The sequence below is a fragment of the Acidihalobacter prosperus genome (assembly GCF_000754095.2).
Taxonomy (GTDB): domain Bacteria; phylum Pseudomonadota; class Gammaproteobacteria; order DSM-5130; family Acidihalobacteraceae; genus Acidihalobacter; species Acidihalobacter prosperus.
In genome coordinates this window covers 1-457,492 of record NZ_JQSG02000001.1, presented here as the reverse complement: position 1 = coordinate 457,492, position 457,492 = coordinate 1, and the positions used below count along the sequence as shown (strand labels likewise).

The window sequence follows — 457,492 nt, the reverse complement described above, 5'->3', positions numbered from 1 at the left end:
GGGCATCCAGACGCCCCCGCAGGTCACGGATCCGCTGATAAACCGGGTTGAGTTCCATTCGGCATTCCCTTGAGCGAAAAACGCCCGATTCTACAGCATTGCGTGGCGCCGGTGGACCTGGCGCCGGCTGAACCGCGGACAGCCGCGGCGGTCTGAGTCGACGGGACAACCCTGACCGGACATGACGATGCCCAAACCGCGCCAAGACCCGACCGAGCCGGCAATCATGCACGCGCCCCGCCCCGGGCGGCGACGTCTGCTGCGCCCCGCCCGCATACGCGACAGCCTGCTGGGCGGCCTGGTGCTCGGCAACTGGATCGTCCTGTTCGATCTGCACCAGCATCTGCTGGAAAAATTTCCGCCAGCTTGGGTATGGATGGTGCTGACGCTCGATTATGCCGTCCCCGCCCTATTGTCCTATTTCGCTCTGCTGGCCCTGCCGGATTGATGTCGGGCACGGCGCCTGCGTATCAAATATGGGCACTGTCGCCGCCGGCCTCGTCCACGATGAGATCGTAGCCGGTCACTAGCAGCTGAGGACGTCGCTCGCCACGGTATTCGTTGACATCGAGCCGGAAGGCATATCGAGCCTCGTCACGCCCGCCATCGGGCGACATGCCGAGTTCAGCGTAGTGGAAGGCGATCGCCTCATGCAGCCTGCCATCCCTGGGGTCGCGCAACTGCAGCTTCAGATGCCCCTGACCAACCTCGCGTGCGGCGTGCACGGCGAACACGCCGTCGAACAAGGGTTCGGGAAACCCCTGCCCCCATGGGCCGCCAGCACGCAGGGCCTCGGCCGTCTGCAAGTCGAATTCGCCGGGCGCAAGCTCGCCGTCGCTCCACAACACGGGTTGCAAGGCCTCGTCGTCCGCATGGCGCGAGACGGCCTGCGCAAACAAGGCGGAAAAAGCATCGAGTCTCGTCGCCTCTAGCGAAAGTCCGGCGGCCATCGCATGGCCCCCGAAACGCGGCAACAGATCCGGATCGCGGGCGGCCATATCCGCCAGCACGTCGCGGATATGGATGCCGGGCACCGATCTGAGCGAACCCTTGAGCATGCCGTCGGCGCCCGGTGCGAATACCGCAACCGGGCGATGAAATCGTTCCTTGACACGTCCGGCCACCAGCCCCACCACGCCTTCGTGCCAGTCTGGATCGAACAGGCATAGCCCGTCAGGCAATGCGTCGCCGTCGAGGCGCGCGAACGCGGCCTCGACGGCCGACATCGCCTGTTCCCGCATATCCTGCTCCAACTCCCGCCGTTCACGGTTGAGCGCATCGAGGCGTTGCGCCAATGTCGCGGCGCGCGTTTCGTCCGTCGCGAGCAGGCATTCGATCCCCAGTGCCATATCGTCCAGGCGTCCGGTGGCATTCAGTCGCGGTCCAATGGCGAAACCCAGGTCGCTCGCCGCCACGCGCGCCGGATCCCGTCCGGCCACTCGCAACAGCGCGCGCACCCCGGCACGGGCCCTGCCGGCACGAATACGGCGCAATCCCTGCTCCACCAGAATGCGATTATTCGCGTCCAGAGCGACCACATCGGCAACCGTACCCACGGCAACCAGATCCAGTAGCTCGGCAAAATTGGGCGTGGGCCGCCCGTGGGCTTCGAACCAGCTCTGGGTCCGGAGGCGCGCCCGCAGCGCGAGCATGACGTAGAAAATCACGCCAACGCCCGCCAGCGATTTGCTGGGGAAGATGTCGCCCGGCAGGTTCGGGTTGACGATCGCATCGGCCTCAGGCAGAACTTCGCCCGGCAGATGATGATCTGTAATGAGTACCGCCATACCTGCCGCGCGTGCCGCGCGCACGCCGCTATGCGCGGCGATGCCATTGTCCACCGTGATGAGCAGACGTGCGCCGCGTGCAGCGGCCTCTTCGGCCAGTGCTGGCGACAGCCCGTAGCCCTGGGTAAAGCGGTTCGGGACTAGGTAGCCGACGTGCTGGGCGCCCAAGGAACGCAGTGCCTCGATCGCCAGCGCCGTGCTGGTGGCGCCATCCGCATCGTAGTCACCGACGATCATGACCGGCCACTGCTCGCGCAACGCCTGCTCCAAGCAGTCAACCGCGGCCTCCATGCCGCCCAAGGGGCGATAATCCGCCAGGCCATTCAGATCCCTGACCAGGCCTTCGGCCGCGGTGGCTCCGCGCGCGGCATAGATCCTGCGCAGCAGCGGCGGCACGCTGTCCGGCAAGGCGTGCGCCGCCACCGACCGGCGGCGCAATAGCGGGCGCGGATGTCTCATGACGACAGGCCCGCCCGCAGCGAATGCGTGGAACGACCCATGCGGGACGATGACGCAGTATGTGGTTGCTCGGTGATGGCGAATACGGTCATGCGTACAGACGATGGTCTTGCCGATATCCCGGCGACGAGCCGATGGGAAACAGTTCCGCAGGCGATGGGACGATTGTCTCGGCAGGTTTTCATCGCGGTCAACCCCGCCCCTGCTGGCGGCCCGGTTTTGCACACCGGGGCGGAGTGAACCCGAAGGCAATCGCTCGCATCCTCATGAGTCCGCCAATTGTGCTGCGAGCGCTCGTGGGCGTCTCCAGCGCGCCAACCGGCTGCGCCGTCGGATATGCCAACGGTTGCCGTCGGCATGCAGTTCGATATCCGCCACCTCTCCCGTATCCAGCGCGCGCACGAGACGCGCGAACCAGGTTGAATTCAGTCTGCCCAGCGTCCGCTCCCAGGCCTGAATGTCGTCGTAGGCCGCCGCCTCGGCCAAGTCGTCGAGCACCAACAATATCGCACCGCCACGAAGGGGGGGCGCAAATTCGTCGAGCTCGGATTTTGTGTGCGTCAATCCAGCGGCAGCAGCCATCCCAGCGAGCACGCTGCCGCCACCGATTACCCGTGCAAGCGCATCGGGTTCCCATGTCGCCGGATGTCCGCCACCCCAACACCAGAGACTGTTCACCGCGGGTTCGCCGCGCGCCTCGCGCGCCAGATTCACCGGGTGGCCGTGCAAGATCATCTGGATTTCGGTCAGACGCGTGCGCCACTTGGAGGATCCCGCGTTTGGTGCGGCTACGTGACGGAGATCGCGCCCCGCCACCTCGTGCAACATCGCCGCATTCGGAACGTCGTCGGCCGGCACGCTCAGATACCACTCCCCGGCCGTTTCGACGCGAAAGTGCCAGTCACCGTCACCCAATGCCCGGTTCAGGGCCGCCGCCAGTTCCTGCGCTTCGTCTAATCGCAGATCGAACCGCCTGGAATCCCAGACCACGGCGGAGTTGGCGTCGGCACTCAAATGCACCGGATCCGCGCAAACCCAGTCGCATCCCGCCTTTGCCGGCGGCAGGCGCCCCTGCGCCCGGAACGCGGCAATCGGTAGGTTGTCACCCTGCCATCCCAGTACCTCTGCTGCCATGGCAATATGGTTGTGCGCGCCGCGACCCCGGTGTCGCGCGCCGGCAAGCAGCACCTCCAGATGGTCGGCATGCGGCTGCCAGGCGTAATCCTGTTGCCAACGACGCAGCGGCCGGGCCAAGCCCGGAACGATCAAGTGCAAATGCATGATAGCCTGTCGTGTCTCGATGGGAGGCATAGTCTAGCGCCTGTCGGCGCTACGCCGGCGTAGCGCCTCTTATCGGGAGCTGCCGACAAAATTGGTGGCGCTCGGAGAACGATTGGCCTATAGTCGACGCCAGCGGCAGATATTGAAATTGGCAGTTTCAGCAGTTCCTTTCCGGTTACCTCCTGGACCACCTCTCTCCTATACCTGTTCGCGAACCTAACCATTTGTTTCATTTTCCAAAGGTACATCAAGCATGGCGACAGGCACTGTGAAGTGGTTCAACGAGTCCAAGGGCTTCGGTTTCATCTCCCAGGACAATGGCGGCGCGGACGTGTTCGTGCATTTCAGCGCCATTCAGGGCTCGGGCTTCAAGACCCTGGCCGAAGGCCAGCCGGTCACCTTCGACGTCGAGAACGGCCCCAAGGGACCTCAGGCGAGCAACGTTTCCGCACAGTAAACGCCTCGTGAAGCCACGCCCTCCGCGAGGAGAGCGTGGTTGCGCATCGGGCCGGTGCTGCCCTCTTCCGGCAAGGAAGGGTTAGGCATCCGGCCCGATTCGCATTCCCGTCGCCAAAGGCGCCCATCCAGCGGCGCGCTCCGGCGACACCGAACCAATCATCATACGGGGGCTCACCGATGAAAACGCTCTTCGTCGGCAATCTGGCGCCGCAGACAACCGAAAACGACGTCAAGGAACTCTTTTCCGAATATGGCACCGTGCGCAAGCTCGAACTGCCACGCGATGTGTTCACGGGCAAATGCAAGGGCTTCGCGTTTGTCGACATGGAAGGACACGAGGCGCGTGCCGCGATGGCCACCCTCGACGGCAAGACCTTCCTCGGCAACAACCTCAAGGTTCGTGACGAAAAACCCAAGGCCAAGGGGCGTCGCCGCTAGCGCGGGAAACGCCCGCCTCATACGGCCCGTTTTGGTGGAACCAAGCCCCGAGTCGGGTGCAAGCGCCTAACCTTCAAGCCCACGGCATGCCCTACATGCCGGCGGGTTGAGGCCCTGGAATATCCCATTGCACGCGATTCCGGCCTGATTGTTTGGCCAGATAGAGCGCCCGGTCGGCCCGCTCCAATAGTGCTTCGATACGTGCGTCAGCCTGCCCGCTGAGGGTGGCGCCTATGCTTACCGTCATCAGCAAGCTCACCCCTTCCCCCATATCAAGGCTCAGGGATGCGACCCGCGCGCGAATCCGCTCCCCCACCGCCCGCGCCTCGCCCAGTGGGCAGTCTTCCAGCACCACGCCGAACTCCTCGCCGCCGAGGCGTCCGAACAAATCGATATCGCGCAGCTCCAGTCCTGCCGTCTGCGCAAACGCGCGCAATGCCCGATCTCCTCCAAGATGACCGAATCGGTCATTGATGCGTTTGAACCAATCAATATCCAGAATCATCAGCACCATCGGCCGACGGTGTCGCCGTGCGCGCTGCAGCGCCGAAGCCGCATGCTCGAAAAACACCCGACGATTACGGATGCCCGTCAACTCGTCCGCGGTCGCAAGCACCCGCAAGCGGCGCTCAAGCTGCTTGCGCTCGGTCAGGTCGCGAATCACGCCTTCGACCGCAATGTAATTCCCTTCTTCATCGAACAAGGCATGGGAGCTGACCGAAACATCGACCAGTTGCCCCTGTTTGCCTCTCAGCCGCACCTCGTAGTCGGCAATGGCCTTGTCGCGCATCAACACCTCGATCAAGGCGTTCCGGTCGTTCGGATCGGCGTAGAATAGACTGGAATCCTGACCCAGTAATTCGTCGGCACGGTAACCGAGAATTCTCTCCACCGCGGGGCTGGCCATCAGCAGCTTGCCTTCTGCATCGATACGGTAATAGATGTCCGTCGTGTTCTCGAACAGCCGCACGATATTACGTTCGGTTTCGCGCAGATAGGTTTTCATGCGGTGGCGCGTGACATCCATCGCCACCACGATGATGCCCTGGGCGGGCGGGCTTGCGGCGACAGCGGAAACCGTCACGCCACGCAATTCGCCGTGGCACGTTCGGATCAGCATTTCGATGCCGAAGTACCGTCTGGCCTTGTTTTCCAAGCGCTTCAAGCGGGTGACGATCCGCACGCGATCGATCGGGTGTACGAAATCGAATATCGATCGTCCAACGACATCGTCGGAGGCATCCGCCTCCAGCATCTCAAGGGCTGCCGGATTCGCGTAAAGCAAACGCTCGTTATGGACATGGAAGACCGGCGTCGGGAGCGCATCGTAGGCCTCGTCCGCAACTCCAGTGCTGCCGGCACGCCCCATCCTGCTGCATCCTTCATTTGCCGCACATGACGTGCGTATGATCGTTTGCGCCATTGGCGCCCATGATTGGGCAGTTTAGCCCCATCTGCGCGACGGGTGGACCCTGGCCGCGCATGCCCCTATTGCGCAATCATCAAGACGCTTGGTCTCCCTGTTCGAGCGCTCGGTTCGGGTTGCGCACCCACAACGCCGCTGGCGACCGCGCAGTTGGAACAGACCTGACACGATCGACAGTGCCTCGACATGATATCCCCGGATGCCGGACATGAATGCGCAATCGGCGTCTGCAAAGGCGTGTGCGAAGTACGCAAACAAAGGTACGGCTGGCCGTGGCCGTCGGCATGTGTCGTTGACGAATGCCGACAGGGCATGTTCAACCGAAGGGAATGGGCATTGTGCGGATCTTGGTCATCATCCGCAAAGCACTTGCACCCGCAATGGCGGTACGCACAAGGCGCCCGAGTCGCCGCCTTCAAGCCGGCAGAGGATACTGAGGGAAATTTGGTCGGGGCGAGAGGATTTGAACCTCCGACCACCTGAACCCCATTCAGGTGCGCTACCAGGCTGCGCTACGCCCCGCAAAGAGGCGAAAGATTACCCGAACACGCCGACCATGGCAAACTCTGCCGAACCCCGCAGCGCCCCATGCGGCGCGCAGCCTGCCAAGGCTGTCGTGAACTGCTATACATACTCCGTCGAGGCATCGCCTATCAAAGCGAAAAGAACACGAGGATTCCGATGCATAACAGGCAGTTGCTGGCATCGGGCATTGTTGCGGCGATCATCCTGCTGAGCACTGCGCTCGCGCCGATCGCGTTAAGGACTACGGTGCACCAGGGCCTTGAAAATGCCGTCCGCCTGATCAACGCACAGGGCGACTGGCGCGCACGGCTCACCGATGTCGCACCTGGCTGGTTTTCCGGCCATGCCACCCTGATACTCCAGCCTCGCAACCCGGAGCTGAGCGCTTCGCTCGCCCGGCTGATGGGGGCCCCCGCTATCCGTCTGGCGCTCGATATCGCCTACGGCCCCCTGCCGTTTGCCGCATGGCGAAGACAAGACCTTCAGCTAAAGCCAGTGGCAGCGTTGATCGATGGCCGAATCCCCGGCCTATCCAAGCTCCTCCGTCCGACTGACAGCCGCTATCAATTTTTTGTCGTCATTCATTTCGACGGATCAGCCAGCATAAACGTTCATCTTTCTCCCGGCAGGCTGAAGCTGGCCAAAGATGGCCGTCTGGCATGGCAGGCGGCCATCGCACGTCTTCGTATCCCCGCAGGTGCCGCCGGCTGGAGCAGCGACGCGCATGTCGGGCGGTTGCATCTCGACATGACGACCCGGCAAGGGCAAACGGCCGTGGTCGCCGTATCGCCGATCAACTGGCAATCAAAACACGAAATCGTCCGGGGAAGACTGAAATCGTATGGCGCCCTGGATACAGGTGAAATCGTGCTGACCATGGACTCGCGTCGGATCGCATTGCTTAATGGTTCGCGCATCAGCGGAATGGTGCAAAGCGAAGGCGCGGACTATCTTGCCGGCGATTTCTCGTTCGCCCTGGGCCTGTCTGCAATCGGCCAAAATGCGGTTGGGCCGATTTCGCTGGACGTGGAACTGGCGCACCTGTATAGACCGGCCCTGGTCGAATTTGGTCACCGCGGTTGGTTCATGGCCTTGCATCCGGAGCGTCTGACCGACCCGGCCTCGCTCGCCAACGAGGCCCTGTACGGATTCGCCCGATTGCTCCGCCATCAGCCGCAGCTCAAGCACGCGCAATTCAGGTTCGCGGCGGATGGGAGCGGCCTCGAACTCAGTGGGCACGCGCATGTTGCCGCGGCGCCCACGACCAAGAATCCGGACATCGGCGCGCTGCTGGACTTGATTCACGCCAACATGCGACTGCGCATCGCACGGCCGCTTCTGATCAGGCTGCTGAACGAGCGGGGTGGCGCAAGAGACGCATCACGTTCCCCCGTCGAACGGCGCGCGCAGTCCCAGCGGCGCATCATTGCGTATGAGGAGCAAGGTCTGATCACCCCTCAAGGCGATGGCTATGATACCGACATACGCTTCGAAGCCGGCCAGATACGCCTCAATGGCAGCCCGTTCGACCTGGCGATGCCTTGATTCACCAGCCGAATAGGCGGCGCCCTGTCGCCTGGAAGCGTAATGCCTTAGAATCGCACGCAGATTCCAGCGTGCACTCATCCATGGTTGCGGAAGCCAGCGCCCTTACCGAACAGCTCAATCGCAGCAGCAATCCTTACCGGGATCCGCTGGCCCGTATCGATTGGCAGGATCTCGATCTCGAGGGCTGGTGGCTGCCGCAGGCCGCTGTCAGTCTACATGGCATTCCTGCCTACGAACGTCTCCCCGAAGCCCGGCGCATACGGCTTTCCCAGTACGAGTTCATCAACTTCATCGAGAAGGCCCTATGGCTTGAGGGCATCTTCATGGAACGGATCAGCCGTGCCTTGGGCAATTCCCTGGGCCAGCCATCCGAAACACTCTACCGTCTGCACGAGCTGCGCGAGGAAGCCGGCCACAGCCTCATGTTCGTGGAGTTGATCCGGCGCAGCGGCTTGCCCATCGAGCCCAGCGCATTCACACGGCCTCGACTTGCGACCTGGGTGGGACGTCATGCGCCCTACCGTTCTGCTGCCTTCTGGATAGCCGTGCTGATCGGTGAGCAGGTGCCCGACCGCATGAATCGTACGATACGCAAGCATCGCGGCGAGATCGCGGACACCATCTATGACATCATCACGCTGCATGCCATCGACGAAGCGCGCCACATCGTACACGCGCGAGAGACGCTCGATCTGCATCTGCCCAGTGCCGGGCGCCTTGCCCCTCTCTATCGTCCCCTGCTCAACAGGGTTTTCCGCCAGTTCGTGGAAGCCTTCTATTTCCCGTCGCCGGCGCTATATCGGCTGGCGGGTCTCGAACAGCCAGAAGCCTGGGCCCGGCGCGCTCATGCCAATCCCGTTCGCATCGATTTCGTCGACGAATGCGTTGCCAGCACCCTGCGCCAGCTTGCGGACAAGGGTTTACCGGTCAACTGGCGCTGACGCAGCGTCACCCAATCGACGCTCGCCAGCGACCGACGTCCTGGCCGCCATGACTTCCGTCAATGATATGACGCCTTGAGACTGGGAATTCAGCGCATATACTTGTTAGCCTGACAGTACAACGTACAGTACGCTTGTACGCTCGCTTCGACGAACTCGTGAAAGACCGCAGCGACACGTATCGCAACGGCTTTGGGCCTTGAGTTCGCCAGATACACATCCAAGGGGGATGCATGAGTGCAGCTCGCAACCTGCTGTTCTACCAGACGGATCCGCAACCGCTCCCACTCATCGACCAGCTAAGCGCGGCAGGCTGGGCGGTACATCTCGCCGATACCGTGCCCGATGCGGTCGAACTGCTCAACCATCAAGAAATCAAGGTGGGACTGTTTCAGCTCGATGGCACGGCTGACTGTACCGATACACTGAATCAGCTTCACCCCATGAACGGCACCTTCAGACAGCATGTCGAATGGGTGGCGCTGCTCCCGATCGACAGCCTCGCGGCGGAGCCGCTGCGCAAGTGCATCGCCGACTATTTTTACGACTACCATACCCTGCCGGCCGACCGCGACCGCCTGCTCTTTTCCCTCGGGCATGCTTACGGCATGGCCGACATGGTGCGCGCGCTCACCCAACAGCATCCGACCATCGATGACGAGCAGGAAGATGAGATGGTGGGCACCAGCACCTCGATGCAGGCCCTGTTCCAACAAATTCGCAAGGTCGCCAGTGTTGACGCTCCGGTTCTCATCACCGGAGAAAGCGGCACGGGCAAGGAACTGGCCGCCAGTGCCATTCACGAACGTTCATCGAGGCACGAGGCGCCATTCGTGGCCGTCAATTGCGGCGCCCTGCCGGCATCGCTGATACAGTCCGAACTCTTTGGTCACGAGAAGGGAGCCTTTACGGGGGCGCACGAACGCAAAATCGGCTTCATCGAAGCCGCGCAGGGTGGAACCCTTTTTCTGGACGAAATCGGCGACTTGCCCCATGAGCTCCAGATCAACCTGCTGCGATTTCTGCAGGAAGGCACGATCGAACGTGTGGGAAGCCGAGAAAAACTCTATGTGGATGCGCGCATCGTTGCGGCCACGCATGTCGACATCGACTTGGCCGTTAAGGAAAAACGTTTTCGTGAAGACCTTTATTATCGACTGAATGTCTTGAGCCTGCAGATACCGCCGTTACGTGAACGAGGTGACGACGTCTCCATTCTCGCGAAATATTTTTTCAAGAAGTTCTCGACCGACGGCAGCAATCGTATCAAGGGGTTCAGCGATGCTGCCATCAAGGCGATGAAAAATCACGAATGGCCCGGCAACGTGCGCGAATTGATCAACCGCGTGCGGCGAGCCATGGTCATGTCCGACAAGCGATTCATCACACCCGCGGATCTAGGCTTGGACGGGCGAAATGATCCGTCGGTCAAGCTCATGACCCTGGATGAGGCAAGAAGCGATGCGGAAGCGGAAGCCATCCGCAAATGTCTGAGGCGCACCGACAATAACATCTCCCAAGCCGCCCGCAATCTGGGTATTTCACGCGTTACGCTCTATCGCTTGATGGAGAAATACGAAATCAGGGTCACATAAGCCGACCCGGCTTCGGTGGTCGTCACGAAAAACATCTCCCTGGATGCCGCATCGATGCGGCATCCAGGGTTTACGCCATGCAATCAGGGTTTTACGAGGCTGCCTCCGGCGATTTTCTGGCACACGCCCGCCGGCACGGCGATGAAGGCGTGTGGATCCCGGTCCATGGTCGTGGTGCCCGCGCAGGAGTTGGTTGCAGTGGCGCAATCGTTATGCTGCGCCTTGCTGATTCCGTAACACTTCTCCATGGCCGGTGCAGCCGACACGCCCATGCTCATGCCGCCCAGTGTCATCGCGAGCACGGCCGCCAGCGCATACGTTGTCTTCTGTTTACTGTTCATCCTTCCCCCTTTGCATTCGGTTGTGAACCACTCGGTTGAGGCCAATGCTGTCCTCACGATTTGAGTCGTCGCGCACACCGACTTTCTTACAGCCGCACGCAAAAGACCTCCCCATCCAATGTGCTAATCTCAGCTTGGGCAGACGAGGTGGCAGCATTTTGAGCGTTTCCAAAGAAGCACCGACATCCCAGCCAGAGCATTGGCTGTCGCGTTATGGCAACTCACTCTATCGCTACGCATTGCTACGCACGGGGAATCCTGCCGTTGCAGAAGATATCGTTCAGGAAACCCTGCTGTCGGCCTGGCAGCATAGAGATCAGTACAGCATGCGCTCGAGCGAGAAAACCTGGCTCACCGGCATTCTCCGCCACAAGATCGCCGATCATTACCGGCAACGTAAACGCGCACAGGATACGGTCGATCTAGACGCGTTGGAGCATGACGGCAGCGCCATCGATCATCGCGTTTTCGACGACGATGGGCATTGGCGGCAGGATCTGGGAAAATGGGGGCGCGATCCCCTGAAGGAGACCGAAGCCGGTGCCTTGTGGGAGGTGCTGGAAGTCTGTATGGGCAGATTGCCCAACCTGCAGCGCGATGCCTTCGCGCTGCATGAATTGCAGGCCGATGGCGGCGATGACATCGCACAAACCCTCGGCGTCAAACCGAACCATCTGTATGTTTTGCTGCACAGAGCCAGATTGTCGATCCGTCAGTGCCTGGAAGCACTCTGGTTCGGAGGGGCCGCACCATGATGGGAATGATCAGCTGTCGGGAAGCGGGCTACTACCTCTCGCTGGAGCGGGAGCAGACGCTCGGCTGGCCGCTTAGGGCCAAGCTCTCCATGCATCTCGCCGTTTGTCGCAACTGCCGGCGATATCGAGTGCAGCTGCGCTGGATCGACCAGGCCATGGACAGTCTGGCCGAATCCCCTCATGCCTTGCCCCTGCCGGACGAGGCCCGCGCGCGCATTGCAGCCAAGCTCAACTCGCTGAACGCAGACCATCCGGGCGACGGCGCCGCCTGAAAACACGGCCGCCCACGACATTCGGTAGGGGGCGCAAGTACACCGTGCAGATCATCCACGAGCGCCGGGCAACCGCACTCACACTCAATTCAGATTTTCGAGGCGGATACGGGTCACGTGGTCTGCGGTCGTGTCCAGCGCCTCGATGCGACGTATCGCTTCATCCATGTTGGCTTCGCGCACCGCCGCAGTGACGATCACGATCGAGGCATCCGTCGCCTCCTCGGCTGGTTGCCGTTGCAGTACGGCTTCGATGCTGATCGACAAGTCACCCAGGATGCGCGTGATATCCGCCAATACACCAGGGCGATCCTGTGCCCGCAAATGCAGATAATAGGCGGTGACGGCCTCGCCAATCGGCAGTACCGGTAGGTCGATCAATGCTTCCGGCTGGAATGCCAGGTGCGGCACGCGGTTGTTCGGATCGACCGTCAGCGCACGCGTCACGTCGACCAGATCGGCGACCACGGCGGAGGCCGTCGGTTCCGCACCGGCACCGGGGCCGTAGTAAAGCGTGGAACCCACCGCATCGGCACGCACCAGCACGGCGTTCATGACGCCGTCCACATTGGCGATCAGGCGGCGATGCGGGATCAGAGTCGGGTGGACACGCAGTTCCACGCCGGAATCACGCCGGCGCGCAATGCCTAGGTGTTTGATGCGATAACCCAATTCCGCCGCGTAGGTGACGTCTTCTCGCGTGATGCGGGTGATGCCTTCCGTATAGACACGCTCGTACTGTAGCGGTATGCCGAAGGCGATCGAGGCCAGAATGGTCAGCTTGTGCGCGGCATCGATGCCCTCGACGTCGAAAGTCGGATCGGCCTCCGCATAACCTAGACTCTGTGCCTCCGAGAGCACATCCTCGAAATCGCGACCCTTGTCGCGCATTTCACTGAGGATGAAATTGCCAGTGCCGTTGATAATGCCGGCCAGCCATTCGATCGTATTCCCGGCCAATGCCTCGCGTATGGCCTTGATGACGGGTATGCCGCCGCCCACGGCCGCCTCGAACGCGACGGTCACGCCGCGCTCGCTGGCCCGCGCGAAGATCTCATTGCCGTGCAGGGCGATCAACGCTTTGTTGGCGGTGACCACATGTTTGCCTTGATCGATCGCGCGTAGCACCATTTCGTAAGCGATACCGGTACCGCCAATGAGTTCGACCACGATGTCGATATCGGGATCGTCCACCACATCCTGCGCGCGATCGGTCAACGCGATGCCGCTCAGATCGCAATCGCGACGGACCGATAGGTCGCGCGAAGCGGCGCGGACGACACGAATGGCACGCCCCGCCCGGCGGCTGATCTCCTCGTCGTTGCGGGCCAGCACACGCACGACGCCGCTGCCTACGGTGCCCAGCCCAAGAAGGCCGACCTTGACTGCTTCCAAAACTTCCTCCGAAAAAACTTATATTCGGTGCCGCGTCGCAAGCACCTTATTTTAAGGCGAGCCCGCTGGCTAACCTTCTCTGAACATCTGCCTGAGACCGCGAATCGCCTGCCGTGTCCGATGTTCGTTTTCGATCAGGCCGAAACGGACGTGATCGTCACCATAGGATCCGAAACCGATACCAGGCGAAACCGCAACCTTGGCCTCTTTGAGTACACGTTTTGAAAATTCGAGCGAACCCAGCTCGCGGTAGCGTTCCGGGATTTTTGCCCATACGAACATGGTCGCCTTAGGTCGCTCCACTTTCCAGCCGATACCGTTGAGGCCATCGCACAAAACATCCCGTCGCCTGCGGTAGGTGTCGCGGATTTCGGCCACGCAGTCCTGAGGGCCTTCGAGCGCGGTGATCGCCGCCACCTGGATCGGAGTAAACATTCCATAATCCAGATATGACTTCATTCGCGCCAAGGCGGCCACCAGCTTTGCGTTGCCACACATGAAGCCGACGCGCCAACCCGGCATGTTGTAGGTCTTCGAAAGCGAATAGAACTCTACCGCCACGTCCTTGGCATCAGGAACCTGGAGCACGGAAGGCGCGACGTAGCCATCGAAGGTAATCTCGGAATAGGCGATGTCATGCACCACCCAGATCCCGTGCTCGCGAGCAATCGCCACCACCTTTTCGAAGAAGTCCAATTCCACGCACTGCCCGGTCGGGTTGCCCGGGAAGTTCAGGATCAGCATCTTCGGCCGCGGCCAGCTGTCCTTGATGGCCTTCTCCAGCTCCTGAAAGAAATCCACTTCGGGCGTCATGGGCACATGGCGAATATCGGCGCCCGCAATCACGCAGCCGTACGGGTGAATCGGGTAAGCGGGGTTGGGGACGAGCACCGCGTCGCCCGGCCCAAGCGTGGCAAGCGCCAGGTGCGCAAGCCCCTCTTTGGACCCGATGGTGACGATCGCTTCAGACTCGGGATCGAGTTCCACGCCAAAGCGTTCGCGATACCATTGGCAAATGGCGCGACGCAAGCGAGGGATGCCGCGTGAAACCGAGTAGCGATGCGTGTCTCCACGCCGCGTGGCTTCGATCATTTTATCGACGATGTGCGCGGGCGTCGGACGATCAGGGTTGCCCATGCCGAAATCGATGATGTCCTCACCGCGGCTGCGGGCCTTGGCCTTGAGCTCGTTGACGATATTGAACACGTACGGCGGGAGGCGCTGGATGCGCGGGAATTCGTCTTTCACACAATGGCCTGCGGGACTGATGGGATGCCGATTGCAAAGCAATCGACATTACGCATGTGCGCGAGGACTGTCAATCGTGTGCGGGAGTAATGATAAACTGGCGCCATGCGCTTTATCGAAGACTCGGCAGACGCCAGCTACATCATCGACGCACACGGCCCAGGCTGGGTCAGCATCAATCATGTCGCCTATAGCGACAGCCTGATTGTGATGCCCGAATGGCTGCTGGTGCCTTGGCGCCCAGCCCGTTTCGACGATTTCGAGGTTGACGACCTCGCGTCGGTGCTCGACAAAAGGCCGGAAATCCTGTTGGTCGGAACCGGTGAACGTCAACGCTTTCCAGATGGCACCTGCCTGGCGAGGCTGGCGAATATCGGCGCAGGGTGCGAATTCATGAGCACCGCCGCCGCATGCCGGACTTATACCATCCTGATGGCGGAGAAGCGTCGGGTGGCGGCAGCGCTACTGCAATCCGACTGACCGGCACTTCCTGCTGGGCCTTGTCCCGCGGGAAGTGCCGCCTGCAGTACAATGCCCTAGTTCTGGAGCAGCGCCTCTTCGGAGAAACCCGTGCCTTCCAGAATCTGTCGCAAGCGCCGTAACGCTTCCATTTGAATCTGCCTTGCGCGTTCGCGGGTTACGCCCAGTGCGCTGCCCACTTCCTCCAATGTCGCCTTCTCGTAACCCATCAGGCCGAATCGACGAACGATCACTTCGCGCTGCTTGGAGTCAAGCTGCCCAAGCCAGTGGCTCACGTAGTCCGAAATGTTTTCGTCCTGCAGCAGGTCGGCCGGTTCCTGCGACTGTTCGTCCGGGATCATTTCCGACAGCGAACGGCCGCTGTCCTGGCCGATGGTGACATCCATCGAGGTCGCCCGCTCGCTGAGCTGCAACAAACGTTTGATTTCATCGACCGGGCGCCCCATCACGTCCGAAATCTCATTCAAGGTCGGATCGCGATTGAACTGCTGGGTCAATGCCCGCACGGTGCGGAGGTAGACGTTGAGTTCCTTGACGACATGGATGGGCAGCCGGATCGTGCGTGTCTGATTCATGATCGCACGTTCGATGGTCTGGCGAATCCACCAAGTCGCATAAGTCGAAAAACGGAATCCGCGCTCTGGATCGAATTTTTCCACCGCCCTGATCAGTCCCAGATTCCCTTCTTCGATCAGATCGAGAAACGCCAGCCCGCGATTCATGTAGCGGCGCGCGATCTTCACGACCAGACGCAGGTTGCAGACGATCATTTTCTGTCGGCCGGTCTCGTCGCCACGCTGCGCGAGACGTGCGTAGTAAACCTCTTCCTGGGGTGTCAGCAGCTTGGAATACTCGATTTCCTTGAGATACAGGCGAGTAGCGTCCATGTCCGCCGCCGACGTTGATAGCCGCGGCTTTTTCGCGGGAGGCGGTTCTGGCGCCGCATCCGCCTGCAATACCTCTACTTCCGCGATGGTCTCGTCGCCGTCATCTTCGTCGTCGTCCGCGTCTTCTTCAAGATCGTCCAGCCTTTCTCCCGAAGCGTCCAACGTCGTGACTTCGGCATATACGGCCTCTTGCCGGCGCGCCTCCACGAGGTCCTCGTCTGGTTCGCGTTTCTCAAGATCGCTCAGCGTTCTCGGATCCACATCTCCCCGGATGTTCATGCGTCACAACCCTCCATTCCACGTCAGTGGTCCCCGGTTGTTGATGATTCGTTTTAATTATATAAAATCTATTAATTGGCCCTTGCAGGAAGGTAGGGTATCGGGTTTACGGGATCGCCGTCCACTCTGATTTCAAAAAACAGCATCGGGCGCGTGACGCCGGTGCCGCTTTCCCCCATCAAGGCGATCGTCTGACCTCTTTTCACCACATCCCCTTCCCGCACCAAGAGCTTCTGGTTATGGCCATAAGCACTTAGGTAACGGCCATTATGCTTGATAATGACGAGGTTGCCATAACTCGGGAGGCCGTTGCCGCTGTAGACGACCTGCCCCGATGCGGCGGCCACTACCGGCTGCCCCAGCTTGCCGGCGATCTCGACGCCCTGATCGGTTTTCGAATAAGGCTGCAGCAAGCGCCCCCGAGTCGGCCAGACCCACTGCACGCGTGCTGTCGAACCGTTATCCGAACCAGGCGAACGATCGAGTGGCCTGGCTTGAGGCGGCGGCGACGCGTGATACGGCCGGGCAACGCCGGCCGTTGCGGTAGGCGCCACCGGACGAGACGGTCGATGGTCTGCCATCCGTGTTGGGGTCTGTCCAGGTCCCGGCGGATTCATCCGAATCCATTGGCCTGGCGTCAGCGTGTACGGCGGGGTCAAACCGTTCCATCGAGCGAGTTGGTGGTAATCGAGATCATAGCGCCAGGCGATCGAATACAGCGTTTCGCCTTTTCGCACCTGTACGTGGCCGGCGCGGAACCCGCTCCCCTGATACGGCAACGCGGAACAGGCCGCCAGCGCGAACGCCACGAGCATGGGCAGGATACAGCGCAATGGTCCTCGCATCATGCCGTCGGACCGCTCATGCTTCGCCGCAGGGGCAAGCATTCGCCGGGCGTGTTCGCGGGTTGCACATGCTCGTCGGTGGCGTACATCATTTCCCGATCAACCAGAGGCTTGGCAACGATATCTCAAGTTTACCGGAGATTCAGCCAAAGTAGCGCGAGAATCGTCAGGACAACCAGCATCCAGCCGAGCCATTCGGCATAGCGGCGCAGCCAGGGTTCCGCGTGCGGCCCCAGCCATTTCGCGACGACTGCGACGAGATAGAAACGTGCGCCACGACCGAGCAAGGAAGCCAGCAAAAATGGCAACAGGGGCATGGTCAGCGCGCCGGCCGTAACAGTGAACGCCTTGTAGGGCAAAGGCGAAAAACCGGCGACCAGAACGATCCAGACGCCGTAGCGAGCAAACCAGGCTTCGGCTTCGGCGACGTGGGCTGCGTAACCCGCATTCTGGAGCAGCGGTGCGATCGCGTCATAAGCCAGCCAACCGATCACGTAGCCCAGCAAGCCTCCGAGCGTCGAAAACAATGTGGCGATGAAGGCTAGGCGCCAGGCGCGTGTGGGCTTTGCCACGCACATCGGGATCAACATGACGTCAGGCGGCACTGGGAAAAACGAGGATTCCGCGAAGCTTAGTCCGGCAAGGTAGCGCCATGCTGCAGGACGCCCGGACCATTCGAACACCCTGGCATAAAGACCCGCGAACACGGCCTCAGAATTCTCGTCCGGAACGCATCGGTACGAAGGAAACCGCATCCAGCGTGCGGTGGACGAACACCTTCTCTTCGCGCGTCACCATCACGAGTCGCTGGCGTTCGTCGCTGCCGACCGGTGCAAGCAGGCGGCCACCGGGCGCCAGCTGCTGCAAAAGGCTTTCGGGTACCTCATCGGGGGCTGCGGTGAGCAATATGGCGTCATATGGCCCCTGTTCCCGCCAGCCCCAGTGACCGTCATCGAGTTTGAAGCGGATATTCCGGAATCCGACGCCCTCCAACAGATGCCTGGCCCGTTGCGCCAGCGCACCGATGCGCTCCACCGTGTACACCATGGGCACGAGCTGGGCCAGCACGGCCGCCTGGTAACCGGAGCCGGTGCCGATCTCGAGCACGCTTGAGGGCGTGCCGGCCTCGAGCAAAAGCTCGGTCATGCGCGCAACCACATAGGGTTGCGACAGTGTCTGACCGAAGCCGATCGGCAACGCGGTATCCTCATAGGCCCTGGTCGCCAGCGCCTCGTCGACGAACAGGTGTCGCGGCGTCGCGGCCATGATGCGCAGCACGGCTGCATTCTGGATGCCCTGGGCGCGCAGCCGATCGACCATGCGATCACGCGTACGCTGCGATGTCATGCCGATGCCGCTCAACGCATCCGTGGTCAAATCGGACATGCGTGCAACCACTCCTGCAGATGGCCGATCACTTCGTGCCGTGTCAAGTCGATTTTGATGGGCGTCACGGAAATACAGCCCTGATTGACAGCGTGGAAATCCGTCCCCGGCCCCGCATCCTGTTCCGGACCGGCCTGCCCGACCCAATAAATGCTGCGCCCGCGCGGGTCCGTTGTCTTCACCATGCCTTCGGCGCGGTGCCGGCTGCCGAGTCGTGTGGCACGAAAACCCCTGAGCTCGGATGCCGGACGATCAGGCACGTTGACATTGAGGATGGTATCGCGCGGCAAAGGCTCGTCGTGCAGTCGTTTGACTATACCCACCAATGCAGCCGCGGCTGCTTCCAGATGGATCGGCTGGAAGCTCGTTGACGAGACGGCGATTGCCGGCAAACCGAGAAAACGCCCTTCTGTCGCGGCGGCCACGGTGCCGGAATACAGCACGTCGTCGCCTAGATTGGCGCCGTGATTGATGCCCGCGATGACCATGTCGGGTTCCTCGTCGAGCAAACCGGTCAAGGCCAGATGCACGCAGTCGGTCGGTGTGCCGTCCACTCGCACGAAACCATTGGGCATCTGCGTGGCGCGCAACGGGCGCGTCAAGGTCAGCGAATTGCTGGCGCCGCTGCGGTCGCGATCGGGCGCGACCACGGAGACGCGGCCCAGCCGGCTCAGCGCTTCCGCCATGGCGGCCAACCCTTCGGATAGATAGCCGTCGTCGTTGCTCAGCAAAAAGTGCATGTGCCCCCCGGTACGAACGCGCGCTAATATACTGCAAACAGGCGGCTTCCGCCCCCATGATCGCGGGAGAACCACGCATGTCCAGCAGCAGCCATGACGATGATAAGGCGCTTTTCCGCCAAACGGTCGGGCGGGTACGGCGCATCCGCGCCGATGTGCTGCGTCCGGACCATCGCCCCGCACCTCCGGCCCGTCCGCTGCAGCCGGCGCCGCCTGCCAGCCAGATGATCGAGGATTCGCTTCAGGATCCGCCCGACGACCCCGATCTACAACCCGGCGACATACTAAGTTACGCCCGTCCAGGCACGTCCCGGCAAACCGTCAGAAGGCTTCGGCGCGGTCAGTACCGCATTGACGCGGAACTCGACCTGCACGGCCTCGGCTTACAGGAAGCCCGGCAGGCGCTGTTGTGCTTCATACGCGAGCAGCAGCGCAGACGGATGGGCTGCGTGCGTATCATTCACGGAAAGGGTTGGCGCTCGGGCAATCAGGGGCCAGTTCTCAAGCCGGGCGTCAACCATTGGCTGCGCCAGCTGGACGAGGTGTTGGCCTTCGCTTCCGCACGCCCTGTCGATGGCGGTACCGGAGCCGTCTACGTGCTGCTGCGCGCTAATCCCAATTGAATTGACCAATGTCAACGTTTCTATATTAGCGTTTCAACATACTCTCTTCGCGGCCAGGGCTAGGCTTAACTCAACCCACAACCAGGCCACAGCCGCAGGCTCCGTCGGGCCCGGAGCGTCCGCCTGCCCGAACTATCCGCCATTCTGCTTGAGGAGAGGAGAGCATGGTTCCAAGCGATCTGGTCGTAGATCTGTCGCGCTGGCAATTCGCCGCCACCGCGCTTTACCATTTTTTGTTCGTGCCGCTCACGCTGGGACTGAGTTTCATCCTGGCCGCCATGGAAACGGTCTACGTCACCACTGGACGCAAGATCTACAAGGAAATGGCACAGTTCTGGGGCAAGCTCTTCGCCATCAACTTCGCCCTCGGGGTGGCCACCGGCCTGACCATGGAGTTCGAATTCGGTACGAACTGGTCGACCTACTCGTATTACGTGGGCGACGTATTCGGCGCGCCGCTGGCAGTGGAGGGGCTGATGGCCTTCTTCATGGAGTCGACCTTCGTCGGCATGATGCTGCTGGGCTGGCATCGCTTGAGCCGCGTGCAACATCTGACCGTGACCTGGCTGGTGGCCCTCGGCTCCAATCTTTCGGCCCTTTGGATATTGGTCGCCAACGGCTTCATGCAGGATCCGCAGGGCGCTACCTTCAACCCCTTCACCCAGCGCCTTGAACTCACCAGCTTCGTGCACCTGCTGTTCAACCCGGACGCGCAGGCCAAGTTCGTGCATACCTCGCTGGCCGGCTACGTCACCGCGGCGATCTTCGTGGTCGGCATCAGTGCCTGGTACCTCGGCAAGGGACGTCATGTCGAACTGGCGCGGCGCTCGCTGCGCATGGCGGCGCTGTTCGGTGTGTTGTCGTCGGTCGGCGTCATCACCCTCGGCGACGCCCTTGGCTTTATCGATGGCGGCCGCCAGCCAACCAAGCTGGCGGCGATGGAGGGGCTGTGGGAAACCGAGCAGGCACCGGCCAGCTTCAACGCCATCGCCTTTCCAAGCCAGGACGAGCAGCGCAATCTGTACTCGATCAAGATTCCCTATCTGCTTTCCATTCTGGTCAAGCACGATTTGAGCACGCCGATCGTCGGCATCAAACAACTCGAACAGGAGGCGGCGCAGCGCATCAAAAACGGCATTCCGGCACTGACCGCACTGGAAGCGATCCAGCAGAATCCGGACAACAAGCAAGCGCTGGCCACCTTCGACGCACACAAACAGGATCTGGGGTACGCCTTCCTGCTCAAGCGCTATGCACCGGACGTTGCCAAAGCCACGCCCGCGCAGATCGAAAAGGCCGCCAAGGACACCATTCCCGAGGTCTGGATCCTGTTCTGGTCGTTCCGTCTGATGGTGGCGGCGGGCTTTGCGATGCTCATCTTCCTGGTCTTCGCGACCTTGTATTCGCTCAAGACCGACTGCCGGCGAACCGGGTTCCTCAAGATTGCTCCCTGGTTCATTCCGGTGCCCTTCTTCGCCTGCGAAATGGGCTGGGTCACCGCCGAGGTGGGGCGCCAGCCATGGACGGTATACGAACAGCTGCCGACCTGGATTTCGGCCTCGACGCATAGCGCGAGCTACATGATATTTTCGTTGACGGGGTTTGTCCTGTTGTACACCAGCTTCATCGTGGTCGAGATGTATCTGATGACCAAGTTCGTGCGCAAGGGTCCCGACGAACCCGGTTCTCAAGCCGGCGGCAGCCTGGCCGGCCAGCCCGTGTTTGCCCATCCCCTGCTGGCACCCAACCGCGACTGAGCGCGAGAGAGGACATCATGGAAGTATTCACGACCTACGCAATACTCAAAATCGTCTGGTGGCTGCTGCTTGGCGTACTACTGATGGGGCTCGCCATCATGGTGGGCATGGACATGGGTGTCGGCACCATTCTGCGCTACGTCGGGCGCACGGACGAAGATCGCCGCATCGCGCTCAACATCATCGGCCCGCATTGGGACGGCAATCAGGTCTGGTTCATTCTCGGCGGCGGCGCGATCTTCGCCGCCTGGCCGACGATCTACGGCACGGCCTTCTCGGGGCTCTACGTGGTGATGCTGGTGCTGTTGTGGTCGATGATCATTCGTCCTTTGGGCTTCGAATACCGCAGCAAGCTGGTCTCGCCACAGTGGCGCAACGTATGGGACTGGACCCTGTTCGTCAGCGGTTTCGTGCCGATGCTCGTATACGGCGCCGCGATGGGCAACGTGTTGATGGGCTTTCCCTTCCACTTCGCACAGGAAGGCACCGCCGTCTCCGTCTACACCGGCAGCTTCATCAGCCTGTTCAATCCCTTCGCGATCCTGGCCGGGCTACTCTCGGTCGCAATGTCGGCGCTGATGGGCGCGCTGATGCTGATGAACCGGGGCGAAGGCGCTCTGTACGAGCGCGCCCGTCGCGTGGCGACGCTGGCCGGGCCGCTTGCCCTGGTGCTGTTCACGGTGGCCGGCATCTGGGTCGCCAACATGAAGGGCTTCGTGATCGACGGTACGGTCGATCCCGGCATGCAGGCCAGCCCGCTGGTGACGCAGCCCGTTTCCATTGTCCCCGGAGGGTGGCTGCACAACTACGCGACTCATCCGATTCTCTGGTTGCTGCCGCTGCTGGCCTATGCCGGCGTCGCGCTGGCCACTTTGCTGGCAAGGGCCGGGCGTTCCCATGTGGCCTGGTGGCTGGGGGCGCTCGCCTGGATCGGTATTCTCGGCACTGTGGGCGCGGCCACCTTTCCCTTCCTGATGCCGTCGGTGACGGACCCCACCCACAGCCTCATGGTCTGGAACGCCTCGTCGAGCGCCACCACACTCGGCTGGATGCTCGGCTGGACCATCGTGTTCGTACCCACCATCCTCGTGTACACCAGCTGGTGCTACTGGGTGATGCGCGGCAAGGTCACCGCAAAACACGTGACCACCGACGACCATGCCTATTGAGGCGGCTGCGGCACCCGCCGATACGACACCTACAGGGGAAACCAAATCATGCGATATCTCGTCTACACACTGCTCGCCCTGCTGCTGATATTCGTCACGGTCATCATCGGCGATTACGGACCCTGGTATTTTGCCTGGATCGTCGGTACGGTCATGATCGTGCTGATTTCGGCCGCCGGCGGCGTCCTGCTCGACACGCAGATCGAGGCCCGCCAATCCGGAGAGGGTCGCGGCGAACACTAGTACAGCACGGATGTGCGCGGCGGGCCCGGCGGAGCGGGCCCGCATCCCGACTCAACCCCATGATGCCGGTCACCCATGTCGCCTCAAACCCTTGCACGCCTGAGTAATGGCATCGCCTTGTGTGGCGGCGCCGCGGTTGCGCTGTTGGTCATGTCCTATCCGTGGACGATCGCCTTCTCGGGCGAGGGCATTCGCGAGCCACTGTTCGCGCTTGCCACACTGGCCGCCGCGGGCGGTTTCATCTATGGCCTTGGATATCGTCCCGCAAGCGCGATCTTCCGTCGCCTCATTACGCCCTGGACGATCTTTCCGTTGATCCTGTTGAGCCTCGGCTGGATCGCCTATGCGCTTCATCTCGGCCCCGCAGCCTTGTCAGCCGCAGGCTGAGCCCAAGCCGCGCAACCCGGCTAAGTCAGAACCACGAGCGCCCATGTTATGCGAAAGGGGGCATCTCATTGAATAAATAATAAAAAAAGGGGCGCCAATGGCGCCCCAGAAGCAGGAGGAGTCGACCAGGATCAAGGCATAACTTTGATCCTGGTCGTAGTAATGCAGAGACCGTGCCAAACCTGAAAACCGGCAGGATTCGAGCAATCCACCGCCTTGAGTGACACTTATTGCACCAAAGTGGCGCGCCGAAGATTCGCCGCGCGTATCTTTGGTGCCGGACGGCATTCAACTCAGCAGTGCCAGCGTGACGACGACCCACAACAGCCCAACCGCCAGCAGGTGGGGATCGCGGAACAAGTCGGTGGACGGGTCGCCGCCGCTGCCATGGCCATAGAGCCGGTACAGATAACGGAACAGCGCGTAGATTACGAGAGGCAGGCTGTAGATCAGATTGGCGGTACCCTGGATACGGATGACCTCGGGACTCATGGTGTAGAGCCCGTAGGTGATGATGCTGGCGGTCGCGGTAATGCCGAGGATCAAATCCAGCAGCGCCGGCGTGTAGTCGTCAAGCACACGGCGCTGGCCATGGTGCCGACCGGCCGACTCCTCGTCGCGGCCGGCGATCTCCATCAGCTCGGCCCGGCGCTTGGCCGCCCCGAGGAACAGGGTCAGCATGAAACCGCACAGCAACAGCCAACGCGAGGGCTCGATGCCCACACCTTCCGTGCCGACCAGCAGACGCAACATGAAGCCGGCGGCGATGATGAAAATATCGAGCACGACGACATGCTTGAGGCGGAACGAATAGGCGCCGTTCATGAGGATGTAGGCCGTCAGCAGCCAGAATGCGACCAGTGACACCTGCGCCACCAGTGCCAGTGCCAGCGCCAGACAGCCCGCACCGACGATCAGCGCCTGCAACGGCGAAACCGCACCGCTGGCCACGGGCCGCCGGCGCTTGCGCGGATGGGCGCGATCCTGCTCCCGGTCGGCCACATCGTTGATCGCGTAAATCCCGCTGGATGCCAACGAAAACGCCACTGCGGCAGAAATGACCTGATACCATAGGCCCGCCTCGCCCCAGCGGTGAGAAAACACGATGCCAGTGAACACGAACAGGTTTTTGGTCCACTGATGGGGTCGAAGCAGTCTGATGTATGCACGCATGTCCGGCGATGGAATCCATGGTCTGAATGATCCGGCAACGCCGTCGGCGCGCCGGGTGTTTTATGCCGCCTTGGCGGGGACGCTCATTCTAAGGGTTCTGTTCGCCGCGGTCCTGCCGATGACCGGCGACGAGGCCTATTTCGTGGTCTGGGGCATGCATCCCGCACTGGGCTATTACGACCATCCTCCGATGGTCGGCTGGTGGCTCACCGCCCTACTCGCACTCGGCAAAGCCGAATGGTGGCTGCGCATGCCGGCCATACTGCTCAGCCCCGTCATGGCCTGGGGCATCATGCGTATCCTGCGTCCGCGCACGGGCCCCATGGCCTACTGGACCGCGACCTTGTTCCTGATCTCCCCGGTCAGCCTCTACAACGTATTCATCACCACCGACACGCCGGTGATCCTGTTCATTTTCCTGAGCGGCTGGGCCTGCTACCGCGCCAGTCTGAACGGACACCTGCGCGACTACGCCCTGGCAGGCGTGGCCGTCGGCCTCGGCATGCTCTCGAAATACTTCGAGGGCCTGATGGCCATCGCCATTGCGGCGTACTGGCTGCTGATCGATCGCCGCGCCAAGGCTTTCATCGGTCTGCTCCTGATCGTCGCCATCAGCGCGGCGCTGTTCGCGATCAACCTCTATTGGAACTACGAGCACTGTTGGGACAACTTCCTGTTCAATCTGTCCAACCGTACCCACAAGGGATTCACACCCTCCGGGCCACCGCTGTACCTGTTGACCCTGCTCTACCTGATCACCCCGCCGCTGCTGCTGGGACTCTTTCGCGCACGGGTCGCGCTGCTTGCGCGCATCCGCGAGCCGCTGGTCGGCGGGTTTGCCGTGTTCGCGGGCGTCCCCTTGCTGCTGTTCGGGCTGCTGTCGTTCAAGAACGTGATCGGGCTGCATTGGCTGCTGGGCTTCTATCCCTTCGTCTTCGTACTCTTCGGCGCGCTCGCCGACGGGCGCTCGCATCGCCAAAGCCTGCGCTTCATGACCGTGTTCTCGCTGTTGCATGTGTTGCTCCTAGGCACCCTGCTCGCCCTGCCCGTGCATGACCTGCGCTTTACCGGCAAGAACTACCCCATGGTCGTCCTCGGCACGCAGACCGAGCGTATCTGGCAGGCCGCGGAGCCGTATGCCAAGGGACGTCATCTGGCCACGCGCGGCTATGCCTCCGCGGCCATACTGGAGTATCACACCGGCCGTCATTTCGCCGTCTTCGGCAGCGGCTCGGATCACGGCCGCGAGGACGACGTGCTGACCGATTTCATGCACTGGAACGGACGCAACGTACTCCTGATCAGCACCAACAATCTGCCAGCCTCGGTTTATGCCCCCTACTTCGCACACGTCGAAAAACGCGTCGTGGAGATCGACGGTGCGCCGATCAGCCTGATCCTCGGAGACGGCTTCCGCTACCCGGCCTACCGGCGCACGATACTGACGCAGATACGCGAACGCTATTATCACTTTCCCGGCTGGCTGCCCGTCGGGTCCTGCCCTTTTACCCAACGCTATTTCGACAGTCGATGACGAGCGCACAGAGCATCCAGACACTGACCGGCTGGGCACAATACCCTCGACGCGAGGCACCGGTGCTCCGTCCCGAGCGCTATCGCCTGCTCGAGAAGGTGGTGCTTGCCGACGACACGCCCCTGATCGCGCGCGGCTGTGGCCGCAGCTACGGCGATGCCGCCCTTGACGGCGACGGACGGGTGGTGGATATGCTCCGGCTCGATCGCATCCTCGACTTCGACCCGCGAAGCGGGCTGTTGCGCGCCGAAGCCGGGCTCACCCTGCAGGCCCTGATTGAATGCCTGTTACCACAGGGTTGGTTCCCGTCCGTGACGCCGGGCACGCGCCACGTCACCCTCGGCGGCTGCGTGGCCAGCGATGTGCACGGCAAGAATCATCATCATGAAGGCAGCTTTTCCGCGTACGTGGACGGCCTGAGCCTGATCGACGCACATGGGCAGGCCCACTGGCTGGACCGCACGAAAACGCCGGACGAATTCCACGCCACCACCGGAGGCATGGGACTCACCGGCCTGATCGGCGAAGTCGCCCTGCGCCTCAAGCGCGTGGAAACCGGCTACATCGAAACGCGTCACCATCCTGCGCGCGACCTGCAGACCTTGATGGCCCGGCTGGCCGACCCCGAGTACGACGATGACTACACCGTGGCCTGGATCGACTGCCTGCGCGGCGGCCGCGGCATTCTCATGCGCGGACACCACGCCCCCCTGGAAAGCCTACCGGCCGCATGGCGGAGGCATGCGCTCAGTCCGCCGGCAAGAGCCGTCAGATCCCTCCCCTTCGATCTGCCCCGCGGACTGCTCAACCGCCATACCGTCTCCGCCTTCAACGCGCTGTATTACCGCGCAAACCTGCGTGGCGGCACGGAAGCCCGCCTGCTCGACTACCGTCGCTTCTTCTACCCGCTGGATACGCTCGGCAACTGGCATCGTCTCTACGGCCGGAGCGGCTTCGTGCAGTACCAGTGCGTGCTGCCGGATGACACCGCAGACAACGGCCTGCGCGCATTGCTGGCGCGCCTGCAAAGCGCCGGTCTCTCGCCTTTCCTCGCCGTTCTCAAACGTATGGGCAAGGCCGGGCCGGCCCCACTGGGGTTTGCGCGCGCCGGCTACACCCTGGCCATGGACTTGCCCCTTTTTGGCGAACAAGCACTGCACCTGTGCGCCGAACTCGATGCCATCACCTTGGCACATGGCGGCCGCGTCTATCTCGCCAAGGATGCCTGTCTCGACGGCGATCGATTCCGCAGCATGTACCCGCGCTATCGCGAATGGCTGCAGGTCAAGCGTCGCCTGGATCCTGAAAACCGTTTCGTTTCCGCGCTGGCCCGGCGGTTGAGTATCCCCGATGACTGAACCCGTACTGATCATCGGCGCCACCTCCGCGATCGCCCGCGCTCTTGCGCGCGCACTCGCCGCGGCTGGCCACGACCTTTATCTCGCGGCCCGCGATGCCGACGAACTGGCCCGTCTTGCCGCCGATCTCCATGTGCGCTTTGGCGTGCGGACCGCTTTCGGCTCTCACGATATTGCCGACACGAACAGCCACGAAAATCTGCTCGCGGCAGCGGATGAAACCCTGGGCGGATTCGGTGGTGTGGTGATGGCCAGCGGTCTACTGGGCGACTGGCCACAGGCGCGCGAGGATGACGATCTGGCCGCTCGGGTCTTCGCGGTCAACTTCACCGCCCCCGCTCTATTTCTCAATCGATGCGCACGCAGGCTGGAGGCCAAGGGTGGCGGTTTCATCGTGGGCATCGGTTCGGTCGCCGGCGACCGCGGCCGCCAGAGCAACTACATCTACGGCGCGTCCAAAGGCGGTTTCGCACTCTACCTGCAAGGTCTGCGCAATCGCCTCTACCGCGCCGGCGTTCACGTGATGACCGTCAAGCCGGGTTTCGTCGACACCGCGATGACCTATGGCCTGCCCGGACTGTTTCTGGTGGCCTCGCCGGAAGCGGTGGCGTCCGACATCATGCGCGGCCTGAGGCGCCGCCGCGACGTGATCTACACGCCCTGGTTCTGGTTCGGCATCCTGTGGATCATCCGCCAGATCCCGGAGCGGCTGTTCAAGCGTTTGAGCCTCTGATCAGTCCAGCCTGAAGCGCGAGATGGCCTTGCGCACCTGACCGGCCAGATCCTCCAGCCTGGCACTCTGCTCGGCCGCATTCCCGGCGCTGGCACGGGCGACGCGGGTGCCCTCGCTGATCGAACTCAGGCTTCGATTGACCTCCTCCGCGACGGCGCTCTGCTCTTCGGCCGCCGTCGCGATCTGCGTCGACATCCGGTCGATGGTCTTGATCGCTTCAGCTATCTCGGCCAAGGAGATCGCGGCGGCTTCCACCTGCCCCTCGCTGTTGCCGGCTTCCTCCCGCACCCCTTCCATCACCGAGACCGCTTCCCTGGCTCCACCCTGCAGACGCTCGATCATGCCCTGGATCTCGGCAGTCGATGACTGCGTACGGTTCGCGAGCGAACGCACCTCGTCGGCCACCACCGCAAAACCGCGCCCCTGTTCCCCGGCTCGGGCGGCCTCGATGGCCGCATTGAGTGCAAGTAGGTTGGTCTGCTCCGTGATCAGGGTGATCACCTCAAGGATCTTGCTGATGTCCTCGGTCTGCGATTCGACCCGCTGGATCACCTCAGTGGCCTTCACCACACGCTGGCTCAGCATATCGATGCTGGTAATCGCGGTGGTTGATGCCAGCGCGCCCTGGTGCGACAGTTCCTGCGCGCTGTGCGTGGCGTCGGCGGTCTCCATGGCGCTGCGCGACACTTCCTGACTGGTGGCGGCCATCTGATTCATCGCGGCGGCCACTTGGCCCGTCTCCGCGTCCTGCCTGGACAATTCATCGTTGGTGCTTTCGGTGATGCCCTTGAGATCGATCACCGAACGGCAAACCTCGTCGCCGGCGCTGCGCATCTGGCGGATGATATCGCCTAGCGCCGACTGCACGCTGGCCGCCGCACCTGCGATGCGACCCAGCTCATCCCGGGTGCGCGACGTCACCGGCCGGGTGAAATCGCCACTGGCCATACGCTCGAGATCGCCCACCAGGACTCTCGCCGGCCGCACGATGGTCGCCTCGAGTACTGCCATGAACCACACGAAGGAAATGGCCACGGCCAGCCCCATCAGCCAAAAACTCAATTCGATGTGCCAACGCATGCTGCCGGCCACCTGCAGCAGATGCTGGACACCCGTCGTATCGATCGTCTGAACGCCGGACAGCTGCTGTCGGACCGCTTCGCTGCCCGACCAGGAAACCCACAGGCCATAGACGGAAGCCGCGAGCAGCATCGCGGTCGCCAGGCCCGTGATCAAAATCAGTTTGTTGCGGATGCTTTCCCGGATGAAATGCATGATCGCGTCGTTCTCCTCAGCCGTCGCGCAATCGCGCGCTATTGTTATGATTGATCGTGCGGTTTACGCGCCTTGCGGCCCCGTAGACCCTGCCCAGGATATCGGCGCCGCAACGGTCATTCTTGAGGCCGGACAGGCGCGCCTTCATGAGTGCCCGCCACAGTATCGGATTGCGCGCTGTCCCGCCATGGGGCTAGTCACCGCCCGAATTTGGCATTACAATGCGCGACCTTGATGGGGCGGTAGCTCAGCTGGGAGAGCGTCGCGTTCGCAATGCGAAGGTCGGGAGTTCGATCCTCCTCCGCTCCACCATCAAACAGTCTCACGCCATCTCTTGGCGTCTCAAAAGCCGCATAGTTACTAGCTATGCGGCTTTTTCTTTGTCTCACGTTGCCTCATGTAGTCCCTTGTCATCTTGGGGCAACTGGGGGCAACATTGAGGGCAACTCTCCAAGCGCCCAAGGAGTTGCCCCCAAATGCCGCTAAATGACATCAGAATCAAGCAGGCCAAACCCAAAGACAAAGCTTACAAAATCTCCGACGAGAAAGGCCTCTATCTCGAAGTTGCTCCTTCTGGCGGCAAATGGTGGCGCTTCAAATACCGCTACGATGGCAGGGAAAAACGCCTCTCTCTTGGCGTATATCCCGAGATTAGCCTAGCACTGGCTCGTGACCGCCGGGATGAGGCCAGAAAGCTAGTCGCCACTGGTGTCGATCCGAGCGCGCATCGTAAAGCCACCAGGCTTGCCAAAGTTGAGTCAAATGGAAACACATTCGAGGTAGTAGCGCGGGAATGGTTTGCGAAGTGGCAGACCACCAAATCTAAAAATCATTCGAATAAGGTCATGCGTCGCTTCGAGCGCGATGTATTCCCATGGATAGGCCGACGTGCCATAGCCGACATCAAGCCTCAGGAACTACTGACTGTATTGCGTCGGATTGAAGAGCGAGTAGTCGAGACTGCTCACAGAGCGAAACAAAACTGTGGGCAGGTCTTTCGATATGCAGTTGCAACAGGTCGAGCTGAACGTGACGTAACCTCTGACCTTAAAGGTGCACTAACCCCCTGGAAGCCCGAACACTTCGCAAGCATCACCGATCCAGAGAAGATTGGCCCCCTACTTCGGGACATGTATGCATACCGGGGCAGCTTACAAGTCAAAGCTGCGCTTCGGATGCTTCCGCATGTTTTTTTAAGACCAAGTGAACTACGCCTGGCTGAATGGAAAGAGTTTGATTTGAATGCTGCACGTTGGGATATACCTGCTAATCGGATGAAAACGCGCCAGGATCACGTCGTCCCCCTCTCCTCACAAGTCCTCGAAATTCTCTCCGAACTTAGACCGCTTACGGGTGGCGGTATCTACGTTTTCAGTGGGAGGGGACCAAGAAATCCGATATCAGACAACACCATCAACAAGGCATTACGCAGAATGGGGTATTCAACCAAGAACGATATAACTGGACACGGGTTCCGCGCCATGGCTCGAACCGTACTTGATGAGAAGCTAGGCTTTCGCGTTGACTGGATTGAGCATCAACTCGCACATGCAGTGCGTGATCCCAACGGTCGCGCATACAACAGAACGGCGCATCTTGAAGGTAGGCGGGAAATGATGCAGGCATGGTCGGACTATTTGGATAGATTAAGGGAGGAAAGGGAAAGTAGCTAGTAAGACCCAAATATGGCCCACCAGTTTAGACAAAGTGAAAAACTAATGAACTCTGAACATTCAGACCGCATAAAGTCATTAATTGACAAAATCCTAGATACTGATCTGAGCGAGGACTACGAGTGGACAGAAAATGACGCTGTGGTTCATGACCTCGCCGTATATCTAGATCATTTTTCAGAATTAGAAAATTACAGGAAATTGCAGACAGAGATCAGAAAGAGAATTTCACTTGACGGCGTCATAATTAATACAAAATCCGTTTTGTCTTCTCTTGATGACCTACTCCACCTACCCGAGCTGGGGCCGACTCTAAATGCTATTTTTTCTGAGATCCAATCTGAAGAGCCAAAGGCACGCACTATACCGGCGCAGCTTCGACATGCGTATGATTTCTATTCACTAGATGGGTCAATTGAAAACCTGGAATATCCAAAACTGCATATTCTTGAATTGCAGCGCTCGCTGGATTGCGCGATCAAGGCGCTTGAATGCATTGCTAATCGAAATTATGGTAATAAGCCGGGGGCTCGCGAAAAAGAGATGGTCCCGCTGATTTTACATTTAAAGGTTACTCTCGATCACTATTGTGGGAAATCGTCGCAAACGCATGTTGCCGGCAGTATTTATGAGCTTATATCGTTAGTAGGAATGAGGATTAATAAGAAAACTATACGCAACATCCTCTCATCCCACTAAACCCACCTTTACAGTCATGTTTGTTGGGACAGCATATTTTTGTTCTTTGACATAATGCTTTTCAACAGAACAAGAAACCAAACAAACATGACGGTTAACAGATGAAAGATAAACGACAACAACTATTAGAAGAATCAGCATTTCTTCGTGAAAAACAGTTGGTTGGTGACATACAAAAGAACTGCATTGGTTTGCTTCCATTTTCCAGAGCAACACTTTGGAGGCATGTTAAAGCTGGCACATTCCCTCAACCAGTAAAGCTGTCAGAAAAAACCACGGCGTGGCCAACCATTGAAATCAAAAAATGGATGGCAGATCCAGCAGCATACAAGGCCGGAAAGGTCCGTTACTAAATGTGCTCAGATCATCAATCTAGTAGCTATACATTATCCCATAACAACTAAACAGGAGGACCCCGGCATGCGAAATTGAGGAGATATCGGGGACTGAATACGAGAGGACACTAATGAGGTAACGCGCGGCCGGGGCAAAAAAGCCCCGATGAATATCCATACAATATTTGAAAGTCGACTTCCGCGTCGACCATATTGCTCGAATGAGTTGAGCCAAGGTTTACTGATTCGCCCAGCAATTGACGCAATGGAACACCGCTACATTCAGCCAAACGCGCCTTTATCAGTCGCCTGGCTGGTCTTTGATCTAGACTATCCCGGTGCCGCCTTCGCTTGGGAGCATGCCAATCTTCCCCCGCCGACGATGACGGTCATCAATCCGCAGAACGCTCACGCTCACCTGTTCTATGGATTGGAAACACCCGTCGTAACGAGTGAAGCCGCACGTGATGCGCCGATTCGTTACGCTGCCGCCCTGCAAGCAGCCTTCTTGGCTAAGCTGCGCGCTGATCCAGGCTACGCTGGGCTCATCGCTAAAAATCCCTATCACGATAATTGGCGGTCAATATGGGTTCATCATCTTTACGATCTAAATGAGTTGGCTGAGTGGGTGGATCTCCCCAAGCATAATGCTCAACGCGAAACGCTTGGCCTTGGGCGAAACTGTACTATGTTCGATGAACTCAGGGCTTGGGCATATCAATGGGTTAGAGAATACAAGCGGAATGAGGCCACAGTGTCAGAATGGCATCGCGCAGTTTTCGCGCAAGCAGAAAATCTGAATGTGTTCGATATTCCTCTGCCTAATAATGAGGTCAAAGCAACTGCAAAAAGTGTCGCTAAGTGGACTTGGCAGCACTTCAACGAGAGTCGTTTTTCTGCTATTCAGTCCGCCAGAGGCAAGCGTGGTGGGCGTCCTGCGACAACAACACTTAGTGGAAAGCCATGGGTTTCTATGGGGGTGAGTCGCGCAACTTATTATCGCCGCATGAAAAATGATCTAATGGTTTAATGGAACATCATCTAATGAGACAAAAACCATATCAGATAACAGCGCCCTGCCCGCCAAATGCGGCAGGCGAATTATATTCTAAGTTAATTTTTTGAATTTAATGTTTTTTGATAGACTATTGGCGGCGCTACCAGATCGATACCAGCATCGCCTTAGACCCGGTTCGCGAGATAATAGTTAGGTAGAATAATCCTATCATTTAGGCATAATGCCTCATATTTCATTTTAATAACATGCCTATTAATCTTTCTCAGCAACAAGTCGGACGGGCAGATGGTCCATACAGGCATTGAGCAGCCTCAACGGCAGTTCTGGCTCCCAGAAACGGCGATTGAAGCGATAGACGAATTCGTTCAGATATTCCTGCAGATATTTGCCGGATACCCCATGGAATGTGCCCAAAAGAAAGGCCTTGAGGTTACCAATGGCGATGTGTACCCACGGCAACCATTCGTCCACCTGTTGCGATTTGGTCACGCGCCCCTCATGCTCCTGGCTCTCTCCGAGAACCCGCAGCGCTATCAAGCCGTCGGTACGGGTAGGTTGCTTGGGGCGCAAGCGTCGCCGCGCGAATTCGCGAATCCGGTCGGCAGAGACCGAAGGCGTCGTCTCTATGGCAATAAAGCCCGCCTTCTTGCCCCGGTTTTCCACGGCAACCAGGATCGGTGTCTTGCCTTCGGCCCCTCGACCGCTCTTCCCGCCAGACCGGCGTCCACCGACAAAGGCATCGTCCAACTCCACCAGCCCTTCCAAGCGATACAAGCTGTCGCGATCGCCCATGGCGCGGCGCATGCGGCGCAACATCCGGTGAGCCGTGATCCAGGAGACCCCAATCTGCTTCGACAGCCGCAGGGCCGACAGTCCGCCCTTGTCGCTCGCCATCAAATAGATGGCCAGGAACCATTGCACCAGGGGCACATTGGACGAATGAAAAATCGTTCCGGCCGTCACCGAGGTCTGATGGCGACAGTGCCCGCACTGAAAGAGTTTTCGTCCAGCGATCCAGTATCCGCGGTCATGCCCGCACTTGGGGCATTGAAACCCCTCGGGCCAGCGCTTTTGTTTCAGCGCCTCCAAGCAGGCCTCTTCCGTGCCAAACCGCGCTTGCCATTGCACGAGGTTCATCGCTTCAGCTTTCATCTCAGGGCTCCTTTCTCCATTTTTCACAACGAGTTAGAGCTTTGTTGCTGAGAATGGTTCAGAGGCATGTTTAATAAAGTGCCACAAATAAAAAACCCGCCGAGGCCAGTGACGCGTCCGGCGGGCGTATGGCTGTATTTTAGCCATACTGTTTAAGTGGTCTGACGGGCGGCACTGACCCAAGCCGTTCCCCCATGCCCTTTGTTAGCTAAATATGATGTCCTTGAAGTTATATAGCGAATTATTGAACGAAATGTGCCTATAAATCTGCTCTTTTGTCCAGCCCCGCTTTCCGAGATCACGACACAGCTTCGTCTCGAAACTGAGGGTGCACACGAACATGACGTTACCCCATCGATTCTCCTGCCCAAGCAAGGAAGACGGACCGTTTTGACTAGCGTCACGCTTAACAACGTCAAGCCATCTTAACAACCGCGAATAATCCTTTGCATTCTTCCGGCTGCGTTCAACCTCAATCCACCATACCTTACCGTCAGCCCGCAACAGCGTATCGGGTTTTTTCCCCGCAATGCCCTCTTCCCCACCGAGCCATAACCCACGGGCGATCTCTCGTTCCGTTGAAACACGAAAACCCTTGATTATGGATCCCAAAGCAATCTCGTTGGCAATGCAACGATGACGGAAATGAGCAGTACTGAAACTACGCAGCAAGTCTTTACCTGTGGCTGCCGCGATCCCTAGTTGGTTTAATGAACGGGCTCCGGCTTCTGAAAGCGCATAGATTGTGCTGCCGTCTGGGGCTCTGGCGCTCAGTACGCGGCGTTTGCCACGCAAGCGGCGCAAGGTCCTTTGTGACATACGTAACCCGCTCGCAGTCGGTTGAGCGGGTTTCAGGTCCGGTGCTTCGCGTGGCTGCTGTGACCAGCGCTGCCATAGAAGAGCGGCAAGGTCGCGTGTACGCAGCCAACCGAATCGGTTGAGAGCGCGTAACACACGCAATTCATTCTCTTGGGCAATCACTCGCCCATCGTGCTTATTCATTGGCTTGTCCCACATGGTTGCATACCATGTATAGCGACTAAGCCAGTTCGTTGGGCACGTCGCCTGGGGCCGAATGGGAAAGGCGAACAGCCACATTTTTTCAAAGAACGCCATGTCCTATGCCTGGTCTGAACGACCAGCCGGACATTCTGGCATCTGGACGATGCCCGCGCTCTGAACGTCGGGGCGTCCCTCGCCTTTCGCAATGCGCTACCGCGCACTGCTCAACGCGCGGGAAACCCGCCCAACCGCCTGCGCTGGACACGCAGGTGGCTTCGGCTTTGCCTCGGTCTTCACGGTGCTCGACTTGGGCGGGTTTCCCGCGCCTCCGGCTTGGGACGCCGGGGCTGCGCCCCCCGACTAACTGCCGGTCCGTGGGCGGACCTCTGGCGTCTGGGGCCGCCAGCGTCAGTCGGCTCCCCCCTGCCTGGAAGCGACCGGATTGGGGCCGGTGCGTTCCCAGGTGCGGTGCTTGCGCGGAACATCGCCCCGCGCGTCGCTGGCCGCATGGTACCCTTTGTAGCTCGGCTATCGCCCAGCCTCAGCGGGCTTGCCATGCGGCATGGTATGGAGGCATTCCACAGCTGTCGCTAGCGCTCCGTTGCGCATTGCCTGACAACGTCACAAAGACTAGTAACCCCATGAACGCAGTAGAAATCGAATCAGCATTATCGGAACTGGCCCTTCAAACCTTCGACGCGGCTGAATTCCCATTCGCCTTCCTGGCTGCCTTCGGCAACAAGGAAACGACGCTCAAACGCCTGCGCACGGGCAACAACAACGCGTCTGATGTGCCCGGAGCCGTGCTCCAACGCAACAACATACATATTGCCGTGTGTGAGCCCGGCAATGTGGGCGATACCCTTAAAGCATTGCACGGCAGCGCGGCCACCACCAAAGCCAAGGCGAAGTTCATTCTAGCGACTGACGGGCAAACACTTGAAGCCGAAGAAATGGCAAGCGGGGAAACTATCGCCTGCGACTATGCAGACTTTCCTGACCACTTCGGTTTCTTCCTGGCCTTGGCGGGCATCTCCACCATTAAGGAGATCAAAGACAACCCTATTGACGTTCGCGCGACTGGTCGCTTGAACAAGCTCTATGTCGAGTTACTACGAGAAAACCCTGATTGGGCGACAGAAGAGCGTCGCCACGACATGAACCATTTCATGGCGCGTCTGGTGTTTTGCTTCTTTGCCGAAGACACTGACATATTCAACGGCGAAGGACTGTTCACCCGCACCGTTGAGCAAATGGGCGAACGCGACGGCTCTAATACCCATCAGGTGCTATCCGAAATCTTCCGCGCCATGAACGTCAAGATCGAAGAGCGTACCGACACCCGACCCCGGTTACCGAGTTGGGCCGATCAGTTTCCTTATGTGAACGGCGGCCTGTTTTCGGGCAGCACGGAGGTTCCGCGCTTCACGCGCATGGCGCGCACGTATCTGCTGCATGCTGGAAATCTGAACTGGAAGGAGATCAACCCGGATATCTTCGGCAGCATGATCCAGGCCGTGGCCGACGATGAAGAACGCGGTGCTCTGGGCATGCACTACACCAGCGTGCCAAACATATTGAAGGTGTTGAACCCTCTCTTCCTCGATGACTTACGCGAGCAACTGGAAGCGGCTGGCGACAACAAGGCCAAGCTGCTCAATTTGCGCAAACGCATGGCGCGCATTCGCGTTTTCGACCCTGCATGTGGTTCGGGCAATTTTCTAGTGATCGCCTACAAGCAGATGCGTGCGATCGAGGCCGAAATAAACCGCCGCCGGGACGAGGCCCACCTGGGAAGTGACATTCCGCTAACTAATTTCCGAGGCATCGAACTGCGCGACTTTCCTGCTGAAATAGCGCGTCTGGCACTGATAATTGCTGAGTTCCAATGCGATGTGCTCTATCGAGGCCAGCAGGATGCTCTGGCGGAGGTTCTGCCGCTAAACTCCCAGAACTGGATCATCTGCGACAATGCTCTGCGCTTGGATTGGTTGAGTCTTATGGACGTTCACCGCACGGGTGTCAAACTTGTGACTGACGACTTGTTTGGAGCACCTGTTAAGCAAACTGAAATCAACTTCGATAACGAAGGAGGAGAAATTTATATTTGCGGAAATCCGCCATATAAAGGGAGTCAGACGCAGACAAAAGATCAAAAAGCCGACCTCGAATCCGTATTTAATCCCTATGGAATTTCATCCAAGCAAATAGATTATGTTGGCGGTTGGTTCATGAAAGCAGCGGCCTTTTCTGCGGTAACAAAAGCAGAATCAGCTTTTGTTAGTACCAACTCAGTTTGTCAGGGAAGAATTGTACCGTTGTTGTGGCCAAAAATATTTGAGGTGGGTTCATTCATACGTTTTGCTCACACATCATTCAAATGGGCAAATCTTGCTAGTAAGAATGCCGGTGTCACAGTAGCAATAGTTGGTCTATCGACTGAAACTTCAAAGAAAAGACGTCTGTATGACTCATCCGCAGATGGAGAACTTATAGTTCGAGAAGCAGCAAACATCACTCCTTATCTAACTATCGGCGAAAACATCGTAGTTCACGGACAACGGAGTAGCGTATCAGGACTAACTGAAATGTCCTTTGGAAACATGCCGGTTGATGGTGGGAATCTTTTACTCTCTGCGGAAGAAATTCCGTTGCTGAGCTTGTCTCCCCCTGAATCGGATCAATTTCTACGCCGGATCTATGGCTCGGCTGAATTCATCCGTGGATTGGTTCGTTACTGCCTTTGGATTACTGATGAGGCTTTACCTAGGGCGATGGGAATAAGAGCCATACGGGAGCGAATTGATAGCGTAAAGAGCATGAGGGAAGCGAGTAAAGATTCAGGCACAAGAGATATGGCTAAGCGGGCCCATCAATTTCGCGAGATGAATCATGCAACACATCACACTTTAATTCTGCCTGGTGTTTCCTCAGAAGGCCGCGAATACCTACCTGTTGGGTTGCTTGATAACAGATCCGTTGTCAGCAACCTTGCCTTTGCTCTTTACGATGCTCCTTTATGGAACATGGCACTCATTGCTTCTCGTCTGCATCTAATCTGGATTGGCACTGTCTGCGGGAAGATGAAAACCGACTTCCGTTATTCTAATACCCTTGGCTGGAACACCTTCCCGGTACCACTACTCACTGAGCAGAATAAAGCAGATCTAACCACTTGCGCGGAAAACATTCTTCTCGCCAGAGAGGCGCATTTTCCGGCCACGATCGCCGATCTTTATGACCCAGAAAAAATGCCCGATAACCTGCGTCACGCCCATAAACGCAATGACGAAGTATTGGAACGCATCTATATTGGCCGCCGATTCCGAAACGATACCGAACGGTTGGAAAAACTGTTCGATCTATATACAAAAATGACGACGGTGAAGGGACAACCTCTGGCGGCAGTGAAGAAAAGGAAGAAAGCGTGAGCGATCAAAATACCAATCCCACCAATGCCTACACCGTACCGTCGGTATCCATCAACACAGCGCGTACTGGCGCTTCAACCCATGCCAACGCACTGGGTATGCGGCCGATGCAAGAGCGTGCCTACGCTAAGCGTGGTGAACAGTATCTGTTGATCAAAGCGCCCCCTGCATCGGGTAAGTCCCGTGCACTGATGTTCATCGCGTTAGACAAGCTCCACAATCAGGGTTTGCAGCAAGCAATCATTGTTGTGCCCGAGCGTTCCATCGGCGGCAGCTTTGCCGACGAGTCACTGACGCAGTTCGGTTTCTACTGGGACTGGCAGGTCAGTCCGCAATGGAACCTCTGCAACGCCCCAGGCGTGGACGAACCGCGGGTAGCCAAGTCCAAGGTCGATGCCGTGCGCACATTTCTGGCAAGCGGAGAGCAGGTACTTGTCTGCACCCATGCTACCTTCCGCTTTGCGGTCGAAGAGTTAGGCGTAGAAGCCTTCGATAATCGCTTGATCGCCGTTGACGAATTTCATCATGTTTCAAGCCATGCGGACAATAAGCTTGGCAACCAACTGGGTACTTTTATTGCTCGCGACAAGGTCCACCTAGTGGCCATGACTGGCTCCTATTTTCGCGGGGACAGTGTCGCTGTGCTAGCACCCGAGGATGAGGCTCGGTTCGAAACGGTGACATACACCTATTACGAACAACTCAACGGTTACCGCTGGCTAAAATCTCTGGATATTGGCTACTTCTTCTACACCGGGCGCTATGTAGATGCGGTAGAAAAGGTCTTAGATCCGGCACTAAAAACCATCGTGCATATCCCCAGCGTCAACTCGCGTGAGAGCCTGCAAGACAAAGAGCGAGAAGTAAACGAAATCATGAATTCCTTGGGTGAGTGGAAAGGTGTTGACTCGTCCACGGGCTTCCATTTGGTACAAACGCCAGCGGGGCAAACGTTAAAGGTGGCGGATTTGGTGGACGACAGCGATCCGGCCAGGCGTACGCGTGTATTGTCTGCACTGAAAGATCCCTCGCAGAAAGAAAACCGTGATCATGTGGATGTGATCATTGCGCTAGGCATGGCGAAAGAGGGCTTCGATTGGATCTGGTGCGAGCATGCATTGACCATCGGCTACCGAAGTAGTCTGACCGAAATCGTGCAGATTATCGGCCGAGCAACTCGTGATGCCGAAGGTAAAGAGCGTGCCCGCTTCACCAATCTGATCGCCGAACCGACAGCCGAGCAAACTGCCGTAACCGAAGCAGTTAACGACATGCTCAAAGCCATCTCGGCTAGCTTGTTGATGGAGCAGGTGCTGGCACCTCGTTACGAGTTCACACCTAAAAATACCGGGCCAAAAGAAGGGTTCGATTATGGCGAAGAAGGCTACCAGGATGACGGGCATAACATCGGTGTAAACAAGGACACCGGGCAGATTCATGTTGAAATCAATGGGCTATCAACCCCGCAAAGCCCGGAGGCAACACGGATCTGCAAAGAAGATCTGAATGAAGTCGTGACCAGTTTTTTACGGGAAAAGACCGTATTAGAGCGGGGGTTGTTCGACAAGGAAAATACCCTGCCCGAAGAGCTGACGCAGTTGCATATGGGCAAGATCGTACGCGAGCGTTACCCCGATCTGAGCGAGGAAGACCAGGAAGCAATCCGTCAGCACGCTATCGCTGCCATGAATGTAACGCAGCAAGCCAAGCTAGCGCTGGCCCAGGCTGATGCCAATGGTACGACCCAAGGCAGTACAGCCTTACTGGATGGCGTCCGGAGATTCGTCAATGTGCGCGACCTGGATATCGATCTGATCGACCGCATCAATCCTTTCGATGCTGCATATGCAGTGCTCGCAAAAACGATGAATGAAAAATCGCTGCGCCAGGTGCAGGCCAGCATTGCCGCTAAACGAGTTAGCATTCCAGAAGATGAGGCCCGCGAGCTAGCGAAGCGGGCATTACAGTTCAAACGTGAACGGGAACGCTTGCCCGACATCAATTCACCTGATGCTTGGGAAAAGCGCATGGCCGAAGGAATAGCCGCGTTGGCACGTTATCGTGCGCAGGCAATGCAGTCCGGAAATAAGGGGCTGCCAACGCCTAATGGAACCCCGCCCATGCCAAAAGTCGTTGAGCCCAAAAAGGAATAACAATTATCGCCCCCCGAATTAACAGGGCCAACCTATTTCTAGTCTTTGACACTAATCCATCATCCAGTTATGTACTGAGCGAAATTAGTACAACAATTGCAAAAGGTATAAACATGTCACAGCCACGTTTTTGGAGGGAGCTACATCAGTTAAAAGTTCAAACTCTTTTCATTCAAAAACTACTGTTACGTGCTGAGCGTAGTGAGCGCTGGACAAAAATAACCTTTGCAATAACTTCGAGCACGAGTATTGGTGCATGGGTGATCTGGCAAGAGTGGGCTTGGATTTGGGGTGCTATTATAGCGGCTTCCCAAGTGCTTTATGCTATTTATCCGCACTTACCTTATAGAGATAGATTGAAAATTTATTCGTCAATTTTGCGTGATTTTGAATACTTATTTATTGACGCCGAAGACGAATGGCAATCCGTTTCTGATGGAAGCATGTCAAACAAGCAAATAAATAAAGCGTGTTTGAAATTACAGAGAAAAAAAACTGCCATTTTAAATAAGCACATGCCAAATGGTGTTTTTCCTTCTAATTCAAAAATTTCTAGTCAAGCGGAACGTGAGGCTGAAAGCTATTTCACTTACCACTACCCCATTGATGAAAGCGATGAGTCAGCCGAATCAATACAGTTGTCATAAGTTGTGCGTGAGGCATGATCGAAATGAACGATGACGAGCTGCTTGAAGCCTTGGGTGTGGAAATCACACCCATCAAGACCATCAGTCGTACGCCGCGAGAGGAACGCATCCTCGCAGGTTTCGAGGACGTCCTTCGCTTCTACGAAACGCACGGCCGCCCACCGATGCATGGAGAGAACCGCGACATCTTCGAGCGTTTATATGCCGTGCGCCTGGATCAGATACGCAAATTGCCGGAAGCGCAGGCCTTGCTAGCAGAGATCGATGCTCCTGGTCTACTCGTGGGTGCGGCCACGCCCCCCGTCGAGGTTGAGGATCTGGACGAGGATGCCCTGCTGGCCGAACTAGGCATTGACGATGGGCCCACTGAGCAAAATGACCTCACTGTGTTGCGTCATGTGCGCTCATACACTGAACGGCGCGCGGCGGAAGAAGTGGCTGACCGCATACCATGTGAGGACTTCGACCAGTTCCAGCCGTTATTCGAGCAAGTAGAGCGGGAACTTAATTCTGGCATCCGCAAAACATTGCGGTTCGGACGTAATGCCAGCATCGTCAGCGGGGACTTCTTCATTTTGGGCGGACAGCTTGCCTACGTGGCCCATGTTGGAGAAACCATCAAGGCTCCAAATGGTGCAAGCGATGCACGCCTTCGTGTTATCTACTCCAATGGCACAGAAAGCAACTTGTTGCGCCGCTCACTCCAACGCGCTCTCTACAAAGACGAGACTGGTCGCCGCCTGACCCCTGCTCCGGATATGGGGCCATTGTTTGGCGATGTGGTCGAGCCCGATGACGTTGAAACCGGAACCATCTATGTGCTGCGTAGCTTATCCGAGCATCCATTCATCACAGAACATCGAGACCTGATACACAAGATCGGAGTTACTGGTGGCAAGGTGGAAACACGCATAGCACATGCAGAAAAGGATTCCACCTACCTGTTGGCAGGAGTGGAGGTGGTCGCCACCTACAAGCTCCACAATGTAAACCGCACCCGCCTGGAAAACATCTTCCATCGCCTATTCGGCGCTGCGCAGCTCGAATTGACCATCGAAGATCGCTTTGGCAATCCAGTAAAGCCGAGAGAATGGTTTCTTGTGCCACTCCATGTGATTGATGAAGCGGTTCAGCATATTCGGGATGGGTCCATTACTGATATCGTCTATGATCCCAGGATGGCTCAGCTAACACGTAATCAGTGATATGCTCGTCGTTCACAGGGTGGAAGACTTCATGAGCAAGGGGCAACTTTGGGGGCAACATCTCAACGAAGACTGATTGATTGATCTAAAAATCAATTGGTTATGCGTTTTGTTTGATAGTCCTCCGCCCACCAATTTCCCTTCTTGCCCGTCAGCGACAAGGCGGGCTGAGGCGCCCTGAGTCTGCATACGATGCAGGCTTCCACGGCCGGCAGCCGACCCAAGCCAGGCGTCATACCGTTGCGCGGCGGCGCGATGCGGTACCCGTACGGACTTCCGCACGGGGCGACGAGACTGCCCTCCGCCGTGACACCCGACCACCCGATGCCTACCGGGCAACGCATGCACGCCATCGTCCATTTCTTCATTCAGTACATCCACCCGCTGATTCAGGCCGTCGCCCCGGTCCTGCATGAATACGGCCTCGTCGCGTTGGTTGGTATCCTGTTCATCGAGAACATGGGACTGGTCTTCGCACCGGGCGAATCCATGGTCGTGGCCGCTGGTTTTTTGGCCGGTCGAGGCGTGCTCCCGCCGTTGCCATCGGCGGTGGCTGCAATCATCGCGACCACGCTAGGCAGTTATCTCGCCTGGTGGCTGGGCGACCGTTACGGACACCCCTTCGTGATCCGATACGGGCGGTTTGTCGGCGTAACCCCGCCTCGCTGGGAAAAGGCACATCGCTTTTTCACCCGTTTCGGGCCTGCAGTTGTCGCAGGCGGTCGATTCGTGGTGCCGCTGAGACAACTTCAGGGGTATGTTGCAGGCAGCGCGGAAATGCGTTTCCGCTCGTTCGCGCTGTGGAGCTCCCTCGGCGCGATCGTCTGGGTCATCTCCTGGGGCGGGCTCGCCTTCTGGCTTGCGGATCAGATTCCTGTCGGGCATTGATGCGCCGAATGGACCACGGTGGCCCGAATTAGGGTATCGGTACCGGCGATGCCTCCAAACGTCTGCCGTCGGCAGCGAACAGGTGCCAGCGCTTGGCTCTGAATCGCATACACGCCGACACGGTGTGCGCATCGAATTCACGCATACGCACCGTCACTGGCTGCGTATCCAGCGTACCGTGCAGCAAGGTCTCCCCGCCAAGCGGCTCGTATAATTCCAGCGCGAACGTCAATCCCGCCTGGTTGGCCTCGATCGGCTCCATATCCTCCGGACGAACCCCCAGCCAGACCTCAGCCCCGGATACGGATATCGGCTGTGTCAAACCCAGCTCGGCGCCACCTTTGAGCCGTATCCGCCGCCCTTCTCCGTCCAGGCTGGCACGCAGGAGATTCATGGGCGGGCTGCCCAGAAAACCGGCCACGAACGTGCTGGCCGGGCGCTCGTAGATTTCCACCGGCGTCCCGATTTGTTCCACCCGTCCTTGATTCATCACCACGATCCGGTGGGCAAGCGTCATCGCTTCGATCTGGTCATGGGTTACATAAAGCGTAGTGGTGCCGATCTGCTGGTGCAGCCGCTTGATATCGAGGCGAACCTGCGCGCGCAATTGGGCATCCAGATTGGAAAGCGGTTCGTCGAACAGAAACACTTCAGGCTCGCGTACGATCGCACGCCCCATCGCGACACGTTGGCGCTGTCCGCCTGACAATTCACGCGGTTTGCGCGAAAGCAGCGCTTCAAGACCCAGCAGCTTTGCGACCCAGTCCACGCGTTGGGCGATGGCAGGCCTGGATAGACCACGCAGCTTGAGTCCGTAAGCCATGTTTTTGTAAACGCTCATATGCGGGTACAGCGCATAACTCTGGAACACCATGGCGATATCGCGTCTGCGCGGATCCAGGTCGTTCACACGCCGACCGCCGATATCGATATCCCCTGCGGTAGGGACGTCGAGACCTGCCAAAATCCGCAGCAGCGTGCTCTTGCCGCATCCGGATGGTCCCACGATCACGAGAAACTCCCCGTCGAGCACGTCCAGATCGAGCGATTCGATTATTCGACTTTCGCCAAAATATTTGCTCAGTCCCTTGAGATTGACGCTCGCCATCGCTATTTGCCTGTTTCCGTAAAACCCTTGATGAAAACGCGCTGCATCATCAGAACCACCAGAACGGGTGGCACTAAGGCCAGCAATGCGACGGTCATGACCTGATTCCATTGCGGCACGGCAAAACCGTTGGCTGCGCTGATCACGCCCTGCATACCCATCACCACGGTTTCGTACCCCGGGTGCGTGGTCGTCAATAACGGCCACAAATATTGGTTCCACCCGTACACGAACTCCAGCACGAACAGTGCAGCGATATTCGTGCGAGATAGCGGCAATGCCATATCGAAGAAAAAGCGCATCGGCCCGGCCCCGTCCAGCCGCGAAGCATCGACCAGATCCTGGGGCAGCGTCATAAAGAACTGACGAAACAGAAATGTTGCGGTTGCCGACGCGATCAACGGCAGAATCAAGCCTGCATAGCTATTGAGCAAATGGAGATCGGCAGCAATCCGGTAGGTCGGGAAGAAACGGACCTCGACAGGTAGCATCAGCGTCACGAAAATTAGCCAGAAGGCGATCATTCTGCCGGGAAAACGAAAATATACGATGGCATAGGCGGACAGAATGGAAATAACCAATTTGCCGAGGCTAATCCCCAGCGCCATCAGCAGGCTGTTGAGCAGCATGCGCCATACCGGTATGGCGCTTGGCAGCCCTTCGAACAGTATATGGTGAAGATTGGCGAACAACCGGTGGCCGGGCAACCAGGGGAAATTGCCGAGCAAATCGCGTGCGTCATGGCTTGCCGCAACGATGGCGACGTAGATCGGCAACAACAGCCACAGTGCGCCACATAGCAGCACGAGGTGCCTGAGCCAATGGCCTGCGGATCTCATCGGTAATGCACCCTGCGTTCGATCAATCGGAACTGGATCGCCGTGAGTGTGCTTACCATGATCATGAGCAATATCGACTGTGCGGCCGCCGAACCCAGATTGAGATTCTGGAAGCCGTCCCTGTAGACCTTGTAGACCAGTGTCTCGGTCGCACCGGCGGGGCCGCCGCCGGTAACGAGATCTATGATCGAAAAGGTGTCGAAAAACACGAATAGCGTGTTCATGACCAGCAAAAAGAAGGTGGTCGGCGCCAGCAGCGGGAACACAATATCCCGGAAACGCATGAATGGGCCTGCGCCATCCAATGTGGCAGCTTCCAACAGGGTCGGGGGGATGGCTTGCAAACCGGCCGTGAAAAAAAGAAAGTTGTAAGCGAGTTGTTGCCACACCGTGAGGGCAATCACCAGCAACATCGCCTGGGTGCCGTTCATCGCGTAATTCCAGTGCACACCCAGTGCTATCAAAACCCGGCTGCCCAGGCCCGTCTGAGGGGCAAACAAAAACATCCATAACACCGCCGCAATCGCCGGCGCGACCGCGTAGGGCCACAGGAACAGCAGACGATAGAGCTGTCGGCCTCGAAGAACCCCATCTGCGAGCACGGCAAACAGAAGGCCGAGTGACATGGCCAGCAACGCGGTCGATCCAGCGTAGATCAGGGTCACCCAAAATGAATGCACGAAGCCACCGTCGGCCAACAGAACAGCAAAATTATCAAGGCCGACAAAATGCCGTTGGATGCCGAAAATCCCCACCTGATAAAACGAATCGATCAAGGCTTCCGCGCTTGGCCAAACGAAAAACACCAGGGTGACCAGAAGTTGCGGTGCCAGCAGTACGTATGGCAACCAGCGATTCGGGAATATGCCTGGCTCGGTACGGCTCATGGATATCGAGTTGATGGTCTGTCTGTGGCGAGGTGGGCACCCGCGACCCAATCGCGGGTGCCCACACTCCGGACGCGATGTCGGAACTCAGCGATACGTATCGCCGAACTGCTTCAGCAGCACGTCACCCTTTTTGACAATGGTCGCAAGCGCCTGGTGCGCGCTGGTGCGACCGGTAAACACCGCCTCCATCTGGTCGCGCTCGATCTGCCGGATCTGAGGCATGAATCCAAGCCGTATACCCATGGTCCAGGCCTTTGGCGCACGATAGGTAAGTTCCTCGATGGCGACCTTCGCACCTGGCTCACGCTGATAGAAACCATCGGTCTCAAGCGCCTTGTAACCGGCCACCGTCACGGGAACGTAGCCGGTATGGCTTGCCCAGTAGGTTTGCGCCTTGGACGACATCATGAAAGCGAGGAAACTGGCAACGGCACGATAATGCGACTTCGGCTGACCTGCCATCACCCACAATGAGGCACCTCCGACAACCGTATTCTGCGGAGCGCTCTTGAGTCCTTCCTGATACGGCATTGGCGCAATGCCGTAAGGGAATTGCGCACCATTCTTGATTGCCGCGAGCGAGCCAGACGAGCCGATATACATCGCGCAATGCCCGCCGATGAATAGCGAGCGCCCCTTGGATTCGGCGCCGCCATACTCGAATATGCCGTTCTTGCTCCACGCGCCCAGGCGGGCAAGGTGTTTCTCGTAGGCCGGGCTATCGATCAACAGGCGCACCTCGTGGACGGAGCGATAGCCGTTGTCCTGTGTTGCATAGCGCAGTCCGTTCCATACCGAAAACTGTTCGAACTGGGTCCAGGCCGGCCAGCCAATCGTAAAACCGCAGGCATCGCCTGCCGTGCGCAGTTTCTGCCCCACCTCGCCCATTTCGGCCCAGGTTCTGGGCGGCTCGACGCCCGCCTTGGCGAACATCGATCGATTGTAGAAGAGTACCGGCGTGGAGCTGTTGAATGGCATCGAAACCAGTTCGCCGCGCGTATTCGCATAATAGCTGGCAGCCCCGCCGATGAAGGCCTTGGTCGAGAATGCAACGCCGTTTTCCTGCATCAGGCGATACACGGGTACATAGGCACCTTTGGCTGCCATCATGGTGCCTGTGCCGACATCGTATATCTGCACGATATCCGGTGGGTTATGCGCGCGCAGCGCGGCGATGGCGCCGAGGAAGGTGTCTTTGTAGTTGCCCTTGTACACGGGCACAACCCTGTAGGCGTGCTGCGACGCGTTGTATTCGTCGACCAAATGCTCGACCACTTCGCCGAGCTTGCCGCCCATCGCATGCCAGAAGGTGACCTGCACCCTTCCCGCGGCCTGCGCGTCACCGACGATCGACACCCATAACGATGCCGCCAATGCCGCGCGGCCGAGTCCTCCCAATATCCGAGTCTTGTACATGCACGCCCCCTCTGTGTTGAATCGGGCCAGACCGCCCTGCCTGACGGGGCTGGAATGATAGGCGCGGATCGTGACTGGGACATGACGACGACACATCCCGGCACGCGGTCAGCGGGCGGGCAGCCTCAATGCGCCATCGAGACGGATCACCTCGCCATTGAGCGCGACATTGCCGATGCAGTGCAGCACCAGATCGGCAAATTCATCCGGGTCGCCGAGCCGTCTCGGAAATGGCATGGCCTGGGCCAAGGCCGCGCGCGTTTCGGAGGGCAGATTATCCAGCAGCGGCGTATCGAAAAGACCTGGTGCCAAGGCCAACACCCGAACCCCGAATTGCGCGAGTTCCCGCGCCGCTGGCAAGGTCATGGCGGCGACGGCGCCCTTGGCCGCGGCATAAGCGATCTGCCCGATCTGTCCGTCAAAGGCCGCGATCGAAGAGGTCATAATGGCTACGCCGCGCTCTCCATCCCGGCCCAGCGGTTTTAGCGTGGACATGTCGCTGGCCACCAGGCGCAACAGATTGAAGCTGCTGAATAGATTGTCGTGCAGAATCTGCAGAAAGTCGGTCATCGGCATCGGGCCTTCCCGGGAAACCAGGCGACGCGCGCCTGCCACGCCAGCACAGGCCACGGCGATGCGCGCACGCCCCTGGCGCTCGTATACCTTCGTCAGTGCTTCGGCCAAGGCGTCCTCGCGGGCCACGTCGCACGTCAGCGCCAGGATGTCAGGCCACTCGCGTAGCACGCGCGCCACCGCTTCGGCGTCGCGGTCCAGGACCGCGACGCGAGCGCCCGCCTCGTGCAGCCGCCGCGCTGTGGCAAACCCCAGCCCAGAGGCGCCACCGCTCACGACTGCACTGTGTCCGTCTATCCGCATAGACTCCCCCGGACGGTTCCGATTGCCCAATGTTCGGATTTTATAATTCGACGGGCCATGCTCCCGTATTTTCGAGCAGCAATGCCATTCCCTGTCCGCCACCCACGCAGGCCGCGACGATGCCGTAACGCCCGCCGCTACAGGACAGTTCGCGTGCGCATGTGATCGCCAAGCGCAGGCCCGTCGCCGCAAGTGGGTGCCCCAGGGCGATGGCGCCGCCATGTACGTTAAGGCGTGCCGCATCAATGTCCAGGGCCTGCGCGCAGGCGAGTACCTGTGCGGCGAAGGCTTCGTTGATCTCGATGCAATCGATGTCGGCCAAGTCCAGATCGTGCGATTCGAGCAGACGGCGGATGGCAGGTACCGGACCGATCCCCATCTCGGCTGGATCGACGCCGACCGTCGTGCTCGCCAGCAATCGCGCCAGCGGTCGTCCCCGTTTCTTCGCCATCGCACCGGACACGACCAGCGTTGCGGCCGCCCCGTCGCAGATGCCCGCACTGTTGCCGGCCGTCTGTATGCCGCCAAAGGCCGGCTTGAGCCCTGCAAGCGTAGCCGGTGACGACGCCCGAAGATGCGTATCGCGATCCACGATGGTGCTCTCGTGCAAACGCAATTGACGGGGTTCAAGGCCGGGACATTCAAAATCCTCATCGGACAGCGTGACCAGTTCTTCGTCGAACCAGCCACCCTCTCGCGCGGCCAGCGCGCGTGCGAAGCTGCGCGAGGCATAGGCGTCCGCCATTACCCGATCGATGCCGTAACGCATCGCCAGGCGTTCTGCGGTGCCGCCCATGTCGAGCTTGCATGCGCTATCGTGGAGCGCTTCCCACAGAAAATCCCGGTACACGGGCGGTTCGCCAGCCATTTGTCGGTGGGTGTAATTCGTCAGCGGGTTGCGGCTCATCGATTCCGCGGCCACGCACAATACCGCGCGCGCGCGGCCCAGTGCGATGGTGTCGGCCGCCTGAGTCAGCAGCTCCAACCCGGTCGCGCAGACGCGTTGCACCATCAATGCGGGCGCGGACACGGGAACACCCGCATAGAGGCCCACATGGCGCGGCATCATGTAAGCATCGTAACTTGCCTGCGCCATGTTGCCGACGATCACGGCGTCGACCTCCTCTGGCGCGAGCCGGCCACGCCCGAACAGACCGCGCGCCGCCTTGATGCCAAGGTCTGTGGGCGATGCCGCGCTCAGGGCTCCGCGGTAATCGACGAAAGGCGTGCGGGCGCCGGACATGAGCCAAGCGTCCTGCCAGACGGCGTACAAACCGCCCCTCTCGCTCATGACGGCCCGGCCTTTTCCGCGCGCCCGGCAAGAAAATCGCGCAGCCGTGCCTTGGCCTCGGCATCGCCTTGCGCGACAGCGGCCATCAGCGCTTCCAGTAGATAACCTGCCTCTCCCTCGGTGCGGGCGATGCGCGGCAAGGCCTGCAGCACGGCGTAATTGCTCAGCGGCGCATTGCGCGCCACGCGTTCCGCCAGCGCGAATGCCAGCGCAAGTCCCTCACCCGCCTTGGTGAGATAATTCGACAGAGCCATCTGCTGCCCTTCCTCGGCGGAAAACACGCGGCCGGTCAGCAGCATGTCCGTCATCCGGGCGAGGCCGATCAGTCGCGGGATGCGCACGGCACCGCCACCGCCCGTGAATATGCCTCGCAGACCTTCAGGCAGTGCGTAGTATGCGGTGGATTCCGCCACCCTGAGATGCGCCGCGGCGGCCAGTTCCAGCCCGCCGCCGACCACCGCGCCCTGAATGACCGCAATCACCGGGGCCGATGCGTTCTCGATCGCGTCGAAGGCTCGCTGCCAAAGACGGGAGTGGAACAAGCCCTCGGCCGCGTGCATTTCGACGGCTTCGTTCAGATCAAGGCCTGCGCAGAAATGTTCGCCCTCGCCGCTCAGGACGATGGCCCGCGTCTGCTCGGGCAAAGCATTCAGGGCGTCGTACAGGGCGCGTATGATCCCGGCATCCAGCGCATTGCGCTTGGCTGGCCGGTTGATGCGCAGCCAGGCCACCGCATCGCGCTGTTCGACGAGTAGGCCGGCGGTTTGACGAGGCGCGCTCATGGACGGACCTTATCCATCGTCGCCCCGTTTTGACCGGAGTGGTGCGCTCATCCGATCTTGTGCAGCAACGCTAACAGCGTTGCGCGCTCGTCATCGCTCAAGCGCGCCGTCAACGCGCGCTCGTGCTGATCGATATAGGCCAGCGCCTCGGTCAGCGTCCGCTGCCCCTTGGGCGTCAGCCGCAACTCGTTCTGGCGTCGATCCACGGACGATCGTACGCGCCGGATCAAGCCGCGTTCACTGAGGCGGTCGAGTGTGGCCACCAACGTGGACTTGTCAACGCCGATGCCATAGCTGAGCGCCTGCTGGGTCAACGCCGGGTTGCGATCGATCAATATCAGCACACCCACTTGCCCCGGGGTCAGCCCCGGGGCATCGCGCCCCGTCATGAAGGCCTGATAGGCTGCAATCTGCGCCTTGCGCAGGCGATAGCCAACCAGGTCCGTCAGTTGACCAAAATCGAGCGCATGAATGCCGTCCTGGTTGCTGCCGGGTGTTTTCGCCATAAGCCATTGCTGAGTCATTGAAAGCGGCGGCACGACCGGTCCAGATGCCGCTGCGGGTCCGCGACCACAACCGAGCGACGGAGCCGGCTGCTGGTTTGACATGCCAACATTATTACCCGAGTATTCTATAGTACCCGCGGTATCCGCAAGTGAGTCCGGCCAGAACCGGGTGGCCGGCTTACGCATTTACCCGTTCCACACCTGCGGACGCGGTGCATGTGAAGCGGGGGCTGCCAATGAACATTCCATACCGGCCGGTCCGACTGGCCGATTACCGCCTCATCCAGGACAGCGGCGAAAACGGCACGCACTACCTTCGCAATGCCATCGAACTCGGCCCCTATCCCCGCTGCCTGACCGAACGCCTGATCGAATGGGCCCGGCGTGCGCCGGAGCGGCTTTTTCTCGTCGACCGCGACGAAGACGGGCGCTGGCGGGGCATTACCTATCGTGAAGCACTGATCATGGCCCGACGCCTCGGCCAGGCGCTGCTCGACCGCGGACTGTCGGCTCAGCGCCCCTTGGCCATCCTCTCCGGCAATGACATCGAGCACGGCCTGCTCGCCTTGGCCGCCCAGCATGTGGGCGTACCCTATGCGCCATTGGCGCCAGCCTATCTCCAGGGGGCCGCCGACTTCGCCAAACTCCGGCACGCCCTGTCTCTGCTTACGCCCGGCATGGTTTATATCAACGATGGCTCGCTGTGGCCGCAGGTACAGACCTTGCTCGAACGCCTTCATTTGTCCGATACCTGCGAGACGATCTGCCGCCGCCCACCGTCCGGCAGCCATGCGGGGCTGTATGCCGATCTAGCCAGCACCACGCCGACTTCGGCCGTTGAAGCTGCGCACGCGGCGATCGACGGCGACACCATCGCCAAATTTCTCTTCACCTCCGGCACCACCGGCATGCCCAAGGCCGTTATCAATACGCAGCGCATGCTTTGCAGCAACCAGCAGATGAAGCGGCAATCCTGGCCTTGTCTCGCCGACGAGCCTCCCGTGCTCGTCGACTGGCTGCCGTGGCATCACACCTTCGGCGGCAATCATAATTTCGGGCTCGTGCTTTACAACGGCGGCACGCTTTACATCGACGACGGCCTTCCGACGCCGGAAGGCATCGAGCGGACATTGCGCAATTTGCGCGAGGTCGCCCCGAGCTTCTACTTCAACGTGCCCAAGGGGTATGAGGCGCTCATGCCCGCACTGACATTCGACGAGGCGCTGGCCAAGCATTTCTTCAGCCGTCTGAAAATGACATTTTATGCCGGCGCACATCTCGGGCAGCATGTCTGGAAGGCTTGGGACGCACTCGGAGCGGCGCATGGCGGCTCACGCGTGCTGATGATGACGGGCCTGGGAGCCACGGAAACCGCGCCTTTTGCCCTATGCGCCAACCGCGACAGTCGCCGTTCGGGCCTGGTCGGTCTGCCGGCGCCGGGCGTCGAGCTTAAGCTTGTGCCCTGCCGGCAAAAACTGGAGGCGCGCATCCGCGGCCCCAACGTCACGCCGGGATACTGGCGCCAACCCGAACTCACCGCCGGCGCATTCGACGACGAAGGGTTCTACCGCCTGGGGGACGCACTTCGATTTGCCGATCCAGGACAGCCTGCAGCCGGCCTGCTGTTCGACGGGCGCGTCGCGGAAGATTTCAAGCTGGCCACCGGCACGTGGGTGAGCGTCGGCCCTCTGCGTGCCTGGCTCGTCGAAATCGGTGCGCCGTGCGTGCGGGATGCCGCCATAACCGGACAGGATCGGGATAGCGTCGGCGCACTGGTCTTTGCTGACATCGAGGCGTGCCGAAGCCTGCTCCGCGCCGATGCGAGCATGGACGCCGAAACCGTGTTGCGTCACCCGCTCGTACGCGAACGCTTCGTGGATATCCTCAGGCAGGCCGCGAGTCGCGGTGCCGGCAGTGCCAGCCGTATCACCCGGTTGTTGCTGGTGACCGAAGCGCCATCGGTCGCGCATAACGAACTGACAGACAAGGGCACGCTCAATCAACGCGCCGTACTGGAGCATCGCCAGTCGCTGGTCGAAACACTCTATACCGACCCGCTGTCGTCCCAAGTCATCGTGCTGGCCGAGCGGGACGTCGCCATCGCTCCGGGCGCGCGAGCAGATCGCCCCCCAACGCAGTATTCGCCACCATGACACGCCACGACGCAACACGCATCAACGCCCCCCGCCCCCCACCGCGACGGATATGGAAGCAGCCCTCCGACCTGCACACGATTGCCATCCTCGCCCAGGGTACGCTGGGCGAACATCTGGGCATTCGCTTTACAGAGATCGGCCCGGACTTCCTGCGCGCCAGCATGCCGGTCGATGTCCGCACGCGCCAGCCTTTCGGGCGCCTGCACGGCGGTGCCTCATGCGCGTTGACCGAAGAAATCGCCAGCATGGCATCATGGCTGTGCCTTTCCGACCCGGACCAGGAAGCCGCGGTTGGCATTCAGATCAGTGCCAATCATTTGCGCGGCAAGGAGAGCGGCGAAGTGACCGCGACGGCCCGCCCGTTGCATCTCGGTCGTTCGACGCACGTATGGGACGTGCAAATAGAAGACGAGAATCAGCGACCGCTGTGTGTGGCGAGACTGACCCTCGCAATCATCCGCCAGGCATCGGTAGCCGACACGCTCTCGGATATTCGTCCGCCCCCCTGAAAGCCGCGGTCATTCGCTCGGCAAACGCAGCCGGCGAGTGTCTCCACGGGACACGCGAGCAGGCAGATCGAGGGTTTTCATGATACGCTCGGCAGTCGCCCTATAGGCCGTCAATTTCCCCCCCAGCACGCTCAACAGACGGGGCTTGTGCTCCCGATCCGTCAGCAGCATCGTATCGCGCGATCGTCGATTGGGATCCCCTCCGCTGGGCAGCACGCGCAATCCGGCGAAAGCGTCAAGGATCGTGGGATTCATATCCGCAAAATAATGCTGGTAAGTCTCCAGCAGATAGGTGATTTCGGCATCCTCAGGGCTGACGGCGCCAGGGTCGCCATGATAGATCCGCTCCGTAGTGCCAACCAATGTACGCCCCTGCCAAGGCATGACGAACACCGGCCGCCCATCGGACGCTTCGACGTAATAGATACCGGCTTCAAGCGGACGATCCAGCAATATGTGTGTGCCGGCCACGAGTTCGATCGCCGGCGTCGACTGCGTCGGCCTCACGCACGCCAGGAACTGCGCTGCCCAAGGACCAGCGGCATTGACCAAGGCACGGGCGCGACAGGTCAATTGCCCGCCCTGCGTCTGGAAAAGCACCTCGACTCCGCCGGCGTTCAGTTCGACAAGTTCTGACCGATGCGACAGATGCAACTCCGCGCCCAATGCCATCGCCGATGCCATGACCGCGCGCGTGAGGGCTGCATCGTCTGTTTGCCCGTCGTAATACCGCAGCACCGTACGCAAACCTTCGCGGCGCAAACCATCCAGTTGCGACCATTGTTTTTTAGGTAACGCCGAGAAGCGCGAATCGGCACGCAGACCATTCAGCAACGCATAGGCGGACAGCCCGGCTCGCAACTTCAAAACACCATGCCGGCCACCCCGGTACACCGGAAGATAAAATGGCTGCAAGCGCACGAGATCTGGCGCGTTTTCAAGCAGAAGCTCCCGTTCATGCAGACATTCTCGCACTAGTGAAAACTGCCCGGTTTCGAGATAACGAAGGCCACCATGGATCAATTTGCTCGATCGGGAGGATGTGCCTTGTGCCAAATCACCGTATTGCTCGAACAATGCCACCGAATATCCCGCGGCGGCGGCTGCCTGCGCCACACCGACACCCTGGATGCCGCCGCCGATGACGATCAAATCATATGGCTGCACGATCTTATCCGTTCATTTTTTCAAGCATGAATCCCAGGCGATCCGTTTCGTAGTCGAAAATATCCATTTTCTCCAGAAATTCGACATCGCCAGGATGATTCACGCCGTAAACAACCCAGCGCCAAGGGCCTTTGCAGGTCTTGTTGCGGCGTGACTTGAGCGTCGCAAGCGCTGCAAACGCAAATTCCGGACGCATATCGCTCAATAGCGAACGATCCCAATCCGTATCCTCCGGAAGAACCCAGCCGATCTTCCAGGCCTTCTGGCGTCTTGCCTCAAGCAAGATGTCGTAATCGAAGGAAATCAATGCCCATGAAAATTGCGCGTGCGCCATCGCGTCACTCAGAATATCGAGTGCCTCGTCTCTACCATGACGATCAATACTCTCTTCCTTGATTTCGACGAAGACCTCGGGACATTTCGTTCGGTTAAGCGCATCCACAAGCGTGGATAACTTTGGCAATCGGCAATCGGCAAAGAGGGTACCAAAACGACTTGGCTCGCCCGCTGAAATCCCACTCAGCGCTTCGATTCCAAGGTCAAGCACGTTGCCGCGCACACCGCAGCATCGATCCAGATCCACGTCATGGGTCACTACCGCTACGCGGTCGCGCGTAATTTGGACGTCGAACTCCAAACCCTCTGCGCCAAGACCGGCTGCGGATATCAGTCCTTCAACGGTGTTTTCAGGATAAAACTCCCTATCGCCGCGATGGGCGATGAAATGATATTTCATCATTGACACTCCGATAGTCGCACCATCGCGCAACCTTGTATTGATCAGTAGCTCGCCCGATCCGCTCAGAATGCCTGATGCCAGAGCCCACTGGTATGTCATGCGGCGGGGGAATATACCAAAGCGCTCGAACACCGCCATCCCCAAAACAAAAAATTCACGAAAAATCGGATAGCCACAGCTGAATTCTGGTTAATGGCTGTACAAATATATGAATTTTTGATTTATGCGGCATTTATCCCGTCGTCGCGATTGATAAGCCACTATCGGCGTCGGTATAAGGTCGCCACCCAATACGGGTATTCATCGACATATATCAATCTAAGGGGTCAATACACATGAACAAGACGGTTATCGCAACCGCGCTGGGTCTCGTCGCCATTGCACCGGCGGTCACGCAGGCTGCTGAGGCCACGCTGTACGGACGCGTCTGGCTGGAAATGTACAATGCTGGCAAAACCACGGCGAACGGCAGTGCCTCGACCTTTTTCGGCGACGACTCCAGCAACATAGGCATCAAGGGCAGCGAAAAAATCAACGATAACGTCACTGGCTATTACAAGGTCGAGGCCGGGTACAACGCCATGAATGGCAGCATCGGCAACAGCGGCAGCGCCTATCATACGCCGAGCCCCGGATTCTACACCCGCTTCGGCTATCTCGGCGTCAAAGGCAAGGGTTTCGGCAGCCTGACAATCGGCCGCCAAGTCGACTATTACTATTCGTTGATCGAAGACGCAACCTATGTGACCAACGTTGTATACGCACCGATCAATCCGATCAACGCCAACGGCTATACCTATCGCGTCGATGCCATCAATTACCTCAGCCCCGACATGAATGGCCTCCAGATCGGTCTCGCCTATGTCGGCGCCGGCACCGACAGCAAGGGTCAGCAGCAGGGGATGATCCAGGTCGGCGCCAAGTACGCGTTCGGCAGCGGCGGTTACGTCAATGCCGCCTTCATGTCCATTCCCAAGCACAATGTGGGCATCAATAGCGGCTGGTATCTATCCTCGCTCGGCGCCACCCGCCTTGGGGACGCCAAGAACATCGCCGGTATTGCGGCTGGCTATCAGTTCGGCGCATTCGGTATCGACGCCAATTTCCAGCGCCTGAGTCCACGTGCCGATGGCCCCAGCCAGCTTGGCAGCGTGACCGGCACCGCCGGCAGCGTGACCAGTTCCGTGCAGACCCTCGCGGTTCAGGGTTCGTACACGGCCGGAGACAATTATGTGTACGCCCAGTACAGCCAGGCCAAGTGGGCAGCCATCAGCAAAAAGACGGCAAACCGCGTTACCCTCGGCCTGAACCATCATTTCAGCAAGCAGTTCAGCAGCTCGGGCGAACTCCAACTGAACAATCGCTACGCCAACAGCGAATTGGTGGACAGCGCCAACGCCAAGGCCAACGCGGTCATCGCGGTCGGCATGCGCTACAACTTCTGAGACAGGCTAGAGATCGGTCATGCGGGAGAGCGACGGACTCCCGCATGACCTTTCTTTGATTTTTGTCAAGCCCCCGCATGCCTGTGCTAAGCTTTACTTATGGAGAGATGCTGCCACGGCAGCAGGAGGGGGCGGCATGGCGCGCGAGTACATCAAGGGCAACAACGGCGTTGAGATCACGCCTGAGCGGCAACGCAAGATCGACGAGATTCTGCAAGGTGTCGACCTATCGATCGATCAACGCGGCAGCGCACCGTTGCTATCGGCCGAATTCTGGCCCGAGCATGCGAAACCGCCACAACCACTTTACGTCAACCTCAGCGTGGGCGATGGCCACAGCTTCACCTTGGTGAGTAATCATGAAATCCCGCCGGATACGCCCGGACGCATACGCTGGACCCGGCGCGATGGCAGCACGGGGCTTTCGCCGCGCGGCGCCATCACCCAGACTCGGCGCGGCAACCGGCGCGAAGATGCGCGCTACCACCGCTTCGTTTCAAGATTCATCGCCGCCGAAGCGACTTGAGGGCGCCCTCGCGGCGTCTTCGCGAACACGCATGGGCAGGCGCGCCCACCAATCCTGAGCCGTGACCGCCTCCCCGATCCGCTAAACTGGACGCACCATTTCCACCGGGTAAGCGCATGGCTGACGCTGGCAGCGGATTCACGCAAAGGGTACAACGCTATCTCATCACCGGCGTACTCACGGTCATCCCTCTGTGGATCACCTGGCTGGTGTTCGATTTCATTTTTTCCCAACTATCGAGCTTTGGTTCTCCATGGATCCGCGCACTGACCGATACGTTCGGCAGTGGCAGCCCGCCTCCCCGTCTTTGGCTTTATCCGTGGGTGCAATCGGCGCTCGCGATCGCCTTGACCCTGCTTGCGCTCTACCTGCTCGGCTGGGCCAGCACGCGTATCGTTGGGCGCAGGTTGCTGGGGCTGGTGGACCGGCTGATGAGTCATATACCCATGGCGCACGCGGTGTACGGATCCACCAAAAAACTACTCGCGGCCCTGCAGCAGAAACCGGACAATGTACAGCGTGTCGTGTTGATCAACTTTCCTTCGCCCGAGATGCGCTCGGTCGGCCTGGTCACACGCACGCTCATCGATAGCGATACGGGACGCGAACTGGCGGCGGTCTATGTGCCGACCACACCCAATCCCACCTCGGGGTATCTTGAAATCGTGCCTGTCGAGGATCTCGTGCCGACCGACTGGAGCATGGACGAGGCCATGAGCTTCATTATTTCGGGAGGGGCGGTTGCGCCCGAGCACATCCGTTTTTCCAAGCGCCCTCTGGACTGATGGATCCGATACGTCAGCGACACCCGACTGGCCACGGCAGGCCTCAGGTCGGTTGGTGCGCCAGCATGAACTCGGCGAGGGGCAGATCCTCGGGCCGCGTAATCTTGAGGTTGTCGGCGCGCCCCTCGATGATTCGCGGCTGATGACCGGCTAGCTCCATGGCTGAGGACTCATCGGTCACCACGCAACCGCGCGCCAGTGCGGCATCTATCGCATCGATCAACAGTCTCAAGCGGAACATCTGCGGCGTCTGCGCCAGCCACAAAGCTTGTCGGTCGACCGTCTCCGCAATGCGTCCATCGGCGCCCACGCGCTTGCAGGTGTCCCGTGCCGGCGTCGCCAGGATACCCCCAACAGGATCCAGCTCAAGATCACCGATCAAACGGTCGAGATCGTCGCGATGCAGGCAGGGTCTGGCGGCATCGTGCACCAGCACCCAATCCTCCGGCGCCGCCACACGCGCCAGTTCGCGCAAGGCATTGCGCACGGTATGCGCACGCTCGGCGCCGCCGGCCACGCGCCACAGCTCCGATTTGCCCGCAAACGAAAGTTCTGGCCAATAGGGATCGTGCGGCGCGAGCGCGACGAAGATGCCCGCAATATCCGCCCGCGACGTGAAGTGGGAGAGGCTATGCTCCAGCACGGTGCGATCGCCGAGTCGCAGGTATTGCTTCGGCACCTCGGACGCCATCCGACGCCCTGCGCCTGCGGCAGGCAATATGACCCAGCGGCGCGGACTCATCGCTGTGCCGGCCCTGAGGGTCGACTCGGTGCGGATGAGAGTTTGTCTGCGCCAGGCCCCGGCGGCGCGACGTACTGATAGAACGTATCGCCTTGTTGGATCATGCCTAGCCGACTGCGCGCCAGCTCCTCGATTGCCGCAGTACCCCGTTTGAGCGCGATGACTTCGGCGGCCAGAGCGGCATTGCTGTCCTTGAGCCGGGCGTTCTCTGCGCGCTGCGCGGTCAATTCCGCGCGCAGACGGTGAACGTCGCTGAGACTGCCTTCTCCCAGCCAGAGTTTGTATTGAAGCACGAGTAGCAGCGCCACCAGAGCCGCGATCAGCAGCTTGCTCCCGGTGCTCATGCGCCCGTTCCGGCCGCGCGCGGGTCAGCGCTTGAAGACGTTCCGGCCAGGATAGCTCGCCTGCGCACCCAGCGCCTCTTCGATGCGAATCAGTTGGTTGTACTTTGCCACTCGGTCCGAACGTGATAGCGACCCGGTCTTGATCTGCCCGGTCTGCATGCCCACCGCGAGATCGGCGATGGTGGTGTCCTCGGTCTCGCCGGAGCGGTGCGAAACGACCGCGGTATAGCCTGCTCCGGAGGCCATGCGGATCGCCTCGATGGTCTCGGTCAGCGTGCCGATCTGGTTGACCTTGATCAGGATAGAATTGGCCACGCCGGCTTCGATGCCGCGCGCAAGAATCTCGGTGTTGGTCACGAACAGGTCATCGCCGACGAGCTGTATCCGCGCACCCAGGGTCTTGGTCAGGATGGCCCAACCGTCCCAGTCGTCCTCGGCCATGCCGTCCTCGATCGACAGAATCGGATACTGTTCGACCCAGGCAGCCAGGTACTCGGAAAAGCCGGCGGCATCGTAGCTGCGCCCTTCCGAGGCCAGGACGTACCGGCCGTCCTTATAGAATTCCGAGCTGGCCGCATCGATGGCCAGCGCCACGTCGTCTCCCGGCCGGAAGCCGGCCAGTCCGATCGCTTCCAGGATGACGTTGATCGCGGCCTCGTTGGAAGGCAGGTTGGGCGCGAAGCCACCTTCGTCGCCGACGGCGGTCGCCAAGCCCTGCTTCTTGAGTACCGACTTCAGCGCATGGAACACCTCGGCGCCGTAGCGCACCGCTTCGGCTAGCGAGGCGGCACCAACGGGCACGATCATGAATTCCTGCAGGTCGATGCTGTTGTCCGCATGTGCGCCACCGTTGATGATGTTCATCATCGGCACCGGCAAGGTCATGGCGCCGCTGCCGCCGAGATAGCGGAACAGGGGCTGCTCGGATTCGACGGCCGCCGCCTTGGCTAGCGCCAGCGACACCGCGAGGATCGCATTCGCGCCCAGCCGCGCCTTGGTGGGTGTGCCGTCCAGTTCGATCATGCGGCGGTCGACCGCCGCTTGGTCGCGCCCATCCAGCCCGAGCAGGGCTTCGCGAATCTCGCCGTTGACGTGTTCCACGGCCTTGAGCACGCCCTTGCCGCCGTATCGTCCGGCATCGCCGTCGCGCAACTCCACCGCTTCGCGGGTGCCGGTCGAGGCGCCGGAAGGCACCGCCGCACGCCCGAAGGCACCGCTAGCCAGGCGCACGTCCGCTTCTACGGTCGGGTTGCCGCGTGAATCGAGCAGCTCTCGGGCGTGGATGTCGACGATCTCGGACATGGACGTATGGTCTCCTGGGGTGGTTATTCGATTGTGGCGCGGGCTTCGAGCAGATCCTGCTCGGCGAACGGCGAGGCCTTGACCTGCGCGTCGATCTGGGCAAGCTGAGCGAGCAGCGGTTCGAGACGCCCCAGCGGCCAGGCGTTGGGGCCGTCGCTCAAGGCCTGACCGGGGTTCGGATGGGTTTCCATGAACAAGCCTGACACGCCTGCGGCCACAGCCGCCCGCGCCAGCACGGGGACGAATTCGCGCTGGCCGCCGGAGGAGCTGCCCTGCCCGCCGGGCAACTGCACGGAATGGGTCGCGTCGAACACGACCGGACAGCCGGTGCCGCGCATTACCGCAAGCGCGCGCATGTCGGAAACCAGGTTGTTGTAACCGAACGATACACCGCGCTCGCACACCATGATCTGCTCATTGCCGGTTTCGCGGGCCTTGTCGACCACATTGCCCATGTCCCACGGCGCAAGAAACTGCCCCTTCTTGATATTGACCGGCCGTCCCTGGCGCGCAACGTTCTGGATGAAATTGGTCTGCCTGCACAGGAAGGCCGGCGTCTGCAGCACGTCGACCACCTCGGCGACTTCGTCGAGCGGCGTGTCCTCGTGCACATCGGTCAGCACCGGCACGGCAATCTCGCGCCGCACGCGTTCGAGTATGCGCAGGCCCTCGCCCAAGCCGGGGCCACGGAAACTGCGACTGGACGAACGGTTGGCCTTGTCGAAGGAAGATTTGTAGATGAAGGGGATGCCCAGCTTGTCGGTCATCGCCTTGAGCGTGGCGGCGGTTTCCATCGCCAGCGATTCGCTCTCGATAACGCAGGGACCGGCGATCAGGAAAAACGGCCGGTCTAGACCGACATCGAAACCGCACAGCTTCATGCCGTTGACTCCAGCTTGCGCAGTTGCAGATCGTGCCGGCTGCGGGCGGCCTTGATGAAACCACTGAAGAGCGGATGCCCGTCGCGTGGCGTCGAGGTGAATTCGGGGTGGAACTGGCAACCCAGGAACCAGGGGTGCTCTGGCAGCTCGACGACCTCGACCAGGGCCCCGTCTAGGGACTTGCCGGAAACGCGCAAGCCCGCCGCGGCCAGCGGTTCGAGGTAGTTGTTGTTGAACTCGTAGCGGTGGCGGTGACGCTCGGTGATGGTGTCTTCGCCGTACAAGCGCTGGGCGAGGCTGCCGGCCTCAAGCCTGCAGGCCTGGCCACCGAGGCGCATGGTGCCGCCGAGGTCTGATCCCTCGTCGCGGCGCTCGATCTGCCCGCTCTGATCCTGCCATTCGGTGATCAGCGCGATGACGGGGTCCGGAGTACCCTGATCGAACTCCGTGCTATGGGCCTGGGGCATGTCCGCGATATGGCGCGCGAACTCGATCACGGCAACCTGCATGCCGAGGCAGATACCCAAATAGGGTATACCGTGCGTGCGTGCGTATTCCGCCGCCTGGATCTTGCCTTCGATGCCACGTCTGCCGAACCCGCCTGGCACCAGGATGGCGTCCAGATGGGCGAGCAGCTCGGTGCCGTCGGCCTCGATGCGTTCGGAGTCGATGTACTCGATGCGCACCCGGGTCTGCGTATGGATGCCGGCATGCGTCAGGGCTTCGTTGAGCGATTTGTAGGATTCGGTCAAATCGACATATTTGCCGACCATGCCGATCACCACTTCCGCCTCCGGGAATTCCATTGCGTTGACCACGTGCTTCCAATCGGAAAGGTCGGCGGCCGGCGCATCGATGTGGAATTTTCGCAATACGATCTCGTCGAGGCGCTGGGCGTGCAGCCACAGCGGTATCTTGTAGATATTGTCCACGTCGATGGCGGAAATGACCGCTTTTTCCTCGACGTTCGTGAACAGTGCGATCTTGCGCCGTTCGCTGTCTGGCAACGGCACGGTGCTTCTGCACATGAGCACGTCCGGTTGAATGCCGATCGAACGCAGTTCCTTGACGGAGTGCTGGGTAGGCTTGGTCTTGATCTCGCCCGAGGCCGGCAGATAAGGCACCAGGGTGAGATGCATGAACAACACGTTTTCGCGCCCGAGTTCGACGCCCATCTGGCGAATGGCCTCCAGGAAGGGAAGCGATTCGATGTCGCCGACCGTGCCGCCGATCTCGACCAACGCGACATCTGCATCGTCTGCGCCCACGCGGATCGAACGTTTGATCTCGTCCGTGATATGCGGGATCACCTGCACGGTACCGCCGAGATAATCGCCGCGCCGCTCCTTGCGGATCACGTTCTCGTAGATCTGCCCCGTGGTGAAATTGTTGCGCGTGGTGGCCCGGAAACGCACGAAGCGTTCGTAATGCCCGAGATCGAGATCGGTCTCGGCGCCATCCTCAGTGACGAACACCTCGCCATGCTGAAACGGACTCATGGTGCCGGGATCGACGTTGATGTACGGATCGAGCTTGAGTAGGGTCACCTTGAGGCCGCGGGCCTCGAGGATGGCGCCCAGCGAGGCCGAAGCAATACCCTTCCCCAGGGAGGAGACGACTCCACCGGTAATAAAAATAAAACGCGTCATAGTATTACGCCCACGGGGCGGATGAAGTCGGGGGGATCACGGGGCGCGAGTTTAGCAAAGATCGGGCCGCCCCCTCAATCGGAAGCGCCGGCCGCGCGCCGATCATTCTTCGTGCCCGGGCAGTCGCGGGCGCGCAGGCTTGTCCGTTTTGTGCTCGGATGAATGCGACAGATACAACGCCAGGCCGATCAGGGCGATCCCGCCGGCGAAGTAGAGCATGTCGAGCGGATCGGAGAATTTCATGCCGAGAGCATGCTCGAAGAATTTGACGATCAGGATCATCAGCACGACCTTGCCGAGTCGTGCCTTGAGATCGTCCAGATTGTGGATCACCAGGACCTTCGAGGCCATTTCGGAGCGCTCCGCTTCGTCGATCTTGCTGATGAAGAGCTCGTAAAGGCCGAGCGCAAAGATCAACAGCACCGTGGCCAGCAGATAGCCGTCCAATATCCCGACCACATGTGCGATGGTGCTGCCCCGCATCTGCGTTCGCGCGGCCTCGCTCAATGCCGGCGATGCATAGTCGCCCAGGTGAATGATCATGTACCACGCATCGATCGTGGCCGTATAGAACATGGCCAGCGCCGATGCCAGGCTGGCCAATACCGCAGCCAGCACCACCAGGCGACTGCGCCATAGAAAACCTTCGAACAGCTGTTCCAGTCGGTTCATTCCCTCTCCCAGTATCCCGGATTCATGGCGTTTCAATCCCGTTCGCCTCCCGCCCGGCTCCCCCGTGGCATACCCAATGTCCGACGACCTCGATCAGGCGCTGGTCGGCATACAGCAAGGGGATGCGATCCCGCAGCCAGGGGGGCACACCGGCCTCCTGCAACAGGGTCTTGAGCGCCCGTGCGGCGCCCCTCGGCGATGGCCGGCAGCGCTCCCCTCCGCTGCGAAAGCGAATCGTGAAGCGCGCACCCGCAGATTTCAAGCCGCGCCAGTCGCAGCGCAGATCTTCCGCGCACAGGCGCATACCGACACCCGGCAGGTCCATTGGTTGCGAGGGGTCCCAGTCGATCACCACTGTCGGATCGTGTCGCGGCAGTGGAGCACCGGCATACAACCCATCGCGGTAGCGTCGCAGTTCTGCGCCCGGCCAGTACAATTGCGCACGACCGTCGACCCGCGCCTCCAGCATCCGTCGCAGGCTCGACAGCCGCTGCCGGCTCGGCAGCGGCAGCCCCTTGTCCGACAGCCAGACACGCACCGCGTTGTGCAGGCGGGCATCGGGCAGCGCGCGCAATGCGTCGACATCGAGTACGCCGGACAGCGAATGCGACGCCGCCTCGAGGTCGCGGCGGCCCAGATGCATCAACAAGCCTTGCGTTTCGGCCTGCAGCGCGGCGGCACGACCCAGGGTGACAGTGGCCGCCGGCCAGTAGGCCTCGATCAGCGGCATCACCCGGTGGCGCAGATAGTTGCGCGGTGTCTTCCACTCTTGATTGGACGGATCCTCTATCCAGTCGAGCCCGAAACGCTCGAGATAGGCGCGCAAGGCGGTGCGCCGCAAGGGTAACAAGGGACGCACATGCCAGCCGGTACCGAAAGGCACGATCGCAGGCATCGCGGCCAATCCGGCCGGACCCGCTCCCCGCAGCAACTGCAGCAGCAGCGTTTCGGCCTGATCGTCGGCATGATGCGCCGTAAGTAACGCATCTCCGCGGGCGAGTCCTTGCCTCAGGGCACGGTAGCGCAGCTCGCGCGCGCGCGCTTCGGGGCTGTCGCCCGCGCGCGCGCGGGCATTCAGCCTCACGACCTCGAATTCGACACCCCATGCGGCACAATGCGTCGAACAGCGATCGGCCCAGGCGTCCGCATCGGGCTGCAGGCCGTGGTGCACGTGGACCGCCCGCACCGCACGGGTGCCGGCCGCGCCGTTGACCAGCGCATGCAGCAGCGCCTGTGAATCGCCGCCGCCGCTGTAGGCCACGACCCAACGCCCGGTGACGGGCAGGCCGTCAAGTTGTCGCGCCAGCCAGGCCGGGTCGAAGATTTCGACCTTGGGCATCGGCGAATCTAATCCGAGAGGGTGCTGTACTGCATCAGGCGCTCGTAGCGGCGTTTCAACAGCGTCTCCGTGTTGGTGGTCCGCAGGCGTTCGATGGCGCGCCACAGCGCTTCGCCAAGGCGCAGGCTGATGGTTTCGATATCGCGATGCGCAGCCCCGGCAGGTTCGCCGATGATCTCATCGATGAGGTTCAACGATTTCAGGCGCTGCGCGGTAATGCCGAGCGCCTCGGCCGCATCCGGCGCCTTGTCGGCACTCTTCCACAGAATCGAGGCGCAGCCCTCCGGCGAGATGACCGAATAGGTGCTGTATTGCAGCATCATCACGTGGTCGCCGACCCCGATCGCCAGCGCGCCGCCCGACCCGCCTTCGCCGATGACCGCGCAGACGATGGGCGTGCGCAGACGTGACATCGCGAGCAAATTGCGAGCAATGGCTTCGCTCTGCCCACGCTCTTCCGCGCCCACGCCGGGATACGCCCCCGGCGTGTCGATGAAGGTCACGACGGGCAGGCGGAAACGCTCGGCCATCTGCATGAGACGCAAGGCTTTGCGATAGCCTTCCGGACGCGGCATGCCGAAATTTCGCCTGACCTTCTCGCGGGTGTCGCGTCCCTTCTGGTGGCCGATCACCATGATCGGCTGGCCACGCAAGCGCGCCACGCCGCCGACGATGGCCGCGTCGTCGGCGTAGGTGCGATCACCGTGCAATTCCTCGAAATCGGTGAACAGGCGCTCGATATAGTCCAGCGTGTAAGGACGTCGCGGATGCCGCGCCACTTGGGATACCTGCCAGGGCGTAAGCGAGGCGAATACGGATTGGGTCAGACTGCGGGCCTTGCGTTCCAAGCGCCCGATTTCCTCGCTGAGATTGACCTCGCTGTCATTCCCAACATAGCGCAACTCCTCGATTTTCGCTTCGAGTTCGGCGATCGGTTGTTCGAAATCAAGAAACTCGGGATTCATTCGGCTATCCGTATTCGGCCCACGGCGGACGGGGGATTGTAACCGGGGCCGTCAACGCTTGTCAGGGCCATAGCGCAGCTTGAGACGCGAGATTCCGTCCAGGCGAGCCAAGCGCCGCAGCAGTTCGTCGCTGGGGCGCACGCGCCACTCGTCTCCGAGCACCAGGCGGGCATCGGCCTTCGGATTGCGGTAACTGAGCCACACAGGGCAGCCGTTGTCGCGGTAGCAATAGGGCTTGAGCACCTGCATCAGCTCGCCGGCGAGGCCGTTGAGGCGGCCGTCGTTGACGACCTGGATATCCAGCGCCTTGGCAAAGCGCGCACGCGCCTGATCGATGGTATGCACGTGCTGTGCGCGCACGCGCCGGCGGCCGCTGAAGGCGTCGAAACCGATGCTGCCCTCGATGACCAGCAGGATGTCCTTGGCCAGGAGATCGGCGTAATTCTGATATTCGTCGCCGAACAGCCCGACATCGAGCCGGCCGGTGCGATCGTCCAGGGTGACGAAGGCGAAACGCCCCGAGGGTCCGGTGCGCACGGACAGCCCCACCACCAGACCGGCGACCACCATGTCGCGATCGTTGCGCGCGCCGCGCCCGCGACCTTCCGGCTCATCTTCCTGAAGCCAGGCCGCGATCGGACGCGTGACGAAGCGTGACAGCTCATCGGCATAGCGATCTATCGGATGGCCGGTCAGATACAGGCCCAGGGTTTCCTTTTCAGCGTGCAGGCGTTCGTCATCCTCCCACTCGGGCAGCTCGGGCAGATCGGCAAGCACCGCCACCTCGGGCGATTCGCCGAACAGGTCGACCTGCCCTTGGTCCGCATCCCGCTGCGCCTGCTCCGCCGCGCGGATCGCCTCGGGCAGACGGGCCATGTGGGTCGCTCGATTGACGCCAAGTGCATCGAGCGTGCCCGCACGGATCAGCGCTTCCAGCACGCGACGATTGACCTTGCGGCCGATCACGCGTCGACAGAGGGCACCGAGATCCTTGAAGGGCCCCGCCGCCGAACGCTCCTCGAGCAGGCTTTCGATGGCCGAGGCGCCGATGCCCTTGATCGCGCCCATGCCGTACAAAATGGTGCGCTCGTCGACTACCGTGAAACGGTGAAAGGAACGGTTCACGTCCGGCGGCACCACCTTCAGCCCCAGTTGGCGGCATTCCTCGATGAGGTTGACCACCTTGTCGGTATTGTCCATATCGGCCGACAGCACCGCGGCCATGAAGGCCGCCGGATGATGCTGCTTGAGCCAGGCCGTCTGGTACGACAACAGCGCGTAAGCCGCCGAATGCGATTTGTTGAACCCGTAGCCGGCGAATTTTTCCATCAGGTCGAAGATGTAGGTTGCGACATCCGCATCCACACCGCGCCCGACCGCCCCCTGAGTGAAGATTTCGCGTTGCTTGGCCATCTCCTCGGGCTTTTTCTTGCCCATGGCGCGGCGCAGCATGTCCGCGCCGCCCAGCGTGTAGCCGGCCAGCACCTGGGCGATCTGCATGACCTGCTCCTGATACAGGATCACGCCATAGGTCGGCTTGAGGATCGGCTCCAGTTCGGGGTGCGGATATTCGACCTTGGCCCGACCGTGCTTGCGATTGATGAAGTCGTCGACCATGCCCGACTGCAGCGGACCAGGCCGGTACAGGGCCACCAGCGCGACGATATCCTCGAAGTTGTCCGGCTGCAGGCGCTTGATCAGCTCCTGCATGCCGCTCGATTCGAGCTGGAACACCGCCGTCGTCTGATGGCGCTTGAGCAGGCCGTAGGTGGCTTCGTCGTCCAGCGGCAGGCGATTGAGGTCAAGCGTCTCGACACCTTCGGGCCGGCGCGCATTGATGGTTTCTACCGCCCAGTCGATGATCGTCAGCGTGCGCAGGCCGAGAAAGTCGAACTTCACGAGACCGATGGCCTCGACGTCGTCCTTGTCGAACTGGGTCACCAGACTTTGGCCGCCCTCTTCGCAGTAGAGCGGCGAAAAGTCGGTCAACGGGCCGGGCGCGATCACCACGCCGCCGGCATGCTTGCCGGCGTTGCGCGCGAGTCCCTCGAGCTTGAGCGCGAGATCGATCAGCGCGGTGACCTCCTCCTCTTCCTCATAGGCCCGCCGCAGGTCCTCCTCCTGGGCCAGCGCCTTCTCCAGCGACATGCCGATCTCGAAGGGGATCAGCTTGGCGATGCGGTCGACGAAGCCATAAGGGTGGCTGAGAACGCGACCGACGTCACGGACCACCGCCTTGGCCGCCATGCTGCCATAGGTGATGATCTGCGAGACGCGGTCTCGCCCATAGCGCTCGGCCACGTAATCGATCACACGATCGCGCTTCTCCATGCAAAAATCGACGTCGAAGTCGGGCATGGAAACGCGTTCAGGATTCAGAAAGCGCTCGAAAAGAAGGTCGTAACGTATTGGATCAAGGTCAGTTATTCCTAGGGAGTACGCCACGAGCGAACCTGCGCCGGAACCGCGGCCAGGACCGACGGGAATCTGGTTGCGCTTGGCCCACTGGATGAAATCGGCAACGATCAGGAAGTAGCCCGGGAAACCCATCTGGATGATGACATCGAGTTCCCGCGCCAGTCGTTCGTGGTACTGGACTCGCCGCTGCTCGGCATCCGCCGCGGAGGGGTCAATGAGTTGATGCAGGCGGGCTTCGAGTCCCTTCTCCGCCTCGCGGCGCAGAAACCCGTCGGTGTCCATGCCTTCGGGGACCGGAAACTGCGGCAGCACCGATTTGCCCAGCGTCAGTCCGAGCGAGCAGCGGCGTGCGATCTCGACCGTGTTCTCCAGCGCCTCGGGCAGGTCGGCGAACAGCGCCACCATTTCCTCCGGCGAGCGCAGATACTGCTGCTCGCTGTAGCGACGCGCACGCCGCGGGTCGGCCAGCACGTCGCCGTCGTGGATACACACCCGCGCCTCGTGCGCCTCGAAATCCTCCGGTGTGAGGAAACGCACGTCGTTGGTGGCCACCACCGGCGTATCGCTGGCCGCCGCCAGCGCCACGGCCGCATGCAGATACTCTTCTTCGCCGTCGCGCCCCGTACGCTGCAGCTCGAGGTAATAACGGTCGGGAAACAGGCGCCGCCAGAATGCCAGGCGCGTTTCGGCCTGTGCCCGGCGGCCGGCCAGCAGTGCGCGCCCGACGTCGCCGGCGCGACCACCCGACAACACGATCAACCCTTCACTCATGCCCTCCAGCCAGTCGTAATCGAGCATGGCGATGCCGCCGTGCTGGCCTTCCTGGTAGCTCCGCGACACCAGCCGGGTCAGGTTGCGGTATCCCGTTTCGTCCTGGCACAAGAACAGCGCGCGCGCGGGCGACTCGGGCTCGCTGCCGGGACTGCCGGGCGGTTCGCGCATCCAGGCGTCGACACCGATGATCGGCTTGATGCCAGCGCGCTGGGCGGCACGGTAGAACTTGACCATGGCAAACAGGTTGCATTGGTCCGTCAGCGCCACTGCCGGCGCACCCTGCTCGGCCAGCGCCTTCATCAGCGGGCCGATCCTGAGCACACTGTCGGTCAGCGAGTACTCGGTGTGCAGCGACAAATGAATGTATGAGGGTTCCATCGCTTCCGCGGTCGATGCGCCTGCCCGCTAGCGGGCCGTGAGCAGATAAAAATAGGCCGCATAGCAGGCGGCATTCAAGAGCAGCCATGCGGGCTTCAACCCGCCGGGCCGGTTGGCGAAGCGCAGCCAGGTCGCCGCCAGCAGGGTCAGCCCCGCGGCGTACACGACCGGGCGGCTGGGTTGCCAGGGCGTCAGCCAAAGACCCAGGGCCGGGAGCAGCGACCCCTGGAAAACCAGCGCGCCGCTGAGATTGCCCAGCGCGAGGGTATCCTTACCCCGCCGCGCCCACAACAGGCTGTTGACCTTTTCGGGCAATTCCGTGGCCACCGGCACCACCAGCAGCGACAGCACCAGGACCGACAGACCGAGCGAGATGGCCAACTGCTCCACGGCAGCAACAAATCCGTGGGCGGCCCACACGATCAAACCGACACCGAGCAGCAGCTGCGACCATATCTGCACCAGCCCACCGCCCCACAGGCGAGCCGTATAAAGCGGCTGATCGGCGCTCGCGCCATGTCCCTCCGCCACCAACGCCCCCGAGCGTCGCAGCGTCGCCCACAGATACGCGGCATACCCGGTCAGCAGCAAGAGGCTCGCCACGAGCCGCAGCCGGTGATCGCCCGGCGGGATGAACAGTGCGGCGGCGCCCAGGCCAAACAACGCCTGAAACCAGCCCAGGTCGCGTGCCAGCCCCTTGCGCTCGGGGTGCAAATGGCGTCTGCCGGACAGCAGCATGAAAACACCCAGCAGGCCGAATGAAAGCGTGGAAATCATCAACGGCGCGCCCAGTATGGCACCGACGCTCACCGCCTGGCCCACGGCAATGCCGCCGCCCGCGAACAGGGCGACCACGGGCACCAACGCCTCAGGCAGCGCCGTGCCGACTGCCGCGAATACCGATCCGACCGCGCCCTCGGAAAGACCATAGCGTTCGCCCAGGTGTTCCAGTGCGTTGGTGAACAGCTCGGCACCGAGCAGTATGCCGAGCAGCGCCATGCCTCCCAGCAGCCAACTCATGCGCGTCCGGCGTCCGTGCTGCGGCCGGCATGCTGGTCCGTCGTCTCCCGAAACGGCACAATAGCCTCCCACTTCATCTAAAGAGAAACGTCATTGATCGGCGATTTCATCACCGGGTTTTCGTATATCCCCCGTGGCCTGGCGCTCATTCTCCGCCCCCGACTCCGGCGCTACGTCATCCTACCGGTTCTGATCAATGTCGTGCTGTTCATCAGCGCCTTCGTACTCCTGTTGGAACGCCTTGGCGGCTGGCTGGACGGTCTGTTGCCCAGCAGCCTGGCCTGGCTGTCATGGCTGATCTTGCCGCTGCTCTTCCTGGCGCTGTCGCTGGGCGTGTTCTATACCTTCGGCCTGGTCGCCAATCTGATTGCTTCGCCGTTCAGCGCACTGCTGGCCGAGCAGATCGAGCTGCAGATGGGCGGACAACCGCCCAGCGCCGGCGCCGGTCTGAAGCAGACGCTGCGCAGCACCGCCATCGGCGTGATGACGCAGCTTTCCGCCCTGGCTTACCAGTTGGTGCGTCTGTTGCCGCTATTGCTGCTGTTTCTGGTGCCGGTGGTCAATGTACTGGCTACCTCCGTGCTGATCGCCTTTTCCGCCTGGATGCTGGCCTTGGGCTATCTTTCCACCCCCATGGGCAATCACGACATGAGCTTCCGCGCCGTTCACGAAACCTGCCGCGGACGGCGGGCACTCGCGCTGGGTCTGGGTACTGGACTGTTGCTGCTGACCTGGATCCCCCTGCTCAACCTGCTCGCTCTGCCGGTTGGCACTGCCGCCGCCACGGCGCTCTGGACCGAAAAACTCGCCTCCGAACACCGTTGATCGGATTCAACCCTCCGAAGAGGGCCTGGATCGCTGTCCGGGGGTGGTCCCGCCTCCACCGCTGCGCGATACTTGAAACCAATCGCCGCATCGACGGCGGGACGCCCAGACCAAAGCTTACAAGGACTCCGAAATGACCGTTTCACTGGATTTTGCGCGTCACGGTGACAAGCGCAATTCCGACTTCTTCGAAACCTACCTCACACGTCTGCTCGAAGAGCGCGACCGGGTCGGCCTGACCGACATGATCCACGAGATCGACGCCATGATGATCACCGTGGAGCCGGGCCACTCGATCGCCTACATCGCCGAACTGGCGCTAATGACGCCCTACCACTACCTGGTCACGCTGGAAAGCGAGCAGCATCTCACGCATATACTGCGCATCGACCTTGACAGCCCCGACTTACTTATCCGCGAGGTCAAGGACGCCGGCACCCGCGGCATCTTCCGCAGCCTCAACGAGGTCTACCCGGTCGGCGCGCACAAGCCCTACAGCCGCTATATCGGCGAGATCATCCGCGTCAGCAATCTGCACGAAGTGGTCAGCCTGCAGCGCGAGCGCGAATTCCGTTTCTTCGGTGCCGACGACGTACGCAAACTGGAATTTCCCGGCAACCTCGCGGTCAGCAAGCCGTCCCCGTATACGCACAACATCGTTGCCTACCTCGAGCGCGAACCCAACGATCCACGCGTCTACGCGCTCGGCGTCAGCCGTATCGACTCGCGTGCCCAGGAGGCCTACGAAGCCGCCAAGGAATTGCAGTACAAGCTCGGCGTGCACACCCTGCTGTTGCCCATCGACCATCTGGCCACGCGCGTCTACAGCCAGAACCGGGAAGTGGCGATCCTCGAATACCTGTCGTCGTCGAGCTACTACTACTGGGGCTCCTACGACATCAAGGACCAGAATTCCTCGACCAACGTCACCAAGAGCGTCCACCACTCGAGCGAGTTCCGCAGCCCTGCCAAGGTGTTCACCGCCAACAACACGCCGTATTTCGTCAATCACCTGGAGAAGCTGCCCTCGCCGACGGAAACCTTCGTGCGCAACTACGGGCCGCGTCTGCATCACATCGCGGTCGCCGTGCGCGATGGTGAGACCGACGGCCTCGAGAACATCGAATACGTGGTGCGCAGCATCGCCGAACAGGGCAAAGACTTCCTGCTCGACGTGATCGGCTCCAAGGAAGAAGGTCTCAAGCAGATATTCTCCAGCGCCTCGGAGCACTCCTCCCTGATCGTCGAGTACGTCCAGCGCTTCGGCGATTTCGATGGTTTCTTCGCCAAGCACAACGTCGCCGAGCTCACCCGTGCAGCGGGTGTCGACGAGTCGCTCAAGGAGCTGGAAGCCACGGCCCGCAGTTGATCGCGTCTGCCGGCGACACCGCCGGACGACAAATGGATGGACTCGGGTGCGGCCGATCGCTTCGCGGCCGCACCCACTCAATCCGTCTGCAGCATGTCGAGAAAGGCATTCAGCGCGGCCGAACGATAATCCGGCTTCGGTGCTGCCAGATAGAGCGTCCAGTACAAGCCCTGCGGCGGATTCAATCTTAACGGCTGCAGCGGCCACTGTGCGCGGCGCAAGGCGGTTGCCGACGCGAATCCAACGCCAAGACCGGCCGACACGGCCTCCCGCACCGCCTCCACACCGGTCACCTCGACACTGAACTGCACGCTCAGGCCGACCGCGGCCAGGGCATGCTCAACCGCGCGTCTTACGCCGGACTCCGGTTCCCGCCACACGATCGGATACGCCACCAATTCGTCCCAGCCCACTCCTTCATCGCCACGACCGGCCAACGGGTGGTCGTCTGGCAACAGGGCGACGATTTCGTCTTCCATCCACGGTTCCAGAGTACAGAAACCCGGCAGCCACGACTGCGGATCGGCGAATACGCCATCCAGAAACAGCAGATCCCAGGTGCCCGCCGCCTGGATCGCCCAGTCCAAGGCTCCCGTTTTGAGCACCAGTCTGATGTCTGGGCAGCAACGGCGGAAAGCCGCCAAGCGTTCATGCAGGAAGTAACTCGCGACGTTGTTGCTCGAAACGATGCGCAGACATCCATCCTGCAGCGTCCGGCGGCGACGGATCCATTCCTCCACATGATCGAGCGCGGCACGCAGGCCTCGCGCCTCCACCAGCAAGGCCTCGCCCGCGGGAGTGAGGCGGATGCCGCGCCCCACCCGCTGATACAGCGGTTCGCCGACCGCCTCGGTCAACTGCCTCAACCTTTCGGAAACCGCCGGCTGACTGCGGTGCAGGAGGCGTGCGCCGGCCGCCACACCGCCCTGCTCGGCGACATGGAGAAAGGTGAGCAAATGCTCTGCGTGGATACTCATCCAAATTATCGATGAATCATGTCCAAAAAACGGATTTGCCCGATGAATATGCGCCGCTTAGTCTAATTCGGCGCGATGTCGACGGCCATCCATCTCCATGCGCCATCCGTAAATCGTGCGCGTCCTCCATCAAAAAATACTCATAGAATCATCATGTTATCTCTGTTCACAGGCGTCGGACTCGCGCTCGCGATTGGTTCATTCGAAGGCGCATCCGTACTCGGCATACTGCCCTATATCGGCGGAGGCCTGGCTACCAGCAGCGATCATGCGCTCTGGACGCTGACCTACTTTATCGTGCATTGGTCACTTGGCATCACCGTGATGCCCTGGAGCATGCGCCGCTGGGGCCCCCGGCGTCTGTTCGAATTTTCGGTGCTGTTCACGCTCGCGGGCACGCTATTGGCCGCCGACACGGGCAATCTCTGGCTGATGCTGGTCGCGCGCGCGATGCAGGGATTCGGCGCCGGCCTGCTGGTGCCGCTGAGCCAGCATCTGTTCCTGCAACGCACGCCTCCCTCACGGCATGGACTCGTCACCATCGTCTGGAGCAACGCCATGCTGATCCCTTTCTTCGTCGGACCAGCGATCGGCGGTTATCTGGCAACCACGGCTGGTTGGCGCGGCATATTCTGGATCTGTGCGCCGCTACTGCTGATCGCAGGATGGTTCGGGCGCCGAGGCATCGACCATGCCCGTCCCGACGCCACCACGCCGCCATTCGACCGCATCGGTTTCGGGCTGCTGTATGGGGGTCTGTTGGGCCTGCAGATGATCATGGACCAGGGACAGGACGACGGCTGGTGGCACGCACGCCTTATCGACGAATTGAGCCTGTTGGCCTGCGCCCTGCTGCTCGCCTTTGCATGGTGGGAGCGCCGCTGCCCCCATCCGTTGCTCGACTTCCAGTTCTTCCGTCGGCGCAATTACACGCTCGGGCTGCTGTTGCTGTGCATCGGCTGGTCGCTGTTCATGGCCTGGGCTGCACTGCTGCCACTCTGGGCGGAGAGCGACCTCGGTTATAATGGCTATTGGGGCAGCGTACTGCTGCTGCCGATCGCACTGGGCGCCATCCCGCTCGCCTCCGTGATGGACAGGCTGCGCGGCTTGGTCGGGCTGCGTCGCCTCGCCACCGCCTGTTTCCTGGTATTCGCCGGCGCCTACGGGATTGCCGACGTCAATCAGGCCAGCGGCTTGCAGGCCCTGTTCCTGCCGATGCTGATCGAAGGCATGGGTGTCGGCATGCTGTTCGTGCCGCTGACCCTGATCGTGCTCTCCGGAATCGCGGCGCAGGACATCCCCTCGGCGGCGACGACCAGCAATTTCATCCGAGTCTTCAGCGCCAACGTCGGTGTCACGCTGCTCAGCGTCTATTGGATACGTCAAAGCGCGGTCGCCGCCACGGCGCTGCGTGCGGATACGCTGCCTGCACACGAGGCCATCACCGCCCACTGGCTGATATTCGTTCAGCACCTGCTGGATGCAGAAGCGCAGACCCAGGCACTGGACAATTTGCTCCGCGTATCCGCCTGGGTGTGTCTGCTCGCCGCAGGGCTGGCTTATTTCGCGCTCAAGCCACCCGTCGCCGCAGCCTCCCCTCTGGGTCCGCGCAGCTTCATTCAGGAACAGGAGATGGAATCCGCTGTTGCTCGACGTCCCGCCCTTCAAAGCGGCGACCGCCAGCCCTGAGTCTGCGCTCAGGCGCGCTTGAAGAAATCCCGCAAACGGGCAACGGCTTCCTTCAGATCGTCCATCCCGGTGGTATAGGCGAAGCGGATATGCTGATCGGCACCATTCTCGCCGAAATCCGTTCCCGGCGTCACGGCAACGCCGGCTTCTTCCAGCAACCGGGCCGACAGGGTCTCTGCGTCAACGCCGAAGCGCTCGCAATTGGCATAAAGATAAAATGCGCCGTCCGGCGTCACCGGAATATTGAACCCGAGGGCGCGCAGTTCGGGCAGCAGAAAATCCCTGCGGGTTCGGAATTCGGCACGCCGACCTTCCAGAATCGACAGCACTTCCGGTTCGAAGGCCGCGAGAGCGGCGTGTTGCGAGGGCGTCGGTGCACATAGAAAAAGATTCTGCGCCAATTTCTCTATCGGGCGGACGTAGGCCTCGGGCGCCACGATCCAACCCAGGCGCCATCCGGTCATGCCGAAATATTTAGAAAAACTGTTGACCACGAACACCTGGTCGCTGATCTCCAGTGCCGTGGCATCGGGTTGGTCATAGACGAGTCCCTGGTAGATTTCGTCGACGATCAGGGCCCCTTCCCGCTCCGCCGCATAGGCAGCCATTTCCGCCAGCATGCCCTTTGCGATCAAGGTACCGGTGGGATTGGCCGGCGAAGCGACCAACGCGGCAACCGTACGTTTGCTCCAGTGCGCGCGCAACAGCTCCGGCGTCAGCTGGTAGCGTGTATCCCGGCGCACCATCACCTGGCGTGCACGGCCCTCGAACAGGCGGACGAAATGCCGGTTGCAGGGGTAGCCGGGATCGGTCATCAGGACTTCGGTATCCGGATCGACCAATACGCCCAACACGAGCTGGAGTGCACCCGAAGCGCCGGGCGTGACGATCACCCTTTCAGGTGAGATCGTCACGCCGTAATGCGTGGCATAAAAACCGGCGATTGCTTCCCGCAACGCCGGCAAGCCAAGTGCAGGGGTGTAACGCGTGGCGCCTGCCTGTAGCGCAGCACGACCCGCTTCGACGATGGCCGTCGGCGTATCGAAGTCCGGCTCGCCGATCTCCAGATGCACGATGCGCCGCCCCTCGGCTTCCAACTGACGCGCGCGGGCCAACAGATCCATCACCCGGAACGAAGCGATATCGTCGATACGACGGGCGGTGCGCAGATGCACGGCGCTCACCTGCTGTTGCGCTTGACGTGCCGTAGCAGGCGTTTTTTCTTGTGCGCCTGATGAGGCGTCAGGGTATTGCGCCGTCCGGCAAACGGGTTGTCGCCGGTCTTGAATTCGAGCGCCACCGGCGTGCCCACCAGTTTGAGCGCCTTGCGATAGCCATTGGCCAGATAGCGTTTGTATTCGCCGGGCAGACGCTCGGTTTGATTGCCGTGGATCACGATCGTGAAAGGCCGGTGCCCTCCCAAATGGGCATAGCGAAGCTTTATTCGTCTGCCTCGCGACAACGGCGGCTGGTGCGCTGCGACCAAGCCTTCCAGTAGGCGGTTGAGTGCCGCCGTGGATACCTCGCGATGCGCGCTGTCGTCGGCCCGATGCGCCGCAGCCAGCAGATGCCCCACACCGGTACCGTGCAAAGCGGAGATGAAATGGCGTTCGGCGAAATCGAGGAAGGTCAGGCGCAGGTCCAAACCTCGGCGCACGTCGGCCCGTTCGTCGGCGGTCAGGCCATCCCATTTGTTCACCGCCACCACCAGCGGCGCACCCGCGTCGAGGGCGAGTCCGATCAGATGGGCATCCTGCTCGGTCACGCCGGCGCGGGCGTCAAGCACCAGGACCACGACATCCGCCGCATTGATCGCCTCCAGCGCCTTGACGATGGAGAATTTCTCCACCATCTCATTGACGCGCGCGCGGCGGCGGATACCGGCGGTATCCACCAGCACATAGCGTCTGCCGTCGCGTTCGAAGGGTACGTCGATGGTGTCCCGTGTGGTGCCGGGACGGTCGAATACCACCACCCGATTCTCGCCGATCAGACGATTGACCAAGGTCGATTTACCGACATTGGGACGCCCCACAAACGCGATGCGCGTGCCCTCCTTGCTGCGCGGCCGCGGCATATTGCCCCTGCTTGCAGCCGACGCATCCGCCACCGATGGATCGTCCGTTTCGGCATCCGTCCAAGCTTCGCTTGCCGGGCCCGGTATCACGCGTTCGATCAGACGCTCCAGGCCGCTGCCGCGGGTGGCCGAAATCAAAAGCGGTTCGCCCAAACCAAGACGATAAGCCTCGGCCAGGGCAGCATCAGGCGTCGTGGTATCGACCTTGTTCACGACCAGATACACCGGCTTGCCCATAACCCGCAATTCCGCGGCCAGCGCTTCGTCACCGGCGGTCACACCGGTTCGACCATCGATCAGCAGCAGCAGATGAGTCGCCTCGCGCATCGCCGCGCGGGTCTGCTCGCCCATCAGCGCATCGATGGCATCCGTTTCTTCGCCGAGACCACCGGTATCGACCACGAGGTAGTCCCGGCCACCGAGGCGGCCGAGTCCGTATTTACGGTCGCGCGTCAAGCCGGGCAGATTCGCGACCAATGCGTCGCGGCTGCGGGTCAGGCGGTTGAACAGGGTCGATTTGCCCACGTTGGGCCGCCCGACCAGGGCGAGAGTGGCTTGCATGGCTATGGATTGCCTTGGACTCAGAACGGTGAAATGGCCGAATGGCCCTGGGAGCCGGAATGTCCGGCCTGATCCGCCTTGGTCGACGGTTTGCCGATACGATACATCGCCAGCGTGCCGTCCGCAGCCTGGACATAGAGGTTATCTCCGCGGACCACGGGCGGCGCATCGATCGCGGCGTCGGTCAGATGCTTCCGCGCAACGAATGCGCCGTCCTTGATGGACAGGAAATGCAGATAGCCCTGATAGTCGCCGACGACCAGATATCCGCCCACGATGACCGGCACGGTCGCTTCGCGGAAACGCAGGGCGGACTGCTTCCACAGCGAAGCGCCGGTCGCCAGATCCAGCGCCCAGACGGCGCTGTGCGAATCGGTCACGTAGACCGCCTTGTCGCCGACCGTCAAACCGACATAGGAAGACATCGGATGCGACCACAACAGCTGACCCTTGCCAAGCGTGGCGGCCACGACACGTCCGTGATAGCTCGCCGCAAACACCACGCCATCAATCACGTCGATGCGGCCGCTGACGTCCACCATCCGCTGCAATTCGGAAGCACCGCGCGGCTCGGCGACGCGCAACTGCCACAGTGGGGTGCCGTCACTCAGACTAAAGGCGGCGATCTGGCCCGTCGAGAACCCGGTGACCACGGTATTGCCGCTGATCACCGGTGTGGTCTTGCCGCGCACGATGAGGTTCGGCGATTCGATGCCCTGATTCCAGATCACGTTGCCGGTGCTGACATCCAGCGCAACCAGTTTGCCGGCATTCGTGTGGACCACCACCTCGCCCTGCGCCGGTTTCGATATCGCCATTACCTCGCTACCCAGCTGGGTCTGCCAGAGCACACCGTGGGTCTTGATCGACACCGCGATCAGCTTGCCGTTTTGGCCGCCCACAAACAGCATGTCCTCGCCGCCGCTGACGCCGGCCGTGAGACGCAGGCCGACCTTGACACTCCAAAGTTGGTTGCCGTTGTCCGCCTTGAACGCGGACAGACGCCCGGCCTGATCGGCGGCATACAGCACGCCCTCGTGCAGCCACGGACGCAGGCGCAGCAGATAACCGTGATTGCCGTTGCCGATTGAGGTCTCCCAAACCTGCTTGACTGGCAGGCTAGACTTGATTGGTTTCAGCGGTTCCGGCGGGCGGGTATTGACCGGTTTTTCGAAGAGACTGCAGCCGCCAAGCCCCAGGGTTGCGAACATCGCGAGACCGACGATTGCCGCCTGCCGAACAATACCTTGCATGGTCATTTGCCTCCCTGAGCCGCCGGCGCCGGCAATGCATCGAGTTTCATTTCGAGGTCGCGCGTCGGTAGCCCCATGGCCTGGGCGCCCGCCAACGCTTCTTCATAGGCGTTACGTGCCTTTTGCCGCTCGCCCTTGGCCAGCCAGGCATCGCCTCTGAGCGATTGGGTCAAAGGTAGATAGGCCTCGCCGAAGCCGCTGGAAAGCAGCTTAAGCGCCTCATCGGGCTTTTTATCCGCTATCAGGACGCGCGCAAGGCGCAGCGCAGCCAGTTCACGCAACGCTTTTTGCGAGCCGTGGTCCACCACCCAGCGAAGCCGTTCGGCAGCCTGGTCGAGATGACCGTCCATGACCGCCTGTTTGGCCAGCATGAAGGCTGCCAGGGACGCGTAAGGCGTGCCACTGAAACGTTTGATCAAATCCACGGCCTGTCCCGGCCACCGCTTGTCCTGGTGCTGTCGATTGGCAGACAGCATTTGGCTGTACAGCGCGGAAGCCTTCTTGTCTTCGCGCGCCTGATAATAGGCCCAGCCCTTCCAGGCGAAGAACCCGATCAGCCCGGCCACCGCCGCCAGCGCCAGCCATCGGCCATAGCGTCGCCACCAGTGCTTGGCCGCCTCGAGTTCCTCGTCTTCCACGTGGTATGCCGTCATGAAACCGTGTTCTCCTTCGCGCACAGCGCCAACAAATTCGTCACCAGTTCGGTTTGCGTCACACGTTGCTGGGGCTGTTCGCCCTGCAACGGCTTGAGCGTCGCCGTAGCGTCGCGCAGTTCATCCTCGCCGAGAATCACCGCCACGCGGGCGCCATACTTGTCAGCACGCTTGAGCTGGGCCTTGAGATTGCCCTCACCACAGTGCGTCAGCACGCGCAAAGACGGCGCAGCCTCGCGCAGCGACTCCATCAGGCGCATCGCGACGGCGCGCGCGTCCTCGCCCAGACTCAGGCAGTACACGTCCGGAGTCTCCTCCGGCGGCAACAATCCCTGGGATTCGAGCAATGCCAACAGGCGCTCCAGGCCCATAGCGAAACCGCATGCCGGCGTCGGCCTGCCGCCCAGTTGCGGGATCAGACCGTCATAGCGCCCGCCGGCACAGACCGTGCCCTGCGCACCGAGATCGTCGGTGACCCACTCGAACACGGTGCGCGAATAGTAATCCAGGCCGCGAACCAGCCTTGGGTTGATCTCGTAGGCGACGCCGTTGTCGTCCAACAGCCTGCGCAGGCCGTCGAAATGCCGACGACTTTCCTCGTCGAGCGCGTCCAGCAGGCTCGGCGCGTCGGCCAGCACGGCGCGCGTGTCCGCGTCCTTGCTGTCCAGTATGCGCAGCGGGTTGCTGTCGAGCCGCCTGCGACTGTCATCGTCGAGCGCATCGAGATGATTGCGCAGGTAGGTGGTCAGCGTCTCGCGGTAGCGCATGCGCGCTTCAAGACTGCCCAACGAGTTGATTTCGAGGCGCAGGCCGCGCAGGCCGAGTTCGCGCCAAAGCCGCGCGCTGAGCAGAATGACCTCGGCGTCTATGTCGGGGCCAGCCATGCCGTAGGCCTCGACGCCTAGCTGGTGGAACTGGCGATAGCGCCCCTTCTGCGGGCGCTCGTGCCGGAACATCGGCCCCACGTACCACAGGCGATTGAGCTGATTGTGCAGAAAACCGTGTTCGATACCGGCACGCACGCAGCCCGCCGTGCCCTCGGGACGCAGGCTCAGCGATTCGCCGTTGCGGTCCGCAAAGGTGTACATCTCTTTTTCGACGATGTCGGTCACCTCGCCGATCGAGCGCGCGAACAGTTCGCTCTTCTCGACGATCGGCAGGCGGATCTGGCGATAACCGTATGCATCGACCACGCGTTGCGCGGCGGCTTCAAGGTGGCGCCAGGCCGAGGCCTGCTCGGGCAGGATGTCATGCATCCCGCGAATGGATTGTATGCGCTCGCCCATGGGATTCCTTTCGTGTTTTAAGGGCTCGTTCCGGTACCGCCGGCATCGGACGGCACCGACACCTTGAATCTCGCGGTGTGGTTGGCGCGGATATGCGGGGCGATATCCACGCGCTGTCCATCGATGCTCAGTTGCACGCCCTGCGCGTAGCCCAAGAACACGGAAAACGGCGCGCTGCCAGTCAGCAGGCGATGAGTGCCGGCATCGAGTAAGCCATACACCAGCTGTTGTCCCTTGGCATCGTCGACTTGGACCCAGCTCCGATGCGTGAGGTTCAGCTGCAGCCGCGCCTGTCCGGCCGGTGTGGCGGCCGATGGTGCCGCGGTTTCGCCGGCGACTACGGCCGGTGACGGAGAGACGCTGGGTGGAATCGGCACGGTGGCCGTCTGCGGCATCGCCGTGGTCGAGGCTGTCGGTGCCGTTGCCGTCGTCGGCAACGGTAGCGTCGGGGCGATGGCAGGCGTGGGCGCGGCCGGCGCGGCGGTGCCCGACGCGCTCGAATGTTCGGCGACCGGCGGGTTCGTATCAATTGATTGGTCGTGGGTATACCACCAGGCTGCGAGCAGGATCAAGACCAGCGCGATCGCACTGCCGAAGGCATAGACACGTCCGCGCAAGGCCATGCGGTCGTTCATCTCCACCGCCGGCTTCAGCTCCGGCTCGGCAGGATGAGCCTGAGCCCGGTAGGCATCGATGAGTACCCGCACATCGAGTTCGAGCAATTGCCCGTAGGCTCGCAAATAACCCTTGATATAGGCCGGGCCGGGCAACGCGTCAAAGTCGTCCGATTCCAGGGCCCGCACGACGCTGGTGTCGAGATGCAGGTGTCGGGCAACGTCTTCAATACGCAGGTCCAGCGCCTCGCGGCGCAGACGCAGACGCGTGCCTATCGGCTCGTGCCGGGCCTGAGATTCTGGTAACGGCTGGTTGCGTTCGTCATCCATGTCGTCACTGATTTTGCAGCAGGGCGCGTGCCTGCGGCGAATTGGGGAACATGCGGTACAGATCGCGTGCGCAGTCGGCTGCCCCGTTCATATCACCCACCTCGCGCTTGACCTTGAGGCACAGGGCAAGGATATCCGGCGTATAGCGCGCCTCGCCGGTGATGCGTCCCAGATAGGCGTCTGCCTTCTGGTTGTCACCTTGCTCCGAAGCCAGTTTTGCCAATTGATACAAGGCTGGCGCGAAACCCGGCTGTACCTTGAGCGCCTGTTCGAAGCGTTGTTCGGCCAGCTTCTTGTCACCCTGGCGCACGGCGCAGACGCCGGCATTGGCGTAGGCGTATTCGGGCGTGTTGTATAGCGGATTGCTCCAGGCGTCCTTGAACTGCGCGTAAGCTCGGGTGTAATGCTCCTGCTCGCAGAGGAAGACGCCGAAATTGTTGTGCACGTCGCCGTCGTTGGGCTTGAGCGCCACGGCCTTGGAAAAGTTCTCCTCGGCCTCGTCGTTGCGCCCCAGGCGCTGCATCAGCAGGGCATAGGCGTTGCGCACGACGGAAGAATTGGGGTCCTGGCTCAGGGCGCGCTTGAGCTTTTCGTCGGCCAGCTTAAGATTGCCCGTCTGCATGTAATCGATGCCGAGCTGTGCGTTGAGCACGGCAGCCCGATGCTGCTGGGCCTCCGCCTTGCGCTCCTGCGGCGAGGTCGCACATCCGGCAAGCGTCGCCAAGGCGGTGATGATCAGGAATGGGCGAATCCGAGCGAGGCCATATCTCATACGGTCAGATCCTGTTCCAGGCGCGCAAAGCGCAAGGCGCGGCGGCTGCGATCCTGCACCTTCCCGGCCAGCTGACCGCAGGCGGCATCGATGTCGTCACCCCGCGTCTTGCGGGTAATCGTGGTCAGGCCTGCGGCGATCAGGATGTCGCGGAAGCGATCGATCGTTTGTGGGTCCGAGCGCGTGAATCGCGTTTCCGGAAACGGATTGAACGGGATGAGATTGACCTTCGACGGCACGTCGTGCAGCAGGCGTACGAGTTCGCGGGCATGCTCGGGACTATCGTTGACACCCTTGAGCATGACGTATTCGAAGGTTACCCGCTGCTTGTGCTTCTTGCCCTCGACGAAACGGCGGCAAGCCGCCAGCAGATCCGCAATCGGGTACTTGCGGTTGAGCGGCACCAGCTGGTCGCGCAACGCGTCGTTGGGTGCATGCAGTGATACCGCGAGACTCACGTCGAGACGGTCCTTGAGACGGTCCATCGCCGGGATCACGCCGGAGGTGCTCAGCGTGACACGTCGCTTGCCGAGACCATAGGCCAGATCGTCCATCATCAGATCCATCGCGTCGATGACCGCATCGTAATTGAGCAGCGGCTCGCCCATACCCATCAGCACCACGTTCGTGATCACGCGCGAGCGGCCTGGATCGGGCTGCAGATGCCGCTTGGCCACCCACAGCTGCGCGACGATCTCAGCGGCACTGAGGTTACGGTTGAAACCCTGACGCGCGGTGGAACAGAAGGTGCAGTCGAGCGCACAGCCAACCTGCGATGAGACGCACAGGGTCCCACGACCGTCATCCGGGATGAACACGGTTTCGATGCAATTGCCGTCATCCAAGCGCAGCAGCCATTTGCGGGTCCCATCTGCGGATGCCTGCTCCATCACCACTTCCGGTGCCCGCACCTGCGCCTCGCCGGCAAGACGCAGGCGCAGGGCCTTGGCCAGATCGGTCATTTCCGCGAAGTCGGCGACACCATGATGATGCATCCACTTCATCACCTGACGCGCGCGAAACGGGGCCTCGCCCCGCTCGCCGAAATAGGCTTCGAGCGCTTGTCGGGGCAAACCCAGCAGATTGGTTTTCGCGTCAGGCGACATGGCAGTGACTCAGCGCGTCCGCGCGCAGAGTTCATCCGGACCGAAGAAGAAATTCACTTCCTGGGTCGCCGTCTCGACGGCATCCGAACCATGCACCGCATTCTCGTCGATCGAATCGGCGAAATCGGCGCGAATCGTGCCCGGCTCGGCCTGCTTGGGATCGGTGGCGCCCATGATCTCGCGATGACGGGCGACGGCATTCTCGCCCTCGAGCGCCTGCACCATCACCGGCCCGGAAATCATGAAGTCGACCAGATCCTTGAAGAAGGGACGTTCCTTGTGCACGGCATAGAATGCCTCGGCCTGCTCGCGCGACAGGTGCAGCATACGGGCGGCAACGATTTTCAGTCCGGCGCGCTCAAAACGGCTATAGATTTCGCCGATGATGTTCTTGGCCACCGCATCAGGCTTGATGATGGATAGCGTACGTTCAACCGCCATTGATTCGATACTCCCTTTTGTCGATAAATAACTTGCTAGACGCCATAAAGTTTGTCGCCGTCTATCGTATACCCATGCGAAGAACCCGCGTCTGGCGCGGGTTCTTCGTGCCCATAGGGGCGGTAAGTTTACTCGCTGTCAAGCCACCCTGACAACGCACTAGCCACGCTCTTCCAGCCAGGCCATCTGAATGGCCTCCAGAATACGCTCATTCGAATGCTCGGGATTGTCTTCGAACCCATCCAGATCGCAAACCCAGGCGTGCAGATCGGTGAAGCGCACATAGCGAGGATCGACGTCCGGATGGGCTTCGTCCAGCGCAATCGCGATCTCCAGCGTGTCCTTCCAGCTCAGCGTCATCGGCGCCAACCTCGTCCGTCAGTGGTTTTCGGAAACCAGATTGATGGTGTAGCGCGGAATCTCGATCTCGAGATCCTCATCGCCGACCACACTCTGGCAACTCAGCCGCGAATCGGGTTCGAGCCCCCAGGCCTTGTCGAGCATATCCTCCTCGTCTTCGGTGGGCTCGTTGAGCGAATCCATACCCTTGCGCACATAGACGTGGCAGGTCGTACAGGCGCAGGCCTTCTCGCAGGCATGTTCGATTTCGATGCCGTGGCCAAGCGCGGCATCGCAAATGGACGTGCCGGCAGCGACTTCAATCACCTTGCCCTCCGGGCAGAGCGTGCTGTGCGGCAAAAAGGTAATACGCGGCATGTGATCTCCTAAGCCCCCTGTTGCGGCCGCGTTGGCGGCCGCCATTGGTCAAAATTCGTCGACGCGGTGCCCGGACATGGCACTGCTGATCGCCGTATCCATACGTCTTGCGACGAAATCGCTGCTGGCGTGCTCGACTGCCTCGATGGCGCTGCGGATGGCCTCCGGATCGCCGCTATCACGGCAGCGCACGAGCGCCTCTCTAGCCGACAGAATGACGGTACGTTCGTGCTCGGATAGCAGGCGCTCGCCGTCTGTCGCCAAGGCCGCGTCAAGCGCCTCGATGACCCGATCCGCCTCGACCTGCTCCTCGCGCAGCCGGCGCGCGAGCATGTCGTCTCGCGCATGCTCGATCGAGGCTCTGAGCATGCGTTCGATTTCCTCCTCCTCCAGTCCGTAGGAAGGCTTGATCTCGACGCCGGCCTGAACGCCGCTGGTCAGTTCCTCGGCGGTCACGCCGACCAGACCGTCCGCGTCGACCTGGAATGTCACGCGGATGCGCGGTGCACCGGCGACCATCGGTGGCAGACCGGACAGTACGAAGCGGGCCAGCGAGCGACAATCGTCTACGAGTTCGCGTTCGCCCTGCAGCACGTGGATCGCCATCGCGCCCTGGCCGTCCTTGAAGGTGGTGAATTCCTGCGCGCGCGCCACCGGAATCGTGGTGTTGCGGGGAATGATTTTCTCGACCAGCCCGCCCATGGTTTCGATACCCAGCGACAGCGGGATCACATCCAGCAATAGCAGTTCGCCGTCGGGCTTGTTGCCCGCCAGGACGTCGGCCTGGATCGCCGCACCCACGGCCACCACCTTGTCCGGGTCGATGTCCACGCGGGGCGCGCGCCCGAAGAACGATGCGACGCGTTCGCGCACACGGGGCACTCGGGTCGAACCGCCCACCATGACCACGTCGCCGATCGCCTCGCGTTCAACGCCGGCATCGCGCAGTGCGCGGCGGCAGGCCGCGAGTGTCTTCTGGATCAGCGGGTCGAGCAGGGTGTCGAGTTGCTCGCGGGTCAGATGCCCCTGCCAGTGACGCTCATCGCCCAGATCGAGCGTGATCCCAACGCTTTCGACTTCCGTCAACGCTTCCTTGGCGGCACAAGCCTCGCGCATCAGGCGACGCATGGTCCGATGATCCGCATCGCCCCCAAGACCGGCTTCCGCCATGATCCAGGCGGCAATTTCTCGATCGAAATCGTCGCCGCCGAGTGCGCTGTCGCCGCCGGTGGCCAGCACCTCGAAAACGCCTCGATTGAGGCGCAGGATGGAAATGTCGAAGGTGCCGCCACCCAGATCGTAGACCGCGATCAGGCCGTCCCCGCCCTGATCCAGGCCATAAGCCACCGCGGCAGCGGTGGGTTCGTTCAGCAAACGAAATACATTGAGCCCCGCCAGCCGTGCCGCGTCCTTGGTCGCCTGGCGCTGCGCGTCATCGAAATAGGCCGGCACCGTGATCACGACGCCGGCGAGTTCGCCACCCAACGCCGCTTCGGCGCGCGCACGCAAGCTGCGCAGGATCTCGGCGGAAACCTCGACGGCCGTCACGTCACCGGCGTCGGTGCGTATTCTCGGCACCACCGATTCGCCCGGTGCAAACCGGTAAGGTACATGGCCGGCAAGCGTCTTGAGGTCGTCAACGCCACGCCCCATCAGGCGTTTGATCGAAGCCAGGGTGTTGAGCGGGTCGTCCGCGGCATCCATCTTCGCGGCGGCGCCGACGATCGGCTCGCCGTCGGCGCGGTAACGCACCACCGAGGGCAGGATATGCCGCCCTGCTTCGTCGGCGAGCGTCTCGGCTACGCCGCTGCGCACCGAGGCCACCAGGGAATTGGTGGTTCCAAGATCGATGCCCGCCGCCAGACGGTGGGCGTGGGGCGCGGTCGACATGCCGGGTTCGGCGATCTGCAGTAATGACATGGCTAGGTGATTTCTGTCGCTTCGGGTGATTGGATTCAGTCGCCCTGGTCTTCCAAGCGCTCGGCCATACGGTTGGCCTCGTCGAGCAGGCGTGCATAGAAACGCAACTGCAGAACGGTACGCTTGGCGTCCTCCAGGCGGCCCGTGGCATAGGCTGCAGCGAAGCTTGTGTACAGTCCGTCCCGTTCGCTACGCAACTCGCGCATCAGATCTTCCAGGGCGAACAATGGCTCGGACGCTTGCGCGGTTTCGGCCAGCGCTTCGCGCAGGGCCATCTGGCGCATCAGGAAATCCGGATCCGCGGTCGTATCGCGCTCGTCGTCGAAAGACACGCCCGCGAGCTCCAGCAGATAACGCGCGCGTCGACCCGGCTCCTTCAAAGTCTGGTAGGCCTCGTTGACCCAAGCCGATGCCTGCACGGCAAGGCGGCGGTCGCGCGCCTCGCCGCCGGCATGACGGTCTGGATGATACAAAGCCTGGAGTTCGCGGTAGCGGGTATCCAGCGCTCCGGCATCGACATCAAAGGCGCGCGACTGGCCGAACAGTTCGAAATAGTCGCGTCCCAGATCGAGCCCGCTCAGCGCCATCGTGCCAATCCGCCATCAGACATTGAAGCTTTCGCCGCAGCCGCAGCGGTTCTTCTCGTTCGGGTTGCTGAACTTGAAGCCTTCGTTGAGGCCCTCGCGGACGTAGTCCAGTTCGGTCCCATCGAGATAAACCAGGCTCTTGGCATTGATCACGATCTTGACGCCGTGATCGTCGAAGACCTCGTCGCCTTCATCAAGCGCATCGGCGAACTCCATGACATAAGCCATGCCGGAGCACCCCGTGGTCTTCACGCCCAGGCGCACGCCCACGCCCTTGCCGCGTTTTTCCATGAAGGTCCGCATGCGGTTCGCCGCCGCCTCAGTCAGGGTAATCGCCACAGACTTCACCTCCGTCGTATCCGCAACGCCATCGATCAAGCGGACTGAGCGTTCTGGTTATTGTCGTTTTGTTTGCCCTGGTAGTCGGCGATGGCGGCCTTGATGGCGTCCTCCGCCAGCACCGAGCAATGGATCTTCACCGGTGGCAGCGCCAGTTCCTCGGCTATCTGCGTGTTCTTGATCTCGCCCGCCTCCGCCAGCGTCTTGCCCTTGACCCATTCGGTCAGAAGGCTCGAGCTGGCGATCGCCGAACCGCAGCCGTAGGTCTTGAACTTGGCGTCTTCGATCACGCCCGCGGCGTTGACCTTGATCTGCAGCTTCATCACGTCGCCGCACGCCGGCGCGCCTACCATGCCCGTGCCCACGCTCGCGTCGCCCTTGTCCAGGGTGCCCACGTTGCGCGGGTTCTCGTAGTGATCGATTACCTTGTCGCTGTATGCCATCTTTGCGTCCTCCGTGTCCCGTGTCCGTCCGCCCTCAGTGGGCGGCCCATTGAATGCTCTTGAGATCCACGCCGTCCTGGTACATCTCCCACAACGGCGAAAGCTCGCGCAGCTTGCCCACCGCCTGGCGCACTTCGGCAATCGCGTGGTCGATCTCCGCAGCCGTGGTGTAACGCCCGATCGAGAAACGGATGGAACTGTGCGCCAGTTCGTCGTCCCGGCCCAGCGCGCGCAGCACGTAGCTCGGCTCAAGACTCGCCGAGGTGCACGCCGAGCCGGAGGAGACCGCCAGGTCCTTGAGCGCCATCAGCAGGCTCTCGCCTTCGACGTAGGCAAAACTGACGTTGAGAATGCCGGGGTAGCCGTGCGCCAGGTCGCCGTTGAGGTAAACGGCCTCGAGGTCGTTGACCCCGGCCCACAGCCGGTCGCGCAGGCCGCGGATGCGCTCGAGGTCGGCACCCATCTCCTCGCGCGCCAGCCGCGCCGCCTCGCCCATGCCGACGATCTGGTGCGTCGCCAGGGTGCCCGAGCGCATGCCGCGCTCGTGCCCGCCGCCATGCATCTGCGCCTCCAGGCGCACCCGCGGCTTGCGCCGCACGTACAGCGCACCAATGCCCTTGGGGCCGTACATCTTGTGCCCCGAGAGACTGGCCAGGTCGATGTCCAGGGCCTGCACGTCCAGCGGCACCTTGCCGGCGGACTGCGCGGCATCCACATGCAGCAGGATGCCCCGCGCACGGGTCAGCGCGCTCACGGCTTCAAGGTCCTGAATCACGCCGATCTCGTTGTTGACGTGCATCAGCGACACCAGCACGGTGTCCTCGCGCAGCGCCGCCTCAAGCTTGCCCAGATCGATCAGGCCGTTCGGCTCCGGATCGAGATAGGTCACCTCGCAGCCCTCGCGCTCAAGCTGCCGGCAGGTGTCCAGCACCGCCTTGTGCTCGGTCTTGCTGGTCACCATGTGCCGGCCCTTGCGCGCGTAGAAATGCATCACGCCCTTGATCGCAAGATTGTCCGACTCGGTCGCGCCGCTGGTCCACACGATCTCCTTGGGATCGGCATTGATCAGCCCCGCCACCTCGGCGCGCGCGCGCTCCACCGCTTCCTCCGCCGACCAGCCAAAACAGTGGCTGCGCGACGCCGGATTACCGTACACGCCCTCTCGCGTCAGATAACCGCACATCACGTCCGCCACTCGACCGTCCACCGGCGTCGTCGCCGCATAGTCCAAATATATCGGCGTCTTCACTTCGTCCATCGCTCGATCCATCCCTGACAGATTCAAATATGGGTTTGCGAACCGGCGGCGGCACTTGCCGCTTCCGGCGCATCGTCGGCAGCACGTAGGCGCAGCTGATGAAGCGCGATCTGGCGCTCCGCCACTTCGCGCACGCCTCGCCGGCGCATCAGCGCACCCAGACTCACGCCACCCAGAAATTCGCGGATCTGCTCGCTGAGATCGCTCCACAGATCGTGGGTCAGACAGCGCTCGCGGTTCTGGCAGTCGCTTTCGCCACCGCAGCGGGTTGCGTCGATGACCTCGTCAACGGCGCTAATGACCTGCCCTACCGCAATAGCGTCCGGATCGCGCGCCAGATTGTAGCCGCCGCCGGGGCCGCGCGTACTGACCACCAGCTCCGATTTCCGCAGTCTCGAAAACAACTGTTCGAGGTACGATAATGAAATGCCTTGCCGGGCGGACACATCCGCCAGCGTCACCGGGCCCGCGTCGTTGTGCAGCGCGAGATCCAGCATCGCGGTCACGGCATAGCGGCCTTTCGTAGTCAGTTTCATCGCCAATCCCCAGACAACCGTGGCCCTAGCCTAGCAATAACATAGCGAAATAGTCAACTATTTACCCCGTTCCGACGATGGCTCGCTGTCGGTCGCCTCGATGGGCTCCGTCATGGAGCTGTCGAGCTCGCAATTGACGATCGGCGGCAGCTGCCCCGCTTCCACTTCCCCGCCCAGTTCGCGCACCGACTTGCAAAGCTGCGCCAATCGCTCATCGACGAGATGCGTGTGGTCAAGCAAACAGTCGATCGCATGCGCCACCGGATCGGGAGCATCGCGCGTGACACCGTAGGCGTCGAATCCCAGGCGATTGGCCAGCGCCTGCCGGCGCTCGGCATCCGCTCCCGTTCGCTGGCGCACGATGTGCGCGGGAATACCGACCGCCGTTGCATTGTCGGGAACGTCCTTGAGTACCACGGCGTTCGAGCCGACACGGCTTCCATCGCCGAGGCGCAACGGCCCCAGTATCTTGGCGCCGGCGCCGATCACGACGTTGTTGCCGAGCGTGGGATGCCGCTTGCCAGGCCTCCACGAGGTACCGCCGAGGGTCACGCCGTGATAAAGCGTGCAGTCGTCGCCGATCTCCGCCGTCTCGCCGATCACCACGCCCATGCCGTGATCGATGAAGAAACGCCGGCCGATTCTCGCGCCTGGATGAATCTCGATACCCGTCCACCAGCGCCCGAAGGCCGACATGACACGCGCGGGCCAGCGCACACCGCGTACCCACAGCCAGTGGCTGGCACGGTGGATGAGCACGGCATGCAGCCCGGGATAGGTCGTCAGCACTTCGAAGGTCGTACGCGCCGCCGGGTCGCGCTCGAAGACGCACCGGATATCCTCACGCAGACGTTCGAACATAAGTGTTTTCCTCGCGGCAGCCCGCAGCTGTCAGTCCTCAATCCCGGCCGGATGCCAGGCGCGCCTGGCGCTGGGCGGCGGTCAGGATACCACGCAGCAGATTCACCTCTGTCTGCAACAGCCGGGTACGATTGAACAAACGCTTGAGTCGGCGCATCAGTTGGCGCGGATTCTCCGGATCGAGGAAGTCTATCTCGACCAGCGCCTGCTCCAGATGGGCGTAGAAACGGTCGACGTCGATCTGCTCTGCGTACGATTCATCAACAGCCTCGCCCGCTATTTCGGTAATCCTCGAAACGCCTGTTTCGTGATCTGCCGCCAGTGCCAGTTCGTAGCACAGGATCTGAACGGCGGAAGCCAGATTGAGCGAGCTGTAGTCCGGGCTGGCCGGGATGTGCACGCGATAATGGCAGCGCTCGAGCTCGGCATTGGTCAACCCGCTGCGTTCGCGGCCGAACAGGATGGCCACCTCGCCGCCCGTCTCCGCGCCGATCCGCGTCGCGGCCTCGCGCGGCGGGATGGTTGGCCACTCCAGATTGCGCGCGCGCGCGCTGGTGCCGAGCACAAGTGTGACGCCGGCCAGCGCCGCATCCAGGTTCTGGCATACGGCTGCGCGTGCCAGCACGTCGTCCGCCCCGGATGCGCGGGCCGTCGCCTCGGCATGAGGGTAGAGTTCCGGCGCTACCAGATACAGGCGCGACAGCCCCATGGTTTTCATCGCCCTGGCCGCCGCACCGATATTGCCGGGGTGAGAAGGCTCGACGAGCACGATACGGATTGCGTCGAGCGCCATCATGCCGCACGATCCCCACAGTCGAACATGGCATCAATCCAGACCCGAGTCTGGTATTCTTTCGCCCCCGTTTTGATTCGATCACCCATCATGCATCCTTTTCTCAATACCGCCGTCAAGGCCGCCCGCGCCGCGGGCACCGTTTTGCTTCGCAACAGCGAGCGTATCGACACGCTGACCATCGAGAGCAAGCAGCGCAACGATTTCGTCAGCGAGGTCGACCGCCAGGCCGAGGAAGTCATTATACGGACCCTGCGCAAGGCCTACCCCGATCACGGCATCCTCGCCGAGGAAAGTGGACATAGCGGCGGCAACGAATACGAATGGGTCATCGACCCACTCGACGGCACGACCAACTACCTGCACGGCTTTCCGCAGTATGCCGTCTCCATCGCGCTGCGCTATCGCGAACGCCTGGAACAGGCTGTGGTCTACGACCCTTTCAAGGACGAAATGTTCACGGCCACGCGCGGCGCCGGCGCGGCGCTGAACAACCGCCGCATCCGGGTCAGCGCGCGCGCCAGCCTAGACGGCGCCCTGCTCGGCACCGGCATCCCGTTCCGCGAACACCAGGAAGTAGACGGCTACATGAAGACCCTGCGCGGCTTCATCGGCCAGCCGGCGGGCATTCGCCGCGCGGGTTCCGCCGCCCTCGATCTGGCCTATGTCGCTGCCGGGCGCCTGGACGGATACTGGGAGTCGGGCCTGATGCCCTGGGATCTGGCCGCCGGCGCGCTGCTGGTGATGGAGGCCGGCGGACTGGTGAGCGATTTCGCGGGCGGGGACGGTTATGTGAACAGCGGCGACATCGTCGCGGCCAGCCCCAAGGTGCTGCGCCACATGCTCGGCAATATCCATCAGGGACTCAAGGGCTGAAGCCACCCGGCGCGGGCCGCATGCGCGGCCCGCGCCTGCCGCATCAGGTCAGGGGCGGTCGTCGACCTCGCCCTTCTTCACCGGCATGAGATCGGCCTTGCTGATACCGAGCAGCAGGGCCAGCGAGCTGGCGATGTACACCGACGAGTAAGTGCCGAATACCACACCGACCAGCAGCGCAACCGAGAAATTATGAATCACGCTGCCGCCCAGGAAGAACAGCGACAGCAGCACCAGCACGACCGTCAACGAAGTCATCACGGTGCGCGACAAGGTCTGGTTGACCGCCGTGTTGACCACTTCCACCGGCGTTCCCTTGCGCATGCGCCGGAAATTCTCGCGGATGCGGTCGTAGACCACGATGGTATCGTTGAGCGAATAGCCGAGCAGCGCCAAGAGTGCCGCCAGCACCGTCAGGTTGAATTCATATTGAGTGACCGCGAACACGCCCAGGGTGACGATGATGTCGTGCATCGAGGCGATGACCGCGCCGATGGCCAGCCGATATTCGAAACGAAAGGCGACGTAGATCAGGATCGCGATCATGGTGTAGAGCAGCGCGAGACTGCCATCCTGCCGCAGCTCCTTGCCGACCACGGGCCCGACGAACTCGACCTTGCGCAGCACCACCTGGCCGTCGCCGGCTTGCTGCAATACCGACACCACCTCGTCGCCGATCTTGGAGCGATTTTCGTGTGGATGGGGTGCGACCCGGATCATCACATCCTGCGCGGTACCGATATTGGTTGCCTGGGCGTCCTTGAAGCCATGCGCGTGCAGGGTTGCACGAACCTTGCTCAACACCACGGGCTTGTCGTAATGCACCTCCACGACCGTGCCGCCGGTGAAGTCGATGCCGAAATTCAACCCACGCGTGGCCAGTGCAACGATGGAGAGGATCACCAGGGTCACGGACATCGCCATCCACCAATGGCGTTTGCCCATGAAGTTGATGTTGGTCTGTTTGAACTGGAACATGCTGTGTCGCGCTCTCAGATGGCCAGGCTCTTGACGCGCCGACGACCGTAAACAAGGTTGATCACCGCCCGCGTGCCCATGATGGCGGTAAACATGGAGGTCACGATGCCGATCGAGAGCGTCACCGCGAAGCCTTTGACCGGACCCGTGCCGAAGGCGAACAGCATCAACGCGGCGATCAACGTGGTGATGTTCGAGTCGGCGATGGTCCCGAAGGCACGCTCGTAGCCGGCATGGATACTCGCCTGCGGCGTATTGCCGTTACGCAGTTCCTCGCGTATGCGCTCGAATATCAGCACGTTGGCATCCACGGCCATGCCTACGGTCAGGGTGATGCCAGCGATGCCGGGCAGGGTCAGCGTCGCCTGGATCATCGACATCACGGCCACGATGAGCACCACGTTGGCGATCAGCGCGAGATTGGCGACCAGACCGAACACGCGGTAGTAAACCGCCATGAACAATACCACCAACAGGAAGCCGAACACCGCGGAATTGAAGCCTTGCTGGATGTTTTCCTTGCCCAGGCTCGGCCCCACGGTACGCTCCTCGATGATGGTCATCGGCGCCGCCAGCGAACCCGCGCGCAGCAACAGCGCGAGATTGCGTGCCTGCTGCGGGCTGTCGAGGCCCGTGATCTGGAAGCGCTTGCCGAGCTGTTCCTGGATGCGGGCGACGTTGATGACCTCCTCGGTCTTCTTGTGGCTCACCATTTTCTTGCCGTCGACCATCTGCGTCACCGGCTTGCTTTCGATGTAGACCACCGCCATCAAGCGACCGACGTTGTTGCGCGTGGCCTCGCTCATCAGGTGAGCGCCCTCGGCATTGAGGGTGATGAACACGGCCGGAGAATTGCTCTGCTGGGCGAAGCCGGATGCGGCATTGACCACGTAGTCACCGGTCAGGATGACATGACGTTGCAGCAGGATCGGCGTGCCGCTGCGCTCGTGGAACAGGCGCGCGTTGGGTGGCACATTGCCGGTACGCTCGGCGTTGGCGGCGTTGCCGTCGCGCGAGACCAGACGGAACTCCAGGCCGGCGGTGGCGCCGAGAATGTCCTTGGCGCGAGCCGTGTCCTGCACGCCCGGCAATTCGACCACGATACGGTCCTTGCCCTGCTGCTGGATCACCGGCTCGGACACGCCAAGCTCGTTGACGCGATTGCGCAGCGTGGTGATGTTCTGCTCCATCGCGTAGCGCTGGGTCTGCGCCAGCGCCGCCTGGCTCATGTGCGCGGCCAACGCGGGCACGCCGTCGCGCTGCACCGGCGAGAAGGTCAGGTCGGTGTATTCGCCGCCGAGGGCCGACTCGGCCCTGTCGCGCTGGGTCGCGTCCGGAAAGCGGATATACAGCGCTTCCTTGTCGCGGCTGACCTCGGTGTAGCGGATCTGTTTGCCCATCAGGAAGCGCCGGATGCCGGATTCGTCGCGGTCGAGCACCTGCTCCACCGCCGCGCCCATGTCGATCTGCAGCAGAAAATGCACGCCGCCTCGCAAATCCAGGCCGAGGTACATGGGTTCAGCACCCAGGTCGCGCAGCCACTTCGGCGTGGCCGGGGCCAGATTCACCGCCACGATATAACGGTTGCCCAGCGCCGCCTTCAGCGGATCGATCGCCTTGAGCTGCTGCTCGGTATCGTAGAAACGCACGAGGAAGGTGGCGCCCTCATGCTCGATGCGTTTGTAGCGGATACCGCTCTTGTCGAGCGTGGTCTTGATCTCGCCCGCCAACGCCCCGCTTACCGGTGTGTCGCGATGCGAAATCTGGATGGCGGGGTCTTCCCCGTAGAGGTTGGGCAGCGCGTACAGCAGCCCGACCGCGATGACCGCGACGATCAGCAGATATTTCCAGAGCGAATAACGATTCATCCGGCAGCTAGTCCTGGTGTCGGCTCAGAGTCCCTTGATGGTGCCCTTGGGCAGTACGGAGGTCACCGCCTGCTTCTGCAGCTTGACCTCGACACCCTCTGACACCTCGACCTGCACGAAGTTGTCGCCGACCGCGGTGACCTTGCCGACGATGCCGCCATTGGTGACCACCTCGTCGCCCTTGGACAAGGCCTCCAGCAAGCGCTTGTGCTCCTTGGCCCGCTTGCTCTGCGGGCGGATGATCATGAAATACATGACCGCGAACATGATGGCGATCAGGATCATGAAATCGAGGCCGCCGCCGGGCTGTGCCGCCGCTGCCGTGCCGCCTTCAGCGGCCAACGCATTGGGAATGAAAAAGCTCATCGCACGCTCCTTGGGAATAGGGCTTTGTGAGGTCGCGAGGGTGCCCGTTACCCTCGCAAAGGCGGCGTATTATGGCACAGCGCCGCCGGGTTTTGCGCGCAGCGCCCGGAACTCGTCCACATAGGCGGCCAGCCGCCCCTGTGCGATGGCCTCGCGCAGCTCGCGCATCAGCGTCTGGTAGTAATGCAGGTTGTGGATCGTATTGAGGCGCGCGCCGAGGATCTCGCCGCACTTGTCGAGATGACGCAGGTAGGCCCGCGAGTAATTCCGACAGGTGTAGCATTCGCAGCCCTCCTCCAACGGACGCGTGTCGTCGGCATAGCGGGCGTTGCGGATACGCATGACGCCGCTGCGCGTATACAGAAAGCCGTTGCGTGCGTTGCGCGTCGGTATCACGCAGTCGAACATGTCCACCCCGCGCAGCACCGATTCGACGATATCCTCCGGCGTGCCCACGCCCATCAGATAGCGGGGCCGGTCCGCGGGCAGTGCAGGCAGGGTGAATTCCAGGGTGCGCAGGCGCTCGTCCGCCGGCTCGCCCACCGCCAGCCCGCCGATCGCATAGCCGTCGAAGCCGATGGCCCGCAGGCCCGCCGCCGATTCGAGACGCAGCGCCTCGTACATGCCGCCCTGCACGATGCCGAACAGCGCCGAGGAGCTATCGCCATGTGCCTCGCGGGAACGTGCTGCCCAGCGTAGCGACAGCCGCATCGACGCCGCGGCCTCGTCCTCGGTCGCGGGATACGGCGTGCATTCATCGAACACCATGACGATATCCGAGCCCAGCGCGCGCTGCACGGCCATCGAACGCTCCGGGGTGAGCATCACCTTGTCCCCGTTCACCGGCGAACGAAAGCTGACGCCCTCCTCGCTCAGCTTGCGCAGTTTGGCCAGGCTGAACACCTGAAAACCGCCGGAGTCGGTCAGGATCGGCCGTTCCCAGTGCATGAAACCGTGCAGGTCGCCGTGGCGCGCGATGATCTCGGTGCCGGGCCGCAGCATCAAATGAAAGGTATTGCCGAGCACGATCTCGGCGCCCAGGCTTTCCAGTTCCTCGGGCGTCATGCCCTTGACCGTGCCGTAGGTGCCTACGGGCATGAAGGCCGGGGTCTCCACCGTGCCGCGCTCGAAGGTCAGGCGTCCGCGTCGAGCGGCACCGTCCCGGGTCAGAAGATCGAATTTCATGATGCCCTGGTCAGGAACATGGCGTCCCCGTAGCTGAAGAAACGGTAGGATTCGGCCACCGCGTGGCGGTAAGCCGCCATCACCGGTTTGTAGCCCGCGAAGGCGCAGACCAGCATCAGCAGCGTCGATTCCGGCAGATGGAAATTGGTCAGCAGTGCGTCCACGACCTTGAACTCGTAGCCGGGCGTGATGAAGAGCCGCGTGTCGCCGGCGAAGGGCTTGAGCTCGCCGGATGCCGCTGCGCTTTCCAGGCTGCGCACGCAGGTCGTGCCCACCGCCACCACACGGCCGCCGCGTGCCCGGCAGGCCGCCACTGCAGCGCAGACGACCTCGTCAACCTCGGCGTATTCGGCATGCATATGGTGCTGGCTCGGGTCTGCCACGCGCACCGGCTGGAACGTGCCGGCGCCGACATGCAGGGTCACCCGCGCCGTCTCCACGCCGCGTGCGCGTATTCGCGCCAATAACGCCTCGTCGAAATGTAGACCCGCCGTGGGCGCGGCCACCGCGCCGGCACGGTTGGCGAAGATCGTCTGATAGCGCTCCCGGTCCTCATCCGTATCGCCGCGCTGGATGTACGGCGGCAACGGCACGTGTCCGTGGCGTTCGAGCTGGGCGAGCACACCCTCGTCGCCCGTGAATTCGAGCACGAAGAGTTCACCTTCGCGGCCCAATACCTCGACCGAGACACCGCCCTCCAGTTCCAGGAGACTACCGGCCGGCGGGCTCTTGCTGGCGCGGATGTGCGCCAGCGCGCGGTGATCGCCGGTGAGGCGCTCGATCAGCACCTCGACCCGCCCTCCCGTGGCCTTGCGCCCATAAAGACGTGCCGGAATCACCCGCGTGTCGTTGAAAACCAGCAGGTCGCCTGGCGACAGCAGATCGGGCAGATCGACGATTCGGCGATCCATCGGCCCGTCCGCATGCACGGCGTCGAGCACCAGCATGCGGCTGGCGCTACGCGGCTCAAGCGGCGCCTGCGCGATCAGGCGTTCCGGCAAGTCATAGTGGAAGTCACGGGTCTGCATGGCGCGCGATGGTATCACGCCTCGTCACGCCGATTTGCCTGTCCATGCAATTCGGGTACACTGCCCGGCTCGTGCCGGGATGGCGGAACTGGTAGACGCGCCAGACTCAAAATCTGGTTCCCGCAAGGGAGTGCGAGTTCGATTCTCGCTCCCGGCACCACAGACTAAAAGTCAATGACTTACGCAACCCGCTGTTCTGGCGGACTTCGGCACCCTACTGGCGGTGATCACCAGTCCTCTAGATACGGTCCAGCCGTTGCCGGTAACACTGTTCGTACTCTACTGGTGACAGCTATTCATTAGAACCGTGACGACGTCGGGTCTTATTAGGACATCTCGATGTAATCGAAGATGTTGGCTCGGGCATCGTTGCGGATGTAATAGATGTTCCGCTTGATCCGTTCGCGTTTGAGTCACTGGAAGAAACTCTCGGTGACGGTCTTGTCGTGACTGTGGTTGGGCGTAATGTTGTGCACGCTGCCGGCCTTGTGTCGTGGCCTGCGGTACCCCACCTGCACCCGTATCCCAGCACCCCGCATCAGGCGATGCACGCGGTTGGGACCGCACGACTCGCCCGTCTCGCGCAGATCGCTGTGGATATTGCGATACCCGTAGGCAGCTCCCGATTCCAGCCAGAACTGCTTGATCGGTCCGCACAGGCGTTCGTCTTCGCGACTGCGTGCGGACCGCGGTGCACGCTGCCAGGCGTAGAACCCGCTGGGGTGGACTTCAAGGCAAGCACAAAGCTGTCCGGCCATCGCTGGGAATGCTCGGCAATGAAGGCGTACCTCACCCGGACTGCTTGGCGAAGTACGCCGCGGCTTTTTTAGGATGTCGCGCTCCTTGGTGACCCGCTTGAGCTCTTTCTCCAGGCGACGGATCTCGGCTTGATCGTCGGCCTTGGCCTGATGCTCTGGAGCTTGCGGGCCGTACTTCCTCAGCCAGGCATACAGGCTGTGGGTCGTCACGCAGAACCGCCGACCACCTCGGCCACGCTGTGGCTGCGATCCGTGACCTGACGGACCGCTTCAAGTTTGAACTCTTCGGGATAACGCTTGCTGCTCATGAGCATCTCTCTGATAGCCATTGTCGATGGCTGAAAGGCGTCTAGCAAACCCGTGGCGATTCAGTACGTTCGAAATCAGGGCGACAGATGGCATCGAGACTATCAGCCTGCATGGGATGTCATTCCGGGATCACACATCCAGATGGCGGGTCGTACCGCGTTTAGACGACAACCACGGTCACTTGTAGCAAAACACACAAGATCCGACCCGATGGGACTATCGCGACAGTTTTGACACCCGGCCCAATCGCCAGCGTGTACGCATTAAGCCATGGCGGCGAGCCTGCGCGTGTGCATCCACACTATGGCTCGATTCCTGCTTTTCATCCAAATGGAATCCACGACCAGGAAGCGAGCCGATGTCAGACACCCTATTCAACGAATTTTCCGAAGGTATCCGCAACGGCGAGATCGTCCCCTATCTCGGCCCAGGCGTGCTGCGCGGCGTGACTGATCAGATCAGCGGCGAGCCGGTACCGGCAACCAGCGACGAGTTGATCATGGCCCTCAATCGCGGCCAGCCCATGGCGCCGCGACTAATGTACGAGTTTCCGCGTGCGGCCATGCACGTCGAACTCAAGCGCGGGCGCAGTGCGGTCAATCGTTTCCTCACCGAGACCTACGGCGAGCGGCAGTGGACGCGTTCGCCGCTGCACCGAATGTTGGCCGATCTGCAGGCGCCTTACGTGATCGATATCAACCGCGACACGCAGCTGCAGGACCGCTACGCGGACCGTGCCCACCTGCTGATCCTGGGCACGGCGCGAATCGGCGGTACCGATTACCGCTACAAGCTGTATCACTACGGCGGTCATGCCTACAGCGAAATTGCGGCGGAAACCGCCGACCCGACGCTGCCCGTATTGTTCAAACCGATGGGATCTCCACTGCCTGAACCCAGCTACATCGCCTCCGATGCCGACTATGTCGACTACATCACCGAGTTGATGGGTGGGTTTGCGATACCGGGCTTTCTGAAAGCCCGCCGACGCGGCCTGCGCTATCTGCTTGTCGGCATGCGGCTGACGCGCGACACCGAGCGCATGGTGCTCAGCGATCTGATGCATGGACATGACGAAGGCACGGCCGGGTGGGCACTGATTCCGGAGCCGACGACCAAGGAAGTGCGATTCTGCACACGCCAGGATATCGAGATCATCGAAGCCGATGCCGACGACCTGCTCGCCGCACTTGCGGCCCACACCGCAAGCGAAGCCTGAAGCAGGCCACGATGCTGCTGCCCCGGCCCTCAAGCGGAGACCGGGGCAGCCGAACTTATGGCTGATGCAGGCGCCTCACCGCACGAGCTGCGCGGCAGAGGTTCAATCCTCGGCGCCGAAGCAGCGCGCGTAATCCACGCAGACCTCGCAAGACGGCGAGCGGCAGACGTATACGCCCTCGGCCTGGCAGAGCTGCCTGTAGAGAAAACGCTTCCACTTCATGTCGCGGTCGTTCCGCTGCGCGAGCGCGGGGAAATTTCCGTTCATCAATCGGCTTAAGTCCTCGCGCGACCAAAGCCCAAGATCCTGCCACAGGTGGTCGCCGCCCATGCAGGCGGCGGCCACGATGATCGCCAGCCAGCCTTCGCTGGCGCAGCGTCCCGCGCGGCCGGCTAGCAACAGGGCCACCAAGTCGTCGCGTTCGACGACGCGGGCCTCATCCGCCAACTCGTCCGCACCAAGGGGCACAGGCGTCGTCAGCGGCACGGCCGACGGGAAATGTGTGCTCAGCATCGCTTGCCATTCACTTGGTTCCAGCCCAAGATTCGGCGGCAATGCGCTACCGCCAGACTCTCGGGAGCTGAGTATTTTCGCCAGCAGTGCGTCATTGGCCTGCCCGCTGGCATGCGACATCCAATAGGCGTAACGGGATTCGCGCGTCGGCCCCGGACGGCGCGTCTCTCGACCCGCCTCGCCGCCGGTCGCCCTCATGCCGGCTGCGCGGTCGATGCCGCGTCTTGTGCACGATGACGCCAGGCCCGCCAGGCAGTGGCTGCGGCCGCGGTCTTCCTTGCATCACCCAGACGGCGTGTGTCCACGCCACAATGCGCAAGCTGCACGCCAAGAGCCGCATGCGGCTCGCGCACCAGCACGAGATCGCAGTCGACCAGGCGGACGGCCAGCGCAGCGGGCGGGCAGCCGTCCAATGGGATGATGATGCGCCCGATCAGCTCCGGTTCGTGCCGGCCACAGTCGTAGAGCGCGAAGCTCGCGCCTTCATCCACCGCAACGACCGCGCAGCCGTCGATACGATCGCTCGGCGCCGCATCGCATAAACGCCAAGCGGGTTCTCCCGAATTCGCATGCATGACTACCCCCTTTCGCGCTTCAGCAACGTTGTTGACGTTTTCCCGCCGTGAGCAACGCGCCGTGACGCGCCCAGACCCGCGGCGGGATCCGCTCGAAGCCAAGCCGGACCCGGGCCGTAGCCACCCGGCGGCTGGAGGCGCGATGCGCCAGCCAGCCACGGGCGGCGCTCCGCCACCACTCGCGCCAGACCCGGTTTCCCGGGGCGGGCGCCGCTTCCAACTGCAATCTCGATTCGAAGTCCATGCGCTTTCTCCCGGCGCGCCTCAGCGCGCCCTGATTTCGGCCTGGGCAGCAGCCACCATCGCCGGCGGGATGCCGGTGAGCGAACCGGGCGGGTTCATCGCCTCGCCGGCGGCATTCGTGATCGCCCCTTCGATGGGACAGATGCTCGCGCACTGCGGGACGTCGTAGCTGCCCTCGCACTCGGTGCACTTGCGATCGTTGATCACGAAATGCTTGGGTGCCTGCAGGATCGCGTCGCTGGGGCATACCGGTTGGCAGGCCCAGCAGTTGACGCAGGATGAAACGATCCTCAATGACATCGTCCGTTCCTCCTCTTCAGGCCACGACCAGGCATTCGTCGGCGGCAGTCATCAGCGCACCGGCCTCCCACATCTCGCGGTAAACCGCGGCGACGGCGTCCTCGATCCGCTCCATCGCATGCTCGCCGTTGGGCTTGATCCCGGCTGCTTCGAGCATGTCCCAGGGCTCGTAACCGATCTTCGAGCAGAGCACGGCCTCGCAGCCCGACAGCGTGGCGATGGTCCGCGACAGCACACTCTCGCCGTCGCCGCAGGTGTCGCCACCCTCGCAGTAGTTGTCGGTCTTGCGATGGCTGATGAAGCGCACGCCGGCCGGCGAGGCCTCGTAGATCAGGAACTCGTGCGCGTGGCCGAAGTGCTGATTGATCACGCCGCCGCCCTGGCTGGCGATCGCCATCAGCACCGGACGCGCATCGGGGTCGATGTCCGCCGGCGCCGCCGGCTTGGCCTGGGCATGCTGGTTGAGCTCGGCCTCGATCGAACGATGCACCTCGGCACGTCGTACCATGGCGGCTTCGTAGTCGATCTCCATGGCTTCGATCTTGTCCAGGGTGAACTCCTCGCCGCGATCCTCGCCGAGCAGGCCGACCGCGTCGGCGCGGCACTGACGGCAGTGGCGCATCATGTTCATGTCGCCGGCACAGGCGTCCTGCAGGTTCTGCAGTTCCTCGGGCTCCGGACCGCGCTGCCCCATCAGACCGAAGAAGGTGCCGTGCTCGGCCTCGCTGATCAGCGGCATGACGTTATGCAGGAAGGCGCCCTTGGACTTGACGATGCGGCTGACCTCCTTGAGGTGCTCGTCGTTCACGCCCGGGATCATCACCGAGTTGACCTTCACCAGGATGCCGCGCTCGGTGAGCATCTGCAGACCCTTCTGCTGCTGCTCGATCAGGATCGCCGCAGCCTCGCGGCCCTTGATGCGCTTGTTTTCCCAGAAGATCCAGGGATAAATCTTGGCGCCCACGTCTGGGTCCACGGCATTGATCGTGATGGTCACGTGGTCGATGTTGTGCTTGGCCAGCTCATCCACGCTCTCGGGCAACGCCAGGCCGTTGGTGGAAACGCACAGCTTGATGTCCGGGGCCTGTTCGCTGAGCATGCGGAAGGTCGCGAAGGTGCGCTCGGGGTTGGCCAGCGGATCGCCGGGGCCGGCGATGCCGAGCACCGTCATCTGCGGAATGTTGGCGGCCACCGCCAGGGTCTTCTTGACCGCCTGGTCCGGGGTCAGCAGTTCGGACACCACGCCCGGGCGCGACTCGTTGCTGCAGTCGTACTTGCGGTTGCAGTAGTGGCACTGGATGTTGCACGCCGGCGCCACGGCCACGTGCATGCGCGCGAAGTAGTGATGCGCCTGCTCGGAATAACAGGGGTGGTTGTAGACCTTGTCGCGGATTTCGTCGGGCAGGTGCGCGAGCTGGTCGTCGGTGCTGCCGCACCCGCTGGAGGAGCAGCCCGACTGCTGGGGCTGTGCACCGGCCGAATCAAGCACTGTCAGTTCCATCCGTATGACCTCGCGATTGGGTGGGTTCGTAATCTTCACGTGGCAATCTCCGTGCCCATCGGGATAAAAATTACAACAGTTTGTTTTTATTGATTTTTTATTGAGACCCACGGCACCCGAACAAAATCCGAGATGTCGATAACCGGACATCGACTGTGGCATGTGCGATATGCGACGCCGGCATCGGGATGCACGTGCGACCGCCGGGTGGACGCCGCGCGGCGTCCACCCGGAAAAGGGACGATGGGGCATTCAGATCTGGCGGACGCGGATCTTGAGGGTCTGGATGCGGTAGGCGATCTGCCGCGGTGTCATGCCGAGCAGCCGAGCGGCCTTGGCCTGCACCCAGCCGGCCTGCTCCAGCGCGGCGACCACGCGCTCACGCTCGCTGAGATCGGGATCGTTGAGACTGGCGGGCTGCGTCACCTGCGGCTCGTCCGCCGCGGCGCGCGGCGGCAGGCCTGAAGGCGTGACGACATCGCTGTCGATGTTGCCGTCCTCGCTCATCACGGCGGCGCGTTCGAGGCAGTTTTCCAGCTCGCGCACGTTGCCCGGCCAGTCGTGACTGGCGAGGGCACGCATCGCGCCGGCCGTCAGCGACAGCGCCCGCCCCTGCCGGTCTGCGATCTTGTCGAGCAGGAACTGCGCCAGCTCCGGCAGGTCGCCGACGCGCTCGCGCAGCGGCGGCAGATAAATGGGCATGACGTTTAGCCGATAGTAGAGATCCTCGCGGAATTCGCCCCTGACCACGGCGTCCTCGAGGTTGCGGTTGGTGGCCGCGATCACGCGCACGTCCACGCGCAGCGTGCGCGTGCCGCCCAGGCGCTCGAATTCGCCCTCCTGCAGCACGCGCAGCAGCTTGGCCTGGAAGGCCGGGGTGATTTCGCCGATCTCGTCCAGGAAGATGGTGCCGCCGGCGGCCTGCTCGAAGCGCCCGCGCCGGCTGGCCACCGCCCCGGTGAAGGCGCCCTTCTCGTGACCGAACAGCTCGGATTCGAGCAGATTGTCTGGCAGGGCCGCGCAGTTGAGCTTGATGAACGGCGCGCTCGCGCGCGGCGAGTTGTAGTGCACGGCGTTGGCGACAAGCTCCTTGCCGGTGCCGGACTCGCCGCGCACCAGCACGGTGGTGTTCCACTTGGAAACCTGGCGCACCTGCTCGAATACGCGGCGCATCGCCGGCGCATGGCCGACCAGGGTGTCGAAACCGTATTCGCCGCGCAGCTGGCGGCGCAGCGAATCGCGCTCCTCCTGCAGGGCGCGACGGCCGCGTTCGACCTCCAGCGAACGCGCCACGCTGCTACCGACGAGATCGGCGATCATGGCCAGAAACTGACGCTGCGACGACAGCGCCCGCGCGGACGATGGCTGTGCCGCGAGCACGCCCGACACGTTGCCGCCGATGTCGATCGGCACCGCCAGGAACGGTCGTTCGCGATCGTACACGCCCATGCGGTCGAGAAACCGCGGCTCGTCGCCGAGACGCGCGACCTCGACGGGCTCGCGGTGCGCCAGCACCCAGCCGATCACGCCCTCGCCGCTGCGGTAGCGCACCGCTTCGCGGTCGGCGCATTCCGCGTGCAGGGCATACACGGACAGCGCCGTGCCGTCCGGCTCGCGCAGCGCCACCATGCCATGCCGCAGATCGGCCTGTTCGTGGAGAATGCCGAGCAGGGATTTGAGCGTCGGCTGCAGGGACTCGGCCCGGCTGAGCACGAGCCCCACCTGATAAAGCGTGCGCAGCTGGCTCTGCAGCAGCAGCTCGGTCGCATCCGTCATGGCGGCAACCGAGCTCATGCCTCTCCCGCGGCCCGTCGCTGGGTCCGTGTCGACAACGGAAACACGACATGGAAGCTCGCGCCAGGGCTATGTTCGGCGTCGAGCCAGATCAGGGCATCGTGCGCGTTGATGACGTTCTGCACGATCGCGAGTCCCATCCCCGCGCGGCCCTGTTCGGCACGGGTGGTATAGAAAGGTTCGAAGATCTTGAGCTGATACTCGCGGGCGATGCCCTGCCCGCTGTCCTCGATCGCGATTTCGATCTCGCCGTTGCCCAGCTGGCTGCGCACCGTCAGCATGCGTGCGCTGGCAGGCACCTCGTCGAGCGCATCCAGCGCGTTCTCGATCAGCTGCCGAAACAGATCCTGCAAGGCCACGGGATCGCCCCAGTAAGGCGGCAGCGTGCGCTCCGGACGCCAGTCCACCATCACGCCTGCCGCCAGCATGCGCGGCGTGGCGATGGCCAGCACGTCACGCAGCATTTCGTTGAGATTGACCATCGAACGCCGCGGGCGGCGCGCGGGCGGCAGCGCGCCTGAAAGCCGCAGCTTGGCGGCCTCGCCGGCCTCACGCGCCAGCGACAGGGCCTCCAGGATGCCCGCGTCGCCCGGCTGCTCACGGCATTCGATCAACGCCTGCACGGCGCCGATCCGCCCGACCAGGCTGTCGAGCTGAAACACGGCGCCGTCCACGGTTTCGCGCACGCCTTCGGTCAACTCGTGTTCCGTGAGTTGGGCGCGCAGAGCGCTGATGCGCAACTCCTCGCGACGCCGTCGCTGCACGCTGACGTCGCTGAGCGCGAGCAGCAGGTAACCCTTGGCTTCGGGCTCGAAGAAGGCATCCGGACGGCTTTCGACACCGTCGACACGCGTGGTCGAACAGCTCAGCCAACGGGCCGGACGCTCGCCGGCGCCGCCGACGCCGACCTCGCGGTCCTTGAATTGCGCCAGTCCGCCCGCCTGCTCCCAGGCAGCGAGACTCAACCCCAACGCACCGAATGCGTGTTCCGCCGGATCGCAGCCCAGCTCGCCGCGCAGGCGCAGGTAGGCGGCATTTTCGCGAATGCGCGCCCCGTCCGGCCCGATCAACACGATCGCCACCGGCGCCAGGGTGAATACCGACTCGACCAGCGCCATATGGTCGCGCAGCTCGCGTTCCAGGCGATGGACCTCGGTGATGTCGCGGTGCATGCCGATGAAGTGCGTCGCCTGCCCCTCGGCGTCGGCCACCGGCGCGATGGTGACCTCGGCAAGATAGGGCTCGCCGTCGCGTCCGCGGTTGAGCAACGTCCCGGTCCAGGGACGCCGCTCGGTGAGATGTCGCCAGAGGTCTTCGTACAACGCGCGCGGCGTGACCTTGTGCGAGAGCACCGACTCGTTGCGGCCGATGATCTCGGCGCGCGGGTAGCCTGTGACCCGGGTAAACGCCGCGTTGGCGTAAAGAATATTTGCGCGGCTGTCCGTGATCGAGATGGCGACCGGCGCCTGCTCGACCGCCGCCATGAACAGACTCGGCAACAGGGAGGTCACCGCCCGATCGGGCGACGTGGCCGTGTCCAGCGCCGGCGCGTCGCCGCCCGCGCGTGCTTCGTCTATCCGTGACGCCTGTCGTCCACCGCTATCCTTGATCATGCCATCTCCTCTCGGCTCGGACGGGACGCGCTCAGCCGAACTTGAACAAAATCCCATACCCTCCGCGCGGATACCACCATTCCACGTTCTGGTGTTCCGCGCAAATGATCCGGCAGGTGCCGCATTCCAGGCAGCCGTCCACGCTCAGGGTGACCCCGCCGCTGGCGTCCGGGGCGTAGCAGCCGGCCGGACAACAGAAGGTGCAAACCTTGTCCTTGCAGGCGTCGCGGCACACGCTGGCGTCGCGCAGGGAAATGTGCGGATGCCCCTCGTCGACGCGGTAACGGTTCTGGAACAGTTTTTCCTCGATCTTGACCGGGGTTGCGGTATTCGTGCTCATCGTAGCGCTCTCCACATTTTGTAGGCGTCGCTCAACATGCCCAGCATGCCTCGCCCCTCGCGGAATTCCTGCGAGATACGGCGCTGCTTGGATTTCTTGTCGTCTCCGTCGACATGCAGCATGTGCTTGGCCGCGCGGCTCATCAGTTCCGGATAGGTGGTGAACAGCTGCGGACTGGCGTGCAGCACGTCGGGGACGTGCTTGTACTTCTTCAGGTCGGACATCACGAAGCTGGCGTCGAGGCGGCGCTTGTACTCGCCCAGGTTGCGCGCATCCATCACCCGCCGATGCGCCTTGAGTTCGATGATCGTCTCCGCCGCCAGGCGACCGCTGGTCATCGCCAGGTTCGAGCCCTCGCGGTGCACCGCGTTCACCAGCCCGCCGGCATCGCCGACCATCACCCAACCCTCGCCGTAAAGCTGCGGCACGGCCTTGTAGCCGCCCTCGGGGATCAGGTGGGCGGCGTATTCCTTGCCCTCGGCGCCGCGCAGCAGCGGGCGGATCGCCGGGTGGTTCTTCATGTCCTCGAGCAGCCGATAGGGCGGGATGCCGCCCTCGCGGAAGCTCGACAGCATGCAGCCCACGCCGATGGTCAGCGATTCGCGGTTGGTGTAGAGAAAGCCGGTGCCGATCATGCCCTGGGTGATCTTGCCCATCATCTCGATCACCACGCCCTCGTCCTCGCCGATGTTGAAGCGCTGCTCGATGACGTCGGGCGCCAGGAACAGCACTTCCTTGACCGCGAGCGCCACGTCCTTGGGCTGCAGCTCGCCGTGGAAGCCGGCGCGCTTGGCGACCAGGGAATTCACCCCGTCGGCCAGCACCACCACGTCGGCATGGACGTCACCGCCCATGCGATCGGTCTGCACGCCGATCACCTTGCCGGCATCGTCGCGCAGCAGGCCGGTGACCGTGGTCTCGCAGATCACCAGCGCGCCGGCCTCGCGCACCTTCTCGGAAAACCAGCGGTCGAACTCGGCGCGGATGATGGTGTAGCGGTTGGGCGGGCCGCTCTTGAATTCCTCGGAGCGGAACGTGCTGCCGATATAGGACGCCTCGTCCAGCACCCACAGGCGCTGTTCGAGCACCGGCCGTTCCAGCGGCGCGTCCTCGCGGAAGTCGGGGATGATGCGCTCGAGCGCGTCCGAGTACAGGATCGCACCCTGCACGTTCTTCGAACCGGGGGTCTCGCCCCGCTCGATCTGCAGCACGTTGAGACCGCCCTTGGCGAGGGTGTAGGCGGCGGCGTTGCCCGCCGGCCCGGCACCCACCACGATGGCATCGAAATGTTCGCTCATGAGATAACCCTCGGTGTTTGATTCACTCAACTCGCGGCGCGCGCCACCGCCAGCCGCTGGCGAAACGCCTCGGTCAGGGCGGGGATCAGCTGCACCGCATCCGCGACGATGCCGTAGGTCGCAAAATCGAAGATCGGGGCCTTGGGATCGGTGTTGATCGCGATGATCACGTCCGTACCCTCCATGCCGACACGGTGCTGGATCGCCCCCGAGATGCCGGCGGCGATATACAGGCGCGGACGCACGGTCTTGCCGGTCTGCCCGACCTGCCGGTCCGCCTCGACCCAGCCGGCCTGTACCACCGGCCGCGTCGCGCCGACCTCGGCGCCGAGTACCGCGGCAAGATCGAACAGCAGCTGGAAGTTCTCAGGCTTGCCCATCCCCAGGCCGCCGGCGACGATGATCTCGGCATAGGGCAGCTGCGCGCCCTCGCGCGCCTCGTCGGGGATGAAGTCGAGCACCTTGGACAGCACCGAGGCCTCGTCCAGGGCGAAGCGGCTGCGCACGATCTCGCCGCTGCGTTCGGGCTGCGCCTCGGGCATGGCCATCACGCGCGGGCGCACGGTCGCCATCTGCGGCCGGTAGTTGAGGGTCTGGATGGTGCACAGCAGACTGCCGCCGAAAGTCGGCCGCGTCGCCATCAGGCTGCGGTTGTCCGGGTCGATGTCGAGTTCGGTGCAGTCCGCGGTCAGGCCGGTGCCGAGGGTGGTGGCCACGCTGCCGGCAAGGTCGCGCCCCAGGGTGGTCGCGCCGAGCAGCAGGATCTCCGGCTTGTGCTCGTTGACCAGCGCGGTGAGCGCCTGGGTATAGATCTCGTTGCGGTAGTCGGTCAGCACCTCGCCGGTGCTCAGGTAGACGAGGTCCGCGCCGTAGCCGATGGCATCGCTGCAGATCGGTTCGAGCAGCGCCTCGTCGGCGCCGACGACCACCGCGCCCAGAGGCACCTCCAGGCGGTCGGCCAGCTTGCGGCCCTCGCCGAGCAGTTCCCAGGACACCGGGTGCGCCTGACCCCGCTCCTGTTCCACGAACACCCAGATGCCCTTGTAGACCTCCAGGCTCGGGTCCAGCTTGAAGCGCCGCCCCTTGGGTTTCGAATCTTCCGTCTTGTCGTTCATCGCGTGGCCTCGTCTGCGTACGCGTTCATTCGGTTAGGCGTGCCCATGGATCAGGCGCTCGACCTCGGCGTGTTCCGCGAACAGCCGCTCGACCATGTCGACGGCGATCTCGCCCGCACCGCGCCCCTCGACCGCCAGCTGCTCGGCCGGGTCGGCGCTGGGCTTGGGTGCGAACACCCGCGTCACCACGGTGGGCGAGCCCTTGAGACCGATGCGCGACGGGTCTTCGATACCGGCGTCCTCGCGGCTCCAGCGCCGCACCTCGGCGCGCGCCGCGCGGAACATGTCCGGCAGGCTGCCGTGGCGCAGGGTGTTGACGCCTTCGAGCAGGGTGATCAGGCAGGGCATCGGCGTGTCGATCACCTGCACCCCGCCCTCCGCGCGCCGGTGCACCCGGATGCGGCGGGCCTCTAGATCAATGTCCTCGATCTGCGACACGTAGGTCAGCAGGTTGAAGCCGAGGCGGATGGCGATGCCCGGGCCGACCTGGGCGGTATCGCCGTCGATGGTCTGCTTGCCGGTGATCACGATATCCACCGGCAGCTCGTCGTTGAGCTTGCGGATCGCGGTGGACAGCGCGAACGAGGTGGCCAGCGTGTCCGAACCGGCGAACATGCGGTCGGTCAGCAGCACCGCGTCATCGGCGCCAATGGACAGCGCCTTGCGCAGCGCGGCCTCCGCCGTGGGCGGGCCCATGGTGAGCACCGTGACCCGGCCGCCGAGGCGGTCGCGCACGCGCAGCGCCTCTTCCAAGGCGAACAGGTCGTAGGGATTGACGATCGCGGGCACGCCCTGGCGCATGATGGTGTTGGTCACCGGATGGATACGGATCTGCGCGCTGTCCGGGACCTGCTTGATACAAACGACGATATGCATGGGGAACTCCTGTGTCTCGGTTCGGCCGCGGTGCCGCCGCCGAACCTTCGCGGGTATTCCGAGCAAAACCCATACCACCAGTGCCGTTTCGCCGCAGGGCCACGGCGGACGCGCATCGCGGCGCAACCGACGCCCTCGCCTTTGTAGCAAACCCGACAAAAATTCCGACCGGCGCAGCCTCGTGGTCGGATTTGCCACATGCGGAATACCGCCCGGCGCCCCAAACGGCGCCATCCGGGTCTTGGCACATCAATTGCTGAAACCCCTGGCGAGAGGCTCATTCCCCCAATTCCGCCGAGGTAAACGCCATGCTGACCCTGACCGAACCCGCCATCCGCGCGCTAGAGCGCTTCATCGCGTCCAGCGGCGAACCCGTCGCCGGGCTGCGCGTCACCATCAACGGCGGAGGCTGCTCCGGCTACCAATACGGCATGAAGCTCGAATCCGCCGCCGGCCAGGACGATGTCGTCCTCGACTGCGGCGGCGTATCCGTCTTCGTCGACCCGACCAGCGCGCCGCTGCTCTCCGGCGTCACCGTCGATTTCGTCGACAGCATCGAGGGCTCCGGCTTCAAGTTCGAGAACCCCAATGCGACCGCCAGCTGCGCCTGCGGCTCGTCCTTTTCAGCCTGAATCGCCCGGAGATACCGCCATGTGGGACTACACCGAAAAGGTCAAGGATCACTTCTACAACCCGCGCAACGCCGGCGCCGTGGCCGAAGCCAACGCGGTCGGCGAGGTCGGCTCGATCTCCTGCGGCGACGCCCTGCGCCTGAGTCTCAAGGTCGACCCGGCCGACGAGCGCATTCTCGAAGCCGGTTTCCAGACCTTCGGCTGCGGCTCGGCGATCGCCTCGAGCTCGGCGCTCACCGAGATCATCCGCGGGATGACCCTGGACGAGGCGCTCAAGGTCACCAACCAGGACATCGCCGACTTCCTCGAAGGCCTGCCGCCCGAGAAGATGCACTGCTCGGTGATGGGCCGTGAGGCGCTGGCCGCCGCCGTCGCCAACTACCGCGGCGAGGCCTGGGTCGACGACCATGAGGAAGGCGACCTGGTGTGCAAGTGTTTCGCCGTCGACGCGGTGATGATCGAGAACGTGGTGCGCGAGAACAGACTCTCCAGCGTCGCCGAGGTCACCAACTACACCAAGGCTGGCGGCAGCTGCGCCTCCTGCCACGAGAAGATCGAGGACATCCTGTCCACGGTGATGGCCGAGCGCGGCGAGGTGTTCCAGGCCGCCGGCAAGGCGGCGCCCGCGGCGCCCGCGAAGCGCAACGGCCTGAGCAACCTGGAGCGTATCCGTCTGATCGAGAAGACCATCGCCGAACTGCGCCCGCAGCTGCAGGCCGACCATGGCGACATCGAGCTGATGGACGTCGAGGGCAAGACGATCACCGTGCGCCTGACCGGCGCCTGCACCGGCTGCCAGCTCGCCGGCGCCACGCTCGGCGGCGTGCAGCAGCGCCTGATCGAGGCCCTGGGCGAATTCGTTCGCGTGGTGCCCGCACAGGCCGCGCACAGCGCGGCGGGGGCCTGATCATGGAGCCGATCTATCTCGACAACAACGCCACCACGCGCGTGGATCCGGAAGTCGTCGAGGCGATGCTGCCCTTCTTCACCGAGCAGTTCGGCAACCCCTCCTCGATGCACAGCTTCGGCGACCGCGTCGGTCGCGCGGTCAAGCAGGCGCGGGCGCAGGTGCAATCCCTGCTCGGCGCCGAGCACGATTCGGAGATCATCTTCACCTCCTGCGGCACCGAGTCCGACAGCACCGCAATCCTGTCGGCCCTGCGTGCCCAGCCCGAACGGCGCGAGATCATCACCACCGTGGTCGAGCATCCGGCGGTGCTGACGCTCTGCGACCAGCTCGAGAAGGAGGGCTATACGGTCCACCGTCTCGCCGTCGACAACCGCGGCCGACTCGATCTCGATGAGTACCGCAGGCTGCTCTCCGACCAGGTCGCCGTGGTTTCGGTGATGTGGGCCAACAACGAGAGCGGCACCGTGTTCCCGGTGGTGGAGATGGCCGAGATGGCCTTTGAAGCCGGCGTCATGTTCCATACCGACGCGGTGCAGGCGGTGGGCAAGCTGCCGGTCAAGCTGAGCGAGACCCGTATCGACATGCTGTCGCTCTCCGGGCACAAGCTGCATGCGCCCAAGGGCATCGGCGTGCTCTACCTGCGCCGCGGCACCCGCTTCCGCCCGCTGCTGCGCGGAGGTCATCAGGAGCGTGGGCGTCGGGCCGGCACCGAGAACACGGCCTCCATCGTCGGCCTCGGCAAGGCCGCCGAGCTGGCTCAGGCGCACATCGCGGACGAGAACACGCGCGTGAGGGCGATGCGCGACCGCCTGGAGGAAGGCATTCAGGCGCAGTTGCCGCATGCCTTCGTCAACGGCGACCTCGACAACCGGCTGCCGAACACCGCCAGCATCTCCTTCGAGTACATCGAGGGCGAGGCGATCCTGCTGCTGCTGAACAAGTCCGGCATCGCCGCTTCCAGCGGCTCGGCCTGCACCTCCGGCTCGCTGGAACCCTCGCACGTGATGCGCGCCATGGGCATCCCCTACACCGCCGCCCACGGCACCGTGCGTTTCTCGCTGTCGCGCTACAACACGCCCGAGGAGATCGAGCGCGTGATCGAGGCCGTGCCGCCGATCGTCGCCCAGCTGCGCAAGCTGTCGCCCTACTGGGGCGAGGACGGTCCGGTGACCAACCCCGAAGAGGCCTTCGCCCCGACCTACGCCTGACCCGACCGAGGCGGACCCGATCCGGTCCGCCTCTTTTTTGCGGAGCGTTATATGCATGCCTATACATCGAAGCGGAGACGGCCATGAGCCCCGACGGACGCCTGGGCGGCCGGCTGTCGGTCGAGCGCGACGGGCACGATTTTCTCGGCGCTCGACGCATCGCCCTGCTGCGCGCCATCGCCGAGACCGGATCGATCAGTGCCGCCGCGCGGGCCATCGGCATGAGTTACAAGGCCGCCTGGGACGCGGTGGACGCGATGAACAACCTCGCCGAGCGCCCGCTGGTGGTCAGCGGCACCGGCGGCCGGCATGGCGGCGGCAGCCGACTGACCGACTACGGGCAGCGTCAGATCGCCGTGTTCGAGGTGCTGGAGGACGAATACCTGCGCATGCTCGCGCGCGTGGAAGCGGCCGGCGAGGCCTTCGGCGAGCACCTGCCGTGGATCCGCCGCCTGAATCTGCTCACCAGCGCCCGCAACCAGTTTCTCGGTCGCGTCGTCGACCTCGCCGCCGGCCCGGTCAACGTCGAGGTCGTCCTCGACATCGGCGGCACGGACCGCATCGCCGCGAGCATCACCCATCCCAGCCTGGAGGCGCTCGGTCTCGACCTCGGCAGCGAGGCCTTCGCACTGGTGAAGGCGCCGGCGGTGGGGATCGAAAATGCCCACGCGACGCTTGCCGCAGATTCACACAACAGGCTGTGCGGCACCGTCACGCGGCTGCACGCCGGCACCGACGAGGCCGAGATCGCCATCGCCCTGACCGGGGGCAAGACCGTGGTCTCCGTGATCGACGCCGAGGCATTCGCGCGCCTCGACCTCGCCCCCGGCGCCACCGCCTGCGCCACCTTCGACGCGGCCAGCGTGCTGCTGGCCGTCGCCCGCTGACCCCCACTCACCCAAGGAATCGCCATGAACCGCACCCGACGCTTTATCTCGCAAGCCTGCCTGCTGGGCACCCTGCTCGGCCTCGCCACACCGGCCGCCCTCGCCGACGCGCCGCTGCATATTGCGGTCGCGGCCAATTTCACTGCGCCGATCAAGTTGATAGCGGCCGACTTCAAGCAGCAGACCGGCAAGACCGTACTGCCGAGCTTCGGCGCCACCGGCATGCTCTATGCGCAGATCCGCAACGGCGCGCCCTTCGCGCTGTTCCTGTCCGCCGACAGCCGCCGCCCGCGACTGCTCGCCGAGCAGGGACTCGCGGTGCCGTCGAGCCGGCGCACCTACGCGATCGGTCGCCTGGTGCTGTGGAGCCCTCACGCCGGGCGTTTCGGCGACGGCGGTAAGGTGCTGCGCGCCGGCCAGTTCGCGCGACTTTCCATCGCCGAGCCGAAGGCGGCCCCCTACGGCGCCGCGGCACAGCAGGTGCTCGAACACATGGGCCTGTGGCATAGCCTGCAGCCGCGCATCGTACGCGGCCAGAGTCTGACCCAGGCCTATCAGTACGTGGCCAGCGGCAACGCCCAGCTCGGTTTCGTCGCACTCTCGCAGATCGCCCTGCTGCCCCCCGCGCGCAAGGGCTCGCAGTGGCTGGTGCCGCAATCCTTCTACAAGCCCATCGAACAGCAGGTGGTGCTGCTCAAACGCGCGGCGAACGACCCTACGGCCAAGGCCTTCTACGCCTATCTGAAGAGCCCCAAGGTGGAAAAGATCATTCGCCGCTACGGCTACGAGATCGCCCGCTGAGTTCGTTGGACACCGGAGACACGCCATGGACCTCGAACCGGTCTGGCTGACGCTCGAACTCGCGGGCGTCACCACCGCGATCCTGATGCTCGTCGGCATCCCCCTCGCCTGGTGGCTGGCGCACCGCAGCGGCTGGGTGGGCGCGCTGGTCGGCTCGGTGGTGGCGCTGCCCCTGGTGTTGCCGCCGACCGTGCTGGGCTTCTATCTGCTGGTCGCGCTGGGACCGCACGGCCCGCTCGGCCTGCTCACCGACGCCGCCGGCTTCGGCACGCTCGCCTTCACCTTTCCGGGCCTGGTGGTCGGGTCGGTGATCTACTCGCTGCCCTTCGTGGTGCAACCGGTACAGGCGGCCTTCGAGGCGATCGGGCGACAGCCGCTGGAGGCCGCAGCGACCCTGCGTGCGGCACCGCTGGATCGCTTTTTCACCGTCGCCCTGCCGCTGGCTCGGCCCGGTATCCTCACCGGCGCCACGCTGGGCTTCGCGCACACGGTCGGCGAGTTCGGCGTGGTGCTGATGATCGGCGGCAACATCCCCGGCCAGACCAAGGTGCTTTCGCTCGCGATCTACGATTACGTCGAAAACCTGCAGTACCACGAGGCCAATCTACTGTCCGGAGGCATGCTGGTGTTCTCGCTGCTGGTACTCCTGCTGCTGCGCTTGATCGCGCCGCGGCAGGCGGGGCTGCGTCCGTGAAGGGGCTTTCCTGCGCGCTGCGCCTGCAGCGGGACGGCTTCGGTCTCGACCTCGAACTCGACGCCGCACCCGGCGTCACGGCCCTGTTCGGCCGCTCGGGCTGCGGCAAGAGCACCACCCTGCGCTGCCTCGCCGGGCTCGCGCGCGCGCAGGGACGCGTGCAGCTCGATGGCGAGACCTGGCAGGACGACGCGCGCAGCGTGTTCCTGCCCACCCACCGCCGGCCGCTGGGATTCGTGTTCCAGCAGCCCGAGCTGTTCGCCCACATGACGGTGCGACGCAACCTCGAATTCGGCCTGCGCCGTACCCCGGCGGCACGCCGGCGCGTGGTCTGGGAGCAGGCCATCGCCCTGCTTGGCATCGACGCCCTGCTCAAGCGCGGTGTGGCCCACCTGTCCGGTGGCGAGCGCCAGCGCGTGGCCATCGCCCGCACCCTGCTCACCAGTCCGCGGCTGCTGCTGATGGACGAGCCGCTGTCGGCCCTGGACGTGACCTCCAAGGCCGCCATCCTGCCCTACCTGGAACGCCTCCACCGCGAGCTCGACATCCCGGTGATCTACGTCAGCCACGCGCCCGACGAGGTCGTACGGCTCGCCGACCGCGTCGCGCTGATGCGCGACGGTCGCATCGTCGAGCGCGGCCCGCTCACCGAGCTGCTCGCCGCCGGCCGGCTGCCGCTGGGCGGTCAGCCAGGCGACGCCGGCGTCATCATCGACGGCACGCTCGAAGCCTTCGACGAACGCACCCATCTCGCCACGATCCGGTTTGCAGACGGTACATTCCGGATCGCACTCGACAACACCAGGCCCGGCGCACCGATCCGGCTGCGCATCCACGCCAGCGACGTCAGCATCGCCCTGCACGACCACAGCGGCGAGACCAGCATCCTCAACGTGTTCCCCGCCCGCATCGCCGAGATCGCCGGGGATGGACCTACCCTGAGCGTCCGCCTCGACCTCGGCAGTACCGCGCTGCTCGCCGGCATCACCCGACACTCGCGCGAACACCTGGGCCTGCACGAGGGCCAGCGCGTCCATGCCCAGGTCAAGGCGGTCGCCCTGCTCGACTGAGCGGCGCGCGATGCGTTTGTCGCAGTTCCGACAAAGTTCGGGGCATCGACGTTTTCCACTCCATAAGAAAAACATTAAGCATTTGTAAATTAAATATTTTTAATTGGGCACGCGGTTTGCTTTCCTGCCTGTACAGGCCTTGGAGAGAACGCCATGCAAGCCCAACGAAGCCCGGTGATCGACGACACGACCCTGCGCGACGGCGAACAGTCGGCAGGCGTGGCCTTCTCGCTCGACGAGAAGATCGAGATTGCACGCGCGCTGGTCGAGCTCGGCGTCCCCGAGCTTGAAGTCGGCATTCCGGCGATGGGTGCCGCCGAACGCGAATCGGTCCGCGCCATCGCACAGCTCGCACTCCCGGCGCGGCTGGTACTGTGGAGCCGCATGCGCACCGACGATCTCGCCCTGTGTGCGGATCTCGGCGCGCACATGGTCGATCTGTCGATACCGGTTTCCGACCAGCAGATCCGGCACAAGCTGGGCCGCGACCGCAACTGGGTGCTCGCCTGCATCGGGCGCCACGTCGCCGCGGCGCTGGATCTCGGGCTTGATGTCTGCGTCGGCGCCGAGGACGCCTCACGCGCCGACCCCGATTTCCTCGATCGCGTCGCCGAGGCCGCCCAGCTCGCCGGCGCGCGGCGCATGCGCTTCGCCGACACGGTCGGCATACTCGACCCCTTCGGCGTCTACGAGCGCATCTCCCGCCTGCGTGCCCGCTGCGACCTCGACATCGAGATGCACGCCCACGACGACCTCGGACTCGCCACGGCCAATACGCTGGCCGCCGCGCGCGCCGGGGCCACCCACCTCAACACCACGGTCAATGGCCTTGGCGAACGCGCCGGCAATGCCGCGCTGGAAGAGGTGGTGGCCGGTCTGCGCCATCTCTACGCGATGGAGACGGGCATCGACCTGCAGCGCTTTACCGGGGTCTCGCAGCTCGTGGCGCAGGCCTCCGGCCGCCCGGTCTCCTGGCACAAGAGCCTGGTCGGCGAAGGCGTGTTCGACCACGAGGCCGGCATCCATGTCGACGGCCTGCTCAAGGACCCGCACAACTACCAGGGTATCGATCCCGGCGAGCTGGGCCGCAGCCACCGCTTCGTGCTCGGCAAGCACTCCGGCGTGCATGCCCTGACCCACGCCTACGCGGCACTCGGCATCACCCTCACCCGCGACCAGGCCGAGGCACTGCTGGAGCAGCTGCGCGGCTTTGCCACCCGCGCCAAGCGGGCCCCGCTGCCCGAGGAACTGCTCGGCTTCTACGGCGCACTGGCGCCTCTGCCCACACCCGGCACGCACTAGGAGGACCGCATGACCCTGCATCTGCAGCCGCGCATGAACCCTGTCCGTCCGACGCTGTTCGCGCAATGGCGCGAGGACATCGCCTGCGTGTTCGAGCGCGACCCGGCGGCACGCAGCCGCCTGGAGGTCCTCACCACGTATCCCGGCGTGCATGCGCTGGTCGTGCACCGCCTGGCGCACCGCCTGTGGACCTCCGGCTGGCGGTATCCGGCCCGTCTGCTCGCCTTCGCCTCACGGCTGTGGAGCAATGTCGACATTCATCCCGGCGCACGCATCGGCCGCCGCCTGTTCATCGACCATGGCGCCTGCGTGGTGATCGGCGAAACCGCCGAACTCGGCGACGACGTGACCCTCTACCACGGGGTCACCCTGGGCGGCACCACCTGGAACGCCGGCAAGCGCCACCCGACCCTGGGCAACGGCGTGCTGGTCGGTGCCGGCGCCAAGATACTCGGCCCGATCACGCTGGGCGACGGGGTACGCGTCGGCGCCAACTCCGTGGTCATCGAGGACGTGCCCAGCCAGCGCACGGTGATCGGGATCCCCGGGCGCATCGTGCAGACCGGCCCGCGGCCCGCGGAGGCACACGGCATCGATCTCAACCATCATCTCGTGCCCGATCCGGTCGGCAAGGCGATCGCCTGCCTGATGGCGCGCATCGACACCCTGGAAAACCGCCTCGCCGTGCACGAGGCCGCCCCCGAGACGGACTGCACCGAATGCGAAGCCGAGACCCTGTGCGAAGACCACGCCACGGCGCGTACGCCCACCCGCAAGGCGAGCTGACATGGACCTGCACGACTTCGACGATTCGGAACTCTATTTCGAACATCCGCTAGACCCGGAAGCCCAGGCCCTGATCGAAGCCGCGTCGTCATACTACGGGGAGGCCGCGGCAGAGGCCGAGCGCTGCCTGCTGCGCGCGCATCTGATCGCGCCGCGGCATCTCAGCGTGCTGGTCGCGCTGTATCGCTTCTACTACTACCAGCATCGCTACGACGAGGCCCTGCGGGTCGCCGAGCACGCCCTCGAAACCGCCGGCGCCGCGCTGCACCTGCATGGCGACTGGCGCAGCCTGACCGTCTCCGCGATCGCCGCCGCCGGCGCGCGCTCGATGAACATGCTGCGGTTCTACCTGCTGGCGCTCAAGGGCTCGGGTTTCCTGTGCCTGCGCATGGACCGCCGCGCCGAGGCCGCCGAACGCCTGGGCATGGTGACCGCCTTCGACCCCGGCGACCGTCTCGGCGCGCGCTTCCTGCTGCTCATGGCACAGGGCGTGGACCGGCTGCCCCACACGACTTGACCCACTGAGGACACCCCCATGCACGACGACGATTTTTCCTTTGAAGACGACCTGGAATCCCTGAGCAGCGCCGAGGACTTCCTCGACTATTTCGAGGTCGAATACACCCCTTCGGTGGTCCACGTGAACCGCCTGCACATCCTGCAGCGCTTCCACGACTACCTGGCGCGCGCCGCCGATCAACTGCCCGAGGCCGAGGAACCGCGGCGCATGGCGTACAAGACCCTGCTCGAACGCGCCTACCTCGACTTCGTGAAGTCCGACGCGCTGACCGAGAAGGTGTTCAAGGTCTTCAAGCAACAGAACGGCGGTGGCTTCGTGCCGCTCAGCCAGCTCGCCAAGTGACATGAAACCGCGCTTCGAATACGGCTCGGAAGTCCGCCTGATCCGCAACGTGCGCAACGACGGCACCTACCCGGGACTCGACCCCGGCACGATGCTCGTGCAGCGCGGCGCGGTCGGCTACGTCCGCGATGTCGGCACCTTTCTGCAGGATCAGCTCATCTATTCGGTGGATTTCTTCGATCTGGGCATGCGCGTCGGCTGCCGCGAGGCCGAGCTGATCCCCGCCGACGCCGAATGGACGCCCAGCCGCTTCGAGTTCCGCGACAAGGTGCGTGCACGGCAGCCGTTGGCCTTGTCCGGAGAGGTGCGGGTGCAGGCAGGTCAGAGCGGCGAGATCCAGACCGTGATGGAGGGCGACGACGGCACCCCGCTCTACGAAGTGCGCTTCCCCGGACTCACCCTGCTCGTCCCCGAGCTTGGACTCTTGCCGGGAGACGACGCGGAACTGGAGGACGGAAATGACGAGTAAGGCCGCCTCGCGACGCCCGGCAGCGGCGCGACTCGCACCCGAAATCGCCTATCTGGCGCTCGACATGGCCCTGGAAAAGCATCGCAAGCCCTTGTCCGAGCTGGACGACGAGATCGCCTCGGCACTGCTCGATGCCGCCGACCGGCGTTTCAGGCTGGAGCGCCGCATGCTGGCATCCGCCCTCGGCTCGTCCGCGCAGGTACCGGCATCCACGCTGGCGGACGCCGAGCAGCGGATTCACGGACGCTACGATTCCAACGAGGAACTGCTCGCGGATCTGAGGCGCAACCGGCTGGATATTGAAGGACTGCGCGCGGCCTTGCATCACAATCTGCGTGTCGAGGCGCTGCGCGCGCAGGTGCGACGACAGGCGCCGGCGGTGAATGACATCGACGCCCGCCTGTATTACCAGGCTCATCGCAACGACTTCGATCTGCCGGAAACGCGCAGCGCCCGCCACATCCTGATCACGGTCAACCCGGATTTCCCTGAAAATACCGAGCAAGCCGCCAAGCGACGCCTCGGCGCGCTGCGCGCGCAGATCGAACGAGCCCCGGACCGTTTCGAGGCGCTGGCGCAGCGGCACTCCGAATGTCCCACCGGTCTCGAAGGCGGACGCCTGGGCCGGCTGCGCCGCGGCATGCTCTATCCCGCGCTCGACCGCTGCCTGTTCACGCTCGGAGAAGGTGAATTGAGCGGGGTCGAGCGATCGCCGCTCGGCTGGCATCTGCTGCGCTGCGATCAGGTACACCCGCCGCGCACCATCGGCGAGCTACAGGCGCTGCCGCGCATCCGCGCCCTGCTCGCCCAGCGCCTGCAGGATGCCCACGAACAGGCCTGGATCGATTCCCTGCAGACAGACGACGTGGACTGACGACACGGGCGGCATCCCGCCGCCGTCCCATCCTTTCCTCGAATCGATCTCCGGGCAGCTCGCCCGTCATTCGACGTCCGCCCCCGCTCCAAACGGCTCGGAAGGATCGTTCGAGGCCATCCACGATGCCGCGCATGGCCAGGTCAACAGAGCCATGCGCGGCCGCGGCGCAGTTCAGGCAGGCACGCAGGTGTTCGATACGGGGCAGACATCCGCGCATTGCGCGCTGTCGAAAAAGCCCTCGCATTCCGTGCACAGATCGGCGTTGATGTAGAACATGCCGCGTTTTTCGTAGATGGCTTCGTTGGGGCAAATCGGTTCGCACATACCGCAAACCGTGCACTGCGACTCGATGATCTTGTAGGCCATGACAGTTTCTCCGTGGGTTGGGCGTTAGCTGCAATACTGTTCTGCAAATCGGGTGCCGCCCAAGATTTAAATTTTATCAATATATATTTCAATTAGTTAAAAACCATTCTTCATGTAGATACGCGATATTGCGTGCGCCGTTGTCGCATTTGCGACAAGTCCTTCGTGCGCTTCAGCCACCCAGCAGGTGCACATAGGCCTCGCGCAGCAAACCGAGCTCCGTCGGCGGCAGGTCGCGCACCTCCAGCAGATCGACGAATCGCGCCTCGCGACGCGCGGCGGCGGCAAACGGCGGATCGACCTCCGTGACACGCAGCAGCACGACCTCCGCCGCGTGACCGTCCGGCAGACGGATCCGCCGATGAAACCCGGGTACCGCGCACAACGATGCCGTCGGCAGATCCAGCCAGCGTGCGGCCGCCCGCACACAGGCCGCCGGATGCACACGCGATGGCGCATCCGGCGCATCGCCCGGATGGGCGCCCTCCGGCAACGGCGAAAAAAGGGTCGCCCCCCAGGGCAGACGCAAAAAGCGCAGGCGCGCGCTGGTGGCCTGCTTGTGGCAGACCAGCAGCCGCGTCGAATCGCCCATGGGGCGCTCCGTGGCCGTCAGCGGCTCTGCCGCGCCGTTATTCACCGTCGCGGATGCATTCATGCCTGCGCCAGCACGGCGCCGATCTCGCCATCGTCCACCGCCGCATGGCTGTGGCAGCCCTTGGGGCAGACCCGCGCGCAGGCGCCGCAGCCGATGCAGTCGAGACGATCCTCGATCGCCATCACCATGGCGCGATCGTCGTCGTCGTAATCGTCGTCTTCATCGCCGCCGCGCTCGACCAGGGTGAACACGTTGCGCGGGCAGACCTTGAAGCAGCGGCCGCAACCGATGCATTTCTTCTGGTCCAGCGTCTGGATGAACTGCGGCGTCCAGGCTTCGCCGCCGCGCGTGGTGCCGTGTACCAGGCTCATGGGGTTTCCTCCTCGGTCGCCTGCGCCGCTTCCAGCCGGGCCACCGCATCGCGCCACGCGATGCAGGCCGCATAGGTGGAATCGGCGATGCCGGGCAGCGCCTCATAGCCGGCCGGCAGGCGGTCCTCCACCAGGTCGTGCAGCTGCGAGGCCCACTCAGTGGCGATGCGCTTGCACTTCTTCACATCCTTTTCCAGGCGTTTGAGTTCATCGGCATCCATCGCGCACCCTCCTGTTCAGAGTCCAGCCACCGCCGGGTATTCACCGACCGCCGCCAACGCCGAAGCCACGTACTTGTCGCCCTCGTCCTTGAGCTTGCTCAGGCTGGCAAAACCGAAGCGGTGCACGTCGCGCAGCGGGCGGTCGAGCACCACGAGCTTGCCCACGGTGATCAGCGCGCGGCCGAAGCCCTCGTGCGACAGATGCACCATCGGCACGGCCATCAACCCGCATTCCTTCTCGATCGACACCGCGATGGCGTTGTAGAAGGCCACCACGCGCGACACCGTGACCTCGTCCGGATCGCCCACCACCGGAATCTCGCGCTTGCGCTCGGGGGTCAGAACCAGCGGTGCCAGCAGGCGCTCGGCCGGCCAGTCGTCGCAGGTGCCATAGCTGTCCAGGGCCCGGATCTGGCGCACCATTTCCTTGATGAAATCGGTCTCCAGGACCTCGGTATCTGCTTGCAATGCGGCTGTTTCACTCATGACTTCGACTCCACTGCTGGCTCTTGAATGCACGCGTCGCCGCAGCGCGCGTGCCGTGAGGGTGTTTCATTCATCCCAACCTTCCGCGTCCATCTGTTCGAAACGGGTGGGATCGTTGTCGCGCTGCTTGACCGCGGGCACCGTCGGCCAGGGCGTCTCGCCGTCGCGCAGCGACTCGCGGATACGCACCAGCTGCTGGGCGATGGAGGTACCCTTGTCGACCTTGACCGCGCCCACGCCCACGGCAATCAGGCGCTTGAGCGCCGAGCCGCCGACCGCCAGGCAATAGACCGCGTCGCAGCCGGTCAGCGCGCACAGCTTGTCGTCCAGCTTGTCCTCGTTGCCGTCCTGCGCCAGGCTGCCGAACTCCAGGGCCTCGGCGAGACTGGCCTGGCCGTCCTCGATCTCGTAGATCGCGAACGCACCGGCCGAGCCGAAGTGCTGGTTGACCGTAGCCATGTCGGAGGTGGCGAAGGCGATGCGGTAACGCTTGCCGTTCATGCCTGTCTTCCTTTCAGTGGACGGGTGTACAAGTCTGAGTCGGCGTTGCAGCACCATGCGCGATCTCCGCGTCGCCCGGCTGGGCGTAGATGGACCGGTAAGGGCGAATCTCGTGGTGGCCGTGCTCGGCCAGCAGCAGGTTCGCCAGATCGAACAGAATCTGCCGGGTGCCCTGATAGCCGATCCAGGTGCGCTGGTAGCCGCCCAGATGGTCGTATTGAGGGAACCCGGCGCGCAGCAGCGGCAGGTTCAGACGAAGAGCGGACTCGGCCAGATGCGAGTTGCCGACCAGCACCTCGGCGCCCGCTTCGCTCGCCATGCGCTCCAGATCCTCCAGGTCGCCGATCTGTACCACTGCCGGCGACTGGGCCTCCGTCAGCCGCTGCGTGCGCATCGGTGCGACGGCCGCCACGACCTCGGCGCCCATGCCGTTGAGCAGCGCAGTCAGCGCCAGCAGATGGTCGGGATCGGCGGCAATCGCGACGCGACGCAGACCCAGCATGAAGTGGGTATCGAGCATCGCGTCCTGCAGCTGGCGGCGCTGACGCTCCAGAATGTCCGGCACGGGGCGTCCGGAGACCTGCGCCAGCTTGGCCACCAGACGATCGACCGGCTCCAACCCCATCAGGGTCTCGAAGCGGAAATCCTGCACCCCGGTGCGCTCGCGCAGCAGGTCGGCGGCCTTGTTCATGGAGCCGCCCACGACGATCGTCGCCGCCGCGCGGCTCAACCCGCGGAAGGCGGACACGTCGAGCCCGCCGGTGGTGACCGCGCTGAACGGGGAGTCGCCCAGGTGGCCGTCGAGCGAACCGGACAGATCCGGAATCATCACCGGCTGCAGGCCGAAGGATTCGATCAGCAGCTTGAGAGTCTCGACGTCGCCCGGCGTGAGCAGCGAGCCGGGCAGCACGTTGACCTGGGTCGCCCCTTCGCCGCGCACCGGCCCCACCTCGTGCACGTCCGGCACCAGCTGCTCGATCATCGCGTGCACGGCGGCCGCATATCCGGACTCCATGCAGCCGGTGAAATCCGGCGTGGGCACCGCGACCACCGCCGTGCCGGCGTGCTCCGGGTGGCGTTCGCGGAACACCTTGACCATGCGCCGGATGTCGGCACCCTGGGTTTCCGAAAGGCCGGTGGTGCACAGCCCGATCATCGCGGGGGCGCTTTTCTTGCAGATCGTGTCGAGCGCCTCGACGATGCTCTCGTCGGCACCGAGCACGGTGCTGACCTGATCCATCGCCGTGGTCTGCAGCGGAATCGGCTCGCGGAAGTGGCGCACGAAAAACACCTTGGCGAAGGCCGTGCAGCCCTGCGAGCCGTGCATCAGCGGCATCGCCTGATTGATCCCGAGAAACGCGAGGCTGGCGCCGATCGGCTGGCTGGATTTCAGCGGGCTGACCGACATCGCCTTCTTGCGCTTGATGATCTCAGCCATTGGCCGCCTCCGCGAGCGGCTCGGTCGGATGCCACGGCGCGGCGCGGCGCACGGACTCCCACACCGGGGATTCGATGGTCAGCGCGAGCTGACGGGCCAGTTCCACCATGCCGTCGTATCCCGCGTAGGCGAACTCGCGCTCCTGATTGATGTCGAGGAACGGCACGCGGGCCTTGAGCGCCGTGTACATATTGCGTCCGCCGGCGATGAGGATGTCGGCGCCGTATTCGCGCACGATGCCGATCAGGTTGGCCGGGCTTCCGTCCTCGATCATCTTGGTCTTCTCGCCCATGATCTCGCGGATGCGTTCCTTGTCCTCTTCGGTGGACTTGTTGGTGCCGGTGGCGACCACGTCCATGCCCAGATCCTTGAGCGCAGAGACCACGGACCAGGACTTCACGCCGCCGGTGTAGAGCAGCACACGCTTGCCGTCGAGGTGTTCGCGCCAGGGGTCGAGCGCCGCGACGGTCTTCACCTCCTCGCGTGCGATCACGGCCTCGGTGCGCGCGATCAGGTCCTCGTCGCCGATCACCCGCGCGAAATCGCGCAGTGCCTTCGAGGTATCGTCCACGCCGTACCAACTGCCCTCGAACCACGGCACCGAATGCTGCTCCTCGAGATAGCGCGCGACGTTGAGCAGCGCCTTCGAGCACACCACCATGGTCACCTCGGCGCGATGCATGGTCTGGATGTCGCGGAAGCGCGAGTCGCCGGACAGGGAACCGAGGATGCGCAGACCCAGCTCGTCGAGCAGCGGCGCCACGTGCCAGAACTCGCCGGCGATGTTGTATTCGCCAACCAGATTGATGTCGTGCACGCGGATACCCGGTCGCTGTAGCGACTCGGGCACCGGATCGGGCTCGCGCGTGCCGATGACGTGCTTGCAGATCGCATCGCCGGCCAGGCGATTGCCCAAGTTCTTGGTGCCGTAGAACCCGGCGGCGTCGACCGGCACCACCGGCACGCCCCAGCGCGCGGCGGCATCCTTGCAGATCGCGCCGACATCGTCGCCGGCGACCGCCGGGACGCAGGTGTTGTACACGAACACGGCAGCAGGATCGTACGACTCCACCGCCTGCTTGATCGAATGGAACAGCCGCTTCTCGCCGCGCCCCATGATCACGTCCTGTTCGGTCAGGTCGGTGGTCATGCCCAGGCGGTAGAGCGTCGGCCCGGAGGAACGCGTGCCGCGGTTGTCCCAGGAATTGCCGGCGCAGGCGATGGGACCGTGGACGATATGCGCCACGTCGGCGATCGGCAGCAGCGCGATCTGCGCGCCGTCGAAGGCACAGCCGCCGGCAGTGGCGCCCGGCTTGGGCTTGGAGCACCCCGACTTCGACTTCTTGTTGTGGCTGCAGGCCGGCTCGTCGAGCATGGCCTTGAGTTCTTCCGGCTTCATCATCTTGGCGGTCCCCTGAAAGACGCCGCAGAGAGCGACACACGGGCCATGTTGCAACCGTCATGCCACGGCTCGGAGCCGCGTGAAGCCTAGTCCACGCCCCTCGACGAGGACGCGGCAGGAACCACATTTATCCTTTCAATTCAGATCGATACGACTGCCATACCGGGATGGCTCACGCAGGCGTGGCGGAACGCAGGGAGGGACGATGGCTTTGTCGCAAACGCGACACAGGGGACAGGTCCGGAGGGGCTGCGACAAAGTCGCCGAAGGCCGCCATCGGATGCCGGATCGATGCCCGCGCCCGCTACATTTTCGGCGCGAACAGCTACCGGGCGGCGGGCGACGGCGCGACCCGGGTCGCCGGGTAGCAGGAACGCAGACGCAACTTCTTGTACCGCAGATACACGACGAAGCGGCCGGGCTCCGGCTCGTAGAGTGCGACGCTGCCCACCGGATGCGTCGTGCAGTAATTGATCTCGCTCTCGTAGAACGATCCGGCGACGACATCGAAGCGGTAGCGCTCGCCCGCGACGGCCACGGTCCGCGTGCACAGATAACCCAGCGGCTGGCCGCTCTTGATTGCGGGCTCGCCGACGAATGCCCCCTCGCCCACCCGCTTGCCGAGCTCGGCCGGATTGCAGCCCGCGAAGGCGGTCGAGACCATTGCCAGCGAGAGCAGGAGAATCTTGATCGGTTCGTTCATGGCCCTTTCCGATGCGGTCATGGCGGATATAGCGTGCGGCATTTCAAACGGCCGACAGATGCAGCCGCCCCCTCGGCGCCCGCGTTCTCGGCGCACGCAGGGCTGTCATTTTAGCCTCGATCCGAGCCCGCCGTATCGATTCTCGGATCGGGTCGGTGCGCAGCGTAATCCGCATGTGACAAGCCCCAGCTAGAGTGGACAGACGCCGACGAAACCCTTAGTTTCATCGCCTGAACAAATCCATCGCCGTGAAATTCGGCCATTTCAACGCCCGCGGCACTCGCTTGTCGTGCCGGCCGAATCGCGTAGAATCCCCACCCTTTTGCACGCCGGAGTTACACGTGTTCCAGTTGTATTACGCTCATGCCGCCAAGGCGCGGGACGACATTCTTTCGGGCCTGACCGTCGCCTTCGCCCTGGTGCCGGAAGCCGTCGCCTTCGCGTTCGTGGCCGGCGTCAATCCTCTGGTCGGGCTCTACGGCGCCTTCATGATGGGGCTGGTGACTTCGCTCATCGGTGGCCGCCCCGGGATGATTTCGGGCGCCACCGGATCGATGGCCGTGGTGATGGTCGCCCTGGTCGCGAAACACGGCGAACAATATCTGTTCGCCACGATCATCGTGGCCGGGCTGCTGCAAATGGTTTTCGGCGCGCTGAAATTCGGCAAATACATCCGCATTGTGCCGCTGCCCGTGATGCTGGGTTTCGTCAACGGCCTCGCGATTGTGATCTTTCTCGCTCAGCTCAACCACTTCAAGGTGCAGGGCGCCGACGGCTCCGCCCACTGGCTGTCGGGCATGCCGATGGCCCTCATGCTCGGCCTGACCGCACTCACCATGGCGATCATGTACGTCTTGCCCAAGATCACCCGCGCCTTTCCCGCCGGTCTCGCCGCGATCATCGCACTGACCCTGCTGGTGCATCTGGCCGGGCTGCACACGCCGCTGGTCAGCTCTATTGCCGACATCCGCGGCGGCTTCCCGAGCTTCCACATCCCGAGCGTGCCGATCACGCTGGATTCGCTCAAGGTCATCCTGCCCTACGCGGTCATCCTGGCCGGCGTCGGTCTGATCGAGTCGCTGCTCACGATGACGGTCGTGGACGAGGTGACGAACACGCGCGGCCAGGGGAATCGCGTGTCCATCGGCCAGGGCGCCGCCAACATGGTGAACGGCTTCTTCGGCGGCATGGGCGGCTGCGCGATGATCGGCCAGACCATGATCAACGTCACCTCCGGCGGTCAGCGCAACCTGTCCGGCATCGTCGCGGCGCTGTCGCTGCTGGCGTTCATCATGTTCGCCTCCGGCCTGATCAATCTGGTGCCGGTGGCCGCGCTGGTCGGCCTGATGTTCATGGTGGTGATCCAGACCTTCGAGTGGGGCAGCTTCAACTTGCTGAACAAAATCCCGCGCGAGGATATTTTCGTCGGCATGCTGGTCACGGTCATCACCATTTTCACGGACCTTGCGATTGCCGTCGTCGTCGGCGTCATCGCCAGCGCGCTGACGTTCGCCTGGAAACAGGCGAAACACATCTACGTGCAAGCCCGCGACGAATCCGACGGCACCCGCATCTACGAAGTGCACGGCCCCTTGTTTTTCGCGTCCACGCACCGCTTCGGAGAACTGTTCAAACCCGAAAACGATCCCAAGGACGTCGTGGTCGATTTCGCGCACTCCAGAGTGGCCGACCACTCCGCCATCGAGGCCATCGACACGCTGGCCACCCGCTACGCAGACGCCGGAAAATCGCTGCGCCTGCGGCACCTGAGCCAGGAATGCCGGGTTCTGCTGGAAAAGGCAGGAAATCTCGTCGAGGTCAACATCAGTGAGGACCCGCATTATCACGTGGCGGATAATTCGCTGGCCTGAATTAAGCTAGAACGTTTCTGAAAACAGAACCTGAAATGCCGTGCTACTCAGGCAGAAAACGACCCACTCCGGCCATACGTGTATCGCTAACACACTGACGGCTCCAGGTCCAAAAGTGGTCATTCAATTCCAACATAAGCGACGGCCTTTAGGCTGCTCAGTGAAGGCCAGAAGGGTCGGAACGAGCTTAATGCACTTGTTAGATTTAAGTGCTCCCACGTTTGGTCGTACCCCTGACAGCAATAGATGCCATTAAAAACGTGGAGCCACTAATAAGGGAACCAGCTACGCTCAATACAGCTACAACAAAGCTCTTTGGATCATCGAACTTCGGCGAGTAAACCCAGACAGAAAAGGCTGCCAAGGCGAACAGAAGCTGAAAACAAAGACCAATAGCCACTCGGCCCTTGAGATCTGGATAACGCGGCCAGTTCTGCAACAATGCCTTTGTGTCTTCGGCAGGGAGAAGTATGGATTTGGCCTCCGTAATACTCCAACCAAAGATTGCAGCGGGGAGAAGGGCTAGATATTTCACTGCATCAGGCCCTGCAGCAAACGCGCTTGATATTCGCCTGATTGAATCAGGCGTATTGATGATAAGGTAGGCGGCCACCGCGATGATGAGCATTTCGGGCGATACGAACACCCAGCGCAAGGTGCTCTTAATACTAGCCATGCTCCATATCTCGCTCTTCCGAAATTACTTCAAATTTGTGGCGAACGATGGTCGCAAGTTTTTCGACATCCGGCTCCTTCTCATGAAGGAAGCTCTTCTGCGTATCGGATGTCCTTATCACTATCTGCTCATCGTCCTTCTGTCCGACAACTTTTCCGGAACCATAGCCATCGGCAGCCATTAGCAAAGCAGCATCCGTTATCGCTGCCGGTCTCTCAATCTGACGAATGGTTTTCTCAAGGATGATGTTGATCAATTCGACAATTTGGCTCGTAAGACCGGACTCTTGATCACTCTTTTCAGCAAGCACGATCTCTGACGCATTTCTTTGTTTGATGTATTCGTTTAGGTCTCTCCATAAATCTCCGAATAAAGGGTTAGGCGGATGAACCTTCGCACGAATCTCAGATATCTTCTCTAGGGCGCGTAACTTTGTCGCAAAGGCCTGGTAATCAGCGATCGGATCAATTTCGCATCTAACGAAAAACCTGTCGTAGGCCTCTTCAACCAGTCGAGAGAACCTGCGCCGAAATACATCTTCCTGGACCCCATTCCAGACATGCAGATATGCGATTCCGGAGAAATCCGGAAGATAGACAAACGGAGATGCGGCAATGAGTAGGTTTTCTGCTGTTGCCTCAACCTGAGAATGGGCTACAGGATCAACAACGGTCAACTGACCTTGCTGGGCATATTTGGAGAGGCGCCCGAAAAGAAAGGGTTTATCCCGACTCGTCTGATCAATGACATCGGTAATAGTCCACGACGCACCGGAAACTGGAACCGTGGGGGCATTGACAATTGCTGCGAGCAGCTTCTCTTGATCAAGCTCACCCGTCTTTATGACTCGGCCTAAGTAGTACCGCCCACGTCTCATACTTCCCCCTTGAATCTAACGCTTAGCTAAAGGGTGAACTACCACCAGTTCTCTAGACATCATCTTGGTGTACTTGGTTTCCGTGGATATGAGTACCTCGTAATTAGAATCGGACATCACAGCGTCCAGGACTCCTAATGACCCCATGCCTGCTATTGGCCGATCCTTGCCATCCCGAATCCACAACGACTCAGACTGAGTGTCAATGGCTGGTAACCATAGTGAAGCAGTCAATCGTGGCTGGGAAGTGAACCGCCCCGGGAAGCGCGGAGGCTGTTTGGTTGAAGTTAAGCGACAACGGAGGCTGGCTGCCTGAGTTGCCGGTAGTAGTGTGCCTCAGCTTCTGCGGGCGGGATATGGCCCAAGGGTTCCATCAGGCGTTGGTTGTTGAACCAGGACACCCATTCCAAGGTGGCCCACTCGACGGCATCGGCGGATTTCCAGGGGCCACGCCGATGGATGACTTCGGCCTTGTACAGGCCGTTGATCGTTTCGGCCAGAGCATTGTCGTAACTGTCGCCCGTGCTGCCGACGGAGGGTTCGATACCGGCCTCCTGGAGTCGTTCGGTGTAACGGATGCTGACATATTGAGACCCTTTGTCGCTGTGATGGATCAAGGCGTCGCGTTCGGGCTGACGGGCGTAGAGGGCCTGCTCCAGGGCATCGAGCACGAAGTCCGTGGTCATCGTGCGACTGACCCGCCAGCCGACGATGTAGCGGGCGAACACGTCGAAGACGAAGGCGACATACACCCAGCCCTGCCAGGTTGAGACGTAGGTGAAGTCCGAGACCCACAGCGGGTTGGGCCGCTCGGCCGTGAACCGGCGTTTGACCCGATCCAGAGGACACGGTGCCGCGGGGTTGCTGATCGTGGTGCGCACCGCCTTGCCGCGAATGACGCCGCGCAGACCCAGGCGGCGCATCAGCCGCTCGACCGTGCAGCGGGCCACAGCAATGCCTTCGCGCCGGAGCTGCTTCCAGACCTTCAAGGCACCGTAGACCTGCTGGTTGGCCTGCCACACACGCTCGATCTCGGGCAGCAGTGTCTCATCACGTCGATCCCGGGCGCTGCGCAACGCAGGGCTGCGCCGCCTTGCGGCATGACGTCGATACGCCGACGGGGCGATCTGCAACACGCGGCAGATCGGCTCGACCCCAAAGACGTCGCGATGTTGATCGATGTACGCGTAGCGGCTTACGACTTGAGCTTGCGGTCGAGCTCCGCCTGGGCGAAAAAAGCACTGGCCGTGCGCAGGATCTCGTTGGCCCGGCGCAACTCCTTGTTCTCGCGCTCCAGCTCCTTGATGCGCTGGATTTCGGCTGTGGTCGTACCCGGGCGCGTCCCGCCATCGACCTCGGCCCGCTTGACCCATTCATGCAGGGTGTTGGCCGAACAGCCGATCTTCGGCGCAATCGACTCCACCGCCGACCACATCGAGGGATACTCGCCACGGCGCTCCTGCACCAGACGCACCGCACGCTCACGTACCTCAGGGGAATACTTCTTGGCTTTGTTCATGGCTCCATTCTCTCAAGTGTCGGAGCCTCCTCAAAACCCGGGGCGGTTCAAAGTGCCTAAAGAACTGGTGGCGATTCTCTCTTCTACAGCTACTCCTGCTCATGTTTTTCGTCATGGCGTTCGCGAAGGGACCTGGTTAGGGCCAGTAACAATTCAAAATCAGAAAATGTAACCTCACGTAATTGATCTAGTTTCTGAGAATATCCATCCATGGTTGGATCGGCTTCCCCTTTTGCATGAGCTAGCCAAGACTGAAGCCGGAAATATCTCTGTTCTAGGAAGCCGCCATGAACATATGCCGACAGGCTGTCATAGATCTTTTCGATTTCAGCAATGTCATCGCTTAGCGATTGAACAAAAGACATCACATTGAAACCCTTTTCTTTAAATATGTTGTAGTTTTCTTTCCCCTCAGGCACGTAAGATCCTAGAAGACGTATTGACCCTTTATGGAACTGATCGATCTGAGACCGGTCTTTATCGAATACCCGCCATAGCCGTGCACCTTTGTGTACACGACCACTCACTTCTATATAAGCGCGGGCAGCCAGTGCAAAGGCATACTCATTGTTCATACCTTTCGCAAGACTGAGGGTTTGCTCTATTCTGATTAGCGGACTCACACCTGCGTAGTAGGCACTAAGCGTTATATTGACAATAGCCTGAGATAACATATCTTCGATCTTGTGCTCGTTAGCATATTTCCGAACTTTATTGAGTTCGTTTCCAATTTCCACAAGGCGAGCTGAGTGAGGACATGCGAGAACGCTCTGCCAGAACTCTTTTTCTTGTTGCTCGGCTAATTCTTGGTCTTCTTCTTCCGCATAATCATTCACGGCATGTCAATCCGAAGAGAGTTGATCGTAAATCGCCGTCAGTTATCTGGAAATTGTGGAGGCGTAATTGGTTTCCGCCAGATTATGGCTGTTCCGTACCAGAAGCAGACAATCTAATGACGTGAACGAATGAAGGTTGAGCGCCCGATTTTGGCCGAATAACGCCATTTTTCATTGCGCTTTCATAATGGCCTGGGTTGATCGTTCGGAAACAGCTCTATCATCAACTGCGCCATCGACAGATTCTGTTTAAATTTAGAAAAGAGCGCATCACGATACCTAAGTCTAGGGATGCGTTCGCCTGATGCAGTTCTTCTCCCGGCTGACACAGTGGTCCTATGTGCTTCTATATATGGCATTTCTTGATCGAGACCTTGCCCGTAGAAGCTGTATGAGGTTGGTTTGATGTCGCGAAGCGAGTGATGAACCACGACAATACAGGCACCCGGATACATTGCAAATTCAACTCTGACAGAAAATTTACGCGGCTTCTTTTCGTCGTGTGCCTGTTTGAGTTGTATCCGACGAACCATAACGTCTCTTTCGATGATCAGATCGCAACCTGAGTCGTCGACTTCAGCCGTCAAGATCGTGAGCCTCTCTCTTGGATCTTCCATCCACACATGGCTTGCCAGTTCGGCTAGAAAAGCATGGCGCAGGACATTTTCTACATGTGTGGAGCGCTCTGCTAATGCTTCAATCCTGTCCTCACGCTCAAAATTGTCCATGACGCTCTCCTCAAACCTGGCTCTGCAATGGCCACAGTAGCGGTACTCATATGGCCAGTATCACGGGAATGCTTGGAGTGTCTTAGCTTCCAACCAAAGCGGTCAATGCTATGTCTGCATTTAGATCCAACGACCGTCGGCTTCTGGCCCAGGGTGTGTCAAAACGTGAACCAAGAGAGTCCCATTTGATCTAAGTTTGAAGGCAGATTTCTGGGGGCGGGATGAAGCGTTTTATTGAAGGTCAGAGCCGTACGCAAAGCGTCTTGTTTCCAGAAGTCCTTGATGATTATGTCAGCGATGCCAACCCGGTTCGTGTGGTTGATGTCTTTGTCGATGAACTGGATCTGGGTGCGCTGGGATTTGCCGGGGTTGAGCCGGCGTCTACGGGACGTCCCGGTTACCATCCGGCCGTTCTTCTCAAGCTTTACATCTATGGGTATCTCAACCGGGTGCAATCCTCGCGTCGTCTTGAGCGTGAGGCCCAGCGCAACGTCGAGCTGATGTGGCTGACCGGTCGCCTGATGCCGGATCACAAGACCATTGCCCGCTTTCGCCAGGAACATGGACAGGCCATCGGTAATGTCTGTCGCCAGTTTGTGTATCTGTGCCGTCAGCTGGGTTTGTTCTCCGAAGCCCTGGTGGCCATCGACGGGAGCAAGTTTAAGGCGGTGAACAACCGGGACCGGAACTTCACGAAGGCTAAGCTCAAGCGTCGAATGGAAGAGATCGACAAGAGCATCCAGCGTTATCTGGTGGATCTGGACACGGCCGATCGTCAGGAAGATGAGGTGGCCCGGGCCCAGTCAGGGCGTCTTCAGGACAAGATCTTAGCGCTCAAGTCACAGATGAAGCAGCTGCAGGCCATCGAGACCGAACTCAATGCGAGTCCAGATGGCCAACTCTCACAGACCGATCCGGATGCACGTTCCATGAAGAGCCGTGGCGCAGGGATCGTTGGTTATAACGTCCAGACTGCGGTTGATGCGCAACATCACCTGATTGTCGCCCATGCGGTGACCTCGCACGGCAGTGATCGTGACCAGCTCACAACGATGGCAGAACACGCTCGAACGGCCACGGGTGAAACGGATCTGACAGTCATTGCGGATCGGGGGTATTACAAAAGCGAACAGATCCTGGCCTGTCATGAGGCGGGCATTACCGCCATCGTGCCGAAGACCACGACGTCGGGCGCCCGAGCTGATGGCCGCTTCGACAAGGCGGACTTTATCTATGATGCGACCAACAATGAATATCGCTGTCCTGCCGGACAACGTTTGATCTGGCGTTATGTCAGCACAGAAGGTGGCCTGAAGATCCATCGTTACTGGAGCTCACATTGCCCACGGTGCGACATTAAATCCCAATGCACGCCCGGTGATTATCGACGGGTCAGTCGTTGGGAGCATCAGGATGTCCTCGAAGCCATGCAAAGACGTCTGGATCAGGCGCCGCAGAGCATGCGCATCCGAAGACAAACGGTCGAGCATCCATTCGGAACGATTAAATCATGGATGGGCCACACGCACTTCCTGACCCGAACCCTGGAACATGTGAGTACCGAGATGAGCCTGCATGTATTGGCCTACAACCTCAAGCGCATGATGAACCTGATGGGAACGCAAAACCTGATCCAGGCCATCCAGGCTGGGTGAAACCCGGCGCGCCAATCCCTTCTTTATTCAGCACCACAGGTTTCTACTGAAGGGGCCAGCTGATTAGCTTAAGACCCAGATCGGCGGTTTTGACACGGCCTCGGCCGATTTCAGCCCTACAGAATCCTTTTACGGCTCCCGCTGTTGCGCAGTAAAACAAGCGCGAACAGTAGCGTGCCGAGAAACACGAGGTCTTCCGGCAAAGTCGAACGTCTTTCACCATGATGAATATCGTTGATTGTCATCTAACGGCGAATATATAGCGTGAAAGGTCAGCCTGGGTGAGACGCGCAGCCCATCGATGGATCTAGCGACTGGGCCGCAGTTCCCCGCGCTCCAGCCGTTCATTCAGCAAACCGATCACCTCGGTGGCCACCCCCACGATCTGGCTGGCACCGAACCCGCCCTCCGTGAGTTCCGGTAGATCGTCTTGGCGACGATCTTGGCGAGATGCACCGGGTCGGGGCTCAGCGGCGTGTCTCGCGAGCCGCCGCTCTTGTGTTCCAGGGCCAGGGCCAGCTGCAGGAAACGCGAGCGCAGCACGTTCTGCAGTTGGGCTACGTGGATCGACTGTCCCATGAACATCGAGAATACGTTGAGCAAATCCAGGTCGCGCGTGGTGAACGAGCCGCCGCCCGTACGGTTGGAAACGTTGATCACGCCGATGATCTTGCCGCCGAGGCGAATCGGCACGGAGATCAGGCTACCGCCCCGGCCGCTACGCCGTCGCGACTTGCCGGCAAAGCTCGATTGCGCGATATCCGGGATCAGCAGGGGCTCGCCGGTCGCGGCGACATGGCCCGAAACGCCCTCGTTGATGCGGGTGGCGACCTCGTAGGCAACCTTGGGCATGGTTCCATAATGGGCGTAGACACGCAGGGTCGCCTCGGCGGGAATGTCGTCCCGCGCCTCATCCTCGCCCAGCAGCATGATGGAGGAGCGTTCGGCCGACAGCAGTTGGGCCGTCATCTTCGCCAGTTCGCCCATGGCGTCGTCCAGACTTTTATGCCTTTCGATCAACGCGGAGGCGTCGATCAGACGAGATATGAAATCCGCATCGTAGGACATGTCGCTCGCCGTTATCGTGTCGCCGGATTCGCCGTGCAGGCGGTGTGCCCCTGCACGGCTCCCGTCTATCAGCATAGGCCACCCGTGGCATGCCAGGCGATAGTTTGTTCTTATCGCCAGAATGCTCTCCGCACGCGCCCCGGACGCGACAGAACGCCATCGCGACCCAACGACCCACGAATCGCGCGGAAATGCGCTTCGAGTTTCGCGGCTAGCTCACGCTGGCGAGTCGCCCCAGGCGTTCCTCGGCAGCGGCACGGACATCTTCCACCGGGTCGTCGAGCAGGCGGCGCAGGGCCTGGCGGCGGACGCGGGGGACGGCAGCGAGGCGGACGGCCCAGTCTGGGTCCGTCAGCATGCGAACCGCCGCCTCGGCCGGCAGGCGGGCGGCCACGGCGGCGCGCACCTCGGCGGCCGGGTCGTCGGCGAGTTGGGGAAGCAGCGATTCCGGCAGGCGCTCGGCAACGGCCTGGCGCACCTGACGGTCGCGGTCGCGCACCAGGGGCAGGAGCTGCGCGGGAGGAAGGCGCCGCGCGAGCCAGGTGCGCACCGAATAGTCGGGGTCGTCGAGCAAGGCGGGCAGATCGGCCTCGGGCAGACGCGCGGCCACGGTGATGCGCACCTCGCGATCCGGGTCGCGCATCAGTTCGCTGAGTCGCTCAGGCGGCAGTCGGACGGCCACCGCGCGGCGCACGGCTTCGTCGTCGTCGTCGATCAGCTCCAGCACCCTCTCGTCGGGCAGATAGCGCACGATGATGGCGCGGGTTTCCCAGAAAGGGTCTTCGATGTAGGCCGGGGCCAGCTCGGGGTTGCTACGGAAAAAGCGGTCGATGCGCCGGCCGCTGCAGGCCATCACGCAGGCATCGTCGGGACGGCAGCGACCGGCCGCGGCGCGGATGGCATGTACGCAAGCACGGCAGTCGGTGAGGCCGGTCGCGGACGGACCGCAACGGTCATGCCCGTCGACGCCTTCGTGTGCGCCGCCGCCCATTCAGCGCCCGGTTGCGGTGCCGTGGCCGACCGCACGCCGCCACTGTCCCAGCAGGCCGCCCAGCCCGACCGACCAGCGGCCGGCCACGCCCTGGCTCTTGAGAGCGCGCACATACTGCGCATCGCCTTCGAGAATATGCTGCCGCCACCCTTGCGTCAGATAGGCGACGAACGTCTCGTTCAGGCGTTGCTCGCCGGCATGGTGGCGTTGCAGGAAGATTTCCAGCTCGATCAGCGCGGCGTCGTGCAGCCGTTTATGCGCCGTATATTCCGGGTATACCAACAGACGCATCGCATATTCTTCCATCACCAGATGCACGCGGATGTAATCGATCAGGCGCGTCAGGCACTCGTCGATCGCCCGCCGCTCATCGAGGCGCGCCACCGCCGCGCTCAGGGCGTCGATCTGCTCGAACACCAGACGGTGCTGCTCGTCGATTTCCGCGATGCCGAGTGCGTAATCCTGCGTCCAGGCGGCGGCTGTCTTCATGTCGCCCCCATCGCGCGCCGTGGCGTCGATTCAGTACGCGCCGCCACGACGCCACCTCAGCAGGCCGGTCACGCCTGGCAGCCAGGCGCGCGCCGCGCCCTTTTTCATCAGCGTGGGCACATATCGTGCGTCGTCGATGAGGATATGCCGGCACCACCAACCGCCTATGAATTCGAAAAATTCGAGCGCCACTTCGCGGTCGCCGGCGGCATGACGCCGTGAAAATGCCGCGATCTGGCGCACGCCCTGCTCATGGGCGCCCTTGTGGGCTTCGTAGCCGGTGTAGGCGAACATGCGCAGCACGCATTCCTCCATGACAAGATGGATGCGCGCGTACTCGGCCATGCGCTCGATGATGTTGCCGATATGCTGGTGCGAGTCCCCGTGGACAATGGCTTGCCGCAGCTCCTCGATCTGTTCGAACACGATCTTGTGCTGCTCGTCGATTTCCTGGATACCCAGTGCATAATCGCGCTTCCAGCCGGCGTATTCGGTGATGTTTTCGATCATTCGCGTTTTACCCTCGGCGCAGCCGACGCGCTTGCTCGCGGGCCGGCTGCGCGGTCAGTCGTCTTCGTTGCTCACGGCCGCCAGCAGCAGACCGCTGGCGGGCTCGGGGTCGTCCGTCAGGCTCAGGCAATGGTCGCGGGCATCGACCAGATAGATGCGCAGTCCCGGCCGCTCGACGTAGGGGCGGACTGGATCGACCACATCGTCGGCGGCGCAAGTCGTGAAGTGCACCTGCGGATAATGCTGGCGCAGCTGGCTCAGCGTGTCGGCATCCAGCTCGCGTCCGCCGAGGCGGTCGGCGATGGCGGTCGGCAGGATCGGGTCCATCGTGTCAGACCTCCTCCCGACCGGCGGACGCCTCGAAACGCACCCGCTGCTCGGGCGGCAGCCCCATCAGCTTGGCCAGCCACGGCGGCGGCGTCTCCACCATGACGCGTTGCAACTCGTCGAGCACGGCGTCGGCGGCTGCGGCCTCGCTCAGCTTGATGGGATAGATGCCGGTCTTGATCACCTTGGCCGCCGCCGGCCCGCCGATGGAGGCGAGATAGAGCACATGGCAATCTCGGATCAGCCCGGCACGGAAGGCGTTCTTGTCGTCGGCGTCGCGCTCGTCCGGCAAGGCGGCACGCCGCACGTCGATCAGGCGGCGCTCGGAGGTCGATACCTGATATACCAGGAAGCGGCTGCAGGCACCGAAATGCCCATCCACGCGATCGGCACCGTCCGAGGCACAGGCCACGCGCACCGAGCCCGGCATGTCGCCCTCGGCATAGTCCTGCAGTGGCGGATGGGCCGGGTCTTCGACTCCTTCGCCGCGCAGCCGCGCGGCGGCCAGCTTCAGGGCCTCGGCCGGCTGCGCGGACAGCTGCGGATGTCCCTTGAGATCCTTGACTCTGAGCGCATCCAGCGCATCGTCGGCCAGCGGCGCGCCGAGCCGTTCGAGCAGGATTTCGAGCAGGCCCTGTACGCCCAGCGCGGGCAACTCGCGCGCGGCCAGGCCGATGCGAAGGGCCGCCTCCCGGCTGAGCATGGCGGGTGTGTTCATGGCGCATCCCTCCCGTTCACAGGCGCCTGGCGCGCAGGGTGATCGGCAGATTCGGCATCGTGGACAGGGGCTCCAGGTAATAGCGCGAACCGTCCATGAGCTCGACCTCGCCGCCCCAACCATCAGGGCCATCGAATTCCAGACGGGCGATGGTTTCCTCGAGATCCTTCTTGGCCACGTAGAACGACAGCTTCCCGCTGGGGTCGCGTCGGATCATCACGTTCGGCATGGCAATACTCCTTGGCGCCGGGCGCCGACAAGAGAACCGCGCCGGGTATCTTCCCGGCGCGGTTCGCGGGGCTCAGCGGATCAGGTCGTAGTTGTAGTCCGTCGTGCCCATTCCGCGGGTGTCGTCGTCCAGACGCGCCAGCACTTCGTTCACCAGGGTCTTGAGGACGTGCATGGCACCCTCGTAACCCAGCGTGGTGTCGCGGTGCAGGTGATGACGGTCGAAGATCGGGAAGCCGAAGCGGATCAGCGGAACCTCGAATGCCTCGCCCTTGTGCAGCGTATCTCGCTGGATGAACTTGCCGTAGGAGTTGCCGATCAGGAAGTCCGGCTTGTCGGTGAACACCAGCGAACGCAGGTGCCACAGATCGCGGCCGATGTGGACCTCGCAGCCCGTGCCGTATGGCGAGTCGTCCAGGATCTTGTCCATCGCCTTCTTCCAACGCTTGTTGGCGTTGTTGGCCAGGATGTGGACCGGCTCGGCACCCAGCTCGAGCAATAGCTTGGTCATGCCCATCACGAAGTCGGGATCGCCGTACAGCGCATAGCGCTTGCCGTGCAGCCAGGCATGCGAGTCGGTGATCATGTCGACCAGGCGACCGCGCTCCTTGGTCAGGGACTCCGGAATCGGCTTGCCGGTGATCTCGGAGACCTTCATCAGGAACTCGTCGGTCCATTCCAGCCCCATCGGGATATTGAGCTTGGGCGCCTCATGCTTCCAGGTGTTCTGCACGTATTTACGCGTCTTGTCGGACTGCCAGGGCTGCAGGAAGAGCGTGTCGAATGCGTTGGGGGCATCCTTGACCTCATCCATCGTGGTGCCGCCCGCATACATGCGGAACTTGCCGTCGGCAGGCGTATCGAGCACTTCCGTGGGGTCGGACAGCATGGTCGTCTCGACACCCATCTCTTCCAGCATGCGCTTGATCACGCGGAAGTTGCCGAGATAGGTCTCGAAGCCGGGGACGACGTTGAGCTTGCCGTTGGCACCGACCTGCTTGTCTTCCATGTAGTTGAGCGTGAAGTAACGCAGAATGCCTTCCTGCATGTTGTCCCAGCCGGTGGTATGCGAACCCACGAAGCTCGGCGTATGCGCGAAGGGGACGGGATATTCCTGTGGAATATGCCCTTCCTTCTTCGAGTTGTTGATGAAGGCGTTGAGGTCGTCGCCGATCACCTCGGCCATGCAGGTCGTGGAGACCGCGATCATGTCGGGCTTATACAGCGCCTTGGCGTTTTCCAGGCCGTCGAACATGTTCTTCTGGCCGCCGAACACCGCCGCATCTTCCGTCATGGAGTCGGACACGCAGGCGATCGGCTCCTTGAAGTGACGGTTGAAATAGGTGCGGAAGTAGGCCACGCAACCCTGCGAACCGTGCACGTAGGGCATGGTCTTTTCGTAGCCCAGCGCGCAGAGCACGGCGCCGAGCGGCTGGCAGGCCTTGGCCGGGTTGACGGTCAGCGCCTCGCGCTGGAAGTTGAGTTCCTGATATTCCTTCGTGGTGGTCCATTCGAAGACCTCGCGAATCTTCTCCGCGGGGTGCATCTCTTCGTATTTCGCACGCTTGTCGCCGATGACCTTCTTGTATTCCTCATTACGGAACAAGGGGTACGACGGCTGTATATTCTCGACATCTTGGCTCATCGGGGTTCTCCTCGCCGCGCCACTCATCCGTGGACAGACGGCTCAATGGGAAAATCGTGTTCCGGGTTGCGTGCCCGGGACTCGCGTCCCGGGCACGGCCCGCAGTCTTACGCGTTGGCCGCCAGCGCGGTCTCGGCATCTTCCGAAGCCGCCCACGGGGTCTTCACGAAGGCCCAGCAGGGGTTGTTCAGGGTCATGTCCATGTCCCGTGCGAAGATGGCGAAGCCGTCGTAGCCGTGATACGGACCCGAGTAATCCCAGGAATGCATCTGGCGGAACGGAATGCCCATCTTCTGGAAGATGTACTTCTCCTTGATGCCGGAACCGATCAGGTCGGGCTTCACCTTCTTCACGAATTCCTCGAACTCGTAGCCGGTGACGTCGTCGTAGATCAGCGTGGCGTTGCCCATTTCCTTGATCGTGCGGTCGTAGTCATCGTTGTGGCCGAACTCGTAGCCGGTACCCACGACTTCCATGCCCAGATCCTCGTACGCGCCGATGACGTGACGCGGACGCAGGCCGCCGACGTAGAGCATCACGCGCTTGCCTTCCAGGCGCGGACGGTACTTGGCGATGACCGCGTCGTACTCGGCGCGATACTTCTCGATCACGCGCTCGGCGCCTTCCTTGATCTTGTCGTCGAAGTAGCTGGCGATCTTGCGCAGCGACTCGGCGATCTTGGTCGGGCCGAAGAAGTTGTACTCAACCCATGGAATGCCGTACTTCTCTTCCATGTGACGCGAGATGTAGTTCATCGAGCGGTAGCAGTGCAGCAGGTTCAGCTTGACCTTGGGGGTCAGCTCGATTTCGGCCAGGGTGCCGTCGCCGGACCACTGGGCCACCACGCGCAGACCCATCTCCTCGAGCAGGATGCGCGAGGACCAGGCGTCGCCGCCGATGTTGTAGTCGCCGATGATCGCCACGTCGTAAGGCGTCGTCTCGAAGCTGTTGTCGTTGTCGCGGTTGGGCAGCACCCAGTCGCGAATCGAGTCGTTCGCGATGTGGTGACCCAGCGACTGCGACACGCCGCGGAAACCTTCGCAACGCACCGGCACGACCGGCTTTTCGATTTCCTTGGAGGTCTTCTTGGCCACCGCCTCGATGTCGTCGCCGATCAGACCGATCGGGCACTCGGACTGGATCGACACGCCTTTGCTCAGCGGAAACAACTGATCGATTTCCTCGATCATCTTCGCCAGCTTCTTGTCGCCGCCGAACACAATGTCCTTCTCCTGGAAATCCGAGGTGAAGTTCATGGTGCCGAAGGTGTTCACGCCGGTGGTGCCGACGTAGTAGTTGCGTCGGCCGGCACGCGAATACTGGCCGCAGCCCACCGGGCCGTGGGAAATGTGGATCATGTCCTTGATCGGCCCCCACACCACGCCCTTGGAGCCGGCATAGGCGCAGCCGCGGATCGTCATCACGCCGGGCAGCGACTTGCGGTTGGAAGTGATGCACTTGTTGGACTTCTCCAGCGACTGGTCGTTGGTCGCCAAGTGCTTGGCGCGGTCCTTGCGCGCCTTCTCCGGATAGACTTCGAGCACCTCCTGGATCAGAGCCTCGGTTTCTTCTCGATTGATCAGGGTCATCGTTTCGATCTCCATGCACCGCGCCGACCGCCCATCCGCGGACCGACGCGAACAAGATGCGCCGGCCCCGGGCGGGGCCGGCGTTCGTTCATGCCGCTCAGGCAGTCGCCTCCGCGACCGCCTCGTCGGCAGCGGTCTTGCCGACGATGCTCAGATCCTCCTCGTCCATGATGCCGAACTCGGTCAGCAGCTCTTCGAGTTCGTCCATGGTGCAAGGCGTGGGGATGCAGAACTGGGTGTTCTCCACGATCTTCTTCGCCAGCGCACGATACTCGTCGGCCTGCTTCGCCTTCGGGTCGTACTCGATGACGGTCATGCGGCGAATCTCGGCGCGCTGCACGACGTTGTCGCGCGGGATGAAGTGGATCATGCGGGTACCGAGCTTGCGGGCCAGCGCCTCGATCAGCTCGTCTTCACGGTCGGTGTTGCGGGAGTTGCAGATCAGACCGGCCAGACGCACGCCACCGGAGTTGGCGTACTTCACGATGCCCTTGGAGATGTTGTTGGCCGCGTACATGGCCATCATCTCGCCGGACACCACGACATAAATTTCCTGAGCCTTGTTCTCGCGGATGGGCATGGCGAAACCGCCGCACACCACGTCGCCCAGCACGTCGTAGAACACGAAGTCCAGGTCTTCCTCGTAGGCGCCCTCTTCCTCCAGGAAATTGATGGAGGTGATCACGCCGCGGCCGGCGCAGCCAACGCCCGGCTCCGGACCGCCGGACTCGACGCACTTGATCTCGGCATAGCCGCTCTTGAGCACGTCTTCGAGTTCGAGATCCTCGACGCTGCCGGCCTCGGCCGCCAGCTCCATGATGGTGTTCTGGGCCTTGGAGTGGAGAATCAGGCGAGTCGAGTCGGCCTTCGGGTCGCAACCGACGATCATCACCTTCTTGCCCATCTCTGCCAGGCCGGCCACCAGATTCTGCGTGGTCGTCGACTTGCCGATACCACCCTTGCCGTAGATTGCGCACTGACGCATTACCATCGCTTTATCTCCTATGGGGAAATTGACCAAACGTGCTTACGCCAGCGTCATGGAGCAAGCGATGTGCCAAGATCGCAAAAACACCCAATGAATTGTTTTAATAAGGTTTTTTTGATCAAGCCCGCACACGAAGCTGCGTAGGCGACGCGACACAAACCCACACGGGTTGTCTGGATAGCGACAAAGCGCACGTGCTACGGGGGCACCACAGGCGCGGGCGCATGCCACCGGCATCGCGCCCGCAGGATAAGGATATCGACTCGATGCGGACGGACGCCCATGACGCGCGCGGGTGATGTCGGGGCAAAACCGGGGGGAACAGGGATGACGGCAAACCGGAGCGGCGAGAAGATCGCCGCTCCGGCTGCCTCGGGGATACGACGGGTCAGGCGCGCAACAGCGCCTTGGCGAGACGCTCGGAGATCTGATCGGCGGTGAACTGCGGCTCGTTCGGCGGATACAGCGTGTCCTCGTCGAACTCAAAACCGTGCTCGCGGGCGAGCGCGAACATTTCCTTGAGCTTCTGGCAGCCCTTGAGCTGGGCACCCAGCGCGGCGTCCGCGCGCGCCTTGGCGGAAAAGGCGGCAATAGCCTGAATCGACATGATGGTCCTCTTGCGGGTGTGGGTGAATCGTGCTGCTGTCCGTTCGTCCGCTGCGACCGAAAAAACCGCAGCGCCGCGTTGCTCGTCGCTTGTTTGGCATCGTCAAACTTCGCGCCCGCGCCTCGATTGGCGGCTGATAGACCCGCCACATCGCATGAACGGACGCTCGTCAGTCCCGAGCTTCCGCTTCCTCGGCGCCGGTATAGCGGCGAAACCGTTTTTCGCGCGAAATGCCGAGTATCTTGGCGAGCCAAGGCGGCGGCGAATGCCGGATCACCTGCTGCAGATCGGCCAGCACGTCTTCCGCCGGCCCGCCCTCCAGCTTCTTCATTGGATGAATATCGGCACGCACGATCTTGGCGGCCGCCGGCCCGCCCACGGAAACGACATACAGCACCTGACAGTCGCGAATCAGATCGACCCGGAAAAGATTCTTGTCGTCGGCATGGTCGGCCGCCGCAGCCGAACGGATATCGATCAGGCGTATCTCGCCGGCGGAAACCTGATAAACCAGAAAGCGCAGACAGGAACCGAAATGTCCGTCCAGATTAGCGCCGCTGTTGGAGGCGATCGCCACGCGGATCGATCCCGGCATATCATCCTCGGCATAGGCCGCCGGCCTGGGCAAGCTATCGTCCTCGCTGGTTTCGCCCCACAAAATGCGTACCGCGAGCTTGATCGGCTCCAGTCCGCCCCGATCCATGCCGTCGGTATTCTCGCTGTCCTCCTCGCCGTCCAGGCTGCCGATACCGGCCTTGAGGTCGGTCACGGTGATGCGTGCGAGCTTGTCCAGATCGAGCGGCGTGCCCAGTCGATCGTTGAGCACCTCGATCAAGGTGGACAAATCGGTGTCCGGCAGACTGCGCGCCGCCAGTGCGATGCGCAGCGCGGTGTCGCGGTCGATATTGGCAACGTTCATCGTCAAAGCCTCAAAAAGTGAGCCGGGTCAGGCCTGCGGCGGATGCGTCCGACTGCTCGGCCGGCGTGCGCGCCGTCACCGACAGCGCATGCAGGGTGCCGCGACGGATATCCTCGGCGAACAGCGCCAGCACCGCCCTCTGCCGCGCGAGCAGCCCCATGCCGGCAAAGGTCTCGCTGACCACCGTCAGCTCGAAGCTGCAATCCTCCCCCGCCACCGCGATCGCGGCGTCCGGATAACGCGCCCGCACGCGCCTGACGATTTCGCCATCCTGCATGACGTCTCCTCCACTCAGCAGGCGGCGGCGCGCAGCATGGGCACGAGCTCGCCGCTGGCCAGCATCGCCTCCATGATGTCGCTGCCGCCGATGATTTCGCCCTGGATGAACAATTGGGGAAAGGTCGGGAAATCGGAAACCTCGGGCAACGCCTGCATGATCAGCGGCGACGACAACACGTCGACATAAGCGAAATCGACGCCGGAGGCGCGCATCACAGCGGCCGCCTTGGCGGAAAAACCGCAACGCGGCGCCTCGGGCGTGCCCTTCATGTACAGGATCACGGGATGGTCCTTGAGCTGCTGACGAATCTGGTCGCTGGTCTTCATGTGAAACTCCGCAGGCGAAGGGGATGAATCGTTCAGGCCGGCAAGGCGATGTCGCACGACGACTGATGCCGCTCCCATGCGGCCCAGCCGCCGGCAAGGTTGTAAACCCGCCGCAACCCGATTCGGGTCAGAAAGGCGCACAGGTCGCGGCTGCTGTGGCCGTGATAGCAGTAGACCAGCACCGACAGCGGCTGGTGACGACGGCTGATCAACGCGTCGATCACCTCGTCGCTGGGCGGCATCGCATGCGGCAGCCGCCCCCGTGCCTGCGCGTGCGCGTCGCGCACATCGATCACCACCAGATCATCCCGACCCAACAGGGCATGCACCTCGACCGCATCGATATCCTGGTAGCTCATCACCGCATCCTCGTCGTCATTGTGTCGTCGAGAATGCCAAAGCAATGCGCGTACCAACCTAAAAACAACCGTTATCGTTTGTTTTTATTTGAAATAATGACGAACAAACGAAAACGATGCCTGTCGCAAACGCGACAATTGACATCCTCCGCACCCTTGAGCGGGATTGCGGAGGGCATTCACGAGGCGGACGCGCAATTACGCTGCACGGTATTGGCATCGCCGCTCCCCACAAGCAAGGCACGATTTCATTTATACGGCACCGCCGCGGATTTATCGGAGGCCTGGTCACGCGGCTCAGGCATACCCGGCCGGCGGTAACGAATACGCCTGTTCGATTTCGAGCGTCGACATATTGCCGAAGGGCGTCGACCGCCGCCGATGATTGAACCCGTCCGCCCTGCCAGCCGGAATAAATGCCGCGACCGATGCCCCCGCTACCCGGCAAACCGCGTATGCACTTACGGTGAATATCCCATCGCCTTGCTCTCAGGGCTCAGTCTTCTCAAAAGACGGGGACAGCGGCAATTCCCGACCCGCGAGGCAACTTCGATCCTACCGACATACTCCAGAAACGATGTGCCGGCACCATCTCGCCGAACACACTAACGTGGCCTTTGCCCCCTCTTCCAGTGCGCCCAGGCGGTTGGACAGCAAGTGGATTTAATTATTTTTTAAATATAAAACAATATATTTTTATTCTTATTTTCTGTCGTAATTGACATCGCCATCCCACTTCGCCTAAAAATCCGCAATCGCCGGCTCGGCGAGAAAAACGATCACAAAGCACCACCCCAAGACACGCGGTTCATAAGCCCGGACCCAATGGGCGGCTCGACACGAATAAGTTTGTAGATACAACCAACTGTCTTGGCGCCTTGCGGTGACCATGACGGGCATCCACCACCTGGAGGAAACAAGAGCGTGAATACGTTCATAACGAAAAAGGCACTACCCCTGTCCTTGCTGGCCGCTGCAGGCCTGGCAATGACGCCCGCGGCGCACGCGATGAGCTTCAAGGCATCCGGGCAGATCGATCGCGCCCTGACCTATGCCAACAACGGCAAGCAATCCGATGTCGCCAGTGTCGACAACAACGGCTCCAATTCCCGCTTCCGCTTTACCGGATCGCAGGAAATGAGCAACGACATCAAGGTCGGCTTCCACTATGAGATCGGTCTGACCCAGCTGCCGTCCTCATCCTGGGACATCGGACAGAATTCCAACGGCAGCGTCCAGCTCGATACCCGCATCGTGGATGCCTACCTGCAGGGCGATTTCGGCAAGCTGAGCTTCGGCAAGGGCAACGGCGCCGCCTACTATGCGAACACCATGGACCTCTCCGGCACCGACTACATCGGCGGTGGCGTGTGGTACGAGCTGTACAGTGCCGGCATTACTTTCGTCGACAGTAACGGCAATACCATCACCACCATCGGCAAGGTCATGAGCCCCTTCAACGCCATCGGTCGTCAGAACCGCGTGCGTTACGATTCGCCCTCGTTTGGCGGACTGGTGATCTCGGCCAGCTATGACAACGGGGCCGCCACCGAACTCGCCGCCCGCTACAAGGCCAGCCTCGGCGGCGGCGCCAAATTCATCGCCGGCGCGAGCTGGGTGAATACCGGCAACCAGAACATCACGCTCAACCCCGGCACCGGCGTCGCGACCAGCGGCTCGACGGATTACACCCGCCTCAAGATCTACAACGGATCGGCCTCGCTGCTGCTGGCCAATGGGCTGAACTTCACGGTATCCGTCGCGCATCAGCAGACCAACAAGGTCACGAATCAGGGCACCTACGCACAGAAGGGGTACGACGCGACCAACTATTTCGGGCAGGTCGGGTATATCGTGGGTCAGAATCACTTCGCGGTGAACTATGGCCAAACCAAGGACATGATGTACAAGGGCATCAAGGGCTCGCAGATCGGTGCCGCCTATGTTTACAACTGGACCAACGCGATCCAGCTCTATGCGTCCTACCACAATTACAAGCTCAATCTTCCCGGTTACGTGAAGACGGGCATGGGCGTGGGCAACGCCCAGGACATCAATCAGCTGTTCATCGGTACCCGTATCAAGTTCATGTAAGCTTGTGCGGCAATGCGTTCATGCGGTGTCGCCGGCAGGCGGCACCGCCCACTGGGGGAAGCCATGAAACCGATTCTGTCGGGGACCGCCGCAGCGATGGGTCTGACACTCGTTCTGTCGGGCTGCGGCCCGCTCCGCCCGGCGCACATCGACAACATGCCCGGCAGCGATCGCATGGCACCGGGCCCAGGCGTGATGGACCGTCACTCGCCCTATGCCACATCGGATGGCTTGATGCTTTATTCCGACAATCCAAGGCAGCCTTCCGTATTCGGGAGCAAACGGGCACCCACAACATCCGAGGCACCTAACACACCCGAAAGCAGCCAACCCAACGGCGCCGCACGGGCGAAGACGCCCGATACCGGCCTGCCAGCGTCCGACCACAACGAACAGGAAACCTTCAAGGCCTTCGAGGCCTATCAGCGTTTCATGCGGTTGCCGAAGGATTCGAAGGCCTACCGTGACTTCAAGGCCTGGCTGCAATGGCGGCGTTACGAAGCCTGGAAGAACGCCCACGACGCCTCGCCGAAACAACCTTGAGACCGGTCGCCGCAAACCCTCATGGAGATGCCTCTTCGCGAGCGAAGGCTGCCGGCCTGCATCCGCATCGCTGATTCATCCATGATTACGCGCAAGCCAGGCGCCGCTTCGACGCACACGGTCGAGCAGCCAGGCCGCCAGATCGTCCGGCATCATCAAGACATCGGCAAAGACACTTGCCCGGGCCGCGGAGGCGGTCGGCCAGGAAATGGGCGCAAGGGAGAGATTCGGGCGCAGGGTACGCTCGATTTGGCGGAGGATTCCGCCGGAAGAACAGGCCTCAGGCGGCCTCGGACTGATCGAATCCTTCGGTGTTCTCGTGCGGATCGTCGGTCAGCGGCACGACCTCGAGGCCGTTGCTTTCCACGAACCAGACGATGTATTCGTAAACACCGGGTTGCCGGGTCGCAAGGATGTCAAAATCGACATGGATGCAATGACCGTATTCCTCGTGATACATCGGGCTCAGATGCGGAGCATACTCGAGCACCTTCGTATCGTGATGAAACACGCCACCGCTCTCCGCGACGCGCTCGGACCAGTTTGACGGTCTGAACTTGCGCCCTTTGATATACCCGGAGATGATGCAGGGTCCCTTATAACTCAGTTTCATGGCGATCACTCGCAGTTGTTCTTAAAAGCCGGCCGATCCGTCAAGGCGCCGGCATAGCCTTGATGCTTTCCCGAAGTTGAAGTGTGAAGGTCTGGCAGATGCCATCGGCAGCCTGATCGCCCGGCGAAGCGGATTGCGACCAAGACGTGCATATGATAACGCCTGTGTCGGGAATTGCACCCGCTGATTCACACTACGATGTATACAGCCGACGAACGGGCGCCGGCATGGTCCGGTCGGTGAATCCGTCCACGCCGCTTCCGCGCCGAACTCGATTCGCATCCTTCTTGAGGTGACACGCAAGATGGGCGCGAAGGGTTGCATCCAAGACCCTCGCGGGCGCGCAGCGGCATCAGGAACCCTCCTCATGCGCATCGGGCACCTCGCCCGCCAGCACGACACGATCGCGCCCTGCCGCCTTGGCCGCGTACAGCGCCGCATCAGCCGCGACAAGCATGGCCTGCGGCGCGTCGTCACCGGCAATGTCGGCAACGCCTGCGCTCAGCGTGCACGTAAAGACCTGGCTGTCGTGGTGGAACTGCAGAGCGGCGAAACGCCGTCTGACGTCGTCGATCGCCAGACGGGCCTCGTCCGCCCTGCTCGCCGGCATGATGACCAGAAATTCTTCGCCGCCATAGCGGCCGATCCGGTCGGACTGCCGCAACCGCTGCTTGAGCAGATGGGCCAGCGCACGAATGACCCGGTCGCCTTGCGCATGTCCGTAGGTGTCGTTGACACGCTTGAAATGGTCGATATCGATCATCGCGACCGACAGGCTGTCGCGCTTCCGGCGAGCGCGGGTCAGTTCCGCGTTCAGCGCGTCCTTGATCGGACCATGCTTGTAAAGCCCGGTAAGACTGTCGAGATACATCAACTCGGCCAGCTGCCGGAAACGGTATGCGCGGACGCTGACCACTGCCACCAATTGGGCATCGGAAATCGGCTTGACGAGGAAATCGTCGGCGCCGCGGCTCAATGCTTCTATCTGGCGCGCGTGATCGGTTTCGGCGGAAAGGTAGACGATCGGCAACCCGACCCATTCGTCGTAATAACGGATGATCGTGGCCAGATCGGGGCCCGCATATCCCGACAGATCGACGTCGAGCAGGATGAGTTCCGGGCGAAAGCCGGCCACGCGCTCCACGATCTCGGTGGGTTCGCTCAGCACTTCAGCGCGCATGCCTGCCGCCGCCAGCACGAGGCGATAGTGCTCGGCCAGGGCCAGATCGTCGTCCACGATCAGAACGCGATAGGCCTGATCGCCGCGCTCACGCAACATGGCGTCGATACGCGAAGCCAGTTCGGAGGCATCGACCGGGTGCTGCAGCACTGCGTCCGCCCCCATCCAGGCGGCGCTCAAGCACGTTTCGAAGTTCATCGTCCCGGTCAGAACGACCAGCACGCCCGAAAACCGCGCGAGCCATCTGGATTCGTCGCCGAAGCCGTCGAGCTCCGCATCCACGATCAGCGCATCCGGCAGGTTGTCGGCGTCGGCGTCGGCGTCGGCGTCGGCGGGAGAATCCAGACGCTTCACACGATAATCGAACTGCTGCAGCGCATTGCCGAGATCCTCTCGCAAGACGGGATCGGGACTGAGTATCCACACGGATCTTCGCTGGCCCGTAGCGGCCTCGGGAGATCGCGCGGCCTGCGACCGCATGGCCGCCGATGACGATGCCGGCTGTTCTGCCGTAATGTCGGCCATGGCGTCGATCGCGGCCGCAAATTCCGTCAGGGTTTCCATCGGGACCACCGTCTGGGTATCGGCCTCCAGCCAGGCTTTCACGCGCGTTTCCAGGCGTCGCGCCGCGTCGCTGAGTTGCGGCAAGCCGAAAGTACCGCCGGAGCCGCTCAGACGGTGCAGACGGTCGCGCAGGCTGGCCAACGCGACCCGATCCAACGCCTCGGGCACCAGGGCACGGGCCTGTGTGCTCAGGGCATTCAGCTCGTCGTCCAGCGTTTGGCGATAGGCCTGCTTCAGGCGCGCCAGTTCGCGCTCGATCGCTTCCCGGTCGATCTGACTCATCCGCCGCCGCGCTCCGCCCAGAGCGCGCGGACTTGGTCGCTGAGCGTCATCGGATCGAAAGGCTTGGGTATCACGCCAACCGCTCCTATGGATTCGTATTCCTTGACTTCGTGCTGCTGAATTCTGGCGGTCATGAAAATCACCGGAGTCATAGACAAGGCCGGCAGCTCACGAAGTCTGGCCAGTGTCGTGGGACCGTCCATGCCGGGCATCATGACATCCAGCAAAACGATATCCGGCGAGAAACCCTCCGCAATGCGTAAGGCATCCTCTCCCGAGCTGCAAATCTCGACGCTGAAACCGCCAACCATTTCGAGAGCCACTCGCGCAACCGCCTGGATATCCGGCTCATCCTCCACATAAAGCACGCGTTGCAACGCTTTCATCTTGCCATCCCTTTTCAAGTCGGGTTTTGGTCGGAAGCATCGCGAGACGACGAAAGTCGTCGCAATGCTGCAATCATTTGTGCCGTGTCCACTGGTTTTTCGAACCAGCCTGCCAGCACGATATCGCCCCACGATCCCACTTGCTCGGCATCCAGTTGCGACATCACATATATGGGTATGCGTGCGCCGGCCTCGTCGCGAGCGGCGGCGCTCAATTTGTCAAGCGTCTCGCTGCCGCTCATGTCCGGCAGCATCAGATCCAACATGATGGCGGCATAATGACGCACGGCCAGCCGCTCGATCGCCTCATCGCCGCGAAAACACAGGTCGGCCGCATAACCTGCATCGCGCAACGCCATTCCCACACGCACTGCGGTTTCCGAATCGTCCTCGACCACCAGAACCCAGTCCAGATCGGACTCGTCGCCATCATGTTCGGGGACAAATCGTGCACCTTGGCGTTCACCGACCTCGCGCACTTCCGGCACGATCGGCAAATCGATGTAAAAGCAGGCGCCCCTGTCCCCGCCAGACTCATAGCCGACCCGCCCCCCCATGCGCTCGGCCATTTCCTTGGTGATCGCAAGACCCAACCCCGTCCCGCCTTTCGGTCGCGCACTCGAACCGTCCGCCTGGGCGAATTTCTGGAACAGGCGCTCCTGGAATTTCAAAGGCACGCCTGGCCCCTGATCGCGCACCTCGACACGCCAATGCGTATCGTCAAACCTTCGAACGACAATATGGACATCGCCGCCGGGCGGTGAGAACTTGGATGCATTGGAGAGAAAATTCGCCAAAATCTGCTGGAATCGCTGCGCATCGACGCAAACCCAGGCATCCTGGATTTGGCCTGAGAGGATCAGTTCAACCTCATGCTGCTGGGCATAGTTCTGATTGGATTCGACAGCGGCGTTGACGAGCGACCACAGCCTGTGCACACGCATATCGAAATGCATCTTACCCGCCGCGATTTTCTCCATATCGAGCAGATCGTTGATCAACAAGGTCAGTCGGGTACTGTTATTGTGCGCAATCTCGATCAGCGAGCGCGCCTTATCAGGCGACTGTATCAACGCGTCGCTGGCCAACAGGCCCAGAGCCCCGCTGATCGATGTCAATGGCGTGCGCAGCTCGTGGCTGACCGTGGCAACGAATTCGTTCTTGAGTCGCTCGGCATTGCGCCGCTCGGTAATATCGCGCACCACAGCGACAAACCTGACCCGGCCGTTCTCGTGAATTTCAGATAGCGACAGCTCCATCGGAAAACGCGTATCGTCGCGACGTATGCCTTCGATCTCGCGGTGCAGCGCCATCGGCATGCCGGTCATGCGATAAGCCTGCAGCTCGTCGGCAAAAGTCACACCGTCGCCCGGGGAGAACAGATCGGGCACATCCCTGTCGAGCACTTCGTTCACGACATAGCCGAATATGCTTTCTGCAGCGTGGTTGAACGACTGAATTCGACCGGTATCGTTGATTGTCAATATCCCGTCTACGACATTGTCAATGATCGCTTGTACGAAACGTTCGCGCTCGACCGATTTTTGCTCCGCCAGCACCCGCGCGCTGATGTCCTGCACGATGGACCAGACGCGTTTTTCGCCGTGAGCGCCTTCGATCAAGGTGCTGCCGAGCAACGCTGGAATACGCCGGCCATCCTGGCGGACAAACTCCACTTGACCGGGACCGTAAACGCCGCGCTCACGCAGCGCCGCCATCTGATCGTCTCGACCATCATTGTTTTCGAAATACGTGACATCACCGATTCCCAATACAGTCAGCTGTTCTTCCTCGTATCCCAGCATGCGGCAAAGCTCTGGGTTGGCCTCGACAAAACGACCGTCCTCAAAACGATGCAGCGCGATACCCACCGGCGAGAAACGGTACAGGGCAGCCAATTTGCGCTCACTGGTCTGCATGGCTTCCTCAGCCAGTTTGCGGGAAGTGAAATCCTCGATTTGCGACACGAAATGCACCGGTTTTCCAGTACTGTCCCGTACCAGCGACACGCTCAATGAAGCCCATATGACACGGCCATTCCGATGCAGATAGCGCTTGTCCATCTGATAGCTGGCGATGTCGCCGCGTAGCAACTGATCGACGTAGGCGAGATCGGTATCGAGGTCCTCCGGATGGGTGATATGCTGAAAATCCGTCAGCAAAAGCTCCTCGCGTGTGTAGCCGAGTATCTCGCAGAGTTTGTCGTTAACCTCCAGCCATTGTCCCTGGAGCGAAACCAAGGCCATGCCCAGCGGCGCGGTGGCAAACGCGCCGCTGAAACGTTTCTGGCTGAGCTTGAGTTCCTCGGCAATCGCGCGGCGCTCGGTCACATCCCAGACGAAACCGTCGATCCATTGCAGGCGGCCAGAGTCATTCAGCACGCCACGGGCTTTTTCCGATACCCAAAGGTAATGCCCGTCGGCATGTCGCAGCCGATAATTGAATTCATACGATTCGCCCCGACGCAGTTTCTCCAGCGCCCTTGCCGTCTCATCGCAATCGTCCGGATGAATAAAATACCGCCATCCCGAACCGCCTGGCCGCAAGAAACGCTCCGCCGGAAAACCCAGCAATTGCTCGATCTCTTCGCTGATATAGCGCACCTGTCGAGCATCGTCGCCTTCCGTTCGATAGACCACACCCGGCAGGTTGGCGACCATGCCGCGAAAACGCTGTTCGCTCGCCTGCAGCGCTCTGCTCGCTTCCATGAATTCCGTGATGTCGGTAGCGATACCCAGAAAACCGTTAAGTTGGCCACGTTCGTCGCGGATGGCTGTCACGGTCAGCCTGACCTGCCGATGGTTACCGTTCTTGTGCACGTAGGTCCATTGGCGCGTCTCGGCCGCGCCTTCCCTCGCCTCCGCCACGAACACCTCGAACCCCTGAATCTCGCGGTCATGCTCGCGGCTGAGCGCTTCGCCGCGCGCGCGCACTTCGGATTCGAGGTGGAATGCGGCCGGCGTACGCAGGCCGACCATTTCATCGGCGCGATAACCCAACAGGCGTTCGGCGCCAGAATTGAACAGCGTGATCTGGCCATCGGTATCCGTGGCGATCACCGAAACACCGGTGGACGAATCGATCACCGCCTGCAGGAATGCGCGCGCCTTGCGAATTTCCGCGGCCTGCTCGCGACTGGCCGTGATGTCGGTGTAGATGCCGTACATCATCTGCGGGCGGCCGGGCTTGAGCCAGCTGACCACACGCCCGCGCGTATGCATCCAGAGCCAGCGCCCATCTTTGTGACGCATGCGGTATTCGGCATCGTAAAACGGCGTCTGCCCCTGAAAATGCGCATCCAGCAACTGTTCCGCCTGCGCACGGTCATCCGGATGAATCAGGGTTTTCCATGTCTGCGTACTGGTCGGCATCAATTCCTCGAGCCGGTAACCCAGCATTTGCGCCCAACGTTCGTTGAACACCGTCCGCCCGGTCGCAACATTCCATTCCCATGTGCCGGCGTCGGTGCCTTCGATGATGCTTGAAAGTCGCTGACGCTCGCGTTCGAGCGCATCTCTTGCGGTCTTGCGTGCGGTGACGTCGGTGATCACGCCATGCCAGAGTACGCCACCGTCGGGCAGTTTTTGGGGGGTTGCGCGCCCCTCCACCCAGAGCGTCCCACGCTGCGGATGATCGACCCGGTATTCCGCCTGCCAAGTCGTCAGATCATTGGCCGAACTTTCGATCGAGGCGATGATCTCCGGCACGTCAGCCTCGTGCAACACGGCAAACACCGGCGACGCATCTTCACGCACGTCATCGGGTCTGACGCCGTAAATGTCGGCGATGCCTTCGCTGGCATAAGGAAAACAGCTGGTGCCGTCCGCTCGCTGCAGGTATTGGTAAACCACACCGGGCACATGTTCCGACAGTTTTTGCAGACGCCCCAGCAAATCGTCGCGCACGGCCTGCTCGCGCTGAAGTGCGAGTATCGAGCCCAGCCAGCGCGAAAACAGACGCAGGAAATCCCGATCGGCCTCGTCGAAACCGTCTGCCTTCGTCTCGTGCGAAGAAAAACTCAGGGCGCCGAAAATCTGTCCTTCCACCCATACCGGGATGCCAATATAGGATTCCATGCGAAAGGTGGCATGGCACGCGTGATCCGCATAGGAAGACGCCGACATGTGTGCGATCGCCAGCACATCGCTACCGCCGACGACCAGACTGCAGTAGGTGTCGCCAAGCGGGAAATGCTGTCCCTCATGCAACTCGCCGCCGGGCGACACCTGTGCCCACACCTCGAAGTCGTCGTCGACGATACGACTGATGATGCCGTAGCTCATGCCCAGGTAAACGGCACCCAGCTCCAGCGCATGCGACAGTTGGCTGCGCACGTCATCGGAGGGATGGGCGGCTATTTCGTTGAGCGTGCGCAGCGCGCGCTGCTGCCGCCCCAACCGGTCCTGCACCTGTTTAAGTTGCGACAGACCCTGCGCGACGCCGAGCTGACCGACGCTTCGCCCCTCGGTATCGAGGATGGGCGTGATGGAAAGCAAAACCGGCACCTCATGTCCGTCGGCATGCCGGTACTGCGCCTCCACCAGCACCTCGCTATTGTCATGCGCCTGGTCCACGGCATTCAGCCACACACCAAAGCAGCCGTAATCCGCCAGATTGGCTGCGGCGCGCCGATCCTCGGGCAACAGAAGATCGGTGGCGATCCGGCCGATGACATCCCGAGCGCGGTAGCCCAACATCGCTTCGGCGGCCGCATTGAAGCGACTGATCCGCCCATCCGGCGTACAGGCAATGATGGCCGCGCCGGCGCTCGACAACAGCGCCTCCTGGAAGGCTGCTTGCTCGGCGTAATGTCTGAGCGTCACGCGCAGCGCCAACATCCTACTGACCTGGCGTCCCAAACGCTCCAGGATGCCGCGTTGCCGCTCTGTCAGCCTTTTCGGCTCCCGGTCAATGACGCACAGAGTGCCTAGATTGAATCCATCGCTGGTGGTCAGCACCATGCCCGCGTAGAAGCGTATATCGGGCGCACCGACAACCAAGGGATTGAAGCGAAAACGAGGATCCTCCAGGGCGTTCGGCACCTCGAAGATCGAATCGCCCAGAATGGCGTGCGCGCAAAAAGCCAAATCCCTCGGCGTCTCGCTCGCGTCGAGGCCCAATCGACTCTTGAACCACTGGCGATGTTCGTCGACCAGCGAAATCAGTGCGATAGGTGTCTCGCACACCTCGGACGCGAGGGCTGCAATTTCGTCGAGATCGCTTTCCGGCGGCGTATCCAGCACGGCGTAGCGGCGCAGCGCCTCAAGTCGATCGGCCTCGTTCGTCGGCATGGGGGCTGGCATCGCGCCGGAAGGCGCATACCCTTCCCGCTCCCGTTCGTCGCTCATGCATTCACTCCGAAATCGCTCACAGAGCCGCGCCGGACGCGGCATGCACCATGACGGCCTGATATTCGTAGGCTTTGCCGTCTTCGTTCATGAACGGTGTCAGCGAGACATCCACCCACAAGGGCGTCCCGTCCGCGCGTTTGATCGCCAGTCTACCGTGCCAGATATCGCCACGCGCCACCGCTTCCCCGATGCTCCGGTAAAATGCGTCCTCCTGCAGGCTCGATGTCAGCATGCGGTAATGCTTACCGAGCAAATACCGATCTTCGTATCCGGTGGCGGCAAGCAAACGCTCGTTGACGCAGCGAATCAGGCCGTGCGCATCGAAGCGTGCCAGCATGAATTGCGTATCCAGCGCCTGCTGCACCCGCTCGCGCTCGTACATGAGCGTTTCGATCCGGCGCCCGAGTTCGGCATTGAGCCGCGCTCGCCGCGCGCGGGCCCTGACAGCGGCGACCAGGTGCGCAGGGCGGATCGGTTTCACCAGAAAATCGTCGCCACCCAAATTGAGCGCAAGCAGCTGTTTGCTGATATCCGTTTCCGCGGACAGGAACAGTATCGGCAGGTGAACGAAATCCTCCTGCTCGCGCAATACGGCGGCCAGCTCGGGACCGGTCGCTTCCGGCATATAGACGTCGAGCACCACCACATCCGGCTGGAAACTGCGCAAGGCCGCCATCAGCTGCAGCGGATCGCTCAGCGGATGCACGGTCATGCCGGCCTGCTGCAGGTGCAGCGCCATGACCTGCAGAAGCTGGGCGTCGTCGTCCACCAGCAGCACGCGATAGGGCTGGGCCGGCACACGCACGGTCAAGTCATCCAGCAGCCTTGCCAGCCGCGCCGTATCGGCCGGCTTGACGATATATCGGCTGGCGCCGGCGCGGAAGGCGGCGAGACGCGACTCAAGATCGTCGCGCACGGAAAGGAATATCACCGCCGGCGGCTGCGCGATATCGGAACGCAGCAGGGAAATGGCCTTGGCGCCGGCCTCATCGCCCTGTGGGAAGATCATGTCCATGATCACCGCACTCGGCCACTCGTCGCGGTCGCAGGCGCGCATGAACGCGTCGAGTTCCGCGAACGCGCGCACACGATAACCTTCGGCCTCCAGCGCCGCTGCCAGCGGCACGGATTGCGTCGTGTCGTCTTCCACGATGTAGATCAGCGGTGGTCCCGCCCCATTGGTCCGGCGGCCAACCTTCAGCGGCTCGCTTTCACCGGACATCGCATCGTCCAATCCCTGGTCAAAGCGATCGAACGCAGCGGAAAAAGATGCCAGCGCCTGGGTGTCGCCGCGCGCGCGGTATTCTTCAAGGCGCTGACCGAATTCAATGGCCAGGACGCTCAACTGCGTGAATCCAAAGGTGCCGGCAGCGCCTGCCAGATCGTGCAGAAGACGCGAAAGCGATTCCATTTCGCCGGTCGGCCAGCGGCCGCTCTCCGCTGTGGCCTTCAATTGAATCGACTCGTTTCTGATCGCCTGCAATCGCGTCGGCAAGTGATTGGTGAAGCGCTGCTGCAACGATTCGAGCGCATCATTGAAGGTATTTTTCATCACCGGATTCCCGTCATGATGGTGATTGTCGCAAAGGGCCGCGCGCTGGCTGCGGCGCCTTCATTTGCCGCCCGCGGACGGCTGAAGTACCGGCATGCCATGGGCCAGACACCAACGGTCAAGCCAGTTTTCGGCCGGTTCCGGGCGGCCGAACAGGTAGCCCTGCATCACCGCGCAATGGTGACCGGTCAGAAAATCCGCCTGCTCGCGCGTTTCCACGCCTTCGGCCACCACCCCGAGCCGCAGATGGCTCGCCATCGCAAGCATCGCCTCGACCAGCGTCCCTTCATTGGCACGTCGCGGCGCATCCTGCACGAACTGACGATCGATCTTGATTTCGTGTATCGGCAAACGACGCAAATAGGCCAGACTCGAATACCCGGTACCGAAGTCGTCGATCGAAAAACGCACGCCCATATCCGCCAGCTCCGACATCTTGCGCGCGATTTCCGAGAAATTTTCGATCAGGAGATTTTCCGTCACCTCGATCACCAGATCGTGCGGATCGGCATGCGCCGACGCAAGAATGTCTCGCACCTGTACGACGAAATCGGCCTGATGGAATTGGCGCGGACTGATATTGACGGCAATCCGCAATGGACACCCCCTGACCCGAAGGCGGGCGAGCATGCGACAGACCTGCCGCAGTACCCATTGACCCAACGGCACGATCAAGCCCGATTCCTCCGCAATGGGAATGAAATGCGACGGGGGAACGGGGCCTTGCAAGGTGTGCTGCCATCGCATCAACGCCTCGGCACCCACCACCCGCCCTGCAGCGTCGACCTGTTGCTGCAGATAGACCTCGAAGCCGCCTTCTTCCAGGGTCTGGCGCATGTCATGTTCCAAGGCATAGCGCTGCGTCAGCGTGGCCTGCATCGCAGGCTCGAACAGGCAGGCTTCGTTTCGCCCGAGATCCTTGGCCCGGTACATGGCAATATCAGCCTCGCGCATCAAATCCCCAACGGATTCGAAACCCTTGGGGAACAAGGTGATCCCAATGCTCGCGCCCACCCGATGGGACTGCCCTTCTATCCGCAGCGGCTGATCCAGGCAGCGCCTGAGTTTCTCGGCGATCGCGCGGGCATCCTGCTCCGCCTGCCCCGGTTTCGTCCCGAGGTCGGGCAGCAGCACAACGAATTCGTCGCCGCCAAGACGCGCCACCGTATCCTCCGCGCGCAAGGTTTCGACCAGCCGTTGCGCCACTTCCTGCAGCAACGCATCGCCATGGCCATGGCCATGGATATCATTGATACGCTTGAACCGATCGAGGTCGACGAACAATAGCGCACCAAGCCGCCGTTCTCGTCGAAGCATGGCCAGCGTCACGCCGAGGCGATCAAGCATCAGCGAACGATTGGGCAATCCGGTGAGGGCATCGAAAAAGGCCAGGCGATGCAATTCGCGCTCGGCCAGCTGATGACTGCTCACATCGCGCACCACGTTCAGGCAGTGTCGAATATGACCGTCCAGATCACGTAGCGGAATGACCGTCGTCTCTTCGATCGTTTCTCGCCCGTCGTCGCCGTGCCGACTCAGCTCCCCCGACCATGCCTGACCTCGCGCCCGGCATTCGGCCAGCTGGGTGCTGATTTCAGGCTCCTCGCGTCCGGGCTGCAAGCTGACCGGATCGAGCCCCATCAGATCGTCCGGCGAATACCCGCGCTGCCGGGCAAAGGCTTCGTTGACGTACTCGATGACACCGGACAGACCGGTCACGAACACGCCATCGGGATGACGCTCGATCATCTGGCTCAGACGATGGCGGCTCTGACGCTCTTGCGCGATTGCTAGCGCGAGCGTGGCGATACGCGCCATCCGTTTCAGCAATCCCCGCGCCTGCCGGCAGACGACCCGGTCGCGCACGAAGGTCATCCAGCCCAACAAACGGTGATTCGAGGTGCCAAGCGGTATGCGTATGCGTTCAGAGCACGATTTTTCGGGCGCTTGCCCGGCTATCAGTCGCGCATCGAGCGCAGGCGCCAGCCAGCTCGACAACGCAACCATACGCGCCAGTACGGTGTCGGCACCGATATTGCCGGCCAGCCAGCTCATCCCTTCATCGGCCAAAACCGTCACATCCAACGGCCATCGAGCGTGCTCTGCACCGCGCACCAGGACCAGCCAGTGGCGCGAATCGCCGAATCGCAGCTGACTGAATGCGAAGTGCGCACGCTGGCGACCGGCATCGGGACGATTCAGCCAAAGCGACAGGCAGAACGGCGCGCCGGATGACAGACCGAGTTGCAGTGCGACTTCAGCTTCGGCTCCGGCGGCCTCGCGAGGAGGGCGAGCTTGGCGTACCAGCGGCGCATCCAGCACGCGCAACTCGCGATCGCCGCTCAAACGGACATAGGCAGGGTTGACCCAGACCACGACGCCCTCCTCGCTGACGAGAAGAAGCGCCTCGGCCAGATCGCGTAGGACCGCCCCTGCCCAGACGGGCACCAAGCCCGCAGGAGGACCGACGTTGGCACCGCTATTTCGCATCGTGACGTATGGATCGTTTCCCGAACTGACGTAGCCCGTTGAAATTCTCGGAACACGGATCCCGTTCGGCCTTGGCCGATCGTGCTCTAGCTGAGTGTAGGTCAATCGGAACCGCGCGACCGGACGACCGCGAAGGTGAAGCCGTCGCGCGCGGCGTGGCGGCTGTCCGGGCAGCCCGGACCGGCCTCTCGCAAGGCGATGGCCTGCAGCGCGGGCAGAATCATGACCCACCATGGACCACCCGCGCTCAGGCCGCCGTTTCGGCCGCCAGTGCGGCCGAAACCAGTCRCGCAAGCCTTTGCTCCGCATCCCTCAGTCGCGCATCGTTCGATACAACGTCCTTCAAGTGCCGGCGCCCGCCGAACAGGCCCACGATTTCCTCATGCACCCGCAATAGCGGATGATCGTCGTCCATCCCGCGGGATATCAGGTATTGCACCAGCGGGCAGCAGTGGGTCGTGTCGAGACTGCCGACCAGGCTGCCCTCGCGTACGATCAGGTCCATCAGCGTACGCTGACGCAGATGCGCGGCATACGCCCCGAGCAGGCTTCCCGTTTGCCCGGAAGAAGCAAGCGCATTCCGCCCCGGCTCCAGCCAGTCCGACAGGGCCGCAGCCGACATGGGGCGCGCCAGCGCATAGCCCTGTACCGCATCCACCCCCAGCGCGATCATCGCGTCGAGCATGGCCGGCGTTTCGACGCCCTCGACGATCAGCTGAACGCCCAGCCCCTGCGCCAGCGACTGCAATGCCATCACGAACAGCAAATTGTCTGGCCCCTGCGCGAGATCGCGGACAAAGGCCTGATCGAGCTTGATGCGGTCGATCGGCAGTTCCTTGAGGCGCAGCAGAGACGAATAGGCCGAACCCACGTCGTCAAGCGCGATGCGCGCACCGGCTTCGCGCAGGGCGCGCATCAGTTTGAGTGCGCTGTCGGTGGCCAGAAACTCGCCGCTCTCGAGGATTTCCAGCGTGATGCGCTGCGGCGCGATGCCGCTGCCCTCCACGAGTTCGCGAAAACAATCGACGCAACCGATATCGAGGATAAAGTCCGCATCCACGTTGAAGGACAGGCCCAGATGGATGCCTCGTGCATCGAGACGCTGCAGCAGATCGAGTCCCTGACGCAGCATTTCTCGACTGAGATCGCGACGCGCATGAGCGCCCATCCCACCCAGAAATTCTGCGGGGGCCAGTATTCGCCCATCAGCCAGACGCAATCTGGCCAAGGCCTCGACGGCGACAACGCCGCCGCCTTGAAGATCGACAACGGGTTGATAAAAGGCCTCGGGGCGGGCGGAAAGCGGCCAGGGCGGCGGTGGCTCGCAAGCCAGCCCGGGTGGCGACCAGTAGCGCCAGTTGCACACACGCCCCGACTTCACATCCTTGACTTCGTACATGGCCTGATCGGCATGACGAATCAAGCCGTCCGGCGGACTTTCGTCGAAGGGAAACACCGTGGCGCCAAGGCTGGCGTTCAGTACGAACTCGGCGCCGTCGGACAAGCGCCAGGGCTGCCGCAAAGCCGATTCGATCTCGGCGAAGACATGCTCGACTTCGTCGAGGCTGGCGAACGATTCGAGCAGCAGCGCGAATTCGTCGCCGCTCAACCTTGCCACCACACCCTCGTCACGCAGACAGGCCTTCAGGCGCTCAGCCAACATGCGGAGCAGTTCGTCGCCGATCGCGCGCCCATAGCGGTCGTTGATCGGCTTGAAGTCGTCCAGATCCAGCACACCCACGCACAACAGCGTGCCTGCGCGCCGACTTCTTTCGCAGGCGGCCGCCAGATGCGTCGCCAACGCCTCGCGGTTGGGCAGCCCGGTCAGCGCATCGCGCTGGATCTGCCCGCGCAATTCGAGCAGCAGCTGTGCGAGTGTCGCCAGTGCCTCGAAGATCGTCATCCCGGCATTGTCGAAATAGCGGGTGCGATCCGCATGCACCACCAAGCACCCCTTGGTCGCGGTGTTGCGCAGACCAAAGGGGAAAACGCCAATCGAGCGGATATGAGGATGCTTGCGGCTCCATGCGGGCGCATCCTCGGCAGTCGGATCGAACGCCAGCGGTCGTTGCGCCACGAGCGCATCGATCATCGGGTCTCCCGCTGCCAGTTCGATGCGCTGCGGCACGATGGCCGCCTCCCCGGCCTGATAGGCGGGCGCCAGCATCGGCCCTTCCTTGTCGCCGAGACAGAACCAGGCCGCACGCAGGTGATCGGATGCCGCCACCACGCGATCGCAAATGGAACTCAGGACATCCTGCGGCGCGCTCGCCCGATCGAGCGACAGCGTCGCCTCAAGCACTGCCCGCGCGATCGCGTCGCTTTCCCGCAGGTCCGCACGGCGAGTCTGCTCGTAGCCCTCGAGCTGCAGGCTCATGTCGTAGAGCACGTACTTGATCAGAGCCATGTCGAGCCGACGGCGCTCGTCGCCGGCCAGTCCCAGCTGCTGCAGACGCTCGCGCAGGTAATCGATATACAGTCGATAGGCGCCGACCAGCCAGGTCGACATCACCCCGGCCCGATAATGGATCGTGCCCAATGCGGTCTGCTCGGCCCGGTTCGCTTCGTCGGGCCGCCGCCGCAGCATGCGGCGGAAATTGTCGACCAGCAGGTGCGACAGTTCGGCCAGACGTTCAACACCGATCTCTCCGAGCAATCGACCGGTATCGGGGTGTGCGCGGAGATAGTCGTAAAAACCGGTGGATAACACGTCCGCATCGGCGACCAGCGCATCGGCGTGGTCCATCACGCAGGTCACGTCCGACTCGCCGATACCCAGAAAGCGGGCAAGTTCGAAACCGGTCACGGGCTACACCTCCCTGTGCATCGAGCCCCCCGGCCCTGGCGGCACTGCGGGTATCCCGTCAACCGCCTCGGGTGCACGACATGTGGTATGTATCGCCGGCGCCCAAAATCAGTGTAGCATCGCCTCTCCCGCGCGCCAGCATCCGCTGGACGCCCGCCGCGCGCGTTGCCAGAATCGGATCATGAGCCTGTCCGCATTCCATCCCGCGGTAGCCCGCTGGTTCGGCGGGCAGTTCGACGCGCCCTCGCCGGCGCAGGCGCTCGCCTGGCCCGCGATCCGCTCCGGCCGGCCAACCCTGATCGCGGCGCCGACGGGCTCCGGCAAGACCCTCGCCGCCTTCCTCGCCGCCAGCGACGCGCTGGTCCGCGCCGGGCTGGAGGCGCCGCTGCCGGACGAGACGCGCGTGCTCTACGTCTCGCCGCTCAAGGCGCTGTCGAACGACGTCCACAAGAACCTCGAACTGCCGCTCAACGGCATCCGCGACGCGCTGCTCGAAAGCGGCGTGCACGACGTGCCCATCCGCGCCGCGGTGCGCAGCGGCGACACGCCGCCGGGCGAGCGCGAGGCGATGAAGCGGCGCCCGCCGCACATCCTGGTGACCACCCCCGAATCGCTCTATCTGCTGCTCACCTCGAGCTCGGGGCGGCGCATGCTCGCCACCGTGGAGAGCGTGATCGTCGACGAAATCCACGCCCTGGCCGGCAACAAGCGCGGCGCCCACCTCACCCTCTCGCTGGAACGGCTGGCCGCGCTGACCCCGCAGCCGCCGGTGCGCATCGGCCTGTCGGCGACGCAGAAGCCCATCGAGGACATGGCGCGCTACCTCACCGGCGGCGACGGCGACTGCCTGATCGTCGACACCGGCCACGTGCGCGCCCGCGATCTCGCGCTGGAACTGCCCGGCTCGCCGCTCGAGGCGGTCATGGCCAACGAGGTCTGGACCGAGATCTACGATCGCCTCACCGCCCTGATCGAGGATCACCGCACCACGCTCATCTTCGTCAACACGCGCCGCCTGGCCGAGCGCGCCGCCGCGGCACTCAGCGAGCGTCTCGGCGAGGCCGCCGTCACCGCGCACCACGGCAGCCTCGCGCGCGAGCACCGGCTGGACGCGGAGCAGCGCCTCAAGCGCGGCGAACTGCGCGCGCTGGTGGCCACCGCCTCGCTGGAGCTCGGCATCGACATCGGCGACGTGGACCTCGTCTGCCAGCTCGGCTCGCCGCACGCCATCGCCACCCTGCTGCAGCGCGTCGGCCGTTCCGGGCACCGCCTCGGCGCCCTGCCCAAGGGGCGGCTGTTTCCGCTCTCGCGCGACGATCTGGTCGAGTGCGCCGCCCTCCTGCGCGCGGTCGCCCGCGACGAACTCGACCGCATCCCGGTGCCCGCGCACCCGCTGGACGTGCTCGCGCAGCAGATCGTCGCCGAGGTCGCGGCGCGCGACTGGGAGGAGGACGCGCTCTACCGCGCCTGCGTCCGCGCGTGGCCCTACCGAGACCTCGCCCGCGCGGACTTCGACGCCGTGGTGCGCATGCTCGCCGAGGGCTTCCACACCCGCCGCGGCCGGCGCGGCGCCTATCTGCACCGCGATGCGGTCCACGGCATGCTGCGCGCGCGGCGCGGCGCGCGCCTCGTCGCCCTGACCAACGGCGGCGCCATCCCCGACCAGTTCGACTATCAGGTCATCCTGCAGCCCGAGGGCCTGTTCATCGGCACGGTGAACGAGGACTTCGCCTTCGAAAGCCTGTCCGGCGACGTCTTCCAGCTCGGCAATACCGCCTACCGCATGCTCAAGATCGAGCAGGGGCGCGTGTTCGTGGAAGACGCCCACGGCCAGCCGCCGAACATCCCCTTCTGGTTCGGCGAGGCGCCCGGGCGCAGCGACGAGCTGTCGCAGGCCGTGTCCGCCCTGCGCGCGGATTTCGACGCCCTGCTCGCGCAGGGCACCGACGCCGCGCTGCGGGAAGCCGCCGGCCCGCTCGGCCTGCCCCCAGCCGCAGCCGAGCAACTGGTCGCCTACCTCGCCGCCGGCCGCGCCGCGCTCGGCCTGCTGCCCACCCAGTCGCAGGTGGTGTTCGAGCGCTTCTTCGACGAGCTCGGCGACCAGCATCTCGTGATCCACTCGCCCTACGGCTCGCGCCTCAACCGCGCCTGGGGCCTCGCCCTGCGCAAGCGCTTCTGCCGCCGCTTCAACTTCGAGCTGCAGGCCGCCGCCGGCGAGGACAGCATCGTGCTCTCGCTCGGCCCGACGCACAGCTTCCCGCTCGACGAGCCCGCCCGCTATCTCAAGGCCGCCACCGCCGAGGACGTGCTCGTCCAGGCGCTGCTCACCGCACCCATGTTCGGCACGCGCTGGCGCTGGGTGGCCAACACCGCGCTGGCCGTGCCGCGCAACCACGCCGGACGACGCCGGCCGCCGCAGTTCCAGCGCGGCGACGCCGAGGATCTGATCGCGGTGGTCTTTCCCGACCAGCTCGCCTGCGCCGAGAACCTCGCCGGCGAGCGCGCGGTGCCCGAGCATCCGCTGGTCGCGCAGACGCTTTACGACTGCCTGCACGAACTGATGGATATCGACGGACTGCGCCGGCTGCTCGCCGACATCGAGGCCGGCACGGTCGAGGTCGTGCCGCGCGAAACCACCACGCCCTCGCCGCTGGCGCTGGAAATCCTCAACGCGCGCCCCTACGCCTTCCTCGACGACGCCCCCGCCGAGGAACGGCGCGTGCTCGCCGTGCAGCAGCGCCGACACCTCGACCCGGCCGAGGCCGCCGAGATCGGGCAGCTGGACCCCGCCGCCACCGCGCGCGTCCGCGCCGAGGCCTGGCCGTCGATCCGCGACGCCGACGAGCTGCACGACGCCCTGCTGATCCTCGGCGCGCTCGCGGAAGGCGAATGCGAGCCCGCCTGGCGCCCCCATCTCGACGCCCTGATCCGTGCCCGCCGCGCCACCGTGCTTGCGGCGCCTGCCGGCCCGCTGTGGATCGCGGCCGAGCGCCTGCATGGCTGGCGCAGGGTATTGCCAGAGGCGGAACCGAACCCGCCGATCGAGCCGGCCGGCGACGAGCGTTTCGCCGACTCCGACGAGGCCCTGCGCGAACTCGTGCGCAGCCGCCTCGAAGGCCTCGGCCCGGTAACCGCCGCCGGACTCGCCGCGCCGCTCTCGCTGCCGCAACCCGGGGTCGAGGCCGCGCTCGCCGCGCTGGAAGCCGAGGGCTTCGTGCTGCGCGGGCGCTTCGACCCCGGGCTTGCCGGGGAGCAATGGTGCGAACGCGGCCTGCTCGCGCGCATCCACCGCGACACGCTCAATCGCCTGCGCCGCGAGATCGAGCCCGTGAGTCCGGCCGACTTCATGCGTTTCCTGTTCCACTGGCAGGGTCTGGACGAACCCGGCACCGGCGTGGCCGCGCTGCAGCGCAGCCTGGCCCAGCTCGAGGGTCTGAACCTGCCGGCGGCGAGCTGGGAGGCCGAGGTGCTGCCGGCGCGCATCCAGCCCTACTGGCCGGGCGAACTCGACGAACTCTGCCGCAGCGGCCATCTCGCCTGGCTGCGCCTGCAGCCCCCGGCGGGGGCGGACCGCGCCGGCCGTCGGCGCAAGCCCGCAGTCAAGACCACGCCGCTCGCCCTGCTCTCGCGCGCCGGCCTCGCCGCCTGGCAGGCCGGTGCCGCCTGGCCCGAGGACCGCCTCGCCGGCCTGTCCAGCCCGGCGCGCGCCGTGCACGCGCAGCTCGCCGCCGCAGGCGCCAGCTTCTACGAAGACCTGCTCGCCGACTGCGGACTCCTGCGCAGCCAGCTGGAGGAGGCGCTGGGCGAACTGGTCGCCGCGGGGCTCGCCACCGCCGACGGCTTCCAGGGCCTGCGCGCGCTGATCGCGCCGCGTCGCGGCCAGCGGCGGCATACGCGCCGCGCCGAAGCGGTCGCGCCGCTGGCCGCGGCGGGACGCTGGTCGCTGCTGCGCACGCGACCGCCCGCCGAGCGCGACGCCCAGGCTCATGCCGAGCACATCGCGCGCACGCTGCTGCGCCGCTACGGCGTGGTGTTTCGCAAGCTGCTGGAGCGCGAACAGGGGCTGCCTGACTGGCGCACGCTGCTCTACGTGTTCCGCCGGCTGGAGGCGCGCGGCGAGTTGCGCGGCGGGCGTTTCGTCGAGGGCTTCGCCGGCGAGCAGTACGCCCTGCCGGAGGCGGTCGCCGCGCTGCGCGAGGTGCGCCGGCGGCCGGCCGGGGCGGAATACGTCGTGCTCGCCGCGGCGGACCCGCTCAACCTCACCGGCATCGTCACGCCGGGCGAGCGCGTGCCGCCGCTGTCCGGCCATCGCCTGCTGTACCGCGACGGCGTGCCGGCGGCCGCCAGCGCCGGGCAGGACCTGAAACTGCTTGCCGCGGCCACGCCCGACGAGGCCGCGGCCTTGCGCCACCGGCTGCTCAGACGGCCGCACCCGGCGGCCTATCATCCGCCACCGCAGCGCCCCGTATAAAAACCTCAGTAACGCCCGCCGAGGGGACGACCACGGTCCCAGTCCCGGTCGAAGCGCGCGGCCAGCCGCGCCAGCGCGGGACCGTGCAGCACGAGGCCGATCTCGCGGTTGCGGTAAAGGCTGGATTCGCTGAAGTTCTGCGAACCGATGAAGGCCTCGCCGCGTCCGAGGATCAGCTTGGCGTGCAGATAGGGGCGGCGCAGCAGGCGCACCCGCGCGCCCTCCCGTTCGAGCCCCGCCAGCACCCGGAGATCGTGCCGCGATTCGCGCGCCGGCACGAGGATGCGGATGTCGCCGCGCTTGGCGCGAACCGCCCGTTCGATGGCCGCCACGTCGCCGAACTCCTCGCTCTCGATCTCAACCGGCCCCGGCTGGCGAATCACCGCCGCAAGCGCGCGGGCGCTGCCCGGCGAAGCGATCAGCGGCGGCGGCAACGGACGCCGCAGATGTCGCCCGCGCCAGTCGTCGTCGAACACCGCATCCAACGCCGCGCCGGTGCGTCGGTCGTCGCCGATCCACAGGTACTCGCGGTTCCGGCGGAACGCCGAGTAGGTGAAATTGGCGGTGCCGACGAGATAGCGCCGACCATTGTCGACCACGATGTATTTGGCATGGTCGAACACGTACCGCCCCTCGAAGCGCCGTGGCGCGTAGCGCTGGGCTACGCCCGCATCGGCGAGCTCGCGGCGCTCCCGTGCCACGAAGCGCCGCTGCGCACGGTAGGGATGTTCCTGAATGATCACGCGCACGCGCACCCCGCGGTCGCGGTCCGCGCGCAACGCCGCGAGTACGCGGCGATCGGTGATCATGTAGACGTTGAGGTCGACCGAGCGGCGGGCCGACTCGATCAGCTGGACCACCGGCTGCACGCCGGCCTGGGGTTCGATGTAGAGCATGCTCGACACGCCTGTGGGGGGTGCGGCATTGTACGCCGCGAACCCACCGCCGTCCGGGAGCCTCCCATCGACGCCCACACGCCCGACCGGAACCACGCCCTGCGGCTCGCCGAGGCCCATCTGGCCGCAGCCGACCCGGTGATGGCCCGCGTACTGGCCGCGATCGGCCCCTGCCGACTGCGCCCGCGCGACGCCCCCTTCGTCACGCTGTGCACCAGCATCGTCGGACAGCAGCTCTCGACCCGCGCCGCCGGGACCATCCGCGCCCGTCTGGAGGCCCTGCTCGGCGGACCGCCCTCGCCCGCCGCACTCGCCGGGGTCGATGCCGGCGACCTGCGCGCTGTGGGGCTTTCCGGCGCCAAGACGCGCTACCTGCAGGCCCTCGCGCAGGCCCAGCTCGACGGCACGCTGGATTTCGCCGGACTGGCGGCGCTGCCCGACGCAGCGGCGCTGGAACGGCTCACCGCCCTGCCCGGCGTCGGCCGCTGGACCGCCGAGATGTTCCTGATCTTCGGGCTGGGGCGGCTCGACGTGATCTCGCTGGGCGACGCCGGGCTGCGGCGGGCTGCGCGGATGCTGTACGGGGAAGACATGGAGCTGGGCACGGTCTCCGCGCCCTGGGCCCCTTATCGCTCGGTGGCCGCCTGGTATCTCTGGCAGCACCTCGACGGCTGAGCCGCGGGCTCAGCGCTGGCGCAGGTGGCGGTACACATACAGCGTGAAGCCGACGATCAGCAGCCCGCCGATCAGGGCGTCGAAGCGGTGGAAATACGGCCCGAGGCTATCCCAGTTCTCGCCCAGCTTCACGCCGAGTTCGGCCAGCCCCAGGCTCCACAGGAAGGAACCCGCGAAGGTGTAGAGCACGAAGCGCTTGATCTCCATGCCGGCGATGCCCGCCGGCAGGGCGATGAAGGTACGCACCACCGGCAGCAGACGGCCGACGAAGATGGTGATGTCGCCATGACGCGCGAACCAGCGGTCGGCCAGCGCCAGGTCGTGGCGCGAGACGAGCACGTAGCGCCCGTAGCGCTCGACCAGCTGGCGACCGCCGTAGCGGCCGATAGAGTAGGCAACCAGCGAGCCGAGCACGCAGCCGATCGCCCCGGCCAGCGACACCCACCACAGATTCATCTCGCCGCGATACACCAGATAGCCGGAGAACGGCAGGATGATCTCCGAGGGCAGCGGGATGCACGCGCTCTCGATCGCCATCAGCAGCACGATGCCGGCATAGCCCAGATGGGAAATCGCCGAGATGACGAAAACCGAGAGCAGACCTATGAATTTTTCCAGCATGCAATCGTCCAGACGTCGCAAAGTCGCCGATCATACCCAATCGCCCGCCCGCGGTCCCCTGGCGCTCGCGCTTTACCGCGGCGATCCTGATAGGCTCGCGCACGCATACCGCGCTTTCCGACCCTGGAGCATGCAGCCATGAGCAACGGCTATCTCCTCGCCCTCGACCAGGGCACCACCAGCAGTCGCAGCATCGTGTTCGACCTTGCCGGCCGCGCGCTGGCCCAGGCGCAGCAGGAATTCGAGCAGCGCTACCCTCAGCCCGGCTGGGTCGAGCACGAGCCCGAGGTCATCTGGGGCACCCAGCTCGCCACCCTGCGCGAGGCGGTGCGCAAGGCGCGCATCGATCCGGCCGGGATTCGCGCCGTGGGCATCACCAACCAGCGCGAGACCACGCTGCTGTGGGACCGCCGCAGCGGCCAGCCGGTCGCCCCGGCCATCGTCTGGCAGGACCGGCGCACCGCCGATTTGTGCGACGCGCTGCGCGCCGAGGGTCACGAACCCCTGTTCCGCGAGCGCACCGGGCTGCTGCTCGACCCCTACTTCTCGGGCACCAAGCTGCGCTGGCTGCTCGACCAGGACCCGGCGCTGCGGCGTCGCGCGGAGGCCGGCGAGCTCGCCTTCGGCACCGTGGACAGCTGGCTGATATACCGCCTCACCGGCGGCCGCGCACACGTCACCGACGTCAGCAACGCCAGCCGCACGCTGATGTTCGACATCCGCCGTCTGGCCTGGGACGCCGAGCTGCTGGCGCTCCTCGACGTGCCCGCCGCAGTCCTGCCCGAGGTCCGTCCCTCGGCCGGGCATTTCGGCACCCTGGCCCCGGCCATCCTCGGCCCCGAGATTCCGATCGCCGGTGTCGCCGGCGACCAGCAGGCGGCCCTGTTCGGGCAGGCCTGCTTCGCCCCCGGCATGGCCAAGAACACCTACGGCACCGGCGCCTTCGTGGTCATGCACACCGGAGAGCGGCCGGTGACGGGGGACGGCGTGCTGGCCACCGTGGCCTGGCAGCTCGGTGACGCGCCGGCCGAATACGCGCTGGAAGGCTCGATCTTCGTCGCCGGCGCCGCGGTGCAGTGGCTGCGCGACGGCCTCGGCCTGATCCCGGACGCCTCGCGCGTGGAGGCGCTGGCGCGCAGCGTGCCGGACAACGGCGACGTCTACTTCGTGCCCGCCCTCACCGGACTCGGCGCGCCGTTCTGGGACCCTTACGCGCGCGGCCTGATCGTCGGCCTGACCCGCGGCACCCGCGACGCGCACATCGCCCGCGCCGCGCTCGAGGCCATGGCCTACCGCACGCGCGACGCCATCGACGCGATGACCTCGGCCACCGGCATCCCGCTTGCCGAGTTGCGCGTCGACGGTGGCGCCTGCGTGAACGACTGGCTGATGCAGTTCCAAGCCGACATGCTCGGCGTCGCCGTGCGCCGGCCTCAGCACACCGAAACCACGGCGCGGGGCGCCGCGGCCCTGGCGGCCCTGGGCGCCGGAGTGATGGATCGCGCCCGGATCGCGGAAAACTGGGTCGAAGACAGGGTTTTCGAGCCGGGCATGGCGTCCGCCGAGCGCGAGCGCCTGCACGCGCGCTGGTGTCAGGCCGTCGAGCTTTGCCGAGGCTGGGCGCGTACCTGAGCCTGCGCATGGCAGGCCACGGCTACCACATCAGATCGTCGGGTACCTCGAAGCGAGCATAATGGGCGCGATCCTCGTCCGACATCGACTCCTCGGCACGCGCCGTAGCGACCAGGGCATCGGCATCCCGCTGGGCGATTTTTTCCGCGGCGGCAGCTGGCACCAACGCATAGCCGTCGTCCAGACGCGCGATGCGCAACACACCCGAACCCAGGCGCGTGTGCGTTTCGCGGTTCACGTACAGGGTCTTGACCTTGTCGCCGTCGACGAAATGGTGGGCGATATTCCCTTCCCATTCGCTCGCGCGGTTCGACTCGATCAGCTGACGCAAGGCCGCGGCTTCCGCCTTGGCCTTGAGCGCTTCCTGCCGCGCCTGGTTGAGTTCGCGGTCGCGTGCCTGTTTCTCGCGCGCCGCCTGCTCCGCGAGCCGTGCGGCCTCGGCGGATGCCTCCGTCCCGCGCCGCCCCTTTTTGAGCTGCTGGTGCTTTTCCTTTTTGACCTGCCTGGCCTTCTTCTCGTCGACCAGGCCGGCCTTTTTCAGCTGATCGAACAGGGAACCGGACATCGCGTGCCGCTCACATCATCGTCTGGCCGCTCATTCTAGCCGATCCCGGCATCGCCGTCGGCGCACCCCGCTCATGCCCATCCGCCAAGGGCGTGTTTACCCGTCCGCGGTGGTGGATTACGCTCGCCCCGATCTCGCCGATTAGACCATTCGGCTGCCGACCAGGGGGATGCATGCGATCCAAAACCGTTTCCGTCACGATCAATGCGCCGCCGGCACGGGTCTACGCCTATGCCTCCGCGCCCGGCAACCTGCCCACGTGGGCACCCGCATTCTGCCGCTCTGCGACCCTGCGCGAGGGCGAATGGGTGCTCGAGACCGCGGAAGGCCTCGCCCGCTGCGCATTCGCGCCGCCCAATCCCTACGGCGTGCTCGACCACACGATCACCTTCGATTCCGGTGCTCGCGTCACTCAATCCATGCGCGTCACTCCCTCCGGCGATGGGAGCGTCTTGTCGTTCGTGCTCACGCCGCTGCCGAATCAGTCGACAAGCGCCTTCGAGGCCGAGGCCAATCGCGTGCGCTGCGATCTCGAATGCCTGCGAGATCTGCTCGAAAACGAAGCATGCGGCGACCGCATCGATGATTGCTCGGCCTCCACGGCGTACGTCCCGCCCGGTTTCGGTACGGTAACGCCCTATCTGTTCGTCGACGACGCGGCCGGCTATGTCGAATTTCTCGTCGAGGCGTTCGGCGGCACGCGATCCCTGCTTTCCATGCGCCCCGACGGCAAGATCGCCAACGCGCAGATACGTATCGGCACGAGCACGCTGATGGTCAGTGAAGCGAGCGCGCAATACCCGGCCATGGCCTCCGCCTATTACCTTTATGTGGCCGATGCCGACCAAGCGCTCGCCAAGGCCCTCGCCTGCGGCGCGGACCTGGAAATGCCAGTGGCGGATATGCCCTACGGAGATCGCCAGGGTGGCGTGCGGGACCGTACCGGCACCATCTGGTGGTTATCGCAAAGGCTTGTCCATCAGGGGTACGCGAGCTGAAAGCCGGCCATCTGGCCGTCGACGGAACCATATGAACGCGGCGACTCTCCAATGTTCTACAACCGGAGGGCCGCACCGCCGCGGCCACCCTCATTCCTGCAATAATCGCGAGGACGCATCACATGCCTGTCTATTCCGCTTCGACGAGGCGCCTGGCCACAGGCTCGATCATCGCCCGCACCTACGGCCTGCTTGCGGCGAGTCTCGCACTCACCGCGGTGACCGCCGAGGTCGGCATGCGCTCGGCGCTGGCCTGGGAGCATCCGCTGCTGTGGATGATTCTCGCCTTCGGCGCGCTGCTGGGCATCCAGTTCCTGCGCGCCAACCGCGGCCTCGCCCTGTTCCTGCTGTACGTCTTCTCGGGGCTGATGGGCTTTGCGCTCGGGCCGGTGATCGGCGAGTTCCTGCGCATGCCGGGCGGCGCGGCGATCGTGAGCGAGGCCGCCGCCGGCACGGCTATCGACTTCGCCGCACTGTCGGCCTATGCGTGGGTTTCGCGCCGCGATTTCAGCTTCCTGTACGGCTTTCTGTTCACCGGGCTGATCATCGCGGTGATCGGCAGCATCGCCGGCATCTTCCTGCACATCGAACTGCTGCATCTGGTCGTCGCCGGCATCGCGCTGCTGGTGTTCTCCGGCCTGGTGCTGTTCGACACCAGCCTGCTGATCCGTCAGCGCGGCGTGGTCGACCCGATACTGATGGCGGTATCGCTGTATCTCGACGCGCTGAACATCTTCATGGCCCTGCTGCAGATTCTCGGCCTGACCCAGATGGGACGCCGCAACTGAGTCGACATGGCCGTCGCACGACCCGCCCCCGGCACGCACCGCCGCCGGGCGGCGAGATCGTGCAGCTCGACATCGACGGCGTGCTCGACCTGCATCATTTCAAGCCGCGCGAGGTGCCCGACCTGGTGCGCGAATACCTCCATGAATGCCGCCGACGCGATATCGCCGAGGTGCGCATCGTGCACGGCAAGGGCAAGGGCGTGCTGCGCGCCATCGTGCAGGACATCCTCGCCCAGGACCCACACGTGCTTGCCTACGGCCCCGCCATGGACCGCAGCGGCTGGGGTGCCACGGTGGCTCGCCTGCATACGGCGCGGACGCCACCGTCGCCGCGTACGGCGGAGACTGGCGCGGCCGTCGAGAGAAAACGATTCTGGCAGAAGCTCTGGCCCTGGCGGCGGAACTAGATCCGACGCCAGGGCCACAAGGGATGGATGAGGCTCAACCCATCGGCAGGGCGTAGTCGACGCCGACCGTGAAGTTGTCGTTGCTGATGCTGTTGGCGTCCTGCGTCATCCACTGCACGCCGAGCGACAGCCGCGGACGCAGGTGATACTTGATGCCGATGCCGAGACGACCGCCGATATCGCTGCCGCCCAGATCGCCGGTAGCCTGCAGGTTGCCGAGACCCACCTTTACGTAGGGCAGCAGCGCCTGGTCCTCGCCGACCGGGTAGCCCGCCATCAGATCGACGCCGACGACATCGGAGCCGTAGCTCACGTTCGCGTTGTGCGTGGCCTGCGCGTTGAGATCGGCAAACACGTCGCCGCCAAGGATGATCGGCGCGGCGGTCGAGTTGGCGAGCGCCATGCGATAGCCGCCGGAAATGCCTGCGGTCAACGAATTCTCGGTATTGAGGCCGGACGCGCTCGATTGATTGATGCCCGCGTGGGCGCCGATGTAGGCGCCAGTCCAAGGCGTCGCCCCGGCATAGGGGGCCGGCATCGCCAGCGCCGATACGGGCAGCGCGAGGAGAAGGCCTGCGGCCATACGGGATCGAATGCTCGTCATATCACCACTCCTTAAACGAAAACGTGGGGGGGTCGGAACGCCCGGACTCGGGCATCCCATTGACCGGCGACGTCGGACGAGGTTCAAAGCGGGACGAACGACGGGTGCGCGCCGCCGGGCACGGTAACCATCACGACGGCAGCGCACACAGGGTTGCATACCGCGCCCCACGAATTTCCGATGGGCACATCAATCATTCCAATGACTTGCAGGGACTTCGGCGAATCCGTCTGAAGTCACGGCGCGTGCAGTCCCGTCACGCGCAAAGCGCTTCCAGGACCTCGAGCAGGCGCTCGCACTGCGCGTCGGTACCGACGGTGATACGCAGGTAATCCTCGATGCGCGGCTGGCGGAAATGCCGCACCAGCACACGCTGCGCGCGCAGACCCGCGGCCAGCGACTCGCCACGATGCGCCGGATGACGCGCAAACACAAAGTTGGCCGCCGAGGGCAACACCTCGAATCCCAGCGATTCGAGTCCCGTCGTCAGGCGTTCACGACCGGCGATCACCGCCTGCCGCGTACGCTCGAAGTAGGCCTCGTCGGCCATGGCGGCGACCGCGCCGGCGATCGCCAGCCGTCCGAGCGGGTAGGAATTGAAGCTGTTCTTGACCCGTTCCAGGCCTTCGATCAACGGCGCCTGACCGAGTGCAAAGCCGACCCTCAGACCCGCCAGCGAGCGCGACTTGGACAGTGTCTGGATGACCAGCAGGTTGGGGTATTCGGGCACCAGCGCGGCCGCCGATTCGCCGCCGAAGTCGATGTAGGCCTCGTCCACGACGACCACCGAATCCGGGTTGAGATCGAGCATGCGCCGCACCGCCTCCAGCGGCAGCAGCCGGCCGGTGGGCGCGTTCGGGTTCGGAAAGATCACCCCGCCGTTTTCGCCCGCATAGTCCTCGGGATCGATGCGCAGCGCCGCATCCAGCGGCACGGGACGATAGTCCACGCCGTACAGGCCGCAATACGTCGGGTAGAAGCTGTAGGTGACGTCCGGAAAGAGGATCGGCCGCGCGTGCTTGAGCAGCGCGCAGAAAGTGTGCGCCAGCACCTCGTCCGAGCCGTTGCCGACGAACACCTGCGCGGCGTCCAGCGCGTAGCGCTGCGCGATCGCCGTCTTGAGCGCACCCGCCTCGGGATCCGGGTACAGGCGCAGCCCGTCACCAGTGTCGGCACGAATGGCTGCCAGCACGGCCGGCGACGGCGGATAGGGGTTTTCGTTGGTGTTGAGCTTGACAAGCTGTTCGACGCGCGGCTGTTCGCCCGGGGTATACGGCGTCAGCGCTGCGACAAGATCACTCCAGAATCGGCTCATGCGCGGCTTCCGTGAACGAAAGCCGCGATTATGCCGCATTCCGGGCCGGCCGCGTGCGGCCGCGCGGCATGGACTAGCGACGCATGCGCAGGCGCGTGCCGTAATTCAGCGACAGCTCGATCTCCGCGGCATCGAGTCCTTCGGGGAAATAGGTGCGCTCGATCAGCGCGTCGCGCAGGGTCGCCCCTTCCAGCACGCAGCTGCGCATGTCCAGACCGCAGAGATTGGCGCGATCGAGTCGGCAGTCGCTGAAATCCACGCCGCCGACATCCACCTTGCGCAGATCCATGGCATGCAGATCCTTGCCCGCCACGCGGCAGGGTTTCCCTGCTGCACGGTACGCGTTGAATTCCTCGATCCTGTGCTGGCCGAGCAGCTCGCAGGGATCTTCCTGTTCGCTGTCGGTCCCGCTCGTCGTGGTCATGGCACCCTCCCTTTACGTACCGGGCCAACCGCCGGTCCGCATGCGGCGCCCATGAAAACAACCGATGGGCGAAGTATGGAACCTATTGCTCCGCACCGACGTGATTGAGATCAATGAACGGCCGCATGCCGATCGTGGATAGACGCCATTCAGGGACGACCACAAGCGTTCAGCCCCTCAACCACCGGGAGTGACCCATGTTTCCCAGCGCCGACAAGCCGATCGGATATATTCTGAAACGCTACCCTCGCCTCTCCGAAACCTTCATCCTCAACGAGATCAGGGCCCTGGAACGCCTGGGCACGCGGCTCACGCTGTTCTCGCTGCTGCGCCCCGAAGAAACCCATTTCCACCCGACCGTAAACGAAGTGCGCTCGCCGGTGCATTACCTGCCCGCGTCATGGTTGCGCAAGGCTGCGGTCGTGGCTGGCGCCCACCTGTCCGCGGCGGCGGCCGCCCCCCTGCGCTATCTGCATGCACTGGGGCTCGCCAGCTGGTGGGCGATCCGTACGCGACATCCGATCAGTGTCGGCAAACAGTTCCTGCGCGCCGGCTTCGTGGCGCACCATAGCCGGCGCGCAGGCATCCAGCATCTGCACGCGCACTTTGCCAACGCGCCGGCCACGGTGGCTCGGCTGGCGGCGGTGATGTGCGGCATCACGTACAGCTTCACCACCCACGCCAAGGATCTTTACCTCTCGCCGGCACGCGTGATCAGCCGACGCGTACGCAGCGCAAGCTTCGTGCTGACCTGCACCCAGCACAATGTCGACTACCTGCGCGGATTCCTGCCTCCGGAAGACCACGCCAAGGTCCATCTGGTCTATCACGGCATCGATCTCTCGGCCTTCCCCCCCGTCGCGCCCAGCGCGTCTCAGGGTGAGCGGCCTCTGATTCTTTCGGTCGGCAGGCTGGTACCGAAAAAGGGCATGTCGGACCTGATCGAGGCCTGCCGCCTGCTGCGCGACCGCGGCGTGCCGTTTCGCTGCGCCATCGTCGGCCAGGGCCCGCTGCGCGACGATCTCGAGCGCCGCGTGGGCGAACTCCAGCTCGGCAGCGAGGTGGAGTTCCTGGGCGCGATGGCCCACGACCGTCTGATCCGGCTATACGGCGAGGCCGCGATGTTCGCGCTGGCCTGCCATGTCACCGAGGACGGCGACCGGGACGGTATCCCGAACGTCATCGTCGAGGCCATGGCAACGGGTCTGCCGGTGGTGTCGACCCAGGTCTCGGGCATCCCGGAGCTGGTCGATCACGGCCGCAACGGCATTCTGGTGTCGCCGCGCGATTCGATCGCGATGGCCGACGCCCTGCAGCGGCTGCTCGAACAACCCGCCCTGCGCAATCGCATCGGGCAGGCCGCCCGCAACAGCATCGAGGGCCGTTTCGAATGCTGGGAGACCGCCAAGGAAGTTCGTTCACTGCTGCTCGCGGAGGCCACCACATGAATATCGCCTATCTCTGCGCCGACCGAGGCATTCCCGTGCTCGGCCATAAGGGGGCCTCCGTACACGTACGCGAGATGGTCGGCGCCTTCGCGCGCACCGGTCACGAAGTCGCGTTGTTCTGCACCCAGCGCGGTGAGGGCAATCCGCCGCCTCCCGGTGAGTGCATGGAACTCCCGATTCCCGATGACCCCGATCTGGTGCGCACCATCGCGGCGGAACGGGGACTCGATCAGGATACCGGCGACAAGGCCTTGCGCAGCGAACTGTTGCGCCTGGCCCACGACCGCACGCTGACCGCCCGCATCCTGGGCGCGCTGCAGCTGCGTGGCCGCCGGCCAGACCTGCTCTACGAACGCTATTCGCTGATGCACCGCGCCGGCATCGAAATCGCCGAGGCACTGGGCATTCCCCACATCCTCGAAGTCAATGCGCCGCTGGTCGAGGAACAGGCCAAATTCCGCGGGCTGATCCAGCGCGAGCTCGCCGAACGCATCGAGCGCGAGGTCTTCAACCGGGCCAGCCATATCGTGGCCGTTTCGGAAGCGATGAAGGCGCATGCGATGAACCAGGGCGTGCCCGAATCGCATATCAGCGTACTGCCCAACGGCGTCGATACCAGCCGCTTCAACACCGCGATCGACAAGCTGCTGATCCGGGCCCGTCACGGTCTGTCCGGTTGCCCCGTGATCGGCTTCGTCGGCAGCCTCAAACCCTGGCACGGCATCGATCTGCTGCTGGACGCCTTCCAGATCGTCCGCAGGCAGCACATCGATGCCCGCCTGCTGATCGTCGGCGACGGCCCGGTGATGGAAAATCTGCGCGCCCGCGTCACCCGCGAACGTCTGGGGCGCTCGGTGGTGCTCACTGGCCATGTCCCGCATGACGAAATCCCCGCCTATCTGGCCGCCATGGACATCACCGTCGCCCCCTATCAACCGCAGCAGGATTTCTATTTCTCCCCGATGAAGGTGATCGAATCGATGGCGACCGGCAGGCCAGTGGTGGCGCCGCGCATCGGCCAGCTCACCGAACTGGTCGAGGACGGCGTGACGGGTCGGCTGTACGCGCCCGGCGACACCGCCGCCTGCGCGGCGGCCATCGCCGAGTTGCTGCACAACCCGCTCGCCAGACGGGCCATGGGCCAGCACGCCGCGAACCGCGCGCAGACCGCTTTCAGCTGGGATTCCAATGCCACGCGCGTCGCGGCATTGGTACCGGCGCTGCATGTCCACGCCGGAGCCGCCGCTCCGGCAACCGCGTGACCGGCTGAGCATGGATCAGGCCGGCTTCAGTCTCTGGTCGCTGCGCGCATATCTGCGCCCGCACCACCATGCGCTCGCCGGCTCCGCTGTTGCCATGAGCCTGCGTGCGGCGGTGTTGTTGCTGATTCCATGGCCGCTCAAGTTCATCATCGACAGCGTGCTGTTCCGACACCCGCTGCCGCTGTGGATGGTGCACTGGCTGCCAGATCCTGTCGCGCATCGCTTCGAGCTGCTCAACATGCTGGCCGCAGGCATGATCGCGCTGGGGCTGCTCGACATGCTCCTGGCCATTCTCGGAAACCGCCTGCTGCTGGTCGCCGGCCAGCACGCGGTATTCGAGTTGCGCCGCGATCTGTTCGCACACCTTCAGCGGCTCTCGCTGGCCTATCATCGCAACCGCCGCAGCGGCGAACTATCGAGCCGTCTCAACGGCGACATACAGTCGTTGCAGAATCTGGTCGCCACGATCGGCAGCGGCGTGTTCGCCCATCTACTGACCCTGGTCGGCATGGTCGTGATCATGTTCTACATCGACTGGCGCTATGCCCTGATCGTGCTCTCGGCCGGCCCCGCCCTACTGTGGCTGATGCAGCGCTACAGCAGGCGGCTCAAACAGGCATTGCGCCAAGCACGCAATCGCGAGGGCGAACTGTCCGGACTGATACAGGAAATCATGACCGCCCTGCCCATCGTGCAGGCATACGGCCGGCAGGCGCATGAGGACGATCGCTTCGGACGCCATGCCGGACAAAGCCTGGAAGCGACCATCGAGGCCAGCGACCTGCAAAACCGTTTCGCGCCGCTGGTGGCCGGCGGCATCGCCATGACCACCGCACTGGCCACCTGGTATGGCGCCACGCAAGTACTCTCGGGACGCATCACCGCCGGCGAACTGCTGGTCTTTCTCGCCTATCTGCGCGGCATGGCGGCACCGCTGCGACAATTCGCCAAGTCCGCCGGCGTGATCAGCAAGGGCCAGGTCGCCGCAGAGCGACTGGCGGACATTTTCCGCGAGGCACCAGAAATCCGCAGCAAACCCGGCGCATTGCGTCCCTCGCGCAGCCATGGCGCCATTACGCTCGAAGATGTGTCCTTCGCCTATCGCGAAGACCGGCAGATTCTGCACGATATCGATCTTTCGATCGAACCCGGCCAGACCGTCGCCCTGGTCGGCGCGACCGGCGCCGGCAAGAGCACCCTGGCCGCGCTGGTACCGCGCCTGCACGACCCTTCCCGCGGACGCGTGCTGCTCGACGGCCATGACCTGCGCGACCTCGATCTCGACTATCTGCGCGCACAGGTCGCCCTGGTCTTGCAGGAGCCGCTGCTGCTGCAGGGCAGCCTGTGGGAAAACATCGCCTACGGCCGCGATGGCGCGGGACGCGCGGAGGCCGTAGCAGCGGCTCGCAGCGTGGGTATCGACGACATGATCGAAGCCCTGCCCCAGGGCTACGACACACTCATAGGCGAACGCGGTGCCGGCCTATCCGGCGGTCAGCGGCAATGCGTCTCCATCGCCCGCGCCATGCTGCGCGATGCGCCGGTGATCCTGCTCGATGAACCGACCAGCGCGCTCGACGCCTTCGCCGAGCGCCGCGTCACCGCGGCACTCGCCCGCCTCACCGAAGGTCGCACCACCCTGATCATCGCCCATCGCCTGGCCACCATCGTCGGCGCCGATGTCATCGTGGTGTTGGATGGAGGGCGTATCGTCGAAACCGGCCGCCATGCGGCCCTGCTGGCGCGGCAGGGTGCATACGCGGCGTTGTGGCGCGACGATGCGCACGCACGTGGCGAAAACCTCACGATCAACAACGACAGTCATCGAGGGAGTGTACCGGCATGAAGATCACGATATACGGATCGGGTTACGTAGGGCTGGTGACGGGTGCGTGTCTGGCGCAGGTGGGCAATCACGTGCTGTGCGTCGACGTCGATCCCGACAAGATCCACCGCCTCGAACAGGGCGACATCCCCATCTACGAGCCCGGTCTCGACAAGCTCGTGCGCGACAACGCCGCCGCCGGCCGCCTGCGCTTCACCCTCGACGCCGCCGAGGGCGTCAGGCACGGCCTGTTCCAGTTCATCGCCGTCGGCACCCCGCCCGACGAGGACGGCTCGGCCGATCTGCGCCATGTCCTCGAGGTCGCCCGCAGCGTCGGCCAACACATGGACGACTACCGCATCGTGGTCAACAAGTCGACCGTGCCCGTGGGCACCGCCGACCGCGTCCGCGAGGCCCTCGCCGAGGCCCTCGCCGCGCGCGGGGTGGCGGCGGAGTTCGATGTGGTCTCGAATCCGGAGTTCCTCAAGGAGGGCGCGGCCATCGAGGACTTCATGAAGCCCGACCGCATCGTGGTCGGCACGGACAACCCGCGCACCGGCGAGCTGATGCGGGCGCTGTATGCGCCCTTCAACCGCAGCCGCGAGCGCGTGGTGCTGATGGACGTGCGTTCGGCCGAGCTGACCAAGTACGCGGCCAATGCGATGCTGGCCACCAAGATCAGCTTCATGAACGAGCTGGCCAATCTGGCCGAACGCCTGGGCGCGGACATCGAGGCGGTACGCGTGGGCATCGGCTCGGACCCGCGCATCGGCTATCACTTCATCTATCCGGGCTGCGGCTACGGCGGCTCGTGCTTCCCCAAGGACGTGAAGGCCCTCGAGCGCACCGCGCGCGGCAGCGGCTATCAGGCCGAGCTGCTGGCCGCAGTGGAGTCGGTCAACGAGCGCCAGAAGCAGCGCCTGTTCGAGAAGCTGCACGCGCACTTCGCCGGCGATCTCAGGGGCCGCAGCTTCGCCCTCTGGGGCCTGGCCTTCAAGCCCAACACCGACGACATGCGCGAGGCCCCCAGCCGCGCCCTGATGGAGGCGCTGTGGGAGGCCGGTGCCCGCGTGCAGGCCTACGACCCGGTCGCCATGCACGAGTGCCGCCGGATCTACGGCGAACGGTCCGATCTTGCCCTGTGCGACAGCCCAGAGGAGACCCTGGAGGGCGCCGACGCCCTGCTCATCGTCACCGAGTGGGCCCACTTCCGCAGCCCCGACTTCGACCTCATCAAACAAAAACTCTCGCAGCCCCTCATCCTCGACGGCCGCAACCTCTACGACCCCAAAATCATGCATCAGCTCGGCTTCCAGTACCTCGCCATCGGGCGGGGCGGCAATGTCGCCGACCCGGTCGAGGAACGGCCGGCCATGCGCAAGGCCGTTTGACGACCGGATGATGCAACCCTTTGCGCCGGGACGACGTGTAGACACTCAAGCACTGGATCCCGGCGCATGTACCGGGTCCGGGCAAACCCATCAGGCTGGAGGCGTTTCCACGTGAATCAATCAGGATCGTACGTGTCACCTGGCCATGCCGGGTTCTCGCTCGCGCCGCACAAGGGCTATGCGCCTGCCGTCGCGGACAACCGCTGCGGCCATCAGCATCGCGCCTCCATCCGTTATCTCCACGGCAACGACTGGATTTCACTATGCCTCGACTGCTGGCGCCGCCAGCGCAGCTTGGGCGACGTCCGCGACACGCACGATGCGTTCTCGCTGCTGGGCGGTATGGACGAAAGGCGCGGCGCCCTGCTGGCGGGCGGCCTGACGCTGGCCACGAACGATTGGCGGCAAACCCGGCCGGGGTTTCACGCCACAAGCCCGTCGCGACCGGCGCGGGTGATGCTGTATTCGCACGACACCTTCGGTCTTGGCCACTTGCGTCGCAATCTCGCGATTGCACGCCAGCTGCTGGCGACCTCGGGGCATTTCGAAGTGCTGCTGCTCACCGGCTCGCCGATGCAGGACAGCTGGCCGCTGCCGGCCGGGCTGACGGTGCGTGCGCTGCCGCCGGTGGTCAAGATCGGCGACGAGCAGTACGGGCCTCGCGATCATGCCAAGAATTTCGCGCTGCTCAAGGGACATCGTGAAGCCTTGATCCTGGAGGCGGCGCTCTCCTTCAAGCCCGACGTGTTCCTGGTCGACCACGCCCCCATCGGCATGGGCGGCGAACTGCTCCCGACCCTCGCCCTGTTGCAGGAAGGACATCCGGAGACGCGGCTGGTGCTGGGCATGCGCGACATCATCGATTCGCCGGACGCCACCCGCAAGGTTTGGTGCGAACAGGGCATCATCGACATTCTCGACCGGGTCTACGACCAGATTCTGGTCTACGGGCGCCAGGACTGGTTCGACGTCGTCGACGCCTATGGCATTCCCGATTCGGTCGCCGGCAAGATTCGCTACTGCGGTTACGTGTGCAACCAACCGAGCAGCGACGTCGCAACCGCCGCGCTACCGGTCCGGGCACCGGGCCGCCCCCGCGTGCTCGTCACGGTCGGCGGCGGCGGCGACGGTGTGCGCATCATCGACGCCTATCTGAGCGCCCTGCGCCGCAACGGCGGTTTCGGCTGCCAGAGCCTGATCGTGCCGGGACCGCTCATGGATCCGAACGAGCGTGCGCAGCTTGAACGCGCCGCCGCGGAAAGCCCGGATGTCCATCTGATCGACGGCGCCACCGACATGCTGCCGCTGATGCGCGATTCCGATCTCGTGATCGCGATGGCCGGCTACAACACCAGCGCCGAAATCCTCTCGCTGGGCTGCAAGGCCATCCTGGTGCCGCGTGCCCGGCCGCGTGCCGAGCAACGCATGCGCTCCGACATGCTCGCGCGTTTCGGCCTGGTCGATCGCGTCGATCCCGACGGCGACATCGCCGAGCAGCTGTCGCGGCTCGTGCCGGTGGCGCTGGACGCCGGCGATCGCCATCTGACGCGCTTCCCGCTGGATGGCGCCGCCCAGGTGGCGGCCGAGCTGCATGCACTCACGGCAAGACCCCGGGCCCTGCTGGAAGCCTGAATCGAAACGGTCCCGATCCGCAGCACGAGGGGGAGCACATGGCGCAGCACGCCTTCATCGTTGGGCTCGGTCATGTCGGCCTCGCCACCGCGGTCTGTCTGGCGGAACTCGGCTGCCGTGTCACCGCCCACGACCATGACGCCGCGCGCATGGACGGACTCGCGGAAGGTCGCCTGGAAAGCGACGAGCCGGCGCTCGTCGCCGCCTTCTTGCAGGGAGTGGCCGCAGGCCAGATCGCCCTGAGCCGGCGCAGCCACCCCGACGGCCCCATCGATTTCGCATTCGCCTGCGTCGGCACCCCGCTCAAGCCCGACGGCCGGCCGGCCACCACCGGGCTGCGCAACACCCTGATCGACCTCGCCGCGCGCACGCCGGGCGACTTCCTGCTGGTGCTCAAATCGGTACCCCCGCCGGGCGGTGCCCTGTCGCGTCTGCAGGCGGCCCTGGCGCGCTTGCGCACGCCGACCCGCAACCTGCCCGTGGTCATCACGCCGGAATTCCCCCGTCGCGGCCAGGCCCTGAGAGACATCACCCAGCCGAGCCGCATCGTGATCGGCACGGACGACGGCCAGGCGGCCAACACTTTGGCGAAACTCTACGCACCCTTGCGCAGCCCGATCCTGTTCGTGTCCCCGGCTTCGGCCCAGCTCATCAAATACGCGTCCAATGCGTTTTTCGCGGCGAAGATTTCGTTCATCAACGAAATCGCCTCGTTGGCGCGCAGCACCGGCGCCGACGTACGCTCGGTGGCGGAAGGCATGGCCCTGGACCCGCGTATCGGCGCGGATTTCATCGAGCCGGGCATCGGCTACGGCGGCGACTGCCTGCCGCGCGAGGTACGCGCGCTGGAGCGCCTGATCCCCGGCCACAGACCCGGCATGCTGCGTGCGACCCTGGCCATCAACGCCCGCCAGCGCGAGGCCGTCATCAGCACCCTGAACGAAGCGCTCGGCACACTGCGCGGCAAAGAGATCTGCATCTTCGGGCTGGCCTTCAAGGCCGGCACCGGCGATGTGCGGGAAGCACCCGGGCTAGCCGTCATCGACGCCCTGCGCCGCGGCGGCGCGCATGTGCGCGCCTACGACCCGCGCGCCGGCGCGGCCGCGCGCGACGCCAGACCCGCCGACGAGCGCCTGAGTCACTACGACGACGCCTATCAGGCCGCAGCTGGTGCGGACGCGGTCGTCATCGCCACCGACTGGCCCGAATTCCGCAGCCTGGACTGGACCGACATCGCCGAACATCTGAGCGGCCCCCGCGTGGTCGTGGACGGACGCAATCTGCTCGAGGGCGATGCCTTGCGCGCCCTGGGTCTAAGTTTCATCCCTCTGGCCGGCTGACTCGGGAGTCCCATGCCGCGAATCCACCCCCTGCACGCCGGACTGTGTGCGCTCGCTGCACTGATGATGCTGCTGATGCGCCCCAACTCCGCCCACGCCAACCCTTGGACGCCGGCCGGCAACCGCAACGCCATCAACTTCCAGTATCGCGACTACAGCGCCGACCGCAGCTTCCCCCAGGGCAGTTTCGGCAGCGCCACGGTGCCTTCGAGCAGCCGCTACATCAAACAGGAGCTGCGCATTACCGGCCGCGCGGCGCTGGCGCCGCGCTGGCTCTTCTTCTTCGATCTTCGCGCCGCGCACATCCGCAAGATCAAGCGCAAGCACACCCTGACCGCCAACGGGCCCGAGGATCAGCAACTCGGAATCGCGCGCATCATCGACAGCACGCCTGACCGCGCGCAGGCGCTGGCGCTGAGCACCATCATTCCCACCGGATCCGGCACACTGGACCCGGCACTGAGCACCGGGCAGAATGCCGTGGAATTCGACTACTGGCTGTGGTTCCGGCCCGCCGGCCACAACACCCCCCTGTACGCCACATTGTCGCTCGGACCACGCATATTCCTCGAAGACGGCGCCCCGCAAATCCGTTTCATGGGGCTGGTCGGCGGTCCGCTGCTGCACCGCTGGTCCTGGGTCGGCAGCCTTTTCCTGTCGCGGGTGCTGGGGCCGAATGGCGGATACATCCCAGGCGACACCGCGCATAACGCAACCAACTACAATCTGCTGCGTCCGGGCATTGGCGTGTCCTATCACCTCGCCCATGGCGTGCGTCTGAAGCTACTCTACGAAAAGGAAATGGCCGGCGAAGGCCTGCATGCCGGCAGCCGTATCACCTTCGGTTTGAGCCTGCGTGGCTGATGTCACGAACCCACACGGGCATCTCGCCCGGTTGCTGCTGGTGCGACACGGCCAAACCGAATGGAATCGCGACGGTCGCTACCAAGGGCGTAGCGACACCGTGCTGTCGCCGCTGGGCCACGAACAGGCGCACGCGCTCGGCACCCGCCTGGAGGACAGCGGCGCGCGCGCGCTGATCAGCAGCCCCCTGCGGCGCGCCCGCGACACCGCCGCGCCGATCGCGCGCCGGCTCGGGCTCGAGCTGGCCGTCGACGAACGACTTTGCGAACTGTCCTACGGCGAATGGGAAGGACTGACCCAAATCGAAGTCAAGGCGCGCTGGCCCGAAGCGCTGCGCAACTGGAAGCGCCAACCCGACGCACATCCTCCGGCGGGCGGCGAGCCGCTGCCGCTGGCCGCCGAAAGGGTCCGCCAATGCCTGAACGACATCGCGACCGCCCTGCCCGCGCCCGTCATCGTGGTGACGCATGCCGGCGTGATCCGCATCGCCCGCCTGCTCGCAGAGCAGGCCGCACTGGGTGCCTTCCGTCAGATCGCGATCGGCAACTCCGAGTTGTGCGCGCTCGACTGGCCGCCGCGCCGCCCCTAGCCTGTCGCCATTTCTGATAAGCTTTTTGGTTCTTACAAGACCCAAGGCACGCCGACCCCACAAGGCGCAGGTCATCAACATCAGGAGTGCGTCGACCATGAGCGAGAACATCGAATCCGTCCTGCACGAGGAACGTGTCTTCCAACCCCCGCAGGCCTTTGCCGCCGAGGCGAGGCTGAACGGCGAATCGCTGAGCGCGCTCCACCGGCAGGCCGCCGAGGATTACGAAGGCTTCTGGGCCGAACGCGCCCGCGAGGAAATCAGCTGGCAAACGCCCTTCAGCACCATCCTTGACGAATCCGACGCGCCGCATTATCGCTGGTTCACCGACGGCCAGATCAACGTCAGCTACAACTGCCTCGACCGTCACCTCGCTGAACGCGGCGACAAGACCGCGATCGTCTTCGAGGGCGAACCCGGCGACGTGCGCAAGTACACCTACCGCGAACTGCACGCCGAGGTCTGCCAGTTCGCCAACGCGCTCAAGGCACAGGGCATCCGCAAGGGCGACCGCGTGGTCATCTACATGCCGATGATCGCCGAAGCGGTGATCGCCATGCAGGCCTGCGCGCGCATCGGCGCGACCCATTCGGTGGTCTTCGGCGGCTTCTCTGCCGAGGCCCTGCGCGACCGCGTCAACGACGCCGGCGCGCGCATGATCATCACCGCCGACGGCGGCCATCGCGGCGCTAAGATCGTCCCGCTCAAGGCCGCGGTTGACGAAGCCATCGAGCACGGCACGCCCAGCGTTGAAAAGGTCATCGTATTCGAGCGCACCCGCCATGGCGTGCCCATGGTCGAGAGTCGCGACGTGCGCTGGCAGGATGCCATCGCGGGCCAGCCCCAGGCCTGCGAACCTGAGTGGGTGGATGCGGAGCATCCACTGTTCCTGCTGTACACCTCCGGCTCCACCGGCAAACCCAAGGGCATCCAGCATTCCAGTGCCGGCTATCTGCTGCAGGCGATCCTGACCAACAAATGGGTCTTCGACCTGCACGATCGAGACGTGTTCTGGTGTACTGCCGACGTCGGCTGGATCACCGGTCACACCTATGTCGCCTACGGCCCGCTGGCGCTTGGCGCGACCCAGGTGATCTACGAGGGCGCGCCAACGGTGCCCGACGGCGGCCGTTTCTGGAAGCTGGCGGCAGAGCATGCGGTCACCGTGTTCTACACCGCGCCGACTGCGATCCGCGCGCTGATGAAGCTCGGCGACGCCTTCCCCCAGGGCCACGACCTGTCCCGCCTGCGCTTGCTCGGCACGGTGGGCGAGCCCATCAACCCGGAAGCCTGGATGTGGTATCACCGCGTGATCGGCGGCGAACGCTGCCCCATCGTCGACACCTGGTGGCAAACCGAAACCGGCGGACACATGATCGCCCCCATCCCCGGCGCGGTGGCGACCAAGCCCGGCTCCTGCACCCTGGCCCTACCCGGCATCCTAGCCGACGTGGTCGACGAGCAGGGCAACACCATCACCGAAGCCGACCGGGGCGGCTATCTGGTGATCCGCAAGCCCTGGCCGTCCATGCTGCGCACCGTATGGGGCGACGACGAGCGCTACCGCAAGACCTACTGGGGCATGTTCGACGGCCGCTTCTACCTCGCCGGCGACAGCGCCCGCCGCGATGCGGATGGATACTTCTGGATCATGGGCCGCATAGACGACGTGCTCAACGTCTCCGGGCACCGTCTCGGCACCATGGAAATCGAATCCGCGCTGGTCGCCCACGAGGCCGTCGCCGAGGCCGCGGTCGTCGGGCGCCCGCACGACGTCAAGGGCGAAGCCATCGTGGCCTACGTCATTCTGCGCGGCGAACGCCCCACCGGCACCGACGCCGACGCCATGACCAAGACCCTGCGCGACTGGGTCGCCAAGGAAATCGGCCCCATCGCCAAGCCGGATGATATCCGTTTCACCGAAGGGCTGCCCAAGACGCGGTCCGGCAAGATCATGCGCCGCCTGCTGCGCAGCATCGCCAAGGGCGAAGTCATCACCTCGGACATTTCCACGCTGGAGAACGAGGCCGTGATCGCGCAGCTCCAGGGCAAGGCCTGAAGCAGACGGGCGCGGCGCTTGCCGCGCCCGCCGACCGACCATGGACACCTTCGAACTCAACCCACAACTGGCTCGTGACTGCCACCGACTCGGGCGACTGCCGTTCAGCGAACTGCTGCTGATGGACAACGCCCATTACCCCTGGTTCATTCTCGTGCCGCGCACGCGGGAAACCGAGCTGTATCGACTCGAGCCTGCCCTGCAGGCGGGCCTGATGACGGAAGTCAACCGCATCGCCGCCTTCATCGACAAGCACCAGCCCCAGATCGAGAAACTCAACGTCGCGGCCATCGGCAATCTCGTTCGGCAGCTGCATGTACATGTCGTCGGTAGACATTCCGCCGACCCGGCATGGCCAGGCGTGGTCTGGGGCACGGCCAGTCGAACAGCATATTCGCGCGCAGCGCTGGCCGCGCTGCGCGCAAGCCTGAACGCCGCACGTCTACCGGGTTTCGTCGCTCATCCTGACTCGCCATGAAATTCGCCCGCGGTATCGAAAGGCGTGATTTGAACTATGCTTTCAGGGCTGCCCGCCCCTTGCTACCGCCCGGCAGCGCCCGTTCCGTTCATCTCATATGCCCTGATGGAGCGAAATCATGAGCGAAGCCCCCGAAACGCCCAAAAAACGCACCCGTAGCGCCAAGACCGCAACCCCCAAGACGCCCGCCAAAACCGCAGCCGCCGGCAAGACAACGGCCAAACGGACCGCCACCGCAAAGCCCGCCGCCTCGCGCAGCCGCAAATCCAAGACCAGCGGCACCACCCAGGTCACGCCCGAACAGCGCTACCGGATGATTGCCGAAGCCGCGTTCTATATTGCCGAATCGCATGGATTCGACCCTGCCCGCTCGCTGAACGACTGGCTCGAGGCCGAAGGCGCGATCGACGCACGCCTGGGCGGCCATCTGACCCACTGAGCGCTGCGGGCGGACGGGTCCGCCCGACCGCCCGCACATGCGCAGAACCCACGCGCCCCGGCGTGGTCTACCCTCAGGTACGCCGTCAGGTGCTTCGCAGAGAACATGCGGTGACGCGAACAACGATTCAGGCGCGGCCGCCCACCCCGGCTGCGGCCGCATGAATGCTGCGATCGCGAGGCGCCCCGACCCTCGCCACCGCCTGCGCGCCGCGAGCGGCGTCGGGCTGCTCTCCGGGGTCGGCGGCGGACTGGCCAGCCTCGGTGGCGGCACCCTTCTCATTCCCTTGCTTACCGACCTGCTGCGCCTACCCGCGCTGGATGCGCGCGGGACCGCGCTGGCCGTATCCCTGGTCAATGCACTCGCCGGCTCGGCGGCCTATGCCGCTGGCGGCCGTATCGCCTGGGCGCCGCTTTTCTGGGCAGGGCTGCCCGCCCTGCTCATCGCCCCACTGGCCGCACGCCTGAGTCGCGACTGGCGCACGCGCGGCCTGCGCATCGCCTTCGGTCTCGTGGTAATGCTTGGCGGCATCGCCCTGTTTGCCGCCGGCATGACACCCCCTGACGGCTTCGCGCGCGGATGGCCGCATATCTATCTCCTGTTTGTGGGCGTGCTGTCCGGTGCCGTTGCCGGCGTGGCGGGCATCAGCGGCGGACCGGTATTGGTACCGCTGTTCGTACTCGGCCTGGGCATGCCCCAGGCGTTGGCCCAGGGTTCATCGCTGATCACCCGGCTGCCGGCCACGCTGAGCGGTCTGTGGGAAAACGTGCGCGAAGGCCATGTCAGCTGGCACCTGCTGCCCTGGCTGGCACTCGGCGGCCTCATCGGCTCGCTGCTTGGCGCTCGCCTCGCGCTGGCGCTGCCCGAGCACCTGCTGCGCTGGCTGTTTGCCGGCCTGTTGATCGCGCTCGGCCTGTTCGAAATCATGGACCGCCCCGGGCATCGACTGTCGGCGCACCATCACGACCCCTATCCATGACGGGCGTCATGAAGCGGTAGGCTGATTGGGTCGATAATGATGCTGTCGAAACAAGGATTTTTCACCCACACAAGGAGTATTCGCCATGGGCCTCTATCAACGCATTCTGGTACCCGTCGACGGCAGCGGGCCGGCGGGCAAGTCGCTGGCCCAGGCCCTCGCCTTGGCTGCCGACCAGGGCGCCGCGATCAAACTCATCACCGTGGTCGACGAAGCCATCGGCGACTACATGGGCGGCGAACTCGCGTGGATCGACCCTCAGACACTGCGCGACAATCTCGTCAGCGGCGCCCGCAAGGTGCTCGATGCGGCCTTGGCTGAGGCCAGGGCCGCGGGTTTGAGTGCCGAATCGGAGCTGATCGAGTCGCCGGAAGGCCGCGTAGGCCGGGCAATACTCAAGGCAGCCGAGGATTGGCAGGCCGATCTGCTGGTGATCGCCACCCACGGCCGCCACGGTCTGGCACGTCTGCTGCTCGGCAGCACCACCGAAACGCTGCTGCGCAAGGGCAGTCTGCCGATGCTGGTGGTCCCGTCCGCGGCGCCGCCGGCGTAAGCGCATCGTGATCGACCGCTTCCGCGACCACGCCGCCAACGAGCGCACCTATCTGGCCTGGATACGCACGGCCGTGGCGCTGATGGCCTTCGGATTCGTGATCGAGAAGTTCGATCTGTTCATGCGCTATCTCGCGGTGGCCGGCAACCACCCGGAACCCGCGTCCGGTGCCGGCCATCGGGCCGCCGGCGCGGGATTGGCGCTGATCGTCACCGGGCTGCTGATGGTCGCGGTCGCCAGCTGGGGCTATCTGATCAACCGCCGCGCGATCGACAGCGAAACGCCCGCGCGCTACCGCGCCACGCTCCCCAATCTAGTGCTTGCGGTCATGGTCGGCGGGCTGGGCTTGTTCCTGGTCGTCTACGTCGGACGCGAAGTGCTCGGCTGATCGCCGACTGCCGCCGGAGCCCGTCACGCCATGCCGAATCCCGCCTTGCTGTCGCCACTGCTGGTCGCCTTCGTCGCGACCACGCTGTTTGGCTTCGTCATCGGTCTCGAACTGCACAGCTACCGGCGTGCCGGCGGCCAGGATCTGGGCTTCGGCACCACCCGCACCTTCACGCTGCTCGCGGTCCTGGGCTTCGCGCTGACCCTCCTCGACCCGAGCCTGCATCTCTTTGGCTTCGGTCTGATCGTCGTCGCCGCACTGCTGGCGCTGAACTACCACACCCGCCTGCGCGCCGGCCAGCAAAGCCTGCTCGCAACACTGATCGCCCTGCTGGTCTTCCTGATCGGTCCCCTGTCGCTGCATCAGCCGATGTGGCTGCTGATCTTGTATGTGGTCGTCATCCTGCTGCTGCTCGGCGAGAAACCCGGCATCCGCCGTTTTTCGGATGCCTTCCGCAGCAGCGAGGCCGCCACCCTGGCCAAGTTCCTGATCATGGCCGGACTGATCCTGCCGCTATTGCCCGAGCGCCAGATCGCCCCCTTTCTGAGCGTGACGTATTACCAGCTCTGGCTGGCGGTGATCGTGGTTTCGGGCATCTCCTACCTGAGCTACTTCGCACAGACCTACTTCTTCCCCGCGCGAGGCGCCCTGCTCACCGGTGTGCTGGGCGGACTCTACTCCAGCACGGCCGCCACCGTGGTCCTCGGCCGGCAGGCGCGCGAGTCTGCCGGCGACGTCCACACACTGGCCGCGGCCATCGTGCTGGCCACCGCGATGATGTATCTGCGTCTGTTCAGCCTGATCCTGATCCTCGGGCACGAAGGTGTCGCCTGGCGCCTGGTCACACCCTTCGGGTTGCTGCTTGCCGGGTCGATTGGCCTGGCCTGGGGGATGCGTCGCAAATCCGCCGATGGCGCCGAATCGCCCGCGCAAACCTTGCGCCATCCGCTCGAATTCAGCACCGCCGTGTTGTTCGCCTTTTTGTTCGTGCTGTTCGCGGCTTTGACCCACTGGGTGATCGGACACTACGGCGCCGCCGGTCTGCACGCTCTGTCGTTCGCCGTCGGATTCACCGATATCGATCCCTTTATCCTCTCCCTGCTCGCAGGGCGCTTCCATGTCGACCAGGCCGGACTTGCCGCAGCCGTCATCGTCGCCAGCGGCAGCAACAATCTGCTCAAGGGCCTGTACGCCCTGGCGCTGAGCCGCAACCGTCACATTCTGCCGGCCGCCACCTGGCTGTTCGCGAGCTGCCTGCTTTCCCTGGCTTATGTCTTCTGGCACGGCGGCTGAGCCGCCTCCCAACGGAGCACGCACATGACCACGACCCTGGAAACGGATGTGCTGATTGTCGGCGGAGGCCCCGCCGGCATGATGTGCGGCATCACCGCGGCGCAATTCTGGCCGTCGCGCCGTGTCCTGCTGGTACGTCCAGAAGAGCAGGCGGTGGTGCCCTGCGGCATCCCCTACATCTTCGGCACGCTCGGCGGCACCGACGAGGATCTCGCCGGCCGCGCACCCTTTCTCGCGGCCGGCGGACGCATCCTGATCGGTCGCATCGCTTCCGTCAACCGCGACGCGCGCCATGCGACGCTGGAGGATGGCACCCGTATCGCCTGGAATCGCCTGGTGCTGGCCACCGGCTCGACACCCTTCGTACCGCCCATCGACGGGCATGCGCTCGATGGCGTTTTCCAGATCCACAAACAGTACGACTACCTTGACGAGCTGCTCAGCGAAAGACTGCCCGGCGTCGCCACACTCGCCATTCTCGGCGGCGGCTTCATCGGCGTCGAATTCTCCGACGAACTGCGCAAGCGTGGCATCGAGGTGCATCTCATCGAACAGCGTCCCCGCCTACTCGGCGCTTCCTTCGACGCGGATGCCAGCGAGGCGGTGGCCGCGCGTTTGCGCGCACTCGGCGTCAAGGTGCACACCGGCGCTACGGTCGCCGCCATCGAAGCGCAAGCGGACGGCGTGCGTGTGGCGGGTGTCCGCCTCGACAACGGCGGTCGGCTGTCCGTCGAGGCCGTGTTGATAGCCATCGGCACACGGCCGGATACGCGCCTGGCCGGTGACATGGGCCTGACGCTATCGCGCTCCGGTGGCATCTGGGTCGACGGCTTTCAACAGTGCCGGGAAGATCCGCAGATATTCGCGGTGGGCGATTGCGCGCACAAACAGGATTTTTTCACGCGTCACGCCAACCACGCCCTGCTCGCCTCGCAGGCGGCCGCCGAGGGACGTATCGCGGGCATGAATCTATATGGCCTCAAACTGCCGAGAACCAATGCCGGCACCATCGCGGTCTACGCCAGCCAGATCGACGAACTGGCTTTCGGCGTGGCCGGTCTCACCGAACACAGCGCACGCGATATCGGTTTCGAGGTCTTCACCGGCGACGCGCGCCTGCCCGACCATCACCCCGCCACCATGCCCGGCACGCACGAGGTCCACTGCCGTCTGGTGTTCGACGCCAACAGCGAACGGCTGATCGGCGGTCAGGTGATCGGCGGCCCCACCACGGCGGAAATACTCAACACGCTCGCGGTCGCCATCCAATTGCGCGCAACGGCCACGGACCTCGCCAGCTTTCAGTTCGGCAGTCACCCGCGCCTGACCGCACCCGTGCACCCGATCGTGGCCGCGACCGGCGAAGCCCTGCGCCGCCGCCTCGGTACGGCATAAGATGCGCCTACCGAGACACCGTACCCGTATCGTCTGCACCATCGGCCCTGCCTCGCAGGCTCCCGCAATGCTGCGCAAGCTGCTGCGTGCCGGCATGGACGTGGCCCGACTCAACCTGGCCCATGGCGACCCCGACACCCATGCCCGCTGGGTATATGCGCTGCGCGCGGCGGCGGCGGACACGGGGCAGACGCTCGCCATACTGGCCGATCTGCCGGGCCCCAAGCTGCGCATCGGGATGCTGCCCTCGGAACCGATGATCCTGCGTCATGGCGAGGATGTCTGGGTCGGGCCGGCGGCAAACGACCCGCTCGTTCATCTTCCCATGGCGCGACCCGATCTGCTCGCCGGCCTGTCGCCCGGCGACGATCTGTTTCTCAACGACGGTTTTGTTCAGTTGCGCGCCCATGAGGTCCGCGATGACGGACTCGCCGCCCGCGTGATCATCGGCGGGGAATTGCGTTCGCACAAGGGCATCAACGCCCCGGCCCTGCAGCTTGCCGGCGGCGGCTTTACCTCCGAGGATCGGCAACGGCTCGCCCTCGCGCTCGAAATGGGCGTCGATGCCATCGGTCTGTCCTTTGTGCAAGGCCCGGAAGACATTCACGCCGCACGGGCCTCGGCGCAATCCCTCGGGCATGCGCCCTGGCTGGTCGCCAAAGTCGAGCGCGCCAGCGCCCTCAAACGCCTCGACGCCATCATCGAAGCGGCGGATGCCCTCATGGTCGCGCGCGGCGACCTTGGCGTGGAAACACCGATCGAAGCGATCGCGATGACCCAAAAGCGGGTGATTGCCCGCGCCAACCAGGCCGGCATCCCGGTGATTACCGCCACCCAGATGCTCGAGTCGATGACGCACAATCGCCGACCCACCCGTGCCGAGGCGACCGATGTCGCCAATGCCGTGCTCGACGGCACCGACGCCGTCATGCTGTCCGAGGAATCCGCTACAGGTAGCCACCCGCTTGCCGCGGTGCGCATGCTGGCGCGCATCGCGGCACGCGCTGAGCACGAATTCCAGAACATGACTCGCGGAGAGGATGACTCGCCCCAATCCGTCACGGCTGCCGTGGCCGTCGAAGCCGCGGCGCGGCTGCGCGCGGCATTGATCGCAACGCCCACACGCACCGGCGCCACCGCCCGTCGAGTGGCCCGTTTGCGCCCGCGCGCCTGGATCCTCGCTTTCTGCCACGACCCCGCGATCTGTCGTCGTCTCAATTTCAGCCGTGGCGTCTACCCGGTACAGGCAGCACCCGCGCATGATGCAGACTGGCAGCGCACAGTCGACGCCTGGCTCCGCGACCATTTTCCCGGAGGTCATGGCTCGGTCGTGGTGGCCCGCACGCCCTCGCCCGGACACCCCGATGACATCAGCCAGATCACCTTACGACCCGCCCAACATGGCCCAGATCGAGTTTGACGAACCTCGCGTCACACCTCCGCGGCCGCGCCCGGCGATAGGTGACAACGAACAGCCATCGGCAGTCACCATCCGCCGATGGTATCGCGCGCATATCCATCTATCCGATCGAGCCCCGCATGCTCGACATATGTTCGATGAATTCCATTGCGGACAAAGCAAGAGACGCGAACGGCTGTTTTCGCATCGCGAGGATCGATGTCACCCTGATCCGGGTCTATGTTCTTGTGGGGATACACATCGCGGCTCAGGCAAAATTGTGGGTCTGCCGGCGATTGCGGCTCGCTTATCCACTACCGATGCCCCATGCGACGGATCGGACAGACGCCCCGTCCGCATGCCGCCACGCGCGCATGACCCATCACAATCCATCTCAGCGAGGCAATCCATGAGTTTCCGAGTCGAGCAGGTGCTGACCCCCGAAGGCATACGCGGCCCGGTCGAAGGCGGGCTGCAATGCGGCATGGTGATTTCAATCGCCCGGGCCTTCGGCGACCTGATCTCGCCGGAAGGGGACCGGGAGTTCCTGATCGGCCGTGATGCGCGCAGCAGTTCCGCCTCGCTTGCGGAAGCCGTCAGCATCGGTCTGCGCTCCGGCGGCCATCACGTCACGCATATCGGTCTGTGCGCGACGCCCATGCTGCGCTGGTACGCCGCCGAACAAGGTTTCGACGGTGCCGTCATGATCACCGGCGGCCGCCTGCCCCCGACATACAACGGTCTCAAGCTCTACACCCACCACGCACGTGCGCTCAGCGTCGGCCATGGCCTCGAAGAGGTGCTCGCGCGCGTGGAACCGCCGTTTCACTCCGGGCATGCCTGTACGCCCGAACTGCACTATTCCTCGCCGCTCGCCGATTATGCGGCCGTGATCCGCAGTCACTGCCGCACGCACACGCCGATCAAGGTCGCCATCGACGCCGGCAACGGCATCGGCGGGCTGGACACGCGCATGGTTTTCTCGCACCTGCATACCGTGCGCATCTGGGAGCTGGGCTTCGAGCCCGACCCGGCTTTTCCCAAGCGCTCACCCGATCCGCAGACGCCGGGCGCACTCGATGCGCTCAGCGACTGCGTGGTCACCAACGGCTGTCACTTCGGTATCGCCTTCGATGGCGACGCCGACGCGCTGATGCTGGTCGACGAAACCGGCCGCAGCATTTCGCCCGACCGCTTCGGCGGCCTGTTGGCCCTGATCCTGCTCGAACAGCAACCCGCCGGTACCGTCATTCATGGGCCTGCTGTCTCGCCGACGGTCGTCGCCGCCATCCGCGCCGCCGGCGGCCGGCCGCTCGAAGTGCGCGACGGCAGCGCCGCGACCATCCAGGCCGCCATGCGCGAGGCACGGGCGCTGTTCGGCATCAGCGATCAGGGCAATTATTTCTACGGCGATCTCTATGCCACCGACAACGCGCTGCGCAGCCTGATCGAGTTGATCAACGGTCTGGCGGATCGATCGCAACCGCTGTCGGCGCTGCTCGACGCGCTGAGCCTGGTGGCCGCATGAGTCCGCCGACGGATGGGCCACTGGTCACCCTCACCCTGAATCCCTGTATCGACATCAGCTACGACATACCCCGACTGATACCCGATCAGAAGGTTCATGCGCGCGCGGACCGTTACGACCCGGGCGGCAACGGCATCAATGTCGCGCGCGCATTCAAACGCCTGCGGGTACCGGCACACTCGATCTGTATCGTCGGTGGCGAAATCGGCGACTTCCTGCAACGCCTGATCGCGCATGAACTCGATCATCCGCACTGCATCCGCATCGAGGGCGAAACGCGCGTCAACGTGACCCTGCTGCAAGACACGCCGCGCACGCAATTCGAAATCAGCGGCACCGGTCCCCAGGTTAGCGCACTGGCACTGCAAGGCGTCGTCGACGAGGTGCTCAATCTCGCAGGCGGGGGGTTCGTGGTACTCACCGGCTCGCTGCCGCCGGGCGTGCCCGAGGAGATCTATGCCACCCTGATACGTGCGCTGCGCGCCCAGGCGGCGCACTGCGTGGTGGATGCCCAGGGAGCGGCGCTGGTATGCGCCATTGCCGAGCACCCCTATCTGATCAAACCCAACCGCTACGAACTGGAGCTGCTGCTCGGCCGCCCCCTGCCGACCCTCGACGACGTCATTGCCGAGGCACGAGCGCTGCAGCGCCGAGGCATCGAATACGTGTGCGTATCCCTGGGCGCTGAAGGCGCGTTGCTGGTGGACGCCCAGGCGACCTATCTGGCCGACACGCCGACCGTGGAGGTTGCCTCGACCGTGGGTGCCGGCGATTCGATGATCGCCGGACTGCTGACCGCGTTGTCGCGCGGCGAAGGTCCTGCGGAAGCGCTCCGGCTGGGCATCGCCTGCGGCAGCGGCACCGCCAGCCGGCCGGGTACCGCGTTGTTCGGCTATCAGCAGATCCAGTCTCTGCTCGGCGCCATCGACGTGCGCCGTATCCCGCATACGACAGGCAGGGCTGCCGGATGAACGGCTTCCAGCGTTATCTGACCCGCAGCCTGCCCGACGAACTGGCGCGCCTGACCGAACTGGCGCTCGACTTGCGCTGGAGCTGGAGCCACGCCTCCGATGCGCTTTGGGAAACGCTGGATCCCGAGCTGTGGGCCGCCACCGGCAATCCCTGGCTGATACTCGAATCGGTATCGCGCGACCGCCTGGACCGACTCGCCCTCGACCCGGCCTTCCGTGCCGAGCTGGACCGTCAATTGAACGAACGCGAAGCCAGTCTTAGCGGACCCACCTGGTTTGACGGCATCGAAGGCGGCGACGACACCGGCACGATCGCCTATTTCAGCATGGAATTCGGGCTCAGCGAATCGCTGCCCATCTATTCCGGCGGGCTCGGCATTCTCGCCGGCGACATGCTCAAGACCGCCAGCGATCTGGGCGTACCCATGATCGGCGTCGGCCTGCTCTATCAGCAGGGCTACTTTCGCCAGGCACTCAACATCGACGGTGAGCAACTCGCCTACTTCCCGTACAACGACCCCGCGATGCTGCCGGTCATGCCCTTGCGCAACGGCGACGGCGGCTGGCTGCGCGTCACCGTCGAGCTGCCCGGCCGGCCACTGCAACTGCGCTGCTGGGAGGCACGCGTCGGCCGCACGCGCCTGCTGCTGCTGGACGCCAACGACCTGGTCAATGGCCCGCGCGACCGCGGCATCACCGGCGAGCTTTACGGCGGCGATACCGAGACGCGTCTGACCCAGGAAATCGTCCTCGGCATCGGCGGCTGGCGGATGCTCGAGCACCTCGGTCTGGCGGTGAGCGTCTGCCATCTCAACGAGGGACATGCCGCGCTGGCCGTGCTCGAACGGGCTGCGAGCTACCGGCGCGCAAACGACACGGACTTCGACCTTGCGTTGCGTACGACCCGTGCAGGCAATCTGTTCACCACCCATACACCGGTGCCCGCAGCCTTCGATCGCTTTCCGCCGGCACTGGCGCGACTGTATCTGCAACCTTATGCGGAACAATGGGGCATCCCGTTCGAGCGGATACTCCAGCTTGGGCAGATGGCCTGCGACGGCGATAGCGACGCCGCGGACATGGATTTCATCCCCGCCTATCTCGCATTGCGCGGCTGCGGCGCGGCAAACGGCGTCTCACGCCTGCACGGCGAGGTCAGCCGACGACTGTTCGCCCCGCTTTTCCCGCGCCGGCCGTTTGCCGAGACGCCCATCGGCCATGTCACCAACGGCGTGCACACGCCGAGCTGGGACTCGCGCGAAGCGGATCGGCTGTGGACCCGAAGCTGCGGCAAGTCCCGTTGGATCGGCGATCTTGCCGGCATTGGCGGCGGCATTCGCGAAATCGAGGACAGCGCGCTGTGGGATTTCCGCGTACAAGGCCGCCAGGCCATGATCGAGGCCTTGCGCGGACGGCTGGCAAGGCAGCGCGCCAACCTCGGCGCCCCCGCGGCACGCATAGACGAATGCGCCCTGATGCTCGATCCCAATGCCCTCACGCTCGGTTTCGCCCGCCGCTTCACGGCCTACAAGCGGACCAACCTTCTGCTGGCCGACCCCGATCGCCTCGCGCGGCTGCTGACCGACACCAATCATCCCGTACAACTCGTACTCGCCGGCAAGGCTCACCCGCGCGATGCTAACGGCCAGGCCATGATCCGCGCCTGGAGCACCTTCATCGCACGTCCCGAGCTGCATGGCAGGATCGTCTTCGTTGAGGATTACGACATGGCCGTCGCCGCCACGTTGGTGCAGGGCGTGGACGTCTGGATCAACACGCCCAGGCGTCCGTGGGAGGCCAGCGGGACCAGCGGCATGAAGGTGCTGGTCAACGGCGGCCTGAATCTTTCGGAGCTCGACGGCTGGTGGGCCGAAGCCTACGCGCCGGAAATCGGCTGGGCCATCGGCGACCGCGGCGAACACGATGCCGACCCCGCCTGGGATGCCGCCGAAGCGGCCGAACTCTACCGGCTGCTCGAAGAAGACATCGTGCCGCTGTTTTATACTCGTGATCAGGCGGGCATTCCGCGGCCTTGGGTCGCGCGCATCCGCGAAAGCATGGCCAGGCTAACCCCGGCCTATTCCTCCAACCGGATGTTGCGCGAGTATGTCGAAAGCTATTACCTGCCGCAGACGCGCGCCGTCAGCGCCCGCCAGGCCCATCGGTCGCAACTGGGCATGGAACTCGAAAGCTGGCACCGGCGTCTCAAGAATCATTGGAGCCGCATTCGCATCGGCGACGTCTCCTGGCGCGAGGATCCCGCAGGCTGGCTGGTCGACGTGCAAACCTATCTTGACGATCTGGAAGCTGACGACGTCGCCGTGGAGCTTTACGCAGAACCCGACACCTGTCACCGTCTCGAACGCGTCGAAGCGCTGGCAGGCGCCATTCATGGCTATCGCTACCGCGGGCGCGTTGCCGCGGACCGGGCACCCGGCGATTACACGGTACGCATCGTGCCGGACCACCCGGCCGCCAGCGTCCCGCTCGAAGCGACCGAAATACTTTGGCAACCGCGCAACTGAGTCACATCGATGAATCAAACCGCCCGTCAGTGCAACCCCGAAAACACGCGTCAGCGCCTGCTCTGCGCCGCGCATCGCGAAATCTACGAACGCGGCTTCCAGGCCGCCAGTCTGGAACGGATACTCGCCGACACGGGGCTAAGCAAGGGCGCGCTCTACCATCATTTCGATACCAAACAGGCTCTTGGCATCGCGGTCGTCGAGGAGGTCATCGCCGCCCGTGTGCGCCGCGAGTGGATCGATCCCCTGATGCAGGCCGAGCGTCCGCTGGACCTGCTCGCAGGCCTGCTCGACCGCAAGCAGCGCGACGCCGATCCTGCGAACGTGCGTCTCGGCTGCGATCTCAACAACCTGATTCAGGAAATGAGCCCCTGCGACGAAGTCTTCCGCAACGCCCTGCACCGGGTGCTGCAGGACTGGACCGATGCACTCACGCAGGCCTTGCGCCGAGCGCGCGCGCTCGGACAGATACGTCCCGAGGTCGACTGCAAGCAAGCGGCACTGTTTGTCATCGCATCCATGGAAGGCTGTGCAGGCCTGAGCAAGAACCTGCAGGATATCGAAGCCTATCGTGGGTGCATGCGCACGCTCGGCGATTATCTGGCGCAACTGGGCACGCCGGCAGACTGAGTCCGCCGCGGGAAGCGAGGATGTGGCCCGCGCCTTGCAACATACCGACCGGTCTGTATTATCATCCACCCGGATGACACCCACACGGAAAAGAGGAGCCTCCGAAACCATGCCCCCAACCATGAACGCCATCCAAGTCGCCCGTCCGGGCGGCGATTTCGAACTCGTCGAACGTCCGCTGCCGACGCCCGGCCCGGGCGAGGTCCGCATTCGTGTGCAGGCATGCGGCATCTGCCACAGCGACCTGTTCGTCAAGGAAGGCCTGTTCCCCGGCATCGAATACCCGAGAATCCCCGGCCATGAAGTCGTCGGCGTGGTCGACGCGCTTGGCCCGGGCGTTTCCGCATGGCAGTCGGGACAGCGGGTTGGCGTGGGTTGGCATGGGGGGCACTGCCACGCCTGCGAGGCGTGCCGCGAGGGCGATTTCATGAATTGCGTCAGCGCCAAGATCACCGGCATTTCCTTCGACGGCGGTTATGCCGAATACATGACAGCACCCGCCGAAAGCCTCGCCGCCATACCCGACGCCCTTGATTCGATCGATGCGGCACCCCTGTTGTGTGCCGGCATCACCACCTACAACGCCCTGCGCAACAGCAACGCGCGTCCCGGCGACCTGGTCGCGGTTCAGGGCATCGGTGGACTCGGCCATCTCGGCATCCAATTCGCCCACCGCATGGGCTTTCGCACCGTCGCCCTCTCGCGCGGTGCCGACAAGGAAGCGCTGGCCCTGGAGCTCGGCGCGGACCATTACATCGACACAGCGTCCGACGACGGCGTGGCCGCCTTGCAGGCGCTCGGCGGCGCGCGCCTGATCCTCGCCACTGCCCCCAACAGTCGCCTCGTCAGCGCGCTGTTCTCGGGCCTTGGACGCCACGGACAAATGATCGTCGTCGGCGTGGACCACGAACCGATCGAAGTCACGCCGTTGCAACTCATTGCCGGCCACCACAGTCTGAGCGGATGGGCGGCCGGTCACGCGCGCGACTCCGAGGACACCCTGCGTTTCAGCGCGCTGTCCGGCGTCAAGGCCATGGTCGAAACCTACCCGCTGCAACAGGCCAAGGCGGCCTACGAGCGCATGCTCAACAACGAAGCGCGCTTTCGCGTCGTCCTGACCATGGACCCGTCTTCGAATTGATCGCCAAGGAGTCTATATGAGCACGACCGATACACAGGCCGAGTGGATCGACATCGCAAGTGAGTTGCGCGGTTATCTCGCGCGTCCCGCAACCGCCGGGCCGCATCCAGCCGTGGTGATTTTCATCGAGGCCTATGGCGTCAACGATCATTTCCGGTCGCTGGCCAAACGGCTGGCGGGCGCGGGCTATGTCGCCCTGGTGCCCGACCTCTACCACGGTCATGTCTACGATTACGCGGATTCCGAGCATGCCATCGCTCACCTGCGCAGCCTGAACGACGGACAGGTCATGGGCGAGGTCGACGCCACGCTCGACCTGCTCGCGACCCATCCCGCGGTGGCGGGCGGCAAGCCCGGCATCCTCGGCTTCTGCATGGGCGGCCGCTATGCCTTTCTGACCCATGGCGCCCGCGCCGACCGCGTGGGTGCGACCGCCGCGTTCTACGGCGGCGGCATCGCCCCCGTGCAGGACCGCCTCGGACGCGTGCCGCTGCTCGACCGCATACCGTCCATGCAGGCGCCCCTGCTGCTGCACTATGGCGCCAAGGATGGTTCGATCGCGCCGGACGAACATGCGCGCATCGTCGAAGCCCTGAGCGCGGCAGGCAAGCGTTACGGCATCGAGGTCTATCCCGAGGCCGGCCACGGCTTTTTCTGCGACCAGCGCGCCAGCTACCACGCCGGCGCGGCCGCCGAATCCTGGCGGCTGACACTGGATTTCTTCGCCCGACACCTCAAGGATTGAATCATGGCCAAGCTCGCGATCGTACTGCTCTCCGACATGAAGGACCCGGTCAAGGTCGAAATGGCCCTGCGCTTCACGTCGGTGGCCCTCAAGCAGAACCGCCTCGAGGACATACGCTTCTTTTTCTTCGGCCCCGGCGTGCGCGTACCCGGCCAGCTCAAGGACGATCCCGTCCTCAGGCCAGTGCTCGACGACTTGCTCGCCAGCGGCGTGACCACGCTCGCCTGTATCTACAACGCCCGCGGACTCGGCGAGGAGGACAACCTGCGCGAGGCGGAGATCCAGATGCAAGCCATCGGCGCGGATCTTGTCAACGTCGTCGACCAGGGTTATCAAATGATGACCTTCTGATGCACGCCGCCCGCGCGGGCGGCGATTCCATTCATGACCGATGCCCCAGGAGTGCCATGGACATGGACACCCGACTCTTCTCGCCGCTTACCCTACGTGAGCTGACCGTACCCAACCGCATCTTCGTGTCGCCGATGTGCCAGTATTCCTGCGAAAACGGCATGCCGAACGATTGGCACCTCGTGCACCTCGGCAGCCGTGCCGTCGGCGGCGCCGGCCTGGTCATGGCCGAAGCCAGCGCCGTGTGCCCGGAAGGCCGCATCACGCCCTTCGACGCCGGCCTCTGGAACGAAGCCCAGGCCCAGGCCTACCGCCGGATCACCGACTTTATCCGCATGCGGGGATCGGTCCCGGCGGTACAGCTCGCCCACGCCGGACGCAAGGCCTCCACCGACGCACCGTGGCGCGGCGGCCATCCGATCCCGGCCGATGCCGGCAACGGCTGGGTGCCGGACGCTCCCAGCGCGCTACGGTTTTCGCCGGCGCATGCCGAGCCGAACACACTCGACGAAGCCGGCATCGAACGTATCAAGGCACAGTTCGTCGCCTCGGCCAGGCTCGCGCGCCAGGCCGGCTTCGACGTGGTCGAACTGCACATGGCGCACGGCTACCTGCTGCACAGCTTTCTGTCGCCTCTGTCGAACAGACGCGAGGACGACTGGGGCGGCAGCCTGGAGCACCGCGCGCGTCTGCCGCTGGAAATCGCCCGCGCCGTACGCGCCGAATGGCCCGACGAGCTGCCGGTGTTCGTGCGCATCTCGGCCAGCGACTGGGTGGAAGACGGTTGGGATCTCGCGCAGTCCGTACAGCTGTCCATCTGGTTGCGCGAGGCCGGCATCGACCTGATCGATTGCTCCAGCGGCGGCCTCGTGCCCGACGCCCGCATTCCCGCGGCGCCTGGATTCCAGACGCCTTTCGCGCAGGTCGTGCGCAACCAGGCGGGCGTCGCCACCGGTGCCGTCGGGCTGATCACCGAGCCGACGCAGGCCGAGCACATACTGGTCACCGGGCAGGCCGACGCAGTACTGCTGGCACGCGAACTGCTGCGCGACCCCTACTGGCCGTTGCATGCCGCGCACGCGCTTGGCGCCGACGTCGCCTGGCCGCCGCAGTACCAGCGGGCGCAGCCGCGCTGAAGCGTTCGACTTGATACATACGCACACACACCAGGAGGCCGCATGACGCAAACATCCACGCAAACCATCGGATTCATCGGGCTCGGCCAGATGGGCCAGGGCATGGCCGCACGCCTGATCGAGTCCGGTCATTCGCTGATCGTCTACAACCGCAGCCAGGACAAATGCCGCGCGCTGGCCGAAGCCGGCGCCCGCGTCGCGCAACGGCCGCTCGAAACCGTCTCGCGCGGCGGCATCGTGGTCAGCATGCTGGCGGACGATGCCGCAGTCGAAGCGGTTTTCGACGACGCACTGCTGGCACAGATCGGCGACGGCGGCATTCACTTGTCGATGAGCACCCTGGGGCCCGCCACCGCCAGCCGGCTCGCCGCGCGCCACCGTGCGCATGGGGTGGCCTATGTGGCCTGTCCGGTCTTCGGGCGTCCCGATGCCGCCCGCGCCGGCAAGCTTTGGCTGTGCCTCGCGGGTCCGACCTCGGCGCGCGCCCGGTTACAGCCCCTGCTCGACGCCATGGGTCAGGGTGTCCACGCGTTCGGCGAAGACCCCGCCGCCGCCAATGTCACCAAACTCGCCGGCAATTTCCTCATCGCTTCGGCCATCGAGGCGATGGGCGAGGCCTACTCGCTGGCTGAAAAGCATGGCGTCGATGCATCGGCCGTGCATCAGCTGCTCACACAGACCCTGTTCGCCTGTCCGATCTATCAAAACTACGGCAAGGCCATCGTCGAGCAACGCTTCACGCCACCCGGATTCACCTTGCGGCTAGGCGCCAAGGATATGCGTCTCGTCCAGGATGCCGCCCGTGCCGCTGAAATGCCCATGCCGTTGGCCTCGCTGCTCGGCGACCGTTTCCTGCGCATGCTGGCCACCGGCCAGGGCAATATCGACTGGACCGGACTCGCCGCCGATCAGCGGCAGGCGGCCGGTCTGGCCGGCACGTCCGGCCACACCGCCTGACCCCGACACGTACGCCCGCTGGCGACGGCGGGCGCACGGCCCCCTTGTCTCGGCTCGCGACTAGGGACAGATCAATATCTGATTGCGAATCATTATCATTTGCGTTATCTTGTGCGCGAACAGATATTTCACCTTTGCACACAAGGAGCCAACGACGATGAACAAACGCCTCCCGGCCCTGGCGCTGGTCACGCTCGCGCTTGCCACAGGCGGCGCTTCCGCCGCCGCCCCCGACAGCTACAAGCTGGTCATCGAGCAGCACCGCTTCCAGCCGGCCGAGATCACCGTGCCCGCGAACAAGCGCATTACCCTGGTGATCGAAAACCGAGACGCCACCGCCGAGGAATTCGAAAGCCACGATCTCAAGCGCGAAAAAATCATCCCCGGCCATACCACGGCCAAGGTGCGCGTCGGGCCGTTGCGCGCGGGTCAGTACCGCTTTTTCGGCGAGTTTCACGAGGACACCGCGCAAGGTGTGCTCATCGTCCGCTAGGGGGTTGCGATGCTAGCCGCCGCATTGATCGTGTTCCGCGAGGTGCTCGAAGCCGCGCTCGTGGTGTCCATCGTGCTCGGCGCGAGCCGCGACATCGCCGAGCGCGGCCGATGGGTCTTGGGTGGCCTGCTCGGCGGCCTGCTCGGCGCTCTCGGGGTGGCCGCCTTCGCGGGGGGAATCGCCGACGCCCTGGAGGGGCGCGGCCAGGAACTGCTCAATGCGGGCATCCTTCTGTCCGCAGTGGTCATGCTAGCTTGGCATAACATCTGGATGAGCGCACACGGACGTACGCTCGCCGCGCAGATGAAACAGGTCGGGCACGACGTCGGCGTCGGTCTCAAACCGCTGTCGGCTCTGGCCCTGGTCGCGGGACTGGCGGTCATGCGCGAAGGCTCGGAAACCGCCTTGTTCCTGTACAGCCTGTCGGTCAGCGGCAGTCCTTTGGGCCCCCTCGCCGGCGGCGCCCTGCTCGGGCTCGGAGGCGGCGCGCTATTGGGGCTGCTGCTCTATCGAGGATTGCTCGCCATCCCTGTCGGATATTTCTTTCGCGTGACCGGCTGGATGATCCTGCTGCTCGCAGCGGGGCTTGCGGCCAATGCCGCCGGATTCCTAAATCAGGCCGGCCTGCTGCCCGCACTCGGACAACAACTATGGAACAGCTCCGCGTGGCTGGACCAGAGCAGCTGGGCAGGCATGCTGCTACATGTGCTCATCGGCTACAACGACCGCCCGATGGGCATACAGGTACTGGCCTACGGGCTGGCGCTCGCCACCATTCTGATCCTGATGCGCCGTGCCGGCTCGCGGATCTCGGTGCGGGCCGGTCACGCGCCGACATCAACCTGACGGGCCGCAGCGCAGACACGCAAAACCCGATAAATTGGATATAGTGGCCCCATCGGAGCCGATGGAGCCACCACATGCCCGGGACTCGCAGCTTGCGCCGTGCAGCCGCCGCCTTGTTGCTGACCCTGCTCGCCCTTGCGGCCTACGCCTTCTGGCGGCAGGAGCATGCACCGGCCACGCAGGGTGCGCTCACCCTCTACGGCAATGTCGATATCCGCGAGGTCCAGCTCGCCTTCGACGACCAGGGGCGCATTCGCACGCTCGACGCAGTCGAGGGACAGGTGGTTCATGACGGAGAGACGCTCGGCACCCTGGATGACCGCCGCTACCGGCTGGCCTACAAACAGGCGCGCGCGCAACAGCGGCAGGCCAAGGCCCAGCTGGAGACCCTGCTCGCGGGCACCCGCCGCGAGGAGATCGATCGGCTCAAGGCCGAGGTCGCTGCCGCCAGGGCCACCCTGCAGCTGCGCGAGGCGACCTATCGCCGCATCGATCGCCTGACGCGTTCGCAGGCGAGCACGCCGCAAGATCTCGATGCCGCCCGTGCCGGCTATCGCGCCGCTGCCGCCCAGCTCAAGTCCCTGCAAGCCTCGCTGGCGCTGGCGCTGGCGGGACCGCGTGCGGAAACCGTACAGGCCGCGCGCGCCGGCCTGCAGGCCGCCGACGCCGCCATGGCGCTGGCCAGCCGTCGGCTGCAGGACACCCGGCTGGTCGCACCGACCGACGGCATCGTGCGCACGCGCATTCTCGAACCGGGCGACATGGCCTCGCCACAGCAGCCCGTGTACACGCTTGCGCTTACTCGCCCGCTATGGGTGCGCGCCTACGTGGACGAACCCGACCTCGGCCACCTGCATTCGGGCGAGCGCGCCTGGGTCGAAAGCGACAGCTTTCCTGGCGAAAGGTTCGAAGGCTGGGTCGGCTACATCTCGCCCACCGCCGAGTTCACGCCCAAGACCGTGGAAACCGCGCAATTGCGGACCTCGCTCGTCTACCAGGTCCGCATCTTCGTATGCAATCCGCACAATCGGCTACGGCTCGGCATGCCGGCCACCGTTCACCTGCGGCCCGAAGCCGCGCCGGTGGGCGCACAGGACACCGCCTGCAAGCAAGCGGCGCGGTCGTGAATCCGGCGCCGGCGATCGTACTCGACGGCGTTCGCAAGCGCTTCGCTTCCGGCGGGCGCACGGTCGAGGCCCTCAAGGGCATTTCGCTGCGCATCCCGCGCGGACGCATCTGCGGCCTCATCGGTCCCGACGGCGCCGGCAAGACCACCCTGATGCGCCTGATCTCCGGCCTGCTGCGCCCGGACGAAGGCCATATCCGCGTCCTCGACATCGATGCCGTGCGCGAGCCGCTCAAGGTACAGGGGAGCATCGGCTACATGCCGCAGCGCTTCGGCCTGTATGAGGATCTCACCGTGGCCGAGAACTTGCAGCTATACGCCGAGCTGCAGGGCGTGTCGCCGTCCGCGCGCGGCGACCGCTACGATGAGCTGCTGGAGATGACCGGGCTCGCACCTTTCATGCGGCGACTGGCCGGCCGGCTGTCCGGCGGCATGAAGCAGAAGCTGGGATTGGCGTGCACCCTGCTGCGCCCCCCCGCGCTGCTGCTGCTGGACGAACCGACCGTAGGCGTGGATCCGGTTTCCCGGCGCGAGCTGTGGAGCATCGTGTATGCCCTGGTGGAGACGCACGGCATGAGCCTGCTGCTGTCCACGGCCTACCTCGACGAAGCCGAGCGCTGTGCCGAGGTCGTGCTGCTGCACGAGGGCGAGTTGCTCGGCCAGGGCGCGCCGCAGGACTTCGGCAAGACCGTCGAGGGGCGCACCTGGCACGCGCGACCGCAACGCGGTCTGCGTCGTCGCCTGCAGACGGCGCTTCAGGCCCGTCCGGAAGTGATCGACGCAGTGGTCGAGGGCGACGGCGTCCGTGTCGTCCTGGCCGAGGCGCAGACGCCTCCCTCCCTGCCGGGCTGTAGCTGGGAACGCGTCGCGCCACGTTTCGAGGACGCCTTCATCGAACGTCTGAGCCGCGGCCGCGAAACGCGCTATCAGCCTGCGGCACGCCCATCAGACGGCGACACGGCCGACACTTCGGAAACGGTCATCGCCGTCAAAGCCCTCACGCGCCGTTTCGGCGACTTCTACGCCGTACGGGGCATCGATTTCGAAGTGCGTCGCGGCGAAATATTCGGCTTGCTGGGCGCCAACGGCGCCGGCAAATCGACCACCTTCCGCATGTTGTGCGGCCTGCTGGCTCCCAGCGAGGGACATCTTGCGGTGGCCGGCGTGGATCTGCGCCGCGCTGCGGCGCGGGCGCGCGCCCGCATCGGCTACATGGCACAGCGCTTTTCGCTCTACGGCGACCTCAGCGTGATCCAGAATCTGCGCTTCTTCGCCCGCAGCTACGGCCTGCGCGCGCGCCGCCGGCAGGCGCGTCTCGAATGGGCACTTGAGGACTTCGGTCTGCGCGACTGGCTTCAAGCCTCGGCGCGCGAACTCCCGCTCGGTTACAAGCAACGCCTGGCGATGGCCTGCGCGCTGATGCACGAACCGGACATCCTGTTTCTCGACGAACCCACCTCCGGCGTCGACCCGCTGGAGCGGCGCGCCTTCTGGACGCGCATCAACGCGCTGGCCGACGGCGGCGTGACCATCATGGTCACCACCCATTTCATGGACGAGGCCGAATACTGCGACCGTCTGGTCATCATGGCGCAGGGCAGTATCCTGGCCACGGGCACGCCTCAGGCCATCCGTGCCCGCGCGGCCAGCCGGACACAGCCGCAGCCGGGCATGGAAGATGCCTTCATCGCGCTCACCCAATCCACCGCAGGATCGTCCGCCGTTGGCCGCTGAACCGGATTTCGCCGTCCGCCATATGCATCTGCGCGGCCTGATCCGCAAGGAAGGCCTGCAAATCCTGCGCGACCCCTCCAGCATCGCGATCGCATTCCTGATGCCTATCGTGCTACTGCTGCTGTTCGGCTACGGCGTTTCGCTGGACGCCAATCACGTACCGATCGGATTCGTCACCGGCGTGCAGACCGCGCAGACGCAAAGCCTGATCGGGGCCTTCCACCACTCCCGCTACATCGAGCCCGTCCGTTTCCAGAACATGCAGGCGGCGCGCGCGGCCCTGATGGCCCATCGAATCGATGCGATCGTGCGCCTACAGGACGACTTCTCCGCCCGCCTGCTAAGCCGCCGCCCCGTCGACGCGCAACTGATCGTCAATGGCGTGGATGCCAACAAGGCACGCATCGTCCAGGGATACGTCGGTGCCGCGGTGCAGGGCTGGCTGCAACAGCGCGAGCGGGCGCGCGGGCGCGACACGGCCCTGCCGGTCACACTCGTGCCGCGGATCTGGTTCAACAGCGAGGTGCGCAGCCGCGACTACCTCGTGCCCGGGCTGGTGGCGGTGATCATGACCCTGATCGGCGCCCTGCTCACCGCGCTGGTCATGGCGCGCGAGTGGGAGCGCGGCACCCTGGAGGCGCTCATGGTGACGCCGGTGACCCTGCGCGAAATCCTGATCGGCAAATTGCTCCCCTACTTCATCCTCGGCATGGGCGGCATGACGGTTTCGCTGGTGATGGCGCTGTGGCTGTTCGATGTACCGCTGCGCGGCAGTCTGATCGTACTGGTGCTCTGTTCCGCGTTGTTCCTGCTGGCCGCGCTCGGCATGGGCCTGCTGATTTCCGTGATCGCACGCAACCAGTTCGTTGCCGCGCTGGTCGCCATCATCGCGACCTTTCTGCCGGCTTTCCTGCTATCCGGTTTCATTTTCGACATCAACAGCATGCCGGTGTGGCTGCAATGGCTGACCCACCTGGTCGCCGCACGCTACTTCGTCGCCATCCTGCAAACCCTGTTCCTGGCCGGCGACGTGTGGTCGGTAATTCTACCCAACGCGCTGGCGCTGGCCATCATGGCCACTTTCTTCATCGGCGTCAGCCGTCTGCGCATGAGCAAGCGACTGGAGTGAGCATGTGGCACCGGATCATGGCGCTGGTAATCAAGGAGTTCCTCGCGTTACTGCGCGACCGACGCGAACGCGTGGTCATCATCATCCCCCCGCTGATCCAACTGGTGGTCTTCAGCTATGCGGCCACCTTCGATCTGAGCCACGTCAAGCTCGCAATCTACGACCAGGACCATGGTCCGGAAGCCCAGGCTCTGGTCGCGCGTTTCACCGGCTCGCCGAACTTCCAACTCGTCGCACAGGTACGCGATTCGCGCGAGGTCGCGCAACTGATCGACGGCGAACAAGCACTCATGGTGCTCGACATACCGCAGGACTTTTCACGCAAGCTGCTGGCCGACCGGGAGGCAGAGGTCCAACTGATTCTCGACGGTCGCAATTCCAATACCGCTCTGATCGCCCTGAATTATGCCCGCGGCATCGTGGACGACTTCAACCAGGACTGGTTGCGCGACCACGCGCACGCGCCAATGCCGCTGCACCTGGTCACCCGTGCCTGGTTCAACGCCAATCTCGAAAGCCGCTGGTTCATCGTGCCCGGTATCGTCGGGCTACTGATGATGGTGGTGGTGATGATGGTCACATCGCTGTCCGTGGCCCGCGAGCGCGAACAGGGCACCTTCGATCAGTTGCTGGTAACGCCGCTGCGCCCGGTCGAAATCCTGATCGGCAAGGCCATGCCCGGCCTGCTGATCGGCCTGTTCGAGGCGACCCTGATCGTGATCATCGCCGTGTTCTGGTTCGGCGTGCCCTTGCGCGGTCCATTGCTGACCCTGTATGCGGGCCTGCTTGTGTTCCTGCTTTCGGCGAGCGGCGTGGGCCTGATGATCTCTTCGCTCGCGACCACGCTGCAGCAGGCGCTGCTCGGCGCCTTTCTGTTTCTGGTGCCGGGGGTGATTCTCTCGGGCTTCGCCACTCCGATCGCCAACATGCCGACGGCCGTGCAGTACATCACGCTGCTCGACCCCCTGCGCTACTTTATGGTCGTACTGCGCGGCGTCTTTCTCGAAGGCGCCGGCTTCGCGCTGCTGTGGGACCAGTTCTGGCCGATGGCGCTGATCGGGATTGCCTGCCTGGCCGGCGCCGGCTGGCTATTCCGCCACCGGACGGCCTGAAACCGGCGCTCAGTCCTCGGCGCGACGGTATACCACGGTACGGTTGCGACCTTCGCGCTTGGCGGCATAAAGCGCACGGTCAGCGGCCCTGATCAACTCCTCGGGTGAGCTGAATTCGCTGTCTCCCAGGTGACCGGAAAAGGTCGCGAGCCCCAGCGAGGTGGTGACCACGATTTCGGTGCCGTCGGCATGATGCACCTCAGCAGCCACACCGCGCCGCAGGCGCTCAAGCAGTTCGAAGGCCTTGTTTTCCTCGGTGCCCGGGAAGACCAGGACGAACTCCTCGCCGCCGTAACGGGCCGCGATATCGGCCTGGCGCACCTGCGCCTGCAACAGTCGGGAGATCGAAATCAACACCTTGTCGCCGACCTGATGCCCATAAGTGTCGTTGATGCGCTTGAATTGATCGAGATCCACGAAGCCGAGCGACAGCGGCCAGCCGCCCGCCACGGCGGCATGAAACTCCTGTTCGAGCATCTGATTGAGGCGCGCGCGATTGAGCAGCCCGGTCAGCGGATCGATATACGAGCGCTCCTCCAGCTGCCGGTTGCGCGATTCGAGCATCTCGCTGCGCAGCTTGTATTCGGAGGTCTCCTGAAGGCTGCGCAGATTGCGCAGCACGAGCACCTCGCGCGCCTCTTCGATCAAGTGCGTGGCACGGTCGGCATTGAGGATCAGATCCACCTCGAACAGGCTGGAATAATGCGGCAACAGCTCTTCCATCCGCACGATGATCGCCGTGCAGGCCTCCTCATCGAACCCCAGCAGGGTCTTCGCTCTTTCCGCAAAACAGATGTCGAGGGCTTGCGATTGTTCCGGCTGGATCCAGCGATCGGCCAGGATACCGGAAAGATGCACGCAGCAGGCGATACCCGCCTCGCGCGCCGCCTCGCCGCTGAGCGTGAGCTGGTGGCTACTTGCAACCGCGCGCCAGGCACATTCGGGTAGTCTCCAGCTCTCCAGCAGAGCCGCCCCCACCGCGGCATGATCGAAACCGAAGGCCTGGCGTTCGGCCTGAACCACGGCGAGATGGTTGTCGCTGGCAGCGAGGATGTCGGTGTAGAGATCGGAATGGGCCTTTTCCAGCACCAGCATGCCGATATCCTGCAACAAGGCGCCCACGAAGCATTTGCTGGCTTCCTTGAGCTGCCCCTCCTCCGCGATCACGCGGGCAGCAACCGCGGCGAGCAGCGAACGGCGCCAATAGGCAAGCTTATCCAGCGGACCGGCATCCGACTCCGGCGCCAGCGAAAAGGACAGCGCCAATGTCAGCGCCGCATTGAATCCCAGCACGCTGATGGCCTGCCGCAGGTTGTCGACCTGCCGACGCATGGCATAAAGCGGCGAGTTGGCGGCCTTGAGCAGCTTTGCGCTCAGAACGGGATCGTTGGCGACGACCTCGGTGATCTCGCCCACGCCGGCATAAGGGTCTTCGCCCAGTTCGAGCACACGCAGGGCCACGGCCGGCAGTGTCGGCAACTTGTTCACCTGGCCCAGCATGCCGGCCAAGGTGGGGGCAACATCCAGATCCATGATCGTCGTATGACTCGTTATTCGGACTCTCCACTTCCGTCCGACGCGAAGTCAGACGGACCGGAACCGCCGTTATCTGTATACCTTATCTGATTCGAGTGCTTGCCCGATGTGTTCGCCAAGGATCGCGACTCACCTTCTTATTGTGGCATCTTCCGGTCAATCGTGCCTGGACACAGTTTACAAGTTTTTAAAGCGCCAAGCGCCCCGGGACGAAATCTCGCGGACTCGCTCGGGAGAGCGGGCGGGATGGCGCCGGGAAAGCGCCATCCCGGAGGACGGATCAACGATTGCTGATGTAGGCGAAGCCCTGCATCTGCTTCTTGGCCAGTTGCAGGATACCGGCCGGCACGATCTTCATGTACGGGTAGATATCGTCGGCCTTCACGTGCAGGCTGTACATGGAGTTGTGGCAGACGCGGAACTGCACGCCCTGCGCGTGCAGGGCCTGGAACTGGGCGCCATAGCTGCTGTATTCCTGCTTCCATTGATCAGCCGTCAGGATCGCCCGACCGTAGAGCACGATCTGGATCTCGTAGCGGTAACCCTTGCTCTTGAGATAGCGCACCGTTGCGGCCGCATTGATCAGCGACTCCTTGAGCTGGTTGCCGGGGTCGGCGACGCCGAACACGATCTTCACCGGCTGATGCTGCTTGAAATAGCCGCCGAAGTTCAGATCGGGCGTCACCGGCACCGACTGGATACCTGGAAAATCCGGCAGACTGTCGGCGCGCGCCACGGAGGCCAGGACCAGAGTGAGGCCCATCAGGACCACGGATACGAAGGACTTCATGTGATTCTCCATCGGTGGGTGGGGCCAGTCGCATTTGTTTTCACCGGCTAGCCACTATGACGCCCCGAAGCCCGGCTTAATTCCCCCACAGGAATCCGCATCGCCGAGGGTAATATCCGTGCGTCCGGCGACACAAACGCACCATTATGATGCGTCGAGCCTCTTTCACAAGAGCGCGCACGCCCTGCAACACGGCATCCCCGATGGTCCGCTAATTGCTATAGCGAAGCTTTCGCTAGGGGGACGCTCATGAATATCGCCGTCATCGGCGCCACTGGCCTGACCGGTCATCATGTGGTGACGCAACTGATCCTCAAAGGTCTGGCAGGACCAATGGACCGCATCCAATTGGTCGGTCGCCGATCCGCGGAGGCCCGTCTGCGCGGCATGGTCGCCGACATTCGGGACGCCTTTTTCGAAGCCGCGCCCGAGCTCGACATCACGCTGTCGCCGAATGACATCGCCGCCGAACTCATCGTGTTCGCAGCGGGTGTCACGCTGCCGACGGACTCGCACGCCCCGATGACTCGCGATGCACTCGCACAGGCCAATCTGCCGCTGTTCGAGAGCTATGCGCGCGCGATCGCGCAACATGGCCACGGTCACGAGCTGGTGCTCATGGTCAGCAACCCGGTCGAACTCGGGGTTGCCGTATTCGCCCGGCATCTGGGGCGTCACCGCGTCTTCGGCATGGGCGCCTACCAGGACACCCTGCGCTTCCGCCGCGAAATCGCAGGCGAGCTGGGGCTGACCCGTCAGCGCGTCGAGGCCTATATGCTCGGCGAGCACGGCAGTGGCCTGGTGCCGGCATGGTCCGCGCTGCGACTGCATGGTTTCGATGCAGAAGAGACCCGCCAGCTGAAGAAGCGGCTGCGCCGAGGCCTGGATTCGGCGCATTATGCCGAGGCGCTGGCGGCCGAGACACGACGGGTACGCGAACTGATCGAACGCGACGATCTGGCCGAGGCGTTTCGCCACGTCGGCACTCTGCCCGCCGATCTGCGGGTCGGACTCGCCCCCTTCGCCACCCACTACTCCGGCGCCAAGACCGCCGTCGCGACCGCCAACGCCACCGTCGACATGTTGCGCGTGATGCTCTCCGGCCATCAGGCGGTAATGGCCGCCCAGGTGGCGCTCGAAGGCGAATGGCTGGAGATCGACACGGTACTCGGCGTACCGGTGCTCGTCGGCCATCAGGGCTGGGCATCGGTGCATCCCGTACCACTGGATGCGCATGAGCACGCGCAGCTTTGCGCGGTCGGACGCAGCGTGGGCGACAAGCTGCGCGAATGGGAGGCGGCAGCATGAATGCGATCCGCTGGGTATTGCGCATACGGGTCGAGGACCGGACCGGCGTGCTGGCCCGCATCAGCGCGGTGTGCGCGTATTGGGCGGTCTCGCTGCGCCTGGTGCAAAACAGCGAGACCGAACGTCAGGGCGAGGCGGAGATACTGCTGGGTTTCGCCGCCGCCGAACGCAAGGCACAGCTCCTGCTACGACACCTTGGCCGCCTGGAATCGGTACGCAAAATCACCCTCATGAGGCACGATGAACCCGCGCTGCGCGCCAGCACCACCGTGCGCCTGGCCGGCGGTGCACGACCCCGCTGCCCTGGCAACGTCGACGTGCACGCGCTCGACAGCAAAGGCGGCTACCTGCTCATCGGGCCGCTGCATGCGGTGGAGGAATGTCTGAGCGAACTGCGGCGCAGCGGCCTGCTGCACAGCGCCGGGCGCGCCCTGATCGCGCTTTAGCCTCGCTCCGCCAGCGTCTGCGCCACGCGGTTGCGCAGGTAGACAGGCTGTGCCTGTTCGGCCGGCACCGCCAGCCCGGCGGCGAGATCGCGCGCGGCCAGCGGCAGCGCATGGCGCGCGCGCGGCAGTACGGCGTCATCGAATACCGTCAGCCCGTTCAGATTGCCGAGCACCTCCGCGTAGACCGCGAACCCCGGACCGACACCGGTCCAGGGCTCATCATCGGGCGGCTGCACCTCGGCTGGCGGGGATACGGATTCACGCTCCTCCGTCGCGGCCAACCCTGCGCCGTCGGCGCGGTAAGCCCCCCAGTAAACCTCGCCCATACGCGCGTCCAGAGCCGCGATCACGGCCGGGTGGCCCGCTTCGATGGCGGACTGCGCCAACATCGCCAGGGTCGACACCGACACCACCGGACGATCGACCGAGAAGGCCAGTCCCTGCACCACGCCGGCCGCGATACGCAGGCCCGTGAAGGCACCGGGGCCGCGTCCCAGCACCAGCGCATCGAGCTCGCCCAAGGCGATGCCGGCCTCCGCCAGCAGTTCAGCGACCATGGGCAACACCAGCTGCGTGTGCTCGCGCGGCGCCACCTGGTGACGCTCGATCACTTCACCGTTCACGCCCAATGCGACGGAACAGGCCTCGGTGGCCGTCTCGATGGCCAGCAATTTCATCCTTGCCCCTCCTCCGCAGCGAAAAAATCCCGCACCGCCTCGATTTGGCGCACCGTCGGCGCTGACGGCAGGCTGTCGAGGAAGATGCGCCCGTAACTCATCTGGCCCAGCCGAGGATCGCACAGCACGAGCACGCCGCGGTCCTGGCTGTCGCGGATCAGACGACCGATGCCCTGCTTGAAGGCGATCACCGCACGCGGCAGATGCTGATCGCGGAAGGGATTGCCGCCACGCGCGGTGATCGCCTCCGCGCGCGCCTTGAGCAGAGGATCGTCCGGCGCGGCAAACGGCAGGCGATCCAGCACCACGCAGGACAGGGCTTTGCCCTGAACGTCGACGCCTTCCCAGAAGCTCTGCGCGCCCAGCAGCACCGCGTTGCCGGCTTCGCGGAAACGCTCGATCAGTTCGCGGCGCGATGCGCTGCCCTGTACCAGCAGCGGACGGTCGTCGAGATCGTGCAGCAGCCCGGCCGCGATCTGCAGGGCGCGATGGCTGGTGAACAGCATGAAGGTGCCGCCCGGATTCGCCTCGATCACCGGCCGCACGGCGCGCACCACGGCTTCCGTGTAGTGTGGCGCATTCGGTGCCGGCAATCCTGCCGGGCGATAAATGCAGGCCTGTCGCGCGAAATCATAGGGGCTGCCGAGCAGCAGCGTGTTCGCTTGGCCCAACCCGAGCTGAGCGCAGAAGTGCGTGAAATTCGCGCCGACGGCCAGCGTGGCCGACGTGAAGATCCAGGCGGCCGGATAGCGCGCCTTATGCTTGGCGAAGGTGCCCGCAATGTCCAGCGGGGTGAGGTTGAGCGCGAAACTGCGCTGATAGGTTTCGTACCAGCGAATCACCGCCTCGTCGGGGGCGAGAAACAGATCCAGCCGTTCGCGCAGGCCCTGCGCCCGTCTGGCCAGCGCCTGCAGCGCCTTGCCGCGCTCCGCCATCTGCTCCAATCCGGCACGCAGCGCATCCAGGGCATCGCTCAGGACGGTCAGCGCGCTGCCGGCTTTGGCCTCCATGGCCTCGTCCCAACCACCGCGCTGACCTTCGGTGCCCATCAGCGCGCGCAGACCGCGTATCGCATACTCGAGCGTTTGCGCGCGCTCGCGCAGTTCGGGCTGATCGGAAGCTTCGGTCAACTGCGCGGCGACGCTGTCGCGCGCCAGTTCCGACAGCTGGCGGCTGCCGACGCTCTGACCGAAAAACTGGGTCGCGATCTCCGGCAGCTGGTGTGCCTCGTCGAGTATGAAGGCATTGGCGCTGGGCAGGATTTCGCCCACGCCCTCTTCCTTGAGCGCGAGATCGGCACAGAACAGGTGGTGATTGATCACCACCACGTCGGCCTCTTGCGCCCGCCGACGTGCCTGAACGACATGGCAGTCGGCGTAATCCGGACACTCCTGCCCGAGGCAGTTGTCGGCGGTCGAGGTCACCCGGGACCAAACCGGCGCACCTTCCGGCACGCTGGCCAGTTCGGCGATGTCGCCGTCGCGCGTGCGCCGCGACCAAGATTGGATGCGCTGAACGTCGGCGGCGTCCGCATGACCTTGTCCTGCGCTGAAATCGACATACTGTTTGAGGCGATATAGGCACAGATAGTTCGCGCGCCCCTTGAGCAGACAGGCATCGATGTCGCGCTTGAGCACGTCGCGCACGACCGGCAGATCCTTGCGGAAAAGCTGGTCCTGGAGGGTCTTGGTACCGGTCGATACGATGACCTTGCCGCCACCGGCCACCGCCGGCAAGAGATAGCCCAGGGTTTTGCCGACCCCGGTGCCGGCCTCGACCACCAGCGTGTCGTTATCGGTCAACGCCGCAGCCACCGCTTCGGCCATCGTGCGCTGTTGCGGGCGCGACACGAAACCCGGCAGTGCCTCGGCCAGGGCCCCGTCCGCCTCGAAGAGGGCGCCGATCCGGACGCTCAGGGGTTTTGGCGACCGAGCCTCCACGAGCGGTTCAGGGCTTGAGGGCGTCGGCATGACGCATCGCCTCCTCGGCACCGCGCCGATCGCCCAACGCTGCACGTGCTGCCGCGATCATGCGCCAGTTGATGCGCCGGATCGCACGGTCACCACCGGCCAGCGCATTTGATTTGTGCGCCAGTGTTTCGACCTGTCGATAGCGCCCCTGGCTATAGCGCACGGCGGCAAGCCGTTGCCAGAGCAATGCACTGCGCGGGGCGATGTTGAGCGCACGCTCCAGGTCGCGCGCGGCCGCCCCCCAGTCGCGCCGGCCGGCGGCAAGATCGGCGTCATGCGCCAGCGCAAGCGCCGCCGGCGGCAGCGAGGCCGGTACGGCGGGCGCCGGCTGCGCGCGCAGGCCGCCGGGCGGGCGATGCTCGATCTTTGCCTGTGGCGGCTGGCCCGCGCCCGGCGGCAACGTGGCGCAACCGCCCAATATCGTCACTGCTGCCAACGCCGTCGCGAGGATGATTTTTCTCATTGCATGAGTCCCTTGAACCACTCGATGGCCTGACGCAACGCGCCGGCCTTGCATTCGGCCTCACCGCTCGGAACGCTGCCCTTGACGAAGGGCATCCATTCGGCACCCGGGCAGGTTTCAGCAAGCCGCTGCCCACTGGCAGGGTCGATGGTCTGCCAGACGACATCCTCTGGCTGACTCATCTGCAGCGGGGAGGCATGGATGGCGCCCATGATACCCGCCCACAAGGGCAACGCGCCGGTCGAGCCGGTCAGACCGGTAGGCCGGTTGTCGTCGCGCCCCACCCACACGACGGCCACTTCCCGACCGCCGAAACCGGCAAACCAGCTGTCGCGCAGGTCGTTGGTGGTGCCGGTCTTGCCGGCGACCTCGATGCCCGGCAGCAAGGTCTGCAGCGAGGCCGCCGTGCCCCTGCGCGTCACCTCGTGCAACGCCGCAGTGAGGAGGTAATCCGCCTTGCCGTCGGCGACGCGCTCGATCTGCAACGGATAGCGCTGGAGCTTTTCGCCGCGCGGCTTGACCACCGCCTGGATCGCGCGCAACGGCGCCCGATAACCGCCGGCGGCAATGGTCTGGTACATCTGCGCCATCTGGATCGGCGGTACGGCGGCGGAACCCAGCAGCGACGATGGATAGGCGTCGATGGGCTGGGCGATACCGAGCTGATGTGCCGTGTCGATCACCTGCTCCAACCCCACGGACAGGCCGAGGCGCACGCTCGGCACGTTGTAGGAATGGACCAGCGCGTCCATCACGGTGACCTTGCCGTGATATTGCCGGTCGTAGTTGACCGGCGACCATTGCTGGCCGTTGCCGTAGTTCACGGTCAACGGGCTGTCGTCGAGCAGCGTGGCTAGCGTGAAACGCTGCGGCTGCGCCAGCGCAGCCAGATAAAGCGCCGGCTTGAACAAGGAGCCGATGGAGCGGCGCGAATCGAGCGCGCGGTTGAAACCGGCGATGTCGCGGCGGCCACCGATCAGCGCCAGCACCTCGCCATCGGCGACCGAGGTCACCACTGCGGCGGCCTCCAGCGTATCCGTGCGCATGTCATGCGCACGTTCGAGCCGGCGCAAGCCGTCGCGCACCGCCTGCTGCGCGCGCAATTGCACCAGCGGGCGCAGCGTGGTGTAGATCAGCAGGCCTTCGGTGCGCAGATCCTCGGGACGGTAATCGCGCGCAAGCTGCGCCTCAACCAGATCGAGAAAGGCGGGAAACGGCGTGATGCCGGAAACCGGCTCCGCTCTCACGCCCAGCGGGCTGGCCTGCGCGGCACGTGCCTGCGCGGCGGTGATCAAGCCGGCTTCGGTCATTTCCGTCAGCACCAGATTGCGCCGCTTGAGCGCACGCTGGGGATGGCGACGGGGATCGTAGTAAGCCGGACCGCGCACCATCGCGACCAGCAACGCGACCTGCGCGATATCGAGCGACTGTACCGGGCGATCGAAATAGAACTCGCTGGCCAGTCCCACGCCATGTATGGCACGGCTGCCCTGCTGGCCGAGATAGACCTCGTTAAGGTAGGTTTCGAGGATTTCCGCCTTGCCGTAATGGGTCTCCAGCAGCACCGCCATGATGGCTTCGTTGAACTTGCGCCACAGGCTGCGCTGGTTGCTGAGGAAGAAATTCTTGACCAGCTGTTGAGTCAGCGTGCTGCCGCCCTGCACGAAGCGCCGCGCGCGGATGTCCGCCACCAGGGCGCGCCCGATGGCGACCGGATCGACGCCGTGATGCTCGTAGAAACGGCGATCCTCCACGGCCACCAGCGCCTTCGGCAGCAGCGCCGGCATGTCGTTCATGCGCACCAGGATGCGATCCTCGTGACTACGCGGGTAGATCTTGGCGATCAGCAGCGGCGCAAGACGTGCCAGCGCCACCGGCTGCCCACTGGCGGCGTCCTCCAATGCGGTAATGCGTCCCCCGGCAAAGCGCACGCGCAGCTGCCGTGACGGCTCGTTGCCGTCGGGCGAATCGAACCCGTGCGTATGCAACAGATAGCCGTCGGCAATGCGCTGGTAGGAGTCCGCAGCCGGTGCGCCGGGCCGCGCCGTGTAATGCAGCAGGGCCAGGGCCTGCGCGAGATCCTGCGGCGACATGCGCCGGCCGGCGTAGAGCTGCACCGGGCTCGCGTACACGCGTGCGGGAAGTTCGAAGCGCTTGTCCTCGAACTGGCTGACGATGACGTGATTGAGGTAGGCGACGTAGCCCGCGCCCAGCATCAGCAAAACCGCCAGCAGACCCAGCCACCCGCGTCGTCGGCGGATCGGTTTGCATGCTGCGCGGGAACTGGAGCGCCTGGCGGGGCGGCGTGAGGATTTGGCCATCGAAGCGGGCTGTAAGACGCGGGGATTTGTGGCCGCGAAGGCTTTTCATTATCCTTCGGTGTCCTCGATATCACAAGCAGGCCAGCCGTGGATACATCCGATTTCAGCAAGCTGCTCAAGGGATTACAAAACCCCGCCGCCTACCCGCATCAGGTGTCGGATATCCGCGTCATCGAAACCCATATCTCCGCCGTGTTGCTGACCGGCGAATACGCCTACAAGCTCAAAAAGCCGCTCGACATGGGCTTTCTCGACTTTTCCACCCTCGAACGACGCCGCCATTTCTGCGCGGAGGAGATCCGACTCAACCGTCGACTGGCGCCGAATCTGTACCTCGACACCGTGGCCGTGACGGGCAACCACTCGGTGCCGAAGGTCGGCGGCAACGGCGAGGCCATCGAATACATGGTGCGCATGCGTCAGTTCGACCCGGAGCAGCAGCTCGATCGCCTGCTCGCACGCGGCGAACTCAGCGCCGCGCACATCGATAGCCTGATCGCGCGCATCGCGGCCTTCCATGCCCAGGCCGCGACGGTCGACCCCGCCAGCCAGCTCGGCACGCCCGAGGCGGTATTCGCGCCCATGCAGCAGAACTTCGACCAGCTGCATCCCCTGATCGACCAGCCGGCCCGCCGCCAGCAGCTGCGGCGACTGGAAGACTGGACCCGCGCCGAATACGACCGCCTCGCACCGCTTCTGGCCGAGCGCCGCGCTGCGGGGCATATCCGCGAATGCCACGGCGACATGCACCTCGGCAACATGGCGGTCGTGGACGGCGATATCGCCATCTTCGACGGCATCGAATTCAACGACGACTTCCGCTGGATCGACGTCGCCAACGAAATCGCCTTCTTCGTCATGGACCTGGAGAGTCGCGGGGCGGCCGCGCTTGCGCACCGCGCGCTCAATGCCTGGGTCGAACTGAGCGGCGACCATCAGGCGCTGCGCCTGATGCGCTTTTATCAGACCTATCGCGCGATGGTGCGCGCCAAGGTGGCCAGCATCCGCCTGGGCCAGACGGGTCTTGCCGACGCGGAACGCGAGGAGGTGCTCGCGGCCTACCAGCGCTATGCGGACCTGGCCGAGCACTACACCACCGCCGCGCGACGCGCGCTGCTGATCACCCGTGGTTTTGCCGGCGCCGGCAAAACCACGCTGAGCACCGAGGCCGTCGAGAGCCTCGGCATGATCCGGCTGCGTTCCGATGTCGAGCGCAAGCGCCTGCATGGACTGCCGGCCGAGGCCCGCAGCGGTTCCGGCATCGGCACCGGGCTGTACGCCGAGGATGCCACCGAGCGGACCTACGACGCCCTGCAGGCGCGCGCCGAAGCAGCCATCGACGGCGGCTTCCCGGTGGTGGTGGATGCGAGTTTTCTTGCTCGCAGGCACCGCAGACGCTTCGCCGAACTGGCCGCGGCACGAGAACTGGGGTTTGCCATCCTCGATGTGCAGGCGCCCGAAGATCAGCTCAAGGAACGCCTGCAGCGACGTCAGGGCGACGCATCCGAAGCCACTGCGGACATCCTCGACTGGCAGACTGCCCATGCCGAGGCGGTCGAATCCGACGAACCCTGCCTAAAGGTCGACGGACGCGAACCCCTGCCGACGGCGGCGTTGCGCGCGCGCCTCGACCTGTAGGCCCGACACGAGGGCGGGGCCGGCTGCTAGACTGAGCCTGTACCCATTGCCGGACCGCCCGTGACACGACGCGCCCCGTCGACCGCCCTGCTGACGCTCGCGTCCGCGCTCCTGCTGGGCGGCTGCGCCACGCCCTACCCGCACGCACCGCAATACCGGCCGGCGGAACCCGTAACCGCGGGCCAGAGCGACCGGCAGCATCTCATTCGGCTGCTCCACGGCGTCGTCGGTACCCCTTATCGCTACGGCGGCGCCAGCCCGCACACCGGCTTCGACTGCAGCGGCCTGATCTACTGGGCCAGCCGGCATGCCGGCTATCGCGGCGTGCCGCGCACAGTCCGCGAGCAATACCGGCAGCTGCGCCGCGTGCCCCTCGACCGCCTGCGGCCCGGCGACATCCTGTTCTTCCGCTTCCACCCCGGCCCGCCCACGCACGACGGCGTCTACATCGGCCGTGGTCGCTTCATCCATGCGCCCGCCACCGGGGACCGTGTCAGCATCGCCCGTCTCGACAGCCGTTTCTGGTCGAGACATCTGATCGCGGCGGCACGGCTGCCGCGCTGAGCGACCGGCGGCGCATGCGCCCTGTCGCGCATGCCGGATTGCATCTCGATAGAGTCGCGTTATACCTTGATTCGGTATTCTCATTGAGTCCGTCGAGATCGGCATGTCATCGAATCCGAACCCCGGCACCGCGCGCGCGAGGCTTGCCGCCCATTGCCTGCTCCTGCTGTTGGTGTGGATATCGCCCGGCCATGCGCAACCGGCCAACCCGCCTCAGACGGATGGTCGGTGGCTGCGCTTCGGCGTACTGCCGCTGCAAAGCCCCACCAAACTGGCCGACATGTTCATGCCGCTGGTCGAATACCTGCAACGCTCGCTGCATCGCCCGGTGCAATTCGTCACCGCGCCCAGTTTCACGATCTTCATGCAGCGCGTGATGCATCACGACTACGACATCGTCTACCTCAACCCGCTGCTGTTCACTCAAGCCGAGAAGGCCGGCTACGACGCCGTGGCGAAGGTGTTGGGAGAGCCGTTCACCGGCATCCTCGTGGTGCGCAGGGACAGCCCGCTGCACGGCATCGACCCGGCGCAGTGGCACAAAGGTCTGATCGTCGGTTTTCCCGACCCTCGCGCCTACGCCGCCACGGTGATGACCCGCGGCTATCTGCGCACGCACGGCGTGGACGTAACGCATTGCTGCCGTATCCGCTATTTCGGCTCGCAGGACTCCGTGCTCATGGCGCTGAATTCGGGGCTGGTGGGCGTGGCCGGCACCTGGTGGCCGTCGCTGCGTTCGATGCCGCCCGCGATACGCCGCAACCTGCGCGTGATTGCCGAAACGCCGCCGCAGCCACAGATGCCCATCGCCGTGCTCGACAGCCTCCCTGCCGCGCTGCGTCAGGACATCACCGCCAGCCTGCTGGCCCTGCACACACACCCGCGAGATCGCGCGATCCTTAGCAAACTCGGCTTTCCGCAAGGCTTCATCCGCGCCCGCAACGCCGAATACCGGGAGGTAAAATAGCCCATGAAACCCGCCGCCGGCTGGACGCTGCGCAGCAGCGAACGCATCCCCTGGTGGTCGACCCTGCGCATGCGCCTGATCCTCTCCGTGTCGCTGGTGCACGTGATCCTGATGGGCGGTTTCATCTGGGATGCCGTCAACGAACAATCCGCCGGCATTCGTACGGAACTGGAGAGCCGCGGCCATTCGCTGGTGAACCTGATGGCGGTGGCCAGCACCAACGCGCTGCTGTCGGAGGATCTGGCCTCGCTCGCGGAAGTGACCGGGCGTGTGCGCCAGCAGCCCGACGTGGCCTACGGCCTGATCGTCGACGAACGCGGCGAAGTGCTGGCAAGCACCTCGGGCGGCGACGTCGGACGCCCGCTGGCGGCCGTGCGGCCCGACATCGCCCGGCCGCGTGCCCGTCTCATGCGCCTGGAGGAACCGGTCCGCGTTGCCGGACGCGTGGTCGGCACCGTCTACCTCGGCCTGTCCACTGCCGGCATGCACCGCGAACTGCAGCGCATCCGCAACGAAGGCCTGCTGTTCATACTCGCCGCGTTGCTCATCGGCGGCGGCGCCGCCTGGCTGCTGTCCTACGCCATCACGCGCAATCTGCACCGCCTGGGCACCGCGGTGCGGCGCATCGCCGGCGGCGATCTGGGCGCGCGCGTGGAAATACGCAGCCGCGATGAAGTCGGCATGCTCGCCAAGGCCTTCAACGGCATGTTGGACTCGCTGCGCGAGACCTCGCAGGCCGTGGTGCGCGAACACGAAAAACGCATGGACGCCGAGCGGCTGGCCTGCGTCGGCGAACTGGCGGCCAGCATCGCACATGAAATCCGCAATCCGCTGGCGGCGGTCATCAACTCCGTCAGCCTGATCGGCGAACCGGAACTGGACGCCGACGACCGCAACAAGGTACGGCGCATCATCAACGGTGAGGCCGGCCGCCTGCAACGCATCCTCGAAAGCTTCCTCGACTTCTCGCGCGTGCGCGAGTCCCAGCTCGAACGGCACGATCTGGTCGACCTGATCGATGAGGTCATCACTCTGTTTGCGGAAGATCCCGACGTGGCCGACGGCATCGAGATCGTGCGTCGGCTCGACGTCCCGCAGCGCACCGCGGTCTTCGACCAGGACCAGATGCGTCAGGTATTGTGGAATCTGATGCGCAATGCCGTTCAGGCGATGGGCGGACACGGCCGTCTCACCGTCAGCCTGGCAACGCGTTCGCCGTGCCGCTTGCGCGTGGCGATCCGCGACAGCGGCGAGGGCATCGCGCCGGAACTGCTGGGAAAGGTCCGGCGGCCATTCGTCTCCGGCCGCAAGGGCGGAACCGGCCTGGGTCTCGCCATCGTGCAGCGCATACTCATGCAACACGCCAGCGTCCTCGACATCGCCAGCCAGCCCGGCGCGGGCACCGAGGTCGCCTTCGAACTGGAGACCCGCTGAACCGTGGCCAACATCCTGATCGTCGACGACGAATACGCCGTGCGCGCCAGCCTGGGCCTGATGCTCAAGGCTCGCGGGCACCAGGTGATCGAGGCGGGTTCGGTCGCGGAGGCTTCCGCGCATCTCGATCGTCATCGCATGGACCTCGTGATCACCGACCTGCGTCTGGGTGACGGCAATGGCCTGGAAATCGTCGAACTGCTGCGCGAACGCGGCGACGACACGCAAAGCATCGTGATGACCGCCTTCGGCTCGATCGAAAATGCGGTGGATGCCATGCGGCTCGGCGCCTACGACTATCTGACCAAACCGGTGAATCCAGACGAACTGCTGCTGCGCGTGGTCAAGGTGCTCGAACGCAAACAGCTCGGCGAGGAGGTCAGCCGGCTGCGCGCGCAGCTCGACGGCCGACCCGATGCCGCCCTGATCGCCAAGAGCCCTGCGATGCGCGGCATCGCCGATCTGATCCAGCGCATCAGGGATCAGGACGTGCCCGTACTGATCACCGGCGAAACCGGGGTCGGCAAGGAAGTGCTCGCACGCGCCATTCACCGCACCAGCCGCCGCGCCGCCGCGCCCTTCGTCGCCGTCAACTGCGCCACCCTGCCGGAGGATCTGCTGGATTCCGAGCTGTTCGGTCACGTGAAAGGCGCCTTCACCGGCGCCGTGGCCCAGCACGAGGGGCTGTTCGGGCAAGCCGACCGCGGCACGCTGTTTCTGGACGAGGTCGGCGACGTCAGTCCGCGTCTGCAGGCGAAGCTGCTGCGCGTACTGCAGGAGGGCGAAGTCCGCCCCGTAGGCGGTTCGCGCAGTACCCGGGTCGATGTCCGTGTGATCACCGCCACCAACCGCGACCTCGGCGAAATGGTAAACGCCGGCAGTTTCCGCTCGGATCTTCTGTTTCGCCTCAACGTGATGCCGGTGCGGATACCGCCGCTGCGCGAGCGGCGCGACGATATCGCGCCCCTGGTTGACCATTTCGTCGAGCGCCTGCGACACAAGACCGGCCGTGACGCGCTCGCGGTCAACGCCCAGGCACGGCGCCGGCTCAGCGCGCACGACTGGCCCGGCAACGTGCGCCAGCTGCGCAACGTGCTCGAACGCAGCTTCGCGCTGAGCGACAGCGAAACCCTGGATGCCGAATCCCTACTGTTCGACAACCTCCCGGTCGTTGCGCCCCCTGGCGGCTCGGCTGGCGGCGAGCTTCAGCCCCTGTCCGAAGTCGAGCTGGCGCACATCCGTCGGGTGCTGGAATCCTGTGACGGCAACCAGATGGCTGCGGCCAGGCGGCTCGGCATCAGCCGTTCGACGCTGCGCCGCAAGCTGGGCCTCGATTGACGACCGCTGTCTCGTTTCGGGACAGGCGATTGTCTCAAAACGAGACCATCGAACAGATGCGCACGTGCGCGTGGCGCACAACACGTTGATTTCAATGAATTACGGGTAATGGCATGCCCCTTGCTCCCTTTCCCGCACATACGCGGTGCACGCAGGGAGAGGCCATGCAACTGTTCAAGAAAACCATCGATCCGATCGTCGCGCTGAGCATCATCGCGCTGCTCGACGTATTCCTGTTTCTGGTCGTCGGCGCCTGGACCGTGGGCGGCGGCGAAACCATGATCACCGGCCTGGTCGCCAAGCTGTTCATGGGCGATCAGATCTACCGCATCCCGTTCTGGCAATACGCCTTCGAGCCCACGCCGTATTACTGGAAGATCTACATCAGCCTCGGCATGTTCTTCGGCGCCATCGTGGCCGCGGTCGGCAGCCGCGAATTCTACTGGCGGGTGCCGCGGCACCTCAGCGAATGGATCATGATCACCATCGGCGGCCTGCTGATGGGGATCGGCATCCGTCTGGCCTTCGTCTGCAACGTCAGCACCTTTTTCGGGCTCACCCCGGAAATGAACCTCGGCGGCTACCTCTCGGTGAGCGGCATCATCGTCGGCGCATGGGTCGGATCGCTGATCTACAAGCGCGTGATGGAGGCCTGAGCCATGGAACTTTCATCGCTTACGCAATGCCTTGCCGCCTTCATGTTCGGCTCCGTCGTCGGCTTTCTGGTTCAGCGCTCGCGCTTCTGCAACACCGCTGCCCTGCGCGATGCCATGCTGTTCAAGAGCTACCGCAACACCAAGGCCCTGCTGGTGTGCATGATGATCCTGACCATCGGCTTCACCGCCTTCATCAGCGTCGGCGGCGGCCATCCCATGCATTTCGAGGTCGGTCTCAACCAGGTCATCGGCCTGTTCCTGTTCGGCATCGGCATGGTGCTGGCCGGCGCCTGCACGGTCTCCACCTGGGTCAAGTCCGGCGAAGGCAACGTCGGCGCGATCTGGGCACTGCTGTTCACCTTCGTGGGGATGTTCCTGTTCTCGCTGTTCTGGTCCGCCACCTGGTGGCCGCCGGCACCGGCGACCATGTCCGGCAGCGTCAACCTGAGCAGCCTGCAGCTGGGCTTCGCCAATGCCCAGACCCTGCAACTGCAGACCGGCATCCCGGCCATTTTCTTCGGCCTGCTGCAGAGCCTGGTGCTCGGCGGCATCTACTACGCCATCGTCCGCAAGGAACGCGCAATGGCCGCAGCCCGCGAAACTGCTGCCCGGAACGCGCCCGCGATCGCCGCAGTGAATGCCGTCGAGCAGGCCTCGCCCTCCGAAACCACCGGCGACGCGGACGATGACGCGCTCGCGGCGGCCGGCAAGGGCTGAACACACACGCTACGCGCCGCATACGCACGGCGACACACAACCAGGAGAAAGCCATGGGATTGTTCGGTGGAAAAAAACAAACGGCGACACCCGCAACCGCGTCGCAAGTGGCACTTGACGACGGCCGTTCAGTGAACGTGGACGAATGGGTGGATTGCCTGGGCGATTCCTGCCCCCGCCCACAACTGATGACCAAAAAGGCGCTCGGCAAGGCAGCGAGCGGACAGATCGTCGGCGTGAAGATCGACAACCCCACCTCGTACGAGGCCGTGCTCGCCATGCTGCCCGAACTCGGCGGCACCCTGCTCGGATCGCCCAAGGGCGAACGGGGCTGGCAGGTCGTGATCAGGAGAAACTGAGATGACACGCGGGCAATGGCAGATGTCGGCGCTGGCGGCGCTCGCCGCCGTGCTGACGATCGGCGGGCTGGGCTACATCACCACGGCCGCGCCGCCCTACCTCAAGGCTACGCGCTACGGCGTGCCCTATTACACGCCGAAGGCGCTCGATCCGGTCAGCGGCCAGCCCATAGACGTCAACACGCTGGTGCGCCACTACCTTGGAGAATGAACCCCATGACCCTGTCGACCCTGATCCAGATCGGCATGTTCTGCGTCGCCTTCTACATCATGTGGGTTGCCTTCACCCAGGACCCTTTCGGCAAATGATGCCCCCGGGAGCACGACCATGAGCAACGCCAGGATATTGATCTTCTGCACCGCCACTCTGCTTGCCAGCCTGGGCCTGTCGATCGGATTGACGCCGCTCGCCTCGGTATCGCCGGATACGCTGCAGCAGGCGGCCATACCGCAACCACTCGACGCCTTCGACCAGCCCATCCGGGTCGGACATCGCCATGGCGAGATGACCGTGACACAGCTGATGGAATACTACATCGAGCACCCCCCCAAAGCGGTAGCCGGCGTGCCATCCACGGCCGCCGCGCCGGTACAGTTCGGCGGTTGCTGAATCCATGTCGCGTGCCGCTGTCATCGCCTGCTGCCTGCTGCTGGCCGCCCCCGGCACGGCCGGCGCCACCAATAACCTCGCCTACACCGGCGATCCGCATTGGCTGGATCGCCCCGGCACCGTCGTGCTCGATGTCAGGCCACTGGCCGATTGCGAACGCGCATCGGTGCCGGGCGCCCGCTGTCTGCCGGCAGGCGACCTGCTCGGGCCGCATGGAAGACTGCCGTCATTCCGTCAGATCGCATGGCTGCTCGGGACGCTCGGCCTCTCCGGTCGTGAAACGCTCGTGGTCGCCGGCGAGCGCGCGCAACGGCGGGATTTCGTTGCCGGAATCCTCTATCTCGCGGGACAGCGGCGCGTACTGATTCTGCAGCGCCCACTGCAAGCCGCCCTGCACGCGGCAGGCCTCGCCGAAACGCCGGGACGTCCGCGCTCACTGCTGGCCGATCCGATCTACCAGGGCCGGCCGCGTGCGCGCCTGATCGTCTGGCGCGCGGAACTGGCGCGGGCGTTGACCCGACCGCACCCGCCGCTGCTGGTCGACGGCCGGGGCCGAGATGCCTATCTGGGCATCCGTATCGACGCCTATCGCGGCGGGCATATACCAGGCGCGCTCTCGCTACCGGCGGACGGGCTCTCGACACCGCAGGCCACACGGCCGTCCGCCACCACGCTCGCCGGCGCCATTGCGTATGCCGAAGATCCCATGGGCGGCATCGCCTATTTCGCCATGCTACACGCCGGCCTCGGAGCGGCAGTCAAGGTCTACCCCGGCGGCTGGCGCGCCTGGGCGGCCCATACGGCGCTGCCGGTTTCGGACGAGACCTATGTCGCGCGACCCCGTCATCCGACCGACGTCGCCGCCAGCCGCTCCGACAGGGCCCTTTCGTCGTCCTCGATCGGGCTGCCGCTCGGCCTGCTGGCGGGCGTCGCGGGTGGCGCCGTCGCCTACACCGCCCTTTATCTCACGACAAGGAAGGTCTCATGGAATTGATGTACGTGGTTTCATCGCGTGACGCGCGAGCGCTGCTGCCCCCCCTGCTGCGCGCGACGCGTCGACGCGGCATCGAATGGGGTGCGTTTTTCACCGGCGAGGGCGCCGCGATACTCGGCGACGCCGAATGCGCCGCCTTGCTCTCGGGCGCTGCCCGGGCGGTGGTCTGCGAGCATTCCTGGCAACGCCACGGCGACGGGGAATCCTGCCCTATCGAGCTCGGCAGCCAAACCGATCACAGCGCCATGATCGCCCGGACCTACAAGGTCATCAGCCTCTGACCTCGATGGAGGATGCCATGGACACCAAGACCCTCGTTCTTCTTGCGCGCCATGATCAGACCGAAGCCATGCGCGTCGCCGCAGGCCTGACCATTTTCGGGCATACGGTCAGGCTCGTCTTCATGGGACGCGAGGTTGAGGACACCCTGGAAAACCGTGCCCAGGCCGATCTGCTCGAACTGGCCGAAATCGAACCCCGGAGCACCCTACAGACCTCCGAATTACCGTACGTGCCGCCCGCCGAACTCTGCGCGATGTGCCTTTCGGCGGATGCCGTGCTCAACCTTTGACCCAATCGTCTCTGGAGCCCCCTGGATGAACGTCCTCATTCTCGAAACCGGCCTGTTTCCCGAGCGGGACATCTTGCTGCAGGCCCTGACCGACACCGCATGCCCGCATAACGTACGCCGCAACGATCTGCGGGAAACGCGGAACGAAAAACAATGGGATCGTCTGCTGGACGAAATCCTGACATCGGACCGTGTGTTCACGGTCTGAACCACCAGCGCTGGAGAGTCGCACATGCACATTAAAACCATTGTCATCGGGTCCATGCTGACGGCCATAACGGGCGTCGCCTGTGCCGCTCAGGAACCTCCGCCCCTGGTCAGCCCTGCCTGGGTGGCCGCCCATTCGTGCAAACCAGGCGTCGTGGTCGTGGACGTCCGCAGTCACGTAGGTGGAGGCGGCAACCAGTTCACCTATCTCAGCGGTCACGTGCCTTGCGCCGTATACAGCGATTACGCCAAGGCAGGTTGGCGCGTCAAGGAAAAAGGCATCCCCGGCATGCTGCCCCCGGTCGGCCAGCTGGACAAGCTGATCGGCGGACTCGGCATCGACAACCATACGCATGTGGTGATCTATTCGGCCGGGACCAATGCCCTCGACATGGGCAGCGCGACACGCGTGTTCTGGACCTTCAAGGTGCTGGGCGACAACAACGTATCCATCATGGATGGAGGCTACAAGGCCTACGTGGAAGGCAAGTATCCGGTCAAACGCGGGACGCAAAAGGCCAAGACGGCGCAATTCAACGGTCACCTCGATCATGCGTTGCTGGCCAGTGAGGCGGAGGTCGAGCAGGCGATGAAATCCGGCAAGGTCCAGCTTGTCGACAACCGCCCCATGTCGCAATATCTCGGCGTCACCCGCCCACCCATGGACAAGCGCGCCGGCACCATCCCCGGCGCCGCCAATCTCCCGCAAGGCTGGCTGACCGTCAACGACGGCGGCGAATTCCGCTCGATTGCGCAACTCAAGGCGCTCTACAAGGAAGCCGGCGTCGGCACCTCGGGCGAGCAGATCAATTTCTGCAATACCGGTCACTGGGCCTCGCTGGGTTGGTTCGTGAGTTACGAACTGCTCCACAACAAGCAGGCCAAGGTCTACGACGGCTCGATGGCACAGTGGACAAGCAATCCCGCGCTGCCGGTGGAAACCAAGATCAAGTTGTCGCAGGCCCACTGACGCACCTCAAGTTCGCATGCGTTACCACCCGTTCCGGGTCTGCGCCTGGCGACTGCTGTTGGCGATCTGTCTGGCGGCGCCCCTCCCGGGCGCTGCCCAGGCGGATGCGATGCGCGCGGGCGCGCGGGCGCGCGATTTCGCCGCCGTGCTCCTCGTCATCCGGGGCGATTTCGTGCGACTGCGCCGAGCCAAGACGCAAACGCCGCAGCGGCGCGGCCTGCACCAGAAACTCATGGGCGATCTGAATCAGCTGCCCCTGCAGGCGCGCCGGTATCTCCAAGAGGATGCCTCTGCGGAAACGATGGCGGTCGACGGCGCGACGGCACTGCGCGCGGCGTTCATCGAAGGACACTGGACCGCATTCACTCACCAGCTGGAGCACCTGATACACGCCTATCCGCTGTACCTGCACGACATGGACGGCGCCGGCGCCACGCGTGGACAAATCCGCTGGGCGAGGCGGCTGTACGACCAACGCTGCGCCGCCTGCCATCGTTATCGCAATCCCACGGCCGAATTGCCGGCGCCTGACCTGTTCGACTGGGCCAAAACGATGCGCCCGGCCGAATTCGCGGCACGCATGATCACCGGCATACACGGTACCCCGAGGATATCGCTGCAGAATCCCCTGGACGAAATCCAGATAGCCGCGTTGATCGCCTATTTCCGGCAGGGCAGAGAGGAAGGGCCATGAGCGCAGGCGGCCGTGGTAAAGCGTCCGCGCCCACGAAGCGACGCCTGGGGCGCTTGCGCAAAAGCGGGGGAAGAGATGGCGCCCCGGAGAGGATTCGAACCTCTGACCTGCCCCTTAGGAGGGGGCCGCGCTATCCATCTGTGCCACCGGGGCGGTGCGCGCAGTCTAGCACAGTGATCCGGGCAAGGCAGATGGGTGGCTATGCTAGTATCCGAGGTGTTTTCCGCCCCTTGCCGGACGTTACAACCCCCTGGGAGAATCACTGCATGCGCCTCGGCCTGACCGCCATTAGCCTGTTGCTTGCCACCGCCCTGTCCGCTGCGGATACCGCCTCTGCCGCGACCGATACCGGCACTGTGCCCGATCCGACGTCCGCCTCCCCCGCCAGCGGTACGCTGTACATCACCGATCAGATCAAGGTCACGCTGCGTTCCGGTCCCGGGCTGCAGTACCAGATACTGAAAATGCTGGCCACGGGCGATCGCGTCGCAACGCTCAAGACCACGGGCAACGGCTACACGCAAGTGCGACTCGGGGACGGCAGCGAGGGCTGGGTGCTCAGCCGTTATCTGATGACCGCGCCGCCGGCCGCCATGCGTCTGGCGGCCACGAAACAACAACTCACGCAGGCGGATGAGGCGCTGAGCAAGAGCCGCGACTCACTCGCTCAGGCCAAAACCCAGCTTTCGCAGCTGGAACAGGCGAAGCAGCAATTACAAACCCAACTCGATTCCATGAACCGGAAATACCAAGCGTTGGTTGCCACCTCGCAACAGGCAATCGCACTCAAAAACATCAATAAGACATTGAGTGAGCAACAAAAAGCAGACAAACAGCGTATCGATATCCTGACCCAGGCAAATGCCACCCTCAGCCGGCGCGCCAACATACAGTGGTTCCTTGCCGGCGGCGGGGTATTACTCGGTGGACTGGTGATCGGTCTGCTGCTGCCGCGGATCGCACGGCGTCGGCGGGACAACTGGTTCAGCTAAGCGCCGGCACGGTCTGCGGTCACGATCCACCAGCACAGCCATTCTTCATGAACAAACCTTCTGCACCGGAAACAAATGCCATATAATCAGCACAGTTAGATGATAAACCTATAATCAGTCGTAAAAACGGCAAGGGCAGAGCGACATGAATCGCGTGCAGACAGCGAAGCTAAATGCCATCGATATCACCTGCCTGCCCACCTTGCCGCAGATACTTTTCCGCCTGCTCGATGCCTGCGCATCGAGTGATCGCAACATGCACGAAATCGCCGATCTGGTACGCCAGGACGCCGCGCTGGCGGCGCGCGTGGTGGCGATAGCTGCGAGCCCTGCCTACGGCCGGTCGCCGTCGGCGCGGCCTTTGAATCTCGAACAGACCTTGATGCTGCTCGGCACCAACACCCTGCGCACGCTTGCCCTCACGGCTGCAGCCTATCAGTTTGTCGACCGCTCGCTAGCCAGCCATCCGCATCGCCATCGACGCTTCTGGCACGATGCCCTGCTGACCGCCGTCCTCGCCGGGAAAATAGCGGAACTGAGCGGTTATCATTCGGTGCACGAGGCCTATCTGGCCGGCCTGCTCAGCGGCATCGGCCAGATCGGCCTTATCACGGCCGAACCCGAGCAGTACGACACGCTGCTCGATCAGGCCGGCGATGTCCCCGAGACGCTGATATCCCGCGAAACCCAACTCTTCGGCATCGATCATGCGACGCTGGGCGGACTCATGCTGCAGAGGGCCGGCCGACGCGGCGCACTCGCCGACGCCGTCCGCTTTCACCATGCCCATACCGACGAGTTAAGCGAAGCCCATCACCTGGTCCGAGTGGTCGCGGTTGCCAGCCGCATGAGCGCCAACGATCAAATACCACCCGCAACCGGTCTCGTAGCCGGAGACCGGATCCTCGGACTGATACCCAGTCTACTGGAGGAATTGCACACCTCTGCCGTCGACGAGACCCTGGAAACGGCGCACGCGCTTGGTCTCGATTGCCGCTCACCGGCAACGGACGACCCGGTGCCGCCGAGGACGGGCGCGCAGGGCGAACTTGAGCAGCGGCTGGGACACTGGCAGATTGCGGCTGCGGTCCGGCGGCAGTTGAGCGACAGCGAGCGAGATGACGATTTGCTTGCCACCGCCAGCTTGGCCAGTCAACTGCTCTTTGGTCTGGGTCAGGTCGGCTATTTTCTGATCGACTCCGCAGGGCAGCTCGCAGTCGGACATGCCGGCGGCACGGACGAGTGGGCGGGACTGATGCTGAAATTGCCTTCCGAGCGAAGCCTCGTCGGTCGCACGTTGACCCTGGGACAATCGGCCGACCACTTTCCCTGGCAAACGGTCGTTTCCGACGACACCACTCCGGCCAGCGTCCTCGACCTGGAAATTCTGGAACTGCTCGGCACGCAGGGCATGAGCCTGCTCCCGCTCGCCGGCGAGGGACGTATTCTCGGCGCGGCGATCATCGGCCTGAATGCCATCGACGAGCCCCGCTTGAACGCTCGCAGAGCACTGCTCGAACTGTTCGCTCGCGAGATCGGCGACGCCATCGCGTCGCAGCGCCGGCAAAAGCAGACGGCCGAGCAAACCTTGAGGGCACGCGCCGAAGAGCAGGATCTCAAGATCCGCAGCGTTATCCACGAGGTCAAGAACCCGTTGAGCATCATCAAGAACTATCTGGGCATACTCGACCGCCATATCGCCGATGGGCATCCGCAAACTGCCGACGACATCCGGATCATCGACGAGGAAATCGGCCGCGTCGGTGCCTTGCTTCGCAGTCTGAGCGAGATCGGGCATGCGCAGGAATCGCGCGGCGAAGTCGACGTCAATGCCGTGGCGAACGATGTCATCACGCTCCTCAAACCCACCCTGATCGATCCCGCGGGCATCCGGTTGATGACCCACCTGGACACTTCGATTCCCGTCATCAAGGCCGCGCACAACAGTGTTAAGCAGATACTGGTCAATCTGCTCAAAAATGCCGCGGAAGCCCTGAATACCGGACAAACCATCACCCTCACGACCGCCGATTACATCTACATCGGCAACCAGGCGTACGTCGGCATCGACATCGCAGACGACGGCCCCGGGTTGCCGCCGCAAGTACTCGCCACCCTGTTCCAGCCCGTCATCAGCACCAAAGGTGGCCACCACGCCGGCCTTGGTCTGTCGATCACCAAGAAGCTCGTGGATGCACTGCACGGCACCATCACCTGCCGCAGCAACCCCACACAAGGTACCCGCATGCAAATACTGCTGCCCAGACGCCTACCCAATGCTTGACCTCGGGCGTAATTCAGGGCTTGATCATGCCCATGATATGAACACCTGTGGATGCGCGCCTGGCGCATATATTGCAGCCGCGACTCATTCACCCTAGCCGGGCACTACAACAACACCCGTCCCATGCCACAACATACCGCCAAGATACTCGCCGTCGACGACGAACCGAGGCTGCTTGACAGCCTGCAACAGTTGCTCGCCCTGCACGGCTATGCGATCACCACGGCGAATGACGGCCGCGCGGCGATAGAACAATTGCGCACGGACAGCTTCGACATCGCGCTCATCGATCTCAAAATGCCCGATGTCAACGGCCAGCGCATCATGCGTTACGTAGCCGAAAACAATATCCGCACAGACATCATCGTCATCAGCGGCGAGGCCTCGTTCGAAACTGCGGTCGAGGCGATCAGACTCGGTGCACATGATTTTCTGCTCAAGCCTTATGCGCCAGAACAGCTGATCAAACGCATCGAAAACACGATAGAGCGAAGAAAACTCAAGTCGGATGCGGTCGACATTCAGGAGCGGCTCAAGAACTCCGAGAAACTCCACCGCTTCCTGGTCAACACCTCTCCAGACATCATCTATGTCCTCAACGAGGAAGGCCATTTCACCTTCGTCAACCAGCGTGTCCATCAACTGCTGGGTTTTACCCGCGAAGAACTCATCGGCAAGCACTACACCACCCTGGTGCATGAGGACGATCTTGAACTGGCGCAATACGCCTTCAACGAACGACGCACCGGCACCCGGGCCACCCACAATCTCGAGTTGCGACTACGAACCAAGGACCGCGAGGGCCATTCGCACAAGAGTTTCGCCACCAGCGTCATGTGCGTCGAACTCAATGCCACGGGACTCTATGCCAACACCAGCGGCGCGCATGACAATGCACGCCGCCACCTGGGCACCTATGGCGTGGCGCGCGACATTTCGAGCCGCAAGCAGGCCGAAGCCATCATCCGCTACCAGGCCTATCACGACTTGCTGACCGGCTTGCCTAACCGCACCCTGTTCAAGGATCGGCTGAACATGGTCATCGCCCAGGCAAGGCGCGTGGGGCAAATGGTCGCCGTGATGTTCATCGATCTCGATCGCTTCAAGATCGTCAACGACACGCTGGGACACGTGATCGGCGATCAGCTCCTACGCGCGGTGGGGCGCCGGATACAAACCTGTCTGCGCGAGGGCGACACATTGGCGCGCCTGGGTGGCGATGAGTTCGTGGTTCTGCTGCCTCAACTCACCCATCGCGAAAGTGCCGCCACCGTCGGCCGCAAGATCATCGAGTCCCTCACACCGCCCTTTCTGATCGACCAGCACGAACTGTTCGTCGGTGCTAGCATCGGCATATCCCTGTTCCCGAGCGACGGCAACTCGGACGAGGAACTGATCAAAAATGCCGACATCGCGATGTACAGCGTCAAAAACGACACGCGTGGCGGCTATTCCTTCTACACGGCGCGCATGGAATCGACGTTTTCCCAGCATCTTGATCTTGAAATGGGATTGCGCCGCGCACTGACCAATCACGAATTCGCAATCCATTACCAACCCCAATTCGACGCCCAGGGACAAACGGTTTGCGGGGTCGAGGCCTTGCTTCGCTGGCAGCACCCGGAGCGCGGCCTGCTCTATCCCGGCGATTTCATCCCCCTGGCCGAGGAAGTCGGCCTGATTGGCCATATGACCGAGTGGGTCATCGATACCACCGTGCGTCAAATGAAGGCCTGGGTCGACGCCGGCATCGCGCCGCCACGGATGGCCATCAATCTTTCGGCACTCGACCTCAAACGTAGCAGCCTGGTTGGAGAAATCACGCAGGCGCTCGAACGGCATCAGCTCCCCGGCGAACGCATCGAGCTGGAAATTACCGAAAACCTGATCGTTCAAGACATCAACATCGCCACACAGCGCCTGACCGAACTCGCTCGTCACGGCATCAGTATCGCCATTGACGATTTCGGTACCGGCTATTCCTCGCTGAGTTATCTGCACCAGTTGCCGATCCATACGCTGAAGATAGACCGCTCGTTCGTTCAGGATATCGTGCCCGAGCGAACGGGCCGCTCAGTCATCGATGCCATCATCGCGATGGGGCACAGCCTGGAACTCACGATCGTGGCCGAGGGCGTCGAGACCGAATTGCAAAAAGACTGGCTGGCGCAAAAACGCTGTCATGGCATGCAGGGGTATCTGTTCAGCCGCCCCCTGCCCACCGAAGCGGTCACGCATCTTCTGGAAGCCGCCATCAGCCGAAACGTCGACGTCACCGTCCAGGCCGAAAGTCGCTAGAGTCCCAGGATGAGCTCAGCGTTACCCATCCGGGCCAAGGTCATTGCCGTCACCAGCGGAAAGGGCGGCGTCGGCAAGACCAACATCAGCGTGAACCTGGCCGTCGCACTGGCCAGCCGTCGCCGCCGCGTCTGCCTGTTCGATGCGGACACCAATCAGGCCAACGTCAACATCCTGTTGGGGCTGCGCCCCACCCTTACCCTCGAACAGGTGCTCGATGGACGACACCCCATCGACGACATCCTGCTGAAGGCGCCCGGCAACATTTCCATTGTGCCAGCCGCGTCCGGCATCGCCAACGGGACGGATCTGGACGAAACCCGTCGCGAACGATTGAGCGAAGCCCTGTTCTCACTGGAGCGGGATTTCGATTATCTACTGGTGGACACGGCCGCGGGTGCGAGCCAGGATGTCGTCTTTTTTCTTCGTGCGGCGGCGCTGGTCGTGCTGGTCATCACCCCGGAACCGACTTCGCTGACAAACGCCTTTTCATTGATCAGGGTGATGCGCCGCGAAGGCGTCCATACCCCGATTCAGGTAATCGTGAATCAGGTTGCGGATGCCCAGGAGTTTCGCGCCGTATTCCGTCGATTCAAGGGCGCGGTGGAAAAATATCTGCAATGCCATGTCGACGCGATCGGTCATGTCGTATCCGACGAAACCGTCGCCACCGCCGTGCGCATACAACGGCCCGTGATTTTCCTGCGCTACGATGCGCCCGCAAGTTTATGTTTCTACGAATTGGCACAACAACTCGACCACCTCGCCAGCGATCATCTGCCGGCCAACACGGGCAGCCTGGCGGCTGCCGTCGACCGAGCCTCCATCGGCACCGCCGAATCCCGCATCCCGGTATCCGAGCCACACGCGCTCGGTCGCACGCGGGCCGGCGACTTGCTGTCACATGTCGTCGAAGCCGTACGCAGCACACCCGATCTGAACCAGGATGACATGGCGGCCGGCATCGGCGCACTGATCAGCGCGTTTATTCACCGTTTCGGCACGCTGCCTTTCCCGATTGATCGCATGCTGTATCAATACCTCGAACACAACGGATATCCGGCGGAACCGTCACGCTCCATCATCCTCACGCTGGAAAATCTATACGAGCGCCATGAACGCAAACCCCTGCGCGACATCGAGGCTTCGGTTGCCAAGCTGATGGCCGACGCCCATGAAGACGAAGCGCGGATGGCGGCGCTTGCGCAACACGTTGCGCAAAGTTTCAAACGCCAGTTTGGCCACCCGCCACCGCTTTCCGGCTCGGCCATGATCGAATCCGTTGCGCTCGGCCAGCATGCCCCGCAAACCCTGAGGCGCCTGCAACACGCTATCGAAGAGGCGTTGCAGGCACGCGCAGCGTCGCCTGTCGAACTCAGCGCCCCATCACAGGGCGCATCCGAGTAAAGACGCACCTGCAGGCGGAAGCTTGATACACTCTGCGCCATGCTGCGCCTGACCCAACTTTCCCTTCGCCGGGGCCCCCGCCTGCTGCTCGATTCCGCCGACCTCAGTATTCACGCCGGCTGGCGCGTGGGGCTCGTCGGCGTCAATGGCACCGGAAAATCCAGCCTCTTCGCACTGATACAAGGCCAGCTCGGAGCCGATACCGGCGAATGTCACCTGCCACCGGAATGGACGATCGCCCATGTCGCACAGGAAACCCCGGCGGTCGACACTACCGCGCTCGACTACGTCCTCGACGGGGATGCCGAGCTGCGACGTCTCCAGGCCGAACTGGCCACTGCGGATGACGCCGGCATTGCCGAATTGCATGCCGAGCTGGACAACATCGACGCCTATACTGCGGAGAGCCGAGCCACGCGTCTCCTCCATGGCCTGGGTTTCGCGCCTGGCGAGGAACAACGACCGGTACGCGAGTTCTCCGGTGGTTGGCGGATGCGCCTGAATCTGGCCCAGGCACTGATGTGCCGCTCGGACCTGCTGCTGCTCGACGAGCCGACCAACCATCTCGACCTGGACGCCGTACTCTGGCTGGAACAGTGGCTTGCCGGCTATCCGGGTACGCTCTTGCTGATCTCGCACGATCGTGAATTTCTCGACCATACCGTCACGCACATCGCCCACCTCGACGACAGGCGCCTGACGCTTTACACGGGCACCTACTCCGATTTCGAACAGGCCAGGGCCCAAGCCTTGATTCAGCAGCAAGCGGCCCATACGCGCCAGCAGCGCCAGATCGAGCATCTGAATCGTTTCGTCGAACGCTTCAGGGCAAAAGCCACCAAGGCGCGCCAGGCCCAGAGCCGCCTCAAAACGCTCGAACGCATGGCCTTGGTCGCCCCGGTACACAGCGCCAGCGAGTTCGACTTCGATTTCGGCATGCCCGCGAAGCTGCCCAATCCCCTGCTCTCGCTGGACGACGTTGCCGTGGGCTACGACGGCCACACCCTGGTGGATCACGCCAACCTCGGATTGAGACCCGGCGACCGCGTTGGGCTGCTCGGCCCCAACGGTGCGGGGAAATCCACCTTGATCAAGCTGTTGGCGGGTGAGATCGACCCACTGCGCGGGCAGCGCAACCCATCGCCCCATCTGGCCGTCGGCTATTTCGCGCAGCATCAGCTTGAGCAGCTCGACCCGCAGGCCAGCCCTCTGACGCACCTGTTGCGCATGGATCCGAAGGCCGGCGAACAATCCTTGCGCAATCACCTTGGCAAATTCGCCTTCAGCGGCGACCGCGCGCTGGATACCGCCGGGCAGTTCTCGGGCGGCGAAAAGGCCCGGCTGGTGCTCGCCATGCTCTGCTACCGCAAACCCAACCTCCTGCTCCTCGACGAGCCGACCAACCATCTCGACCTGGAAATGCGCCGCGCGCTCGCCATCGCCCTCAACCGTTACGAGGGTGCCGTGGTACTGGTCAGCCATGACCGGCACCTGATCAGCAGCGTCTGCGATACCATCGTCCTGGTGGCGGATGGCCAGGCCGCGCCATTCGATGGCGATCAGGCGGATTATGCCCGCTGGCTCGCACGCCGCCGCCGCGATGAAACGCCGGGGAAACCGGACAAGCGCGAAACCGCGGCGGACTCGAACGCCATCCCGCCCAAGGTCCGCCGCCGGCAGGCTGCTGAACAGCGCCAACGCCTCAAGGCATTGGACGATCAGGTTCGGCGCATGGAGCGCGAGCACGCGCGGTTAAGCAAGGAGAAAACCGCCCTGCTCGAGGACCTGGCCGACCCTGCGCTCTACGAAGCGGAGCACGTCCCACGGTTGCAGGAACTGCTGCGTCGGCAAGCCGCGCTCGAGAGCGCATTGTCCGAAGCCGAGGGCGCTTGGCTGGAGGCCAGCGAAGCCCTCGAAAACGCCCGCCAGAGCGATCAGGAAACCGAACGGGCCGCGCTGGAAAACTGACTTTCGAGGTAGGCCCTAAAATCGGCGCTCAGTTCCGGGTGCTTGAGCGCATACTGCACGGTCGCCTGAAGATAGCCGAGCTTGTCTCCACAGTCGTAGCGCACGCCTTTCAGCTCGCAGCCCAGCACGCGCTCATGCGCCAGCAGCGCCGCGATTGCATCGGTCAGCTGTATTTCACCGCCCGCCCCGCGCGGCGTATTCCTGATCATCTCGAAAATGGCAGGCGTCAGGATGTAGCGCCCCACCACACCCACATCCGAAGGCGCCTCCTCACGGTGGGGTTTTTCGACAATCCCCTTCACCTCCCACAGGCCGTTGCCGGCCGGCCGGCCATCGACCACGCCGTAGCGATGGATATCGCTCATCGGTACCTTCTCAACCCCAAGCACGCTGCACTGTTCACGTGCATAGACGTCGACCAGCTGCTTGAGCACGCCGTCGCTACCCGCATCGATCAGGTCATCGGCCAGTATCACCGCGAAGGGCTCGTCACCGACTACGGCCTGGGCCCGCGCCACTGCGTCGCCCAGGCCAAGCGCCTCGGGCTGGCGGATATAAACCGCGCTGACCTGAGGCGGCAGGATATTGCGTACCTGCTCAAGCTGCTTGAACTTACCGCGCGCCTCGAGTTCGGTTTCGAGTTCGTAGGCCTTGTCGAAATGATCCGGAATGGCGCGCTTGCTACGGCCATTGACGAAAATCAGTACCTCGATCCCCGCCTTGACCGCCTCCTCGGCTGCGTACTGGATCAAGGGTTTATCCACAACCGGCAACATCTCTTTGGGATTGGCCTTGGTCGCGGGCAGGAAGCGCGTACCCATACCGGCCACCGGGAAGACCGCCTTGCGTACCGGTTTACTGATCCTAGTCACCGATTCCCCTCCATGATTGCGGCTACATGATCTCAATGGCGACCGTCCGTACCGAAAATCGCCACGCTCGTCTTGAATATGCCTATCAATCACAAAAAGCGCAATCGAGCGTACCCGCACGGACGCGCGCGTGCGCGCCGCACGGCATCCGGTCATCGCGCACGCTGGAAAGCGATTATTCCGCGGCCCTCAAGGATTCCGATATCGCATGCAGGCGACCGAGCGGGTCCTGCGCGCGCGTGATGGGGCGCCCCACGACCAGATAGTCCGATCCTGCGCGCAGCGCTTCGACGGGAGACAGCACACGCTTCTGATCGTCGCCTTCGCTATCGTGTGGGCGGATGCCCGGCGTGACCAACAGAAATTCAGCGCCAATCGCTTCGCGCAACAGGCGGGCTTCCTGAGCCGAACACACGATGCCGTCGAGTCCGCAGTCCTGGGTGAGGCGTGCTAGCTCGAGCACCTGTTCGCCTGCGGAACGCTCGACGCCAATCCGCCTGAGATCGCCGCTGTCCATGGACGTCAACACCGTGACTGCAATCAGCAGCGGCGGCCTCGGGCAGGTCGCGATCGATTCGCGTGCAGCCTGCATCATTGCGCTCCCGCCACTTGCATGCACGTTCAGCATCCAGACGCCGAGATTGGCCGCCGCCCGACAGGCGGACGCAACGGTGTTGGGAATGTCATGAAACTTGAGATCCAGAAATACATCAAAACCGCGCGCCATCAGGGCTTCGACCAAGGCCGGGCCCGCCGCCACGAAAAGCTCGAAACCGACCTTCAGACGGCACAATTGCGGGTCAAGTTGTGCGGCGAGCGCGAGCGCGCCGCCCGCATCCGGAAAGTCCAGGGCCACGATCACCCGAGCGCCGTCGATCGTACGCTGGCTATCCATGCCTACCTCCTGAAAGATTGTCGTCCGGCGAATCATAGGGGCGAATCGTGCCCCAACGATGGCAGCCCGGACATTGCCAAAAGAGATTCTTGGCGCGAAAACCGCAATGGTTACAACGGTAGGCAAACCACTGCTGCAGATGTTCGCCCAAAACCCGCTCGATCAGGCGCAGGGTTTCGGCCGGATCGCCTTCGAAACGAGTCTGTTCAAGAGCCACATACTCCCGGAGCAACCGCACTGGCGCCACCTGCTTGCCGATTTCCTCGATCAATGCCTTGCGTGCGGCCGGCTCATCGCCATGATCGAGCAGATCACGGATCATCTGCAGGATGGTTTCGCTGTCGTGCTTGCGCCCCCGAAAGCGAGACAGCAGCCTCGACAGGCCGCTTTGATCGCCCAGTCCAGCGTAAGCCGCGCGCAATTTCGGCAATACCACGGGGAGAAAATCGGGGTCTTGTTCGGCGACGCGGGCATAATATTTGACGGCTTGCGCGCTGTCGCGCGCCGCAAGCGCGATATCGCCCAGCAAAATACTCGCCCGCACACAGCCTGGGTCGCGCACCAGCGCACGCTTGGCATAATCGATAGCCAACCGCGACCGACCCGCCTGGCGCTGCTGCTCGGACGCTTCGCACCAGTAATGCGCGATCACGCTCTGCTGCGAATCCCCGGATGAAGACTGATAGGCTTCGGCCGAACGAATTGCCTCGAGCCAGTCCTTTTCCTGCTCATAGATCTTCTGCAGCTCAAAGCAAGCCTCGCCCTTGAGATAGCGCGTGCTCAGCAATTCCTTGTAAAGTCCCTCGGCGCGGTCAAGCAGCCCCGCCCGCATGTAATCCTTGCCCAGTTCGAGCAGCGCGGTAGCCCGGTGCTGCCCCTCGAGGTGAGGGCGCGCGATGAGGTTCTGATGAATCCTGATCGCCCGTTCGACCTCTCCCCGGCGACGAAACAGGCTACCCAGCAACAAATAGGTCTCGACCGTCTCCGAATCAACTTCGACGACACGCACGAACAGCTCAAGTGCCTTGTCGGGCTGTTCGTTGAGCAGGTAGTTGAGTCCCTTGACGTATTCGCCGGGTAAAGAAGGACACGGGCGGTCCTTGCCGGACGCCCGCAAACTGCGCCGTCCGGACCACCACCCGGTCGCGGCTGCTATGGGAAGAAGCAGCCACAACAAGTCGAGCATCAAGAGGGGTCCTTGACCGGCAGGTTGCGCAGACTCGCCAACTCCTTGTCACAGTTCTCGAGGCGACGGCGCAATTTTCGGTTCGTACGCGCTTGACGCAACCAGAGACCACTGCTGGCCATCACGCCGAGTATGGCGCCCAACAGCAGAAACAGAAAAATCGCGACGGCGATCGGCAGATCGACGTGGATGAAGTAAAGATTGATCGCCATGGCGCCGAGATTGAGCGATGTGAACGCCACCGCCAACAGCATCATGAGCAGTATCAGAACGATTGAAAACAGCTTGCGCATACGGATCGTACCTCTGTCGATTCAGAGCGTTCGCTCTCGCCCATCCGGGCGACAACGGGTCAGCCGATGCTGCTGTTCACCCGCTCGCGCAGTTCCTTGCCAGGCTTGAAATGCGGGACATGCTTGCCCGGCAGGGGCACCGTATCGCCGGTCTTGGGGTTTCGTCCGATACGAGGCGGCCGGTAATGCAACGAAAAGCTGCCGAAACCTCGTATCTCGATTCTCTCGCCGGAAGCGAGGGCCGTGCTCATTTGTTCCAGCAAACCCTTGACCGAAAGCTCGACGTCACGGTAATGCAGGTGGTCGTGTTTCTTGGCCAGGGCCTCGATGAGTTCTGATTTTGTCATGAAGCAACCCGTTATGCTTCCCGTTCCGAGCCAGACAGAAAATGGGCGGTATCGCCAAGATACCGCCCATCACGGACTGACATGCCGCTAAAGATCAGGACCGGTTGTTGGCGTCCATTTTTTCCTTAAGCAACTCGCCCAGCGAAGTCGTCGCACCACTGCCGCTGCTGCTGTAATCCTGCAGCACCTCGGCTTCCTCGGCAAACTCCTTGGCCTTGATCGACAGGGTGACCGTACGGTTCTTGCGATCCACGCCCATGAACTTGGCTTCGACCTCGTCGCCCACTTTCAGTACGGTACGCGCATCCTCCACGCGATCACGCGAAAGTTCCGACGCACGCAGCGTACCGATGATCTCGTCGCCCAGATCGATGGTCGCCGCCTTGGCATCGACCTCGACCACCGTGCCCTTGAGCATCGTGCCCTTGGGGTGTTCGGCGACGAAATTCGAGAACGGATCCTTCTCGATCTGCTTGATGCCCAGGGAAATGCGCTCGCGCTCGGGATCGACGGCCAGGACCACAGTGTCGATCTCGTCACCCTTCTTGTAGTTGCGCACAGCCTCTTCGCCCGGCACATGCCAGGAGATGTCGGAAAGATGCACCAGGCCGTCGATGCCGCCGTCCAGACCGACGAAGATGCCGAAATCGGTAATCGACTTGATCACGCCGGTAACGCGGTCGCCCTTGTTGAAATTCTGCGCGAACTCTTCCCAAGGATTGGGAATGCACTGCTTCATGCCCAGCGAAATGCGGCGGCGTTCCTCGTCGATGTCGAGGATCATGACCTCGGTCTCTTCGCCGATGGTCACGGCCTTGGCCGGATTGACGTTCTTGTTGGTCCAATCGATCTCGGATACGTGCACCAGACCTTCGACACCATCCTCGATTTCGACGAAGCAGCCGTAATCGGTGATGTTGGTGACCTTGCCGAACAGGCGCGTGCCCGTCGGGTAGCGGCGCGCGATATCGACCCATGGATCCTCGCCCAGCTGCTTGAGACCGAGCGAAACGCGATTGCGCTCGCGATCGAACTTGAGCACCTTGACCTCGATCTCGTCGCCGATATTGACCACTTCCGAGGGATGCTTGACGCGCTTCCACGCCATGTCGGTGATGTGCAGCAGGCCGTCGATGCCGCCGAGGTCGAGGAATGCACCATAGTCGGTGAGGTTCTTGACGATGCCCTTGAGCACCTGACCTTCATGCAGGCTTTCGAGCAGTGCTTCACGCTCGGCGCTGTATTCGGACTCGACCACGGCGCGACGGGACACGACGACGTTGTTGCGGCGACGGTCCAGCTTGATGACCTTGAATTCGAGGTCCTTGCCCTCGAGATAGGCCGTGTCGCGCACCGGACGCACATCGACCAGCGAACCGGGCAGGAAGGCGCGGATGTCGTTGATGTCGACCGTGAAGCCGCCCTTGACCTTGCCGCTGATCTTGCCGCTGACAATCTCGTCTTTCTCGAAAGCGTCTTCGAGCACCTTCCAGGCCTTGGCCCGCTTCGCCTTTTCACGCGACAGCCGCGTTTCGCCAAAACCGTCCTCGACCGCATCGAGGGCAACCTCGATCACATCGCCGACGGCCACCTCGATTTCGCCGCGATCGTTGTAGAACTCCTCGGCGGGGATGACGCCCTCAGACTTGAGGCCGGCGTTGACGACCACGACGTCGGGCTTGATCTCGAGAATGGTGGCGTTGAGGATGGCCCCGGGCTTCATCTCCGTATAGGCCATGCTCTCTTCTAGCAGCTGCGCAAAACTTTCGCTCATAGGTTGATTGAACTCACGATAGACCGCGGCAGGGCCCGATTGCCCATGCGGCGGGTTGCGGTTGACATCATGCCGGGGACTCTAGCCCTGGCGCCTTTTCAATATCCAAACAAAAATTTACATCAAACCAGATTACGTTCGCGGGCGAGTGCCAGTATTCTGTCCAGAACGGCCGGTATGTCCAGCCCGCTCGAATCTATCTCGATGGCATCGTCCGCAGGCCGCAATGGCGACACCGCACGACGCGCATCCCGCGCATCCCGCTCCGCAAGATCGCGTAAAAGGCTTGGAAGGTTAGCACTAACCCCCTGATCCTTCAACTGCTTGAGGCGTCGGCTCGCCCGCTCCTCCTGGCTCGCGGTCAGAAATATCTTGAGTGCGGCGTCGGGGAACACCACCGTACCCATATCACGCCCATCGGCCACCAGCCCGGGGCGGCGGCGGAAATCGCGCTGGCGCTGCAGCAGAGCATCCCTCACGGGGCCAAGCGCCGCCACCCGCGAGGCAGCGGCGCCGCAGTCTTCTGCCCTGATTGCAAGGCCGACATCCTCGCCCTCCAGCAATACGCGCGCGCGCTCTCCGTCGCCGGCGAAGCGCACGTCGAGCGCTCCGGCAACCGCCGCGAGCGCGGTTGCATCTTCGAACTCGAACCCTCGCCGCATCGCGGCCAGCGCCGTCAGGCGATACAGCGCGCCACTGTCGAGCAAATGCCATCCCAGTCGCTGCGCCAGCAAGCGGCTGATGGTGCCCTTGCCGGAGCCGCTCGGGCCGTCGACGGCGATGACCGGCGCATCGCTCACGTGTCCACTCCCGCAGCAGCCTCGATATCCAGGCCTGCCTGCGCGGCCAGCTCGACAAAGCCGGGAAAGGAGGTGTTCACATTCGCGCAATCCTGGATGATTACCGGCGATTGAGCGCATTGGCCGGCTACCGCAAAGGCCATGGCGATACGATGATCGCCGTGGCTGTTGACCGTTCCACCGCGCAAACGTCCTGCCCCACCTTCGATCACGATGCCATCGGCGGTGGGCACCGCGGTAACGCCGCAGGCCTGCAAGCCGTCAGCCATCACCTGGATGCGGTCGCTCTCCTTGACTCGCAGTTCGGCGGCGCCCGTCAATGTCGTTCTGCCTTCGGCATAGGCCGCAGCAACGAATATCGCCGGGAATTCGTCGATGGCCAGCGGCACCAATGCATCCGGAATCGCCACGCCACGCAACGGCGCATGGCGCACTCGCAGGTCCGCCACCGGCTCCCCCCCCACTTCGCGCGCAGCCAGCAGTTCGATGTCGGCTCCCATGTGGCGCAGGATGTCGATGACACCGGTCCGCGTCGGATTGACGCCTACATGCTCCAGTGTCAGGTCGGAGCCCGGCGCCAGACTCGCGGCCACCAGGAAAAACGCGGCTGACGAGATATCCGCCGGCACATCCACGCGCGTCCCGCGCAAGCGCCCGCCGCCACGCAGGCATATACGGTCGCCGGTACGGGATAGCGCGTAACCGAAACCGGCCAGCATCCGCTCGGTGTGATCGCGAGTCGGCGCCGGTTCGCGCACGCAGGTCTCGCCCGATGCATAGAGCCCGGCCAGTAGCAGGGCGGATTTCACCTGCGCGCTCGCCACCGGCATGTCGTAATCGATACCCGACAGAGCGCCCCCTCCCTGAATGCGCATTGGCGGCGTGCCGTCTGCCGTGGTATCGATCTCGGCGCCCATGGTCCGAAGCGGCTCGGTCACCCGTCGCATCGGGCGACGCGATAATGAAGCATCGCCGACCAGGGTGCTGGCGAAGGCCTGTCCCGCGAGCAGCCCGGTCATCAAACGCATCGAGGTGCCGGAATTGCCGAGATCCAGCGCCGCGGCGGCGGGCTTGAGTCCGTCCACCCCGACACCGTGGACGCGGACGTGCCCCTGCCCCAGTGTCTCGATCCCGACCCCGAGCGCCCGCATGGCGGCCAGCGTGGCCAAACAGTCGGCACCCTCGAGGAAGCCGGACACTTCGGTCACGCCGTCGGCCAGCGCACCCAGCATGATGGCGCGATGAGAGATCGATTTATCGCCGGGCACGCGGATTCGTCCGCTCATGTGGCCGCCGGGGCGGACATGAAATATCAGTTCGCTCGAATGCATGGGTACTCGTCGGTTCGTACGTGGAATAGGTTCGTTAAGAATCCGGGCGCTCGCAAAAGCGGTCGCGCGTCTGCTTGGCGCGCTGGAAGATCGAAAGCAGCCGATCGCCATCCCCTGCATCGATGACCTCGCCCAGCAACTCCAGATCGCGAGCGAAGTGCTTGAACATGCCCAGAATCGCTTCCTTGTTGTGCAGGCAGATATCCCGCCACATCACGGGGTCGCTGGAGGCGATGCGCGTGAAATCGCGAAACCCCCCAGCGGCGTAGCGGAAAATCTCTTCCTGCTCGCCCAGCCGCGACAGGCTCGAAACCAGCGTATAGGCCAATAGGTGCGGCAGGTGGCTGGTGGCGGCCAGCACCTCGTCGTGGTGATCGACCGGCATATCCTCGACACGCGCGCCCGCGACCTCCCACATCCTGCGCACCGCCTGGCAGGCCTGCGGATCGCTCTCCGGCAAGGGAGTGAGTATGACGCGCCGCCCCTCGTACAGGTCCGCGGTGGCGGCCTCCACGCCGGAGCGCTCGCGCCCTGCGATCGGATGCGCCGGCACGAAACCCGCCGGCAGATGTCCCAACCCGATACGCACGGCGTCGACGACCGACGCCTTCACACTGCCGACGTCGGTCAGCACCGCGCTCTCGGCGAGACATCCGCGAAGTGCCCGGCAGACTGATTCGATGGCGCCCACCGGCGTGGCCAGCACGATCATGTCCGCGCCGTGCACGGCGGCACAGATATCGAGTTCGAACCGGTCGATCACGCCCAGGGATTGCGCCTGCTGCAGGCTGGCCCGGTCGCGGCCAGCACCAACGATTTCGCGGCAATAACCAGCCTGGCGCAGGGACAACGCCAACGAGCCTCCGATCAGACCCACGCCGATGATGGCCAGCCGATTGATCGCCGCGGGAGCGGGACTTGGCGCAGGCGTTTGCGACATACGGACGGCAGACGGACTCAGAGCACTGCGCGCGGATAGGCGCCGAGAATCCGGAACAGCTGCGCTTCCTGGCGCAGGCCCGCGAGCGCCTGCCTGACATCGGGGTCTTCGCTATGACCCTCGATATCCAGGAAGTACACGTATTCCCAGTTGACGCAACGCGACGGACGGGACTCGATGCGCGACATGCTGACCCCATTGTGCGCCAGCGGCGTCAGCAGTCGGTGCAGCGCGCCGGGGCGATTGGATGTGGACACCAGCACGCTGGTCTTGTCCACTCCACTGGGCGGGATCGTCGCCTGGCGGCCGATTACCAGGAATCGCGTCGTGTTGTCGGGATGATCCTCGATATTCCGCTTGACTGCGCGCAGGCCATAGAGCGCCTCGGCCGTATCGCCCGCGATTGCCGCCGATCCGGTTTCCTGCGAGGCCCGCTGCGCGGCCTCGGCGTTGCTGCTGAGGGAGATACGATCGGCGTGGGGCAGGTTCGCATCCAGCCAGCGGCGGCACTGCGCCAGCGCCTGCTGATGTGCGTAGACCCGCTGCACATGCGCCACATCGGGCCCCGACGACAGCAGGTGATGGTGGATGCGCAACAGCACCTCGCCACAAACGAACAAGGGGGATTGCACGAACAGGTCGAGCGTGTGATTGACGACGCCTTCCGTCGAGTTCTCGATGGGCACCACACCATACGAACATCCGCCCGCCTCCACCTCGCGGAACACCTCGCCCAGCGATGCCATCGGCGCGAGTCGCACGTCCTGGCCGAAATGCTTGAGCACCGCGGCATGGGTGTAAGTGCCCTCGGGCCCCAGGAAGGCCACCCTCAACGGCGCCTCCAGGGCCAGGCAGGCGGACATGATTTCGCGGAACAGCCGCGCCAGGGTTTCACCTTCCAGCGGCCCTGGATTGGCCTCCTTGACCTGGCGCAGGACTTGCGCTTCGCGCTCGGGGCGGTAGTAGTCGTCACCGGAGCCGGCCGCTCGCTTGACCTGGGCGACGGTCTGGGCGCAGCTGGCACGTTCGCTGATAAGCCGCATCAGCTCCCGATCGATCGCATCGATACGTTCACGGATCGACCGCAACTGTTCCTGTTCAGACATGGCTGGGACCTGCTGCTTGAATGGATGACTACTGTAGTATGACGCGTGGCGAACCCTGTACGCTCGCGGCTTCAGCCGTGCACGCGTTCGAATTCACGCATGTATTCGACCAACGCGTCGACACCGGCTTCGGGCATCGCATTGTACAGGCTTGCCCGCATGCCGCCGACCGAGCGATGGCCCTTGAGATTCTTGAGGCCGCTGGATTCCGCGCCCTCAAGAAAGGCCGCGCTGAGCGCTTCGTCGGCGAGGGTAAAGGTCGCGTTCATCCAGGAGCGGCTGTCGACCGCCACCGGTGAACGATAGAAATCGCTGGCGTCGAGCAGCGCATAGAGCTTGGCCGCCTTGCGGTGGTTGCGCTCGCCCATGGCCTTGAGTCCACCCTCACGCTCGATCCACTCGAACACCTCGCCCGCGATATACCAGGCGAAGGTCGGCGGCGTGTTGTACATGGAAGCGTTGTCCGCATACACGCGATAATCGAACACGGTCGGCGTCGCCGCCGTTGCCGGCTCGCCCAACAGATCCTCGCGCACGATCACCAGCGTCAGGCCTGCGGGCCCGATATTCTTCTGCGCCCCGGCATAGATCAGGCCGAAGCGGCGCACATCCAACGGTCGCGAGAGAATGGTCGAGGACATGTCCGCGACCAGCGGTACCGAACCGCTGTCCGGCACATAGGAGAACTCGACACCACCGATGGTTTCGTTGGGCGTGTAGTGGACATAGAGGGCGGCGGGATCGAAATCCAGCTCATCCGGCGTCGGTACGCGGGCATAGCCGTTGCGCTCGCCGCCGCCCGCCAGCCGCACGCGCCCGTAGCGCGCCGCCTCGGCCATCGCCTTGCGCGACCAGATGCCGGTATCGATGAAATCGGCGCTGCCGCCTTCGCGCAGCAGATTCATCGGCACCATGGAAAACTGTGCGGTCGCACCGCCCTGGAGAAACAGAACCCGGTAGTCGTCGGGTATGTCAAGCAGCCGCCTCAGCGCGGCTTCGGCGCGCGTGGCGATCGCGGTGAAATCCTCACCGCGATGCGACATTTCCATCACGGACATGCCGCTACCCTGCCAGTCGAGCAGTTCGGACTGCACCTTTTCGAGCACCGGCTGCGGCAGCACGGCCGGTCCGGAGCTGAAATTAAACACACGTCCCATCACGCCTCCCCGGCAGGTCGCGCCTCAGCCGGCGTCCTCTTCATCCGCACCATCGGCCGTGTCGTCCACATCGCCGGTATCGCCCTCGTTCTCGGCGTCGTCGCCGTTGAGTGACTCGACCCGCTCGATCTGCACCAGTCGCTCGCCTTCGCCCAACCGTATCAACGTGACGCCCTGCGTGTTGCGCCCGATCACGGACACGTCGTCAACCGGCGTGCGCACGAGGGTGCCTCCGTCGGTGATCAACATGGCCTCGTCGCCGTCCACGACCTGCACCGCACCAATCACCTCGCCGTTGCGAGCCGAGGGTTGGATTGCGATGACGCCCTGTCCACCGCGGCCATGCCGGGGGAATTCCGCGGACTCGGTGCGCTTGCCGTAACCGTTCTCGGTCGCGATGAGCACCTGCGCATCGTCGTCGAGGATGAGCAGCGACACGACGCTCTGATCTTCGGCCAGACGCACTCCGCGCACGCCGCAGGCCGTGCGGCCCATGGCGCGCACATCCTGTTCGGCAAAGCGAATCGCCTTGCCGGCGCTGGTCAGCAGCATGACGTCGCGCTGCCCATCGGTCATCGCGACACCGATCAGACGATCGCCGTCGCGCAGATCCACGGCGATGATGCCGGTACTGCGCGGCCGCGAAAAATCCGCCAGCGGCGTCTTTTTGACCGTGCCCTGGGCCGTGGCCATGAAGACGTAACGGTCCTCCTCGAAGGCCTTGACCGGCAGGACGGCGTTGATGCGCTCGCCTTCGCTCAGTGGCAACAGGTTGACGATCGGCCGTCCACGCGCGTTACGCCCGGCCTGCGGCAGCTCATAAACCTTAAGCCAGTAGACTCGTCCGTGACTGGAAAAGCACAGAATGGTGTCGTGGGTGTTGGCCACGAACAGCGTATCGACGAAATCCTCCTCGCGCATGGTCGTCGCCGCCTTGCCGCGTCCGCCGCGGCGCTGGGCTCGATAAACGTCGAGGGGTTGCGCCTTGGCGTAGCCGGCATGGGACAAGGTCACCACCACGTCCTGCTCGGAGATCAGATCCTCCAGCGACAGGTCCAGGCGCCGGTCCAGTATTTCGGTACGGCGTGCATCGCCGAACTGCTCGCGCACGGCGATCAGCTCGTCGCGGATCACTTGCATCAGACGCCCGGGGCGCGCCAGGATATCGAGCAGATCCTCGATCCGCTCAAGCAGCTCGCGATATTCGGCCACGATCTTGTCCTGCTCCAGTCCGGTCAGGCGATGCAGGCGCAGCTCGAGGATAGCCTGGGCCTGGGCCTCCGACAGATGGTATCCGTCGGACCGGAGCCCGAGCGATGCATCCAGCCCTTCGGGTCGCGATGCCTCGGCACCGGCGCGCGCCAGCATTTCGGTGACCACCCCCGGCTCCCATGCCCGGCCAAGCAGGGCAACCTTGGCCTCGGCAGGACTGGCGGAGGCCTTGATCAGGGCGATCACCTCGTCGATGTTGGCCAGGGCCACGGCGAGACCTTCCAGCACGTGGGCGCGATCGCGCGCCTTGCGCAGGTCGTACAGGGTACGACGCGTCACAACCTCGCGACGATGGCGCAGGAACGATTCGAGCATGGTCTTGAGATCGAGCAGACGCGGCTGTCCGTCGACCAGTGCGACCATGTTGATGCCGAACACGCTTTGCATCTGGGTGTGCTGGTAAAGGTTGTTCAGCACCACCTCGGCCATCTCGCCGCGCTTGAGATCGATGACCATGCGCATGCCGTCCTTGTCGGACTCGTCGCGCAGCTCGGAGATGCCCTCCAGTTTCTTTTCCTTGACCAGCTCGGCGATCTTCTCCAGCAACCGTGCCTTGTTGACCTGATAGGGCAGCTCCGTGACCACGATGCTTTCGCGGCCGTTGGCCTCGTCGGTTTCGATATGCGAACGGGCACGCACGTAGATGCGCCCGCGCCCAGTGTTGTAGGCCTCACGGATACCCAGGGCGCCATTGATGATCGCGGCGGTCGGAAAGTCCGGGCCGGGCAGATGCGCCATCAACCCGTCGATATCGGTTTCGGGCGCGTCGATCAGCGCAATGCAGGCGTTGATGACCTCGACGAGGTTGTGCGGCGGGATGTTGGTGGCCATACCGACCGCGATGCCGGCCGAACCGTTGACCAGCAGATTAGGGATCTTGGCCGGCAGTACCGCCGGCTCGCGCTCGGAACCGTCGTAGTTCGGGATGAAATCGACCGTGTCCTTGTCGATGTCCGCAAGCAACTCATGCGCGATGCGGGCCATGCGCACCTCGGTGTAACGCATGGCCGCCGGCGCATCGCCGTCAACCGAACCGAAGTTGCCCTGGCCATCGACCAGCATGTAGCGCATCGAGAAGGGCTGCGCCATGCGAACGATGGTATCGTAGACCGCCGTGTCGCCATGGGGGTGGTATTTACCGATGACGTCACCGACGACGCGCGCGGATTTCTTGTAAGCCTTGTTCCAGTCGTTGCCCAGTTCGCTCATGGCGAACAATACACGGCGATGAACCGGCTTGAGCCCGTCGCGCACGTCGGGAAGCGCCCGCCCGATGATCACGCTCATGGCGTAATCCAGGTAGGACTGGCGCATTTCGTCTTCGAGGTTGACCGAGAGCAGTTCTTTGGCGAAATCAGCCATTCAGATGGGAAGCCCTAAGATGAAAATAATCGGTCGATAATACCACACAGCCCGCGCCACTGCGCGCGCCTCAGGCGCGCTGCCCCATCAGCTCGTGCATGCCGGCCAGGCCCGGCTGCTCGACGATGCCGGCCTCGGTCACGATCGCGTCGATCAGGCCAGCCGGCGTCACGTCGAACACGGGATTCCAGGCGTCGGCGCCGGCGGCCGCCACCGGCCGCCCCGCCAGCGTCAGCAGTTCCTGGGCGGGACGCGTCTCGATCGGAATCGACGCGCCATCCGGCGTCTCCATATCGACGGTGCTGGTCGGCGCCACGACCATGAAACGGACGCCATGATGGCGCGCCAGCACGGCGAGCCCGTAGGTGCCGATCTTGTTGGCGACATCGCCATTGGCGGCGATACGGTCCGCACCGACCACCACCCAGCTGATGCCCCCGCGCGCGAGCAGCGCGGCGGCGGCACCTTCGCACAGCAGACTGACCGGGATACCGTCCTGCACCAACTCCCAGGCCGTCAACCGCGCGCCCTGCAGCCAGGGCCGCGTCTCGTCGGCATACACGCGTCCGATACGGCCGTCGCCATAGGCGCTGCGGATCACGCCCAGCGCAGTGCCGTAGCCGCCCGTGGCCAGCGAGCCGGTATTGCAATGCGTCAGCACGTCGCCCGATTCGATCAGGGCCCCGCCCAGCGCCCCCATGCGCCGGTTGGCGGCGATATCCTCGTCGTGGATGGCGACGGCCTCCTCCAGCAGCGCGCCGGACAGATCCTGCGGTGCCGCATCGACGACGCGCCGCTGCCGCGCAAGTGCCCAATGCAGGTTAACCGCAGTGGGGCGCGCGCGGACCAGCTGATCGAACACAGCCAGCAAGGACAGACGATCGTCGCCGCAGTCGCGCGCAGCCATCACCGCGCCGTAGGCCGCCGCGATACCGATCGCCGGTGCGCCGCGCACCACCATGTCGCGGATCGCATCCGCGACCTCGATCGCGCTGGTTGCCTCGATCCATTCAACGACACCCGGCAGCCGGCGCTGATCGAGCAGTCGCAGGCGGTCACCGGCCCATACCACGGCACGCACGCCGTCATTGTCGCGAATCGTCATCGGCTGAGGCTCCTGCCATGGGAATGCTTGCGGCACGTCTCGGGACGCGGTTATTGTCGACGACATGGAAACCGTCGACCTGTTGATCAGCGCCCGCTGGGTGATTCCCGTTGAGCCCGACGCCGTGGTGCTGGAACACCATGCCGTAGCCGTACGCGGGCGCCGCATCGTGGATATTCTACCCGCATCGGAAGCGGCCCAGAAATACCGTGCGGCGGAACATCACGAGCTACCGGAGCACGCGCTCATTCCCGGCCTGGTGAATGCGCACACGCACGCGGCGATGAGCCTGATGCGCGGGATCGCCGACGATCTGCCGCTGATGACCTGGCTGCAGTCCCACATATGGCCGACGGAGGCGCGCTGGGTGGGGACGGAATTCGTGCGCGACGGCACGCGCCTCGCCATCGCCGAAATGCTGCGCGGCGGCACCACCTGTTTCAACGACATGTATTTCTTTCCGGAGGTCACCGCCCGCGTGGCCGCGACCCTCGGCATGCGCGCCAGCATCGGCATGATCGTGGTCGATTTTCCCTCGGCCTGGGCGCGCGACGCCGACGAATACATCGCCCGCGGCATCGACGAGGTATTCGATGCCCACAAGGGCGAAGGCCTGATCAGCGCCTGCTTCGCGCCGCACGCGCCCTACACCGTGTCGGATGCGCCGCTTGCTCGAATCCGCAATCTCGCCGACGAACTGGACCGGCCGGTGCATATCCATGTCCACGAAACCCGCCATGAAGTCGACGAGCACGTGGCCAAACACGGCATGCGTCCCCTTGCCCGCCTGGACAGTCTCGGACTGCTCGGTCCGAATCTGGTCGCGGTACACATGACCCAGCTAGAGGACGATGAAATCGCGCTGCTTGCGGCACGCGGCGCCAGCGTCGTGCACTGCCCGCAGTCCAATCTCAAGCTCGCCAGCGGCTTTTGCCCTGTCGCGCGCCTGCTTGACGCCGGGATCAACGTGGCGCTGGGTACCGACGGCGCCGCCAGCAACAACGATCTGGATCTGTGGGACGAGATGCGCACCGCGGCCTTGCTCGCCAAGGGCGTGGCCGGCCGTGCAGACGCGCTGCCCGCGCATGCCGCGCTCAGAATGGCCACGCTGGCCGGCGCGCGCGCGCTGGGCCTCGGCGAGGAAATCGGTTCGATCGAGGTTGGCAAGGCCGCGGACTTGGTGGCCGTGGACCTCGCACGCATCGAAACCCAACCGGTCTACGATCCCGTCTCCCACCTCGTCTACGCGGCCGGACGCGAAGCCGTCAGCCATGCATGGATTGCGGGCCAGGCCAAACTCGTCGACGGCGAGCTGACGCAGCTCGACGGCCGCGAGATCATGACCAATGCCGCCGCCTGGGCCGCGCGCATTGCCGCTCCGGAGCGAGCATGACCGGCAACGGCCGCATCACGGCAGCAATACGATGGACCCGGTGGTCTTGCGCGCCTCCAGATCGCGGTGCGCATGGGCTGCCTCTGCCAGCGGGTAGGCATGGTGGGTCGCGACCCTGACCGTGCCGGCGCGCACCTGCTCGAACAGCTCGCCGGCGCACTGCAACAGATCGTCTCGCGCGGCAGTGTAGCCGGCAAGATTGGGGCGGGTCACGAACAATGAGCCTTTTTGCGCCAGCACACCCAGGCTGAACGGCGGCACCGCGCCGGAGGCGTTGCCGAATGAAACCAGCAACCCTCGCCGCTGAAGACAGTCGAGCGAGCCCTCGAAGGTATCGCGACCGACCGAATCGTACACCACCGGCACGCCGAGCCCATCCGTCAGCTCCCGCACCCGTTCGACGAAGTTCTCGCGGCGATAGTTGATCGTATGCGTGCACCCGTGCGCCTTGGCCAGCGCCGCCTTTTCGTCCGAACCCACGGTACCGATCACCGTCGCGCCCAGTGCGCGCAGCCACTGGCAGGCGATCAGGCCGACACCCCCGGCGGCCGCATGCCAGAGCACGGTCTCTCCCGGCGATACCCGATAGGTCTGGCGCACGAGATACTGTACCGTCATCCCCTGCAACATCATCGACGCGGCCGCGCGGTCGTCGATCTCGTCCGGCAACCTGACCAGCCGCTCGGCCGGCATCAGGCGCCGTTGCGCATAGGCGCCGAGCGGCCCGCCGGCATAGGCCACCCGATCCCCGGGCTGCCAGTCGACGACGCCCTCGCCCACGGCCTCGACCCGCGCGGCCGCCTCCAGGCCAATCGTTGTCGGCAGCGTCACCGGATACAGGCCGGTGCGATGATAAACATCGATGAAGTTGACACCGATCGCCCGCTGCTCAAGCAACACCTGGCCCTTGCCGGGCGCACCGACCTTGACATTGTCCAAAGTCAGGGCCTCGGGCCCACCGTGCCGATGAATCCGTATCGCCAGTGACATGTACACTCCGTTCGTTGCTCGCGCATCCCCTCCCGGTTCCGGCGGGGTCCGCCAGTATAAACCGATGCATGCGGCCTTCATGCGCGCAATGCTAAACTGCCGCCGTCCCCACCTGACGGCACCGGCATGAACGAACCACGAGGCAACGTAGACCCCCGGGAGATCGGCAAATTCGAGGAGCTGGCCCATCGCTGGTGGGATGCCGACGGCGAATTCCGGCCGCTGCACGAGATCAACCCGCTGCGCCTGGGATTCATCGAACAGCACGCTGCAGGCCTGGTCGGCAAAACGGTGCTCGACGTGGGCTGCGGCGGCGGCATTCTGTCCGAATCCATGGCCGCCCGAGGCGCCCAGGTCACCGGTATCGACATGGGCGAGGCACCGCTCTCCGTGGCCCGTCTGCACGGCCTGGAAACGGGCGTCGAGATCGAGTACCGCCAGGTCACCGTGGAAGCGCTCGCAGCCGAAAGGCCCGGCAGCTACGATGTGGTGACCTGCATGGAAATGCTCGAACACGTGCCCGACCCGGAATCGGTGGTGCGCGCCTGCGCGGCGCTGGTCAAGCCGGACGGGCACGTGTTCTTCTCCACGCTCAACCGCAACCCGAAATCATTCCTGTTCGCGATCGTCGGCGCCGAATACCTGCTCAAGCTGCTGCCTCGCGGCACGCATGAGTACCAGCGCTTCATCCGCCCCTCCGAACTCGACCGAGCCATCCGCCACGCCGGCCTCAATCTTGTCGACATCGCCGGCATGCACTTCAATCCCCTGACCCACGCCTACTCGCTGTCCACCGATGTCTCGGTGAATTACCTCGTCCATGCCGTCGTCCAGTAATCCGCGCGGCATTCGCGGCGTCCTGTTCGACCTCGACGGCACGCTGCTGGACACCGCCCCGGACATGGCTGCGGCGCTCAACGACCTCAGGCGCGAGCACGGCCTGGGCGCACTGCCCCTCGCCGCGATACGCGATCACGTCTCGCACGGCAGCACGGCCATGGTGCGCATCGGTTTCGGCGACGGGCTGGCGGAGGCGCGTTTCGAGGCTCTGCGGGCGCGCTTTCTGGCGATCTACGCCGAAAACCTGGCACAGCAAACGCGACTCTTTCCCGGCATGCCCGAGGTCATCGACGCCCTCGAAGTACGCGGTCTCGTCTGGGGCATTGTCACCAACAAGCCGGGATTCCTCAGCAGGCCGCTGATCGAGGCGCTCGGACTGCAACGACGCATTGCCTGCCTGGTCAGCGGCGATCAGCTCCCGCAGCGCAAACCGCATCCCGCGCCGCTGCTGCACGCGGCTGCGGATTGCGGACTGCCTCCAGGCGCCTGCTGCTACCTCGGCGACGCAGAGCGGGACATCGCGGCCGGACGCGCGGCGGGCATGCACACCCTGATCGCACGCTGGGGATACATCGACTCAGACCAATGCCCGCAGGCCTGGGGCGCCGACGCCGAGCTGCAGCAACCGGAAGCCTTGCTGGAGTGGTTGGAAACGCCGGCGGCGACGCCACAAGCCACCCCCATGTCGCGTTAGTCGTCGGCCTGCGCGGCGAGCATCGCGTCGAGATCCGCCTCGAACGCCTCCTCGCCACCCAGATTCAGCACCAGCAGGCGATGCAAATGGGTCGCGGTATCCACGTCCATGCTCTCCCAAAGCAGACCCAGGCGATGCGGCGGCGCCACACGAACCACCCGCCCGGTTGCCACCAATTCGATATCGCCGCCCAGCACAAGGTCGAGGACCACCCGGCTCTCCAGCGACGGGGTGGTTACATCGGCCGGCAAATCCACCAGGGCGCCTTTGAGCGAAATATCCAGCATCTGCACCTCGACCGTATGTCCCTGGGTCTTCAGCACCGCCCGCGCGATAAAGCGCACCCGGTGCACCACCCGCTGTTCCTGGTCAACCATATCCGTATTCTCCCTGTCGTCGACGCAACGGTTTCCGCGCGCGCTTCACCGGGTTATCCTCCCGGCACCGACTCGACCGCCACGATATGACATCGCCACCGCTCGCACCGGAAACCGAACAGGCCTACCGTGCCTGCCTCGCCATCGCCTCGCGGCATTATGAAAACTTCCCTGTCGCCTCATGGTTGCTGCCGGCGCAGTTGCGCCGCCCCGTAGCGGCGATCTACGCCTTCGCCCGCCGCGCCGACGACATTGCCGACGAAGGCAGCCAGAGCGCCGGCGAACGCCTGGATGCGCTGGACCGTGTGGATGCGGCCCTGATGTCGGCCGCAGCCGGGAAGTGGCCCGACGACCCGATATACGTCGCGCTCGCCGACGCCATCGCACGCTATCAACTGCCCATCCAGCCGTTTCAGGATCTGCTGCTCGCCTTTCGCCAGGATGTTAGGCAGACCCGCTATCGCGACTTCGGCGAGATCATGGGTTACTGCCGTCTCTCGGCCAATCCGGTCGGCCGTCTGCTGCTGCATCTCAACGCACAGGCCACGCCTGACAATCTAGCCGAATCGGACGCCGTCTGCACCGCTTTGCAACTGATCAATTTCTATCAGGACCTTTACAGCGACTATGTCGACCGGGGGCGCATTTACCTGCCCCAGGACGAAATGGCCGAGTACGGCGTCGACGAAACCGATATCGCCCGGCGACGCAGCACATCGGCACTGCGCCGACTGATGCACCATCAATACCGGCGTGCCGATCGCCTGTTGCGAGCCGGCGCTCCGCTCGGCGGCCGGCTCCCTGGCCGCATGGGTCTCGAACTACGCGCCATCATCATCGGCGGCGCCCGCATCCTCTACCGGCTGCAGCAACAACGGGACGATCTGTTCTCCAGGCCGCGCCTGAATCTGCGCGACCGGCTGGCCATCGTCGGTGGCGCTTGCCTGCCGCGCCGTCGAAGTTAAGCCTCCCGCGCGGTGTGTTAGCATGACCGGCGGGCGAATCCGGGCACAATCATGACCCCTGACGAATACTGTCGACAAAAAGCCGCTCGCAGTGGTTCCAGTTTCTATTACAGCTTCCTGTTCCTGGGCGAAGCGCGCAGGCAGGCCATCATTGCCCTCTACGCTTTCTGCCGGGAGGTCGACGACGTGGTCGACCGCGGCCTGTCGCCTGAAGTCGCGCGCGCCAAGCTGAACTGGTGGCGCGAAGAACTCGACCGTCTCTACTCAGGCAGCCCTGCGCATCCGGTAACGCGCGCCCTAGCCGTGGCGGTCGAACGTTTCGGGTTACCGCAGACGCAACTCGCCGAGGTCATCGCCGGCATGGAAATGGACCTCGACTACGATGCCTATCCCAGTTTCACGGAGCTTTCGCTCTACTGCCACCGGGTCGCCGGCGTGGTGGGACTGATGGCGGCCGCCATCTTCGGTTACAGCGACCGCGGCACCGAGCGCTACGCCAGCGACCTCGGGCTCGCCTTCCAGCTCACCAACATCCTGCGTGACGTCCGCGAGGACGCGGACCGCGGACGCATCTATATCCCGCTCGACGAGCTGCAACGCTTCGGCATAGCGCCGGAAGAGCTGCGGCGCGGGCACACGGACGACCGCATACGCGCACTGTTCGCCTTTCAGGCCGCCCGTGCGCGCGACTACTACCGTCGTGCCTTCTCCCATCTGCCCGCCGTGGACCGCAGCGCCCAGCGCAGCGGCCTGATCATGGCCTCGATCTATCAGACCCTGCTCGACGAAATCGAGCGCGACGGCTACCGCGTACTGGAACATCGCATCCGCCTGACGCCGCTGCGCAAACTTTGGATCGCATGGCGCATGGCGCGACGCGAACGCCGACGCCAGCCCGGTACGGCCGTGGCGTGAGCCGCATTCTTGTCGTCGGCGCGGGCTGGGCCGGCCTGAGCGCCGCACTGGCGCTCAGCGAGGCGGGCCGACGTGTCACACTTGTCGAAGCCGCCGCCCTCGCAGGCGGTCGGGCACGCAGCCTGCGCGGGCAACCCCTGCGCGACAACGGGCAGCATCTGCTGATCGGCGCCTATCGCGAAACCCTTGGCCTGCTGGAGCGCCTGGGCATACGCCGCGACACTGCCTTCCACGATGGGCCGCTGGACCTGCTGCTGCGCCCAGCCCCGTCCCACCCCGTTATCCGGGTTCGCGGCGGACATCTGCCTGGGCGGCTGCACCTGCTGCAGGGACTGATCGGCGCACAAGGCCTCGACTGGCGTCTGAAACGCGCATTGCTGGGCGCCGGTCGACTGCTGTCGTCCCCGCCCGCGGCCCATCTTTGCGCGCACGACTGGCTGCTGGCACAGGGTCAGCCGATGACGTTGATCGAGCGCTTATGGGGACCGTTGTGCCTGGCCGCGCTCAACCTCCCGGTCGCGTGCGCCTCGGCGCGCATCTTCCATCGCACCCTGCGCGAAGCCTTCGCAAGCGCGGCCAGCGCGCGCCTGCTCATCCCCCGGCAACCGCTGGGCGCGCTGTTGCCGACACCGGCCATACGCCGACTCGAATGGCTTGGTGCCGATATCCGCCTAGGCACGCGCGTCGCAGCGCTGTGCGTACACCAGGACCGCATCACGGGCGTACGCCTGCGTGACGGCGACTCCCTCGAAGCCGACCAGGTGATCCTGGCCACCGCACCCGCCGCCGCGGTGCATCTGCTCGAACCCCTGCCGGCAACCCGCGTCATCGCCGAGAGCCTGCGCGCATTGGGACGGGCGCCCATCGCCACCGCCTACCTGCGCTACGATCCACAGCCGCACCTGGATCCACCCATGCAGGCGCTGCTCGACGGCACGGGCGCGTGGCTGTTCGATCGCCGGGTCGCGGGCGAACCCGGCGTCGTGGCCGCCGTCGTCAGCGGCCCTGGCCCCCTGGAAGCGCTCGATCGCGATACCCTGGCGCGAAGCATCGCGGGCGATGTCGGGCGACATTTCCCCTGCTGGGGGACGCCGCTCGAAATCCAGATCATCCGCGAACGCGCCGCCACCTTTCTCGCCACACCGGCAAACGACGCGCGCCGCCCAGATAACACCACGGCCGTAGCAGGACTCTGGCTGGCCGGGGACTACACCGCCACCGGACTGCCGGCCACGCTCGAAGGCGCCGTGCGCAGCGGGTTAGAATGTTCCACACAAATCATGAGGAGAATGAACTGATGCGACTGGACGAGGACGCCATCCGACAATATGAAGCTCGTCCCGACCTGCTCGCAGGGCGCATCGTACTCGTCACCGGCGCGGGCGACGGCATCGGCAAGGCGCTTTCGCTGGCCTGCGCACACGCCGGCGCCACCGTCATCCTGCTCGGCAAGACGGTCAAAAAGCTCGAAGCGGTGTATGACGGCATCGAGGCCGCCGGCGGAGCCCAACCGGCAATCTATCCGATGAACCTGGAAGGCGCCACCGCCAAGGATTACGCCGACCTGATGGATAATATCGAGGGCGAATTCGGGCATCTGGACGGCCTCGTCAACAATGCCGGCTGGGTCGGCGCGCTGACACCCTTCAAGCATTACGACGTCGAGCTATGGGCGCGCGTGATGACCGTCAATCTGCATGCGCCCTTTCTGCTGACCCGCGCCTGCCTGCCGCTGCTCGAACGCGCAGAGGATCCCGCCATCGTGTTCTCAACTCACCACTGCCAGCGCGCCTACTGGGGGGCTTACGGCATCGCCAAGGCCGGACAGAAAGGCATGCTCGACATTCTGGCGGCGGAATACGACGCCGACAGCAATCATCCGATCCGCGTGAACGGGGTCGACAGCGGACCGGTGGCGACGCGCGAACGACGCGCGCACTATCCGGGCGAGCCGCCGGATGCCCATCCGGCGCCGGAGACGGTTATCGCGCCCTATCTCTATTTTCTCGGACCGGACAGCCGCGGCGTTTCCGGCACCGACCTCGAATGCCAACCGGGCAAACGCTAAGCCCGCCTCGACGGAGCGGACGGGCATGCCCGCAGGATAACAGGCGGCGGCGCACACCCGCCCGAGCGGGGGGAGGTCAATCCTCAGGCAGCGCCTCGAAGGCCTGCTTGCGCGCCTTAAGCCAGCGTGCCATGGCCTCGGGTGCCTGTGCCAGCGCGCGCATCCGCTGCATGGCCTCGAGATGCGCCGCATCCTGTATGCGGAACATCTCCATCCCGTGCTGCTTGCTTTGTTCCGCGATTGCCTCAAAGGTGTCCGCGCGGAAGGCCGCGTCGCACGCACCGCCGAGCTGCTTGCAGGTCATCGTCTTCATGTTCCCCTTCCCCCACACGGCTAACGCCAGATGTCGACCTTCACGCCCTTCGCCCGTAGCGCGTCGGCGCGGGTCTCGATATAGCGCTGGAATTCCGGTTGTCTGAGATAGGCGCCGGAGGCTACGTAATCGAGCGCGGACTGGACATGAAAGGCCCGCAGGTAGCCGCCGGTGGCGAACACCTTGCGCCCCTCCCGGTCGAAAAACACCATGCTTGGCGCATAGTCGACCTTCAGCGCGGAAGCCCAGGCCGCCACAGTGGTGTGCCGTCCGTCCGGAGTGGTCAGGGGCGTCGCCGCCCACATGTCGAGTATCACCACCTGAAACCGCTTGAGCAGCCGCTGCGTTTCCGGGCGCTTGAAAACCACGTCGTGCAACTCGTCGCAATCCCCGCATTGACGCTGTTCGAACAACACCAGCAGCGGCCTCGGATCCCGCTTGAGCGTGGCCTGCAGCCGATACGGCGGCTGCAGCTCGCCTGGCAGGTGATGCAGCTGGCCGCTGGCTGGTTCCGGAGAGGTCCGCGCAAGATACTCGCGGAACGTCTCCTTCGCATCGAGCCCTTCGCCGACATAGCGGATAGCGGCCAGGAACCGATGCGGGGGGAAGTAGCCGTTGATACGCAGGGCGACGTTGCCGTCGCCGTCGAGCAGCAGCACCGTCGGCGTGAACATGACCTTGAGCATCTTGGCGAAGCGTTTTTCGGTGGTCTTGCGGCCTTCGAAATCGGTGACTTCGCGATCACCCCACATGTTGATGGCAATCACGTCGAAATAACGGCGCGTGGCATCGGAAAGGGTGGATTGCGCGAAATTGTCGCGCAGCAGCTTGGCACAGTAGGGACAGCCGTCCTGATAGAAATACAGCATGACCCGCTTGCCCTGCGCGCGGGCCTCGCCCACATCCTCGCGCATGTCGAGGAAAGACTGCTTGAACCACGCGGGCTGCTCGTGCGCCCCCGGATTGACCAGTCCCGGCGCCAGCTCTCCCTCCACGCGCGCCTGCGCGCTGCCGAGACCCAGCGCCAGCAGCAACGCCGCTCCAAAACGTCCTATCCGCATCATTTCCCCGCCCCTGCGCCGGCCGCTGTCAGCGGCGTGCGTGTCTTCTTCGAGTATAGTCCCCGGTCGTTCAATCGCCTCCGGCCGGACAGTCGCTGCGCAGCGGGCAAGCGACGCAACGCGGCCGCGGACGGCATAGCGCCTTGGCATGCGCCACGATCAGCGCGTGATATTCTCCATAGTGGTACGCGTCGGGCGGCAAGCAGGCTTCGAAGGCCCTGCGCAGGCGTTCGTAGGCAGCCTTCTCGGGCAGCAGGCCGAGCCGCCCGAACAGGCGACGGGTATAGGCGTCGATCACAAATACCGGTCGCTCGAACGCATACAGAAGAATGTCATCGGCGGTCTCGGGGCCAACCCCGTCGACCGCCAGCAGCGCCTCGCGCAGGTGCGCCGTCTCGTGCAGGCGCAGACCCTCGTAGCCGCCGCGCGCAAGATACCAGTCCGCGAAACCGGCGACGCGACGCGCCTTGAGATTGTAATAGCCCACCGGACGCAGATGTTCGGCCAGCGTCTCGGGCGGCAGCGCGGCCAGTTCGACGGCACCGAGCAGGCCGGCGTCGCGAAGACGGCCCAGCGCGCGCTCGACGTTGCGCCAGCGGGTGTTCTGGATCAGGATCGCACCAAGCATCACTTCGAAGGGTGTCTCGGCCGGCCACCAATGCTGCTCGCCGTGTTCGACGAGCAGCCGCTCGAATATCTCGCCGGCGCGGGCGGCATCCAGGGATGCCGGCACGCTCATGTTTCAGCGCCGCCGCGGCGTGCGCGCGCGCCTGGCAGGCTTGGCCTGGGGCGCTTCGAGTCCGGCGGCCTGATACAAGTCTCGCAGCTCCTGCTCCTCGAGCATTCGCCAGCGGCCGGCACGCAGACTCCTTCCGAGCTGAATCGGCCCGTAACGCACACGGATCAGGCGGCTGACCGCAAGGCCGACAGCCTCCCACAGGCGACGCACTTCCCGTTTGCGGCCCTCGCGGATCACGACGTGGAACCAATGATTCGATCCGCCGCTGCCGCCCGCGTCGATGACCTCGTCGAAGCCCGCATGACCGTCTTCGAGTTCGACGCCCTCGCGCAGCCGGGCGATCTGCGCCTCGCTGACCTCGCCGCGCACGCGCACGGCATATTCGCGTTCGATGCCGCTGGAGGGGTGCATGAGCTTGTGCGCCAGTTCGCCGTCGCTGGTGAACAGCAGCAGGCCTGATGTGTTGATATCGAGACGGCCGACGCCCACCCAACGCCCGCGCGGCAGGTTGGCATAGACGCTGGGTCGCCCTTCAGGATCGCTGCGCGTGCTGACCTCGCCCTCGGGCTTGAAATAGGCCAGTGTCTGCGTCGGTCTGGCGACGCGGCGTGCCAACGACAGCAGACGGCCCTGGCGCGCGATGCGGTCGTCGGCAGTCGCGCGGGTACCCAAGGTCGCGACCTCGCCGTTGACCGTTATCTCGCCCGCCGCGATCCAGGTTTCGATTTCGCGGCGCGAACCCAATCCGGCTCTCGCCAGCAGTTTCTGCAGTCTTTCCGGAGGTAAACTATCGCTCATGCCGGCATTGTACCCGACGGGTGGGCCACCGGACGGCCTGTTTCGTCGATCGAATCCAACACGGGAGCCCAATGTGACCCAAACAGCCGAATTCATCCCCCTCAATATCGCCGTCCTCACCATTTCCGACAGCCGTACCGAAGCCGACGACACCTCGGGCCAGGTACTCATGACACGCATCGCGCAAGCCGGCCATAGGGTGTCCGACCGGCGCATCGTCAGGGACGACATCTACCAGATCCGCGCCGTGCTATCGCAATGGATCGCCATACCGGAGGTTCATGCCGTGGTCACGACCGGCGGCACCGGCGTCACCGGCCGCGACGGAACGCCGGAAGCGATAAAGCCCCTGCTGGACAAGGAAATCGAGGGCTTCGGCGAGCTGTTCCGCATGCTGTCCTATGAGGAAATCAAGACTTCAAGCCTGCAGTCGCGCGCGATCGCAGGGGTTGCCAACGCGACGTACGTTTTCTGCCTGCCCGGCTCGTCCGGTGCCTGCCGCACCGGCTGGGATCGGCTGATCGCCGCGCAGCTCGACCATCGCACGCGCCCGTGCAATCTGGTGATGCTGATGCCGCGCCTGCAGGAGCGCTGATCGCAACCGCTCAGCCCGCCACGGCGCCGCGTGCCGTGGCGAAGGCGAATCGACGGTCGAGCCGGTATTTCAGCCAGTACCCCACGGCCAGGCCCAGCACTGCGCCGACGTTTCGCCAGGCATGCGAGTCAAAGACATGATAGAAACCCAGCTCGCTGCCCCAGAACACCAATGTGGTAAACACCCCGCTGGCGGCATAGAGCACGAAAGTGCGCAGGTCGTGCGCGGCGCTGCGCGTCCGGTAGGCGAAGATAAAGCGCTTGTCGAGCACGTATTTCACATACAGGCCCACCCCCGTACCCACGGCCATGGCGCCGTAGAGGGCGTAGCCCGCCGACCTCAGCAGGGCAAGCACGGCTTCCTGACTCAGCAGATTGGCAGCGGTCGCCAAAGCCGCGAACCACGCATAACGCAGCGCCAGCGACACGCCTAACCCCGTTCTCCGCGCACGACGCCGGCATCGGCTTCGGCATCGGCTTCGGCATCGGCTTCGGCATCGGCTTCGGCATCGGCTTCGGCATCGGCATCGGCATCGGCATCGGCATCGGCATCGGCTTCGGCATCGGCTTCGGCTTCGGCGGCATCCGAGGCCTCAATCAGGGACTCGGGATCGCCCAGATCGAGCTCCGGGTGCAGACCGTCGATGTCCATCAGCTCGGCCAGCGGCGGCAACTCGTCCAGGGACTTGAGGCCGAAATAATCCAGAAACCCGCGAGTGGTCGCGTACAAGGCGGGGCGACCCGGCACCTCGCGATGACCCACCACGCGTACCCAGTCTCGCTCAAGCAGCCCCTTGATGATGTGGCTGCTGACGCTGACACCGCGCACGGACTCGATCTCGCCGCGCGTGATCGGCTGACGGTAGGCGATGAGCGCCAGCGTTTCCAGGGTGGCCCGGGAATAGCGTGGCGGTTTTTCCTCCCACAGCCGATGCACCCAGGTAGACAGCTCGCGCTTGATCTGCAGGCGATAGCCGCTGGCCACCTCGGTCAGCTCGTAGCAACGATCGGCGCACGCTTCTGCCAGCGTGTCCAGCGCCTGACGTATTGCCTGGCGGCCGGGCGGCGGATCCTCCCCCGCGAACAGGCGCTCCAGGCGCTCCAGGCTCAGAGGTTGCGCGGCGCTGAGCAAGGCCGCTTCGATGACTTGTCGGATAATCGGCGATTCGCTCACGAGATGACCTCAGCGGTCGGCACGTTTGACGTAGATCGGGGTGAAGGGTTCGTTCTGAACCAGCTCGATCAGGTGATCCTTGAGCAGTTCCAGCAGCGCCAGCAGCGTCACCACCACGCCCCGCCGCCCCTCCTCCGGCGAAAAGAAACCGGTGAATTCGACGAACTCGTCGCCCATCCGCTCCAGCACCCGCGACATGCGCTCGCGCACGGATAGCGGCTCGCGCTGGATGTGATGGTGCGTGAACATCTGCGCGCGCCCCAGCACTTCGCGCAGGGCGTGCAGAATCTCGCGCAGATCCACATCGGGATCAGGGCGGACATTTTCGCGCGGTGGCGGCGCGACGGCGAGTCCGACCCAGTCCCGTTCCATGCGCGGCAGTGCATCGATATCCTCGGCCGCACGCCGGATACGCTCGTATTCCTGCAGCCGCCTCACCAGCTCGGCGCGTGGATCGGCGTCCTCGTCCTCGGCCTCCTCCGGTCTCGGCAGCAGCATGCGCGATTTGATCTCCGCCAGCACGGCGGCCATCACCAGGTATTCCGCGGCCAGCTCCAGCCGTAGATCCTGCATCAGCGCAATGTACTCGACGTACTGGCGGGTAACCTCGGCGATGGGTATGTCGAGGATATTCAGATTCTGGCGCTTGATGAGATACAGCAGCAGATCCAGCGGCCCCTCGAAAGCCTCCAGAAAGACTTCCAGCGCGTCAGGAGGAATATAGAGATCCTGCGGCGGGTTCGACAACGGCTCGCCCCAGACCAACGCGAACGGCAGCTCGGACTGGGCGTGCCCCGCATGAGCCGGCGGGCGCTCGCCGACGGCAGGCGTTTCCTCGCTCACGCGGATCGTACCTGACGCGGACGGGGATTCATCGCGCCACGCTCAGCGGTATGCCAGCCCCATGGCGCGGCGGACCTCGCTCATGGTTTCCTCGGCAACGTCGCGGGCGGTTTCCGTGCCCTCGTTGAGCACGTTCTGCACCAGCGTGGGGTCGGCCTCGTACTCGCGCGCCCGTTCCTGTATCGGCCGCAGCTCCGCCAGCACCGCATCGACGATCGGCTGCTTGCAGTCCAGGCAGCCGATGCCCGCGCTGCGGCAGCCCGACTGCACCCAGTCCAGCACATCCTGGCCGGAATAAATCTGATGGAACTGCCAGACCGGGCATTTCTCCGGGTCGCCGGGATCGGTGCGCCGCACCCGCGCGGGATCGGTCGGCATGGTACGGATGCTTTTCTCCACCTCGGCCGGCGTATCGCGCAGGGCGATGGTGTTGTGATACGACTTGGACATCTTACGTCCATCCAGGCCCGGCAGTTTGGCCGCTTGCGTGAGCAGCGGCTGCGGTTCGGGCAGGATGATGCGGCCCGAGCCCTCCAGATAACCGAACAGGCGTTCGCGGTCGCCGATCGAAAGGTTCTGCTGCGAATCCAGCAACGCGCGCGCGACCTCGATAGCCTCACCTTCGCCCTGTTCCTGATAACGCCGGCGCAGATCGCGGTACAGGCGCGCGTTCTTCTTGCCCATCTTGGCGATGGCCTGTTCGGCACGCTCGGCAAAATCCGGCTCGCGGCCGTAAAGATGATTGAAGCGGCGCGCGATCTCGCGGGTGATCTCAAGATGCGGCACCTGATCCTCGCCTACCGGAACCAGCCCGGCCTTGTAGATCAGGATGTCGGCGCTCTGCAGCAGCGGGTAGCCGAGGAAGCCGTAGGTGGCCAGGTCGCGGTCCTTGAGCTGCTCCTGCTGATCCTTGAAGCTCGGCACCCGCTCCAGCCAGCCAAGCGGCGTGATCATCGACAGCAGCAGGTGCAGTTCCGCATGTTCGGGCACCCAGGACTGCACGAACATGGTCGCAGAACCCGGGTTGATGCCGGCGGCGAGCCAGTCGATGACCATCTCGCGCGTGTGCTCCTCGAGACGGCTGAGGTCCTCGTATTGCGTGGTCAGGGCGTGCCAGTCGGCCACGAAGAAAAAGCATTCGTGGGTATGCTGCAGTTCGACCCAGTTCTTGACCACGCCATGATAGTGTCCCAGATGCATGCGTCCGGTGGGACGCATGCCGGACAAGACGCGTTGATTCGGCACAGGTACGGAACTCACGCCTTCTCCTAAAGGTGCGGCAAGCCAAAAAGGTTGTATATACCGCCGCCGATCACGGCGTAGATCGGACCGATGATCATGGACAGCACGTGCGTCATCAGCAGGATCACCAGGATGATCAGCCCATAGGGCTCGATGCGATCCAGGCGGTCCGACCAGGCCGGTGGCAGCAGGCCGGAAAGCACGCGCCCGCCGTCGAGTGGCGGCAGCGGCAACAGGTTCAGGATCATCAGGATCAGATTGATGGATATGCCCGCCTGCCCCATCAACGTCAGCGGCACCGCAAAGAAATCGTTGCCGCTGCTCGCGAAATCAAGACCCAGCTTCATCACCAGCGCCCAGAACAGCGCCATGGCCAGATTCGCCATCGGCCCTGCAGCGGCGACAAGGGCCATGTCGCGCCTGGGATGCTTGAGGTTGTTGAAATTCACCGGCACCGGCTTGGCCCAGCCGAAGATGAAACCGCCCAGCACCAGCAACGCCAGAGGCACGACGACCGTGCCGATCGGGTCGACGTGACGCAACGGGTTGAGGCTCAGGCGCCCTAGCATCTGCGCCGTGGTGTCGCCCAGGCGCTTGGCCGCGTAGCCATGCGCCGCCTCGTGCAGCGTGACCGCGAACAGTACAGGCAAAATCCAGATGCTGATGGTTTGTATGATCTGATCGAGAGTCATAAGCGCCGAATTATACGCGATCCCCCCGCGCTTACGGGGAAAACTTGCCCCGCATGAGGCGCCGATATCAGTCTTCGAGCAGATGCCCGATCTCGCCCTTGCCCTCGCGCAGCACCCGAGGAGGATTTTCGTACAGGTCGATCACCGTGGTCGGCTCCACGCCGCAGGTGCCGCTATCGATCACGAGATCGACCTCGTGCTCGAGGCGTTCGCGTATCTCGTAGCCCACCGTGTGAGGGAGCGTGTCGCCGGGCAGCCACAGGGTCGTACTCATCAATGGACCACCCAGCGCGTCCAGCAATGCCTGAGTCACCGTATTGTCTGGCACGCGCAGGCCGATGGCCTTGCGTTTGGGGTTCTGCAACCGCCGCGGCACCTCACGCGTCGCGGGCAGGAGAAAGGTGTAGGCGCCCGGCGTCAACGCCTTCATCAGCCGATACGCGCGGTCGTCCACCTTGGCGTAGGTGGAAATTTCCGACAGATCCCGGCAGACCAGGGTGAAGTGATGGCTGTCGTCGAGGCGACGGATACGGCGGATACGCTCCTGAGCCGACTTGTCGCCGATCACGCAGCCCAATGCATAGCACGAATCGGTTGGATAGACGATCACGCCGCCGCCCGAGAGGATATCGACCGCCTGACGTAGCAGACGCGGCTGCGGGTTGTCCGGGTGTATCTCGAAATACTGGCTCATGATGGACTTCGACTGACGGAAGTGACCATGGTAGCGCCGAAGGCGGCGCCGCGCACCCGCCGCAAGCGATCTGCTATCATCGCCGGATGAGCCAACACCGGGCCCTAACATGAAGCTGCTTTTCGATTTTTTCCCGGTTCTTCTGTTTTTCCTGGTCTACAAATTCTATGGGTCGATCCCGCCGGAGATCATCCATGCGCTGAACCCGCTGCTGCCGCTGACGCTCAAGGCGGGCGACCATGCCGACGCCATCTTCCTGGCCACGGCGGTGGCCATCGCCGCCTCGTTCCTGCAGGTCGGGCTGTACTGGCTGCGCCACCGCCGGTTCGAGACCATGCATCTCGTCTCGCTGGCGCTGATCACCGTGTTCGGAGGCGCCACGCTGGCCTTTCACGACCCTCTGTTCATCAAGTGGAAGCCGACCATCCTCAACTGGCTGTTCGCCGCCGCGTTCCTGGCCAGTCACCTGATCGGTCGGCGCACCCTGGTCGAACGCATGATGTCCCACGCGATCACCGTGCCCGCCGCCATCTGGCGCCGCCTCAACCTGGGCTGGATCGTGTTCTTCCTGATCTCCGGCGCCCTCAACATCTGGGTGGCCTACCGCTTCAGCCAGGAGACCTGGGTCGACTTCAAGATGTTCGGCATGCTCGGGCTGAGCATCCTGTTCATCATCGCCCAGGCGTTTTATCTCGCCCGCTTTATGCAGGACACCCCGGCAGACGAGGAAATCTGAATGCTCTACATCATCATCGCGCAGGACCACCCGGACAGCTTGCAGAAACGGCTCAGCGCCCGCCCGGCGCACGTAGCCAGGCTGCAGGCCCTGCTGGACGACGGACGTCTGGTGCTGGCCGGCCCCATGCCTGCCGTCGACAACGAGGATCCCGGCCCGGCCGGCTTCAGCGGCAGCGCGATCATTGCCGAATTCGACACGCTGAACGACGCGCGGGCCTGGGCGGATGCGGACCCTTATGTGGCCGCCGGCGTCTATGCGGGCGTCGACGTCCGCCCCTTCCGCCAGACATTTCCCTGACCGCGACCGGGCCGGCAAGCGCCCTCCTCCCGTCGTCGCGGCACGTCGCACACTGCCTTCATCCACCCCACGATCCGGAAAATCGCCATGACCTCCAGATTTGCCTGGCTCGGCGCCAGCCTCGCCATTACCGCAGCCCTGCTGTCCGGCTGCCAATCCAAATCCACCACCGACAGCAGCTCGACCTCACAGCAGACATCGACGCCACAGGCGAATATTGTCGCCACGGTCAACGGCAAGCCGATCACGCTGGTCGAATACGAGAACTACAAGGACGGTCGCGCCCAGCAGATGCCCAACGTCAAGCTCAGCCGCAAGGCACTGCTCGAAGAGCTGGTCGACATGCAGCTGCTCAAACAGGCTGCGGTCAAGGAAGGCGTCGGCAAGGACCCCAAGATTGAGGCCAAGATCAACGAGAGTACCGCCAACATCCTGATCCAGGCCCTGCTGCGCAAGAAATTCGGCCATCCGAATTACAGCGATGCCGAACTCAAGAAGACCTACGACCAGGTCGTCGCCAAATCCGGCGGCACCGAATACAAGGCCAGCCACATCCTGGTCAAGACCAAGGCCGAGGCGGAGAAAATCATCGAGCAGCTGAACAAGGGGGCCAACTTCGCGGCACTCGCCAAGAAGGATTCCATCGCCCCCTCGGCGCCGCAGGGCGGCGAACTCGGCTGGTTCACCGCGGATACCATGGTGCCGCCCTTCACCGCCGCCGTGGAAAAGCTCAAGAAGGGCGAGTACACCAAGACGCCGGTGCATACGCGCTTCGGCTGGCACGTCATCCTGCTGCAGGATACGCGCAAGCTCAATCCGCCTTCGTTCGAAAGCGTCAAGCCCAGGATCGAGGCCCTGCTGACCCAGCAGGCGATTCAGAAATACGTCACCGACCTGCGCGCGAAGGCCAAGATCGCCACCCACGCGGACCAGATTCCGGCTGCGGCCACGGGCATCCCCAAGCTGCCTCCGCTGAACCCGCCGGCGATCAAGGAAACCAAGGGCGAAACCCCGACCTCCTGAGAACAGGCGTCCGCTGGCCCGGCCGCTCAGGCCGCCGGGCCAGCGGACGCTTCGATCTGCTCGCGGGTCAGCAGGAACACGCCGCCGCCGCCGCGTTCGAACTCAAGCCAGGTCAACGGCCAGCCCGGCAGGCGACGGGCCAGGGCCGCCGCGCTGTTGCCCACCTCGACCACCAGAATGCCGCCCGGATTGAGATGTGCAGCCGCGGCGGACAACATCGGCATGACCACGTCGAGCCCGTCTTCGCCCGCCGCCAGGCCGAGCACCGGCTCGTGGCGGAACTCGGGCGTCAAGGCCGCCATATCCTCGGCGTCGACGTAGGGCGGATTGCTCACGATGATGTCGTATCGCGAATCCCCGAGCTCGGACAGCCCGTCCGACAGCACCGTGTGCACGCGCCCATGCAGATCGTGACGGTCGATATTGATCGCAGCGACCTCAAGCGCGGCGGACGAGACGTCCACCAGATCGATCTCCGCGTCCGGGAAGGCATAGGCGCAGGCGATGCCGATGCAGCCGCTGCCGGTGCCGACGTCCAGCACCCGATGCACCCGCTCCCCGCCGATCCACGGATCGAAGCCCGACTCGATCAGCTCGGCGATCGGCGAGCGCGGAATCAGCACGCGCTCGTCCACATAGAACGACAGGCCGCAGAACCAAGCCTCGTGCGTCAGATAGGCCGCGGGCCGACGCTCATCGACACGTCGCGCCAGCAGTTCGAGTGCAGCGCGGCGTTCGTCGTCGGTCAGTCGCGCGTCGAACCAGGCGGCATCCAGGTCCGGTGGCAAATGCAGCGCATGCAGCACTAGATACACGGCCTCGTCCAGCTCGTTCGACATCCCGTGTCCGCAGCTGATGCCCGCCTCGGCAAAACGGCTCGCCGACCAGCGCATCAGGTCGCGCAGCGTCCGCAAGTCGCGCATGTCCGCCTCCGATATTTTCACCGATGCCTCCCGCCGCGCCCTTGGCGGCAAAAATCAGCGATAATACGCGCCCTCGCCGGGCATGCCCATCCATGGGCACCGGCAACAGGGACGTACGCAGACCAACGCCGCGCTGCCTGGCTGGATACCCGACGAGATGCTGATCAATTACCTCAAATCCTGGCCGCTCTACCTGCTGCCCCACCACGCCCTGTCTCGCGTGATCTACGCGCTGACCCGCATTCGCTCGCCGCTCGCGGCGCCGGTCATCCGCTGGTTCGTACGCGCTTACAGCGTGGATCTCGCTGAAGCCGAGTACCCCCGCCCGCGCGAATATCCGAGTTTCAACGCCTTTTTTACGCGCGCCCTACGGGCGGATGCGCGCCCCATCGATACGGCACCGGAAGCCGTGGTCTCGCCGGTTGACGGCACCGTCAGCGCGGCAGGCGCGATCGACGCGGAACGCATCTTCCAGGCCAAGGGCAGGGATTACAGCCTGGTCGAACTGCTCGCCGGCGAAGCGCATGCGGATGACTACCGCGGCGGCCGTTTCGCCACGCTCTATCTTTCCCCGCGCGACTACCACCGGATTCACATGCCGATCGACGGCACCCTGCGTCACATGACCTACATCCCCGGACGTCTTTTCAGCGTGGCGCCGCACACCGTGGCCACCATTCCAAGGCTATTCGCGCGCAACGAACGCGTGGTCGCGCATTTCGACACCCCGGCCGGCCCGATGGCCGTGGTCATGGTCGGCGCCATTAACGTCGCCGCAATCGAAACCGTGTGGGCAGGACTGGTCACGCCACCGGCAGGACGCCATGTCTGCGAGCTGAGCTATCCGGTCGAGGGCGAGACGGCCGTGCGCCTGCGCCGAGGGGAGGAACTCGGGCGTTTCAACATGGGTTCCACGGTGATTCTGCTTTTCGGCGCCGATGGCGTGGCGTGGTCGGACAATCTTGCCAGTGGTCAGACCGTGCGCATGGGACGCATGATCGCGCGGCGCACGTAAATCCGCGCTCAGGCCCGCGACCAGTCGAAGGCGATCACATCGGCCAGGCGTTCGCGCCCGCTCAGCCACATCAACAGACGATCCAGGCCGAGCGCGACACCTGCGCAATCCGGCAGGCCGGCGGCCAACGCGGCGATCAGCCGCCGGTCCGGCGGGCGCACCGGGGCGCCGGCGCCAGCACGCGCCTGCACATCCGCATCGAAACGCCGCGCCTGCTCGGCGGCATCCGTGAGTTCGTGGAAGCCGTTGGCCAGCTCGAGAGCGCCGGCAAAAACCTCGAAGCGCGCCGCCACCGGCGGATCGCCCGCGTGCACGCGTGCCAGGGCGGCCTGGCTGGCCGGGTAGTCGGTCAGCACCGTCAGCCGCGTCTCTGGAAAGGCCGGTGCGACCACGGCCCCCACCAACAGATCGAGCCAAGCGTCACGCGGCAGCGGTACGTCGGGTCGCACGCCGGCCGCGGCGGCCGTCGCGGCCAGATCGGCGGTCGACGCCCGGTGCGGATCGAGTCCGAGGCAGGCATCGAAGGCTTGTGCGTACGTCAGACGCGCCACCTCGAATGAGCTTGCCACACCCAAGGCATCGGCCACGACGCCGATCAGCGCCGCCACCTCGTCGGCGAGCCGCGTATCGTCCCAGCCCAGCCGGTACCACTCCAGCAGGGTGAACTCGGGATTGTGGTAACGCCCCTGCTCGCCGGCACGGAAAACCCGGCAGATCTGGTAGATATCGCCGCTGCCGGCCGCCAGCAACCGCTTCATGGGAAATTCGGGGGATGTCTGCAGATAGCGCGCCGCGCCGCCGTCCGACACCGCGAAGCTTTCGATCATCGGGTCGGTGGTCGCCGCCGCCGACAGGACCGGCGTTTCCACCTCCAGCGCGCCGTGGGCGGCAAAATACGCACGCACGGCGGCCAGCAGACGGGCCCGCTGAACCAGCGCCTCCCGTTCCGCGGAAGGCTCCCAGTCGCTCAACGCCGGATTACTTGCTGACGCGCGAGACGTACTCGCCGGTGCGCGTGTCGATGCGCAGCACCTCGCCCTGCTCGATGAACAGCGGCACCTTGACCACGGCCCCTGTCTCCAGCTTGGCGGGCTTGGTGCCGCCGGTGGCGGTATCGCCGCGCACGCCGGGGTCGGTTTCCACGATGGTCAACTCGACGAAATTCGGCGGCGTCACGCTCAGCGGCTGGTTGTTCCACAGCGTCACCACGCAGACGTCCTGGTCCTTGAGCCAATTCTTGGCATCGACCACGGCCGCCTCGCCAGCGGCATACTGCTCGAAGGTGTCGGGCACCATGAAGTGCCAGAACTCGCCGTCCGAGTAGAGATACTGCATGCTGACGTCGACCACGTCGGCGGCTTCCACCGTTTCGCCGGACTTGAAGGTCTTGTCGATCACGCGTCCCGTCTTGAGATTGCGGATGCGCACCCGATTGAAGGCCTGTCCCTTGCCGGGCTTGACGAACTCGTTTTCAACGATCGCATAGGGATCGTTGTCCAGCATGATCTTCAAGCCGCCACGAAACTCATTTGTGCTGTATGTCGCCATAGTCCCCTCTCGGTATACGCGCCGCGCGCCGAGGCAATTGAAGTAAGATAAAGCCGCATATGATACCGCTTACGCCACAGGCAATACAGAACTCCCGCGACGACGACCCGGCCTGGCGGGCCGCGATGCGATCCGCGATTCGCGATCCGCGCGAACTGCTCGACCTACTCGACCTGCCCCACGAACTGATTGCCGGCGCAGAGGCGCCGCTGCGCGCCTTCCCGTTGCTGGTGCCGCGGGGATACGCCGCCCGAATGCGCCGTGCGGACGCCAGCGACCCTCTGCTGCGCCAGGTACTGCCACTGGCAAAAGAAGCGGCCAGCGTGCCGGGCTTCGTCACCGATCCTGTCGGCGACGGACCAGCGCTCGCCGGCCCCGGCCTGCTGCACAAGTATCATGGCCGGGCCTTGCTGATTACCACCGGTGCCTGTGCGGTTCATTGCCGCTACTGTTTTCGCAGGCATTATCCCTATGCCGAGGCGAGCGCCTCGCGCGGACACTGGAACACCGTGCTGGAAACGCTTCGCGCGCAGCCTGAGATCGACGAAATCATCCTCAGCGGCGGAGATCCGCTGATGCTCGACGACGAAAAACTCGCCGCGCTGGTCGCCGCGCTGGAATCGTTGCCGCAGCTTCGCCGTCTGCGACTGCATACCCGCCTGCCGGTAGTGTTGCCCGAGCGGGTGGATGCGGGCCTGCTGACATGGCTACGCCGCAGCCGTTTACGCATCGTCTGCGTGATACACGCCAATCACGCCAACGAACTGGACGACAGCGTGGCGACCGCCCTCGATCGCCTGCGCGGAGTCGGCGTGACGCTACTCAACCAAAGCGTGCTGCTGCGTGGCGTCAACGACGATGCCGACGCGCTGGAAGCGTTGAGCCGACGCCTGTTCGAATGCGGTGTCCTGCCCTATTACCTCCACCTGCTCGATGCGGTGGCGGGCGCGGCCCATTTCGACACGCCCGAAGCACGCGCCACCGCCATCGTACGCGCCCTGCGCGCACGCCTGCCGGGCTATCTCGTCCCGCGGCTTGTCCGCGAGGAGGCCGGCCATGACGCCAAGACCGAGATCCCCCTGCGCGCCTGATCTCGCACATGATCAGATAAGGCTTCAACATGGCTCGCGATAGCGCTAACATGGAGCCATAACGACGTATTTTCATAAAAATCACACAAAGCCGGACACCGACGCCCATGCTGTGGCCCTCGCTCAAGCACCGGCCTTCTCTCGATGAAGGCATCCCCTTGTCGCCAAGACCCTTGCGTCGTTGGCTCAAGGCCCTGCCGCTGGTCGACATGGGCGAAACGACCCGGCTGGTCTACAACGGCCTGCTGACGCTCAACCAGGCGCAACTGCCCGCAGGACAACGCATACAGAACATGGAACTGGTGCGCGAGAGCGCCCAGGACGTGCTGCAACATCTCTCGCGCCACTTCATCGCCCGCTCGCTCCCGCTGCCGCCGCGCGGTCGCAAAATCCTGCGTCTGCTGCTGCGTCTGCACAAGGAGCTGTCCACGGGCTACAAGCTGGCACTGCGCGACGCCGCCCGCGGGGACAACCTGAGCAACAAGCTGCTTGCGCTCGCCACCCACCGCGCGCTGCGCCACATGAGCCTGATTCACCTGCAGGCGGCGCAGATGTATGAAACCGAGCCGGCCGGCATGTGGCACGACATCCACCTGCTCTACGCCTTTGCCGAGGAACACCAGCTCACCGCCAGCGTGGTCAAGGACGCCAGCTATCGTCACATCCGCCAATCGAGCATCGCCGAGGCCTACCTGCAGACCGCCCTGCTCGCCCTGAGCCTGCCCACGACACTGCGCCAGGGCGAAGCCGAGCGACTGGCCGGCTTCTTCGAGAAGACGGCCGGCCTGGTCGGCATCGACGGCCGCCCGCTCGCCGACGCCGGCAGCGGCGTCTACCTGATCAACCTCGAACTCGACCGCCCGCCCGCGTATACCTCGATGCCCGAGACACCCGCTCTTGCGAGCCTGCGTGGCATCACGCCGGACAAGCTGCTGACCCACCTGCGAGCGCAGCTTCAGGGCACCGCCGTGGGTCAGGGCGGCATGCAGGCGGCGGGGACGCTGCCCGCCGATCTGGCCCGCCGATTGCTGCTGACGCTGACCCAGCATGCCAAACGCGACTTTGCCCGCGCCGACCGCGACGAGCGCATCTACGTCGCCATCGGACTCGACTCGATACATCGTGCGGTCCAGGCCGATCCGGCAAGGACCATGGCACACGGCGAATCGCTGCGCGCAGCTGGCCTGCCCGACCGGGCGCGTGACCTGCGTCTGCAAACCATCCCCGAGCAGCACCGCAGCCACAACGCCGATCCGACCAATTACTACGACCCTAACGCCACCAGCGACGACATCTGGCGCCTCGTCGTCAACGACGCGCTCTGGGACCGCGCCGCACCAACGTCGCCAGCGATGGATATGGACGCCGCCGACGCGGCCGCCAGCATCGAGCAGAATCCGCCGCAGGAATGGGCGCAATGGCGACTGATCAACGCCAGCCCGGGCGGTTACTGCATCAGCTGGGAGCAAGCCGGCCCGGCCCGCGCACAGGTCGGCGAGCTGATCGGCTTGCGCGATCGCGAAGGACGTAACGTCTTATGGCGTATCGGGCTGATCCGCTGGATGCGCAACGTACCCGAAGAAGGCCTGATCATCGGCATTCAGCTGCTGGCGGCCCGCAGTTATCAGATCACGGTCCATGCCGCGCATACCCGCCGCCATGCCACCGCCGGCGCGATGGACGCCCTGCTCCTGCCCGAGGTCAAGGCGCTGCGACAGCCCGGTTCGCTGATCCTGCCGGCCGGGCATTTCCAGCCGGGCGATGACGTCGTGATTACGGAAGGCGCCAATGAAAGCCGCGTGCGCCTGCAGGAATGCCTGCAGCAGGCCACCAGCTTCGCGCAATTCATGATCGGCACCATCGATACCGAAACCCCCGCCGGACAGGAAAGCGGATTCGACGCGCTTTGGTCGAAATTATGATAGAACGGGGTTCTCCCATCGCGCGCGTCCACTAGGACACGCGCTGCAATCCACCCTGGGATCGAGAGTCTCGCCTCATGGACACCAAGCGGCTGGCGCCGATCATCGTCACCACCGACCTCAACGAAGCCGAGGAGCTGATCAGCGCGATCAGGAACAGCGGTTTTGCGATCCGCCCCGCGGTCGTCTCCACGGATGACGCGCTCCGCGAGCAGTTGCAGGCCACCCCGGCCGACCTGCTGATATTCGACACCGACAAATCCGAGCTGACGCTCGACGCACTGAAAACACTCATCAGCGACGCCGGCAAACACCTCCCCGTGATTGCGCTTACGCATCAGCCGGTTGCCGACCCCGTACCCTATATCGAGGCCGGTGCGGACGACGTGGTGCTGGCCTCGAATCATGCCCATCTCGAACACGTGGTCGTGCGCACCGCACAGGCGCAAATCAACTGGCGCGCGCTCAAGCACGCGCAGGCCCAGGTGCGGGAAAGCGAAAAACGTTGCCAGCTCCTGCTGGAAAGTTCCAAGGACGCGGTCGGCTATGCCCACGAAGGCATGCACATCTACGCCAACCGTTCGTATCTCGACCTCTTCGGTTTCGGCGACATGGACGAAATCGAAGGCGTGCCGCTGATGGATCTGGTCACCCGAGGCGAGCGCGGCAACGTTAAGGAATTCCTGCGTCAGTACGCCCGCGGCGGCGAACCCGAACAAACCCTGTCGACGCACCTGCTGACCGTCAGCGGCGACGAATTCGAGGCCGAACTCGCCTTCAGCCCGGCCAGCATCGACGGCGAGGACTGCACCCAGATCGTGATCCATCGCCAGGACGGCAACGCCAAGGAACTGGAAAAACAGATCCACTTCCTCAGCCAGCGCGATCTGATGACCGGCCTGTTCAACCGCCAGCATTTCATGGATCTGCTCAAGGAAACGGTGGCCGACGCAACGCGCGGCCTGGGCAACCGAGCCGTGATCCTGCTCGCACTGGACCGCTTCGAGGCCCTCAAGGAAACCTTCGGGATTTCCGGCAGCGACATGGTGCTGGTGGATTTCGCCAAGCTGATCGAGAAGGAAATCAACGAGCAGGACATCGCCTGCCGCTTCGACGGCAACCGATTCATCGTGCTCACGCACACCTGGCAGGCGGACGCGCTGCAGGCCTACATGGACCGTCTCGTCACCGCCGTCGCCAATCACATCTGCGAACTCGACGGCCGCTCGATCGCCAGCCCGGCCAGCCTCGGCGCCAGCGTCATCGACGAGAACGCACCCGACGCCAACGAAGTGCTGGCACGCGCGGAACGCGCCTTCAAACAGGCCAGCGGCGCCGGCGGCGGCCAGGGCGTGCTCTACCGCCCCCGCGAAGGCGAGATGAGCCAGAAACAGCTCGACGACCTGTGGAGCAAACGCCTGCGCGAGGCCATCAAGGAAAATCGCATGCGACTGCTGTTCCAACCGGTGGTCAGCCTCAACGGCGAGCATGGCGAGCACTACAACGTGTACATGCGCATGCTCGACGACAAGGGCCAGCCGGTCGCCGCGCGGGAATTCATGCCCAGCGCCGAGCGTACCGGCGCCGCCAAGATGCTCGATCGCTGGGTGCTGCATCATGCCCTCAAGCAGCTCGCGGCACGTCTGCGCGAGGATCGGCGTACAGCGCTGTTCATCAAATTGACCGCCGGCTCGCTTCAGGACCCCGAAATGCTCCCCTGGCTGGCCGAACAGCTCAAGGAAAACCGCATCAGCGGCGAACTGCTGGTATTCGAGATCAAGACCGGAATCGCGGTCAACTATCTGCGGCAAGCGCGCGAATTCCAGAAGGGTCTGAGGCAGATACACTGCCGCCTTGCGCTCGACGATTTCGGCATCGGCGCCAACCCGTTCCAGTTGCTCAAGCAGGTGCCGGCGGACTACCTCAAATTCGACGGCAGTTTCATGGACGATCTGCCCAACAGCCCAGAAAACCAGGAAACCCTCAAACTGCTGACCAGCCAGGCCCACACCGAAAACCGCATGGTCATCGCCCAGCGCGTCGAAGATCCACAGGTGCTGCCCACGCTATGGGGCATCGGCATCAACTACATCCAGGGCAATTTCCTCCAGGTGCCATCCGAGCGCATGGATTACGATTTCACCGCCATGGGCTGAGTCGACCGCGCGCGGACGCCAAAAGACGAGCATAAGGCAAAAACAGCATGAAACTTTCCGGCAAGATCGCCCTGATTACCGGCGCCGCCAGCGGCATCGGCCGCGGCATCGCCGAACGCTTCGCGCAGGCAGGCGCCGCAGTGGCCGTCGCCGACATCGACCAGGCTGGCGCAGATGCCGCGGCGGCCGCAATCAACGCCGCCGGCGGGAAGGCCATCGGCATCGCCATGGACGTCACCCGAGAGGACGACGTCCATGGCGGCACACAGGCCGTCGTCGAGGCCCTCGGCGGCCTCGACATCCTGATCTCCAACGCAGGCGTGCAGATCATCAACCCGCTTGTCGACTACGCCTTCGAGGACTGGCGACGCATGCTGGCGGTGCATCTCGACGGCGCCTTTCTCACCACCCGCGCGGCGCTGCGGCATATGTATCGCGACGACCGGGGCGGCACCGTGATCTACATGGGCTCCGTACATTCGCACGAAGCCTCGCCGCTGAAATCCGCCTATGTCACCGCCAAGCACGGCCTGCTGGGACTCGCGCGCGTGCTCGCCAAGGAAGGCGCCGCGCACAACGTCCGCACGCATGTCATCTGCCCGGGCTTCGTACGCACAGCGCTGGTAGACCGGCAGATACCGCAGCAGGCACGCGAACTCGGCATCAGCGAGGAAGAAGTCGTCCGCCGCATCATGCTCGGCAATACCGTGGACGGCGTGTTCACCACCGTGGAGGATGTCGCCGAAACCGCGCTGTTCCTGAGCGCGTTTCCCTCCGCCGCGCTCACTGGGCAGTCCGTGACCGTCAGCCACGGCTGGCACATGCAGTGAACCGGGCGCCTGCTTAGACGCGCTCCACGGCGATCGCGGTGGCCTCGCCGCCGCCGATACACAGAGCCGCCACCCCGCGACGCAGACCACGCCTACGCAAGGCATGCAGCAGGGTGACCACGATGCGCGCGCCGCTGGCGCCGATCGGGTGGCCGAGCGCGCAGGCGCCGCCGTCGACGTTCATGCGCGCATGGTCGATGCCGAGCTCCCGCATCGCCGCCATGGCGACCACCGCGAAGGCCTCGTTGACCTCGAACAGATCGACGTCGTCGACCCGCCAGCCGATGTGCCGCAGCAGGCGCTCGATGGCGCCGACCGGCGCCGTGGTGAACCACGCCGGTTCCTGCGAGTGGCCGGCGTGGCCGACAATGCGCGCCAGCGGCTCCAATCCACGCGCAGCTGCCGCCGTCGCCGGCATCAGTACCAGGGCCGCCGCGCCGTCGGCGATGCCGGAGGCCGTGGCGGCCGTGATCGTGCCGCCGTCTGGACGGAACACCGGACGCAGCGTGGCGATACGCGCCGGATCGGAGCGCATCGGCCCTTCGTCGGCCATCACCGGCTGAACCTCCCCGACGTCGACCGCCACGCGTTCGGCATCGAACGCGGCCGCCGCCTGCGCCGCGCGCGCGCGCTCGACCGAAGCGACGGCAAAGGCATCCTGCGCCGCGCGCGTAAAACCGTACCGTTCGGCCGTGGCCTCGCCGAACAGCCCCATCGCCCGGCCATCGTAGGCATCGGTCAGCCCATCCCTCACCATGTGATCGAGCGCCTCGAATGTGCCGAAGCGGTGCCCCCTGCGCGCCCCTGGCAGCAGATGCGGCGCCTGACTCATCGATTCCATGCCTCCGGCCACCACCACCTCGGCGGAACCGGCGAGGATCATATCGTGCCCCAGCATGATCGCCTTCATGCCGGAGCCGCAGACCTTGTTGACCGTGGTGCAGCCGACCGATTCCGCCAGACCGGCGCCCAGCGCCGCCTGGCGCGCGGGCGCCTGCCCCAGATTCGCGCTCAACACGCAGCCCATGATCGCCTCGGAAACCGCATCGGGCATAAGCCCGGCATCTGCCAATGCGGCCCGAATGGCGACGGCGCCGAGCGCCGGTGCCGGCACATCGGCCAGTGCGCCGCCGAAAAGGCCGATAGGCGTGCGCCGCGCGCCGACGACAACGATCTCTGACATGCTTCGATTTCCGTAATAATGGCGGCAAGCCCGCCGGGCTGGGCAGGCATTATTGCAATGCCGCAACGGACGGGCAAACGGAGGAAACCGCCGCTTTTGCGCACGACGCACGGTCGGTAGTATTCGTCCGCCTTGAACATACGAACGAGGCCATGACGGCACATGGCCAGCGACACGAGGGACTCACCGATGGCTCAGCCACTCTGGCAACCGGACGCCCGCAAGGCCGAGGACTCCAACATGGCGCGATTCCTGCGCTTTGTGCGCGAACGCACCGGCAATCCCGATCTCGTCCGTTATGCGCCGTTGTGGGATTTTTCGGTGCGCCAACCCGAACGCTTCTGGTCGTTGCTGTGGGAGTTCTGCGGCGTGCGCGCAAAGGGCGAGCACGACCCCGTGCTGGTGGATGGCGAGCGCATGCCCGGTGCCCGCTGGTTCCCGGAAATGCGGCTCAACTTCGCCGAAAACCTGCTGCGTCACCGCGACGCCAGCCCGGCGATCATCTTCCGCAACGAATGGGGCCATGCGCGCACGCTCAGCCATGCGGAACTGCACGCGGAGGTTGCCCGCACGGCCGCCGCCCTGCGCCGCGCCGGCGTGGGTCCTGGCGACCGCGTTGCCGGCTACCTGCCCAACATCCCCGAAACCGCGATCGCCATGCTCGCCAGCGCCTCGCTGGGTGCCGTCTGGTCTTCGACTTCGCCCGATTTCGGCGTCAAGGGCGTGAGCGACCGCTTCGGTCAGATCGAGCCCAAGGTGTTGATCGCCGCCGACGCCTACCCCTACGGCGGCAAAACCCACGATTGCATGCAGAAGGTGCGCGCGCTGCAAAAGGCCTTGCCCAGCCTGACCCGCACGGTGATCGTGCCCTATTCGGGTCAGCCACTGGATCTGATCGGCATGCCCGAAACCACCGCCTGACCGGAATTCCTGCCCAACGGCGAGACGCCTCCGCTCGAATACGTCGGCGGCCCCTTCGACCACCCGCTGTACATCCTCTATTCCTCCGGCACCACGGGCGTGCCCAAGTGCATCGTGCACGGCGCCGGCGGCACCCTGCTGCAACATCTCAAGGAACTGGTGCTGCATACCGATCTCAAGCGCGAGGACCGCATCTTCTACTACACCACCTGCGGCTGGATGATGTGGAACTGGCTGGTATCGGGCCTGGCCACCGGCGCCGCCATCGTGCTCTACGACGGTTCGCCGTTCCACCCGAACGGCAACGTGCTCTGGGATCTCGTGGACGAACTCGACATCAGCATCTTCGGCACCAGCGCCAAGTGGCTTGCCGCATCGGAGAAAGCCGGCATCCGTCCGCGTCTCAGCCATCGCCTGCGGACGCTCAAGAGCATTCTCTCGACCGGCTCCCCGCTCGCGCCGGAAAGCTTCGACTACGTATACAAGGACGTGAAACCCGAGCTGATGCTCGCGTCGATTTCCGGCGGCACCGACATCATCTCCTGCTTCGCGCTCGGCAACCCGCTGCTGCCGGTCTATCGTGGCGAACTGCAATGCCGTGGGCTCGGCCTCAAGGTCGAGGCCTACGACAATGACGGCCGTCCCGTGCGCGACACGCCGGGCGAACTGGTTTGCGAGGCACCCTTTCCGTCCATGCCGGTAGGCTTCTGGAACGACCCGGACGGACGCAAGTATCACGCGGCCTATTTCGAGCGCTTTCCCGGCGTCTGGGCCCACGGCGACTTCGCCGAAATCACTTCACGCGGCACCGTCATCATCCACGGTCGCTCCGACGCCACGCTCAACCCCGGCGGCGTGAGAATCGGCACTGCCGAAATCTACCGCCAGGTCGAACAGATCCCCGAAGTGCTCGAATCCATCGCGGTCGGGCAGCCCTGGCGCGGCGACGAGCGCATCGTGCTCTTCGTGCGGCTGCGCGAAGGGGTCACGCTGGACGATGCGCTGCGCCGGCGCATCCGCCTGCAGATCCGCGACAACACCTCGCCCCGTCACGTACCCGCACGCATCGAACAGGTGGACGACCTGCCGCGCACTCGTTCCGGCAAACTCACCGAACTGGCCGTGCGCGAAGCCATCCAGGGTCGTCCGGTGAGCAATACCGACGCGCTCGCCAACCCCGAGGCACTGACGGCCTTCGTGGCGCTGCGCGACAGTCTCGAGGGCACCTGAGTCGACCGCAACACCCCGCCGCCGGGCAAAAAAAGGGGCCGCACTCGGCGGCCCCTTCGCGGGTTCGCGTGATGCTGCCCAGCTTAGCGCATGGCCTCCAGCGCCGCGATGCGCTCTTCCAGCGGCGGGTGGCTCATGAACAGCTTGCGCAGACCATGGCCCAGTCCGCCGTTGATGCCGAAGGCGGCCAGCTGGCCCGGAAGTTCCTCGACCTCGTGCGCGCGCTGCAGACGGCGCAAGGCGGCGATCATCTTGCCGCGGCCGGCCAGCTTGGCGCCGCCGGCGTCGGCCCGGAATTCGCGCTGGCGCGAGAACCACATGACGATGGCCGAAGCCAGGATCGCCAGGAAAATTTCGGTCACGATCACGGTAATGAAATAGGCCGGACCGTAGTCGCGCTCGCTCTTGAACACCACCCTGTCGACCACATGGCCGACCACGCGTGCGATAAAGATCACGAAGGTATTGATCACGCCCTGGATCAGCGTCAGGGTCACCATGTCGCCGTTGGCGACGTGGCTGATCTCATGCGCCAGCACCGCCTCCACCTCGTCACGGTCCATGCCCTGCAGCAGGCCGGTACTCACCGCGACCAGCGAGCTGTTGCGGGTGGCACCGGTGGCGAAGGCATTCATGTCGGGACTGTCGAAGACGCCGACCTCGGGCATCTTCAGATTGGCCTGATGTGCCAGACGCTGCACGGTCTCCATCAGCCAGACCTCGCTGCTGGTGCGCGGCTGGTCGATGACCTGCACGCCCATGCTCATCTTGGCCATCCACTTGGACAGGAACAGCGAAATGAAGGCGCCGCCGAAGCCGAATACGGAAGCAAGCAGCAACAGGCCCGTGAAATTGATCTGGCCGCCCTGCGTCTGAATGCCGTGTACGCCGGTGACGGCCATCAGTACGTTGAGCACGACGCTCAGTACCACAAGGATGGCAATATTGGTCGCCAGGAACAGCAGAATGCGCTTCATGTATCGGTGCCCTCGGTTATGTTTTTACCCACACAATCATGTGTGCGTTGCGCTGAAATTCAAGCATATTTACGCTCGACTTACCGCATCTTTACACTTCGCTTTCACTCGCCGGCCTTCAGCCCGTCGACGCGCTGGAAGCCCCTCGGCAACCGCAGCCCGCGACGCCCGCGCTCGCCCGCATACTCGCCCAGCTCGGCCGGCTTGAGCACCTTGTGACGCTGTCCCGAATACAGGGTGAGGGGTTGCCCCGGCGACAGCGCGGCAAGTGCCGTCACGCGCTCCTCGCCGCGCTTGAGGCGCGCCGCAGGAATGCCGATCAGACGATTGCCCTTGCCCTTGGCCATGCGCGGCAGCTCGTCCAGATCGATCACCAACAGATGCCCGGCGTCGCTGGCTACCGCCAGTTGCAGGCCGCTGGCGGGCGGCAGCAGACACGGCGGCAGCACGCCCGCTCCGGCGGGCACGGTCAGCACCACCTTGCCTGACTTGTTGCGCGACACCAGATCGCCGAGACGCGCGACGAAACCGTAGCCCCAGTCGGTGGCGAGCAGTACGGCATCGTCCTCCGCACCCAGCACCAGACCGACGAAACGCGCGTCCGCAGGCGGGCTCAGACGCCCGGTCAGCGGCTCGCCCTGCCCGCGCGCGGACGGCAGCGAATGGGCCGGCAGGGCGTAGCAGCGTCCCGTCGAATCGATGAACACCGCCTGCTGGTTGCTGCGGCCTGGCGCGGCGGCGAGGAAACCGTCGCCGGCCTTGTAGGCGAGCCCTGCGGCATCCACTTCGTGTCCCTTGGCGGCGCGCACCCAGCCCATGCTCGACAGCACCACGGTCACGGGCTCGGAGGGCACCAGCGCGGCCTCGCTCAGCGCCTGCGCCGCGGCACGAGCGACGATGGGCGAGCGGCGGTCGTCGCCATAGGTTGCCGCATCGGTTTCGATTTCCTGCTTGATCACGCGCCTCAGGCGCGCCTCGGAACCGAGCACGCGCTCAAGCTCGGCGCGCTCCTGCTGCAGGGCCTCCAGCTCGGCGCGGATCTTCATCTCCTCGAGCCGCGCGAGCTGGCGCAACCGGGTGTCCAGAATGTAGTCGGCCTGTTCCTCGCTGAGCGCGAAATGCGCCATCAGCACCGACTTGGGCTCGTCCTCCGTGCGAATGATGCGGATCACCTCGTCGAGATTCAGGAAGGCGATCAGCAGGCCGTCGAGCAGATGCAGACGGCGGTTGACCTTGTCCAGCCGCCAGTTCAGCCGTCGGCGCACGGTTTCGGTACGGAACTGCAGCCATTCGCTCAGCAGCGCCCGCAGATTCTTCACCTGCGGGCGGCCGTCCAGGCCGATCATGTTCAGATTGACCCGGTAGCTGCGTTCGAGATCGGTGGTGGCGAACAGGTGCGCCATCAAGGCCTCGACGTCGACCCGCGCCGAGCGCGGCGTGATCACCAGACGCGTCGGCTGCTCGTGATCCGACTCGTCGCGCAGATCCTCCACCATCGGCAGCTTCTTGGCCTGCATCTGCGTGGCGATCTGTTCGAGTATCTTGGCGCCCGAGACCTGGTACGGCAGCGCGTCTACGATGATGTCGCCGTTTTCCTGACGCCAGCGGGCGCGCAGCCGCAGGCTGCCGTTGCCGCTGCTGTAGAGGGCCACCAACTCCTCGCGCGGCGTGACGATCTCCGCCTCGGTCGGGAAATCCGGCCCCTGGATGTGTTCGCACAAGGCCTCGACATCCGCCTTCGGATTGTCCAGCAGATACGCACAGGCGGCGGCGACTTCGCGCAGGTTATGCGGCGGGATGTCGGTGGCCATGCCGACGGCGATGCCCGTGCCGCCATTGAGCAGCACGTTCGGCAGACGCGCCGGGAGCAGGCTCGGCTCGTCCAGCGTGCCGTCGAAATTCGGCGCCCAGTCGACCGTGCCCTGCTCCAGCTCGGCCAGCAGCAGCCGCGCGTAGGGCGACAGTCGCGATTCGGTGTAGCGCATCGCGGCGAAGCTCTTGGGGTCGTCCTGCGACCCCCAGTTGCCCTGCCCGTCCACCAGCGGGTAGCGATACGAGAAGGGCTGCGCCATCAGCACCATGGCCTCGTAGCAGGCCGAGTCGCCGTGCGGGTGGAACTTGCCGAGCACGTCGCCGACGGTGCGCGCGGATTTCTTGTATTTGGCCGTGGCCGACAGGCCCAGCTCGGACATCGCGTAGACGATGCGCCGCTGCACCGGCTTGAGGCCGTCGCCGACGTGCGGCAGCGCGCGGTCCAGGATCACGTACATGGAATAATCCAGGTACGCCTTTTCCGTGAAGGCCGAGAGCGGCAGGCGCTCGGCGCCGTCGTGATTCGCGTAAGCGTTTGCCATGCGTTTGGGTATCAGTCGTTGTCGTTGAGGTGACGGGGCGGCTGGCCGACGCGGGCGCCGAGCGCGGCCTCGCGGTCGCGCACGATACGTTCGGCGATCTCGCGCACCGCGTTGCTCAGCCACATGTGGGTCTGCGAGCCGGGCCGGTAGTCGGCCGGGCCGAATGACTGCACGCGCCCTTGGCGCTGCAGCTCGTTGATCTGGCGGAATTCCTTGTCGTGGCCGGGATTGTAGACGCCATACGTGCGCCCGCCGCTGCGCTTGACCACCGAGAACACGGGCACGTCGGAAGGTCCGTCGGCCACATACACGATGTTCTGGAACGGGATACGGCGTTCGCCCTCGGGCAGGTTGGCGTTCACGCTGATCTGGTCCGGATGCTTGTTCACGCCCTTGTTGATCTCGAACACGGCGCGCGTCTTGGTGGTGTTGTCGAGCACGTAACCAATCTGGGCAATCTCGTCGCCGTCGCCGTCGAGATCCTCGACGAACTCGCAGCCCCACACGCCGTCCAGCTCCGGCGCCAGCGCGCTGCCGCGGATGGTACGCGTGAAGCCGGTGCTGACCACGTAATGCTCCAAGGTGATGTCATGGTGCGCAAAGGCCGGCTCGGAGGCCACCGCCGCGCGCAGTTCGGCAAAGAATTCGGGCAGACCCGGATAGAACACCAGTTCGCGGCCGAGGGCTTCGAGCAGTGCGTTGCTCAGCCCCTTGAAGGTGCCGCGACGCACATAGGCCAGCACATGGTTGAGATAGGCCATTTCGCTGGCGACCTGTTCGCAGCCGCGCGCGCGGTACTGTGCCTCCAACGCATTGACCTCGCGCCAGAAGACCTTCTCGTCCACGCCGTAATGGCGGAACAGCGGCGCCTGCATGTAGCCCGGGATCAGGGTCTTGTCGAAATCCCAGACCATGGCGATGATGGTCTGCGTGAACAGCGGCGCACTCATGCTGCCCGCCTTGCCGGCTGCCGTTTGAGGCCGCGCGCATCTGCATCGTTGCGCATGCTCAGATCTCCGCCAGGTTGCCCTTGCGCTCCAGCCAGCCGCGCCGATCGCCGGCGCGGCGCTTGGCGAGCAGCAGATCGAGCAGGCCGTCGGTTTCCGCGGCATCGTCCAGCGTGAGCTGCACCAGGCGGCGCGTGTCGGGCGCCATGGTCGTCTCGCGCAGCTGCAGCGGATTCATCTCGCCGAGACCCTTGAAGCGGGTCACCTGCGGCGTGCCCCGACGCCCTTCCGCGCGCAGGCGGTCGAGCACGCCCTCGCGTTCGGATTCGTCGAGGGCGTAGAACACCTCCTTGCCGAGATCGATGCGATACAGCGGCGGCATGGCGACGAACACATGCCCGCGCGCCACCAGCGGCCGGAAATGACGCACGAACAGCGCGCACAACAGGGTCGCGATGTGCGCGCCGTCGGAGTCGGCGTCGGCGAGGATGCAGACCTTGCCGTAGCGCAGGCCGGCCAGATCCGACGAACCAGGCTCGATGCCCAGCGCGACGGCGATGTCGTGCACCTCCTGCGAGCCCAGCACCTGGGCCGAATCGACCTCCCAGGTGTTCAAAATCTTGCCGCGCAGCGGCAGGATCGCCTGGAATTCGCGCTCGCGCGCCTGCTTGGCCGAACCGCCGGCCGAATCGCCCTCCACCAGGAACAGCTCGGTGCGCGCCAGATCCTGCGCGCTGCAGTCGGCGAGCTTGCCCGGCAGCGCCGGGCCGCTGGTGACCTTCTTGCGCACCACCTTCTTGCCCGCGCGCAGGCGCCGGTTGGCGGCGTTGATGACCAGTTCGGCCAGCCGCTCGGCCTCGGCGACGTGGCGGTTGAGCCACAGGCTGAAGGCATCCTTGACCACCCCGGAGACGAAGGCCGCGGCCTCGCGCGAACCCAGGCGTTCCTTGGTCTGCCCGGCGAACTGCGGGTCGGCGAGCTTGAGCGAGAGCACGTAGCTCACCCGCTCCCACACGTCCTCGGGCGCGAGCTTGACCCCGCGCGGCAGCAGGTTGCGGAACTCGCAGAACTCGCGCACCGCCTCGGTCAGCCCCGTGCGCAGGCCGTTGACGTGGGTGCCGCCCTGCGCGGTCGGGATCAGATTCACATAGCTTTCGGCCAGCCCCTCGCCGCCCTCGGGCTGCCACACCAGCGCCCATTCGACGGTCTCGCGGCTGCCTTCCGAGCGCCCGGCGAAGGGCTCGGCGGGCAAGTGTTCGTATTCGCCGACGGTATCCATCAGGTAGTCGCGCAGCCCGTCCTCGTAGCGCCACACCTCGCGCTCGCCGCTGGCCTCGTCGAGCAACGTCACCTCGAGGCCCGGGCAGAGCACAGCCTTGGCGCGCAGCACATGCTTGAGACGCGGCAGGCTGAATTTCGCCGAATCGAAGTAGGCCGGGTCCGGCCAGAAACGGGCCGTGGTGCCGGTGTTGCGCTTGGCCGTGGTGCCGACCACTTCCAACGGCGTGACCAGATCGCCGCCCTCGAAGGCGATGTGATGTTCGCGGCCGTCGCGGCGCACCCACACGTCCAGCCGTTTCGACAGCGCGTTGACCACCGACACGCCGACGCCGTGCAGACCGCCTGAATACTGGTAGTTCTTGTCCGAGAACTTGCCGCCCGCGTGCAGCGTGGAAAGGATCACCTCGACGCCGGGACGGCCCTGCTCGGGATGGATGTCGACCGGCATGCCGCGCCCGTCGTCCACCACCGTGAGCGAGCCGTCGGCGTGCACCGTAACCTCGATGCGCGAGGCATGGCCGGCCAGCGCCTCGTCCACGCTGTTGTCCACCACCTCCTGCGCCAGATGATTCGGTCGCGAGGTGTCCGTATACATGCCCGGGCGCTTGCGCACCGGGTCCAGTCCGCTCAGAACCTCGATATCCGCCGCATTGTAGCTGCTCATGCCAGACTCAACTCCGTTGTCATGCTTATTCAATCCCGCCGCAGCCGCAGCGATTCAAGACCGTCCAGCTCCGCGGCGCTGAAGCCGGCCGCAAGACGCGCCTCGGCATGCAGCGGTCCCTGCACGTGGCCCGGCGCATGCTCGCGCACCAGCTCGCGGAAGGTGGCTTCCGGCTCCAGCCCGCGCGCGCGGCAGAGCTCGGCATACCAGCGCGAACCCGCGGCCACATGGCCCACCTCCTCGCGCAGGATCACCTCCAGCACCGCGACCGTCTCGAGGTCGCCCGCCGCGCTCAGGCGCTCGATCATCCCGGGCGTCACGTCCAGTCCGCGCGCTTCCAGCACACGCGGCACCAGCGCCATGCGCAGCAGCGGGTCGCGGTCCGTCTTGCAGGCCATTTCCCACAGTCCATTGTGCGCCGGATAGTCGCCATAATCGCAACCCAGATCCTGCAGGCGCTCGCGCACCATGCCGAAATGCCGCGCCTCCTCGGCGGCGATGCGCAGCCAGTCGCCGGCGAAATCATCGGGCAGCTCGCGGAACCGATAAACCGCATCCAGCGCCAGATTCACCGCGTTGAACTCGATGTGCGCCACCGCGTGCACCAGGGCGGCACGACCCTCCTGCGTACCCAGCCCGCGCCGCGGCAACTCGCGCGGCGCCACCAGACGCGGCCGTGTCGGCCGACCGGGGACGGGTACGGCGACCGGGGGCGCCGCTGCCGCTTCGACCGCCAGTGCGCCGGTCTGCCAGTCGCGCCAGAGCGCGGCTGCGGCCGCACACTTGCATGCAGGATCGGACTCCATCAATGCGCCGTGGACGCGCGCATAGCGGCCGGCGGACTGCTCGGCCGGGTCGATCCTTTCGCTGGCTTTCGGGGCGCTCACGGGGCGTGATTATGCCAGAACGGCCGCACGCCATGTCCGCCGGATACCCGCTCGCCGGCGACGGTTGAAGCCTGCGCCGCAGAACCCCATAGTGGGTGCACACGGCCCGCGGGCGGCCTGCCCGGCACGCCCCGCGCATGCCCAACACCAAAGCCGCGAAAAGGAAGCCAACATGAGCGATTCACCCTATGTCTTCGACGTCACTGCCGCCGATTTTGCCGAGCGCGTGCTCCAGCGTTCGCAGCAGGTGCCCGTGCTCGTCGACTTCTGGGCGGACTGGTGCGGACCCTGCCGCATGCTGGCGCCGGTGCTCGACGGCATCGCCAACAGCTACGGCGGCAAGCTGCTGGTCGCCAAGGTCAACAGCGACGCCGAACAGGCGCTCGCCTCGCAATACGGCATCCGCAGCCTGCCCACCGTCAAGCTGTTCGTCGGCGGCGCCGTCGTCGACGAATTCATGGGCGTGCAGCCCGAATCCGTGATCCGCGAACTGCTCGAACGGCACGTCCCGCGCGAATCCGACGGCCTGCGCGCGCAGGCCCGCGCCGAGGCCGAGGCCGGCCATGCCGACGCCGCGCTCGCCCTGCTGCGCCGCGCCCGCGAGGACGACCCGGACAACCACCGCATCGACCTCGACCTCGCCGAACTGCTGATCGCCCAGGGACAGGCGGCCGAGGCCGAACAGCTGCTGCGCGCCCTGCCCGCCAAATACGCCGAGGACGAAACCGTCAAGCGCCTGCTCGCCACCAGCCAGCTCGCCGCGCAACAGGCTGACGCCCCCCCGCTCGACGAACTGCGTGAGCACGTCGCGGCGCAGCCGGACGACCTGGCCGCCCGCGAACAGCTCGCCGCCGCCTGCATTCTCGCCGGCGAATACGAGGCCGGCATGGATGCATACCTCGAAATCATGCGCCGCAGCCGCAGCTACAACGACGATGCCGGCCGCCGCGGCCTGCTCGCCGCCTTCGAACTCCTCAGCGGCGACGACCGCGTCACGCCCTACCGGCGCAAGATGTTCAACCTGATGCACTGACGGGAGGGCTTCAAGCGCCGCCGCACGGCGGCGATTGAAGCCGCGCACACGTGGTCGCCATCAGCCATCCCCGCACCAGGAAGGCAGTGAACTAGGGCCTGGCGGCGGACCAGTCCTGCTCGAACTGCCGGCGGACCTGCGACAGGATCTTGCCGCCGTACGTGATGCCGACCTCGCGGTTGTGATAGAGCGAGGCGTGGGTGATGTTGATCGAGCCGATGTACCCCTGCTCGTCGCCGGCGATCATCTTGGCGTGCATGTACACCCCGCTCATGTAGCGCACCTGGACGCCCGCGTGCCGCAACGCGCGAATCTCGCGCGCGTCATGTCGTCTTGCGCTCCACGGCAGGATCAGGCGCATGTCACGGCCCTTGCGTTCCATCGCGCGGATCACCGGGCCGGTATCGCTGATGTCGTCCTGCTCCATGTCCAGCTTGCCCGGCTGGTCGATGAGCCGCACCATGCGCCAGGCGCTGCCGGGCGATAGCACCAGATACTTGCGCGGCGCGTTTCCGGCCGGCTTGTTGTGCCAGTCCGCGGCGAAGACCTCGCGCGCCGCCTGAACCATGTCGGGATTCGAGAAGCGGATGATGTATTCGCGGTTCCGGTTGAATCCCGCGGCGGTGTAGTCCGCCGTGCCGATGGCGCAGGTCTTCGCGTTGCAGATGTAATCCGCGCGGTCGTAGGCGAAGCGCTGCGGGGTGCCGTGCACCGTGATCCCCATGTCCGTGATCCGCTTGTACTCGTCCACGACCTGCCACAGCCCCATCCCATGAGGCGCGCGGTCGAGAATGATGCGCACCTTCACGCCCCGGTCATGTGCCTTACTGAGCGCCGCAAGCACCCGGTTGTCGGACAGGATGTAGACGTTGAGTTCGACGCTCCTGCGCGCCTGTTCGATGATCTGCACGATTGGCTGGCTGCGGTCGCGCGGTTCGATATATAGATGCAAGCACGGCCTCGCTTACGGATTGTCAGGTAAGCGTCCCTATTGGACCGCGGAATCATATCAGCCTTGGAAAAATCGCAAATCCACGAATTGAGCGGCAAGGCTCATGATTGCGAGGAGCACTTTGGTGGCGATGCAGCGGTCACATGAGCCAAAACCTCGGGCAGGGAATCGGCCTGGGTGCCGGCTTCGAGTGCCAGCGCCGCATTCAAATGGATACCGAGATAGCCTTGGCCACTGGCCTGTGCCTTGCTCAGATCAAAGTGGTCGATAACGATCTGATCACCCGTACCCAGAGCCCCGCCACTGATGCTCAGGGTACCGATCCCAGCATCCGCACCACTACCAGGCGTGAAGGCGTATTGCGTGCCGTCGCTGGCTGTCCATACAAGACTGCCGTTGCTCGCCGTGTTGAGCGTCAGTCCAGAACCGCCGCCGAGTTGCGTAGCGCCCAGCCAGATCGAACCCTGTCCACCGCTGTCGTTGATCGTATCGGTGACATTGGCGACGGATGCCAAGGCACCCATGTCGTAACGGTTCACACCGGTGCCGCCTGCGAGCATGTCGCTGCCGGTACCGGCCACCAATACATCGTTGCCGGTGAGGGTGCCCACCAAGGTATCCGCACCACTGCCCGCCAACAACAGCGCAGGAGAATTTGGCACTGTCAGCGTCGCGCTGACGTCCGTTCGATTCGCACTCGCCGCGAAGATGTCCAGCGCATTGAAGCTTTGGCCGTTGCCGTAGAGACTGGACAGCTCCTGCGCGGCTGGAAGAAGCGTGGACGGGAGTGATTCTGGTAGCGGTGTCTGCGCGGTTCCGTTTGCGTAGCTAATACTCTGCGCATGCGTCAGAGACCACGCATGCTGCTTATCGTATGCCTTCAGGTTGTTCAGGCCATGCGCCGTACACATCTGGTAAATCTGTAATGCTTCGGCTTGAGTAACTGCGCCTGGGGCATAGAGTCCGAATATCGCCGCTTCGTCGTAACGACGTTTGGCAATTCCAGGCTGACTCTTTGCGGGGCCACCATTGGAGTTGTAGCGGATTTGATACCAGGCCTCCGCTCGGTTGCTGCTCGCAATCGCCGCATGCAGATGCGGGCTCTTGCCAGGCCCAATCAAATTATTGTAAGTCAGCGACAACAGCGCGGCGCGTTCCGTGCTGTCCGGTATTTGTACGCCCTGGAGCCAACTGTCTAGCGTGGTTTCGTAGGTTCCCTCAATATGATTAAAGGTTGCCTGGATTTGCTGATCGGCAGTCAGCCCGCTTCCACCCGTATTATTTCCGTAGCCGAAGTTCGGATTTATTTTTCCAGTCTTCTTATTGTGTTCTCCATAATGAGTACCAAGATACTCATTGGCAATCTTATTGATCGCCGCCTGAAGCTTGACACTTTCCCCATCCGGACCTGAATCAGGATAAGCTCCCTCCCCTACGGCTTGAAGGGCAGAAACAAAATTATTGAATTTAACTGAGTTGTTACCAAAACTCGCAGCTGAATACCCCATTCCCTTCAAAATCGCTGGCGCATTCGCTTTAATCTCAAAGCCTAGTCCGATCGTGGGATTATTGTTGGTATCGTTGTACGCATATGGATTTACGCCCTCGAAGTCCTTCAGCATCTGGTAAATCAGATCTTGATAATCTGTTTTCGACAACGTATTTGGCGTAAGAGTCATGACAAATTCCTAAAGCTAGAAAGAGTAAAATCCACTTTATGGATAGGTAACGCCACAATCATTTTCTGTCGGATATCCAACGTATGTCACACAAAGGCTGAAAACCGTAGGGGAATGGTCCTTGACTTAATTCGAAGTTAGACACGCCGATACCAGCTTGCCGTCTCGACCAGGCCAAGGCCAAATACTGAGTAGCTTTATCACCGACATCCTGAATAATGTTGGTAACCGGATACTCCAACCCTGACATTGGGCCGTCGTTAAATATCTTGGCCACCGCTGGATAGGGCGAAGGAAGCATATAGATCAGGCTGTCAAAGTAGCGGCTATACGGATTCGAGGGGGGCACAAGCACTTCCTTTCCGTTTACCATCTTCGGCCCGAAAATGTGTGTAAGCCGAATAAGTATCTCACGGTGGCCATTCCCCAGAAGGTCCACCCGTGCGCGCCAAAGGAGCGGTTTACCGGCTTCGCGCAGGGGCTTGGTGTATTTGAGCCAGTAATGCCATGCCGCCCCCCCTCCCTTTTTCATACAAGCGTCACTAATGCACCCTGTATATACTCTTTCGGCCAATTTCTGATTCCAGGAAATGGGTTTCCATACACTGCGGAATTGGGGATATTTTGCAGAGAATCTTGGATCGTTGCTCTCGAAGGGGATATCGCGGAATTGATTGAAATTCGCCACCAAGGTTCTACAGACGGGAGCGATCGGCACAAAGACTGAAGCGCTCAATGGGACTCGCTGAGCGACATAGTGCCCCAGGATTTTGCGCTTCGACGACTGCACCCCATCGAACGCTTTCAGCTCGGCCAGCCTTTGCCTGTATGCCTGTTTGAGACAGGCCTGCGTGGTACACCGATCACGCATGTTCTTCAGCCAATAGCGTTCGTCGCTGACGAGTCGTTGTTTCTGCTCGGGATTGGCCTTGGCAATATCTTTGTCGTAGACCTTGCCGAGCTGTCCATCGAGCTTGGAGATGAATGGATCAGCGCAGATGAGCTTTTCGACCTGGGTTCGCGCCTTGGCGCAGTCGAAGCTCGCGGCATGGGCAGCGCTCAGCCATGTAAAACCGACCGAACATAGACCCATCATCAACGCCCTTTTGAAGATTCCATTCATTTCTTTCACACCGTCCCTGTGTCGAATGCGGGTTGCCCATTTGTGCACTGCGTCGATGGCGTCGACTTTCCGATGTGCACGATCTCGTCGACCTGCAGACTTTTGGGCAACGCGTGCGTGATGAAGAGCATGGTCATCTGGCCTTTCAGTTGATTTATCGTGGCGGCGAAATGCTCGGAGGTCAGCGCGTCCAGGCTGCTGGTCGCCTCGTCGAAATACGCCGACCGCATGTAGAACTACGCCACAAACCAGGTCTCTAGTTGCGCGCCACCTCTAGGGGATTGGCAATTCCATGTCTGGCACACTGCAAGAATTAATTTAATTTATTGAATTTATAAGAAATGACGAATCATGGATCGTCTTGGATTCGTTTGCGCAAGGACGTTCGCGACGAACGCCGTTTGCATGCTATACGGTAGGACCGCACATTCCCATGAAAATTCAATGGCAATGCAAAGATGCATTCACCGAAGTTTGCTTCCCTGGGTAGCGCCGGTAGATGCAATAGCAGATACGTTATGAACCGTCTGACCGTAGGTTGGGCCGCCGAAGAAGGCCCAACGATCACGTCTAACCGCATCCAGCCATCCCGGTGGCGGACGCATCTGGCGTGGCGCGTGTAATGTTGGGCCTCCGGTGTCGGCCCAACCTACATTGGGCGATGCCGTAGGTTGGGCCGCCGAAGAAGGCCCAACGTGCCCCGCTTCGCTGGACACAAACCCCACGAATGCATAACGCTCATCTCGCGGGCTCGCCGTAATTGCCATCGGGATCACCGCCGTCGCCCCAGTCCTCGTGCAACAGGCCCTGTTGCACGAATCGGCGAAAGGATGAATACGGCCAATCCGCCGCTTTGTTCGCATGGCCATGTTTCACCGGATTGAAATGGATGTAATCCACATGCCGCGCAAAACGGTCTTCGTCGCGGATCAGATGCTCCCAGAAGCGGCGTTGCCAGATGCCGCGTTCGCGTTTGTTGACACGGCTCGGCGTCAGCCCCGGGTCACACCGGGGAAGCCGGCGTGAAAATTCGCCCTTGATGCGATTCCAGCGCATCGAATAATCCGGGTCGTCGGGTGGCAGCGTCCAGATCGCGTGCATGTGTTCGGGCAACACCACCCACGCGACGATCTCGAACGGATGTGCCCGCCGCACCCCGCGAACGGCCTCGCGCAACACGTCCACGTGGTCGACGAGCAACGTTTCCCTGCGCGAAGCCAGATTCACCGTGAAGAAATACGTCCCGCCCGGAATCAGCGCCCTCCGGTATCGCATACGCCCCCCAGCCGCCATTCAACCCCGACCGTAGACCGCAGACTGAACCGCCGCAAGGAGGCCCAACAATCAGCGCCATCCCAACCGCACCGATGCCGTGTACCTGTATCCAGGCACGGTGGCGTTGGGCTTCCGATGTCGCCCAACCCACGTTCTGGGTCAGTCCTTCCTGACCTCGGTTGCGAGGTAGGTCGCGTCGGGAACGGGTTCCAGCCAGTCGACGGGTTTGCCGTCCAGGTATTCGTTGATGGCGACGTGTTTCATGGCCGTGGTGTCGGTCGCGCCGTGCCAGTGGCGGCGGTCGCAGTTGCACCAGATCATGTCGCCGGGGCGGATCTCGGTCTTGGGGCCGTTTTCGCACTGGGTCCAGCCGACGCCCTCGGTCACGACCAGGACCTGCCCCAGCGGATGGGTGTGCCAGTGGGTGCGCGCCCCCGGCTCGAAGCTGACGAGGGCGACCCCCACGCGCGCCGGGGCCGGCGCGGCGAAGGCCTTTTCGATATGCACGTTGCCGGTGAACCAGTCGCTCAATCCCTGGATGGGCTCGCTCGCGCCGGCGCGGAATATCTGCATCTCATCTGGCGATGGCTGTGCTGCGCTCATGGCGACCTCCTCGATGGCTCAGGCGGCGCCGTTTTTCAGCGTCGCCATGTCGATGACGAAACGGTATTTCACGTCGCCCTTGACCGTGCGGTCGTAGGCGGCGTTCACGTCCCGCATGTCGATCATTTCGATGTCGCAGACGATGTTGTGTTCGCCGCAGAAATCGAGCATTTCCTGGGTCTCAGGAAGCCCGCCGATCAGCGAACCCGCCATCGTGCGGCGCTTGAAGATGAACGGCACGCCGTTGACCCGGGTGAGCGGTTCGACCGCGCCCACGATCACCATCGCGCCGTCCCGCTTGAGCAGGTTCATGTAGGGGTCGACGTCGTGCCCGACCGGGATGGTGTTGAGCAGGAAGTCGAAGCTGCCCATGGCGGCCTGCATGGCTTCGGCGTCCTTCGAGATCAGCACCTCATGCGCGCCGAGCTTCTCCGCGTCCGCGGCCTTGCCCGGCGAGGTGGTGATCATGACCACATGCGCGCCCATGGCGCGGGCGAACTTCACCCCCATGTGGCCCAGGCCGCCGAGCCCGATCACGCCCACCTTCTGCCCCGCGCCCACCTTCCAGTGCTTGAGTGGGGAATAGGTGGTGATGCCGGCGCACAGCAACGGCGCGGCGGCGGCCGGATCGAGGTTTTCCGGAATGCTCAGCACGAAGTGCTCGTCGACCGTGATCCGGTCGGAATAGCCGCCGAAGGTGTGGGTGTGCGGCGTGCCGCCGATCTTGTCTTCGCTGCCGTAGGTGCCCGTCCAGCCGTTTTCGCAATACTGCTCCAGGCCCTCGTTGCAGGACTCGCAGTGCCCGCAACTGTCGACCAGGCAGCCGACGCCGACCAGATCGCCGGCCTTGAAGCGGGTGACCTCGCTGCCGACGGCCGTCACGCGGCCGACGATCTCGTGGCCCGGCACGAAGGGGTAATGGGTCTTGCCCCATTCGCTGCGCGCCGTGTGGATGTCGGAATGGCAAATGCCGCAATACTGAATCTCGATCGCCACATCCTGCGGACGCGGCTCGCGTCGCTCGAAATCGAATGGACCCAGGGCTTCGGTAGCTGAATGAGTGGCGTATCCATGTGCATGCATCGTGGCACCTCCATCGGGTGTAGCGGTAGGACGGGTCAAGCCCCGGCCTGCGGGGCATTGCGATATCCGTGAGCGAACTCGGATTGCATAATAGGTGGCGACCCAGGAGCCCGGTTAGACCATTTGAGTTGTTTTATTGCCTGATCCTCCGGACGAATGGATTTCGCGCACGGCAAGGATTAGGCTGACGGACAGCCTTGTGAGCGTGGAGCGCAGCGATGCCGGCATCGACCGACCCGATTGAACCCCTTGAGCCGATCGAGCAGGCCCTGGCTGGCCTGCGTCATCGCATCGGGCGTTTCACGGCCGCCGGGGAACTGTCGCCGAGCGCGATTCCGCCCCTGTCGCTGTATCGCAAACACGGGCCGACGGAGCCCGTGGGCGGGCTGTACGAGCCGAGCATCTGCATGGTCGTGCAGGGCGCCAAGCGCGTCATTCTCGGCAGCGACGTCTACGTCTACGACGCGCAGCGCTACCTGATCACCTCCACGCACCTGCCGACGGATTTCCAGATTATCGAGGCGAGCCCGGAAAGGCCCTATCTGGGCCTGAAGCTGGTGCTCGACCTGCGCGAGGTCTCGCAGCTGATGGTCGACAGCCACCTCCCTGCGCCGCGCGCGAACCAGGGCGGGCGCGGGATGGCCACGGGCGAGATGACATTGCCGCTGCTCCAGGCCTTCGAGCGCCTGCTCGATCTGCTGGACGAGCCGCAGGACCTGCCGATTCTGGCACCGCTGATCCAGCGGGAAATCACCTACCGCCTGCTGGTCGGCGACCAGGGCATGCGCCTGCGTCACATCGCCTCCATGGGCAGCCAGGGCAATCAGATCGCGCGGGCCATCGAGTGGCTGAAGGAAAACTTCCGGCAAACCCTGCGCATCGACGAACTCGCCAGGCAGGTCGACATGAGCCCGTCCACCCTGCACCACCATTTCCGCGCCATGACCGCCATGAGCCCGCTGCAGTACCAGAAATGGCTGCGCCTGCACGAGGCACGGCGCCTGATGCTGACCGAAAACCTGGATGCGTCGACCGCCTCGTTCAATGTCGGCTACGAGAGTCCCTCGCAATTCAGCCGCGAATACAACCGCATGTTCGGCGCCCCGCCCCTGCGGGACATCTCGCGGCTGCGACGGCTGGTTGCCTGATTCGGCCAATGTCCTCGCGGGTCAGGCAGACGCGTTCGACCCTAGCTCGCCGAGGCGTCCTTGATCGCCTGCATCAGCTTGTCCACCGGCAGGTAACCGGGGAGGACCTGGCCGTTCTGCAGGACGATGGTGGGGGTGCCTTCGACGCCGAAACGCACGCCGAGATCGAAGTCGCGCTTGACCGGGTTGGCGCAGGTGGCCTTGGGGATGGCCTTGCCTTCCATGGCGCGGGTGAAGGCGGTCTGCCGATCCTTGGCGCACCAGGCGCTGACGGCGGTGTAGTACGACGGCGTATCCGGACCGCTGCGCGGGAAGAAGAGATAGCGCACGGCCACGCCCTTGCGGTTGAGCGCCGGCACCTCGGCGTGCAGCGCCCGGCAGTAGGGGCAGTCGACGTCGCTGAACACGCTGATGGTATAGCGTGCCTTGCCCTTGGGGCGGTACTCGATGAAGCTGCTCGCCGGCAACGCGTCGATCAGACCGAGGCGGGCCTTGTCCAGGCTGGTGTCGGTGAGGTTCTGACGGTCCTTGAGATCGACGAGCTGGCCCTGGATCAGGTAGCGGCCGTTGCCGGTGAGATAGAACACCTTGAGCCCATAGCGGACCTGAAACAGGCCGGGAATCGGCGTCGGCTCGACGGCATCCGGCGCTTGGCCTGGGATGAGCTTGACGAGGCGCTGGCGCAGGGCCTTGGCGCCGTCGGCGGCGGTCTTGCCGGCATCGGCCAGTGCCGCGGCGGGCATCAGCAGACAGCAGGCGAGGGTCGAGACGAACAGGCGTTTCGAAATGAGGGACATGAAGTTTCCGGGATGAGGAAATCGCAGGCGGATAGCATATCAGCCGCGCGGGTGATGCGCGGCATGCAGGGCCTGCAGACGGGCCTTGGCGACGTGGGTGTAGATCTGGGTGGTGGAGAGGTCGCTGTGGCCGAGCAGCATCTGCACCACGCGCAGATCGGCGCCGTGGTTGAGCAGATGCGTGGCGAAGGCGTGGCGCAGGGTGTGCGGCGAGAGGTGCTTGTCGATCCCGGCATGGCGGGCGTGGCGGCGGATGAGATACCAGAAGGCCTGCCGCGTCATCGGTCCGCCGCGGCGGGTGACGAACAGCGCCGTACTGACGCCGTGGCCCTTCATCAGCTCGGGCCGCGCCTCGGCCAGATAGCGCTCGACCCAGGCGGAGGCCTCGTCGCCCACCGGCACCAGGCGCTCGCGCGAGCCCTTGCCGATCACCCGTACCACGCCGTGTCTGAGGTTGAGTCGCGATTCGACCAGCCCCACCAGCTCGGACACGCGCAGGCCGGTGGCGTACAGCAGCTCCAGCATGGCGCGGTCGCGCAGGCCTTCGGGCGTGGATACCGCCGGGGCGGCCAGCAGATGCTCCACATCCGCCTCGGAAAGCGCGTCCGGCAGCGGCCGGCCGAGCCGCGGCGGGTCGATCTCGGCGGTGGGATCGCCGGCAATGCGGCCGTCGCGCTGCATCTGGCGGTAGAAGCGGCGCAGGGTCGACAGCAGGCGTGCGCTGGAACGCGGGCTGCCGCCCGCCGCCAGCCGACTGCTGAGATAGTCGAGCAGGTGTTCGCGGCGCGCCTGCAGCAGGCCGAGCCCCTGCCGGTCGAGCGCGCGCGCCAGGCCTTCGAGATCGTGGCGGTAGGCGGTCAGGGTGTGGTCCGACAGACCCCGCTCGGCCCACAGGGCGTCCAGAAAGGCCTCGATCTGGCCGCGCCAGGGTGCTGCTTCGGCAGCGTCAGCCGGCATCGTTGTCCGCGGCGCCCTTGCCCGGCGAAACGGCCTGCATCATCGGCTTGAACAGGTCCATGGGCAACGGGAACAGGATAGTGGAGCTGTTGCGCGTGGACATGTCGCTGACCGTCTGCAGATAGCGCAACTGCAGCGCCTGCGGATTCTGCGCGATGACGCTGGCAGCCTGCAGCAGGGTCTGCGAGGCCTGCAGCTCGCCCTCGGCGTTGATCACCTTGGCGCGGCGCTCGCGCTCGGCCTCGGCCTGGCGCGAGATGGCGCGCACCATGCTCTCGTCCAGCTCGACCTGCTTGAGCTCGACGTTGGTCACCTTGATGCCCCAGGAGGAGGTCTGCTCGTCGAGGATCTCCTGGATGTCGCTGTTGAGGCGGTCGCGCTCGGCCAGCATCTCGTCCAGCTCGTGCTTGCCGAGCACGGAACGCAGCGTGGTCTGCGCGAGCTGACTGGTCGCCATGTAATAGTTCTCCACCTGGATGATCGCCTTTTCCGCGTCGACCACGCGGAAGTACAGCACGGCGTTGACCTTGACCGTGACGTTGTCGCGCGAGATGACGTCCTGGCTGGGCACGTCCATGGTGATGACGCGCAGATCCACGCGCACCACCTGCTGGATGACGGGGATGACGAAAATCAGTCCCGGCCCCTTGACGGCCTGAAAGCGCCCCAGGAAGAACACCACGCCGCGCTGGTATTCGGGCACCACGCGTATCGACGCGAAGGCGATACCAAGAACCAATAATACCGGAATAATCATATACATATTCATTTCTCCTCAGGAATTACCGTAAGTTCAAGGCCGTCGATCGCCGTAATGCGCACATGCTGGCCGCGCTGCAATGCGGCGTCGCAGCGCGCGCGCCAGAGTTCGCCGTTGACATGGATGTGCCCGGTTCCGGCAAAATCCTCCGCGACCACGCCTCGGGCGCCGATCATGGCCTCGCGGCCGCTGACCGCGCCGCGCCGCCGCAGGCGCAGCAGACGGCCGATCAGCCACAGGAAAAATCCGGCCGAAACCGCCGCCGTGGCGCCGATCATGGGCAGGGAGACGCGGATGTCGTGCGTATCGAACATAAGCAGCGACCCGGCCGTGAACACGACCACGCCGGCAAGCCCGAGCACCGCGAACAGGGCGACGAAGCTCTCGCCCACCATCATCGCAATGCCGACCAGCATCAGCCCCATGCCCAGATAGTTGATCGGCATGTCCTGCAAGGCGATCAGTGCCAGGATCAGGGATACCGCGCCGAGGGTACCCGGCAGGATGAGCCCCGGACCGGCGAGCTCGAAGACGATGCCGTAGAAACCGATGAGCAGCAGCAGAAATGCCACGTTGGGATCGCTGATCCACGCCATGATGCCCTCCTTCTCCCCCGGATTGTCGTGCACGAGACGCAGGTTGTCCGTATGCAACACCTGCCAGCCGGCATGGCTGCGCACGCGGTGCCCGTCGAGCGCGAGCAGCAGCGCCTCCGGGCCGGTCGCCAGCAGATCCACGAGGCGTGCATGCTGGGCTTCGGCGGCGGTCAGATCCTTGCCCGCATGAACGTCGATCTGTTGCCAGTCGACCATTCGACCATTGCGATCCGCCAAGGGACGCAATGCCTGGGTCGAGGCCGCCAGATCCAGGCGGGTGCCCGGCGCCATCGCCGCCACCCCGCAGGCGGACAGCAGACGCGTTGCGTCTGCCGCAAGGCGCGTACCGGACGGATAGGCCAGACAGGCGACGGGCACCGGCGAATGCAGTATCGCCTCGATGGCTTGGCTCGCCGCCTCCGCCACGATGCCGCGCGCGTTCAGAGTGAGCACGACAAGAACGGCATCGCGGTCGCGGGCCACGGCAAGCTCATGCCGCAGGTGCGACACGCTGGCCGTGTCGAGCCGACCGTCGAGCGACAGCATCACGGCCAGCCCCTGGGATGCGGCGGCAGCGACCGGCGGCAGCGCAAGGCCGAAAATCAGCAAAACCAGCGCATGGAGGCGCTTCAAAGTGCTGCTCCCGAGTCGAGGACGGGTTAAAGCATAGCATCGACGTTGCCCCGAGCCGCGGCTTACGCGATCATCCGCAGGCCTTCACACCCGCAGACCCGATCGCATGTCCGCATTTTCGTATCCCCGACCGGTGCTCGGCTTCGCCGCCTGGAGCGGCAGCGGCAAGACCACGCTGCTGGCGCGCCTGCTGCCGCTGCTGCGCGCACGCGGCCTGCGCGTGGCCATGATCAAGCACGCGCACCACGATTTCGACATCGACCAGCCCGGCAAGGACAGCCATACCCTGCGCAAGGCCGGCGCCGAGCAGATGCTGATCGCCTCGCGCCGACGCTGGGCGCTGATGGTGGAATCGCCCGACGAGCGCGAGCCCGAACTCGCCGAACTGCTCGCCCACCTCGATCCCGCACGGGCCGATCTGGTGCTGGTCGAGGGTTTCAAGCACGAACACTTCCCCAAGATCGAAGTCCACCGCGCCGCCGTGGGCAAGCCGCTGCTGTACCCGGACGATCCGGATATCATCGCCGTGGTCAGAGACACCCGGCTGGACACGCGACTGCCGCAGCTGGATATCGACACGCCCGACACCGTGGCCGAATTCGTCGTTCGCCACTGTCTGGCGGGCTGACGCAGGCAAGGAGAAACCGATGAGCATTCCCAGCAGTTGCGACGAAACCGATCCCGAGGCGCTGACGGTGGAGGCGGCACTGGCCCGTGTGCTGGAGACGGTGCAACCGCTTGAGGGCGCGCAGCGCGTCGACCTGCACGGCGCCCTCGGGCGGGTGCTGGCACAACCTGTCTCCGCGCCGATCGACGTGCCGCCGCACGCCAACTCGGCCATGGACGGCTATGCCCTGCGCGCAGACGAACTCGCCATGGGCACAGCCTTCCGCATCGTGGGCGAGGCCTTCGCCGGCCACCCCTACCGCGGCGACATCGGCCCCGGGGAATGCGTGCGTGTGATGACCGGCGGCGTCATGCCTCGCGACGCCGATACGGTGGTCCAGCAGGAACATGTGCGCGTGGAGGGCGAGCGCATCCGCGTCGAGCAGGCGCCTGCTGCGGGCGCCAACGTGCGTCAAGCCGGCGAGGACATCGCGGCCGGCAGCACGGTGCTTCCGGCCGGGCACCGCGTCGGCAGCGCCGAGCTGGGCCTGCTCGCCTCGCTGGGTCTGACCGAGGTCGACGTGCGCCGCCTGCCTCGCGTGGCCTATTTTTCCACCGGCGACGAACTGCGCAGCGCCGGCGAAGCGCTCGGCGAGGGCGAAATCTACGACAGCAACCGCCATACGCTCCATGGCCTGCTGCGCGAAACCGGTGTCGAAGCCACCGACCTCGGCCGCATTCCCGACGACGAGGCCGCCACCCGGCGCGTGATGGCGCAAGCCGCGGCGCAGGCCGACCTGATTGTCACCAGCGGCGGTGCCTCGGTGGGCGCCGCCGATCATGTCACCCGCGTGCTGCGCGAACACGGTGCCGCGCAATTCTGGAAGATCGCCATGAAACCGGGGCGGCCTCTGAATTTCGGGCGCGTGGACAATGCCTGGTTCTTCGGCCTGCCAGGCAACCCCGTCGCGGTGATGGTGACCTTCGCCCTGTTCGTTGCGCCCGCGCTGCGCCGTCTGCGCGGCGAATCCTACGCTGCGCCGTTGATCCTGCGCGCGACCGCCCGCTCGGCGCTACGCAAGAACCCGGGGCGCACGGATTTTCAGCGTGGCGTGCTCACGCAGCGACCCGACGGCACATTGGAAGTCGAGACCTCCGGGCTGCAGTCGTCGCATATACTGAGCGGCATGAGCCGCGCCAACTGCCTGATCCGACTGCCCCGCGATGCCGGCCCAATGGCCGCCGGGGCCACGGTGGACGTCATTCCGTTTCACGCACTTTTCCGATAAGGGAGCCAAAGCTTCATGCGCCAATCCAGAACCCTCTCGCCGCTCCGGTCGGCCGCCCTCGCTGCCCTGCCGCTGCTCGCCGCTCTTTCCGCCCATGCGGGCAGCCTGATGCCGCCAAGAGCCGATGCCACGCTCGACCAGCCGCTCGAACCGGGCATCGTCAAAAACCTGCAAAAGGCCTCGCAGGAGGGCCTGGCCGCCACCCGCGCCCCCGATTTCACCTCCATGCAGGCAATCAAGGGCCCCAACCCGGGTCAGGCTGCCGGCAAGAGCACCGTACTCTACGTTGGCGCCGACTACTGCCCCTTCTGCGCCGCGCTGCGCTGGCCGCTGACCATCGCGCTGATGCGCTTCGGCGACTTCCAGGGCCTGCGTACCATGCGCTCCAGCCCCAAGGACGTGTATCCCGACACCACCACCGTCACCTTCGCCAAGGCGCAGTACAGCAGCCGCCACGTGGACTTCGTCCCGGTCGAAACCGCCGACCGGCTCGGGCACCCGCTCGATCCGCTCAAGGGGCAGCCGGCCAAGCTGTTCCAGGAGTTCGATGCCGAGCCCTATACCGCCCATCCCAATGGTATCCCCTTCCTCTACATCGGCGGCCGATGGCTGCTGCTCGGGGCACCGGTCAACCCCGATCTCTATGCCAAGCTCGACTGGGCTCAGATAGCGGAAAAGCTGGCCAATCCCAAGGGCATGCTGTCGCGCGTGGTGATGCCACAGGCCAATCTCATCACCGCCGCGATCTGCCAGACCACCGGCCAGCAACCCGCCAAGGTCTGCAAGTCGCCCGGCGTTCAGGCCGCGGCCGAGATGTTGCCGCCGAGCGCCTCCTGACGACCCCGCGGCGGGACGGCAGACCGGACGCCCCGCCGCCCGTCGGAATCGGCCTTGCCCCGCTGCGGCGCATCATCTTCAATTGATCTTGGGGTATTCCCCCCATGCAGTTCACCTTCACTCACAGCGAGGTCAACGCATATGATCAATCCTATCTGGGTTCTCGTCGCCAACGCCGGCCGCGCCCGCCTTTTCTGCTCCTCCTCCCGCAACGGCAAGCTCGTCGAGCAGGCCGCCTGGGTCGACAGCGAGGCGCGCCTGAAAGCCCGCGACATGCTCAGCGACAAGGCCGGCCGCGCGCACGACACCAGTGGCCAGAGCCGCCATGCCATGGCACCCCGGGTCGACCCCAAATCCGAAGAGGCCATGCGCTTCGCACGCATGGTCTGCGACAGGCTCGCCGAAGTCATGCGCAACACGCCCTGCGAACGTCTGCACATCGCCGCCGCACCGGCCTTCCTCGGCCGCCTGCGCGAATGCATGGGCGGTTCGCTGCGCGGCAAGGTGAGCAGCGAGATACCCAAGGATCTGACCGCCTTTGACGGCCTGCATCTGCGTCAGCATCTGCCCGACTTCCTGTAACGCATCACCCGCGCGCGCCTGCCGACCATGAAGACACTCACGCTGTTGCGTCATGCCAAGTCGAGCTGGAAACGGCCCGATCTCGGCGATTTCGAGCGTCCGCTCAATGGTCGCGGACGAACCGACGCCCCCAACATGGGGCGCCGGCTCGCCCGGCGCGGTCTTCAACCCACGCGCATCGTCAGCAGCCCGGCGCTACGCGCGCGCGCCACGGCGGAAGCAGTCGCCGATGCGCTCGCCTACCCGCACGCGCGCATCCTCTGGGAGCCGCGCATCTACGAAGCCGGCGTGCAGACGCTGCTCACGATCCTCCGCGGGCAGGCCGATGAGGATGCGCATCTGCTGATTGTCGGTCACAATCCCGGCCTGACGATGCTGGCAAACGCATTGACCGGCGACCGGCTCGACAACCTGCCGACCGCTGGCGCCTATACCCTCACCCTGCCCATCGAGCAGTGGCGAGCAACCGATTGGGGTATCGGCACCCGGACCCTGCTGATGGTGCCCAAGGACCCTGCCGAAGCCGAAACGGCTACGAGCCCCGTGACGGGATAAGCCGCGGCAGGCACCATCGACGCATACCACTGCCCGACATCCAGGATCGAACAAAGCCGCCTCAGCCCCCGCTCCCGCAACGGTCGAGACGCACTTGCACCGCCTCGCGGTAGGCCTCGTCCAATCGCGGATCACGCCCTGAATCGCCGCGCAGCCGCAGGCGCAGGTGCAGCAGCTCCAAGCGACGCTGCGCCCGATCGCGTTCCCCGGGTCCGGTCGCGGCATCGATGAGCCCCTGAGCCTCGCCGATCTCGCGGCGCAGTTCGACCTCCGGCGGCAGGAAACCGGCATTCTTGAGCAGACGATAAGCCGCGCGCAGTTCCGGTGGCACATGAGCGTCGTCGTCCAGATTCAGCGGACGGCCCGCACCGGGCAGATCGTCCAGTTCGCCGCGTTCGAGCGCCTCGCGGATACGGCGTTCGGCAATGGCGTCTACGGGGTCCATGCATTCACTGACCTAAGGAGGTCCCGACAACATCGCGAAGATGCACCCGCAGCAAAGCCAGTAGAGGCGAGAATCCGCTAGCAAGCTGTCAGGCGCCGGGACGCACGAACAGGGCGATGGACTCGACGTGGGCGGTATGCGGGAACATGTCCATGACGCCGGCCGCTTCGAGACGGTAGCCGTGAACCTTCGCCAACTCCCCGGCATCGCGCGCGAGGGTGGCCGGATCGCAGGAGACGTAGACGATGCGCGCCGGCGCCAGACGAGCGATGTACGGCAGCATCTCGCGCGCACCGGAGCGCGGCGGGTCGAGCAGCACGCGGTCGTAGCGGCGGGCGAGCCAGGGCGCCTTGGGGTCTGGCGCGAACAGGTCGGCGGCGTGCTGCTCGGCGCCGGCAAGACTGTTCGCGATCGCGTTGCGCGCGGCGCGCTCGGTCATCGCGGGGTCGACTTCGACGGCCACCACCCGCGCCCCGCGGGCGAGCAGCGGCAGAGTGAAATTGCCCAGGCCGCTGAACAGCTCCAGCACGTCCATGTCCGGCCGCACGTCGAGCAGTTCAAGGGCGCGCACGACCATCTGGCGGTTGATCCCGGCGTTGACCTGGATGAAATCGCCCGGACGGAAGTTCACGTGGGTGCCGAAATCCGGCTGTGCGTAGCTGAGCGGCTGCGCTTGCGGCCACAACGGGACGATGGTATCGGGCCCGCCCGGCTGCAGGGCGACGAACAGGCCCGTGTCCTGCGCAAAGGCGGTCAATCGGGCGCGGTCGTCGTCGTTCAGGGGTTCGAGGTGGCGAAACACCAGACTGATCGCCCCGTCGCCCGCCATGACCTCGATCTGCGGGATCTGCTCGCGTACGCTCAGGCCCTCGATCAGCGCCGCCAGTTCGCCGAAGCGCTCGCCCACCTCGGGCACCAGCACCTCGCAACGCGCGAGGTCGGCCAGCAGGCGTCCCTGGCGTTCGCGGAACCCGATCAGCACCCGCCCCTTCTTGGCGACGTAGCGCACGCCCAGTCGCGCCTTGCGCCGATAACCCCACACCGGCGCGGTGAGCGGCTCCAGCACGTGTTCCGGCGCGACGCCGCCGATGCGCGACAGGGCTTCCAGCAGGGCGCGCTGTTTGGCGGCGATCTGCGCCTCGGGGGCGAGGTGCTGCAGGCTGCAGCCGCCGCAGACGCCGTAGTGCGGGCAGCGCGGATCGACCCGTTCGGGCGAGGCCGTGAGCACCGCCTCCGCCTCGGCCTCGTCGTAGTCGCGATGGGTCTGCGTGAAGGCGGCGCGCACGCGCTCGCCGGGCAACCCGCCGGCCACAAACACGGCCTTGCCGTCGAGCCGTGCGACGCCGCGCCCGTCCTGGGCCAGCGATTCGATGGACAGTTCGGCCGGGGCCCGCGGCGGGCCGCGGCGCCGGTTGTTTCTGCGCGCCACGCTCAATCCGCTCCGTTCGCGTCCCAGGCCTTGAGAAATTCCTGCAGGTGCGCGGCCTCGGCCGTACCGAGCAGGTCGCGCACGCGCCCCTGTTCGGCCGCGTAGGCCTCTGCACCGAGATGCCCGCGCAGGTATTCGAAGCGCAGATAGACGAGATAGGTGTTGAGCACGTCGGTTTCGCAGTAGTCGCGGATGCTGGCGAGATCGCCGGCCTGATAGGCGTCCCAGACCTTGGCCCCGCTCATGCCCATCTTGCCGGGCAGACCGAGCAGCGTGGCCACCTCGTCGAGCGGCGCGACGGCGCGACCCTGGTAGCCGGACAGCACGTCCATGAGGTCGGTGTGCAGCCAGTGGAAGCGGTTCAGGTAATTGTTGAAGCGGAACTCGCGGTCGTCTTCGCCGACCTCCCAGTAGCGCGGCGCGGACACGCCGTGGCGCAGCGCGCGGTAGTGGATCACCGGCAGATCGAAACCGCCGCCGTTCCACGACACCAGGGTGGGCGTGTAGCGGTCGAGGCCGTCGAAGAAGCGACGCAGCAACTCGGACTCGTCGGAATCGAGATCGCCCAGCGACCAGACCTTGAGCTGGTCTGCGTGGCGGAACACCACCGAGATGGCGACGATGCGGTGCAGGTGATGGGCGAGAAAGTCCCCGCCGGTCTTGGCCATGCGCAGCTGGTACATGGCCTGGGCGACATCAGCGTCGGACAGCCCGTCTAGCCCGTACACGCGGCGCCCGCCGTCGACGTCGGGCACCGTCTCGATGTCGAACACCATCACGTTCACGCGGGGAACACCCCCGTGGAGATGTAGCGGTCGCCGCGGTCGCAGACGATGGAGACGATGGTCGCGTTCTCCACCTCGGCCGAGACCTGCAGCGCCGCCGCCACCGCACCGCCGGAGGAAACGCCGCAGAAGATGCCCTCCTCCGCGGCCAGCCGGCGCATGGTCGTTTCCGCGGCCTCCTGCGAGACGTCGATGACGCGGTCGACCCGCGCCGGCTCGAAGATCTTGGGCAGGTAGGCCTGCGGCCAGCGGCGGATGCCGGGGATGCTCGCGCCTTCCTGCGGCTGCACGCCGATGACCTCGATCCCGGGGTTCTGCGTCTTGAGGTAGGCGGAGTTGCCCATGATGGTGCCGGTGGTGCCCATGGAACTGACGAAATGCGTGATCTCGCCGTGCGTGTCGCGCCAGATCTCCGGGCCGGTGCCTTCGTAATGCGCGAGCGGGTTGTCGGGGTTGGAGAACTGGTCGAGCACCCGCCCCTTGCCCTCGGCCTGCATGCTCAGGGCGAGGTCGCGGGCGGCTTCCATGCCCTCGGCGCGCGTGACCAGCACGATCTCGGCGCCGAAGGCCTTCATGGTGGCGCGGCGCTCCGCGCTCATGTTGTCGGGCATGATCAGCACCATGCGGTAGCCGCGGATCGCCGCCGCCATGGCCAGGGCGATACCGGTGTTGCCGCTGGTCGCCTCGATCAGGGTGTCGCCGGGCTTGATCTCGCCGCGTTCCTCGGCATGCCGGATCATGCTCAGGGCCGGGCGGTCCTTGACCGAACCGGCCGGGTTGTTGCCTTCGAGCTTGACCAGGATGACATTGCTGGTCTCGCCGGGCAGGCGTTGCAGGCGCACCAGCGGCGTGTTGCCGACGAACTGCTCTATCGTGGGGTATTCCATGCCTCTCTCCTCGATCCGTTCCTCACGCGCCTTCGAGCACCACCAGCGCGATGACGTGTTCGTGTTCGTCGCTGAGCGACAGATGGCAGCCGGTCACCCCCAGTGCCGCCGCGCGTTCGGCGGCGACGCCGCTCAGCACCAGCGCCGGTTTGCCCAGGTCGTCGTGCGCCACCCGCAGATCGCGCAGCCTCACGCCGAGCGCGAAGCCGGTACCGAGCGCCTTGCTGCCCGCCTCCTTGGCGGCGAAGCGCTTGGCGAGATAACGCGCCGGTTCCGGCGCCTCGGCAAGACCCGGGCGTTCGTCTGGATGCAATACGCGTTCCGCGAGACGCTCGCCGTAGCGCGCATGCAGCCGCTCCAGCCGCGCCACCCTCACCAGATCCACGCCGATGCCGCGGATGGCCACTAGGCGCGCGCCGCCAGCATCAGCGCCTTCATCTCCTCGGTCGCCTGCTCCAGCCCCACGAACAGCGCGCGACAGACGATGGAATGACCGATATTGAGCTCCACCAGCTCCGGAATGGCGGCCACGGGGTCGACATTGTCGTAATCCAGACCATGCCCGGCGTTGACCTGAATACCCGCCGCATGCGCCTCGGCACTCATCCGGCGCAAGCGTTCCAGCTCGGCATCGCGCGCCGCGCCGGGCGGCAGATTGGCGTAACGCCCGGTATGCAGCTCGATCACCGGTGCGCCGGTGGAGACGATCGCCGGCAGCATGGCGACGTCGGGTTCGACGAACAGCGACACACGCACCCCGGCACCGGCCAGGCGCGCGCAGGCCTCGCGCAGGCGCGTCTGCATGCCGGTCACGTCGAGCCCGCCCTCGGTGGTCAGTTCCTCGCGCCGTTCGGGCACGATGCAGCAGTCGGCCGGTCCCACCCGGCAGGCGATCTCCACCATCTCGTCGGTGGCCGCCATTTCCAGGTTGACGCGCGTGGTCACATGATCGTGGATGCCGAACACGTCGGCATCCTGAATGTGCCGCCGATCCTCGCGCAGATGCAGCGTGATCGCGTCGGCGCCGCCGCGCTCGACGGCCGCGATCGCCTGCGTGAGGTCGGGATAAGGTGTACCGCGCGCCTGCCGCAGGGTGGCCACGTGGTCGATGTTGACGCCGAGTTTCATGTGCTTGCCTGTCCGGGAATGGGTGTGCTCAATCGTCCGAGCGGTCGGTAGGCCGCTCATTCTCGGCCATTCTGCGGTAACGTGCCAAGCCGCCGAGCAGGCTCCGCGTGCGCAGGCCCCGCGGACCGAGCTGGGCCTCCAGGGCGCTGCGCAGGACGCGCTTGGCCGCGGCGAGTGTTTCCGGGTCCGACCAGTCCTCGCGCGCCATCGCGAGCAGCGCCGCGCCGCTCACCGCGCCGGTCGCGCCGGACGTCGCAGCCACCGGACCGTGCTCCGGCAACAGGCGGTAGTATCGTGCCGGATCGAGATCCGCGCCGGTATCGGCCTCGCGGTCCAGCGCAGGCGCGTAGCCCAGCCCGGCCAACAGACGCAGCTCGAAGCTGCGCAACACCGGTTCGACCGGCAGTTCGGCCGTCAGTGAGCGCAGCGCGGCGGCGTAGGCCTCGTAGATGTCCGGGACTTCCTGGTGGCGCGGCAACAGGCGCATCAGCAGTTCGTTGAGGTACAGCCCCACGCCGACGACGGCCGGCGGCAGGCGATGGCAATCCAGTTCCTCGACGCCGGTCAGGGTGCCCAGATCGCCCTGCGCGCGCCAGCCGAGGTGCAGGCGGCGAAACGGCTGTAACCTGGCTGCCGCCTCGCCGCGGCGGCTACGCGCGCCGCGGGCGACCACGCCTTCGCGGCCATGCTCCAGGGTGACGATCTCGACCAGCAGGCTGGTTTCGCGGTAGCTGCGCGCATGCAGCACGTAGCCTTCCGCACTCAGGTTTTCGGCCACCGCGCCTCGTCCATCTCCAGCTGTTGCAGTAAGCGCGGGTCGTCCTGCCATCCGGCCCTAACCTTGACCCAAAGCTCCAGGAATACCCGGGTATCGAGCAACGTCTCGAGAGACTTGCGCGCCTGGCTGCCGATAGCCTTGAGCCGCTCGCCGCCTCGCCCGATCACAATGGCCTTCTGGCCGTCGCGTTCGACCCAGATGGTCGCCGCGATGCGCGTCAGCTTATCGCCCTCCTCGAAACGGTCGATGGTCACCGCCGCCGCATAGGGCACCTCATCGCCCAGGCTGCGCATGACCTGCTCGCGGATGAATTCGGCACTGACGAAGCGCAGGCTGCGGTCGGTGAGCTGGTCTTCCGCGAAGGGCTTCGCCTCCACCACCGGCAGATAGCGCAGGCTGGTTTCGGCCAGGCGATCGGCGTTGTCGCCCTTGAGCGCCGACACGGGAAACATTTCGACGAACGCGTACAGCGCCTGCATTTTCTGCAGGAAGGGCAGCAGACGCGCGCGGTCGCTCAGTCGATCGATCTTGTTGACCACCAGCATCACCGGCCGCGCCTCCCGGCGCAGCGCATCGAGGATATAGGCATCCTCGTCCTCCCAGCGATCGGCCATGACCACGAACCAGACCAGGTCCGCCTCGGCCAAGGCACCGAGCGCGGCACGGTTGAGCGACTGGTTCAGCGCGCGCTTGCCGGGCAGACGGTGGATACCCGGGGTATCGAGCAGGGCGATCTGCCCCTGCGGCATATCGAGCACGCCGAGAATGCGGTGACGCGTCGTCTGAGGTTTGTCCGCGGTAATCGACAGCTTTTGTCCGAGCAATCGGTTGAGCAGGGTCGACTTGCCCACGTTGGGCCGGCCGACGATGGCGACATGGCCGGCATGCAGTACCTGGTGGGCCTCATCGGACACGCTTTTTTCCTTCCTGTTCGTTCAGTAGGGCCAGCATCGCTTCGGCGCTGGCCTGTTCCGCCTTGCGTCGACTGCTGCCGACGGCCTCGACCGCGAGCTTATCGCCGCCGAGCGCGCAACGCACCCGAAACGTCTGCTGATGGGGTTCGCCGGTGGCCTCGACGATATCGTAGATCGGCAGCGCCATGCCGGTAGACTGCAAACGTTCCTGCAGACGCGTCTTGGGATCCTTCAGGCTCTCGGCGCTCGGCAGGCGCTCGAAGCGCTCGCCGAAAAGCAGGCGCACGAAGTCCTGGGTGGCCGTAAAGCCGAGCACCAGATAATGGGCGCCGATCAGGGCCTCGACCACGTCGGCCAGAATGGAATCGCGGCGGAAACCACCGCTCTTGAGTTCGCCCTGCCCCAGGCGAAGCCGCTCGCCGAGGTCGCGCTCGCGCGCGATCCCGGCCAGGGTCTCGCGCTTGACCAGGGAGGCGCGCACTCGGCTCAATTCGCCCTCGCTGGCCTTGGGCAAGGCGGCATACAGCCACTCGGCGACGATCAACCCGAGCAGGGCGTCACCGAGAAACTCAAGGCGCTCGTAGTTCGAGCCGCCCACGCTGCGGTGGGTCAGCGCCTGCAGACACAGCGGCGAGGCCCGCAGCTCGGCGGGCAACCAGTCGGGCGGATTGACCTCAGTCACTGCTGCCGGTGTGCTCGTAATGCACCGAGTGCTTGAAGATGATCAGACCGTCGATATTCGCCAGCAGGTGCCGACGCACCACGTAGCTGATGGTTATCGTGGTTTCGTTGCCCACGGTTTTCATCTTGAAATCGTCGCGGTGGACGTCGTCGATATTGTTGATGTCGAAGCGGGTATTGATGGCGTCCCAAACCTGCAGATAATCCTTTTTGCCGATACCCGGCGAATGCGCCACTTCGTTCATGATCGAACGCACGCTGTAGTAATCCATGTACACCGGGAACAGGCGCACGCCGATCACGAACAACACGCCGAGAATCGCCGCGACCACCAACATCGACGCAATGGAGACACCCTGCTGCTTTCGTCTGCCTTGCATGCTCACACCCTCCGTTGACGTTCAGCCATATATTTCTGATGGGGCGTCGGATCGCGGAATAATTTTAATGGATCAGATCGCCGATTCTGTGAAAGTCTACCTGACCGTCCTGGAAATCCCAGTTGAACCAGATCAGGAAGGCGCGGCCGACGAGATTCTTCTGCGGCACGAATCCCCAATAGCGGCTGTCGTTGCTGTCGTCGCGGTTGTCGCCCATGACGAAATACTCGCCCTTGGGCACCACCACGCTCCCGGTCGGCACGGGGCGTCCCGGCATGATCAGGATATCGTGTTTCACCACGCTGCCGTTGCGGCGAGGCAGATCCTCCTGCTCGACGATGGCGCCGCCCATGAGATGATTGGGACCCTCGCCGGCGTAACGGCCGACGATCTTGGTCGGCACCAGTTTGCCGTTGATATAGAGCTTGTTGCCGTCGTAGGTGATGGTATCGCCGGGCAGGCCGATGATGCGCTTGATGTAATCCACCGAGGGATCGCGCGGATAGCGGAACACAACCACGTCGCCGCGCTGGGGCTCGCCGATGGGCAGAATCTTGGTGTGGATCAGAGGCAGCTTCAGTCCGTAGTCGAACTTGTTGACCAGGATGAAATCGCCGACCAGCAACGTGGGCATCATCGACCCCGACGGAATGCGGAAGGGCTCTGCCACGAAGGAGCGCAGCAGCAGCACCGCGAGCAGCACCGGGAAGAATGAGCGCGAGTATTCCACATACCAGGGCGCGCGAGAGCTGTCCCCATCCTTGTCGCCGGCGACCTCGCCGCGCAGACCGGCCTCGTAGGCCTGCTTGCGGCGTTTCGGCCCCCACCAGCGGGCATCCAGCAGCCAGATCACGCCGGTCAGGAAGACGCCGACGACGAGCACGAACTCAAGGTCAAAATTCATCAGTGGTTCCTATGTCAGTGGCGCACCGGCTGCCGCCATCCGCCTTCGCTCTGCATGATTATTTATCGACTTTCAGGACGGCCAGGAAGGCTTCCTGGGGAATCTCCACGCGTCCGACCGATTTCATGCGCTTCTTGCCGGCCTTCTGTTTTTCCAGCAGCTTGCGCTTGCGCGAGACGTCGCCGCCGTAGCATTTGGCCAGCACGTTCTTGCGCATCGCCTTGACGCTGGAGCGGGCGATGATGTGGGAGCCGATGGCCGCCTGGATCGCCACTTCGAACATCTGACGCGGGATGAGTTCCTTCATGCGCTCGGTCAGGTCGCGACCGCGCGACTGCGCCGTGTCGCGATGCAGGATAAGCGACAGCGCGTCCACGCGCTCGCCGTTGATCAGGATATCGACCTTGACCAGCGGCGCGGCCTGGAAGCGCTGGAAATGGTAATCGAACGAGGCGAAACCGCGGCTGACGGACTTCAAACGGTCGAAGAAGTCGAGCACCACCTCGTTGAGCGGCATATCGTAGGCCAGCGAGACCTGCTTGCCGAGATACAGCATCTTGGTCTGCACGCCGCGCTTTTCCACGCACAGGCTGATCACCGGGCCGACGAACTCCTGCGGCACCAGGATGTTCGCGCTGATGATCGGCTCGCGGATTTCGCCGATATAGTTCACCGCCGGCAGATCGCTGGGGTTGTGGATGCGCAGCGTTTCGCCCTTGGTGGTTTCCACCTCGTAGACCACGGTCGGCGCCGTGGTGATGAGGTCGAGGTCGTATTCGCGCTCCAGGCGCTCCTGCACGATCTCCATATGCAGCATGCCGAGGAAACCGCAACGGAAACCGAAACCGAGCGCCTGCGAGGTTTCCGGCTCGTAGGCCAGTGCGGCGTCGTTCAGACGCAGCTTGTCCAGGGCTTCGCGCAGATTCTCGTAGTCGTCGGACTCCACCGGGAAGATGCCGGCGAAGACGCGCGGCTGCACTTCCTTGAAGCCAGGCAGCGGCTTCGGCGCGGGATTGTCGATGCCGGTCAGGGTATCGCCCACCTTGGCGCCGTCGATCTCCTTGATGCTGGCGATCATGTAGCCCACCTCGCCCGCCTCCAGGCTTTCCGTCACCGTGGGCTTGGGGCGGAAGGTGCCGACCTTGTCGACCTGGTGCTGGCGCCCCGTGGACATCGCCTGAATACGCTGGCGAGGGGTGAGGCGGCCGGACACCACGCGCACCAGCGCCACCACGCCGACGTAGTTGTCGAACCAGGAATCGATGATCAGCGCCTGCAGCGGGCCGTCGCGGTCGCCTTCCGGCGGTGGAATGCGCGCCACCAGCTGTTCCAGCAGATCGGGCACGCCCTCGCCGGTCTTGGCGCTGATACGCAGCGCGTCGTGCGCCTCGATGCCGATGATTTCCTCGATCTCGTCGATCACCCGTTCCGGTTCGGCCGCGGGCAGGTCGATCTTGTTGAGTACCGGCACGACTTCGAGCCCCTGATCGATGGCCGTGTAGCAGTTGGCCACGCTCTGCGCCTCGACGCCCTGGGACGCATCGACCACCAGCAGCGCACCCTCGCAGGCAGCCAGCGAGCGGGAAACCTCGTAGGAGAAATCCACGTGACCGGGCGTATCGATGATGTTGAGCTGGTAGATCTCGCCGTCGGCGGCCTTGTAATCCAGGGATACGCTCTGCGCCTTGATGGTGATCCCGCGCTCGCGCTCGATGTCCATCGAATCGAGCACCTGCGCCGACATTTCGCGTTCGCTCAGGCCGCCGCACAGCTGGATCAGCCGGTCGGCCAGCGTGGACTTGCCGTGATCGATATGCGCGATGATGGAGAAATTACGTATGTTCTTGAGCGGCTTAGCCATCCGTCAGTGCCTGCCTCAGCGCCTTCTCGTCGAGGAAATGGCAGCACACCACGTCATCCTCGACCATCAGCACCGGTATTTTTTCATTGAAGCGCTCGCGCAGCGCCGGATCGGCGTCGATATCGACACGAGTGACCTCGAAACGCAGCTCCGTCGCCAGAGACGCCAGCACCTGTGCCATTTGTTCGCACAGGTGGCAGCCTTCGCGGTGATACAGCGTAAGCGTCCTCATATCCATCCCAATCGCCTCGCGCGCCGGGGCGTGAAAGACGCACGACGCGTCGCCGCATACCCCGGGAAGTGGAGCGAATTATGCAGATCGGGACGGGAAAACGCCATCGGAGACGACCGCCACCGTCGCCTCCGGCGTCCGGCTCTGGGGTTCAGCGCGTCTTCGAATACGTCAGTGCGCCGGCGATCCGGCGCACGGTGATGCGCGGCACCTCGCCCATCACGGTTACCAGAGCACCGTGAGAAGACGTGGTCAGCACATTCAGCGCACCGCTACGCTCCATGCTGCTGGCCGCATGCACGGCATGCTCATGCGTGGCGATGAACACCGAAACCGTCGCCACGCCGTCACCCAGTACGAAATGCCGGACCGGGTCGCCGCTAGCGCTGAAACGGCGGGTCTGCGCGGCGCGCAGCACGAATCCGGGCGGCAACGCCGAAGGCTTGAAGCTCCAGCGGCTGCCGTCATGCTTGGCCTCGTCGCCGGCCTGACGCGTCTTGACCCAGCGCAGGGTATATTGAGGACCGAGTACGGGTGGCTTGAAGGCGGCCGGCTTGAGACCCGTCACGAGCTTGATATCCGTGAACAACAGCCGCTCGACGGGGTTTCCCTGTCGGTCGATCACCTCGGATTCGAGCGGCAGATGGTTGCCGACATCGACGCACATGCGGTGCTGATAGCGATAGCGGTCGATCGGCTTGAGCACGAGGACGCGGCAGGTTTGCCCCGCGATGCGCTTGGTCGCACCCAGTTCGAGGTGGTAATAAGGCGTTGCGTGGGCGTCCGAGGCGAAGCGCCCAGGCAAGCTGGAATGGCTATCCCGGTGCATGATGACCACCGACTTGGTCGATGGTCGCACGTAGGTCACCAGATCGCCGTCGACGAGTACCTCGCGACGCGCGCCGTCCTGGGAAACGAGGCGCTCGTATTCCTTGCCGTCATGCCAGGCATGCTCGACCTTGAGGGTGCTGAGCGATGCGCCGTTCTGGTAGACGAATATGCCGCGGTAATCGAGCGTGCGCGCCGCATGCCGCATCTGCGAAAAAAGCCCATGCGCCGCGTCCGTGGCGGCGCCGGCCTGGATCGGCGGCAAAAGAAAGACCCCGCCGAGCAAGCCGGCAATCGAAGCGACACGCACGCCTGAAGTCGCCTAGCGGGCAGGCGTGTAGCTGACCATGCGCACGTAAGGCATCATGCCCTGCCCACCCGTCTGTTCGGCGTGGCTTAGCAGATAGCTGTTCATGCGCATGTAGCTTTCCAGCTGGGTCGGCACGTGATGTCCCGGATCTGCAGTCGGCTCGACATCGGCCACGCGTTCGAAACCGTTGCCCGGCAGCGCCTGCTGCATCAGATCGCCGCCAATCTGGCCGGGACCCATCATGGATTGCAGGCCGATCACCATTGCGCCCGCCACCGAGGCAGCCATGGCAAACCCCAGCAGCGGCTTGGCCCAGCGCGACTGCGCGCGCCGAGGCGACACGGCCTCGTCCTGCTCGGCAGCCAGCCGCGCCATGACGCCGGCGCTGAAGTCCGCGGCGGCAATCTGCTTCACATCGCGACGCAGCACGTCGCCGATAAGATGATAGCGGCCCCAGCGTTCGCGCAGATCGGCATCGCTCAGCAGCAGGTCAACGGACCTGCGGATCTCGAAACGGCTGCTTTCCCCGTCCATGAGAGCCGAAATTTGCTCGTCTTTATGCGTCATCGTCGTCATGTTTTTCGTCCTGCCGGCGGTAACGGAGCCGACTATCAAGTCATACCTCAAAACTCACCCGGCACATGGCGCTAGTCCAATAACGGCCGCAGACTGCGGTCTATCGACTCGCGCGCGCGGAATATCCGCGAGCGCACCGTCCCGATCGGACATCCCATGACCTGGGCGATCTCCTCGTAGCTCATGCCCTCAAGCTCGCGCAGGGTAATCGCGGTCTTGAGATCCTCTGGCAGGGTTTCAATCGCATTGAAAACTCGCTGCCTTATTTCCTCAGACAACAATTCCCCTTCAGGAGTTGCATATTCTTTCAATCCGGATTCGCCATCGAGGCGCTCGGCGTCTTCCGCGTTCACCTCGTATTCGGGCGAACGCCGCGATTCAGCCACCAGATGATTCTTTGCGGTGTTGATCGCGATCCTGTACAGCCAGGTATAGAACGCACTTTCACCGCGAAAGTTTCCCAATCCGCGATATGCCTTGATGAAGGCCTCCTGCGCGACGTCCTGCGCGGCCGAAGGCTCATGGACGTAGCGCCCGATCAGGTTGAGGATTTTGTGCTGGTATTTACGCACCAGCAGGTCGAAGGCCCGCATGTCCCCGCTCTGCACACGACGCACCAGTTCCGCATCGGGAATACCCCCTTGCTCCATCAGGAAAGTCCTTCCCGGGGGTTCGTTATTCCGTCCATGTCCCCCTCCTGGTTCCGTAACAAGGCCCTGCGCATCGGGTCCACAAAGTGTGACAAAATAGCTGATTCTATGACGCACCCACAAGGCACAGACCTGGAATACGACGTCCTCATCATCGGCAGCGGCGCGGCGGGTCTAAGCGCCGCGCTGAGACTGGCCGACACCCTGCGCGTCGCCGTCATGAGCAAAGGCCCGCTGCACGAAGGCTGCACGTTCTACGCGCAGGGTGGCATTTCCGCGGTGTTCGATCGTCACGATTCCTTCGACAGCCATGCCGCCGACACGCTCGATGCCGGCGCCGGGCTCAACCATCCCGATGCCGTGCGCATGACGGTCGAGGGCGCGCCCGATGCGATCCGCTGGCTCAGCGAACTCGGCGTGCCATTCACCCGCCGCAGCGAATCCGGACGCAGCGGCGAATACCACCTCACCCGCGAGGGCGGACACAGCCACCGTCGAGTGGTGCACGCGGCCGACGCCACCGGCCGCGACGTCGAAACCACGCTGATCGCCCGAGCCCGCGAGCACCACGGCATCAGCCTGCTCGAAAATCACATCGCGGTGGACCTGATCACCGCGCGCAAGCTCGGCGCCGCCGGCGACGACCGGGTTCTTGGAGCCTATGTCCTCGATCGAAGTTCCGACCGCGTGATCACCATCGCCGCACGCACGGTGGTGCTGGCCACCGGCGGCGCCAGCAAGGTCTACCTCTACACCTCCAACCCGGACGGCGCTTCGGGAGACGGCATTGCCATGGCCTGGCGCGCCGGCTGCCGTGTGGCGAACATGGAATTCATGCAGTTCCATCCCACCGTGCTCTACGAACCCCGCGCCAAGGCATTTCTGATCAGCGAAGCCCTGCGCGGCGAGGGCGCGCGCCTGCAGCTGCCCGACGGCACACGCTTCATGCAGCGATTCGACCCACGCGGCGACCTCGCGCCGCGCGATATCGTGGCACGCGCCATCGATCATGAAATGAAACGCCTGGGCATCGATTGCGTCTATCTCGACATCAGCCATCGTCCTGCGGATTTCATCCGCGAACATTTCCCCAACATACACGCCCGCTGCCTGTCGCTGGGTTACGATATGACCAGGGAACCGATCCCGGTGGTGCCGGCCGCCCACTACACCTGCGGCGGCGTGGTCACCGATCTGCACGGGCGCAGCGACATCGAGGGTCTGTACGCCATCGGCGAAGTCGCCTGCACCGGCCTTCACGGCGCCAACCGCATGGCCAGCAATTCGCTGCTCGAATGCCTGATCTTCGCCAAGGCCGCCGCCGCCGACATCCATGCGCGACATGCATCGTCGCACCCTGCCACGCGAGCGCTGCCGTCCTGGGACGACAGCCAGGTGAGCGACTCCGACGAGGAGATCGTGGTCACCCACAACTGGGCGGAATTGAGACGATTCATGTGGGATTACGTCGGCATCGTGCGCAGCAGCAAGCGGCTGCGGCGCGCACTCAGCCGCGTCGACCTGCTGCTGGCCGAAATCGACGAGTACTACCGCCACTTCCGCATCGGCAATAACCTCGTCGAGCTACGCAATCTGGCCCTGGTCGCCAAACTGATCATCGTTTCCGCCCTCGCGCGCCACGAAAGCCGCGGGCTGCATTTCACCTTGGATTTTCCCGAGGCGGACCCCACACTGGAACAGTGCGACACCCTTCTCGCCCCGGACCTGACGCAACCGGGCCTCCCGCCCCAGGTCGTCTCGCCGGCGGCGAAAACGCCAGGAGATCCATGATGACCGCAAATACCCCGCTGATGATCGAACCCGACGCACTGGAACGACTGCTCGGCGACCCCGGGCTGATCGTGGTCGATCTGTGCAAGGCGGAGATCTACTCGTCCGGGCACATACCGGGCGCGGTCCACGTCGAATACGCCGACATCGTCGACGCCCGGCCACCGGTGGCCGGGCTGCTGCCCGACGAGCCGCGCATGAGCGCCCTGCTCTCCGCCATCGGCTTTGCCGACGGCAAGCACATCGTGGCCTACGATGACGAGGGTGGCGGCAAGGCCGCGCGCCTGCTGTGGACGCTGGCCGCCTACGGCCTGGAAGGCCATCGCATGCTCAACGGCGGACTGCACGCCTGGGCCAACGAAGGACATCCGCTCGAAGCCACCGCCGTCGCCCCGGAGCCGACGCAGTACCAGGCGCACTACCACGGCGGCGTGGTCGCCGACCGCGACTACATCGCCGCGCGCCTGGGCGACGCGCAGGTGCTGATTCTCGACACCCGAACCCAACCCGAATATCACGGCCACGACGTGCGCGCGGCGCGCGGCGGCCGCATCCCCGGCGCCCTGCATTTCGAGTGGACCCGGGCGATGGACCGCAACCGCAACCTGCGCATCCGCGAGGAAGACGAATTACGACGCGAACTCGAAGCCCTGGGCGTCACGCCGGACAAGGAAATCGTCTGCTATTGCCAGACGCACCACCGCTCAGCGCATACCTGGGCGCTGCTGCGCCACCTTGGCTACAACAACGTCAAGGGCTACCCCGGCGCCTGGTCGGACTGGGGCAATGCACAGCACCTGCCGCTGGAACACGGCCCGAGCTGACGTCCCGCACGCCGCTCATTCGAGCGGCGGCAGCAGATATTCGCGGTAGTAGCGCAGCTCCTCGATGGAGTCGCGGATATCCGCCAGCGCGAGGTGCTCCGAGGTCTTGGCAAAACCCTTGGCGACGCCCGGATACCAGCGCTTCGCCAGCTCCTTGAGCGTACTCACGTCCAGATTGCGGTAATGGAAGAACCGCTCCAGCTCGGGCATCAGCCGCGCGAGAAAGCGCCGGTCCTGGCAGATGCTGTTGCCGCACATCGGCGACACGCCCGGCGGCACATGCTCGCGCAGAAACGCCAGCGTGCGCGCCTCGGCTTCAGACGCATCGACCCGACTCTCGGCCACCCGGGCGATCAACCCCGACTGCCCGTGCTGGCGCTGATTCCATTCGTCCATCCCCGCCATCACCGCGGCCGGCTGATGGATCGCCAGCACCGGTCCCTCCGCCAGAACGTTCAGCACGCGGTCGGTCACCACGGTGGCGATTTCGATGATGACGTCCTGCTGGGGATCGAGTCCCGTCATTTCGAGATCGATCCAGATCAGGTTGTCCGGACTGGCGGGCATCGGGCATTCTCCTTCGGCATCGGTATACGTGGCGGCATTCTAGCTCACCCGGCCGCGTCACCCCACGCCGCTCATTGCAGCCAGGCCGAAGCCACGGCCAGCCACAGTCCGTAGGTGGCGAGTCCCGCCAGCATGCCGACCCACAGCTGACCGCTCAGACGCTGAAGCCAAAGCGCGACGACCAGCGACAGCAGCTCGCCGCCCAGGGTCGCAGCCACGGGTGCGTGCCCGGCCGGCACCAGCGACACCACCGCGAAGGCTGCGATCAGAGCCGCGCCGGCCGGCTCGAACAGACGGCCGAGGCGATGCTCGCCGCGCACCGCCGAACCTACCAGCCAGGCGCCGGCCAGGCGGATGGCGTATGTCCCCACCGCCAGCACGCAGGCGCCGATCAGCCAGTCGTGCAGATTCATCGCACGCGCGCCAGCCAGGCGGCGGCCATCCCGGCCACCGCGGCGGCCACCAACGCCGCCGCGCTTTCTCCTTGCCACTGCAACGCCAGCGCCGTCAGCGCCCCGGCGGTCGAGGCCGCCCGCATGCGCGCCTGCCCGAGCAACGGCGGCAGCAGCAGCACGAATAACAGCGGCAAGGCGAAATCCAGCACCGGCTTGAACAACGGCGACCAGGCGAGCATGCCGGCGCCGCCGAGCGCACCCAAGGTCGTCCCGCCCTGCCAGGCCAGATAGGCGCCGATCTCAAGCCCCACCAGCCAATCGCGCCGCATCTTCGCGGAAGCGGACGCAGGCAGGCGACCATAGGCGGCGGCGAAGGTCTCGTCGGTCAGCCCGAAGGCAATGCCGGCCCGGCTGCGCCGGTTCAAGCCGGCAAGCTGCCGGCTCAAGGCCGGACCATAGACGAAATGGCGCAGATTGAGGATCAGTGCGAGCAGCGCCGCCGACAGCGGCGCTGCTCCCAGCGACAGCGTAGCCAGCAACGCGAACTGGCTGGCACCGGCATAGACGACCGCAGAGACGAAGGCGAGCGACCAGTACGGCAAACCGCTGGCCTGCCCTGCCACGCCAAAGGCAACGGCCACCGGCAAATAGCCTGCCGCGATCGGCACACTGGCGGCAAAACCATCCCGCAGGACCCTCATGCCCTCGCCTCCGCGACCGCGTAGCGCATCATCACCAGCAGGGTTGCCGGACCGTCTCCCGTCGCATAAAGATGAGGTCTCGCGCCATCGAACGTCCACTCCACGCCGGCCGCAAGCATGCGGGTCGCGCCCAGCTCGCCCGCGCGGACCTGGCCCTGCAACACGATGACCCGCTCGTCTACGCGCAAGCCGTGCCCCACCGCCTCGCGCACCGCGCCCGCCTCCAGTGTCAGCAGGTAGCTTTCGAGCCGCGGGGGGCCGTCCTCGCGCGCCAGCAGCCGCACGTGCACACCCTCGTTAATGTCGGGCACCGAAGTGTCCGCGCCTTCGACGAGAGCACCGAAGGACACCGCCAGCGCGTCGGCCAACGCCCATAGGGTGACGATGGTGGGATTGCCGTTCCCTTGTTCCAGCGCCGACAAGGTGCCCTTGGAAATGCCGGCCAGTTCGGCCAGGCGGCTCAACGTAAGGCCTCGCGAGCCACGCAGCCGCGTCAGATTGCCTGCCACCACCTTACGGATTCCGTCCACCGTCCCGCCCTGCTCCACGAATCGTACATTTTACGAAACGATGTTCTCTATATCAAACGATCCATGCGCCAAGCCCGGTCGCTGCAAAAGCGCCGAGCGAGCACGTACACTAGACCCGGAATTCCGCACCGCCCCGATCTGGAGCCGCCATGCACGCGTTTACACTCGTCTTTCTCGCCGCCGTCGCGCTCGGCCTTGCGCTTCGTCTGTGGCTCGCCGCCAGGCAGATTGGCCATGTGCTCGACCACCGCACACGGGTGCCGGCGGATTTCGTCTCATCCATCCCGCTGGAAGCACACCAACGCGCCGCCGACTACACCGTCGCCCGGGTCCGCTTTTCCCGTCTGGAGATCGTTTTCGAGACCTTGATCCTGCTCGGCTGGACGCTGGGCGGCGGGCTCGACCTGGTCGACCGGCTGTGGCGCGCGTCCGGCTGGTCGCCGCTGCTGGCCGGCACCGCGACCGTACTCAGCGTGATCGTCATCGGCGCCTTGCTCGATCAACCCTTCGCGCTGTGGCGCACCTTCGTGATCGAGGCGCGCCACGGCTTCAACCGCACCCGCCCCGCCACCTACCTCGGCGATCTGCTGCTGCAGGCGCTGCTCCTGCTGATGCTCGGCGTGCCTCTGCTGTTGCTCATCCTGTGGCTGATGGGGCGAACGGGCAGCGTCTGGTGGCTGTACGTCTGGCTGGTGTGGACCGGCTTCAGCCTACTCATGGCCTGGGCCTTTCCGCGCTTCATCGCACCGCTGTTCAATCGCTTCGAGCCACTGGAGGAAGGCCCGCTGCGCGCGCGCGTGGAGGCGCTGCTCGAACGCACCGGTTTCCGCTCCAGGGGCATATACGTGATGGACGGTTCCAAACGTTCGGGCCACGGCAACGCCTATTTCACCGGACTCGGGCGCAACAAGCGCATCGTCTTTTTCGACACCCTGATCGACAAGCTCGAACCCGAGGAAATCGAAGCCGTGCTGGCTCACGAACTGGGACATTATCGCCACCGGCATGTACAGAAGGCCATGTGGCTAATGAGTGCACTCAGCCTCGCCGGTCTCGCACTGCTGGCCTGGCTGATGCAACAGCCCTGGTTCTACGCCGGTCTCGGGGTCAGCACGCCATCCACCCACATGGCCCTGCTGCTGTTTCTGATCGCCCTGCCGAGCTTCGCCTTCCCGCTCACGCCGCTGTTCTCCTGGCGCTCGCGCAAGCAGGAATTCGAGGCCGATGCCTTCGCGCATCTGCAGACCGGCGGTGCCACGCCGCTGGTGCATGCCCTGGTCAAACTGTACCGGGACAACGCCAGCACGCTGACGCCCGACCCGCTGCACTCGGCCTACTATGACTCGCACCCACCCGCCTCGATCCGGGTCGAGCACCTGCATCGACTCGATGCGGCGGACTCGCGCTGAATCCGACCTCAGAACAGAGGAGTCCCGCATGAATGACGGCATCACCCACACCCTCCGGCAAGGCCGCTGCGCGCCCTGCGAAGGCGGCGTGCCGCCGCTCGATCACGACGAGGCGGCACGCCTGATGAGCGGCCTGCACCCGGACTGGCAACGGGTCGAGGACGGCCGCGCCATCGCGCGGGAACTGGGCTTCGCGAACTTCCACGACACCATGGCCTTCGTCAACGCAGTCGCCTGGATCGCCCATCGAGAAGACCATCACCCCGATCTCGAAGTCGGCTACAACCGCTGTCGCGTGCGCTACTCGACCCATGCCATCGGCGGACTGTCGCGCAACGATTTCATCTGCGCCGCACGCGTGGACGCCCTGTTCTCATGACCCGAGGCCGGGTGGTCGCCCGTTTCGGTGCCGAACTGATCGTGCGCGACGATGCCGGTGGACTGCACAAGGCCGTTTCGCCGCGCAATCTGGTCAAACGCGGTCCCGAGCATCTACGCGCGCCGGTGTGCGGCGACGAAATCGAATACGAGGACGGGTTCGACAAGGCGGTGCTCACCGCGCTGCTGCCGCGGCGCAATTGCCTCGTGCGGCCGGATCATCGCGGGCGGCCGCGTGCCGGCGTCGCCAACGTCGATCAGGTCGTCATCGTGGTCGCCACCCGGCCGCCGCCCGACTGGGGGCTGATCGACCGCTACCTCGTCGGCACCGCCGATCTCGGCGCCAACGCGGCCATCGTCATCAACAAGATCGATCTCGCGCTGGCGCCGGCAGCCGCGGCGCATGTATCCGAGACCCGTACCCTGTATGCCGGCCTTGGATATCCAGTACTGTCCACCAGTACGCTCGACGGCAGCGGCATCGATGACCTGCGCGCACGACTCGCCGGGCGCACCAGTCTGTTCGTCGGCCAGTCCGGGGTCGGCAAATCCTCGCTCACGCATCATCTCGACCCGAACCTCGAAGTTCGAGTCGGCGAGTTGTCGGCACTCACCGGAGAGGGCCGCCACACCACTACCCACGCCCACCTCTATGCCCTACCCGGCGGCGGCGACCTGATCGACTCGCCGGGCGTGCGCGACTTCGCGCCGTTCGCGCCCGAGCGCGCATCGCTGCACGCCGGCTTCCCCGAGATCGCGGCGCGCATCGGCGACTGCCGCTTCCACAACTGCCAGCATCGCGCCGAACCGGGCTGCGCGATCAAGACCGCGGTCGAAGCCGGCGAAATCGCCGCCACCCGCCTGCGCAGCTTTCTGGAACTTTCGAACGAGCTCCGGAACTCCGTCCGCGGCGGCGACTCTATGAGTCCATGAAAACGGATCTCTGGCTACTGCTGCTGCTCGCCGCCTCGCTGGTCCTCAGCGCGCTGACCCTGTTGGGCTACCGGCATCCAGCCTGGGTACGTGCACGCAGCAGCGGCGAAGTGCTGCGCCGGCATGGCGTCGCGGCCTTGGTGTGCTATCTGTTGATGGCGTTGCTGCTGAGCGTGCACGACATCGACCGCCGCGGCTACGACCGACAATTCGAGTCCGCGGCACCGGCGGTTGCGGCTGCGCATCATGGCCGTCCGACAGCGAACTAGGGCCTGTTCACCCGATGGGCAGGCATGCTGTTGTGACAGAAGAACCGCCGTTCGAGGCGCGAGCAGCGCGGTTTGTGATGCCAAATCAGCGACGGGCAACGCCGAGTGGCGGTTTTTTCGGTCGCAGCCCGCAGGCCGGCCGGGGCCGCTTTTCGCGTCTCGCGGTGTTGCCGCTGACCCATGTCATGTGGCAGACCATGCCGCGCGCGGCACCAGGCGGCCACGAAAAGCGGCTCCGGCAGCACGCCATCCCATCGTGTGCACAGACCCTAGCGTCCATCGAACCGCCCTTCGGTATCCGCCAGCCCCGCAAGGCGCTCCGGCACCCACCACGGCGCGGCGCGAACCGCCCCTAGCCGGGCGGCCAACCCAGGGCGCGGCCGCCGAGTACATGCAAGTGCAGATGAAATACCGTCTGCCCGGCCTGCTCGTTGCAGTTGAATACCGTGCGGTAGCCCGCCTCGGCAAGACCGTGCTCGGCGGCGATGCGAGCCGCCGCAAGGTGCATTGTGCCGACCACCCCGGCGTCGTCCGGTGTCAGGTCGTTGAGCGTGGCGATATGCCGGCGCGGCACCACCAGCACATGCAGCGGTGCCTGCGGGTTGATGTCGCGAAAGGCCAGCACATCCTCGTCCTGATAGACCGGCTCGGCGGGTATCTCGCCGGCCACGATTCGGCAGAACAGGCAGTCGCTCATGGGCTTGTTTCCTGAAAAGGCATGAAGGAAGGGCGCGCCGCGCTCAATATTCGCGGCGCGATTCGAAGGCGTGGGTCAATGTGCCGCTGTCCAGATATTCCAGCTCGCCGCCCATCGGCACACCCTGCGCGAGCCGGGTCACGCGCACGCCATGGGCACGGGCCATCTCGCCGATGTAGTGCGCCGTCACCTCGCCCTCGACCGTCGGGCTGATCGCCAGAATCAGCTCGCGCAGCTCGCCCTCTCCCAGGCGCCGTTCGAGCCGGTCCAGACCGAGTTCCTCCGGACCGATGCCGTCCAGCGGCGACAGACGCCCCATGAGCACGTGATACACGCCCTTGAAGTGCGTCGCCTGCTCCATCACCTGTAGATGAGAGGGATTTTCCACCACGCACAGCAGACCGGCATCGCGCCGGGTATCGGCGCAGACCGCACACAGCTCGGTTTCGCTCAGGGTGCGGCAACGCTCGCAATGGCCGATGCGCTCGACCGCCGCACGCAGTGCCTCGCTCAGACGCAGGGCATCGTCGCGGTGGCGCTCAAGCAGGTGGTAGGCCATGCGCTGAGCCGATTTCGGTCCCACGCCCGGCAGGCACCGCAGAGCCTCGATCAATCCCTCCAGGAGGGGGCTGCGCGCCATGCCTAGAACGGCAGCTTGAAGCCGGGCGGCAGGTTGACGCCGGAAGCCATGCCGGAAAAGCGCTCCTGCGTGGCCGATTCTATGCGGTGGCTGGCGTCGTTGATCGCCGCGGCGATCAGATCCTCCAGCATTTCCTTGTCGTCGCCGAGCAGACTGGGATCGATGGTCACGCGGCGCGCCTCGTGACGCCCGGTCATGGTCACCTTGACCATGCCGCCGCCGGCCTCGCCAGTGACCTCCATGCCTGCCAGCTCTTCCTGGGCCTTCTGCATCTCGGCCTGCATCTGTTGCGCCTGCTTCATCAAATTCGCGATGGGACCCTTCATATTCTTTCCGTCCTCTCAAGTTTCATTCAAATCCGGCGCGTCCGTGCGCGGGCGCACGGAGCCCGGCACCACCTTGGCGCCCAGCTGCGCACGGATACCTTGTATCCATTCGTCCGTCTCGATCGAGTGCTCGGCTTCCGATTGCAGGCTTGCGGCGGCACGCTCGGCCTGCACGGCCGGTGTCTCGCCCACCGAATCCGCCACCTGGATATCCACGCGCACGGGCCGTCCGTCGACCTCCGACAGTGCCTCGATCAGGCGCTGTCGGGCCATTTCAGTGCACAGGTGTTCCGATGATCGCTCGATGGCCAGTCGGTAATGCCCGGCCTCCGCCGACATCAAACTGGTGTGGCTCGCCAGCTGTCCGGCGAGACCGCGCAGGCCGAGGGCCGCCACGCGCGCCGCCCACTGCCCCGCAGCGCCGCCGGCCGCCTCGGCGGAAGCCCTCGCAGGCGGGTCCGCAGCGGCCGCGGGCGCTGGCGCGGACACCGGCGCATAGACCGCCCTCGGTTCTGCGGTAGCAGGCGCCTGCGGCCGGGGCGAGACTGCCGCCCGTGGCGAGGCGTCTGCCGGCACCGTCTCCGCCGTGGCGGGGCGGAACGCCAGCATGCGCAGCAGCACCATTTCGAAGCCGCTGCGCGGGTCCGCCGCCAGCGGCAGGTCGCGTCGGCCGATCAGCGCGATCTGGTAGTAGAGCTGGACGTCTTCGGCGCCCAGCGTGGCCGCCAGTTCGCTCCAGGCGGCCTCCGCCTGCTCGTCGGCCGCTGCGACGCCGGCGATCTGGTACACCGCGATACGGTGCAGGGCGGACAGCAGCTCGGCCAGCACCGCCGCAAAATCGGCCGCCTGACCGGCCAGTTCGTCGACCACGTCAAGCATCGCCGCCGCCTCCCCAGCCGCCAATGCCCGCAGCAAACGGGGTACGGCGTCGCGCGAGATCGTGCCCAGCATGTCGCGCACGTCCGCCTCGTTGACCGAGCCGCCGCCATAGGCGACGGCCTGATCGAGCAGACTCAGCGCATCGCGCAGGCTGCCGTCTGCCGCACGCGCCAGCTCGCGCAGCGCCGCCGGCTCGCCGCCCAGCCCCTCGCGTTCGAGCACGCTGGCCAGCTGCTCGGCGATCGCCGTCTCGGGAATGCGCTTGAGGCCGAACTGCACGCAGCGGGAAAGAATCGTGGCCGGCAGCTTCTGCGGATCGGTGGTCGCGAGCAGGAACTGCACGTGCGGCGGCGGTTCCTCGAGGGTCTTGAGCAGGGCGTTGAAACTGTGCCCGGAAAGCATGTGCACCTCGTCGATGAGGTACACCTTGTAGCGCCCTCGGGTGGGTGCGTACTGCACGTTCTCGAGCAGCTCGCGGGTATCCTCGACCTTGGTGCGCGAGGCCGCGTCGACCTCGATCAGGTCGATAAAGCGGCCCTCGTCGATCTCGCGGCAGGCCGTGCACTCGCCGCAGGGTTCGGGCGTGACGCCGGTCTCGCAGTTGAGGCATTTGGCGAGTATGCGCGCCAGCGTGGTCTTGCCGACGCCGCGGGTGCCGGTGAACAGATAGGCGGGATGGATGCGCTGCTCGCGCAGGGCGTTGACCAGGGCTCGGCGCACATGCGCCTGCCCCACCAGTTCATCGAAATTGTGCGGGCGCCATTTGCGCGCCAGTGCCTGGTAGGTCATCGATAGGATCGGCGGCTGCCAAAGCTTGGGACTATACCGATTGGAGGCAACCCGCACCAGCACACCCCGGCACACGAGATCACTGCTACCGTTGCTCCCTTCCGGGCCTGGCGGGGTTTACAGTTTATCGTTGCGAGGGGCCGATGCGGGCCACCATGGGCATCCGGTTGCCAGGCGGCTTCCGGCGGCATGCGCGCGCCCGGCCATCCGGTTTCGCGCAGACCTCGTACAAAACGACGCCACCCATCGGGTGGCGCGCCGCTATTGTACACCCCCTCCCGCGCAGGACAAGCGGCCGTCTGCCCCGCTCCGGGATCGCCCGCTTCCACCCGGCCAACGGGCGGACAACCGCGCTGGAATCGGGAACGGACAAGGCGGGCAAGGCGGCCGGCGCGGCGAGATGTTGCGGATTGCACACCGGAGCGGCGCGCGGGCATCGAGACATTCGCGGCGCCGTGACCGAAAACGGATGCTCTATTCCACCGCGATGGCAGCGAAACGTCCGCCGGTGAGCGCCGCGAGGTCGTCCGGGGCCAGCTCGATCTCCAACCCCCGCCGCCCGGCGCTGACGAAGATCGTGGCGAGGCTGCGGGCGCTGTCGTCGATCACCATCGGCAGGCGCTTTTTCTGCCCCATCGGGCTGACGCCGCCGAGCACGTAGCCCGTGGCGCGGGTAACGGCGGCCGGCTCCGCCATCGCCGCCTTCTTCGCGCCGAGCGCGGCGGCGACGGCCTTGAAGGAGAGCTTGCACGGCACCGGCAGCACCGCCACGGCCAGCACGCCGGCATCCGTGGCCACCACCAGGGTCTTGAACACCCGCGCCGGATCGAGCCCGAGCTTGTCCACCGCCTCGTCGCCGTAGGCGGTCACCGACGGATCGTGCTCGTAGGCATGCACGGTATGCGCGATGCCCGTTTTCTTCGCCAGCTGCACGGCGGGCGTCATATCGTCGTGCCGTCGAAGGCGTGCGCGCGCTCGACCCGCGCCACGCGCAGGGCGTAGCGCGCGTACCAGCGGGCGCGGCCCTCGCGCTGTGCTGCCTGATGCTCGACGTGTCGCCGCCAGGCAGAGATCGATTCGAGATCGCGCCAGTAGGAGACTGTGATGCCGCCATCGGCCTCGTGTGCCGATTCGACGCCGAGAAAACCGGGCTGCGCGCGTGCCAGCGACAGCATGCGTGCCGCCGTCTCGGCATAGCCGGCGTCGTCCGCGCCGGACTGCGCCGTGAATATGACCGCGTAGTAGGGCGGCTCCGGCGTGACGGCGATCACAACGCCGCACCGATCGCTTCGGCAGCGCCTGCAATGCGTGCAAACTCACCGTGCAGGCTGGCCACTGCGGTGCGGTGCAGTTCGTCGGCGCCGTAATAGCGGCCGTCGTGGCCGACGCGCCCAAAGGTGGCGCAGGCGTCCTCCACGAGCATCACGCGAAAACCCAGATTCGCCGCCATGCGCACGCTGGTGGAAACGCAATGATCCGTGGTGAGCCCCGCCACCGCCAGCGCCTCGACACCCTGATCGCGCAGCCAGGCTTCGAGCCCGGTGCCGATGAAGGCGCTGTTGACCCGCTTTTCGAACACGGGCTCGCCCGCGAGCGGGGCGGCCTCGGGCTTGAAGGCAATGCCCGCGCCGGAGGGATGCAGCGGCGAGGCGGGCTCGGTCGAGAGGTGGCGCACGTGCACGACCGGGGCGCCGGCCGCGCGCCAGGCGGCGAGCAGCCGGGCGATCTCGCGTTCGGCCTGCGGCCGGTTGCGCGCGCCCCAACCCGGCGCGTCGAATCCCTGCTGCACGTCGATCAGCAGCAAGGCCGTGTCGTTGCCGCCCATAAGCGTCCCCTCCCCGCATCCCGCATGTGAAAACGCCGATTATAGCGTCGCCAACATCCGCTCGAATGCTGGCTAGGGATAGGTCTGCCGGGTCGGCATGACCAACAGTTCCTGGCAGTTCACGTTGGCTGGCTGGGCGAAGGCGAACACCAGTGCGTGGGCGATGTCCTCGGCGTGCAGCGCACCCAGCTTGTCGCGCCGCTCCCGCATCGCATCCTCGGGCACGTTGTAGCCCCACTGCGTATAGACCGCGCCCGGCTCGATCAGCGACACGCGGATGCCCTCCGGCCCCAGTTCCTTGCGCAGGGCGTCGTGAAATCCGACCACGGCGAACTTGGTCGCGTTGTACACCGACCAGCCCTCGATGCCGTGTCGGCCGCCGACGCTGGACACCGAGCTGATCATCGCGCCCTCACGCCCGCGCATCAGCGGGATCGCGGCCTGGGTGCAGTGGAGCACGCCATAGAGATTGGCGTCGATGGTCGCCTTCCATTGAGCCGGGTCGCTGTCCGCGAAGGCGCCGTTGTAGCCGACGCCGGCGTTGTTGAACAGCAGGTCGACGCCGCCGAAGCGCGACTTTGCCTGTTCGAAGAGCGTCTTGACCTGGGCCGGATCGCCGACGTCGGTCGACACCGCGAGACAGTCGTCGCCGAGCTCGGCGGCCAGCGCCTCGATCTTGTCGCGGCTGCGCGCGGCGAGCACGAGCTTGACGCCCTCCTCGGCCAGCACGCGCGCCGCGGCCTCGCCGATGCCGCTGGATGCCCCGGTAATCACGGCCACGGCGCCTTCGATGTTGCGTAGCTGCATAGTCGAACTCCTTACCGACATTCAGTACGGTATTGCCGAAAAATGAAATCGCCGCCGCGGTATATCGCAGGCGGCGTGCCGTCATCAGTCAGACCGATGGGTATGTGATGTGTTCCATGGGCGTGGCAGACACTTGCCCCACCGCAACACCGCGCGGGATACTGCCGCCTCGCCATCCGCAAACGGAAGCCGCGCCATGTCCCTGCAACCCTTCCATCTCGCCATCCCCGTGCGCGATCTCGCCGAGGCGCGACGTTTCTACGGCGAGGTTCTCGGGCTGCCGGAAGGCCGCAGTGCCGCGCACTGGGTCGACTTCGACCTCATGGGCCATCAGCTGGTGATCCATCATGCCCCGGGACATGCGGGCACCGCGGCCTTCAATCCGGTGGACGGAGAGTCCGTACCGGTGCCGCATTTCGGCGTGGTGCTCGACATGGCTTCCTGGCAGGCGCTGGCGGGACGCCTGCGCGAGGCCGGCGTGACCTTCGAAATCGAGCCGACCATCCGCTTCCCGGGCGAACCCGGCGAGCAGGCGACGCTGTTCTTCCGCGACCCGTCCGGCAACGCACTGGAATTCAAGGCCTTTCGCGACCTCGGCCAGCTTTTCGCGCGCTAGCCTGGCTCACGTAACCTCGTTCACCTGCTCGCCCAGTCCGGCGACCCTGGCGCGCACGCGGTCGCCGGGCCTGAGGAAACGGCCGCGCGCCATGCCGACCCCAGGCGGTGTACCGGTGGTGATCACGTCGCCCGGCTCCAGCACCATGAAGCGCGACAGATAGGACACGAGATAGGCCGGGCTGAAGATCATGGTCGCGGTGCTGCCGGACTGCATGGTTTCGCCGTTGACCTCCAGGGTCATGGCCAGCGACAGCGGATCGGGTACCTCGTCCGGGGTGACCAGCCAAGGGCCCAGCGGGCCGAAGCCGGGGGCGCTCTTGCCCTTGAGCCACTGCCCAGTGCCTTCGAGCTGCCAAGCGCGTTCGGAAACGTCGTTGCAGATGCAGTAGCCGGCCAGATGACCGAGCGCGTCGGCCTCCTCGACCTGCCAGGCGCGCCGCCCGATCACCAGCGCCAGCTCCACTTCCCAGTCCACCTTGGCCGCTCCAGGCGGCACCGGGATCGCGTCGTTCGGCCCGGCCATGCAGCCCGGTGCCTTGTTGAACACGATGGGCTCCTGCGGGATCGGCATGCCGGTCTCGGCGGCATGATCGGCATAATTGAGGCCGATACCGATGAACTGACGGGTGGCCGCCACGCAGGGTCCCAGTCGCACGCCGGCATCAACGGCGGGCAGCGAAGCGAGGTCCGCTCCGGTCAACGCCATCAGGCGTGCGGGATCGAGCGCGTCGCCCGCCAGATCGTCGCAACGGCCGCCGAGATCGCGGATCACGCCCGCATCGTCCAGCACGCCCGGACGCTCGCGGCCCGGTTCGCCGTAGCGCAGGTATTTCATGGCGGTATCCTCCTTGGCGATTGAAGCCGAACGCGCAGGCGCAGGCGCAGGCGGGCGAAAATATCAGCCGTGCAAGGTGCGCCGCAAGTAGATGACCAGCAGCAGAATCATCAGCGTGACCAGCCACATGACGAGATAGATCACGGTCGCGCGGCGCGCCCGTGCCTTGTCCACCCAGGTGCGCGGGCGGATGCCCTTGAGCAGGAACACAACCTTGCTGGCCAGGTTGACGCACACCACATTGACCGCCAGCAGCAGGCCGGCACCCGCGGCGCTCGCCCCTGCTCCGGCGCCGAGATACAGCCCCAGGGCGGCGGCAGGCGGCAACAGCGCGACCGCGACCATCACCCCGACGAGCACGCTGGACAGCCCGGTGGTCAACGACAGCGCGGCGGCGGCTCCGGAAGCCAGGGCCAACGCCACGGTGTCATAGCCGGTGATCGTGCGGGCGACCAGCTCGTGGCTCACGAGCAGACCGTGCGGCACGAAGGCACCGATCGCGGCGGACGCCGCGACCGCCAGGGCGACACCCGCGAGCAGGCTACCGACCGCCTTGCGCATCAGCGACAGATCGCCCAGCGCCGTACTCAGGCCGAAGGCGAGGTTGGGCCCCAGCAGGGGCGCGATCACCATCGCCCCGATGATCGCGCTGACGTTGTCCTCGATCATGCCGATCGCGGCCACCATGGTCGACAGCAGCACCAGCACCACGTAATTGGTGCCGAAACGCGCATCGCGCTCCACGCCCGCGTACAGCGACTCGCGCAGGGCCACGGCGGCATCCTCCTGCTGGCTTTCCGCCTCGTTCTGGCGCGGCAGCGCCACCTCGACCGGCAGCACCACGATATGCGCGCCGGGCTGGGCGCCGAGCACGTTCTGCAGCAGGTCCAGCGCCCGCTGCACCTTGTCGTCGGCCATCAGCAGGCGCATGAACTGCAGCCCGTCGTCATCCACCGCACCGGTTCGAAAATCCGTCGCCTTGATCTTCTCGCCGATCGCGGCGATGGTGTCGCGGCTGCTGGCTTCGGCGACCACTTCGATGATCTTCATTTCCTGCCCTCCTTGCCGGACTGCCCGCGATGCCCCCGTGTCCGCGGAGACAAAAGCGTAACCCGCCTCCGCCGCGTGCACCTCTGGACGGTAGCACGCCATCGGGGGATTGCATCGGGGCGGCGCCTGCACGACCATAAAAACCGCATGCCCTTCGGAAGCCGACCATGACACGCAGCGCACTCGAACGCTATCTGCTCACGCTGCTGCACGAAAGCGGCGTGCAGGCCGGCCCGCGCGCCGGCCCGCTGGTCGCGATCAGCCGCGACTACGGCGCCGGCGCCGGCGTGATCGCACCGCTGCTGGCTGCCCGGATCGGCGTGGCCTTCTATGACCATGCGGTGATCGACGGCGTCATCGAGCGCATCGAAGGCGACCCGGCGCTGATGCGCGAGTTGGACGAATCGGCCCCGCCGGGGCTGATCTCGCGGCTGCTGCACGGCTACGGCAACATCCCTTCGAGCGACGAATACGCCAAGGCCCTCGTTGAGCTGGTCCTGGCCATCGCCCGCCAGGGCGGCGTGATACTCGGGCGCGGCGTGCATCTCATCGCCAGCATTCCCGACATGTACCGCGTCTACCTGCGCGCCTCGCCCGAAACCTGTATCGCCCGGCTGGCGCAGAGGGACAGCCTGGACCATCAGGCCGCCGCAGACCGCTGGCACCGCATCGAGGCGGACAGGCGGACCTACCTGAAGCATCATTTCGGACGCACGCGGGATGCCTTCGACGACTTCGATCTCGTCGTCAACACCGACCACGTTGACACGCTCGAACGCGTGGTGGACATCATCGTGGCCGGCCTGCACGCACGTCAGCCCCATCGCTTGCACACATGAGCGAACACCGCCACGCACGCATTACGCTCAGCATCGTCACCGCCCAGGGCAGCCTGTTCTTCGGCACCGTAGAACGCGTGGTGCTGCCCGCCGAAGGCGGCGAAATGTGCGTCCTGCCAGGCCATACCCCCGTGCTCGCGCGCCTGATGCCCGGCGAGGCGCGCTATCTGAGCGACGACGCCTGGCAGTACCTGTATCTTGAAGGCGGCTATCTGGAAGTGCAGCCGACCCAGGTGACCGTACTCGCCGACACGGCCCTGCGCGCCCAAGACATCGACGCCCGCGCCGCCGAGGAGGCGGTCAAACGCGCCCGCAGCCGCGACCAGAGGGCGCGGCTGCCCTACGACAAGCAGCTCGCACATGCGGAACTGATCCGCGCGCTGGCCCTGCTCCAGGTCGCGCTCGATGCGCGGCGGCCGGGCAGACGCTAGCGGGCCGATATGCCGATAACCCGCGCGGCCCCACAACCTGGCAAGAGCCGAACTCGATGAACCAACGCCGCGAGGATACCGTCACGGGCCCGCCCGCCGCCATCGTCTGGTTCAGGCGCGATCTGCGCCTCGCGGACAACCCGGCGCTGCGGGCCGCCCGCGACGCGGGTATGCGCATCGTTCCGGTCTACATACATGCCCACGAGGAGGAAACCCCCTGGGCGCCGGGCGGCGCATCCCGGTGGTGGCTGCACCACAGCCTCGCCGCCCTGGATCGCGACCTGCGCCGCCACGGGAGCGGACTGGTCATCCGCCGTGGACCCAGCCTCGAAGCCCTGCGCCGACTCGCCCGCGAAACCGGGGCCGGCGCGGTGCACTGGAACCGCCTCTATGAACCCGCCGCGATCGCGCGCGACGGCGCCATCAAGCAGACCCTGCGTCAGGATGGCCTGGACGCACACAGCCACAATGCCGCCCTGCTGTTCGAGCCCTGGGCCCTGCAGACGCAAAGCGGCGGGCCCTACAGAGTCTTCACCCCGTTCTGGAAGGCCTGCCTGGGTTTGGGTCTTGCGGAAAATGCCGCACCGCCCCCCGAGGCGCTTGCGCTGATGGCGGCCGAATCCGAGTCTTTGAATACGCTCGGTCTCCTGCCGCAGCGCCCCTGGGCCGATGCCTTCGCCGATCACTGGCAGCCCGGCGAGAGGGGCGCGCAGGATGCGCTGGCGACGTTCCTCGATCGGGCCGCCGCTGACTATGCCGCGGGACGCGACCTGCCGTCGGAACGCGCGACCTCGCGGCTGTCCCCGCATCTGCATTTCGGCGAGATCGGCCCCCGCCAGATCGCGGCCGCGGCCCAGGCGCACATGGCCAGGAGTACGGATCGCGGCACCTTCTCCGGGCTGGAAACCTTTCTGCGCGAACTGGGCTGGCGCGAGTTTGCCCATCACCTGCTGTTCCACTTCCCGCAGACCTCGGAACGCAGCCTCGACGCCCGTTTCGAGGCCTTCCCCTGGACCCGCGATCACGCCTCCCGCCTCGAGGCCTGGCAGCGCGGGCGGACCGGAATTCCGCTGGTCGATGCGGGGATGCGCGAGCTTTGGCACACCGGCTGGATGCACAACCGCGTACGCATGGTGGTCGCGTCCTTCCTCACCAAGAACCTGCTGACCCCCTGGCAGGCGGGCGCGCGCTGGTTCTGGGACACCCTGCTCGACGCCGATCTGGCGAACAACACCCTGGGCTGGCAGTGGACGGCCGGCTGCGGGGCCGACGCCGCGCCCTACTTCCGGGTCTTCAACCCCGTGCTGCAAGGCCGCAAGTTCGATCCGCAGGGGCGTTACCTGCGCCGCTGGCTGCCCGAGCTCGCCCGGCTGCCGGACAAGGACCTGCACGCCCCGTGGGAGGCCTCGGCGCAGACCCTGCAGCACGCCGGCATCCGCCTCGGGCGTGACTACCCCAACCCCCTCGTCGATCTGGCAGTCAGCCGCAAGCAGGCCCTCGCCGCCTACCAGAGCATCAAGACGGCGTAACCCACAAGCCGAGCCTTCTTCGTATCGAGCGGCGGAACCTTGTGCCGCATGCCAGCCTCAAAAATCGAGCCGGTTGCCGAGCAATGCCGCTACGCGACAGCCCGGCGCCTGATGGCGCATGATGATCCGATCCGGAAACACCCCCATTCCAGATACACCGCTCGGGAAGCATCGAATGTCCAGGGAATACCGCATGCCCAGCTCGCGCCTCGCCCGGCTCGCCAAGATGGGTCGACTGGCCGGCGGCTTGGCCAGCGGCGTGGTGAGCGAGGGCGCACGCCAGCTCGCCAAGGGCAACCGCCCGCGGCTCGACCAGCTCCTGCTGACGCCGGCGAATGCGCGGCGTCTGGGCGACCGGCTGTCCGAGATGCGGGGCGCGGCCATGAAACTCGGCCAGCTCATCTCCATGGACAGCGGCAACGTCCTGCCGCCGGAACTGAGCGAAGCCCTCGCCCGCCTGCGCGACAAGGCGCACTACATGCCGCTGGGCCAGGTTGCGCAGGTGCTCGAAAACGCCTGGGGCAAGAACTGGGACCGGGATTTCACGCGTTTCATCTTCACCCCGCTGGCCGCCGCCTCCATCGGCCAGGTGCACGACGCGCAGCTGCGCGACGGCCCGCGGGTGGCAATCAAGGTGCAATACCCCAGCGTGCGCCAGAGCATCGACAGCGATGTCGACAACATGGCGACCCTGCTGCGCCTCACGCATGCCCTGCCATCCGAATTCGATCTCACGCCCCTGCTCGCGGAGGCCAAGCGTCAATTGCACGACGAGGCCGACTACCTGCTCGAGGCCGGGCATATCGCGCGCTATGCCGAACACCTGGGCGACGACCCGCGCTACGAGCTCCCGCTGACCCTGCCCGAACGCACCACCGCCGAGGTGCTCTGCATGCACTTCCTCGATGGCCAGCCCATCGAGACCCTGGCCGCACTCCCCAGGACGCAGCGCACGCAACTTGCGACCGATCTGCTGGAACTCGCCCTGCGCGAGGTCTTTGTCTGGGGCGTGGTTCAGACCGACCCGAACTTCGCCAATTACCGCTTCAACCCCGCCAACGGCAAACTGCAACTGCTCGATTTCGGCGCAACCCGCGTCTACACGCCGCCCTTCCGCGACGCCCTGCGCACCCTGCTGCTGTCCGCCATCGACGGCAGCGAGGACGACCTCGCCCGTGCCGCCGCGCAGGTCGGCTATTTCACCGAGGACGATCCGCTACGCTACCGCCAGGCCTTCGTGAAGGTGCTGGGCATTGCCGCCGAACCGGCCCGCCGCGACGTCCCCTTCGTCTTCGCCGGTTCCGACCTGCCCCGACGCATGCGCGACGCGTTGATACAGCTACGCTTCCACGACCGCTTCAGCCGAATCCCGCCCGCCGACATCCTTTATCTCCACCGCAAGATCAGCGGCATGTACCTGCTGATGGCGCGCCTCGAAGTCGCCCTGCCGCTGAGAAAGATCGCCCGGAAAACCGTATCGGCCTAGTCGCCAGACCAAGCGCGCCGATCCGGGCACCAAACCTAGAATCTGAATCGCACCGACGGGCCTCAGGCGTGCGGCACGAACAGCTGCACGTGACTGAGCAGGAAGTCGTGGAAGGTCGCGGCCACGACGGAGAGATTCTTGCCCTTGGGGCGCACGATGTACCAGGCGCGGCGGATCGGGAAGCCTTCGACGTCGAGCACCGCCAGCTCGTTCTGGATGGGGTCGAAATTCAGCGTGCTGCGCGACAGCAGCGCCAGACCCAGTCCGCCTGCCACGGCCTGCTTGATGGCCTCGTTGCTGCCCAGCTCCATGCGGATGTTGAGCGGCACGCCCTGCTCCTGGAACAAACGCTCCATGGTCATGCGCGTGCCCGAACCCTGCTCGCGTACCAGAAAGGTTTCATCGCCCAGCGCGGCAAAGGGAATGCGTCTGCGATCCGCCAGCCGGTGCCCGACCGGTGCGATCACGACGATCGGGTTGTCCATGAAGGCTTCGCTCTCGATGTCCATGTCGTCTGGCGGCACGCCCATGACGTAGAGGTCGTCCTCGTTGCGCGCCATGCGGTCCAGCACCCGGTCGCGGTTGACCACTTCGAGCGAAATGTCGATGCCCGGGTACTGACTGCAGAACGGGCCGAGGATCCGGGGCATGAAGTATTTGGCGGTGGTCACCGCGGCGATTTTCAGCCGCCCCTGCTTGAGGCCCTTGAGATTGGCGACGGCCTGCTCGAAACGGCCCCAGGTATTCAGCCAGTCGGCACAGGTGGCGTAAAGCTCCTGCCCGGCCTCGGTGAGAAAGACCTTCTTGCCGACCTGCTCCAGCAACGGCAGCCCGACCTGTTCGTGCAGGGCACGAATCTGTTTCGACACCGTGGGCTGAGTGACGTGCATTTCCTCGGCGGCGCGCGAAAAGCTGCGCAGCCGAGCCACTGCCTCGAAGGCCTGTAACTGGCGCAGGGTGACATGCATCATGGTCGTATCTCCCGCAGAACTATAGCCTTAAGGATATCGTTTTTATAACGACTATTCATTTTTATTCATTTCACATCTTCCCTAGACTCCCCAGCCATCAGCGATTCGTTTCGCAACGGACGCAAAGGCCTTCAATCAAGGGAGTCTGCATCATGAAAACCCGCCGCACCTTGCCATCCACAGCGATCTTGTGGCCATCCAGCCACATGCATTGCCCATCAGCCGCAGGAGGTCGCCATGCTGCCTAACGCATTCACTCCCGGCTTCGTCCTGGCCGCGCCCGTGCTGCTGTTGCTCGCCGGGCTGATACCGGCCCAATGGGCCAATGCCCAACCCCGCGTGATGGCGCGTCTGTCTGGTGCCGCCGCCTGGCTGGCGTTCGCCAGCGCCATTCTGGCCGCCGTCGCCCTCCCCTTCGACCGCGCACATACCTGGACACTTTCCAGCATCGCGCTGCCGGGCGACGTCGGCGCCTTCTCGCTCAGCGTCTACGTCAACAGCGTCACGGTCATCATGCTGCTGCTGGTGTCCTTCGTCGGCGCGGTGGTGACCCGCTACGCGCGCAACTACCTCAACGGCGACCCCAATCAGGGCCGCTTCAACAAGTGGCTGGCGCTGACCCTGGCGGCCATTCTCATGCTGATCGCCTCGGGCAACCTGCTGATGTTCGCGCTGGCCTGGATCGCCACCAGCCTGTGCCTGCACCAGCTGCTGATGTTCTACGGCGAGCGCCCGGCCGCGGTGCTGGCCGCGCACAAGAAGTTCGTCGCCAGCCGTCTCGGCGACCTGAGCCTGCTGGCGGCGGTCCTGCTGATCGGCTACAGCCTGCACACCCTGGAGTTCGAGGGCATGTTCCGCGCGCTGGCCGCGCTGCAGGGCCCGACGCCCATCGCCCTGCAGGTCGCCGCCATGCTGATCGCGGTCAGCGCGGGGCTCAAGTCGGCCCAGTTCCCCTTCCACGGCTGGCTGATCCAGGTGATGGAGGCGCCGACGCCGGTGTCCGCGCTGCTGCACGCGGGCATCGTCAATGCCGGTGCGTTCCTGGTGATCCGCATGAGCCCGGTCATGTCGCATTCCGAACTGGCGCTAGGGGCCCTGGCCATCGTCGGCCTGACCACCCTCGCGCTGGCCTCGCTGGTGATGCTCACCCAGACCAGCATCAAGGTGTCGCTGGCCTGGTCGACCACCGCGCAGATGGGCTTCATGCTGCTGGAATGCGGCCTCGGCCTGTACAGCCTGGCCATGCTGCACCTGGTTGCCCACTCGCTGTACAAGGCGCACGCCTTCCTCGCCTCCGGCAGCGGCGTCGACGCCTTCCGCGCGCCGGCCATGCCCTATCCGTCGAACGCCTTCAGGCCCGGTCTGCTGCTGGCGGCGCTGCTCATCGGCGGCGGCATGACGCTGGTGGTTGGCGCGGCCTTCGGCATCGGCATCGCCGGAGAGCCCGCCCTGCTGGCGGCCGGCGCCATCGTCGCCATCGCCGTCAGCCAGCTATTGCTGCAGACGGCCGGCGCGCTGAGCGGCGGCGCCCTGCTGCTGCGCGGCCTCGGCCTGAGCGGCGGCGTCGCGGTGGCCTATTTCGCCCTGCACGCCCTGTTCGCGGCGCTCATGCAGGGCAGCGTGCTGCCGCTCCAGTCGCCGCCCGGCGCGTTCCAGTACGGATTGTCTGCGGCCGTGATCGGCGTATTCCTGGCCCTGCTGGTACTGCAGCAGCTGCTCAGGCACAACCCCGCCGCCCTGGGCGAGGGCCTCTACATGCACCTCTACAACGGCCTGTACATCGACGTGTTCATCACCCGCCTGCTGCAGCGCGTGTGGCCCAGCCCGCGGCCGGAACCCGTCGTGCAGCCCGCCCCCTTTGCCCCCGTCACCTCACGAGGAGCCTGACATGGACATGCGTGAAGACTTCACCCTGACAAGCCGGGACGACCGCACCGAGGCGACGCTGGACCGCGCCGAACTGAACCGGCGCATCGACGCCGCCTGCGAACGCATCGCGCCGCTGTGGCCGCTGAAGCACTTCGTCGCCGTCAATCCGTTCTTCGGCCTGCGCGACCATGGCTTCCAGGACGCCTCCGACACCCTGGCGCGGATCACCGGCAACGGCCTGTACATGTCGCGCGAGTACTACCGCGAGCAGCTGGCCAGCGGCCGCATCAGCCGCGACGACCTGCGCCAGGCCATCGAACGCTGCGGCAGCCGGCTCGACGTCGAGGCCGTCGAACGCGCGTTGGCAGCGCCGGCACCGCGGCCGAAACTCGGCATGGCGCCGGTGAGCGAGGTGTTGGAGCGGGTCGAGGGCGGCCTGTGGTCGAGCTTCGTCACCGAAAGCATCAGCCGGCACTGCGCGGCCTATTTCGACCTCGGCCAGGCCATCGTCGCCATGCCCTGGCGCGGGCAGTCTCTCTATCAGTCGTGGCGCAAGGCCGCGGCCATCGACCGCAGCCCGGCGATGATGGGCCTGCGCGACTTTCGCGCCGCGGTCGGCCGCCTGCCCGCCGACCCGCGCGACGCCATCGCGCTGGCCATCGGCCGGCTGGGCATCCAGGACGCGGCGGTGGAGCGCTACCTGCACGCCTCGCTGATGAGCATCGGCGGCTGGGCGGCGTGGGCACGCTACCTGCGCTGGCAGGCGGAGCTGGGCGGACGGCGCGACGACGCCATCGTCGATCTGCTCGCCATCCGCCTGATGTGGGACATGCTGCTGTTCGAGGAGAAGCGCTCGCCCGCGCTGATCGCGCGCTGGCGCGAAATGCTGGCCGCCAGCATGCGTCCGCCTTCGGCCAAGCGCCAGGCCGCCGCGGAAATCGACCGCATCCTGCTGAACGCGATGGAGATCGGCTTCCAGCGCAGCGTGATCGCCGGGCTGACCGGCGAATCGCGGCCCGCGCCGCACGTGTTCCGCCCGCCGGTTCAGGCGGCCTTCTGCATCGACGTGCGCTCCGAGGTGTTCCGCCGCTCGCTGGAAACCGTGGCGCCGGCGGTGCAGACCGTCGGCTTCGCCGGCTTCTTCGGCATCTTCATCGAGCACGTGCCGCTGGGCGCCGCCCAGGGCCGCAGCCACGTGCCGGTGATCTTCAATCCGGGCTACCGCATTCAGGATCGGGTCAAGGGCGATGATGCCGACGGCCTGCAGCAGCAGCGCCGCCGGCGTATCGGCCTGCACAAGGCCTGGAAGGGCTTCAAGCTGTCGGCGTCCTCGTGCTTCTCCTTCGTCGAGTCCGCCGGCCTGAGCTACGGCCCCAAGCTGCTCAGCGACAGCTTCGGCTGGACCCGTCCGGTGCCCGATCCGCACAGCCAGGGCATCGCCAGGCGCGACATCGTGCGCATCGGGCCCAGCCTTGAGGCGGTGGGCGACGGCGACGCGGGCATCCCCGCCGAAGACCGGCTGGGACACGCCGAACGCATCCTGCGCGCCATGTCCATGACCGCGAACTTCGGCCGCCTGGTGCTGCTTGCCGGCCACGGCAGCAGCACGGTGAACAATCCGCACGCCACCGGCCTCGACTGCGGCGCCTGCGCGGGTCAGACCGGCGAGGCCAGCGCCCGCGTGGTCGCCGCGCTGATGAACGACCCCGCGGTGCGCCGCGGGCTCGCCGGGCGCGGCATCGTGATCCCCGAGGACACCTGGTTCGTCGCCGGCCTGCACGACACCACCACCGACGAGCTGCGCCTGTTCGACACCGACGACGTGCCCGCCGCGCTCGCCGGCGACCTCGCCCAGCTGCGCCAGTGGCTGGAACAGGCGGGGGACCTCGCGCGCATGGAGCGCGCCGCGTTGCTCGGCACCGCCGGGCAACCCGACCGCGCGGTCGAAGCCGACGTGCGCCGGCGCAGCCGCGACTGGTCCGAGGTGCGGCCCGAGTGGGCGCTGAGCAACAACGCCGCCTTCATCGCCGCGCCGCGCGCGCGCACCGCGGACATGGACCTCGAAGGCCGCGCCTTCCTGCACGACTACGACTGGCAAAAGGACGAAGGCTTCAAGATCCTGGAGCTGATCATGACCGCGCCGATGGTGGTCGCCAACTGGATCAACATGCAGTACTACGGCTCGGTAATCGACAACCGCCGCTTCGGCAGCGGCAACAAGGTGCTGCACAACGTGGTCGGCGGCGCCATCGGCGTACTGGAAGGCAACGGCGGCGACCTGCGCGTCGGCCTGCCGCTGCAGTCGCTGCACGACGGCCGGCGCTGGATGCACGAGCCGTTGCGCCTGTCCGTGTTCATCGAGGCGCCGCAGGCCGCGATCGACGACGTGATCGCCCGCCACGAACTGGTCCGCCAACTGGTCGAAAACGGCTGGCTGCACCTGTTCCGCATCGGCGACGACGGCGTCTTCCGTCGCCTGTCAGACGGCGGCTGGGAACGCAGCGACACGTCGCTCGCGGCCGCCGCGTAAGCGCGGCGCTGGCCTACTGCCTGCAGGGATGGTGAAACCGCGCAGGGACGCGCAACCTTCACGGCCGCCGAAACGGCGAACTGCATCTCGAAAACGCCCCCGATGAAACCTCAACCCTACCGGGGCCGGCAGGTCGTCCTGCCGACCCTGCACGCCAAATCGCAGGCGATCGCCCCGGCCTTCGCCGAGCGGCTCGGCGCGCAGGTCGTGGAACACCCGTGCGATACCGATCGCTTCGGCACGTTCAGCGGCGAGGTCGCGCGCGAAGGCACGGCGCTGGACGCCGCCCGGCGCAAGGTGGCGCAGGCATTCGCCGACACCGACGCCGAGCTGGCGCTGGCCAGCGAAGGCAGTTTCGGCCCGCACCCGGAGACCGGCTTCATCCCCGCCGGTCAGGAATTGCTGCATTTTGCCGACCGTGCGCGCGACTTCGCGCTGACCGTATCGCTGACCACCGCCGAGACCAACTATCGGATGGCCGAGGTGGACAGCCTCGACGCGCTGACCGAATTCGCGCAGCGGGCGCGCTTCCCGTCGCATGCGCTGATACTCGCCACGGGGCCGCGCGACGCGCGGCGCAGGGTACTCAAGGGCATTCGGGATGAAACGGCTCTGGCGCAGGCGTTCGCGAACCTGCTGCGCGAATCGGGGGAAACCGCGGTCTGGGTCGAAACCGACATGCGCGCCTCGCACAACCCCACGCGCATGGCCGCGATCGCACAACTGGCGCAAACGTTGGCGACGCGCCTGGACACGCCGTGCCCGGCCTGTGGACTGCCCGGCTGGGGTCAGGTCGATGCGCTTACGGGTCTGCCGTGCGCCTGGTGCGGCACGCCCACGCGCCTCGTCCACAGCGTGGTCCACGGCTGCGTGAAATGCGGCCACAGCGAGCGGCGGGAACGCCCCGACGGACGCGCAACCGCCGACCCCGGGCACTGCCCCGAGTGCAACCCATGACCGATGACGGCGCGGATTACCCTCACCCCCGCGCTCAGGCGGGCGACTGCAGCTTCCAGTCGAGCCGCGTGCCGGCCATCAGCGGAACGATCGAACCAACGCCGGGGATTTCGACGCGCTCGGGGATCGTCCACGGCTCCTTGACCAGGGTCACCGTGCCCGCATTGCGCGGCAGGCCGTAGAAATCGGCGCCGTAATGGCTGGCGAAGGCTTCCAGACGGTCAAGCGCGCCCAACTCGTCGAAGACCTGCGCATACAGCTCCAGGGCGGTCGGCGCGCTGTAGCAGCCGGCGCAGCCGCAGGCCGACTCCTTGGTCGAAAGCTCGTGCGGCGCCGAATCCGTGCCCAGGAAGAACTTGCTGGAACCGGACACCGCGGCCGCGCGCAGCGCTTCCTGGTGACTGCGGCGCTTGAGCACCGGCAGGCAGTAATTGTGCGGACGGATGCCGCCGGCCAGCAGGTCGTTGCGGTTGAGCAGCAGATGCTGCGGGGTGATCGTCGCCGCCACGTTGGCGCCGGCCCCGGCCACGAACTCGGCCGCGTCCTTGGTGCTGATGTGCTCCAGCACGATCTTCAGCTCGGCGAACCGCTCGGCGATGGCGCGCAGGTGGCGGTCGATGAACTCGCGCTCGCGGTCGAAGATATCCACGCCGCGGTCGGTCACCTCGCCGTGCACCAGCAGCATGATGCCGTGCGCCTCCAGAATTTCGAGAATGGGGTACAGGCTGTCCAGGTTGGCGACCCCGGCGTCGGAATTGGTGGTCGCCCCGGCCGGATACAGCTTGACCGCGCGGACGCCTGCGGCCGCGGCGCGCGCGATCTCGTCGGCGTCGAGAGTATCGGTCAGATACAGGGTCATCAGCGGCTCGAACGCCGAGCCTTCCGGCCGGGCGTCGAGCAGGCGCTGTTTGTAGGCAAGCGCCTGCTCGACCGTCTTCACCGGCGGCACCAGATTCGGCATCGCGATGGCGCGCCGGAACACCCGCGCCGTCGCCCGCACCGTCTCCGCGAGCATCGCGCCGTCGCGAAAGTGAACATGAAGGTCGTCGGGAGTCTGAAGCGTGAGTGTCTGCATCCGGCAATGCTAGCGTTCCGCGCCCGGAATTAGCAATCTCACGAATATCGGCAACGGCGCTCGCGTCAAGGTACTGAGCAAACCGGTGGTCTGCACCTTTGCCCTGCACAGCATAAAATGACAGTCGCTGGGCAACGGAATATCGCGGCTGCGATTAAGTGGCGGAGAGGGAGGGATTGCTCGGCGCGTCCTGCGCCTCGTCCCTGCGGGACCGCCGCTCGCGCGGCGTGCCGATCCGTTCCGGACGAATCGGTCGAACCCATGAGGCTTCTCACCCTCCATTCGGAAGGATCAGATGGCAATCGCTGTGGAACGGAATATCGCGGCTGCGATTAAGTGGCGGAGAGGGAGGGAATCCGGATATCCAGATACAATACCTCTACAATCAATAAGTTACAAGAACGCTTAACTCGACTAGTGTACCACTCTGGCGTATCAGTTTAACTATCTAATATCCACAAAGAACATTGATCTGTCAATCGCGCTTTACGAATAGCCTCGAAACATCCCCCTTGCGGTCACTGGCTGCTTCCATCAGGATATCCGTTGTAACAAAATATAATGGCCGCTGCCTGAGAATGGCTGAGCTTCTGCAATTACTCATAAGTCAGTATATTAGGGAACAAATGGCGTCGACTGCGGTCATAATTGGGTATGAAGAACGATGGCCGGACATTGACCCGCGAGACGCTGGAAGCGATGCGCTTCATGGCGCTGGAGCGGATGGCGGAGGGCGAATCGCCGGCAGCGGTCTCGGCGTCGTTCGGGATGCACCGGACTTGGGCGTACAAGGTACGGCTGAAGGTGCGCGGGCGCGGCCAAGGCAAGCGGGCCCTGCAGTTGCGGCGGGCCCCCGGGCGGCGCCGGAAGTTGACCGATGCCCAAGGACGGCAAGTGTTCCGGTGGGTCAACGGCAAGAACCCGCGGCAGTATGGCTTCGACTTCGGTTTATGGACACGCCAGATCGTGCGCGAACTGATCGCACAGCGATTGGGCGTTTCGCTGAGCTTGGCCTCAGTGGGCGCGTTGCTGGCGCGGGTCGGCTTGACCGCGCAAAAGCCACTCCAGCGTGCGTATCAGCGGGATCCTGACGCGATCGAGCGCTGGCAACGGGAAACCTATCCGGCGATTGCCCGCCAAGCCAAGCGGGACAAGGCCGATATCTATTTTTGGGACGAGTCAGGTTTTCGTGCCGACTCGGTGCATGGCAAGACATGGGGCGCCAAAGGACACACGCCGGTCGTCTCGGTGCCCGGACAGCGTCAAGGGATCAGTGCCGCCTCGGCGGTCAGTGCCAAGGGGGCGTTCTGGTTCACGACTTACAAGGGCGGCTTGAACGGCGACCTGTTCGTGACCTTCCTACAGCGCCTGATGCGCGGCCGACGCAAGCCGCTGCATCTGATCCTCGATAATCTGCCTGCGCACAAGACCCGCGCCGTCAAAACGTATGTCGCCAAGTCAAAGGGCAAGTTGACGTTGCACTTCCTGCCCGGCTATGCCCCCGAACTCAATCCCGACGAGCTGGTCTGGAGCCACGCCAAGCGCACGGGCAATGCCCGCCGGCCGTTGCGTGCCGGAGAACGTCTGGAAGATCGCATCCAGTTTCAACTCGCCGACATGGCCGCACAGCCGAATCTGATCCGCTCATTCTCCAGGCATCCAAGTGTTGCCTATATTACTGACTGCTGAGTAATTCGGAGTGTATCGTGAGTTACCCTGTCGTGTTCTTATGGTGTGTTCCACGCTCTGTCTCCACAGCATTCGAGAAAATGGTGGATAACCGTGGAGACTTTAAAGTTTATGGAGAACCTTTTATCACGCCTTATAAATTGTTTGCTTCTGGAAGGGTCGCAGAATCAATGACTGATATTGAGAAGGTGGTTGAACATTTGAAAGAGGCAAGCTGTTCGAGCCCTGTGTTTGTCAAAGAGATGACTTATCACATGAAGCCATTCCATAATTTTTCATTTCCTGATAACGTTATACACAGTTTCCTGATCCGTCATCCAAAATTTGTTTTGCCGTCTCTTTATAAAATGCGGGAAAACTTCACATATGAAGAAACAGGGTATGAGGAATCATTCCGATTTTATAATACTCTCATGCATGGTACTGGAACTGCCCCCTTGGTTATTGATGGTCAATCACTCCGTGAATATCCGCAAGAAGTCGTTCGGCATTATTTTGAAAGCCTTGGATTAGATCCAAAACTAGAATCTCTACGGTGGAATTATGGGTCGCGCCCTGAATGGCAAGATCGAGAAGATTGGCACGCGCTTGCAAATAAAAGCAACGGTTTTGTCGCGCAAGGAGAAACTGCATTTGAAATTTTAGAGCAACCTCGCATACGAATAATCTATGACAATTGTCTTGCATTTTATAGAGAGTTAAAAAAAGGCGTCGCATACGAGCATAAAACTGATCGTCAGTAAAGGCAATTCAAATCATGAGCATCTGAGGTCGGGCAGAGTGATATAGAGTGGATGGGCAACAGCCATTATATTGGCTTTCGGCAAAGGATAGCTGCCAAAAGTGGGTTGTTTATAACCGTCGAGTTAAGCCAACAAACTTAGCAGGGTAGTAAATTGTATCTAGGAAATCTCAAATATACAGGTTAACATCGATTTCGAAATATGGGAATGGGAAATAGAGGATTACTAAGATGCCAATCATTGTTAAAAGTGCGTCGCCGGTCTGGGAACGAGATAATCATTGGAGTTCTTTGTTGCTTGGCGAAATAGGCGGTGTCTATGTGCGCCATAGGCATATGAAAGAAATGAGTACGAATTTGCATATGCATCCTGGCGCCGAAGAAACTTTTTTTGTCCTTGATGGCTATATGACCTTGGAAGTTGACGGCAAGAGATCCTTACTTTCTAAGGGGGATTTGGCTGTGGTCTCAGCCGGCGAAAAACATCGACTCATCATTGATCATCATGTTGAACTCCTGGTTATTGATAATATACAACCCACAAAAATGTGATTAGCATGGCAAACAAAACATTTGTGAGAATTGATGAGTTTACTATTTCTAGTTTAGTAGATTGGAAAACCTGTCTTTGCTGTATTGCGAAAATAGAGGATCGATAAGTTATGGGTCTTGCTACTTCGTTCCGGAAATCTCAGTTTTGTGCGCTAGATCTTCTGATTGATCATCATCGCCTGCCGAGTGATGCAGCATCTGCTCGGATAGTAAGCGAGATTCTGAGGATGCTGGAGCCGTCTATTGCTCATGAGAAGCTAGATAGTATAATCCACTTGGCTCTGGACATTACTGTAATATCTGCTGCTAGATATTGCTCTAAACCGCGAATCGAAGCTCTAAAACGTCTGTCTATATTTTATAAGGCGGATCAGCCCACTAATAGTGAGGATTGTATTCCAGAGTTAATACGCTTACTGCGTGCGCTCCGATTTATGATTGACAAATATGCTAATATCGAATTATTCGAACCAGTACATTTTGACGATAATCAGAGCCCAGTAGAAATTATTACTTATCAGATATTCTCACTGTTGATAAGCCATTGCGATCCTGAATACACAGCCAAAGCTGGGATGTTTTTATTAAAGAGCGGTTGGCTTCGACAGAACGACCCCGGCGGCTATGATCCTGCTGGTTGTGTGGCCTACGATGAGATGCGAAGGGTTTTGGCGCCGAAAACACGTTGTATTTTTGCTACTAAAGGGAAATATTGGGGAGCCCCCAAGTGGCAGATGAATGGGACATTTGAAGATAATATCTTCAGGATCGCAATGGCTCTTGACAAATTTTTAAAAATCGGTCGAAAAGAAGGAATGGATGGCTTTCTTCTAAAAGCACCTGCGGAGTTTAGTGCGACGGTCAATATTTTGGCTAGAAGCACGGCTCGTATATTGCAGGGTCTCAGCGTGATTGACCCGGACGAAGCTGGGTGCCTGTCCAGGCAAATCGAAGCGCCCGAATGGAAATTCCGGTTTGTTAGAGAAAGTATGTTTATAAGTACATTCGGCGCTTGCTACCCAGAAAAACATCCAAGGAATACCTATAGCATGGATGGAACCTATTTCTTCTTCCAGCCAGATTATTCGTTACGTATGCAGCCCATGCTTTCAGAGAGAATGGAAGTCGAAACCAGGTTGCGGATATTGAAAGCATTCGAAAAGTCTGGTGGCTGGTATAGTAATGATAACAAGTGCTACGAGGCGGCTCGATATGTCCGCCCAGTAGCGGCTGAGGAGCCCCCAGTCCGCTGGTGGGATTATCTCGAATTGTAAAACCCTACTTGATTGTCACCAACATCCAGTTCTCATACTGGTTTTTGGTGGAGTATCAGCGTTCCAGCCTTTGTGCTCGACCCGGCGCACCGACACCCCGGCCAGATACATCTCGATCAACGACTCCTCGATCGAGCAATAATCTGCAACCAAGGGTCTGCGCCTGCTGTTATCGAAGAGGTGAAGCGAAACATAAATAAACCAATATTACAATATATCCAAAAGACTCTAGAATTTCTTAATGGAAGGGCTATACCCATTTACAATTCCAGATGAAAAAAAACCACCACATTCATGCATTCTGGTACACGACTCACACTCTGAGACAAATTCATTCTTCCAATCAGAGATGGACTTGACACTGAATCTCTCTAAATCCTGAGGTATTAAACAAAGCTGGTGATTGTAAATCGAAACAGGGATGCCGTATGCATCCAATGTTCGTACCGCCGCACGAAGTTCACTCTGGTAGTCTACCGGGTCTATCCAGAGCTCATTGAGATTGGCCAGGGTGAAGCCCGTCATTTCCAAGCCCATTAGGGCGACCTGATCCACAAAAAGCAAATTACGGGCAATAAACTCGGCAAGATCAGGCAACCCCTGGGATGTTAGCTTGTGTAGGACAACACGTAACTCAACCTTTTGTTGGTGTTGTTTCAGGTTAAGTATGCCTCTGATCGTCTCATCAAAAGCCCCTCTCGATTGCACCACATAGTCATGGCGTGTGGGATCAGATGAATACAAGGGTATTCCGAGCATCAAGTTTTGGTGCTTAATAGTTGCATATCGCCCTGTGAATTCCACGTCAGAGAATGCGCGGCCATTTGACAGGATGTGCAACGCAGCATTGGGAAGATACGACTGTATGTGCCTGATCAGTTGCAGGAACCCATCTCGATAAAGTGTTGGCTCTCCACCTGTGATGCCTAGGGTTTGTGTGGATCTCGGCATGAGTCGAATCGCATCGAACGCCTCATCCAAGAGCCAGCTATCGTCACTGCGCTTAGGTGGCTGGGAACACATCAAACAATAGTGATTACATCGTTCGGTCAGGAGAAGGCTGTTATGACGGGAGTTAGCTCGGTAAAGTGAGCGGATCCCAGTCTCGGATAGCGCAACGACGTCACCTTCACCCAAATAATCAAAACTTTCCGGGACCACAGTGTAGTTACTTGCTTCTGCCCATGAAGAAGGTGTCTTGCCAATGAATATGTAATGCTCATATCCGGGAGGTGGCGAGCCATCATGGTGGTAAATAAGCGCCTTTTGAGCTCTTAGAGGTAACGGCAAATTATCATTTGTGGTTAGGCTATAAACTCTACGCCGCTGACTATTGTCGTGCTGCGCTTCCGATACGCTTAATACTTTCCCTGAGAGCGTTAACATTTATTAACCCAGCGTTTGAAAATTTCAAGCGCCTCTGTGTCGTTACGGATCTTGTCGAGAAGATATCGAATTATTCCCATAGTGCGCTTGCAGAACTCGGATTCTGGCTTTCGGCCAAGCATGTCACCAAAGGTGGCATGGTGAAACACTGGATCAGCGCCGCACCAAGACTCAAAAGCACAGTCGCTGCACATCGGAGCGGAAAGGGTGAAAGAATCTTCCAGAGCACTTAGCAGGGCATCAGATGTAAAGATTTCCTTGTATGTGTTTTCATGGAGATTGCCCATCCTGAACGATGAATCACCCATCTCATGAAGCATTCGGCTTTCGTCAGAGGCATAGACGTCGCCGTCATAGTTGAACACGACCGCAGCAATGCCCACTCCTGCGGGGTTCTTAAGATCAACAAACCCGGGGTCATTCACGGCAAACATCTTGGTCAAAATGATGGTCGAATAATGCTCGACGAACCGAATACCTTTCCGGTTTAGGTCAAGGATGTACTCCACACCTTCTTTGTAGAACTGCAGCCAGCGTTCAGCATTATATGCTTGGTAGCTTTTTGTCTTGACCGCAAAGCCATAGGGCGAAAGGTGGCGGAGAAAAATACTATCGAAGCCGAATCTAAGGTATTCATCGATGATGTCTGTTACACGGGTCATGCTGGCAGGCGAGGTCGTCATCAACGCTGATACTGCGTCATAACCGACAATGTCGCGCGCACGTCGCAAACCGTCAGAAAAGCGCTCGTGGCTATCTCTACCAGGACGAGGTCGATTCTTGTTGTGGAGGTCTGCGGGGCCATCTAGTGACGAGGACAGATATATATGGTGATCACGGCAATATTCGAGAATATCGTTAGTGGCTAAAGAAAGTGAGGTTGCAATAACAAACTGGAGATCACGTTGCTCTATTTGGTTACGCTCTTCCGCTTTTTCCACAACATACCGGATCAGTTCGAAGTTCAGAAGGGGCTCTCCACCCTGGAACTCAATCTTGATAGCTTCGTTGGGCGACCGAAAAACCATGTCCAAAGCCTTGTTGGCTGTTCCTTCAGACATGTCATATGCCAGCTTGTTATCCGACTGACGCGACACCTGGCAATATTGACAACTATGATCGCAGCGAAGGCTGACGACAAAGATGTGCAAGTTTGTGAAATTCCGTAGCGGCAACAGGCGTGTACGAGTTTTCAGGGCTAGTAACGACAAAGCCCAGTAATCAGACGGCTCTTTCAACACCTGAATGCGACGTAACGCCACATAGTCAGGATCATTACTAGGTAAGGACTTTTCCACCAAAGGGTCGAGCTTGTCACGGCCCATGATGACGAATTCGCCCACGGAATTTGTTACCACTATATTTTCAAAATCAATTGACTCGAATCTGAATGGGAGCAGGCTGTAGTTCCCGTTTTCTGCGCGGAACTCATCGATACCGACGAACTTGCTCATTCCTGCAAGCCACTCTTGGAGAAAGCGAGCGACAAAATGAGATCCCTGACAGGTGCTGTCTCTACCTTTATCTTTTCACGCAATTCCTGGTCTAGCAGTTCCCGCTTGAAATCAGCGATTAGCACATCTAGGTCACTATTTTTTTTTATAGGCTCGATAGAGCATATAATTTCACTGTCAGAAGTGGATATCTGAATAGTTAGCCGATCTATGAATCGGTACGCGGCTTTCTGAACGGCGTCAATGGAATAGCATGTGCAATCTAGCGCAAGGTTCTGCATTTGATCAGCCCCCTAAGACGAAAATAACCAGAGAGCATCGGTCTTACTGGATTGGTATCTTTCTAGTAGCCGTTGTTTGAACTGCTTGAGTAGTGCGATACGTGCGAGCTGTGAGAAGCATGCGACCAGTGGTCAGCAACCATTAGGCCACCCTGCCCCATCCGTTTCAGGACAAAATCCCTGTCGCTTAGCGCAGCGGATGGCCGATGTGCCTTTAGGGAAGGAATGTTGATTAACGTAGCCGTGACAGTTGTCGGCCATGTATCAGAAGGATTGTTCGGAGTAAGCATCGCTTGGGCCTGAGATGCGGCTGCAAATGTCGCAGAGAGGACAGCAAATTTAGTCATGAATTTCTTATTCATTATGATTCACACTCCCAGCAGCATTTAATGCTCTACCCTACCATATGGTTAGTTTTTGTTAAGACTCTCAAGTCAAACCTTTTTTATTCCGATATTTCAAGTGCATCATCGGCCTCGATGCCAAGTTTGCTACCCTACTCTCCGGCTTGTGATGTTTCAAGAGTAGTTGTACTGGTTCACGGCAAGGCCCGGGCTCATCTGCGCAAGCGCCTCACCAGCACACCCAGCGGTATGCTCTCCATATCGGCCGACAACATGCGCAGCCAGAACTGTGATTCGGGGAACACGAGCGGCGCGGCGCCGCGCTTGACCAGTGGCGCGCGAGCCCGCGCCATCGCCCGGAACAATTCTTTACGCTGCGTGCGGATCCCTCTATAGCCCGGCCGGCGCATCTCGTGATTGATCAGCGCCTGCGCCTGACGCGGATCTTGATGCCGCGCCAAGGCCACGGCGTGCTTGAGTAGCAAGCGATACGCGTCGGTCGGCAGTCGCCAAGTCCAGCGCTCTACGCTACCAGGTCGTGGGTAGCGGACCAACTCCAGCCCCATGATGTGAATGCGATGGTGTTTGTCCTGCGCGGCGTACAGCTTCTCCAGCGTCGTCACCGGACCTTCACCCTCCCGACTGACCAACAACAGCCACCAGAGATGGCCATCCTCGACGCGCCCCACAAAACCCATATGCAATCGGGCACGGGCAAGCTTGTGTCGGCGTCGCTGCCGCGCCTCGGATGCCGACTCGAGCACCCCGTAACGCTCGGCGAACTTGGTGACCAGTGCTTCCGCGCGTTCGAGTGGCACGAGGCCTGAGGTATGCCGATCATGTCCGCGTGAGACTGCGTTGATGATGGCACGGGAAGCGTGCAGCGTATCCCTGATGAGGTATGAGTGTGCGTCCATACCTAGTAGTAGGGGGACGACAAAATTAGAGCGCTTCTCCCTCGCGCGCGCGAGGGCACGGATTCGCGCCTGATTCCATAGGCTGCGCAGGCGATGCCTCGCGCGCGCGAGGGCACCCCTATGGCAATAGCCGACGGTCTCTCTGGATCCATGCGGCCGCGTCTGCGCGCTAGGGGGAGGCGCTTGGTCGAGGCCGCTGATTTTTCGCGTGTGCGGCGAAGCCGCAGCCGCGCAATGATCCGGACACGAAAGTGGCCGCTCCATAAAGAGAGATTCCTAAACTGGGCGAGATGACCATCGCCCTAATGTATTGATCCACCTAGGATAAGTGAGAAAATATGAAGGAGACACAGACGCGAAAGCGTCATCAACGTGGGCCTGTTGGCCCGCTCCCTGCCAGTTCAGTGAGGGGGCTGCCAACCCCCTCGTAATCTCTTGGAAGGTAGGGCGCCACCCTACCGGAACTGCTGTAGCCGCGTGCTCGTAATGGAGCTGGCGCGGCTGCGATGAGCGCGGCGGGTGAAACTCCCGACTCGACTCAATCCGACTATCCGGAGCAATCAGGTAGATTGGGCGACACGGACACGGGCCCGCGGAGGAAATGCCGCGGCGTTCCGGTTTGACGCGAAAATCTGGTACTCAATCCATATCCCCGGGACGAGCGCAAGCGCGTGACGGGTGCTGCAGACGTAGGCTTAGCTACAGGGTAATCTGTAGATCGTACGATGGCCGCGAGGCCGACGGCATGGACCGTTCAGGGTACGGGGCACCTGGGGAAGCCCGGGGCCGATGCATAGCTCAAGCGTCTAACGGCGTCCTCGATGAGGGATGCTGTGCAGAGCATATAGACAGCCGTTGGCCCGCAGCGTAGCGGGTTAATCGGTAGCTGGGATTGATGAGTCTGGTAAGTCACCGGCTATGGAATCTCGCGGGACTGACACCGGGCAACCGGGTGAGCGTATGCGATGACTCGATCATGACAGCGGCGGCGATATATTGCGTAGTAGCGTCTAACTAACGTGGGAAGCACCTGGGCCAATGAGCGGTAGGCAACCGCTGGGTTTGGCGTCGCAAGGCGCTGTACAGGTGTGGGAGATCGGGCAAGTAGCGGTGCGGCGCATGTGCGCCGGCCGGACCTGCAGAGCTGAACCGATACGAAGGGTTCTGCAGGCGAAAGCCCGAAGCAGTGATAAGAGACTAAAGCCCCTGGCAGGGCACGAGGTGGCTAACGGGACAGGGTGGTACCTGGACCGCTTTCCATCGACCGTCATCAAACCTTGGCGTGGCAGCCATGGCGACGGCACGAGGCGCGTGGATCATTAGGATTCGCGAGTGTGACTTTTGTGGACAAAACGTCGGATAAAGGAATCCGGCGCATTCGGCCCCGCCCCCTCATTGGGGGGCGCGGCCATCTATATCCGGCCGCTGCCGATGGCTGCAGCAAACCGGCATCCGCCCCTGCACCTTGAGCAAAGTCGCGGTGCGGCTTTGCACGACTTGGGGGCAGTTTTGCGTATGCCTACACCTGGATCGATGACGTCACTATCCCCGGAGTCTTGCCTCAGTGGCTGGGGTGACGCGGGATCTCCAAACCCGGATATTGAATCCGGCTGATCGCTTCGTGCAGTCGGATCAGGCTGAAACGCTCGCCATAATGGCGTCCGGTTTTCTGCCCATCGCTATGCCCCATCAGGGCGTCAGCGATCTCTTCGTCCAGCCCGGCGTCGCGGCAGGCACTCCGAAAGCGATGTCGGAAGCTGTGAAATACCTTAGACCTGTCGGTGATCTCAAGATCACTGCGCAGGTATCTCATGAAGGCTTTGGAGAAGGTGGACGAGTATTTGCCGTCCTTGTCCGGGATCAGGCTCGGAAACAGTCGGTGATGGCGCTGCGCCCTCACCTGCTCGACATAATCCAGAAAACCGGCGGCGATGACGGCCGGATGCAGCGGCAGGCGTCGGCGCGAGGCGGTATTTTTGAGTCGCTTCCCCACCGCCTCGGCGCCTTGCGTATGGGTCGCATCGGTGTCGTCGTCGATATTGAGGTAGTCGATACCTTCGGCGTGCTGCACGTCGGCTACACGCAGTTGCGCCAATTCCTCGACCCGGCAGCCTTGGTAGAGCGCCAGCAGCGGCAACCAGATGCCGGCGGCACCCGTCTTGCGTCCCAAGCCCCGGGTGTAGAGCGTGGGCCCGAAGATGCGCTTGAGATCGTCGAGGTCGAAGGGCTTGCGCTGACGGCGATCGCCCCTGGGGATCGAGACTCGCTGGGCGGGGTTATAGCGTAGCTTGCCGCTATCGATGGCGACGTTGAACAGGGCGCATAGCAAGGCGATTTTCTTGCTGACGGTCTTGGCGCTGAGGCCCTGGGCGATACACTGGTCACGGTAGGCGATCACTTCCTGGCGCTCGATCGCCTCTAGGGGCTTATGGGCGGTGAGTTGTTGGAATGCATCGACCACTCGGCGCACGTCGGCCACGGTACGGGCCGGACGGCTGGGGTCGAAGCGTTTCCAGTCCTCGAAGGCGATCTCGAGGCTCAGGCCCGGGGTGGTCGGCGAACGGGGCGTCAGCGGCGCCTCAGGCGTCCAGACGACTTCTCCGGCATCGCGCGCAAGCTGCTGGTCGTGGACCTCGGTCACCGTCTGCAGGAAGCGGTAGAGCAGCCTGCGGTAGCCTTCCGTGTCTTTTTGATCGATATGCAGCCCATTGAGATACAAAAAACCTTTCAGCGCCGGCTCAACCGCCTCCAGCGCGCTCTGGCTGAGCGTTTCCTTGAGCGCGGCGCGTGTGACTTCACGTTCGGCGTGACCTGTCCGGCGCTCTTCCGCCGCCTGTCCGAGAATACGGATCTGTTCGTCGCCGGCCAGCGCCTGATGCCGCCAGTGCATGCAGATCTCTTGAATCAGCGCTTCATCCACGACCCGGCCAGTATCGGACCGCTGGCGGGCAGCGATCTCATCACGTAACATCGCGCAGCGTCGGTCGAAGTCGGCCGAGGCACGACGGGCCAGACTACGCGCTTCCTGGGGATCTCTGGTCTTGAGCGAGAACTTCTCCTCGCGTTTACCCAAGTACAATTGCAGGTCGACAGGAATCTTGGCGCGGAAGTAATAAATCCCGCCCCGCCTGAGTAGATGGGTCTGTAGAGACATGTCTGGCATCCCAAGTAGTGTACCCGCTTGGTGTACCAGTCGAATAGCGCTAAGTATTGATTCCTAATAAATTATCTGGAATTCAATGCCTTATGTATTATATGGCGGAGAGGGAGGGATTCGAACCCTCGATACGGGGTTACCGTATACACACTTTCCAGGCGTGCTCCTTCAACCACTCGGACACCTCTCCGGATACTGCGGCGGCCGCGGGTATACCGCTGACCGGCCGGCAAGACTACCCGATCGCGCGCCTGCTGTAAACGTGGCGCGGTCAGTTTCCGGTCAGTGCCCAACGCATGAGGCGCTTGGGTGAGACACGACCGTCGTCGAGGATCTCGCCGATGCCGAGAAACCGGTCCTCGGCGTCGTTATAAAGGCGTACGAGCCCGGATACCGGCGCATGCGGCACCCAGATGGCCTGCCCCTGACCCAGGTAATGCGAGGCGTCCGCGCCGAGACGTACCTGCGGCCAGCGGGTCAGCGCGGCATCGACAGCGAGCAGCGTTGCGTCAAGCGCTTCGGATCCTGCCTCGGCCCGTTCGCGGAGCTGCTCCAGGGTGTACATTTGCGGCGCGTCGAAGGGACTGACACCCAGCCGGCGCAGGGCGGTGACATGCGCGCCGCAGCCCAGGGCTTCGCCGAGGTCGTCGATCAGTGTGCGGACGTAGGTGCCGCTGCTGCAGCGGATGTCGAAATCCAGGTTGTCGTCCGCCCGATGCAGCAACTCGAAGCGCTCGATACGCACACGTCTGGCCTTGCGCTCGACCTCGACACCGGCACGCGCCAGCTCGTAGAGGCGCCGACCCTCATGCTTGAGTGCGGAATACATGGGCGGCACCTGTTCGATTTCGCCGCGCAGGGAGACCATGGCCGCCTCCAGGCTGGCGGCATCGAATGCCGGCACGGCGCGGCGGGCAATCACATGCCCTTGCGAATCGGCGGAGTCGGTACGCACGCCAAGCTGCGCGCTTGCCTGGTAGTGCTTGTCGGCTTCGAGTAGATAAGCGGAAACCTTGGTGGCTTCGCCGAGGCAGATCGGCAGCAGGCCGGTGGCCAGGGGATCGAGGCTGCCCGTGTGACCGGCCTTGCGCGCGCGGAATATCCGCTTGACGGCCTGCAGGGCCTGGTTGGAGCTCAAACCCTGGGGTTTATCCAACAGCAGTACGCCGCTGACGTCGCGGCGTTCGACGGGGCTACGCGGGGCCAAGGCTCAGTCCTCCGAGCCTCGCTCGCGATCCTTGCGCCTGGCCTGTTCGATCAGTTCGTCCACACGCGCGCCACGCAGCTCGCTGTCGTCGAAGACGAACTGCAGTTCGGGCACGATGCGCAGGCGCATGCGCCGTCCCAGCTCGCGACGCAGAAAGCCCGAGGCACGCCCGAGCGCGGTCGCCGTGGCTGTGGCCGCGGATTCGTCACCCAGCACCGTGAAGTACACTCGGGCATGCGAGAGATCCTTGGACAGCTCGACGTCGCCGACGGTCACGAGGCCCATACCGGGATCCTTGACCTCGGAACGCAACAGATCGGCCAGCTCGCGCCGGATCTGTTCGCCGACGCGCAGACTTCTGGAGAATTCGCGCGGCATCGCCTACAGGCTCCGTTCCACCTCGATCTTCTCGAAGACCTCGATCTGATCGCCCGAGCGAACGTCGTTGTAGTTCTTGACCGCGATACCGCATTCGGTGCCAACCCGCACCTCGTTGACGTCATCCTTGAAGCGGCGCAGGGATTCGAGTTCGCCCTCGTAGATCACCACGTTGTCGCGCAGCACGCGGATCGGGTTGCCACGGCGGACGACACCCTCGATGACCAGACAGCCCGCAACGGCACCCATTCGCGAGGAACGGAACACGTCGCGCACTTGGGCCAGACCGACGATCTGTTCGCGCAGCTCGGGCGACAGCAGGCCGGACAGGGCCTGGCGCACGTCGTCGATCACCTCGTAGATGACACTGTAATAGCGCACGTCGACACCCTTGTCCGCCGCAAGCCGGCGGGCGGCCGCGTCGGCACGCACGTTGAAGCCGATGATGATGGCCTGCGAGGCCAGCGCCAGATTGACGTCGGACTCGGCGATGCCACCCACGCCGGAGGACACGATCTTGACTTTGACCTCGTCGGTGGAAAGCTTCTGCAGCGCGTCGCGCAGCGCCTCGGCACTGCCCTGCACGTCGGCCTTGAGCAGAAGGTTGACCGTCTGCACGCCGCCTTCCTGCATGTGGTTGAACAGGTTGTCGAGCTTGGCGGCCTGCTGGTTGGCCAGCTTGGCCTCGCGCTGCTTGGCCTGGCGGAACTCGGCCACTTCGCGAGCCTTGCGGTCGTCGGCGACCACCAGGGCGTCATCGCCCGCGTTCGGGGTTCCGGAAAGGCCGAGCACGACCACCGGCGTGGAAGGTCCGGCGGATGTCACCTCGCGGCCACCTTCGTCGAGCATGGCACGCACACGGCCGAACTCCTGGCCGCTGAGCAGGATGTCGCCACGATTGAGGCACCCTTTCTGCACCAGCACGGTGGCCACGGGGCCGCGCCCCTTGTCGAGACTGGACTCGATCACCACGCCGGAGGCGGGGCCATCAAACGGCGCTTTGAGCTCCAGCACCTCAGCCTGCAACAGAATGGCCTCGAGCAGCGCGTCAACGCCTTCGCCGGTCTTGGCCGAGACGGGCACGAACTGGGTATCGCCGCCCCATTCCTCGGAAATCACTTCCTGCGCGGACAGTTCGGTACGCACCCGGTCCAGATCGGCCTCGGGCTTGTCGATCTTGTTCACCGCCACCACCAGCGGCACGCCGGCGGCACGGGCATGCTGGATCGCTTCGATAGTCTGCGGCATCACACCGTCGTCCGCGGCGACCACCAGCACGACCACGTCGGTGGCCTGCGCACCACGTGCGCGCATCGCGGTGAAGGCGGCATGGCCGGGGGTGTCAAGAAACGTTACGCTGCCCTTGTCCGTATCGACGTGATAGGCGCCGATATGCTGGGTGATGCCGCCGGCCTCGCCCGCGGCCACCTTGGCACGACGGATGTAATCGAGCAGCGAGGTCTTGCCGTGATCGACGTGGCCCATGATGGTGACCACGGGCGGCCGCGGCGCCTGTTCGCGCTGGTCATCCTCGATCTGGGCTTCCAGATGGGTTTCGACGTCGTCGGCGCCGGTCACCTTCGGGGTATGCCCCAGCTCCTCGACCACCAGCACGGCCGTATCCTGATCCAGCGACTGATTGATGGTGGCCATGACGCCCATGCCGATCAGCGCCTTGATCACCTCGGAGGCCTTGACCGCCATCCGCTGGGCCAGCTCGGCCACCGTAATCACCTCGGGAACGGCCACTTCGCGCACGATCGGAGCCGTCGGCTTGGCGAAACCATGCTTGGATGCGGCATCGCCGCCCGCTGCCCCGCGCCCCCGAGCCGGCGCCTTGCCGCCCTTGCGGCGGCCGCGCTTGTCGCTCGCCACATGCAATTCCTTGCGTGCCGCACTGTCGTCCCGGTCGCCACGCGACTTGCCGGGCTTGGCTTTGGGCTTGGCCTTTTCCGCCTTGGCCTCCTCGGCCTTGGCACGCTCCTGCTCACGGCGCAGCTCGGCCTCCTCGGCCTCACGCTTGGCACGTGCCTCGGCTTCGCGCCGCTCGGCCTCGGCGCGCTTGAGTTCTTCCTGTTCCTGACGCGCCTGGTCTTCCGCCAACTTGCCTTCGTCGGCTTGCTTGCGCGCTTCTTCCAGGCGTTTGCGATCTTCTTCCAGCTGCTTGGCCAGCAACGCGGATTTGTTGGTCATGACATCGGTGTCGGCCGACGATGCCTCGGACACCTGCTGCATCTCGGCTGCGGGCGGCTCGGCGGGGATCTCGGCCGTGGTTGCAGCCCCCTGCGATGCACCGCGAACGATGGTGCGCTTTTTGCGCACTTCCACGCTGATCGTTTTCGCGCGACCGGTCGAACTGCCGACCTTGAGCTCCGTCGTGCTGCGCCGCTTGAGCGTGATGCGCTGCTTGCCGGCGCCTTCCTCGCTGGCGCCATGACTCTGGCGCAGATGCTCCAGCAACTGCATTTTTTGTGAGTCGCTCACCTGTTGATCGGGATCCTTCACTGCGATCCCCGCCTCCTTGAGCTGCTCAAGCAGGCGCTCAACGGGGGTGCCGACGATTTCGGATAGCTGTTTGACTGTTACCGTACTCATGTTCGGTCACCTCATGGCGTTCTAGTAGCGATTCAATCCTGGGCACCAGACGCCTCAAACCAGGGCGCACGGGCGGTCATGATCAAAGCGGCCGCACGTTCCGCGTCCATTCCTTGGATATCCAGCAGGTCATCCACCGCCTGCTCGGCAAGATCCTCGGCCGAAACGATACCGCGCTTGGCCAGTTCGGCCGCCAAGGTATCGTCCATGCCTTCCAACCCGAGCAGATCCTCGGCCGGTGCGCCACCCGCACCCTCGGCCGCGATCGCCCTTGCCAGCAGCGCGTCGCGCGCCCTCGCACGCAGCTCCTCGACCACACCCTCGTCGAACTCTTCTATTTCGAGCAGCTCTTCGGGGGGCACGTAGGCCACTTCGTCGACCGCGGTGAAACCCTCCTGCACTAGGATCGCGGCGATTTCCTCGTCGACATCGAGCTGATCCATGAAGGTCTGGGCCAGCTCGCGCGTTTCCTGCTCGTTCTTTTCTTCGGCCTGCTGCTCGGACATCACGTTGAGTTCCCAGCCCGTCAGCTGGCTGGCCAGCTTGACGTTCTGACCGCCACGACCGATCGCCTGCGAGAGCTTGTCCTCGGCCACGGCCAGATCCATGCTGTGTCGGTCCTCGTCGACGACGATCGACAGCACTTCGGCCGGCGACATGGCGTTGATCACGAACTGTGCCGGGTTATCGTCCCACAGGACGATGTCAATGCGCTCACCGGCCAGCTCGTTGGACACCGACTGCACGCGCGAACCGCGCATGCCGACGCAGGCACCGACAGGGTCGAGACGCTGGTCGTTCGATTTCACCGCGATCTTGGCCCGGAGCCCCGGATCGCGGGCCGCACCCTTGATCTCGATGACGCCCTGCCCTACTTCCGGCACTTCGAGCTTGAACAGCTCGATGAGAAAATCCGGAGCGGTACGCGTGACGAAAAGCTGCGGACCACGAGGTTCGTGACGGACTTCCTTCAGGAACCCCCGCAGGCGTTCGCCTGCGCGCACCGTTTCTCGCGGGATCATGTCTTCCCGGCCGATAAACGCCTCCGCGTTGCCGCCCAGGTCGAGGTAGATGCCGTGACGCTCGCTGCGCTTGACCACGCCCATGACGAGCTGGCCCACACGGTCCTCGAAGGCTTCGACGACCTGCTTGCGCTCGGCTTCGCGCACCTTCTGCACGATGACCTGTTTTGCGATCTGCGCAGCGATACGCCCGAAGTCCGCGGCCTCTATCGGCTCCTCGATGTAGTCGCCCACCTGGATGTCGGGATGATCCTGGCGCGCATAGCTGAGCAGACGCTGGCTGTCTGGCGATTCGAAGGCCGGATCTTCGTCATCAAGCACCTGCCAGCGCCGATAGCCCTGGTAGTCGCCCGTACGACGGTCGATGCTGACGCGCACGTCGATCTCGCCGCCCTGCTTCTTGCGGGTTGCGGACGCCAGCGCGGCCTCGATGGCCTCGAAGATGATCTCCTTATCCACGGCCTTTTCGTTGGAGACCGCATCGACCACCAGCAGGATCTCTTTGTTCATCGCCAACTCTCCCAGACAGGCCGCCTCAGGCAGCCACGCAAACCATCATTCGTCGGTATCGGACACAGACCGCTGTTCCGGCTGCTCCGACCCCATTTCATAGATCAGACGGGCACGGTGCACCGATTCCAGTGGAACCGTAGCCGCTTCGCCCGTCTCCAATTCGATACTGACCGCCTCATCGTCGCACGCGACCAGGCGCCCCTGGACATTGCGACGCCCTTCCACCGCCCAGCGCAGACGCAGTTTGAGGCGCGCGCCGATATAGCGTCGATACTGCTCGGGCTTGAACAGCACGCGGTCAAGGCCCGGAGAGGACACTTCCAGACGGTAGGCCAGGGTGATCGGATCCTCGACATCAAGCAGCGCGCCGACCTGTTCGCTGACCAGCGCGCAGTCGTCCAGCGTGATGCCGCCATCGCGATCAATGAAAACCCGCAGCAGAGCCTGCTCGCCACGCTGGGCGTATTCCAGTCCCCAGAGCTCGAAACCCATCCCCGCCACCAGAGGCGACAACAAGCCTTCGAGTCTTTCCTGCATCGGTTCACTCATGATCCACTCGACCCCGCGCCCGTTTCAAACCGTCGCGGGCATTCGCTGCGGCTAATAAAAAGGCCCCTGACGGGGCCTTTTTATTCTATTCCTTGGTAGCGGGGGCAGGATTTGAACCTGCGACCTTCGGGTTATGAGCCCGACGAGCTGCCAGACTGCTCCACCCCGCATCAGAGGCTGCGTATAGTACTCAAAGGGTGCCGACTTGGCAAGGACCATCTTTCCAAGCCTGGCAAATCCGCGATCAGGCGCGGCGGTTATTGCGCAGATGGCGACGCAAATCGTAGCGATAGATGAACCCTGGCATGGCAAACACGATGAACAGCGAAACGGTGACCGTGTAGAAAACCCAGCCCTTGTGGTAAATCTCGCCCGTCATCTGGTGCTCCAGACCCAGACCGATCGCGCCGGTCACGAAATACATCACAAGCCATTCGAAAAGCCTGAAGGCCGCCGACTTGGGCGTGGCGGAGGGCCACACGAAAAAACGGCGCTCGCTCAGCCAGGGCAGATTGGCCGCAATCAGGGCCACGATGACGTAGGTCCAGGTAAAGGTTCCGTCGCTCATACTCACAGGCTGGCCGCCGCGGCGGCGCAGATCGACATCAACACCCAGGGGAAAAGACCCAGGACCAGAACGGACAACCCATTGGCGCTCATGATTGCTCCTGCGACGGGACCGGTGACCACCGGTTCGTTCGTAACGGGCTTGTCGAAATAGATGAACTTGACGACTCGCAGATAATAGAAGGCGCCAATGACCGACATGATCACGGCATACAAGGCCAGCCACGGCTGGTCGACCTGTATGACAGACTGCAGTACCACAAGTTTCGCATAGAAACCCACCGTCGGCGGCACGCCGGCCATGGAAAACATGAACAACAACATGACGAAGGCCAGCCATGGGCTACGCTCGTTGAGCCCGCTGAAATCGCTCAGATTCTCGGCCTCGTATCCCTTGCGACTCAACAGCACGACCATGCCGAAGGCACCGGCCGACATCAGCGCGTAGATCAGCACGTAGAACATCGCAGCTGCGTAACCGGTCGCCGTCCCGGTCAACACGCCGAGCATCACGAATCCGACATGGGAGATCGTTGAATAGGCCAGCATGCGCTTGATGTTCGTTTGTGCGATCGCAATCACGTTGCCGACCGCCAGGGACAACACGACCATGAGTTCGAGCATGCCGCCCCAGCTGGCATGCGTGCTGGGCAGGGCTTCGGCCAGCAGCCTGAGAAGCATGGCGAAGGCGGCAATCTTGGTAACCGACCCCACATACAGCGTGACCGAACTGGGGGCGCCTTCGTAAACATCCGGAACCCACATATGGAAGGGCACGGCTCCCAGCTTGAAGGCCAGCCCGACCACCACGAAGACCACGGCAAACGTCACGGCCATGGGTGGGTGATTTTGCTGAATCAGCGATGCGGCGATTTCCGGCATGCCCAGCGTACCGGTCAGGCCGTACAGAATGGACATGCCGTACAGGAGCATGCCGGAGGCCAGTGCGCCGAGTACAAAATACTTCATGGCGGCCTCGGATGCGCGCCCCGAATCCCGCTGCAGTGCGACCATGGCATAGAGCGCGAGCGACATTAGCTCCAGACCGAGATACACCGTCAACAGGCTGTAGGCCGAGATCAGCACCATCATGCCCAGCACGCCCGCCAGGCCGAGCACGAAATACTCGCCGCGGAACAGGTCGCGACTCTCCTGATAGCGCCGCGAGTAGGCGAAGACCGCGATGGTCAGGACGTATACCGCGGACTTGAGCAGGACCGAAAGCGGATCGGCGATGAAGGTGCCGCTCAGGCCCACGCGACGCGTGCCCTCGTCCATCGTCAACGTCAGGATCAACGCACCCACCAGACTGGCCTGCGTAAGCCAGTAGGTCACGCCACGTTGCTCGTCGCGCAGGAATACGTCGATCACCAGGATCGCGCAGATCATGCCGAGCATGAACAACTCGGGCACCACCAGGGTGATGTCGGTTAGGGGAAAATGATTCATGTTACGGGGCGCCCCATCTCAAGTTGTTCGCGGCGAAAAACGTCTGGCGTGCATGAGCGCGCTGCGCGCGCGTGCGTGTCGTCGTCGGCATGGCAGGCATCATCGGTCCTCACGTCAAAGCTTGGAGGCCAGCGCCTGCTGCAGCAGATGCTGCATGGACACATGCATGATATCGAGCAGCGGCGCGGGCCAGATACCGAGCAGCAGCACGGCCAAGGCCAGCAGCGTCAGCATCAGCCGCTCGCGCCGGTTCACGTCCTTGAGCGCCGCAACCTCCTGATTGGCCACAGGGCCGAATATCACGCGCTTGACCAGCCACAGGGTGTATGCCGCACCGATGATCAACGTGAATGCCGCCAGCAGCGCATACCAGAAGTTGGCATGGAAGCTGGCAAGAATGACCATGAATTCGCCGACAAAACCGGAGGTGCCCGGCAGGCCGGTGTTCGCCATCGCGAAAAGGACGAAGAAGCCTGCGAACACGGGCATGGTGTTGACCACGCCGCCGTAGGCCGAGATTTCGCGGCTGTGCATGCGGTCGTACAGCACGCCCACGCTCAGGAAGAGCGCACCGGAAATGAAGCCGTGCGAGACCATTTGCACCAAGCCGCCTTCCAGCCCCAACAGGGCCGCTTGACTCACGCCGCTGTTGGCGATGACGGCGTAGATCGAGAAAAAGCCCAGGGTCACGAAGCCCATGTGCGCGATCGATGAATATGCGATGAGTTTTTTCATGTCCTGCTGGGCGAGCGCGACGAATCCGATATACACGATCGCGACCAGAGACATGAAAATCAGCACCCCGCTCAGCATCTGGCTGGCGTCCGGCACGATGGGCAAAGAAAAGCGCAGGAAACCGTAGGCACCGACCTTGAGCATGATGGCGGCAAGAATGATCGACCCCCCCGTGGGCGCTTCCACGTGCGCATCGGGCAGCCACGTATGCACAGGCCACATGGGGATCTTGACCGCGAACGCGCCCATGAAGGCCAGGAAAATCAGGATCTGCGCGGTCAGCCCGATATGCAGCTGCTGCAGTTCGGCGATGCCGAAGCTGCCGGAACGGGTGTAAAGGTAGATCAGGGCGATCAGCATCGGCACGGAGCCGAGGAAGGTGTAGAGGAAGAATTTGATCGTCGCGTAGACGCGCCGCGGTCCGCCCCAGATGCCGATCACCAGGAACATCGGGATCAGCATGCCTTCGAAAAAAATGTAGAAAAGGATCGAATCCAGCGCCGCGAACACGCCGTTCATCAAGCCTTCCAGCACCAGGAAGGCCGCCATGTACTGCGCCACGTGCCGGTCGATGACTTCCCAGCCCGCAATCACGACGATCACGGTCATGAAAGTGGTGAGCACGATCAACGGTGCCGAAAGTCCGTCCACACCGAGGTGATAATTGATATTCAGCATGCGAATCCACGGATGGAATTCGACGAACTGCATCGCGGCGGTATGCGTGTTGAAATTCGTCAGCAACGGAATACTGACAATGAACGCGAGCACCGAGATCACCAGCGCCAGTTGTTTCGTCAGCCGCTCCGAACCACCAGATGTGGCCATGAGCACGATGCCGCCGAGTACCGGCAGCCAGATCACCAGGCTGAGCAGTGGCCAATGCGTAAGCATGCGAGTCCCTTAATCCATTTTGTCGTTATCGACGCGTAGCTACGCGACTAGCGGAATACGAACCAGCTCAGCAACACCAGCACGCCAATGATCATGGCGAAGCTGTAGTGGTACAGATAGCCGGTTTGCACATGGCGCACGCGCGCCGAGGTCCAGCCGATCACACGTGCGACGCCGTTCACCACCAAGTTGTCGATGACAAAGGCATCGCCGATGCGCCAGAACAAACGTCCCAACGCACGCCCGCCCCCTGCAAACACGCGGTCGTTGAAGGCATCAAAACCATAGCGTTCGTCGAGCATTTTCCATATGCCATGCAGACGTGTCTTGAATTCAGACGCCAGCGACGGCTGATACAGATACACGTAGGCGGCGACCGCGACGCCGGCGATCGAGAGCCAGAAAGGCGCAGCGGTCAGACCGTGCAGCATCATCGCCAGCGCGCCGTGATAATGACTGCCCAGCACGGCCAGCACGTCATGGGCCGGCAATACCTCGATGGTGTTGCCAAAGTAGTGACCGAACAGCAGCGGGTGGATGAGGTAACCGGCACCGAATGCGGGGATCGCCAACAGAATCAGCGGCACGGTAACCACGAGCGGCGATTCGTGCAGGTGCTCGCGCGTATGCGCATCCATCCGTTCCTTGCCGTGGAACACCAGGAAAAACAGGCGGAACGTGTAAAGCGCGGTCACGAACACGCCGAGCAGCAGCAACCAGTAGGCAAGTCCGGCACCGGGAACATGTGCATCACGTACGGCTTCGATGATCGAATCCTTCGAGAAGAAGCCCGAGAATCCCGGAAAACCGATTAGCGCAAGCGAACCGACCAGCGAGGTCCAGTAGGTCACCGGCATATAGCGACGCAGGCCGCCCATCTTGCGAATGTCCTGCTCGTGGTGCATGGCCATGATGACCGAACCGGCGGCGAGAAACAGCAGTGCCTTGAAGAAGGCATGGGTCAGCAAATGGAACATCCCGGCGGCATAGGCAGATGCCCCCAGAGCCGCGGTCATGTAACCGAGTTGGGACAGCGTCGAATAGGCGATCACACGCTTGATATCCTGCTGCACGATGCCGATAAGCCCCATGAAGAATGCAGTTATCGCGCCTATGACGAGCACCAGGCTCAGCGCCGTCGGGCTGAGCTCGTAGATCGGTGACATGCGGCTGACCATGAAGATGCCGGCCGTGACCATGGTTGCGGCATGGATCAGCGCGGAAATCGGCGTCGGGCCTTCCATTGAGTCCGGCAACCACACGTGCAGCGGCACCTGGGCCGATTTGCCCATCGCGCCGATGAACAGCAGGATCGCAATAACGGTAGGGACCGCCCAGTGCTCGCCCGGTAGAACGCTGATGGTCTGGCCCACCAGCTGCGGCGCCTGCGCGAACACGACGTGATAATCGAGGCTGCCCGTATACATGTAGACGGCGGCGATACCCAGCACAAAACCGAAATCGCCGACCCGGTTGACCAGGAAGGCTTTGAGATTGGCGTAGATCGCGGACTCGCGGTACGTATAAAAACCAATCAGAAGATACGAGACCAGACCCACCGCCTCCCAGCCGAAGAAGAGCTGGAGGAAATTGTTCGCCATCACCAGCATGAGCATGGAGAAGGTGAACAGCGCGATGTAGCTGAAGAAACGCTGATAGGTAGTTTCGCGTGGACGGCTGTCTTCCGGCCAGAGCTCCTCGTCGTGTCCCATGTAACCGATGGTGTAAACGTGCACCATCAGCGACACGAAAGTCACCACGACCATCATGAGCACGCTGAGGCGGTCGATCAGAAAGCCGATCGTGAAGTTGTAGCCGCCCGCGCTCATCCAGGTATAGACGGGCCCGTCGAATGGCGCCGCGCCATCGAATACGAGGCGTTTGAACACCCATGCCGACAGCAGGAACGCGATCGCCACGCTGCCGGTCGTGACCCAATGTGCACCTGCACGGCCGATCACACGGCCGAACAGGCCGGCAATGATCGCACCGATCAGCGGCGCCAGCGGGATGGCGAGATAGACGGCTTCCATTAACTACCCCTTCATGTCATCCAGGTCGCTGACGTTGATCGTGCGACGGTTTCGGAACAGCACCACCAGAATCGCCAGACCGATGGCGGCCTCGGCCGCGGCCACGGTCAGGATGAAGAACACGAATACCTGCCCTGCCAGATTCTGCTGGAAATGCGAGAACGCGATGAAATTCATGTTGACGGCGAGCAGCATCAGCTCCACGCACATCAGCAGCACGATCACGTTCTTGCGATTAATGAATATGCCTGCCACTGCCAGCGAAAACAAAATGGCGCCGACCACAAGGTAATTCGATAGTGAAAGCATGGTTTCTCCGTAAGGCGCGTCGGGTTGTCAGGGCCTGCGGTACATCAGCGACATCCCGCGTCACTGCTTCTTTTCAGAGGGCATGTTCACCAACCTGACTCGATCTTCCCTTCGAATCCGGATCTGCTGCTCAGGACGCTGGTATTTGGTGTCGGGTCTACGGCGGAAGGTCAGCGATATGGCGGCCACGATCGCGACCAGCAGTATGACGGCCGCCAGTTCGAAGGGGTACGCGTACTGCGTATACAGCACGCGTCCCAGTTCGACCGTATTGGGAACCTGGGTGCCGCTCGCATGGGGGGCATGAATCTGGAAGTTGCGCGCACCGACGATCAATCCCATTTCCACAACCATGACCAGCGCTACGACGACGCCTAGCGGTAAAAATCGCGTGAAGCCTTCACGCATCCGCGCGATGTTGATATCCAGCATCATCACCACGAACAGGAAGAGCACCATGACCGCCCCCACGTAGACCAGCACCAGGACGATGCCAAGAAATTCGGCCTGCAGGGTAATCCACAACGCCGCGCTGTTGAAAAACGCGAACACCAGGAAAAGCACGGCGTGCACCGGGTTGCGCGCGACGATCATACCCAGTGCCGAAAGGATGGTCAGCGCGGAAAATAAATAAAACACAAATTGCAGGAAAGTCATGGGTAGCGTCGTCCTTTATCGATACGGCGCATCGGCCGCACGGTCGGCGGCGATTTCGGATTCGAATTTATCGCCCATGGCCAGCAATTTTTCCTTGGTCATGATGTGCTCTCCGCGGTTCTCGAAGTGGTATTCGTAGACCCGCGTCTCGACGATCGAATCGACCGGGCATGATTCTTCGCAGAATCCGCAGTAGATACACTTGAAAAGATCGATATCGTAACGAGTCGTCCGCCGCGTGCCGTCTTCGCGCTCGTCGGACTCGATGGTGATCGCAAGTGCGGGGCAAACCGCTTCGCAGAGCTTGCAGGCGATGCAGCGCTCCTCCCCGTTGGCGTAGCGCCGCAGGGCATGCAGACCACGGAAACGATAAGATTGGGGCGTCTTCTCCTCAGGGTACTGGATGGTGATTTTGCGCTGGAACAGATATCGCCCCGTCAACTGAAGTCCGCGCAACAGTTCGATCAGCAAATAGCTTTTGAAAAACGATTTCAGGATGCGCATCGTCAGGCCCCTCTTGAGAACCACGGCGACAGATGGAATGCGACGGCGACGCCTTCGACCGCGATCCAGACCAGGGTCACCGGAATCAACACCTTCCAGCCCAGCCGCATGATCTGGTCATAGCGATAGCGGGGGAAGGTCGCGCGAAACCATAGAAACAGGAACATGAACACGGCGGTCTTGAGCAACAGCCAATGAATGCCGCCGCCGAGTACCGCACCCAGGTACGGCACCTGGGAACCCCAAGCGCCGAAGGGCGACAGCCAGCCGCCGAAAAAAAGCAAGGCGGTCAACGCCGAAACCAGGATCATGTTCGCGTATTCGGCCAGGAAGAAGATCGCGAAGGCCATGCCGGAATATTCCACATGGAAACCGGCCACAATTTCGGATTCGCCTTCGGCGACGTCGAAAGGCGCGCGGTTCGTCTCGGCCACGCCGGAGATCAGATAGACCATCAGCAGCGGCAGTAACGGCAGCCAATACCAATGGGTCACGCCACCAGCCTGTGCATTGACGATATCGCCCAGATTGAGGCTGCCGCTGGCCATCAGCACGCCCACCAGCGCAAAACCCATGGCAATTTCGTAGGCGACGATCTGGGCGGCTGAGCGAAGCGCGCCCAACAATGCATATTTGGAGTTGGAAGCCCAGCCGGCCAGTACGATGCCGTATACGCCTACCGACGTGATGGCCAGTATGTAGAGCAAACCGGCATTGATATTGGACAGAATCATGCCGTCGTCGAAGGGGATGACCGCCCACGCAGCCAGTGCCGGCGCGATCGCGAGCAAAGGTGCCACGAAAAACAGCAGGCGGTTGGCGCGCGTCGGGATGATCACTTCCTTCATGATCAGCTTGAGCGCATCGGCGATCGGCTGCAGCCAGCCGCGCGGACCGACCCGGTTGGGTCCAATACGCACCTGTATGTAGCCGATCACCTTGCGTTCGGCGAAGGTGAAATAAGCCACGCTGATCAGCAACGGAATCAGAATGGCCACGATCTTTGCCACGATGACGAGCAGGGTCTGCAGGTCGGCCGGAATGCCGGACCAAAGCGCGAACAGGGGTTGCATCATGCCGCGCCTCCGGCTACCGGCATCAGCTTGACAGCACCATAGGCGGCACCCAGCTGTGCGGCCTCTGGCGAACCGATCGGGAGCCAGGCCACACCCTCAGGCACGCCTGCGTCGGAATTCAATTCGAATTCCGCCACCCGACCGGCCTGCTCGACACGGACACGCGAAACCGTTTCCAGACCAAGACGTGCCCTGTCGGCCGGGTGCAGTGACAATCCTTGCGCTGCATACGCGTCGGGGGTTGCCTGCAGGGCAGGACTTCTGCGCACGCTGGCGTCGGTCACGTAGGCTCCGACTTCGGAGGCGCGCATGAGCGCGTCCATACCCGGATCGTCAAGACCGCCCTCGACGGTGACGCCCGTATCGGCGACGAGCAGAGCATTGTCAAACGTCCTAGTGGTATCCAGACGCGTTTTCACTTCCTCACGCACATCCTCGGACGACATGAATTCGAACCCGGGAAGGTCCAGCAGATTGCCAAGCACGCGAAGCACACGCCAAGCCGGGCGCACCTCGCCGGGCGCACTCACGGCGGCATTGAAGCTCTGCCAGCGACCTTCGGCATTGACATAAGTCCCCGAAGTTTCGGCAAAGGCGGCAACCGGCAGTATCACATCGGCATACTCGCGCATGCCTTCGCCCGCAAAAGGCGACAACGCGGCAACGAACTTTGCCGCCATGAGCGCGTCGAACGCGCGCGCGCCCTGCTCGCAATCCAGTTCCGGCTCCAAGCCGCACAGCAGATATGCCTGACGAGGCTTCGCCAACATGGACTGCGCGTCCAGACCAGGCTCGCGCGACGGTTGACCACCGGCCATGCGATGCGGCACCGCGCCCGCCAGCCAGGCGCCGGCAGCATTGGCACCATCCGTGAGATAACCAATGCGCGCATCGCTGCGCGCGGCAATCTCTACGGATAGTGCACGCAGGCGCGAATAGTCGGGATGTGCGATGGCAAGCTGTCCCAGCAAAACCGTGGCCTGCTGGGCGTGCATCAGATGATGGGCGATCGCTTGCGCCTGGGTTCCCGCCACACCCTTGCCCGCCCATGCCGGCACGCGCTCGCCGCGAGCCTCGCAAAGCGCGGTCAGCACTTCGACCAGTACCGCCACCATCTGCTGCGGCGGGACGATCGCGCGCTCCGCGAGCGGGAAGGTGAAATCGAAGGCGCGCGGGTTGATATCCATGATGCGCGCACCGCGCATGCCGGCCTTGCGCAGACGATGCGCGAGCAGCGGCTGCTGTTTGCGCACGTTGCTGCCGATCAGCAGTGCCGCATTCACTTTTTCAAGCGACTCGATCGTCTGCCCCAGCCAAGGGAACAAGGGGTCGCGCGCATCATCGCGGGTATCGGTCTGGCGTAGGCGGTGATCCACGTTTGAAGTGCCGAGACCGCGCAGCAGCTTCTGGAACAAGTACGCCTCCTCCACCGTGGCGTTTGGCGAAAGCAGGCCGCCCACCTCGTCAGCCTGCTGTCCGCGCAGACCTTCCGCAACGGCCTGCAACGCGGTATTCCAGTCGGTGTCGTGCCAGCGGCCATTGCGTTTGATCTGCGGCGTCACGATCCGATCCGTCGCCTGCAGCGACTGGTAGCTGAAGCGGTCGCGATCAGACAGCCAGGTTTCGTTCACGGATTCGTTGTCGCGAGGCACGACGCGCACGACCTTGCCATGCAGGGTATGCATGTAAACGTTCGAGCCCACGCAATCATGTGCGCCGATGCCGGGCTGCTGAATCATCTCCCAGGCCCGTCCGTCGAAACGCGAAGGTTTCGCGGTCAAGGCGCCCACCGGGCAAAGATCGATGATGTTGCCCGACAGCTCCGAGGACAAGGTGTGTTCGACATAGGTGCCGATACGCATGTTTTCGCCGCGCCCGGTAGCACCCAACTCGGGAAGACCTGCGATTTCCGCGCTGAAGCGCACGCATCGCGTGCAATGAATGCAGCGCGTCATTTCTGTCGCAACCAGCGAACCGATATCCTTGTCCCGCACCACCCGCTTGTTCTCGGTATAGCGCGACACGCCTTCGCCGAAACCCATGGCGACATCCTGCAACTCACATTCGCCGCCCTGATCGCAGATCGGACAGTCCAGCGGATGGTTGATCAGCAGGAATTCCATCGTGCCGCGCTGCGCCGCGATCGCAAGCGGAGAGCGCGTCGACACCTTCATGCCCTCCTGCACCGGCGTGGCACAGGCCGGCAGCGGTTTCGCGGCCTTCTCGACCTCGACGAGGCACATCCGGCAGTTGGCGGCAACCGACAATTTCTTGTGATAGCAAAAACGCGGCACATCCACGCCACATGCATCGGTCACCTCGATCAACATGGCGCCTCTACGCGCCCGGTAGGGTGCGCCGTCGATCTCGATGGTGATCAGCTGTTCGTCGCTCATAGGAATCGCTCGCCGCGGTAAAGTCTAGGCCGCCCATTCGGACGGCGGAGATTCAATCATGCTCCGGCCATGCTCGATGTAATACACGAATTCTTCGCGGTAATGCTGGATAAAGCTGCGCACCGGCATCGCCGCCGCATCGCCGAGCGCACAGATCGTGCGGCCCTCGATTTTGCTCGCGACATCGTCCAGGCGCTCGATATCCTCCATGCGCCCACGCCCCTCGACAATACGGGTTAGCATGCGATAGAGCCAACCCGTGCCTTCGCGGCAGGGCGTGCACTGGCCGCATGATTCCTTGAAATAAAACCGCGAAATACGCTGCAGCACCTTGACCATATCGGAAGTTTCGTCCAGCACCATGACCGCGCCGGAGCCGAGCATGGAACCGGCCTTGCCAACCGATTCGTAATCCATATTCGTCTCAAGCATGATTTCGCCAGGCACGACCGGCACCGAGGAGCCGCCGGGGATCACCGCCTTCAGCTGGCGGCCCTTGAGCACGCCGCCCGCCATTTCCAGCAACTCCTTGAACGGCAAGCCCATGGGCACTTCGTAATTGCCGGGACGATTCACATGCCCGGAAACCGCAAATATCTTTTCGCCACCGGACTTTTCGGTCCCCAGCTCCGCAAACCAGCGGCCGCCTTTTCGCATAATGACGGGGACGGAGGACAGCGTCTCCGTGTTGTTGATGGTGGTCGGACGCCCGTAAAGCCCGAAATTCGCCGGGAAAGGCGGCTTGAAGCGTGGCTGTCCCTTCTTGCCTTCCAGGGATTCCAGCAATGCCGTTTCCTCGCCACAGATATAGGCGCCCGCTCCCAGAGTGGGATAAAGATCGAAATCGACACCCGACCCCATAATGTTCTTGCCCAGCAGACCAGCTGCATACGCCTCTTCGACGGCCTGGGCGAACCGTTGATAGGGCTCGTCCATGAATTCGCCGCGCATGTAGTTGTATCCCACCGTGGCACCTATCGCATAACCGGCGATCGCCATGCCTTCCACCAATGCATGAGGATTGAAGCGCAGGATGTCGCGATCCTTGCAGGTGCCTGGCTCCGATTCGTCGGAATTGCACACGATATATTTCTGTCCCGGTGCCTGGCGAGGCATAAAGCTCCACTTCAAGCCGGTGGGAAAGCCCGCGCCGCCACGGCCTCGGAGATTCGAAGCCTTGACCTCAGCGATAATTTCATCGCGGGAAGTGCGCTCAGAGAGGATTTTTTTCCATGCGGCGTAGCCATCCACCTTCAAATAAGTATCCAGGCTCCACGGCGTCTCGTGTTCGAGCGTGATAAAACAGACCTGATTCGTCATGCGTTTACTCCAGGCCATCCAGAATCTCATCCACCTTCTGCGGGGTGAGATTCTCGTAATAGACGTGATCGACCTGCATCATCGGTGCGCCGCAGCAGGCTGCGAGGCACTCCTCCTCACGTTTGAGGTAAAAACGCCCATCCGGGGTGCTTTCCCCGACTTTGATGCCGAGTTTCCGCTCGATGTACCCGAGCACGGCATCTCCGTCGCGCAGCATGCAGGAAACATTCAGACAGACCGCGATCGTATGTCGCCCGACCGGCTTGAGCGAATACATCGAGTAAAAGCTCGCCACTTCGTATACGGCGATGCGCGGCATACCGATATAGTCCGCAACGGCATCCATCGCCTCCGTACTCAACCACCCATGCTCGTGCTGGACGGCGCGTAGCGCGGCCAATACGGCTGACTGACGCTGCTCCGCGGGATAGCGGGCAAGCCAATGGTCGATTTCCTCGCGGACGTGATCGGAAAGCAATGCTTTGCCATCCGGCAAATTTTCGGAAATCATCGATCCACCTCCCCGAAGACGATGTCCTGGGTACCGATAATAGCCACCACGTCGGCCAGCATATGGCCGCGCGACATCTCATCGAGCGAAGCCAGATGCGCAAAGCCAGGCGCCCTTACTTTGACGCGATACGGCTTATTGGCACCGTCCGACACCAGATACACACCGAACTCGCCCTTGGGATGTTCGACCGCCGCGTAGGCTTCGCCGGCCGGCAGCGTGTAACCTTCGGTGAACAGTTTGAAATGGTGTATCAGCGCTTCCATATCCGCCTTCATTTCTTCGCGTCGAGGCGGCGTGATCTTATGCTCTTCGAGCATTACGGGTCCGGGATTCTGCCGCAACCAGTCCACACACTGGCGGATAATCCGATTCGACTGACGCATTTCCTCGACACGAACCAGATAGCGATCGTAGCAATCGCCATTGACGCCCACCGGCACGTCGAAATCGAGGCGGTCGTAAACCTCGTACGGCTGCTTTTTGCGCAAGTCCCACTCGATGCCTGAACCGCGGATCATGGGGCCGGTGAAACCAAGCTGCAGAGCCCGTTCTGAGGTCACGATGCCGATATCAACCGTTCGCTGCTTCCAGATGCGGTTATCCGTCAGCAATGTTTCGTATTCGTCGACGCAACCGGGAAAGCGCTCCGTAAAAGATTCGATGAAATCGAGCAGCGTACCGCTGCGTTCATCATTGAGGCGCGCGATCTCTCGTTCATCGTGCCAGCGCGAGGGCTTGTATTGCGGCATGTTACCCGGAAGATCCCGATAGACTCCGCCAGGACGATAGTAGGTGGCATGCAGACGTGCCCCGGATACGGCCTCGTAGCAGTCCATCAGATCCTCCCGCTCACGGAAGGCGTACAGAAAGACCGTCATCGCGCCGATGTCGAGGGCGTGTGCACCCAACCAAAGCAAATGATTCAGAATGCGCGTGATTTCGTCGAACATCACACGTATGTATTGCGCGCGCAGCGGCGCTTCAACGCCGAGCAACTTTTCGATGGCCAGCACATAGCCATGCTCGTTGCACATCATCGACACATAATCGAGACGATCCATATAACCTATGCTCTGGTTATATGGCTTGCTCTCGGCAAGCTTCTCGGTACCACGATGCAATAAGCCGATGTGCGGATCCGCCCGCTCGATGACCTCGCCATCCATTTCCAGAACCAGCCGCAGCACGCCGTGCGCGGACGGATGCTGAGGGCCGAAATTCAGCGTGTAATTTCTGATTTCAGGCATCCTGAGTCCCCTCGCCCGCATAACGGTTGTCGCGACGGATCACCTTCGGCACGAGCACTCGAGGCTCGATGCTGACCGGCTCGTAGATGACACGCTGCTGTTCGGAGTCGTAACGCATTTCGACATGCCCGATCAGCGGAAAGTCCTTTCTGAATGGATGCCCGACAAACCCATAGTCAGTCAGCAAGCGCCGCAGATCCGGATGGCCATCGAACAGGATGCCAAACAGATCGAAGGCTTCACGCTCGAACCAATTCGCGACAGCCCACACATCCGTCACACTCGGAACGCGCGGGAATTCATCATCGGCACAGAACACCTTCACACGCAATCGCCAATTGTGGCTGATGGAAAGTAGGTGATAGACCACAGCAAAACGCGGACCCTGATGCGCACTCGGTCGCGGTGCATCGTGGAAAGTGAAATGTGCCGAAGTGGATGGTTGCACACCACGACCGAAACCTTCCGTCGAAGCGCTTTCCGTCGCCCATTCACCGACGCCATAGTGGAGGTAATCCACACCGCAAAGATCGATCAGCTGCTCAAACCCCAGATCAACGGCGTCACGCAATGTGCGGACAGCCTCCTGCACGTCATCCGGTGATAGCGTCAGCGTCAATTCGCCGTTTTGATCGACCAACTCTTTGATTTTCGCGCCGAGTCGATCATGCAGGATCCGGGATAAATTCATTTCTGATGTCATTTCCGTGTCACGCGCGTGGCGCAAAATTATCGGGCGATGGTATCGGTCCGCCGGATTTTATTTTGCAGCTGAATGATGCCGTAAAGCAGCGCCTCGGCAGTGGGTGGGCATCCAGGCACGTAGACATCGACCGGGACGATACGGTCGCAACCACGCACGACCGAATACGAATAATGATAATAACCGCCACCATTCGCACACGAGCCCATCGAGATAACCCATCTGGGCTCGGCCATCTGGTCGTAAACCTTGCGCAACGCAGGTGCCATCTTGTTGACGAGCGTACCTGCCACAATCATCACATCGGATTGCCGCGGGCTAGGCCGGAATATGACGCCGAAACGATCAAGATCATAACGCGCAGCGCCAGCGTGCATCATTTCAACGGCGCAACAGGCCAGCCCGAACGTCATTGGCCAAAGAGAACCCGTTCGCGCCCAATTGATCAGTTTGTCCGCACTGGTCGTCACCCAGCCTTTTTCAAGGACGCCCTCTATTCCCATTCGAGCGCTCCCTTTTTCCACTCGTAGACAAAACCGACAATCAATATCCCAAGAAACAGCGCCATCGACAGCAAACCGAATAGGCCGATACGATCCAGCACCACCGCCCAGGGGAACAGAAATGCGATTTCCAGGTCGAAAATGATGAAGAGGATAGCCACGAGGTAATAACGCACATCGAATTTCATGCGCGAGTCCTCAAAAGCCTCGAAACCGCATTCATACGGCGAGTCTTTTGCAGCATCGGGGCGGCGTGGCCCGAGCAGGACGCCCAAGGCCATTGGAGCGGCGCCGACCACTAGGCCGACGGCGATGAACACCAGAATTGGGAGATAGCTCTCCAACATATATAAACCGCCTCGCTCCTGCTACGGCCGCCCGCGAGGCAATGCTGCGCCCACGCGTAAACCACCTGACGGCCAGGTCAGTACTTCTCCTAGCGTGCCGCAGCCTTCACCGGACTGGAGCACCCACCGGAGTCTATGTCAGCGATTTTTCCGCTGTCAATATGCACCAACGGATTTTTTTGATTATATTTCAGCGAGTTAACAACTACGCCGAAGGCCTCTCTCCGTAGGCCTTTAGGAATCTATGGTGCCGATGGCCGGATTCGAACCGGCACGGCTTTCGCCACTACCCCCTCAAGATAGCGTGTCTACCAATTTCACCACATCGGCATTCTGAAAAAGACAACTTATACTAACAAAAAAACAAATTATGACAAGCTTTGCCTATTGGCTCTTGCCGCCTGCCTGACTTCCACCGGCCGAGGGCACCGGCGTCGTGGCAGCGGGCTTACCAGACTCGCCGATAATACTCTTTGCACCTGGCTGATCCACCACACTCCCACCATCGGTATTCTGATGGGCGGCAAGATAGGCCAAGCCCAAGCAATTGAGAAAAAACACAGTGGCCAATGCTGCGGTGGCTCGGCTTAAAAAGGATGCCGAGCCTCGCGCGCCGAAAACCGTGCCGGATGCGCCACTGCCGAAGGCAGCACCCGCATCCGCACCCTTGCCGTGCTGCAGAAGCACCAGCACGATCACCGCGATCGCAACGACGACCTGCAACACAATCAACAACGTATACAGCATATCAGCCTCAGCTCAAGCGGCATTGCAAATGGCAAGGAAGGCTTCGGCCTGCAACGACGCACCACCGATCAATCCACCGTCGATATCCGGCATCGCGAACAACTCCGCCGCATTGTCCGGCTTGACGCTCCCGCCATAAAGCAAGCGTGTCTGATCCGGCTTGGCGCCAGCTGCCGCCAGTCTCCCGCGGATATAGGCATGAACGGCCTGAGCCTGCTCCGGCGATGCGGTCAACCCCGTTCCGATGGCCCACACAGGCTCGTAGGCAATCACGGCTCGGCTGACGGTTTCTGCGCCGAGCAATTCGACCACAGCATCCAGCTGCCTCGCAACCACGGCCTCCGTGACACCCGCATTGCGCTCTTCAAGGCTTTCGCCAACGCACAGAATCGGACAAAGCCCCGCTCGGTTCACGGCCTGAAACTTGTGCGCCACAATCTCATCCGTCTCGTGATACAAGCTGCGGCGCTCCGAATGCCCGACGATGACATAACGGCAGCCCACATCACTCAGCATGGGCGCCGACACCTCGCCAGTGTAGGCACCTTCATCCTCCGCAGACACGTCCTGCGCACCGAGCGCGACACGACTGCCTTCAAGACGCGTCATCGCTTCATGCAGATATACGTACGGCGGACAGATCGCGACCTCTGCGGCATGGCCATCACTCAGACCCGACAACAGATCGCCCAGCAATTCATGCACCATCTTCCTGGAACCATTGAGTTTCCAGTTGCCGGCGACCATTGGCTGTCGCATCCACGATCTCCTGATGACCTCACACGAAAGCGCCGAAGCTTAACCGGCATATCAACATAAATCAATTCGCCGGCGTTACTGTGGCGGCAAAGCGTTTTTGCTCGGCCCGGACCACGGCTGCCAACTGATCCGCCAGCGCGCGCACCTTGCGGGACTCGCGACCCTCGATCATCACCCTCAGAAGCGGCTCCGTACCCGAAGCCCTCAGCAACACGCGCCCATGCATGCCCAGCGCCGTCTCCGCATCGCGCACCGCCTCGGCGAGTACGGCCGAGGCAGCAATCGAAAAACCGGACGCGATCGGTACGTTGACCAGTACCTGCGGGTACTTTTCCAGGCCCGACGAAAGCTCGCGCAGCCCCTTGCCTGTCGATACCATCGCCGCCAGCACCTGCAGCGCGGCCACGATACCGTCGCCGGTAGTCTGGCGGTCCAGACAGATCAAATGCCCGGAATTCTCGCCGCCGAGCAGCCAACCACGCTGCCTGAGCGCCTCCATGACATAGCGGTCTCCGACGGCCGCGCGCTCGAACGGGATGCCGAGCCTGTCAAGCGCATGCTCCAGCCCCAGGTTGCTCATCAAAGTACCGACCACGCCCCCTTGTAGCTCGGCACGCTGCAGGCGCGTGGACGCGATGATGTACAGAAGCTCGTCGCCGTCGATCACTTCGCCGCGACCGTCCACCATGATGACGCGATCGCCATCGCCGTCGAAGGCGACACCAAGATCCGCCTGCTGTCCCATCACGGCGTCGGCCAGCCGTCTCGGCGCCGTAGAACCGCAGCCGGCATTGATGTTGATGCCATCGGGTTCATCGCACAGTGGCACCACCTTGGCGCCCAGTTCGGCGAACACGGCAGGCGCGATGTGATAAGTGGCGCCGTTCGCGCAGTCAACCACGATCTTCATGCCATGCAGCGCGGTGCCGGTCGGCACCGTGCTCTTGCAGAATTCAATGTAGCGCCCGGCCGCATCGACCACTCGCTCCACCTTGCCCAACTCCGCCGAATCGACCACGGACATGGCCTTGGCAAGCTCAGCTTCAATGGCCTCTTCCATTTCATCAGGGAGCTTCGTCCCTTCGCCAGTGAAAAACTTGATGCCATTGTCGTAGTAGGGATTGTGCGAAGCGCTGATCACGATCCCTGCGCTTGCACGGAACGTCCGTGTCAGATAGGCCACGCCAGGTGTCGGCATCGGCCCCAACAGGCGGGTATTGACACCTGCCGCAGAAAGCCCGGATTCGAGTACGGACTCAAACATATAACCGGATATGCGCGTATCCTTGCCCACGAGAATCAAGCGGCGCCCGCTATGGGCAAGCACTCGCCCGGCCGCCCACCCCAAACGCAGAATGAATTCCGGCGTCATCGGGGCATCCCCGACCCGGCCGCGAATTCCGTCGGTGCCGAAATAGGCCCTCGGCATGCTTATTACCTCCCTTTTTGACCGATTGCCCAGGCAACCTCGAGCGCATCCACCGTCTGCCGCACGTCGTGCACCCTGAGCACGCGCGCTCCAGCCAGCGCCACCGCCACTGCGGCACCGACGCTGCCGTCAACGCGGCCGTCGACGGGGCGGTTCGCCAGCAGGGCACCGATCATCGACTTTCTCGACACGCCGATCAGGAGCGGCAGCCCGTGCCCCGCGAGGCGCGGTGTCGCGCGCAACAAATCGACATTGTGCTGCAGGCTCTTACCGAAGCCGATACCCGGATCCAGCAGGAGACGCCGCCGATCGATACCCGCAGCCTCGCAGGCATGCACCCGCGCCAGGAGAAAATCCTCGACCTCGGACACGACATCCCCATACCGAGGTGCCGCCTGCATGCTGCGCGGCTCACCTCGCATATGCATCAGGCAGACCGGCACACCCAGTTCGACCGCCAGCGAAAGCGCACCCGGCTCCTGCAAGGCGCGAATGTCGTTGATCAGCCCGGCGCCCGCCTCCACCGCGGCACGCATAACCGCCGGCTTGCGCGTGTCGATCGAGATCGGCACATTGATCTCGCGGCTCAGTGAACGGATCACGGCTTCGATACGTTGGATTTCGCTGGATGCGTCAACCTCGGCGGCACCCGGGCGCGTGGATTCTCCACCGACATCGATGATATCCGCGCCCGCTTCGATCATACCCAGGGCATGCTCGACCGCTGCGGACACCGACGCGTGGCGGCCGCCGTCAGAGAATGAGTCCGGCGTCACGTTCAGGATTCCCATGACGCGTGGGCGGGACAGATCCAGCAATCGGCCACCGCAGTCAAGCACAACCGATTGGGGCGGGGAGGCTTTCGCCTCACCCGCCCCGTCCACCGGCGCGATCATGTCGCTATCGCACAATCAATGCAGGCTGGCCGGATCGCCCAGCTTGCCGCCACCGGTCTCCTGCGTGGTCTTGTCGCCCGATGAAGCGGTAGGCCCGGAATTGGGTCCTTCGTCGCTCCAGTCGGAAGGCGGTCGCGGGTCCTTGCCGGACATGATGTCCGCAATCTGATCCGCGTCGATGGTTTCATACTTGACCAGCGCCTGGGCCATGATATGCAGCTTTTCCATGTTGTCGCGCAGGATCTGCTGCGAACGCCCGTAGTTGCGCTCGATGACGGAGCGGATCTCCTCGTCGATGACGTGCGCCGTCTCGTCGGAAACCTGCTTGTGCTGGGTCACGCTGCGCCCAAGGAAAACCTCGCCTTCGTCTTCACTGTAGGCCAGGGGCCCTAAGCGCTCGGAAAGACCCCACTTGGTCACCATGTTGCGAGCAATATCCGTTGCCCGCTCGATGTCGTTGGACGCGCCAGTAGTCACCTTTTCCAGCCCGAAGATCAGCTCTTCGGCAATCCGCCCGCCGAACAGGCTCGATATCTGACTTTCCAACCGCTGCTTGCTGTAACTGTACCGATCGTCCTCCGGCAGGAACATGGTGACACCCAGCGCCCGGCCACGCGGGATGATGCTGACCTTGTAGACCGGGTCGTGATCAGGGACGAGCAGACCGACGATGGCGTGCCCGGCCTCGTGATAGGCGGTCAACTTCTTCTCGTCCTCGCTCATCACCATGGAGCGCCGCTCGGCACCCATCATGATCTTGTCCTTGGCGCGCTCGAATTCAAGCATGTCGACGCTGCGCTTGTTGGCCCGCGCAGCGAACAGGGCGGCCTCGTTGACAAGATTGGCAAGATCGGCACCGGAGAATCCGGGCGTGCCGCGCGCGATGATGCCGGGCTTGACGTCATCGCCCACCGGTACACGGCGCATGTGCACCTTCAAAATCTGCTCGCGGCCCCGCACGTCGGGCAGCGGCACCACCACCTGACGATCGAATCGGCCGGGGCGCAGCAGCGCCGGGTCAAGCACGTCCGGACGGTTGGTCGCGGCGATCACGATGACGCCTTCCGTACCCTCGAAGCCGTCCATCTCGACCAGAAGCTGGTTGAGGGTCTGTTCGCGTTCGTCGTGCCCGCCGCCGAGACCAGCGCCGCGATGGCGGCCAACCGCGTCAATCTCATCGATAAAGATGATGCAAGGCGCGTGCTTTTTCGCCTGCTCGAACATGTCGCGGACACGCGAAGCGCCGACGCCGACAAACATCTCAACGAAGTCCGAACCGGAGATGCTGAAGAACGGCACCTTGGCCTCGCCGGCGATCGCCTTGGCCAGCAGGGTTTTACCCGTGCCGGGCGAACCGACCATCAGCACACCACGCGGAATCTTGCCGCCCAGTTTCTGGAACTTGCCGGGATCGCGGAGGAATTCGACGAGCTCGGACACCTCCTCCTTGGCTTCGTCCACGCCCGCCACATCGGCGAAGGTGACCTTGACCTGATCTTCGCTCATCATTCTGGCGCGGCTCTTGCCGAACGACATCGCGCCGCGCCCGCCGGCACCGCCCTGCATCTGCCTGAGGAAGAATATCCAGACACCGATCAGCAATAGCATGGGGAACCAGCTGATCAGGATCGACAGCAGTAGCGATTCCTTTTTGGGCTCGGCAGCCGACACGTTCACGCCGTTGTTGAGCAGATCGCCGATCATGCCGGGATCGGTCGGCGTATACGTGGTGAATTTCTGCCCACCATCGGTCACGCCATGGACGGTCCGCCCGTCGATCATGACATTCTTGACCCGCCCACCCTTCACCGCAGCGATGAACTGCGAGTAGGACATGGTCGAGGACGATGAGTCGCTGTGCTGGCTGAAGTTGTTGAACACCGACATCAGCACGACGGCGATCACCGCCCACAGGATGATATTCTTGACGAGATCGTTCAAAGCGTCACCTCAAGTACGACGTCCGCACACTACGGACATTACTACAGTTTCCGGCCCGAGGCCACGACGTAGACCTCGCGACTGCGCGGACGCGATGCCTTGGGTTTGCGTACGCCCACCCGCTCGAATCCGGCCCTCAGCTCCGCCAGGAAGGCGTCGGACCCCTGCCCCTGGAAAAGCTTCAGTATCAAACCGCCGCCGGGCCGCAGAACCTTCATGGCCAGATCGAGCGCGAGTTCGGCCAATATCATCGCGCGCGGCTGATCCACCGCGGTCACCCCACTCATATTGGGCGCCATATCCGATAATACAAGGTCGGCCCCTGTCTCGCCGATCAGACGCAACAGATCGTCGAGCACGGATTGTTCGCGAAAATCGCCCTGCAGGAACTCGACGCCCGGCAACGGATCAATCGCCAGAATATCCGTCGCGATTACCCGACCCGAGCCGCCAAGACGCGCGCGGGCCACCTGGCTCCACCCACCCGGCGCCGCTCCCAGATCGACGACGGTCTGCCCGGGGCGGAAAACCGGATTGCGCTCGTCGAGCTCGAGCAGCTTGTAAACCGCTCGCGAACGATAGCCCTCCGCCTGCGCGCGCTGCACATAGGGGTCGTCGAAATGTTCCCGCAACCACTGGCGGCTGCTCTTGCTGCGAGGGGGCACTGGTTTCCTCTCCGACCCATGCTAGACTGCCCGGCTTTCCGGGCGAAGGATATGACCATGGTACTCGATGACCGCGACAGACGCGCACTCAAGGCGAGGGCGCACGCGCTCAAACCGGTCGTGCTGATCGGCCAAAAGGGCCTGCACGCCAGCGTGATCGATGAAATCAGGGCCGCCCTCGAACATCATGAACTGATCAAGATCAAGATTCCCGGCGGACGCGAGGCCATGACACCGATCATCGAGGAAATCCTCGCGGCCACGGACGCCGAACTGGTGCAGCGCATCGGCGGCGTGGTCGTGCTGTATCTGAAGAATCGCTTGAATCAGACGTAACGTACAGCGAGCACTTCATACTCGCGATTGCCGCCGGGCGCCTGCACGAGCACTTCGTCTCCTTCCATCTTGCCTATCAGCGCCCGCGCGATCGGCGAACTGACCGACACCAACCCCTGTTTGATATCCGCCTCGTCGTCACCGACGATCTGGTATGTGATCTCGTCGCCCGAAGCCACGTCCGCCAGATCGACGGTGGCGCCAAACACGACCTTACCGCCGGGATTGAGCTTGGTGACGTCGATGACTTGGGCATTGGCGAGCTTGGCCTCGACCTCCTTGATACGCCCCTCGATGAAACCCTGCTGTTCGCGGGCCGCATGATATTCGGCGTTTTCCTTGAGATCGCCATGCGCGCGCGCCTCTGCGATGGCGGCCACGACGCGCGGACGCTCTTCCGACTTGAGCTTCTGCAACTCCGCACGGAGCTTTTCAGCCCCGCGGATCGTCAACGGCACCTTGTTCATTGCCGAGCCTCCTCATGCAGGTCCTGCAGACGGTAAACCGCCTCGTTATCCAGAAAATCCATGGCAAGACACATCGCAAGCGCGCCCGCCATGGTCGTCGCGTAGGTAATTTTGCGCTGCAGCGCCTCTCGCCGGATGGTGAAGGAGTCTGCAATGGCCTGCTTGTTCGCGGTGGTGTTCACGATCATGTCGATTTCGCCGTTCTTGATCATGTCGACCACGTGCGGTCGGCCCTCCATGACCTTGTTGACGGCATCGCAGGGCAAGCCCGCGGCCACCAGAACCTTCTCGGTCCCATGTGTCGCCACCAGTCTGAACCCGCGCTTGAGCAACTCGCGTGCAATGCCGACGGCGGCGACCTTGTCCTCGTCACGGACACTGATGAAGGCTCGACCGCCTCGCGGCAACACCACGCCGGATGCCAACTGAGCTTTGGCGAAGGCTTCGCCAAAGCTCAGCCCGATACCCATGACCTCACCGGTCGATTTCATCTCCGGCCCGAGGATCGGATCCACGCCGGGAAATTTGATGAACGGGAACACCGCCTCCTTGACCGAAAAATACGGCGGGATGATCTCGGTGGCAATACCCTGCTCGGCCAGCTTCCGCCCCACCATGCAGCGAGCCGCGACCTTGGCCATGGGCAAGCCGCTGGCCTTGGACACGAACGGCACGGTACGCGAAGCACGCGGATTGACTTCAAGGATATAGATGTCGTCGCCCTTGACAGCCAACTGCGCGTTCATCAGCCCCACCACCTTGAGACTGACGGCCATGCGCCGGACCTGGTCGCGCAAGCGGTCGAGCAGCACCTCGCTCAACGAATAGGGCGGCAGCGAACAGGCCGAATCGCCGGAATGGACTCCCGCCTGCTCGATATGCTGCATCACGCCGCCGATCAGCACCGTTTCGCCGTCGCAGATCGCATCCACGTCAACTTCGATGGCATCATCGAGGAAGCGGTCTATGAGCACGGGCGCATCGTTGGAAACCTTCACCGCCTCGTTCATGTACCGACGCAGGTCCTGTTCGTCGTAGACGATCTCCATGGCACGCCCGCCCAGCACGTAGGAAGGCCGCACCACCACGGGATAGCCGATCTCGTCGGCCAGTCGCACGGCCTCTTCCGCACTGCGCGCCGTTCTGTTCGGCGGCTGCATCAGCTCCAGCGACTCGATCAGGTGCTGGAAACGCTCCCGGTCCTCGGCAAGATCAATCGAATCGGGGCTAGTACCGATGATCGGCGCACCGGCCGCCTCGAGATCTCGCGCCAATTTCAGCGGCGTCTGGCCGCCATACTGCACGATCACCCCCTTGGGCTGCTCGACCTCGATGATCTCGAGCACGTCCTCAAGCGTCAGCGGCTCGAAATACAAACGGTCCGAGGTGTCGTAATCGGTCGAGACGGTCTCGGGGTTACAGTTGACCATGATGGTTTCATAGCCATCCTCGCTCAGGGCCAGGGCCGCATGCACGCAGCAGTAGTCGAACTCGATCCCTTGGCCGATGCGGTTCGGGCCGCCCCCCAACACCATGATTTTGTCACGACTGCCGGGCTCTGCCTCGCAGGACTCCTCATAAGTGGAATAGAGATAGGCCGTACTCGAAGCGAACTCTGCGGCACAGCTATCCACCCGTTTGTAGACGGGGCGCACGCCAAGCAGATGGCGCCGCTGGCGGACCGTGCGTTCGGTTTCCTCCAGCAAACGCGCCAGTCGGCGGTCCGAAAAGCCCTTGCGCTTGAGACGTCGGAATGCCGCCGCCGTCAGGCGCTCCATGGCCGTACCGCGCAGCGCTTGCTCGGTATGCACGAGATCCTCGATCTGCGCCAGGAACCACGGGTCGATCCGGCTGAGCTGGTGAATTTCTTCCCGCGTCATGCCGAAGCGGAAGGCATCGGCAAGATACCAGATGCGTTGCTCGGTCGGTGCGCGCAATTCCTGACGCAGACGTGCGGCGGCCGCGTCCCGGTCGCTCAGATCCAGCACTTCATTGAGGCCGTCAACACCGATTTCGAGCCCCCTGAGCGCCTTCTGGAAGGACTCCTGGAAGCTGCGGCCGATCGCCATGACCTCACCGACGGACTTCATCTGGGTGGTCAGACGGGGATCCGCCTTGGGAAATTTTTCGAAAGTGAAGCGCGGTATCTTGGTCACCACGTAATCGATGGTCGGCTCGAACGATGCCGGTGTCACGCCGCCGGTGATGTCGTTGCGCAACTCGTCCAGGGTGTAGCCAACCGCCAGCTTGGCCGCGACCTTGGCAATCGGGAAACCGGTCGCCTTCGAGGCCAGCGCCGAGGAACGCGACACGCGTGGATTCATCTCGATGACGATCACCCGCCCCGTCGCCGGGTCGATCGCGAACTGGACGTTCGAGCCGCCGGTATCGACGCCGATCTTGCGCAGGACGGCGATGGACGCATCGCGCAGACGTTGGTATTCCTTGTCCGTCAGGGTCTGCGCCGGCGCCACCGTGATCGAATCGCCGGTATGCACGCCCATCGGGTCCAGATTTTCGATGGAGCATACGATGATGCAGTTGTCGGCGCGGTCGCGCACGACCTCCATCTCGAATTCCTTCCAACCCAGCACCGACTCCTCGAGCAGCACTTCCTTGGTCGGCGACAGATCGAGACCGCGCTTGACGATTTCCTCGAATTCCTCGCGGTTGTAGGCGATACCGCCGCCGCTGCCGCCCATGGTGAAGGAAGGCCGGATGATAGTCGGAAAGCCGATGCCACCCTGAACCTGCTGCGCTTCCTCGAAACTGTGTGCGACAAAGGCCTTGGGCGTCGAAAGCCCGATCTCGGCCATGGCATGACGAAAGCGCTCGCGATCCTCCGCCATGTCGATGGCGTCGCGGTCGGCACCGATCATCTCCACGCCCAGCCGATCAAGCACGCCTTCGCGGGCCAGATCAAGCGCACAATTGAGCGCCGTCTGCCCACCCATGGTTGGCAGCAGCGCATCCGGACGCTCGCGCTCGATGATGCGCGCCACGGTACGCCACTCGATCGGCTCGATATAGATCGCATCCGCGGTTTCCGGATCGGTCATGATCGTGGCCGGATTCGAGTTGACCAGAATGATCCGGTAGCCTTCCTCCTTGAGCGCCTTGCATGCCTGGGCGCCGGAATAATCGAATTCGCAGGCCTGGCCGATGACGATCGGCCCGGCGCCTATGACCAGGATGCTTTTGATGTCGGTGCGTTTGGGCATGGGTGTCCGTTGTCTATGTACGGGCGGCGCGGCATTCAGGCGCGCATGAGCCGGATGAAACGATCGAAAAGACCAGCCACGTCGTGCGGCCCGGGGCTGGCCTCAGGATGCCCCTGGAAGCCGAATGCCGGCCGATCGGTCCGCGCGATCCCCTGCAGGGAGCCATCGAAGAGCGAGCGATGGGTGGCGCGCAGATGGCCGGGAAGGCTGCTTTCGTCCACCGCAAATCCGTGATTCTGCGAACTGATCATCACCTGCCCGCTTTCCAGATCCTGCACCGGATGATTTGCGCCGTGATGCCCGAATTTCATTTTCATGGTCGACGCGCCGCTGGCCAGCCCCAGCAACTGATGCCCAAGACAGATGCCGAAGGTCGGTATGCCGCGCTCGACCAGCTCGGCGATGGCGGCGATGGCATAGTCGCAGGGCTCCGGATCCCCAGGTCCGTTTGAAAGAAACACGCCGTCGGGCTCGAGTCGAAGCACCTCGGCGGCCGGCGTCTGGGCCGGCACCACGGTCAGGCGGCATCCGCGATCCGCCAGCATGCGCAAAATATTGCGCTTGACGCCGAAATCATAGGCCACCACGTGCAGTACGTCGGACTGGTCGCGACTGCCGGGGCCGAAGCCGCCGTGCGCTTCCCAGCTACCGGCTCGCCATTCGTAGATTTCGCGCGCGGTGACCTCGCACGCCAGATCCATGCCCTTGAGGCCGGCAAACGCCTTTGCAGCCGCCAAGGCCTTGTCGATGTCTATGGCGCCCGCCTGGATGCAACCGTTGAGTGCGCCCTTGTCGCGCAACAAACGCGTCAGGCGGCGCGTATCGATCTCGGCAATGGCGACCACGCCGTGACGCTGCAGATAGTGGTCGAGGGATTCGGCCGAACGCCAGTTCGAATGCGTCATCGGCAGATCCCGAACGACCAGGCCAGCCGCAAAGGTCTTGGCGGACTCCTCGTCCTCGGCATTGGTGCCGGTATTGCCGATATGAGGGTAGGTCAGCGTGACGATCTGACGTGCGTAGGAGGGGTCGGTCAGGATTTCCTGGTAGCCCGTCATGGCGGTATTGAACACCACCTCACCGACGCACTCCCCCAGCGCGCCGACGGCGGCACCATGAAACACGCTGCCGTCCTCTAGAGCCAACAAAGCGGCTTGGTTCAAGCGGTTCACCGTAGATACGAAAAACGGGACCCGCGCCCCGTTTGGATATGCCAATCCCCGCTGTGCGCGGGGGACTCATGCGCTTGCGCACGCGACTTCGACACGCCGAGATGCCGCGCGTAGCAAGGGTTCATGTAATCGTCGTAATTTTACGCGACCCCGACTGGGCCTGTCCACGCGAAGATGCGGTTCAGCCCAGACCGAGCACGTCGCGCATGCCGTAGCGGCCCGGCCCGCGGCCCGCGACCCAGACCGCCGCGCGCAATGCGCCGCTCGCAAAAGTCATGCGGCTGGTCGCCTTGTGGGCGATCTCGATGCGCTCGCCCGCACCCGCGAACATCACGGTGTGTTCGCCGACGATATCGCCGGCTCGAATGGTTTCGAAACCGATGGCGTGGCGGTCGCGCGGGCCGGTGCGCCCCTCGCGCCCGTAGACTGCGCAGCTGCCGAGATCGCGCCCGAGCGCCTGGGCCACGACCTGCCCCATCTGCAAAGCGGTGCCGGAAGGTGCATCGACCTTATGACGGTGGTGCGCCTCGATGATCTCGATATCCACTTCGTCGCCCAGGATCGTGGCGGCGGTCTCGAGGAGGGTCAGACACAGGTTGACGCCGACGCTCATGTTCGGCGCGATCACGAAGGGCGCCCGATGGCTCAAGGCATCCAGGCGCCGCAGCTGTGCCTCGGAAAATCCGGTGGTACCGATCACCATCGCACGGCCGTGCCGGGCGCAGATCTCGGCATGGGACAACGTACCTTCGGGCAGCGTGAAGTCGATCAAGACGTCGAAATCGCCGATCACGGCCGCCAAGTCGTCGGCAACACGCACCCCCAGGGCACCGACCCCGGCCAGCTCGCCGGCATCGCGCCCGATGGCGGCGCCGCCGCGACGACCGATTACCGCCGCAAGCTCGACCTGATCACTCGCATGCGCGGCCTCGATCAGCGTCCGCCCCATTCGTCCGCCCGCACCCACGATGCCGACTCTGGTCACATCACTCATGGCTTGTGAATCCTCCGGAAGATCGCGTCAATGCAGCCAGGACTTGAGATCGTCGAAGAAGCCCTTGACGCCGTCCAGCCAGCTGTGCGCCTGCGGGCTGTGCTTGTGTTCGCTGCCCTTGAGCGTGTCCTGGAACTGGATCAGGAGTTCGCGCTGGGACTTGGTCAGATTCACCGGCGTCTCGACCATCACGCGGCAAATGAGATCGCCCTCCGGGCCGCCGCGTACCGGCTTGATGCCCTTGCCACGGATACGGAACATGCGATTGGTCTGTGTTTCCGCCGGGATCTTGAGTCGGGCGCGGCCGCCCAGCGTCGGCACCTCGATCTCGCCGCCCAGCGCAGCGGTGACGAAATCGATGGGCACCTCGCAATAAAGATTTTCGCCTTCGCGCGTGAAGATTTTGTGCTCGCGCACGCGAATCTGCACATAGAGGTCGCCAGCCGGGCCATTCTGCGGCCCAGACTCGCCTTCCCCGGCGAGGCGGATACGATCGCCGGTGTCGACGCCAGCCGGCACGTTGACGGACAAGGTGCGGGTGTCGCGTACGCGGCCCTCGCCGCGACAGCTTGGGCAGGGATCGGGGATGATCTTGCCGCTGCCGTGACAACGCGGGCAGGCCTGTTGCACGGAAAAAAATCCCTGCTGGATGCGGACCTGACCGACGCCACCGCAGGTGGGACAACCCTCGGCCCGCGTACCGGATCGCGCACCCGTGCCGTCGCAGGCGGTACAAGCGATGATCGTCGGCACGCGGATCTTGACCTCGGTGCCGAACACCGCCTCCTCCAGACTGAGGTCGAGGTTGTACTGCAGGTCTGCCCCTCGGTAATTGCGCTCGCGACCGCGCCCACCGCCGAAGATATCGCCGAAAATGTCCTCGAAGATATCGCCGAAACCGGCGCCACCGAAACCGGCACCGCCGCTCGCGGCACCGCCATTCACGCCGGCATGGCCGAACTGGTCGTAGGCCGCCCGCTTTTGGGCGTCGCTGAGCACCTCGTAGGCCTCTTTGGCCTCCTTGAAGTGCTCGACGGCTTCGGCATCGTCCGGATTCCGGTCCGGATGGTATTTCATCGCCAGTCGCCGGTACGCCTTCTTGAGTTCGTCATCGCCCGCCGAACGCTCCACGCCCAGCACTTCGTAATAATCTCTTTTCGACATCGCTCTCGGTCGCTTGACGTTGATCCAGAATGGTTGGCCGCAGCCACGGCGCCGGGCAGGCCTCGACGCACACGGCCCGCGCGCGGCGGGCAGTCGATCCGGACAAGGGGAGGCCGACCCTGCGCGCGCAGCGGCCGGCCTCGCTCCGGATTATTTCTTGTTTTCCTTGACCTCTTCGAACTCGGCGTCCACGACATCCTCGTCGCCGCGGCCACTCTTGGCGCCTGCGTCCGTCGCACCGGCGGGCGCGTCCTGTGCCGCACCCGCCTGGCTGTACAGCTTCTCGGCAAGCTTGCCGGAGGCCGCGCTCAAGGCTTCCGTTTTGGCCTCGATCGCCGCCTTGTCGTCGCCCTTGACGGCTTCCCTCAACTCACCGACCGCCTGTTCGATCGCCTGCTTTTCATCGGCGGTCGCCTTGTCACCGGCTTCCTGAAGGGATTTTTCGGCCGCGTGTATGAGGTTGTCGGCCTGATTGCGCGCCGTCACGAGTTCGTGGAAGCGCTTGTCGTCGTCGCGGTGCGCTTCGGCATCCTTGACCATGCGCTCGATCTCGTCCTCGGCCAGGCCGGAGGATGCCTTGATCACGATCGACTGCTGCTTGCCGGTCGCCTTGTCCTTGGCCGACACGTTGAGGATACCGTTGGCGTCGATATCGAACATCACCTCGATCTGCGGCACGCCGCGCGGCGCGGGCGGAATGTCCGTCAGGTCGAATCGTCCGAGCGACTTGTTGCCGCCCGCCTGCTCGCGCTCGCCCTGCAGCACATGCACGGTCACGGCCGTCTGATTGTCCTCGGCAGTGGAGAAAACCTGCGTGGCCTTGGTCGGGATGGTGGTGTTCCGGTCGATGAGCTTGGTCATCACGCCGCCAAGGGTCTCGATTCCCAACGACAGCGGGGTCACGTCAAGCAGCAGCACGTCCTTGACTTCGCCGCCCAACACGCCGCCCTGGATGGCCGCACCCACGGCTACCGCCTCGTCGGGATTGACGTCGCGGCGGGGCTCCTTGCCGAAGAAGTTCTTGACCGCTTCCTGCACCTTCGGCATGCGGGTCTGGCCACCGACCAGAATCACATCGGCGATGTCGGATGTCGACAGGCCGGCATCCTTGAGCGCCAGCTTGCACGGCTCGATGGTGCGCTGAATCAGGCTCTCGACCAGCGACTCCAGCTTGGCGCGCGTCACCTTGATGTTGAGATGCTTCGGCCCTGTCTGATCGGCGGTGACGTAGGGCAGGTTGACCTCGGTCTGCTGAGTGGACGACAACTCGATCTTGGCCTTTTCCGCAGCCTCCTTCAGACGCTGCATGGCAAGCGGATCACCGCGCAGATCGATGCCCTGCTCCTTGTTGAACTCGTCCGCCAGATAGTCGATCAGGCGCTTGTCGAAATCTTCGCCACCCAGGAAGGTGTCACCGTTGGTCGCCAGCACCTCGAACTGCTGCTCTCCGTCGACGTCGGCCATTTCGATGATGGAGATGTCGAAGGTGCCGCCACCAAGGTCGTAGACCGCCACCTTGCGATCGCCGCCCTTCTTGTCCAAACCGAAGGCCAACGCCGCCGCGGTGGGCTCATTAATGATGCGCTTAACGTCGAGGCCCGCGATCTTGCCAGCATCCTTGGTCGCCTGACGCTGCGAATCGTTGAAATAGGCCGGCACGGTGATGACGGCTTCGGTCACCGGCTCGCCGAGATAATCCTCGGCGGTTTTCTTCATTTTCATCAGCACGCGCGCGGAAATTTCCGGCGGCGCCATCTTTTTGCCCTTCACCTCCACCCAGGCGTCGCCGTTGTCGGCCTTGGCAATCGTGTAGGGCACAAGCTTGATGTCCTTCTGCACCTCGGGTTCGTCGAACCGACGTCCGATCAGGCGCTTGACCGCAAACAGGGTGTTCGTGGGATTGGTGACGGCCTGACGCTTGGCCGGCTGACCGACCAGCACCTCGCCGTCGTCGCCGAACGCGATGATGGAGGGGGTGGTGCGATCGCCTTCGCTGTTTTCGATCACCTTGGGCTTGCCCGCCTCCATGACGGCCACGCAGGAATTGGTGGTTCCAAGGTCGATACCAATGACTTTACCCATGATGTTGCATCTCCCTAGCACTGGGTGAATACGTACTGAATATGAGGGCTAAATTGGGGCCAGCGCCCCGATTTCAAGGCGTCGGCTTCAATCGGGCGCCTTGGAGACGACGACCATGGCCGGCCTGAGCAGGCGGTCGTTGAGCACATAGCCCTTTTGCATGACGCCGAGCACGGTATTGGGTGGCTGTTCGCCGGAAGGCTGCATGGTCATCGCCTGATGACGCTCCGGATCGAAGCGTTCGCCGACAGGATTGACCTCTTCAATGCCGAACTTGGCCAGAACCTGGCCGAACATGCGCAGCGTCAATTCCATACCTTCGCGGATGCTGGCAACGGCATCCGCGCCATCTGCCGCGCCCATGCCCAATTCGAGGCTGTCCTTCACCGGAAGCAGCTCGTTCGCGAAGCGCTCCAGCGCATATTTATGAGCGTTGGCGAGATCGCGCTCGGCCCGTTTGCGCAGGTTGTCGAGCTCGGCCTGGGCACGCACAAACTGATCCCAATGCGTCTGCGCCTTGTCCTTCATCTCCTGGAGGTCGCGATGCAGCGCCTCCATGGCGTCGACGTTCTCGGCCTGCACCGGCTGCTCGCCGACACTCGGCTTTTCCGCCTCATCGGACGTATTGTCGCCGTTCTGTGGGGGTATTTGACTCATCAATCGCTCCAGATTCGATGCCGCTTAGCGGGCAAACTTGGACAAACCTGGGCAATAGGTGGGGCCTCTCACACAGACTTCAAGCCCGTCCGTTCAGAGCGCTACCCAGAAGCCTGGCGGTAATGTCCACGACTGGAATCACACGATCGTAAGGCATGCGTGTCGGGCCGATCACGCCCAGCATGCCGATCACCTCGCCATTGGCGACGTAAGGCGCCGTGACCACACTCACGTAATCGAGCGCGCCGTAGCCGGATTCGTGGCCGATGAATATCTGCACATCCTCCGCCACGGCGCTCTTGTCCAGCAGGTGCAGAACTTCTCGTTTTTCGGTGAAGGCGGAGAAAAGGGTACGCAGTCTTTCCAGGTCCGCCAGTTCCTGATATTCGAGCAGGTTGTTCTGGCCCGCGAGCACGTAGTCACCGGTCTGCTCGACCTCGTCCTCGAGCGCTTTCTGCCCCAACTCCACCGCATTGCGCATGATGCGATCCATATCCGCCCGCATCTCGTCGAGTTCGCGCAGCAGCGAACCGCGTATGTGCATCAGATCGCGTCCGGCGAAATGCAGATTGAGGTAACGGGCGGCCTGATCCAGCTCGGATTGCGTATAGGCGCGATCCAGTTGCAGGATGCGATTCTGGACCTCGTGCTGGTTCATCACCAGAATCACCAGCACACGCTTGTCGGACAGTGCCAGAAACTCGATCTGCCGCAACGCCAGGTGCTGGCTACGCGGCACGGTCACGACACCCACGAGCTGCGTGATCCCGGACAGGATATTGGAAGCCGATTCGACCAGATCATCGGCACCTCGCCCCGGCGAAAGATGCACACGCATCTGACGCAACGCCGCCGCATCCGGCGGGCGCTGCTGCAGCAGGGTGTCCACGAAAAGACGATAACCGCGCGCGGTTGGGACACGACCGGCGGAAGTATGCGGCGAGCGAACGAAGCCCATCGACTCCAGATCGGCGACCACATTGCGCACGGTCGCGGGGCTGATGTCGAGCCCCGCCTTCTGGCTCAGCAGGCGTGAACCAACCGGCTGTCCTTCACGGATATAGCTCTCGACCAACACCTTCAAGAGGTGCCGCGAACGCTCGTCCAGCCCGGATTCATCGGAGGAACTGCTGCGGATACGGATATGTGCCATCAACCGTCGGGGGCATGCAATATGGCCGCGACGATGATTACAATACGGGTTCTGAGTGTCAAGCTTCACACCACCCGGCCCGCCGCCACCCTCCCCAACCAAGTATCTGTATACATGAGAAATTTCAAGACTGTCGGCATCATCGCCAAACACGGCGACACCCGCCTCGCGCCGACGCTGGCGGCACTGACGACATTCCTAAGGGCGCGCGGTCTGACACCGCTGCTGGACGCGAGCGCCGACGGACTCGTTCCGGACGAAGCCCTGCACGAGCGCGAGGCCATCGCGCGCCGCTGCGACCTGGCCATCGTGGTGGGCGGCGACGGCACGCTGCTCAACGCCGCGCGGTCACTGGCCTGCTGCGAAGTGCCGCTGGTCGGCATCAACCTCGGGCGCCTGGGGTTTCTGGCGGACATATCGCCCGAGGAAATGGCGCCGCGCCTGGACGAGATTCTGGCAGGCGACTACATCGAGGAACCGCGAGCCCTGCTCCAGGCCGAAATCACGGGCGGCGAGGAGGGGCCGGGCGACTGCTATGACGCCCTCAACGACGTCGTACTGCATATCTGCAGCGACGTTCGCATGATCGAATTCGATATCCGCATCGACGGACGATTCGTCAGCAGCCAGCGCGCCGACGGTCTCGTCATCGCCACGCCCACCGGCTCGACCGCCTACGCGCTGTCCGGCGGCGGGCCAATCCTGTCGCCCTCGCTGCCGGCCGTCGTCTTGGTCCCGATCTGCCCGCACACACTCACGAGCCGCCCCCTGGTGGTCGCGGCCTCATCCTGCATCGAGATTTCGCTCTCTGCGCACAATACCGCCCCGGCACAAGTGGCCTTTGACGGCCAGTCGTGCCGGCTCGTGCAGCCGGACGAGGTGATCCGCATTCGTCAGAAAGAGAAACCCTTGCGTCTGCTGCACCCGAACACCTACGATCACTTCCATATCCTGCGGGCCAAACTGCACTGGGGCGAGCAGCCTTGAATATCTGCGCATGACCCCCTGTCCCCGCGCGCATCGCCCATCGAGCCTCGGCACCCATGCTGTCACACATTCTGATCCGCGATTTCGCCATCATTGAGCATCTCGAGCTGGAACTGACGTGCGGCATGACCGCATTGACCGGCGAAACCGGCGCCGGCAAATCCATACTGATAGACGCCATCGGCCTCGTACTCGGCGACCGCGCCGACAGCGGCGTGGTCCGCGCCGGCGCCGAACGGGCCGAAATCAGCGCCGGGTTCGACCTGGGTGCGCAACCAAACGCCCTGGCCTGGCTGCGCGCGCACGACCTGGAAGACGATGACGGTGCTTGCACCCTGCGCCGCATCGTCACCCGCGAAGGGCGCGCGCGCGCCTATATCGGCGGTACGCCGGTCGCGTTGCAGGCGCTGCGGGAATTCGGCGAGCAGCTGGTTGACATCCACGGCCAGCACGCCCACCAATCGCTGCTGCATCGCGACGCGCAGCGCGGACTGCTCGACCTGCAGGCCGGCCATGCGGCCCTGCTGGAAGAATTGGCCGCAGCTCACCGGCAGTGGACCGAACTCAAGGCCTCGCTGGCCGCCATCGAGGACGACGCGCAACATCGCCAAGCGCGATTGGAACTCGTCGAATTTCAGTGTGGCGAGCTCGAAACCGCCGCCCCGCGCGCCGGCGAGGCCGACGAACTGGAAGACGAGCATCGTCGCCTGGCGCATGCCAGCCAGTTGCTCGAGGCCGCGCAGGCAGCCTACGGTTTGGCCTACGACGGCGAACCGGATGCCAACGGCCTGCTCTCGCACGCCGTCGACGCACTCGACCACGCCGCCTCGCTTGACCCCCGGCTCGACCAATCACTCGCCTTACTGCGCAACGCGCAAATCGAAGTCCAGGAGGCTGCCGCGGAACTGCGCCGCTATCTGGACGACCTGCAGATCGACCCGGCGCGCCTCGACGAAATTGGCGCCCGCCTGGCGCTACTCCAATCCCTTGCGCGCAAACATCACTGCGAGATCGACGAGCTACCCGAACGCTTGTCGGCGCTCCAGCAGGAACGGGAGTCGCTGGTGGATCACGACAGCCACCGTACTCGTCTCAACGCCAAGCTGGCGTCAGCCGCCGAACGCTACCGCGCGTTGGCCGAACGCGTCTCTGCCGGACGTCGCGAAGCCGCGACCACCCTCGGCCACGAGGTCACCGAAGCGATGCAGACGCTGGGCATGTCGGGTGGGCGCTTTGCCGTTGCGGTCGAGAATGAGCCACGCGCCAAACCTTCTCATCACGGCATCGACCAGGTGGAATTTCAGGTCAGCGCGAATCCCGGCCAACCCCTGCGCCCGCTTGCCAAGGTGGCATCTGGCGGCGAACTCTCGCGTATCAGCCTCGCGCTGCAGCTCGCCGCCACGCGCGACCGGCGCCTGCCCACCCTGATTTTCGACGAGGTCGACAGCGGCATTGGCGGCGGCGTAGCCGAAGTGGTTGGCCGCATGCTGCGGCGCCTCGGCGCCGACCGCCAGATCCTCTGTGTCACCCACCTCCCCCAGGTCGCGGCTCAGGCCCACCAACAACTCGCCGTGCGCAAGATCAAGGACAGCGACTCGACCGAAACGCTGATCGAACCGCTAATCACCGAACCTGCGCGCATCGATGAACTCGCACGAATGCTCGGCGGCGTACGCATCACCCCGCAGTCTCAGGCACACGCGCAGGAGATGCTGCGCGGCGCTCAGGAAGGCTGAGCGGGCACCTCATCCATTGCGCCACCGTTCCGCGCTATTCCTCGACGTTGCGATGCGGGCAATCCTGGCGCAGACAGTTGCCGTAAAGAATCAGCGAATGATCCCTGATCTCGAACCCCCGGCTACTCGCAACGGCCTTCTGCCGCGTCTCGATGACCTCGTCGTAGAACTCCTCCACATGACCGCACTCGCCGCAGACGATATGGTCGTGATGATGACCTCGCGCCAGCTCGAATACGGCCTGGCCACCCTCGAAGTGCAGGCGCTGCACCAGCGTGGCGGCCTCGAACTGCGTCAGCACGCGATACACCGTCGCCAAGCCGATCTCCTCGCCCGAATCCAGCAGCAGGCGATAGATATCCTCCGCAGTCAAATGGCGCGGCTTCGCCGTCTCAAGGATTTCCAGAATCTTCATGCGCGGCAGCGTGACCTTGAGGCCGGCACGTTTGAGGTCTTGGTTTTCCATCAGTCCCTTCCAGCAATGCACATCGGTTTGCTTTAAGATGTGCGCGCCCATTCGAATCGATGACGCAAATGAAAAAAATACGCATTTCCCTGTTCGGCCTGACCATTCTAGCACTGAGCGGTTGCAGCTTCAGTTGGCTATCCGGTTATCGTCCGCCCATTCATCAGGGCAACGAGATCAAGGCGACCCAGCTACAGCAGGTCAAGATCGGCATGACCGAGGCCCAAGTCCGCTTCATCCTCGGCGACCCGATGCTGACCGACGCCTTCAATCCGAACCGGTGGGACTATGTGTACGCCCTGACCCCGACCTACGGTCGGCAGACCGTCAAGCATCTGACCCTGTATTTTCAGGACGGCAAGCTGGCTCGCATCGTCGGCGGCCCCACCTCAACGGCGCAGTAAGTCGTCCTGCGCTTGCTCAGTCGCCCTGCGCGCGCCGGCGACGGCGCTCCTTGGGATCGACGACAAGCGGACGATAGATCTCCACCCGATCGCCATCGCGCACCACGTCCGCCAGATTGCGCAGGTGCCCGAATATGCCAACCCGGCAGGTCTCGAGGTCGACGGTCGGGTGGCGCGCCAGCATGCCGGATGCCGCTATCGCCTGCCCGATCGTCGCGCCCTCGGGCAACACGACCTGCAACACCGTTTGGCGGTCGGGCAGGGCATAGGCCACCTCCACCGCCAATGCCTCAGCGGGCACCGTATACCTCGCGTGCCCGCTTGACGAAGGCGTCCACCAGGCTATTGACGATTTGGCTGAACACCGGGCCCACGGCAAGACCGAGCAGCCGGTTCGAGAAATCGAACTCCATGTCCAGCGACACCTTGCATGCCTTCTCGCCCAGCGCATCGAAACGCCAAAAGCCGTGCAGATGACTGAACGGCCCCTCGACCAGCCTGATTTCGATCATCTTACCGGGCTGCATCCGATTATGCGTGGTGAAGGTCTTGCGTACGCCTCCGCGCGAAAGCTCGATACTGGCCTTCACCTCGCGTTCTTCGCGCGAGAGAATGGTCGTCTGTCGGCACCACGGCAGAAAATCGGCGTAGTGCTCGATATCGTCCACCAGCGCAAACATCTCCTGCGGCGTATAGTCCACCAGTGCCGAGCGGCTTACAGCCGTCATATACCCCCCCGAATCAGGCCCAGAGCGTTCAACAAAACCAGCAGCATGGCCACCGGCGTCACATAGCGCAGCACGGTCAGCCATACGCGGACAGCGGCGCGCGACAGCGCCAGCTCCTGGCGCAACGAGCGACCGGCAATCATCCAGCCGACGAATATCACGATCAGCAACCCGACCACCGGCAACATGAGGTTGCCCGTCAGCATATCGAGCAGACCGAACCAGGTATGCCCCAAGATCAACACGCCGGACCAGATATTGAACGAGAGAATCGTCATAACGCCCAGCACCCACACGCCGCCACCCACCCACAGGGCCGCCTTCGCGCGCGACTTGCCGCGTTCGACCCACCAGGCCACGGCGGGTTCCAGCAGGGCGATTGCGGAAGTCAATGCGGCCAGGACCAGAGCAGCGTAAAACAGGGTGCCGAACAGGTCGCCACAACGCGCATGTCCGAAAGCCGAGGGCAAGACGGTAAATACCAGCCCCGGCCCCTGCATGACCGGCAAATGACCGGCAAACACCAGGGGATAGATCGCAATGCCGGACAACAGCGCGGCCAGGGTATCGGCCAGCACGACCCACAGGCTCATGCGCGCTATCGACACGCGATCCGGCAGATAGGCGCCGTACGCCATCATCGTCCCGGTCCCCAGGCTGAGCGTGAAGAAGGCATGGCCAAGCGCGATCAGTACGACCTTGCCGTCGATCGCGGCGAAATCCGGTTCGAACATATAGGCCATCGCGCGACCGACACCACCCTCCACGGCCGCATACAGCCCCAGTACCGACAGTAGAATGAACAACGCCGGCACGAACAGCCGCGACGCACGTTCGAGCCCCTGTCGCACGCCGCGCGACACGACGGCTACCGTCATCGCCATGAACAGGCTATGCCAGAACAGCAAACGCCAGGGCTCGTCATTGAGCCGAGAAAACACGCCCTGTACGGCCGTCGCGTCCAGACCGCGGTACTCACCCCGCGCGCTCATCCACATGTAGTCGAGACCCCAGCCTGCGATGACGCTGTAGAACGACAGGATCAACAGGCCGGCCGCCACCGCGAAGATGCCCACCGCCGCCCATGGCCGGCAGCGGCCCTCGTCCATCGCGATCTCGCGAAAGGCCGCCGGCGGGCTGCCGCGACCGCGCCGTCCGAGCAGCAGCTCGGCCATCATCAGCGGCATGCCGACCAGCAGCAGGCAGACCAGATACACCAACAAAAAGGCTCCGCCACCATTCTGGCCGGCGATATAGGGGTATTTCCAGATGTTGCCGAGCCCGACGACCGCGCCGGTCGCAGCGAGGAAAAACCCTCCCTGCGACGACCACTCGCCATGTATGGACTTGAGTCTTCTCACGCAGGCACCATCGCAAAACGTCGTATTGTCGACCCTGCGGCATCCACGGACAAGTCGACCTGGCGCGTCGGACACGTGCTATCGACCCGCACCTGGCACATTCCCTTTATAATGCGCCGATGAGCAAGAAACCCGACAGCAGCAGCCGTTCGACCATTGCCCTCAATCGGCGCGCGCGCCATGATTTTTTCATCGAGGACACCTTCGAGGCAGGACTCGCGCTTGAAGGCTGGGAGGTCAAGAGCCTTCGCGCCGGCCGCGCCCAGCTCAACGAGAGCTACGCACTGATCAAGGAAGGAGAAGCTTGGCTGTTCGGCGCGCATATCTCGCCGCTGCTGAGCGCCTCGACGCATGTTCACCCTGACGCCACGCGCACTCGACGCATGCTCCTGCACCGCGCCGAACTCAATCGCCTCATCGGCGCGGTCGAACGCAAAGGCTTCACACTGATTCCCCTGGCGCTTTACTGGAAGCGCGGGCGCGCCAAGCTGGAACTCGGGCTTGCCAAGGGCAAGAAGGTCCACGACAAGCGGGCCACCGAGCGTGACCGCGAATGGGATCGGGACAAAGCCCGCATTCTCAAGTCTTCCCGTTAACCGTCACCAAGGCCCCCAGCCCTAAGACTGGCGCCAGCGGCAACCCGTCTCGCCAGCCGCCTTGGCAATACCGTCGAGCACCGTCTCGTGTCGCGCACGCTCACGCTCGTCGGCGCGTATCACCCGCAGAGGCGGCCGATCGTCATCCAGACGGCGCACGACCGATTGGGTGCGCGTGCCCGACCGTTGTGCGCCGTCTGGATGGGTATCCGGAAGCAGACTCGTCTGCCCCCCCGTCATGGCCAGGTACACTTCGGCCAGGATCTGCGCATCCAGCAACGCGCCATGCAACTCGCGATGTTCGTTGCTGACCCCGTAACGCTTGCAAAGGGCATCGAGGCTGTTGCGCTGCCCGGGGTGCATCTGGCGCGCCAGCACTAGGGAATCGACGACGGGACACAGCTCGCGCATCGTCGCCCGACCACCTTCCAGACGCGCCAGCTCGGCATCGAGAAACCCGAGATCAAAGGGGGCATTGTGGATCACGAGCTCCGCCCCCGCGACAAAGGCCAGGAACTCCTCGGCCACATCGGCGAAACGCGGCTTGTCAGCCAGGAATGCCGACGTGATGCCGTGTACCGCCGCAGCGCCCTCGTCGATCTCGCGATCGGGCTGCAGATAGTAGTGGAAATGCCGACCGGTGGCGCGGCGGTTCAACAGTTCGACGCAACCGATCTCGATAACCCGGTGGCCCTGCTGCGGTTCAAGACCGGTGGTTTCGGTATCCAGCACGATCTGACGCATCACGCGGACTCCCAATGAAGGCGAATACGGCACGCGCGGCAGGTCAACGGCCGCACAAGCAACTCGCGCAGGCACAACCGGCGCTTCTGACTCATGCGGCGTTGCCCTGCATGCGGTCGATCGCCTCGTTGGCAAGACGATCGGCCAGCTCGTTCTCCGGATGGCCGGCGTGCCCCTTGACCCACTCCCACACGACCTGGTGTCGCTGGCTGGCCGCATCCAGACTGACCCACAGATCCTGGTTCTTCACCGGCTGCCCCGAGGCCGTTTTCCAGCCTTTGCGCTTCCAGCCCGACAGCCAGCGCGTGATCCCGTCCCGCACGTAGGTCGAGTCGGTGACCAGACGCACCTTGCACGGACGGCGCAAGGCCTCCAGAGCCTTGATCGCGGCAGTCAGTTCCATGCGATTGTTGGTGGTCTGCGCCTCGGCGCCGGACAAATGCTTTTCTCGATCACCGACACGCAGCAATGCACCCCACCCGCCCGGTCCAGGGTTCCCGCGGCAAGCCCCATCGGTATAGATCTCAATCGTGTCGTTCACTGGAAATCACCTTGGGTGTCGTTTTGATCGCCGCACCCGGCAGCACACGCAGCCTGCGCCGGCTCGGCTTGATGAATGTCAGGGTGGACTCCCGTTTTTTGGCGGCAATGATACGGATACCGCCCAACATGGAAAAGCGGCGGCGGCCCATCGTCTCCAGCCATCCACAGCGGTCCGTCATCAAGGCTCGGCGCGACGGCGGGCGATACATCAGATGACGCGTCTGGCTGATATCGAACCCTAGCAGGGCCAGCCAGTCCTTCAGGCGGGCCTGCGTATACAGATGCGCGCGACCCGAACGCTTAGAAAACTGCCTCGGGCCGCCACCTGCCAACGCCCACAGGCCCCACAGACTGATCGGATTGAAACCGATGAAAACCGCATGCCCCTCCGGCACCAGCACACGGTCGATCTCGCGCAGCACCTGATGCGGATCCGGTGAAAATTCGAGCACATGCGGCAGCACCACGAGATCAAGCGTCTCCGCGGCAAAGGGCAATGCTTCGGGCCGCCCCAGCACATCTGCGCCTGACAGCATCGTGGCCATCCCGGCCTGCTGTTTGACCCGGCTGCTTGCCAGTAGCGAGGGGGAAAGCGCGCCCAGCCCGATCTGCACGCCGACATAGCCGAACATTTCGCCTAACAGGCTCGGCATTTCCTCGTGCAGTCGCGACCATACATGACGCCCGATATCTCCCTGATACCACTCGACTAACGCCTGTTCTGGCTCCAAACCAGCCATCCTCTCGCACCACTCGCGCGCCATGCCCAGAATCCCGAGCATACCGCCTGACGCCATCCTCGCGCCAACCATCCGGCCAGACCCACAATCTACTTGTTCAACGGCCGCATCTGAGGATAAGCTATGCACGCATGAGAAACCTCAGAAAAACTCAGTTGATTAAGGGCTTGCCGGCGGTAGCTGCTCTGCTTTCTCTCTCAGGATGCGCCACACTGGAGCATCTGGGCGGAGCGCCCGCGCCGGCAGGCACGACAACCGCAAGCGCCAGCCGGCCGGCAAGCGAGACGCCCGCCGCCCCACCCTGTCCTGGCACCCCTGACGACACGAGCGCGAATTGCACGGCTCCGTCGCCCGGCGCGTCCTCGCCAGTCGCAAACAACGGCCCGACAAGCGAAGACGCCACGACGGCCAGCCTTGCCAGCACCGATTCCGCAATGCCGGCGACCGACTCGCCGGACGGCGAAACGACAGCGGAAGCCGCGCCCGTTGCACAACCGCAGAACGAAACCATCTGGACCGACATACGGTCGGGGTTTCAGCTGCCCGACGGCCTTCAGCAGCCGCTGGTTCAGAACGCCATCGCCTTCTACCGGCAGCACCCCGCCTACCTCGAGCGAGTCACTGCCAGGGCCGAACCCTATCTCTACTATATCCTGCAGCAGATACACCAACGACATATGCCGACCGAATTGGCGCTGCTGCCGGTGGTCGAAAGCGCCTACATACCCTACGCCTACTCAAGCTGTCGGGCCGCGGGCATCTGGCAGTTCACCCCCTCGACGGGACGCCACTTCGGCCTGAAACAGAATTGGTGGTACGACGGTCGCCGCGATATCTACGCCTCCACCAAGGCGGCCTTGGATTATCTGCAGTCCCTGCACGACCAGTTTGGCAGCTGGCTGCTCGCGCTGGCCGCCTACAATTCCGGCGCCGGCACCGTGCAATGGGCGATCAAGCGCAACCAGGAACGACACAAACCCACCGACTTCTGGGCGCTCGATCTGCCTGAGCAGACTAAGACCTACGTGCCCAAGCTACTCGCGGTCAAGGCCATCGTCGCACACCCCAAGCAATACAACGTCAGTCTATGGCCGATCCCCGACAAACCCTATCTTGCCGTCGTACATCTCAAATCTCAGATCGACCTCGCCCTGGCGGCCAAGCTGGCCGGCATCAAACTCAACGAACTCTATCTGCTTAATCCGGGCTACAACCGCTGGGCCACCGACCCGAACGGCCCCCACAGACTCCTGCTGCCAGCAGACCGCGTGCAGACCTTCGACGAAAAGCTGGCCAGTATTCCGGCCAGTCAGCGCGTCACCTGGATCAGACATGAAGTAAAAGCGGGCGAAACATTGAGCCAGATCGCCGCCGAGTACCACACCGCCATCGGGGTCATACGGCAAACCAACCATCTGCGAGGCAACCTGATCCGTGTCGGGCAATATCTGATCGTACCGCGATCATCGAAGCCCTATCAGGCCTATGCCATGGCAGAGGGTCTGCGCCACCGCATGCCGCAGCCTGCGCATACCGGAAGCACCAAGCTCTACCACGTCGTCAAACCTGGCGACACGCTCTGGGATATCGCTCGCGCGTACCACGTCGACGTCGCCAAACTCGCACGCTGGAACAACATGACCACCCACGCGCCCTTGCGCTTGGGGCAGAGACTTCTGATCTGGAGCCACGGCGGCGGCGTGCACGCAACGCCTGTACGGCTAGCCTCGGCGGCCAAGCCACCGAGCGGACAGACGGGCGCAACTGCCGGCACGGTCTATCACGTCGTCAAGTCTGGCGATACGCTCTGGGATATCGCACGCAACTACAAGGTCAGCATCTCCGACCTGATGCACTGGAACCATCTCGGCCCGCATAGCGCCCTGCACCCCGGGCAACGACTGGTCGTTCACCCCGCCAGTGGCGACGGACTCGCGATCGCCAGCAGCGGCCAGCCCGCGCAACGGGTGCGCACGGTATCCTATACCGTGCGCAACGGCGATTCGCTTTACAGCATCGCCCAGCGCTTCGGGGTCAACATCCCCTCCATACGACGCTGGAACGACCTGGGCAGGACCGACATCCTGCACCCTGGCCAACCGCTCAAGCTTCGTGTGGATGTCACTCAAATGCACAACGAAAGCTGATCAGGCCGCACGCCGGGCCGCAGCCCGACCAGCAGCGGCCAGCGACAAGACACGGACGTCCACCTCAATATAAACAACGCACAGGACGTCCAGCCCCACACCACCAAAGACGACCGCACGCACATGGGCCGAAACGCGACTGGCGAATCCCTTTTGAGCAAGGATTGGCTCTGGGCACTGGCTGCCATCGTGGTGCTGGGGCTACTTTCCGGAATCGGCCAGTTTCGCGGCCTGGACGAGTCCCTGTTCAATCTCTTCGCAAGGCTGACGCCGGCAAGCCCCACACCACGCATCGACTTGATCGCGATCGACAAGCGCAGCCTTAAATCATTGGGTCAGTGGCCCTGGCCGCGCAGCACGCTCGCGCGCCTGTTGGATATCGCGGCGACGGGCAACCCCAAGATCATGGCACTCACGCTGCCGCTGGATACGCCGCAGGTCACGCCGGGACTCGAGGCGCTGGAACATCTCAGCATGCGTTTCAAATCGGAAGGTCTCAGCGAAGCACCAGCCACCCTGGCTCACCTCGGACGCCGACTGCCTGCGCCCGAATCCGAGCGTCTCGCACGGCTAGGTGCCTCGCTCGACCGGTTTTCGACGCAGCTGCGCACGACCATGAACAAGCTCGACCAGGATCGCAGCCTCGGTCTCGGACTTTCCCAGAACCATCATGTCGATCTCGCCTACACCTATGCCCCCGGCGTCACCCAGGGCGCCCCCGAGACACCACTCCCGGCCGCGCTGACACGCAACCGCCTCACCGCCAGCACATTGCTGAAACAGGCGTCGCCGCCCTCCGCCTATACGCTCGATCTGCCCCTCAACGCATTCCTCACGCACGCGCTGGGCGCCGGCGCGCTGGGCGGCAGCGCCGTGGGCTGGGGCAGATTCACGGGCACTCCGCTTGCCGTCAGTTACTATGGCCAGATACTGCCCAGCCTGGCTTTGCTGATCGCGATGCAAAGCCTCAATCTCAGCACATCAGACATCCGCTACCTGCCCGAGCAGGGTCTCAAGTTGGGTTCGCTGCTGATTCATGCGGACCGCTCCTTGCGCATACACCCACGAACCTACCGGGGCGTCGGCGGCTCCCCTGCTTTCAAAACCTACAGTTTCACCGACGTCCTCAACGGCAACGTCGATCCGACGGTATTCCGCGACAAGATCGTACTGATCGGTCCTACGGACGCTTCCGCGGACGGCCTTCCCGGCGAAAGCCGTCTCGAACTACTGGCGGACCAGATTTCCAGTATCCTCGGACAAGACGCGATCTACTCACCTGCCTGGTCGCGCTACCCGCTCATGGCCGGCTGGATACTGGCTGCGATCTACCTGGTCTGGCTACTGCCCCTGCTGGGCAACCGGCTGGCAGGCGCGACCGCGATTGCTTTGATATCCGCTCTGGTCGCCGCCAGCTTCTATCCGTTCTACACCTACGGCATATGGTACTCGCCCACGGGCCCGGCCCTGCTCCTGTTCGCGGGATTCTGGCTGATCATGCTCAAGCGTCGCCTGTACAGCGGCAAAGGCCTGCTGCCAGGCTCCAACGCCAACTTGGAGAACATGCGCGTGCTCGGCCTGGCGTTCCAAAGCCAGGGACAGCTGGACATGGCTTTCGACCGCTTCCGTCATCTGCCGATCAACGAGCAAACGCTCGAATTGCTGTATGGGCTTGCCCTGGATTACGAGCGCAAGCGCCGCTTCGACAAAGCCCATACCGTATACGAATACATCGCGCGCCATCGCCGCAGCTACCGCGATATACGCGAACGCATGAAACGCACCCAAACCCTGAGCGAAGCCACACTCACGCCGCAACCGGGCAGCGGGGACAAGATCGGTAACGGCGGCACGCTGATCCTGCGTCATAGCGGCGTGCAGAAACCCATGCTCGGGCGCTACGAAGTGGAAAAGGAAATCGGACGCGGCGCCATGAGCACCGTCTACGAAGGCCGAGACCCCAAGATCGGCCGCACGGTCGCCATCAAAACCCTGCCGCTCTCGACCGAATTCCAGGGCGAGGAACTCGAGCAGGTCAAGGCGCGCTTCTATCGCGAGGCCGAAACCGCAGGGCAGCTCAGCCACCCCAATATCGTCACGATCTACGATGCAGGCGAAGAGGACGACGTCGCCTATATCGCGATGGAGTACCTCAAGGGGCGCAACCTGACCCATTTCGTCGGCCGGGAAGATCTTTTGCCCGTATCCGTGGTGCTCGAAATCGTGGCCAAGTGTGCGTTAGCTCTGGACTATGCGCACCGCCATCAAGTCGTGCATCGGGACGTCAAGCCGGCCAACATCGTCTACAACGTGGATACGGGCGACGTCAAACTGACCGATTTCGGCATCGCCCGTATCACCGATGCCAGCAAGACCCGCACCGGCGTGATCATGGGTACGCCCTCATACATGTCACCGGAACAGCTCGCCGGCCGCAAGCTGGATGGGCGGTCCGACCTGTTCTCCTTGGGCATTACCTGTTTTCAGCTGCTGACGGGAGCGCCGCCATTTCATGCTGACACCATGGCCACTTTGATGTACAAAATCACCAATGAAGCCCACCCGGCACTGAATGCATTACGCGACGATCTCGCTCCCTGCGTCAGCCCCATCATCAACAAGGTTCTCCAGAAAAATCCGGACAAACGCTTTCAAACCGGGCGGGAACTGGCTAACCAGTTGCTGCGCTGCGCACGCGACATCAGGGAGCAGAACCTATGAACCTGGAAGGGTTATTCGAGTGGGGTACCGCCACGGATACCGGTCGCGTGCGCAGCAACAACGAAGATGCGCTGGCCGTCGACACCTCGCTCGGCGTCTTCGTCCTGGCGGACGGGATGGGCGGACACAAAGGGGGCGAAATCGCCAGCAACCTCGCGATCACCAGCCTGCTGGATAGACTACGGCAAACGCTGCCGCCCCTCAAACCCGGCCAACTCGACGAGGCCCTCGGGTACACGCACGAGAGCATCGCCATCCGAGAAGCGGTCATCCACGCCAACCGCACGATCTACGAGTCCGCCCAGGCTCAACCACAGTACGAGGGCATGGGCACCACGCTTGTCGTCGCCGTCTTCTACGACAACCGCCTGAGCATCGCCCACGTCGGGGATTCGCGGATATATCGTTTGCGCAACGACCAGCTCGAGCAAATCACCAGCGACCACACCATGCTGCAGGAGTTGATAGACCGCGGCTTTTACACCGAAGAGGAGGCACAGCGCTCCATGCATCGCAACCTGGTGACCCGCGCACTGGGCGTCGAGGGTAGCGTCGCAGTCGACATCCAGGAAGAGCTGGTCCTCCCTGGAGATTTGTACCTGCTTTGTTCGGACGGGCTACACGATCTTGTGGGCGACGCCCAACTTGCCGAAAGGCTCGCCGCCTGCACCGACCTGAATCAGTGCGCGCAAACGCTCGTGGACGATGCAAATAACCAAGGCGGCAAGGATAATATTTCACTAATTCTCGCCAGGCCGATCGGCGACTTCCCCGCCAAACGGCGCTGGTACGCGCGCGTGGGTAATTGGTTCCGATGAGCCTCCGCGAAGTTTCGGGGCGCATCCGGCCCTGGAACAGGAGGGAGTCAAGGCCCGACCGACAGAGATGACAAACGCGCAACGGCATGCCATAAGCCTTGCACGTAAATCGCAGACTGAACAAGCCTCTGGGCAATGGAGAGCATGATGGCCAAACTCATTCTTTCGCGCGACATGCATGTGCTCGACGAATATCCGCTCGAGAAAGAGTGCATCACCATCGGCCGCAAGCCGGACAATGACATTCAAGTCAACGATCGGGCCATCAGCGGCTACCACTGCCAGATCATCACCGTACTCAACGACTCGTTTCTCGAAGACCTACAGAGCACCAACGGCACCTTCGTCAATACGCGCCGAATCACCAAACACGCTCTTCGCGACGGCGATCTCATCAATCTCGGCACCCATCAGTTGCAATACGTCAACGAATTCGCCGGCGCGCAAGGCGACAACAATGACTACGAAAGAACCATGATCCTGCAAATGGACAACGCCCCCCCTCCACCACGCGCATCCGAGCGACAGGCAACGGGCATCGCCAACGACGCCGCATCCCCGGCGCCAACCACGGCACAGGCGGACACGCATGCCTGGCTGGAAATCCTCAACGGATCCAACAAGGGCAAGCGCTATGAAGTCACGCGCGCGATGACCACGCTCGGCAAACCGGGCAATCAGGTCGCGGTGATTACACGACGCGGGCGCAATTTCGTGATCATCGGCGTGGAAGCCGATACCGCCGGACAATACCCTCGTCTCAACGGCGAGCCCATTAGCGTTCGCTCCATGCCGCTGTCGAATCAGGACCAGATCGAGGTTGGCGGTATCCGCATGACCTTCCGCCTTGAATGACAGGCTGTCAACGCGCTGTCACACGCACACGCTAAGCTCCCAGTGTCGAGCGGGCCTTACCCTCGACGCCAAGCCATGACTCATAATCATCCTCCCGCAATGACGGGGGCGAGCGACATACGCCCGGGAGCCGCGAGTGGAAGGAACCATAGCCGGTCTATCGGCCTCCATTGAGGCCATTCCGCCTGAACTTGCGATCAGCGAAGTCAGCAATCTTTTCCTTAGCGATGCGCTGCAGGACATCCTTTCGCTGCCGGTCGTCTTAGAGGATGGCCGTATCGCAGGCAGCATCAGTCGCTACCAACTCATGCGGATTTTCTTCCGGCCCTATGGGCGCGAGCTGTTCGGCAAACGCCCGGTGCGGAGTTTCATGAATACGACCCCCCTGATTGTCGCGCTCGACCAATCGATCGAGCAGGCGGCGCAACACGTCACTCGCCACATCACCGCGCCGGTCACGGAGGACTTCATCGTTTCTCACGAAGGCCGGTATCATGGCATCGGCCGCGTGATCGATCTTCTCCAGGCGATGGAGGCACGCGTACGGCGCCACTCGCAAGAACTGTCGCAAGCCTACGGGCGCCTGAAGGCCTCGCAAGGACAACTCATACAGTCGGAAAAAATGGCCTCGCTAGGCCAAATGGTTGCTGGCCTGGCCCATGAAATCAACACGCCGCTCGGCTATGTCCGCAACAATGTCGAGCTCGTGAATGCCGCACTGAATGCGGCTGGCGATGCCATTCGCGCACTGAATCCTGACGCATCGACCGGCGACGACGCCGATACACTAGACGAAGCCCGCCGGTACGCGCTTGCCTTCGAACAGGAATACGGGCTCGAAGACACCGCCGGTCTGCTTGAAGATACGCTCTACGGCGTCCGGCAAATTTCGGAGCTGGTATCCAACCTCAAAACCTTCAGCCGTCTGGATCAGGCCAAGCTTGCCGCCGCTTCGATCTCGGAATGCCTGGACAGCGCCTTGATGATTGCACGCCATCTCCTCAAGGACCGCATCGAAATCGTCAAGCAATACGACGAAACGCCCCTGATCGAATGTTCGCCTTCGCAAATCAACCAGGTGTTCCTTAACCTGATCACCAATGCGGCGCAGGCCATTGACGGCAACGGCCGGATCACGCTGCGTACCTATGTCGAAGAAAGTCATGTCGTTGCCAGCCTGCAGGACACCGGCTCCGGCATGGCACCCGAACTGATGAAACGCATCTTCGATCCTTTCTTCACCACCAAGGATGTAGGGCAAGGCACCGGACTGGGACTTTCTATCAGCTACCAGATCATCAAGCAGCATGGCGGTCAGATAAGGGTCGCATCCAAACCGGGAAAGGGCACACGCTTCACGATTCGCCTGCCCATCCCGACCGCGGCAGCCAACACCGCCGACGGTAGCGATCGCCCCCCCATGGAGGCCTCCCATGGCTGATGCACGCCTGCTACTGGTGGACGATGAGTCGCGCGTACTTCGCTCACTGAAGATGCTGCTCAAGAACCAGTATGAAATTCATACTGCCGCATCTGGAAGCCAAGCTCTTGAAATCCTCGACCGCCACCCCATCGATGTGCTCGTCAGCGACCAGCGCATGCCGGAAATGACCGGCGTGGAACTATTGCGCGAATCGCATCGCCTGCACCCGGATACCATGCGCATCCTGTTGACGGGCTATTCGGATCTTAACGCCATCATCAGCTCGATCAATGAAGGCGAAATATATCGATTCATAAACAAACCCTGGGATCCCGAGCACCTCAGACAAACCATCGCACAGGCGGCGGCCATCGCACGCGCCTCAACGCCGACTCGCCGGGAACCCCAGCAATGTCCGTCAGAGATGGCGCTGGACAAGGCAGCGCCCGAGGTTCTGGTTCTGGACGCCGACCCCGCGACTGCACGCCTGGTGGAGATGCTTGTCGGCAAGCACGCACGCGTTCGATCCAGCCAATCCCTCTCTGAAGCACTCAAGATCCTCGCCGAAGAGGACATCGCCATTCTGGTCAGCGAACTCAAGCTTGGCGACAAGGATCTGTCACCCGCCCTCAAGGCGCTCAAACGGTTCAACCCCGCCACACTTGCACTGGTGGTCACCGCATTCCGTGACAGCACCTCACTGATAGAACTGATCAACCAGGCGCAAATCCATCGGTTGCTGCCCAAGCCCATCAGCAGAACGCTGCTTGAGCGTAGCCTCCATCACTGCCTTTCCCACCATCAAGAACTCATGCGCACCCCCCAGCTGAAGGCGCGACACACGGTGGAAACAGCACCAGTCCAGGATGAAGGCGGCATGATCACGGGCTTCGTGGAACGACTGCGACGTCGCTTCCGGGCGGCATGACCCGCCCGCCTTCCACGGCACTCGGCACCTTGTCGCGGCTCATTGTGCCCTCCCCCCGGCTGCCCTATCATAGCCCGGCATAAAATCTGCCCCCAATTCAGGGCTAACTGCGACATGGAGACAGATCATGGGAATACTTGCCGGCAAGCGCGCGCTGGTGACCGGCGTAGCCAGTGACAGGTCCATCGCCTGGGGCATCGCACAGACGATGCGCCGCGAGGGCGCCGAGCTAGCCTTCACCTACCCCAACGAACGCCTCAAGGAACGCGTCGTAAAGTTTGCAAGCGCCTGCGATTCCGAAATCGTCCTACCTTGCGACGTCTCTACGGACGAGTCCATCGATGCGCTCTTCGAGGAGCTTTCGCAGCACTGGGAGCATTTCGACATTCTCGTGCATTCGATTGCGTTCGCGCCCAAGGAAGCGCTTGAAGGCGATTTTCTGGAAAACATCAGCCGGGAAAGCTTCAATATAGCCCATGACATCAGCTCATACAGTCTGAGCGCGCTCGCCAAAGGCGCCCGTCCGATGATGCGCGGTCGAAACGGCGCCATCGTCACCCTGAGCTATCTTGGTGCGGAACGCGCCATGCCCAATTACAACGTCATGGGACTCGCGAAGGCGAGCCTCGAAGCCAACATGCGCTACCTGGCCTACACGCTCGGCCCCGAAGGCACTCGGGTCAACGCCGTGTCCGCCGGCCCCATACGCACACTGGCCGCCGCAGGCATCGGGGATTTCAGGCGCATGCTCGAAAAAGTCGAACAGACCGCCCCGCTGAGAAAAAATGTGACAACCGAGGAAGTCGGCAATGCCGCGACTTTCCTGTGTTCGGATTTCGCCTCAGGCATCACAGGCGAAGTGCTTTACGTGGACGCGGGCTACAACATCATCGGCTTGGGCAGCTGACGGGCCCTGCGCTATCCGGATCGGGGGCGCCTGCCGGCGCCCCCCGTGTACTACGACTATAAATTGATATTGTTCGGGTATATCCGAACATCCACCGATTTTTCCAACGACTGGAACAGCACCGACATCTCGGTCTGTCCCACGCCCGTACCCAGCGTCTTCAGCATGGCGCTCGCCTTGGAGGAATCGACTGCGGGCCAATCAATACGGTTCACGGAAAACACGGCATAACCACCGTCGTTCAGCTTCACCGAGCCCACGCTGGGCTGGTTTGCCGAAGCTGGCGGCGGCGATCTGAAAGCCGCCTGCACGAGATTGCTCGGCAGACTGCGATCCCCGCGGCTGAGCCACCCGAGGGCGCGAAAACTCAAGTGATGCTCGGTGGACACGGCCTTCAAATCTTTGCCGCCCGCCACGGCATCACGCAACTGCTTGGCGAGCTTCCTGGCGTCATTTTCCGCCGCGTCACGCTCGAGTATGCCACTGATCCGTGACTGTACCGACTTTAACGGCATAGGCTGCGGCGCCTGTTTGTCAGCGATCCGCAGCACCAGTACGTCGCCTTTTGAAATCTGGATCACACCACTGTTAGTGCCGTTGCTCAGTACAGCATTGGAGAAGGCCGCCTTGAGTACCTGTGCATTGGCGGCCACGCCGGCCCCACCCGACTGCGTAAACCAGTCACTTTGTTTGATAGGCAACCCCAGGCTTTTGGCGGCTGGCTCAAGGGTGCCAGGATGCTCATAGGCCAATTCGGACAAACGCTGCTGCTGCTTCTCGAACAAACCTCTAGCCTGACTTGCTACGTAATCATGCCTGACGCGACTTTCAGCCTCAGCAAACGTCTGCTGCTCCGCTGGCAGTAATTGCTCCAGCTTCAGCAGATACAGTTTGCCATCCAGTTCGATCGGCTTCGATGTTTCGCCTGGTTTGAGTGAAAACAGTGCGTCGGCGAGGGCATTCGGCAGGTCGGCGCGAGTGACCTGCCCCATTTCGCCACCACGCCCGGCATTACCCTGATTCTGGGAGTAGCGCTTGGCCAATTCCGAGAAGGAATCGCCCTTCATCGACAGCGAGCGTATATGCGCTGCCAGCGACATTTTTTTCTCTCGTTCCGCCTTGCCGGTGGGAATATCCAGCACAATTTCGGATGCCACCGCACGTTCTGGCTTGGCAAATTTCGCACGGTGGTCGCGATAATACTGCTTCAGCGCCTCCGCATCCGGATTGATCGTTCCCGCCAAGTCACTTTCCTTCAAACGAAGATATGAAACGCGGACTTTCTGACTGGTCATGTATTCCGACTGGTGCTGCTTGTAATACGCTTTGATGGCCTCCGGCTTGATCTTGATATCCGCGAAAAATCGGGAGAGCGGAATCACCGTCATCGCTACCTGGCGCTTCTCACCCTCAAGTTTTATCGCATCTTCCGCCTCGGATTGCGTAGCGAATGCGGTATCCACTATGCCGGATTGAAATTGTTCAATCGCAAGCTGGCGACGGAGTTTTTTCTCAAACACGGCGGGGGTCATGCCTTGCGCCGCCAGTATCTGCTCGTAACGCGTTTTCGAAAAATTACCATCCTGCTGAAAAACAGGGAAAGAAACGATTTGCTTCAGCAGCTCCTGATTCGTGACCTTGTATCCCGCGTCGTCGACAACCTGCGCCAGCAACGTTTCCTGCACCAATTGGCGTAAGGCGAGCTGCTTAACCATTTTATCGGTCACGTTCGGCGGCAATTGCCCTCCAAACATCTGCGCCAACCTAGCCTGTTCGTCACGGTAGGCTTGCCCGAATGCCGCCAGGGATATTGTCGTGTCGCCCACCTTCGCCGCGACCTGCTTACCTCCGCCATCCAGATAATGGTTGATGCCCCAAAGCGCAAACGGAACGCTGATGAGGAATACGATCGCATAGGCGAACCAGCCAGAAGCGCGGTCACGGATGGTCTGTAGCATGTTTATGACTTCCCAGAAAGACGACTTCCAACAAATAAAAGGGCGCCCTGAGGCGCCCTTTTGTTTGTCACTTATAAAAATGGCGGAGTGGACGGGACTCGAACCCGCGACCCCCGGCGTGACAGGCCGGTATTCTAACCAGCTGAACTACCACTCCAAAAACTCTACGACCCTGGTGGGTGCTGAGGGAGTCGAACCCCCGACATTCGCCTTGTAAGGGCGACGCTCTACCAGCTGAGCTAAGCACCCGGGAAAGCCGGTTAGTTTACAGCATCCTTCAGCGCTTTGCCAGGCTTAAATGCGGGGAGATTCGATGCCGCAATATTGATCGTCTCGCCAGTGCGCGGATTGCGCCCGGTGCGCGCTTCACGCTGACGCACGGTGAAACTGCCAAAGCCGACGATGACCACCTGGTCACCCTGCTTCATGGCATCGGATACCACTTCCACGAAGGCGTCCAGCGCCTTGCCGGCGGAAGCCTTGGACAGGTCCGCCTTGGCGGCAATAGCGTCGATCAGTTCTGATTTGTTCATGCAGGTCTTCCCTATTCGTTGAGAGGCATAACGGCTACCCACCCCGTCGTCAGGTGGATAGCACACCCGGGGGCAAAATCGCGGGGAGCACTGAGTCTCGCAGCCTACGCCTAAGCAGCTTTGTCTATATTGGCTGCGCGAGTGACGTTTTATAGCAAGCGGCCTCCGAGACTGTCAACCTGGATTTGGCCGTCTTCAGTGAGGCCTCGAAGCGCGCTTCTTGACTTCGCGTTCACCTTTCTTCGCTGCGGTCGCCGATGGCGCCAACTTGTCTGCATGCTCGTCCAAGGGAACCGGTCTACGTTGCAAAGCCAAGTCGAATACTTCATCGATCCACCTGACGGGGCGTATCTCCAGCTGTCCCTTGATATTTTTCGGGATTTCGACCAAATCCCGTTCATTTTCATGTGGAATGAGCGCGGTCGCAATTCCGCCGCGATGTGCCGCCAGCAGCTTCTCCTTCAGGCCGCCGATCGGCAACACTTCGCCACGCAGGGTAATCTCGCCCGTCATGGCGACATCCGCACGCACCGGTATCTCCGTTATGGCGGACACGAGCGCCGTGCACATCGCTATGCCCGCGCTAGGGCCATCCTTTGGCGTCGCCCCTTCCGGCACATGCACATGAATGTCATGCTTTTCAAAATAATCATCCGGGATGCCCAGCACGCGCGCCCTTGAGCGAACAACCGTGCGCGCGGCTTCGATCGATTCCTTCATGACATCGCCGAGCTGTCCGGTACGGATGATATTACCCTTGCCAGGCATCGGCGTAACTTCGATGGTGAGCAGATCGCCGCCCACCTCGGTCCATGCCAGCCCGGTCACCTGACCGACCTGATCGCCCTCCTCAGCACGCCCGTACCGGAAACGCTGGACACCAAGATATTTGTCGATATTTCTCGGGTTGACAACGGTCCGTTTATTCGTGGCCTTGAGCACATGACTCATCACCACTTTACGGCAGATCTTGGAAATTTCACGTTCCAAATTGCGAACGCCGGCCTCGCGCGTGTAATGCCTGATGATCTCACGGATCGCGGCATCGCCAATTTGCAGCTCCTCTTCCTTCAGGCCGTTGTGTTTGAGCTGCTTTGGCACGAGGTAGCGTGTCGCGATATTGGTCTTCTCTTCCTCGGTATAACCGGGCAGACGAATCACCTCCATGCGATCCAGTAGCGGCCCCGGAATATTCATGCTGTTAGCCGTTGCCACAAAAAGCACGTCGGACAGATCGAAATCCACTTCAAGGTAATGATCCGCAAATGCATGGTTCTGCTCCGGGTCGAGTACTTCAAGAAGCGCCGAGGCGGGATCCCCCCGAAAATCCATCGCCATCTTGTCTATCTCATCGAGCAGAAACAAAGGGTTGCGTGTCTCGACACGGGACAAATTTTGAATGATCTTGCCGGGGAGCGAACCGATATAGGTTCTCCGGTGACCTCTGATTTCGGCTTCGTCGCGCACGCCGCCCAGAGCCATGCGCGTGAACTTGCGATTGGTGGCGCGCGCGATCGAACGCCCAAGCGACGTCTTGCCCACACCAGGAGGCCCTACGAGGCACAGGATCGGACCCTTGAGCTTCTTCACTCGCTGCTGGACGGCAAGATACTCGAGAATCCGTTCCTTGACCTTCTCCAGGCCATAGTGATCCTCATCCAGGATGCGTTGCGCGGCAGCAAGATCGTGACTGACCTTGGATCGTTTTTTCCACGGCACGCTGACCAGCCAATCGATATAATTGCGCACAACCGTCGCTTCCGCAGACATCGGCGACATCATCTTCAACTTGTTCAGTTCGGCATCCGCTTTTTGACGCGCTTCCTTCGGCATGCCGGATTTTTCGATGCGCTGTGCAAGATCCTCGACCTCGTTCGGCGCATCCTCGAGCTCGCCGAGCTCCTTCTGGATCGCCTTCATCTGCTCGTTCAGATAGTACTCGCGTTGGCTTTTTTCCATCTGCTGCTTAACGCGCCCACGAATGCGCTTCTCGATCTGCAGCAGATCAATTTCACCCTCTATCAGCCCCATGATGTGCTCAAGGCGCTCCCGCACGCCCTGGATCTCCAACACCCGCTGCTTCTCTTCGAGCTTCAACGACATGTGAGCGGCAACGGTGTCGGCCAGCCTTGCAGCGTCGTCAATCCCCGCCAGCGAAGTCAGTATCTCGGGCGGGATCTTTTTGTTCAGTTTCACATATTGATCAAACAGGTTGAGAACCGAACGCGTCAGCACTTCGATCTCGCGCTCGTCCGACGGCTCCACCGGCTTCATCACCTTGATTTGTGCCGAGAATGTATCGTCGGTCTCAATGAAATCGACCACTTGCGCACGCTCGGAACCTTCGACAAGAACCTTGATGGTGCCGTCAGGCAGTTTGAGCAACTGCAGTATCGACGACAGCGTGCCGATGCGGTGAATATCCTTCGGGCCGGGATCATCGACCTCAGCGCTACGCTGAGCCACGAGAAGAATCTTTTTATTGTCGACCATCGCGCGATCAAGCGCCTTGATCGACTTATCCCGACCGACAAACAGCGGAATCACCATATGCGGGTAGACCACCACGTCGCGCAGCGGCAACACGGGCACGAGCAGCATCTGCTCCTCGGCGATCAGACTTTGCGGAGAATTTGAGCCCTTATCCATGAAGGTCCTCGAGATATCTACGTGTGGGAGCGACGCTCGCCAACTCGTCCGGTCGAACAGTCAGCTCCGCGGAATATGAACGGCATGCACCGGACGCGCGCAGAGGTCCGAGCAGTCGATCGGCCGGGGAAGCGTGTTTCATGAAAAGGTGGGGGCAGCGCCCGGACATTTCAACCGTGTCCGGGCGTGCCAGGGCAGGCAAGCCCTCAGTCGGCAGCAGCCCGCTGTTGCAGCTCGCCGCCTTCATAGATCAGATAGGGCTTGGCCTCGCCACGAATCACGGCGTCATCCACGACCACCTTGGTGACGTCATCGAGCGAAGGCAGCTCGTACATGGTATCGAGCAGCACTTGCTCGATGATGGTCCTCAAGCCACGCGCGCCGGTCTTTCGCTCCATCGCCTTGCGCGCCACGGCGCGCAGAGCCTCCTCACGGAACTCCAACTCGGCACCTTCCATTTCGAACAGCTTGCTGTACTGTTTCGTCAGGGAATTGCGCGGTGAAACGAGTATTTCCACAAGCGCGGACTCGTCTAGCTCTTCCAAGGTCGCCACCACGGGCAAGCGGCCGACGAACTCGGGGATCAATCCAAAGCGGATGAGATCTTCCGGCTCGACATCGAACAACCACTCGCCGGCGAGTTTGGCTTCGTCCTTGCCGCTGATCTCGGCGGAAAAGCCGATGCCGGTCTTACGGGATCGATTCTGGATGATTTTCTCCAACCCCGCGAACGCACCGCCTACGATGAACAGGATGTTACGGGTATCGACCTGCAAAAATTCCTGCTGCGGATGTTTGCGTCCGCCCTGCGGCGGCACCGACGCAACCGTTCCCTCGATCAGCTTCAACAATGCCTGTTGCACACCTTCGCCAGACACGTCGCGGGTGATCGACGGGTTGTCCGACTTGCGTGAAATTTTGTCGATTTCATCGATATAGACGATGCCGGTCTGAGCCTTTTCCACGTCGTAGTCGCACTTCTGCAACAGCTTCTGGATGATGTTCTCGACATCTTCGCCCACATAACCCGCTTCGGTCAGCGTGGTCGCGTCGGCAATCGTGAAAGGCACATTTAGCAGTCGCGCCAACGTCTCGGCGAGCAGTGTCTTGCCCGAACCGGTGGGGCCGATCAGGAGTATGTTGCTCTTGGACAGCTCCACCTCGTCCTTGCGGTCACGGACCTCAAGGCGCTTGTAGTGGTTGTAGACCGCCACAGCCAAGACCTTCTTGGCGCGATCCTGACCAATCACGTACTCGTCCAGTATCTGTTTGATTTCGTGCGGCTTGGGAAGCTTACCGTTACCCAGCTGGGCCTGCTCGCCCATCTCCTCGCGGATGATGTCGTTGCACAGCTCCACACACTCATCACAGATAAAGACAGAAGGGCCCGCAATCAGCTTGCGCACCTCGTTCTGGCTCTTGCCGCAAAACGAGCAATACAACAGCTTGCCGCTGTCGGACGTGAGGTGTTTATCGTCGCTCATCGGCACCTCTCAGGGAATGTGTCGATCACACATTGCCCGGTTTAAGGGAAAGATGCAAGCCGGGAAATGACAGGGAAATGACTTGGCACGATAATCGCTTGGCATCCCCGCCCTCCCCGACCGTCAGGCAGGCCTTGAACTCAGGACCTCGTCGATCAGCCCGTACGCCTTGGCTTCCTCCGGACCGTAGAAACGGTCGCGCTCAGCATCCTCCCCGATCTGTTCCGCCGGTTTGCCGCTGTGACGGGAGAGAATCTGGTTGAGCTGCTCGCGAATCTTGAGAATCTCGCGGGCGTGGATATCGATATCCGTGGCCTGCCCCTGGAAACCGCCGGAGGGCTGGTGGATCATGACCCGAGAGTGTGGCAGGCAGTATCGCTTGCCGGCCGCGCCGCCGGCGAGCAGCACGGCGCCCATGCTGGCGGCCTGGCCGATACACAGAGTGCTGACCGCCGGCTTGATGAACTGCATGGTGTCGTAGATCGCCATGCCGGAAGTCACCGAACCACCCGGCGAATTGATGTACAAGCTGATCTCCTTGTCGGGGTTCTCCGACTCGAGAAACAGAAGCTGGGCAACGATCACATTGGCCATGTAATCCTCGACCGGCCCCACGCAGAACACCACCCGGTCCTTCAGCAATCGGGAATAGATGTCATAGGCGCGCTCACCTCTCGAGGTTTGCTCGACCACCATCGGCACTAGATTGAGGGCCTGCGCCCCCAAGGCCCCGGTGCCGCTCTCACATTCCCAATGTCCGCTCATACCGCCTCCTAACCTTTTTCGGGATGCATGACCTGATCGAAGGTCATGGCCTCGCGCTCGACCGTTGCGTGCTCGACGACCCAGTCGACGACCTGGTCTTCGAGCACCAAGGCCTCGATACCGGCCATGGCCTCGCGGTTGGAACGATAATACCGCACAACCTGCTCGGGCTGCTCATAACCCGCAGCGAGTCCTTCCAGGGTCTCGTCGACGCGCGCGGGATCAAGCTTGATGTCCTGCGACCGAACCAGCTCTCCGATCAGCAGCCCCAGCGCGACGCGACGGCGCGCCTGCTCCTCGAACAAGTTATCTGGCAGTCCCTTGCGGGCCTCCGCACTCATCGCCTCACCAACCTGCTCGCGCATGCGCCCGATTTCCGCGCGTACCAGCACGCCCGGCACCGGCACCTCGTTGGCGTCATGCAAGGCGTCCATCACACGCGTCTTGGAGCGCTCCTTGAGCGCCTGGCGCAGCTCGCGCTCCATATTGGCGCGCACCTCCTTGCGCAGCGCTCCCTCGTCGCCACCGGCAATGCCGAAGGCGGACACGAAGGCCTGGTCGATTTCAGGCAGGCGGGGCTCGGCGACAGACTTGACCTTGATATCGAAACGGGTCGTCTTGCCGGCCAGATCCTTGGCGTGGTAATCCTCGGGGAAAACCACGTCCAGCGATTTTTCATCGCCCGCCGACACACCCGCAAGCTGACGCTCGAAATCCGCGATCATGCGCCCCTGGCCCAAAACCACGGCATGATCCTGCGCCTCACCGCCCTCGAAGGGCTCGTCGCCCAGAAAGCCCTTGAAATCGATGGTCACGCGATCGCCGTCCGCAGCCGGCCGATCGACGTCCAGCCATTCCGTCCGCTGCTTGCGCAGCGTCTCGATCATTTTGTCGACATCCGACTCCTCGACCTCCGCCGTAGGACAGGTAACCTTGAGATCAGCCACCGGTGCCAGAGTCAGCTCCGGATAAACCTCGAAGGTCGCCACGTATTCCAACGGACCGTCCTGCTCGCCGCTGGTCAGTTCGATTTGCGGGCTGCCGGCGGGCTGCAACTTTTCCTGCAAGGCGGCCTCACGGAAACTGCTCTGCAACAGCTCGCCGACCACCTCCTGATACACCTCGCCGCCGAAACGCTGCTTGACCACCTTGAACGGCACCTTGCCAGGCCTGAAACCATGCACCTTGACCCGGCGGCCCAAGGCACGCAACCGCTTCTCGACCTCATCGCCGATGCGCTCAGCAGGCAGCTGCACCGTCATTTTCCGCTCCAGATTCCCGGCCGACTCAACCGAAACGTGCATGGACAATTCCTCTCGACTCATTAATGTATATCTAGATATGTATCCAGCAGGCCGCTACCAACACGGCCGGCGACGGTGCATTTGGTGCGAAAGGAGAGACTCGAACTCTCAAGGGTTTCCCCACTGGAACCTAAATCCAGCGCGTCTACCAATTCCGCCACTTTCGCAGGCCACCTAAACGTTCAATCTTAACACGCCGGCACGACATACCGGGAATGCACGTGCAAAAACGACGAAGCCCGCGCTCGGGCGGGCTTCGTCGTTCACAATGGTGGGCCGTGTAGGAATCGAACCTACAACCAATTGATTAAGAGTCAACTGCTCTACCAATTGAGCTAACGGCCCATTAACCGATCGCCGCCGCGTGCCTGGCGACATAGCTGGGGTGGACGATGGGACTCGAACCCACGACGACTGGAATCACAATCCAGGGCTCTACCAACTGAGCTACGCCCACCATAAATCTTTCGAATCCGGGCATCGCCGGACGACTGCTAATGGCGCGCCCGGCAGGACTCGAACCTGCGACCGTTCGCTTAGAAGGCGAATGCTCTATCCAGCTGAGCTACGGGCGCAACGTAATCCCTACCTCTTGCAACAGCGCGGCCTGTAAATGGTCGGGGTAGAGGGATTTGAACCCCCGACATCCTGCTCCCAAAGCAGGCGCGCTACCAGGCTGCGCTATACCCCGTAGTCTCCCGCCGCGGAACCCACAGACCCGTGTAGCCCTCTGGCGCTGCGCAGGCCGGGAATGCTACAGACACGAGCCAAAGCCGTCAACACCCTTCCGCGAACCGCCTTGCCGCCTCAAGGGGCGCATGCCAAAATGCCGCTCGTTTCGATCCCCGTGAGAATCCCTCCGCATGCCCGCACATCTGATTGACGGCAAGGCCGTCGCCGACCAAGTGCTCAGCGCACTGAAGGCTCAAGCCGGCGCCCTCGCGAACCAGGCTCGCCGCACGCCAGGGCTCGCCGTCATCCTCGTCGGCGAGGATGCGGCCTCGCAAATTTACGTACGCAAAAAGCGCGAGGACTGCGAGCGCGTAGGCTTCGCCTCCCAGGCGTTCATGCTGCCGAGCGAAACGACGCAGAACGAACTGCTCGGCCTGATCGACCGTCTGAACGACGATACCGGCATCGACGGCATCCTGGTGCAGTTGCCGCTGCCCGGACATATCGATCCGGAGACCGTGATCGAACGCATCGATCCAACCAAGGACGTGGATGGCTTTCACCCATACAACGTCGGCCGTCTCGCGCTACGCGTGCCGAGCCTGCGTCCGTGCACGCCCTTCGGCATCATCAAACTGCTCGACAGCATCGGCGAGACCTACAAGGGCAGGCACGCCACCGTGGTCGGCGCTTCCAATATCGTAGGGCGCCCCATGGCGCTCGAACTACTGCTCGCGGGCGCCACGGTGACTATCTGCCACCGCTTCACGCACGGTCTGGCGGCACACGTCGCCGCCGCCGACATCCTCGTGGTCGCGGTCGGCAAACCGGGTCTGGTCCTCGGCGACTGGGTCAAACCCGGCTCGACGGTCGTCGACGTCGGCATGAACCGCCTGACGGATGGTCGCCTCATCGGCGACGTGGATTTCGAGGGAGCCCGCAAGCGAGCCGCTTACATCACGCCGGTGCCTGGCGGCGTCGGCCCGATGACGCGCGCGATGCTGCTGCACAACACCATGAGCGCCTACTTGGCGCGTACCGCCGGCGCCTGAACCACCACGCTCCCCGCCTCTCAGGGGGCGGGCACCCCGCGTCGCCAGCTCGTTCCCGCGGCACCATCCTCCAGCACCACGCCGGCTTCGGCCAGCTCCTCGCGTATCGCATCGGCACGCGCGAAATCGCGCGAGGCACGCGCGGCGCGGCGCGCCTCGATCAGCGCCTCGATAGCGTCGTCGGATAACCCCTGCGCGGATGCCCCGCCGCCCTGCAGATAAGCGTCCGGCGCCCCCTGCAGCAAACCGAGCACTCCGCCGAGACGCTTGAGCAGCCCGCACAGCGCCGCCGCATGCGCCGGGTCCGCGTCACGTGCCTTGTTGACCGCATGCGCGAGGTCGAACAGCACCGCTATCGCGACCGGCGTATTGAAATCGTCGTCCATGGCCGCCAAAAAACGCTGTTCATAATCATCGCCTTTCCCCGCCAGCACATCAGTGTTGACAGGCGCGATGCCGCGCAAGGCGGTATACAGACGAGTCAATGCGGCATCGGCCGCATCGAGTTGTTCGTCCGTGTAGTTGAGCGGACTGCGATAGTGACTGCTCAGCAGGAAGTAGCGCACGGCCTCGGGGCGATAGCGCGCAAGCACCTCACGAAGGGTGAAGAAATTGCCCAGCGACTTGGACATCTTTTCTTCATTGATGCGTACAAAACCGTTATGCATCCAGTAGTTGACGAAATGCTGGCAGGTCGCCGCCTCACTTTGCGCGATCTCGTTTTCGTGATGCGGGAACTGCAGGTCGAGCCCACCGCCATGGATGTCGAAATGCGGACCCAGCGCGCGGATCGACATGGCGGAGCACTCGATGTGCCAGCCGGGCCGCCCCTCCCCCCACGGCGACGCCCACGCCGGCTCGCCGGGCTTGGCCGCCTTCCAGAGCACGAAATCGAGGGGGTCGTCCTTGGCCTCGACGACGTCCACGCGAGCGCCGGCACGCAGATCCTGCGGATCCTTGCCCGACAACTGCCCGTAATGCTCGAAACGCGAGACATCGTAATAGACGTCGCCGTTGTCCGCGCGATAGGCATACCCCTTCTCGATCAGCGTTTCGATCAGCGCGATGATTTCGTCGATCGAGTCCGTGGCGCGCGGCTCCAGATCGGGCGGCTGGACGCCGAGCGCACCGAGATCCTCGTGCATCGCCTGGATGAAGCGCTCGGTCAACGCACCGATGGACTCGCCGTTCTCGTGCGCACGGCGAATGATCTTGTCGTCGATATCCGTGATGTTGCGCACGTAGGTCACGTCGTAACCCAGACGACGCAGATAGCGCACTACCGTATCGAATACCACGAGCATACGACCGTGCCCGACGTGGCAGTAGTCGTAAACGGTCATCCCGCAGACGTACATGCGCACCCGACCTTCCTCGATCGGCACGAAATCATCCTTGCTGCGCGTCAGGGTGTTATAGATCTTGAGCATGCATGTCATCCATTACCGTCATTCGGTGGCGAAACGCGCCGCGGACAGCAGCCGTTCACGGACACCCGCCTCATCCATCAGCGGAAACACCCGCGTCATTTCAGGCCCGTGCACCTGCCCGGTGAGAGCGGCGCGCAGCGGCATGAACAGGTCGCGTCCCTTAAGACCCGTCGCAGCCCCCACCGCCTTGGCCCAGGCGCGAAAATCCTGCGGATGCTGGTCCAGCGCTTCCAGACCGGCCTCGAACAGCGACGCCGGAGCGGCCCGCATGGCCGTCTCTGCCTCGGCCGAACGCGGCGGCGACGCCGCGAAGAGGGCTTCGGCCCATAACGCCACATCGTCTGGGAAGAGCACATTATCCCGGATGGCCGCCAGGAATACATCGCGACTGGCGGGGGGAACCGGGGCAACCGCAGCCCCGGCCCACTCCAGAAAAACGGCATCGTCAGCGGCGGCAACGGCAAGACGCTGCCAATGATTCAGCTGATCCATGTCGAATCGGGCGGCGGCACGACCCAGGCGAGCCGTATCGAATCCGGCGGCAAGCCCGACCATATCGAGCAGACCGTCGTCGGCGTAGCTGTGACCCAGTCGCGCCAGATAATTGTTCAGTGCGGCAGGCAGATACCCGCGTCGACGCAGTTCGCCCAACCCCAGGGCGCCATGGCGTTTGGACAAGGGCGCGCCGTCGGCGCCGACGATCAGGGCGAGGTGCCCATAACTCGGCTCGCGCAGCCCGAGGGCGCGCATGATCAAGAGCTGGCGCGGCGTGTTGCTGATGTGATCCTCGCCACGCCACACGTGCGTGACCTCCATCAGGGCATCGTCAACGGCATTGCAGAAAAAGAAGGCCGGCGTCCCGTCTGCGCGGCGAATCACGAAATCGCCGATATCGTCGCTCGCGAACGCCTGCCGGCCGCGGACCAGATCCTCGAAATCGAGTGTCCGCCCTTCCGGCACCCGAAAACGCAGCGTGTGCGCTTCACCGGCACGCACCCTGGCCTCGGCCTCCGCATGCCCCAGGTGCGCACAGGTGCCGGCATAGCGTGGAGGCCGCCCGGAGGCACGCTGGGCGGCACGCTGGGCGGCGAGTTGTTCCTGCGTGCAAAAACAGGGATAGGCGTGCCCTTCGTCCAGCAATCGCGTATAGAAGCCCTCATAGATACTGCCGCGTTCGGACTGCAAATACGGACCGTGTCCGCCGTCGGCGCCGGGACCTTCCTGCCAGTCAAGACCAAGCCAGCGCAGGTCATCCTGCAAGGCCTCGGTGAATGCCGAACGCGAGCGCTCCGCATCCGTATCCTCGATGCGCAGCAGGAATCGCCCGCCGACACTCCAGGTGTGCAGTGCCGAAAAGAGGGCCGTACGCAGGTTGCCTAGGTGCAGGTTGCCGGTCGGGCTGGGGGCGAAGCGGGTCTTGGTCGGGGGTGCGGGCATGGCGCGGATGGTAACGGAAAGCCATCGGCAAACAAACCGGGTTCGCGCCCGGCGGGTTTCCCAGCACGCGGCAAGTCCGTATCATCCCGCCTTTGACCCGGCCCACCGGGGCCGCCAGACAATCAGCCGGACGAGACAAGCCCATGACCGACAACACCCACCCGCAGGTCGAATTCACCACCAGCCATGGCACCATCGTGCTCGAACTCTACCCCGAGTCCGCGCCCGCCACGGTCGAGAATTTCCTCGCCTACGTGAACGACGGCTTCTACGACGGCACCATCTTCCATCGCGTCATCCCCCGCTTCATGATCCAGGGTGGCGGGATGACCGAGGACATGCAGCAAAAGCCCACCGGTGCACCGATCAAGAACGAAGCGGACAATGGCCTGAAGAACGGGGTCGGGACTATCGCCATGGCGCGCACCGCAGTGCCCGACTCGGCGACCGCGCAGTTCTTCATCAACGTCAAGGATAATGACTTCCTGAACTTCCAGTCCAAGACCCAGTCGGGCTGGGGATATTGCGTATTCGGCAAGGTCACCGAAGGCATGGACGTGGTACACGCCATCGAACAGGTCGCCACGGGCAACCGCGCCGGGCATCAGGACGTCCCCAAGGACACCGTCATGATCGAACGCGCCGCGGTGCGCGCGGCCTGACCGCAATGGCGCGCGAACAGCTGTTCATCTCCGACTTGCACCTCGATCCCGAACGTCCGGAGGTGATCGCGCTGTTCCTCGCCTTCCTGCAGGATAGGGCGACCGAAGCCGGCGCCCTGTATATCCTCGGCGACCTGTTCGAGTACTGGATCGGCGACGACGACGATCGCCCGGGGCTGGCGCCGGTGCTCGATGGGCTGCGCGCCTTGAGCGCGCACGGGGTCCCGGTCCACTTCATGGCGGGCAACCGCGACTTCCTCGTCGGCGAGCGCTTCGCGCAGTCCACGGGCTGCACGCTGCTTGGCGACGCCCATCGGATCGAACTGCTGGGCCAGCCCGCCCTGCTGCTGCACGGCGACACCTTGTGCACCGACGATCTGGCCTACCAGCAGCTACGCGGGATGCTGCGACACCCGGACTGGCAACATCAGTTTCTATCCCTGCCGATCGCCGAACGGCGACGACAGGCCGAATCGCTGCGCGCCGAAAGTCAGAGCGCGACCCGTGAAAAGGCCGAAGCCATCATGGACGTGAATGCCGAAGCGGTGGCCGGCTGCTTCCGCGAACACGATGTGCCGCTGCTCATCCACGGCCACACGCACCGCCCTGGCCGCCACGAGCTGCAGGTGGATGGTCACGCGCGTACCCGCTGGGTACTCGGTGACTGGTATCATCAGGGTAGCGTGCTGCGCGCCGACGACAAGGGCCTGACGCTGGAGACCCTGGCGCCCTAGCCGCCTGCGCCGCGCACACGTCCGCGTCAGAACAGGTTGAAAACGTCGTCGACCAGATCCTCGCCGACCGCCATGCCGGCGCCCAGACCGAGCCCGGTGGTCAGAGTGCCCAGAAAACCACCACCCAGTCCTCCGCCCATGTTCCAACCACGCGTCTGCACGGGTGGATTGGGATGCGAGTTCATCGCGTTTTCCAGTTCCTGGATATGCTGCCCCATCTGCTGCAACACGAACATCATCTGTTGCTGCTGCTGCTTGAAACCCAATGCGATCTCGCGCATATCCATCGCCAGCTCACGCCCTGTAGTGACGTCGGGCGCCACCTGCGGCAGCTTCTGCGCGACCGCCTGCATGCGCTGCATGACCTCCTGGGACTGGGACTGAAGCTGGGAAATCTGTTGTTCGGCTGAGCTGTAGTCCATGTCAAACCTCCAGACAGGCTGTGATAGCCCAATGGACCCCGGCATCCGGCGATAGTTCCAGACGCCGTTACGGCGCAGGCGGATGCGCGGGCACCATGCCGTCCGGGCCGATGGCGTAGTAGCGGTACGCCGGCGGCAGACGGAACAGCGTCGGCGGCACCGACACGTGCCGCCGGTAATCCAGCAACTCCTTGCGATCGCCATCCGGGCGCCATTCGATGACCGGCAGGCCGTGGTCGAGCATGCGTGTCGGCGCGAATATCAGGTCGGCGAGCGAACACGCCGTCTGCATCGACAGCGGCGTCTTGTCCATGTCCGCGGCCTGCTGGCCCGCCAAGGTTCGCCGATAGGCGATCAGCGCCTTGCGGACGTCACTCAGCAATCCCGATACAGCCATCACGTCCCCGCAGCGTTTGCCGTTGGCGTAAAAGGTGTAATGGATCGCGCGATGCCCGCCCACATCGGGCGCGTCGTCCATGGGCGACTGACGCTCCCCCAGCTTGAGCGGGATGGGCGGCTTGACCGTCACCGGACGGGGCGGAATCACCAGCACCGTGCGATCCTCGTGGTCGACACTGTAGATCGTACGATTGCGACGGTCATACAGCAGGTAGTCGTCGGCGGCATGGCCATCGTCGAAACGCAGATACTCCCGCGTCACCAGGAGCCGGCTCAGATAGGGCGTGCGCCCATGCGGGAATTCGCGATATTGAAGCACCGTGGCCTTATCGGAAACCGCGCGCTTACCCGCCTCCCCGGCCATCGCTACGACCACAGGCAAGAGTGACAGCCACACAGCCGCCAGCAGCCTCCATCCCGAGCTGTTACCCCATTGCATCCGCATCAACCTCTCGCTACCGTTCCGTTCGCAGGCCGATCACCAGATCCATCACGTTGGTACCCGTCGGTCCGGTGTGGATCAAATCGCCGCTCGCCTCCAGAAAGCTGCCGGCATCGGCCTTGTTCAGAGCCGTTTCCGGGTCGAGACCCTGCCTGCGACCACGGGTCAGCGTGCCGCCGCTCACCAGGGCACCGGCATCGTCCGTGGGGCCGTCCGTACCGTCCGTGCCCGCAGACAGCAGCCAGCAGTCCCGCCGTCCCGCAAGCACTTCCGCGGCGGCCAGCGCCAGATGCTGATTGCGCCCGCCGCGACCGGGGCGATCCGGCAAGGTCACCGTGGTTTCGCCGCCCCATAGCGACACGCCCACGGGTCCTTGGCACAGGGCTTCCGCCACGCGGCGACCGGCCACCCCCGCATCGCCGGACAGCGGCGCCGGCATCCGCTCGACACGCAACCCCATTCTTCCGGCCTCGGCTTCGACGGCAGCCAGCGCCTGATCCAGGGAGGCGATCAGATGATGCGGAACCGGAGGCAGGTCCGTTAGAACCGGCGGTGTGGCCAGGCGCGTGGACAGCCATTCCGGTACCGGAGGCGGCGAGCCTGGCAACGGCTCCGCGAGCGGGCCGGAGCCGATCGCACGCGCATCGTCGCCCGGCACGTCCGAAATCACCAGCGCGAGCGCAGGCCGGCCATTCAAACGACGCCGCAACCCGCCGCCCTTGATCTGCGACAGGCGTTGACGCACGCGATTGATTTCATCGATCGCAAGGCCGCTGGCCAGCAGCCAGTCGTTGGCCTGGCGCAGAAATCCCAGATCGACGCCCGCAACCGGCACTTCGACCAGACTGGAAGCGCCGCCCGAGACCAGGAACAACAAAGGCACGTCGGCGGCGCCCGCATCGATGAACTCGATCAGCGCGCGCCCCGCCCGCAGGCTGCCCGCGCCCGGCCAGGGATGTTCGGCAACGTAAATCCCGAATCGCGGGTCGGCCTCCGCCGCGGCATCCAGATGCCCCGTCTTGGTGACCAGCAGCCCGGCCGACAGGCGGTCGCCCAGGGCCTCATGCGCGCCCAGCGCCATCGCCGAGGCGGCCTTGCCCAGCGCGACCACGCGCCAGCAACCGCCCTCCAGCGGGTGGTCTTCCAGCCACCGCCTGACGGCGTGGCGGCCGTCAACCCGCGTCAACGCGGCCCGGTAAAGGGCCAGCAGCGTGTCGCGCGGAGTCGGATCAGCCAAGGCCGCGCGCCAGATCGGCGATGATGTCGTCGGCCGATTCCAGCCCCACGGCCACCCGCAGCAGGCCATCGGCGATACCCGTCTCGGCGCGCTGCTCGATGCTCAGGCGGCCATGCGTGGTCGTGGCGGGATGGGTGATGGTGGTCTTCGCATCACCCAGATTCGCGGTAATGGAGATCATGCGGGTGGCATCGATCACGCGCCAGGCCGCCGCCTGACCGCCCTTGACCTCGAAGGAGACGATGCCGCCGTAACCGCGCTGCTGACGCGTGGCCAGCGCATGCTGGGGATGGGAAGCAAGCCCGGGGTAATGCACGCGCGCGACGGACGGCTGCGCCTCCAGCCATTCGGCCAGTTTCTGCGCATGCGCGCTGTGCGCCTGCATGCGCAGGCCCAAGGTTTCCAGCCCCTTGAGGAAGATCCAGGCGTTGAACGGACTCATGGTCGGTCCGGCGGTACGCAGCACGCCGAAAACCTCCTTGCCAACCCGTTCGGCATCGCCGACGACGGCACCGCCGACCGCCCGGCCCTGCCCGTCCAGATACTTGGTCGCAGAGTGCACCACGATATCCGCGCCCAGGGCGAGCGGACGCTGCAGCGCCGGCGTGCAGAAGCAGTTATCCACCACCAGCAGCGCATCGCCCCGATGCGCGATGTCGGCCAGCGCGGCGATGTCCACGATTTCCGTCAGCGGATTCGAAGGCGTCTCGACGAACAGCATGCGGGTGTTCGGCCTGACGGCGGCCTGCCAGGCCTCCAGGTCGGTTTGCGGCACGAAGTCGACCTCGATGCCGAAACGCCTCAGGTAGCGATCGAAAAGCACCGTCGTGGTGCCGAACACGCTGCGCGAACTGACCACATGGTCGCCCTGCTGCAGCAGGCCCATGCAGGTCGCCAGGATGGCCGCCATGCCAGAGGATGTGGCCACGCAGGCCTCGCCGCCCTCCAGCGCCGCGAGACGGTCCTGAAAGGTCCTTACCGTCGGGTTGGTGAAGCGGGAGTAGATGTTGCCGGGCACGTCGCCGGAGAAGCGGGCGGCCGCCTCGGCGGCGCTGGCGAAGGCGAAGCTCGAGGTGGTGAAGATCGCCTCCGAATGCTCGCCCTCGTGGGTGCGCACCTGGCCGGCTCGCACCGCCAGCGTTTCGAAGTCGTATCCGTCGTATTCTTTATTTGAATCGCTGCTCATGAACCGCCTCCGCTGTGGCATGATCTGGTCGCAAAACGGGGCCGCACATGGCGAAACCACATAAGGAACCCCGCAGGGCTTGAAGCGGGGCCGACTGGGCCTCTCGCTTTAGCCGGATTTATTAAGCGCCCGCAAGCTGAAGACTCAAATCGGCGCTGGCCGGCCACGCTACTACCGCACCCACGGGCTGTCAATCTCGGGGCTGGCGTGCCGGTTTGCGAGTCAACGACTATGCTCAACACATGACTATAACAAGACGTCATAACCGTCATCCGCAGGGCCCCGTTCGCAGCCCCATGGCCTCGCCATTTCGGCGCTGGCGGCCATGGCTCCTGCTCGCCGCGCTCGCGGGCCTGTGGACGACGCCGGCCCACGCCGACGAAGGACACCCGCCCGACGGTCCGGCACCGCCGGTCTACAGCTTTGCCGTGGTGCCGCAATTCACGCCCGAACGCATCCAGCGTACCTGGCGGCCCTTGCTGGCCGCCGTCGAGCAGCGTTCCGGCGTGCATCTGCGACTGGAGGTGCCGCGCAACATCCCCGAGTTCGAGCGCCACCTTTATGCAGGCGCCTACGACTTCGCCTACATGAACCCCTACCACCTCATCGTCGCGCACCGTCTGCAGGGCTATCGCCCGCTGGTTGCAGACATCAGCCGCCGGATGCATGGCATCGTGGTCGTGCGCCGCAACGGCCCCATCGATTCGATCGAAGCACTCGCGGACCGCCGCGTGGCCTTTCCGGCCCCCCACGCCTTCGCCGCCACGCTGCTCGTGCGCGCCCAGCTGCATCGCCGGTTCGGCATCACCGTGCGCCCCTGGTACGTGGTCAATCACAGCTCGGTCTATCTTGATGTGGCCCTCGGGCTGGCGCCGGCCGGAGGCGGTGTACTCGCGACCCTGCAGCTGCAGCCCGAAACCGTTCAGCAAAGGCTGCGCGTGCTTTACCGCACACCGGGCGCCCCGACCCATCCCATTGCCGTATCGCCCCACGTACCAGAACCCGTCGTCCGGCGCGTCACGCAGGCACTGCTCGATCTGGCAAATTCGGCCGAGGGACAGGCCCTGCTCGCCGCCGTGCCGATCCGGCAGGTGGGACGGGTCGAATTTTCCCGCTACAAGCCGCTGGAGTCGCTCGGCCTTGATGCGTACGCGAAGGCGGAAGCGCCGTGAACATCCGCCTCAAACTCCAGTTGCCCCTGATTGCAATCAGCGCCACGCTGCTGCTCGCGGTCGGTGGCCTGTATTACTTCTGGCTGCCCGATGTCGACGAGAAGGCCACCGCGCAGATCGAGGCCGACACACTCAAGCAGATGCAGGTGGTCGCCGCCGCCATTGCACCTCCGCTGGCAAACGGCAATCTGGCCCTGATCGATGAAACCCTGCGCCAGGTTCACCGGCGCCACCCGCACTGGATCGAGTTGACCCTGCGCAACACCGACGGCATCAGGCTCTACCCCCTGTTCGGTCTGCGAAGCACCGAGGACAGCCATCACGATTACATACACCGGGTCGGCGAGGCACTGGCCTACCGCCAGAGCGTTCATCTGACCCTGCCGATCGCCGGCACCGACGACAAGCGCATCGGCTATCTCCAGGTTTCGGTCGACAACCACGAACTCGCGCGCGTCGAGCAGGCAACCATCCTGCAGGCGGAGGCCATACTCGTCAGCCTCATGCTGGTCATGCTGTTCGTTGGCCTGCTCATACAGGACAGCTGGGTCGCCAAGCCCATACGACTGCTGGTCGAAGCCACCCGTCGACTGAGCAAAGGCGACTACGCCATCACGCTGCCCATCGCCTCGCACGATGAAATCGGCCAACTGGCCGTCAGTTTCAACCGCATGCGCGACAAGGTGCACCGGCGAGAAACCAGCCTGATCGAGGCACGCACCGAAGCCGAACGCCTGCGCGACACCTACGCCGCGCTCAGCGCGCTCAACGGCTTCATCGCCGAACGCCCGACGCCGTCCGCCCTGTTCAGACGCGCCGGCGAAATCATCCTGCAATCGCTGCGGCCCGATTTCATCTGGATCGCCCGGGTCGACTGGGAACGCCTGCGACTGCGCAGCGAAATGATCGGCCCAGAACCCGTCGAGGAGCGTGCCCGCATCGAACAGGCCATCGCCGGCATTCGCATGGATGCAAGCGCCGAATCGAACATTTTCCAAAGACTGCTTTTATCGGCCGAAGTGCAGTGTCTGCCCGACATCTTCAAGGAGCCTTCGCTGGGCGCCTGGTGGCTGCTGCTGCAAAAACACGAGATCAATTCGCTGGCCCTGGCCCCCATCATGCTGCAAAACCGCGTCGAAGCGATCGTCGCGGTCTTTTCGCGCGGACCACAGGTTTGTTCCGAGGACAAGCTGAAGCTTTTCGGCGAACTGGCGGAGCGCATCGGCCTGTCACTCGAGGACTACGACAATGAACAGGAACTGCAGCGTCACGCCCTCTACGACCCGATGACCCATCTGCCCAACCGAACCCTGTTCATGGGCCGCCTGACCGACCTGAGGGCCAAGGCACTGGTACACCGTCAATCGTCGCCCTTCGCGATCGGCATACTCGATCTGATGGGACTGAAGGCCATCAACGATCGCCTGGGGCACAACAGCGGCGACCGGGTGGTCGACGAAGCCGCACGCCGCCTGGAAGCCTTCCGCCAAGGCGACGATCTGGTCGCGCGACTCAGTGGCGATGAATTCGGGCTCATCCTCTACCCGCGCGCCGGCGATCCCCACTGGCATGCCACCCTGAGTCGACTGCTGACCGCTCTCGGCGCGCCGCTGAACCTGCCCGAGGGTGAAATCGTCAACATCCAGGCGCATATTGGCCTCGCGCAATGTCCCGGCGACGGCCGCCACCCGGAATCGCTGCTGCGTCGAGCCGACCTGGCGTTGCACGAGGCCAAGCTCGACGAAAGCAGTAGCTACCGCTTCTTTCGCCCGCAGCTCGAAGAACAGATGCTCAGCCGGCATCGCGTACAGCGCGAGTTCCTGGAAAGCATCCGCGCTTGCCATCTGGTCCTGCATTACCAGCCGAAGATGGACGTCGCCGCCTGTCGCGTGACCGGATTCGAAGCACTGATCCGCTGGCCCTTGGCCGATGGCGGCTATCGCCCGGCCAACGAGTTCATCGGGCTGGTCGAGGCGGATGGGCGCCTGATTCGTTCGCTCGGCCGATACGTGCTCGAACAGGCGCTCAGCCAGCTGACGAGCTGGCGCAACGACGGTTTCGACACCACCATCTCGATCAACATCGGCGCCCGCCACCTGCTCGCCCCGGAGTTCCTGCAGGATCTCGACGAGGCTCTGGACGCCCATCCCGAGTCGCGCCATGCCCTCAAACTCGAAGTGACCGAAACGGCCTACCTGGCCGACCTGGAAAAAACGGGTATCCGGAAGATCGTGTTGATTTGAGATGGAGTTGAGATGGCGCATCTTGGCGCCTAAACCGGAATATTGTGTGTATGTGTGGCGACTATCCAAGACGCAACCGAACTTCCCGTTTCACCAGTAAGTCCGCAGCGCCTTCTGATTTGTGACAAGCCAGTACACGGAAGGGCCAGACCAGCTCCCCCAGCATCCATGTAGAGATGCCCGGCGTCGGGTTTCCCGTCGGGGCGGTTGATATCATAGAGCTTCATCATTAATATATGAACAACTATTCAATCGTTACTTTGATTCGACGTGGAACTATTCGATGAGTATGGAACCGACTTTTGAGCAAGCCGAAGAATTAGCCGGCATGTTCCACCTGTTGGGCGACGTCAATCGGCTGCGACTGATTTGTGCTTGCCTTGAGGAAGCGGTCTGCGTCCAGGATCTGGCCGATCGTTTTAGCCTGACCCCCTCTCTGGTGAGTCACCACTTGCGTCTGCTGAAGGCGGCGCGCCTCATGCGTGCCGAGCGACGTGGCAAACAGGTGTTCTACACAGTCAACGATGAGCACGTGCGTCGGGTACTTAGCGATATGACGATCCACGTCGCTGAAGAAACTGGAGACGAACGGTAATAATAGAAATCAACGCAACTCATGCCAGGTGCGGTGCCCAAGCACGCGGCCTCGCCCTGGGCGAGCTACTCGGAGAGGTGCCGAACGTGATGCATACCCATACCCATTCTCATGAACACGATGCGAACGGACATGACTCTAACCGCCATAACCATGGGCATGCGCATGACCACCATACCCATTCGATCGGTCCGGATGCTGACAAGCGCTATCTGACGATCGCTCTAGCGTTGCTGCTGGCCTTTATGGCAGTCGAAGTCGTCGCGGGTCTGATGGCCTCCTCGCTGGCACTTATATCTGATGCAGGGCACATGCTCACCGATGCGGGCGCAATCGCGATGTCGCTGACTGTAATGCGTTTGGCACAGCGGCCTGCAGGAGGGCGATTTACCTTCGGCTTCAAACGCTCTGAAATCTTCAGTGCCCAGATCAACGGCCTAACATTGGTAGCATTGGCTGGTTGGTTCCTGATTGAGGCGGTGCGACGCCTGATCTGGCCACCTGCGGTCGATGGACTTCTCGTGACCTGGATCGCCCTGGTGGGTATTGTCGTTAACCTGTTGGCAACGTGGTCAATGAGCAAGGCCAATCGGGAAAGTCTCAACGTCGAAGGCAGCTTTCAGCACATCCTCACCGATCTGTACGCCTTCATTGTCACCGCGATTGCCGGCGCGTTGATCTACTGGACACATTTCTACCGTTTCGATGCTCTCGCTGCCTTAGTGGTGGCGACCTTGATGCTGCGTGCGGGGGTAAGTCTGCTCAGAGAATCGGGGCGCGTCTTTCTCGAAGCCGCCCCCAAGGGAGTGGACCCGGATGTAATCGGTCACACACTGGCTGCAGATCCTGGTGTCTTCGAGGTGCATGACCTGCATGTCTGGGAGATAACATCTGGCTTTACTGCCCTATCCGCCCACGTCCTCATATCCGGCGATAAGCCTTGCTCCGGAGAGTGCCATGCAGTGCGTCGACGCCTGAGTGAACTGCTTGCTGAGCATTTTGATATCGATCATGTGACACTCCAGGTGGACCATTTCCAGACCGAATACCGGATTCCCATGCAGGGGATTCGTCACACCAAATGGCCGCTGCCTGAGGCAGGATGAGGTCCATGATTGGTTAACCTTAAGAGATACCTCAGGATTATCAGTAAATCTGAACGTGGTTGAAGGATGCGACATGGCACCTGGAGAAATCCGACTGACCGAATGCGCTGATATGCGGCGAAAATATACGGCAGCGGAAAACGGTTTCAGATTAGAGGCGAGGAAAATGTTACTGGACCAGCCACCCTGTCCGTTCATGACCACTGCGGCGAGTTGACAGACGCGGTCGATGTCCGGGCGCTTCTCTCGGTTGACCAAGATATTCACGAGCCAGCGATTCATCAGGCGGGCGATAGCCGAATCGGAAAACAACTCGCGGTCGGCCACATGACACCAGTAACAGGCCAGATAACCGATGGATAGACAGATCGGTTTGTTTTCCCGTCGAGCATTTTCCAGCGCCGCCGCCCCCCCCAAGGGATACCAATCCACGGGTTGTTCGCATGCATCCGCAGAGCAGATAAGGGTCGAGAGCGCCTCTCAAGTAATTGCGCGGCGCAGGTGCAGCTACGGCCAAGCCCGCTGGCGACAAGGCTAGGGGCATGAGCCATACGTCCAGAGGCAGGTAGTGCCTGGAGCCGATTGCTTTCATCGTGTTGACTCCATCATGCAATCATGGATGCCCCAAGCGCCCGATTCCTTCCATTCGAGCCGCTGCCGGCTGTATGCCGTGCGGTGCTTTGAGTGTCCGGTTCATGCTTGCGTGCCAAGACTCATTCAATTATATTCGAAAACATGAAACATAAACCCTCTACCCCTACTGCAACCGAAGCGGACGTCTGCGCCCTGGAATGCTTTCATCCGCGCACCGTGACCCGGGTTCAGGCTGCTCTGGCGACCGAGGCGGAACAGCTGGCGGCCAGCGCCGAATTGTTCAAAATGCTGGGTAATCCCAAGCGTTTGATGATCCTGCGCGCTTTACGCGAGGCGGAGTTGTGCGTCTGCGATCTGGCTCACCTGCTCGGCCTGAGCGTAGCGGCGACTTCACAGCAACTGCGTATTCTGCGCGGCCAGGGCTGGCTGCGCATGCGCAGCGCGGGCAAGATGGTCTATTACCGCTGGAATGACGAGTCGCCGTTGCCCGCCCTGAATGCGGCGGTGCGCGGCATGTGTGTGGAAACCGCTGATGAACCTGATTGACACCACTCTTCACACCCTCGCACAGTGGATCGCGAACACTTGGACGCTGTACCTGGAGGCCGCGCCTTGGGTGGTGCTCGGGCTGATATGCGCTGGCCTGATCAAGGCATGGGTGCCGCAAGACCGGCTGGGGCGTTGGTTGGGCGGTCGCGGTTTGTGGCCGGTCACCAAAGCCGCGCTGATCGGCGCGCCACTGCCGCTGTGTTCTTGCGGTGTGATACCGGTCGCGCTGGGTTTGCGCCGTGCCGGGGCTTCGCGAGGCTCGACCCTGTCATTTCTGATCGCCACCCCGGAGACAGGCGTGGACTCGGTGGCCATTTCGTTCGCGCTGTTGGGGCCGTTCATGGCCATCGTTCGTCCGATCAGCGCCATCCTGAGCGCCATCGTGACTGGCCTGCTGGGCAATCTCGCCGAACCGGAGGCAAGGCGGGTGCCGGGTTCTGCCCCAGATCGGGTCGGAATCGACGCCTGCGGATCACAAACGTGTTCGAGTGCGTGCAGTACTGAAGTCAAGCCGGCGAGGATTGCACAAGCGGACTGCAACGATTCGTCCTGCGGCTACGAATCGACCGCACACGCTTTGAATACGAACACGGGTTCGCTCGGGTGGCGCAGCATGGCGGGGATTCGCTATGCGGTCACCGACCTACTGGATGAGTTCAGTCTATGGATGGCGCTCGGCCTCGCGCTGGCGGGTTTAACCATGACATTGGTGCCGCCGGCTGCACTGGGTGCTTACGGCAGTGGCTGGATGGCGATGCTGCTGATGCTGTTGGTCGGTGTGCCTTTCTACGTCTGCGCGACCGAATCCACGCCGATCGCCACTGCTATGCTACTGGCAGGGGTCTCGCCCGGCGCGGTGCTGGTATTCCTGCTGGCGGGACCGGCAACCAATCTGGGCACGGTAGGCGCCTTGCGCAAGGTATTCGGCTGGCGCTTCGTGCTGATCTACGTCGGCGGCATCAGCGCCTGCGCTATTGGATTCGGTCTGTTGACCGATGCCCTGGTGCATGCCCTGAACATCAATATCACGGCCCAGATCCAGGCCAGTGCTGAGTTGCTGCCAGGCTGGGCGAAACTGGGCTGCGCCTTTCTGCTCGCGGCTGTGGCCCTGCGCCCCCTGCGCCGCCACCTGCCCGGCCTGAGTCCGGCACAACCGGCTGCCTGAGGCGATGCCTCTCGCGGCACGCGATATGGATCATCCGGGTTCAATCCTCAGGAAGGTTTTCCGCGTATTCGGTCGCAGCCAGGGGACGTTCATGCCCGCACCTGGAAACGACCTGCCGTTGCTCGCCAGTGAACTCAACTTGTTACGCATTCTGTCCTGTTCGTGGCCACACGGCCGTGGCCGAGATCCTTGGCTGCTATTGCCAGCGGCAGCCTCGCTCGCTGTTTTCGCTTGGTTATTGACCCTTCACCCTACGGCGGCTGGGCGTACCTACGCCGCGTATGGCGGCGGATACATTGCCGTCACTATCGGTTGGCTATGAGGGGCGAAGGGATACGTCTCGGTCTGTGGGATGTCATCGGCAACCTCGTCGCCCTAATGGGGGTGGCCATTATCATGCTGGCACCCAGACATTAGGCTCGTTTGGGGAAAATGGCAGCCTTCACGTGGCTGCATGCCGCGGCTGACGATGCCTGCTCGCATGGGATGCTCTAGATGGACTTGTTGAATCTCAAGTATTTACAGCAGGACTCGGTTCAAGAATCCGAACATGATTATCACATTGAGGCAACCAGCAACGGCTCCAGCCAATATTGTCTTGACTGCGGTTCTTCTCATACCGTGGGCTTCGGACGCAAGCGCCAACTCTTCATGGACGCCCCCGTGCGCGGCAAGCGGGTAGGTATTTGGGTAGACCGCAGACGGTTACGCTGCAAACAATGCGGCAAGACTTTCATGGAACCGCTGCCCGAGATGCATGATCGCCGGCAAGCGACGCGACGACTGGTGCAATACATCGAGCGTGAGTCACTACGCCGCACCTTTGCCAGTATCGCCGAGGACGTAGGCTTCGACGAAAAGAGCATCCGCAACATTTTTCGCGCCTATGTCAACCGGTTGGAGAAGGAAGTCCGGTTCGAGACGCCGAGATGGATGGGCATCGACGAGATCTACATCGTCAAGAAACCGCGCTGCGTGATCTCGAATATCGAGCATCAAACCATCGTCGAGGTGCTGCCTAACCGCAACAAGCCGACCGTGATCAAGCGCCTGCAAACGCTACCCGATAAGGAAAAGGTGCGGTATGTCGCAATGGATATGTGGAATCCATATCGCGACGCCGTCAACACGGTATTCCCACAGGCCAGAATCGTCATCGACAAGTTTCATGTCGTGCGGATGGCGAATCAGTGTCTGGACACTGTACGCAAGAACTTGCGAGTGGAACTTACCTCACGACAGCGCAGGGGCTTGATGCACGATCGTTTCGTGCTGCTCAAACGCCGCCGTGACATCTCCGACGAAGACTACCTGAAGCTCTCGGGCTGGACTGTCAACTACCCATCGCTGGGGGCGGCCTACGATGCTAAGGAAGCTTTTTATGGCATCTGGGATATGGACAACCGGCCTGACGCGGAAAGTGCTTATGAGATCTGGTGTGGGAGTCTATCCGATGAGATGAGAGATGCCTTCAAGCCGATTCTCACGGCCATCGGTAACTGGCACACGGAGATCTTCAACTACTTCGATCACCCGATCACCAACGCCTATACGGAAAGTCTGAACAACCTGATTCGGGTGATGAATCGTCTTGGGCGCGGCTATAGCTTCGAGGCGCTTCGGGCAAAGATCCTTTTCACCGAAGGGGTACATACAGTCAAGAAACCCAAATATCCCAAGCGAAGAGCAACGATGGAAGACTCGATGTTCGCGTACAAAACCTTTTCAAGGATTATCGACATCGAACGAGAAACCAACTACGGCGCTCAGATATCAACATTGATATCCTTGATTGAAAACGGCGATCTCTAGACCCGTATCAACACGATCTTCCGGATACCCATTTTTCATAAATAGAAGGGCGGGCGCTTAACTAACTGATATAATAAAAATTTACGATAATAACGCTTCGGGCGAAGCCTAACCGAGACCGCCCATAAGTGATGTCGCCCCGACTCAGCTCTGTTTCCCCACCCTGGCCGGTTTCACCGTCCGTGCCGACTTCGAGGGAGGTGCTGTATCGAGTGATTTCGGCGCACTCCTGCTGCACGGTGTCGATCGGCAAACTGGATTGATCGACTGCCTGGCCGATCTACTGCGCCAGCGCATTTTCCAGACCGCCTGCGGCTATGCCGATGGCAACGACGCCAACGATCTGCGCCAAGACCCGGCCTTCAAGCTCGCACTCGGGCGCGCGCCGCTGGATACCGACAACGACCTGGCCTCCGGGCCCACGTTCTCGCGCCTGGAGAATGGGCTCACCCGCAAGGACATCTATCGTCTGGCCAAGACCCTGGTTGAGGCCTTCATTGCTCGCTACGCCGACCCGCCTTCGGTGATTGTCCTGGACATGGACCATTCCGACGACCGCACCCATAGGCAACAGGAACTGGCCTTCTACAACCCCTATTATGGCAGCCACTGCTACCGGCCGCTGTTTCTCTTCGAGGGGCTCTCCGGCGCACTCATCACGGCGGTGCTGCGTCCCGGCAAGCGCCCCACCGGGCGTGAGAATGCGGCTATCATCGGTCGGGTCGTGCGCCGGCTGCGTCAAGCCTGGCCGGACACCCACATCGTCCTGCGCGGGGATGGACATTTCTCCAACCCGGAATTGATGGCCCTGTGCGAAGAGGATGCGCAGATGGATTTCCTCTTCGGCCTGGCCGGCAACCCGGCGCTTGTGCCCGCGGCCAAGCCCTTGCTCGCGAAAGCGCGGGCCCTGCATGAGCAACGGCGAGCTCAGGCCCACCGGTTGGTGTTCAAGGCCGAGGTGATGGGCTTAGGAGACAACCCGCGTTTCGTCGAGACGTCGCTGACCAACCCGACGTCTGAGACGCTGTACTGGGATTTATACTACGCCCGGGGCCAGGATGAGAACTTCATCAAGGCCATCAAAAACGACCTGGCCAGTGATCGAACGTCCAATCACACCTTCTTCGGCCATCACATGCGCCTGTTCTACGCCTGTGTGCGCCTACACCCTGATCCACAGTCTGCGTGAGAACACCTTGTGCCACACTGAACTGGTGAAAGCGCAGTCCATGACCCTTATCCAGAAGCTGTTCAAGCGGGCGGTGCGCGTCGTGCAGTACAAGGATCGGATCAAGTTGGACCTGCCGAGCAGCTGCCCGGTGAAAAGACTTGTTGCACCGGGTGACCGAATTGCTTTATCTCGCCCGACCTCCAGCCATACCCTGAAACACACCGCCGTGTGTAACCCGCGAAACGCATCCATCCGGGCAAGCCCCGCGGGCCTCGGCACGCCTCGACGCTGAAATTCCGGCTGCAGGCTCCGTGACCGGCGAGCGCGTACACTTTCCAGGGCAACGTTGCGGTACCGATCTGACTCAGCAGGCTGAAAAGCCAGACATGCAAGTGAGATGCTGGGCAGAATTGGCGGGTTTATGAAACATTCGGGCTAGACCATCCCGTGCGAGCATGCCCCGGTGGCTGCTGCGTGCACCAGGCCGCCAATCTTACAAAAGCTTCCAGTGTCTGGTCGCGGGCACGATAACGTTCATCCTCGCTAGGCTACGAGGCAGTCGCTGATGGATTCGTCAGTCACATCGAATCATTCGGCCACGATCTCTCCATACCACATGTTTTCAGAACAGTGATAAACGTACTTCCCTGGCTTGGGAGCGTGTATCAAGATTCTTTTCGTGTCTCCGACCGGCACGCGGATGGACACCGTTTTCCCCTGAGGACCTAGATGCGGGAATACGGTCACGAGACCGCAGCCGCCGATGTTGTCGGTGAGTTCGAGTGCGACGGTCTTGCCTGCCGGAATATGGAGAACCGGAGGCGAGTAGGGATAGGACGACCAGGCTTTACCTTCTATCAACTTAAAAACCGGCGTCGTACCAGATGGGGCGGATGCTGCCGCTATCGCTGGCAAAGCAAATACCACCAGTAGTGATGCGGCGGCCGGCGCGAGACGGATGCGCACTGATTGATGCATGATTTCTCCCCCCCTTAGATTCCCGATATAAGCCCGAAATTCAACAGGAAATAATAAAATAAGTACGCACTGGTCAATAGAAACAGAATGCCGGTAGCCGGCTGCAAATAGAGACCGATATGGCGTCGCACGGCCAATACGGCGGGCTGACCCAGTGCAAGCATGAGGAGCATCAAGCCTGCCATGGCAGTTCCATAGAGCAGCACGGCCAAGGCGGCAAGCCAGTAGACACCTGCGGCGAGCGGTAGCATGATGACCCCCAAAAAAACGGGCAAGGTGCACGTGTGTGCGGCCGCTCCGTAGGCCACGCCAAAACCCAGAAGATCACGCCGCCGTCCCTGCGCCGCACCCGCCAGCAACCGATCATAGTAGCGCCGTCCCGGTAAAAACCGCGCTGCACCACTCAATGCGGCGGCACCTCCGATCAACAGCGCAAAGCCCAAGATTGCGAAAAGTATGCCGACTACAGGAATCAAGTAGATCAGGAACCGATAGATTACGGGGCCAATCATGCCGACCAGCACGGCGGCGACGCCGTAAAAACCGATGATACCTAATGCGATCAGTAATGACGCCATGAACAGGCTGCGGTCATGTTGTTTCATGTCAACAGACATTGAAGCCCTATTGCCCACGAAATACATGAGGAAGGAGGGTGTAATCACGAGACTACAAGGCGAAAAAAATGAGGCGGCACCACCAAGAACCCCAATGGCCAGGATCAGCGGAGCGGGCACGACCGGCGTTCCCTGGGCTTTAAACAATAGCCAACCAACCGTGTGATAAACCCATTCCCCCGCAAAGAACAGCAGGGCCAGTGCAATCAATGTGACGCCGATACGCACCGCATCGTTATCAAGACGAAAGCGAATTGTTTTCATCTTGGAGTACTCATGGCATCTTGCGATAGCACAGCAGATTTCGTGCCGACACTGCCGACGGCTGAAAAAAATATGGCAGGTTTGCCCCATAAGGAGTGGACGAAAATCGCGGTAACACTCACTGCCATTGCCGTCATGGCCCACACGGGGTTCACGAGTCCTGTCGCCGCCGCAGGTATGCCAAGGCCATTGAATGCGAATGCCAGCAAAACATTACGGACCATACGCGCATAACTCCGACGACTGATCTGCCAGGCGATCAGAATCGATGAGAGCCGGTTGTTGAGAACGACGATATCGGCCGATTCGATCGCGATATCCGTGCCGGACCCCATGGCAACCCCCGTGTCGGCTTGCATCAGCGCAGGCGCATCATTGATGCCGTCGCCTACCATGGCGACATGGGCACCGGACGCCTGAAATTGCCGGATGCGCTCGGCCTTCTCCTGAGGCAGGACACGCCCATAGACTTCTTCTATGCCCAATTGCTTAGCGACCGCTTCCGCTGTATGCGGGTGATCCCCCGTCAACATCAAAGCGCGGATGCCGTGACGATTCAGTGCCTGGATCGTCTCGCGGGCATCTTCGCGCAAGGCATCACCCAGCAGGATCCAGCCTTGGAAAAGACCCGCAGCCGCCACGCCAACGGCCGTATGCCCCAGCGCTTGCGCGCTCTTGATGGCCTTATCATCAGGAATGGCGATCTGTTGCGTTCGCAACCATTCGGCATTACCAATCTGGACCTGGGTATCACCGAGCTTGGCTGTTATGCCCAAGCCGGCTATCGCCTTGAAATCCGACGCCTCGCCCAAAGCGACCCCGCGCTCCAGTGCCTCATTTATGATCGCATGCCCAAGCGGATGCTCCGAGCCCATCTCGACCGATGCCGCCAGGCTCAGCATATGCATCTCGTCCACTCCTGAGGCTGGCATGAGCTTGGCTACCTGCGGACGCCCGACGGTAAGTGTGCCGGTCTTGTCGAACACTACGAGCGTTGTCTGGCGGAACGCTTGGAAAGACTCGCCCGTACGCATCAGCACGCCAGCCTCTGCTGCATCGGCAGCCCCGCGTACGATCGACAAAGGTGCCGAAATCCCGACCGCACAGGGATAACCCATGACCAGTACGGAAAGCGCAGCGAAGACCGCTCGCTCCACATCCGGTGTGCCACTCATCAGCCAGGTTGCCAGCAGCCACCCTAGCAGGGCCAGCAAGGCAAGGGTCAGAACAAGCGGCGTGTAAATGCGTAGGGTACGGTCCACCAGATGCAGCAGACCGGGCTTTAGTGCGCGCGATTCCTCGACGCTGCGGACTACTTGAGCCAGGAAACTGTCGTCACCTACAGCGCTTACTTCGACGAGCAGCATGCCTGGCCCGTTGATGGCACCACCGACGACACTTGTCCCGGTCGTTTTCTCAACAGGAAGGGGCTCGCCGGTCAACAGCGATTCATCCACCGAAGAATGCCCCTCCAGCACCCGGCCATCGGCACCGATCCTTTCACCGGGGCGCACACGAATGCGATCACCGATCGCAAGCGTCTCCGCCGGCACGGTTTCTTCGTGTCCATTTTTTCCCACTCGTCTCGCCGTACGCGGCGTCAAATCGAGCAGTTTTCGCACCGCTTGGGAGCTGCGCGTCTTCACGATCAATGAAAGCCACTCGGAAAAGCGATGATAGGTCAGCACCATCACCGAGACCCCGAAAAAAGCCGCCGTAGGGTAATGGGGCAGCCGTAGAACAAAACCGAGGGCCCCGCCGATGATGCCCGCTACAGCGCCGATTTCGACCAATACATGCTGATTGAGAATGCCTCGCCGCAGGGACTGCCAGGCAATCTTCAAAAAATTGCCGCCAGGGCCTAAAAACACGCCTAGCGCCAAGGCCGCGGTCAACGGTGCCGCCCAGGTCTGTAATAGGCCATCCAACTTCAATGCGTAGATGAGCAAGCCGAGAAGCGCTAGTGTGGCCGTCCCGGAGAGCGCGCGTATCCATCCGCGCGGCTTGAGCAGCGTCCATGAGAAAAGAAGCAGGGTGGCATAGACGAGCCCGGAAAGGACGAGTTGCCAGCCCTGTGACGGCGCCATCAAAGCCACGGCGATCAGGCTGGCGGAAAGCGCCAGCAGGAATCGGGCACCTTCATTGGCGAGACGGCGTTCCTGCACTTCGAACGGCTCGACCCGCCTCGGATCCTGTAGTTCGTAGCCGATATCGCCAAGCGTTCCCATCAAGACTGCCGGATCCGTCAGCGCTGGATCGTATTCGACCAAGGCCTGTTCGTGGGTCAGGCTCACGGCGACTTTCTTTACACCGGGCAGTTTGCCAAGTGATTGCTCGATCGTTCCCGTGCAAAGCGAGCAGTGCAGACCGCCGATATGGGCGCTGACGCGACGCAGTGGCGGTGTTTGCGTGGGCTCGTCTCGCCAAGGGTGCCAGTCTGATGAAGGATCAAGTGCGATGTTCGTCATGACGCCGCCCCTCCGATGTCGTCGTTGCCGTAAATCCAGCGTCGGTCACCAATGCCACCAGCTTCTCCGGCGATGTCGCATCGGGATCGATGATCAATCGAGCTTGACCATCCTGATAGGAAACCTTAACCGCGCTGACGCCGGAAACCCTCTTTAACACCTGTTCAAGCCTCAGCGCACAGCCATGACAGTGCATGCCACCGATTTGTAGTTCGAACGACTGCATGTCGAATACCTCTTTACCCGAGTCTCCTGGTGACTTATAACGCTTGGAGTTAACTCCAAGTCAAGGCTTTGTGGCATGATATTTCGCTGCCAGACACACTCAGCTGACAAACGCTAGATCTCGCACTGGTGAAGACCTCACGGGTTATCTCGCGTCATTGGCGATTCTAGAGGTGATAGCTGAGTCGCCCCGGTTTGCCGAAGGAGGTATGGATGAAAATTGGAGAGGCATCAAGGCGCTCGGGATTCAGTCCCGAGACACTGCGTTACTACGACAAAATAGGCTTGCTGGATGCCGTCGGGCGCGATGCCGCTGGGCGACGTGACTACGATGGTCACGATATCGAACAGCTGATGTTTATCCGTCGAGCCAAAAGTGCCGGCTTTAGCCTGGATGACATCCGTGTTCTGTTGCGGTTGCGCTCAGCACCCAATGAAGCGCGTCGGCAGGTCCTGGGGCTGACTCAGGCAAAGCTTGCAGAAATAGAGCACAAGATCTCCAGTCTGTCTGCATTCAAAGATGAACTCACACGCCTTAGCCATTTGTGTTGCTCGGATGGAGGCGACTCGTGCCCTATTTTAAGTCAACTTTCTGATACAGAGCACTCACACGCCTGATCATACTCTGGGTGAATTGTTATAAATCGTGTAGCTGAAATCCGCACAATCAAGCATCAAACCCTATTCATGCCGGGTGTGGCAGTGTCGACACACATACACACAATATTCCGGTTTAGGCGCCAAGATGCGTCATCTCAACTCCATCTCAAATCAACACGATCTTCCGGATACCCGA

At 63.4% G+C, this 457,492-nt stretch carries 438 protein-coding genes, 14 tRNA genes, 1 other RNA gene, 6 pseudogenes and 1 other annotated feature (1 of these 460 cut by a window edge); of the genes and pseudogenes, 183 read left to right on the top strand and 276 right to left on the bottom strand.

Annotated features, from left to right (window positions below; translation table 11 throughout):
• The gene (prfB, locus tag THPRO_RS02220; RefSeq protein WP_145930664.1) for a peptide chain release factor 2 occupies positions 1-58 on the bottom strand (it extends 1,038 nt beyond the left edge of the window). Within the gene, positions 1-58 belong to an annotated coding region that runs on past the window's edge; the region does not span the whole gene.
• Positions 59-187: 129 nt separating this feature from the next.
• Here prfB and THPRO_RS02215 point away from each other — a divergent pair.
• Positions 188-448, top strand: a complete 261-nt coding sequence (locus THPRO_RS02215; protein ID WP_145930663.1) for a hypothetical protein — start codon at positions 188-190, stop codon at positions 446-448.
• A gap of 22 nt (positions 449-470) precedes the next feature.
• Here the strand turns inward: THPRO_RS02215 and recJ are convergent, their stop codons facing one another.
• Both recJ and THPRO_RS02205 read right to left on the bottom strand, forming a co-directional pair.
• Positions 471-2,246: a single-stranded-DNA-specific exonuclease RecJ gene (gene recJ, locus THPRO_RS02210; protein ID WP_065089146.1), complete on the bottom strand. Its 1,776-nt coding sequence runs from the start codon at positions 2,244-2,246 to the stop codon at positions 471-473.
• Between the two features lie 264 nt (positions 2,247-2,510).
• Positions 2,511-3,527 (bottom strand): hypothetical protein, encoded by a 1,017-nt coding sequence (locus tag THPRO_RS02205; protein ID WP_065089145.1) that lies wholly within the window; start codon positions 3,525-3,527, stop codon positions 2,511-2,513.
• Between the two features lie 253 nt (positions 3,528-3,780).
• Between THPRO_RS02205 and THPRO_RS02200 the strand changes: the two genes are divergently transcribed.
• A complete protein-coding gene (locus THPRO_RS02200; RefSeq protein ID WP_065089144.1) occupies positions 3,781-3,984 on the top strand; it encodes a cold-shock protein in 204 nt (67 codons plus the stop codon).
• A gap of 179 nt (positions 3,985-4,163) precedes the next feature.
• Positions 4,164-4,424 carry an RNA recognition motif domain-containing protein gene (locus THPRO_RS02195; protein WP_038092063.1) on the top strand — a complete coding sequence of 87 codons (261 nt, stop codon included), beginning with the start codon at positions 4,164-4,166 and terminating at the stop codon, positions 4,422-4,424.
• Between the two features lie 91 nt (positions 4,425-4,515).
• Here the strand turns inward: THPRO_RS02195 and THPRO_RS02190 are convergent, their stop codons facing one another.
• Positions 4,516-5,793 carry a GGDEF domain-containing protein gene (locus tag THPRO_RS02190; protein WP_038092061.1) on the bottom strand — a complete coding sequence of 426 codons (1,278 nt, stop codon included), beginning with the start codon at positions 5,791-5,793 and terminating at the stop codon, positions 4,516-4,518.
• 502 nt (positions 5,794-6,295) lie between these two features.
• Positions 6,296-6,372, bottom strand: a tRNA-Pro gene (locus THPRO_RS02185).
• A gap of 159 nt (positions 6,373-6,531) precedes the next feature.
• Here THPRO_RS02185 and THPRO_RS02180 point away from each other — a divergent pair.
• The 3 genes from THPRO_RS02180 (at position 6,532) to THPRO_RS02170 (ending at position 10,459) form a co-directional block, all read left to right on the top strand.
• Positions 6,532-7,920 (top strand): DUF945 family protein, encoded by a 1,389-nt coding sequence (locus THPRO_RS02180; RefSeq protein ID WP_065089143.1) that lies wholly within the window; start codon positions 6,532-6,534, stop codon positions 7,918-7,920.
• Between the two features lie 83 nt (positions 7,921-8,003).
• A complete protein-coding gene (locus THPRO_RS02175) occupies positions 8,004-8,864 on the top strand; it encodes a diiron oxygenase (protein WP_038092053.1) in 861 nt (286 codons plus the stop codon).
• Positions 8,865-9,097: 233 nt separating this feature from the next.
• Positions 9,098-10,459, top strand: coding sequence for a sigma-54 dependent transcriptional regulator (locus THPRO_RS02170; RefSeq protein WP_038092050.1), 1,362 nt, complete (start codon positions 9,098-9,100; stop codon positions 10,457-10,459).
• Positions 10,460-10,542: 83 nt separating this feature from the next.
• On the opposite strand, the gene THPRO_RS02165 is transcribed toward THPRO_RS02170, so the two are convergent.
• Positions 10,543-10,800 (bottom strand): BufA1 family periplasmic bufferin-type metallophore, encoded by a 258-nt coding sequence (locus tag THPRO_RS02165; RefSeq protein ID WP_038092047.1) that lies wholly within the window; start codon positions 10,798-10,800, stop codon positions 10,543-10,545.
• 158 nt (positions 10,801-10,958) lie between these two features.
• Between THPRO_RS02165 and THPRO_RS02160 the strand changes: the two genes are divergently transcribed.
• Positions 10,959-11,555, top strand: a complete 597-nt coding sequence (locus tag THPRO_RS02160) for a sigma-70 family RNA polymerase sigma factor (protein WP_161489918.1) — start codon at positions 10,959-10,961, stop codon at positions 11,553-11,555.
• Positions 11,552-11,827, top strand: coding sequence for an anti-sigma factor family protein (locus THPRO_RS02155; protein WP_145930662.1), 276 nt, complete (start codon positions 11,552-11,554; stop codon positions 11,825-11,827). Before THPRO_RS02160 ends, THPRO_RS02155 begins: the two co-directional genes overlap by 4 nt.
• 84 nt (positions 11,828-11,911) lie before the next feature.
• Here the strand turns inward: THPRO_RS02155 and THPRO_RS02150 are convergent, their stop codons facing one another.
• Both THPRO_RS02150 and alaC read right to left on the bottom strand, forming a co-directional pair.
• Positions 11,912-13,222: a homoserine dehydrogenase gene (locus THPRO_RS02150; protein ID WP_065089141.1), complete on the bottom strand. Its 1,311-nt coding sequence runs from the start codon at positions 13,220-13,222 to the stop codon at positions 11,912-11,914.
• 69 nt (positions 13,223-13,291) lie between these two features.
• On the bottom strand, positions 13,292-14,470 hold the full coding sequence (gene alaC, locus THPRO_RS02145; RefSeq protein WP_038092038.1) for an alanine transaminase: 1,179 nt from the start codon (positions 14,468-14,470) through the stop codon (positions 13,292-13,294).
• Positions 14,471-14,575: 105 nt separating this feature from the next.
• Between alaC and THPRO_RS02140 the strand changes: the two genes are divergently transcribed.
• On the top strand, positions 14,576-14,950 hold the full coding sequence (locus THPRO_RS02140; protein WP_038092035.1) for an Mth938-like domain-containing protein: 375 nt from the start codon (positions 14,576-14,578) through the stop codon (positions 14,948-14,950).
• A 56-nt stretch (positions 14,951-15,006) separates the two neighbouring features.
• On the opposite strand, the gene rpoS is transcribed toward THPRO_RS02140, so the two are convergent.
• The 5 genes from rpoS to surE all read right to left on the bottom strand — a co-directional run bounded on the left by rpoS (position 15,007) and on the right by surE (position 19,087).
• On the bottom strand, positions 15,007-16,116 hold the full coding sequence (gene rpoS / locus THPRO_RS02135) for an RNA polymerase sigma factor RpoS (RefSeq protein ID WP_082954371.1): 1,110 nt from the start codon (positions 16,114-16,116) through the stop codon (positions 15,007-15,009).
• A gap of 71 nt (positions 16,117-16,187) precedes the next feature.
• Complete coding sequence (locus tag THPRO_RS02130) at positions 16,188-16,949, bottom strand: peptidoglycan DD-metalloendopeptidase family protein (RefSeq protein WP_038092117.1); 762 nt, start codon at positions 16,947-16,949, stop codon at positions 16,188-16,190.
• Positions 16,950-17,092: 143 nt separating this feature from the next.
• A complete protein-coding gene (locus tag THPRO_RS02125) occupies positions 17,093-17,716 on the bottom strand; it encodes a YqaA family protein (protein ID WP_065089140.1) in 624 nt (207 codons plus the stop codon).
• Positions 17,673-18,347, bottom strand: a complete 675-nt coding sequence (locus THPRO_RS02120; RefSeq protein ID WP_038092033.1) for a protein-L-isoaspartate(D-aspartate) O-methyltransferase — start codon at positions 18,345-18,347, stop codon at positions 17,673-17,675. The genes THPRO_RS02125 and THPRO_RS02120 overlap by 44 nt, the downstream gene beginning before the upstream one ends.
• Positions 18,335-19,087, bottom strand: a complete 753-nt coding sequence (gene surE, locus THPRO_RS02115; RefSeq protein ID WP_038092030.1) for a 5'/3'-nucleotidase SurE — start codon at positions 19,085-19,087, stop codon at positions 18,335-18,337. Before surE ends, THPRO_RS02120 begins: the two co-directional genes overlap by 13 nt.
• Positions 19,088-19,164: 77 nt before the next feature.
• Here surE and THPRO_RS02110 point away from each other — a divergent pair, with 77 nt between their 5' ends.
• The 5 genes from THPRO_RS02110 (at position 19,165) to THPRO_RS02090 (ending at position 23,266) form a co-directional block, all read left to right on the top strand.
• Complete coding sequence (locus THPRO_RS02110; protein WP_038092027.1) at positions 19,165-19,710, top strand: Smr/MutS family protein; 546 nt, start codon at positions 19,165-19,167, stop codon at positions 19,708-19,710.
• A gap of 164 nt (positions 19,711-19,874) precedes the next feature.
• Complete coding sequence (locus THPRO_RS02105; protein ID WP_065089139.1) at positions 19,875-21,467, top strand: cytochrome ubiquinol oxidase subunit I; 1,593 nt, start codon at positions 19,875-19,877, stop codon at positions 21,465-21,467.
• A gap of 17 nt (positions 21,468-21,484) precedes the next feature.
• Complete coding sequence (cydB, locus tag THPRO_RS02100; RefSeq protein ID WP_065089138.1) at positions 21,485-22,636, top strand: cytochrome d ubiquinol oxidase subunit II; 1,152 nt, start codon at positions 21,485-21,487, stop codon at positions 22,634-22,636.
• A 48-nt stretch (positions 22,637-22,684) separates the two neighbouring features.
• Entirely contained in the window at positions 22,685-22,879 is a 195-nt protein-coding gene (locus THPRO_RS02095) for a hypothetical protein (RefSeq protein WP_065089137.1), read from the top strand.
• A 75-nt stretch (positions 22,880-22,954) separates the two neighbouring features.
• Positions 22,955-23,266 (top strand): cyd operon YbgE family protein, encoded by a 312-nt coding sequence (locus tag THPRO_RS02090; RefSeq protein WP_038092024.1) that lies wholly within the window; start codon positions 22,955-22,957, stop codon positions 23,264-23,266.
• 288 nt (positions 23,267-23,554) lie between these two features.
• On the opposite strand, the gene THPRO_RS02085 is transcribed toward THPRO_RS02090, so the two are convergent.
• Positions 23,555-24,439 carry a decaprenyl-phosphate phosphoribosyltransferase gene (locus tag THPRO_RS02085; protein ID WP_065089136.1) on the bottom strand — a complete coding sequence of 295 codons (885 nt, stop codon included), beginning with the start codon at positions 24,437-24,439 and terminating at the stop codon, positions 23,555-23,557.
• Here THPRO_RS02085 and THPRO_RS02080 point away from each other — a divergent pair.
• From THPRO_RS02080 to THPRO_RS02070, 3 genes are read left to right on the top strand one after another with little or no spacing between them, the layout of a single operon-like run.
• Positions 24,438-25,973, top strand: a complete 1,536-nt coding sequence (locus tag THPRO_RS02080) for a glycosyltransferase family 39 protein (protein ID WP_161489917.1) — start codon at positions 24,438-24,440, stop codon at positions 25,971-25,973. The genes THPRO_RS02085 and THPRO_RS02080 overlap by 2 nt on opposite strands.
• Positions 25,970-27,331 (top strand): FAD-binding oxidoreductase, encoded by a 1,362-nt coding sequence (locus THPRO_RS02075; protein ID WP_038092017.1) that lies wholly within the window; start codon positions 25,970-25,972, stop codon positions 27,329-27,331. The genes THPRO_RS02080 and THPRO_RS02075 overlap by 4 nt, the downstream gene beginning before the upstream one ends.
• Positions 27,324-28,064 carry an SDR family oxidoreductase gene (locus THPRO_RS02070; protein ID WP_065089135.1) on the top strand — a complete coding sequence of 247 codons (741 nt, stop codon included), beginning with the start codon at positions 27,324-27,326 and terminating at the stop codon, positions 28,062-28,064. Before THPRO_RS02075 ends, THPRO_RS02070 begins: the two co-directional genes overlap by 8 nt.
• Here the strand turns inward: THPRO_RS02070 and THPRO_RS02065 are convergent, their stop codons facing one another.
• Positions 28,065-29,339, bottom strand: a complete 1,275-nt coding sequence (locus THPRO_RS02065; protein WP_052064559.1) for a methyl-accepting chemotaxis protein — start codon at positions 29,337-29,339, stop codon at positions 28,065-28,067. It abuts the gene before it with no gap.
• 236 nt (positions 29,340-29,575) lie between these two features.
• Between THPRO_RS02065 and THPRO_RS02060 the strand changes: the two genes are divergently transcribed.
• The 5 genes from THPRO_RS02060 (at position 29,576) to THPRO_RS16160 (ending at position 33,076) form a co-directional block, all read left to right on the top strand.
• Positions 29,576-29,651 (top strand) — tRNA-Ala (locus THPRO_RS02060).
• A 164-nt stretch (positions 29,652-29,815) separates the two neighbouring features.
• Positions 29,816-31,012, top strand: a complete 1,197-nt coding sequence (locus THPRO_RS16170) for a tyrosine-type recombinase/integrase (RefSeq protein ID WP_082954369.1) — start codon at positions 29,816-29,818, stop codon at positions 31,010-31,012.
• A gap of 45 nt (positions 31,013-31,057) precedes the next feature.
• Positions 31,058-31,711, top strand: a complete 654-nt coding sequence (locus THPRO_RS16560; RefSeq protein WP_145930661.1) for a hypothetical protein — start codon at positions 31,058-31,060, stop codon at positions 31,709-31,711.
• A gap of 101 nt (positions 31,712-31,812) precedes the next feature.
• Complete coding sequence (locus THPRO_RS16165; RefSeq protein ID WP_082954368.1) at positions 31,813-32,064, top strand: helix-turn-helix transcriptional regulator; 252 nt, start codon at positions 31,813-31,815, stop codon at positions 32,062-32,064.
• Between the two features lie 148 nt (positions 32,065-32,212).
• A complete protein-coding gene (locus tag THPRO_RS16160) occupies positions 32,213-33,076 on the top strand; it encodes a replication initiation protein (RefSeq protein WP_082954367.1) in 864 nt (287 codons plus the stop codon).
• 240 nt (positions 33,077-33,316) lie between these two features.
• Here the strand turns inward: THPRO_RS16160 and THPRO_RS02055 are convergent, their stop codons facing one another.
• Entirely contained in the window at positions 33,317-34,216 is a 900-nt protein-coding gene (locus THPRO_RS02055; protein WP_038092014.1) for an IS1595-like element ISAcpr1 family transposase, read from the bottom strand.
• Positions 34,217-34,420: 204 nt separating this feature from the next.
• On the bottom strand, positions 34,421-35,332 hold the full coding sequence (locus THPRO_RS02050; RefSeq protein ID WP_201786914.1) for a hypothetical protein: 912 nt from the start codon (positions 35,330-35,332) through the stop codon (positions 34,421-34,423).
• Between the two features lie 527 nt (positions 35,333-35,859).
• On the opposite strand from THPRO_RS02050, the gene THPRO_RS02045 reads away from it, so the two are divergent.
• From THPRO_RS02045 to THPRO_RS02030, 5 genes are all read left to right on the top strand, one after another.
• Positions 35,860-38,649 carry a class I SAM-dependent DNA methyltransferase gene (locus tag THPRO_RS02045; RefSeq protein WP_038092012.1) on the top strand — a complete coding sequence of 930 codons (2,790 nt, stop codon included), beginning with the start codon at positions 35,860-35,862 and terminating at the stop codon, positions 38,647-38,649.
• A complete protein-coding gene (locus tag THPRO_RS02040; RefSeq protein WP_065089134.1) occupies positions 38,646-40,802 on the top strand; it encodes a DEAD/DEAH box helicase in 2,157 nt (718 codons plus the stop codon). The genes THPRO_RS02045 and THPRO_RS02040 overlap by 4 nt, the downstream gene beginning before the upstream one ends.
• Before the next feature lie 113 nt (positions 40,803-40,915).
• Positions 40,916-41,449, top strand: coding sequence for a hypothetical protein (locus THPRO_RS16555; protein WP_145930660.1), 534 nt, complete (start codon positions 40,916-40,918; stop codon positions 41,447-41,449).
• A 14-nt stretch (positions 41,450-41,463) separates the two neighbouring features.
• Positions 41,464-42,654, top strand: a complete 1,191-nt coding sequence (locus tag THPRO_RS02035) for a GIY-YIG nuclease family protein (RefSeq protein ID WP_038092010.1) — start codon at positions 41,464-41,466, stop codon at positions 42,652-42,654.
• Positions 42,655-42,996: 342 nt separating this feature from the next.
• Positions 42,997-43,542 carry a DedA family protein gene (locus THPRO_RS02030; RefSeq protein ID WP_201786913.1) on the top strand — a complete coding sequence of 182 codons (546 nt, stop codon included), beginning with the start codon at positions 42,997-42,999 and terminating at the stop codon, positions 43,540-43,542.
• A gap of 28 nt (positions 43,543-43,570) precedes the next feature.
• On the opposite strand, the gene THPRO_RS02025 is transcribed toward THPRO_RS02030, so the two are convergent.
• The 8 genes from THPRO_RS02025 to THPRO_RS01990 form a co-directional block, all read right to left on the bottom strand.
• Entirely contained in the window at positions 43,571-44,761 is a 1,191-nt protein-coding gene (locus tag THPRO_RS02025) for an ABC transporter ATP-binding protein (protein WP_201786912.1), read from the bottom strand.
• Positions 44,653-45,489 carry a sn-glycerol-3-phosphate ABC transporter permease UgpE gene (gene ugpE, locus THPRO_RS02020; RefSeq protein WP_038092004.1) on the bottom strand — a complete coding sequence of 279 codons (837 nt, stop codon included), beginning with the start codon at positions 45,487-45,489 and terminating at the stop codon, positions 44,653-44,655. The genes THPRO_RS02025 and ugpE overlap by 109 nt, the downstream gene beginning before the upstream one ends.
• Entirely contained in the window at positions 45,486-46,376 is an 891-nt protein-coding gene (gene ugpA / locus THPRO_RS02015) for a sn-glycerol-3-phosphate ABC transporter permease UgpA (RefSeq protein ID WP_038091997.1), read from the bottom strand. The genes ugpE and ugpA overlap by 4 nt, the downstream gene beginning before the upstream one ends.
• Positions 46,377-46,463: 87 nt before the next feature.
• Positions 46,464-47,795 (bottom strand): sn-glycerol-3-phosphate ABC transporter substrate-binding protein UgpB, encoded by a 1,332-nt coding sequence (gene ugpB / locus THPRO_RS02010; RefSeq protein WP_065089133.1) that lies wholly within the window; start codon positions 47,793-47,795, stop codon positions 46,464-46,466.
• Between the two features lie 108 nt (positions 47,796-47,903).
• Positions 47,904-48,644 carry an SDR family NAD(P)-dependent oxidoreductase gene (locus THPRO_RS02005; RefSeq protein WP_201786911.1) on the bottom strand — a complete coding sequence of 247 codons (741 nt, stop codon included), beginning with the start codon at positions 48,642-48,644 and terminating at the stop codon, positions 47,904-47,906.
• 67 nt (positions 48,645-48,711) lie between these two features.
• Positions 48,712-49,962, bottom strand: a complete 1,251-nt coding sequence (locus THPRO_RS02000; protein ID WP_038091994.1) for a thiolase family protein — start codon at positions 49,960-49,962, stop codon at positions 48,712-48,714.
• Positions 49,959-50,744, bottom strand: a complete 786-nt coding sequence (locus tag THPRO_RS01995; RefSeq protein ID WP_038091992.1) for a crotonase/enoyl-CoA hydratase family protein — start codon at positions 50,742-50,744, stop codon at positions 49,959-49,961. The genes THPRO_RS02000 and THPRO_RS01995 overlap by 4 nt, the downstream gene beginning before the upstream one ends.
• Before the next feature lie 47 nt (positions 50,745-50,791).
• Positions 50,792-51,250, bottom strand: coding sequence for a MarR family winged helix-turn-helix transcriptional regulator (locus THPRO_RS01990; RefSeq protein ID WP_038091989.1), 459 nt, complete (start codon positions 51,248-51,250; stop codon positions 50,792-50,794).
• A 236-nt stretch (positions 51,251-51,486) separates the two neighbouring features.
• Here THPRO_RS01990 and THPRO_RS01985 point away from each other — a divergent pair, with 236 nt between their 5' ends.
• Complete coding sequence (locus tag THPRO_RS01985) at positions 51,487-53,403, top strand: feruloyl-CoA synthase (protein WP_065089131.1); 1,917 nt, start codon at positions 51,487-51,489, stop codon at positions 53,401-53,403.
• A complete protein-coding gene (locus THPRO_RS01980) occupies positions 53,400-53,915 on the top strand; it encodes a hotdog fold thioesterase (RefSeq protein ID WP_052064556.1) in 516 nt (171 codons plus the stop codon). Before THPRO_RS01985 ends, THPRO_RS01980 begins: the two co-directional genes overlap by 4 nt.
• A gap of 9 nt (positions 53,916-53,924) precedes the next feature.
• Here THPRO_RS01980 and THPRO_RS01975 read toward each other — a convergent pair whose 3' ends face one another.
• Both THPRO_RS01975 and THPRO_RS16155 read right to left on the bottom strand, forming a co-directional pair.
• Positions 53,925-55,082 (bottom strand): glycerol-3-phosphate dehydrogenase/oxidase, encoded by a 1,158-nt coding sequence (locus THPRO_RS01975; protein ID WP_065089130.1) that lies wholly within the window; start codon positions 55,080-55,082, stop codon positions 53,925-53,927.
• Between the two features lie 4 nt (positions 55,083-55,086).
• Entirely contained in the window at positions 55,087-55,953 is an 867-nt protein-coding gene (locus THPRO_RS16155; protein WP_161489915.1) for a glycerophosphodiester phosphodiesterase family protein, read from the bottom strand.
• Between the two features lie 203 nt (positions 55,954-56,156).
• On the opposite strand from THPRO_RS16155, the gene THPRO_RS01965 reads away from it, so the two are divergent.
• The 3 genes from THPRO_RS01965 (at position 56,157) to THPRO_RS01955 (ending at position 58,577) form a co-directional block, all read left to right on the top strand.
• Complete coding sequence (locus tag THPRO_RS01965) at positions 56,157-57,266, top strand: porin (RefSeq protein WP_065089129.1); 1,110 nt, start codon at positions 56,157-56,159, stop codon at positions 57,264-57,266.
• A gap of 136 nt (positions 57,267-57,402) precedes the next feature.
• A complete protein-coding gene (locus tag THPRO_RS01960; protein WP_038091977.1) occupies positions 57,403-57,792 on the top strand; it encodes a hypothetical protein in 390 nt (129 codons plus the stop codon).
• A gap of 116 nt (positions 57,793-57,908) precedes the next feature.
• Complete coding sequence (locus tag THPRO_RS01955; RefSeq protein ID WP_065089128.1) at positions 57,909-58,577, top strand: DUF502 domain-containing protein; 669 nt, start codon at positions 57,909-57,911, stop codon at positions 58,575-58,577.
• Between the two features lie 43 nt (positions 58,578-58,620).
• Here the strand turns inward: THPRO_RS01955 and ispD are convergent, their stop codons facing one another.
• The 10 genes from ispD to THPRO_RS01905 all read right to left on the bottom strand — a co-directional run bounded on the left by ispD (position 58,621) and on the right by THPRO_RS01905 (position 71,061).
• Positions 58,621-59,319 carry a 2-C-methyl-D-erythritol 4-phosphate cytidylyltransferase gene (gene ispD, locus THPRO_RS01950; RefSeq protein WP_038091975.1) on the bottom strand — a complete coding sequence of 233 codons (699 nt, stop codon included), beginning with the start codon at positions 59,317-59,319 and terminating at the stop codon, positions 58,621-58,623.
• On the bottom strand, positions 59,316-59,663 hold the full coding sequence (gene ftsB, locus THPRO_RS01945) for a cell division protein FtsB (protein ID WP_038091973.1): 348 nt from the start codon (positions 59,661-59,663) through the stop codon (positions 59,316-59,318). Before ftsB ends, ispD begins: the two co-directional genes overlap by 4 nt.
• A gap of 24 nt (positions 59,664-59,687) precedes the next feature.
• Positions 59,688-60,965 carry a phosphopyruvate hydratase gene (eno, locus tag THPRO_RS01940; protein WP_038091971.1) on the bottom strand — a complete coding sequence of 426 codons (1,278 nt, stop codon included), beginning with the start codon at positions 60,963-60,965 and terminating at the stop codon, positions 59,688-59,690.
• 23 nt (positions 60,966-60,988) lie between these two features.
• A complete protein-coding gene (kdsA, locus tag THPRO_RS01935; RefSeq protein WP_038091968.1) occupies positions 60,989-61,846 on the bottom strand; it encodes a 3-deoxy-8-phosphooctulonate synthase in 858 nt (285 codons plus the stop codon).
• A complete protein-coding gene (locus THPRO_RS01930) occupies positions 61,843-63,495 on the bottom strand; it encodes a CTP synthase (protein WP_038091965.1) in 1,653 nt (550 codons plus the stop codon). The genes kdsA and THPRO_RS01930 overlap by 4 nt, the downstream gene beginning before the upstream one ends.
• A 102-nt stretch (positions 63,496-63,597) precedes the next feature.
• The gene (locus THPRO_RS01925) at positions 63,598-64,167 is read right to left on the bottom strand and encodes a YqhA family protein (RefSeq protein ID WP_065089127.1); all 570 of its coding nucleotides are present in this window, start codon (positions 64,165-64,167) and stop codon (positions 63,598-63,600) included.
• Between the two features lie 22 nt (positions 64,168-64,189).
• Entirely contained in the window at positions 64,190-65,506 is a 1,317-nt protein-coding gene (gene tilS / locus THPRO_RS01920) for a tRNA lysidine(34) synthetase TilS (protein ID WP_065089126.1), read from the bottom strand.
• 8 nt (positions 65,507-65,514) lie between these two features.
• The gene (locus THPRO_RS01915) at positions 65,515-66,471 is read right to left on the bottom strand and encodes an acetyl-CoA carboxylase carboxyltransferase subunit alpha (protein ID WP_038091962.1); all 957 of its coding nucleotides are present in this window, start codon (positions 66,469-66,471) and stop codon (positions 65,515-65,517) included.
• A 51-nt stretch (positions 66,472-66,522) separates the two neighbouring features.
• Positions 66,523-70,041, bottom strand: coding sequence for a DNA polymerase III subunit alpha (gene dnaE / locus THPRO_RS01910; RefSeq protein ID WP_065089125.1), 3,519 nt, complete (start codon positions 70,039-70,041; stop codon positions 66,523-66,525).
• 27 nt (positions 70,042-70,068) lie between these two features.
• Positions 70,069-71,061 (bottom strand): sodium:calcium antiporter, encoded by a 993-nt coding sequence (locus THPRO_RS01905; RefSeq protein ID WP_038091959.1) that lies wholly within the window; start codon positions 71,059-71,061, stop codon positions 70,069-70,071.
• Positions 71,062-71,154: 93 nt separating this feature from the next.
• Between THPRO_RS01905 and cysZ the strand changes: the two genes are divergently transcribed.
• Together cysZ and THPRO_RS01895 are read left to right on the top strand one after the other, a co-directional pair.
• On the top strand, positions 71,155-71,886 hold the full coding sequence (cysZ, locus tag THPRO_RS01900) for a sulfate transporter CysZ (protein ID WP_038091956.1): 732 nt from the start codon (positions 71,155-71,157) through the stop codon (positions 71,884-71,886).
• Positions 71,887-72,019: 133 nt separating this feature from the next.
• The gene (locus THPRO_RS01895; protein ID WP_038091954.1) at positions 72,020-73,255 is read left to right on the top strand and encodes a hypothetical protein; all 1,236 of its coding nucleotides are present in this window, start codon (positions 72,020-72,022) and stop codon (positions 73,253-73,255) included.
• Positions 73,256-73,332: 77 nt separating this feature from the next.
• On the opposite strand, the gene THPRO_RS01890 is transcribed toward THPRO_RS01895, so the two are convergent.
• Positions 73,333-74,232, bottom strand: a complete 900-nt coding sequence (locus tag THPRO_RS01890; RefSeq protein WP_038091952.1) for a LysR family transcriptional regulator — start codon at positions 74,230-74,232, stop codon at positions 73,333-73,335.
• A 153-nt stretch (positions 74,233-74,385) separates the two neighbouring features.
• Between THPRO_RS01890 and THPRO_RS01885 the strand changes: the two genes are divergently transcribed.
• Positions 74,386-75,921: an MFS transporter gene (locus tag THPRO_RS01885; RefSeq protein WP_065089124.1), complete on the top strand. Its 1,536-nt coding sequence runs from the start codon at positions 74,386-74,388 to the stop codon at positions 75,919-75,921.
• Positions 75,922-75,929: 8 nt separating this feature from the next.
• Here the strand turns inward: THPRO_RS01885 and THPRO_RS01880 are convergent, their stop codons facing one another.
• The 19 genes from THPRO_RS01880 to THPRO_RS01790 form a co-directional block, all read right to left on the bottom strand.
• Positions 75,930-77,096 (bottom strand): pyridoxal phosphate-dependent aminotransferase, encoded by a 1,167-nt coding sequence (locus tag THPRO_RS01880; protein WP_038092093.1) that lies wholly within the window; start codon positions 77,094-77,096, stop codon positions 75,930-75,932.
• Between the two features lie 5 nt (positions 77,097-77,101).
• Positions 77,102-78,559 carry a ribosome biogenesis GTPase Der gene (der, locus tag THPRO_RS01875; RefSeq protein WP_038091950.1) on the bottom strand — a complete coding sequence of 486 codons (1,458 nt, stop codon included), beginning with the start codon at positions 78,557-78,559 and terminating at the stop codon, positions 77,102-77,104.
• A 20-nt stretch (positions 78,560-78,579) separates the two neighbouring features.
• Positions 78,580-79,812: an outer membrane protein assembly factor BamB gene (bamB, locus tag THPRO_RS01870; RefSeq protein ID WP_065089246.1), complete on the bottom strand. Its 1,233-nt coding sequence runs from the start codon at positions 79,810-79,812 to the stop codon at positions 78,580-78,582.
• A gap of 2 nt (positions 79,813-79,814) precedes the next feature.
• Positions 79,815-80,465, bottom strand: coding sequence for a YfgM family protein (locus THPRO_RS01865; protein ID WP_052064554.1), 651 nt, complete (start codon positions 80,463-80,465; stop codon positions 79,815-79,817).
• Positions 80,462-81,751 (bottom strand): histidine--tRNA ligase, encoded by a 1,290-nt coding sequence (gene hisS, locus THPRO_RS01860; protein WP_052064553.1) that lies wholly within the window; start codon positions 81,749-81,751, stop codon positions 80,462-80,464. Before hisS ends, THPRO_RS01865 begins: the two co-directional genes overlap by 4 nt.
• 17 nt (positions 81,752-81,768) lie before the next feature.
• Complete coding sequence (locus THPRO_RS01855; protein WP_038091948.1) at positions 81,769-82,695, bottom strand: helix-turn-helix domain-containing protein; 927 nt, start codon at positions 82,693-82,695, stop codon at positions 81,769-81,771.
• Between the two features lie 4 nt (positions 82,696-82,699).
• Positions 82,700-83,467, bottom strand: a complete 768-nt coding sequence (gene pilW / locus THPRO_RS01850; RefSeq protein WP_065089123.1) for a type IV pilus biogenesis/stability protein PilW — start codon at positions 83,465-83,467, stop codon at positions 82,700-82,702.
• The gene (gene rlmN, locus THPRO_RS01845; RefSeq protein ID WP_038091945.1) at positions 83,464-84,573 is read right to left on the bottom strand and encodes a 23S rRNA (adenine(2503)-C(2))-methyltransferase RlmN; all 1,110 of its coding nucleotides are present in this window, start codon (positions 84,571-84,573) and stop codon (positions 83,464-83,466) included. Before rlmN ends, pilW begins: the two co-directional genes overlap by 4 nt.
• Positions 84,574-84,582: 9 nt before the next feature.
• The gene (gene ndk / locus THPRO_RS01840; protein WP_038091936.1) at positions 84,583-85,014 is read right to left on the bottom strand and encodes a nucleoside-diphosphate kinase; all 432 of its coding nucleotides are present in this window, start codon (positions 85,012-85,014) and stop codon (positions 84,583-84,585) included.
• 159 nt (positions 85,015-85,173) lie between these two features.
• Positions 85,174-85,368 carry a Fe-S cluster assembly protein IscX gene (gene iscX, locus THPRO_RS01835; protein ID WP_456236352.1) on the bottom strand — a complete coding sequence of 65 codons (195 nt, stop codon included), beginning with the start codon at positions 85,366-85,368 and terminating at the stop codon, positions 85,174-85,176.
• A 24-nt stretch (positions 85,369-85,392) separates the two neighbouring features.
• Positions 85,393-85,731, bottom strand: a complete 339-nt coding sequence (gene fdx / locus THPRO_RS01830) for an ISC system 2Fe-2S type ferredoxin (RefSeq protein ID WP_038091931.1) — start codon at positions 85,729-85,731, stop codon at positions 85,393-85,395.
• Positions 85,732-85,779: 48 nt separating this feature from the next.
• On the bottom strand, positions 85,780-87,651 hold the full coding sequence (gene hscA / locus THPRO_RS01825) for a Fe-S protein assembly chaperone HscA (protein ID WP_065089122.1): 1,872 nt from the start codon (positions 87,649-87,651) through the stop codon (positions 85,780-85,782).
• 35 nt (positions 87,652-87,686) lie between these two features.
• The gene (gene hscB / locus THPRO_RS01820) at positions 87,687-88,238 is read right to left on the bottom strand and encodes a Fe-S protein assembly co-chaperone HscB (protein ID WP_038091928.1); all 552 of its coding nucleotides are present in this window, start codon (positions 88,236-88,238) and stop codon (positions 87,687-87,689) included.
• A gap of 15 nt (positions 88,239-88,253) precedes the next feature.
• A complete protein-coding gene (gene iscA / locus THPRO_RS01815) occupies positions 88,254-88,577 on the bottom strand; it encodes an iron-sulfur cluster assembly protein IscA (protein WP_038092085.1) in 324 nt (107 codons plus the stop codon).
• A gap of 35 nt (positions 88,578-88,612) precedes the next feature.
• Positions 88,613-89,020, bottom strand: coding sequence for a Fe-S cluster assembly scaffold IscU (iscU, locus tag THPRO_RS01810; RefSeq protein ID WP_038094189.1), 408 nt, complete (start codon positions 89,018-89,020; stop codon positions 88,613-88,615).
• A gap of 34 nt (positions 89,021-89,054) precedes the next feature.
• Positions 89,055-90,278 carry an IscS subfamily cysteine desulfurase gene (locus THPRO_RS01805; protein ID WP_065089121.1) on the bottom strand — a complete coding sequence of 408 codons (1,224 nt, stop codon included), beginning with the start codon at positions 90,276-90,278 and terminating at the stop codon, positions 89,055-89,057.
• A gap of 23 nt (positions 90,279-90,301) precedes the next feature.
• A complete protein-coding gene (locus THPRO_RS01800) occupies positions 90,302-90,814 on the bottom strand; it encodes an Rrf2 family transcriptional regulator (protein WP_038093443.1) in 513 nt (170 codons plus the stop codon).
• 57 nt (positions 90,815-90,871) lie between these two features.
• Positions 90,872-91,675, bottom strand: coding sequence for a serine O-acetyltransferase (cysE, locus tag THPRO_RS01795; protein WP_065089120.1), 804 nt, complete (start codon positions 91,673-91,675; stop codon positions 90,872-90,874).
• Between the two features lie 37 nt (positions 91,676-91,712).
• The gene (locus tag THPRO_RS01790; protein ID WP_038093441.1) at positions 91,713-92,471 is read right to left on the bottom strand and encodes an RNA methyltransferase; all 759 of its coding nucleotides are present in this window, start codon (positions 92,469-92,471) and stop codon (positions 91,713-91,715) included.
• An 87-nt stretch (positions 92,472-92,558) separates the two neighbouring features.
• Here THPRO_RS01790 and THPRO_RS01785 point away from each other — a divergent pair, with 87 nt between their 5' ends.
• Positions 92,559-93,344 (top strand): inositol monophosphatase family protein, encoded by a 786-nt coding sequence (locus THPRO_RS01785; protein WP_038093438.1) that lies wholly within the window; start codon positions 92,559-92,561, stop codon positions 93,342-93,344.
• Positions 93,345-93,392: 48 nt separating this feature from the next.
• On the opposite strand, the gene secF is transcribed toward THPRO_RS01785, so the two are convergent.
• The 5 genes from secF to queA all read right to left on the bottom strand — a co-directional run bounded on the left by secF (position 93,393) and on the right by queA (position 98,769).
• Complete coding sequence (secF, locus tag THPRO_RS01780) at positions 93,393-94,322, bottom strand: protein translocase subunit SecF (RefSeq protein WP_038093435.1); 930 nt, start codon at positions 94,320-94,322, stop codon at positions 93,393-93,395.
• A gap of 14 nt (positions 94,323-94,336) precedes the next feature.
• The gene (secD, locus tag THPRO_RS01775; RefSeq protein ID WP_038093432.1) at positions 94,337-96,190 is read right to left on the bottom strand and encodes a protein translocase subunit SecD; all 1,854 of its coding nucleotides are present in this window, start codon (positions 96,188-96,190) and stop codon (positions 94,337-94,339) included.
• A gap of 24 nt (positions 96,191-96,214) precedes the next feature.
• Complete coding sequence (yajC, locus tag THPRO_RS01770) at positions 96,215-96,556, bottom strand: preprotein translocase subunit YajC (RefSeq protein ID WP_038093430.1); 342 nt, start codon at positions 96,554-96,556, stop codon at positions 96,215-96,217.
• Between the two features lie 69 nt (positions 96,557-96,625).
• Complete coding sequence (tgt, locus tag THPRO_RS01765) at positions 96,626-97,741, bottom strand: tRNA guanosine(34) transglycosylase Tgt (protein WP_038093428.1); 1,116 nt, start codon at positions 97,739-97,741, stop codon at positions 96,626-96,628.
• A complete protein-coding gene (gene queA / locus THPRO_RS01760) occupies positions 97,738-98,769 on the bottom strand; it encodes a tRNA preQ1(34) S-adenosylmethionine ribosyltransferase-isomerase QueA (RefSeq protein ID WP_065089119.1) in 1,032 nt (343 codons plus the stop codon). The genes tgt and queA overlap by 4 nt, the downstream gene beginning before the upstream one ends.
• 73 nt (positions 98,770-98,842) lie before the next feature.
• Between queA and THPRO_RS01755 the strand changes: the two genes are divergently transcribed.
• A tRNA-Leu gene (locus tag THPRO_RS01755) sits at positions 98,843-98,929 on the top strand.
• 132 nt (positions 98,930-99,061) lie between these two features.
• Here the strand turns inward: THPRO_RS01755 and THPRO_RS16150 are convergent.
• A pseudogene (locus tag THPRO_RS16150) lies at positions 99,062-99,835 on the bottom strand (IS3 family transposase).
• A gap of 359 nt (positions 99,836-100,194) precedes the next feature.
• Here THPRO_RS16150 and THPRO_RS01740 point away from each other — a divergent pair.
• Entirely contained in the window at positions 100,195-101,055 is an 861-nt protein-coding gene (locus THPRO_RS01740) for an SIR2 family protein (RefSeq protein ID WP_038093423.1), read from the top strand.
• Between the two features lie 102 nt (positions 101,056-101,157).
• On the opposite strand, the gene THPRO_RS01735 is transcribed toward THPRO_RS01740, so the two are convergent.
• From THPRO_RS01735 to THPRO_RS01690, 11 genes are all read right to left on the bottom strand, one after another.
• Positions 101,158-101,766 carry a nitrogen fixation protein NifQ gene (locus THPRO_RS01735; protein ID WP_082954363.1) on the bottom strand — a complete coding sequence of 203 codons (609 nt, stop codon included), beginning with the start codon at positions 101,764-101,766 and terminating at the stop codon, positions 101,158-101,160.
• Positions 101,763-102,143 carry a hypothetical protein gene (locus THPRO_RS16550; RefSeq protein ID WP_038093420.1) on the bottom strand — a complete coding sequence of 127 codons (381 nt, stop codon included), beginning with the start codon at positions 102,141-102,143 and terminating at the stop codon, positions 101,763-101,765. The genes THPRO_RS01735 and THPRO_RS16550 overlap by 4 nt, the downstream gene beginning before the upstream one ends.
• Positions 102,144-102,162: 19 nt before the next feature.
• Entirely contained in the window at positions 102,163-102,387 is a 225-nt protein-coding gene (locus THPRO_RS16545) for a hypothetical protein (protein WP_145930659.1), read from the bottom strand.
• A 20-nt stretch (positions 102,388-102,407) separates the two neighbouring features.
• The gene (locus THPRO_RS01725; protein ID WP_038093418.1) at positions 102,408-102,686 is read right to left on the bottom strand and encodes a 4Fe-4S dicluster domain-containing protein; all 279 of its coding nucleotides are present in this window, start codon (positions 102,684-102,686) and stop codon (positions 102,408-102,410) included.
• A gap of 16 nt (positions 102,687-102,702) precedes the next feature.
• Positions 102,703-104,187 (bottom strand): nitrogenase cofactor biosynthesis protein NifB, encoded by a 1,485-nt coding sequence (nifB, locus tag THPRO_RS01720; RefSeq protein WP_038093415.1) that lies wholly within the window; start codon positions 104,185-104,187, stop codon positions 102,703-102,705.
• 252 nt (positions 104,188-104,439) lie between these two features.
• The gene (gene nifA, locus THPRO_RS01715) at positions 104,440-105,981 is read right to left on the bottom strand and encodes a nif-specific transcriptional activator NifA (RefSeq protein WP_052064685.1); all 1,542 of its coding nucleotides are present in this window, start codon (positions 105,979-105,981) and stop codon (positions 104,440-104,442) included.
• A complete protein-coding gene (gene nifL / locus THPRO_RS01710; protein WP_052064684.1) occupies positions 105,978-107,594 on the bottom strand; it encodes a nitrogen fixation negative regulator NifL in 1,617 nt (538 codons plus the stop codon). The genes nifA and nifL overlap by 4 nt, the downstream gene beginning before the upstream one ends.
• A 31-nt stretch (positions 107,595-107,625) precedes the next feature.
• A complete protein-coding gene (locus THPRO_RS01705; protein ID WP_038093409.1) occupies positions 107,626-107,934 on the bottom strand; it encodes a ferredoxin family protein in 309 nt (102 codons plus the stop codon).
• The gene (locus tag THPRO_RS01700) at positions 107,931-109,232 is read right to left on the bottom strand and encodes an FAD-dependent monooxygenase (RefSeq protein WP_065089117.1); all 1,302 of its coding nucleotides are present in this window, start codon (positions 109,230-109,232) and stop codon (positions 107,931-107,933) included. Before THPRO_RS01700 ends, THPRO_RS01705 begins: the two co-directional genes overlap by 4 nt.
• A gap of 26 nt (positions 109,233-109,258) precedes the next feature.
• Positions 109,259-110,347 (bottom strand): electron transfer flavoprotein subunit alpha/FixB family protein, encoded by a 1,089-nt coding sequence (locus THPRO_RS01695; protein WP_038093407.1) that lies wholly within the window; start codon positions 110,345-110,347, stop codon positions 109,259-109,261.
• A gap of 33 nt (positions 110,348-110,380) precedes the next feature.
• On the bottom strand, positions 110,381-111,223 hold the full coding sequence (locus THPRO_RS01690; protein WP_038093460.1) for an electron transfer flavoprotein subunit beta/FixA family protein: 843 nt from the start codon (positions 111,221-111,223) through the stop codon (positions 110,381-110,383).
• 308 nt (positions 111,224-111,531) lie between these two features.
• On the opposite strand from THPRO_RS01690, the gene THPRO_RS01685 reads away from it, so the two are divergent.
• From THPRO_RS01685 to nifM, 13 genes are all read left to right on the top strand, one after another.
• Entirely contained in the window at positions 111,532-111,855 is a 324-nt protein-coding gene (locus tag THPRO_RS01685) for a HesB/IscA family protein (RefSeq protein WP_065089116.1), read from the top strand.
• Between the two features lie 19 nt (positions 111,856-111,874).
• Entirely contained in the window at positions 111,875-112,762 is an 888-nt protein-coding gene (nifU, locus tag THPRO_RS01680) for a Fe-S cluster assembly protein NifU (RefSeq protein WP_065089115.1), read from the top strand.
• Between the two features lie 2 nt (positions 112,763-112,764).
• The gene (gene nifS, locus THPRO_RS01675) at positions 112,765-113,973 is read left to right on the top strand and encodes a cysteine desulfurase NifS (protein ID WP_038093404.1); all 1,209 of its coding nucleotides are present in this window, start codon (positions 112,765-112,767) and stop codon (positions 113,971-113,973) included.
• An 83-nt stretch (positions 113,974-114,056) separates the two neighbouring features.
• Positions 114,057-114,860 carry a TOBE domain-containing protein gene (locus THPRO_RS01670; protein WP_038093402.1) on the top strand — a complete coding sequence of 268 codons (804 nt, stop codon included), beginning with the start codon at positions 114,057-114,059 and terminating at the stop codon, positions 114,858-114,860.
• 24 nt (positions 114,861-114,884) lie between these two features.
• On the top strand, positions 114,885-115,661 hold the full coding sequence (gene modA / locus THPRO_RS01665; protein ID WP_052064683.1) for a molybdate ABC transporter substrate-binding protein: 777 nt from the start codon (positions 114,885-114,887) through the stop codon (positions 115,659-115,661).
• A gap of 25 nt (positions 115,662-115,686) precedes the next feature.
• The gene (modB, locus tag THPRO_RS01660) at positions 115,687-116,355 is read left to right on the top strand and encodes a molybdate ABC transporter permease subunit (protein ID WP_038093399.1); all 669 of its coding nucleotides are present in this window, start codon (positions 115,687-115,689) and stop codon (positions 116,353-116,355) included.
• The gene (gene modC / locus THPRO_RS01655) at positions 116,352-117,425 is read left to right on the top strand and encodes a molybdenum ABC transporter ATP-binding protein (RefSeq protein ID WP_038093396.1); all 1,074 of its coding nucleotides are present in this window, start codon (positions 116,352-116,354) and stop codon (positions 117,423-117,425) included. Before modB ends, modC begins: the two co-directional genes overlap by 4 nt.
• Before the next feature lie 153 nt (positions 117,426-117,578).
• The gene (gene nifV, locus THPRO_RS01650) at positions 117,579-118,727 is read left to right on the top strand and encodes a homocitrate synthase (RefSeq protein ID WP_038093393.1); all 1,149 of its coding nucleotides are present in this window, start codon (positions 117,579-117,581) and stop codon (positions 118,725-118,727) included.
• 9 nt (positions 118,728-118,736) lie between these two features.
• Positions 118,737-119,513, top strand: coding sequence for a serine O-acetyltransferase (gene cysE / locus THPRO_RS01645; RefSeq protein WP_082954361.1), 777 nt, complete (start codon positions 118,737-118,739; stop codon positions 119,511-119,513).
• A 1-nt stretch (position 119,514) separates the two neighbouring features.
• On the top strand, positions 119,515-120,030 hold the full coding sequence (locus tag THPRO_RS01640; RefSeq protein WP_038093391.1) for a hypothetical protein: 516 nt from the start codon (positions 119,515-119,517) through the stop codon (positions 120,028-120,030).
• An 18-nt stretch (positions 120,031-120,048) separates the two neighbouring features.
• Positions 120,049-120,375 (top strand): nitrogenase-stabilizing/protective protein NifW, encoded by a 327-nt coding sequence (gene nifW / locus THPRO_RS01635; RefSeq protein ID WP_038093389.1) that lies wholly within the window; start codon positions 120,049-120,051, stop codon positions 120,373-120,375.
• Position 120,376: 1 nt separating this feature from the next.
• Positions 120,377-120,844, top strand: a complete 468-nt coding sequence (locus THPRO_RS01630) for a nitrogen fixation protein NifZ (protein ID WP_038093387.1) — start codon at positions 120,377-120,379, stop codon at positions 120,842-120,844.
• Positions 120,834-121,718: a nitrogen fixation protein NifM gene (gene nifM, locus THPRO_RS01625; protein WP_052064682.1), complete on the top strand. Its 885-nt coding sequence runs from the start codon at positions 120,834-120,836 to the stop codon at positions 121,716-121,718. Before THPRO_RS01630 ends, nifM begins: the two co-directional genes overlap by 11 nt.
• Before the next feature lie 174 nt (positions 121,719-121,892).
• Here the strand turns inward: nifM and THPRO_RS01620 are convergent, their stop codons facing one another.
• The 9 genes from THPRO_RS01620 to THPRO_RS01580 all read right to left on the bottom strand — a co-directional run bounded on the left by THPRO_RS01620 (position 121,893) and on the right by THPRO_RS01580 (position 127,804).
• The gene (locus tag THPRO_RS01620; RefSeq protein ID WP_038093386.1) at positions 121,893-122,087 is read right to left on the bottom strand and encodes a 4Fe-4S binding protein; all 195 of its coding nucleotides are present in this window, start codon (positions 122,085-122,087) and stop codon (positions 121,893-121,895) included.
• 172 nt (positions 122,088-122,259) lie between these two features.
• Positions 122,260-122,742: a hypothetical protein gene (locus THPRO_RS01615; RefSeq protein ID WP_052064681.1), complete on the bottom strand. Its 483-nt coding sequence runs from the start codon at positions 122,740-122,742 to the stop codon at positions 122,260-122,262.
• Positions 122,739-123,053, bottom strand: coding sequence for a ferredoxin III, nif-specific (fdxB, locus tag THPRO_RS01610; protein ID WP_038093384.1), 315 nt, complete (start codon positions 123,051-123,053; stop codon positions 122,739-122,741). Before fdxB ends, THPRO_RS01615 begins: the two co-directional genes overlap by 4 nt.
• Positions 123,050-123,274, bottom strand: a complete 225-nt coding sequence (locus THPRO_RS01605; RefSeq protein WP_038093381.1) for a CCE_0567 family metalloprotein — start codon at positions 123,272-123,274, stop codon at positions 123,050-123,052. Before THPRO_RS01605 ends, fdxB begins: the two co-directional genes overlap by 4 nt.
• Before the next feature lie 15 nt (positions 123,275-123,289).
• Positions 123,290-123,760: a NifX-associated nitrogen fixation protein gene (locus THPRO_RS01600; RefSeq protein ID WP_038093378.1), complete on the bottom strand. Its 471-nt coding sequence runs from the start codon at positions 123,758-123,760 to the stop codon at positions 123,290-123,292.
• 66 nt (positions 123,761-123,826) lie between these two features.
• On the bottom strand, positions 123,827-124,261 hold the full coding sequence (locus THPRO_RS01595; RefSeq protein WP_038093376.1) for a NifB/NifX family molybdenum-iron cluster-binding protein: 435 nt from the start codon (positions 124,259-124,261) through the stop codon (positions 123,827-123,829).
• A gap of 13 nt (positions 124,262-124,274) precedes the next feature.
• Positions 124,275-125,699: a nitrogenase iron-molybdenum cofactor biosynthesis protein NifN gene (nifN, locus tag THPRO_RS01590; RefSeq protein WP_065089113.1), complete on the bottom strand. Its 1,425-nt coding sequence runs from the start codon at positions 125,697-125,699 to the stop codon at positions 124,275-124,277.
• Positions 125,692-127,101, bottom strand: coding sequence for a nitrogenase iron-molybdenum cofactor biosynthesis protein NifE (nifE, locus tag THPRO_RS01585; protein ID WP_407922434.1), 1,410 nt, complete (start codon positions 127,099-127,101; stop codon positions 125,692-125,694). Before nifE ends, nifN begins: the two co-directional genes overlap by 8 nt.
• A 325-nt stretch (positions 127,102-127,426) precedes the next feature.
• Entirely contained in the window at positions 127,427-127,804 is a 378-nt protein-coding gene (locus THPRO_RS01580; RefSeq protein ID WP_038093373.1) for a hypothetical protein, read from the bottom strand.
• Between the two features lie 341 nt (positions 127,805-128,145).
• Between THPRO_RS01580 and THPRO_RS01575 the strand changes: the two genes are divergently transcribed.
• Complete coding sequence (locus THPRO_RS01575) at positions 128,146-129,675, top strand: SulP family inorganic anion transporter (RefSeq protein ID WP_065089112.1); 1,530 nt, start codon at positions 128,146-128,148, stop codon at positions 129,673-129,675.
• 205 nt (positions 129,676-129,880) lie between these two features.
• On the opposite strand, the gene THPRO_RS01570 is transcribed toward THPRO_RS01575, so the two are convergent.
• The 5 genes from THPRO_RS01570 to THPRO_RS16530 all read right to left on the bottom strand — a co-directional run bounded on the left by THPRO_RS01570 (position 129,881) and on the right by THPRO_RS16530 (position 134,311).
• Positions 129,881-130,351 carry a hypothetical protein gene (locus tag THPRO_RS01570; protein ID WP_065089111.1) on the bottom strand — a complete coding sequence of 157 codons (471 nt, stop codon included), beginning with the start codon at positions 130,349-130,351 and terminating at the stop codon, positions 129,881-129,883.
• Positions 130,344-131,228 carry a hypothetical protein gene (locus tag THPRO_RS01565; protein ID WP_038093370.1) on the bottom strand — a complete coding sequence of 295 codons (885 nt, stop codon included), beginning with the start codon at positions 131,226-131,228 and terminating at the stop codon, positions 130,344-130,346. The genes THPRO_RS01570 and THPRO_RS01565 overlap by 8 nt, the downstream gene beginning before the upstream one ends.
• Positions 131,229-131,515: 287 nt before the next feature.
• A protein-coding gene (locus THPRO_RS01560) for an IS3 family transposase (protein WP_407922433.1) occupies positions 131,516-132,747 on the bottom strand; the annotation gives its coding sequence in 2 pieces (ribosomal slippage) (positions 131,516-132,468 and positions 132,468-132,747; 1,233 coding nt in all).
• Positions 132,347-132,469: a sequence feature (AL1L pseudoknot), on the bottom strand. It overlaps the preceding gene by 123 nt.
• An 89-nt stretch (positions 132,748-132,836) precedes the next feature.
• Positions 132,837-133,583, bottom strand: a complete 747-nt coding sequence (locus THPRO_RS16535) for a hypothetical protein (RefSeq protein WP_145930657.1) — start codon at positions 133,581-133,583, stop codon at positions 132,837-132,839.
• Between the two features lie 182 nt (positions 133,584-133,765).
• Positions 133,766-134,311: a hypothetical protein gene (locus THPRO_RS16530; RefSeq protein ID WP_145930656.1), complete on the bottom strand. Its 546-nt coding sequence runs from the start codon at positions 134,309-134,311 to the stop codon at positions 133,766-133,768.
• A gap of 221 nt (positions 134,312-134,532) precedes the next feature.
• Here THPRO_RS16530 and THPRO_RS01550 point away from each other — a divergent pair, with 221 nt between their 5' ends.
• Positions 134,533-135,966, top strand: a complete 1,434-nt coding sequence (locus tag THPRO_RS01550; protein ID WP_065089110.1) for an IS1182 family transposase — start codon at positions 134,533-134,535, stop codon at positions 135,964-135,966.
• Between the two features lie 360 nt (positions 135,967-136,326).
• Here THPRO_RS01550 and THPRO_RS01545 read toward each other — a convergent pair whose 3' ends face one another.
• From THPRO_RS01545 to THPRO_RS01475, 15 genes are all read right to left on the bottom strand, one after another.
• Entirely contained in the window at positions 136,327-137,034 is a 708-nt protein-coding gene (locus THPRO_RS01545; RefSeq protein ID WP_161489914.1) for a GAF domain-containing protein, read from the bottom strand.
• A 211-nt stretch (positions 137,035-137,245) separates the two neighbouring features.
• On the bottom strand, positions 137,246-138,025 hold the full coding sequence (locus THPRO_RS01540; protein WP_082954360.1) for a 4Fe4S-binding leucine-rich repeat protein: 780 nt from the start codon (positions 138,023-138,025) through the stop codon (positions 137,246-137,248).
• Positions 138,026-138,514, bottom strand: coding sequence for a bacteriohemerythrin (locus THPRO_RS01535; protein WP_052064656.1), 489 nt, complete (start codon positions 138,512-138,514; stop codon positions 138,026-138,028). It abuts the gene before it with no gap.
• A gap of 30 nt (positions 138,515-138,544) precedes the next feature.
• Positions 138,545-139,024 carry a bacteriohemerythrin gene (locus tag THPRO_RS01530; protein WP_038093048.1) on the bottom strand — a complete coding sequence of 160 codons (480 nt, stop codon included), beginning with the start codon at positions 139,022-139,024 and terminating at the stop codon, positions 138,545-138,547.
• A gap of 54 nt (positions 139,025-139,078) precedes the next feature.
• Positions 139,079-139,351, bottom strand: coding sequence for a DUF6129 family protein (locus THPRO_RS01525; RefSeq protein WP_052064655.1), 273 nt, complete (start codon positions 139,349-139,351; stop codon positions 139,079-139,081).
• Positions 139,352-139,355: 4 nt separating this feature from the next.
• The gene (locus THPRO_RS01520; protein WP_038093045.1) at positions 139,356-140,069 is read right to left on the bottom strand and encodes a dinitrogenase iron-molybdenum cofactor biosynthesis protein; all 714 of its coding nucleotides are present in this window, start codon (positions 140,067-140,069) and stop codon (positions 139,356-139,358) included.
• A 16-nt stretch (positions 140,070-140,085) separates the two neighbouring features.
• Positions 140,086-140,298: a putative nitrogen fixation protein NifT gene (gene nifT / locus THPRO_RS01515; protein ID WP_038093043.1), complete on the bottom strand. Its 213-nt coding sequence runs from the start codon at positions 140,296-140,298 to the stop codon at positions 140,086-140,088.
• A 72-nt stretch (positions 140,299-140,370) separates the two neighbouring features.
• On the bottom strand, positions 140,371-141,942 hold the full coding sequence (nifK, locus tag THPRO_RS01510) for a nitrogenase molybdenum-iron protein subunit beta (RefSeq protein ID WP_038093040.1): 1,572 nt from the start codon (positions 141,940-141,942) through the stop codon (positions 140,371-140,373).
• Positions 141,943-142,049: 107 nt separating this feature from the next.
• Complete coding sequence (gene nifD, locus THPRO_RS01505) at positions 142,050-143,531, bottom strand: nitrogenase molybdenum-iron protein alpha chain (RefSeq protein WP_038093081.1); 1,482 nt, start codon at positions 143,529-143,531, stop codon at positions 142,050-142,052.
• A gap of 97 nt (positions 143,532-143,628) precedes the next feature.
• Complete coding sequence (gene nifH / locus THPRO_RS01500) at positions 143,629-144,522, bottom strand: nitrogenase iron protein (RefSeq protein ID WP_038093037.1); 894 nt, start codon at positions 144,520-144,522, stop codon at positions 143,629-143,631.
• Positions 144,523-144,907: 385 nt separating this feature from the next.
• Positions 144,908-145,126: a Nif11-like leader peptide family natural product precursor gene (locus tag THPRO_RS01495; RefSeq protein WP_038093034.1), complete on the bottom strand. Its 219-nt coding sequence runs from the start codon at positions 145,124-145,126 to the stop codon at positions 144,908-144,910.
• A 169-nt stretch (positions 145,127-145,295) separates the two neighbouring features.
• Positions 145,296-146,045, bottom strand: a complete 750-nt coding sequence (locus THPRO_RS01490; protein WP_038093031.1) for a dinitrogenase iron-molybdenum cofactor biosynthesis protein — start codon at positions 146,043-146,045, stop codon at positions 145,296-145,298.
• 10 nt (positions 146,046-146,055) lie between these two features.
• Positions 146,056-146,322, bottom strand: a complete 267-nt coding sequence (locus tag THPRO_RS01485) for a BolA/IbaG family iron-sulfur metabolism protein (protein WP_052064654.1) — start codon at positions 146,320-146,322, stop codon at positions 146,056-146,058.
• A gap of 14 nt (positions 146,323-146,336) precedes the next feature.
• Complete coding sequence (grxD, locus tag THPRO_RS01480) at positions 146,337-146,651, bottom strand: Grx4 family monothiol glutaredoxin (RefSeq protein ID WP_038093028.1); 315 nt, start codon at positions 146,649-146,651, stop codon at positions 146,337-146,339.
• 32 nt (positions 146,652-146,683) lie between these two features.
• The gene (locus THPRO_RS01475; RefSeq protein WP_038093025.1) at positions 146,684-147,010 is read right to left on the bottom strand and encodes a rhodanese-like domain-containing protein; all 327 of its coding nucleotides are present in this window, start codon (positions 147,008-147,010) and stop codon (positions 146,684-146,686) included.
• A 924-nt stretch (positions 147,011-147,934) separates the two neighbouring features.
• Between THPRO_RS01475 and THPRO_RS01470 the strand changes: the two genes are divergently transcribed.
• Positions 147,935-149,104 (top strand): porin, encoded by a 1,170-nt coding sequence (locus THPRO_RS01470; protein WP_145930655.1) that lies wholly within the window; start codon positions 147,935-147,937, stop codon positions 149,102-149,104.
• A gap of 63 nt (positions 149,105-149,167) precedes the next feature.
• On the top strand, positions 149,168-149,647 hold the full coding sequence (locus tag THPRO_RS01465; RefSeq protein ID WP_145930654.1) for a hypothetical protein: 480 nt from the start codon (positions 149,168-149,170) through the stop codon (positions 149,645-149,647).
• Between the two features lie 280 nt (positions 149,648-149,927).
• On the opposite strand, the gene THPRO_RS01460 is transcribed toward THPRO_RS01465, so the two are convergent.
• The 8 genes from THPRO_RS01460 to THPRO_RS01430 form a co-directional block, all read right to left on the bottom strand.
• Entirely contained in the window at positions 149,928-150,260 is a 333-nt protein-coding gene (locus THPRO_RS01460; protein WP_065089108.1) for a DUF3579 domain-containing protein, read from the bottom strand.
• Between the two features lie 352 nt (positions 150,261-150,612).
• Positions 150,613-152,286: a diguanylate cyclase gene (locus THPRO_RS01455; protein WP_065089107.1), complete on the bottom strand. Its 1,674-nt coding sequence runs from the start codon at positions 152,284-152,286 to the stop codon at positions 150,613-150,615.
• Positions 152,283-152,672: a response regulator gene (locus THPRO_RS01450; protein ID WP_038093010.1), complete on the bottom strand. Its 390-nt coding sequence runs from the start codon at positions 152,670-152,672 to the stop codon at positions 152,283-152,285. The genes THPRO_RS01455 and THPRO_RS01450 overlap by 4 nt, the downstream gene beginning before the upstream one ends.
• Before the next feature lie 14 nt (positions 152,673-152,686).
• On the bottom strand, positions 152,687-158,020 hold the full coding sequence (locus THPRO_RS01445; protein WP_161489913.1) for a PAS domain S-box protein: 5,334 nt from the start codon (positions 158,018-158,020) through the stop codon (positions 152,687-152,689).
• Between the two features lie 19 nt (positions 158,021-158,039).
• Positions 158,040-159,575: a response regulator gene (locus THPRO_RS01440; RefSeq protein ID WP_052064649.1), complete on the bottom strand. Its 1,536-nt coding sequence runs from the start codon at positions 159,573-159,575 to the stop codon at positions 158,040-158,042.
• 60 nt (positions 159,576-159,635) lie between these two features.
• Positions 159,636-162,065: a putative bifunctional diguanylate cyclase/phosphodiesterase gene (locus tag THPRO_RS01435; RefSeq protein ID WP_065089106.1), complete on the bottom strand. Its 2,430-nt coding sequence runs from the start codon at positions 162,063-162,065 to the stop codon at positions 159,636-159,638.
• A 101-nt stretch (positions 162,066-162,166) separates the two neighbouring features.
• A complete protein-coding gene (locus THPRO_RS17375) occupies positions 162,167-162,289 on the bottom strand; it encodes a hypothetical protein (RefSeq protein WP_269085329.1) in 123 nt (40 codons plus the stop codon).
• 23 nt (positions 162,290-162,312) lie between these two features.
• Positions 162,313-164,871 (bottom strand): EAL domain-containing protein, encoded by a 2,559-nt coding sequence (locus THPRO_RS01430; RefSeq protein ID WP_065089105.1) that lies wholly within the window; start codon positions 164,869-164,871, stop codon positions 162,313-162,315.
• Between the two features lie 181 nt (positions 164,872-165,052).
• On the opposite strand from THPRO_RS01430, the gene THPRO_RS01425 reads away from it, so the two are divergent.
• Complete coding sequence (locus tag THPRO_RS01425; protein WP_065089104.1) at positions 165,053-169,342, top strand: DEAD/DEAH box helicase; 4,290 nt, start codon at positions 165,053-165,055, stop codon at positions 169,340-169,342.
• Positions 169,343-169,347: 5 nt separating this feature from the next.
• On the opposite strand, the gene THPRO_RS01420 is transcribed toward THPRO_RS01425, so the two are convergent.
• Positions 169,348-170,238: a phospholipase D-like domain-containing protein gene (locus tag THPRO_RS01420; RefSeq protein WP_038093064.1), complete on the bottom strand. Its 891-nt coding sequence runs from the start codon at positions 170,236-170,238 to the stop codon at positions 169,348-169,350.
• A 141-nt stretch (positions 170,239-170,379) separates the two neighbouring features.
• Between THPRO_RS01420 and THPRO_RS01415 the strand changes: the two genes are divergently transcribed.
• Positions 170,380-170,913, top strand: coding sequence for a DNA-3-methyladenine glycosylase family protein (locus THPRO_RS01415; protein WP_082954356.1), 534 nt, complete (start codon positions 170,380-170,382; stop codon positions 170,911-170,913).
• Between the two features lie 9 nt (positions 170,914-170,922).
• Here THPRO_RS01415 and THPRO_RS01410 read toward each other — a convergent pair whose 3' ends face one another.
• Positions 170,923-171,534: a DedA family protein gene (locus THPRO_RS01410; RefSeq protein ID WP_038093004.1), complete on the bottom strand. Its 612-nt coding sequence runs from the start codon at positions 171,532-171,534 to the stop codon at positions 170,923-170,925.
• Positions 171,535-171,672: 138 nt separating this feature from the next.
• Between THPRO_RS01410 and glpK the strand changes: the two genes are divergently transcribed.
• Complete coding sequence (glpK, locus tag THPRO_RS01405) at positions 171,673-173,166, top strand: glycerol kinase GlpK (RefSeq protein ID WP_038093001.1); 1,494 nt, start codon at positions 171,673-171,675, stop codon at positions 173,164-173,166.
• A gap of 22 nt (positions 173,167-173,188) precedes the next feature.
• Here glpK and THPRO_RS01400 read toward each other — a convergent pair whose 3' ends face one another.
• Positions 173,189-173,731 carry a DUF2058 domain-containing protein gene (locus THPRO_RS01400; protein WP_038092999.1) on the bottom strand — a complete coding sequence of 181 codons (543 nt, stop codon included), beginning with the start codon at positions 173,729-173,731 and terminating at the stop codon, positions 173,189-173,191.
• 173 nt (positions 173,732-173,904) lie between these two features.
• On the opposite strand from THPRO_RS01400, the gene THPRO_RS16145 reads away from it, so the two are divergent.
• The 3 genes from THPRO_RS16145 (at position 173,905) to THPRO_RS01385 (ending at position 175,924) form a co-directional block, all read left to right on the top strand.
• A complete protein-coding gene (locus THPRO_RS16145; RefSeq protein ID WP_082954355.1) occupies positions 173,905-174,729 on the top strand; it encodes an SRPBCC family protein in 825 nt (274 codons plus the stop codon).
• A gap of 122 nt (positions 174,730-174,851) precedes the next feature.
• Positions 174,852-175,517 (top strand): Bax inhibitor-1 family protein, encoded by a 666-nt coding sequence (locus THPRO_RS01390; RefSeq protein ID WP_038092997.1) that lies wholly within the window; start codon positions 174,852-174,854, stop codon positions 175,515-175,517.
• 59 nt (positions 175,518-175,576) lie between these two features.
• Positions 175,577-175,924: a Smr/MutS family protein gene (locus THPRO_RS01385; RefSeq protein ID WP_065089103.1), complete on the top strand. Its 348-nt coding sequence runs from the start codon at positions 175,577-175,579 to the stop codon at positions 175,922-175,924.
• 34 nt (positions 175,925-175,958) lie between these two features.
• On the opposite strand, the gene THPRO_RS01380 is transcribed toward THPRO_RS01385, so the two are convergent.
• From THPRO_RS01380 to THPRO_RS01370, 3 genes are all read right to left on the bottom strand, one after another.
• Positions 175,959-176,528, bottom strand: a complete 570-nt coding sequence (locus THPRO_RS01380; RefSeq protein WP_161489912.1) for a porin family protein — start codon at positions 176,526-176,528, stop codon at positions 175,959-175,961.
• Between the two features lie 256 nt (positions 176,529-176,784).
• A complete protein-coding gene (gene hisC / locus THPRO_RS01375) occupies positions 176,785-177,843 on the bottom strand; it encodes a histidinol-phosphate transaminase (protein WP_038092993.1) in 1,059 nt (352 codons plus the stop codon).
• 73 nt (positions 177,844-177,916) lie between these two features.
• Positions 177,917-178,267 (bottom strand): pentapeptide repeat-containing protein, encoded by a 351-nt coding sequence (locus tag THPRO_RS01370; RefSeq protein ID WP_038092992.1) that lies wholly within the window; start codon positions 178,265-178,267, stop codon positions 177,917-177,919.
• Between the two features lie 197 nt (positions 178,268-178,464).
• Between THPRO_RS01370 and THPRO_RS01365 the strand changes: the two genes are divergently transcribed.
• From THPRO_RS01365 to THPRO_RS01210, 32 genes are all read left to right on the top strand, one after another.
• Positions 178,465-179,715, top strand: a complete 1,251-nt coding sequence (locus THPRO_RS01365) for a glycosyltransferase family 4 protein (protein WP_065089102.1) — start codon at positions 178,465-178,467, stop codon at positions 179,713-179,715.
• Entirely contained in the window at positions 179,712-180,977 is a 1,266-nt protein-coding gene (locus THPRO_RS01360) for a glycosyltransferase family 4 protein (protein ID WP_038092989.1), read from the top strand. The genes THPRO_RS01365 and THPRO_RS01360 overlap by 4 nt, the downstream gene beginning before the upstream one ends.
• Positions 180,940-182,823 (top strand): ABC transporter ATP-binding protein, encoded by a 1,884-nt coding sequence (locus THPRO_RS01355; RefSeq protein ID WP_201786910.1) that lies wholly within the window; start codon positions 180,940-180,942, stop codon positions 182,821-182,823. The genes THPRO_RS01360 and THPRO_RS01355 overlap by 38 nt, the downstream gene beginning before the upstream one ends.
• Positions 182,820-184,193: a UDP-glucose dehydrogenase family protein gene (locus tag THPRO_RS01350; protein WP_065089101.1), complete on the top strand. Its 1,374-nt coding sequence runs from the start codon at positions 182,820-182,822 to the stop codon at positions 184,191-184,193. The genes THPRO_RS01355 and THPRO_RS01350 overlap by 4 nt, the downstream gene beginning before the upstream one ends.
• Positions 184,194-184,304: 111 nt before the next feature.
• Positions 184,305-185,825, top strand: a complete 1,521-nt coding sequence (locus tag THPRO_RS01345) for a glycosyltransferase family protein (RefSeq protein WP_161489911.1) — start codon at positions 184,305-184,307, stop codon at positions 185,823-185,825.
• A 38-nt stretch (positions 185,826-185,863) separates the two neighbouring features.
• Positions 185,864-187,165, top strand: a complete 1,302-nt coding sequence (locus THPRO_RS01340) for a UDP-glucose dehydrogenase family protein (RefSeq protein WP_038087099.1) — start codon at positions 185,864-185,866, stop codon at positions 187,163-187,165.
• A 12-nt stretch (positions 187,166-187,177) separates the two neighbouring features.
• Positions 187,178-188,029 carry a hypothetical protein gene (locus tag THPRO_RS01335; RefSeq protein WP_038087102.1) on the top strand — a complete coding sequence of 284 codons (852 nt, stop codon included), beginning with the start codon at positions 187,178-187,180 and terminating at the stop codon, positions 188,027-188,029.
• Entirely contained in the window at positions 188,022-188,618 is a 597-nt protein-coding gene (locus THPRO_RS01330; RefSeq protein ID WP_082954352.1) for a histidine phosphatase family protein, read from the top strand. Before THPRO_RS01335 ends, THPRO_RS01330 begins: the two co-directional genes overlap by 8 nt.
• 97 nt (positions 188,619-188,715) lie before the next feature.
• On the top strand, positions 188,716-190,677 hold the full coding sequence (gene acs, locus THPRO_RS01325; RefSeq protein ID WP_065089099.1) for an acetate--CoA ligase: 1,962 nt from the start codon (positions 188,716-188,718) through the stop codon (positions 190,675-190,677).
• 40 nt (positions 190,678-190,717) lie between these two features.
• Positions 190,718-191,155 carry an HIT domain-containing protein gene (locus THPRO_RS01320; RefSeq protein ID WP_038087106.1) on the top strand — a complete coding sequence of 146 codons (438 nt, stop codon included), beginning with the start codon at positions 190,718-190,720 and terminating at the stop codon, positions 191,153-191,155.
• 118 nt (positions 191,156-191,273) lie between these two features.
• A complete protein-coding gene (locus THPRO_RS01315) occupies positions 191,274-191,594 on the top strand; it encodes a DUF2934 domain-containing protein (protein ID WP_052064056.1) in 321 nt (106 codons plus the stop codon).
• A 160-nt stretch (positions 191,595-191,754) separates the two neighbouring features.
• Positions 191,755-192,573: a sulfite exporter TauE/SafE family protein gene (locus THPRO_RS01310; RefSeq protein ID WP_038087109.1), complete on the top strand. Its 819-nt coding sequence runs from the start codon at positions 191,755-191,757 to the stop codon at positions 192,571-192,573.
• A gap of 85 nt (positions 192,574-192,658) precedes the next feature.
• Positions 192,659-193,126: a universal stress protein gene (locus tag THPRO_RS01305; RefSeq protein WP_038087112.1), complete on the top strand. Its 468-nt coding sequence runs from the start codon at positions 192,659-192,661 to the stop codon at positions 193,124-193,126.
• Between the two features lie 7 nt (positions 193,127-193,133).
• Positions 193,134-193,514, top strand: a complete 381-nt coding sequence (locus tag THPRO_RS01300) for a YidH family protein (protein ID WP_052064057.1) — start codon at positions 193,134-193,136, stop codon at positions 193,512-193,514.
• 30 nt (positions 193,515-193,544) lie between these two features.
• The gene (locus THPRO_RS01295) at positions 193,545-194,807 is read left to right on the top strand and encodes an MgtC/SapB family protein (RefSeq protein ID WP_038087119.1); all 1,263 of its coding nucleotides are present in this window, start codon (positions 193,545-193,547) and stop codon (positions 194,805-194,807) included.
• Between the two features lie 24 nt (positions 194,808-194,831).
• A complete protein-coding gene (locus THPRO_RS01290) occupies positions 194,832-196,202 on the top strand; it encodes an NAD(P)/FAD-dependent oxidoreductase (RefSeq protein WP_065089098.1) in 1,371 nt (456 codons plus the stop codon).
• Between the two features lies 1 nt (position 196,203).
• The gene (pyk, locus tag THPRO_RS01285; RefSeq protein WP_065089097.1) at positions 196,204-197,622 is read left to right on the top strand and encodes a pyruvate kinase; all 1,419 of its coding nucleotides are present in this window, start codon (positions 196,204-196,206) and stop codon (positions 197,620-197,622) included.
• A gap of 388 nt (positions 197,623-198,010) precedes the next feature.
• Entirely contained in the window at positions 198,011-199,129 is a 1,119-nt protein-coding gene (locus tag THPRO_RS01280) for a phosphohexomutase domain-containing protein (protein WP_065089096.1), read from the top strand.
• Positions 199,126-200,100 (top strand): 1-phosphofructokinase family hexose kinase, encoded by a 975-nt coding sequence (locus THPRO_RS01275; protein WP_038087124.1) that lies wholly within the window; start codon positions 199,126-199,128, stop codon positions 200,098-200,100. Before THPRO_RS01280 ends, THPRO_RS01275 begins: the two co-directional genes overlap by 4 nt.
• Positions 200,097-202,625, top strand: coding sequence for an alpha-glucan family phosphorylase (glgP, locus tag THPRO_RS01270; protein ID WP_065089095.1), 2,529 nt, complete (start codon positions 200,097-200,099; stop codon positions 202,623-202,625). Before THPRO_RS01275 ends, glgP begins: the two co-directional genes overlap by 4 nt.
• 9 nt (positions 202,626-202,634) lie before the next feature.
• Positions 202,635-203,255 carry a TetR/AcrR family transcriptional regulator gene (locus THPRO_RS01265; RefSeq protein ID WP_038087128.1) on the top strand — a complete coding sequence of 207 codons (621 nt, stop codon included), beginning with the start codon at positions 202,635-202,637 and terminating at the stop codon, positions 203,253-203,255.
• A 109-nt stretch (positions 203,256-203,364) separates the two neighbouring features.
• Positions 203,365-204,396, top strand: coding sequence for an alcohol dehydrogenase (locus THPRO_RS01260; protein WP_065089094.1), 1,032 nt, complete (start codon positions 203,365-203,367; stop codon positions 204,394-204,396).
• Between the two features lie 16 nt (positions 204,397-204,412).
• Complete coding sequence (locus tag THPRO_RS01255) at positions 204,413-205,141, top strand: dienelactone hydrolase family protein (protein WP_038087131.1); 729 nt, start codon at positions 204,413-204,415, stop codon at positions 205,139-205,141.
• 3 nt (positions 205,142-205,144) lie between these two features.
• Positions 205,145-205,492 carry a DsrE family protein gene (locus tag THPRO_RS01250; RefSeq protein WP_038087133.1) on the top strand — a complete coding sequence of 116 codons (348 nt, stop codon included), beginning with the start codon at positions 205,145-205,147 and terminating at the stop codon, positions 205,490-205,492.
• 62 nt (positions 205,493-205,554) lie between these two features.
• Complete coding sequence (locus tag THPRO_RS01245; RefSeq protein WP_038087570.1) at positions 205,555-206,628, top strand: NADH:flavin oxidoreductase/NADH oxidase; 1,074 nt, start codon at positions 205,555-205,557, stop codon at positions 206,626-206,628.
• Positions 206,629-206,670: 42 nt separating this feature from the next.
• A complete protein-coding gene (locus tag THPRO_RS01240) occupies positions 206,671-207,585 on the top strand; it encodes an NAD(P)-dependent oxidoreductase (protein ID WP_038087135.1) in 915 nt (304 codons plus the stop codon).
• 157 nt (positions 207,586-207,742) lie between these two features.
• The gene (locus THPRO_RS01235; RefSeq protein WP_038087136.1) at positions 207,743-208,078 is read left to right on the top strand and encodes a cupredoxin domain-containing protein; all 336 of its coding nucleotides are present in this window, start codon (positions 207,743-207,745) and stop codon (positions 208,076-208,078) included.
• 9 nt (positions 208,079-208,087) lie between these two features.
• A complete protein-coding gene (locus THPRO_RS01230) occupies positions 208,088-208,924 on the top strand; it encodes an FTR1 family iron permease (RefSeq protein ID WP_065089093.1) in 837 nt (278 codons plus the stop codon).
• Positions 208,925-208,998: 74 nt separating this feature from the next.
• Positions 208,999-210,051: an efflux RND transporter periplasmic adaptor subunit gene (locus THPRO_RS01225; protein ID WP_052064058.1), complete on the top strand. Its 1,053-nt coding sequence runs from the start codon at positions 208,999-209,001 to the stop codon at positions 210,049-210,051.
• Positions 210,048-211,784 carry an ATP-binding cassette domain-containing protein gene (locus THPRO_RS01220; protein ID WP_038087138.1) on the top strand — a complete coding sequence of 579 codons (1,737 nt, stop codon included), beginning with the start codon at positions 210,048-210,050 and terminating at the stop codon, positions 211,782-211,784. The genes THPRO_RS01225 and THPRO_RS01220 overlap by 4 nt, the downstream gene beginning before the upstream one ends.
• Entirely contained in the window at positions 211,774-212,913 is a 1,140-nt protein-coding gene (locus THPRO_RS01215; protein WP_236717230.1) for an ABC transporter permease, read from the top strand. Before THPRO_RS01220 ends, THPRO_RS01215 begins: the two co-directional genes overlap by 11 nt.
• Before the next feature lie 2 nt (positions 212,914-212,915).
• Positions 212,916-214,025, top strand: coding sequence for an ABC transporter permease (locus THPRO_RS01210; protein ID WP_065089092.1), 1,110 nt, complete (start codon positions 212,916-212,918; stop codon positions 214,023-214,025).
• 9 nt (positions 214,026-214,034) lie between these two features.
• Here THPRO_RS01210 and THPRO_RS01205 read toward each other — a convergent pair whose 3' ends face one another.
• The gene (locus THPRO_RS01205; RefSeq protein WP_052064059.1) at positions 214,035-215,558 is read right to left on the bottom strand and encodes a sensor domain-containing diguanylate cyclase; all 1,524 of its coding nucleotides are present in this window, start codon (positions 215,556-215,558) and stop codon (positions 214,035-214,037) included.
• 283 nt (positions 215,559-215,841) lie between these two features.
• Complete coding sequence (locus THPRO_RS01200; RefSeq protein ID WP_161489910.1) at positions 215,842-216,351, bottom strand: DsrE family protein; 510 nt, start codon at positions 216,349-216,351, stop codon at positions 215,842-215,844.
• A gap of 249 nt (positions 216,352-216,600) precedes the next feature.
• On the opposite strand from THPRO_RS01200, the gene THPRO_RS01195 reads away from it, so the two are divergent.
• Together THPRO_RS01195 and THPRO_RS01190 are read left to right on the top strand one after the other, a co-directional pair.
• Positions 216,601-217,659 carry a malate dehydrogenase gene (locus THPRO_RS01195; protein WP_038087145.1) on the top strand — a complete coding sequence of 353 codons (1,059 nt, stop codon included), beginning with the start codon at positions 216,601-216,603 and terminating at the stop codon, positions 217,657-217,659.
• Complete coding sequence (locus tag THPRO_RS01190) at positions 217,656-218,105, top strand: ACT domain-containing protein (protein WP_038087148.1); 450 nt, start codon at positions 217,656-217,658, stop codon at positions 218,103-218,105. The genes THPRO_RS01195 and THPRO_RS01190 overlap by 4 nt, the downstream gene beginning before the upstream one ends.
• Here THPRO_RS01190 and tsaB read toward each other — a convergent pair.
• Genes tsaB through mrcB form a run of 4 tightly spaced genes read right to left on the bottom strand, consistent with a single transcriptional unit; the run spans position 218,102 to position 223,536 of the window.
• The gene (gene tsaB, locus THPRO_RS01185) at positions 218,102-218,782 is read right to left on the bottom strand and encodes a tRNA (adenosine(37)-N6)-threonylcarbamoyltransferase complex dimerization subunit type 1 TsaB (protein ID WP_038087151.1); all 681 of its coding nucleotides are present in this window, start codon (positions 218,780-218,782) and stop codon (positions 218,102-218,104) included. The genes THPRO_RS01190 and tsaB overlap by 4 nt on opposite strands.
• Positions 218,779-220,752: an ATP-dependent DNA helicase gene (locus tag THPRO_RS01180; protein ID WP_082954347.1), complete on the bottom strand. Its 1,974-nt coding sequence runs from the start codon at positions 220,750-220,752 to the stop codon at positions 218,779-218,781. Before THPRO_RS01180 ends, tsaB begins: the two co-directional genes overlap by 4 nt.
• Entirely contained in the window at positions 220,730-221,215 is a 486-nt protein-coding gene (locus THPRO_RS01175; protein WP_082954346.1) for a hypothetical protein, read from the bottom strand. Before THPRO_RS01175 ends, THPRO_RS01180 begins: the two co-directional genes overlap by 23 nt.
• Complete coding sequence (gene mrcB, locus THPRO_RS01170; RefSeq protein WP_065089091.1) at positions 221,212-223,536, bottom strand: penicillin-binding protein 1B; 2,325 nt, start codon at positions 223,534-223,536, stop codon at positions 221,212-221,214. Before mrcB ends, THPRO_RS01175 begins: the two co-directional genes overlap by 4 nt.
• An 87-nt stretch (positions 223,537-223,623) precedes the next feature.
• On the opposite strand from mrcB, the gene THPRO_RS01165 reads away from it, so the two are divergent.
• The 16 genes from THPRO_RS01165 (at position 223,624) to THPRO_RS01095 (ending at position 235,255) form a co-directional block, all read left to right on the top strand.
• A complete protein-coding gene (locus tag THPRO_RS01165) occupies positions 223,624-225,174 on the top strand; it encodes a bifunctional aminoglycoside phosphotransferase/ATP-binding protein (protein ID WP_065089090.1) in 1,551 nt (516 codons plus the stop codon).
• 60 nt (positions 225,175-225,234) lie between these two features.
• Positions 225,235-225,738 carry a C40 family peptidase gene (locus THPRO_RS01160; protein WP_038087155.1) on the top strand — a complete coding sequence of 168 codons (504 nt, stop codon included), beginning with the start codon at positions 225,235-225,237 and terminating at the stop codon, positions 225,736-225,738.
• 103 nt (positions 225,739-225,841) lie between these two features.
• Positions 225,842-226,705, top strand: a complete 864-nt coding sequence (locus tag THPRO_RS01155; protein ID WP_038087158.1) for a phosphate/phosphite/phosphonate ABC transporter substrate-binding protein — start codon at positions 225,842-225,844, stop codon at positions 226,703-226,705.
• Between the two features lie 3 nt (positions 226,706-226,708).
• Positions 226,709-228,139: a sensor histidine kinase gene (locus THPRO_RS01150; protein WP_038087161.1), complete on the top strand. Its 1,431-nt coding sequence runs from the start codon at positions 226,709-226,711 to the stop codon at positions 228,137-228,139.
• 3 nt (positions 228,140-228,142) lie between these two features.
• Positions 228,143-229,477 (top strand): sigma-54-dependent transcriptional regulator, encoded by a 1,335-nt coding sequence (locus THPRO_RS01145; protein ID WP_038087163.1) that lies wholly within the window; start codon positions 228,143-228,145, stop codon positions 229,475-229,477.
• A gap of 164 nt (positions 229,478-229,641) precedes the next feature.
• Complete coding sequence (locus THPRO_RS01140) at positions 229,642-230,133, top strand: YeeE/YedE thiosulfate transporter family protein (RefSeq protein ID WP_038087164.1); 492 nt, start codon at positions 229,642-229,644, stop codon at positions 230,131-230,133.
• A gap of 3 nt (positions 230,134-230,136) precedes the next feature.
• Positions 230,137-230,850, top strand: coding sequence for a YeeE/YedE thiosulfate transporter family protein (locus THPRO_RS01135; protein ID WP_052064061.1), 714 nt, complete (start codon positions 230,137-230,139; stop codon positions 230,848-230,850).
• Positions 230,851-230,903: 53 nt separating this feature from the next.
• Positions 230,904-231,209, top strand: coding sequence for a sulfurtransferase TusA family protein (locus tag THPRO_RS16140; RefSeq protein WP_082954344.1), 306 nt, complete (start codon positions 230,904-230,906; stop codon positions 231,207-231,209).
• A 1-nt stretch (position 231,210) separates the two neighbouring features.
• Complete coding sequence (locus THPRO_RS01130) at positions 231,211-231,420, top strand: hypothetical protein (protein WP_038087165.1); 210 nt, start codon at positions 231,211-231,213, stop codon at positions 231,418-231,420.
• Between the two features lie 117 nt (positions 231,421-231,537).
• Positions 231,538-231,819: a hypothetical protein gene (locus THPRO_RS01125; protein ID WP_038087166.1), complete on the top strand. Its 282-nt coding sequence runs from the start codon at positions 231,538-231,540 to the stop codon at positions 231,817-231,819.
• 4 nt (positions 231,820-231,823) lie between these two features.
• On the top strand, positions 231,824-232,813 hold the full coding sequence (locus tag THPRO_RS01120) for a sulfurtransferase (protein WP_065089088.1): 990 nt from the start codon (positions 231,824-231,826) through the stop codon (positions 232,811-232,813).
• On the top strand, positions 232,804-233,094 hold the full coding sequence (locus tag THPRO_RS01115) for a hypothetical protein (protein ID WP_145930651.1): 291 nt from the start codon (positions 232,804-232,806) through the stop codon (positions 233,092-233,094). The genes THPRO_RS01120 and THPRO_RS01115 overlap by 10 nt, the downstream gene beginning before the upstream one ends.
• Positions 233,095-233,111: 17 nt before the next feature.
• On the top strand, positions 233,112-233,384 hold the full coding sequence (locus THPRO_RS01110) for a hypothetical protein (RefSeq protein ID WP_145930650.1): 273 nt from the start codon (positions 233,112-233,114) through the stop codon (positions 233,382-233,384).
• 25 nt (positions 233,385-233,409) lie between these two features.
• A complete protein-coding gene (locus tag THPRO_RS01105) occupies positions 233,410-233,592 on the top strand; it encodes a hypothetical protein (protein WP_038087178.1) in 183 nt (60 codons plus the stop codon).
• Positions 233,593-233,616: 24 nt separating this feature from the next.
• Complete coding sequence (locus THPRO_RS01100) at positions 233,617-234,561, top strand: sulfurtransferase (RefSeq protein WP_065089087.1); 945 nt, start codon at positions 233,617-233,619, stop codon at positions 234,559-234,561.
• A gap of 16 nt (positions 234,562-234,577) precedes the next feature.
• On the top strand, positions 234,578-235,255 hold the full coding sequence (locus THPRO_RS01095) for a c-type cytochrome (RefSeq protein ID WP_038087181.1): 678 nt from the start codon (positions 234,578-234,580) through the stop codon (positions 235,253-235,255).
• Between the two features lie 76 nt (positions 235,256-235,331).
• Here the strand turns inward: THPRO_RS01095 and THPRO_RS01090 are convergent.
• A tRNA-Arg gene (locus THPRO_RS01090) sits at positions 235,332-235,408 on the bottom strand.
• A gap of 113 nt (positions 235,409-235,521) precedes the next feature.
• On the opposite strand from THPRO_RS01090, the gene THPRO_RS01085 reads away from it, so the two are divergent.
• The 5 genes from THPRO_RS01085 to THPRO_RS01065 all read left to right on the top strand — a co-directional run bounded on the left by THPRO_RS01085 (position 235,522) and on the right by THPRO_RS01065 (position 244,204).
• A complete protein-coding gene (locus THPRO_RS01085) occupies positions 235,522-236,247 on the top strand; it encodes a TIGR04211 family SH3 domain-containing protein (protein ID WP_065089086.1) in 726 nt (241 codons plus the stop codon).
• Between the two features lie 145 nt (positions 236,248-236,392).
• The gene (locus THPRO_RS01080) at positions 236,393-238,531 is read left to right on the top strand and encodes an HDOD domain-containing protein (protein ID WP_038087187.1); all 2,139 of its coding nucleotides are present in this window, start codon (positions 236,393-236,395) and stop codon (positions 238,529-238,531) included.
• A gap of 123 nt (positions 238,532-238,654) precedes the next feature.
• A complete protein-coding gene (locus THPRO_RS01075) occupies positions 238,655-240,829 on the top strand; it encodes a putative bifunctional diguanylate cyclase/phosphodiesterase (RefSeq protein ID WP_052064062.1) in 2,175 nt (724 codons plus the stop codon).
• A gap of 9 nt (positions 240,830-240,838) precedes the next feature.
• Entirely contained in the window at positions 240,839-242,236 is a 1,398-nt protein-coding gene (locus THPRO_RS01070) for a MinD/ParA family protein (protein WP_052064063.1), read from the top strand.
• Positions 242,237-242,275: 39 nt separating this feature from the next.
• On the top strand, positions 242,276-244,204 hold the full coding sequence (locus THPRO_RS01065; RefSeq protein ID WP_065089084.1) for an ATP-binding cassette domain-containing protein: 1,929 nt from the start codon (positions 242,276-242,278) through the stop codon (positions 244,202-244,204).
• Here THPRO_RS01065 and galU read toward each other — a convergent pair.
• The 13 genes from galU to mtnA all read right to left on the bottom strand — a co-directional run bounded on the left by galU (position 244,171) and on the right by mtnA (position 258,644).
• Entirely contained in the window at positions 244,171-245,067 is an 897-nt protein-coding gene (gene galU / locus THPRO_RS01060; protein ID WP_269085339.1) for a UTP--glucose-1-phosphate uridylyltransferase GalU, read from the bottom strand. The genes THPRO_RS01065 and galU overlap by 34 nt on opposite strands.
• Before the next feature lie 184 nt (positions 245,068-245,251).
• A complete protein-coding gene (gene pyrF / locus THPRO_RS01055) occupies positions 245,252-245,971 on the bottom strand; it encodes an orotidine-5'-phosphate decarboxylase (protein ID WP_065089083.1) in 720 nt (239 codons plus the stop codon).
• On the bottom strand, positions 245,964-247,157 hold the full coding sequence (lapB, locus tag THPRO_RS01050) for a lipopolysaccharide assembly protein LapB (protein WP_052064064.1): 1,194 nt from the start codon (positions 247,155-247,157) through the stop codon (positions 245,964-245,966). Before lapB ends, pyrF begins: the two co-directional genes overlap by 8 nt.
• A complete protein-coding gene (locus THPRO_RS01045; protein ID WP_038087194.1) occupies positions 247,157-247,450 on the bottom strand; it encodes a LapA family protein in 294 nt (97 codons plus the stop codon). The genes lapB and THPRO_RS01045 overlap by 1 nt, the downstream gene beginning before the upstream one ends.
• Positions 247,451-247,509: 59 nt before the next feature.
• Complete coding sequence (locus THPRO_RS01040; protein WP_038087198.1) at positions 247,510-247,797, bottom strand: integration host factor subunit beta; 288 nt, start codon at positions 247,795-247,797, stop codon at positions 247,510-247,512.
• A 94-nt stretch (positions 247,798-247,891) separates the two neighbouring features.
• On the bottom strand, positions 247,892-249,571 hold the full coding sequence (gene rpsA / locus THPRO_RS01035; protein WP_038087201.1) for a 30S ribosomal protein S1: 1,680 nt from the start codon (positions 249,569-249,571) through the stop codon (positions 247,892-247,894).
• Positions 249,572-249,693: 122 nt separating this feature from the next.
• A complete protein-coding gene (cmk, locus tag THPRO_RS01030; RefSeq protein ID WP_038087206.1) occupies positions 249,694-250,371 on the bottom strand; it encodes a (d)CMP kinase in 678 nt (225 codons plus the stop codon).
• On the bottom strand, positions 250,368-251,702 hold the full coding sequence (aroA, locus tag THPRO_RS01025; protein WP_065089082.1) for a 3-phosphoshikimate 1-carboxyvinyltransferase: 1,335 nt from the start codon (positions 251,700-251,702) through the stop codon (positions 250,368-250,370). The genes cmk and aroA overlap by 4 nt, the downstream gene beginning before the upstream one ends.
• A 34-nt stretch (positions 251,703-251,736) precedes the next feature.
• Positions 251,737-252,642 (bottom strand): prephenate dehydrogenase, encoded by a 906-nt coding sequence (locus THPRO_RS01020; protein ID WP_052064065.1) that lies wholly within the window; start codon positions 252,640-252,642, stop codon positions 251,737-251,739.
• 17 nt (positions 252,643-252,659) lie between these two features.
• A complete protein-coding gene (gene pheA / locus THPRO_RS01015; protein ID WP_065089081.1) occupies positions 252,660-253,748 on the bottom strand; it encodes a prephenate dehydratase in 1,089 nt (362 codons plus the stop codon).
• 71 nt (positions 253,749-253,819) lie between these two features.
• Positions 253,820-254,905, bottom strand: a complete 1,086-nt coding sequence (serC, locus tag THPRO_RS01010) for a 3-phosphoserine/phosphohydroxythreonine transaminase (protein ID WP_038087606.1) — start codon at positions 254,903-254,905, stop codon at positions 253,820-253,822.
• A gap of 24 nt (positions 254,906-254,929) precedes the next feature.
• Positions 254,930-257,539, bottom strand: coding sequence for a DNA gyrase subunit A (gyrA, locus tag THPRO_RS01005; RefSeq protein WP_038087211.1), 2,610 nt, complete (start codon positions 257,537-257,539; stop codon positions 254,930-254,932).
• Between the two features lie 70 nt (positions 257,540-257,609).
• Positions 257,610-258,644, bottom strand: a complete 1,035-nt coding sequence (gene mtnA, locus THPRO_RS01000; protein ID WP_038087214.1) for an S-methyl-5-thioribose-1-phosphate isomerase — start codon at positions 258,642-258,644, stop codon at positions 257,610-257,612.
• Between the two features lie 64 nt (positions 258,645-258,708).
• Here mtnA and THPRO_RS00995 point away from each other — a divergent pair, with 64 nt between their 5' ends.
• Positions 258,709-260,037 carry a TRZ/ATZ family hydrolase gene (locus tag THPRO_RS00995; RefSeq protein WP_038087218.1) on the top strand — a complete coding sequence of 443 codons (1,329 nt, stop codon included), beginning with the start codon at positions 258,709-258,711 and terminating at the stop codon, positions 260,035-260,037.
• Between the two features lie 15 nt (positions 260,038-260,052).
• Here THPRO_RS00995 and THPRO_RS00990 read toward each other — a convergent pair whose 3' ends face one another.
• Positions 260,053-261,027, bottom strand: a complete 975-nt coding sequence (locus THPRO_RS00990) for a quinone oxidoreductase family protein (protein ID WP_038087222.1) — start codon at positions 261,025-261,027, stop codon at positions 260,053-260,055.
• A 126-nt stretch (positions 261,028-261,153) separates the two neighbouring features.
• Here THPRO_RS00990 and ubiG point away from each other — a divergent pair, with 126 nt between their 5' ends.
• Positions 261,154-261,864: a bifunctional 2-polyprenyl-6-hydroxyphenol methylase/3-demethylubiquinol 3-O-methyltransferase UbiG gene (gene ubiG / locus THPRO_RS00985; RefSeq protein WP_038087225.1), complete on the top strand. Its 711-nt coding sequence runs from the start codon at positions 261,154-261,156 to the stop codon at positions 261,862-261,864.
• The gene (gene gph / locus THPRO_RS00980) at positions 261,848-262,561 is read left to right on the top strand and encodes a phosphoglycolate phosphatase (RefSeq protein ID WP_038087229.1); all 714 of its coding nucleotides are present in this window, start codon (positions 261,848-261,850) and stop codon (positions 262,559-262,561) included. Before ubiG ends, gph begins: the two co-directional genes overlap by 17 nt.
• On the opposite strand, the gene THPRO_RS00975 is transcribed toward gph, so the two are convergent.
• Complete coding sequence (locus THPRO_RS00975; RefSeq protein ID WP_038087232.1) at positions 262,558-262,938, bottom strand: PilZ domain-containing protein; 381 nt, start codon at positions 262,936-262,938, stop codon at positions 262,558-262,560. The genes gph and THPRO_RS00975 overlap by 4 nt on opposite strands.
• Positions 262,939-263,024: 86 nt before the next feature.
• On the opposite strand from THPRO_RS00975, the gene hpnC reads away from it, so the two are divergent.
• From hpnC to THPRO_RS00955, 4 genes are read left to right on the top strand one after another with little or no spacing between them, the layout of a single operon-like run.
• Complete coding sequence (gene hpnC / locus THPRO_RS00970; protein ID WP_038087236.1) at positions 263,025-263,903, top strand: squalene synthase HpnC; 879 nt, start codon at positions 263,025-263,027, stop codon at positions 263,901-263,903.
• A gap of 51 nt (positions 263,904-263,954) precedes the next feature.
• Positions 263,955-264,818, top strand: a complete 864-nt coding sequence (gene hpnD / locus THPRO_RS00965) for a presqualene diphosphate synthase HpnD (RefSeq protein WP_038087240.1) — start codon at positions 263,955-263,957, stop codon at positions 264,816-264,818.
• Entirely contained in the window at positions 264,815-266,116 is a 1,302-nt protein-coding gene (hpnE, locus tag THPRO_RS00960; protein ID WP_161489909.1) for a hydroxysqualene dehydroxylase HpnE, read from the top strand. The genes hpnD and hpnE overlap by 4 nt, the downstream gene beginning before the upstream one ends.
• Entirely contained in the window at positions 266,113-266,886 is a 774-nt protein-coding gene (locus THPRO_RS00955; RefSeq protein WP_407922438.1) for an SDR family NAD(P)-dependent oxidoreductase, read from the top strand. Before hpnE ends, THPRO_RS00955 begins: the two co-directional genes overlap by 4 nt.
• A 76-nt stretch (positions 266,887-266,962) precedes the next feature.
• On the opposite strand, the gene THPRO_RS00950 is transcribed toward THPRO_RS00955, so the two are convergent.
• From THPRO_RS00950 to THPRO_RS00935, 4 genes are all read right to left on the bottom strand, one after another.
• Positions 266,963-267,199 (bottom strand): DUF1059 domain-containing protein, encoded by a 237-nt coding sequence (locus THPRO_RS00950; RefSeq protein ID WP_065089079.1) that lies wholly within the window; start codon positions 267,197-267,199, stop codon positions 266,963-266,965.
• Between the two features lie 20 nt (positions 267,200-267,219).
• Positions 267,220-268,263, bottom strand: coding sequence for a thioredoxin family protein (locus THPRO_RS00945; RefSeq protein WP_038087247.1), 1,044 nt, complete (start codon positions 268,261-268,263; stop codon positions 267,220-267,222).
• A 67-nt stretch (positions 268,264-268,330) separates the two neighbouring features.
• Positions 268,331-268,999, bottom strand: a complete 669-nt coding sequence (locus THPRO_RS00940) for an endonuclease III domain-containing protein (protein ID WP_038087250.1) — start codon at positions 268,997-268,999, stop codon at positions 268,331-268,333.
• A 3-nt stretch (positions 269,000-269,002) separates the two neighbouring features.
• Positions 269,003-269,797: a pseudouridine synthase gene (locus tag THPRO_RS00935; RefSeq protein WP_065089078.1), complete on the bottom strand. Its 795-nt coding sequence runs from the start codon at positions 269,795-269,797 to the stop codon at positions 269,003-269,005.
• A gap of 73 nt (positions 269,798-269,870) precedes the next feature.
• Here THPRO_RS00935 and moaB point away from each other — a divergent pair, with 73 nt between their 5' ends.
• Positions 269,871-270,392, top strand: a complete 522-nt coding sequence (moaB, locus tag THPRO_RS00930; protein WP_038087609.1) for a molybdenum cofactor biosynthesis protein B — start codon at positions 269,871-269,873, stop codon at positions 270,390-270,392.
• A 10-nt stretch (positions 270,393-270,402) separates the two neighbouring features.
• Here the strand turns inward: moaB and THPRO_RS00925 are convergent, their stop codons facing one another.
• The 6 genes from THPRO_RS00925 to THPRO_RS00900 all read right to left on the bottom strand — a co-directional run bounded on the left by THPRO_RS00925 (position 270,403) and on the right by THPRO_RS00900 (position 275,036).
• Positions 270,403-270,819 carry a GtrA family protein gene (locus tag THPRO_RS00925; RefSeq protein ID WP_038087254.1) on the bottom strand — a complete coding sequence of 139 codons (417 nt, stop codon included), beginning with the start codon at positions 270,817-270,819 and terminating at the stop codon, positions 270,403-270,405.
• A 2-nt stretch (positions 270,820-270,821) separates the two neighbouring features.
• Entirely contained in the window at positions 270,822-271,565 is a 744-nt protein-coding gene (gene scpB, locus THPRO_RS00920; protein ID WP_052064068.1) for an SMC-Scp complex subunit ScpB, read from the bottom strand.
• A gap of 9 nt (positions 271,566-271,574) precedes the next feature.
• Entirely contained in the window at positions 271,575-272,408 is an 834-nt protein-coding gene (locus THPRO_RS00915; RefSeq protein WP_052064069.1) for a segregation and condensation protein A, read from the bottom strand.
• A 42-nt stretch (positions 272,409-272,450) separates the two neighbouring features.
• Positions 272,451-273,668 carry a tryptophan--tRNA ligase gene (locus THPRO_RS00910; protein WP_082954339.1) on the bottom strand — a complete coding sequence of 406 codons (1,218 nt, stop codon included), beginning with the start codon at positions 273,666-273,668 and terminating at the stop codon, positions 272,451-272,453.
• A gap of 8 nt (positions 273,669-273,676) precedes the next feature.
• Positions 273,677-274,342: a site-2 protease family protein gene (locus THPRO_RS00905; protein ID WP_065089076.1), complete on the bottom strand. Its 666-nt coding sequence runs from the start codon at positions 274,340-274,342 to the stop codon at positions 273,677-273,679.
• 67 nt (positions 274,343-274,409) lie between these two features.
• Positions 274,410-275,036, bottom strand: coding sequence for an L-threonylcarbamoyladenylate synthase (locus tag THPRO_RS00900; RefSeq protein ID WP_038087256.1), 627 nt, complete (start codon positions 275,034-275,036; stop codon positions 274,410-274,412).
• Between the two features lie 109 nt (positions 275,037-275,145).
• Between THPRO_RS00900 and THPRO_RS00895 the strand changes: the two genes are divergently transcribed.
• From THPRO_RS00895 to THPRO_RS00885, 3 genes are all read left to right on the top strand, one after another.
• Positions 275,146-275,772 (top strand): septation protein A, encoded by a 627-nt coding sequence (locus tag THPRO_RS00895; protein WP_038087259.1) that lies wholly within the window; start codon positions 275,146-275,148, stop codon positions 275,770-275,772.
• Entirely contained in the window at positions 275,773-276,072 is a 300-nt protein-coding gene (locus THPRO_RS00890) for a YciI family protein (protein ID WP_038087263.1), read from the top strand. It begins immediately after the preceding gene.
• An 87-nt stretch (positions 276,073-276,159) separates the two neighbouring features.
• Positions 276,160-277,095 (top strand): peptidylprolyl isomerase, encoded by a 936-nt coding sequence (locus tag THPRO_RS00885; protein ID WP_052064070.1) that lies wholly within the window; start codon positions 276,160-276,162, stop codon positions 277,093-277,095.
• A gap of 26 nt (positions 277,096-277,121) precedes the next feature.
• On the opposite strand, the gene prmB is transcribed toward THPRO_RS00885, so the two are convergent.
• A complete protein-coding gene (gene prmB / locus THPRO_RS00880; RefSeq protein ID WP_038087266.1) occupies positions 277,122-278,018 on the bottom strand; it encodes a 50S ribosomal protein L3 N(5)-glutamine methyltransferase in 897 nt (298 codons plus the stop codon).
• Between the two features lie 157 nt (positions 278,019-278,175).
• On the opposite strand from prmB, the gene asd reads away from it, so the two are divergent.
• On the top strand, positions 278,176-279,033 hold the full coding sequence (gene asd, locus THPRO_RS00875; protein ID WP_038087619.1) for an archaetidylserine decarboxylase: 858 nt from the start codon (positions 278,176-278,178) through the stop codon (positions 279,031-279,033).
• Between the two features lie 8 nt (positions 279,034-279,041).
• Here the strand turns inward: asd and epmA are convergent, their stop codons facing one another.
• Complete coding sequence (epmA, locus tag THPRO_RS00870) at positions 279,042-280,004, bottom strand: EF-P lysine aminoacylase EpmA (RefSeq protein ID WP_038087268.1); 963 nt, start codon at positions 280,002-280,004, stop codon at positions 279,042-279,044.
• A 7-nt stretch (positions 280,005-280,011) separates the two neighbouring features.
• A complete protein-coding gene (efp, locus tag THPRO_RS00865; protein WP_038087271.1) occupies positions 280,012-280,581 on the bottom strand; it encodes an elongation factor P in 570 nt (189 codons plus the stop codon).
• A gap of 59 nt (positions 280,582-280,640) precedes the next feature.
• Here efp and epmB point away from each other — a divergent pair, with 59 nt between their 5' ends.
• The 4 genes from epmB (at position 280,641) to THPRO_RS00845 (ending at position 286,580) form a co-directional block, all read left to right on the top strand.
• Positions 280,641-281,672 (top strand): EF-P beta-lysylation protein EpmB, encoded by a 1,032-nt coding sequence (gene epmB, locus THPRO_RS00860; protein WP_038087275.1) that lies wholly within the window; start codon positions 280,641-280,643, stop codon positions 281,670-281,672.
• 107 nt (positions 281,673-281,779) lie between these two features.
• Positions 281,780-283,594 carry a hypothetical protein gene (locus tag THPRO_RS00855; RefSeq protein WP_145930649.1) on the top strand — a complete coding sequence of 605 codons (1,815 nt, stop codon included), beginning with the start codon at positions 281,780-281,782 and terminating at the stop codon, positions 283,592-283,594.
• A 77-nt stretch (positions 283,595-283,671) separates the two neighbouring features.
• On the top strand, positions 283,672-285,750 hold the full coding sequence (locus THPRO_RS00850) for an EAL domain-containing response regulator (protein ID WP_038087280.1): 2,079 nt from the start codon (positions 283,672-283,674) through the stop codon (positions 285,748-285,750).
• Positions 285,751-285,797: 47 nt separating this feature from the next.
• Positions 285,798-286,580 carry a 3-hydroxybutyrate dehydrogenase gene (locus tag THPRO_RS00845; RefSeq protein WP_038087283.1) on the top strand — a complete coding sequence of 261 codons (783 nt, stop codon included), beginning with the start codon at positions 285,798-285,800 and terminating at the stop codon, positions 286,578-286,580.
• 13 nt (positions 286,581-286,593) lie between these two features.
• Here the strand turns inward: THPRO_RS00845 and THPRO_RS00840 are convergent, their stop codons facing one another.
• Positions 286,594-287,763 (bottom strand): thiolase family protein, encoded by a 1,170-nt coding sequence (locus THPRO_RS00840; protein WP_065089075.1) that lies wholly within the window; start codon positions 287,761-287,763, stop codon positions 286,594-286,596.
• A gap of 162 nt (positions 287,764-287,925) precedes the next feature.
• On the opposite strand from THPRO_RS00840, the pseudogene THPRO_RS00835 reads away from it, so the two are divergent.
• A pseudogene (locus THPRO_RS00835) lies at positions 287,926-289,914 on the top strand (acetoacetate--CoA ligase).
• Positions 289,915-289,997: 83 nt separating this feature from the next.
• Here THPRO_RS00835 and htpX read toward each other — a convergent pair.
• From htpX to THPRO_RS00810, 5 genes are all read right to left on the bottom strand, one after another.
• Complete coding sequence (gene htpX, locus THPRO_RS00830; RefSeq protein ID WP_038087286.1) at positions 289,998-290,891, bottom strand: protease HtpX; 894 nt, start codon at positions 290,889-290,891, stop codon at positions 289,998-290,000.
• Positions 290,892-290,995: 104 nt separating this feature from the next.
• On the bottom strand, positions 290,996-293,245 hold the full coding sequence (gene parC, locus THPRO_RS00825) for a DNA topoisomerase IV subunit A (RefSeq protein WP_065089074.1): 2,250 nt from the start codon (positions 293,243-293,245) through the stop codon (positions 290,996-290,998).
• Positions 293,246-293,256: 11 nt separating this feature from the next.
• The gene (locus THPRO_RS00820; RefSeq protein ID WP_038087288.1) at positions 293,257-294,195 is read right to left on the bottom strand and encodes an HAD family hydrolase; all 939 of its coding nucleotides are present in this window, start codon (positions 294,193-294,195) and stop codon (positions 293,257-293,259) included.
• Between the two features lie 58 nt (positions 294,196-294,253).
• Complete coding sequence (gene parE / locus THPRO_RS00815) at positions 294,254-296,137, bottom strand: DNA topoisomerase IV subunit B (RefSeq protein WP_038087291.1); 1,884 nt, start codon at positions 296,135-296,137, stop codon at positions 294,254-294,256.
• A 29-nt stretch (positions 296,138-296,166) separates the two neighbouring features.
• Positions 296,167-296,943, bottom strand: coding sequence for a ferritin-like domain-containing protein (locus THPRO_RS00810; RefSeq protein WP_052064103.1), 777 nt, complete (start codon positions 296,941-296,943; stop codon positions 296,167-296,169).
• Between the two features lie 253 nt (positions 296,944-297,196).
• On the opposite strand from THPRO_RS00810, the gene trxA reads away from it, so the two are divergent.
• On the top strand, positions 297,197-298,057 hold the full coding sequence (gene trxA, locus THPRO_RS00805) for a thioredoxin (protein ID WP_065089073.1): 861 nt from the start codon (positions 297,197-297,199) through the stop codon (positions 298,055-298,057).
• Positions 298,058-298,148: 91 nt separating this feature from the next.
• On the opposite strand, the gene THPRO_RS00800 is transcribed toward trxA, so the two are convergent.
• The 7 genes from THPRO_RS00800 to THPRO_RS00765 form a co-directional block, all read right to left on the bottom strand.
• The gene (locus tag THPRO_RS00800) at positions 298,149-299,009 is read right to left on the bottom strand and encodes a phospholipase D-like domain-containing protein (RefSeq protein WP_038087294.1); all 861 of its coding nucleotides are present in this window, start codon (positions 299,007-299,009) and stop codon (positions 298,149-298,151) included.
• Between the two features lie 101 nt (positions 299,010-299,110).
• A complete protein-coding gene (locus tag THPRO_RS16525) occupies positions 299,111-300,688 on the bottom strand; it encodes a lysozyme (protein ID WP_145930648.1) in 1,578 nt (525 codons plus the stop codon).
• A gap of 58 nt (positions 300,689-300,746) precedes the next feature.
• Positions 300,747-301,811, bottom strand: coding sequence for a lysozyme inhibitor LprI family protein (locus THPRO_RS00785; RefSeq protein ID WP_065089071.1), 1,065 nt, complete (start codon positions 301,809-301,811; stop codon positions 300,747-300,749).
• 5 nt (positions 301,812-301,816) lie between these two features.
• Positions 301,817-302,041 carry a P-loop NTPase family protein gene (locus THPRO_RS00780; protein WP_038087301.1) on the bottom strand — a complete coding sequence of 75 codons (225 nt, stop codon included), beginning with the start codon at positions 302,039-302,041 and terminating at the stop codon, positions 301,817-301,819.
• A 508-nt stretch (positions 302,042-302,549) separates the two neighbouring features.
• Positions 302,550-303,086 carry an REP-associated tyrosine transposase gene (locus THPRO_RS00775; protein ID WP_038087304.1) on the bottom strand — a complete coding sequence of 179 codons (537 nt, stop codon included), beginning with the start codon at positions 303,084-303,086 and terminating at the stop codon, positions 302,550-302,552.
• Between the two features lie 159 nt (positions 303,087-303,245).
• Positions 303,246-303,689, bottom strand: coding sequence for a (R)-mandelonitrile lyase (locus THPRO_RS00770; protein ID WP_038087307.1), 444 nt, complete (start codon positions 303,687-303,689; stop codon positions 303,246-303,248).
• 18 nt (positions 303,690-303,707) lie between these two features.
• Positions 303,708-304,772, bottom strand: coding sequence for an NAD(P)-dependent alcohol dehydrogenase (locus tag THPRO_RS00765; protein WP_038087310.1), 1,065 nt, complete (start codon positions 304,770-304,772; stop codon positions 303,708-303,710).
• A 218-nt stretch (positions 304,773-304,990) separates the two neighbouring features.
• Here THPRO_RS00765 and THPRO_RS00760 point away from each other — a divergent pair, with 218 nt between their 5' ends.
• Entirely contained in the window at positions 304,991-305,920 is a 930-nt protein-coding gene (locus THPRO_RS00760; RefSeq protein ID WP_052064072.1) for an AraC family transcriptional regulator, read from the top strand.
• A gap of 41 nt (positions 305,921-305,961) precedes the next feature.
• Here THPRO_RS00760 and THPRO_RS00755 read toward each other — a convergent pair whose 3' ends face one another.
• Genes THPRO_RS00755 through THPRO_RS00740 form a run of 4 tightly spaced genes read right to left on the bottom strand, consistent with a single transcriptional unit; the run spans position 305,962 to position 309,663 of the window.
• Positions 305,962-306,717, bottom strand: a complete 756-nt coding sequence (locus THPRO_RS00755) for a DsbC family protein (RefSeq protein ID WP_038087314.1) — start codon at positions 306,715-306,717, stop codon at positions 305,962-305,964.
• Positions 306,718-306,756: 39 nt separating this feature from the next.
• Positions 306,757-307,674 (bottom strand): site-specific tyrosine recombinase XerD, encoded by a 918-nt coding sequence (xerD, locus tag THPRO_RS00750; protein ID WP_052064073.1) that lies wholly within the window; start codon positions 307,672-307,674, stop codon positions 306,757-306,759.
• Entirely contained in the window at positions 307,664-308,437 is a 774-nt protein-coding gene (locus THPRO_RS00745) for a slipin family protein (RefSeq protein WP_407922432.1), read from the bottom strand. Before THPRO_RS00745 ends, xerD begins: the two co-directional genes overlap by 11 nt.
• 2 nt (positions 308,438-308,439) lie before the next feature.
• The gene (locus THPRO_RS00740) at positions 308,440-309,663 is read right to left on the bottom strand and encodes an NfeD family protein (protein ID WP_038087318.1); all 1,224 of its coding nucleotides are present in this window, start codon (positions 309,661-309,663) and stop codon (positions 308,440-308,442) included.
• 106 nt (positions 309,664-309,769) lie between these two features.
• Here THPRO_RS00740 and mobB point away from each other — a divergent pair, with 106 nt between their 5' ends.
• The 5 genes from mobB to THPRO_RS00715 all read left to right on the top strand — a co-directional run bounded on the left by mobB (position 309,770) and on the right by THPRO_RS00715 (position 313,532).
• Positions 309,770-310,291: a molybdopterin-guanine dinucleotide biosynthesis protein B gene (gene mobB / locus THPRO_RS00735; protein WP_038087323.1), complete on the top strand. Its 522-nt coding sequence runs from the start codon at positions 309,770-309,772 to the stop codon at positions 310,289-310,291.
• Positions 310,292-310,310: 19 nt separating this feature from the next.
• Positions 310,311-311,558: a molybdopterin molybdotransferase MoeA gene (moeA, locus tag THPRO_RS00730; protein WP_038087326.1), complete on the top strand. Its 1,248-nt coding sequence runs from the start codon at positions 310,311-310,313 to the stop codon at positions 311,556-311,558.
• 15 nt (positions 311,559-311,573) lie between these two features.
• Complete coding sequence (locus THPRO_RS00725) at positions 311,574-312,395, top strand: DUF929 family protein (RefSeq protein ID WP_038087331.1); 822 nt, start codon at positions 311,574-311,576, stop codon at positions 312,393-312,395.
• A gap of 141 nt (positions 312,396-312,536) precedes the next feature.
• Complete coding sequence (locus THPRO_RS00720) at positions 312,537-312,977, top strand: host attachment protein (RefSeq protein WP_082954338.1); 441 nt, start codon at positions 312,537-312,539, stop codon at positions 312,975-312,977.
• Positions 312,978-313,004: 27 nt separating this feature from the next.
• On the top strand, positions 313,005-313,532 hold the full coding sequence (locus THPRO_RS00715) for a SixA phosphatase family protein (RefSeq protein ID WP_052064076.1): 528 nt from the start codon (positions 313,005-313,007) through the stop codon (positions 313,530-313,532).
• A gap of 61 nt (positions 313,533-313,593) precedes the next feature.
• Here THPRO_RS00715 and THPRO_RS00710 read toward each other — a convergent pair whose 3' ends face one another.
• From THPRO_RS00710 to rpoE, 16 genes are all read right to left on the bottom strand, one after another.
• A complete protein-coding gene (locus THPRO_RS00710) occupies positions 313,594-313,977 on the bottom strand; it encodes a DnaJ family domain-containing protein (RefSeq protein WP_038087334.1) in 384 nt (127 codons plus the stop codon).
• A gap of 88 nt (positions 313,978-314,065) precedes the next feature.
• A complete protein-coding gene (gene rlmD / locus THPRO_RS00705; protein WP_065089070.1) occupies positions 314,066-315,406 on the bottom strand; it encodes a 23S rRNA (uracil(1939)-C(5))-methyltransferase RlmD in 1,341 nt (446 codons plus the stop codon).
• Positions 315,407-315,408: 2 nt separating this feature from the next.
• A complete protein-coding gene (locus THPRO_RS00700) occupies positions 315,409-316,182 on the bottom strand; it encodes a 3'-5' exonuclease (RefSeq protein ID WP_201786930.1) in 774 nt (257 codons plus the stop codon).
• Positions 316,183-316,187: 5 nt separating this feature from the next.
• Positions 316,188-317,078, bottom strand: a complete 891-nt coding sequence (cysM, locus tag THPRO_RS00695) for a cysteine synthase CysM (RefSeq protein WP_038087338.1) — start codon at positions 317,076-317,078, stop codon at positions 316,188-316,190.
• 22 nt (positions 317,079-317,100) lie between these two features.
• Positions 317,101-317,484, bottom strand: coding sequence for a holo-ACP synthase (gene acpS, locus THPRO_RS00690; protein ID WP_065089069.1), 384 nt, complete (start codon positions 317,482-317,484; stop codon positions 317,101-317,103).
• Entirely contained in the window at positions 317,484-318,206 is a 723-nt protein-coding gene (pdxJ, locus tag THPRO_RS00685) for a pyridoxine 5'-phosphate synthase (protein ID WP_038087341.1), read from the bottom strand. Before pdxJ ends, acpS begins: the two co-directional genes overlap by 1 nt.
• A 28-nt stretch (positions 318,207-318,234) precedes the next feature.
• The gene (gene recO, locus THPRO_RS00680; RefSeq protein ID WP_052064077.1) at positions 318,235-318,984 is read right to left on the bottom strand and encodes a DNA repair protein RecO; all 750 of its coding nucleotides are present in this window, start codon (positions 318,982-318,984) and stop codon (positions 318,235-318,237) included.
• Positions 318,969-319,898, bottom strand: a complete 930-nt coding sequence (gene era / locus THPRO_RS00675) for a GTPase Era (RefSeq protein ID WP_038087342.1) — start codon at positions 319,896-319,898, stop codon at positions 318,969-318,971. The genes recO and era overlap by 16 nt, the downstream gene beginning before the upstream one ends.
• Positions 319,888-320,580, bottom strand: a complete 693-nt coding sequence (gene rnc, locus THPRO_RS00670; RefSeq protein WP_038087345.1) for a ribonuclease III — start codon at positions 320,578-320,580, stop codon at positions 319,888-319,890. Before rnc ends, era begins: the two co-directional genes overlap by 11 nt.
• On the bottom strand, positions 320,573-320,959 hold the full coding sequence (locus THPRO_RS00665) for a DUF4845 domain-containing protein (protein WP_082954336.1): 387 nt from the start codon (positions 320,957-320,959) through the stop codon (positions 320,573-320,575). The genes rnc and THPRO_RS00665 overlap by 8 nt, the downstream gene beginning before the upstream one ends.
• 64 nt (positions 320,960-321,023) lie before the next feature.
• Positions 321,024-321,863, bottom strand: a complete 840-nt coding sequence (gene lepB, locus THPRO_RS00660; RefSeq protein WP_038087352.1) for a signal peptidase I — start codon at positions 321,861-321,863, stop codon at positions 321,024-321,026.
• Positions 321,864-321,921: 58 nt separating this feature from the next.
• Positions 321,922-323,724, bottom strand: a complete 1,803-nt coding sequence (gene lepA, locus THPRO_RS00655; protein ID WP_038087355.1) for a translation elongation factor 4 — start codon at positions 323,722-323,724, stop codon at positions 321,922-321,924.
• A complete protein-coding gene (locus THPRO_RS00650; RefSeq protein WP_038087639.1) occupies positions 323,717-323,956 on the bottom strand; it encodes a glutaredoxin family protein in 240 nt (79 codons plus the stop codon). The genes lepA and THPRO_RS00650 overlap by 8 nt, the downstream gene beginning before the upstream one ends.
• A gap of 151 nt (positions 323,957-324,107) precedes the next feature.
• Entirely contained in the window at positions 324,108-325,094 is a 987-nt protein-coding gene (locus THPRO_RS00645) for a MucB/RseB C-terminal domain-containing protein (RefSeq protein ID WP_038087358.1), read from the bottom strand.
• A 12-nt stretch (positions 325,095-325,106) separates the two neighbouring features.
• Entirely contained in the window at positions 325,107-325,670 is a 564-nt protein-coding gene (locus tag THPRO_RS00640; protein WP_082954335.1) for a sigma-E factor negative regulatory protein, read from the bottom strand.
• 71 nt (positions 325,671-325,741) lie between these two features.
• Positions 325,742-326,320 carry an RNA polymerase sigma factor RpoE gene (gene rpoE, locus THPRO_RS00635; RefSeq protein WP_038087360.1) on the bottom strand — a complete coding sequence of 193 codons (579 nt, stop codon included), beginning with the start codon at positions 326,318-326,320 and terminating at the stop codon, positions 325,742-325,744.
• Between the two features lie 108 nt (positions 326,321-326,428).
• Between rpoE and nadB the strand changes: the two genes are divergently transcribed.
• Both nadB and THPRO_RS00625 read left to right on the top strand, forming a co-directional pair.
• Positions 326,429-328,111: an L-aspartate oxidase gene (gene nadB / locus THPRO_RS00630; protein WP_052064079.1), complete on the top strand. Its 1,683-nt coding sequence runs from the start codon at positions 326,429-326,431 to the stop codon at positions 328,109-328,111.
• Positions 328,111-328,935, top strand: a complete 825-nt coding sequence (locus THPRO_RS00625) for a sulfurtransferase (RefSeq protein WP_201786909.1) — start codon at positions 328,111-328,113, stop codon at positions 328,933-328,935. Before nadB ends, THPRO_RS00625 begins: the two co-directional genes overlap by 1 nt.
• A gap of 15 nt (positions 328,936-328,950) precedes the next feature.
• Here the strand turns inward: THPRO_RS00625 and orn are convergent, their stop codons facing one another.
• From orn to THPRO_RS00605, 4 genes are all read right to left on the bottom strand, one after another.
• Positions 328,951-329,502: an oligoribonuclease gene (gene orn / locus THPRO_RS00620; protein ID WP_038087362.1), complete on the bottom strand. Its 552-nt coding sequence runs from the start codon at positions 329,500-329,502 to the stop codon at positions 328,951-328,953.
• Between the two features lie 71 nt (positions 329,503-329,573).
• Positions 329,574-329,915 (bottom strand): AzlD domain-containing protein, encoded by a 342-nt coding sequence (locus tag THPRO_RS00615; protein ID WP_038087370.1) that lies wholly within the window; start codon positions 329,913-329,915, stop codon positions 329,574-329,576.
• A complete protein-coding gene (locus tag THPRO_RS00610) occupies positions 329,912-330,598 on the bottom strand; it encodes an AzlC family ABC transporter permease (protein ID WP_052064080.1) in 687 nt (228 codons plus the stop codon). Before THPRO_RS00610 ends, THPRO_RS00615 begins: the two co-directional genes overlap by 4 nt.
• Positions 330,595-331,128 carry a helix-turn-helix domain-containing protein gene (locus tag THPRO_RS00605; protein ID WP_038087651.1) on the bottom strand — a complete coding sequence of 178 codons (534 nt, stop codon included), beginning with the start codon at positions 331,126-331,128 and terminating at the stop codon, positions 330,595-330,597. Before THPRO_RS00605 ends, THPRO_RS00610 begins: the two co-directional genes overlap by 4 nt.
• 149 nt (positions 331,129-331,277) lie before the next feature.
• Between THPRO_RS00605 and THPRO_RS00600 the strand changes: the two genes are divergently transcribed.
• Genes THPRO_RS00600 through THPRO_RS00585 form a run of 4 tightly spaced genes read left to right on the top strand, consistent with a single transcriptional unit; the run spans position 331,278 to position 334,117 of the window.
• The gene (locus THPRO_RS00600; protein WP_038087382.1) at positions 331,278-332,537 is read left to right on the top strand and encodes a M48 family metallopeptidase; all 1,260 of its coding nucleotides are present in this window, start codon (positions 331,278-331,280) and stop codon (positions 332,535-332,537) included.
• A 28-nt stretch (positions 332,538-332,565) separates the two neighbouring features.
• Entirely contained in the window at positions 332,566-332,916 is a 351-nt protein-coding gene (locus THPRO_RS00595; RefSeq protein ID WP_038087384.1) for a 4a-hydroxytetrahydrobiopterin dehydratase, read from the top strand.
• Positions 332,913-333,848, top strand: coding sequence for a ribosome small subunit-dependent GTPase A (rsgA, locus tag THPRO_RS00590; protein WP_052064082.1), 936 nt, complete (start codon positions 332,913-332,915; stop codon positions 333,846-333,848). Before THPRO_RS00595 ends, rsgA begins: the two co-directional genes overlap by 4 nt.
• On the top strand, positions 333,845-334,117 hold the full coding sequence (locus tag THPRO_RS00585; protein WP_065089068.1) for a hypothetical protein: 273 nt from the start codon (positions 333,845-333,847) through the stop codon (positions 334,115-334,117). Before rsgA ends, THPRO_RS00585 begins: the two co-directional genes overlap by 4 nt.
• A gap of 352 nt (positions 334,118-334,469) precedes the next feature.
• Here the strand turns inward: THPRO_RS00585 and THPRO_RS00580 are convergent, their stop codons facing one another.
• From THPRO_RS00580 to THPRO_RS00540, 9 genes are all read right to left on the bottom strand, one after another.
• On the bottom strand, positions 334,470-334,814 hold the full coding sequence (locus tag THPRO_RS00580; RefSeq protein ID WP_038087385.1) for a histidine triad nucleotide-binding protein: 345 nt from the start codon (positions 334,812-334,814) through the stop codon (positions 334,470-334,472).
• Positions 334,815-334,857: 43 nt separating this feature from the next.
• Positions 334,858-335,454 carry a recombination mediator RecR gene (gene recR / locus THPRO_RS00575; protein ID WP_038087386.1) on the bottom strand — a complete coding sequence of 199 codons (597 nt, stop codon included), beginning with the start codon at positions 335,452-335,454 and terminating at the stop codon, positions 334,858-334,860.
• Between the two features lie 2 nt (positions 335,455-335,456).
• Complete coding sequence (locus THPRO_RS00570) at positions 335,457-335,780, bottom strand: YbaB/EbfC family nucleoid-associated protein (RefSeq protein ID WP_065089067.1); 324 nt, start codon at positions 335,778-335,780, stop codon at positions 335,457-335,459.
• 15 nt (positions 335,781-335,795) lie between these two features.
• The gene (gene dnaX / locus THPRO_RS00565) at positions 335,796-337,448 is read right to left on the bottom strand and encodes a DNA polymerase III subunit gamma/tau (protein ID WP_065089237.1); all 1,653 of its coding nucleotides are present in this window, start codon (positions 337,446-337,448) and stop codon (positions 335,796-335,798) included.
• A gap of 50 nt (positions 337,449-337,498) precedes the next feature.
• An RNA gene (gene ffs, locus THPRO_RS00560) (signal recognition particle sRNA small type) lies at positions 337,499-337,595 on the bottom strand.
• A gap of 327 nt (positions 337,596-337,922) precedes the next feature.
• Positions 337,923-338,393 carry a Cys-tRNA(Pro) deacylase gene (ybaK, locus tag THPRO_RS00555; RefSeq protein ID WP_038087387.1) on the bottom strand — a complete coding sequence of 157 codons (471 nt, stop codon included), beginning with the start codon at positions 338,391-338,393 and terminating at the stop codon, positions 337,923-337,925.
• Positions 338,390-338,719 carry an antibiotic biosynthesis monooxygenase family protein gene (locus THPRO_RS00550; protein ID WP_038087389.1) on the bottom strand — a complete coding sequence of 110 codons (330 nt, stop codon included), beginning with the start codon at positions 338,717-338,719 and terminating at the stop codon, positions 338,390-338,392. The genes ybaK and THPRO_RS00550 overlap by 4 nt, the downstream gene beginning before the upstream one ends.
• The gene (locus THPRO_RS00545; RefSeq protein WP_038087393.1) at positions 338,716-339,273 is read right to left on the bottom strand and encodes a cysteine hydrolase family protein; all 558 of its coding nucleotides are present in this window, start codon (positions 339,271-339,273) and stop codon (positions 338,716-338,718) included. Before THPRO_RS00545 ends, THPRO_RS00550 begins: the two co-directional genes overlap by 4 nt.
• A gap of 72 nt (positions 339,274-339,345) precedes the next feature.
• On the bottom strand, positions 339,346-340,080 hold the full coding sequence (locus THPRO_RS00540; protein WP_038087395.1) for an SDR family oxidoreductase: 735 nt from the start codon (positions 340,078-340,080) through the stop codon (positions 339,346-339,348).
• 196 nt (positions 340,081-340,276) lie between these two features.
• On the opposite strand from THPRO_RS00540, the gene THPRO_RS00535 reads away from it, so the two are divergent.
• Positions 340,277-340,696 carry a VOC family protein gene (locus THPRO_RS00535; RefSeq protein WP_038087406.1) on the top strand — a complete coding sequence of 140 codons (420 nt, stop codon included), beginning with the start codon at positions 340,277-340,279 and terminating at the stop codon, positions 340,694-340,696.
• Positions 340,697-340,702: 6 nt separating this feature from the next.
• On the opposite strand, the gene THPRO_RS00530 is transcribed toward THPRO_RS00535, so the two are convergent.
• Together THPRO_RS00530 and THPRO_RS00525 are read right to left on the bottom strand one after the other, a co-directional pair.
• Positions 340,703-341,533, bottom strand: coding sequence for a fumarylacetoacetate hydrolase family protein (locus THPRO_RS00530; protein ID WP_038087411.1), 831 nt, complete (start codon positions 341,531-341,533; stop codon positions 340,703-340,705).
• A 63-nt stretch (positions 341,534-341,596) separates the two neighbouring features.
• A complete protein-coding gene (locus THPRO_RS00525; RefSeq protein ID WP_038087413.1) occupies positions 341,597-342,583 on the bottom strand; it encodes a TIGR00341 family protein in 987 nt (328 codons plus the stop codon).
• 167 nt (positions 342,584-342,750) lie between these two features.
• On the opposite strand from THPRO_RS00525, the gene THPRO_RS00520 reads away from it, so the two are divergent.
• From THPRO_RS00520 to THPRO_RS00505, 4 genes are all read left to right on the top strand, one after another.
• Complete coding sequence (locus THPRO_RS00520; protein ID WP_038087417.1) at positions 342,751-343,422, top strand: cytidylate kinase-like family protein; 672 nt, start codon at positions 342,751-342,753, stop codon at positions 343,420-343,422.
• The gene (gene atpC / locus THPRO_RS00515; protein ID WP_038087421.1) at positions 343,419-343,853 is read left to right on the top strand and encodes an ATP synthase F1 subunit epsilon; all 435 of its coding nucleotides are present in this window, start codon (positions 343,419-343,421) and stop codon (positions 343,851-343,853) included. The genes THPRO_RS00520 and atpC overlap by 4 nt, the downstream gene beginning before the upstream one ends.
• A gap of 56 nt (positions 343,854-343,909) precedes the next feature.
• The gene (locus THPRO_RS00510) at positions 343,910-345,382 is read left to right on the top strand and encodes a cryptochrome/photolyase family protein (RefSeq protein ID WP_052064083.1); all 1,473 of its coding nucleotides are present in this window, start codon (positions 343,910-343,912) and stop codon (positions 345,380-345,382) included.
• Positions 345,383-345,575: 193 nt separating this feature from the next.
• Positions 345,576-346,868 (top strand): ABC1 kinase family protein, encoded by a 1,293-nt coding sequence (locus THPRO_RS00505; RefSeq protein WP_201786908.1) that lies wholly within the window; start codon positions 345,576-345,578, stop codon positions 346,866-346,868.
• Positions 346,869-346,930: 62 nt separating this feature from the next.
• Here THPRO_RS00505 and THPRO_RS00500 read toward each other — a convergent pair whose 3' ends face one another.
• Positions 346,931-347,839 (bottom strand): LysR family transcriptional regulator, encoded by a 909-nt coding sequence (locus THPRO_RS00500; RefSeq protein WP_038087424.1) that lies wholly within the window; start codon positions 347,837-347,839, stop codon positions 346,931-346,933.
• Positions 347,840-348,076: 237 nt separating this feature from the next.
• Here THPRO_RS00500 and THPRO_RS00495 point away from each other — a divergent pair, with 237 nt between their 5' ends.
• From THPRO_RS00495 to THPRO_RS00485, 3 genes are all read left to right on the top strand, one after another.
• Positions 348,077-349,726 carry an NADH-quinone oxidoreductase subunit L gene (locus THPRO_RS00495; RefSeq protein WP_038087427.1) on the top strand — a complete coding sequence of 550 codons (1,650 nt, stop codon included), beginning with the start codon at positions 348,077-348,079 and terminating at the stop codon, positions 349,724-349,726.
• 1 nt (position 349,727) lies between these two features.
• The gene (locus THPRO_RS00490; protein ID WP_201786907.1) at positions 349,728-352,238 is read left to right on the top strand and encodes a YbcC family protein; all 2,511 of its coding nucleotides are present in this window, start codon (positions 349,728-349,730) and stop codon (positions 352,236-352,238) included.
• Between the two features lie 102 nt (positions 352,239-352,340).
• Complete coding sequence (locus THPRO_RS00485; RefSeq protein WP_038087430.1) at positions 352,341-353,195, top strand: DUF6671 family protein; 855 nt, start codon at positions 352,341-352,343, stop codon at positions 353,193-353,195.
• Between the two features lie 34 nt (positions 353,196-353,229).
• Here the strand turns inward: THPRO_RS00485 and pyrC are convergent, their stop codons facing one another.
• A complete protein-coding gene (gene pyrC / locus THPRO_RS00480; RefSeq protein WP_038087433.1) occupies positions 353,230-354,270 on the bottom strand; it encodes a dihydroorotase in 1,041 nt (346 codons plus the stop codon).
• Between the two features lie 654 nt (positions 354,271-354,924).
• Here pyrC and THPRO_RS00475 point away from each other — a divergent pair.
• The 4 genes from THPRO_RS00475 to THPRO_RS16515 all read left to right on the top strand — a co-directional run bounded on the left by THPRO_RS00475 (position 354,925) and on the right by THPRO_RS16515 (position 358,527).
• Positions 354,925-355,959: an IS630 family transposase gene (locus THPRO_RS00475; RefSeq protein WP_038087437.1), complete on the top strand. Its 1,035-nt coding sequence runs from the start codon at positions 354,925-354,927 to the stop codon at positions 355,957-355,959.
• Between the two features lie 17 nt (positions 355,960-355,976).
• Complete coding sequence (locus THPRO_RS16520; protein ID WP_145930647.1) at positions 355,977-356,702, top strand: sulfotransferase-like domain-containing protein; 726 nt, start codon at positions 355,977-355,979, stop codon at positions 356,700-356,702.
• 230 nt (positions 356,703-356,932) lie between these two features.
• Entirely contained in the window at positions 356,933-357,253 is a 321-nt protein-coding gene (locus tag THPRO_RS16135; RefSeq protein WP_082954334.1) for a cupin domain-containing protein, read from the top strand.
• Between the two features lie 110 nt (positions 357,254-357,363).
• Positions 357,364-358,527: a YqcI/YcgG family protein gene (locus THPRO_RS16515; RefSeq protein WP_145930646.1), complete on the top strand. Its 1,164-nt coding sequence runs from the start codon at positions 357,364-357,366 to the stop codon at positions 358,525-358,527.
• Positions 358,528-358,755: 228 nt separating this feature from the next.
• Here the strand turns inward: THPRO_RS16515 and hxsC are convergent, their stop codons facing one another.
• The 35 genes from hxsC to rlmE form a co-directional block, all read right to left on the bottom strand.
• Positions 358,756-359,913, bottom strand: coding sequence for a His-Xaa-Ser system radical SAM maturase HxsC (gene hxsC / locus THPRO_RS16130; protein ID WP_082954333.1), 1,158 nt, complete (start codon positions 359,911-359,913; stop codon positions 358,756-358,758).
• The gene (gene hxsB / locus THPRO_RS00465) at positions 359,907-361,367 is read right to left on the bottom strand and encodes a His-Xaa-Ser system radical SAM maturase HxsB (RefSeq protein WP_065089065.1); all 1,461 of its coding nucleotides are present in this window, start codon (positions 361,365-361,367) and stop codon (positions 359,907-359,909) included. The genes hxsC and hxsB overlap by 7 nt, the downstream gene beginning before the upstream one ends.
• Entirely contained in the window at positions 361,364-361,648 is a 285-nt protein-coding gene (gene hxsD, locus THPRO_RS17465) for a His-Xaa-Ser system protein HxsD (protein ID WP_052064084.1), read from the bottom strand. The genes hxsB and hxsD overlap by 4 nt, the downstream gene beginning before the upstream one ends.
• 62 nt (positions 361,649-361,710) lie before the next feature.
• Entirely contained in the window at positions 361,711-362,010 is a 300-nt protein-coding gene (hxsA2, locus tag THPRO_RS17460; protein ID WP_407922431.1) for a His-Xaa-Ser repeat protein HxsA2, read from the bottom strand.
• 194 nt (positions 362,011-362,204) lie between these two features.
• A complete protein-coding gene (locus THPRO_RS00455; RefSeq protein ID WP_145930645.1) occupies positions 362,205-362,810 on the bottom strand; it encodes a chorismate synthase in 606 nt (201 codons plus the stop codon).
• A 1,660-nt stretch (positions 362,811-364,470) separates the two neighbouring features.
• Positions 364,471-366,063 (bottom strand): DUF6538 domain-containing protein, encoded by a 1,593-nt coding sequence (locus THPRO_RS00450; RefSeq protein WP_161489908.1) that lies wholly within the window; start codon positions 366,061-366,063, stop codon positions 364,471-364,473.
• A 102-nt stretch (positions 366,064-366,165) separates the two neighbouring features.
• A tRNA-Ser gene (locus THPRO_RS00445) sits at positions 366,166-366,256 on the bottom strand.
• An 81-nt stretch (positions 366,257-366,337) separates the two neighbouring features.
• On the bottom strand, positions 366,338-367,273 hold the full coding sequence (truB, locus tag THPRO_RS00440) for a tRNA pseudouridine(55) synthase TruB (protein ID WP_065089063.1): 936 nt from the start codon (positions 367,271-367,273) through the stop codon (positions 366,338-366,340).
• Between the two features lie 3 nt (positions 367,274-367,276).
• Positions 367,277-367,651, bottom strand: a complete 375-nt coding sequence (gene rbfA, locus THPRO_RS00435) for a 30S ribosome-binding factor RbfA (protein WP_038087446.1) — start codon at positions 367,649-367,651, stop codon at positions 367,277-367,279.
• Between the two features lie 3 nt (positions 367,652-367,654).
• On the bottom strand, positions 367,655-370,246 hold the full coding sequence (gene infB / locus THPRO_RS00430; RefSeq protein WP_038087448.1) for a translation initiation factor IF-2: 2,592 nt from the start codon (positions 370,244-370,246) through the stop codon (positions 367,655-367,657).
• Positions 370,247-370,278: 32 nt separating this feature from the next.
• Positions 370,279-371,778, bottom strand: a complete 1,500-nt coding sequence (gene nusA / locus THPRO_RS00425) for a transcription termination factor NusA (RefSeq protein WP_065089062.1) — start codon at positions 371,776-371,778, stop codon at positions 370,279-370,281.
• Between the two features lie 45 nt (positions 371,779-371,823).
• Positions 371,824-372,330: a ribosome maturation factor RimP gene (gene rimP / locus THPRO_RS00420; protein WP_038087450.1), complete on the bottom strand. Its 507-nt coding sequence runs from the start codon at positions 372,328-372,330 to the stop codon at positions 371,824-371,826.
• A 93-nt stretch (positions 372,331-372,423) separates the two neighbouring features.
• Positions 372,424-372,500 (bottom strand) — tRNA-Met (locus THPRO_RS00415).
• Positions 372,501-372,574: 74 nt separating this feature from the next.
• On the bottom strand, positions 372,575-372,898 hold the full coding sequence (locus THPRO_RS00410) for a DUF2818 family protein (RefSeq protein ID WP_065089061.1): 324 nt from the start codon (positions 372,896-372,898) through the stop codon (positions 372,575-372,577).
• Positions 372,899-372,900: 2 nt separating this feature from the next.
• Positions 372,901-374,346, bottom strand: coding sequence for an NADH-quinone oxidoreductase subunit NuoN (gene nuoN / locus THPRO_RS00405; RefSeq protein WP_038087453.1), 1,446 nt, complete (start codon positions 374,344-374,346; stop codon positions 372,901-372,903).
• A gap of 114 nt (positions 374,347-374,460) precedes the next feature.
• Entirely contained in the window at positions 374,461-375,975 is a 1,515-nt protein-coding gene (locus THPRO_RS00400) for an NADH-quinone oxidoreductase subunit M (RefSeq protein ID WP_065089060.1), read from the bottom strand.
• 47 nt (positions 375,976-376,022) lie between these two features.
• Complete coding sequence (gene nuoL, locus THPRO_RS00395) at positions 376,023-378,008, bottom strand: NADH-quinone oxidoreductase subunit L (protein WP_038087456.1); 1,986 nt, start codon at positions 378,006-378,008, stop codon at positions 376,023-376,025.
• Between the two features lie 3 nt (positions 378,009-378,011).
• Positions 378,012-378,317, bottom strand: a complete 306-nt coding sequence (gene nuoK / locus THPRO_RS00390; protein ID WP_038087460.1) for an NADH-quinone oxidoreductase subunit NuoK — start codon at positions 378,315-378,317, stop codon at positions 378,012-378,014.
• Positions 378,318-378,377: 60 nt separating this feature from the next.
• On the bottom strand, positions 378,378-378,974 hold the full coding sequence (locus THPRO_RS00385) for an NADH-quinone oxidoreductase subunit J (RefSeq protein WP_065089059.1): 597 nt from the start codon (positions 378,972-378,974) through the stop codon (positions 378,378-378,380).
• A 15-nt stretch (positions 378,975-378,989) separates the two neighbouring features.
• The gene (gene nuoI, locus THPRO_RS00380) at positions 378,990-379,478 is read right to left on the bottom strand and encodes an NADH-quinone oxidoreductase subunit NuoI (protein ID WP_038087464.1); all 489 of its coding nucleotides are present in this window, start codon (positions 379,476-379,478) and stop codon (positions 378,990-378,992) included.
• A 2-nt stretch (positions 379,479-379,480) separates the two neighbouring features.
• Positions 379,481-380,551: an NADH-quinone oxidoreductase subunit NuoH gene (gene nuoH / locus THPRO_RS00375; RefSeq protein WP_456236351.1), complete on the bottom strand. Its 1,071-nt coding sequence runs from the start codon at positions 380,549-380,551 to the stop codon at positions 379,481-379,483.
• Positions 380,551-382,950 carry an NADH-quinone oxidoreductase subunit NuoG gene (gene nuoG / locus THPRO_RS00370; protein ID WP_038087466.1) on the bottom strand — a complete coding sequence of 800 codons (2,400 nt, stop codon included), beginning with the start codon at positions 382,948-382,950 and terminating at the stop codon, positions 380,551-380,553. The genes nuoH and nuoG overlap by 1 nt, the downstream gene beginning before the upstream one ends.
• Before the next feature lie 24 nt (positions 382,951-382,974).
• Positions 382,975-384,270: an NADH-quinone oxidoreductase subunit NuoF gene (gene nuoF / locus THPRO_RS00365; RefSeq protein WP_038087471.1), complete on the bottom strand. Its 1,296-nt coding sequence runs from the start codon at positions 384,268-384,270 to the stop codon at positions 382,975-382,977.
• A gap of 4 nt (positions 384,271-384,274) precedes the next feature.
• Positions 384,275-384,781: an NADH-quinone oxidoreductase subunit NuoE family protein gene (locus THPRO_RS00360; RefSeq protein ID WP_065089058.1), complete on the bottom strand. Its 507-nt coding sequence runs from the start codon at positions 384,779-384,781 to the stop codon at positions 384,275-384,277.
• Positions 384,778-386,031 (bottom strand): NADH-quinone oxidoreductase subunit D, encoded by a 1,254-nt coding sequence (locus THPRO_RS00355; RefSeq protein WP_038087476.1) that lies wholly within the window; start codon positions 386,029-386,031, stop codon positions 384,778-384,780. The genes THPRO_RS00360 and THPRO_RS00355 overlap by 4 nt, the downstream gene beginning before the upstream one ends.
• Entirely contained in the window at positions 386,024-386,734 is a 711-nt protein-coding gene (locus tag THPRO_RS00350; protein ID WP_038087675.1) for an NADH-quinone oxidoreductase subunit C, read from the bottom strand. The genes THPRO_RS00355 and THPRO_RS00350 overlap by 8 nt, the downstream gene beginning before the upstream one ends.
• A 26-nt stretch (positions 386,735-386,760) precedes the next feature.
• Positions 386,761-387,237 (bottom strand): NuoB/complex I 20 kDa subunit family protein, encoded by a 477-nt coding sequence (locus THPRO_RS00345; RefSeq protein ID WP_038087479.1) that lies wholly within the window; start codon positions 387,235-387,237, stop codon positions 386,761-386,763.
• Positions 387,228-387,584, bottom strand: coding sequence for an NADH-quinone oxidoreductase subunit A (locus tag THPRO_RS00340; protein WP_038087482.1), 357 nt, complete (start codon positions 387,582-387,584; stop codon positions 387,228-387,230). The genes THPRO_RS00345 and THPRO_RS00340 overlap by 10 nt, the downstream gene beginning before the upstream one ends.
• A 245-nt stretch (positions 387,585-387,829) precedes the next feature.
• Positions 387,830-387,914: transfer RNA gene (locus THPRO_RS00335), tRNA-Leu, on the bottom strand.
• Positions 387,915-387,968: 54 nt separating this feature from the next.
• Positions 387,969-388,331, bottom strand: a complete 363-nt coding sequence (gene secG / locus THPRO_RS16125; RefSeq protein WP_082954331.1) for a preprotein translocase subunit SecG — start codon at positions 388,329-388,331, stop codon at positions 387,969-387,971.
• A 12-nt stretch (positions 388,332-388,343) separates the two neighbouring features.
• Complete coding sequence (gene tpiA, locus THPRO_RS00325; RefSeq protein WP_038087485.1) at positions 388,344-389,090, bottom strand: triose-phosphate isomerase; 747 nt, start codon at positions 389,088-389,090, stop codon at positions 388,344-388,346.
• A gap of 61 nt (positions 389,091-389,151) precedes the next feature.
• Positions 389,152-390,519: a phosphoglucosamine mutase gene (gene glmM, locus THPRO_RS00320; RefSeq protein WP_052064089.1), complete on the bottom strand. Its 1,368-nt coding sequence runs from the start codon at positions 390,517-390,519 to the stop codon at positions 389,152-389,154.
• Positions 390,520-390,524: 5 nt separating this feature from the next.
• Positions 390,525-391,415, bottom strand: a complete 891-nt coding sequence (gene folP / locus THPRO_RS00315) for a dihydropteroate synthase (protein ID WP_082954330.1) — start codon at positions 391,413-391,415, stop codon at positions 390,525-390,527.
• 15 nt (positions 391,416-391,430) lie between these two features.
• Positions 391,431-393,356 carry an ATP-dependent zinc metalloprotease FtsH gene (ftsH, locus tag THPRO_RS00310; protein ID WP_038087491.1) on the bottom strand — a complete coding sequence of 642 codons (1,926 nt, stop codon included), beginning with the start codon at positions 393,354-393,356 and terminating at the stop codon, positions 391,431-391,433.
• A gap of 41 nt (positions 393,357-393,397) precedes the next feature.
• Positions 393,398-394,021, bottom strand: a complete 624-nt coding sequence (gene rlmE / locus THPRO_RS00305; RefSeq protein WP_038087493.1) for a 23S rRNA (uridine(2552)-2'-O)-methyltransferase RlmE — start codon at positions 394,019-394,021, stop codon at positions 393,398-393,400.
• Positions 394,022-394,078: 57 nt separating this feature from the next.
• Here rlmE and THPRO_RS00300 point away from each other — a divergent pair, with 57 nt between their 5' ends.
• Positions 394,079-394,357 (top strand): YhbY family RNA-binding protein, encoded by a 279-nt coding sequence (locus tag THPRO_RS00300; RefSeq protein WP_038087685.1) that lies wholly within the window; start codon positions 394,079-394,081, stop codon positions 394,355-394,357.
• On the opposite strand, the gene greA is transcribed toward THPRO_RS00300, so the two are convergent.
• The 8 genes from greA to hrcA form a co-directional block, all read right to left on the bottom strand.
• Positions 394,348-394,824 carry a transcription elongation factor GreA gene (gene greA / locus THPRO_RS00295; RefSeq protein WP_065089057.1) on the bottom strand — a complete coding sequence of 159 codons (477 nt, stop codon included), beginning with the start codon at positions 394,822-394,824 and terminating at the stop codon, positions 394,348-394,350. The genes THPRO_RS00300 and greA overlap by 10 nt on opposite strands.
• Positions 394,821-398,045 (bottom strand): carbamoyl-phosphate synthase large subunit, encoded by a 3,225-nt coding sequence (gene carB, locus THPRO_RS00290; RefSeq protein ID WP_065089056.1) that lies wholly within the window; start codon positions 398,043-398,045, stop codon positions 394,821-394,823. The genes greA and carB overlap by 4 nt, the downstream gene beginning before the upstream one ends.
• 35 nt (positions 398,046-398,080) lie before the next feature.
• Positions 398,081-399,208 (bottom strand): glutamine-hydrolyzing carbamoyl-phosphate synthase small subunit, encoded by a 1,128-nt coding sequence (gene carA, locus THPRO_RS00285; RefSeq protein ID WP_065089236.1) that lies wholly within the window; start codon positions 399,206-399,208, stop codon positions 398,081-398,083.
• 190 nt (positions 399,209-399,398) lie between these two features.
• A complete protein-coding gene (gene dapB, locus THPRO_RS00280) occupies positions 399,399-400,211 on the bottom strand; it encodes a 4-hydroxy-tetrahydrodipicolinate reductase (protein WP_082954329.1) in 813 nt (270 codons plus the stop codon).
• Between the two features lie 27 nt (positions 400,212-400,238).
• Positions 400,239-401,375 (bottom strand): molecular chaperone DnaJ, encoded by a 1,137-nt coding sequence (dnaJ, locus tag THPRO_RS00275; protein WP_038087501.1) that lies wholly within the window; start codon positions 401,373-401,375, stop codon positions 400,239-400,241.
• Positions 401,376-401,525: 150 nt separating this feature from the next.
• Positions 401,526-403,457, bottom strand: coding sequence for a molecular chaperone DnaK (dnaK, locus tag THPRO_RS00270; RefSeq protein WP_065089055.1), 1,932 nt, complete (start codon positions 403,455-403,457; stop codon positions 401,526-401,528).
• Positions 403,458-403,544: 87 nt separating this feature from the next.
• Positions 403,545-404,114, bottom strand: a complete 570-nt coding sequence (gene grpE / locus THPRO_RS00265; RefSeq protein WP_065089054.1) for a nucleotide exchange factor GrpE — start codon at positions 404,112-404,114, stop codon at positions 403,545-403,547.
• A 79-nt stretch (positions 404,115-404,193) separates the two neighbouring features.
• On the bottom strand, positions 404,194-405,267 hold the full coding sequence (hrcA, locus tag THPRO_RS00260) for a heat-inducible transcriptional repressor HrcA (protein WP_065089053.1): 1,074 nt from the start codon (positions 405,265-405,267) through the stop codon (positions 404,194-404,196).
• A gap of 114 nt (positions 405,268-405,381) precedes the next feature.
• Here hrcA and THPRO_RS00255 point away from each other — a divergent pair, with 114 nt between their 5' ends.
• Both THPRO_RS00255 and recN read left to right on the top strand, forming a co-directional pair.
• The gene (locus THPRO_RS00255; RefSeq protein WP_038087504.1) at positions 405,382-406,254 is read left to right on the top strand and encodes an NAD(+) kinase; all 873 of its coding nucleotides are present in this window, start codon (positions 405,382-405,384) and stop codon (positions 406,252-406,254) included.
• Positions 406,255-406,310: 56 nt separating this feature from the next.
• Positions 406,311-407,990 (top strand): DNA repair protein RecN, encoded by a 1,680-nt coding sequence (recN, locus tag THPRO_RS00250; protein ID WP_065089052.1) that lies wholly within the window; start codon positions 406,311-406,313, stop codon positions 407,988-407,990.
• Positions 407,991-408,024: 34 nt separating this feature from the next.
• Here recN and fur read toward each other — a convergent pair whose 3' ends face one another.
• Positions 408,025-408,456, bottom strand: a complete 432-nt coding sequence (fur, locus tag THPRO_RS00245; RefSeq protein WP_038087688.1) for a ferric iron uptake transcriptional regulator — start codon at positions 408,454-408,456, stop codon at positions 408,025-408,027.
• Positions 408,457-408,524: 68 nt separating this feature from the next.
• Between fur and THPRO_RS00240 the strand changes: the two genes are divergently transcribed.
• Positions 408,525-408,860 (top strand): outer membrane protein assembly factor BamE, encoded by a 336-nt coding sequence (locus THPRO_RS00240; protein ID WP_052064091.1) that lies wholly within the window; start codon positions 408,525-408,527, stop codon positions 408,858-408,860.
• 16 nt (positions 408,861-408,876) lie between these two features.
• On the opposite strand, the gene THPRO_RS00235 is transcribed toward THPRO_RS00240, so the two are convergent.
• The 3 genes from THPRO_RS00235 to THPRO_RS00225 are packed head-to-tail and all read right to left on the bottom strand — an operon-like array spanning position 408,877 to position 410,949.
• Positions 408,877-409,161 (bottom strand): RnfH family protein, encoded by a 285-nt coding sequence (locus THPRO_RS00235; RefSeq protein WP_038087508.1) that lies wholly within the window; start codon positions 409,159-409,161, stop codon positions 408,877-408,879.
• Positions 409,151-409,588 carry a type II toxin-antitoxin system RatA family toxin gene (locus THPRO_RS00230; protein WP_038087511.1) on the bottom strand — a complete coding sequence of 146 codons (438 nt, stop codon included), beginning with the start codon at positions 409,586-409,588 and terminating at the stop codon, positions 409,151-409,153. Before THPRO_RS00230 ends, THPRO_RS00235 begins: the two co-directional genes overlap by 11 nt.
• Entirely contained in the window at positions 409,585-410,949 is a 1,365-nt protein-coding gene (locus THPRO_RS00225) for a sodium-dependent transporter (RefSeq protein WP_038087514.1), read from the bottom strand. Before THPRO_RS00225 ends, THPRO_RS00230 begins: the two co-directional genes overlap by 4 nt.
• A 119-nt stretch (positions 410,950-411,068) precedes the next feature.
• Between THPRO_RS00225 and smpB the strand changes: the two genes are divergently transcribed.
• Positions 411,069-411,545, top strand: coding sequence for an SsrA-binding protein SmpB (gene smpB / locus THPRO_RS00220; RefSeq protein WP_038087517.1), 477 nt, complete (start codon positions 411,069-411,071; stop codon positions 411,543-411,545).
• Between the two features lie 21 nt (positions 411,546-411,566).
• Here the strand turns inward: smpB and dnaQ are convergent, their stop codons facing one another.
• From dnaQ to THPRO_RS00205, 3 genes are all read right to left on the bottom strand, one after another.
• Positions 411,567-412,289 (bottom strand): DNA polymerase III subunit epsilon, encoded by a 723-nt coding sequence (gene dnaQ, locus THPRO_RS00215; RefSeq protein WP_038087519.1) that lies wholly within the window; start codon positions 412,287-412,289, stop codon positions 411,567-411,569.
• A 91-nt stretch (positions 412,290-412,380) separates the two neighbouring features.
• Entirely contained in the window at positions 412,381-412,830 is a 450-nt protein-coding gene (rnhA, locus tag THPRO_RS00210; RefSeq protein WP_065089050.1) for a ribonuclease HI, read from the bottom strand.
• A complete protein-coding gene (locus THPRO_RS00205) occupies positions 412,814-413,701 on the bottom strand; it encodes a class I SAM-dependent methyltransferase (RefSeq protein WP_145930644.1) in 888 nt (295 codons plus the stop codon). Before THPRO_RS00205 ends, rnhA begins: the two co-directional genes overlap by 17 nt.
• Before the next feature lie 305 nt (positions 413,702-414,006).
• Here THPRO_RS00205 and THPRO_RS00200 point away from each other — a divergent pair, with 305 nt between their 5' ends.
• The 7 genes from THPRO_RS00200 to THPRO_RS00170 all read left to right on the top strand — a co-directional run bounded on the left by THPRO_RS00200 (position 414,007) and on the right by THPRO_RS00170 (position 423,371).
• Positions 414,007-415,719 (top strand): LysM peptidoglycan-binding domain-containing protein, encoded by a 1,713-nt coding sequence (locus THPRO_RS00200; RefSeq protein WP_065089049.1) that lies wholly within the window; start codon positions 414,007-414,009, stop codon positions 415,717-415,719.
• 153 nt (positions 415,720-415,872) lie between these two features.
• The gene (locus THPRO_RS00195; RefSeq protein WP_161489907.1) at positions 415,873-418,440 is read left to right on the top strand and encodes a CHASE2 domain-containing serine/threonine-protein kinase; all 2,568 of its coding nucleotides are present in this window, start codon (positions 415,873-415,875) and stop codon (positions 418,438-418,440) included.
• Positions 418,437-419,258, top strand: coding sequence for a Stp1/IreP family PP2C-type Ser/Thr phosphatase (locus THPRO_RS00190; RefSeq protein ID WP_065089047.1), 822 nt, complete (start codon positions 418,437-418,439; stop codon positions 419,256-419,258). Before THPRO_RS00195 ends, THPRO_RS00190 begins: the two co-directional genes overlap by 4 nt.
• A gap of 180 nt (positions 419,259-419,438) precedes the next feature.
• Positions 419,439-420,113 (top strand): FHA domain-containing protein, encoded by a 675-nt coding sequence (locus tag THPRO_RS00185; RefSeq protein WP_201786906.1) that lies wholly within the window; start codon positions 419,439-419,441, stop codon positions 420,111-420,113.
• A gap of 136 nt (positions 420,114-420,249) precedes the next feature.
• On the top strand, positions 420,250-421,554 hold the full coding sequence (locus THPRO_RS00180; RefSeq protein ID WP_065089046.1) for a sensor histidine kinase: 1,305 nt from the start codon (positions 420,250-420,252) through the stop codon (positions 421,552-421,554).
• Positions 421,547-422,464, top strand: a complete 918-nt coding sequence (locus THPRO_RS00175) for a response regulator (RefSeq protein WP_065089045.1) — start codon at positions 421,547-421,549, stop codon at positions 422,462-422,464. Before THPRO_RS00180 ends, THPRO_RS00175 begins: the two co-directional genes overlap by 8 nt.
• A 127-nt stretch (positions 422,465-422,591) precedes the next feature.
• Positions 422,592-423,371, top strand: a complete 780-nt coding sequence (locus tag THPRO_RS00170; protein ID WP_065089044.1) for an enoyl-ACP reductase FabI — start codon at positions 422,592-422,594, stop codon at positions 423,369-423,371.
• Positions 423,372-423,427: 56 nt separating this feature from the next.
• On the opposite strand, the gene THPRO_RS00165 is transcribed toward THPRO_RS00170, so the two are convergent.
• The 13 genes and pseudogenes from THPRO_RS00165 to THPRO_RS00105 form a co-directional block, all read right to left on the bottom strand.
• Positions 423,428-425,329 (bottom strand): SurA N-terminal domain-containing protein, encoded by a 1,902-nt coding sequence (locus tag THPRO_RS00165; RefSeq protein ID WP_065089043.1) that lies wholly within the window; start codon positions 425,327-425,329, stop codon positions 423,428-423,430.
• Positions 425,330-425,409: 80 nt separating this feature from the next.
• A tRNA-Asp gene (locus THPRO_RS00160) sits at positions 425,410-425,486 on the bottom strand.
• 16 nt (positions 425,487-425,502) lie between these two features.
• A tRNA-Val gene (locus THPRO_RS00155) sits at positions 425,503-425,578 on the bottom strand.
• An 11-nt stretch (positions 425,579-425,589) separates the two neighbouring features.
• Positions 425,590-425,877, bottom strand: coding sequence for an HU family DNA-binding protein (locus THPRO_RS00150; protein WP_269085338.1), 288 nt, complete (start codon positions 425,875-425,877; stop codon positions 425,590-425,592).
• 290 nt (positions 425,878-426,167) lie between these two features.
• Positions 426,168-428,463, bottom strand: a pseudogene (lon, locus tag THPRO_RS00145) (endopeptidase La); the annotation flags it as partial.
• 254 nt (positions 428,464-428,717) lie between these two features.
• Positions 428,718-429,995, bottom strand: a complete 1,278-nt coding sequence (gene clpX, locus THPRO_RS00140; protein WP_065089041.1) for an ATP-dependent Clp protease ATP-binding subunit ClpX — start codon at positions 429,993-429,995, stop codon at positions 428,718-428,720.
• A 123-nt stretch (positions 429,996-430,118) separates the two neighbouring features.
• Positions 430,119-430,760, bottom strand: a complete 642-nt coding sequence (clpP, locus tag THPRO_RS00135; protein ID WP_065089040.1) for an ATP-dependent Clp endopeptidase proteolytic subunit ClpP — start codon at positions 430,758-430,760, stop codon at positions 430,119-430,121.
• An 8-nt stretch (positions 430,761-430,768) separates the two neighbouring features.
• Positions 430,769-432,064, bottom strand: coding sequence for a trigger factor (gene tig / locus THPRO_RS00130; protein ID WP_038087530.1), 1,296 nt, complete (start codon positions 432,062-432,064; stop codon positions 430,769-430,771).
• A gap of 82 nt (positions 432,065-432,146) precedes the next feature.
• A tRNA-Leu gene (locus THPRO_RS00125) sits at positions 432,147-432,231 on the bottom strand.
• 102 nt (positions 432,232-432,333) lie between these two features.
• Positions 432,334-432,409, bottom strand: a tRNA-Lys gene (locus tag THPRO_RS00120).
• 36 nt (positions 432,410-432,445) lie between these two features.
• Positions 432,446-432,521 (bottom strand) — tRNA-His (locus THPRO_RS00115).
• 41 nt (positions 432,522-432,562) lie between these two features.
• Positions 432,563-432,639: transfer RNA gene (locus THPRO_RS00110), tRNA-Arg, on the bottom strand.
• Positions 432,640-432,678: 39 nt separating this feature from the next.
• Positions 432,679-432,755 (bottom strand) — tRNA-Pro (locus tag THPRO_RS00105).
• Between the two features lie 172 nt (positions 432,756-432,927).
• Here THPRO_RS00105 and folD point away from each other — a divergent pair.
• Complete coding sequence (gene folD, locus THPRO_RS00100; RefSeq protein WP_038087533.1) at positions 432,928-433,788, top strand: bifunctional methylenetetrahydrofolate dehydrogenase/methenyltetrahydrofolate cyclohydrolase FolD; 861 nt, start codon at positions 432,928-432,930, stop codon at positions 433,786-433,788.
• 20 nt (positions 433,789-433,808) lie between these two features.
• On the opposite strand, the gene cysS is transcribed toward folD, so the two are convergent.
• Together cysS and gltX are read right to left on the bottom strand one after the other, a co-directional pair.
• The gene (gene cysS / locus THPRO_RS00095; protein ID WP_038087536.1) at positions 433,809-435,218 is read right to left on the bottom strand and encodes a cysteine--tRNA ligase; all 1,410 of its coding nucleotides are present in this window, start codon (positions 435,216-435,218) and stop codon (positions 433,809-433,811) included.
• Between the two features lie 18 nt (positions 435,219-435,236).
• The gene (gene gltX, locus THPRO_RS00090) at positions 435,237-436,664 is read right to left on the bottom strand and encodes a glutamate--tRNA ligase (RefSeq protein WP_038087539.1); all 1,428 of its coding nucleotides are present in this window, start codon (positions 436,662-436,664) and stop codon (positions 435,237-435,239) included.
• Between the two features lie 134 nt (positions 436,665-436,798).
• Between gltX and THPRO_RS00085 the strand changes: the two genes are divergently transcribed.
• Together THPRO_RS00085 and THPRO_RS00080 are read left to right on the top strand one after the other, a co-directional pair.
• Positions 436,799-437,317 (top strand): peptidylprolyl isomerase, encoded by a 519-nt coding sequence (locus THPRO_RS00085; protein ID WP_082954326.1) that lies wholly within the window; start codon positions 436,799-436,801, stop codon positions 437,315-437,317.
• Between the two features lie 5 nt (positions 437,318-437,322).
• A complete protein-coding gene (locus THPRO_RS00080; RefSeq protein ID WP_038087546.1) occupies positions 437,323-438,051 on the top strand; it encodes a UDP-2,3-diacylglucosamine diphosphatase in 729 nt (242 codons plus the stop codon).
• 26 nt (positions 438,052-438,077) lie between these two features.
• On the opposite strand, the gene THPRO_RS00075 is transcribed toward THPRO_RS00080, so the two are convergent.
• The 4 genes from THPRO_RS00075 to THPRO_RS00060 form a co-directional block, all read right to left on the bottom strand.
• Positions 438,078-438,473, bottom strand: a complete 396-nt coding sequence (locus tag THPRO_RS00075; RefSeq protein ID WP_038087549.1) for a hypothetical protein — start codon at positions 438,471-438,473, stop codon at positions 438,078-438,080.
• 67 nt (positions 438,474-438,540) lie between these two features.
• Positions 438,541-439,191, bottom strand: coding sequence for a hypothetical protein (locus tag THPRO_RS00070; protein ID WP_145930642.1), 651 nt, complete (start codon positions 439,189-439,191; stop codon positions 438,541-438,543).
• Between the two features lie 136 nt (positions 439,192-439,327).
• Positions 439,328-440,551 (bottom strand): glycerate kinase type-2 family protein, encoded by a 1,224-nt coding sequence (locus THPRO_RS00065; RefSeq protein WP_065089039.1) that lies wholly within the window; start codon positions 440,549-440,551, stop codon positions 439,328-439,330.
• Complete coding sequence (locus tag THPRO_RS00060; RefSeq protein ID WP_038087555.1) at positions 440,544-441,737, bottom strand: O-succinylhomoserine sulfhydrylase; 1,194 nt, start codon at positions 441,735-441,737, stop codon at positions 440,544-440,546. Before THPRO_RS00060 ends, THPRO_RS00065 begins: the two co-directional genes overlap by 8 nt.
• A 296-nt stretch (positions 441,738-442,033) precedes the next feature.
• On the opposite strand from THPRO_RS00060, the gene THPRO_RS00055 reads away from it, so the two are divergent.
• From THPRO_RS00055 to THPRO_RS00040, 4 genes are all read left to right on the top strand, one after another.
• Positions 442,034-442,909, top strand: coding sequence for a phosphate/phosphite/phosphonate ABC transporter substrate-binding protein (locus tag THPRO_RS00055; protein ID WP_052064100.1), 876 nt, complete (start codon positions 442,034-442,036; stop codon positions 442,907-442,909).
• Entirely contained in the window at positions 442,906-445,152 is a 2,247-nt protein-coding gene (locus tag THPRO_RS00050) for a diguanylate cyclase domain-containing protein (protein WP_065089038.1), read from the top strand. The genes THPRO_RS00055 and THPRO_RS00050 overlap by 4 nt, the downstream gene beginning before the upstream one ends.
• Positions 445,153-445,435: 283 nt before the next feature.
• Positions 445,436-445,747: an ArsR/SmtB family transcription factor gene (locus tag THPRO_RS00045; RefSeq protein ID WP_201786905.1), complete on the top strand. Its 312-nt coding sequence runs from the start codon at positions 445,436-445,438 to the stop codon at positions 445,745-445,747.
• A gap of 89 nt (positions 445,748-445,836) precedes the next feature.
• Positions 445,837-446,853, top strand: coding sequence for a cation diffusion facilitator family transporter (locus THPRO_RS00040; protein ID WP_052064742.1), 1,017 nt, complete (start codon positions 445,837-445,839; stop codon positions 446,851-446,853).
• Between the two features lie 111 nt (positions 446,854-446,964).
• Here the strand turns inward: THPRO_RS00040 and THPRO_RS17455 are convergent.
• A pseudogene (locus THPRO_RS17455) lies at positions 446,965-447,285 on the bottom strand (DUF255 domain-containing protein); the annotation flags it as partial.
• Between the two features lie 303 nt (positions 447,286-447,588).
• Here THPRO_RS17455 and THPRO_RS00035 point away from each other — a divergent pair.
• From THPRO_RS00035 to THPRO_RS00015, 5 genes and pseudogenes are all read left to right on the top strand, one after another.
• Entirely contained in the window at positions 447,589-447,993 is a 405-nt protein-coding gene (locus THPRO_RS00035; RefSeq protein ID WP_052064743.1) for an ArsR/SmtB family transcription factor, read from the top strand.
• Positions 447,980-449,161 (top strand): SO_0444 family Cu/Zn efflux transporter, encoded by a 1,182-nt coding sequence (locus tag THPRO_RS00030; RefSeq protein ID WP_052064744.1) that lies wholly within the window; start codon positions 447,980-447,982, stop codon positions 449,159-449,161. The genes THPRO_RS00035 and THPRO_RS00030 overlap by 14 nt, the downstream gene beginning before the upstream one ends.
• A gap of 91 nt (positions 449,162-449,252) precedes the next feature.
• A pseudogene (locus tag THPRO_RS00025) lies at positions 449,253-449,578 on the top strand (YnfA family protein).
• Positions 449,579-449,656: 78 nt separating this feature from the next.
• The gene (locus THPRO_RS00020) at positions 449,657-450,973 is read left to right on the top strand and encodes an ISL3 family transposase (protein ID WP_065089037.1); all 1,317 of its coding nucleotides are present in this window, start codon (positions 449,657-449,659) and stop codon (positions 450,971-450,973) included.
• Positions 450,974-451,097: 124 nt separating this feature from the next.
• Positions 451,098-452,359, top strand: a pseudogene (locus tag THPRO_RS00015) (IS1380 family transposase).
• 373 nt (positions 452,360-452,732) lie between these two features.
• On the opposite strand, the gene THPRO_RS16505 reads toward THPRO_RS00015, so the two are convergent.
• Genes THPRO_RS16505 through THPRO_RS16115 form a run of 4 tightly spaced genes read right to left on the bottom strand, consistent with a single transcriptional unit; the run spans position 452,733 to position 456,697 of the window.
• The gene (locus THPRO_RS16505; RefSeq protein ID WP_145930641.1) at positions 452,733-453,122 is read right to left on the bottom strand and encodes a cupredoxin domain-containing protein; all 390 of its coding nucleotides are present in this window, start codon (positions 453,120-453,122) and stop codon (positions 452,733-452,735) included.
• Positions 453,123-453,136: 14 nt separating this feature from the next.
• Complete coding sequence (locus tag THPRO_RS00010) at positions 453,137-454,003, bottom strand: cytochrome c biogenesis CcdA family protein (RefSeq protein ID WP_065089036.1); 867 nt, start codon at positions 454,001-454,003, stop codon at positions 453,137-453,139.
• Entirely contained in the window at positions 454,000-456,471 is a 2,472-nt protein-coding gene (locus tag THPRO_RS00005) for a heavy metal translocating P-type ATPase (protein ID WP_038094127.1), read from the bottom strand. Before THPRO_RS00005 ends, THPRO_RS00010 begins: the two co-directional genes overlap by 4 nt.
• The gene (locus THPRO_RS16115; RefSeq protein ID WP_082954321.1) at positions 456,452-456,697 is read right to left on the bottom strand and encodes a heavy-metal-associated domain-containing protein; all 246 of its coding nucleotides are present in this window, start codon (positions 456,695-456,697) and stop codon (positions 456,452-456,454) included. The genes THPRO_RS00005 and THPRO_RS16115 overlap by 20 nt, the downstream gene beginning before the upstream one ends.
• A 212-nt stretch (positions 456,698-456,909) precedes the next feature.
• On the opposite strand from THPRO_RS16115, the gene THPRO_RS16110 reads away from it, so the two are divergent.
• A complete protein-coding gene (locus tag THPRO_RS16110) occupies positions 456,910-457,314 on the top strand; it encodes a heavy metal-responsive transcriptional regulator (RefSeq protein ID WP_145923204.1) in 405 nt (134 codons plus the stop codon).
• Positions 457,315-457,492: the final 178 nt, after the last annotated feature.

What these genes read in the sequence shown, in the direction of transcription:
- hscB (WP_038091928.1), bottom strand. Translation starts at nt 88,238, where the DNA reads ATGGCGCTGAGCGGGCTCGATCTGGGACGCGACTATTTCGAACTGTTC.
- THPRO_RS02215 (WP_145930663.1), top strand. Translation starts at nt 188, where the DNA reads ATGCCCAAACCGCGCCAAGACCCGACCGAGCCGGCAATCATGCACGCG.
- THPRO_RS00810 (WP_052064103.1), bottom strand. Translation starts at nt 296,943, where the DNA reads ATGGAGTCCGATCCTGCATGCAAGTGTGCGGCCGCAGCCGCGCTCTGG.
- aroA (WP_065089082.1), bottom strand. Translation starts at nt 251,702, where the DNA reads ATGCATTCGAGCGAACTGATATTTCATGTCCGCCCCGGCGGCCACATG.
- THPRO_RS00890 (WP_038087263.1), top strand. Translation starts at nt 275,773, where the DNA reads ATGCTCTACATCATCATCGCGCAGGACCACCCGGACAGCTTGCAGAAA.
- hxsB (WP_065089065.1), bottom strand. Translation starts at nt 361,367, where the DNA reads ATGAGCAAGTTCGTCGGTATCGATGAGTTCCGCGCAGAAAACGGGAAC.
- THPRO_RS16560 (WP_145930661.1), top strand. Translation starts at nt 31,058, where the DNA reads ATGAACTCTGAACATTCAGACCGCATAAAGTCATTAATTGACAAAATC.
- parC (WP_065089074.1), bottom strand. Translation starts at nt 293,245, where the DNA reads ATGGCAAACGCTTACGCGAATCACGACGGCGCCGAGCGCCTGCCGCTC.
- THPRO_RS02030 (WP_201786913.1), top strand. Translation starts at nt 42,997, where the DNA reads ATGCACGCCATCGTCCATTTCTTCATTCAGTACATCCACCCGCTGATT.
- THPRO_RS01960 (WP_038091977.1), top strand. Translation starts at nt 57,403, where the DNA reads ATGGCGCGCGAGTACATCAAGGGCAACAACGGCGTTGAGATCACGCCT.
- THPRO_RS02050 (WP_201786914.1), bottom strand. Translation starts at nt 35,332, where the DNA reads ATGGCGTTCTTTGAAAAAATGTGGCTGTTCGCCTTTCCCATTCGGCCC.
- hscA (WP_065089122.1), bottom strand. Translation starts at nt 87,651, where the DNA reads ATGTCATTACTGCAGATCGCCGAACCCGGCATGTCGACCGCGCCCCAC.
- THPRO_RS00170 (WP_065089044.1), top strand. Translation starts at nt 422,592, where the DNA reads ATGGGAATACTTGCCGGCAAGCGCGCGCTGGTGACCGGCGTAGCCAGT.
- THPRO_RS01550 (WP_065089110.1), top strand. Translation starts at nt 134,533, where the DNA reads ATGAAGCGTTTTATTGAAGGTCAGAGCCGTACGCAAAGCGTCTTGTTT.
- THPRO_RS01310 (WP_038087109.1), top strand. Translation starts at nt 191,755, where the DNA reads ATGAATGCTGCGATCGCGAGGCGCCCCGACCCTCGCCACCGCCTGCGC.
- THPRO_RS01235 (WP_038087136.1), top strand. Translation starts at nt 207,743, where the DNA reads ATGAACAAACGCCTCCCGGCCCTGGCGCTGGTCACGCTCGCGCTTGCC.
- THPRO_RS01925 (WP_065089127.1), bottom strand. Translation starts at nt 64,167, where the DNA reads ATGAACCGACTGGAACAGCTGTTCGAAGGTTTTCTATGGCGCAGTCGC.
- recN (WP_065089052.1), top strand. Translation starts at nt 406,311, where the DNA reads ATGCTGTCACACATTCTGATCCGCGATTTCGCCATCATTGAGCATCTC.
- iscU (WP_038094189.1), bottom strand. Translation starts at nt 89,020, where the DNA reads ATGGCATACAGCGACAAGGTAATCGATCACTACGAGAACCCGCGCAAC.
- THPRO_RS01890 (WP_038091952.1), bottom strand. Translation starts at nt 74,232, where the DNA reads ATGAGTATCCACGCAGAGCATTTGCTCACCTTTCTCCATGTCGCCGAG.
- hxsC (WP_082954333.1), bottom strand. Translation starts at nt 359,913, where the DNA reads ATGTTAACGCTCTCAGGGAAAGTATTAAGCGTATCGGAAGCGCAGCAC.
- THPRO_RS01355 (WP_201786910.1), top strand. Translation starts at nt 180,940, where the DNA reads ATGTCCACGCCGGAGCCGCCGCTCCGGCAACCGCGTGACCGGCTGAGC.
- THPRO_RS01460 (WP_065089108.1), bottom strand. Translation starts at nt 150,260, where the DNA reads ATGAAACTGAGTTATAAGGGACCCTGCATCATCTCCGGGTATATCAAA.
- THPRO_RS00905 (WP_065089076.1), bottom strand. Translation starts at nt 274,342, where the DNA reads ATGACTCTCGATCAGATCATACAAACCATCAGCATCTGGATTTTGCCT.
- THPRO_RS00625 (WP_201786909.1), top strand. Translation starts at nt 328,111, where the DNA reads ATGACCGCAAATACCCCGCTGATGATCGAACCCGACGCACTGGAACGA.
- dnaJ (WP_038087501.1), bottom strand. Translation starts at nt 401,375, where the DNA reads ATGTCGAAAAGAGATTATTACGAAGTGCTGGGCGTGGAGCGTTCGGCG.
- THPRO_RS17375 (WP_269085329.1), bottom strand. Translation starts at nt 162,289, where the DNA reads ATGATTCTGCCCGCGCTGCAGGCCATCGCCTTGCGAGAGGCCGGTCCG.
- THPRO_RS00410 (WP_065089061.1), bottom strand. Translation starts at nt 372,898, where the DNA reads ATGAGCGACGGAACCTTTACCTGGACCTACGTCATCGTGGCCCTGATT.
- ugpB (WP_065089133.1), bottom strand. Translation starts at nt 47,795, where the DNA reads ATGTACAAGACTCGGATATTGGGAGGACTCGGCCGCGCGGCATTGGCG.
- THPRO_RS00595 (WP_038087384.1), top strand. Translation starts at nt 332,566, where the DNA reads ATGAATGACGGCATCACCCACACCCTCCGGCAAGGCCGCTGCGCGCCC.
- THPRO_RS16110 (WP_145923204.1), top strand. Translation starts at nt 456,910, where the DNA reads ATGAAAATTGGAGAGGCATCAAGGCGCTCGGGATTCAGTCCCGAGACA.
- THPRO_RS00490 (WP_201786907.1), top strand. Translation starts at nt 349,728, where the DNA reads ATGGACATGCGTGAAGACTTCACCCTGACAAGCCGGGACGACCGCACC.
- hisS (WP_052064553.1), bottom strand. Translation starts at nt 81,751, where the DNA reads ATGGGCGAGCGCATACAATCCATTCGCGGGATGCATGACATCCTGCCC.
- parE (WP_038087291.1), bottom strand. Translation starts at nt 296,137, where the DNA reads ATGAGCAGCTACAATGCGGCGGATATCGAGGTTCTGAGCGGACTGGAC.
- recR (WP_038087386.1), bottom strand. Translation starts at nt 335,454, where the DNA reads ATGGCGCGCAGCCCCCTCCTGGAGGGATTGATCGAGGCTCTGCGGTGC.
- lepB (WP_038087352.1), bottom strand. Translation starts at nt 321,863, where the DNA reads ATGAATTTTGACCTTGAGTTCGTGCTCGTCGTCGGCGTCTTCCTGACC.
- THPRO_RS00770 (WP_038087307.1), bottom strand. Translation starts at nt 303,689, where the DNA reads ATGAGCGCAGCACAGCCATCGCCAGATGAGATGCAGATATTCCGCGCC.
- THPRO_RS01100 (WP_065089087.1), top strand. Translation starts at nt 233,617, where the DNA reads ATGCACATTAAAACCATTGTCATCGGGTCCATGCTGACGGCCATAACG.
- THPRO_RS01980 (WP_052064556.1), top strand. Translation starts at nt 53,400, where the DNA reads ATGACACGCCACGACGCAACACGCATCAACGCCCCCCGCCCCCCACCG.
- THPRO_RS16530 (WP_145930656.1), bottom strand. Translation starts at nt 134,311, where the DNA reads ATGGACAATTTTGAGCGTGAGGACAGGATTGAAGCATTAGCAGAGCGC.
- serC (WP_038087606.1), bottom strand. Translation starts at nt 254,905, where the DNA reads ATGGGACGTGTGTTTAATTTCAGCTCCGGACCGGCCGTGCTGCCGCAG.
- THPRO_RS01135 (WP_052064061.1), top strand. Translation starts at nt 230,137, where the DNA reads ATGGAACTTTCATCGCTTACGCAATGCCTTGCCGCCTTCATGTTCGGC.
- THPRO_RS01360 (WP_038092989.1), top strand. Translation starts at nt 179,712, where the DNA reads ATGAATATCGCCTATCTCTGCGCCGACCGAGGCATTCCCGTGCTCGGC.
- THPRO_RS01150 (WP_038087161.1), top strand. Translation starts at nt 226,709, where the DNA reads ATGAAACCCGCCGCCGGCTGGACGCTGCGCAGCAGCGAACGCATCCCC.
- THPRO_RS00360 (WP_065089058.1), bottom strand. Translation starts at nt 384,781, where the DNA reads ATGATTTCCGAAAATTTGCCGGATGGCAAAGCATTGCTTTCCGATCAC.
- THPRO_RS01260 (WP_065089094.1), top strand. Translation starts at nt 203,365, where the DNA reads ATGCCCCCAACCATGAACGCCATCCAAGTCGCCCGTCCGGGCGGCGAT.
- THPRO_RS01335 (WP_038087102.1), top strand. Translation starts at nt 187,178, where the DNA reads ATGCCGCGAATCCACCCCCTGCACGCCGGACTGTGTGCGCTCGCTGCA.
- THPRO_RS16525 (WP_145930648.1), bottom strand. Translation starts at nt 300,688, where the DNA reads ATGACTCTTACGCCAAATACGTTGTCGAAAACAGATTATCAAGATCTG.
- rsgA (WP_052064082.1), top strand. Translation starts at nt 332,913, where the DNA reads ATGACCCGAGGCCGGGTGGTCGCCCGTTTCGGTGCCGAACTGATCGTG.
- THPRO_RS01640 (WP_038093391.1), top strand. Translation starts at nt 119,515, where the DNA reads ATGGACCTGCACGACTTCGACGATTCGGAACTCTATTTCGAACATCCG.
- asd (WP_038087619.1), top strand. Translation starts at nt 278,176, where the DNA reads ATGCTGATCAATTACCTCAAATCCTGGCCGCTCTACCTGCTGCCCCAC.
- THPRO_RS01685 (WP_065089116.1), top strand. Translation starts at nt 111,532, where the DNA reads ATGCTGACCCTGACCGAACCCGCCATCCGCGCGCTAGAGCGCTTCATC.
- THPRO_RS02035 (WP_038092010.1), top strand. Translation starts at nt 41,464, where the DNA reads ATGATCGAAATGAACGATGACGAGCTGCTTGAAGCCTTGGGTGTGGAA.
- THPRO_RS02205 (WP_065089145.1), bottom strand. Translation starts at nt 3,527, where the DNA reads ATGCATTTGCACTTGATCGTTCCGGGCTTGGCCCGGCCGCTGCGTCGT.
- THPRO_RS02025 (WP_201786912.1), bottom strand. Translation starts at nt 44,761, where the DNA reads ATGGAATCAGGTCATGACCGTCGCATTGCTGGCCTTAGTGCCACCCGT.
- THPRO_RS02085 (WP_065089136.1), bottom strand. Translation starts at nt 24,439, where the DNA reads ATGCGTGCATACATCAGACTGCTTCGACCCCATCAGTGGACCAAAAAC.
- THPRO_RS00940 (WP_038087250.1), bottom strand. Translation starts at nt 268,999, where the DNA reads ATGAGCGTGCCGGCATCCCTGGATGCCGCCCGCGCCGGCGAGATATTC.
- THPRO_RS00075 (WP_038087549.1), bottom strand. Translation starts at nt 438,473, where the DNA reads ATGGACTACAGCTCAGCCGAACAACAGATTTCCCAGCTTCAGTCCCAG.
- THPRO_RS01280 (WP_065089096.1), top strand. Translation starts at nt 198,011, where the DNA reads ATGAGTTTCCGAGTCGAGCAGGTGCTGACCCCCGAAGGCATACGCGGC.
- THPRO_RS02165 (WP_038092047.1), bottom strand. Translation starts at nt 10,800, where the DNA reads ATGAACAGTAAACAGAAGACAACGTATGCGCTGGCGGCCGTGCTCGCG.
- THPRO_RS00475 (WP_038087437.1), top strand. Translation starts at nt 354,925, where the DNA reads ATGAAGAACGATGGCCGGACATTGACCCGCGAGACGCTGGAAGCGATG.
- THPRO_RS00350 (WP_038087675.1), bottom strand. Translation starts at nt 386,734, where the DNA reads ATGACATCAGAAATGAATTTATCCCGGATCCTGCATGATCGACTCGGC.
- glmM (WP_052064089.1), bottom strand. Translation starts at nt 390,519, where the DNA reads ATGCCGAGGGCCTATTTCGGCACCGACGGAATTCGCGGCCGGGTCGGG.
- THPRO_RS00785 (WP_065089071.1), bottom strand. Translation starts at nt 301,811, where the DNA reads ATGAATGGAATCTTCAAAAGGGCGTTGATGATGGGTCTATGTTCGGTC.
- THPRO_RS01070 (WP_052064063.1), top strand. Translation starts at nt 240,839, where the DNA reads ATGAGCTCAGCGTTACCCATCCGGGCCAAGGTCATTGCCGTCACCAGC.
- THPRO_RS16170 (WP_082954369.1), top strand. Translation starts at nt 29,816, where the DNA reads ATGCCGCTAAATGACATCAGAATCAAGCAGGCCAAACCCAAAGACAAA.
- THPRO_RS02140 (WP_038092035.1), top strand. Translation starts at nt 14,576, where the DNA reads ATGCGCTTTATCGAAGACTCGGCAGACGCCAGCTACATCATCGACGCA.
- moeA (WP_038087326.1), top strand. Translation starts at nt 310,311, where the DNA reads ATGAGCATTCCCAGCAGTTGCGACGAAACCGATCCCGAGGCGCTGACG.
- rimP (WP_038087450.1), bottom strand. Translation starts at nt 372,330, where the DNA reads ATGAGTGAACCGATGCAGGAAAGACTCGAAGGCTTGTTGTCGCCTCTG.
- THPRO_RS00990 (WP_038087222.1), bottom strand. Translation starts at nt 261,027, where the DNA reads ATGTCACTGGCGATACGGATTCATCGGCACGGTGGGCCCGAGGCCCTG.
- modB (WP_038093399.1), top strand. Translation starts at nt 115,687, where the DNA reads ATGGACCTCGAACCGGTCTGGCTGACGCTCGAACTCGCGGGCGTCACC.
- THPRO_RS01725 (WP_038093418.1), bottom strand. Translation starts at nt 102,686, where the DNA reads ATGTCATTGAGGATCGTTTCATCCTGCGTCAACTGCTGGGCCTGCCAA.
- THPRO_RS00495 (WP_038087427.1), top strand. Translation starts at nt 348,077, where the DNA reads ATGCTGCCTAACGCATTCACTCCCGGCTTCGTCCTGGCCGCGCCCGTG.
- mtnA (WP_038087214.1), bottom strand. Translation starts at nt 258,644, where the DNA reads ATGACGATTCGCGACAATGACGGCGTGCGTGCCGTGGTATGGGCCGGT.
- THPRO_RS01390 (WP_038092997.1), top strand. Translation starts at nt 174,852, where the DNA reads ATGCCTGTCTATTCCGCTTCGACGAGGCGCCTGGCCACAGGCTCGATC.
- pheA (WP_065089081.1), bottom strand. Translation starts at nt 253,748, where the DNA reads ATGTCTGAACAGGAACAGTTGCGGTCGATCCGTGAACGTATCGATGCG.
- THPRO_RS00450 (WP_161489908.1), bottom strand. Translation starts at nt 366,063, where the DNA reads ATGTCTCTACAGACCCATCTACTCAGGCGGGGCGGGATTTATTACTTC.
- THPRO_RS01315 (WP_052064056.1), top strand. Translation starts at nt 191,274, where the DNA reads ATGAGCGAAGCCCCCGAAACGCCCAAAAAACGCACCCGTAGCGCCAAG.
- THPRO_RS01410 (WP_038093004.1), bottom strand. Translation starts at nt 171,534, where the DNA reads ATGCTGGAAAAATTCATAGGTCTGCTCTCGGTTTTCGTCATCTCGGCG.
- THPRO_RS01990 (WP_038091989.1), bottom strand. Translation starts at nt 51,250, where the DNA reads ATGGCGAAAACACCCGGCAGCAACCAGGACGGCATTCATGCGCTCGAT.
- THPRO_RS02200 (WP_065089144.1), top strand. Translation starts at nt 3,781, where the DNA reads ATGGCGACAGGCACTGTGAAGTGGTTCAACGAGTCCAAGGGCTTCGGT.
- THPRO_RS00165 (WP_065089043.1), bottom strand. Translation starts at nt 425,329, where the DNA reads ATGCTACAGACCATCCGTGACCGCGCTTCTGGCTGGTTCGCCTATGCG.
- rbfA (WP_038087446.1), bottom strand. Translation starts at nt 367,651, where the DNA reads ATGCCGCGCGAATTCTCCAGAAGTCTGCGCGTCGGCGAACAGATCCGG.
- THPRO_RS02110 (WP_038092027.1), top strand. Translation starts at nt 19,165, where the DNA reads ATGTCCAGCAGCAGCCATGACGATGATAAGGCGCTTTTCCGCCAAACG.
- THPRO_RS02175 (WP_038092053.1), top strand. Translation starts at nt 8,004, where the DNA reads ATGGTTGCGGAAGCCAGCGCCCTTACCGAACAGCTCAATCGCAGCAGC.
- THPRO_RS01425 (WP_065089104.1), top strand. Translation starts at nt 165,053, where the DNA reads ATGAGCCTGTCCGCATTCCATCCCGCGGTAGCCCGCTGGTTCGGCGGG.
- THPRO_RS00745 (WP_407922432.1), bottom strand. Translation starts at nt 308,437, where the DNA reads ATGTATATGATTATTCCGGTATTATTGGTTCTTGGTATCGCCTTCGCG.
- THPRO_RS01040 (WP_038087198.1), bottom strand. Translation starts at nt 247,797, where the DNA reads ATGACAAAATCAGAACTCATCGAGGCCCTGGCCAAGAAACACGACCAC.
- THPRO_RS02045 (WP_038092012.1), top strand. Translation starts at nt 35,860, where the DNA reads ATGAACGCAGTAGAAATCGAATCAGCATTATCGGAACTGGCCCTTCAA.
- hisC (WP_038092993.1), bottom strand. Translation starts at nt 177,843, where the DNA reads ATGAGCCGATTCTGGAGTGATCTTGTCGCAGCGCTGACGCCGTATACC.
- acs (WP_065089099.1), top strand. Translation starts at nt 188,716, where the DNA reads ATGAGCGAGAACATCGAATCCGTCCTGCACGAGGAACGTGTCTTCCAA.
- THPRO_RS02120 (WP_038092033.1), bottom strand. Translation starts at nt 18,347, where the DNA reads ATGTCCGATTTGACCACGGATGCGTTGAGCGGCATCGGCATGACATCG.
- THPRO_RS01085 (WP_065089086.1), top strand. Translation starts at nt 235,522, where the DNA reads ATGCGCCTCGGCCTGACCGCCATTAGCCTGTTGCTTGCCACCGCCCTG.
- pyrF (WP_065089083.1), bottom strand. Translation starts at nt 245,971, where the DNA reads ATGGATAGCCAGCGTACGATCGACGGCGCTCGGGTGATCGTGGCCCTG.
- THPRO_RS00610 (WP_052064080.1), bottom strand. Translation starts at nt 330,598, where the DNA reads ATGAGGGTCCTGCGGGATGGTTTTGCCGCCAGTGTGCCGATCGCGGCA.
- THPRO_RS01140 (WP_038087164.1), top strand. Translation starts at nt 229,642, where the DNA reads ATGCAACTGTTCAAGAAAACCATCGATCCGATCGTCGCGCTGAGCATC.
- THPRO_RS00505 (WP_201786908.1), top strand. Translation starts at nt 345,576, where the DNA reads ATGCCCAGCTCGCGCCTCGCCCGGCTCGCCAAGATGGGTCGACTGGCC.
- THPRO_RS00900 (WP_038087256.1), bottom strand. Translation starts at nt 275,036, where the DNA reads ATGAGCCAGTATTTCGAGATACACCCGGACAACCCGCAGCCGCGTCTG.
- atpC (WP_038087421.1), top strand. Translation starts at nt 343,419, where the DNA reads ATGAGCGAACACCGCCACGCACGCATTACGCTCAGCATCGTCACCGCC.
- THPRO_RS01065 (WP_065089084.1), top strand. Translation starts at nt 242,276, where the DNA reads ATGCTGCGCCTGACCCAACTTTCCCTTCGCCGGGGCCCCCGCCTGCTG.
- THPRO_RS01180 (WP_082954347.1), bottom strand. Translation starts at nt 220,752, where the DNA reads ATGCCGACGCCCTCAAGCCCTGAACCGCTCGTGGAGGCTCGGTCGCCA.
- THPRO_RS00570 (WP_065089067.1), bottom strand. Translation starts at nt 335,780, where the DNA reads ATGAAGGGTCCCATCGCGAATTTGATGAAGCAGGCGCAACAGATGCAG.
- THPRO_RS00045 (WP_201786905.1), top strand. Translation starts at nt 445,436, where the DNA reads ATGAGTATGGAACCGACTTTTGAGCAAGCCGAAGAATTAGCCGGCATG.
- nusA (WP_065089062.1), bottom strand. Translation starts at nt 371,778, where the DNA reads ATGAACAAAGAGATCCTGCTGGTGGTCGATGCGGTCTCCAACGAAAAG.
- recJ (WP_065089146.1), bottom strand. Translation starts at nt 2,246, where the DNA reads ATGAGACATCCGCGCCCGCTATTGCGCCGCCGGTCGGTGGCGGCGCAC.
- THPRO_RS01895 (WP_038091954.1), top strand. Translation starts at nt 72,020, where the DNA reads ATGACCGTTTCACTGGATTTTGCGCGTCACGGTGACAAGCGCAATTCC.
- THPRO_RS01905 (WP_038091959.1), bottom strand. Translation starts at nt 71,061, where the DNA reads ATGAGTTGGCTGCTGGGAGGCATGGCGCTGCTCGGCATACTGCTCGGT.
- eno (WP_038091971.1), bottom strand. Translation starts at nt 60,965, where the DNA reads ATGTCCGAGATCGTCGACATCCACGCCCGAGAGCTGCTCGATTCACGC.
- THPRO_RS02075 (WP_038092017.1), top strand. Translation starts at nt 25,970, where the DNA reads ATGACGAGCGCACAGAGCATCCAGACACTGACCGGCTGGGCACAATAC.
- nifU (WP_065089115.1), top strand. Translation starts at nt 111,875, where the DNA reads ATGTGGGACTACACCGAAAAGGTCAAGGATCACTTCTACAACCCGCGC.
- ispD (WP_038091975.1), bottom strand. Translation starts at nt 59,319, where the DNA reads ATGAGTCCGCGCCGCTGGGTCATATTGCCTGCCGCAGGCGCAGGGCGT.
- cysE (WP_065089120.1), bottom strand. Translation starts at nt 91,675, where the DNA reads ATGTTCGAACGTCTGCGTGAGGATATCCGGTGCGTCTTCGAGCGCGAC.
- surE (WP_038092030.1), bottom strand. Translation starts at nt 19,087, where the DNA reads ATGCACTTTTTGCTGAGCAACGACGACGGCTATCTATCCGAAGGGTTG.
- THPRO_RS00950 (WP_065089079.1), bottom strand. Translation starts at nt 267,199, where the DNA reads ATGAAGACGATGACCTGCAAGCAGCTCGGCGGTGCGTGCGACGCGGCC.
- THPRO_RS00200 (WP_065089049.1), top strand. Translation starts at nt 414,007, where the DNA reads ATGCCGGCGACCGACTCGCCGGACGGCGAAACGACAGCGGAAGCCGCG.
- THPRO_RS01120 (WP_065089088.1), top strand. Translation starts at nt 231,824, where the DNA reads ATGTCGCGTGCCGCTGTCATCGCCTGCTGCCTGCTGCTGGCCGCCCCC.
- THPRO_RS01115 (WP_145930651.1), top strand. Translation starts at nt 232,804, where the DNA reads ATGGAATTGATGTACGTGGTTTCATCGCGTGACGCGCGAGCGCTGCTG.
- THPRO_RS00775 (WP_038087304.1), bottom strand. Translation starts at nt 303,086, where the DNA reads ATGCGATACCGGAGGGCGCTGATTCCGGGCGGGACGTATTTCTTCACG.
- smpB (WP_038087517.1), top strand. Translation starts at nt 411,069, where the DNA reads ATGAGCAAGAAACCCGACAGCAGCAGCCGTTCGACCATTGCCCTCAAT.
- THPRO_RS01735 (WP_082954363.1), bottom strand. Translation starts at nt 101,766, where the DNA reads ATGAGGGCGACCGGCGGCGAGGCGGGTCGAGAGACGCGCCGTCCGGGG.
- nuoI (WP_038087464.1), bottom strand. Translation starts at nt 379,478, where the DNA reads ATGCGCATCCTGAAATCGTTTTTCAAAAGCTATTTGCTGATCGAACTG.
- ftsB (WP_038091973.1), bottom strand. Translation starts at nt 59,663, where the DNA reads ATGAGCACCGGGAGCAAGCTGCTGATCGCGGCTCTGGTGGCGCTGCTA.
- THPRO_RS01255 (WP_038087131.1), top strand. Translation starts at nt 204,413, where the DNA reads ATGAGCACGACCGATACACAGGCCGAGTGGATCGACATCGCAAGTGAG.
- glgP (WP_065089095.1), top strand. Translation starts at nt 200,097, where the DNA reads ATGAACGGCTTCCAGCGTTATCTGACCCGCAGCCTGCCCGACGAACTG.
- THPRO_RS16135 (WP_082954334.1), top strand. Translation starts at nt 356,933, where the DNA reads ATGCCAATCATTGTTAAAAGTGCGTCGCCGGTCTGGGAACGAGATAAT.
- THPRO_RS01240 (WP_038087135.1), top strand. Translation starts at nt 206,671, where the DNA reads ATGACGCAAACATCCACGCAAACCATCGGATTCATCGGGCTCGGCCAG.
- greA (WP_065089057.1), bottom strand. Translation starts at nt 394,824, where the DNA reads ATGAACAAGGTGCCGTTGACGATCCGCGGGGCTGAAAAGCTCCGTGCG.
- THPRO_RS00725 (WP_038087331.1), top strand. Translation starts at nt 311,574, where the DNA reads ATGCGCCAATCCAGAACCCTCTCGCCGCTCCGGTCGGCCGCCCTCGCT.
- THPRO_RS01080 (WP_038087187.1), top strand. Translation starts at nt 236,393, where the DNA reads ATGAATCGCGTGCAGACAGCGAAGCTAAATGCCATCGATATCACCTGC.
- THPRO_RS01955 (WP_065089128.1), top strand. Translation starts at nt 57,909, where the DNA reads ATGGCTGACGCTGGCAGCGGATTCACGCAAAGGGTACAACGCTATCTC.
- THPRO_RS01365 (WP_065089102.1), top strand. Translation starts at nt 178,465, where the DNA reads ATGTTTCCCAGCGCCGACAAGCCGATCGGATATATTCTGAAACGCTAC.
- THPRO_RS00230 (WP_038087511.1), bottom strand. Translation starts at nt 409,588, where the DNA reads ATGACGGCTGTAAGCCGCTCGGCACTGGTGGACTATACGCCGCAGGAG.
- THPRO_RS01475 (WP_038093025.1), bottom strand. Translation starts at nt 147,010, where the DNA reads ATGAGCTACCAGGATATCGATGCGGTCGAGGTGCATGCCCTGTTGGGT.
- hpnC (WP_038087236.1), top strand. Translation starts at nt 263,025, where the DNA reads ATGACATCGCCACCGCTCGCACCGGAAACCGAACAGGCCTACCGTGCC.
- dnaK (WP_065089055.1), bottom strand. Translation starts at nt 403,457, where the DNA reads ATGGGTAAAGTCATTGGTATCGACCTTGGAACCACCAATTCCTGCGTG.
- THPRO_RS01210 (WP_065089092.1), top strand. Translation starts at nt 212,916, where the DNA reads ATGTGGCACCGGATCATGGCGCTGGTAATCAAGGAGTTCCTCGCGTTA.
- THPRO_RS01595 (WP_038093376.1), bottom strand. Translation starts at nt 124,261, where the DNA reads ATGAACGGCAAGCGTTACCGCATCGCCTTCGCCACCTCCGACATGGCT.
- THPRO_RS01885 (WP_065089124.1), top strand. Translation starts at nt 74,386, where the DNA reads ATGTTATCTCTGTTCACAGGCGTCGGACTCGCGCTCGCGATTGGTTCA.
- modA (WP_052064683.1), top strand. Translation starts at nt 114,885, where the DNA reads ATGAACCGCACCCGACGCTTTATCTCGCAAGCCTGCCTGCTGGGCACC.
- THPRO_RS01495 (WP_038093034.1), bottom strand. Translation starts at nt 145,126, where the DNA reads ATGTCGATTCAGGCTATTGCCGCCTTTTCCGCCAAGGCGCGCGCGGAC.
- yajC (WP_038093430.1), bottom strand. Translation starts at nt 96,556, where the DNA reads ATGAGCTTTTTCATTCCCAATGCGTTGGCCGCTGAAGGCGGCACGGCA.
- THPRO_RS00720 (WP_082954338.1), top strand. Translation starts at nt 312,537, where the DNA reads ATGATCAATCCTATCTGGGTTCTCGTCGCCAACGCCGGCCGCGCCCGC.
- THPRO_RS01380 (WP_161489912.1), bottom strand. Translation starts at nt 176,528, where the DNA reads ATGACGAGCATTCGATCCCGTATGGCCGCAGGCCTTCTCCTCGCGCTG.
- THPRO_RS16545 (WP_145930659.1), bottom strand. Translation starts at nt 102,387, where the DNA reads ATGGACTTCGAATCGAGATTGCAGTTGGAAGCGGCGCCCGCCCCGGGA.
- THPRO_RS01435 (WP_065089106.1), bottom strand. Translation starts at nt 162,065, where the DNA reads ATGCGAAATAGCGGTGCCAACGTCGGTCCTCCTGCGGGCTTGGTGCCC.
- THPRO_RS00995 (WP_038087218.1), top strand. Translation starts at nt 258,709, where the DNA reads ATGGAAACCGTCGACCTGTTGATCAGCGCCCGCTGGGTGATTCCCGTT.
- THPRO_RS00240 (WP_052064091.1), top strand. Translation starts at nt 408,525, where the DNA reads ATGAAAAAAATACGCATTTCCCTGTTCGGCCTGACCATTCTAGCACTG.
- THPRO_RS00510 (WP_052064083.1), top strand. Translation starts at nt 343,910, where the DNA reads ATGAACCAACGCCGCGAGGATACCGTCACGGGCCCGCCCGCCGCCATC.
- THPRO_RS00760 (WP_052064072.1), top strand. Translation starts at nt 304,991, where the DNA reads ATGCCGGCATCGACCGACCCGATTGAACCCCTTGAGCCGATCGAGCAG.
- prmB (WP_038087266.1), bottom strand. Translation starts at nt 278,018, where the DNA reads ATGCGCGACTTGCGGACGCTGCGCGACCTGATGCGCTGGTCGGCGAGC.
- THPRO_RS00385 (WP_065089059.1), bottom strand. Translation starts at nt 378,974, where the DNA reads ATGACTTTCCTGCAATTTGTGTTTTATTTATTTTCCGCGCTGACCATC.
- dnaX (WP_065089237.1), bottom strand. Translation starts at nt 337,448, where the DNA reads ATGACCTACCAGGCACTGGCGCGCAAATGGCGCCCGCACAATTTCGAT.
- THPRO_RS00030 (WP_052064744.1), top strand. Translation starts at nt 447,980, where the DNA reads ATGAACCTGATTGACACCACTCTTCACACCCTCGCACAGTGGATCGCG.
- tig (WP_038087530.1), bottom strand. Translation starts at nt 432,064, where the DNA reads ATGCACGTTTCGGTTGAGTCGGCCGGGAATCTGGAGCGGAAAATGACG.
- nifT (WP_038093043.1), bottom strand. Translation starts at nt 140,298, where the DNA reads ATGCCGAACGTGATGATCCGACGCGACCCCAGCGGGAAGCTGTCGTTC.
- THPRO_RS02080 (WP_161489917.1), top strand. Translation starts at nt 24,438, where the DNA reads ATGTCCGGCGATGGAATCCATGGTCTGAATGATCCGGCAACGCCGTCG.
- THPRO_RS01370 (WP_038092992.1), bottom strand. Translation starts at nt 178,267, where the DNA reads ATGACCACGACGAGCGGGACCGACAGCGAACAGGAAGATCCCTGCGAG.
- THPRO_RS02090 (WP_038092024.1), top strand. Translation starts at nt 22,955, where the DNA reads ATGTCGCCTCAAACCCTTGCACGCCTGAGTAATGGCATCGCCTTGTGT.
- clpP (WP_065089040.1), bottom strand. Translation starts at nt 430,760, where the DNA reads ATGAGCGGACATTGGGAATGTGAGAGCGGCACCGGGGCCTTGGGGGCG.
- lapB (WP_052064064.1), bottom strand. Translation starts at nt 247,157, where the DNA reads ATGCTCGACTTGTTGTGGCTGCTTCTTCCCATAGCAGCCGCGACCGGG.
- THPRO_RS02125 (WP_065089140.1), bottom strand. Translation starts at nt 17,716, where the DNA reads ATGCGGTTTCCTTCGTACCGATGCGTTCCGGACGAGAATTCTGAGGCC.
- tilS (WP_065089126.1), bottom strand. Translation starts at nt 65,506, where the DNA reads ATGCCCAAGGTCGAAATCTTCGACCCGGCCTGGCTGGCGCGACAACTT.
- THPRO_RS00845 (WP_038087283.1), top strand. Translation starts at nt 285,798, where the DNA reads ATGAAACTTTCCGGCAAGATCGCCCTGATTACCGGCGCCGCCAGCGGC.
- THPRO_RS01340 (WP_038087099.1), top strand. Translation starts at nt 185,864, where the DNA reads ATGGCGCAGCACGCCTTCATCGTTGGGCTCGGTCATGTCGGCCTCGCC.
- THPRO_RS01700 (WP_065089117.1), bottom strand. Translation starts at nt 109,232, where the DNA reads ATGAGCGAACATTTCGATGCCATCGTGGTGGGTGCCGGGCCGGCGGGC.
- THPRO_RS01605 (WP_038093381.1), bottom strand. Translation starts at nt 123,274, where the DNA reads ATGGATGCCGATGAACTCAAACGCCTGGAAAAGGATGTGAAGAAGTGC.
- THPRO_RS00585 (WP_065089068.1), top strand. Translation starts at nt 333,845, where the DNA reads ATGAAAACGGATCTCTGGCTACTGCTGCTGCTCGCCGCCTCGCTGGTC.
- nifB (WP_038093415.1), bottom strand. Translation starts at nt 104,187, where the DNA reads ATGGAACTGACAGTGCTTGATTCGGCCGGTGCACAGCCCCAGCAGTCG.
- rpsA (WP_038087201.1), bottom strand. Translation starts at nt 249,571, where the DNA reads ATGAGCGAAAGTTTTGCGCAGCTGCTAGAAGAGAGCATGGCCTATACG.
- THPRO_RS01125 (WP_038087166.1), top strand. Translation starts at nt 231,538, where the DNA reads ATGAGCAACGCCAGGATATTGATCTTCTGCACCGCCACTCTGCTTGCC.
- nifM (WP_052064682.1), top strand. Translation starts at nt 120,834, where the DNA reads ATGACGAGTAAGGCCGCCTCGCGACGCCCGGCAGCGGCGCGACTCGCA.
- dnaQ (WP_038087519.1), bottom strand. Translation starts at nt 412,289, where the DNA reads ATGCGTCAGATCGTGCTGGATACCGAAACCACCGGTCTTGAACCGCAG.
- THPRO_RS00530 (WP_038087411.1), bottom strand. Translation starts at nt 341,533, where the DNA reads ATGAAATACCTGCGCTACGGCGAACCGGGCCGCGAGCGTCCGGGCGTG.
- nifE (WP_407922434.1), bottom strand. Translation starts at nt 127,101, where the DNA reads ATGATGAAGCCGGAAGAACTCAAGGCCATGCTCGACGAGCCGGCCTGC.
- THPRO_RS00535 (WP_038087406.1), top strand. Translation starts at nt 340,277, where the DNA reads ATGTCCCTGCAACCCTTCCATCTCGCCATCCCCGTGCGCGATCTCGCC.
- secG (WP_082954331.1), bottom strand. Translation starts at nt 388,331, where the DNA reads ATGCTGTATACGTTGTTGATTGTGTTGCAGGTCGTCGTTGCGATCGCG.
- THPRO_RS01130 (WP_038087165.1), top strand. Translation starts at nt 231,211, where the DNA reads ATGACACGCGGGCAATGGCAGATGTCGGCGCTGGCGGCGCTCGCCGCC.
- THPRO_RS02000 (WP_038091994.1), bottom strand. Translation starts at nt 49,962, where the DNA reads ATGAGCGAGAGGGGCGGTTTGTACGCCGTCTGGCAGGACGCTTGGCTC.
- THPRO_RS01440 (WP_052064649.1), bottom strand. Translation starts at nt 159,575, where the DNA reads ATGAAAAATACCTTCAATGATGCGCTCGAATCGTTGCAGCAGCGCTTC.
- THPRO_RS01490 (WP_038093031.1), bottom strand. Translation starts at nt 146,045, where the DNA reads ATGAACGTTGCCAATATCGACCGCGACACCGCGCTGCGCATCGCACTG.
- THPRO_RS01400 (WP_038092999.1), bottom strand. Translation starts at nt 173,731, where the DNA reads ATGTCCGGTTCCCTGTTCGATCAGCTGAAAAAGGCCGGCCTGGTCGAC.
- THPRO_RS01690 (WP_038093460.1), bottom strand. Translation starts at nt 111,223, where the DNA reads ATGCATATCGTCGTTTGTATCAAGCAGGTCCCGGACAGCGCGCAGATC.
- nifS (WP_038093404.1), top strand. Translation starts at nt 112,765, where the DNA reads ATGGAGCCGATCTATCTCGACAACAACGCCACCACGCGCGTGGATCCG.
- THPRO_RS02180 (WP_065089143.1), top strand. Translation starts at nt 6,532, where the DNA reads ATGCATAACAGGCAGTTGCTGGCATCGGGCATTGTTGCGGCGATCATC.
- THPRO_RS01175 (WP_082954346.1), bottom strand. Translation starts at nt 221,215, where the DNA reads ATGAGAAAAATCATCCTCGCGACGGCGTTGGCAGCAGTGACGATATTG.
- THPRO_RS01200 (WP_161489910.1), bottom strand. Translation starts at nt 216,351, where the DNA reads ATGAAGTCCTTCGTATCCGTGGTCCTGATGGGCCTCACTCTGGTCCTG.
- THPRO_RS01535 (WP_052064656.1), bottom strand. Translation starts at nt 138,514, where the DNA reads ATGAAGACAGCCGCCGCCTGGACGCAGGATTACGCACTCGGCATCGCG.
- gph (WP_038087229.1), top strand. Translation starts at nt 261,848, where the DNA reads ATGCCGTCGTCCAGTAATCCGCGCGGCATTCGCGGCGTCCTGTTCGAC.
- THPRO_RS01855 (WP_038091948.1), bottom strand. Translation starts at nt 82,695, where the DNA reads ATGGATGACGAACGCAACCAGCCGTTACCAGAATCTCAGGCCCGGCAC.
- THPRO_RS00500 (WP_038087424.1), bottom strand. Translation starts at nt 347,839, where the DNA reads ATGATGCATGTCACCCTGCGCCAGTTACAGGCCTTCGAGGCAGTGGCT.
- carB (WP_065089056.1), bottom strand. Translation starts at nt 398,045, where the DNA reads ATGCCCAAACGCACCGACATCAAAAGCATCCTGGTCATAGGCGCCGGG.
- grpE (WP_065089054.1), bottom strand. Translation starts at nt 404,114, where the DNA reads ATGAGTCAAATACCCCCACAGAACGGCGACAATACGTCCGATGAGGCG.
- THPRO_RS01245 (WP_038087570.1), top strand. Translation starts at nt 205,555, where the DNA reads ATGGACACCCGACTCTTCTCGCCGCTTACCCTACGTGAGCTGACCGTA.
- rlmN (WP_038091945.1), bottom strand. Translation starts at nt 84,573, where the DNA reads ATGTCGCCTGACGCGAAAACCAATCTGCTGGGTTTGCCCCGACAAGCG.
- efp (WP_038087271.1), bottom strand. Translation starts at nt 280,581, where the DNA reads ATGGCGACATACAGCACAAATGAGTTTCGTGGCGGCTTGAAGATCATG.
- THPRO_RS02065 (WP_052064559.1), bottom strand. Translation starts at nt 29,339, where the DNA reads ATGCATTTCATCCGGGAAAGCATCCGCAACAAACTGATTTTGATCACG.
- THPRO_RS00755 (WP_038087314.1), bottom strand. Translation starts at nt 306,717, where the DNA reads ATGTCCCTCATTTCGAAACGCCTGTTCGTCTCGACCCTCGCCTGCTGT.
- nuoL (WP_038087456.1), bottom strand. Translation starts at nt 378,008, where the DNA reads ATGGAAGCCGTCTATCTCGCCATCCCGCTGGCGCCGCTGATCGGTGCG.
- THPRO_RS02155 (WP_145930662.1), top strand. Translation starts at nt 11,552, where the DNA reads ATGATGGGAATGATCAGCTGTCGGGAAGCGGGCTACTACCTCTCGCTG.
- lepA (WP_038087355.1), bottom strand. Translation starts at nt 323,724, where the DNA reads ATGGCTAAGCCGCTCAAGAACATACGTAATTTCTCCATCATCGCGCAT.
- THPRO_RS00255 (WP_038087504.1), top strand. Translation starts at nt 405,382, where the DNA reads ATGAGAAATTTCAAGACTGTCGGCATCATCGCCAAACACGGCGACACC.
- THPRO_RS00345 (WP_038087479.1), bottom strand. Translation starts at nt 387,237, where the DNA reads ATGGGAATAGAGGGCGTCCTTGAAAAAGGCTGGGTGACGACCAGTGCG.
- hxsD (WP_052064084.1), bottom strand. Translation starts at nt 361,648, where the DNA reads ATGCAGAACCTTGCGCTAGATTGCACATGCTATTCCATTGACGCCGTT.
- THPRO_RS00840 (WP_065089075.1), bottom strand. Translation starts at nt 287,763, where the DNA reads ATGTCAGAGATCGTTGTCGTCGGCGCGCGGCGCACGCCTATCGGCCTT.
- THPRO_RS01785 (WP_038093438.1), top strand. Translation starts at nt 92,559, where the DNA reads ATGCATCCTTTTCTCAATACCGCCGTCAAGGCCGCCCGCGCCGCGGGC.
- mobB (WP_038087323.1), top strand. Translation starts at nt 309,770, where the DNA reads ATGTCCGCATTTTCGTATCCCCGACCGGTGCTCGGCTTCGCCGCCTGG.
- THPRO_RS01190 (WP_038087148.1), top strand. Translation starts at nt 217,656, where the DNA reads ATGAATGCGATCCGCTGGGTATTGCGCATACGGGTCGAGGACCGGACC.
- THPRO_RS01630 (WP_038093387.1), top strand. Translation starts at nt 120,377, where the DNA reads ATGAAACCGCGCTTCGAATACGGCTCGGAAGTCCGCCTGATCCGCAAC.
- THPRO_RS00190 (WP_065089047.1), top strand. Translation starts at nt 418,437, where the DNA reads ATGAACCTGGAAGGGTTATTCGAGTGGGGTACCGCCACGGATACCGGT.
- pyk (WP_065089097.1), top strand. Translation starts at nt 196,204, where the DNA reads ATGCGCCTACCGAGACACCGTACCCGTATCGTCTGCACCATCGGCCCT.
- fdx (WP_038091931.1), bottom strand. Translation starts at nt 85,731, where the DNA reads ATGCCGCGTATTACCTTTTTGCCGCACAGCACGCTCTGCCCGGAGGGC.
- glpK (WP_038093001.1), top strand. Translation starts at nt 171,673, where the DNA reads ATGAGCAACGGCTATCTCCTCGCCCTCGACCAGGGCACCACCAGCAGT.
- THPRO_RS00400 (WP_065089060.1), bottom strand. Translation starts at nt 375,975, where the DNA reads ATGCTTACGCATTGGCCACTGCTCAGCCTGGTGATCTGGCTGCCGGTA.
- nifD (WP_038093081.1), bottom strand. Translation starts at nt 143,531, where the DNA reads ATGACCCTGATCAATCGAGAAGAAACCGAGGCTCTGATCCAGGAGGTG.
- THPRO_RS00765 (WP_038087310.1), bottom strand. Translation starts at nt 304,772, where the DNA reads ATGCATGCACATGGATACGCCACTCATTCAGCTACCGAAGCCCTGGGT.
- THPRO_RS01985 (WP_065089131.1), top strand. Translation starts at nt 51,487, where the DNA reads ATGAACATTCCATACCGGCCGGTCCGACTGGCCGATTACCGCCTCATC.
- rpoS (WP_082954371.1), bottom strand. Translation starts at nt 16,116, where the DNA reads ATGAACATCCGGGGAGATGTGGATCCGAGAACGCTGAGCGATCTTGAG.
- THPRO_RS00035 (WP_052064743.1), top strand. Translation starts at nt 447,589, where the DNA reads ATGAAACATAAACCCTCTACCCCTACTGCAACCGAAGCGGACGTCTGC.
- folD (WP_038087533.1), top strand. Translation starts at nt 432,928, where the DNA reads ATGCCCGCACATCTGATTGACGGCAAGGCCGTCGCCGACCAAGTGCTC.
- THPRO_RS00780 (WP_038087301.1), bottom strand. Translation starts at nt 302,041, where the DNA reads ATGCGGTCGGCGTATTTCGACGAGGCGACCAGCAGCCTGGACGCGCTG.
- THPRO_RS01445 (WP_161489913.1), bottom strand. Translation starts at nt 158,020, where the DNA reads ATGAGCGACGAACGGGAGCGGGAAGGGTATGCGCCTTCCGGCGCGATG.
- nifH (WP_038093037.1), bottom strand. Translation starts at nt 144,522, where the DNA reads ATGGTAATGCGTCAGTGCGCAATCTACGGCAAGGGTGGTATCGGCAAG.
- ugpA (WP_038091997.1), bottom strand. Translation starts at nt 46,376, where the DNA reads ATGAGCCGTACCGAGCCAGGCATATTCCCGAATCGCTGGTTGCCATAC.
- THPRO_RS16550 (WP_038093420.1), bottom strand. Translation starts at nt 102,143, where the DNA reads ATGCATGCGAATTCGGGAGAACCCGCTTGGCGTTTATGCGATGCGGCG.
- THPRO_RS00580 (WP_038087385.1), bottom strand. Translation starts at nt 334,814, where the DNA reads ATGAGCGACTGCCTGTTCTGCCGAATCGTGGCCGGCGAGATACCCGCC.
- orn (WP_038087362.1), bottom strand. Translation starts at nt 329,502, where the DNA reads ATGCCCGCCAGTCCGGACAACCTGATCTGGATCGATCTCGAAATGACG.
- tgt (WP_038093428.1), bottom strand. Translation starts at nt 97,741, where the DNA reads ATGAAATTCGATCTTCTGACCCGGGACGGTGCCGCTCGACGCGGACGC.
- THPRO_RS16140 (WP_082954344.1), top strand. Translation starts at nt 230,904, where the DNA reads ATGGGATTGTTCGGTGGAAAAAAACAAACGGCGACACCCGCAACCGCG.
- fdxB (WP_038093384.1), bottom strand. Translation starts at nt 123,053, where the DNA reads ATGAGCCTGGTACACGGCACCACGCGCGGCGGCGAAGCCTGGACGCCG.
- THPRO_RS00300 (WP_038087685.1), top strand. Translation starts at nt 394,079, where the DNA reads ATGGTACTCGATGACCGCGACAGACGCGCACTCAAGGCGAGGGCGCAC.
- THPRO_RS00020 (WP_065089037.1), top strand. Translation starts at nt 449,657, where the DNA reads ATGGACTTGTTGAATCTCAAGTATTTACAGCAGGACTCGGTTCAAGAA.
- fur (WP_038087688.1), bottom strand. Translation starts at nt 408,456, where the DNA reads ATGGAAAACCAAGACCTCAAACGTGCCGGCCTCAAGGTCACGCTGCCG.
- tsaB (WP_038087151.1), bottom strand. Translation starts at nt 218,782, where the DNA reads ATGAAATTGCTGGCCATCGAGACGGCCACCGAGGCCTGTTCCGTCGCA.
- kdsA (WP_038091968.1), bottom strand. Translation starts at nt 61,846, where the DNA reads ATGAAGCTGTGCGGTTTCGATGTCGGTCTAGACCGGCCGTTTTTCCTG.
- THPRO_RS01995 (WP_038091992.1), bottom strand. Translation starts at nt 50,744, where the DNA reads ATGAGCGCGCCTCGTCAAACCGCCGGCCTACTCGTCGAACAGCGCGAT.
- THPRO_RS00935 (WP_065089078.1), bottom strand. Translation starts at nt 269,797, where the DNA reads ATGAGCGATAGTTTACCTCCGGAAAGACTGCAGAAACTGCTGGCGAGA.
- epmB (WP_038087275.1), top strand. Translation starts at nt 280,641, where the DNA reads ATGATACCGCTTACGCCACAGGCAATACAGAACTCCCGCGACGACGAC.
- THPRO_RS00175 (WP_065089045.1), top strand. Translation starts at nt 421,547, where the DNA reads ATGGCTGATGCACGCCTGCTACTGGTGGACGATGAGTCGCGCGTACTT.
- THPRO_RS01465 (WP_145930654.1), top strand. Translation starts at nt 149,168, where the DNA reads ATGAAACCGATTCTGTCGGGGACCGCCGCAGCGATGGGTCTGACACTC.
- THPRO_RS00885 (WP_052064070.1), top strand. Translation starts at nt 276,160, where the DNA reads ATGACCTCCAGATTTGCCTGGCTCGGCGCCAGCCTCGCCATTACCGCA.
- queA (WP_065089119.1), bottom strand. Translation starts at nt 98,769, where the DNA reads ATGCAGACCCGTGACTTCCACTATGACTTGCCGGAACGCCTGATCGCG.
- THPRO_RS00525 (WP_038087413.1), bottom strand. Translation starts at nt 342,583, where the DNA reads ATGAAGATCATCGAAGTGGTCGCCGAAGCCAGCAGCCGCGACACCATC.
- nifV (WP_038093393.1), top strand. Translation starts at nt 117,579, where the DNA reads ATGCAAGCCCAACGAAGCCCGGTGATCGACGACACGACCCTGCGCGAC.
- THPRO_RS01695 (WP_038093407.1), bottom strand. Translation starts at nt 110,347, where the DNA reads ATGAACGACAAGACGGAAGATTCGAAACCCAAGGGGCGGCGCTTCAAG.
- THPRO_RS01105 (WP_038087178.1), top strand. Translation starts at nt 233,410, where the DNA reads ATGAACGTCCTCATTCTCGAAACCGGCCTGTTTCCCGAGCGGGACATC.
- THPRO_RS00540 (WP_038087395.1), bottom strand. Translation starts at nt 340,080, where the DNA reads ATGCAGCTACGCAACATCGAAGGCGCCGTGGCCGTGATTACCGGGGCA.
- nuoN (WP_038087453.1), bottom strand. Translation starts at nt 374,346, where the DNA reads ATGAATCATTTTCCCCTAACCGACATCACCCTGGTGGTGCCCGAGTTG.
- THPRO_RS16115 (WP_082954321.1), bottom strand. Translation starts at nt 456,697, where the DNA reads ATGCAGTCGTTCGAACTACAAATCGGTGGCATGCACTGTCATGGCTGT.
- THPRO_RS16145 (WP_082954355.1), top strand. Translation starts at nt 173,905, where the DNA reads ATGCGATCCAAAACCGTTTCCGTCACGATCAATGCGCCGCCGGCACGG.
- THPRO_RS16505 (WP_145930641.1), bottom strand. Translation starts at nt 453,122, where the DNA reads ATGCATCAATCAGTGCGCATCCGTCTCGCGCCGGCCGCCGCATCACTA.
- THPRO_RS02195 (WP_038092063.1), top strand. Translation starts at nt 4,164, where the DNA reads ATGAAAACGCTCTTCGTCGGCAATCTGGCGCCGCAGACAACCGAAAAC.
- THPRO_RS00060 (WP_038087555.1), bottom strand. Translation starts at nt 441,737, where the DNA reads ATGAGCAGCGATTCAAATAAAGAATACGACGGATACGACTTCGAAACG.
- THPRO_RS01565 (WP_038093370.1), bottom strand. Translation starts at nt 131,228, where the DNA reads ATGAGACGTGGGCGGTACTACTTAGGCCGAGTCATAAAGACGGGTGAG.
- THPRO_RS01320 (WP_038087106.1), top strand. Translation starts at nt 190,718, where the DNA reads ATGGACACCTTCGAACTCAACCCACAACTGGCTCGTGACTGCCACCGA.
- ybaK (WP_038087387.1), bottom strand. Translation starts at nt 338,393, where the DNA reads ATGACGCCCGCCGTGCAGCTGGCGAAGAAAACGGGCATCGCGCATACC.
- THPRO_RS01525 (WP_052064655.1), bottom strand. Translation starts at nt 139,351, where the DNA reads ATGGACCCGATCCTGCCGACCGCCATCGCCGACCGCCTCGGCGGACGC.
- THPRO_RS01530 (WP_038093048.1), bottom strand. Translation starts at nt 139,024, where the DNA reads ATGATCGAAAACATCACCGAATACGCCGGCTGGAAGCGCGATTATGCA.
- THPRO_RS01250 (WP_038087133.1), top strand. Translation starts at nt 205,145, where the DNA reads ATGGCCAAGCTCGCGATCGTACTGCTCTCCGACATGAAGGACCCGGTC.
- THPRO_RS02170 (WP_038092050.1), top strand. Translation starts at nt 9,098, where the DNA reads ATGAGTGCAGCTCGCAACCTGCTGTTCTACCAGACGGATCCGCAACCG.
- THPRO_RS00040 (WP_052064742.1), top strand. Translation starts at nt 445,837, where the DNA reads ATGCATACCCATACCCATTCTCATGAACACGATGCGAACGGACATGAC.
- ugpE (WP_038092004.1), bottom strand. Translation starts at nt 45,489, where the DNA reads ATGAGATCCGCAGGCCATTGGCTCAGGCACCTCGTGCTGCTATGTGGC.
- THPRO_RS01520 (WP_038093045.1), bottom strand. Translation starts at nt 140,069, where the DNA reads ATGAACACACCCGCCATGCTCAGCCGGGAGGCGGCCCTTCGCATCGGC.
- THPRO_RS00850 (WP_038087280.1), top strand. Translation starts at nt 283,672, where the DNA reads ATGGACACCAAGCGGCTGGCGCCGATCATCGTCACCACCGACCTCAAC.
- nifW (WP_038093389.1), top strand. Translation starts at nt 120,049, where the DNA reads ATGCACGACGACGATTTTTCCTTTGAAGACGACCTGGAATCCCTGAGC.
- THPRO_RS01295 (WP_038087119.1), top strand. Translation starts at nt 193,545, where the DNA reads ATGCCGAATCCCGCCTTGCTGTCGCCACTGCTGGTCGCCTTCGTCGCG.
- THPRO_RS00055 (WP_052064100.1), top strand. Translation starts at nt 442,034, where the DNA reads ATGGCCTCGCCATTTCGGCGCTGGCGGCCATGGCTCCTGCTCGCCGCG.
- THPRO_RS01095 (WP_038087181.1), top strand. Translation starts at nt 234,578, where the DNA reads ATGCGTTACCACCCGTTCCGGGTCTGCGCCTGGCGACTGCTGTTGGCG.
- THPRO_RS01020 (WP_052064065.1), bottom strand. Translation starts at nt 252,642, where the DNA reads ATGTCGCAAACGCCTGCGCCAAGTCCCGCTCCCGCGGCGATCAATCGG.
- THPRO_RS01670 (WP_038093402.1), top strand. Translation starts at nt 114,057, where the DNA reads ATGAGCCCCGACGGACGCCTGGGCGGCCGGCTGTCGGTCGAGCGCGAC.
- trxA (WP_065089073.1), top strand. Translation starts at nt 297,197, where the DNA reads ATGAGCGATTCACCCTATGTCTTCGACGTCACTGCCGCCGATTTTGCC.
- rpoE (WP_038087360.1), bottom strand. Translation starts at nt 326,320, where the DNA reads ATGGAGCAAGGGGGTATTCCCGATGCGGAACTGGTGCGTCGTGTGCAG.
- ubiG (WP_038087225.1), top strand. Translation starts at nt 261,154, where the DNA reads ATGAACGAACCACGAGGCAACGTAGACCCCCGGGAGATCGGCAAATTC.
- THPRO_RS00005 (WP_038094127.1), bottom strand. Translation starts at nt 456,471, where the DNA reads ATGACGAACATCGCACTTGATCCTTCATCAGACTGGCACCCTTGGCGA.
- THPRO_RS00895 (WP_038087259.1), top strand. Translation starts at nt 275,146, where the DNA reads ATGAAGCTGCTTTTCGATTTTTTCCCGGTTCTTCTGTTTTTCCTGGTC.
- THPRO_RS00945 (WP_038087247.1), bottom strand. Translation starts at nt 268,263, where the DNA reads ATGATGCGGATAGGACGTTTTGGAGCGGCGTTGCTGCTGGCGCTGGGT.
- THPRO_RS01290 (WP_065089098.1), top strand. Translation starts at nt 194,832, where the DNA reads ATGACCACGACCCTGGAAACGGATGTGCTGATTGTCGGCGGAGGCCCC.
- THPRO_RS01350 (WP_065089101.1), top strand. Translation starts at nt 182,820, where the DNA reads ATGAAGATCACGATATACGGATCGGGTTACGTAGGGCTGGTGACGGGT.
- THPRO_RS01305 (WP_038087112.1), top strand. Translation starts at nt 192,659, where the DNA reads ATGGGCCTCTATCAACGCATTCTGGTACCCGTCGACGGCAGCGGGCCG.
- infB (WP_038087448.1), bottom strand. Translation starts at nt 370,246, where the DNA reads ATGAGTACGGTAACAGTCAAACAGCTATCCGAAATCGTCGGCACCCCC.
- THPRO_RS16165 (WP_082954368.1), top strand. Translation starts at nt 31,813, where the DNA reads ATGAAAGATAAACGACAACAACTATTAGAAGAATCAGCATTTCTTCGT.
- bamB (WP_065089246.1), bottom strand. Translation starts at nt 79,812, where the DNA reads ATGCAAGGTATTGTTCGGCAGGCGGCAATCGTCGGTCTCGCGATGTTC.
- nuoH (WP_456236351.1), bottom strand. Translation starts at nt 380,551, where the DNA reads ATGCAACCCCTGTTCGCGCTTTGGTCCGGCATTCCGGCCGACCTGCAG.
- hrcA (WP_065089053.1), bottom strand. Translation starts at nt 405,267, where the DNA reads ATGGCACATATCCGTATCCGCAGCAGTTCCTCCGATGAATCCGGGCTG.
- THPRO_RS02095 (WP_065089137.1), top strand. Translation starts at nt 22,685, where the DNA reads ATGCGATATCTCGTCTACACACTGCTCGCCCTGCTGCTGATATTCGTC.
- THPRO_RS01740 (WP_038093423.1), top strand. Translation starts at nt 100,195, where the DNA reads ATGTCAGACACCCTATTCAACGAATTTTCCGAAGGTATCCGCAACGGC.
- THPRO_RS01865 (WP_052064554.1), bottom strand. Translation starts at nt 80,465, where the DNA reads ATGACGGCATACCACGTGGAAGACGAGGAACTCGAGGCGGCCAAGCAC.
- nifL (WP_052064684.1), bottom strand. Translation starts at nt 107,594, where the DNA reads ATGATCAAGGATAGCGGTGGACGACAGGCGTCACGGATAGACGAAGCA.
- nifN (WP_065089113.1), bottom strand. Translation starts at nt 125,699, where the DNA reads ATGGCTGAGATCATCAAGCGCAAGAAGGCGATGTCGGTCAGCCCGCTG.
- secD (WP_038093432.1), bottom strand. Translation starts at nt 96,190, where the DNA reads ATGAATCGTTATTCGCTCTGGAAATATCTGCTGATCGTCGCGGTCATC.
- THPRO_RS01805 (WP_065089121.1), bottom strand. Translation starts at nt 90,278, where the DNA reads ATGGACGAAGTGAAGACGCCGATATATTTGGACTATGCGGCGACGACG.
- THPRO_RS01580 (WP_038093373.1), bottom strand. Translation starts at nt 127,804, where the DNA reads ATGAACGAACCGATCAAGATTCTCCTGCTCTCGCTGGCAATGGTCTCG.
- THPRO_RS01930 (WP_038091965.1), bottom strand. Translation starts at nt 63,495, where the DNA reads ATGACGCGTTTTATTTTTATTACCGGTGGAGTCGTCTCCTCCCTGGGG.
- THPRO_RS01540 (WP_082954360.1), bottom strand. Translation starts at nt 138,025, where the DNA reads ATGGGCGGCGGCGCACACGAAGGCGTCGACGGGCATGACCGTTGCGGT.
- nadB (WP_052064079.1), top strand. Translation starts at nt 326,429, where the DNA reads ATGACGCACCCACAAGGCACAGACCTGGAATACGACGTCCTCATCATC.
- THPRO_RS01420 (WP_038093064.1), bottom strand. Translation starts at nt 170,238, where the DNA reads ATGCTCTACATCGAACCCCAGGCCGGCGTGCAGCCGGTGGTCCAGCTG.
- xerD (WP_052064073.1), bottom strand. Translation starts at nt 307,674, where the DNA reads ATGCCGGCTGACGCTGCCGAAGCAGCACCCTGGCGCGGCCAGATCGAG.
- THPRO_RS01570 (WP_065089111.1), bottom strand. Translation starts at nt 130,351, where the DNA reads ATGGCTAGTATTAAGAGCACCTTGCGCTGGGTGTTCGTATCGCCCGAA.
- cysE (WP_082954361.1), top strand. Translation starts at nt 118,737, where the DNA reads ATGACCCTGCATCTGCAGCCGCGCATGAACCCTGTCCGTCCGACGCTG.
- THPRO_RS00975 (WP_038087232.1), bottom strand. Translation starts at nt 262,938, where the DNA reads ATGGTTGACCAGGAACAGCGGGTGGTGCACCGGGTGCGCTTTATCGCG.
- THPRO_RS16160 (WP_082954367.1), top strand. Translation starts at nt 32,213, where the DNA reads ATGAATATCCATACAATATTTGAAAGTCGACTTCCGCGTCGACCATAT.
- THPRO_RS00820 (WP_038087288.1), bottom strand. Translation starts at nt 294,195, where the DNA reads ATGAGTGCGCCGCTGTTCACGCAGACCATCATCGCCATGGTCTGGGAT.
- tpiA (WP_038087485.1), bottom strand. Translation starts at nt 389,090, where the DNA reads ATGCGACAGCCAATGGTCGCCGGCAACTGGAAACTCAATGGTTCCAGG.
- ndk (WP_038091936.1), bottom strand. Translation starts at nt 85,014, where the DNA reads ATGGCGGTTGAACGTACGCTATCCATCATCAAGCCTGATGCGGTGGCC.
- hxsA2 (WP_407922431.1), bottom strand. Translation starts at nt 362,010, where the DNA reads ATGAATAAGAAATTCATGACTAAATTTGCTGTCCTCTCTGCGACATTT.
- pilW (WP_065089123.1), bottom strand. Translation starts at nt 83,467, where the DNA reads ATGAGATATGGCCTCGCTCGGATTCGCCCATTCCTGATCATCACCGCC.
- THPRO_RS01915 (WP_038091962.1), bottom strand. Translation starts at nt 66,471, where the DNA reads ATGAATCCCGAGTTTCTTGATTTCGAACAACCGATCGCCGAACTCGAA.
- THPRO_RS00650 (WP_038087639.1), bottom strand. Translation starts at nt 323,956, where the DNA reads ATGAGGACGCTTACGCTGTATCACCGCGAAGGCTGCCACCTGTGCGAA.
- THPRO_RS01075 (WP_052064062.1), top strand. Translation starts at nt 238,655, where the DNA reads ATGCCACAACATACCGCCAAGATACTCGCCGTCGACGACGAACCGAGG.
- THPRO_RS01110 (WP_145930650.1), top strand. Translation starts at nt 233,112, where the DNA reads ATGGACACCAAGACCCTCGTTCTTCTTGCGCGCCATGATCAGACCGAA.
- nifK (WP_038093040.1), bottom strand. Translation starts at nt 141,942, where the DNA reads ATGAGCCAAGATGTCGAGAATATACAGCCGTCGTACCCCTTGTTCCGT.
- THPRO_RS01155 (WP_038087158.1), top strand. Translation starts at nt 225,842, where the DNA reads ATGTCATCGAATCCGAACCCCGGCACCGCGCGCGCGAGGCTTGCCGCC.
- nuoK (WP_038087460.1), bottom strand. Translation starts at nt 378,317, where the DNA reads ATGCTTTCACTATCGAATTACCTTGTGGTCGGCGCCATTTTGTTTTCG.
- THPRO_RS00520 (WP_038087417.1), top strand. Translation starts at nt 342,751, where the DNA reads ATGACACGCAGCGCACTCGAACGCTATCTGCTCACGCTGCTGCACGAA.
- dapB (WP_082954329.1), bottom strand. Translation starts at nt 400,211, where the DNA reads ATGAGTGATGTGACCAGAGTCGGCATCGTGGGTGCGGGCGGACGAATG.
- THPRO_RS01705 (WP_038093409.1), bottom strand. Translation starts at nt 107,934, where the DNA reads ATGAGCACGAATACCGCAACCCCGGTCAAGATCGAGGAAAAACTGTTC.
- mrcB (WP_065089091.1), bottom strand. Translation starts at nt 223,536, where the DNA reads ATGGCCAAATCCTCACGCCGCCCCGCCAGGCGCTCCAGTTCCCGCGCA.
- nifA (WP_052064685.1), bottom strand. Translation starts at nt 105,981, where the DNA reads ATGAGCTCGGTTGCCGCCATGACGGATGCGACCGAGCTGCTGCTGCAG.
- THPRO_RS00355 (WP_038087476.1), bottom strand. Translation starts at nt 386,031, where the DNA reads ATGCCTGAAATCAGAAATTACACGCTGAATTTCGGCCCTCAGCATCCG.
- THPRO_RS01225 (WP_052064058.1), top strand. Translation starts at nt 208,999, where the DNA reads ATGCCCGGGACTCGCAGCTTGCGCCGTGCAGCCGCCGCCTTGTTGCTG.
- gyrA (WP_038087211.1), bottom strand. Translation starts at nt 257,539, where the DNA reads ATGGCTGATTTCGCCAAAGAACTGCTCTCGGTCAACCTCGAAGACGAA.
- folP (WP_082954330.1), bottom strand. Translation starts at nt 391,415, where the DNA reads ATGATCGCGCCGGTGGACGGGGCGGGTGAGGCGAAAGCCTCCCCGCCC.
- THPRO_RS01455 (WP_065089107.1), bottom strand. Translation starts at nt 152,286, where the DNA reads ATGAGTCAGATCGACCGGGAAGCGATCGAGCGCGAACTGGCGCGCCTG.
- pdxJ (WP_038087341.1), bottom strand. Translation starts at nt 318,206, where the DNA reads ATGAAACTCGGCGTCAACATCGACCACGTGGCCACCCTGCGGCAGGCG.
- hpnD (WP_038087240.1), top strand. Translation starts at nt 263,955, where the DNA reads ATGACCCCTGACGAATACTGTCGACAAAAAGCCGCTCGCAGTGGTTCC.
- THPRO_RS01195 (WP_038087145.1), top strand. Translation starts at nt 216,601, where the DNA reads ATGAATATCGCCGTCATCGGCGCCACTGGCCTGACCGGTCATCATGTG.
- THPRO_RS00080 (WP_038087546.1), top strand. Translation starts at nt 437,323, where the DNA reads ATGGCGCGCGAACAGCTGTTCATCTCCGACTTGCACCTCGATCCCGAA.
- THPRO_RS00340 (WP_038087482.1), bottom strand. Translation starts at nt 387,584, where the DNA reads ATGTTGGAGAGCTATCTCCCAATTCTGGTGTTCATCGCCGTCGGCCTA.
- THPRO_RS01600 (WP_038093378.1), bottom strand. Translation starts at nt 123,760, where the DNA reads ATGAGTGAAACAGCCGCATTGCAAGCAGATACCGAGGTCCTGGAGACC.
- THPRO_RS01450 (WP_038093010.1), bottom strand. Translation starts at nt 152,672, where the DNA reads ATGAAAGCGTTGCAACGCGTGCTTTATGTGGAGGATGAGCCGGATATC.
- THPRO_RS01485 (WP_052064654.1), bottom strand. Translation starts at nt 146,322, where the DNA reads ATGCAGGATGGCGAAATCGTCAGGCGCGTGCGGGCGCGTTATCCGGAC.
- THPRO_RS00665 (WP_082954336.1), bottom strand. Translation starts at nt 320,959, where the DNA reads ATGCAAGGCAGACGAAAGCAGCAGGGTGTCTCCATTGCGTCGATGTTG.
- THPRO_RS00615 (WP_038087370.1), bottom strand. Translation starts at nt 329,915, where the DNA reads ATGAATCTGCACGACTGGCTGATCGGCGCCTGCGTGCTGGCGGTGGGG.
- THPRO_RS01620 (WP_038093386.1), bottom strand. Translation starts at nt 122,087, where the DNA reads ATGGCCTACAAGATCATCGAGTCGCAGTGCACGGTTTGCGGTATGTGC.
- clpX (WP_065089041.1), bottom strand. Translation starts at nt 429,995, where the DNA reads ATGAGCGACGATAAACACCTCACGTCCGACAGCGGCAAGCTGTTGTAT.
- THPRO_RS02070 (WP_065089135.1), top strand. Translation starts at nt 27,324, where the DNA reads ATGACTGAACCCGTACTGATCATCGGCGCCACCTCCGCGATCGCCCGC.
- THPRO_RS00600 (WP_038087382.1), top strand. Translation starts at nt 331,278, where the DNA reads ATGCACGCGTTTACACTCGTCTTTCTCGCCGCCGTCGCGCTCGGCCTT.
- THPRO_RS01275 (WP_038087124.1), top strand. Translation starts at nt 199,126, where the DNA reads ATGAGTCCGCCGACGGATGGGCCACTGGTCACCCTCACCCTGAATCCC.
- THPRO_RS00715 (WP_052064076.1), top strand. Translation starts at nt 313,005, where the DNA reads ATGAAGACACTCACGCTGTTGCGTCATGCCAAGTCGAGCTGGAAACGG.
- THPRO_RS02105 (WP_065089139.1), top strand. Translation starts at nt 19,875, where the DNA reads ATGGTTCCAAGCGATCTGGTCGTAGATCTGTCGCGCTGGCAATTCGCC.
- THPRO_RS16555 (WP_145930660.1), top strand. Translation starts at nt 40,916, where the DNA reads ATGTCACAGCCACGTTTTTGGAGGGAGCTACATCAGTTAAAAGTTCAA.
- THPRO_RS01800 (WP_038093443.1), bottom strand. Translation starts at nt 90,814, where the DNA reads ATGAAACTGACTACGAAAGGCCGCTATGCCGTGACCGCGATGCTGGAT.
- htpX (WP_038087286.1), bottom strand. Translation starts at nt 290,891, where the DNA reads ATGAAGCGCATTCTGCTGTTCCTGGCGACCAATATTGCCATCCTTGTG.
- THPRO_RS02190 (WP_038092061.1), bottom strand. Translation starts at nt 5,793, where the DNA reads ATGGGGCGTGCCGGCAGCACTGGAGTTGCGGACGAGGCCTACGATGCG.
- dnaE (WP_065089125.1), bottom strand. Translation starts at nt 70,041, where the DNA reads ATGGAACCCTCATACATTCATTTGTCGCTGCACACCGAGTACTCGCTG.
- THPRO_RS00700 (WP_201786930.1), bottom strand. Translation starts at nt 316,182, where the DNA reads ATGGTGTTCGACATCGAGACGGTGCCCGACGTCGACGGCGGGCGCCGC.
- cydB (WP_065089138.1), top strand. Translation starts at nt 21,485, where the DNA reads ATGGAAGTATTCACGACCTACGCAATACTCAAAATCGTCTGGTGGCTG.
- der (WP_038091950.1), bottom strand. Translation starts at nt 78,559, where the DNA reads ATGCAAGCCACTCTCGCCCTGGTCGGGCGGCCCAACGTGGGCAAATCG.
- THPRO_RS00485 (WP_038087430.1), top strand. Translation starts at nt 352,341, where the DNA reads ATGAAACCTCAACCCTACCGGGGCCGGCAGGTCGTCCTGCCGACCCTG.
- secF (WP_038093435.1), bottom strand. Translation starts at nt 94,322, where the DNA reads ATGTTCCAGTTCAAACAGACCAACATCAACTTCATGGGCAAACGCCAT.
- THPRO_RS01265 (WP_038087128.1), top strand. Translation starts at nt 202,635, where the DNA reads ATGAATCAAACCGCCCGTCAGTGCAACCCCGAAAACACGCGTCAGCGC.
- pyrC (WP_038087433.1), bottom strand. Translation starts at nt 354,270, where the DNA reads ATGCAGACACTCACGCTTCAGACTCCCGACGACCTTCATGTTCACTTT.
- cysM (WP_038087338.1), bottom strand. Translation starts at nt 317,078, where the DNA reads ATGGAATACCCCACGATAGAGCAGTTCGTCGGCAACACGCCGCTGGTG.
- THPRO_RS00855 (WP_145930649.1), top strand. Translation starts at nt 281,780, where the DNA reads ATGCTGTGGCCCTCGCTCAAGCACCGGCCTTCTCTCGATGAAGGCATC.
- grxD (WP_038093028.1), bottom strand. Translation starts at nt 146,651, where the DNA reads ATGAAGACCAGCGACCAGATTCGTCAGCAGCTCAAGGACCATCCCGTG.
- THPRO_RS00710 (WP_038087334.1), bottom strand. Translation starts at nt 313,977, where the DNA reads ATGGACCCCGTAGACGCCATTGCCGAACGCCGTATCCGCGAGGCGCTC.
- THPRO_RS02055 (WP_038092014.1), bottom strand. Translation starts at nt 34,216, where the DNA reads ATGAAAGCTGAAGCGATGAACCTCGTGCAATGGCAAGCGCGGTTTGGC.
- THPRO_RS01415 (WP_082954356.1), top strand. Translation starts at nt 170,380, where the DNA reads ATGGCCCGCGTACTGGCCGCGATCGGCCCCTGCCGACTGCGCCCGCGC.
- THPRO_RS01965 (WP_065089129.1), top strand. Translation starts at nt 56,157, where the DNA reads ATGAACAAGACGGTTATCGCAACCGCGCTGGGTCTCGTCGCCATTGCA.
- THPRO_RS00010 (WP_065089036.1), bottom strand. Translation starts at nt 454,003, where the DNA reads ATGAAAACAATTCGCTTTCGTCTTGATAACGATGCGGTGCGTATCGGC.
- THPRO_RS01545 (WP_161489914.1), bottom strand. Translation starts at nt 137,034, where the DNA reads ATGTCCTACGATGCGGATTTCATATCTCGTCTGATCGACGCCTCCGCG.
- THPRO_RS01205 (WP_052064059.1), bottom strand. Translation starts at nt 215,558, where the DNA reads ATGGATCTGGATGTTGCCCCCACCTTGGCCGGCATGCTGGGCCAGGTG.
- nuoG (WP_038087466.1), bottom strand. Translation starts at nt 382,950, where the DNA reads ATGAGCGACGAACAGCTGATCACCATCGAGATCGACGGCGCACCCTAC.
- cysS (WP_038087536.1), bottom strand. Translation starts at nt 435,218, where the DNA reads ATGCTCAAGATCTATAACACCCTGACGCGCAGCAAGGATGATTTCGTG.
- THPRO_RS16515 (WP_145930646.1), top strand. Translation starts at nt 357,364, where the DNA reads ATGGGTCTTGCTACTTCGTTCCGGAAATCTCAGTTTTGTGCGCTAGAT.
- THPRO_RS01615 (WP_052064681.1), bottom strand. Translation starts at nt 122,742, where the DNA reads ATGAATGCATCCGCGACGGTGAATAACGGCGCGGCAGAGCCGCTGACG.
- THPRO_RS00545 (WP_038087393.1), bottom strand. Translation starts at nt 339,273, where the DNA reads ATGGGCGGCAACGACACGGCCTTGCTGCTGATCGACGTGCAGCAGGGA.
- THPRO_RS01045 (WP_038087194.1), bottom strand. Translation starts at nt 247,450, where the DNA reads ATGCGCAAGCTGTTTTCAATCGTTCTGATACTGCTCATGATGCTGTTG.
- THPRO_RS01790 (WP_038093441.1), bottom strand. Translation starts at nt 92,471, where the DNA reads ATGATGGCGCTCGACGCAATCCGTATCGTGCTCGTCGAGCCTTCTCAC.
- THPRO_RS00640 (WP_082954335.1), bottom strand. Translation starts at nt 325,670, where the DNA reads ATGACGACGATGACGCATAAAGACGAGCAAATTTCGGCTCTCATGGAC.
- THPRO_RS00085 (WP_082954326.1), top strand. Translation starts at nt 436,799, where the DNA reads ATGACCGACAACACCCACCCGCAGGTCGAATTCACCACCAGCCATGGC.
- THPRO_RS01230 (WP_065089093.1), top strand. Translation starts at nt 208,088, where the DNA reads ATGCTAGCCGCCGCATTGATCGTGTTCCGCGAGGTGCTCGAAGCCGCG.
- nuoF (WP_038087471.1), bottom strand. Translation starts at nt 384,270, where the DNA reads ATGACGAATCAGGTCTGTTTTATCACGCTCGAACACGAGACGCCGTGG.